At 65.5% G+C, this 450,019-nt stretch carries 426 protein-coding genes, 6 tRNA genes, 1 other RNA gene, 1 pseudogene and 1 riboswitch (1 of these 435 cut by a window edge); of the genes and pseudogenes, 222 read left to right on the top strand and 212 right to left on the bottom strand.

Going from position 1 to position 450,019, the window contains the following annotated elements; genetic code table 11:
- From MRY80_RS21425 to MRY80_RS21445, 5 genes are all read left to right on the top strand, one after another.
- On the top strand, positions 1–117 hold the 3' portion of the coding sequence (locus MRY80_RS21425) for a glucokinase (RefSeq protein WP_293293282.1). It extends 915 nt beyond the left edge of the window; only the last 117 of its 1,032 coding nucleotides appear in the window; its start codon lies beyond the left edge, outside the window; it ends in the stop codon at positions 115–117.
- 110 nt (positions 118–227) lie between these two features.
- Complete coding sequence (locus MRY80_RS21430) at positions 228–2,045, top strand: ABC transporter ATP-binding protein (protein WP_293294185.1); 1,818 nt, start codon at positions 228–230, stop codon at positions 2,043–2,045.
- 13 nt (positions 2,046–2,058) lie between these two features.
- A complete protein-coding gene (gene dapB / locus MRY80_RS21435; protein ID WP_293293283.1) occupies positions 2,059–2,874 on the top strand; it encodes a 4-hydroxy-tetrahydrodipicolinate reductase in 816 nt (271 codons plus the stop codon).
- A 30-nt stretch (positions 2,875–2,904) separates the two neighbouring features.
- The gene (locus tag MRY80_RS21440; RefSeq protein ID WP_293293284.1) at positions 2,905–3,546 is read left to right on the top strand and encodes a 2,3-bisphosphoglycerate-dependent phosphoglycerate mutase; all 642 of its coding nucleotides are present in this window, start codon (positions 2,905–2,907) and stop codon (positions 3,544–3,546) included.
- A 14-nt stretch (positions 3,547–3,560) separates the two neighbouring features.
- On the top strand, positions 3,561–4,205 hold the full coding sequence (locus MRY80_RS21445; protein WP_293293285.1) for a LysE family transporter: 645 nt from the start codon (positions 3,561–3,563) through the stop codon (positions 4,203–4,205).
- Here the strand turns inward: MRY80_RS21445 and MRY80_RS21450 are convergent.
- A complete protein-coding gene (locus MRY80_RS21450; RefSeq protein ID WP_293293286.1) occupies positions 4,175–4,384 on the bottom strand; it encodes a hypothetical protein in 210 nt (69 codons plus the stop codon). The two genes, MRY80_RS21445 and MRY80_RS21450, sit on opposite strands and share 31 nt — an antisense overlap.
- 145 nt (positions 4,385–4,529) lie before the next feature.
- Between MRY80_RS21450 and MRY80_RS21455 the strand changes: the two genes are divergently transcribed.
- Complete coding sequence (locus MRY80_RS21455; protein WP_293293287.1) at positions 4,530–5,738, top strand: alpha/beta fold hydrolase; 1,209 nt, start codon at positions 4,530–4,532, stop codon at positions 5,736–5,738.
- A gap of 201 nt (positions 5,739–5,939) precedes the next feature.
- Here MRY80_RS21455 and MRY80_RS21460 read toward each other — a convergent pair whose 3' ends face one another.
- Positions 5,940–6,656, bottom strand: coding sequence for a hypothetical protein (locus tag MRY80_RS21460; RefSeq protein WP_293293288.1), 717 nt, complete (start codon positions 6,654–6,656; stop codon positions 5,940–5,942).
- Between the two features lie 151 nt (positions 6,657–6,807).
- Positions 6,808–7,695: a bifunctional helix-turn-helix domain-containing protein/methylated-DNA--[protein]-cysteine S-methyltransferase gene (locus MRY80_RS21465; RefSeq protein WP_293293289.1), complete on the bottom strand. Its 888-nt coding sequence runs from the start codon at positions 7,693–7,695 to the stop codon at positions 6,808–6,810.
- A 167-nt stretch (positions 7,696–7,862) separates the two neighbouring features.
- On the opposite strand from MRY80_RS21465, the gene MRY80_RS21470 reads away from it, so the two are divergent.
- Positions 7,863–8,102 carry a type II toxin-antitoxin system ParD family antitoxin gene (locus MRY80_RS21470; protein ID WP_293293290.1) on the top strand — a complete coding sequence of 80 codons (240 nt, stop codon included), beginning with the start codon at positions 7,863–7,865 and terminating at the stop codon, positions 8,100–8,102.
- The gene (locus tag MRY80_RS21475; RefSeq protein ID WP_293293291.1) at positions 8,099–8,434 is read left to right on the top strand and encodes a type II toxin-antitoxin system RelE/ParE family toxin; all 336 of its coding nucleotides are present in this window, start codon (positions 8,099–8,101) and stop codon (positions 8,432–8,434) included. The genes MRY80_RS21470 and MRY80_RS21475 overlap by 4 nt, the downstream gene beginning before the upstream one ends.
- Before the next feature lie 12 nt (positions 8,435–8,446).
- Here the strand turns inward: MRY80_RS21475 and MRY80_RS21480 are convergent, their stop codons facing one another.
- A complete protein-coding gene (locus MRY80_RS21480) occupies positions 8,447–8,953 on the bottom strand; it encodes a DUF2244 domain-containing protein (protein WP_293293292.1) in 507 nt (168 codons plus the stop codon).
- Between the two features lie 22 nt (positions 8,954–8,975).
- On the opposite strand from MRY80_RS21480, the gene nth reads away from it, so the two are divergent.
- The gene (nth, locus tag MRY80_RS21485; RefSeq protein ID WP_293293293.1) at positions 8,976–9,734 is read left to right on the top strand and encodes an endonuclease III; all 759 of its coding nucleotides are present in this window, start codon (positions 8,976–8,978) and stop codon (positions 9,732–9,734) included.
- Here the strand turns inward: nth and MRY80_RS21490 are convergent.
- Positions 9,731–10,459, bottom strand: a complete 729-nt coding sequence (locus MRY80_RS21490; RefSeq protein ID WP_293293294.1) for a sulfate transporter family protein — start codon at positions 10,457–10,459, stop codon at positions 9,731–9,733. The two genes, nth and MRY80_RS21490, sit on opposite strands and share 4 nt — an antisense overlap.
- Positions 10,460–10,573: 114 nt before the next feature.
- Here MRY80_RS21490 and MRY80_RS21495 point away from each other — a divergent pair, with 114 nt between their 5' ends.
- Entirely contained in the window at positions 10,574–11,572 is a 999-nt protein-coding gene (locus MRY80_RS21495) for an adenosine kinase (protein WP_293293295.1), read from the top strand.
- 52 nt (positions 11,573–11,624) lie between these two features.
- Here the strand turns inward: MRY80_RS21495 and MRY80_RS21500 are convergent, their stop codons facing one another.
- From MRY80_RS21500 to MRY80_RS21525, 6 genes are all read right to left on the bottom strand, one after another.
- Entirely contained in the window at positions 11,625–12,203 is a 579-nt protein-coding gene (locus MRY80_RS21500; RefSeq protein WP_293293296.1) for a porin family protein, read from the bottom strand.
- 100 nt (positions 12,204–12,303) lie between these two features.
- Positions 12,304–12,867: an outer membrane beta-barrel protein gene (locus MRY80_RS21505; protein ID WP_293293297.1), complete on the bottom strand. Its 564-nt coding sequence runs from the start codon at positions 12,865–12,867 to the stop codon at positions 12,304–12,306.
- A 101-nt stretch (positions 12,868–12,968) separates the two neighbouring features.
- Positions 12,969–13,694, bottom strand: a complete 726-nt coding sequence (gene grpE, locus MRY80_RS21510) for a nucleotide exchange factor GrpE (protein ID WP_293293298.1) — start codon at positions 13,692–13,694, stop codon at positions 12,969–12,971.
- Between the two features lie 84 nt (positions 13,695–13,778).
- Entirely contained in the window at positions 13,779–14,849 is a 1,071-nt protein-coding gene (gene hrcA / locus MRY80_RS21515) for a heat-inducible transcriptional repressor HrcA (RefSeq protein ID WP_293293299.1), read from the bottom strand.
- Positions 14,850–14,962: 113 nt separating this feature from the next.
- Positions 14,963–15,448 (bottom strand): SRPBCC domain-containing protein, encoded by a 486-nt coding sequence (locus MRY80_RS21520; protein ID WP_293293300.1) that lies wholly within the window; start codon positions 15,446–15,448, stop codon positions 14,963–14,965.
- Positions 15,441–15,779 carry a metalloregulator ArsR/SmtB family transcription factor gene (locus tag MRY80_RS21525; RefSeq protein ID WP_293293301.1) on the bottom strand — a complete coding sequence of 113 codons (339 nt, stop codon included), beginning with the start codon at positions 15,777–15,779 and terminating at the stop codon, positions 15,441–15,443. The genes MRY80_RS21520 and MRY80_RS21525 overlap by 8 nt, the downstream gene beginning before the upstream one ends.
- A gap of 145 nt (positions 15,780–15,924) precedes the next feature.
- Between MRY80_RS21525 and rph the strand changes: the two genes are divergently transcribed.
- The 9 genes from rph to MRY80_RS21570 all read left to right on the top strand — a co-directional run bounded on the left by rph (position 15,925) and on the right by MRY80_RS21570 (position 24,617).
- On the top strand, positions 15,925–16,647 hold the full coding sequence (gene rph / locus MRY80_RS21530) for a ribonuclease PH (protein ID WP_293293302.1): 723 nt from the start codon (positions 15,925–15,927) through the stop codon (positions 16,645–16,647).
- 7 nt (positions 16,648–16,654) lie between these two features.
- Positions 16,655–17,068 carry a VOC family protein gene (locus MRY80_RS21535; RefSeq protein ID WP_293294187.1) on the top strand — a complete coding sequence of 138 codons (414 nt, stop codon included), beginning with the start codon at positions 16,655–16,657 and terminating at the stop codon, positions 17,066–17,068.
- Positions 17,065–17,715 carry an RdgB/HAM1 family non-canonical purine NTP pyrophosphatase gene (gene rdgB, locus MRY80_RS21540; protein WP_293293303.1) on the top strand — a complete coding sequence of 217 codons (651 nt, stop codon included), beginning with the start codon at positions 17,065–17,067 and terminating at the stop codon, positions 17,713–17,715. The genes MRY80_RS21535 and rdgB overlap by 4 nt, the downstream gene beginning before the upstream one ends.
- Positions 17,693–18,892 carry a radical SAM family heme chaperone HemW gene (gene hemW, locus MRY80_RS21545; protein ID WP_293293304.1) on the top strand — a complete coding sequence of 400 codons (1,200 nt, stop codon included), beginning with the start codon at positions 17,693–17,695 and terminating at the stop codon, positions 18,890–18,892. Before rdgB ends, hemW begins: the two co-directional genes overlap by 23 nt.
- Positions 18,889–19,782, top strand: coding sequence for a 16S rRNA (cytidine(1402)-2'-O)-methyltransferase (gene rsmI / locus MRY80_RS21550; RefSeq protein WP_293293305.1), 894 nt, complete (start codon positions 18,889–18,891; stop codon positions 19,780–19,782). The genes hemW and rsmI overlap by 4 nt, the downstream gene beginning before the upstream one ends.
- On the top strand, positions 19,772–20,143 hold the full coding sequence (locus MRY80_RS21555) for a YraN family protein (protein ID WP_293293306.1): 372 nt from the start codon (positions 19,772–19,774) through the stop codon (positions 20,141–20,143). The genes rsmI and MRY80_RS21555 overlap by 11 nt, the downstream gene beginning before the upstream one ends.
- A gap of 68 nt (positions 20,144–20,211) precedes the next feature.
- Entirely contained in the window at positions 20,212–21,150 is a 939-nt protein-coding gene (gshB, locus tag MRY80_RS21560) for a glutathione synthase (protein WP_293293307.1), read from the top strand.
- 789 nt (positions 21,151–21,939) lie between these two features.
- Complete coding sequence (locus MRY80_RS21565; RefSeq protein ID WP_293293308.1) at positions 21,940–23,472, top strand: YifB family Mg chelatase-like AAA ATPase; 1,533 nt, start codon at positions 21,940–21,942, stop codon at positions 23,470–23,472.
- Between the two features lie 800 nt (positions 23,473–24,272).
- Positions 24,273–24,617: a carboxymuconolactone decarboxylase family protein gene (locus tag MRY80_RS21570; RefSeq protein ID WP_293293309.1), complete on the top strand. Its 345-nt coding sequence runs from the start codon at positions 24,273–24,275 to the stop codon at positions 24,615–24,617.
- Positions 24,618–24,665: 48 nt separating this feature from the next.
- Here the strand turns inward: MRY80_RS21570 and MRY80_RS21575 are convergent, their stop codons facing one another.
- Positions 24,666–25,091 (bottom strand): OsmC family protein, encoded by a 426-nt coding sequence (locus MRY80_RS21575; RefSeq protein WP_293293310.1) that lies wholly within the window; start codon positions 25,089–25,091, stop codon positions 24,666–24,668.
- A 170-nt stretch (positions 25,092–25,261) separates the two neighbouring features.
- Between MRY80_RS21575 and msrA (MRY80_RS21580) the strand changes: the two genes are divergently transcribed.
- From msrA (MRY80_RS21580) to MRY80_RS21590, 3 genes are all read left to right on the top strand, one after another.
- Positions 25,262–25,909 (top strand): peptide-methionine (S)-S-oxide reductase MsrA, encoded by a 648-nt coding sequence (gene msrA, locus MRY80_RS21580; protein ID WP_293293311.1) that lies wholly within the window; start codon positions 25,262–25,264, stop codon positions 25,907–25,909.
- Between the two features lie 210 nt (positions 25,910–26,119).
- Positions 26,120–27,019 (top strand): 1-acyl-sn-glycerol-3-phosphate acyltransferase, encoded by a 900-nt coding sequence (locus MRY80_RS21585; RefSeq protein ID WP_293293312.1) that lies wholly within the window; start codon positions 26,120–26,122, stop codon positions 27,017–27,019.
- Positions 27,020–27,129: 110 nt separating this feature from the next.
- Positions 27,130–27,663: a hypothetical protein gene (locus tag MRY80_RS21590; protein ID WP_293293313.1), complete on the top strand. Its 534-nt coding sequence runs from the start codon at positions 27,130–27,132 to the stop codon at positions 27,661–27,663.
- A 64-nt stretch (positions 27,664–27,727) separates the two neighbouring features.
- On the opposite strand, the gene fsa is transcribed toward MRY80_RS21590, so the two are convergent.
- The gene (gene fsa / locus MRY80_RS21595) at positions 27,728–28,381 is read right to left on the bottom strand and encodes a fructose-6-phosphate aldolase (RefSeq protein ID WP_293293314.1); all 654 of its coding nucleotides are present in this window, start codon (positions 28,379–28,381) and stop codon (positions 27,728–27,730) included.
- An 84-nt stretch (positions 28,382–28,465) separates the two neighbouring features.
- On the opposite strand from fsa, the gene MRY80_RS21600 reads away from it, so the two are divergent.
- Positions 28,466–30,652 (top strand): primosomal protein N', encoded by a 2,187-nt coding sequence (locus tag MRY80_RS21600; RefSeq protein ID WP_293293315.1) that lies wholly within the window; start codon positions 28,466–28,468, stop codon positions 30,650–30,652.
- On the opposite strand, the gene MRY80_RS21605 is transcribed toward MRY80_RS21600, so the two are convergent.
- The 4 genes from MRY80_RS21605 to MRY80_RS21620 all read right to left on the bottom strand — a co-directional run bounded on the left by MRY80_RS21605 (position 30,641) and on the right by MRY80_RS21620 (position 32,624).
- Positions 30,641–31,522, bottom strand: a complete 882-nt coding sequence (locus MRY80_RS21605; protein ID WP_293293316.1) for an SRPBCC family protein — start codon at positions 31,520–31,522, stop codon at positions 30,641–30,643. The genes MRY80_RS21600 and MRY80_RS21605 overlap by 12 nt on opposite strands.
- Complete coding sequence (locus MRY80_RS21610; RefSeq protein WP_293293317.1) at positions 31,522–31,995, bottom strand: SRPBCC family protein; 474 nt, start codon at positions 31,993–31,995, stop codon at positions 31,522–31,524. The genes MRY80_RS21605 and MRY80_RS21610 overlap by 1 nt, the downstream gene beginning before the upstream one ends.
- Positions 31,992–32,333, bottom strand: a complete 342-nt coding sequence (locus tag MRY80_RS21615) for a metalloregulator ArsR/SmtB family transcription factor (protein ID WP_293293318.1) — start codon at positions 32,331–32,333, stop codon at positions 31,992–31,994. Before MRY80_RS21615 ends, MRY80_RS21610 begins: the two co-directional genes overlap by 4 nt.
- An 81-nt stretch (positions 32,334–32,414) precedes the next feature.
- The gene (locus MRY80_RS21620) at positions 32,415–32,624 is read right to left on the bottom strand and encodes a DUF2061 domain-containing protein (protein ID WP_293293319.1); all 210 of its coding nucleotides are present in this window, start codon (positions 32,622–32,624) and stop codon (positions 32,415–32,417) included.
- A 127-nt stretch (positions 32,625–32,751) separates the two neighbouring features.
- On the opposite strand from MRY80_RS21620, the gene MRY80_RS21625 reads away from it, so the two are divergent.
- The 9 genes from MRY80_RS21625 (at position 32,752) to MRY80_RS21665 (ending at position 40,355) form a co-directional block, all read left to right on the top strand.
- Positions 32,752–33,591, top strand: coding sequence for a helix-turn-helix transcriptional regulator (locus MRY80_RS21625; protein WP_293293320.1), 840 nt, complete (start codon positions 32,752–32,754; stop codon positions 33,589–33,591).
- 113 nt (positions 33,592–33,704) lie between these two features.
- Positions 33,705–34,589, top strand: coding sequence for a DMT family transporter (locus tag MRY80_RS21630; RefSeq protein WP_293293321.1), 885 nt, complete (start codon positions 33,705–33,707; stop codon positions 34,587–34,589).
- Between the two features lie 26 nt (positions 34,590–34,615).
- Positions 34,616–35,008, top strand: a complete 393-nt coding sequence (locus MRY80_RS21635) for a DUF4345 family protein (RefSeq protein ID WP_293293322.1) — start codon at positions 34,616–34,618, stop codon at positions 35,006–35,008.
- 236 nt (positions 35,009–35,244) lie between these two features.
- Positions 35,245–35,808, top strand: a complete 564-nt coding sequence (locus MRY80_RS21640; protein WP_293293323.1) for a F0F1 ATP synthase subunit delta — start codon at positions 35,245–35,247, stop codon at positions 35,806–35,808.
- Positions 35,808–37,337, top strand: a complete 1,530-nt coding sequence (atpA, locus tag MRY80_RS21645) for a F0F1 ATP synthase subunit alpha (RefSeq protein WP_293293324.1) — start codon at positions 35,808–35,810, stop codon at positions 37,335–37,337. Before MRY80_RS21640 ends, atpA begins: the two co-directional genes overlap by 1 nt.
- Before the next feature lie 36 nt (positions 37,338–37,373).
- Positions 37,374–38,249, top strand: coding sequence for a F0F1 ATP synthase subunit gamma (locus tag MRY80_RS21650; protein ID WP_293293325.1), 876 nt, complete (start codon positions 37,374–37,376; stop codon positions 38,247–38,249).
- A gap of 14 nt (positions 38,250–38,263) precedes the next feature.
- Entirely contained in the window at positions 38,264–39,709 is a 1,446-nt protein-coding gene (gene atpD / locus MRY80_RS21655; RefSeq protein WP_293293326.1) for a F0F1 ATP synthase subunit beta, read from the top strand.
- A 32-nt stretch (positions 39,710–39,741) separates the two neighbouring features.
- On the top strand, positions 39,742–39,939 hold the full coding sequence (locus MRY80_RS21660; RefSeq protein WP_293293327.1) for a hypothetical protein: 198 nt from the start codon (positions 39,742–39,744) through the stop codon (positions 39,937–39,939).
- Positions 39,940–39,947: 8 nt separating this feature from the next.
- Entirely contained in the window at positions 39,948–40,355 is a 408-nt protein-coding gene (locus tag MRY80_RS21665; RefSeq protein WP_293293328.1) for a F0F1 ATP synthase subunit epsilon, read from the top strand.
- Between the two features lie 58 nt (positions 40,356–40,413).
- Here the strand turns inward: MRY80_RS21665 and MRY80_RS21670 are convergent, their stop codons facing one another.
- From MRY80_RS21670 to obgE, 12 genes are all read right to left on the bottom strand, one after another.
- The gene (locus tag MRY80_RS21670) at positions 40,414–40,908 is read right to left on the bottom strand and encodes an N-acetyltransferase (protein WP_293293329.1); all 495 of its coding nucleotides are present in this window, start codon (positions 40,906–40,908) and stop codon (positions 40,414–40,416) included.
- Positions 40,909–40,957: 49 nt separating this feature from the next.
- A complete protein-coding gene (locus tag MRY80_RS21675) occupies positions 40,958–41,674 on the bottom strand; it encodes an aspartate/glutamate racemase family protein (RefSeq protein WP_293293330.1) in 717 nt (238 codons plus the stop codon).
- Positions 41,671–42,201 carry an RNA pyrophosphohydrolase gene (locus MRY80_RS21680; RefSeq protein WP_293293331.1) on the bottom strand — a complete coding sequence of 177 codons (531 nt, stop codon included), beginning with the start codon at positions 42,199–42,201 and terminating at the stop codon, positions 41,671–41,673. The genes MRY80_RS21675 and MRY80_RS21680 overlap by 4 nt, the downstream gene beginning before the upstream one ends.
- A gap of 8 nt (positions 42,202–42,209) precedes the next feature.
- The gene (locus MRY80_RS21685) at positions 42,210–43,436 is read right to left on the bottom strand and encodes a divergent polysaccharide deacetylase family protein (RefSeq protein ID WP_293293332.1); all 1,227 of its coding nucleotides are present in this window, start codon (positions 43,434–43,436) and stop codon (positions 42,210–42,212) included.
- Between the two features lie 100 nt (positions 43,437–43,536).
- On the bottom strand, positions 43,537–44,859 hold the full coding sequence (locus MRY80_RS21690) for a S41 family peptidase (RefSeq protein WP_293293333.1): 1,323 nt from the start codon (positions 44,857–44,859) through the stop codon (positions 43,537–43,539).
- 4 nt (positions 44,860–44,863) lie between these two features.
- On the bottom strand, positions 44,864–46,174 hold the full coding sequence (locus MRY80_RS21695) for a peptidoglycan DD-metalloendopeptidase family protein (protein WP_293293334.1): 1,311 nt from the start codon (positions 46,172–46,174) through the stop codon (positions 44,864–44,866).
- 100 nt (positions 46,175–46,274) lie between these two features.
- Positions 46,275–46,760 carry a 23S rRNA (pseudouridine(1915)-N(3))-methyltransferase RlmH gene (gene rlmH, locus MRY80_RS21700; RefSeq protein ID WP_293293335.1) on the bottom strand — a complete coding sequence of 162 codons (486 nt, stop codon included), beginning with the start codon at positions 46,758–46,760 and terminating at the stop codon, positions 46,275–46,277.
- Positions 46,761–46,794: 34 nt separating this feature from the next.
- The gene (gene rsfS / locus MRY80_RS21705; RefSeq protein ID WP_293294189.1) at positions 46,795–47,112 is read right to left on the bottom strand and encodes a ribosome silencing factor; all 318 of its coding nucleotides are present in this window, start codon (positions 47,110–47,112) and stop codon (positions 46,795–46,797) included.
- Positions 47,113–47,304: 192 nt separating this feature from the next.
- Positions 47,305–47,958, bottom strand: a complete 654-nt coding sequence (locus MRY80_RS21710; protein ID WP_293293336.1) for a nicotinate-nucleotide adenylyltransferase — start codon at positions 47,956–47,958, stop codon at positions 47,305–47,307.
- Positions 47,959–47,965: 7 nt separating this feature from the next.
- Positions 47,966–49,252, bottom strand: coding sequence for a glutamate-5-semialdehyde dehydrogenase (locus tag MRY80_RS21715; protein WP_293293337.1), 1,287 nt, complete (start codon positions 49,250–49,252; stop codon positions 47,966–47,968).
- A gap of 80 nt (positions 49,253–49,332) precedes the next feature.
- Positions 49,333–50,451 (bottom strand): glutamate 5-kinase, encoded by a 1,119-nt coding sequence (proB, locus tag MRY80_RS21720; RefSeq protein WP_293293338.1) that lies wholly within the window; start codon positions 50,449–50,451, stop codon positions 49,333–49,335.
- A 4-nt stretch (positions 50,452–50,455) separates the two neighbouring features.
- Positions 50,456–51,490, bottom strand: coding sequence for a GTPase ObgE (obgE, locus tag MRY80_RS21725; RefSeq protein WP_293293339.1), 1,035 nt, complete (start codon positions 51,488–51,490; stop codon positions 50,456–50,458).
- An 82-nt stretch (positions 51,491–51,572) separates the two neighbouring features.
- On the opposite strand from obgE, the gene MRY80_RS21730 reads away from it, so the two are divergent.
- The gene (locus MRY80_RS21730) at positions 51,573–52,397 is read left to right on the top strand and encodes an endonuclease/exonuclease/phosphatase family protein (protein ID WP_293293340.1); all 825 of its coding nucleotides are present in this window, start codon (positions 51,573–51,575) and stop codon (positions 52,395–52,397) included.
- A gap of 21 nt (positions 52,398–52,418) precedes the next feature.
- Here the strand turns inward: MRY80_RS21730 and MRY80_RS21735 are convergent, their stop codons facing one another.
- The 3 genes from MRY80_RS21735 to MRY80_RS21745 form a co-directional block, all read right to left on the bottom strand.
- Complete coding sequence (locus tag MRY80_RS21735) at positions 52,419–53,015, bottom strand: GNAT family N-acetyltransferase (RefSeq protein WP_293293341.1); 597 nt, start codon at positions 53,013–53,015, stop codon at positions 52,419–52,421.
- A gap of 110 nt (positions 53,016–53,125) precedes the next feature.
- Positions 53,126–53,395: a 50S ribosomal protein L27 gene (rpmA, locus tag MRY80_RS21740; RefSeq protein ID WP_293293342.1), complete on the bottom strand. Its 270-nt coding sequence runs from the start codon at positions 53,393–53,395 to the stop codon at positions 53,126–53,128.
- A gap of 97 nt (positions 53,396–53,492) precedes the next feature.
- Positions 53,493–54,149, bottom strand: a complete 657-nt coding sequence (locus tag MRY80_RS21745; RefSeq protein ID WP_293293343.1) for a 50S ribosomal protein L21 — start codon at positions 54,147–54,149, stop codon at positions 53,493–53,495.
- A 263-nt stretch (positions 54,150–54,412) separates the two neighbouring features.
- Here MRY80_RS21745 and MRY80_RS21750 point away from each other — a divergent pair.
- The 8 genes from MRY80_RS21750 to MRY80_RS21785 all read left to right on the top strand — a co-directional run bounded on the left by MRY80_RS21750 (position 54,413) and on the right by MRY80_RS21785 (position 62,756).
- A tRNA-Ser gene (locus MRY80_RS21750) sits at positions 54,413–54,502 on the top strand.
- A 523-nt stretch (positions 54,503–55,025) separates the two neighbouring features.
- The gene (locus tag MRY80_RS21755) at positions 55,026–55,742 is read left to right on the top strand and encodes a CerR family C-terminal domain-containing protein (protein ID WP_293293344.1); all 717 of its coding nucleotides are present in this window, start codon (positions 55,026–55,028) and stop codon (positions 55,740–55,742) included.
- Positions 55,739–56,737 carry an HlyD family efflux transporter periplasmic adaptor subunit gene (locus MRY80_RS21760; RefSeq protein WP_293293345.1) on the top strand — a complete coding sequence of 333 codons (999 nt, stop codon included), beginning with the start codon at positions 55,739–55,741 and terminating at the stop codon, positions 56,735–56,737. Before MRY80_RS21755 ends, MRY80_RS21760 begins: the two co-directional genes overlap by 4 nt.
- On the top strand, positions 56,737–58,494 hold the full coding sequence (locus MRY80_RS21765) for an ATP-binding cassette domain-containing protein (RefSeq protein ID WP_293293346.1): 1,758 nt from the start codon (positions 56,737–56,739) through the stop codon (positions 58,492–58,494). Before MRY80_RS21760 ends, MRY80_RS21765 begins: the two co-directional genes overlap by 1 nt.
- A complete protein-coding gene (locus MRY80_RS21770) occupies positions 58,491–59,660 on the top strand; it encodes an ABC transporter permease (RefSeq protein ID WP_293293347.1) in 1,170 nt (389 codons plus the stop codon). Before MRY80_RS21765 ends, MRY80_RS21770 begins: the two co-directional genes overlap by 4 nt.
- A 9-nt stretch (positions 59,661–59,669) precedes the next feature.
- On the top strand, positions 59,670–60,788 hold the full coding sequence (locus tag MRY80_RS21775; RefSeq protein ID WP_293293348.1) for an ABC transporter permease: 1,119 nt from the start codon (positions 59,670–59,672) through the stop codon (positions 60,786–60,788).
- Positions 60,789–60,933: 145 nt separating this feature from the next.
- Positions 60,934–61,905, top strand: a complete 972-nt coding sequence (locus MRY80_RS21780) for a 2-oxoglutarate and iron-dependent oxygenase domain-containing protein (protein ID WP_293293349.1) — start codon at positions 60,934–60,936, stop codon at positions 61,903–61,905.
- Between the two features lie 275 nt (positions 61,906–62,180).
- Entirely contained in the window at positions 62,181–62,756 is a 576-nt protein-coding gene (locus MRY80_RS21785) for a thioredoxin family protein (RefSeq protein ID WP_293293350.1), read from the top strand.
- Between the two features lie 9 nt (positions 62,757–62,765).
- Here the strand turns inward: MRY80_RS21785 and MRY80_RS21790 are convergent, their stop codons facing one another.
- From MRY80_RS21790 to MRY80_RS21805, 4 genes are all read right to left on the bottom strand, one after another.
- Complete coding sequence (locus MRY80_RS21790; RefSeq protein ID WP_293293351.1) at positions 62,766–63,509, bottom strand: helix-turn-helix transcriptional regulator; 744 nt, start codon at positions 63,507–63,509, stop codon at positions 62,766–62,768.
- Positions 63,510–63,703: 194 nt separating this feature from the next.
- A complete protein-coding gene (locus MRY80_RS21795; protein WP_293293352.1) occupies positions 63,704–65,494 on the bottom strand; it encodes an SLC13 family permease in 1,791 nt (596 codons plus the stop codon).
- 18 nt (positions 65,495–65,512) lie between these two features.
- Positions 65,513–65,725 (bottom strand): SlyX family protein, encoded by a 213-nt coding sequence (locus tag MRY80_RS21800; RefSeq protein WP_293293353.1) that lies wholly within the window; start codon positions 65,723–65,725, stop codon positions 65,513–65,515.
- A gap of 79 nt (positions 65,726–65,804) precedes the next feature.
- Positions 65,805–66,614: a glycosyltransferase family 2 protein gene (locus MRY80_RS21805; protein ID WP_293293354.1), complete on the bottom strand. Its 810-nt coding sequence runs from the start codon at positions 66,612–66,614 to the stop codon at positions 65,805–65,807.
- 295 nt (positions 66,615–66,909) lie between these two features.
- Here MRY80_RS21805 and cdd point away from each other — a divergent pair, with 295 nt between their 5' ends.
- Genes cdd through deoA form a run of 4 tightly spaced genes read left to right on the top strand, consistent with a single transcriptional unit; the run spans position 66,910 to position 70,192 of the window.
- Complete coding sequence (cdd, locus tag MRY80_RS21810; RefSeq protein ID WP_293293355.1) at positions 66,910–67,308, top strand: cytidine deaminase; 399 nt, start codon at positions 66,910–66,912, stop codon at positions 67,306–67,308.
- Entirely contained in the window at positions 67,305–68,102 is a 798-nt protein-coding gene (locus tag MRY80_RS21815; RefSeq protein ID WP_293293356.1) for a purine-nucleoside phosphorylase, read from the top strand. Before cdd ends, MRY80_RS21815 begins: the two co-directional genes overlap by 4 nt.
- Before the next feature lie 3 nt (positions 68,103–68,105).
- On the top strand, positions 68,106–68,876 hold the full coding sequence (gene deoC / locus MRY80_RS21820) for a deoxyribose-phosphate aldolase (RefSeq protein WP_293293357.1): 771 nt from the start codon (positions 68,106–68,108) through the stop codon (positions 68,874–68,876).
- Positions 68,877–68,878: 2 nt separating this feature from the next.
- Positions 68,879–70,192: a thymidine phosphorylase gene (gene deoA, locus MRY80_RS21825; RefSeq protein ID WP_293293358.1), complete on the top strand. Its 1,314-nt coding sequence runs from the start codon at positions 68,879–68,881 to the stop codon at positions 70,190–70,192.
- Between the two features lie 9 nt (positions 70,193–70,201).
- Here deoA and MRY80_RS21830 read toward each other — a convergent pair whose 3' ends face one another.
- From MRY80_RS21830 to MRY80_RS21845, 4 genes are all read right to left on the bottom strand, one after another.
- Positions 70,202–70,750, bottom strand: coding sequence for a TIGR02281 family clan AA aspartic protease (locus tag MRY80_RS21830; protein ID WP_293293359.1), 549 nt, complete (start codon positions 70,748–70,750; stop codon positions 70,202–70,204).
- A gap of 91 nt (positions 70,751–70,841) precedes the next feature.
- Positions 70,842–71,768, bottom strand: a complete 927-nt coding sequence (locus tag MRY80_RS21835; protein WP_293293360.1) for an aminoglycoside phosphotransferase family protein — start codon at positions 71,766–71,768, stop codon at positions 70,842–70,844.
- Positions 71,755–72,384 carry a uracil phosphoribosyltransferase gene (upp, locus tag MRY80_RS21840; RefSeq protein WP_293293361.1) on the bottom strand — a complete coding sequence of 210 codons (630 nt, stop codon included), beginning with the start codon at positions 72,382–72,384 and terminating at the stop codon, positions 71,755–71,757. The genes MRY80_RS21835 and upp overlap by 14 nt, the downstream gene beginning before the upstream one ends.
- Before the next feature lie 101 nt (positions 72,385–72,485).
- A complete protein-coding gene (locus MRY80_RS21845) occupies positions 72,486–73,448 on the bottom strand; it encodes an adenosine deaminase (protein ID WP_293293362.1) in 963 nt (320 codons plus the stop codon).
- A 133-nt stretch (positions 73,449–73,581) separates the two neighbouring features.
- Between MRY80_RS21845 and ubiE the strand changes: the two genes are divergently transcribed.
- The 7 genes from ubiE to MRY80_RS21880 all read left to right on the top strand — a co-directional run bounded on the left by ubiE (position 73,582) and on the right by MRY80_RS21880 (position 79,628).
- Positions 73,582–74,358: a bifunctional demethylmenaquinone methyltransferase/2-methoxy-6-polyprenyl-1,4-benzoquinol methylase UbiE gene (ubiE, locus tag MRY80_RS21850; RefSeq protein ID WP_293293363.1), complete on the top strand. Its 777-nt coding sequence runs from the start codon at positions 73,582–73,584 to the stop codon at positions 74,356–74,358.
- Positions 74,359–74,362: 4 nt separating this feature from the next.
- A complete protein-coding gene (ubiB, locus tag MRY80_RS21855) occupies positions 74,363–75,940 on the top strand; it encodes a 2-polyprenylphenol 6-hydroxylase (RefSeq protein WP_293293364.1) in 1,578 nt (525 codons plus the stop codon).
- Positions 75,941–75,998: 58 nt separating this feature from the next.
- The gene (locus MRY80_RS21860) at positions 75,999–76,241 is read left to right on the top strand and encodes a hypothetical protein (RefSeq protein ID WP_293293365.1); all 243 of its coding nucleotides are present in this window, start codon (positions 75,999–76,001) and stop codon (positions 76,239–76,241) included.
- Entirely contained in the window at positions 76,234–76,647 is a 414-nt protein-coding gene (locus tag MRY80_RS21865; RefSeq protein WP_293293366.1) for a type II toxin-antitoxin system VapC family toxin, read from the top strand. Before MRY80_RS21860 ends, MRY80_RS21865 begins: the two co-directional genes overlap by 8 nt.
- Complete coding sequence (gene coaBC, locus MRY80_RS21870; RefSeq protein ID WP_293293367.1) at positions 76,644–77,891, top strand: bifunctional phosphopantothenoylcysteine decarboxylase/phosphopantothenate--cysteine ligase CoaBC; 1,248 nt, start codon at positions 76,644–76,646, stop codon at positions 77,889–77,891. The genes MRY80_RS21865 and coaBC overlap by 4 nt, the downstream gene beginning before the upstream one ends.
- Before the next feature lie 106 nt (positions 77,892–77,997).
- A complete protein-coding gene (locus tag MRY80_RS21875) occupies positions 77,998–78,915 on the top strand; it encodes a pirin family protein (protein ID WP_293293368.1) in 918 nt (305 codons plus the stop codon).
- 116 nt (positions 78,916–79,031) lie between these two features.
- A complete protein-coding gene (locus MRY80_RS21880) occupies positions 79,032–79,628 on the top strand; it encodes a hypothetical protein (RefSeq protein ID WP_293293369.1) in 597 nt (198 codons plus the stop codon).
- 24 nt (positions 79,629–79,652) lie between these two features.
- On the opposite strand, the gene MRY80_RS21885 is transcribed toward MRY80_RS21880, so the two are convergent.
- The 8 genes from MRY80_RS21885 to MRY80_RS21920 form a co-directional block, all read right to left on the bottom strand.
- Positions 79,653–80,417, bottom strand: a complete 765-nt coding sequence (locus tag MRY80_RS21885; protein ID WP_293293370.1) for a 3-oxoacyl-ACP reductase — start codon at positions 80,415–80,417, stop codon at positions 79,653–79,655.
- A complete protein-coding gene (gene thiD / locus MRY80_RS21890) occupies positions 80,414–81,232 on the bottom strand; it encodes a bifunctional hydroxymethylpyrimidine kinase/phosphomethylpyrimidine kinase (protein WP_293293371.1) in 819 nt (272 codons plus the stop codon). The genes MRY80_RS21885 and thiD overlap by 4 nt, the downstream gene beginning before the upstream one ends.
- A complete protein-coding gene (gene thiE / locus MRY80_RS21895) occupies positions 81,229–81,864 on the bottom strand; it encodes a thiamine phosphate synthase (protein WP_293293372.1) in 636 nt (211 codons plus the stop codon). Before thiE ends, thiD begins: the two co-directional genes overlap by 4 nt.
- Positions 81,861–82,661, bottom strand: a complete 801-nt coding sequence (gene thiM / locus MRY80_RS21900) for a hydroxyethylthiazole kinase (protein WP_293293373.1) — start codon at positions 82,659–82,661, stop codon at positions 81,861–81,863. The genes thiE and thiM overlap by 4 nt, the downstream gene beginning before the upstream one ends.
- A gap of 51 nt (positions 82,662–82,712) precedes the next feature.
- A riboswitch (TPP riboswitch) is annotated at positions 82,713–82,809 on the bottom strand.
- A 132-nt stretch (positions 82,810–82,941) separates the two neighbouring features.
- On the bottom strand, positions 82,942–84,126 hold the full coding sequence (locus MRY80_RS21905) for an NAD(P)/FAD-dependent oxidoreductase (RefSeq protein ID WP_293293374.1): 1,185 nt from the start codon (positions 84,124–84,126) through the stop codon (positions 82,942–82,944).
- A 98-nt stretch (positions 84,127–84,224) separates the two neighbouring features.
- Entirely contained in the window at positions 84,225–84,878 is a 654-nt protein-coding gene (locus tag MRY80_RS21910; protein WP_293293375.1) for a peroxiredoxin, read from the bottom strand.
- Between the two features lie 140 nt (positions 84,879–85,018).
- Positions 85,019–85,987 carry an HEXXH motif-containing putative peptide modification protein gene (locus MRY80_RS21915; protein WP_293293376.1) on the bottom strand — a complete coding sequence of 323 codons (969 nt, stop codon included), beginning with the start codon at positions 85,985–85,987 and terminating at the stop codon, positions 85,019–85,021.
- Positions 85,988–86,071: 84 nt separating this feature from the next.
- A complete protein-coding gene (locus MRY80_RS21920) occupies positions 86,072–86,197 on the bottom strand; it encodes a hypothetical protein (protein WP_293293377.1) in 126 nt (41 codons plus the stop codon).
- Positions 86,198–86,385: 188 nt separating this feature from the next.
- Between MRY80_RS21920 and MRY80_RS21925 the strand changes: the two genes are divergently transcribed.
- The gene (locus tag MRY80_RS21925; RefSeq protein ID WP_293293378.1) at positions 86,386–87,342 is read left to right on the top strand and encodes a hypothetical protein; all 957 of its coding nucleotides are present in this window, start codon (positions 86,386–86,388) and stop codon (positions 87,340–87,342) included.
- A 4-nt stretch (positions 87,343–87,346) separates the two neighbouring features.
- On the opposite strand, the gene MRY80_RS21930 is transcribed toward MRY80_RS21925, so the two are convergent.
- Complete coding sequence (locus MRY80_RS21930; RefSeq protein WP_293293379.1) at positions 87,347–88,933, bottom strand: peptide chain release factor 3; 1,587 nt, start codon at positions 88,931–88,933, stop codon at positions 87,347–87,349.
- 157 nt (positions 88,934–89,090) lie between these two features.
- On the opposite strand from MRY80_RS21930, the gene MRY80_RS21935 reads away from it, so the two are divergent.
- The 9 genes from MRY80_RS21935 to MRY80_RS21975 all read left to right on the top strand — a co-directional run bounded on the left by MRY80_RS21935 (position 89,091) and on the right by MRY80_RS21975 (position 94,353).
- On the top strand, positions 89,091–89,513 hold the full coding sequence (locus MRY80_RS21935; protein ID WP_293293380.1) for a VOC family protein: 423 nt from the start codon (positions 89,091–89,093) through the stop codon (positions 89,511–89,513).
- A gap of 21 nt (positions 89,514–89,534) precedes the next feature.
- Positions 89,535–89,765: a DUF4287 domain-containing protein gene (locus MRY80_RS21940; protein WP_293293381.1), complete on the top strand. Its 231-nt coding sequence runs from the start codon at positions 89,535–89,537 to the stop codon at positions 89,763–89,765.
- A 30-nt stretch (positions 89,766–89,795) separates the two neighbouring features.
- Positions 89,796–90,149, top strand: a complete 354-nt coding sequence (locus MRY80_RS21945) for a DUF1428 domain-containing protein (protein ID WP_293293382.1) — start codon at positions 89,796–89,798, stop codon at positions 90,147–90,149.
- Positions 90,146–90,616, top strand: a complete 471-nt coding sequence (locus tag MRY80_RS21950; RefSeq protein WP_293293383.1) for a VOC family protein — start codon at positions 90,146–90,148, stop codon at positions 90,614–90,616. Before MRY80_RS21945 ends, MRY80_RS21950 begins: the two co-directional genes overlap by 4 nt.
- A 4-nt stretch (positions 90,617–90,620) precedes the next feature.
- A complete protein-coding gene (locus tag MRY80_RS21955) occupies positions 90,621–91,151 on the top strand; it encodes a GyrI-like domain-containing protein (RefSeq protein ID WP_293293384.1) in 531 nt (176 codons plus the stop codon).
- Positions 91,152–91,220: 69 nt separating this feature from the next.
- Positions 91,221–91,679 carry a dUTP diphosphatase gene (dut, locus tag MRY80_RS21960; protein ID WP_293293385.1) on the top strand — a complete coding sequence of 153 codons (459 nt, stop codon included), beginning with the start codon at positions 91,221–91,223 and terminating at the stop codon, positions 91,677–91,679.
- 1 nt (position 91,680) lies between these two features.
- The gene (locus MRY80_RS21965; protein WP_293293386.1) at positions 91,681–92,340 is read left to right on the top strand and encodes an HAD family hydrolase; all 660 of its coding nucleotides are present in this window, start codon (positions 91,681–91,683) and stop codon (positions 92,338–92,340) included.
- Between the two features lies 1 nt (position 92,341).
- Entirely contained in the window at positions 92,342–92,959 is a 618-nt protein-coding gene (locus tag MRY80_RS21970; protein ID WP_293293387.1) for a LysE family translocator, read from the top strand.
- A 173-nt stretch (positions 92,960–93,132) separates the two neighbouring features.
- The gene (locus tag MRY80_RS21975; RefSeq protein WP_293293388.1) at positions 93,133–94,353 is read left to right on the top strand and encodes a lytic murein transglycosylase; all 1,221 of its coding nucleotides are present in this window, start codon (positions 93,133–93,135) and stop codon (positions 94,351–94,353) included.
- Here MRY80_RS21975 and MRY80_RS21980 read toward each other — a convergent pair.
- Positions 94,350–95,201, bottom strand: a complete 852-nt coding sequence (locus tag MRY80_RS21980; protein WP_293293389.1) for a helix-turn-helix transcriptional regulator — start codon at positions 95,199–95,201, stop codon at positions 94,350–94,352. The genes MRY80_RS21975 and MRY80_RS21980 overlap by 4 nt on opposite strands.
- 134 nt (positions 95,202–95,335) lie before the next feature.
- On the opposite strand from MRY80_RS21980, the gene MRY80_RS21985 reads away from it, so the two are divergent.
- From MRY80_RS21985 to MRY80_RS21995, 3 genes are all read left to right on the top strand, one after another.
- Positions 95,336–96,337 (top strand): fatty acid desaturase, encoded by a 1,002-nt coding sequence (locus tag MRY80_RS21985; RefSeq protein WP_293293390.1) that lies wholly within the window; start codon positions 95,336–95,338, stop codon positions 96,335–96,337.
- 146 nt (positions 96,338–96,483) lie between these two features.
- The gene (locus tag MRY80_RS21990; protein WP_293293391.1) at positions 96,484–98,802 is read left to right on the top strand and encodes an EAL domain-containing protein; all 2,319 of its coding nucleotides are present in this window, start codon (positions 96,484–96,486) and stop codon (positions 98,800–98,802) included.
- 52 nt (positions 98,803–98,854) lie between these two features.
- The gene (locus MRY80_RS21995) at positions 98,855–99,604 is read left to right on the top strand and encodes a PhnD/SsuA/transferrin family substrate-binding protein (protein ID WP_293293392.1); all 750 of its coding nucleotides are present in this window, start codon (positions 98,855–98,857) and stop codon (positions 99,602–99,604) included.
- Here the strand turns inward: MRY80_RS21995 and rmuC are convergent.
- Positions 99,567–100,826 carry a DNA recombination protein RmuC gene (rmuC, locus tag MRY80_RS22000; protein WP_293293393.1) on the bottom strand — a complete coding sequence of 420 codons (1,260 nt, stop codon included), beginning with the start codon at positions 100,824–100,826 and terminating at the stop codon, positions 99,567–99,569. The genes MRY80_RS21995 and rmuC overlap by 38 nt on opposite strands.
- Positions 100,827–100,921: 95 nt before the next feature.
- On the opposite strand from rmuC, the gene def reads away from it, so the two are divergent.
- The 3 genes from def (at position 100,922) to truA (ending at position 103,548) form a co-directional block, all read left to right on the top strand.
- Positions 100,922–101,446, top strand: a complete 525-nt coding sequence (def, locus tag MRY80_RS22005; RefSeq protein ID WP_293293394.1) for a peptide deformylase — start codon at positions 100,922–100,924, stop codon at positions 101,444–101,446.
- A 296-nt stretch (positions 101,447–101,742) separates the two neighbouring features.
- On the top strand, positions 101,743–102,672 hold the full coding sequence (gene fmt / locus MRY80_RS22010) for a methionyl-tRNA formyltransferase (RefSeq protein ID WP_293293395.1): 930 nt from the start codon (positions 101,743–101,745) through the stop codon (positions 102,670–102,672).
- Positions 102,673–102,738: 66 nt separating this feature from the next.
- Complete coding sequence (gene truA / locus MRY80_RS22015) at positions 102,739–103,548, top strand: tRNA pseudouridine(38-40) synthase TruA (RefSeq protein ID WP_293293396.1); 810 nt, start codon at positions 102,739–102,741, stop codon at positions 103,546–103,548.
- Here the strand turns inward: truA and MRY80_RS22020 are convergent.
- Genes MRY80_RS22020 through dapD form a run of 5 tightly spaced genes read right to left on the bottom strand, consistent with a single transcriptional unit; the run spans position 103,490 to position 107,326 of the window.
- Positions 103,490–104,086, bottom strand: a complete 597-nt coding sequence (locus tag MRY80_RS22020; protein WP_293293397.1) for a hypothetical protein — start codon at positions 104,084–104,086, stop codon at positions 103,490–103,492. The two genes, truA and MRY80_RS22020, sit on opposite strands and share 59 nt — an antisense overlap.
- Positions 104,083–105,282, bottom strand: a complete 1,200-nt coding sequence (dapE, locus tag MRY80_RS22025) for a succinyl-diaminopimelate desuccinylase (protein ID WP_293293398.1) — start codon at positions 105,280–105,282, stop codon at positions 104,083–104,085. The genes MRY80_RS22020 and dapE overlap by 4 nt, the downstream gene beginning before the upstream one ends.
- Before the next feature lie 49 nt (positions 105,283–105,331).
- On the bottom strand, positions 105,332–106,042 hold the full coding sequence (locus tag MRY80_RS22030) for a hypothetical protein (RefSeq protein WP_293293399.1): 711 nt from the start codon (positions 106,040–106,042) through the stop codon (positions 105,332–105,334).
- A 37-nt stretch (positions 106,043–106,079) separates the two neighbouring features.
- Positions 106,080–106,463 carry a DUF805 domain-containing protein gene (locus MRY80_RS22035; protein WP_293293400.1) on the bottom strand — a complete coding sequence of 128 codons (384 nt, stop codon included), beginning with the start codon at positions 106,461–106,463 and terminating at the stop codon, positions 106,080–106,082.
- 5 nt (positions 106,464–106,468) lie between these two features.
- Complete coding sequence (gene dapD, locus MRY80_RS22040) at positions 106,469–107,326, bottom strand: 2,3,4,5-tetrahydropyridine-2,6-dicarboxylate N-succinyltransferase (protein WP_293293401.1); 858 nt, start codon at positions 107,324–107,326, stop codon at positions 106,469–106,471.
- Positions 107,327–107,479: 153 nt separating this feature from the next.
- On the opposite strand from dapD, the gene MRY80_RS22045 reads away from it, so the two are divergent.
- Positions 107,480–108,322 carry an LOG family protein gene (locus tag MRY80_RS22045; protein ID WP_293293402.1) on the top strand — a complete coding sequence of 281 codons (843 nt, stop codon included), beginning with the start codon at positions 107,480–107,482 and terminating at the stop codon, positions 108,320–108,322.
- A 63-nt stretch (positions 108,323–108,385) separates the two neighbouring features.
- The gene (locus MRY80_RS22050; RefSeq protein ID WP_293293403.1) at positions 108,386–108,598 is read left to right on the top strand and encodes a hypothetical protein; all 213 of its coding nucleotides are present in this window, start codon (positions 108,386–108,388) and stop codon (positions 108,596–108,598) included.
- 26 nt (positions 108,599–108,624) lie between these two features.
- Here the strand turns inward: MRY80_RS22050 and MRY80_RS22055 are convergent, their stop codons facing one another.
- The 3 genes from MRY80_RS22055 to MRY80_RS22065 form a co-directional block, all read right to left on the bottom strand.
- Positions 108,625–109,221: a hypothetical protein gene (locus MRY80_RS22055; protein ID WP_293293404.1), complete on the bottom strand. Its 597-nt coding sequence runs from the start codon at positions 109,219–109,221 to the stop codon at positions 108,625–108,627.
- Between the two features lie 123 nt (positions 109,222–109,344).
- The gene (locus MRY80_RS22060; protein WP_293293405.1) at positions 109,345–110,196 is read right to left on the bottom strand and encodes a DUF817 domain-containing protein; all 852 of its coding nucleotides are present in this window, start codon (positions 110,194–110,196) and stop codon (positions 109,345–109,347) included.
- An 8-nt stretch (positions 110,197–110,204) separates the two neighbouring features.
- Positions 110,205–110,900, bottom strand: coding sequence for a pyrimidine 5'-nucleotidase (locus MRY80_RS22065; protein WP_293293406.1), 696 nt, complete (start codon positions 110,898–110,900; stop codon positions 110,205–110,207).
- A gap of 144 nt (positions 110,901–111,044) precedes the next feature.
- Between MRY80_RS22065 and MRY80_RS22070 the strand changes: the two genes are divergently transcribed.
- Both MRY80_RS22070 and MRY80_RS22075 read left to right on the top strand, forming a co-directional pair.
- The gene (locus MRY80_RS22070; protein ID WP_293293407.1) at positions 111,045–111,167 is read left to right on the top strand and encodes a hypothetical protein; all 123 of its coding nucleotides are present in this window, start codon (positions 111,045–111,047) and stop codon (positions 111,165–111,167) included.
- Positions 111,168–111,304: 137 nt separating this feature from the next.
- On the top strand, positions 111,305–112,210 hold the full coding sequence (locus MRY80_RS22075; protein WP_293293408.1) for a DMT family transporter: 906 nt from the start codon (positions 111,305–111,307) through the stop codon (positions 112,208–112,210).
- Positions 112,211–112,255: 45 nt separating this feature from the next.
- Here MRY80_RS22075 and argB read toward each other — a convergent pair whose 3' ends face one another.
- Positions 112,256–113,164 carry an acetylglutamate kinase gene (gene argB / locus MRY80_RS22080; RefSeq protein WP_293293409.1) on the bottom strand — a complete coding sequence of 303 codons (909 nt, stop codon included), beginning with the start codon at positions 113,162–113,164 and terminating at the stop codon, positions 112,256–112,258.
- A gap of 51 nt (positions 113,165–113,215) precedes the next feature.
- On the opposite strand from argB, the gene MRY80_RS22085 reads away from it, so the two are divergent.
- From MRY80_RS22085 to msrB, 4 genes are all read left to right on the top strand, one after another.
- Positions 113,216–113,800: a sigma-70 family RNA polymerase sigma factor gene (locus tag MRY80_RS22085; RefSeq protein ID WP_293294191.1), complete on the top strand. Its 585-nt coding sequence runs from the start codon at positions 113,216–113,218 to the stop codon at positions 113,798–113,800.
- A complete protein-coding gene (locus MRY80_RS22090) occupies positions 113,797–114,513 on the top strand; it encodes an anti-sigma factor (RefSeq protein WP_293293410.1) in 717 nt (238 codons plus the stop codon). The genes MRY80_RS22085 and MRY80_RS22090 overlap by 4 nt, the downstream gene beginning before the upstream one ends.
- A 108-nt stretch (positions 114,514–114,621) precedes the next feature.
- A complete protein-coding gene (locus MRY80_RS22095) occupies positions 114,622–115,179 on the top strand; it encodes a fasciclin domain-containing protein (RefSeq protein WP_293293411.1) in 558 nt (185 codons plus the stop codon).
- Between the two features lie 132 nt (positions 115,180–115,311).
- Entirely contained in the window at positions 115,312–115,806 is a 495-nt protein-coding gene (msrB, locus tag MRY80_RS22100; RefSeq protein ID WP_293293412.1) for a peptide-methionine (R)-S-oxide reductase MsrB, read from the top strand.
- Between the two features lie 6 nt (positions 115,807–115,812).
- Here the strand turns inward: msrB and yihA are convergent, their stop codons facing one another.
- From yihA to rpmH, 4 genes are read right to left on the bottom strand one after another with little or no spacing between them, the layout of a single operon-like run.
- Complete coding sequence (gene yihA, locus MRY80_RS22105; protein ID WP_293293413.1) at positions 115,813–116,478, bottom strand: ribosome biogenesis GTP-binding protein YihA/YsxC; 666 nt, start codon at positions 116,476–116,478, stop codon at positions 115,813–115,815.
- Positions 116,479–116,488: 10 nt separating this feature from the next.
- Positions 116,489–118,300 carry a membrane protein insertase YidC gene (yidC, locus tag MRY80_RS22110; RefSeq protein ID WP_293293414.1) on the bottom strand — a complete coding sequence of 604 codons (1,812 nt, stop codon included), beginning with the start codon at positions 118,298–118,300 and terminating at the stop codon, positions 116,489–116,491.
- A gap of 19 nt (positions 118,301–118,319) precedes the next feature.
- Positions 118,320–118,724 (bottom strand): ribonuclease P protein component, encoded by a 405-nt coding sequence (rnpA, locus tag MRY80_RS22115; protein WP_293293415.1) that lies wholly within the window; start codon positions 118,722–118,724, stop codon positions 118,320–118,322.
- Positions 118,725–118,747: 23 nt separating this feature from the next.
- Positions 118,748–118,882, bottom strand: coding sequence for a 50S ribosomal protein L34 (gene rpmH, locus MRY80_RS22120; RefSeq protein ID WP_293293416.1), 135 nt, complete (start codon positions 118,880–118,882; stop codon positions 118,748–118,750).
- Between the two features lie 349 nt (positions 118,883–119,231).
- On the opposite strand from rpmH, the gene MRY80_RS22125 reads away from it, so the two are divergent.
- From MRY80_RS22125 to MRY80_RS22140, 4 genes are all read left to right on the top strand, one after another.
- Entirely contained in the window at positions 119,232–119,969 is a 738-nt protein-coding gene (locus tag MRY80_RS22125; protein WP_293293417.1) for a TVP38/TMEM64 family protein, read from the top strand.
- A 37-nt stretch (positions 119,970–120,006) separates the two neighbouring features.
- Complete coding sequence (locus tag MRY80_RS22130) at positions 120,007–121,434, top strand: FAD-dependent oxidoreductase (protein WP_293293418.1); 1,428 nt, start codon at positions 120,007–120,009, stop codon at positions 121,432–121,434.
- 27 nt (positions 121,435–121,461) lie between these two features.
- Positions 121,462–122,952 carry a HAMP domain-containing sensor histidine kinase gene (locus MRY80_RS22135; protein ID WP_293293419.1) on the top strand — a complete coding sequence of 497 codons (1,491 nt, stop codon included), beginning with the start codon at positions 121,462–121,464 and terminating at the stop codon, positions 122,950–122,952.
- Positions 122,953–123,081: 129 nt separating this feature from the next.
- Positions 123,082–123,158, top strand: a tRNA-Arg gene (locus MRY80_RS22140).
- A gap of 75 nt (positions 123,159–123,233) precedes the next feature.
- On the opposite strand, the gene MRY80_RS22145 is transcribed toward MRY80_RS22140, so the two are convergent.
- Both MRY80_RS22145 and MRY80_RS22150 read right to left on the bottom strand, forming a co-directional pair.
- Positions 123,234–123,614 carry a DUF3307 domain-containing protein gene (locus MRY80_RS22145; protein ID WP_293293420.1) on the bottom strand — a complete coding sequence of 127 codons (381 nt, stop codon included), beginning with the start codon at positions 123,612–123,614 and terminating at the stop codon, positions 123,234–123,236.
- 117 nt (positions 123,615–123,731) lie between these two features.
- Positions 123,732–124,754, bottom strand: a complete 1,023-nt coding sequence (locus MRY80_RS22150; protein ID WP_293293421.1) for a substrate-binding domain-containing protein — start codon at positions 124,752–124,754, stop codon at positions 123,732–123,734.
- A 307-nt stretch (positions 124,755–125,061) separates the two neighbouring features.
- Here MRY80_RS22150 and MRY80_RS22155 point away from each other — a divergent pair, with 307 nt between their 5' ends.
- The 5 genes from MRY80_RS22155 to ugpC all read left to right on the top strand — a co-directional run bounded on the left by MRY80_RS22155 (position 125,062) and on the right by ugpC (position 131,655).
- Complete coding sequence (locus MRY80_RS22155) at positions 125,062–126,336, top strand: ABC transporter substrate-binding protein (protein WP_293293422.1); 1,275 nt, start codon at positions 125,062–125,064, stop codon at positions 126,334–126,336.
- A 92-nt stretch (positions 126,337–126,428) separates the two neighbouring features.
- Positions 126,429–127,670 (top strand): sugar ABC transporter permease, encoded by a 1,242-nt coding sequence (locus tag MRY80_RS22160; protein WP_293293423.1) that lies wholly within the window; start codon positions 126,429–126,431, stop codon positions 127,668–127,670.
- Positions 127,671–127,683: 13 nt separating this feature from the next.
- Positions 127,684–128,841 (top strand): carbohydrate ABC transporter permease, encoded by a 1,158-nt coding sequence (locus MRY80_RS22165; RefSeq protein WP_293293424.1) that lies wholly within the window; start codon positions 127,684–127,686, stop codon positions 128,839–128,841.
- A gap of 18 nt (positions 128,842–128,859) precedes the next feature.
- The gene (locus tag MRY80_RS22170; RefSeq protein WP_293293425.1) at positions 128,860–130,527 is read left to right on the top strand and encodes an alpha-glucosidase; all 1,668 of its coding nucleotides are present in this window, start codon (positions 128,860–128,862) and stop codon (positions 130,525–130,527) included.
- Positions 130,528–130,539: 12 nt separating this feature from the next.
- The gene (gene ugpC / locus MRY80_RS22175; protein WP_293293426.1) at positions 130,540–131,655 is read left to right on the top strand and encodes a sn-glycerol-3-phosphate ABC transporter ATP-binding protein UgpC; all 1,116 of its coding nucleotides are present in this window, start codon (positions 130,540–130,542) and stop codon (positions 131,653–131,655) included.
- A gap of 66 nt (positions 131,656–131,721) precedes the next feature.
- Here the strand turns inward: ugpC and MRY80_RS22180 are convergent, their stop codons facing one another.
- From MRY80_RS22180 to MRY80_RS22195, 4 genes are all read right to left on the bottom strand, one after another.
- Entirely contained in the window at positions 131,722–133,521 is a 1,800-nt protein-coding gene (locus tag MRY80_RS22180; RefSeq protein WP_293293427.1) for an IlvD/Edd family dehydratase, read from the bottom strand.
- A gap of 89 nt (positions 133,522–133,610) precedes the next feature.
- On the bottom strand, positions 133,611–133,814 hold the full coding sequence (locus tag MRY80_RS22185) for a hypothetical protein (RefSeq protein ID WP_293293428.1): 204 nt from the start codon (positions 133,812–133,814) through the stop codon (positions 133,611–133,613).
- A gap of 98 nt (positions 133,815–133,912) precedes the next feature.
- Positions 133,913–135,550 (bottom strand): glucose-6-phosphate isomerase, encoded by a 1,638-nt coding sequence (pgi, locus tag MRY80_RS22190; protein ID WP_293293429.1) that lies wholly within the window; start codon positions 135,548–135,550, stop codon positions 133,913–133,915.
- A gap of 110 nt (positions 135,551–135,660) precedes the next feature.
- Positions 135,661–136,800, bottom strand: coding sequence for an acyltransferase (locus MRY80_RS22195; protein ID WP_293293430.1), 1,140 nt, complete (start codon positions 136,798–136,800; stop codon positions 135,661–135,663).
- A gap of 581 nt (positions 136,801–137,381) precedes the next feature.
- Here MRY80_RS22195 and MRY80_RS22200 point away from each other — a divergent pair.
- The gene (locus MRY80_RS22200; protein WP_293293431.1) at positions 137,382–140,768 is read left to right on the top strand and encodes a calcium-binding protein; all 3,387 of its coding nucleotides are present in this window, start codon (positions 137,382–137,384) and stop codon (positions 140,766–140,768) included.
- Positions 140,769–140,838: 70 nt separating this feature from the next.
- Here MRY80_RS22200 and MRY80_RS22205 read toward each other — a convergent pair whose 3' ends face one another.
- From MRY80_RS22205 to nudC, 4 genes are all read right to left on the bottom strand, one after another.
- A complete protein-coding gene (locus MRY80_RS22205; protein ID WP_293293432.1) occupies positions 140,839–142,533 on the bottom strand; it encodes a long-chain-fatty-acid--CoA ligase in 1,695 nt (564 codons plus the stop codon).
- Positions 142,534–142,667: 134 nt separating this feature from the next.
- Positions 142,668–144,110 (bottom strand): hypothetical protein, encoded by a 1,443-nt coding sequence (locus tag MRY80_RS22210; RefSeq protein ID WP_293293433.1) that lies wholly within the window; start codon positions 144,108–144,110, stop codon positions 142,668–142,670.
- 15 nt (positions 144,111–144,125) lie between these two features.
- Positions 144,126–144,674, bottom strand: a complete 549-nt coding sequence (locus MRY80_RS22215; RefSeq protein ID WP_293293434.1) for a DUF924 family protein — start codon at positions 144,672–144,674, stop codon at positions 144,126–144,128.
- Positions 144,675–144,678: 4 nt separating this feature from the next.
- On the bottom strand, positions 144,679–145,647 hold the full coding sequence (gene nudC / locus MRY80_RS22220) for an NAD(+) diphosphatase (RefSeq protein ID WP_293293435.1): 969 nt from the start codon (positions 145,645–145,647) through the stop codon (positions 144,679–144,681).
- A gap of 200 nt (positions 145,648–145,847) precedes the next feature.
- Here nudC and MRY80_RS22225 point away from each other — a divergent pair, with 200 nt between their 5' ends.
- Positions 145,848–146,501, top strand: a complete 654-nt coding sequence (locus tag MRY80_RS22225) for a pyridoxamine 5'-phosphate oxidase family protein (protein ID WP_293293436.1) — start codon at positions 145,848–145,850, stop codon at positions 146,499–146,501.
- 63 nt (positions 146,502–146,564) lie between these two features.
- Here the strand turns inward: MRY80_RS22225 and MRY80_RS22230 are convergent, their stop codons facing one another.
- Positions 146,565–147,677, bottom strand: coding sequence for an outer membrane beta-barrel protein (locus tag MRY80_RS22230; RefSeq protein WP_293293437.1), 1,113 nt, complete (start codon positions 147,675–147,677; stop codon positions 146,565–146,567).
- A 110-nt stretch (positions 147,678–147,787) separates the two neighbouring features.
- Positions 147,788–148,204 carry an HIT family protein gene (locus tag MRY80_RS22235; RefSeq protein WP_293293438.1) on the bottom strand — a complete coding sequence of 139 codons (417 nt, stop codon included), beginning with the start codon at positions 148,202–148,204 and terminating at the stop codon, positions 147,788–147,790.
- A gap of 70 nt (positions 148,205–148,274) precedes the next feature.
- On the opposite strand from MRY80_RS22235, the gene ffs reads away from it, so the two are divergent.
- Positions 148,275–148,372: signal recognition particle sRNA small type (gene ffs / locus MRY80_RS22240), an RNA gene on the top strand.
- A 25-nt stretch (positions 148,373–148,397) separates the two neighbouring features.
- Here the strand turns inward: ffs and MRY80_RS22245 are convergent.
- Positions 148,398–149,117: a glyoxalase superfamily protein gene (locus MRY80_RS22245; RefSeq protein ID WP_293293439.1), complete on the bottom strand. Its 720-nt coding sequence runs from the start codon at positions 149,115–149,117 to the stop codon at positions 148,398–148,400.
- Between the two features lie 242 nt (positions 149,118–149,359).
- Between MRY80_RS22245 and MRY80_RS22250 the strand changes: the two genes are divergently transcribed.
- The 3 genes from MRY80_RS22250 to MRY80_RS22260 all read left to right on the top strand — a co-directional run bounded on the left by MRY80_RS22250 (position 149,360) and on the right by MRY80_RS22260 (position 152,473).
- A complete protein-coding gene (locus MRY80_RS22250; protein WP_293293440.1) occupies positions 149,360–151,201 on the top strand; it encodes a DNA polymerase III subunit gamma/tau in 1,842 nt (613 codons plus the stop codon).
- Positions 151,202–151,278: 77 nt separating this feature from the next.
- Positions 151,279–151,602 carry a YbaB/EbfC family nucleoid-associated protein gene (locus MRY80_RS22255; protein ID WP_293293441.1) on the top strand — a complete coding sequence of 108 codons (324 nt, stop codon included), beginning with the start codon at positions 151,279–151,281 and terminating at the stop codon, positions 151,600–151,602.
- A gap of 214 nt (positions 151,603–151,816) precedes the next feature.
- A complete protein-coding gene (locus MRY80_RS22260; protein ID WP_293293442.1) occupies positions 151,817–152,473 on the top strand; it encodes a hypothetical protein in 657 nt (218 codons plus the stop codon).
- Between the two features lie 62 nt (positions 152,474–152,535).
- Here the strand turns inward: MRY80_RS22260 and MRY80_RS22265 are convergent, their stop codons facing one another.
- A complete protein-coding gene (locus tag MRY80_RS22265; protein ID WP_293293443.1) occupies positions 152,536–153,453 on the bottom strand; it encodes a DMT family transporter in 918 nt (305 codons plus the stop codon).
- A gap of 118 nt (positions 153,454–153,571) precedes the next feature.
- Between MRY80_RS22265 and recR the strand changes: the two genes are divergently transcribed.
- Positions 153,572–154,180 carry a recombination mediator RecR gene (gene recR / locus MRY80_RS22270; protein WP_293293444.1) on the top strand — a complete coding sequence of 203 codons (609 nt, stop codon included), beginning with the start codon at positions 153,572–153,574 and terminating at the stop codon, positions 154,178–154,180.
- A 66-nt stretch (positions 154,181–154,246) separates the two neighbouring features.
- On the opposite strand, the gene MRY80_RS22275 is transcribed toward recR, so the two are convergent.
- Positions 154,247–155,968 carry a phospholipid carrier-dependent glycosyltransferase gene (locus MRY80_RS22275; RefSeq protein ID WP_293293445.1) on the bottom strand — a complete coding sequence of 574 codons (1,722 nt, stop codon included), beginning with the start codon at positions 155,966–155,968 and terminating at the stop codon, positions 154,247–154,249.
- 141 nt (positions 155,969–156,109) lie between these two features.
- Positions 156,110–156,733, bottom strand: coding sequence for a hypothetical protein (locus MRY80_RS22280; protein ID WP_293293446.1), 624 nt, complete (start codon positions 156,731–156,733; stop codon positions 156,110–156,112).
- Positions 156,734–156,970: 237 nt separating this feature from the next.
- Here MRY80_RS22280 and MRY80_RS22285 point away from each other — a divergent pair, with 237 nt between their 5' ends.
- The 6 genes from MRY80_RS22285 (at position 156,971) to MRY80_RS22310 (ending at position 165,729) form a co-directional block, all read left to right on the top strand.
- The gene (locus MRY80_RS22285) at positions 156,971–157,711 is read left to right on the top strand and encodes an SH3 domain-containing protein (protein ID WP_293293447.1); all 741 of its coding nucleotides are present in this window, start codon (positions 156,971–156,973) and stop codon (positions 157,709–157,711) included.
- 205 nt (positions 157,712–157,916) lie between these two features.
- The gene (locus MRY80_RS22290; RefSeq protein ID WP_293293448.1) at positions 157,917–160,802 is read left to right on the top strand and encodes an EAL domain-containing protein; all 2,886 of its coding nucleotides are present in this window, start codon (positions 157,917–157,919) and stop codon (positions 160,800–160,802) included.
- 172 nt (positions 160,803–160,974) lie between these two features.
- On the top strand, positions 160,975–161,139 hold the full coding sequence (locus tag MRY80_RS22295) for a Flp family type IVb pilin (protein ID WP_223476710.1): 165 nt from the start codon (positions 160,975–160,977) through the stop codon (positions 161,137–161,139).
- A gap of 130 nt (positions 161,140–161,269) precedes the next feature.
- The gene (locus tag MRY80_RS22300) at positions 161,270–163,513 is read left to right on the top strand and encodes an AGE family epimerase/isomerase (RefSeq protein WP_293293449.1); all 2,244 of its coding nucleotides are present in this window, start codon (positions 161,270–161,272) and stop codon (positions 163,511–163,513) included.
- A gap of 340 nt (positions 163,514–163,853) precedes the next feature.
- Positions 163,854–164,225: a hypothetical protein gene (locus MRY80_RS22305; RefSeq protein ID WP_293293450.1), complete on the top strand. Its 372-nt coding sequence runs from the start codon at positions 163,854–163,856 to the stop codon at positions 164,223–164,225.
- A 118-nt stretch (positions 164,226–164,343) separates the two neighbouring features.
- Positions 164,344–165,729 carry a hypothetical protein gene (locus MRY80_RS22310; RefSeq protein WP_293293451.1) on the top strand — a complete coding sequence of 462 codons (1,386 nt, stop codon included), beginning with the start codon at positions 164,344–164,346 and terminating at the stop codon, positions 165,727–165,729.
- 51 nt (positions 165,730–165,780) lie between these two features.
- Here the strand turns inward: MRY80_RS22310 and MRY80_RS22315 are convergent, their stop codons facing one another.
- Positions 165,781–169,164, bottom strand: coding sequence for an SIS domain-containing protein (locus MRY80_RS22315; protein ID WP_293293452.1), 3,384 nt, complete (start codon positions 169,162–169,164; stop codon positions 165,781–165,783).
- A 514-nt stretch (positions 169,165–169,678) separates the two neighbouring features.
- Between MRY80_RS22315 and MRY80_RS22320 the strand changes: the two genes are divergently transcribed.
- The gene (locus MRY80_RS22320) at positions 169,679–171,088 is read left to right on the top strand and encodes a M20/M25/M40 family metallo-hydrolase (protein WP_293293453.1); all 1,410 of its coding nucleotides are present in this window, start codon (positions 169,679–169,681) and stop codon (positions 171,086–171,088) included.
- 7 nt (positions 171,089–171,095) lie between these two features.
- On the opposite strand, the gene MRY80_RS22325 is transcribed toward MRY80_RS22320, so the two are convergent.
- Positions 171,096–171,941, bottom strand: a complete 846-nt coding sequence (locus MRY80_RS22325; RefSeq protein WP_293293454.1) for a TIGR02452 family protein — start codon at positions 171,939–171,941, stop codon at positions 171,096–171,098.
- A 21-nt stretch (positions 171,942–171,962) separates the two neighbouring features.
- Entirely contained in the window at positions 171,963–172,481 is a 519-nt protein-coding gene (locus MRY80_RS22330; protein WP_293293455.1) for a MarR family transcriptional regulator, read from the bottom strand.
- Positions 172,482–172,638: 157 nt separating this feature from the next.
- Between MRY80_RS22330 and MRY80_RS22335 the strand changes: the two genes are divergently transcribed.
- The 3 genes from MRY80_RS22335 to dnaK all read left to right on the top strand — a co-directional run bounded on the left by MRY80_RS22335 (position 172,639) and on the right by dnaK (position 179,211).
- Positions 172,639–174,600, top strand: coding sequence for an FAD-binding monooxygenase (locus MRY80_RS22335; RefSeq protein WP_293293456.1), 1,962 nt, complete (start codon positions 172,639–172,641; stop codon positions 174,598–174,600).
- A 203-nt stretch (positions 174,601–174,803) separates the two neighbouring features.
- Positions 174,804–177,017: a transglycosylase domain-containing protein gene (locus MRY80_RS22340; RefSeq protein ID WP_293293457.1), complete on the top strand. Its 2,214-nt coding sequence runs from the start codon at positions 174,804–174,806 to the stop codon at positions 177,015–177,017.
- Positions 177,018–177,279: 262 nt separating this feature from the next.
- Entirely contained in the window at positions 177,280–179,211 is a 1,932-nt protein-coding gene (gene dnaK, locus MRY80_RS22345) for a molecular chaperone DnaK (protein WP_293293458.1), read from the top strand.
- A 63-nt stretch (positions 179,212–179,274) separates the two neighbouring features.
- Here the strand turns inward: dnaK and MRY80_RS22350 are convergent, their stop codons facing one another.
- The gene (locus tag MRY80_RS22350; RefSeq protein WP_293293459.1) at positions 179,275–180,939 is read right to left on the bottom strand and encodes a hypothetical protein; all 1,665 of its coding nucleotides are present in this window, start codon (positions 180,937–180,939) and stop codon (positions 179,275–179,277) included.
- 140 nt (positions 180,940–181,079) lie between these two features.
- Here MRY80_RS22350 and dnaJ point away from each other — a divergent pair, with 140 nt between their 5' ends.
- The 9 genes from dnaJ to MRY80_RS22395 all read left to right on the top strand — a co-directional run bounded on the left by dnaJ (position 181,080) and on the right by MRY80_RS22395 (position 187,798).
- Positions 181,080–182,210: a molecular chaperone DnaJ gene (gene dnaJ, locus MRY80_RS22355; RefSeq protein WP_293293460.1), complete on the top strand. Its 1,131-nt coding sequence runs from the start codon at positions 181,080–181,082 to the stop codon at positions 182,208–182,210.
- Between the two features lie 37 nt (positions 182,211–182,247).
- Positions 182,248–182,850 carry a methyltransferase domain-containing protein gene (locus MRY80_RS22360; protein ID WP_293294193.1) on the top strand — a complete coding sequence of 201 codons (603 nt, stop codon included), beginning with the start codon at positions 182,248–182,250 and terminating at the stop codon, positions 182,848–182,850.
- A gap of 37 nt (positions 182,851–182,887) precedes the next feature.
- Entirely contained in the window at positions 182,888–183,472 is a 585-nt protein-coding gene (locus MRY80_RS22365) for an NAD(P)H-dependent oxidoreductase (RefSeq protein ID WP_293293461.1), read from the top strand.
- Between the two features lie 4 nt (positions 183,473–183,476).
- A complete protein-coding gene (locus tag MRY80_RS22370) occupies positions 183,477–184,094 on the top strand; it encodes a histidine phosphatase family protein (RefSeq protein WP_293293462.1) in 618 nt (205 codons plus the stop codon).
- Positions 184,064–184,765 (top strand): orotidine-5'-phosphate decarboxylase, encoded by a 702-nt coding sequence (gene pyrF, locus MRY80_RS22375; protein ID WP_293293463.1) that lies wholly within the window; start codon positions 184,064–184,066, stop codon positions 184,763–184,765. The genes MRY80_RS22370 and pyrF overlap by 31 nt, the downstream gene beginning before the upstream one ends.
- 22 nt (positions 184,766–184,787) lie before the next feature.
- Complete coding sequence (locus tag MRY80_RS22380) at positions 184,788–185,081, top strand: DUF1330 domain-containing protein (RefSeq protein WP_293293464.1); 294 nt, start codon at positions 184,788–184,790, stop codon at positions 185,079–185,081.
- 11 nt (positions 185,082–185,092) lie between these two features.
- Complete coding sequence (locus MRY80_RS22385) at positions 185,093–185,611, top strand: GNAT family N-acetyltransferase (protein ID WP_293293465.1); 519 nt, start codon at positions 185,093–185,095, stop codon at positions 185,609–185,611.
- A 140-nt stretch (positions 185,612–185,751) separates the two neighbouring features.
- Positions 185,752–187,026: a polyhydroxyalkanoate depolymerase gene (phaZ, locus tag MRY80_RS22390; protein WP_293293466.1), complete on the top strand. Its 1,275-nt coding sequence runs from the start codon at positions 185,752–185,754 to the stop codon at positions 187,024–187,026.
- A 202-nt stretch (positions 187,027–187,228) separates the two neighbouring features.
- Complete coding sequence (locus MRY80_RS22395) at positions 187,229–187,798, top strand: transglutaminase-like cysteine peptidase (RefSeq protein WP_293293467.1); 570 nt, start codon at positions 187,229–187,231, stop codon at positions 187,796–187,798.
- Positions 187,799–187,802: 4 nt separating this feature from the next.
- On the opposite strand, the gene MRY80_RS22400 is transcribed toward MRY80_RS22395, so the two are convergent.
- Positions 187,803–188,489 (bottom strand): winged helix-turn-helix domain-containing protein, encoded by a 687-nt coding sequence (locus MRY80_RS22400; protein ID WP_293293468.1) that lies wholly within the window; start codon positions 188,487–188,489, stop codon positions 187,803–187,805.
- A gap of 108 nt (positions 188,490–188,597) precedes the next feature.
- Between MRY80_RS22400 and MRY80_RS22405 the strand changes: the two genes are divergently transcribed.
- Positions 188,598–188,852 carry a DUF1127 domain-containing protein gene (locus MRY80_RS22405; RefSeq protein WP_293293469.1) on the top strand — a complete coding sequence of 85 codons (255 nt, stop codon included), beginning with the start codon at positions 188,598–188,600 and terminating at the stop codon, positions 188,850–188,852.
- A gap of 11 nt (positions 188,853–188,863) precedes the next feature.
- Here MRY80_RS22405 and MRY80_RS22410 read toward each other — a convergent pair whose 3' ends face one another.
- Together MRY80_RS22410 and mbfA are read right to left on the bottom strand one after the other, a co-directional pair.
- A complete protein-coding gene (locus MRY80_RS22410) occupies positions 188,864–188,995 on the bottom strand; it encodes a hypothetical protein (RefSeq protein WP_293293470.1) in 132 nt (43 codons plus the stop codon).
- Positions 188,996–189,180: 185 nt separating this feature from the next.
- Positions 189,181–190,164, bottom strand: coding sequence for an iron exporter MbfA (gene mbfA, locus MRY80_RS22415; RefSeq protein ID WP_293293471.1), 984 nt, complete (start codon positions 190,162–190,164; stop codon positions 189,181–189,183).
- A 121-nt stretch (positions 190,165–190,285) separates the two neighbouring features.
- Here mbfA and MRY80_RS22420 point away from each other — a divergent pair, with 121 nt between their 5' ends.
- The 3 genes from MRY80_RS22420 (at position 190,286) to MRY80_RS22430 (ending at position 192,073) form a co-directional block, all read left to right on the top strand.
- Entirely contained in the window at positions 190,286–190,762 is a 477-nt protein-coding gene (locus MRY80_RS22420) for a CYTH domain-containing protein (RefSeq protein WP_293294195.1), read from the top strand.
- Between the two features lie 10 nt (positions 190,763–190,772).
- Positions 190,773–191,687 (top strand): CHAD domain-containing protein, encoded by a 915-nt coding sequence (locus MRY80_RS22425; RefSeq protein ID WP_293293472.1) that lies wholly within the window; start codon positions 190,773–190,775, stop codon positions 191,685–191,687.
- 122 nt (positions 191,688–191,809) lie between these two features.
- Positions 191,810–192,073 (top strand): Flp family type IVb pilin, encoded by a 264-nt coding sequence (locus tag MRY80_RS22430; protein WP_346433416.1) that lies wholly within the window; start codon positions 191,810–191,812, stop codon positions 192,071–192,073.
- Between the two features lie 39 nt (positions 192,074–192,112).
- On the opposite strand, the gene MRY80_RS22435 is transcribed toward MRY80_RS22430, so the two are convergent.
- Complete coding sequence (locus tag MRY80_RS22435; RefSeq protein ID WP_293293473.1) at positions 192,113–195,139, bottom strand: glycoside hydrolase family 38 C-terminal domain-containing protein; 3,027 nt, start codon at positions 195,137–195,139, stop codon at positions 192,113–192,115.
- A gap of 193 nt (positions 195,140–195,332) precedes the next feature.
- Here MRY80_RS22435 and MRY80_RS22440 point away from each other — a divergent pair, with 193 nt between their 5' ends.
- The 4 genes from MRY80_RS22440 to MRY80_RS22455 all read left to right on the top strand — a co-directional run bounded on the left by MRY80_RS22440 (position 195,333) and on the right by MRY80_RS22455 (position 199,163).
- Positions 195,333–196,643 (top strand): SulP family inorganic anion transporter, encoded by a 1,311-nt coding sequence (locus MRY80_RS22440; RefSeq protein WP_293293474.1) that lies wholly within the window; start codon positions 195,333–195,335, stop codon positions 196,641–196,643.
- 83 nt (positions 196,644–196,726) lie between these two features.
- On the top strand, positions 196,727–197,854 hold the full coding sequence (queG, locus tag MRY80_RS22445; RefSeq protein WP_293293475.1) for a tRNA epoxyqueuosine(34) reductase QueG: 1,128 nt from the start codon (positions 196,727–196,729) through the stop codon (positions 197,852–197,854).
- Positions 197,851–198,714, top strand: coding sequence for an SDR family oxidoreductase (locus MRY80_RS22450; RefSeq protein WP_293293476.1), 864 nt, complete (start codon positions 197,851–197,853; stop codon positions 198,712–198,714). Before queG ends, MRY80_RS22450 begins: the two co-directional genes overlap by 4 nt.
- A gap of 110 nt (positions 198,715–198,824) precedes the next feature.
- Positions 198,825–199,163 carry a septal ring lytic transglycosylase RlpA family protein gene (locus tag MRY80_RS22455; protein ID WP_293294198.1) on the top strand — a complete coding sequence of 113 codons (339 nt, stop codon included), beginning with the start codon at positions 198,825–198,827 and terminating at the stop codon, positions 199,161–199,163.
- Positions 199,164–199,234: 71 nt separating this feature from the next.
- Here the strand turns inward: MRY80_RS22455 and MRY80_RS22460 are convergent, their stop codons facing one another.
- Positions 199,235–201,073 (bottom strand): L,D-transpeptidase family protein, encoded by a 1,839-nt coding sequence (locus tag MRY80_RS22460; protein WP_293293477.1) that lies wholly within the window; start codon positions 201,071–201,073, stop codon positions 199,235–199,237.
- A gap of 206 nt (positions 201,074–201,279) precedes the next feature.
- Between MRY80_RS22460 and polA the strand changes: the two genes are divergently transcribed.
- From polA to MRY80_RS22475, 3 genes are all read left to right on the top strand, one after another.
- Positions 201,280–204,201 carry a DNA polymerase I gene (polA, locus tag MRY80_RS22465; RefSeq protein ID WP_293293478.1) on the top strand — a complete coding sequence of 974 codons (2,922 nt, stop codon included), beginning with the start codon at positions 201,280–201,282 and terminating at the stop codon, positions 204,199–204,201.
- Between the two features lies 1 nt (position 204,202).
- The gene (locus tag MRY80_RS22470; protein ID WP_293293479.1) at positions 204,203–204,877 is read left to right on the top strand and encodes a hypothetical protein; all 675 of its coding nucleotides are present in this window, start codon (positions 204,203–204,205) and stop codon (positions 204,875–204,877) included.
- 131 nt (positions 204,878–205,008) lie between these two features.
- Positions 205,009–205,728 carry a DUF3307 domain-containing protein gene (locus MRY80_RS22475; protein ID WP_293293480.1) on the top strand — a complete coding sequence of 240 codons (720 nt, stop codon included), beginning with the start codon at positions 205,009–205,011 and terminating at the stop codon, positions 205,726–205,728.
- Between the two features lie 4 nt (positions 205,729–205,732).
- On the opposite strand, the gene MRY80_RS22480 is transcribed toward MRY80_RS22475, so the two are convergent.
- Positions 205,733–206,629 carry a LysR family transcriptional regulator gene (locus MRY80_RS22480; RefSeq protein WP_293293481.1) on the bottom strand — a complete coding sequence of 299 codons (897 nt, stop codon included), beginning with the start codon at positions 206,627–206,629 and terminating at the stop codon, positions 205,733–205,735.
- Positions 206,630–206,767: 138 nt separating this feature from the next.
- Between MRY80_RS22480 and MRY80_RS22485 the strand changes: the two genes are divergently transcribed.
- Complete coding sequence (locus MRY80_RS22485; RefSeq protein ID WP_293293482.1) at positions 206,768–207,067, top strand: hypothetical protein; 300 nt, start codon at positions 206,768–206,770, stop codon at positions 207,065–207,067.
- 30 nt (positions 207,068–207,097) lie between these two features.
- Here MRY80_RS22485 and MRY80_RS22490 read toward each other — a convergent pair whose 3' ends face one another.
- Genes MRY80_RS22490 through MRY80_RS22500 form a run of 3 tightly spaced genes read right to left on the bottom strand, consistent with a single transcriptional unit; the run spans position 207,098 to position 208,992 of the window.
- Positions 207,098–207,991 carry a carbon-nitrogen hydrolase family protein gene (locus MRY80_RS22490; protein WP_293293483.1) on the bottom strand — a complete coding sequence of 298 codons (894 nt, stop codon included), beginning with the start codon at positions 207,989–207,991 and terminating at the stop codon, positions 207,098–207,100.
- Positions 207,988–208,644, bottom strand: a complete 657-nt coding sequence (gene msrA, locus MRY80_RS22495) for a peptide-methionine (S)-S-oxide reductase MsrA (protein WP_293293484.1) — start codon at positions 208,642–208,644, stop codon at positions 207,988–207,990. The genes MRY80_RS22490 and msrA (MRY80_RS22495) overlap by 4 nt, the downstream gene beginning before the upstream one ends.
- A gap of 24 nt (positions 208,645–208,668) precedes the next feature.
- A complete protein-coding gene (locus tag MRY80_RS22500) occupies positions 208,669–208,992 on the bottom strand; it encodes a hypothetical protein (protein ID WP_293293485.1) in 324 nt (107 codons plus the stop codon).
- A 258-nt stretch (positions 208,993–209,250) separates the two neighbouring features.
- Between MRY80_RS22500 and MRY80_RS22505 the strand changes: the two genes are divergently transcribed.
- Positions 209,251–209,340, top strand: a tRNA-Ser gene (locus MRY80_RS22505).
- Positions 209,341–209,556: 216 nt separating this feature from the next.
- Here MRY80_RS22505 and MRY80_RS22510 read toward each other — a convergent pair.
- Complete coding sequence (locus MRY80_RS22510; RefSeq protein ID WP_293293486.1) at positions 209,557–210,603, bottom strand: class I SAM-dependent methyltransferase; 1,047 nt, start codon at positions 210,601–210,603, stop codon at positions 209,557–209,559.
- Between the two features lie 455 nt (positions 210,604–211,058).
- Between MRY80_RS22510 and MRY80_RS22515 the strand changes: the two genes are divergently transcribed.
- Complete coding sequence (locus MRY80_RS22515; protein ID WP_293293487.1) at positions 211,059–213,119, top strand: GGDEF and EAL domain-containing protein; 2,061 nt, start codon at positions 211,059–211,061, stop codon at positions 213,117–213,119.
- 32 nt (positions 213,120–213,151) lie between these two features.
- Here the strand turns inward: MRY80_RS22515 and MRY80_RS22520 are convergent, their stop codons facing one another.
- The 4 genes from MRY80_RS22520 to MRY80_RS22535 all read right to left on the bottom strand — a co-directional run bounded on the left by MRY80_RS22520 (position 213,152) and on the right by MRY80_RS22535 (position 216,691).
- A complete protein-coding gene (locus MRY80_RS22520; protein ID WP_293293488.1) occupies positions 213,152–213,841 on the bottom strand; it encodes a glutathione S-transferase family protein in 690 nt (229 codons plus the stop codon).
- Positions 213,842–213,908: 67 nt separating this feature from the next.
- Positions 213,909–214,841 (bottom strand): carbohydrate kinase, encoded by a 933-nt coding sequence (locus MRY80_RS22525; protein ID WP_293293489.1) that lies wholly within the window; start codon positions 214,839–214,841, stop codon positions 213,909–213,911.
- Positions 214,842–214,876: 35 nt separating this feature from the next.
- Entirely contained in the window at positions 214,877–215,971 is a 1,095-nt protein-coding gene (locus MRY80_RS22530) for a Gfo/Idh/MocA family oxidoreductase (RefSeq protein WP_293293490.1), read from the bottom strand.
- A gap of 111 nt (positions 215,972–216,082) precedes the next feature.
- A complete protein-coding gene (locus MRY80_RS22535) occupies positions 216,083–216,691 on the bottom strand; it encodes a TetR/AcrR family transcriptional regulator (protein ID WP_293293491.1) in 609 nt (202 codons plus the stop codon).
- Between the two features lie 98 nt (positions 216,692–216,789).
- Between MRY80_RS22535 and MRY80_RS22540 the strand changes: the two genes are divergently transcribed.
- The 4 genes from MRY80_RS22540 to MRY80_RS22555 all read left to right on the top strand — a co-directional run bounded on the left by MRY80_RS22540 (position 216,790) and on the right by MRY80_RS22555 (position 220,145).
- Positions 216,790–217,641 carry a DUF6544 family protein gene (locus MRY80_RS22540; RefSeq protein ID WP_293293492.1) on the top strand — a complete coding sequence of 284 codons (852 nt, stop codon included), beginning with the start codon at positions 216,790–216,792 and terminating at the stop codon, positions 217,639–217,641.
- A 97-nt stretch (positions 217,642–217,738) separates the two neighbouring features.
- Entirely contained in the window at positions 217,739–218,116 is a 378-nt protein-coding gene (locus MRY80_RS22545) for a VOC family protein (protein ID WP_293293493.1), read from the top strand.
- Positions 218,117–218,521: 405 nt separating this feature from the next.
- Positions 218,522–218,596 (top strand) — tRNA-Ala (locus MRY80_RS22550).
- A gap of 400 nt (positions 218,597–218,996) precedes the next feature.
- Positions 218,997–220,145 (top strand): slipin family protein, encoded by a 1,149-nt coding sequence (locus MRY80_RS22555; RefSeq protein ID WP_293293494.1) that lies wholly within the window; start codon positions 218,997–218,999, stop codon positions 220,143–220,145.
- A 49-nt stretch (positions 220,146–220,194) separates the two neighbouring features.
- On the opposite strand, the gene MRY80_RS22560 is transcribed toward MRY80_RS22555, so the two are convergent.
- From MRY80_RS22560 to MRY80_RS22585, 6 genes are all read right to left on the bottom strand, one after another.
- On the bottom strand, positions 220,195–222,357 hold the full coding sequence (locus MRY80_RS22560; RefSeq protein WP_293293495.1) for a malate synthase G: 2,163 nt from the start codon (positions 222,355–222,357) through the stop codon (positions 220,195–220,197).
- 114 nt (positions 222,358–222,471) lie between these two features.
- Positions 222,472–224,475: a hydantoinase/oxoprolinase family protein gene (locus MRY80_RS22565; RefSeq protein WP_293293496.1), complete on the bottom strand. Its 2,004-nt coding sequence runs from the start codon at positions 224,473–224,475 to the stop codon at positions 222,472–222,474.
- Positions 224,476–224,522: 47 nt separating this feature from the next.
- A complete protein-coding gene (locus tag MRY80_RS22570) occupies positions 224,523–225,923 on the bottom strand; it encodes a cytochrome P450 (protein ID WP_293293497.1) in 1,401 nt (466 codons plus the stop codon).
- 108 nt (positions 225,924–226,031) lie between these two features.
- Complete coding sequence (locus tag MRY80_RS22575; RefSeq protein WP_293293498.1) at positions 226,032–227,555, bottom strand: tripartite tricarboxylate transporter permease; 1,524 nt, start codon at positions 227,553–227,555, stop codon at positions 226,032–226,034.
- A gap of 3 nt (positions 227,556–227,558) precedes the next feature.
- Positions 227,559–227,990 (bottom strand): tripartite tricarboxylate transporter TctB family protein, encoded by a 432-nt coding sequence (locus MRY80_RS22580; RefSeq protein ID WP_293293499.1) that lies wholly within the window; start codon positions 227,988–227,990, stop codon positions 227,559–227,561.
- A gap of 78 nt (positions 227,991–228,068) precedes the next feature.
- On the bottom strand, positions 228,069–229,043 hold the full coding sequence (locus tag MRY80_RS22585) for a tripartite tricarboxylate transporter substrate-binding protein (protein WP_293293500.1): 975 nt from the start codon (positions 229,041–229,043) through the stop codon (positions 228,069–228,071).
- Between the two features lie 98 nt (positions 229,044–229,141).
- Between MRY80_RS22585 and MRY80_RS22590 the strand changes: the two genes are divergently transcribed.
- The 4 genes from MRY80_RS22590 to MRY80_RS22605 all read left to right on the top strand — a co-directional run bounded on the left by MRY80_RS22590 (position 229,142) and on the right by MRY80_RS22605 (position 233,427).
- Positions 229,142–229,825 carry a response regulator transcription factor gene (locus tag MRY80_RS22590; protein WP_293293501.1) on the top strand — a complete coding sequence of 228 codons (684 nt, stop codon included), beginning with the start codon at positions 229,142–229,144 and terminating at the stop codon, positions 229,823–229,825.
- Positions 229,818–231,236 carry a sensor histidine kinase gene (locus MRY80_RS22595; RefSeq protein WP_293293502.1) on the top strand — a complete coding sequence of 473 codons (1,419 nt, stop codon included), beginning with the start codon at positions 229,818–229,820 and terminating at the stop codon, positions 231,234–231,236. The genes MRY80_RS22590 and MRY80_RS22595 overlap by 8 nt, the downstream gene beginning before the upstream one ends.
- Positions 231,233–232,300, top strand: a complete 1,068-nt coding sequence (locus MRY80_RS22600; RefSeq protein ID WP_293293503.1) for an ABC transporter substrate-binding protein — start codon at positions 231,233–231,235, stop codon at positions 232,298–232,300. The genes MRY80_RS22595 and MRY80_RS22600 overlap by 4 nt, the downstream gene beginning before the upstream one ends.
- Positions 232,301–232,383: 83 nt before the next feature.
- Complete coding sequence (locus tag MRY80_RS22605) at positions 232,384–233,427, top strand: aldo/keto reductase (protein WP_293293504.1); 1,044 nt, start codon at positions 232,384–232,386, stop codon at positions 233,425–233,427.
- A gap of 30 nt (positions 233,428–233,457) precedes the next feature.
- Here the strand turns inward: MRY80_RS22605 and MRY80_RS22610 are convergent, their stop codons facing one another.
- The 7 genes from MRY80_RS22610 to MRY80_RS22640 all read right to left on the bottom strand — a co-directional run bounded on the left by MRY80_RS22610 (position 233,458) and on the right by MRY80_RS22640 (position 240,266).
- On the bottom strand, positions 233,458–235,305 hold the full coding sequence (locus MRY80_RS22610; RefSeq protein ID WP_293293505.1) for an EAL domain-containing protein: 1,848 nt from the start codon (positions 235,303–235,305) through the stop codon (positions 233,458–233,460).
- A 117-nt stretch (positions 235,306–235,422) separates the two neighbouring features.
- A complete protein-coding gene (locus MRY80_RS22615; protein ID WP_293293506.1) occupies positions 235,423–235,920 on the bottom strand; it encodes a thioesterase family protein in 498 nt (165 codons plus the stop codon).
- A 98-nt stretch (positions 235,921–236,018) separates the two neighbouring features.
- Positions 236,019–237,329 carry a nicotinate phosphoribosyltransferase gene (gene pncB, locus MRY80_RS22620; protein WP_293293507.1) on the bottom strand — a complete coding sequence of 437 codons (1,311 nt, stop codon included), beginning with the start codon at positions 237,327–237,329 and terminating at the stop codon, positions 236,019–236,021.
- A gap of 24 nt (positions 237,330–237,353) precedes the next feature.
- A complete protein-coding gene (gene pncA / locus MRY80_RS22625; protein WP_293293508.1) occupies positions 237,354–237,953 on the bottom strand; it encodes a bifunctional nicotinamidase/pyrazinamidase in 600 nt (199 codons plus the stop codon).
- Positions 237,954–238,022: 69 nt separating this feature from the next.
- Positions 238,023–238,994 carry a glycerophosphodiester phosphodiesterase family protein gene (locus MRY80_RS22630; RefSeq protein WP_293293509.1) on the bottom strand — a complete coding sequence of 324 codons (972 nt, stop codon included), beginning with the start codon at positions 238,992–238,994 and terminating at the stop codon, positions 238,023–238,025.
- A gap of 66 nt (positions 238,995–239,060) precedes the next feature.
- Positions 239,061–239,519 carry a DUF2267 domain-containing protein gene (locus MRY80_RS22635; protein WP_293293510.1) on the bottom strand — a complete coding sequence of 153 codons (459 nt, stop codon included), beginning with the start codon at positions 239,517–239,519 and terminating at the stop codon, positions 239,061–239,063.
- Between the two features lie 6 nt (positions 239,520–239,525).
- Complete coding sequence (locus tag MRY80_RS22640; RefSeq protein WP_293293511.1) at positions 239,526–240,266, bottom strand: PEBP family protein; 741 nt, start codon at positions 240,264–240,266, stop codon at positions 239,526–239,528.
- Between the two features lie 243 nt (positions 240,267–240,509).
- On the opposite strand from MRY80_RS22640, the gene MRY80_RS22645 reads away from it, so the two are divergent.
- Entirely contained in the window at positions 240,510–241,031 is a 522-nt protein-coding gene (locus MRY80_RS22645) for a thermonuclease family protein (RefSeq protein ID WP_293293512.1), read from the top strand.
- Positions 241,032–241,036: 5 nt separating this feature from the next.
- Here MRY80_RS22645 and MRY80_RS22650 read toward each other — a convergent pair whose 3' ends face one another.
- Positions 241,037–241,309 carry an usg protein gene (locus MRY80_RS22650; protein WP_293293513.1) on the bottom strand — a complete coding sequence of 91 codons (273 nt, stop codon included), beginning with the start codon at positions 241,307–241,309 and terminating at the stop codon, positions 241,037–241,039.
- A gap of 228 nt (positions 241,310–241,537) precedes the next feature.
- Between MRY80_RS22650 and MRY80_RS22655 the strand changes: the two genes are divergently transcribed.
- The 3 genes from MRY80_RS22655 (at position 241,538) to MRY80_RS22665 (ending at position 243,365) form a co-directional block, all read left to right on the top strand.
- Complete coding sequence (locus tag MRY80_RS22655; RefSeq protein ID WP_293293514.1) at positions 241,538–242,650, top strand: mechanosensitive ion channel domain-containing protein; 1,113 nt, start codon at positions 241,538–241,540, stop codon at positions 242,648–242,650.
- A 98-nt stretch (positions 242,651–242,748) separates the two neighbouring features.
- On the top strand, positions 242,749–242,985 hold the full coding sequence (locus tag MRY80_RS22660) for a type II toxin-antitoxin system Phd/YefM family antitoxin (protein WP_293293515.1): 237 nt from the start codon (positions 242,749–242,751) through the stop codon (positions 242,983–242,985).
- A 5-nt stretch (positions 242,986–242,990) separates the two neighbouring features.
- The gene (locus MRY80_RS22665; protein ID WP_293293516.1) at positions 242,991–243,365 is read left to right on the top strand and encodes a type II toxin-antitoxin system death-on-curing family toxin; all 375 of its coding nucleotides are present in this window, start codon (positions 242,991–242,993) and stop codon (positions 243,363–243,365) included.
- A gap of 6 nt (positions 243,366–243,371) precedes the next feature.
- Here MRY80_RS22665 and MRY80_RS22670 read toward each other — a convergent pair whose 3' ends face one another.
- A complete protein-coding gene (locus MRY80_RS22670) occupies positions 243,372–244,283 on the bottom strand; it encodes a ChaN family lipoprotein (protein ID WP_293293517.1) in 912 nt (303 codons plus the stop codon).
- Between the two features lie 56 nt (positions 244,284–244,339).
- Positions 244,340–245,230, bottom strand: coding sequence for a LysR family transcriptional regulator (locus MRY80_RS22675; RefSeq protein ID WP_293293518.1), 891 nt, complete (start codon positions 245,228–245,230; stop codon positions 244,340–244,342).
- A 99-nt stretch (positions 245,231–245,329) separates the two neighbouring features.
- Between MRY80_RS22675 and MRY80_RS22680 the strand changes: the two genes are divergently transcribed.
- Positions 245,330–246,301, top strand: coding sequence for an NAD(P)-dependent alcohol dehydrogenase (locus MRY80_RS22680; protein WP_293293519.1), 972 nt, complete (start codon positions 245,330–245,332; stop codon positions 246,299–246,301).
- 92 nt (positions 246,302–246,393) lie between these two features.
- On the opposite strand, the gene MRY80_RS22685 is transcribed toward MRY80_RS22680, so the two are convergent.
- Positions 246,394–247,845 (bottom strand): acetamidase/formamidase family protein, encoded by a 1,452-nt coding sequence (locus tag MRY80_RS22685; RefSeq protein ID WP_293293520.1) that lies wholly within the window; start codon positions 247,843–247,845, stop codon positions 246,394–246,396.
- Positions 247,846–248,198: 353 nt separating this feature from the next.
- Between MRY80_RS22685 and MRY80_RS22690 the strand changes: the two genes are divergently transcribed.
- The gene (locus MRY80_RS22690) at positions 248,199–250,523 is read left to right on the top strand and encodes an acetamidase/formamidase family protein (RefSeq protein ID WP_293293521.1); all 2,325 of its coding nucleotides are present in this window, start codon (positions 248,199–248,201) and stop codon (positions 250,521–250,523) included.
- 12 nt (positions 250,524–250,535) lie between these two features.
- Here MRY80_RS22690 and MRY80_RS22695 read toward each other — a convergent pair whose 3' ends face one another.
- A complete protein-coding gene (locus MRY80_RS22695; protein WP_293293522.1) occupies positions 250,536–250,871 on the bottom strand; it encodes a cupin domain-containing protein in 336 nt (111 codons plus the stop codon).
- Between the two features lie 151 nt (positions 250,872–251,022).
- Here MRY80_RS22695 and MRY80_RS22700 point away from each other — a divergent pair, with 151 nt between their 5' ends.
- Positions 251,023–252,648 (top strand): long-chain-fatty-acid--CoA ligase, encoded by a 1,626-nt coding sequence (locus tag MRY80_RS22700; protein ID WP_293293523.1) that lies wholly within the window; start codon positions 251,023–251,025, stop codon positions 252,646–252,648.
- A gap of 20 nt (positions 252,649–252,668) precedes the next feature.
- Here the strand turns inward: MRY80_RS22700 and MRY80_RS22705 are convergent, their stop codons facing one another.
- Together MRY80_RS22705 and MRY80_RS22710 are read right to left on the bottom strand one after the other, a co-directional pair.
- The gene (locus tag MRY80_RS22705; protein WP_293293524.1) at positions 252,669–253,457 is read right to left on the bottom strand and encodes a methyltransferase domain-containing protein; all 789 of its coding nucleotides are present in this window, start codon (positions 253,455–253,457) and stop codon (positions 252,669–252,671) included.
- Entirely contained in the window at positions 253,454–253,639 is a 186-nt protein-coding gene (locus MRY80_RS22710) for a hypothetical protein (RefSeq protein WP_293293525.1), read from the bottom strand. The genes MRY80_RS22705 and MRY80_RS22710 overlap by 4 nt, the downstream gene beginning before the upstream one ends.
- A gap of 111 nt (positions 253,640–253,750) precedes the next feature.
- Here MRY80_RS22710 and MRY80_RS22715 point away from each other — a divergent pair, with 111 nt between their 5' ends.
- On the top strand, positions 253,751–254,680 hold the full coding sequence (locus tag MRY80_RS22715; RefSeq protein WP_293293526.1) for a LysR substrate-binding domain-containing protein: 930 nt from the start codon (positions 253,751–253,753) through the stop codon (positions 254,678–254,680).
- An 18-nt stretch (positions 254,681–254,698) separates the two neighbouring features.
- On the opposite strand, the gene MRY80_RS22720 is transcribed toward MRY80_RS22715, so the two are convergent.
- Positions 254,699–257,809: an efflux RND transporter permease subunit gene (locus tag MRY80_RS22720; RefSeq protein ID WP_293293527.1), complete on the bottom strand. Its 3,111-nt coding sequence runs from the start codon at positions 257,807–257,809 to the stop codon at positions 254,699–254,701.
- 40 nt (positions 257,810–257,849) lie between these two features.
- Positions 257,850–258,974, bottom strand: coding sequence for an efflux RND transporter periplasmic adaptor subunit (locus MRY80_RS22725; protein WP_293293528.1), 1,125 nt, complete (start codon positions 258,972–258,974; stop codon positions 257,850–257,852).
- A gap of 138 nt (positions 258,975–259,112) precedes the next feature.
- Here MRY80_RS22725 and MRY80_RS22730 point away from each other — a divergent pair, with 138 nt between their 5' ends.
- A complete protein-coding gene (locus MRY80_RS22730; protein ID WP_293293529.1) occupies positions 259,113–259,766 on the top strand; it encodes a TetR/AcrR family transcriptional regulator in 654 nt (217 codons plus the stop codon).
- Positions 259,767–259,777: 11 nt separating this feature from the next.
- Here the strand turns inward: MRY80_RS22730 and MRY80_RS22735 are convergent, their stop codons facing one another.
- A complete protein-coding gene (locus tag MRY80_RS22735) occupies positions 259,778–260,812 on the bottom strand; it encodes an ATP-grasp fold amidoligase family protein (RefSeq protein WP_293293530.1) in 1,035 nt (344 codons plus the stop codon).
- Between the two features lie 177 nt (positions 260,813–260,989).
- Here MRY80_RS22735 and gyrB point away from each other — a divergent pair, with 177 nt between their 5' ends.
- A complete protein-coding gene (gene gyrB, locus MRY80_RS22740) occupies positions 260,990–263,449 on the top strand; it encodes a DNA topoisomerase (ATP-hydrolyzing) subunit B (protein ID WP_293293531.1) in 2,460 nt (819 codons plus the stop codon).
- Between the two features lie 103 nt (positions 263,450–263,552).
- Here gyrB and MRY80_RS22745 read toward each other — a convergent pair whose 3' ends face one another.
- From MRY80_RS22745 to MRY80_RS22760, 4 genes are all read right to left on the bottom strand, one after another.
- The gene (locus MRY80_RS22745; RefSeq protein WP_293293532.1) at positions 263,553–264,437 is read right to left on the bottom strand and encodes a DUF4375 domain-containing protein; all 885 of its coding nucleotides are present in this window, start codon (positions 264,435–264,437) and stop codon (positions 263,553–263,555) included.
- 205 nt (positions 264,438–264,642) lie between these two features.
- Positions 264,643–265,527: an alpha/beta hydrolase gene (locus tag MRY80_RS22750; protein WP_293293533.1), complete on the bottom strand. Its 885-nt coding sequence runs from the start codon at positions 265,525–265,527 to the stop codon at positions 264,643–264,645.
- Positions 265,528–265,549: 22 nt separating this feature from the next.
- Positions 265,550–267,358 carry a translation elongation factor 4 gene (lepA, locus tag MRY80_RS22755; RefSeq protein ID WP_293293534.1) on the bottom strand — a complete coding sequence of 603 codons (1,809 nt, stop codon included), beginning with the start codon at positions 267,356–267,358 and terminating at the stop codon, positions 265,550–265,552.
- 47 nt (positions 267,359–267,405) lie between these two features.
- A complete protein-coding gene (locus MRY80_RS22760; protein ID WP_293293535.1) occupies positions 267,406–268,320 on the bottom strand; it encodes an aminotransferase class IV in 915 nt (304 codons plus the stop codon).
- A gap of 89 nt (positions 268,321–268,409) precedes the next feature.
- On the opposite strand from MRY80_RS22760, the gene MRY80_RS22765 reads away from it, so the two are divergent.
- The 11 genes from MRY80_RS22765 to MRY80_RS22815 all read left to right on the top strand — a co-directional run bounded on the left by MRY80_RS22765 (position 268,410) and on the right by MRY80_RS22815 (position 280,248).
- Entirely contained in the window at positions 268,410–268,739 is a 330-nt protein-coding gene (locus MRY80_RS22765) for a YnfA family protein (RefSeq protein WP_293293536.1), read from the top strand.
- A gap of 30 nt (positions 268,740–268,769) precedes the next feature.
- Complete coding sequence (locus tag MRY80_RS22770) at positions 268,770–269,507, top strand: hypothetical protein (RefSeq protein WP_293293537.1); 738 nt, start codon at positions 268,770–268,772, stop codon at positions 269,505–269,507.
- A 99-nt stretch (positions 269,508–269,606) separates the two neighbouring features.
- Positions 269,607–270,092, top strand: a complete 486-nt coding sequence (locus MRY80_RS22775; protein WP_293293538.1) for a MarR family transcriptional regulator — start codon at positions 269,607–269,609, stop codon at positions 270,090–270,092.
- Positions 270,089–271,225, top strand: coding sequence for an HlyD family secretion protein (locus MRY80_RS22780; protein ID WP_293293539.1), 1,137 nt, complete (start codon positions 270,089–270,091; stop codon positions 271,223–271,225). The genes MRY80_RS22775 and MRY80_RS22780 overlap by 4 nt, the downstream gene beginning before the upstream one ends.
- A 96-nt stretch (positions 271,226–271,321) precedes the next feature.
- Positions 271,322–272,860, top strand: coding sequence for a DHA2 family efflux MFS transporter permease subunit (locus MRY80_RS22785; protein ID WP_293293540.1), 1,539 nt, complete (start codon positions 271,322–271,324; stop codon positions 272,858–272,860).
- Between the two features lie 169 nt (positions 272,861–273,029).
- Positions 273,030–274,298 (top strand): efflux RND transporter periplasmic adaptor subunit, encoded by a 1,269-nt coding sequence (locus MRY80_RS22790; RefSeq protein ID WP_293293541.1) that lies wholly within the window; start codon positions 273,030–273,032, stop codon positions 274,296–274,298.
- Complete coding sequence (locus tag MRY80_RS22795) at positions 274,295–275,038, top strand: ABC transporter ATP-binding protein (protein ID WP_293293542.1); 744 nt, start codon at positions 274,295–274,297, stop codon at positions 275,036–275,038. Before MRY80_RS22790 ends, MRY80_RS22795 begins: the two co-directional genes overlap by 4 nt.
- A complete protein-coding gene (locus tag MRY80_RS22800; RefSeq protein ID WP_293293543.1) occupies positions 275,028–276,236 on the top strand; it encodes an ABC transporter permease in 1,209 nt (402 codons plus the stop codon). The genes MRY80_RS22795 and MRY80_RS22800 overlap by 11 nt, the downstream gene beginning before the upstream one ends.
- Positions 276,237–276,391: 155 nt before the next feature.
- Positions 276,392–276,553, top strand: coding sequence for a hypothetical protein (locus MRY80_RS22805; RefSeq protein ID WP_293293544.1), 162 nt, complete (start codon positions 276,392–276,394; stop codon positions 276,551–276,553).
- Positions 276,544–277,410, top strand: a complete 867-nt coding sequence (locus tag MRY80_RS22810) for a FecR family protein (RefSeq protein WP_293293545.1) — start codon at positions 276,544–276,546, stop codon at positions 277,408–277,410. Before MRY80_RS22805 ends, MRY80_RS22810 begins: the two co-directional genes overlap by 10 nt.
- A gap of 48 nt (positions 277,411–277,458) precedes the next feature.
- Positions 277,459–280,248 carry an EAL domain-containing protein gene (locus tag MRY80_RS22815; RefSeq protein WP_293293546.1) on the top strand — a complete coding sequence of 930 codons (2,790 nt, stop codon included), beginning with the start codon at positions 277,459–277,461 and terminating at the stop codon, positions 280,246–280,248.
- A 30-nt stretch (positions 280,249–280,278) separates the two neighbouring features.
- Here the strand turns inward: MRY80_RS22815 and MRY80_RS22820 are convergent, their stop codons facing one another.
- The gene (locus MRY80_RS22820; protein ID WP_293293547.1) at positions 280,279–281,574 is read right to left on the bottom strand and encodes an SUMF1/EgtB/PvdO family nonheme iron enzyme; all 1,296 of its coding nucleotides are present in this window, start codon (positions 281,572–281,574) and stop codon (positions 280,279–280,281) included.
- A gap of 253 nt (positions 281,575–281,827) precedes the next feature.
- On the opposite strand from MRY80_RS22820, the gene MRY80_RS22825 reads away from it, so the two are divergent.
- The 6 genes from MRY80_RS22825 to MRY80_RS22850 all read left to right on the top strand — a co-directional run bounded on the left by MRY80_RS22825 (position 281,828) and on the right by MRY80_RS22850 (position 286,523).
- A complete protein-coding gene (locus tag MRY80_RS22825) occupies positions 281,828–282,571 on the top strand; it encodes an SDR family NAD(P)-dependent oxidoreductase (protein WP_293293548.1) in 744 nt (247 codons plus the stop codon).
- Positions 282,568–283,521 carry an AraC family transcriptional regulator gene (locus tag MRY80_RS22830; RefSeq protein WP_293293549.1) on the top strand — a complete coding sequence of 318 codons (954 nt, stop codon included), beginning with the start codon at positions 282,568–282,570 and terminating at the stop codon, positions 283,519–283,521. The genes MRY80_RS22825 and MRY80_RS22830 overlap by 4 nt, the downstream gene beginning before the upstream one ends.
- A gap of 106 nt (positions 283,522–283,627) precedes the next feature.
- Entirely contained in the window at positions 283,628–284,173 is a 546-nt protein-coding gene (locus tag MRY80_RS22835; RefSeq protein ID WP_293293550.1) for an SRPBCC domain-containing protein, read from the top strand.
- Positions 284,174–284,297: 124 nt separating this feature from the next.
- Positions 284,298–284,786: an Rrf2 family transcriptional regulator gene (locus MRY80_RS22840; RefSeq protein WP_293293551.1), complete on the top strand. Its 489-nt coding sequence runs from the start codon at positions 284,298–284,300 to the stop codon at positions 284,784–284,786.
- A gap of 301 nt (positions 284,787–285,087) precedes the next feature.
- The gene (locus MRY80_RS22845; protein WP_293293552.1) at positions 285,088–285,537 is read left to right on the top strand and encodes a hypothetical protein; all 450 of its coding nucleotides are present in this window, start codon (positions 285,088–285,090) and stop codon (positions 285,535–285,537) included.
- A 212-nt stretch (positions 285,538–285,749) separates the two neighbouring features.
- Positions 285,750–286,523 carry an IclR family transcriptional regulator gene (locus tag MRY80_RS22850; RefSeq protein ID WP_293293553.1) on the top strand — a complete coding sequence of 258 codons (774 nt, stop codon included), beginning with the start codon at positions 285,750–285,752 and terminating at the stop codon, positions 286,521–286,523.
- A gap of 6 nt (positions 286,524–286,529) precedes the next feature.
- On the opposite strand, the gene MRY80_RS22855 is transcribed toward MRY80_RS22850, so the two are convergent.
- Positions 286,530–287,204 carry a TetR/AcrR family transcriptional regulator gene (locus MRY80_RS22855; protein ID WP_293293554.1) on the bottom strand — a complete coding sequence of 225 codons (675 nt, stop codon included), beginning with the start codon at positions 287,202–287,204 and terminating at the stop codon, positions 286,530–286,532.
- A gap of 77 nt (positions 287,205–287,281) precedes the next feature.
- Between MRY80_RS22855 and MRY80_RS22860 the strand changes: the two genes are divergently transcribed.
- The 5 genes from MRY80_RS22860 (at position 287,282) to MRY80_RS22880 (ending at position 292,772) form a co-directional block, all read left to right on the top strand.
- Positions 287,282–288,631: an NAD(P)-binding domain-containing protein gene (locus MRY80_RS22860; RefSeq protein WP_293293555.1), complete on the top strand. Its 1,350-nt coding sequence runs from the start codon at positions 287,282–287,284 to the stop codon at positions 288,629–288,631.
- On the top strand, positions 288,631–289,536 hold the full coding sequence (locus MRY80_RS22865; RefSeq protein ID WP_293293556.1) for a bile acid:sodium symporter family protein: 906 nt from the start codon (positions 288,631–288,633) through the stop codon (positions 289,534–289,536). Before MRY80_RS22860 ends, MRY80_RS22865 begins: the two co-directional genes overlap by 1 nt.
- Complete coding sequence (locus MRY80_RS22870) at positions 289,533–290,468, top strand: SDR family oxidoreductase (RefSeq protein WP_293293557.1); 936 nt, start codon at positions 289,533–289,535, stop codon at positions 290,466–290,468. The genes MRY80_RS22865 and MRY80_RS22870 overlap by 4 nt, the downstream gene beginning before the upstream one ends.
- Positions 290,465–291,241 (top strand): SDR family NAD(P)-dependent oxidoreductase, encoded by a 777-nt coding sequence (locus MRY80_RS22875; protein ID WP_293293558.1) that lies wholly within the window; start codon positions 290,465–290,467, stop codon positions 291,239–291,241. Before MRY80_RS22870 ends, MRY80_RS22875 begins: the two co-directional genes overlap by 4 nt.
- 82 nt (positions 291,242–291,323) lie before the next feature.
- A complete protein-coding gene (locus MRY80_RS22880; RefSeq protein WP_293293559.1) occupies positions 291,324–292,772 on the top strand; it encodes a ferredoxin reductase family protein in 1,449 nt (482 codons plus the stop codon).
- A gap of 32 nt (positions 292,773–292,804) precedes the next feature.
- Here MRY80_RS22880 and MRY80_RS22885 read toward each other — a convergent pair whose 3' ends face one another.
- From MRY80_RS22885 to MRY80_RS22895, 3 genes are all read right to left on the bottom strand, one after another.
- A complete protein-coding gene (locus MRY80_RS22885; protein ID WP_293293560.1) occupies positions 292,805–293,068 on the bottom strand; it encodes a hypothetical protein in 264 nt (87 codons plus the stop codon).
- An 81-nt stretch (positions 293,069–293,149) separates the two neighbouring features.
- Positions 293,150–294,655, bottom strand: a complete 1,506-nt coding sequence (gene glpD / locus MRY80_RS22890) for a glycerol-3-phosphate dehydrogenase (RefSeq protein WP_293293561.1) — start codon at positions 294,653–294,655, stop codon at positions 293,150–293,152.
- Positions 294,648–295,430 carry a DeoR/GlpR family DNA-binding transcription regulator gene (locus MRY80_RS22895; protein ID WP_293293562.1) on the bottom strand — a complete coding sequence of 261 codons (783 nt, stop codon included), beginning with the start codon at positions 295,428–295,430 and terminating at the stop codon, positions 294,648–294,650. The genes glpD and MRY80_RS22895 overlap by 8 nt, the downstream gene beginning before the upstream one ends.
- 261 nt (positions 295,431–295,691) lie before the next feature.
- On the opposite strand from MRY80_RS22895, the gene MRY80_RS22900 reads away from it, so the two are divergent.
- Positions 295,692–296,000 (top strand): hypothetical protein, encoded by a 309-nt coding sequence (locus tag MRY80_RS22900; protein ID WP_293293563.1) that lies wholly within the window; start codon positions 295,692–295,694, stop codon positions 295,998–296,000.
- A gap of 12 nt (positions 296,001–296,012) precedes the next feature.
- Here MRY80_RS22900 and lnt read toward each other — a convergent pair whose 3' ends face one another.
- The 17 genes from lnt to lptC all read right to left on the bottom strand — a co-directional run bounded on the left by lnt (position 296,013) and on the right by lptC (position 311,042).
- On the bottom strand, positions 296,013–297,620 hold the full coding sequence (gene lnt / locus MRY80_RS22905) for an apolipoprotein N-acyltransferase (protein WP_293293564.1): 1,608 nt from the start codon (positions 297,618–297,620) through the stop codon (positions 296,013–296,015).
- A 64-nt stretch (positions 297,621–297,684) separates the two neighbouring features.
- Complete coding sequence (locus MRY80_RS22910) at positions 297,685–298,836, bottom strand: hemolysin family protein (protein ID WP_293293565.1); 1,152 nt, start codon at positions 298,834–298,836, stop codon at positions 297,685–297,687.
- 8 nt (positions 298,837–298,844) lie between these two features.
- Positions 298,845–299,333: an rRNA maturation RNase YbeY gene (ybeY, locus tag MRY80_RS22915; protein ID WP_293294200.1), complete on the bottom strand. Its 489-nt coding sequence runs from the start codon at positions 299,331–299,333 to the stop codon at positions 298,845–298,847.
- The gene (locus MRY80_RS22920; RefSeq protein ID WP_293293566.1) at positions 299,330–300,295 is read right to left on the bottom strand and encodes a PhoH family protein; all 966 of its coding nucleotides are present in this window, start codon (positions 300,293–300,295) and stop codon (positions 299,330–299,332) included. The genes ybeY and MRY80_RS22920 overlap by 4 nt, the downstream gene beginning before the upstream one ends.
- A 47-nt stretch (positions 300,296–300,342) precedes the next feature.
- A complete protein-coding gene (gene miaB, locus MRY80_RS22925; RefSeq protein ID WP_293293567.1) occupies positions 300,343–301,746 on the bottom strand; it encodes a tRNA (N6-isopentenyl adenosine(37)-C2)-methylthiotransferase MiaB in 1,404 nt (467 codons plus the stop codon).
- Positions 301,747–301,755: 9 nt separating this feature from the next.
- The gene (locus MRY80_RS22930; protein ID WP_293293568.1) at positions 301,756–302,607 is read right to left on the bottom strand and encodes a lysophospholipid acyltransferase family protein; all 852 of its coding nucleotides are present in this window, start codon (positions 302,605–302,607) and stop codon (positions 301,756–301,758) included.
- Between the two features lie 6 nt (positions 302,608–302,613).
- Entirely contained in the window at positions 302,614–303,003 is a 390-nt protein-coding gene (locus tag MRY80_RS22935; protein ID WP_293294202.1) for a Fur family transcriptional regulator, read from the bottom strand.
- Positions 303,004–303,085: 82 nt separating this feature from the next.
- Positions 303,086–303,583, bottom strand: a complete 498-nt coding sequence (gene rimI / locus MRY80_RS22940; RefSeq protein ID WP_293293569.1) for a ribosomal protein S18-alanine N-acetyltransferase — start codon at positions 303,581–303,583, stop codon at positions 303,086–303,088.
- The gene (tsaB, locus tag MRY80_RS22945; RefSeq protein WP_293293570.1) at positions 303,580–304,260 is read right to left on the bottom strand and encodes a tRNA (adenosine(37)-N6)-threonylcarbamoyltransferase complex dimerization subunit type 1 TsaB; all 681 of its coding nucleotides are present in this window, start codon (positions 304,258–304,260) and stop codon (positions 303,580–303,582) included. Before tsaB ends, rimI begins: the two co-directional genes overlap by 4 nt.
- A 40-nt stretch (positions 304,261–304,300) precedes the next feature.
- The gene (locus tag MRY80_RS22950) at positions 304,301–305,188 is read right to left on the bottom strand and encodes an SMP-30/gluconolactonase/LRE family protein (protein ID WP_293294204.1); all 888 of its coding nucleotides are present in this window, start codon (positions 305,186–305,188) and stop codon (positions 304,301–304,303) included.
- 2 nt (positions 305,189–305,190) lie between these two features.
- On the bottom strand, positions 305,191–305,949 hold the full coding sequence (locus tag MRY80_RS22955) for an SDR family oxidoreductase (protein WP_293293571.1): 759 nt from the start codon (positions 305,947–305,949) through the stop codon (positions 305,191–305,193).
- Positions 305,950–306,075: 126 nt separating this feature from the next.
- Positions 306,076–306,540 carry a PTS IIA-like nitrogen regulatory protein PtsN gene (ptsN, locus tag MRY80_RS22960; protein ID WP_293293572.1) on the bottom strand — a complete coding sequence of 155 codons (465 nt, stop codon included), beginning with the start codon at positions 306,538–306,540 and terminating at the stop codon, positions 306,076–306,078.
- A 67-nt stretch (positions 306,541–306,607) separates the two neighbouring features.
- The gene (raiA, locus tag MRY80_RS22965; protein ID WP_293293573.1) at positions 306,608–307,189 is read right to left on the bottom strand and encodes a ribosome-associated translation inhibitor RaiA; all 582 of its coding nucleotides are present in this window, start codon (positions 307,187–307,189) and stop codon (positions 306,608–306,610) included.
- Positions 307,190–307,325: 136 nt separating this feature from the next.
- Positions 307,326–308,858 carry an RNA polymerase factor sigma-54 gene (gene rpoN, locus MRY80_RS22970; protein WP_293294206.1) on the bottom strand — a complete coding sequence of 511 codons (1,533 nt, stop codon included), beginning with the start codon at positions 308,856–308,858 and terminating at the stop codon, positions 307,326–307,328.
- Positions 308,859–308,949: 91 nt separating this feature from the next.
- The gene (lptB, locus tag MRY80_RS22975) at positions 308,950–309,723 is read right to left on the bottom strand and encodes an LPS export ABC transporter ATP-binding protein (protein ID WP_293294208.1); all 774 of its coding nucleotides are present in this window, start codon (positions 309,721–309,723) and stop codon (positions 308,950–308,952) included.
- Positions 309,724–309,771: 48 nt separating this feature from the next.
- Complete coding sequence (locus tag MRY80_RS22980; RefSeq protein ID WP_293293574.1) at positions 309,772–310,323, bottom strand: LptA/OstA family protein; 552 nt, start codon at positions 310,321–310,323, stop codon at positions 309,772–309,774.
- Between the two features lie 2 nt (positions 310,324–310,325).
- On the bottom strand, positions 310,326–311,042 hold the full coding sequence (lptC, locus tag MRY80_RS22985; RefSeq protein WP_293293575.1) for an LPS export ABC transporter periplasmic protein LptC: 717 nt from the start codon (positions 311,040–311,042) through the stop codon (positions 310,326–310,328).
- Positions 311,043–311,170: 128 nt separating this feature from the next.
- Here lptC and sppA point away from each other — a divergent pair, with 128 nt between their 5' ends.
- The 10 genes from sppA (at position 311,171) to MRY80_RS23035 (ending at position 320,040) form a co-directional block, all read left to right on the top strand.
- Complete coding sequence (sppA, locus tag MRY80_RS22990; RefSeq protein WP_293293576.1) at positions 311,171–312,124, top strand: signal peptide peptidase SppA; 954 nt, start codon at positions 311,171–311,173, stop codon at positions 312,122–312,124.
- A gap of 35 nt (positions 312,125–312,159) precedes the next feature.
- A complete protein-coding gene (locus tag MRY80_RS22995; RefSeq protein ID WP_293293577.1) occupies positions 312,160–312,438 on the top strand; it encodes an integration host factor subunit beta in 279 nt (92 codons plus the stop codon).
- 53 nt (positions 312,439–312,491) lie between these two features.
- A complete protein-coding gene (locus tag MRY80_RS23000; RefSeq protein ID WP_293293578.1) occupies positions 312,492–312,836 on the top strand; it encodes a lipopolysaccharide assembly protein LapA domain-containing protein in 345 nt (114 codons plus the stop codon).
- Between the two features lie 12 nt (positions 312,837–312,848).
- Positions 312,849–313,796 (top strand): ornithine cyclodeaminase family protein, encoded by a 948-nt coding sequence (locus MRY80_RS23005; RefSeq protein WP_293293579.1) that lies wholly within the window; start codon positions 312,849–312,851, stop codon positions 313,794–313,796.
- 137 nt (positions 313,797–313,933) lie between these two features.
- Positions 313,934–314,953: a class I SAM-dependent methyltransferase gene (locus tag MRY80_RS23010; protein ID WP_293294210.1), complete on the top strand. Its 1,020-nt coding sequence runs from the start codon at positions 313,934–313,936 to the stop codon at positions 314,951–314,953.
- Positions 314,950–315,798 carry an RNA methyltransferase gene (locus tag MRY80_RS23015; protein ID WP_293293580.1) on the top strand — a complete coding sequence of 283 codons (849 nt, stop codon included), beginning with the start codon at positions 314,950–314,952 and terminating at the stop codon, positions 315,796–315,798. The genes MRY80_RS23010 and MRY80_RS23015 overlap by 4 nt, the downstream gene beginning before the upstream one ends.
- Positions 315,795–316,280: a signal peptidase II gene (gene lspA, locus MRY80_RS23020; RefSeq protein WP_293293581.1), complete on the top strand. Its 486-nt coding sequence runs from the start codon at positions 315,795–315,797 to the stop codon at positions 316,278–316,280. The genes MRY80_RS23015 and lspA overlap by 4 nt, the downstream gene beginning before the upstream one ends.
- A gap of 36 nt (positions 316,281–316,316) precedes the next feature.
- The gene (locus tag MRY80_RS23025; protein WP_293293582.1) at positions 316,317–317,312 is read left to right on the top strand and encodes an MDR family oxidoreductase; all 996 of its coding nucleotides are present in this window, start codon (positions 316,317–316,319) and stop codon (positions 317,310–317,312) included.
- A gap of 86 nt (positions 317,313–317,398) precedes the next feature.
- Positions 317,399–319,039: an ATP-binding protein gene (locus tag MRY80_RS23030; protein ID WP_293293583.1), complete on the top strand. Its 1,641-nt coding sequence runs from the start codon at positions 317,399–317,401 to the stop codon at positions 319,037–319,039.
- 158 nt (positions 319,040–319,197) lie between these two features.
- Positions 319,198–320,040, top strand: a complete 843-nt coding sequence (locus MRY80_RS23035; protein ID WP_293294212.1) for a GNAT family N-acetyltransferase — start codon at positions 319,198–319,200, stop codon at positions 320,038–320,040.
- A 51-nt stretch (positions 320,041–320,091) separates the two neighbouring features.
- Here MRY80_RS23035 and MRY80_RS23040 read toward each other — a convergent pair whose 3' ends face one another.
- The gene (locus tag MRY80_RS23040; RefSeq protein ID WP_293293584.1) at positions 320,092–322,392 is read right to left on the bottom strand and encodes an NADP-dependent malic enzyme; all 2,301 of its coding nucleotides are present in this window, start codon (positions 322,390–322,392) and stop codon (positions 320,092–320,094) included.
- Positions 322,393–322,488: 96 nt separating this feature from the next.
- Between MRY80_RS23040 and mutS the strand changes: the two genes are divergently transcribed.
- From mutS to MRY80_RS23070, 6 genes are all read left to right on the top strand, one after another.
- Complete coding sequence (gene mutS / locus MRY80_RS23045; protein ID WP_293293585.1) at positions 322,489–325,188, top strand: DNA mismatch repair protein MutS; 2,700 nt, start codon at positions 322,489–322,491, stop codon at positions 325,186–325,188.
- A gap of 62 nt (positions 325,189–325,250) precedes the next feature.
- On the top strand, positions 325,251–328,082 hold the full coding sequence (locus tag MRY80_RS23050; protein WP_293293586.1) for a [protein-PII] uridylyltransferase: 2,832 nt from the start codon (positions 325,251–325,253) through the stop codon (positions 328,080–328,082).
- 40 nt (positions 328,083–328,122) lie between these two features.
- Entirely contained in the window at positions 328,123–329,700 is a 1,578-nt protein-coding gene (murJ, locus tag MRY80_RS23055; protein WP_293293587.1) for a murein biosynthesis integral membrane protein MurJ, read from the top strand.
- Positions 329,701–329,807: 107 nt separating this feature from the next.
- Entirely contained in the window at positions 329,808–330,872 is a 1,065-nt protein-coding gene (gene trpS, locus MRY80_RS23060) for a tryptophan--tRNA ligase (RefSeq protein WP_293293588.1), read from the top strand.
- Positions 330,873–330,964: 92 nt separating this feature from the next.
- A complete protein-coding gene (locus tag MRY80_RS23065) occupies positions 330,965–331,456 on the top strand; it encodes a universal stress protein (protein ID WP_293293589.1) in 492 nt (163 codons plus the stop codon).
- Positions 331,457–331,548: 92 nt separating this feature from the next.
- On the top strand, positions 331,549–332,118 hold the full coding sequence (locus MRY80_RS23070; protein WP_293293590.1) for a NifU family protein: 570 nt from the start codon (positions 331,549–331,551) through the stop codon (positions 332,116–332,118).
- Between the two features lie 86 nt (positions 332,119–332,204).
- On the opposite strand, the gene MRY80_RS23075 is transcribed toward MRY80_RS23070, so the two are convergent.
- Complete coding sequence (locus MRY80_RS23075) at positions 332,205–332,828, bottom strand: L,D-transpeptidase (protein WP_293293591.1); 624 nt, start codon at positions 332,826–332,828, stop codon at positions 332,205–332,207.
- A 197-nt stretch (positions 332,829–333,025) separates the two neighbouring features.
- On the opposite strand from MRY80_RS23075, the gene MRY80_RS23080 reads away from it, so the two are divergent.
- Positions 333,026–333,508, top strand: a complete 483-nt coding sequence (locus tag MRY80_RS23080) for an MmcB family DNA repair protein (protein ID WP_293293592.1) — start codon at positions 333,026–333,028, stop codon at positions 333,506–333,508.
- A gap of 12 nt (positions 333,509–333,520) precedes the next feature.
- Here MRY80_RS23080 and MRY80_RS23085 read toward each other — a convergent pair whose 3' ends face one another.
- The 7 genes from MRY80_RS23085 to MRY80_RS23115 form a co-directional block, all read right to left on the bottom strand.
- The gene (locus tag MRY80_RS23085; RefSeq protein ID WP_293293593.1) at positions 333,521–334,072 is read right to left on the bottom strand and encodes an ActR/PrrA/RegA family redox response regulator transcription factor; all 552 of its coding nucleotides are present in this window, start codon (positions 334,070–334,072) and stop codon (positions 333,521–333,523) included.
- Between the two features lie 43 nt (positions 334,073–334,115).
- Positions 334,116–335,423 carry an ActS/PrrB/RegB family redox-sensitive histidine kinase gene (locus MRY80_RS23090; protein WP_293293594.1) on the bottom strand — a complete coding sequence of 436 codons (1,308 nt, stop codon included), beginning with the start codon at positions 335,421–335,423 and terminating at the stop codon, positions 334,116–334,118.
- Positions 335,424–335,478: 55 nt separating this feature from the next.
- Positions 335,479–337,944: an ATP-dependent helicase HrpB gene (gene hrpB / locus MRY80_RS23095; RefSeq protein ID WP_293294213.1), complete on the bottom strand. Its 2,466-nt coding sequence runs from the start codon at positions 337,942–337,944 to the stop codon at positions 335,479–335,481.
- Between the two features lie 2 nt (positions 337,945–337,946).
- Positions 337,947–338,606, bottom strand: a complete 660-nt coding sequence (locus MRY80_RS23100; RefSeq protein WP_293293595.1) for an ATP-binding cassette domain-containing protein — start codon at positions 338,604–338,606, stop codon at positions 337,947–337,949.
- A gap of 18 nt (positions 338,607–338,624) precedes the next feature.
- Positions 338,625–340,304: an ABC transporter permease gene (locus MRY80_RS23105; RefSeq protein ID WP_293293596.1), complete on the bottom strand. Its 1,680-nt coding sequence runs from the start codon at positions 340,302–340,304 to the stop codon at positions 338,625–338,627.
- A gap of 15 nt (positions 340,305–340,319) precedes the next feature.
- A complete protein-coding gene (locus MRY80_RS23110) occupies positions 340,320–341,540 on the bottom strand; it encodes an ABC transporter substrate-binding protein (RefSeq protein ID WP_293293597.1) in 1,221 nt (406 codons plus the stop codon).
- Between the two features lie 143 nt (positions 341,541–341,683).
- Positions 341,684–342,106 (bottom strand): Hsp20 family protein, encoded by a 423-nt coding sequence (locus tag MRY80_RS23115; protein WP_293293598.1) that lies wholly within the window; start codon positions 342,104–342,106, stop codon positions 341,684–341,686.
- Between the two features lie 113 nt (positions 342,107–342,219).
- On the opposite strand from MRY80_RS23115, the gene MRY80_RS23120 reads away from it, so the two are divergent.
- The 4 genes from MRY80_RS23120 to MRY80_RS23135 all read left to right on the top strand — a co-directional run bounded on the left by MRY80_RS23120 (position 342,220) and on the right by MRY80_RS23135 (position 344,532).
- The gene (locus MRY80_RS23120) at positions 342,220–343,161 is read left to right on the top strand and encodes a nucleoside hydrolase (protein ID WP_293293599.1); all 942 of its coding nucleotides are present in this window, start codon (positions 342,220–342,222) and stop codon (positions 343,159–343,161) included.
- Positions 343,162–343,284: 123 nt separating this feature from the next.
- A tRNA-Leu gene (locus tag MRY80_RS23125) sits at positions 343,285–343,369 on the top strand.
- Between the two features lie 88 nt (positions 343,370–343,457).
- Positions 343,458–343,859 carry a DUF6538 domain-containing protein gene (locus MRY80_RS23130; RefSeq protein WP_293293600.1) on the top strand — a complete coding sequence of 134 codons (402 nt, stop codon included), beginning with the start codon at positions 343,458–343,460 and terminating at the stop codon, positions 343,857–343,859.
- A 10-nt stretch (positions 343,860–343,869) separates the two neighbouring features.
- A complete protein-coding gene (locus MRY80_RS23135) occupies positions 343,870–344,532 on the top strand; it encodes a tyrosine-type recombinase/integrase (RefSeq protein ID WP_293293602.1) in 663 nt (220 codons plus the stop codon).
- Between the two features lie 3 nt (positions 344,533–344,535).
- Here the strand turns inward: MRY80_RS23135 and MRY80_RS23140 are convergent, their stop codons facing one another.
- Together MRY80_RS23140 and MRY80_RS23145 are read right to left on the bottom strand one after the other, a co-directional pair.
- Positions 344,536–344,904, bottom strand: coding sequence for a hypothetical protein (locus tag MRY80_RS23140; RefSeq protein ID WP_293293604.1), 369 nt, complete (start codon positions 344,902–344,904; stop codon positions 344,536–344,538).
- A complete protein-coding gene (locus MRY80_RS23145) occupies positions 344,894–345,397 on the bottom strand; it encodes an ImmA/IrrE family metallo-endopeptidase (RefSeq protein ID WP_293293606.1) in 504 nt (167 codons plus the stop codon). Before MRY80_RS23145 ends, MRY80_RS23140 begins: the two co-directional genes overlap by 11 nt.
- A 414-nt stretch (positions 345,398–345,811) precedes the next feature.
- On the opposite strand from MRY80_RS23145, the gene MRY80_RS23150 reads away from it, so the two are divergent.
- Both MRY80_RS23150 and MRY80_RS23155 read left to right on the top strand, forming a co-directional pair.
- The gene (locus tag MRY80_RS23150; RefSeq protein WP_293293608.1) at positions 345,812–346,360 is read left to right on the top strand and encodes a recombinase family protein; all 549 of its coding nucleotides are present in this window, start codon (positions 345,812–345,814) and stop codon (positions 346,358–346,360) included.
- A gap of 259 nt (positions 346,361–346,619) precedes the next feature.
- The gene (locus MRY80_RS23155) at positions 346,620–346,985 is read left to right on the top strand and encodes a hypothetical protein (protein ID WP_293293610.1); all 366 of its coding nucleotides are present in this window, start codon (positions 346,620–346,622) and stop codon (positions 346,983–346,985) included.
- Positions 346,986–347,396: 411 nt separating this feature from the next.
- Here MRY80_RS23155 and MRY80_RS23160 read toward each other — a convergent pair whose 3' ends face one another.
- A complete protein-coding gene (locus tag MRY80_RS23160; protein ID WP_293293612.1) occupies positions 347,397–348,572 on the bottom strand; it encodes an ROK family transcriptional regulator in 1,176 nt (391 codons plus the stop codon).
- 147 nt (positions 348,573–348,719) lie between these two features.
- Here MRY80_RS23160 and MRY80_RS23165 point away from each other — a divergent pair, with 147 nt between their 5' ends.
- The 6 genes and pseudogenes from MRY80_RS23165 to MRY80_RS23190 form a co-directional block, all read left to right on the top strand.
- A complete protein-coding gene (locus MRY80_RS23165; protein WP_293293613.1) occupies positions 348,720–349,730 on the top strand; it encodes an extracellular solute-binding protein in 1,011 nt (336 codons plus the stop codon).
- A gap of 57 nt (positions 349,731–349,787) precedes the next feature.
- Positions 349,788–350,786, top strand: coding sequence for an ABC transporter ATP-binding protein (locus MRY80_RS23170; protein WP_293293614.1), 999 nt, complete (start codon positions 349,788–349,790; stop codon positions 350,784–350,786).
- Positions 350,783–352,525: an iron ABC transporter permease gene (locus MRY80_RS23175; protein WP_293293615.1), complete on the top strand. Its 1,743-nt coding sequence runs from the start codon at positions 350,783–350,785 to the stop codon at positions 352,523–352,525. Before MRY80_RS23170 ends, MRY80_RS23175 begins: the two co-directional genes overlap by 4 nt.
- Positions 352,526–352,545: 20 nt before the next feature.
- Positions 352,546–353,466, top strand: coding sequence for a sugar phosphate isomerase/epimerase family protein (locus MRY80_RS23180; RefSeq protein ID WP_293293616.1), 921 nt, complete (start codon positions 352,546–352,548; stop codon positions 353,464–353,466).
- Positions 353,463–354,218 carry an inositol monophosphatase family protein gene (locus MRY80_RS23185; RefSeq protein WP_293293617.1) on the top strand — a complete coding sequence of 252 codons (756 nt, stop codon included), beginning with the start codon at positions 353,463–353,465 and terminating at the stop codon, positions 354,216–354,218. Before MRY80_RS23180 ends, MRY80_RS23185 begins: the two co-directional genes overlap by 4 nt.
- Before the next feature lie 469 nt (positions 354,219–354,687).
- Positions 354,688–354,990, top strand: a pseudogene (locus tag MRY80_RS23190) (integrase); the annotation flags it as partial.
- Between the two features lie 35 nt (positions 354,991–355,025).
- On the opposite strand, the gene MRY80_RS23195 reads toward MRY80_RS23190, so the two are convergent.
- From MRY80_RS23195 to MRY80_RS23240, 10 genes are all read right to left on the bottom strand, one after another.
- Positions 355,026–358,940, bottom strand: a complete 3,915-nt coding sequence (locus tag MRY80_RS23195) for an autotransporter domain-containing protein (protein ID WP_293293619.1) — start codon at positions 358,938–358,940, stop codon at positions 355,026–355,028.
- Positions 358,941–359,121: 181 nt separating this feature from the next.
- The gene (locus MRY80_RS23200) at positions 359,122–360,669 is read right to left on the bottom strand and encodes a winged helix-turn-helix transcriptional regulator (RefSeq protein WP_293293620.1); all 1,548 of its coding nucleotides are present in this window, start codon (positions 360,667–360,669) and stop codon (positions 359,122–359,124) included.
- 542 nt (positions 360,670–361,211) lie between these two features.
- On the bottom strand, positions 361,212–363,026 hold the full coding sequence (locus MRY80_RS23205) for a thiamine pyrophosphate-binding protein (RefSeq protein ID WP_293293621.1): 1,815 nt from the start codon (positions 363,024–363,026) through the stop codon (positions 361,212–361,214).
- Positions 363,027–363,133: 107 nt separating this feature from the next.
- On the bottom strand, positions 363,134–364,090 hold the full coding sequence (locus MRY80_RS23210) for an ABC transporter substrate-binding protein (protein WP_293293622.1): 957 nt from the start codon (positions 364,088–364,090) through the stop codon (positions 363,134–363,136).
- Between the two features lie 55 nt (positions 364,091–364,145).
- Positions 364,146–364,931: an ABC transporter permease gene (locus tag MRY80_RS23215; RefSeq protein WP_293293624.1), complete on the bottom strand. Its 786-nt coding sequence runs from the start codon at positions 364,929–364,931 to the stop codon at positions 364,146–364,148.
- Entirely contained in the window at positions 364,928–365,680 is a 753-nt protein-coding gene (locus MRY80_RS23220; RefSeq protein WP_293293626.1) for an ABC transporter permease subunit, read from the bottom strand. The genes MRY80_RS23215 and MRY80_RS23220 overlap by 4 nt, the downstream gene beginning before the upstream one ends.
- A complete protein-coding gene (locus MRY80_RS23225; RefSeq protein WP_293293627.1) occupies positions 365,677–366,501 on the bottom strand; it encodes an ABC transporter ATP-binding protein in 825 nt (274 codons plus the stop codon). Before MRY80_RS23225 ends, MRY80_RS23220 begins: the two co-directional genes overlap by 4 nt.
- 106 nt (positions 366,502–366,607) lie before the next feature.
- Positions 366,608–368,098 carry an aldehyde dehydrogenase family protein gene (locus MRY80_RS23230; protein WP_293293628.1) on the bottom strand — a complete coding sequence of 497 codons (1,491 nt, stop codon included), beginning with the start codon at positions 368,096–368,098 and terminating at the stop codon, positions 366,608–366,610.
- Between the two features lie 83 nt (positions 368,099–368,181).
- Positions 368,182–368,865, bottom strand: a complete 684-nt coding sequence (locus MRY80_RS23235) for a GntR family transcriptional regulator (protein ID WP_293293630.1) — start codon at positions 368,863–368,865, stop codon at positions 368,182–368,184.
- A gap of 101 nt (positions 368,866–368,966) precedes the next feature.
- Entirely contained in the window at positions 368,967–370,382 is a 1,416-nt protein-coding gene (locus tag MRY80_RS23240) for an aminomethyl transferase family protein (protein WP_293293632.1), read from the bottom strand.
- 264 nt (positions 370,383–370,646) lie between these two features.
- Here MRY80_RS23240 and MRY80_RS23245 point away from each other — a divergent pair, with 264 nt between their 5' ends.
- The gene (locus tag MRY80_RS23245; RefSeq protein ID WP_293293633.1) at positions 370,647–371,378 is read left to right on the top strand and encodes a class II aldolase/adducin family protein; all 732 of its coding nucleotides are present in this window, start codon (positions 370,647–370,649) and stop codon (positions 371,376–371,378) included.
- Between the two features lie 529 nt (positions 371,379–371,907).
- Here the strand turns inward: MRY80_RS23245 and MRY80_RS23250 are convergent.
- From MRY80_RS23250 to MRY80_RS23275, 6 genes are all read right to left on the bottom strand, one after another.
- A complete protein-coding gene (locus tag MRY80_RS23250) occupies positions 371,908–372,768 on the bottom strand; it encodes a GNAT family N-acetyltransferase (protein ID WP_293293635.1) in 861 nt (286 codons plus the stop codon).
- Positions 372,765–373,466: an aspartate/glutamate racemase family protein gene (locus MRY80_RS23255; protein ID WP_293293637.1), complete on the bottom strand. Its 702-nt coding sequence runs from the start codon at positions 373,464–373,466 to the stop codon at positions 372,765–372,767. The genes MRY80_RS23250 and MRY80_RS23255 overlap by 4 nt, the downstream gene beginning before the upstream one ends.
- Before the next feature lie 3 nt (positions 373,467–373,469).
- Positions 373,470–374,309: an ABC transporter permease gene (locus MRY80_RS23260; RefSeq protein WP_293293639.1), complete on the bottom strand. Its 840-nt coding sequence runs from the start codon at positions 374,307–374,309 to the stop codon at positions 373,470–373,472.
- A 3-nt stretch (positions 374,310–374,312) separates the two neighbouring features.
- Positions 374,313–375,170, bottom strand: coding sequence for an ABC transporter permease (locus tag MRY80_RS23265; RefSeq protein WP_293294215.1), 858 nt, complete (start codon positions 375,168–375,170; stop codon positions 374,313–374,315).
- Between the two features lie 137 nt (positions 375,171–375,307).
- Positions 375,308–376,600: an extracellular solute-binding protein gene (locus MRY80_RS23270; protein WP_293293641.1), complete on the bottom strand. Its 1,293-nt coding sequence runs from the start codon at positions 376,598–376,600 to the stop codon at positions 375,308–375,310.
- 64 nt (positions 376,601–376,664) lie between these two features.
- Complete coding sequence (locus tag MRY80_RS23275) at positions 376,665–377,654, bottom strand: ABC transporter ATP-binding protein (RefSeq protein WP_293293643.1); 990 nt, start codon at positions 377,652–377,654, stop codon at positions 376,665–376,667.
- 254 nt (positions 377,655–377,908) lie between these two features.
- On the opposite strand from MRY80_RS23275, the gene MRY80_RS23280 reads away from it, so the two are divergent.
- The gene (locus MRY80_RS23280) at positions 377,909–378,622 is read left to right on the top strand and encodes a GntR family transcriptional regulator (protein ID WP_293293645.1); all 714 of its coding nucleotides are present in this window, start codon (positions 377,909–377,911) and stop codon (positions 378,620–378,622) included.
- A gap of 6 nt (positions 378,623–378,628) precedes the next feature.
- Here MRY80_RS23280 and MRY80_RS23285 read toward each other — a convergent pair whose 3' ends face one another.
- The 5 genes from MRY80_RS23285 to MRY80_RS23305 form a co-directional block, all read right to left on the bottom strand.
- Positions 378,629–380,071 carry a mannitol dehydrogenase family protein gene (locus MRY80_RS23285; protein WP_293293647.1) on the bottom strand — a complete coding sequence of 481 codons (1,443 nt, stop codon included), beginning with the start codon at positions 380,069–380,071 and terminating at the stop codon, positions 378,629–378,631.
- An 8-nt stretch (positions 380,072–380,079) separates the two neighbouring features.
- Positions 380,080–381,486, bottom strand: a complete 1,407-nt coding sequence (gene uxaC / locus MRY80_RS23290; RefSeq protein WP_293293648.1) for a glucuronate isomerase — start codon at positions 381,484–381,486, stop codon at positions 380,080–380,082.
- 22 nt (positions 381,487–381,508) lie between these two features.
- Positions 381,509–382,789 (bottom strand): TRAP transporter large permease, encoded by a 1,281-nt coding sequence (locus tag MRY80_RS23295; RefSeq protein WP_293293649.1) that lies wholly within the window; start codon positions 382,787–382,789, stop codon positions 381,509–381,511.
- A 1-nt stretch (position 382,790) separates the two neighbouring features.
- A complete protein-coding gene (locus MRY80_RS23300) occupies positions 382,791–383,306 on the bottom strand; it encodes a TRAP transporter small permease (protein WP_293293650.1) in 516 nt (171 codons plus the stop codon).
- 71 nt (positions 383,307–383,377) lie between these two features.
- On the bottom strand, positions 383,378–384,355 hold the full coding sequence (locus tag MRY80_RS23305) for a C4-dicarboxylate TRAP transporter substrate-binding protein (RefSeq protein ID WP_293293652.1): 978 nt from the start codon (positions 384,353–384,355) through the stop codon (positions 383,378–383,380).
- An 84-nt stretch (positions 384,356–384,439) separates the two neighbouring features.
- On the opposite strand from MRY80_RS23305, the gene MRY80_RS23310 reads away from it, so the two are divergent.
- Positions 384,440–385,150 carry a GntR family transcriptional regulator gene (locus MRY80_RS23310; RefSeq protein WP_293293654.1) on the top strand — a complete coding sequence of 237 codons (711 nt, stop codon included), beginning with the start codon at positions 384,440–384,442 and terminating at the stop codon, positions 385,148–385,150.
- A gap of 75 nt (positions 385,151–385,225) precedes the next feature.
- Positions 385,226–386,470, top strand: coding sequence for a mannonate dehydratase (gene uxuA / locus MRY80_RS23315; protein WP_293293656.1), 1,245 nt, complete (start codon positions 385,226–385,228; stop codon positions 386,468–386,470).
- On the opposite strand, the gene gghA is transcribed toward uxuA, so the two are convergent.
- The 8 genes from gghA to MRY80_RS23355 are packed head-to-tail and all read right to left on the bottom strand — an operon-like array spanning position 386,452 to position 401,848.
- Positions 386,452–388,821, bottom strand: coding sequence for a glucosylglycerol hydrolase (gghA, locus tag MRY80_RS23320; protein WP_293293658.1), 2,370 nt, complete (start codon positions 388,819–388,821; stop codon positions 386,452–386,454). The genes uxuA and gghA overlap by 19 nt on opposite strands.
- A gap of 40 nt (positions 388,822–388,861) precedes the next feature.
- Positions 388,862–390,493 carry an alpha-D-glucose phosphate-specific phosphoglucomutase gene (locus MRY80_RS23325; protein WP_293293660.1) on the bottom strand — a complete coding sequence of 544 codons (1,632 nt, stop codon included), beginning with the start codon at positions 390,491–390,493 and terminating at the stop codon, positions 388,862–388,864.
- A 9-nt stretch (positions 390,494–390,502) separates the two neighbouring features.
- The gene (gene malQ / locus MRY80_RS23330) at positions 390,503–392,416 is read right to left on the bottom strand and encodes a 4-alpha-glucanotransferase (RefSeq protein WP_293293661.1); all 1,914 of its coding nucleotides are present in this window, start codon (positions 392,414–392,416) and stop codon (positions 390,503–390,505) included.
- Positions 392,413–394,503, bottom strand: coding sequence for a glycogen debranching protein GlgX (gene glgX, locus MRY80_RS23335; protein ID WP_293293662.1), 2,091 nt, complete (start codon positions 394,501–394,503; stop codon positions 392,413–392,415). Before glgX ends, malQ begins: the two co-directional genes overlap by 4 nt.
- Positions 394,500–395,933 carry a glycogen synthase GlgA gene (gene glgA, locus MRY80_RS23340; RefSeq protein WP_293293663.1) on the bottom strand — a complete coding sequence of 478 codons (1,434 nt, stop codon included), beginning with the start codon at positions 395,931–395,933 and terminating at the stop codon, positions 394,500–394,502. The genes glgX and glgA overlap by 4 nt, the downstream gene beginning before the upstream one ends.
- Complete coding sequence (glgC, locus tag MRY80_RS23345) at positions 395,930–397,186, bottom strand: glucose-1-phosphate adenylyltransferase (protein ID WP_293293664.1); 1,257 nt, start codon at positions 397,184–397,186, stop codon at positions 395,930–395,932. Before glgC ends, glgA begins: the two co-directional genes overlap by 4 nt.
- Before the next feature lie 21 nt (positions 397,187–397,207).
- Positions 397,208–399,412, bottom strand: coding sequence for a 1,4-alpha-glucan branching protein GlgB (glgB, locus tag MRY80_RS23350; RefSeq protein WP_293293665.1), 2,205 nt, complete (start codon positions 399,410–399,412; stop codon positions 397,208–397,210).
- A 57-nt stretch (positions 399,413–399,469) separates the two neighbouring features.
- On the bottom strand, positions 399,470–401,848 hold the full coding sequence (locus MRY80_RS23355; RefSeq protein WP_293293666.1) for a glycogen/starch/alpha-glucan phosphorylase: 2,379 nt from the start codon (positions 401,846–401,848) through the stop codon (positions 399,470–399,472).
- Between the two features lie 262 nt (positions 401,849–402,110).
- Here MRY80_RS23355 and MRY80_RS23360 point away from each other — a divergent pair, with 262 nt between their 5' ends.
- Together MRY80_RS23360 and MRY80_RS23365 are read left to right on the top strand one after the other, a co-directional pair.
- Positions 402,111–402,740 carry a ribonuclease D gene (locus tag MRY80_RS23360; protein WP_293293667.1) on the top strand — a complete coding sequence of 210 codons (630 nt, stop codon included), beginning with the start codon at positions 402,111–402,113 and terminating at the stop codon, positions 402,738–402,740.
- 8 nt (positions 402,741–402,748) lie between these two features.
- Positions 402,749–403,435 carry an HAD-IA family hydrolase gene (locus MRY80_RS23365; protein ID WP_293293668.1) on the top strand — a complete coding sequence of 229 codons (687 nt, stop codon included), beginning with the start codon at positions 402,749–402,751 and terminating at the stop codon, positions 403,433–403,435.
- A 10-nt stretch (positions 403,436–403,445) separates the two neighbouring features.
- Here the strand turns inward: MRY80_RS23365 and MRY80_RS23370 are convergent, their stop codons facing one another.
- From MRY80_RS23370 to aroA, 5 genes are all read right to left on the bottom strand, one after another.
- Positions 403,446–404,414 (bottom strand): 2-dehydropantoate 2-reductase N-terminal domain-containing protein, encoded by a 969-nt coding sequence (locus MRY80_RS23370; RefSeq protein ID WP_293293669.1) that lies wholly within the window; start codon positions 404,412–404,414, stop codon positions 403,446–403,448.
- Between the two features lie 26 nt (positions 404,415–404,440).
- Positions 404,441–404,782: a DUF6665 family protein gene (locus MRY80_RS23375; RefSeq protein WP_293293670.1), complete on the bottom strand. Its 342-nt coding sequence runs from the start codon at positions 404,780–404,782 to the stop codon at positions 404,441–404,443.
- 129 nt (positions 404,783–404,911) lie between these two features.
- Positions 404,912–406,612 carry a 30S ribosomal protein S1 gene (gene rpsA / locus MRY80_RS23380; RefSeq protein ID WP_293293671.1) on the bottom strand — a complete coding sequence of 567 codons (1,701 nt, stop codon included), beginning with the start codon at positions 406,610–406,612 and terminating at the stop codon, positions 404,912–404,914.
- A gap of 139 nt (positions 406,613–406,751) precedes the next feature.
- Positions 406,752–407,390, bottom strand: a complete 639-nt coding sequence (cmk, locus tag MRY80_RS23385) for a (d)CMP kinase (RefSeq protein WP_293293672.1) — start codon at positions 407,388–407,390, stop codon at positions 406,752–406,754.
- The gene (gene aroA / locus MRY80_RS23390; protein WP_293293674.1) at positions 407,387–408,745 is read right to left on the bottom strand and encodes a 3-phosphoshikimate 1-carboxyvinyltransferase; all 1,359 of its coding nucleotides are present in this window, start codon (positions 408,743–408,745) and stop codon (positions 407,387–407,389) included. The genes cmk and aroA overlap by 4 nt, the downstream gene beginning before the upstream one ends.
- 225 nt (positions 408,746–408,970) lie before the next feature.
- On the opposite strand from aroA, the gene MRY80_RS23395 reads away from it, so the two are divergent.
- The gene (locus MRY80_RS23395) at positions 408,971–409,390 is read left to right on the top strand and encodes a TIGR02300 family protein (protein WP_293293676.1); all 420 of its coding nucleotides are present in this window, start codon (positions 408,971–408,973) and stop codon (positions 409,388–409,390) included.
- Positions 409,391–409,480: 90 nt separating this feature from the next.
- Positions 409,481–409,556: transfer RNA gene (locus tag MRY80_RS23400), tRNA-Ala, on the top strand.
- A gap of 131 nt (positions 409,557–409,687) precedes the next feature.
- Here the strand turns inward: MRY80_RS23400 and MRY80_RS23405 are convergent.
- The 7 genes from MRY80_RS23405 to MRY80_RS23435 all read right to left on the bottom strand — a co-directional run bounded on the left by MRY80_RS23405 (position 409,688) and on the right by MRY80_RS23435 (position 417,706).
- Positions 409,688–410,986, bottom strand: coding sequence for a TRAP transporter large permease (locus MRY80_RS23405; protein WP_293293678.1), 1,299 nt, complete (start codon positions 410,984–410,986; stop codon positions 409,688–409,690).
- Positions 410,983–411,471, bottom strand: a complete 489-nt coding sequence (locus MRY80_RS23410) for a TRAP transporter small permease subunit (protein WP_293293680.1) — start codon at positions 411,469–411,471, stop codon at positions 410,983–410,985. Before MRY80_RS23410 ends, MRY80_RS23405 begins: the two co-directional genes overlap by 4 nt.
- A gap of 47 nt (positions 411,472–411,518) precedes the next feature.
- Positions 411,519–412,544: a TRAP transporter substrate-binding protein DctP gene (gene dctP, locus MRY80_RS23415; RefSeq protein WP_293293682.1), complete on the bottom strand. Its 1,026-nt coding sequence runs from the start codon at positions 412,542–412,544 to the stop codon at positions 411,519–411,521.
- Between the two features lie 38 nt (positions 412,545–412,582).
- Positions 412,583–414,061, bottom strand: coding sequence for a class I adenylate-forming enzyme family protein (locus MRY80_RS23420; RefSeq protein ID WP_293293684.1), 1,479 nt, complete (start codon positions 414,059–414,061; stop codon positions 412,583–412,585).
- A complete protein-coding gene (locus MRY80_RS23425) occupies positions 414,058–415,362 on the bottom strand; it encodes a phosphopantetheine-binding protein (RefSeq protein ID WP_293293686.1) in 1,305 nt (434 codons plus the stop codon). Before MRY80_RS23425 ends, MRY80_RS23420 begins: the two co-directional genes overlap by 4 nt.
- Before the next feature lie 231 nt (positions 415,363–415,593).
- A complete protein-coding gene (locus MRY80_RS23430) occupies positions 415,594–417,189 on the bottom strand; it encodes a caspase family protein (protein ID WP_293293688.1) in 1,596 nt (531 codons plus the stop codon).
- Positions 417,190–417,331: 142 nt separating this feature from the next.
- Complete coding sequence (locus tag MRY80_RS23435; protein ID WP_293293689.1) at positions 417,332–417,706, bottom strand: hypothetical protein; 375 nt, start codon at positions 417,704–417,706, stop codon at positions 417,332–417,334.
- Positions 417,707–418,016: 310 nt separating this feature from the next.
- On the opposite strand from MRY80_RS23435, the gene MRY80_RS23440 reads away from it, so the two are divergent.
- From MRY80_RS23440 to MRY80_RS23495, 12 genes are all read left to right on the top strand, one after another.
- Entirely contained in the window at positions 418,017–418,544 is a 528-nt protein-coding gene (locus MRY80_RS23440; RefSeq protein ID WP_293293690.1) for a hypothetical protein, read from the top strand.
- Positions 418,545–418,869: 325 nt separating this feature from the next.
- Positions 418,870–419,295, top strand: a complete 426-nt coding sequence (locus tag MRY80_RS23445) for a helix-turn-helix domain-containing protein (protein ID WP_293293691.1) — start codon at positions 418,870–418,872, stop codon at positions 419,293–419,295.
- A gap of 141 nt (positions 419,296–419,436) precedes the next feature.
- Entirely contained in the window at positions 419,437–420,708 is a 1,272-nt protein-coding gene (gene metK, locus MRY80_RS23450) for a methionine adenosyltransferase (RefSeq protein ID WP_293293692.1), read from the top strand.
- Positions 420,705–421,403, top strand: coding sequence for a tRNA (guanine(46)-N(7))-methyltransferase TrmB (locus MRY80_RS23455; RefSeq protein ID WP_293293694.1), 699 nt, complete (start codon positions 420,705–420,707; stop codon positions 421,401–421,403). Before metK ends, MRY80_RS23455 begins: the two co-directional genes overlap by 4 nt.
- Positions 421,404–421,664: 261 nt before the next feature.
- Positions 421,665–422,294 (top strand): ribosome maturation factor RimP, encoded by a 630-nt coding sequence (rimP, locus tag MRY80_RS23460; RefSeq protein ID WP_293293696.1) that lies wholly within the window; start codon positions 421,665–421,667, stop codon positions 422,292–422,294.
- A gap of 19 nt (positions 422,295–422,313) precedes the next feature.
- Positions 422,314–423,945 (top strand): transcription termination factor NusA, encoded by a 1,632-nt coding sequence (nusA, locus tag MRY80_RS23465; RefSeq protein ID WP_293293698.1) that lies wholly within the window; start codon positions 422,314–422,316, stop codon positions 423,943–423,945.
- A gap of 65 nt (positions 423,946–424,010) precedes the next feature.
- Entirely contained in the window at positions 424,011–424,658 is a 648-nt protein-coding gene (locus tag MRY80_RS23470) for an RNA-binding protein (RefSeq protein ID WP_293293700.1), read from the top strand.
- Positions 424,655–427,276 (top strand): translation initiation factor IF-2, encoded by a 2,622-nt coding sequence (infB, locus tag MRY80_RS23475; protein WP_293293702.1) that lies wholly within the window; start codon positions 424,655–424,657, stop codon positions 427,274–427,276. The genes MRY80_RS23470 and infB overlap by 4 nt, the downstream gene beginning before the upstream one ends.
- Positions 427,277–427,423: 147 nt before the next feature.
- Complete coding sequence (gene rbfA / locus MRY80_RS23480; RefSeq protein ID WP_293293703.1) at positions 427,424–427,831, top strand: 30S ribosome-binding factor RbfA; 408 nt, start codon at positions 427,424–427,426, stop codon at positions 427,829–427,831.
- A 9-nt stretch (positions 427,832–427,840) separates the two neighbouring features.
- On the top strand, positions 427,841–428,134 hold the full coding sequence (locus MRY80_RS23485) for an HNH endonuclease (RefSeq protein WP_293293705.1): 294 nt from the start codon (positions 427,841–427,843) through the stop codon (positions 428,132–428,134).
- 53 nt (positions 428,135–428,187) lie between these two features.
- Positions 428,188–429,168, top strand: coding sequence for a tRNA pseudouridine(55) synthase TruB (gene truB, locus MRY80_RS23490; RefSeq protein WP_293293707.1), 981 nt, complete (start codon positions 428,188–428,190; stop codon positions 429,166–429,168).
- Positions 429,169–429,244: 76 nt separating this feature from the next.
- Positions 429,245–430,669, top strand: coding sequence for an aldehyde dehydrogenase family protein (locus MRY80_RS23495; protein WP_293293709.1), 1,425 nt, complete (start codon positions 429,245–429,247; stop codon positions 430,667–430,669).
- Between the two features lie 24 nt (positions 430,670–430,693).
- On the opposite strand, the gene MRY80_RS23500 is transcribed toward MRY80_RS23495, so the two are convergent.
- Positions 430,694–431,269, bottom strand: a complete 576-nt coding sequence (locus MRY80_RS23500; RefSeq protein WP_293293710.1) for an NAD(P)H-dependent oxidoreductase — start codon at positions 431,267–431,269, stop codon at positions 430,694–430,696.
- Positions 431,270–431,406: 137 nt separating this feature from the next.
- Here MRY80_RS23500 and rpsO point away from each other — a divergent pair, with 137 nt between their 5' ends.
- The 4 genes from rpsO (at position 431,407) to MRY80_RS23520 (ending at position 435,658) form a co-directional block, all read left to right on the top strand.
- The gene (rpsO, locus tag MRY80_RS23505) at positions 431,407–431,790 is read left to right on the top strand and encodes a 30S ribosomal protein S15 (RefSeq protein WP_293293712.1); all 384 of its coding nucleotides are present in this window, start codon (positions 431,407–431,409) and stop codon (positions 431,788–431,790) included.
- Between the two features lie 238 nt (positions 431,791–432,028).
- Entirely contained in the window at positions 432,029–434,158 is a 2,130-nt protein-coding gene (gene pnp, locus MRY80_RS23510) for a polyribonucleotide nucleotidyltransferase (RefSeq protein ID WP_293293714.1), read from the top strand.
- 67 nt (positions 434,159–434,225) lie between these two features.
- The gene (locus MRY80_RS23515) at positions 434,226–434,654 is read left to right on the top strand and encodes a VOC family protein (RefSeq protein ID WP_293293716.1); all 429 of its coding nucleotides are present in this window, start codon (positions 434,226–434,228) and stop codon (positions 434,652–434,654) included.
- Positions 434,651–435,658: a class I SAM-dependent methyltransferase gene (locus MRY80_RS23520; RefSeq protein ID WP_293293718.1), complete on the top strand. Its 1,008-nt coding sequence runs from the start codon at positions 434,651–434,653 to the stop codon at positions 435,656–435,658. Before MRY80_RS23515 ends, MRY80_RS23520 begins: the two co-directional genes overlap by 4 nt.
- Before the next feature lie 61 nt (positions 435,659–435,719).
- Here MRY80_RS23520 and MRY80_RS23525 read toward each other — a convergent pair whose 3' ends face one another.
- Entirely contained in the window at positions 435,720–436,349 is a 630-nt protein-coding gene (locus tag MRY80_RS23525) for a TetR/AcrR family transcriptional regulator (protein WP_293293720.1), read from the bottom strand.
- A gap of 65 nt (positions 436,350–436,414) precedes the next feature.
- Between MRY80_RS23525 and MRY80_RS23530 the strand changes: the two genes are divergently transcribed.
- Entirely contained in the window at positions 436,415–437,134 is a 720-nt protein-coding gene (locus MRY80_RS23530) for an SDR family NAD(P)-dependent oxidoreductase (RefSeq protein WP_293293722.1), read from the top strand.
- Between the two features lie 96 nt (positions 437,135–437,230).
- Here the strand turns inward: MRY80_RS23530 and MRY80_RS23535 are convergent, their stop codons facing one another.
- The 4 genes from MRY80_RS23535 to fabA form a co-directional block, all read right to left on the bottom strand.
- Positions 437,231–438,778, bottom strand: coding sequence for a bifunctional diguanylate cyclase/phosphodiesterase (locus MRY80_RS23535; RefSeq protein ID WP_293293724.1), 1,548 nt, complete (start codon positions 438,776–438,778; stop codon positions 437,231–437,233).
- A gap of 144 nt (positions 438,779–438,922) precedes the next feature.
- On the bottom strand, positions 438,923–439,732 hold the full coding sequence (fabI, locus tag MRY80_RS23540; RefSeq protein ID WP_293293726.1) for an enoyl-ACP reductase FabI: 810 nt from the start codon (positions 439,730–439,732) through the stop codon (positions 438,923–438,925).
- 17 nt (positions 439,733–439,749) lie between these two features.
- Entirely contained in the window at positions 439,750–440,970 is a 1,221-nt protein-coding gene (fabB, locus tag MRY80_RS23545) for a beta-ketoacyl-ACP synthase I (protein WP_293293727.1), read from the bottom strand.
- Between the two features lie 54 nt (positions 440,971–441,024).
- Complete coding sequence (gene fabA, locus MRY80_RS23550) at positions 441,025–441,540, bottom strand: 3-hydroxyacyl-[acyl-carrier-protein] dehydratase FabA (RefSeq protein WP_293293728.1); 516 nt, start codon at positions 441,538–441,540, stop codon at positions 441,025–441,027.
- 173 nt (positions 441,541–441,713) lie between these two features.
- On the opposite strand from fabA, the gene irrA reads away from it, so the two are divergent.
- On the top strand, positions 441,714–442,127 hold the full coding sequence (irrA, locus tag MRY80_RS23555) for an iron response transcriptional regulator IrrA (RefSeq protein ID WP_346433417.1): 414 nt from the start codon (positions 441,714–441,716) through the stop codon (positions 442,125–442,127).
- Positions 442,128–442,136: 9 nt separating this feature from the next.
- On the opposite strand, the gene MRY80_RS23560 is transcribed toward irrA, so the two are convergent.
- Positions 442,137–442,784, bottom strand: a complete 648-nt coding sequence (locus tag MRY80_RS23560; protein ID WP_346433418.1) for an SH3 domain-containing protein — start codon at positions 442,782–442,784, stop codon at positions 442,137–442,139.
- Positions 442,785–442,906: 122 nt separating this feature from the next.
- On the opposite strand from MRY80_RS23560, the gene MRY80_RS23565 reads away from it, so the two are divergent.
- Positions 442,907–443,908: a D-glycerate dehydrogenase gene (locus tag MRY80_RS23565; RefSeq protein ID WP_293293732.1), complete on the top strand. Its 1,002-nt coding sequence runs from the start codon at positions 442,907–442,909 to the stop codon at positions 443,906–443,908.
- Positions 443,909–443,989: 81 nt separating this feature from the next.
- On the opposite strand, the gene MRY80_RS23570 is transcribed toward MRY80_RS23565, so the two are convergent.
- From MRY80_RS23570 to dnaA, 5 genes are all read right to left on the bottom strand, one after another.
- On the bottom strand, positions 443,990–444,784 hold the full coding sequence (locus tag MRY80_RS23570; protein WP_293293733.1) for a glutathione S-transferase family protein: 795 nt from the start codon (positions 444,782–444,784) through the stop codon (positions 443,990–443,992).
- Between the two features lie 53 nt (positions 444,785–444,837).
- Complete coding sequence (gene moeB, locus MRY80_RS23575) at positions 444,838–445,608, bottom strand: molybdopterin-synthase adenylyltransferase MoeB (protein ID WP_293293735.1); 771 nt, start codon at positions 445,606–445,608, stop codon at positions 444,838–444,840.
- Positions 445,605–446,756, bottom strand: a complete 1,152-nt coding sequence (recF, locus tag MRY80_RS23580; RefSeq protein WP_293293737.1) for a DNA replication/repair protein RecF — start codon at positions 446,754–446,756, stop codon at positions 445,605–445,607. The genes moeB and recF overlap by 4 nt, the downstream gene beginning before the upstream one ends.
- Positions 446,757–446,781: 25 nt before the next feature.
- Positions 446,782–447,900: a DNA polymerase III subunit beta gene (gene dnaN, locus MRY80_RS23585; RefSeq protein ID WP_293293739.1), complete on the bottom strand. Its 1,119-nt coding sequence runs from the start codon at positions 447,898–447,900 to the stop codon at positions 446,782–446,784.
- A 232-nt stretch (positions 447,901–448,132) separates the two neighbouring features.
- Entirely contained in the window at positions 448,133–449,578 is a 1,446-nt protein-coding gene (dnaA, locus tag MRY80_RS23590) for a chromosomal replication initiator protein DnaA (protein ID WP_293293741.1), read from the bottom strand.
- Positions 449,579–450,019: the final 441 nt, after the last annotated feature.

The following is a 450,019-nucleotide window of genomic DNA, read 5'->3' on the forward strand; positions in this document are numbered from 1 at the left end:
ACGGCGGTCTTCGTGATCACCCACGACCAGGCGCCGCTGGAGGGCCTGTCGGCCTTCGCCCGCATGCCGGCGCGCTTCGGCGTCGACACCACCGGGCGCTGGTGGCGCAAGGACTGAGGCGGCGGCGCATTTGCCGGCGCCGCCGTGGTACCATTTCGCTTTGGCGTCATGTATAGCTGCCGCGATTTCGAACCCAGCAGGCGGACCGACCCTTGAATACCGAACGCATGGCCGCGCCTGAACAGACGCCGGGCGCCTATGCCCTGATCCGGCGCATCGTCTCCGAGAATGCCCGACGCTATGTGCGCGCCTATGCGGTCGCCATCGTCTGCCTCGTTCTCGTGGCGCTGACCACGGCCTTCTCGGCCTGGATCCTGCGCGACGTCGTCAACGAGATCTTCTATCACCGCCGCAGCGACCTGATCCCCGTGATCAGCCTCAGCGTCCTGGCCGCCTTCGTCATTCGCGGGATCGCCAGCTACACCCAGTCGGTGCTGCTCGCCCGGATCGGCAACGACATCGTCGCGCGGTACCAGAAGCGCATCTTCGAAAAGCTGATGGGCCTCGGCGTCAGCTTCTTCACCGCCTCGCGGTCCGGCGAACTGGCCGCGCGCATCAACGAGAACATCGCCGCCATCCGCGACGTCCTCAACCTGACGGTCACGTCGCTCGCCCGCGACTTCCTCTCGCTGATCGGCCTGATCGGCGTGATGGTCATCCAGGACTGGTTCCTGTCGCTGATGTCGCTCCTGATCGCGCCGCCGCTGATCCTGTCGGTCGTCTACATCTCGCGGCGCATCCGCAGCGTCGTGCGCGACACGGTGCTGCTCAACGCCCGCGTCATCGGCACCATGCAGGAGGTCGCCCAGGGCATCACGGTGGTCAAGGCCTTCACCATGGAGGACCAGCTGTCGCGGCGGATCTCCGGCGTGATCGAGGAGGCCTTCGAACGCTCCAACAAGCTTGCGCGCATCTCGCAGCGCATGACGCCCCTGACCGAGGCGCTGGCCGGGATGGCGATTGCCGGCGTCGTCGCCTATGGCGGCTATCGCGCGGTCGCGTTCGACGAGCCGCCGGGCAGCGTCATGGCCTTCATCGCCGCGCTGCTGCTGGCCTATGACCCGGCCCGCCGGCTGGCGCGGCTGCAGGTCAATCTGGAGCGCGCCATGGTCAATGCGCGCATGATCTACGAACTGCTCGACATGGAAGTGCAGCAGGACGACGCGCCCGGCGCCGGGCCGCTGGCCGTCACGCAGGGCCGCATCGTCTTCGATCGCGTCGATTTCGCCTATCAGGAAGGCGTACCGGTGCTGCGCGAACTCTCCTTTTCCGCCGAGGCGGGCCGCACCACGGCGATCGTCGGCGCGTCGGGGGCGGGCAAGTCCACCGTCATCGCGCTTCTGCAGCGCTTCTACGACCCGGTCGGCGGGGCGGTGCTGATCGACGACCAGGACATTCGCGGCGTCGCCAAGGCGTCGCTGCGCGCCAACATCGCCTATGTCTCGCAGCAGCCCTACCTGTTCGAGGGCACGATCCGCGACAACATCCGCTACGGCCGCGCCGACGCGACCGACGCCGAGATCGAGGAGGCGGCGCGCCTCGCCAATGCCGAATCCTTCATCCTCGAACAGCCCGGCGGCTACGACACGCCGGTCGGCGAGAACGGCGTCACCCTGTCGGGCGGCCAGCGCCAGCGCCTGTCGATCGCCCGCGCCATCGTCCGCAACGCGCCGATCCTTCTGCTCGACGAGGCGACCTCGGCGCTGGACAACGATTCCGAAAAGCTCGTCCAGGACGCGCTGGAAAAGGTGATGCAGGGGCGGACCACCATCGTCATCGCCCACCGCCTCTCCACCGTGGTCGACGCCGACAAGATCATCGTCATGGAAGCCGGCCGGGTCGTGGAGGAAGGCAATCACGCGTCATTGATCGCGCGCCCCGACGGGGTCTATGCACGGTTCTACGCCCTGCAGGGCGACCGCGCGCCGGACCTGCTGTCGAGCCAGAACCGCGGCCGCGCCGCCGAGACGCCGGCACAAGAGTGAGAGAGAGGACATCATGTCTACGATGCGCATAGCCGTCATCGGCGCCGGGGGCCGCATGGGCCGCAACCTCATCCGGGCGATCGACGAGAGCGAGAACGCGGTGCTCTCCGGCGCGCTGGAACGCGCCGGCTCGCCGCAGATCGGCGCCGATTGCGGCGTGCTCGCCGGGCTGGAACCCAATGGCGTCACCGTGGCGGCGACGATGGAGGAGGCCTTTGCCGGCGCCGACGCCGTCCTCGATTTCACCGCGCCGGCCGCCACGCGCGCCGTCGCCGAATTCGCCGCCGCCAACGGCATCGCCCATGTCATCGGCACGACCGGCATGTCGGCGGACGACGACGCCGTCGTCGCGGAGGCGGCGAACAGGACAGCCGTCGTCAAGTCGGGCAACATGAGCATGGGCGTCATCCTGCTCTCGGTGCTGGTCGAACAGGCCGCCCGCGCGCTGGAGGCGGCCGACTGGGACCTCGAAGTCCTCGAAATGCACCATCGCCACAAGGTCGACGCGCCGTCCGGCACCGCGCTTCTGCTCGGCAAGGCGGCCGCCAAGGGCCGCGGCATCGATCTCGCCGGGAATTCCGTGCGCGTGCGCGACGGGCACACCGGCCCGCGCGAGGCCGGGTCGATCGGCTTTGCGACCTTGCGCGGCGGCTCCGTGGTGGGCGACCACTCCGTCATCCTGGCCGGGCCAGGCGAGCGGGTGACGATTTCCCACCATGCCGAGGACCGCATGATCTTCGCGCGCGGCGCGGTCAAGGCGGCGCTGTGGGCGAAGGACCGTGCGCCCGGCCTCTATTCCATGCATGATGTGCTGGGGCTCACCAGCTAACACCAACCGATCCGACCGAGGGAGTATTCGATGTCCGGCACCATGGTTCTCGTCCGTCACGGCCAAAGCGAGTGGAACAAGCTCAATCTCTTCACGGGATGGCGCGATCCCGACCTGACCGAATTGGGCGTGCAGGAGGCCGAGCAGGGCGCGCAGGCGATCAAGGATTACGGCATCACCTTCGACATCGCCTTCACCTCGGTCCTGACGCGCGCCGAACGCACCTGCCAGATCATCCTCGACGGCATCGGCCAGTCCGATCTGGAGACGATTCACGACCAGGCGCTCAACGAGCGCAATTACGGCGATCTTGCCGGCCTCAACAAGGACGACGCCCGCGCCAAGTGGGGCGAGGAGCAGGTGCATGTCTGGCGCCGCTCCTACGACGTGCCGCCGCCCGGCGACGACGGCGAGAGCCTGAAGGACACCGGCGCGCGCGTCTGGCCCTATTACATGACCGAGATCCTGCCGCGGGTGCTGCGCGGCGAGAAGGTGCTGATCGCCGCCCACGGCAATTCGCTGCGCGCCATGGTCAAGATCCTCGACCGGCTGTCAAACGATGAGATCACCAAGCTGAACCTCGCGACCGGGGTGCCGATGGTCTACAAGCTCAACGCCGATTCCACCGTCGCCTCCAAGGAGATCCTGGGCGACATGTCCGGCGCGCACTGAGCGCGCCGACGGGCATGGACGGCCTCTTCGCCCTCCTGCAGCAGCACTGGCCGCACATGGCGCTGGTCTTTGCCGCCTTCGTCATGGCGGCCGCGAGCCCCGGGCCGGCGGTGCTCGGGATCATGGCGACGTCGATGGCGGCCGGGCGCAAGGCGGGCATGGCGTTCGCCGCCGGCGTGCTGACCGGCTCGATGACCTGGGCCTTCCTCGCCGCGGTCGGCCTGAGCGCCTGGCTGCAGGCCTTCGCCTTCGGCCTCGTCGTCCTGAAGCTGGCCGGCGGTCTCTATCTGCTGTGGCTCGCATGGAAATCGCTGCGCTCGATGCTGGCCGCAGACGCGAAAACCCTGCCCGCCGCGATGACGTCCGCGCCGCTGTGGCTGCAATATCGCCGGGGCGCGCTCCTGCATCTGACCAATCCGAAGGCGGTTCTCTCCTGGATCGCGATCGTCAGCGTCACGCAGGCCGACGGCGGCAACGGCGCCGTGCTGGCCGCGACCGTGGCGGGATGCTTCCTGCTCGGCATCGTCATCTTCCAGGGCTACGCGCTGATCTTCGCCAGCCGGATCATGATGCGGCAATATCTGAAGCTGCGCCGCGCCATTGAGGGCGTTCTGGCCGCCGTCTTCGGCTATGCCGGCCTGCGCCTGATCGCCAGCTGATCCGAATGCGCCGGGACCGCCGTCGGCGCGCCCGTTCGACCGCGAAACCATGCGGCAAGCCGGGCCACCGCGACGGCGAAGCTGTCGCTATGCAGCCGGCTGGCCCTCCCGGCGTAGAACTGCGTGTCGATCGAACCGTCGGTTCGCCGGCGAATGGGAAAGTCGGTCGCGTCTTCCATGACGGGTCTCCTGCGTGTCTATTGACGCCAGCATGTCGACGCGCGCTTCCCGGCGCTTGACCGGCGCCTTGCCCTTTCCTTGTCTTTTGCTTGTTTTTCCCGCGCCGGATGGCGGCCGCATGGGGGCGAATGATATAGGCAGGTCATGCGCTATCGGTTTGGCCGCTTCAAACTGGTCGAGGAAACGCGTGAGTTGCACGCGGACGGCGAGCCGTGCGCGATCGAACCGCAGGTCTTCGACCTGATCGCCTGTCTCGTGCGGGAACGGGACCGCGTCGTCTCGCTGGACGATCTTATCGCCGCGGTCTGGAATGGACGGATCGTCTCCAATTCGGCGGTCAGCGCCCGCATCAGCGCGGCGCGATCGGCGCTCGGCGACGACGGCACGCGCCAGGAATGGATCCGCACGGTCCCGCGCCGCGGCTTTCGCTTCGTCGGCGCGGTCGAGACCGACGGCACCCCGGCGCCCTCACCGGCAGCGCAGCCCCCGACCGACGAGGCCCGGCGACAGCGTGTCGCCTTCTGCAGGTCCGCCGACGGCACGCAGATCGCCTTTGCGACCAGCGGTGAGGGCTATCCCCTCGTCAAGGCGGGCCACTGGCTCACCCACCTGGAGCATGACTGGCACAGCCCGATCTGGCGGCCGCTCCTCGACAGGCTGAACGCCCGCTACCGGGTCGTGCGCTACGACCAGCGCGGCAACGGCCTGTCGGACTGGGCGGTGTCCGATTTCTCCATCGATCGCTTCGTCGAGGACCTGGAGGCGGTGGTCGAGGCCGCCGGCGTCGACCGCTTCGCGCTCTACGCCTCGTCGCAAGGCGTGCCGGTCGCCATCGCCTATGCCCACCGCCATCCGGGCAGGCTGAGCCACCTGGTGCTGCAGGGCGGCTTCGAGCAGGGCCGCCTGGTGCGCGGATCGCAAAGCGAGCGCGACCAGGCCGAGGCGATCCTCACGCTCATCCGCCATGGCTGGGGCAAGCGCGGCAGTCCCTTCATCGACGCCTTTGCGACGATGTTCGTTCCGGACGGCACGCAGGAGCAGATCCTGTCGCTCGTCGACCTGCAGCGTCAGACGACGTCGCCGGAAAACGCCGCCGCGCTGCGCGCCGCCATCGACGGTTTCGACGTCTCCGGCCTCGTCGGCGACATCGCGGTGCCGACGCTGGTCGTCCACGCCCGCGACGACGGCGTTCAGCCCTTCGAGCAGGGCCGGATGCTGGCGCCGCACATTCCGGGCGCGGAATTCCTGATGTTGGAAAGCCGCAACCACGTCATCCTGCCGCAGGAAAAGGCCTTTCCGGTGGTGTTCGACGAGATCGACCGGTTTGTCGGGGGCGGAAGAGTCGGGGCATAGGCCCCTACGGCATTAACTTGTCTTTCCGCGCATTTACCAACACGCTGAAACTAGCGGGCCAAAAATGGATAGAGCGACCTGAATGCTACGATGCGTGTTCCACCGGACCGAAACATGTAATAGATTCTATTGCCTCGCAGCGAGCTTTTACTCAGCGGTATCCCAAACGTCAGTGCAGAAAGTTGCGTGAATTGGCATCGATCATGTTGATCGGCAGCCGCCGACTATAGTTTCGAGATACTCGGCCGCGGTGCGGGTCTGATCGCCGTTCGATTTCTGTTCATTGGTCGCAGCACAAATTTCTGCTTTGTTCGGGATCAAGACATCGTGTGGAAATCGTCCCAGAACATTAAAGATGTTCAGGACTCCGGTTTCGAATAGCCATTCGTTCCTATCGCCGTTCAAAATCGGCCATAAATTCGATCCGTCGTAGCGGCCGATCGTCTGCAACATAACTCTGACAATCTGAGTGTCTTGGGTCCATCCTTCCGAAATGGAAAAAAATGCGTTCTCCCGGTTCGCCTTTTGCTGATCGAACAAGCCATTCGCTAGGCGCTGCCTTTGCTCGGAAAGTGCATTATCGGCCTGTTGTACCTCGATTCCACTGCCGTCCTCAGCGATGAGAGGTAACAGTTTGCCGCCCAGTGTTGGCACTGCAATTTTGATTGTCTCGATAGCAATTTGCTTTCTCTGTCGGTCGTCTCCGATGAGATCAGTCGTCAGTTTTACTGAGATCTCCGCTTCTCGGAGCATTCTATTTGCATGATAAATATTTTGGTCATGTGAAAACCGCTCAAAGTCCTGCTTGATTCCTAGGAAATCGACCACAGTACCTGATAAAAAGCCGATTGCACCAAATACAATTCCGAACAAGACATCTGTAGCTTTTATTCGAAGTTCGCTACCAAAGCCAAACATCGCAAGTTTCCATCCTGCCTGTGCAGTCTCGAGTTTGAAGCCTACAATACGGAAATATTCAAAAAAATATAGTAATTTTTGGGCACTCTGATAACGCGTTTGTTTGAGAATAGTGTATCGAGAATTGCATTAGAATTGTAACGCTAACGATTTAGCTTGGATGAAGCTGCCCCGCTTCCCAGCCAAGAATGGCCTTCTTGCGCGTCAGGCCCCAGTGATAGCCGGTCAGCGCGCCGGTCTTGCCGACCGCGCGATGGCACGGCACGACGAAGGAGATCGGGTTCGCGCCGACCGCCGCGCCCACCGCGCGCGGCGCGTCCGGGCGGCCGATCTCGCGGGCGAGGTCGGAATAGGCGAGCGCCTTGCCCATCGGGATCTTCAGGAGCGCGTTCCACACCGAGACCTGGAAATCCGTGCCGATCAGCACGACCTTCAGCGGCCGGTCGGCGCGCCAGTTGGCCGGGTCGAAGACGCGGGCCGCATAGGGCGCGGTCGCGGCGAGATCCTCCAGATAGGTGGCCCTCGGCCAGCGGCCCTGCATGTCGGCCAGCGCGTCCCGCTCGCCGCCGGGGTCGCAGAAGGCGAGGCCCGCGAGGCCGCGATCGGTCACCATCACCAGCGCCAGCCCGAACGGGCAGACATGGAAGCCGTAGCGCAGAGTCAGCCCCTCGCCCTTCGCCTTGAACTCGCCCGGCGAAAGCGCCTCATGCGTCACGAACAGATCGTGCAGACGCCCCGGCCCGGACAACCCCAGCTCATAGGCCGTGTCGAGCAGCGGCAGGTCGCTGGCCAGGAGCCGGCGCGCATGGTCCAGCGTCACGGCCTGCAGAAACCCCTTGGGCGACAGGCCGGCCCAGCGCGTGAACAGCTTCTGCAACGCCGTCGGCGTCATGCCGACGGAGGCGGCGAGCGCCTCCAGAGAGGGCTGGTCGCGATAGTTTTCGGAAATCGTCTCGATCACCCGGCGCACGATCTCGTAATCGGCCCCGGTTGTGATCTCGTCGGTCAGCACGGTCTGCGGTTGTGCGGCAAGGGTCATGGCGTGTTCCTTTTGCCGGAATTCACCACGACAAGGACGCGCCCGCCACCCGATTCTTGCCCGAGGATCACAGGCCGTCAGCGCCCATCAGTGGGAAAAATAGCATCCAATGCTATTTGTTGTTATCATTGGTCGAACTGTGATGACCGCGAGGCCGTGAAATGAATGTGTCACTCGGCAAGGCGTGGGAGCGCTACGTCGCCGAACAGGTTGAATCCGGCCTGTTCAACAATGCAAGCGAGGTTGTCCGCGACGCCTTGCGCCGGCAGCAGGAGCACCTGATCAAGCTGGAAGCGCTGCAGGCGGATCTTCGCCGCGGCCGCGAGTCCGTTGAAGCGGGGCGGGTCAGCCGGGCGGGACCAGAGGATATCATCGAGAAAGCGAAGAGCCGGAAGCCGGCCGCGTGAGCGGTTACGTCCTCTCGCTGGATGCGGAGGAGGATCTCCAGGACATCTACCTCTATTCCGAGGAAACATGGGGGCCGGAGCAGGCGGCACGCTATCTCCAGGAACTGTTCGAGACCTTCGGGCACATCGGCCGCAACCCGCACATGGGACGGTCGCGCCCCGAACTGGGAAGCGATCTGCGCAGCCTCCCCCATGTTGCGCATGTGATCTTCTACATGGAGTGGCGAGGCGAGGTCGCCATCCTGCGCGTTCTGCACGGATCGCGCGACACGGGCGGCCTGTTCGCCGACCACGATCCTCGCGCCGGCCTGAACGACGACGGCACGTCCTGAACCTGGCGCGGCCTACCGCTTCGCGGTCGCCAGCGCGTGGCCGAACGCGTCGGCGAAGCTCTCGCGGTCGTCGGGATTGAGGAAGGCACCGACCGGGGTCGTTCGGCCTTCGCCGGACACCCGCATGGCGGTGATGCCGATTTCCTCGTGCCGGTCGACCTGGAAGCGCGCCCAGAACGGATTGTAGCGATGATCGGTCGCCTGTCCGCGCGGATTGACCTTGCGGATCAGCAGTTCCCGGCGCGAGACGCGCACCTCTTCGCGCGCCCGCGCGGCACGATAGTTGAACCAGAAGGCGAGATAGAGCGCCGCCATGTCGAGGCCGAGAAAGGTGGCGATCGGCCAGGCGCCGGTGACCAGGAAGAAGAAGCCCTGCACGAACAGGACGCCGCCGCTCAGGATCATCAGGATCGTGAAGCCGTTGCGCGACAGCGAGCGATGCGGGGTCAGGAGCGCGTTGAACAGCGGCTGTTCCGCGTGGTCTTCCGGCGCGCCATGTTCATGCGTTGTCTCGGTCATGAGGGGTGATTATAGGGGACGGATGCAAAAGCCAAAGTCCAAAAATGCCGCAGCTCCGGCGGTCAGGCCGAAGCCGCGCAAGCGCCGGGCCTCGCCCACCCGCTATTCGAAGGACGAGCTGCGCGAGATCTTCCGGCGGTTCTCGATCCAGCGGCCGGAGCCGAAGGGCGAACTGGCCCATGTGAACCCCTACACGCTGGTCGTCGCCGTGGCGCTGTCGGCGCAGGCCACCGACGCCGGCGTCAACCGCGCGACGAAGGACCTGTTCGCGATCGCCGACACGCCGGAAAAGATGCTGGCGCTGGGCGAGGAGAAGGTCGGCGAGCACATCCGCACCATCGGCCTGTGGCGCAACAAGGCGAAGAACGTGATCGCGCTGTCGCAAAAGCTGGTCGACGAGTTCGGCGGCGAGGTGCCGAAGACGCGCGAGGAACTGGTGACCCTGCCGGGCGTCGGCCGCAAGACCGCAAACGTCGTCATGTCGATGGCCTTCGGCATTCCGACCATGGCGGTCGACACCCATATCTTCCGCATCGCCAACCGCATCGGCCTTGCCCCGGGCAAGACGCCGGACGAGGTGGAGGCGGGGCTGATGCGCGTGATCCCCGAGGACTATCTCTTCCACGCCCACCACTGGCTGATCCTGCACGGGCGCTATTGCTGCAAGGCGCGCAAGCCCGATTGCGAGGCCTGCGTCATCGCCGACATCTGCAAGTCGAAGGAGAAGACCTGCGACGTGCCCGCCCCGCTGGTCGAGCTGCCGGCGCAGGTGATCGGCTAGACCCTGCGGGCGCGGCTCGCCTCGCGCGCGGCGATCGACTTGTGCAGGTGCACCATCAGCGCCGCGCCGAACAGGGGCGTCAGGATGTTGACGATCGGGATCGCCAGGAAGGCCGCGATCACCAGCCCCGCGCCGAAGATCGTCATGCCGTAGCGCGCGCGCAGCATGCGGGCATAGTCCTCCGGGCCGAAGCGCCGCGCGGCGAACTGGAAGAATTCCCGGCCGAGCAGGTAGCCGTTGACGACGAAGAAGGCGACGAGGTTGACGCCCGGCACCAGGAGCAGGATCAGCGCCACGATGTTGCCGAGGATGACGATGCCGGCGAATTTCACCGACAGGACGATGCTCTCGCCGATGCGCATCGCCGTGCCGGGCGGATCGTCGGGATAGTCGCTGCGCTCCAGGCTTTCGGCCGCATCGTCGAGGAACAGGCCGGCGATCAGCGCCGAGACGGGGCCGAGCAGGAAGGCGAGCCCGACGGCCAGCCCCAGACCGGCCGTCACCAGCGCGAAGAAGGAAAGCCAGCCGGTCCATTTCGGCAGTTCGTAGTCGAGCTGGAAGAAATCGGAGACCCAGGGCAGGGCCAGTTCGGTGAAGCCGGACGAGATGGCGAACCAGGCGGCGACGAGCGCCAGGATGGTCAGGCCGAGCGTTTTCCAGAACACGCCGCGCATCGCCGGGTCGGGCATGGAGCGCAGCGCTTTGAGGGTGGCGTCGAAGATCATGGGGGTGAGATGGCGACGGTTTCGCCGCGGCGCAAGGTGCGGCTTTTCGTTTCGCGCCCTTCTCAAGCGCACCGGCAGCCGCTAAACGCCGGGGAGCCAGTAACCGGGGAAGACATGTCCGAATTCGACGTCCTTTGCATCGGCAACGCCATTGTCGATATCATCGCCCGTGCCGAAGACGATTTTCTGCATGAAAACAACATCATCAAGGGGGCCATGAACCTCATCGACGCCGACCGCGCCGAACTGCTCTACGATCGCATGGGGCCGGCGGTGGAGACGTCGGGCGGCTCGGCCGGCAACACCGCGGCCGGTCTCGCCAGTTTCGGCGGCACCGCGGCCTTCTTCGGCAAGGTCTGCGACGACCATCTCGGCGGCATCTATCGCCACGACATCCGCGCCCAGGGCGTCGCCTTCGACACCCGTCCGCTGACGGACACGCCGCCGACGGCGCGCTCGATGATCTTCGTCACGCCGGACGGCGAGCGGTCGATGAACACCTATCTCGGCGCCTGCGTGGAGCTGGGGCCGGAAGACATCGAGGAAGACAAGGTCGCCGCCTCCAAGGTGACCTTCTTCGAGGGTTATCTGTGGGATCCGCCGCGCGCCAAGGAAGCCATCCGCAAGGCGGCCGAGATCGCCCATGCGAACGGCCGCCAGATGTCGATGACGCTGTCCGATCCGTTCTGCGTCGATCGCTACCGCGACGAGTTCCTGGAGCTGATGCGGTCGGGCACGGTCGACATCGTCTTCGCCAACGAGGACGAGGCGAAATCGCTCTACCAGACGGCGGATTTCGAGACCGCGCTGACCGCGATGCGCACCGACTGCAAGCTGGCCATCGTGACACGGTCGGAAAAGGGGTCGGTCGCCATGGACGCCAGCCAGACCGCCAGCGTCTCCGCCCACGCGATCGACACGCTGGTCGACACCACCGGCGCGGGCGACCTCTACGCCGCCGGCTTCCTCTACGGCTACACCAACGGCTTCGCGCTTGAGGAATGCGCCCGCCTCGGCTCGCTCGCAGCCGCGGTCATCATCCAGCAGATCGGCCCGCGCCCGCAGGTCTCGCTGCGCCAGGCCGGCATCGATGCGGGCCTGATCCGGGGCTGAAACGAAAAAGGGCCGCTTGCGCGGCCCCTTCCCGGAGGTTCTGCTCTGCGGGTCAGTTGAACTTGTAGCCGAGCCGCGTGCGGATGGTGTGGGACGTGACGTCCGGACCGGAGGTCTCGATATCCGTGTAGAGATAGTCGGCGCCGCCCGTCACATGGTCGGTGATCGCGTAATCGACGCCGGCGCCGGCCGTCAGGCCGCCGTCGCTCTCGCCGTCGGCCCACATGTGGCCGTAGCCGACGGAACCGGTGACAAGCAGTCGGTCGGCGGCGACGCCGGCCCGCAGCTTGGCATGGGCGACCGCGTCGACGTCGGTGCCGCCGACGTCCCAGCCGGTCATGTCGATGTCGACTTCGGGACCCACCACGAAGGAACCGCGCTGGAAGAGGTAGCCGGCATGCACGCCGCCGACGATCGCCGTGTCGTCGCCGACGCCGTCGACGTCGACTGTGCCGCCGCCGAGCTGCGCGCCGGCATAGAGCCCGCTCCAGTCGGTCGTGGCCGACATCTGCGGCTGCGGCGTGTAGGCCGGCTGCGGGGCCGGATCGTAATAGGTGGTGTCGGCGGCATTGGCTGCGCCGCTCAGCATGGCGGTTGCGAGTGTGGCCGCCAGAAGCAGGGTCGTTTTCATCGGTAGCTCCATGGCTATGGTTAAGCGATGGATACAGATTTAGTTAAATTTTATTCCCGAACCGTGAAGCAACGTGGTTAACGCCGCGGCTTTTTTCCGATCAGTCGAACCTGAAGCTCAGCCGGGCCCGCACCGAGTGCGAGTTGGTGTCCGAAAAGCCGAAATCGTCGATGTCCGTATAGGTGTAGTCGGCGCCGACGATCACGCGGTCGGTCGCGGCGAAATCGATGCCCGCGCCGAGCGCCAGGCCGCCCGCGTCGAACGAGAGCGGGCCGGCCGACGCCCATTTGTGGGCATAGCCGACCGAGCCGGTCACCAGGGTGCGGTCGAAGGCCACGCCGGCCCGCAGCTTCGCGCTCGCCGTCGCGTCCATATGCGTGCCGCCGATCGCCCAGCCGCTGGCGTTCACGTCGAATTCCGGCCCGAAGACGAAACGGCCGGTCTGCCACAGATAGCCCGCATGCGCGCCGCCCAGCGCCGCCGTGTCGCTGCTGCCGCCGGAGGTCTCGAAGGTCCCGCCGCCGAGCTGGACGCCGGCATAGAAGCCCTCCCAGTCCTGCGTCATCGCGACCGGGGCGAAGAGGTTGGAGGCCTCGTCGGCCCGCGCGACACCGCCAAGGGCGGCGAGCGTGGCGACGGTGGCGATGAGTTTGGTGGCGAACATGGTGCGGTCTCCGCTGCGTGTCGTTGGGGTCGCGCCAACAAAAAAGGGCGCCTCTCGGGCGCCCTTCTGGCAGACGGCGATTTCCGCCGATGTGTGTTTCGTCACGCGTCCTTTTCGGATTCCGGATTGGGCGCGCCCGGCTCCGGCTCGGCGGTCTGTTTCGGTCCGCCCTTGGCGACGCCGACCATGGCCGGCCGCAGCACGCGGTCGCCGATCCGGTACCCGGCCTGCACCACCTGCACGACCGTGTTGTTCGGCACCTCCGGGTTGGGGACCTCGAACATCGCCTGGTGGAAATTCGGGTCGAATTTCTGGTTCTCCGGCTCCAGCCTGGTCACGCCATGGCGCTCCATGGTGGAGTGCATGGACTTCTCGGTGAGTTCGACGCCTTCCAGCAGGGTCTTCAGCGTGTCGTCGCCGGCCTCGCGCTGTTCTTCGGTCACATGCTCGAGCGCGCGGCGCAGATTGTCGGCCACGCCGAGCATGTCGCGCGCGAAGGAGGAAATCGCGAAGGCGCGGGCGTCCTTGACCTCGCGCTCGGTGCGCCGGCGCAGGTTTTCCATGTCGGCGGCCAGGCGCAGCAGCCGGTCCTTCATGTCGGCGTTCTCGGACTGGATCGCGGCGATCTCGTCCTCGATGCCTTGCGCGTCCGTGTCGGCGCTCGTCTCCTCGGCGTCGCCGGTCGCCCATGCGGACGCTTCGGCCTCGGCGGACGCCTTGCCGCCCTTCTTGAGGATTTCGTCGGCGGCGCGCTTCAGCGCCTCTCGGTCATTCGGGTTGAACTGGGTGCGTGCTTCGTCCGCAGCCGTCTTGCTCTCGTCAGCCATTGGTCGTCTTCCGTCGTGATCGGGAAAGTTTGACGGCGATATCGAGGTTCGCTTGCCAAAAATCAAGGGCTGGCGCGAAATCCGTCAGGTCCGTTCCAGAAGTCTGCCGATCAGTTGCGCCGTGTAATCGACCACCGGCACGATGCGCGCATAGTTGAGCCGCGTCGGACCGATGATGCCGAGCGCGCCGATGACGTGCCGGTTCGAGTCGCGATAGGGCGCGACCACCAGCGACGATCCCGACAGCGAGAACAGCCGGTTTTCCGAACCGATGAAGATCTTCACGCCCGAGCCGGATTCGGTGAGATCGAGCATGCGCACGATCTCGTCCTTGCGCTCCAACTCGTCGAACAGCAGCTTCAACCGCTCGATCTGCTCCTTGTCCTGGACGTCCTCGATCAGGTTGGAGCGGCCGCGCACGATCAACTGGGCCGGCTGTCCCTGGCCGGAACCCGACCAGACGGCCAGTCCGCGCGCGATCAGGTCGGCGCTGACGGCATCGACCTCCGTGCGCAGCGCCTCCTGGCGTTCCTCGATGACGCGGCGCGCGTCGGCGAGGCTGCGGTCGCGGCCGTGATGGTTGAGATAGTTGGCCGCCTGCGAGAGCTGCGAAGCGGTGGTGCCGGCCGGCAGTTCGACGACGCGGTTCTCCACCTCGCCGGATTCCCAGACGAGCACGGCCAGCGCCTTCTTGTCCTCCAGCCGGATGAACTCGATATGCTTGAGAATGCCCTCGCGCTTGCCCGCCAGCACGAGGCCGGCGCCGCGCGACAGGCCGGACAGCATCTGGCTGGCGTCGGTGAGCAACTGCTCCATCGATTGCGGCCGGCCGTCGCTCTTGATCTGCGATTCAATCAGCGAGCGTTCCGCCGGGCTCACCTCGCCGGTGTCCATGAAGGCGTCGACGAAGAAGCGCAGCCCCTGCTCGGTCGGCAGGCGGCCGGCCGAGACATGCGGCGAAAAGATCAGGCCGAGCGCTTCCAGATCGCTCATCACGTTGCGCACCGAGGCCGGCGACAGCGACATCGGCAGCCGCTTCGACAGGGTGCGCGATCCCAGCGGCTCGCCGTCCTGCATGTAGGTCTCGACGATCAGCCGGAAGATTTCGCGTGAGCGTTCGTCCAGTTCGGTGTGGATTTCGGCGTTGGACAGCATGGTCGGGGTCGTCTTGGGTCTCCGTCGTCAGACCCTACTCATATAGTGGCCGCGGACGGAAACGAAAATATGGTGCGCGATCCCCCGCGCGCCGCCCGTCAGGCATGAAACCCTCAGGCCGCCTCTTCGAGCAGGCCGGCGAGCTTGTCGAAGGCCTGCATCCAGCCACCCTGTCCGGCCGAGCCCTCGGGCACGCCGACATGGTGCATCGTCATCACGGTCTTGCCGTCGGTTTCGCGCAGTTCGACCACGACCTCCGTTACGTCGGGCGTTCCTTCCGGCATGCCCATGCTTTGCGGCGTGATCAGCGTGCCGTCGGCGTCGCACATGCTCTCGGTGTAGACGAGGCGGCTCGGGGCCTTGATCTCCTTGTAGACGCCGATGAACCACATCGACATCGTGCGGTCGGGCGAGGTCATCTCCATGCAGACCTTGCGCGTTCCGCCGACCACGAGGTCCATCTCGGCGACCGGAACGGTCATGCCGTTCGGCCCGTACCATTGCCGGAACAGCGCGGGATCCGTCCACATGCGCCACACGGCGTCGATGGATGCGTCGAATTCGCGGGTGATCGTCACCCAGGCCTGGTCGTCAGTCATTGTCGTCCCCCTTCATTCGGTTCAGTGCGTCCTGCATGGCGTCGAACCGCGCGTCCCAGATGGGCCGGTAGCGTTCGGTCCACCGCGCGATCTCCTCCAGCGGCTGCGGATTGAGCGTGCAGGGCCGGAACTGCGCGTTCCTCTGCCGCTCGACGAGCCCGGCCTGCTCCAGCACGCGAATGTGCCGGGAGATCGCCGGCAGGCTCATCGCGAACGGCTCGGCCAGCTCGTTCACGGTCGCCTGCCCGTCCGCGAGCCTCGCCAGAATGGCGCGGCGCGTCGGGTTGGCGAGGGCGAAGAAGGCGGCGTCGAGGCGGTCGGAATCCTGCATGCGGTGATATTAAACAGAAATGTTAATTAAGCAATTGGTAAAATACACAGAGATCACTTGCCGCCGAAACGGTCCCGCCTCCCCTAGGCACGCCCCCGCCATTCCTCTAGAACCCCCCGCACATTCGATTCCGAGAGGTTCATCCATGACCAGACCGTCCGGGCGCATGCCCGACCAGATGCGCGCCGTGTCCTTCGAGCGCGGCGTCTCCAAACATGCCGAGGGCTCCTGCCTGGTGAAATTCGGCGACACGCATGTGCTGTGCACGGCGAGCCTGGAGGAGCGCGTGCCGCCATGGATGCGCAATTCCGGCCGCGGCTGGGTCACCGCCGAATACGGCATGCTGCCGCGCTCCACCGGCGACCGCATGCGGCGCGAGGCCTCGTCCGGCAAGCAGGGCGGCCGCACGCTGGAGATCCAGCGCCTGATCGGCCGCTCGATGCGCGCCGCCGTCGATCTCGTCGCGCTGGGCGAACGCCAGATCACCATCGACTGCGACGTCATCCAGGCCGATGGCGGCACCCGCACCGCCTCCATCACCGGCGGCTGGATCGCGCTGCATGACTGCCTCGACTGGATGCACAAGCGCCAGATGGCGTCCAAGACCCGCGTGCTGACCGATCACGTCGCCGCCGTCTCCTGCGGCATCTACAAGGGCGTGCCGGTCACCGATCTCGACTATGCCGAGGATTCCGAGGCCGAAACCGACGCCAATTTCGTCATGACCGGCTCCGCCGGCATCGTCGAAATCCAGGGCACGGGCGAGGGCGCCCCCTTCAGCCGCGCCGAGTTCGACACGCTGTTCGCCCATGCCGAGACGGCGATCGCCCAGCTGGTCGAGCTGCAAAAACAGGCCGTCGGGGCCTGACGTGACCATGTTGCGCCCGGACGGCATATTGGAGACGGCGCTCTATGTCGCCGATCTCGACGCCGCCGAGCGCTTCTATGGCGAGGTGATCGGGCTGGAGCGGATTGCCCGGGTCGAGGGGCGGCACGTGTTCTTCGCCTGCGGCAAGGGCGTGCTGCTCCTTTTCAATCCGGAGCGGACGGCCGAACCGCCCTCCAACCCGGCCATGCCGGTGCCGACGCATGGCGTGACGGGGCCGGGCCATGCCTGCTTCAAGGCCGCGCCGGAGGCGATGGACGCCTGGCGCGGTCATCTGGAAACGGCGGGCGTGGCGATCGAGGCCGATTTCCGCTGGCCCAACGGCGCCCGCTCCATTTACTTCCGGGATCCAGACGGCAACAGCCTCGAGATCGCCGAACCGAAACTGTGGGGATTGGAATGACGCGCAAACTTGAACCGGGAAAGCTCGTCCTCGCCACGCACAATGCCGGCAAGCTCACCGAGATGCGCGACCTCATCGGCCCCTTCGGCTTCGAGGTCACCTCGGCGGGCGAACTGGGCCTTGCCGAGCCGCCGGAGCACGGCACCACCTTCGAGGAAAACGCGAAGACCAAGGCCGTGGCCGCCATGCAGGCGACCGGCCTGCCGGCGCTCTCCGACGACAGCGGCATCTGCGTCGACGCGCTGGACGGCCAGCCCGGCGTCTACACCGCCGACTGGGCGGAGCTGCCCGACGGCACCCGCGATTTCGCCATGGCGATGCGCAATGTGGAGGAGAAGCTCGCCGAGAAGCGTGCCTCCGATCCGAAGGACCGCACCGCGCGATTCGTCTCCGTCCTGTGCCTCGCCTTTCCCGACGGCCATGTGGAATATTTCCGCGGCGAGGTGGAAGGCACTCTGGTCTGGCCGCCGCGCGGCACGCTCGGCTTCGGCTACGACCCGGTCTTCAAACCCGAGGGCTTCGACATCACATTCGGCGAGATGACCGCCGAACAGAAACATGGCTGGAAGCCCGGAGACGCGACCGCCCTGTCGCACCGCGCCCGCGCCTTCAAGAGGTTCGCCCATGAATGCCTCGGCGTCGCCTGATCCCGCCCGGCCGGTGAATGGCGACGACGGGGCCCCCGGCTTCGGCGTCTACATCCACTGGCCCTTCTGCGCGGCCAAGTGCCCCTATTGCGATTTCAACTCGCATGTCCGCCACGGCGGCGTCGACGAGCAGCGCTTCGTCGAGGCGTTCCGCCGCGAGATGGAGACCATGCGCGACTGGACCGGTCCGCGCACCGTCACCTCGGTCTTCATCGGCGGCGGCACGCCCTCGCTGATGCAGCCGGGCACGGTCGGCGCGCTGCTGGAGGCGGCCGACCGGCAATGGGGCCTGCCGCCGGACATCGAGATCACGCTGGAGGCCAATCCGACCTCGGCCGACGCCGGGCGCTTTGCCGGCTACCGAATGGCGGGCGTCAATCGCCTGTCGCTCGGCGTGCAGGCGCTCAACGACGCCGATCTGAAGTTCCTCGGCCGCCTGCACAGCGTCGACGAGGCGCTGCAGGCGATCGCCATGGCCCGCGCCACCTTCCCGCGCCTCTCCTTCGATCTCATCTATGCCCGCCCCGGCCAGACGCCGGAGGCCTGGGAGGCCGAACTGCGCCAGGCGGTCGGCCACGCCGCCGATCACCTGTCGCTCTACCAGCTCACCATCGAGGAGGGCACGCCCTTCAAGGCGCTGTTCGACGCGGGCAGGATTCCCATGCCCGACCCCGATCGCGCGGCCGACCTGTTCGATCTGACGAGCGCGGTGACCGCCGATCTTGGTTTGCCGGCTTATGAAATCTCCAATCATGCCGTTCCCGGCGCGGAATCGCGCCACAACCTGACCTATTGGCGCTATGGCGACTATGTCGGCCTCGGCGCCGGCGCCCATGGGCGTTTCTCGCTCGACGGCGGCCGCAAGCGCGTCACCATTGCCGAGCGCATGCCCGAGACCTGGGCGTCGCGCGTCGAAGCCGCCGGCCATGGCGTGGTCGAGGAAGAATGGCTGGATGCCGAGGCCCAGGGCGACGAAATGCTGCTGATGGGCCTGCGCCTTGCCGAGGGCATCGACGTCGCCCGCTACGAGATGTTGTCCGGCCGCGCCTTCGATCCCGCCCGCCTCGCCATGCTGCAGGCCGAAAAGCTGGTCGAACACGTCGCCAACAGCCGCCTGCGCGCAACGCCGGCCGGCCGGCTGGTGCTCAACGCCCTGGTCGCGGAACTGGCGGCATGAGCGGCGACGACCGCAGTTTCCTGATTGCGGGCCACAAGATCGCCGCGCCGCCGCTCGAACCCGGCCTCTACATCGTCGCCACGCCGATCGGCAATCTGGGCGACATCTCCGTCCGCGCGCTGGAGACGCTGGCCGCCTGCGACGTGCTCGCCTGCGAGGACACGCGCGTCACCCGGCGCTTGCTCGACCGCTACGGCATCCGCGCCCATCCTGTCGCCTATCACGAGCACAATGCCGAGACCGCCGGCCCGAAGCTGATCGCCGCGCTGAAAGAGGGCAGGGCCGTCGCGCTGGTGTCGGACGCCGGAACGCCGCTCGTCTCCGACCCCGGTTTCCGCCTCGTGCAGTCGGCGCGCGACGAAGGCCTCCGCGTCATCCCGATCCCCGGCGCGTCGGCGACGCTTGCGGCGCTTGCCGCCTCCGGCCTGCCGAGCGACGATTTCCGCTTCATCGGGTTCCTGCCGGTCAAGGACGGCGCGCGCCGCGCCCGGCTGGCGGATCTGGCCCATGCGCCGTCGACCCTCATCGCCTTCGAATCGCCCAACCGCCTGGTCGCGACGCTGATGGCGATCGCCGACACGCTGGGGCCCGACCGCATGGTCACCGTCGCCCGCGAACTGACCAAGCGCTTCGAGACGATCCGCACCGGCGCTGCCTCGCAAATCGCAGATCAATTCGCCACCGAAACGATCAAGGGCGAAATCGTGATCCTGATCGCGCCGGCGCCTGCCGGCGAGACGGAATGGACGCCGGACACGGTCGATGCGCTGCTGCGCGACCTGCTCGCCTCCATGCCGGTATCCCGTGCCGCCCGCGAGGCGGCGGCGGCCACGGGCCTGTCGAAATCCGATCTCTACGCCCGCCTCCTGGACTTGAAGGGTGACAGCTGATCCGGCGACCCGCAAGCGCCGCGCCGCCCATGGCCGAGGCCATCGCGGCGAGCGTTTCGCCGCCTTCGCGCTGCGGCTGAAGGGCTTTCGCATCCTGGCGCGGCGCTATCGCACGAAGGCCGGCGAGATCGACCTCATCGCCCGGCGCGGCGATCTCGTCGCCATCGTCGAGGTCAAGGCCCGCCCGACGCTTGCCGAGGCGATGGACGCCGTCACGCCCCATGCGCTGCGCCGCATCGAATCGGCCGCCGATCTGTGGCTCGCCCGCCAGCCCGACCGCGCCCGCCTGTCGCTGCGTTTCGACCTCGTCGCGATCCTGCCGCGTCGCTGGCCGGTTCACGTGCCTGCGATTTATCCCTGATTGATTTTCACCGCCGAACGCGCCACCTAACGAACGCATTCAACGCGAACACGCCCGGGAAGAAGCACATGTCTCTCAAGGTCGCGGTCCAGATGGACCATATCTCCACCGTGCAGATCGCCGGCGACACCACATTCGCGCTGTGCCTTGAGGCGCAGGCGCGCGGGCACGAGCTGTTCCACTACACGCCCGACCGGCTGACGCTGCACGGCAACACCGTCACGGCACGCGTCGAGCCGCTCTCCGTGCGCGACGTGAAGGGCGATCATTTCACGCTCGGCGAGGCCGTGCGCACGGATCTCGCGGAGATGGACGTCGTCCTGCTGCGCCAGGACCCGCCCTTCGACATGAATTACATCACCACGACGCATCTGCTGGAGCGCATTCACCCGCAGACGCTGGTCGTCAACGACCCGGCCTGGGTGCGCAATTCTCCCGAGAAGATCTTCGTGATGGATTTCGCCGATCTGATGCCGGAGACGCTGATCACCAAGGACATCGCCGAGATCCGCGAGTTCCGCCGCCAGTACGGCGACATCATCCTCAAGCCGCTCTACGGCAATGGTGGCGCCGGTGTCTTCCACCTGCGCGACGGCGACCGCAACCTGACCTCGCTTCTGGAGATGTTCGCCCAGCTCGGCCCCGAGCCGATCATCGCCCAGCGCTATCTCGACGACGTGCGCGCCGGCGACAAGCGCATCATCCTGATCGAGGGCGAACCGGTCGGCGCCATCAACCGCGTGCCGGACGAGGGCGACGCCCGCTCCAACATGCATGTCGGCGGCAGGGCGGTCGAAACCATGATGACCGAGCGCGAAAAGGAAATCTGCGACCGCATCGGCCCGTCGCTCCGCGAACGCGGCTTCACCCTTGTCGGCATCGACGTGATTGGCGGCCTGATGACCGAGATCAACGTGACCTCGCCGACGGGCGTGCGCGAAGTCAAGAAATTCGGCGGCGCCGACATCGCCGCGCTGTTCTGGGACGCCGTGGAGGCGAAGCGGTAGGTCTCGCCAGGGCGGGAACCGCCTATGACCCGAGCCTAGCGGTCCCTGTACAGACAGACATTGACATAGCTGTCCCATCGCGTGGTCTGCGTTCGCCAGAGGTCCTCCTGCGCGAGCGCCAACCTGTGAAGCGGGATGATCGGCCAGAAGAGCTGAAGGCCCAGACCGTCGAACAATACCCGGTATTCGCGGGCTATAGACCGAACTATACCGATCGGGCGTCCGTTCCTGTCGACGATTCTGACTCCGAACAGTAACTTGCCAAGTGTGAAACCGTTTGTTCCGCAGACCAACCCGTTTGCGACGGGCATGACGATCCACACGGCCGCGAAGAAAGTGGCCAGGATGAAGACACCGACGCGTTCTTCCACTGAGAGGCCCGCTGGGAGCAGTGTTTGAAGGGGCGACGCGAAAATCGCGGTCGCTCCCCAGAAAATGGCGGTGTCGAATGTGCGGGACCAGAAGCGGCGCCACGGCCTCACCGGTAGCGTGCTCCAGCCGACAAGCTCGGTCTGATCGAGTATCTCTGCGCGTCCGTCTGCTCCGAACCAAAACCGGGCCCTGCCGTACTCTTCTTTCAGCTGAAATACCGCCCGTGCTGCGATGTATACTGCTTCAATAGGGCTCCTTTTGCGGGGAGTGCAACAATATCTCCCTGTTGGACGTTTGTTCCGCCGCCACAACCCGTTGCAACCTGTCTTCAAGCGTCACGTGCAAAGGTTGCAATTTTGTTCTTGCTTCGTTCGTATCAATGTGGCTTGATGGTCCTGTCCAGCGGGGGTGTGGCCGATGGTTTCGCGCATTTCGACAGTATCGTTTCAGGGCATCGAGGCCGTGCCGGTCGATGTCCAGGTCATGGTCGCGCCCGGCAAGATGGGCATTCACATCGTCGGCCTGCCCGACAAGGCGGTGGCCGAGAGCCGCGAGCGGGTGCAGTCGGCGCTGCATGCCTCCGGCCTGTCGATGCCGCCCAAGAAGGTCACGGTCAATCTCGCGCCAGCCGACCTGCCGAAGGAGGGGTCGCATTTCGACCTGCCGATCGCGCTTGGGCTGATGGCCGCGCTCGGTGCCGTGCCGGCGGACGCGCTGACCGGCTATGTCGTGCTCGGCGAATTGTCGCTCGACGGGACGATCGCCCCCGTCGCCGGCGTCCTGCCGGCCGCGATCGCCGCCAACGGGCGGGGCAAGGGGTTGATCTGCCCGCGTGAATGCGGCCCTGAGGCCGCGTGGGCGGGCGAGGGTGTCGATATCGTCGCCCCGGCGAGCCTCATCTCGCTCGCCAATCACTTCCGCGGCACGCAGGCCCTGTCCCGCCCGCAGCCGGCGCGGCGCGAATTGCCGTCCAACCTGCCCGATCTCGCCGACATCAAGGGCCAGGAAACCGCCAAGCGCGCGCTGGAAGTCGCCGCAGCCGGCGGCCACAATCTGTTGATGGTCGGTCCGCCCGGTTCGGGCAAGTCGATGCTGGCGCAGCGCCTGCCCTCGATCCTGCCGCCGCTGTCGGCGGCCGAACTGCTCGACGTGTCGATGGTCGCCTCCATCGCCGGCGAACTGGCCGGCGGCAAATTGTCGGACCGCCGCCCCTTCCGCGCCCCGCATCATTCCGCCTCCATGGCGGCCATGGTCGGCGGCGGCTTGCGCGTGCGTCCCGGCGAGGTCTCGCTTGCCCATAACGGGGTGCTGTTTCTCGACGAATTTCCCGAATTCACGCCGCAGGTGCTCGATTCGCTGCGCCAGCCGCTCGAAACCGCCGAATGCGTCATCGCGCGGGCCAATCACCGCGTCTCCTATCCGGCACGCATCCAGCTTGTCGCCGCGATGAATCCCTGTCGCTGTGGCATGGCGGGCGAGCCGGGCCATGTCTGCGCGCGTGGTCCCCGCTGCCGGGCCGATTACCAGGCCCGCATTTCCGGCCCGCTGATGGATCGCATCGACCTGCGCGTCGAGGTCCCGGCCGTGATGCCGGGCGACCTGATCCGCTCGCGTCCGGGCGAACCGAGCGCGTCGGTCGCCGAGCGCGTGGCGTCCGCGCGGACGATCCAGACCGAGCGCTACGCGGCCCTTGGCGTCACCGGCGTTTCGACCAACGCCCATTGCCCGACGGCGCTGGTCGAAGAGGTCGCGGATGTCGATGCGGGCGGGCTGCAACTGCTCAGCGACGCCGCCGACCAGATGAAATTCTCCGCCCGCGCCTATCACCGCATCATGAAGGTCGCCCGCACGCTGGCCGATCTCGACGCCACGCCCCAGACCGGCCGCATCCATGTCGCCGAGGCCATCTCGTACCGCATCGCCGGCGAACGCCTCGCCTCCGCGGCCTGATTCATGCGCCGGACTTCGTTCGTCCGGCCCCTCATCGGCCGTCGCCGAGACGAGTGCGGGTCACTCGGGCACCGGTGTCTCGCGCTGCTGTTGTCGCCGTGCTCGCCACAGGGCCTGTTCTTGCGATAACGGCGTGCCGCTCGATGCGAACTTGCGCCGTCATCCTGAGCATTGAACTCGGGTTTCATTCCGTGAGGCGCGCACAAGCGGCGGTTTAGGCCGCATCGCGGCAGGTGGAATGGCGGCACCGTATCGTGCTGCTTCGTCCGTGATGGATCGGTCGGCGTGCTCACGGATTGGATCCTCGGTTCAAGGCCGAGGATGACGGCCTGCATTTGCCGCTGCGGGCAGCCGCCGAAGGCGCGCCTCGAAAGAATGCTTGCCGAATCTGATCCAACGCGGGATCGACCCCTGCAATCCTCGAAGTCTTCACATCGCGGCTTTGGCGCATACGGGCTCACGGGGAGTACGGCGTTGCCTGGATGAATGACGGGTGCGCGGCCGTTGACGACACAGGAGGCGTCACGTCGTGATGAGCCTCCAAGCCACGGCGGTACCTGGCCGTGACGCGACATTCCGGCGGAGGAACAGGGGTGCGCGAAAGCGCCGAGCGCGCGGATGAACGCCCAACAGGGCGAACAGCAGTCCGCCCTCTGGCCGAAGCCAGTCCTACCGCCAGCCGCTGAGCCTTCGTACGCGGTTCCGCAAACCCGCCCCGCCGATTGACCCGCATCAAGCCGCACAGGGCGGTTCGGCGCTAGGGAAACGGTGGAGAGAGACGAAACCGAGAGGGACGGGCGATGGCCGAGACAGACTGGACTGCATTCACCGATCAGACCAACAGGCGCATGGCCGAGTTGCGCAAGGCGATGCCCGAGCCGGCCAAGGGCTTCGGCGCGTTGGCCCAGGCGGCGATCGCGCCGGGCGTGCTGGATTCCAAGACCAAGGAACTGATCGCGCTTGCCATCGGCATCACGGCGCGCTGCGACGGATGTCTCGCCTTCCATGCCAAGGCCGCCAGGAAGCATGGCGCGACGCGCGAGGAAGTGGTCGAGACGATCGGCGTCGCGCTCTATATGGGCGGCGGCCCCTCGATGATCTACGGCGCCGAGGCGCTGTCCTGCTTCGACGCCTTGGATGAATAGGGCCGTCCCGGCTTCGAAACGAGCCGGGACAATGCCCGGATCGGTCGCCTAGACCAGCTGCGCGTCGAGCGTGATGGTGATCGCCGACAGCGCGCCGGAGACCGGGCATCCGGCCTTCGCCTTTTCCGCCAGTTCCTGGAACGTGTCCGGATCGATGCCGCGCACGTCCGCCTTCAGCACGAGCGCCGAGCCCTTGATGCCCTCGCCGGGCTTCACCTCGACGGTGGCGGTCGCTTCCAGCTTTTCAGCCGGGGTGCCGTTCTCGGCGAGGAAATGCGAAAGCTGCATGGCGAAGCAGCCGGCATGGGCCGCGGCGATCAGCTCTTCCGGGTTGGTGCCGGCCGTGCCGTCTTCGTCCTCGAAGCGGCCGCGGAAATCGTAGCGTTTCTCGTTGAGCGCCCCGCTCTGCGTCGTCAATGCGCCGCGCCCGTCCTGAAGAGCGCCCTGCCAGACTGCCGTTGCGTGCCGTTTCATGTCGTTTCCCCCTTTGTGATGGATCGAGAATTTCCAGCCCTTACCTGCGTTCCGCGCGGCCGGTTTCAAGGGGGTGCGCGAAACACCGCTCACGCATCCGTGTTCAAATCTGATTGGGCGCGCGCCCGGTCACGTGGTTTGAGGGATGTCAAAGCAACGGAGGATCCGTCATGACCCGTCTGAAATCTGCCGTCGCCGCGCTCTCTTTCGCTGCGACCGCCCTCGCCACCCTGCCGGCAAACGCCGAAATCCGCTCGCTCGTCGTCGCCGGCGGCTGCTTCTGGTGCGTGGAAAGCGACTTCGACCACATGCAGGGCGTCGTCGCCACGACGTCGGGCTATGCCGGTGGCGAGAAGGAGAACCCGACCTATCGCAGCCACGGCAGCCATCGCGAGGTGGTCAAGGTCGATTATGACGACACCAAGACCGATTATCGCACGCTGGTGACCCAGTTCCTGCGCACCATCGACGTCACCGACGCGGGCGGCCAGTTCTGCGACCGCGGCCACTCCTACACGACCGCGGTCCACGCGGCGACCGACGAGGAGGCGGCCGTCGCGCGCGCGGCGATCGCCGAGGCGGCTGAGACGCTCGGCCGCACGGTCGTCACCCCGGTCGAGGGTCCGGCCACCTTCTGGGAGGCCGAGGACTATCACCAGGGCTACTACGCAAGCCAGGAAAAGGTGCTCACCCGCTTCGGTCTCGTCACCCGCGCCCGCGCCTACAAGGGCTATCGCAAGGGGTGCGGCCGCGACGCGCGGGTCAACGAGCTGTGGGGCGCGCAGGCCTATCGCGGCGTCGATCACGCCGGCAGCTGATCACCCAGACCGACGCCGCCCGCGCCGGCTCGTTCCGGCGGGCGGCGCGGGCCCGCATGCATTTCGCTTGCGAACCTCGACGATTCCATGAAAAATCCCGCTTCGGCGTCATATGTCACAGTGGGAAGATTCGTTGTTGTCGGCTATGTGTCATACTATCGATACACAAATCGGTAAGAGGAGGCGGCGACGCCCACCGGACCTATGGCCATGGAATTCCAGACAGCATCGTCGACTTTTTCCGACATCGTGACCGGACGAAGCAACGCGAGCACGCGCAAGAACCTGCACATCGTCGATCAGCTGATCGAGGAACGTGGGCAGACCCTGGTGCGCCATCCGCTCTGGCCGATCATCCGGCCGGCGCTCTACAAGGTCTTGTATTACCGGCAAGCCGTGCGCATGGCCGACGAGGTCTCCGAGCTCAGCGGCATCGACTGTTTCGAATATGTCAGCCGGCTGCTCGATCTCGACATCGCCGTCGAGGGCAAGGAGAACCTGCCGGCCGATGGCGGCTTCATCCTGGTGTCGAACCACCCGACCGGCATCGCCGACGGCATCGCGGTCTACGACATGATCAAGGACGTCCGCCCGGACCTGGTGTTCTTCGCCAACCGTGACGCGATCCGCGTCAATCAGCGGCTTTCCGAAATCATCATCCCGGTGGAATGGCGCACGACGGAAAAGTCGCACGCCAAGAGCCGCGAGACGCTGGTGCGCACCAGCCGCGCCTTCTCCGACGGCCGGGCCATCATCCTGTTCCCGTCGGGCCGCATCGCCTACTGGGCCAAGGGCAAGCTCAACGAGCGTCCGTGGCAGGCCACCGGCGTGCAGATGGCGCGCCGCTACAATGTGCCGGTGATCCCGATGCACACGAGCGCGCGCAACTCACGCCTGTTCTATCTCCTGTCGCACCGCACGCCGGAACTGCGCGACATGACGGTCTTCCACGAACTGCTCAACAAGAAGGGCCAGGCCTTCAAGATGACGATCGGCAAGCCGATCGATCCGGCCAGCCTGGAAGGTGATGTGCAAGACATCACAGTGCGCATGCAGGATCATTGCGAATATGTGCTGCGCGACGATCCGAAGGCCGAATTCGACAAGTAACGCGTTTCCGGCAGACGGTTCTCGCAAGTCTCTCGACAATTGACTCGGGCAGCCGCCCGTGTTTGATAAGTCGAGGGCTTTGTCGATGCTTTTCTACGCTGGAGCACCTCTTGCATATACTTGTCTTGATATTGGGCGCTGTCGCTGCCGCCGGCTTCTGGTGGTATCGCATTCGCGCAGCCGGCCAGGTCGCCGGCGAAGTGGTCGACGCGGCCCAGAGGGCGCGCGGCGCAATCACCCGCAAGCGGTTTCGCGACAAGGCGAACAAGAGCCCCTACACCGCCATCGACGATCCGGTGGTCGCGGCCGCCACGCTCATCATCGCGATGGCCGAGGATCAGGGCCGGTTCGACGATCGTGCGGAAGCCTCTCTTCGCGAGGCGCTGGGTCCCGTTTCACGCGATGCGGAACTGGTCGAAGAGGCGATCGTCTACGGAAAATGGGCGGCGGCGCAGAGCGTCGACGCGTCGACGCCGATGCGGCTGATTTCGCCCTATCTGGTCGAGACGCTGTCGGTCGAAGAGCGTGAACAGCTGATGGCGATCGCCGAACATGTCATGGCCGCGAGCGGCGGCGACCGGGGCGCGCAGGAGCGGCTCATCGACCGCCTGAGAAACCGGCTCGGCTTCGCCTCCACTCGCTGAGCGCGATGCTGAAACGAAAAAGCCCGCCGGACCGGCGGGCTTCATGCGTTTGTGGGAACCGTGGTCAGAGGATCTTCTGGCCGGTCTTCGCCCAATCGGCGAGGAAGGCCTCGAGGCCCTTGTCGGTCAGTGGGTGCTTGACCAGCGCCTTGAGCACGGAGGGCGGCACGGTCGCGACGTCGGAACCGATCAGGGCGGCTTCCTTGACGTGGTTGACGGTGCGGATCGAGGCCGCGAGGATTTCCGTCTGGAAGCCGTAATTGTCGTAGATCGTGCGGATCTCGCCGATCAGCTCCATGCCGTTGATGCCGATGTCGTCGAGCCGGCCGAGGAAGGGCGAGATGTAGGTCGCGCCGGCCTTGGCGGCGAGCAGCGCCTGGTTGGCCGAGAAGCACAGCGTCACATTGGTCTTGAAGCCTTCAGAGGTCAGCGCCTTGCAGGCCTTCAGGCCCTCGAAGGTGAGCGGAAGCTTGATGCAGATGTTGTCGGCGATCTTCGCCAGCACCTTGCCCTCGGCCATCATGCCGTCGAAGTCGGTCGCGGTGACTTCCGCCGAAACCGGACCGTCGATCATGTCGCAGATCTCCTTGGTCACCTCGGTGATGTCACGCCCGGACTTCATGATCAGCGACGGATTGGTGGTCACGCCGTCCACGAGGCCGATCTCGTTGAGTTCGCGGATTTCGTTGGTGTCCGCAGTGTCGACAAAAAACTTCATGGCTGGATCCCTGTGTTCTGTGCCTAGCCGGTCAATTCAATCGGGCTTCCGTTTAGACCAAAGAGGCGGCAAGGTCACGGGGTAATGCCGTCAGATTCGCCCCATCCCTCCCGCGTCGTTCCGGTGCTCGTTCCAACGCCCTCGGAACGGCCCTACAGCTATGTCGTGCCGGACGGCATGGCGGTCGTGCCGGGTTCGATCGTCGCGATCCCGCTCGGCCCGCGCCTCGTCGCGGGCGTGGTGTGGGACGGGGTCACGGCCGACACCGTCGATCCGGTGAAGCTGCGCGCCATCGAACATCTGTATGAATGTCCGCCGCTCACCCGCGAGATGCGCCGCTTCATCGACTGGGTCGCGCGCTACACCTTGACGGCGCCGGGCATGGTGGCGCGCATGGTTCTGCGCGTGCCCGCGGCCTTCGATCCGGAACCGCCCATGCCAGGGCTGCGGCGCACGACTGCGGAGCCGGAACGCATGACGGCGGCGCGTGGCCGCGTGCTGGAATTGGCCCGCGACGGCTTCGGCTGGACCCGTTCCGGGCTCGCCCATGCCGCTGGGGTGTCGGTCTCGGTCGTCGATGGTCTCGCCAAGGCGGGGTGTTTCGACGAGATCGCGCTGCCGCCGCCGCCGGTCGCCGCGGCGCCGGATCCGGAATTCTCGGCCGCGACGCTGTCGGACGACCAGACGCATGCGGCCGAGGCGCTCTGCGCGCCGGTGGAGGCGGGAGGCTACGCGGCGACGCTTCTCGAGGGCGTGACAGGCTCCGGCAAGACCGAAGTCTATTTCGAGGCCGTCGCGGCCGCATTGAAACAGGGCCGGCAGGTGCTGGTCATGCTGCCGGAAATCGCGCTGACCCAGAGCGTGCTAGAGCGCTTTCACGACCGCTTCGGCGCGCCGCCGGCGGAGTGGCATTCCGACCTGTCGCCGAAGATGCGCGAGCGCGTCTGGCGGCAGGTGGCCGACGGGCGCGTGCGCGTCGTCGCCGGCGCGCGGTCGGCGCTGTTCCTGCCGTTTCGCGAACTCGGTCTGATCGTGGTCGATGAGGAACACGATCCCGCCTACAAGCAGGAGGACCGCGTTTTCTACCATGCCCGCGACATGGCGGTGGTGCGCGCCCATATCGGCGGCTGTTCGGTGATCCTGTCGAGCGCGACGCCGTCGGTGGAGACGCGCTACAACGCCGAGGCGGGCCGCTACGGGCATGTGCGGATGGAGCGGCGCTACGCCGAGGCGGCCTTGCCCGACCTGAAGGCCGTCGACATGCGGCGCACGCCGCCGGCGCGCGGCGGCTTCCTGTCCCCGCCGCTTCTCAAGGCGGTCGAGCAGACGCTGGAGCGCGGCGAGCAGTCGCTGCTGTTTCTCAATCGACGGGGCTACGCGCCTTTGACGCTGTGCCGTGTGTGCGGGCACCGGTTCCAGTGCCCGGATTGTTCGGCCTGGCTGGTCGAGCACCGGTTCCGCGGCCAGCTCATGTGCCACCATTGCGGCCACCACGAGCCGGTGCCGCAGGCCTGCCCCGAATGCGGCACGCTCGACCACCTGGTCGCCTGCGGACCGGGCATCGAGCGCATCGCGGAAGAGGTCGTGCAGCGCTTCCCCGACGCCCGCGCGCTCGTCCTGTCGTCGGACATGCTGGGCGGGGTGAAGCGCCTGCGGCTGGAACTGGAGGCGGTGGAGAAGGGCGACGTCGATATCGTCATCGGCACGCAGCTTGTCGCCAAGGGGCACAACTTTCCGAACATGACGCTGGTCGGCGTGGTGGATGCCGATCTCGGCCTTGCCAATGGCGATCCGCGCGCCGCCGAACGCACGTTCCAGCTCCTCAGCCAGGTCACGGGCCGGGCCGGGCGAACCGGCAAGAAGAGCCAAGGCCTGATCCAGACCTTCCAGCCGGAGCATCCGGCGATGCGCGCCATCGTCTCGGGCGACGCGCAGGCCTTCTATGAAAACCAGATCGCCGAGCGCGAGCGCGGCCACCTGCCGCCCTTCGGCCGGCTCGCCGCGATCATCGTCTCGGCGGCGAGCCGGGCGGAGGCGGAAATGCACGGCCGGGCGCTGCGTGCCGCCGCGCCGGCCGGCGACATCATGGTGCTCGGGCCGGCCGAAGCGCCGCTGGCGCTGATTCGCGGACGGCATCGCTTTCGCCTGCTCGTCCACGGCCCGCAGCGTGCCGACATGCAGGCCTTCCTGCGCCGGATGATCACCGACGCGCCGCGCCCGCGCGGATCGGTACGGGTCAGCGTCGATATCGACCCGCAATCATTCCTGTGAGGATGCGACGAAGCTGTCGAGCTTGCCGAGGGTCTGGTATCCCAGTTCCACCGCGCCGAAGCCTTTGGCCTCTTGGAACTCGGCCGCCGTCGAGAAGACCATGCCGAGCGTGACCTTAGTCGCCCCGTCCTCGTCCTCGAACGAGGCCCAGGCGTCGGCGTGTTTCGGCCCGTTTTCGCCCCACAGCAGGGCGTAGCCGAAGCGTTCCTCGGGCTGCACGTCGTGATAGAGATGGTGGTTGGGGAAGACGGTGCCGTCGGGGGCGATCATGTCGAACACCCATTCGCCGCCGGAGCGCAGGTCGATCCGCTGCGTGCGGCAGGAAAACCCGTCCGGGCCCCACCATTGCGGCAGCGTCTCCGGGTTCATCCACGCGCCCCAGACGACGGATCGCGGCGCCCGGATGACGCGCTGCAAGATCATGGTGCGCTCGGCCACGCCGGCGAGATTGTCCATGCCGGCGCCGAAGCCCGCGCGATAGCCGGCCTCCATGTCCGCCGCCAGCGAGGAGAGCTGGACCGTCACGACCAGCCGGCTGCGTTCGCCGTCGCCGGTGAAATCCGCCGTCACCAGGGCGGCCGATTGGGTCGTGCCCTGCGACGAGACCACCTCGTAATTCACGCTGCGAACCTCCGGCTCCATGGCGAGCCAGCCGATGTCGCAGCGCATGTCCGGCTCGCCCTCGACCTTGCAGATGGAGACCTCCCGGCCGCCGACGCGCGCATCGGCCTCCAGGAATTCCACGGTCACCGACGGCGAGGGAGGCGACCAGACGGCGCGGGCGGCAGGAGCCGTCCAGGCCGCCCACGACACGGAAAGCGGTGCGGCCATCTCCCGTTCGAACGTTAGCGTCGCGAAGCCCGGGCGCATCACATCAACCCCTTCGCATAGGCTTCCAGCTGCGTCGCCACCGTGCCCCAGCCGTCATAGAAGCCCATGTCCTCATGCGTCTTGCGGGTGTCGGGCGTGCGATGGCGGGCGATCGCGTTGTAGGTCGTCTGGCCCCCCGGAGCATCCCCGAGGAGAAGGATCGCGGTCATGAACGGGTCGGGCGCAGGCTTCCAGCCTTCCGAATAGGCGTCCGTGAAGACGAGCTTCTCGCCGTCGACAACGTCCAGATAGACGCCGTTGTTCTCCATCGTCTGGCCTTCGACCTCGAAGGTCGTGTTGAACCGTCCGCCGACCCGAAGGTCGATGTCCACCGCGGTCACCTTGTGGGGGGCGGGAACGAAGAAATGCGGAATGTGCTCCGGCTTCGTCCAGCATTCCCAAATAAGACGCCGTGGCGCGGCCAGCGTGCGGGTGAAGCTCAGGTCGGTCTGTGGGTCGAGATCCGGTATCATGAATGGCGTTCCTTCATCAGTTTCATCACGTAGTCGTCGAGGCGGTCGAGACGCGCCTCCCAGATGGCCCGCTGTTCGTCGAGCCATGTCCGCGCCGGTTCGAGCGCTTCGGGAACGATGGCGCAGGTTCGCACCCGTCCCTCCTTGGACGTGGTGATCAATCCGGCCTCCTCCAGCACCGAGAGGTGACGCATCACCGTCGGCAGGCGCAGCCCCGTCGGCTCGGCCAGATCCGTCACCCGTGCGGGCGAATCGCCGAGCTGCGACAGGATCGACCGGCGCGTCGGATCGGCGAGGGCGTGGAAGATCAGCGAGAGTTCGGTATCATGCTTAGCCATGTTGCTAAGTATCAATCCGCGACGGTCCGCGCAAGGAAAACTTCGCAATCTGGCTAAGTTTTTGACGGACGGGGTTTGCGCTTACGCCCGCGCCTTGCGTCCCCAGCGGATGCGGCCCCAGGCGCGTTCGTGCAGGACGTAGAATCCGATGCTGGTCAGGCTGGCCGAGAGGGCGAGCGAGACGGCGCTGCCGATCGAGCCTGTCTGCCAGAATGCGAGCGTGCTCATCGTGACGAGGCCGAGGATCTGCCAGGTGACCGCCTTGGCGACGGTTCGGATTTTCGTGTCCATTTGCTGTTGCTTTCGGTTCGGGTTGCAGCCCTCGCCTAGGCTTCCCGCGATTTGACGGCAATTTGTAATTCTCGAAACTTTTTTCCGAAATGTTGAGAAAAATCACCAATCTGTGTAGATACTGCGCATGCGCAAGGAAGATCGGGCGGATCTGTTTCGAAGACGCGTCAGCGAACGCATGGCCGCGACCGGCATCTCGCGCAGCGGGCTGGCGCGCAGCTGCCATGTCGACCGCTCGACCGTCGCGCAGATCCTCAATGGCGACGATCCGCGCCTTCCCAATGCGCATCTGGCGGCGGAATTCGCGACCGCGCTCGGCGTCAGCGCCGACTGGCTGCTCGGCCTGACCGAGCGCAGCGAGACGGCGGCCGATCTCCTGTCGACCAGCTTCCGCATCGCCGATGCCCATCGCGCCCCGGCCGACGACCAGATCATCGCCTGGCACCGCGAGGCCGCCGGCCACAAGATCAGGCATGTTTCCGCGACCCTGCCGGACATCCTCAAGACCGAGGAGGTGCTGGGCTGGGAATATGCCGCCTTCCTTTCGAAGACGCCGGAACAGGCGATGCAGTCCTTGCGCGACACGGTCGAGTGGCTGCGCGCGCCCGGCAGCGACTACGAGATCTGCGTTTCGCGCGACATGGTGGAATCGCTGGCGCGCGGTGAGGGCTACTGGAAGGGCCTGCCGCGGGACGTGGCGCGCCGGCAGATCGAGGGAATGGCGGAGAGCTGCGCTCGGCTCTATCCGTCACTCAGGGTCTATCTCTACGACAGCAAGCGCGTCTTTTCCGCGCCGATCACGGTGTTCGGGCCGCTGCTCGCGGTCGTCTATGTCGGACAGTTCTACATGGTGTTTCGGGAGAACCGGCAGGTGCGCGCGCTGACCCAGCATTTCGACCAGCTGGTGCGCGAATCCGATATCGATGCGCGCTCCGTGCCCGACGAGATCCTCTCCTATCTCGGATAGGACCGCCGCGCTTTTTCTTTGACTTCGCCCCCGCCCGGGCGCATGCACGCAAGGACACCGAAAGCCCCGACTTGTCTCCCAACACCGTCCGCAGAGATATCGACACAGAAGCGATGCCGCCTGTCGCGCTCACGCTGGCGCTCGGCATGTTCTTCCTGTTCGCGCTCCTCGACACGTCGGGTAAATATCTGATCGCGTCCGGATTGACGGCGACCTTCGTCGTCTGGTGCCGCTTCCTGTCGCAGGCGCTCGTCCAGTTCGTGCTGTCCCGGGCATGGTCGAACCCGGACGTCTGGCGGATGAACAACATCGCGCTGCAATTGCTGCGCGGCATCGCCCTGCCGTCGACGACGCTTCTGAACTTCAAGGCGCTAGAAACGCTGCAGCTCGCCCAGACCGTGTCGGTCTTCCTGTCCGCGCCGATGGTGATCACGGCGCTCGCCGGTCCGATGCTCGGCGAATGGGCTGGCATGCGCCGCTGGGCGGCCATCATCACCGGCTTTGTCGGCGTTCTGGTCGTCGTGCGCCCCGGCACGGGCATGTTCGATCCGGCGATCCTCTATTCCGTCGCCGCGACCCTGGTCTACGCGATCTACGGCATCCTGACCCGCAAGCTCGCCGGCAGCGAGACCGAGGCCAGCCTCGTCTTTTATCCGTCCCTTGTCGGCATCCTTCTCCTCGGGCCGGTCGCCGTCATGCAGGCGCAGGTGCCGGCGACGCTGTTCGATTCGGGCCTGCTGCTTGTCTTCGGCGTGTTCGGCCTGATCGGGCACACCATGTTCATCAAGGCCAGCCGCATCGCCTCGGCGGCCAAGCTGGCGCCCTTCGTCTACAGCCAGCTCTTGTGGATGACCCTGCTGGGCTTCATTGTGTTCGGCGATCTGCCGGATGGCTGGACAGTGCTTGGCGCGGCGATCATCTGCGCCAGCGGCCTCTATCTGATGTATCGCGAGCGCCGGCTGCGGCTGGCGCGGGTCTCGGCGCCGGTGGAGCGCTGACGCCGCAAACGGGAGGAGCCGTCGCCATGTTTTCCATCATTCCCCCGCAATCGCCCGGTGAATGGCTGGCCTGGGCGTCCGCTCTCGTCACGCTCGGCTTCGGCCTGATCTGCCTTTTGACGCCCGGTCTCGCCTTTCGCATCATGCGGCTTCGCACCGCGGAAGGCATTCCGCAGGCGGTGTCGGAAAGCAGGGCGACGATGGCCGGCTTCTATTTGGGGGTGTCGATCTTCGCGATCCTGGTCAACCAGCCCTTTGTCTGGATGACGCTCGGCGCGGGATGGGCGTTCACCGCCTTCGGCCGGCTGGTGTCGATCCTGGTCGATCGCGGCAACACGTCGTTCAACTGGATCTCGATCGTGATCGAGGCGGCGCTGGCGGCCGCGCCCCTGCTCTTCGCATTGGGCGTCGTGGCCTGAGCCGTTCAGGCGGCTCAAACCGTTCCATGTGACGCCTGAATCAGGCCTTTCTGCGACAAAAGGCGAGTGGCGTCGTGTTGCACGCGCGAAAAGCATGTGCTAGACGGCTCGCAATTCGCAGGCGGGGTGCGATTGCCGTGCCATGTTGCGATTCAGAAATATCAACAAGATCAATGCGTTGCGCATGGCCCTTCGGCTTCATTCAGTGCGCGCATTGAGGCTAGACAGAGAAGCGATTGCCTGTGGCTACCTCATCTCTCACTTCCGGTGTAGCTTCCCGATACGCTCAGTCCCTTTTTGACATCGCGCTCGAGTCCGGCGTCCTCGCCACTGTCGAGGATCAGCTCGGTGCGTTCGAGGCGCTGCTCGGCGAAAGCGAAGACCTGCGGCGTCTGATCGCCAGCCCGGTTTTCTCGACCGACGAGCAGGTCAAGGCGATCGGGACGATCATCGAGCGGGCGGGTCTTCAGGGCGTGTTCGGCAACTTCCTCAAGGTCGTTGCTTCCAACCGCCGTTTGTTCGCCCTGCCCGGCATGATCGAGGCGTTCCGGGTGATCGCGGCCGAGCACAAGGGCATTGTCTCGGCTCAGGTGGCCAGCGCGTTCGCGCTGACCGCCGAACAGGAACAGGATTTGAAGGCGGCGTTGAAGGACGTCGCCGGCAAGGATGTGGAGATCGCCGTGACCGTCGATCCGTCGCTTCTTGGCGGACTGATCGTCAAGATGGGCTCGCGTCAGATCGACACATCGCTTCGCACCAAATTGTCATCAATGAAGCTCGCGCTGAAAGAGGTCGGCTGATGGATATTCGCGCCGCGGAAATTTCCGCAATCCTTAAAGACCAAATCAAGAATTTCGGACAGGAAGCGGAAGTCTCCGAAGTCGGTTCCGTTCTGTCGGTGGGTGACGGTATCGCCCGCGTCTACGGTCTGGACAACGTCCAGGCCGGTGAGATGGTCGAATTCCCCGGCGGCATTCGCGGCATGGCCCTGAACCTCGAAACCGACAATGTCGGCGTCGTGATCTTCGGTGCCGACCGTGACATCAAGGAAGGCGACACCGTCAAGCGGACCGGCGCCATCGTGGACGTGCCGGTTGGCAAGGGCCTGCTCGGCCGCGTCGTCGACGCTCTCGGCAACCCGATCGACGGCAAGGGCCCGATCTATTACGAAAGCCGTTCGCGCGTCGACGTGAAGGCTCCCGGCATCATCCCCCGCAAGTCGGTGCATGAGCCGATGTCGACCGGCCTGAAGGCCATCGACGCCCTGATCCCGGTCGGCCGCGGCCAGCGCGAGCTGGTCATCGGCGACCGCCAGACCGGCAAGACCGCGATCATTCTCGACACCTTCCTGAACCAGAAGCCGATCCACGAGAACGGCCCTGAGAAGGACAAGCTCTACTGCGTCTACGTCGCCATCGGCCAGAAGCGTTCGACCGTCGCCCAGTTCGTGAAGGTGCTCGAAGAGCGCGGCGCGCTGGAATATTCGGTCGTCATCGCCGCGACCGCGTCCGACCCGGCTCCGATGCAGTATCTCGCACCGTTCGCCGGCTGCGCGATCGGCGAGTATTTCCGCGACAACGGCATGCATGCCTTGATCGGCTACGACGATCTGTCCAAGCAGGCCGTCGCCTACCGCCAGATGTCCCTGCTGCTGCGCCGCCCGCCGGGCCGCGAAGCCTATCCGGGCGACGTCTTCTACCTTCACTCGCGCCTGCTTGAGCGCGCCGCGAAGCTGAACGACGACCACGGCGCCGGTTCGCTGACCGCTCTGCCGGTCATCGAAACCCAAGGCAACGACGTCTCGGCCTTCATTCCGACCAACGTGATCTCGATCACCGACGGCCAGATCTTCCTCGAGACCGACCTGTTCTTCCAGGGCATCCGTCCGGCCGTGAACGTCGGCCTGTCGGTGTCGCGCGTCGGCTCCTCGGCCCAGATCAAGGCGATGAAGCAGGTTGCAGGCTCGATCAAGGGCGAGCTGGCGCAGTACCGCGAGATGGCGGCCTTCGCGCAGTTCGGCTCCGACCTCGACGCCGCGACGCAGCGCCTCCTCAACCGTGGCGCGCGCCTGACCGAACTCCTGAAGCAGCCGCAGTTCTCGCCGCTGAAGACGGAAGAGCAGGTCTCCGTGATCTACGCCGGCGTGAAGGGCTATCTCGACAAGCTGGCCGTCTCCGACGTCGGCAAGTTCGAACAGGGCCTGCTTGCCTATCTCCGCAGCGAAGGCAAGGACGTGCTGGAAGCGATCCGCACCGAGCAGAAGCTGTCCGACGAGATCGAAGCCAAGCTGAAGGCGCAGATCGACGCATTCGCGAAGACCTTCGCGTAAGGCACGGGCCGAAACTCAAACACGGAACGATCGGGCATGCCTTCACTCAAGGACCTTCGAAACCGTATCTCTTCGGTCAAGGCGACGCAGAAGATCACCAAGGCCATGCAGATGGTCGCGGCCGCGAAACTGCGCCGCGCCCAGGAAGCGGCCGAGGCCGCACGGCCGTATTCGCAGCGCATGGGTGCGGTTCTCGCCAATATCGCCCAGACGCTCGGCGACGGTGACGATGCGCCGAAGCTGATGGTCGGCACCGGCAAGGACGACGTGCATCTGCTCGTCGTCTGCACCGCCGAACGCGGCCTTTGCGGCGGCTTCAACTCGTCGATCGCGCGCCTGGCGCGTGATCACGCCCGCAAGCTCCTGGCTTCGGGCAAGACGGTGAAGATCCTGACCGTCGGCAAGAAGGGCTTTGACGTCCTGCGCCGCGATCTCGGCAGCCACGTGATCGACCGTGTCGACCTGCGCGACGTCAAGAAGCTCGGCTTCAACAACGCCGACGACATCGGCAAGAAGATCATCGACCTGTTCGAGGCCGGCGAATTCGACGTCTGCACGCTGTTCTATTCGGAATTCCGGTCGGTGATCGCCCAGGTCCCGACGGCGCAACGGCTCATTCCGGCATCCGCCGGCGTCGAAGCCGAAAGCGCCGGATCGGCGGTCTATGACTACGAACCGGATGCGATCTCGATTCTCGACGACCTGATCCCGCGCAACATCTCGGTGCAGGTCTTCCGTGCCCTGCTCGAAAACGCGGCGTCCGAACAGGGCGCCCGGATGAGCGCGATGGACAATGCGACGCGCAACGCCGGCGAGATGATCGACAAGTTGACGATCACCTACAACCGCCAGCGTCAGGCGCAGATCACCAAGGAACTGATTGAAATCATTTCTGGCGCGGAAGCGCTGTAAGGAAGGGTAACACGATGACGGCACAAGCAGAAACTTCGGGAAAGATTTCCCAGGTCATCGGCGCAGTTGTGGACGTTCAGTTCACCGATCACCTGCCGGCGATCCTGAACGCGCTCGAATCTGACAACAACGGCCAGCGCCTCGTTCTCGAGGTCGCGCAGCACCTCGGCGAAAACACCGTGCGCTGCATCGCGATGGACTCCACCGAGGGTCTCGTGCGCGGCCAGCCGGTGACCGACACCGGATCCCCGATCATGGTGCCGGTGGGCGACGAAACGCTCGGCCGCATCATGAACGTGATCGGCGAGCCGGTCGACGAAGTCGGCCCGATCACCACCGAGACCACCCGCGCCATCCACCAGGAAGCGCCGGAATATGTGGAGCAGTCCACGGAAGCCGAGATTCTCGTCACCGGCATCAAGGTCGTCGACCTGCTCGCGCCTTACGCGAAGGGCGGCAAGATCGGCCTGTTCGGCGGCGCCGGCGTCGGCAAGACGGTTCTGATCATGGAACTGATCAACAACGTCGCGAAGGCGCATGGCGGTTACTCGGTCTTCGCCGGTGTCGGCGAGCGTACGCGTGAAGGCAACGACCTTTACTGGGAAATGATCGAATCCAAGGTGAACATGGATCCGTCCGAACACAACGGTTCGACCACGGGTTCCAAGGCCGCGCTTGTCTACGGCCAGATGAACGAGCCGCCCGGCGCCCGCGCCCGCGTCGCTCTGACCGGCCTGACGGTCGCCGAGCATTTCCGTGACCAGGGCCAGGACGTGCTGTTCTTCGTGGACAACATCTTCCGCTTCACCCAGGCGGGTTCGGAAGTGTCGGCGCTTCTCGGCCGTATTCCTTCGGCCGTGGGTTATCAGCCGACGCTGGCCACCGACATGGGCCAGATGCAGGAACGCATCACCACGACCACCAAGGGCTCGATCACCTCGGTGCAGGCCATCTATGTGCCGGCCGACGACTTGACCGACCCGGCGCCGGCAACCTCGTTCGCGCACCTTGACGCGACGACGGTGTTGAACCGCGCGATCTCGGAAAAGGGCATCTACCCGGCCGTGGACCCGCTCGACTCCACCTCGCGCATGCTCGACCCGCAGGTCGTCGGCGAAGAGCACTACAAGGTCGCCCGTGACGTGCAGCAGACGCTGCAGCGCTACAAGGCCCTTCAGGACATCATCGCCATCCTCGGCATGGACGAGCTGTCGGAAGAGGACAAGCTGACCGTGGCACGCGCCCGCAAGATCGAGCGCTTCCTGTCGCAGCCCTTCTTCGTCGCCGAAGTCTTCACCGGCTCGCCGGGCAAGCTCGTCGACCTCGCCGACACGATCAAGGGCTTCAAGGGCCTGGTCGAAGGCGAATACGATCACCTCCCCGAAGCCGCCTTCTACATGGTCGGCACCATCGAGGAAGCGATCGAGAAGGCACAGAAACTGGCCGCTGAAGCGGCCTGATCGACGCGGGGGACGGGAACGCCGGAACGATCATGAACAACCGACTGGTCACCATCGCCGAAATTGCCTTGGCCGGTGCCTTTGTCGGGTTCCTGATCGGACCGGACTCCCTGGATCAGTTCTTCGGCTGGACCTACTCCAACAGCGTCGCGTTCAACGTGGCCGCAGGAACCGCGATCGGCGTGGTTCTGGGGCTCGTCGCGGCGGTTATGCAACCACAGTCTGAGTGAGCGGACCCATGGCTGACGCATTCAAATTCGAACTGGTTTCTCCGGAACGTCTTCTGGTTTCCGAGGACGTTCTCGAGGTCGTCGTGCCGGGGCAGGAAGGCTATTTCACGGTCCTCGCCCAGCATGCGCCGGTGATGGCGACACTTCAGCCGGGCGTGGTCGAGGTGAAGAATGCCAGCGGACAGGCCGAGCGCTATTGCGTGTTCGGCGGCTTCATCGACATCATGCCGGATTCCTGCACCCTGCTCGCCGAATCGGCGGTCAATGTGAAGGATATCGACCGGGCCGAGATCGAGCAGCGCATCTCCGACGCGCGTGAAGACGTCTCCGACGCCAGGGACGACGAGGGCCGCGCCAAGGCGCAGATGTATCTCGACCAGCTGACCACGCTGCAGGGTGCAATCCTTCCGGCCTGAGGCCCGCAGCGCAAAGCAAATGACGACGGCTCGCGGTGACGCGGGCCGTTTTGCGTTTTCAGACGCCTTCGAACGCCTCGGCGTAGCGCACGTCGCCGCGATAGTCGGCAACGGCACCCGGCACCAGTTCCAGCGCCATGAAATGCGGCCCGGGATAGGGCGTTCCCACATGCTCCGCCAGGTCCGCCTTGAAGCCGAAACGGCCGTAATAGACCGGATCGCCGACCACGAAGATCGCATGCCAGTCTTCGTCACGCGCCTTGGCGATGGCGCGGTTGGTGAGTTCCGTGCCGATGAGGAAATCGCGCCACTCCGGATCGACGCCGAGCGGGGCGAGCGCCAGCGCCCGTTCAGGGCCAACGAGCCGGCTCAGCAGGACATGGCCGACGATCATGCCGTCGAGTTCCGCCACCATGGAGATGCACTCGAGCGGCCCGTCAAGCAACGCGTCGACCAGTTGGGCCTCTCCTTCGCCGCCGAATGCGCGGCGCTGAAGCGCAAGGATCGCGTAGCGGTCTTCCGGCTCGCATGGTCGAAACTTCGTCTTCTGCAAGATCACGGCTTATCCGCTCCTTCGGTTTCGCGCCGCCCGCTCGAGGGCGTCAGTCCTTCAACCCGATCAGTTCGCCCTGCAGCGCCAGCCCGACCGCAGCCTGCGCATGCAAAGCGGTCGTGTCGAACACGGGCAGGGGAGACGAATCGGCCGACACCAGCATGCCGATTTCCGTGCACCCGAGTATGACGGCCTCGCACCCAGACCACTTCAGGTGATCGATGATTTGCCGAAAACGGGCCGCGGACGTGTCGATCACGGTGCCGTGACACAGCTCATCGTAGATGATGCCGTGGATGTCGGCGCGTTCCTCCTCGTCGGGCACGACGACGTCGAAGTGATAGCGGCTTTCGAGGCGGTGACGGTAGAACCGCTCCTCCATGGTGAAGCGGGTGGCCAGAAGGCCGATCCTGGTGTGTCCGGCCCGCTGCAGCGCGTCGCCCGTCGGGTCGGCGATATGCAGCATCGGCAGGCCGGACCCTTCCTCGATCTCGTCGGCGAGCTTGTGCATGGTGTTGGTGGCGAGCACGAGGAACGACGCGCCGCCGGCCTTCAGCGAGCGTCCGGCCTCAACGAGGATCCGGGCGCATTCGCCCCATTTGCCGTCATGCTGGCACCGCTGGATGTGTTCGAAATCGACGGAGTGCATCAGGATCCGGGCGGAATGCAGGCCGCCGAGACTGCGGTTCGCCGCGCGGTTCATCTCGCGATAGTAGATCGCGGTCGATTCCCAGCTCATTCCGCCGAGCAGGCCGATCAGCATCATGACGCCTCCGGCCCGGCAAGATGGCTGAATACGCGCACGACCTCTTCATAGACGCCACGTTTGAAGGGAACGATCAACTCGGGCAGATCCGCCATCGGCAGCCAGGCCCACTCCTCGAATTCGCGCTCATGGCCGTCCGGCGGCGGGTCGATCTGGACCTCGCTCTCCAGGCCGGTGAAGCGAAAGGCGAACCATTTCTGGGTCTGGCCGCGATACTTCCCCTTCAGCCCGATGCCGATCATGTCTTCGGGCAGGTCGTAATTGATCCAGTCCGGCGCCTCGGCGATCAACTCGACCGACGCGATGCCGGTCTCCTCGTAGAGTTCCCGATACGCCGCCGGCAAGGGATCCTCGCCCTTGTCGATGCCGCCCTGGGGCATCTGCCAGAGCTTGGGATGGCCCGAATATTCGGTGTTGCCGTCCTTCGCCCGTTTGCCCGCCCAGACGAGGCCCCGATCGTTCAGCACCATGATGCCGACACAGGGCCGGTAGGGCAGGTCTTGCGCTTTGATCTTCTCTTTCCCCATGCTTCCCTCTATCGCGCCAGCGCCGAGATGCCGACGATCTCGAAGCCGCGTTTCTTGGCGCCGTTCGCCCAATCGGCGACGGCATCCACGGTCACTTCCAGCGCCGAACCGGTGCCGACGGCAAAGCCGTTCACCGCGGCGCGCTTTTCGAGCTCCTTCAGCCGATCGGTGATCGCGGCCGGATCGCGTGTCTCGTCCAACGTGACGTCTCCGGAGACATAAGGCACGTCGAGCGCGCTGGCGAGCGCCCCGAGTTTCTCGCCGCCGGCGGTTCCGTCGTTGAAATAGAGGAGGCCCCGCGCGCCGATCTCGCGCAGCACCGGCGCGATCGCGGCGTCGGCATTGCCGAACCGGCCGCCGAGATAATTCACGACACCGGTGTAGTTGGTGATCTGGGCGAGCGCCCAGCGCAGATTGTCCAGATTGGCCTCGGTGTCTGCCCCGACCGTCAGCGTGTGCGGACCCGGGTCGTTCGCCGGATAGCCGAAGGGTTCCATCGGCACCTGCAGGAGAAGTTCGTGGCCCTGCTTGCGTGCCTGCCGCATCCACCGCGTCAGGCTGTTGCCCTCGGGCGAGAATGCGAGCGTCACTTCCGGCGGCAATGCCTCCAGGGCGTGCAAGGTGCCCGACTGCGACAGGCCGAGCCCGCCGATCACGATGGCGATGCGCTTGCCGCCGGCCTCCGACCAGGGGCGGGCATAGATGTCCATCGGCCGCCGACCCTCGTCGGTGCGAACCGGCAAGGGCCCCCAGGCGCTGTCCTCGATCGCCCCGTCATCCGGCAGATGCGCGATCTGGGCCGGCTGCCCGACCGATGCGGCGGCGGGATCGCGGATCACGATCACCTTGGGCCCGCCTTCGGAGACGCGGCCCTCCGGCATTGTCGGATCGGGTTCTGCGCGCACCGTCTCGGTCTCCGGCTGCGCGGCGTCCCGGCGTGGCTCGGCATAGATCACCTCCACACCGGTGTCGTTGGCACGCTTCGGCGCGGACGCGGCCTCCGCGACGGCCGTTTGCGCGTTTGTCTCGGCGAGGCTGATTGACGCCGCGCGCGGCAGGGGAGCGCGCTCGAGAAAGGCGTAGGCGTTGAGCGTTGCGACGGTGGCGAAGATGGCGATGGCGGCGAAGGGAGCGCCGAAGGAGGGCTCTTTCCGGGGAGGGCGCGGGGATGACGAGCCCTTGCCGCCGGCAGGCTTCCTGCCGGTCTGTCCAAGGGGGGCGTTCAGGTCGGTCATCGTCGGGGTCCGCCGCGAATCAAAAAGGCCACCGGAAACGGTGGCCTTTGTAGCATGTGTCCTCGGCCCTTTGGCAACGCTGGCCGGATGCGGGTCCGGCTCAGTTCGGCAGCGCCGTGGCCGGGTCCGGCGGGAAGGCCGGGTCGGTCTTCTCGCCGCGGATCAGCGCGAGCGCGAAGGCGAGCTGATCGTCTTCCTCGGGATCCTTCGGCACATAGGCGATCGAGCCGGAGCCCTCTTCGTCTTCCTCGGCGCCGGTGATGTGGCCGCGCAAATCCGATTCGCCGCGCGACAGGTCACGGCCGAGCAGTTCCTCCGGAATGGTCTGGTTGACCTTGATGTCCGGCGTGATGCCCTTGCCCTGGATCGAGATGCCGGCCGGCGTGTAGTAGAGCGCCGTCGTCAGGCGCAGCGCGCCATTGTCGCCGAGCGGGATGATCGTCTGCACGGACCCCTTGCCGAAGGACTGGGTGCCGACCACGGTGGCGCGGCGGTGGTCCTGCAGGGCGCCGGCGACGATTTCCGATGCGCTCGCCGAGCCGCCATTGATCAGGACGATGACGGGCTTGCCGTTCGTCAGATCACCGGGACGGGCGGAATAGCGCCGCGTGTCGCGATCGTCGCGGCCGCGCGTGGAGACGACCAGACCCTTGTCCAGGAACGCGTCGGACACGTTGATCGCCTGGTCGAGCAGGCCGCCCGGATTGAGGCGCAGATCCAGCACGAAGCCCTTGAGCTTGTCCTCGCCGATTTCCTCGGTGAGCTTTTCGATGCCTTCCTGCAGGTTGTCGTAGGTCTGTTCGGTGAACGAGGTGACACGCAGGTAACCGACATCGCCCTCGGAGCGGAAGCGCACCGCCTGCATCTTGATGATGTCGCGGACGATCGTGATCGTCAGCGGCTTGTCGGCGCCCTCGCGCAGGATGGTCAGTTCGATCGGCGTGTTGACCGCGCCGCGCATGCGGTCGACGGCTTCTTCCAGCGACAGGCCGCGAACTTCCTCGCCGTCGATCTCGGCGATCAGGTCACCGGCGAGGACCCCGGCTTTTTCGGCCGGCGTGCCGTACATCGGCGTGATCACCTTGACGAGTTCGTCTTCCATGGTGACCTCGATGCCGAGCCCGCCGAACTCGCCCCGGGTCTGGGTGCGCATGTCGGCCGCGTCGTCGGCGTTGAGGAAGGACGAATGCGGATCAAGCGCGGTGAGCATGCCGTTGATGGCGCTCTCGATCAGCTCCTTGTCGCTCGGCTCTTCGACGTAATTGGCGCGAACCCGCTCGAAGATGTCGCCAAAGATCGAAAGCTGCTTGTAGGTGTCGCTTCCGGCGGCATTCGCCGGACCCACGCCATTGCCGGAGAATGCCAGCACTGAGGCGGCACCCATCAGGGCTCCCGCAAACAGCAACGATAATTTGCGCATCATGATCTCACGTCCTTCCGGATCCGGCATCTTCCCACCACGGGGCTGGGTCGACCGGCTCTTTGTTTCGCCTGAATTCTATATAGAGCGTCGGGTTCTCGTTTGCAGCAGCCGCAGCCGACACACTGGCCAAGTGAACCCTTCCCATCGTACCTATCGGCTCTCCGGCCAAAACGAACTGACCCTGCCCGACATCGATACGCTCCATTCCGGCGAGCACCACATGATAGTCGTCTCCGACATTCAGGATCAAGAGTTGTCCGTAGGACCGGAACGGTCCGGCATAGAGAACCCATCCGTCAGCCGGGGCGGTGACATAGGCGCCCGGCTCGGCATCGATCGTCTCTCCCTGCGCCCGGCTCCCGAGACCGTCATCATCGCCAAATGCGGTGATTGTACGGCCAATGACCGGTTTGGCGAGCTTGTTGCGCAATTCGGAGAACGCGAAGGCCGGGGTGATTCGCGCGGTGGAAAGGTCCTGGTTTTCAGCGCGTTCGCGTCCTTCTTCCGCCCGGCGCTCCGCATCCAGCCGCGCGGCTTCAGCGGCCTGGCGCGCGGACTGGATCTCCTTTTCGATCGAGGCGATCAGGTCCTGGAGCGTCGCCGCCTGGTTGGCGAGTTCGGCCGCGCGCTTCTGTTCGGTGGCGAGATCCTCGGCCCGGCGGCTTTCCAGCGCCTTCTTCTGATCAAGCAAAAGTGACAGCCGGGTCTGTTCTTCCTTCTGCTCTGTCATCGTCTGGCGCAATTCCTCGCGCTCGGCCCGGAAGGTTTCCGTGAGCCGGTTGAGTTCCCTCAGATCCGCGATCAGCACCAGCGTTTCCTCGCGCATGTCGGGCACGACGGCACTCAACAGGATGGAACTGCGAACCGAAGACAGCGCGTCCTCCGGTCGCACCAGGATGGCCGGCGGCGGATTGAGCCCCATGCGCTGCAGCGCCGCCAGCACCTCGGCCAGAAGCGCGCGGCGCTCGTGCAGGCTGATGCGCACCGCGTCCGCCCTACGCCCCGTGGAGACGAGCCGTTCCTCGAGATCGCGCACGTCGCCCGCGAGTTTCTTCTCCGTCTTGGCGGCCTGGATGACGGCGGTGTTCAGCGAGGCGCGATCCTTGCGGATGCGGGCGACCTCCTCTTCCAGCTCCCGGCTGCGCTGTTCGGAGATGGCGTGTTCGCGCAGGATTTCGGCGAGATCGCCGGCATTCTGTTCGAGGCTCACGGCCAGCGCGTCGGGATCCGTCAGGCCGCCGCTCTCCTGCGCACCCGCCGGCACCACGGCAAGGCCGGCGATCAGCATCAGGGCAAGACGGGAACGAAGGCGCATCGGGCGTCGGTTCGACGAATCGTTGGAAATCGGACGGCAACTCTAGCGGAGCGTGCCGGCAATGAAACCGGCAAAACCGGCCAGAACATGGCCTGGAGGCTCAATCGCGATGATAGGGATGGCCGGCAAGGATGGTGACGGCGCGGTAGAGCTGTTCGGCCAGCATGATGCGGGCAAGCTGATGCGGCCAGGTCAGTTCGCCGAAGGACAGCACGAGATCGGCGCGCTTGCGCAAATCCGGGTCGTGCCCGTCCGGTCCGCCGATGGCGAAGATCGCGCGGCTGGTTCCGCCGTCGCGCCAGCCGGCGATGCGGTCTGAGAAATCTCGCGACGAGAGCGATTTGCCGCGTTCGTCGAGCAGGACCAGCACGGTGGACGGTTCCTGCGCGAGGGCTGCGCAACGGGCGCTTTCCTCGGCCTTGCGTTGCGCTGCGGTCTGCGCGCGGCTCTCGGTGATTTCCGTCAGGCCGTCATAATCCAGGCCGAGCGCCCTGCCGGCCTTGGCCAGTCGGTCCGCATAACGCGACACAAGCTCAGCGTCAGGGCCGGATTTCATGCGGCCCACCGCAAATATGGTCAATCGCATCGCGCTTCAGAAGCGGGAGGGAGTACCCTTGACCCTAGTGAAGGGTGCCGGGGGCGTCCTCGGGCTCCTGCCAGATTTTCTCGAGCGCGTAGAAGTCGCGGACTTCCGGACGGAAGACATGCACGATCACGTCGCCGGCGTCGATCAGAACCCAGTCCGCAGCGGACAGGCCCTCGACCTTCGCGGTTCCCAGACCGGCTTCCTTCAACGCCCGCAGCAAATGATCCGCCACCGCGCCCACATGACGATGGGAACGGCCCGACGCGATCACCATGTAATCGGCCATCGCGGATTTGCCCTGGATGTTGATGGAGACGATGTCTTCGGCCTTGGAGTCGTCCAGACTTTCCATGACCAGTTCAAGTGCCCGGTCCGCGGCGTCTGTTTCGCCGATATCGGGCGTCGAAGGCGTGAGTTCGGCCTTCTTCAGAGTCGTTGTTCTCAAAGGTTTCCTTTCAGTTCGGAACAAACGAGGGGAAGTGATTCGACCTTCCCACACCACAAAGATAGTCACGCTGCCTTGACACTTTCAAGACAGGCCCGATCAACCTTTCTTAACGCCACGCCTGTCGCCGTTTCGGATCGCCGTCGAAGAGACCGGCGAACGGGGGCCGTGAAGGAAGGTCCAGGCCGGCGCGGACATCGAGGGCAGCAGCGCGGCGTCGCTCTCGTCGACGCGGGCATAGTCGAACGTCTTTGCCATCTTCGAGGAGAGATAGGAGAGCGTGGCACCCGGCCGGTCCACCACCGCGATGGGGAATGTGAGCGCGATGTCGCGCCAGCTCTGCCAGCGGTGGAAGCTCGCCAGATTGTCGGCGCCCATGATCCAGACGAAGCGCACCGCGGGATTGTAGCGGCGTATGACGGCGAGCGTGTCGGCGGTGAAGCGCACGTCGTGGCTCGCCTCGAAGGCGGTGACCTTGACGTGCGGATCGTGGTTGATCGCTTCCGACCACGCGATCCGGTCGGCCAGCGGCGGCAGGTCGGTGGTGTCCTTCAGCGGATTGCCGGGGGTGACCATCCACCAGAGCTGGTCGAGCTTCAGCCGGCGGATCGCCGTTTCCGTCACCAGCACATGGCCGTCATGCGGCGGGTTGAACGACCCGCCGAACAGGCCGACCGTCATGCCCGGCTCGACATGCGGCATACGCAGATATGTGCGGGCGACGCCCGGAAAGAGATCCGCGGTGTCGCTCATGATCTCCTCAGGGGCGCGTCTGGCCGTCGCCGCGCACGCGATACTTGAACGAGGTCAGCTGCTCCACGCCGACGGGACCGCGCGCATGCATCTTGCCGGTGGCGATGCCGATCTCCGCGCCCATGCCGAATTCGCCGCCGTCTGCGAACTGCGTCGAGGCGTTGTGCAGCAGGATGGCGCTGTCGATTTCCTCGAAGAAACGGGCGACGACGATCGGATCCTCGGCGATGACCGCCTCGGTGTGGTTCGACGAATAATGCCCGATATGGGCGATGGCGCCGTCGATCCCGTCCACCAGCGCGACCGAGATGATCGGCGCCAGATATTCCGTGCTCCAATCGGCCTCCACCGCCGGCGTCGCCTTCGGCCACATGCGGCAGACGTCGCCGTCGCCGCGGATCTCGCAGCCGGCCGCATCCAGCGCGTCGAGAACCGGCGCGAGGAGCGTGTCGGCGGCGGCGCGATCGACCAGCAGGGTCTCCGCGGACCCGCAGATGCCGGTGCGCCGCATCTTGGAATTGACCGTCACCGTCACCGCCATGTCGAGATCGGCGGACTTGTCGAGATAGACGTGCACCAGGCCTTCCAGATGCGCGAAGACCGGCACGCGCGCGTCCCTCTGCACGCGCTCGACGAGGCTGCGGCCGCCGCGCGGCACGATCACGTCGATGGTGCCGTCGAGACCCGCCAGCATCTCGCCGACGGCGGCGCGATCCGTCACCGGCACGAGCTGAATGGCGTCCTCCGGCAGCCCGGCCTTGCGCAGGCCTTCCTGCAGGCAGGCATGGATGGCGCCGGACGAATGGATGGAATCCGATCCGCCGCGCAGGATCACGGCATTGCCGGCCTTCAGGCAGAGCGCGCCGGCATCCGCAGTCACATTGGGCCGGCTTTCGTAGATCACGCCGATCACGCCGAGCGGCGTGCGCACGCGCTCGATGCGGAGCCCGTTCGGACGGTCCCAGGAGGCGATCACGCTGCCGACCGGATCTGCCAGATCGGCGATCGCGCGGATTCCGTCGGCCATGCCCTGAATGCGCTCCGCGGTCAGCTTCAGCCGGTCCTTGAAGGAATCGGTCAGGCCGCTTTCCTCGGCATTTTCCATGTCGATGGCATTGGCGGCGAGAATGTCGTCGCGGCCGGCCTCTATGGCCGCGGCCATCGCGATCAGGGAGGTGTGCTTGCGCTCGGCCGAGGCGATCGACAATGGGCCGCTGGCGGCTTTCGCGCGCGTTCCCATGTCCGCCATCAGGGCGGCGATGTCGTCACTCGTGATTTCAGCCTTGGTCAGCATTGGCTCAAGTCCTTTCCGCAAGGCGTTTCTTTACCCGCGCGCGCTGCGAAGGGCAATCCGGCGGCGGTCTGCGGCGCCGGTCAGGTTTTCACCACCATGTCGTCGCGATGGATCATGGCCGCGCGGGGCTCGTGGCCGAGAATGACCTCGATTTCCGACGTCCGGCGTCCGGTGATGCGGACCGCCTCGTCGGAATCGTAACCGGCCAGGCCGCGGGCGATTTCCGTGTCGGTTCCGTCCAGCACGACCGCCAGCGTGTCGCCGCGCTGGAACGCGCCCTCGACGCGCCGCACACCGGCGGGCAACAGGCTCTTGCCGGATTGCAGCGCGCGGGCCGCGCCTGCGTCCACGACGAGCCGGCCCTGCGGCTCCAGCTGGCCGGCGATCCAGCTCTTCCAGGCGGAGACCGGCGCCTTGGCGGCGTGAAAGAGAGAGCACGTCGCGCCGTCGTCGAGCGCGCCGAGCGGATGCTCGATCGTGCCCTTGGTGATGATCATCGCCGTGCCGGCCTGGGTCGCGATCTTGGCGGCCTCGACCTTGGTGCGCATGCCGCCGCGCGACAGTTCCGACGCCGCTTCGCCCGCCATCGCCTCGATCGCCGGCGTGATCGCCTCGATCTCCGGCAGGTGCCGGGCCTCCGGATCGACGGCCGGCGAGGCGGTATAGAGCCCGTCGACGTCCGACAGGATGATCAGGAGATCGGCATTCATCATCGTCGCCACGCGCGCGGCAAGCCGGTCATTGTCGCCGTAGCGGATTTCCGACGTGGCCACGGTGTCGTTTTCGTTGATCACTGGGACCGCGCCCATGCGCAACAATGCCCCGATCGTCGCGCGGGCATTGAGGTAGCGGCGGCGCGATTCCGTGTCGTCGATCGTCACCAGAACCTGGCCCGTCGTGATGGTTTCGGCGTCCAGCGCTTCCGACCAGGCCCGCGCCAGCGCGATCTGGCCGACGGCGGCGGCGGCCTGGCTTTCCTCAAGCCGCAACGAGCCGGAGCGCATGTCGAGTACGGTGCGACCCATCGCGACGGCGCCCGACGAGACCACAAGCACTTCATGCCCGCGGCCGCGCAACCCGGCGATGTCGCGCGCCAGGCTCGTCAGCCAGGCCCGCTTCAGGCCCGATGCGCGATCGACCAGCAGCGCGGAACCGATCTTGACGACGATGCGCTTGTAGGCGGAGAGGCGACCGGTCATCGCGTCAGCCCTGCCAGCGCGGATCGATCTCGTCCGGCGTGGCGGCGAGCCGCGCGTCCTCGATCCGCGACATCAGGGCGCGCAGCACCTCGTCGAGCCCGTCGCGGCTGACCGACGAAAACGGCAGGGCCTGCTGCCCCGATGCCGCTTCCAGTTCGGATGCCTTTTCGGCCAGCGTCTTGGCGTCGACCGCGTCGATCTGCGACAGGGCGACGATTTCCGGCTTCTCGGCCAGGCCGTGCCCATAGGCTTCCAGCTCGCCGCGGACCGTGCGGTAGGCCTTGCCGACATCGTCCTCCAGCACGGAGACCAGATGCAGCATCACATTGGTGCGTTCGACATGGCCCAGGAACCGGTCGCCGATGCCGACGCCCTGATGCGCGCCTTCGATCAGGCCCGGAATGTCGGCCAGCACGAATTCGCGCGCGTCGATGCGCACGACGCCGAGATTGGGGTGCAAAGTCGTGAACGGATAGTCCGCGATCTTCGGCTTCGCCGCGGTGACGCTCGCCAGCAGCGTCGACTTTCCGGCATTGGGCAGGCCGACCAGACCGGCGTCGGCGATCAGCTTCAACCGCAGGAAGATCGTGCGCTCCCGGCCTTCCAGCCCGGGATTGGCGCGGCGCGGCGCCTGGTTGGTCGAAGACTTGAAATGAGCGTTGCCGAACCCGCCATTGCCGCCCTTGGCGAGCAGGAAGCGCTGCCCTTCCTCGGTCAGGTCGCAGATCAACGTCTCGTTGTCTTCCTCGTAGATCTGCGTGCCGACCGGCACTTTCAGCGTCACGTCGGGGCCCTTGGCGCCGGTCCGGTTCTTGCCCATGCCGTGCATGCCGGTCTTGGCCTTGAAATGCTGCTGGTAGCGGTAGTCGATCAGCGTGTTCAGACCTTCCACCGCCTCGGCCCACACATCGCCGCCGCGACCGCCGTCGCCGCCGTCGGGGCCGCCGAATTCGATATATTTTTCGCGGCGGAACGAGACGGCGCCGCCGCCGCCGTCGCCGGATCGGATATAGACCTTCGCCTGATCGAGGAATTTCATGGTTCTGTTATCTGCCTGGTCCAAGTTCGCGTTGCTCTATCGCAAAGAGGCGATGAGCGCGAGGTAGAATTCGGGGAATGACATGGCCTTCACGGTTGTCACATACAATATTCAATACGGCATCGGGCTGGACGGGGCCTATGATCTTCAACGCATCGTCGATGCGGTGAAGGAGGCCGACATCATCGCCCTGCAGGAAGTCACGCGCGGCTTCATGCGCAATGACGGCCGCGACATGGTCGCCGAAATCGAAGCCCTGCTGCCGGACCGCTTCGCCGTCCACCACATGCCCGCCGATGTCGATTTCGGCAGCGCGGTGATTGACGGCAAGGCGATGCAGAACCGCTTCCAGTTCGGCAACATGATCCTGTCGCGCTGGCCGATCCTGTCGGCACGCGGCCATCTCCTGCCGCGTTTCCTGCGCAATTCGTCGCTCAACCTGCAGCGCGGCGCGCTCGAGGCCCTGATCGTCACGCCGTCCGGCCCGCTGCGTTTCTACTCCGTCCATCTCGATCACATCGATCCGCAGGAACGGCTCGAGCAGATCGCGGCGCTCAAGGAGATCGCCTTCGCCGCGCCGCATAGCGGCCTCGCCGTCACCGGGCTGGCCGAATACGGGTTCCCCGAACTTCCGCAAGCGGAGGATTTCGTCCTGCTCGGCGACTTCAACCTGGAGCCCGATCTCGACGAATATCGCGACATGCTCGTCGAAAACGGCCACCTCGTCGACGTTTCCGCCACCGACACCGGCTGGAGCTGGACCGACCCGAGCAACCGCGACCTGGTCAAGCGCCTCGATTACGGCTTCGCGACACAGGGCTTTGCGGATCGTGTCAGCGACGCGCGGGTGGACCGTGAAGCCGAAGGCTCCGACCACATGCCCGTCTGGCTTCACCTCGGCGATTAGGCGGCGTGCCGCTCCAGGTCGTCAGCGTTCCTTGCGGGCGAACCAGCTTGCGCGGTTGAGCGTGTAGCGCTCGACCGGCACGCGGCCGGCGCTGACCGTGTCGATCTCGTCCAGCCCGATGAAGGTGAAGCCGCATTTGACGAGCACGTTGCGCGACGCCGGATTGACCGTGCGGCAGACCGCATGAACCACCTCGGCGCCGGTCGACCGGAACGCCTGGTCGATCACGGCATTCGCCGCCTCCGTGGCGTAGCCGAGGCCCCAATAGGCCTCGCCGAGCCAGAAGCCGATCTCGAACCCGCCGCTGCGCTGGCGCAGTTCCAGGCCGGTGAAGCCGATCAGGTGGCCGGTATCGGCAAGGGTGACCGCGTAGATGTAGCCGTCATGCTCGCCGTCGACGCAGCGCGCGAGGAACTCCTGCGCGTCGCTCATCCGGTAGGGAAACGGCATGCGCGACGTCATCTCGGTGATCTGGCGGTTGTTGGCGATTGCCGCCAATTCGTCGGCGTCGTCGCTATGCGGCGGACGCAGGACGAGCCGCTCGGTCACGAGGACGGGCGTGTCGTAGGTCAGATCCGGCAATTCGGATTCGTGGAATCGCGGGGCTGTCTGGATCATCGGGTCCCTGCCTTGAATCGAAAAGGGAGATGGTGGCGTCCCATCTCCCTCTTGTCTTTCGGCCTTGCCGGTTCCGGGGTCTGAGACGCCGGACTATGGAGTTATCCGGCTTATTCCGCTGCTTCCTGAAGAGGCGTGACGGACACGTAGGTTCGGCCATTGGCCTTGGCTCGGAATTCCACCGCACCTTCGACCTTGGCGAAGATCGTGTGGTCCTTGCCGATGCCGACATTGACGCCCGGATGCCATTTGGTGCCGCGCTGGCGCACGATGATGTTGCCCGGAACGACGCGCTCGCCGCCGAACTTCTTCACGCCAAGACGTTTGGATTCCGATTCGCGACCGTTACGCGAAGAACCACCGGCTTTCTTGTGTGCCATTTTCTGTCTCCTGCCGCGCGTCCCCGCGCGTTTCCTTCCTTATGGTAACAAGGCCGGGGAATTACAACCCCTGCAACCTTGCCCCCGGGTTCCTGTCTCAGCCGGCGATGAGCGCCTTGGCCTGTTCCTGCCAGTCGCGGATCTGGTCGGCGCTGAACGGCATGTACTCGTCGACCTTGGCGATCTCGTCCTCGGTCAGAGCGGCGATCTGGGCGTAGGTGGTGATGCCCTGCTCGTTGAGCTGGCGCTCGGCGACCGGGCCGATGCCCTTGATCTTGGTCAGCTTGTCGGCGTCGCCTTCCGGAGCGGTGAACAGCGGAGCTGCGGCGGCCGGTGCGGCTGCCTCTTCCTTCTTGGCGGCCTTCGGGGCTTCGGCCTTGGGGGCCTCTTCCTTCGCCGGGGCCGGCTTCTTGGCTGCGGCCTTCTTCGACGGCTTGGCGCCACCGGTCAGGATCTCGGAGATCCGCACGGTGGTCAGGTGCTGGCGGTGGCCGCGGGTGCGCTTGGAGTTCTGGCGGCGGCGCTTCTTGAAGGCGATGACCTTGCGCGCACGGCCCTGCTCGACGACCTCGGCGGTCACCAGGGCGCCATCGACGAGCGGCGCGCCCACGGTTGCGTCGGCGCCTTCGCCGACCATCAGCACTTCGCTGAACTCGATGATGTCGCCGGTCTCGCCGTCGATCTTCTCGATTTTCAGAATGTCCTCGGCGGCGACGCGATACTGCTTGCCACCGGTCTTGATGACTGCGAACATCGTTTTTCCTTTCGTGTTCGGTCCGGCTCTCGCCATTCGCCGATCGTGCCGGCGGGGCAGGCCGTCTTTTTGGTCAGTCGTGACGGTTTCGGTTCGATGCTGCGTCCAACATTGGCTGGACGCAAAAGAAAGCGGCGCGGAATTTCCGCGCCAGCGGGCCTCCTATGCTGTGGAGCGCGCGAAAAGTCAAGCAATTCGATAGCACAAGGCTTGTTTTCGCCGCCATTGGGGGCTATGGAGCGGCCCGCTTGACCAAGCGCCGCGGAGAGGTGGCAGAGAGGTCGAATGCACCGCACTCGAAATGCGGCATACGGGCAACCGTATCGGGGGTTCGAATCCCCCTCTCTCCGCCATTATTTGTTCACGCCTTGCCGCCGGCCAACCCAAGGCGCATGGCTCCGGGTTCGGACTTCGTCCTCTCTCCTCCGCCATCTTCTGACCTCGCGCTGTCGCCCCTCGGGCTTCGCTCCGGTCGGGGCCTCGCAAAGGCTGGGGCGGCCGTTGGCCTTGCGAACACTGCGTGTTCGAACGTTGTCCTTCGACTCTCCACGATCCTCCGGCCTTGCTTCATAGAGCGAAACTCCCATTCGCATGGCCTTTTGGCGTGTTGGGCAGGTCGGGGCAATCAGAGCCCAATCCGCCTACTGAACCAGTCTGACGCTCCGCCCTGCGCGCCAAGCGCGGTGCTCGGCGCTGCGACCGGGCATCGTTCGCCCGCATTTCATTTGAGCCATCCAGTCCTGCCGGCGTGCGGCGAGGACGCGCGTCTTTGTGTCCGTCTCCAAACTTTGCTCTTGAATTCAGTCAATCGTTTGATTTAATAGACTGCGCAGACACAGCGCCACGACACCGCGGCGTGGCGCATGAGAGCCGGGAATGAAACGCACAGAGCCCCCAAAACCGGAGACGACGAAGGACGGCGACACGTCGCGCAAGGGCGCGTCTCGCAAGCGCAGCGATCGCGGCGCCGAAACCCGCGCGCAGCTGATCGAGGCGGCGCTCGATATCTTCGGGCGGCTTGGCTACGAGGGTGCCACCACCCGCCAGATCGCCAAGGCGGCGAACGCCAATCTGGCGGCGATCGTCTATCATTTCGGCAGCAAGGAAGCGCTGCATCTCGCGGTCGCCGAACACGTCGTCAAGAGCATTCTCGCCCGGATCGGACCGACGCTGGCGGTTGTCGCCACGCCGGAGGCCGCCGCGACGCCGCAATCGGCGCGCGATGCCCTGCACAGGCTGATCGGCACCGTGGCCGATGTGCTGCTCGGCTCGGCGGAGGCGGAGCGCTGGGCGCGGTTCATCGTGCGCGAGCAGCTCCAGCCGACGGCCGCCTTCGACGTGATCTACGGCTACATGGACCATGCCATATCGACCGCCCTGCGGCTGGTCTCGGTCGTTCTGGACGTTCCCGAGGACGACGATTTGCGCCTGCGCGCGATCACGGTGCTCGGCCAGGTTCTCGTTTTCCGCGTCGCCCAGACGCTGGTGCTGAGGCGCATGAACTGGACAGTCATCGGCGAGCCCGAACGCAAAGCGATAAAAAAGGTCATCCTCCAGAACCTGGATGCCATTCTCGAAGGGACCAAGTCATGAGGCGGATCGTCATCCTCCTGATCCTCGTCGTCGCGGCGGGCAGTGCCTCCGCCTGGTGGTGGCAGAACCATGACGGCAATGGCGACGGTCCGCTGGTGCTCTACGGCAATGTCGACCTGCGCCAGATCGACCTCGCCTTCATCGGCAGCGGCCGGATCGCCGAGGTGCTCGTCGACGAGGGCGCCGCCGTGGAGAAGGGCGATATTGTCGCCCGTCTCGACACCAGCCTCATCGAACCGCAGGTGGCCCAGGCCGAGGCCGGCGTGGCGGCCCAGGCGGCAACGGTAGAAAAGCTGCAGAACGGCTCGCGACCGGAGGAGATCGCCCAGGCCGAAGCCAATGTCGATGCGGCCAGGGCGAATGCCCGCAATGCCAGCCTGAGCTACGATCGAGCGATCCAGCTCCAGAAGAACGGCAGCCCGTCCGTGACACAGAGCCAGATCGACTCCGCCAAGGCCGCGGAGGATGCCGCTACGGCCCAGCTCAAGGTCGCCGAGCAGGCGCTGATCCTGGCCCAGGCCGGACCGCGCGCGGAAGACATTGCCGCGGCGCAGGCCCAGCTCAAGGCGAGCGAGGCGGCGCTGGACCTGCTGCGCCGGCAACTGGACGATGCAGAGCTCGTCGCGCCGGCCGGTGGCGTCATCCGTTCCCGCCTGCTGGAACCGGGCGAGATGGCCTCGGCCGCAAAGCCGGTCGTCTCCATCGCGATCGTCGATCCGAAATGGGTGCGCGCCTACATCTCCGAGCCGGACCTGCCGAAGGTCGCGCCGGGCGCCGAGGCGAGCGTCACCGTCGACGGCCATGACGAAGCCTTTGCCGGAAGCGTCGGCTTCATCTCGTCGGTCGCCGAGTTCACCCCGCATGCCATCCAGACGGAGGAACTGCGCACCAGCCTTGTCTACGAGGTGCGGATCCTGGTCGAGGACAAGGACGACATCCTGCGGCTCGGCATGCCGGCGACCGTGACCCTCACATCCGACGAGACGGCGCAGTAATGGATGTCGCGCGTCCGGCCATCGAAGGCAGCGACATCGTCAAGCGCTTCAACCGGGCCGGCGGCGAATTGGTGACCGCGCTGGACGGGGTGTCGCTGACCGTCAACCATGGCGGCCTCGCCGCGCTCGTCGGCCCGGACGGCGCCGGCAAGACGACGCTGATCCGGCTGATGGCGGGATTGTTGACGCCCGACGAGGGCAGCCTCTCCGTGCTCGGTATCGACATCGCCCGCGACCCGCAGGCGGTGCAGGACCGGATCGGCTACATGCCGCAGAAATTCGGCCTCTACGAGGATCTCAGCGTTCAGGAAAACCTCGATCTCTACGCCGATCTGCACGGCGTGACGGCCGAAGAGCGCCGCAAGGTCTATCCGCAGCTCATGGACATGACCGCGCTCGGGCCTTTCGCCAAACGCCTGGCCGGCCGTCTGTCGGGCGGCATGAAGCAGAAGCTCGGTCTCGCCTGCACGCTGGTGCGCGCGCCCGACCTTTTGCTGCTCGACGAACCGACGGTCGGCGTCGATCCGCTGTCGCGGCGCGAATTGTGGGAGATCATCCTGCATCTGGTGCGCGAGCAGGGCCTGACGGTTCTGGTCAGCACCTCCTATCTCGACGAGGCGGAGCGCTGCGAACGTGCGATCGTGATGCATGACGGGACGGTTCTCGCCAAAGGGCCGCCACGCTCGATCACCGAGATCGCTGCCGGGCGCGCCTTTCTGGCGACCCCGCCGGAGGGCCAGCCGGCACGGCTGCTGCAGGCCCGCCTGCTCAACGACCCCGGCGTGACCGACGCCGTGCCGCAGGGCGGCCGCGTGCGCCTCGTCAAGGCGAGCGCCGACGGTGACGGACCCGACGGCGTCGATGTCACGGCGGTCGAGCCGCGCTTCGAGGACGGTTTCATGGCGCTGCTGCACGAGGCCGCCGATCCGGGCCAGACGGCGTCCCTGTCGCTTGGCCGCAAGGAGCGCCGTCGCGACGGCGAAACCGTCGTCGAGGTCAGCGACCTGGTCCGCCAGTTCGGCCCCTTCACCGCTGTCGATCATGTCAGCTTCGCGGTGAAGACCGGCGAGATCTTCGGCCTGCTCGGACCGAACGGAGCCGGCAAGACGACGACGTTCCGCATGTTGTGCGGGTTGCTGCCGGCCAGCGGCGGCACGTTGCGCGTCGCCGGCGTCGATTTGCGCAAGGCGCGGGCGTCGGCACGCCAGCGCGTTGGCTATGTGGCGCAGAAATTCTCTCTCTACGGCCAGCTTTCGGTCACCCAGAACCTCGAATTCTTCGCCGGCGCCTACGGACTGTCCGGCCGCCGCCGCAAGGAGCGCATCGCCTGGGCGATGGAGCAGTTCGAACTCGCGCCGCTTGCGAAACTGCCGAGCGGCCAGTTGCCCGGCGGCTACAAACAGCGCCTGGCCATGGCGGCCGCACTCCTGCACGAGCCGGAGATCCTGTTTCTCGACGAGCCGACCAGCGGCGCCGACCCGCTCGCCCGCCGCGAGTTCTGGCAGCGCATCACGGCGCTGGCCGAGGAAGGCGTCACGATCATCGTGACCACCCATTTCATGGAGGAAGCCGAATATTGCGACCGCGTCATCATTCTCGATGCCGGTCAGGTGCTCGCGCGCGGCACGCCCGCCGAGATCCGAGGCCATGCGCCCGACAATGAAGAGCGCGAGCCGACGATGGAGGACGCCTTCATAGCGATCGTCGAGGAGGCGCGGCGCGAACACGGCCGCCCGGGCGAACGGAGCGCGGCATGAGCGAGCCGGCCGATACCGCACCCGTCGATGCCGCGCCCGACCGCGTTGCGGGGCGCATGCGGCGCGTGCGGGCGCTGATCGTCAAGGAAAGCCGCCAGATCATGCGCGATCCGAGCTCGATCGCGCTCGGCATCGTCATGCCGGTGATCCTCATCCTGCTCTTCGGTTACGCTCTGTCGCTCGATGTCCGCAACGCGCCGATCGCGCTGGTGATCGAGCAGCCCTCGGCCATGGCGACCGAGATCGCCACCGGCTTCCGCCTGTCGCCCTATTTCGAGGCGCGCACCGTCACCTCCATGGCAGAGGCCGAAACGCTGATGCGCGCCCACGAGATCGACGGCATCGTGCATGTGCGCAGCGATTTCGCCCGCAACGTGGCCTCGGGCGACGCCAGCGTCCAGGTTCTGCTGCACGGCACCGACGCCAACACCGCGCGCATCATCGAGAACTACGCGCTCGGCACGATCGGACTGGCCGCGCAGCGCCTTTCCGACGAGGGAAACCCCGTCGCCGGCAACGGCCCGGTGAAGATCAGGAGCCGCATCTGGTACAATGAAAGCGGCAACAGCCAGTATTTCCTCGTGCCCGGCCTGATCGTGCTGATCATGACGCTGACCGGCGCCTTCCTGACGGCGCTGGTGATGGCGCGCGAATGGGAGCGCGGAACGCTGGAGGCGATCTTCGTGACGCCCGTCAGGGCAAACGAGATCCTGCTCGGCAAGATCGTTCCCTATTTCGGCCTGGGCATGATCGGCTTCGCGCTGTGCGTCTTCGCCGCCGAGGTCCTGTTCCGCGTGCCGCTTCGCGGTTCGTTTGCCGTGCTGACCGGCGTGTCGATGCTCTACATGCTGGTTTCGGTCGGCTTCGGGCTGTTCATCTCGTCGGTCGCCAAGAGCCAGTTCGTCGCCTCGCAGATCGCGCTGATCGCCTCCTTCCTGCCGGCCATGCTCCTGTCCGGCTTCCTGTTCGACATCCGCTCCATGCCGGTCGCCCTGCAGATCTTCACCCAGATCCTGCCGGCGCGCTATTTCGTGACGCTCCTGCAGACGATCTTCCTGGCGGGCGACATCTGGAGCGTGATCCTGCCCAACACGGCGGTGCTCGCGCTGATGGCGTTCGTCCTGTTCGCCGCCACGCTGCGCGCCACCCGCAAGAAGCTCGCCTGAGGTGCCCCGATGAGAGACAGCCTGCTGCGCATCGTCAGCCTCGTCCGCAAGGAGGTCCTCGCCCTGGTGCGCGATCCTCGCAGCCGGGTCATCCTCTTCGTGCCGCCGCTGCTGCAATCCATGTTGTTCGGCTACGCCGCCACCTTCGACCTCAACCACGCCCCCTATGCGATCTACGACGAGGACCGCAGCGCCGCCTCGGGCGATCTCGTGGCGCGGCTGGAGGGTTCGGGCGTGTTCGAGCGTGTCGCCACGATCCAGCGATCCTCCGACATCGCCCGCCTGATTGACGACCGCGACGCCTTGCTGGTCGTCCATATCGGCCCGGACTTCGCGCGCAAGCTCTCCGCCGGCCAGAAGACGGACATCCAGGTGATCGCCGACGGCCGCAATTCCAACACCGCCGGCACGGCCGTCGCCTATGTCAGCGCCATCGTCGACGGTTTCAACGCGGACTGGCGGGCGGCCCACGGCATGGTCGATCCGCCGGTCACGGCCAATGTGCGCGCCTGGTACAACGGCAATCTGGAAACGAGCTGGAACATGATCCCGGGCCTGATCGGCACGATCACCATGCTGCAGGTCTTGATGCTGACGGCGCTGTCGGTGGCGCGAGAGCGCGAGGACGGCACCTTCGACCAGTTGCTGGTGACCCCCATCCGCCCGGCCGAGATCATGCTCGGCAAGGCCCTGCCTTCGACGGCGATCGGCCTCATTCAGGCGACGATCATCCTGCTGGTCGCGCAACTCTGGTTCCGCATCCCGTTCGCGGGCTCGCTGCTCACCCTTTACGGCGGGCTCATTCCCTTCGTGATCGCCAATGTCGGCATCGGCCTGTTCATCTCCTCGCTGGTGGCGAACATGCAGCAGGCGATGCTGTTTTCCTTCGTCATCCTGATGCCCTTCATCCTGCTCTCGGGCCTGGCGACGCCGGTCGCCAACATGCCGGACGTGTTCCAGTGGCTGACCCTGATCGATCCCCTGCGCTACGCCCTCGACATCACCCGGCGGGTCTATCTGGAGGGCGCTACGCTCGGCCAGCTCGTCGGCGATCTCTGGCCGATGATCCTGATCAGCGCGGTGACCCTGCCGATCGCCGCCTGGATGTTCCGCAACCGGCTTTCATAGGCCAGCGGCACCTTTCGCCCTCCGTCCTGCGTCGGTTTCCACACATGCGTGCAATCTTGCCGCACCCGGATTGCGGCATCGCGCGGGTGGGCATAGTCTCGCCATTCGTGCCGGGAGGGGAAAATTGCTCAACAAGGACATTGCAATGACCGACACGATACCAGTCATCGATCTCAAGCCGCTGCTGGAAGGCGGCGCGGAGGGGCGCGAAGCCGTAGCGAAACAGATCGGCGAGGCGTGCCGCGGGATCGGCTTCTTCTACCTGTCCGGCCACGGCGTGCCGGCCGAACTGCGCGAGGCGGTCTTCGACCGGTCGAACGCGTTCTTCGAAACCGGCGAGGACGAGAAGCGCCGCTCGCTCTTCTCCGCGGCCACGGGCAATCGCGGCTTCATCCCGATGAAAGGTGAATCGCTCGACCCCACCAAGGCGCCGGATCTGAAGGAAGCGTTCAACATCGGTCTCGATCTCGCGCCCGACGATCCGGAGATCCTGGCCGGCGCCCGCTTCCGCGCGCTGAACCTGTGGCCCGAAACGCCCGGCTTCAAGAAGACCATGCTCGACTATTTCGACGCGGTCTGCTCGCTGGGTCGCGTGCTTCACGAAGCCTTCGCCACCGAACTCGGCCTGCCGATCGACTTCTTCGCCGACAAGCTGGACAAGCCGCTGGCGACGTTGCGCCTGCTGCACTATCCGGAAAGCCCGGCACAGCTGGAAGACGGCCAGTACGGCGCCGGCGAGCATACCGATTACGGCTGCGTCACGCTTCTGGCGACCGACGATGCCGGCGGGCTGGAAGTGCGCACGCGAGACGGCCAGTGGCTGCCCGCGCCCTACATCCCCGACACCTTCGTCTGCAACATCGGCGACTGCCTGATGCGCTGGACCAACGACATCTATGTCTCGACACCGCATCGCGTGGTCAATCCGTCGGGGCGCGAGCGCTATTCTGTCGCCTTCTTCCTCGACCCCAACCCGGATGCCATCGTCGAATGCCTGCCGGGCTGCGCGACCGAGGACAATCCGGCCAAGTATCCGCCAATTCGCGGCGACGACTATCTCCTGAGCAAGCTCAATCCAACCTACGAGAAAGCCGGGCTGATGGCCGAAGCGTCCTGATCCGGGACAGCAACATGGCGCGTTTTACGAGGGATTAACCCAACTGAGCGACGATTGACCTGTCATCGAAGAAGGTAGGTCACGATGATCTGGTTGGTTGCGTTCGCGTTGAGTGCGTTTGTTTCGGGATGTGCGGTGTCGGCGTTTCTGCTGCAGCGCAGGCCTTATTGACGGCCGGTTCCCGCATCTCTGCCCTTGGCGCGCCCGCGCTAACGGCATTTTGATTTGGGCGTCTTCGCGCCTCGTGCCTAGACTTGGCGCGGGAGGATTGCGCCATGATCGATCGCAGGCGTTTCACATTGGCAATGGGCGCGTGCGCGGCTGTTGCGGCAATGCCCGTCCATGCCGCCGAGGTCGGCGAAGACGGTCTGCATGTCCAGCCATGGTTCATGCAGACATTTCTCGACCTTTCCGAGGACAAGGCGGAGGCCGAAGCCGAGGGCAGGCATTTCGCCGTCCTGTTCGAGCAGCGCGGCTGCCCATATTGCCGCGAGATGCACCAGGTGAATTTCGCCCGGTCCGAGATCGCCGATTTCGTCTCGGCCAATTTCAGTGTGCTGCAGTTGAACATGTGGGGGTCGCGCGCGGTCACGGATTTCGACGGCGAGGAAATGGAAGAAAAGAACCTCGCGCGCAAATGGGGGGTGAACTTCACTCCCACGATCGTGTTCTTCGGTCCGGACGGCACGGAGGAAGTTATCCGCATGCCCGGCTATTTCAAGCCGTTCCACTTCCTCTCGATGTTCGAATACGTGGCCGGCGATCACTATGCCGACGAGGGCTTCCAGCGCTTCCTGCAAGCCCGCTTCGACCGGCTGGAGGAAGAGGGCAAGAAGCCGGACCTCTGGTAGGGCTGGTGTTCAGAACCGCCCGAGCCACCCGCGCTGGATCGCCAGGGCCACCGACTGCACCTTGTTTCGCGCGTCCAGCTTCTTCTGCGCATTGGCGAGGTGATAATTGACCGTGTGGGTCGTGATCGCGATCAGCTTGCTCGTTTCCTGAACGCTCAAGCCGCGCGCGGCCGCCTTGAGGCACTCGATCTCCCGGTCGCTCAGCGGATTTTCCCGCGCTCCGTCATTGCCGAGGATGCTCACCAGCCGCTCGAAGGCGTGTTCGGCGACGAAATTGAGGTTCATCGTCTCGCCGATCGTCACCATCTCGCGCTTGCCGCTGAACGACACCACGCCGGTCTGGTCGCCCATGCCCCGCGTGGGCAGGTGCACGAACGCGTCATGCCCCCTCTCGAGCATGAACTGCGCGAGCTCGCCATTGTTGGTCCCGCCATCCGCCACCTCGCTCAGCGCGGCGCAGCGCGGCAGCACGGACGCCCGAAGTTCGCTGACGAACGACCAGTGGTAGTAGTCGGCTTCCATGCAGCGATGGATGACCTCGCTGTCCCAATTGGTCAGGACCACCCGGTCGTCCAGCGCCGTCGCGCCGTCCTTGTTGGACAGGAATATGATGAAAAAATCGAGCCGGAAGGACGGAATGTATTCCTTTAGTATTTTAAATATGTCGTAACTGGTCTGCGCGTCTTCCAGTCGTTGCAAGACCTCGCTCGTCTCCAGTGTGATGTCGGTATGCTGGCTAACGGATGGATTCATCGCCATGGGCTTTCGCTGACGCCTCTATTGCACGCATCGATTGAACTCCTCCGTTCCGTAGCACAAAATACTAGCATGAATATTGAGCGAGCGCATTGCATAATTATTTCTTGCAATACTATAGACGCATGACTTGACGCTTGGTCATTTCTAAGCGCTTTGGATGCGGAACGGCGGCGCGGTCGCGGCCGCGATCAGAAGGGCCAGACCCGGGGGATGACGACCATGGCGACGGCAAAGGCGGTCAGGTCCATCAGGAAGCCCAGCCGCAGGAAATCGGCGAAACGGTAGCCGCCGGCATTGTAGACCAGCGTGTTCGTCTGATAGCCGATCGGCGTCATGAAGCTTGCCGACGCCGCGATCATGACCGCGATCACGAAGGGCCGCGCGTCGAGGCCGAGCGTCGTGGCGAGGCTGACGGCCACTGGCGTGACGATTACCGCGACCGCATTGTTCGTGACGATCTCGGTGAGCACGGTCGCCAGCAGGTAGACCGCCGCGAGCGCCGCGAGCGGCGGCAGGCCGGTCAGCCACGGCGCGACCGCATCGACCAGGATCGTGACGAGATCGGTCTTCTCCATCGCCACGCCGACCGACAGCATCGCGAAGATCAGCCCGAGAATGCGCCAGTCCACCGACTGTACCGCCTCGTCGATCTCGACGCATCGCAGCGCCAGCGCCAGGACGGCGGCGATGAGCGCCAGCGCGGCGATCGGCATCACGCCCAGCGCGGCGCCGATGACGACGCCCGCCGTGATCGCGACCGCATAGGGCGCCTTGGCGCGCCGGAATCCGCGCGCGTTCGGCTGCGCGACATTGACGAGATTGTTGTCCTCGGCAAAGCGCGCGAGATCGTCCGGCGCGCCTTCGACCAGCAGCGTGTCGCCCACGGAAAGCGGCGTCGTCTCGAAGCGGTCGGCCATGTTCATCCCGCCGCGATGCAGCGCCATCGGATAGACGCCATAGCGCCGCCACAGGCGCAGGTGCCGAAGGGTGCGGCCGAGCATGCGCGTGTCGGGACCGATCAGGATCTCCACGATTTCCGACGAGCGCGCGGCCGTCTGGTGCATGCGGCTGGAGGCGCCCAGCGTCACGCCGCCTTCCTCCTTCATCGACAGGATCTCCGCGATCGGCGTGCGCAGCACGACGATGTCGCCGGGTTCCAGCATCGTCTCGTCCAGTTCGCGGCGCAGCGAAACGTTGGCACGGATGACGTCGACGAGCCGGCGGTCAGACCGGTTGAAGGCGGCGATGGTGCGCACCAGCGCGCCGACATGCGGCGAATCCTCGTCGATGACGGCCTGGACGATGAATTTCCGTCCGGACGCCGCCGTGGAGACGCTGGAGACGGTCTGGCGATCGGGAAGCACCTTTCGTCCGACCAGCATGACCATGATGCCGAGCGCCGTGACGACGATGCCGACGGGCGCGATCTCGAAGATGCCGAAGGGTTCAAGGCCGAGATCGCGCGCCACGCCGTCGACCAGCAGGTTGGTCGAGGTGCCGATCAGCGTGCACGCCCCGCCGAGGATCGCCGCGTAGGACAGCGGAATGAGGACGCGAGACGGCGTCTCGCCCATCTCGCGGGCCATGGAGGTGGCAACCGGGATCATCAGCATGACCAGCGGCGTGTTGTTCATGAAGGCGGAGGCGGCGGCCACGGCGACGAGGAAGGACGCGTAGGTCACGAGCGGCGAGGTGCGCGCCCGGGTCGTGACGACGCGCGCGAACGCCTCCACCGCGCCGGTGCGCACCAGCGCCGCCGAAAGCACGAACATCGCCGCGATCGTCGCCGGCGCGCTGGAGGAGAGAACGCCAAGCACGTCGGCGATGTCGAGAATGCCGGTCACCAGCAGCGCCGAAACGGCGAGCCCGGCAATGATCTCCGGCGTACGCCATTCGGCGATGAAGCCGGCCAGCATCGCGACGATGACGAGCCCGACGAATGCGGGCGCCAGGAAGCCGTAATCCATGAGCGTCAGCACGATCGCCTGACCCTCGTCCTACCAGTGCGGCGGCTTGGTGGCGGCGATTTCCGGCTGTACATGGTCCTCGACCGCCTTGAACCGCTTGACCAGCGCCTCGACCAGCCGTTCCAGGCGGTCGATGTCCTTGCCCTGGCGAATGATCGTTTCGTTCAGATCCTCGATGGTGCGCGCCTGATGGGCGGCGAGAATTTCCAACTCGTCCAGACGATCTGTATCGTTCTGCGCCATGTGCGCCTCCTTGCGGTGGGAAGAGAGCTTAGCGCCCTTGCTGCGATGCGAAAAGATGCAGCCATTGACCCCCGTCGCGTCAGCCTGCCTCGAGCAGCGCCCTGAGCCGGGCCTTCGCGCCGACCTTTCTCTCGCGGGGGCCAGGAAGGACATGGGCACGCAGATATTCCCCGACTGTGCGCATCGTGCGGGACCGGCGAAGGCCGTATTTCTCCCAAAGATACAGCTTGGACTTCATCGCCGAATATTCCTTCAGGTCGGTCAGCGCGTCGCTTGGTGGCGACGACTGTCCCTCCAGATGGTGCACCACGGCGTCGTGCACGTAATATAGCTTGTGCCCGGCGCGCAGGATGCGCGCGCTGATGTCGTCATCTTCGTAATAGAGGAATATATTTTCATCGAACCCGCCCAGTTCGCCGAAGATATTGCGCCGGATCGCAAGCGCCCCGCCGCAGAGGAATGCCATTTCCTCATCGGCCTGCGGCAGCCCGGCCTGAAACAGCCGGCGGCGCGGCAGCACCTTGTTCCTGCGCTGCAGGGATTGACGCCCGTCGCCGTCGAGCATCCTGGGATTGGCAGCGCCCGCCCGCGGGTGCCGGTCGAAGGCCGCCGCGAGACGGTCGAGCGTGGACGGCTCCAGCCTGGCGTCCGGATTGAGGAAGAAGAGGATGTCACCGGTCGCGATCTCCGCGCCCCGGTTGCACGCCGTCCCGAAGCCGGCATTGGCGGACAACGCCATCACGCGCGCGCCGAAATCGCTTGCGACATCGGCGCTCCCGTCCGCGCTGGCATTGTCGACGACGATCACCTCGTGCCCGGCCGGAATGGAGGCCAGCGCCTGCGGCAGCACCGCCGCGCTTTCATAGGTCACGATCACGACCGAGAACATTCACCGGTCCCCGTTGCCGTCGGCGGCCGGCGCCGCGCGGGCGACGATCGGTCGGGCGTGATCCGGGTCGAGCTTCGATTTTGGCATGGAATGCGACCGTCCCGTTTGCGTCCGGAGGATTGACCCCGGCCAACAAGCCTTGTGCTCGGCTAGGCTCGGACGTGTCAATGGACCGGCGCGGCAGGCGGCCGACAGGCGCCGGGTTCATTTCCGGCTGGAATCGGTCACAAGCCATGCTACGGTCGCGTCCAAAACGACCGGACCTTTGGCGACCGGTCCATCGGGACATGACGGGATGACACTCGACGAACTCTTTGACGCCGCGCGCGGCGCGATGGCGAAATCGCATTCGCCCTATTCGAAATTCCCCGTCGGGGCGGCGATCCTCACGGAAGACGGGTCCGTCTTTGCGGGCGCGAACATGGAAGTGATCTCCTTTCCCGAAGGCTGGTGCGCCGAGACCAGCGCGCTCGCCCATTACGTCATGGCCGGCGGCGGACGGATCACCGACATCTGCGTCACCGCGTCGAGGATGGACGAATGCACGCCGTGCGGCGGTTGCCGCCAGCGGCTGGCCGAATTCGCGCCGCCGGACGCCCGCATTCACCTGACCGACCAGGCCGGCATCACGAAGACGATCACCATGGCCGAGCTCCTGCCGCTCGGTTTCGAGACGGAGGTGCTTTCGTCATGACGACGCCGAGCGACATCATCATCGAGGCGCTGAACGGGCTGGTGCCCCGCGTCGCGCTGGTCCTGGGGTCGGGCCTTGGCGGGCTGGTCGCCGCCGTCGACGATGCCGTCCACGTGCCATATGCCCGGCTCGAGGGCTTCCCGAAGAGCGGCGTCAGCGGCCATGCCGGCGAGGTCGTCGCCGGCACGATCGGCGGCACGCCGGTGCTGCTCCTGTCGGGGCGGGTGCATTATTACGAGAAGGGTGACGCGGCCGCGATGCGGCCGGTGCTGGAGGTCCTGCAGGGGCTTGGCATCGAGAAGCTGATCCTGACCAACGCCGCCGGTTCGCTGCGCGAGGACCTGCCACCCGGCTCGGTGATGCTGATCGAGGACCACATCAACTTCTCCGGCACCAATCCGCTGATCGGCGAGGAAACAGACGCCCGGTTCGTCGGCCTGACATCGGCCTACGATGCGGGCCTGCGCGCGGCCATCGAAAAGGCCGCCGACGAGGAAGGGATCGCGATCGGACACGGCGTCTATATGTGGTTCTCCGGACCGTCCTTCGAAACGCCGGCCGAAATCCGCATGGCCCGCGTGATGGGCGCCGACGCCGTCGGCATGTCGACGGTGCCGGAAGTCATCCTCGGCCGCTTCCTCGGCCTCGACTGCGCCGCCTGCTCGGTGATCACCAACTACGCCGCCGGCATGACGGGCGGCGAACTGTCTCATACGGAAACCAAGGACATGGCGCCCATCGGCGGAAGCAAGCTGCAGGCGATCCTGACACGCGCCATCGCGGAAATGGAGTAGAGTTTGCCTTCACGCAAGGAAATCGCCGGGCGCGCGCTCGGCCTGATCGACCTGACCAATCTGAACGAGGATTGCACCGAAGACGCCATCGACGCGCTGTGCGACCAGGCGGCGACGCCGTTCGGTCCGGTGGCGGCGATCTGCATCTGGCCGCGTTTCGTGGCGCAGGCACGCGCCAGGCTCGGCGTCGGCAACGCGATCCGCATCGCGACGGTGGTCAATTTTCCCTCCGGCGACGCCGCCGTGGAGTCCGTGCTGGAGGAAACGCGCGGCGCCATCGCGGACGGAGCGGACGAGATTGATTTGGTCATCCCCTACAAGGCCCTTGCGGCGGGCGACGAGGCCGCTTTGCGCGCGATGGTCGCGGCAATCCGCGCCGAGACCGAGGGCAAGGCGCTCCTGAAGGTGATCGTCGAATCGGGAGAACTGAAGGACCCGGCGCTCATCAGCACGGCCTCGACCGTCGCCCTGGAAGAGGGCACGGATTTCATCAAGACCTCCACCGGCAAGGTCGCGGTCAACGCGACACCGGAAACCGCCGAGATCATGCTGACGGCGCTCAAGGCGTTCGGCGACGAAAAGCGCGGCTTCAAGCCGGCCGGCGGCATTCGCACGGTTGCCGAGGCCGGCGATTATCTCGCGATCGCCGACCGGATCATGGGCGAAGGCTGGGCCACGGCGAAAACCTTTCGCTTTGGCGCGTCGAGCCTCCTGAAGGACGTGCTCGCCGCCCTTCAGGGCGACGGGGCCGTCGCCCCGGGCGCGGATTACTGACGATGCTGGCTCAGGAATTCATCCGGCTCAAGCGCGACGGCAAGCCGCTGACCGAGGAGATGATCGCCGAATTCGTCCGGGGCATCACCGACGACACCGTCACCGACGCGCAGATCTCCGCCTTTGCCATGGCGGTGTTCTTCAACGGTCTCTCCGCCGACGAGACGGTGGCGCTGACGCTGGCGATGCGCGATTCCGGCGACGTGATCGACTGGTCGGACATCGACCGGCCGGTCTGCGACAAGCACTCCACCGGCGGGGTCGGCGACAACGTCTCGCTGATGCTTGCGCCGATCGCCACGGCCTGCGGCCTTGCCGTGCCGATGATCTCCGGACGCGGCCTCGGTCACACCGGAGGCACGCTCGACAAGATGGATTCCATCCCCGGCTACGCCACCCAGCCGGACACGGCCCTGTTTCGGCGCACGGTCGAGACGGTGGGCTGCGCGATCATCGGTCAGACCGCCAATCTCGCTCCGGCCGACAAGCGCTTTTACGGCGTGCGCGACGTGACCGCGACCGTGGAAAGCCTTGAGCTCATCACGGCCTCGATCCTGTCGAAGAAACTCGCCGCCGGGCTGCCCTCGCTGGTGGTGGACGTCAAGTTCGGCAACGGCGCCTTCATGGCCGATTTCGACAAGGCCCGCGATCTCGCCAAGACCCTGGTGCGCGTCGCCAACGGCGCCGGCACGAGGACCACGGCGCTGATGACCGGCATGAACCAGCCGCTGGCCTCTGCGGCCGGCAATGCGGTCGAGGTGACGAACGCGGTCGAGTTCCTGACGGGCGCGCATCGCGATCCCCGCCTCGAGGCGGTGACGCTGGCGCTTGCCGCCGAAATGCTCGTGGTGGCGCAGGTGGACGATTCGCCGGCGACAGCGCTGGAGCGCTCGCGCGAGGCGCTGGTCAGCGGCAAGGCGGCCGAGGTTTTCGGCCGCATGGTGCAGGCGCTTGGCGGGCCGGCGGATTTCGTCGAACGGCACGACGCCTATCTGGCCGAGGCGCCGCTCAGCGTGCCCGTGGTTGCGCCACGCGCCGGCCATGTCGGCGCGATCGGAACCCGCGACATTGGCGTCGCCGTCGTTGAACTCGGCGGCGGGCGGCGTCGCCGCGAGGACGACATTGACCACGCCGTTGGGATCACCCGCCTGCTCGATATCGGGACTCGTGTGGAGGAAGGCGATCCGATCGCGATCGTGCATGCCCGCACCGAGTCCGCCGCCGAGGCGGCAAGGGCGCGCGTGCTGGCGGCCTACGACATCGTCGATGAGAAGCCGGATGTTGCCGAGCCGATCGCGGAACGGATCGCCGGCTGACGCTCCCGTCTACAGCGTCATTTCCAGCGTGCCGTTGGTGACGCGGAAGTCGCGCAGGCGCTTGAGGAAACTCATGCCGATCAGCACGGTGTCGAGCGCTTCGTCTTCCAGGATGATCGCTTCGACGTCGCGCACCCGGATCGTGCCGATCCGCACCTCGCGAATGATCGCGCGCGCGGCCTTCACGGTGCCGTTCGCGGTGTTGACCCCGTAAACGAACTCGCTCGGCCTGACGCTGATGCCGATGCTGCGGGCTTGCGACCGGTTCATGGCGATCAGCGTCGCGCCCGTATCCACCACGCCGGTGACCCGGCGCGAATTCAGGCTGAACTCAGCGACATAGTGACCGCGCGAATCGGCGCGCAGCCTCTCCGTGCCCGAGTAGCTTTGCGACGTCCTCTTTTGCGATGTGGTGTTGCGATGCGCGGATTGCTGCTCGGCGCGGTCCTTCAACACCGTGGCGGCCGTGTCCACGACCTGCGGATTGCCGTCGAGAAACGACGCCATGGACAGCGCCGAGAGCGAAATCGCCACCACCAGGAAAATGTAACGCTGCATCGCGCGGCCTCCTGGCACGCATATGCCGGCAAACGCGTGATCAGCCGATTAAGCCAGCAGCCCTAACGGTCGCCTTGGTTATCGATCCCTTTCACGAATTGCCAAAATGCGAGGCAATCACCGTGTCGAGCACGGAACGCGCCTCGGCGGCGGCCGGGGACTGCCGGTCCGCGGCTCCCGCGATCGTGATCAGCGCCTTCCACAGCGCCCATCCGCGGCCGCGTGCCCAGGTCGCCTCGTCGAGCGGCAGGGCGGCGCGAAATGTTGCGCGGCTGCGGCCGTCGAGAAACGCCCAGCAGATCGCCAGGTCGCAAGCCGGATCGCCGACGCCGAGCGATCCGAAATCGATGACGGCGCGAAGCAGGCCGTCGCGGACAAGCAGGTTGCCGGCGGCAACGTCGCCATGCACCCAGACCGGCGTCTGCGTCCATGTCGAGGCAAGGGCCGCCTCCCAGACGGCAAGAGCGGCCTCAGCGTCGATCTCGCCGTGCAGGGCCGCGACGGCATCGCGGGTCTGGGCGTCATAGACGGCAAGCGACCCGCCACGGAAGAAATTGTGCACGCCGGCCGGCGGCCCGTCCGTCGCGTCGATTGCCTGCAGCGCATAGAGGAAACCAGCGAGATCCTCGGCGAAGCGGTTCTTGTCGTCCACCTTGGCGATCAGAGCGCTCTCACCGTCCAGCCAGCCATAGACGGACCAGGGCCAGGGATAGTCGCCGGCGGGCTTCCCTATCGCCAGCGGCGCGGGAACGGGCAGAGGCAGTTTTGGCGCGAGCGCCGGCAGGAAACGGTGTTCCTTTTCGACCTGCCGGACATAGCGATGCGCGCTCGGCAGGCGGACGGACATCGTCTCCCCGAGCCGGAAGGTGCGGTTGCACCATCCCTGCGGCTCCACCGGAACGACCGGCAGGTCGGCCCATTGCGGGAATTGCCCGGCGATCAACGTCCGGACGAGTGAAGCACCGAATTCCATGCGCGGTGTTTCGTCGAACACCGCCGCGAGGTCATTTGGTGCCATACATCCGGTCGCCGGCATCGCCGAGGCCCGGCACGATGTAGCCGTGTTCGTTCAGCCGCTCGTCGATCGAGGCGGTGACGACCGGAACGTCGGGATGCGACGAGGTGAATTTCTCGATGCCCTCCGGCGCCGCCAGCAGGCAGACGAAGCGCAGGTCTTTCGCGCCACGCTCCTTCAGCTTGGTCACGGCGGCGATGGCCGAATTGGCGGTCGCCAGCATCGGATCGACGACGATGGTCAGCCGGTCGGAGAGGTCCTCCGGCGCCTTGAAATAGTATTCCACCGGTTCCAGCGTCTCGTGGTCCCGGTAAAGGCCGATATGGGCGACGCGCGCCGAGGGCACGAGGTCGAGCATGCCTTCAAGCAGGCCGTTGCCGGCGCGCAGCACCGACGCGAAGACGAGCTTCTTGCCCTCGAGAACGGGCGATTGCATTTCGGCGAGCGGCGTGTCGATGGTCTCCATCGTCATCGGCATCTCGCGCGTCACCTCGTAGCAGAGGAGCAGCGAAATCTCGCGCAGAAGCCGGCGAAACCCGGCTGTCGACGTCTCCTTCTTGCGCATGAAGGTGAGCTTGTGCTGGACGAGCGGGTGATCGACGACGGTTACGGTTTTCATGGGATGCCTCGCAGAAATGTGCCGCGCCCACCCTAGCCGCCGCAACCCGGCGGGAAAAGCCATTGCGCGCCATCCGGCCGCGCAATCCAAAGGCGGATCGCTCAGCCGAGCCGGGCAAGCAGCGTGTCGCGGGTTTCCTCGTCGACGAAGGCGGCCTCGATAGACGTGCGGGTCATGTCCAGGAGCGCTGCGTCGTCCATGCCGAAATGCCTGCGCGCCGTCTCGTATTCCTGCGCCAGCGAGGTGTGGAAGAAGGGCGGATCGTCGGAAGACAGCGTGACCCGGACGCCCGCGTCGCGCAGGCGCGGCAGGGGATGGGCGTCATAGGAGGCGAAGACCCCGAGCGCGATGTTGGAGCCGGGGCAGACCTCCAGCACGATCTCGTCGCGGGCGAGCCGTTCCACCAGCGCCGGATCCTCGATGGCCCGCACGCCATGGCCGATGCGGGACGGCCTCAAATGGTCAAGTGCGCCGCGCACGCTGTCCGCGCCGCACAATTCGCCGGCATGGACGGTGATCGCCAGGCCCGCATCGCGGGCAATGTCGAAGGCGCGGGCGAAATCCTTCGGTTCGTGCATCCGTTCGTCGCCTGCCATACCGAAACCGGTGACCAGCGGATGCGGATGATCCGCGATCCAGCGCGCCGCGCGCTCCACCCCTTGCGGACCTTCGTGGCGCAATCCGGTGGCGATCATACGCGCTTCGATGCCGGTTGCCGCCCGGGCGCGCAGCATGCCCTCGGCAAGGCCGTCGACATAGGCTTCGGGCGTCAGGCCGGCACTGATCGCATGGTCGGTGGAAATGAAGAACTCAGAATAGATCGCACCCTGCGCGGCAAGATCGCGCAGATAGGTCTCCGCCAGAAGCGCGTAGTCCTCCTGCGAGCGGAACAGCCGTGAGGCGATGTCGTAGCACTGCAGGAACGTGGTGAAATCCGACCAGACATAGGCGTCGTCGCGGATGATCACGGAAATGTCGGCCCCGTATTTCTCCGCCTGCGTCCGCACCAGCGCGGGGCCGGCCGCGCCCTCGATATGGCAGTGGATTTCGGCTTTTGCGACCATGGATTGACCTTTGCACCTCGGGGGACCATTTCCGTGACACGATGGCGCGGCTTGCGCAATGGCCCCGTTTGCCTGCATAGGCTAGCCTGCGCTTTCGTGGCGAAACAAACGCAAACCGAGACGGATCGATCCCATGTCGCAATCGAGAACCACCGCTGGCGGGGCGATGAAGACGTCATTCGGATTCGCCCAGGTCGGCGAAGGCGAGAAGCAGACGCGCGTCAATGACGTGTTCCACTCCGTCGCCCGGCGCTACGACGTCATGAACGACCTGATGTCGGGCGGCATGCATCGTGTCTGGAAGGACGCGATGGTCACCGCGCTCAACCCGCCGCGCAAGCATCACTGGCGCACGCTCGACGTTGCCGGCGGCACCGGCGACATCGCGTTCCGCATCGTCGACGCCGCGCGCGGCAACGCCCATGTCACCGTGCTCGACATCAACGGCTCGATGCTGGAGGTCGGAAGCGAACGGGCGGAAAAACGCGGCATCGCCGACAATCTCGCCTTCGTGGAAGCCAATGCGGAGGACCTGCCCTTCGAGGACGGAAGCTTCGACGCCTACACGATCGCGTTCGGCATCCGAAACGTCCCGGATATCGGCAAGGCGCTCCGCGAGGCCTATCGCGTGCTGAAGCGCGGCGGCCGCTTCCTGTGCCTGGAGTTCTCCGAGGTCGATACGCCGCTGCTCGAGACGATCTATGAAAAGTGGTCGTTCAACGCCATTCCGCAGATCGGCCGCGCCGTGACCGGCGACGGCGAGCCCTATCGCTATCTGGTCGAATCGATTGCCAAGTTCCCCAATCAGGAGAATTTCGCCGCGATGATCCGCCAGGCGGGCTTCGGCCGCGTGACCTACACGAATTACACGGGCGGGATCGCCGCGCTGCATTCCGCCTGGAAGCTCTAGCTTCATGAACCAGGTGATGGCGACATTGCGGCTGATGCGGGCCGGCTGGGTGCTGGTTCGCGAAGGCGTCATCGCCGGCCTTCCGGCGCAGGGGCTGACCGGTCCGGCCGCAACCGGCCACCGTCTCGCCACCGCGCTGGCGCGCAAGCGCTCGAAATCACTCGACAATGCCGAGCGCATGTCGAAGGCGATCGCCCGGCTTGGCCCGTCCTATGCCAAGCTCGGCCAGTTTCTGGCCACGCGACCCGACGTGATCGGCCTCGACCTCGCGCTTGATCTCGCCCATCTGCAGGACCGGATGGACAGTTTCCCGATGGCCCAGTCGATGGCCCGCATCGAGGATTCGCTGGGCCGCCCGGTCGATGAACTGTTCGAGGAGATCGGCGAGCCGGTGGCCGCCGCCTCGATCGCTCAAGTGCATCCGGCGACCATCCGCGACGAGGACGGCACGCTGCGCAAGGTCGCCGTGAAAGTGATCCGGCCGGGCGTCCGCCGCCGCTTCGCCGCCGATCTCGACGCCTTCTTCCTGTTCGCCCAGCTGCAGGAAAAGCACATTCCCTCCTCGCGCCGGCTGCGGCCGGTGGCCATCGCCGAAACGCTGGCGCAGTCGACCAAGATCGAGATGGATCTGCGGCTTGAGGCCGCCGCGCTCGCCGAGATGCACGAAAACACGGTCGACGATCCCGGTTTCAGGGTGCCGAAGGTGGACTGGCTGCGCACCGGCCGCGACGTGCTGACGCTCGAATGGGTCGACGGCATCAAGATGTCGGAGGTCGATCAACTGCGCGCCGCCGGGCACGATCTCGACGCGCTCGCCGACGCGCTGGTGCAGAATTTCCTGCGCCAGGCCATGCGCGACGGCTTCTTCCACGCCGACATGCATCCCGGCAATCTCTTCGTCGACCCGAAGGGCGACATCGTCGCCGTCGATCTGGGCATTGCCGGCCGCATCGGGCTGAAGGAACGTCGCTTCCTCGCAGAAATCCTGTTCGGTTTCATCCGCCGCGACTTCCAGCGCGTCGCCCGGGTGCATTTCGAAGCCGGTTATGTGCCGCCGCATCACGATGTCGAGGCTTTCGCCCAGGCCATCCGCGCCATCGGCGAGCCGATCCACGGCCAGCCGGCCGAGACCATCTCGATGGCCAACCTGCTGACGCTCCTCTTCGAGGTCACCGACATCTTCGACATGCAGACCCGGCCCGAGCTTCTCCTGCTTCAAAAGACCATGGTCGTGGTGGAGGGCAACGCGCGCACGCTCAATCCGCGCTTCAACATGTGGAAGGCGTCGGAACCGGTGGTGGGCGACTGGATCGCGCGCAATCTCGGACCCGCGGCGATCCTGACGGACGCACGCGGCGGCCTGGAATCGCTCGGCCGCCTGGCCCGTGCCCTGCCGGAATTGGCCGACCGCACCGAACGCCTGTCGCACGAGGTCGGCGATATGGCGGAAAACGGCATGAAGCTCGATCCGGAAACCGTCACCGCCATCGGCAAGGCGGAAGCGCGCCAGTCGCGCTCGGGCCGCGTCGCGCTCTGGGTCATCGCGCTCGCCATGCTCTGGATCGCCTGGCAGGTGAGCTGAGCAAATTTGACTGCATTGCAGTCAATGCCTACATTGAATGCAATCAATGGAGGCGATCATGGCGACGCTGACGATCCGCAATCTCGACGATCAGGTCAAACAGGCTCTCCGCGAGCAGGCCGCCCGTCACGGCGTGTCGATGGAGGAGGAAGTCCGCACGTTGCTGACGAAGGCCGTTTCGAGTGGCGGACGGCGCAGGCTGACCGCAGAGGAAATCGTCGCCAAACATGCGCGGTCGCCGGACAAGCCGGTCGATCAGAAGGCATTGTCCGACGCGATGTGGGAGGAGTCCTTTGACTAGTTTGGTCGTCGATACATCGGCTCTCATCGCGATCCTAGCGAACGAAGAGGAAGCCCTGTCCTTCAGCCGGGCGATCGTTTCCGCGCATTCTGCCATGGTGAGCAGTGCAACCGTTCACGAAGCCAATTGCGTGGTGGCGCGCGGGAGTTTCGGCCGAAGCGCCACGGACGTGGCTGACCTGATCTCCGATCTCGACATCCGCCAGATCAGCTTCGCGCGGGAGCAGGTCGATGCGGCCAGAGACGCCTATGTTGCGTTCGGCCGCGGCTCCGGCCATCCGGCGCGGCTGAACATGGGCGACTGCTTTTCCTACGCGCTGGCGAGAACGCGCGACCTGCCGCTGCTTTTCAAGGGCGACGATTTCATCCATACCGACATCCGCCCGGCACTGGCGGTGGACCCATGACGATCACGCAGACCCTCTCCGGAAAACGCATCCTGCTGATCATCGGCGGCGGGATCGCGGCCTATAAATGCCTCGACCTGATCCGTCGGCTGCGCGAGCGCGGCGCGACCGTGCGCCCGGTGATGACGCGCGCCGCCGCCGAATTCGTGACCCCGCTGTCGGTCGGCGCGCTCGCCGCGACGAAGGTGTTCACCGAGTTGTTCGACCGCGATGACGAGCAGGATGTCGGTCACATCCGCCTGGCGCGCGAGACCGATCTGATCGTGGTCGCCCCGGCGACCGCCGACCTCATGGCGAAAATGGCGACGGGCCTTGCCAACGATCTCGCCTCCACCATCCTGCTCGCCGCCGGATCGCCCGTGCTGGTCGCGCCGGCGATGAACCCGCATATGTGGAGGCACCCGGCGACGCGTCGCAACCGCGAGGCGCTTGCCCGCGACGGCATTCGCTTCGTCGGGCCCAATGCCGGTGAAATGGCCGAATCGGGCGAGGCGGGCGAGGGCCGCATGGCCGAACCGTTGGAAATTGTCGCCGCGATCGAACAGGTCTGCGCGGCCGCGCCGAAACCCCTGTCCGGCAAGCGGATCGTCATCACCTCCGGACCGACGCATGAGCCGATCGATCCGGTGCGCTACATCGCCAACCGTTCCTCCGGCAAGCAGGGCCACGCGATTGCCGCCGCCTTGGCCCGGCTCGGCGCCGACGTGCAGTTGGTCTCCGGCCCGGTCTCCATCGCCGATCCCGACGGCGTGACAGTCACCCGAGTGGAGACGGCGCGGCAGATGCAAGCCTCCGTGGAACGCCTGTTGCCTGCCGACGCGGCGATCTTCGCCGCCGCGGTCGCGGACTGGCGTGCCGCGACCGAAGCCGCCGACAAGATGAAGAAGGACGGCGGCAAGGGGCCGGAATCGCTGCCGTTGACGGAAAATCCCGACATCCTCGCAGGCATCGGAACGCACGGGTCGCTGCGCCCCGGCTTGGTCATCGGTTTTGCCGCCGAGACGGAAAAGCTGATCGAACACGCCACCGCCAAGCTCAAACGCAAGGGTGCGGATCTTATCGTCGCCAATGACGTGTCGCCGGATTCAGGCATCGGCGGTTCGGGCGTGATGGGCGGAGACCGCAACCGCATCACGCTCCTGTCGCAAGATGGCGCCGAGGCATGGCCGGAAATGGGCAAGGACGAGGTCGCCGAACGCCTGGCCGCACTGGTGGCGGAACGGCTGTCCGGCAGCGAGCGCTGAACAATCCGCAGGCCCGTCTTCACCGGGTGAACAATCCGTCTCACAACCGCGAAATTGTGAACACGGCGCCTGTCGCCCTATCTGTTGGCCAGAAAGGAGACATTCCATGTCCATTCGACCCGTGAAACAGATTTCCGGCACGCAGCCGACGCTGGAAGGCGCCGGGGTGAAGCTGCACCGCGTCTTCGGCTTCGGCGATCCGTCGATGACCGACCCGTTCCTGATGATGGACGATTTCCGCAACGATCGTCCGGAGGACTACAAGGCCGGGTTCCCCTGGCACCCGCATCGCGGCATCGAGACGATCACCTATGTGCTGGAAGGCACGGTGGATCATGCCGACAGCCTCGGCAATGCCGGTTCGCTCGGGCCGGGCAGCGTCCAGTGGATGACGGCCGGCTCCGGCATCATGCACCAGGAAATGCCGAAGGGCGATGCCAAGGGACGCATGCACGGCTTCCAGCTATGGGCCAACCTGCCCTCCAGCCTGAAGATGACGACACCGCGCTATCAGGACATTTCCGGCGGCGACATTCCCGAGATCATAGACGATGACGGCACGCGGGTGCGCGTGGTGATCGGCGAGTTCTGGGGCAAGCGCGGACCTGTCGACGGGATCGCGGCCGACCCGCAATATCTCGACATCTACGTGCCGCCGGGCAAGCGCAAGGTGCTGCCGGTCGATACCTATCGTCAGGCCTTTGCCTACATCTTCCAGGGCTCGGCCTCTTTCCGCGACGCGTCGAACCCCTTCGGCGTCCTGGTGGAAAAGGAGGTCGCCGGCGAGGAAGTCCACATTCGCGACATGAGCGGCAACCGCACGCTCGTCGTGTTCGACACCGGTGACGAGATCGTCGTCCAGGCCGGCGACGAGGGCGTGCGCTTCCTGCTGGTCTCGGGCGCGCCGATCCGCGAACCGGTCGCCTGGCACGGTCCGATCGTGATGAACACGCGCGAGGAGCTGATGCAGGCCTTCACCGAGCTGCGAAACGGCAACTTCATCCGCGAAAGCGCCCGCATGTGATCGCAGGCGCAGGGTCTCCCCGCGCCTCCCTACCTGATCGACAATCCGCTTGCCGGTGATAGTCTCTCGCCGAAACCGCGCCGCATATCGGCGGCGCGGACCGGTGAGGACAGATCATGACGCATTCCGTTCTGGAAGACCTGCAGGCGCGGCTCGCCGCCACCCGGCGCGACATCGAGACCGAGATGGAAACGCAGCTCGCCCAGCAGCGCGAGCGGTTTCGCTACTCCCTGCATCGCGGCAAGGTGCGGTTCGAGAACGACGTGCGCGAATTGCAGCGCCGCTATCGTGTCGGTCTCCTGAAATACATCATCGGCGCGCGCCTCGGCTACGTGTTGTCGGCGCCGGTGATCTACAGCCTGATCGTGCCGCTGGTCCTGCTCGACGTGATGGTGACGATCTACCAGCACATCTGCTTCCGCATCTACCAGATCCCGCTGGTGCGTCGCAGCGACCACATCGTCGTCGACCGCCACCACCTCGCCTATCTGAACGGGCTCGAGAAGCTGAACTGCATCTATTGCGGTTATGCCAACGGCCTGATCGCCTATGTGCGCGAGATCGCCGGCCGCACCGAGCGGTTCTGGTGCCCGATCAAGCACGCCCGCCGCGCCGCCGACCCGCATGACCATGTCGAGGCTTTCGTCGATTACGGCGACGCCGAGGCCTATCGCGGCAATCTCCAGACCATCAGAGACGCCTGGAAGGATTGACGCGGCCGCGCGCCGCCGCACTCGTCAGCCGAACACCAGGCCGCCGTCGACGATCAGGTTCTGGCCGGTCACCGCCCGCGCCCAGGGGCTGGCGAAGAAGACCACCGCGTCGGCGGCCTCGGCCGGCGTCGTCACGCGCCTCAACGGGGTGTTCTGCGCGATCAGGTCGAACACGGCTTCCGGCGTCGCGCTGCTCGCATCCGTGGTCCGCAACAAACCGCCGGAGACCATGTTGACGGTGATGCCGTCCGGGCCGAGCTCGGCGGCGGCGGTGCGGGTCAGCGACAGAAGCGATGCCTTGGCCGCGGTGTAGTCGTGATAGGGCACCACGGGGTTCTGGAAGAGATTGGTGCCGATCGAAACGATCCGGCCGAAGCCCGCCTCGGCCATGCTGGGCCGAACCGCCTGGATCAGATTGAGAAGACCCTTGAGGCCGGTTTCCAGATGCGCCGACATTTCCGGCCATTGCATCGTCGCAAGCGACGACCTTGCATCGCCGTTGAAGGAGAAATCGGCCAGCGCGTTGTGGACAGCGGTGGTCGGCGCGCCGAGCGTGTCGGTCACCTCGCCGACAAGGCGCTTCACGGCGTCCGGATCCCTGACGTCGGCGTGGAAGGCGCGGGCCTTGTCGCCCAGCCTGTCCGCCAGCGCCTCGGCCTCGTCGCGGCTGTTGCGGTAGTTGATCGCCACCGATGCGCCTTCACGCGCAAAGGCCTCGGCGATCGCCGCCCCCAGCCCGCGGCCCGCGCCGGTGACGAGGACGACCTGTTGATCGATCGGACAACTCATTTGGCATTCCCTTCTTCTGTCCAGAGTGTGTGGAAGTGATGGACGGGCCCGTGGCCCGAGCCGACATCGAGCCGGTCGGCCGAAGCGATCGCCCCGGCGAGCCAGCTCTTGGCGGTGGAGGCGGCCTGTTCGAACGAACGGCCCTTGGCGAGCCCGGCGGCAAGCGCGCTCGACAGGGTGCAGCCTGTGCCATGCGTGTTGGCGCCCGGCAGGCGGTCTCCGTCGAGCCAGACGGCGTGGTCGGCCATCGCCAGGATGTCCGGGCTTTCGCTGCCCCCGAGATGTCCGCCCTTCACGAGAACGGCGCGCGGACCGAGCCCGAGCAGAGACTCGGCCTGGGCCTGCATGGCGCCGCGGTCCGTGGCCGGATCGACGCCCAGAAGCGCGGCGGCTTCCGGCAGGTTGGGCGTCAGCACGGTGGCCAGCGGCAGGAGGCGTTCGACGAGCGCCGCAACCGCCGCGGGGTCGAGCAGTGCCGCTCCGCCCTTGGCGATCATCACCGGGTCGAGAACGATCATGCAGTCGCGATACGCGGCCAGGACGTCGGCGACGGCCTCGGCGATTCGCGCATTGGCGATCATGCCGATCTTGACCGCGTCGACGCGGATGTCGGCGAAGACCATGCGGATCTGCTCGACGACGAAGTCCGGCGGCAGCGGGTGCACGGCGGACACGCCCTGCGTGTTCTGGGCCGTCAGCGCGGTCAGCGCCGCCATGCCGTAGACGCCATGCGCCGAGAAGGTCTTTAGGTCGGCCTGAATGCCGGCGCCGCCCGACGGGTCGGACCCGGCGATGGAAAGAACGTTCCTGATCATGACTGTGCGCTCCTCATCGAGCGGCTGAGTTGCCGGGCGGCGGCCTGCGGGTCCGCGCTGGCGCAGATCGCCGACACGACGGCCATGCCGGCGGCGCCGGCCTTTCGCACCGATGCGGCGTGTTCGGCCTTCAGGCCGCCAATGGCGACGGCCGGCAGGGGGCTTGCCGCGACCAGCCGGGCGAGACCTGCAAACCCGATGGGCGGCTTGTGTCCGGGCTTGGTCGGCGTGGCGAAGACCGGCCCGAGGCCGAGATAGTCGACGATGGCGGGGTCGGCCGCCGCGGCCAGCGCCTCGGTCTCCGCCGTCAGGCCGAGGATGCGGCTCGCGCCGATTCGCCCCCGAGCCTCCTGCGGCGTCATGTCGGATTGGCCGATATGCAGCCCCTCGGCGTCGATCGCGATCGCGGCCCCGCAATCGTCATTGACAATCAGCGGCACGCCGGTGCCGGCAAGCACGGTCTTCAGCGCGCGGCCGGTCTCGACCAGGGTCGCGGTGCCGGCGTGTTTCTCGCGCAGCTGCACCATCGTCGCGCCGCCGGCGACGGCCGCGCGGGTCGTTTCCAGCATGCCGCGCGCGCCGCACAGATCGGCATCGAGCACGAGGTAGACGGAGAGGTCGAAGTGCGTCATGAGCGCTTGATCCGCACGGCTTCGAGGCCGCTGGAATCCAGCGCCGCCAACGCGTCCAGGAACCGCCAGGCGAAGCTGCCCGGCCCGTTTGCCTGCTGTGCCGCTGCGCTTCCTGCAGCCGCGAACATCGCGAGCGCGGCGAGCGTCGCCTCGAAACGGTCCTCCCTGCAGGCCGCAAGCGTCGCGCCGGTGAGGCAGGTCAGCGAACAGCCGAGCGCGGTGACCTGCGGCATCAAGGGCGAGCCGCCGTGGATTGTCGCCTGGCGGACGCCGTCGGTGACGAAATCGGTTTCGCCGGTGACCGCGACGACCGCCTTCGCCGTCTGCGCCAGCGCGACGGCCCGCTCGCGGGCCGCGATGACCGTGTCGCCCGCATCGACGCCCTTTCCGGCGCTGTCCCCGCCGGCGAGCGCGATGATTTCCGACGCGTTGCCGCGGATGACGGCCGGTTGCATCGCCAACAGCTCGGCCATGGCGTCGCGACGGAACTGCGTGGCAAAATGGGCGACCGGATCGAGCACCCAAGGCGTTCCGGCGGCCTGCGCGGCCGTGACGGCCGCCTTCATGCCGGCGAGCCAGGGCGCCGAAAGCGTGCCGATATTGACCGTCAGGGCGCCGGCGATCCCGGCAAATTCGCCGGCCTCTTCTGGCGCATGAACCATGGCGGGCGAAGCCCCGGCAGCCAGCACGACATTGGCGGCGACGTTCATCGCCACATAATTGGTGATGCAATGGACGAGCGGCGGCGCGGCGTGCATCGCGGTCAGGATGGAAGCGGGTGTGGGATGGTCTGCCATGTGCCCCTTTCGGGCGGGGCAGGGCCGGGACCACGGAAAAGCGGAGTCGCCCTCGCAGTCCGAGCGACTCCCTCCGCCAGCATTATCTGGTTCAGGTTCTAAGGGTACTTCTCAGCCCGCCTTCCGGCGAACGCCCCCGTCTCTCAATCCCCGCCTTCTGGCAGATGCAGGCGGGTTTGTCACGGCCGTTGTGCGGCATGTTTCGAACGAGGCACTGGCAGAGCCTGCGTCCGGACCAGGGAAGCTTTTGATTTCGTGGAGAAATATTCAGTTGAGAAATTTACGCCGCCTGACCGGCGGCCCAGCCGGACGACCAGGCCCACTGGAAATTGTAGCCGCCGAGCCAGCCGGTGACGTCGATGGCCTCGCCGATGAAATAGAGGCCGGGGACGATTTTCGCCGCCATGGTCTTCTGGTCGATGCCGGCGGTGTCGATCCCGCCCAGCGTGACTTCGGCGGTTCGGTAGCCCTCGGAGCCGGACGGCTTGATCCGCCAGCCATGCATCGCATCTGAAAGGCGTCTCAGCGCCGCGTCGTTGATCTCCGCCAGCGGCCCGGACACGGCGGCCTCGGCGGTCAGGAATTGCGCCAGCGCCTTGGGCAGGACACGGGCCAGAACGGTCTGCGCTTCCTGCCGGCCAGCCGACTGGCGCGCCTCGCGCAGTTCGTCAAACTGGTCGCGGCCGGGCGCAAGGTCGATCTCGATCGCCTCGCCCTCGCGCCAGTAGCTGGAAACCTGCAGGATCGCCGGGCCCGACAGGCCGCGATGGGTGAACAGAAGCGCCTCGTCGAAGGCGGCCTTGCCGCAGGTGACGCGCGCGGACGTGGAGACACCGGCCAGCGGCCGGATCCGCTCCAGCAGGTTCGGCTCGAAGGTCAGCGGCACGAGGCCCGGCCGCGTTTCGGTGACACCGAGCCCGAACTGCTCGGCGACACGGTAGGCAAAGCCGGTGGCGCCCATTTTCGGGATCGACTTGCCGCCGGTGGCCACCACCAGCGAGGAGCAGGCGACCGTCCCGGTCGAAAGGCGCAATTCGAACCCCGCGTTCGTCCGCGCGATGTCCTCGACAATGGTGGAGAGTTCCAGCGTGCCGCCGGCGTCCGCGAGGTCGTCGGTCAGCATCGAGACGATCTGCGTCGCCGACCCGTCGCAGAACAATTGCCCGAGCGTCTTCTCGTGCCAGGCGATGCCGCGCGCGTCGACCCGGGCAATGAAATCGGCGGCGGTGAAGCGCTTCAGCGCCGAGATGCAGAAATGCGGGTTCGCCGACAGGTAGTTGGCCGGCGCGGCGTCGATGTTGGTGAAATTGCAGCGGCCGCCGCCCGAAATCCGGATCTTCTCGCCCGGCGCCCTTGCATGGTCAACGACGAGGACCGACCGGCCGCGCCGGCCAGCTTCTATTGCGCAGAAAAGGCCCGCGGCGCCGGCGCCCAGAACGATGACATCGAAGCGACGGTGGTTCATGCCGGTTGTTTAGCGGGAAACGGCCGCGCTGCCAGCATCCAAAACGAAAAAACCGGCGGGCAATGCCGCCGGTTCCGGTTTCGATTGTTGGGCCTGTATCAGGCCGGCTGCTTGGTCTTGCGCAGATAGGGCAGGATCGAGTCGATTTCGCCGAACTTCTCCTTGGCCTGCTCGTCATTGAGCGACAGCGCGACGATGACGTCTTCGCCCGGCTTCCAGTCGGCCGGCGTCGCGATCGGCTGGCCGTCGGTGGCGCGCAGGGCATCGAGCGCGCGGATCACTTCGGCGAAGTTGCGGCCGACCGACATCGGGTAGGTCATGGACAGGCGCAGCTTCTTGTCCGGGCCGATGATGAAGACCGAGCGCACGGCAGCGGTGTCGGCGGCGGTGCGGCCGTCCGGCAGATAGGCTTCGGCCGGCAGCATGTCGTAGAGCTTGGCGACCGTCAGGCTGGTGTCGTCGATGATCGGGAAATTTGCCGGCAGGCCGGCATAGGATTCGATGTCGCTCTTCCACTTCACGTGGTCGGCGACGTTGTCGACCGAAATGCCGATCACCTTGGTGTTGCGCTTCGTCCACTCGTCATCGAGGCGGGCCACGGCGCCGAACTCGGTGGTGCAGACCGGGGTGAAATCCTTCGGATGGGAGAACAGGATGGCGTAGGAGTCGCCGATCCACTCGTGAAAGCTGATGGTTCCCTCGGTGGTCTCGGCGGTGAAGTCCGGGACGATGTCATTGATACGGAGGCTCATTTCATTCTCCTGCTGGTGGACTGGGACGCGTGATAGCGTGAAAGGCGGGTACAATCGTGAGATAGTGTTCCAAACCCCCGGAACAAATGAGTAATTTCGCACTGTCACGCGGCAGATTGGCGCACAGGACCTAGGGGTAATCAGGATTCAGGCAGGGCGGACGCCTCCAGGCTCGCCATGTAGTGATGCGCGGCCGCCATGATCGCGCGCCCTTCATCGGTGTAGTCGGCGTGTTCGTCGAGAACGGCGTAACCCTGCATGAACAGATCCCGGCACTCCCGGGCCCTGTCGCGGGCGTCGCATCTCATCTCCGGATCGAGCCTCTGTGACTTCGCGAATTCATTCATCGAGAAACAGGTGCGGGCGAGCACGAACGTCGCGTGATAAATCCCGTCCATCGGACGCGGATCTGCGCGCAAGGGCGATTTGTAGAGCTCATCGATCGGGTTGCGGACATGGAACTCGACCGGCGAGGCGCCGTAGAGATAGCTGTGCGCTGCTTCGTGCATCAACGCCTCGCACAGCCCGAGCGATGACGCGAAGGCGTCGGGATTGATCAGCATCGAGCCCCAGCGCTCGAGACTGCTGCATGCGCCGAGCTCCGCATCGCCTTCTCCGACGAGATCGCGGACCGGCACGATCTCGGCGATCACGTGGTCCATCTCCGCACGCGTCAGCGGCGCGTGTTCGACGACCAGTCGCAGCGCATCTTCTATACGCGCGACGTCGCGAGCGGCCGTCGCCTCCTCCAGCCTGCCGATCTGTTCCGGCAGAAGGGATTCCGACACGAACTGGCTGCGCAGCCTGTCTTCCTCGGACCGGGTGAAATGTGTGCGAAGGAGCGGCCGGACGCTGCATCCATCGCCCGCCTCGAAGGGCCCGGCCAGCAAGCAGTCAAGCGCGTCTTGCGCCGCGTCCTGATCTTCCTGCTGCGTGCCGATGGCGCCGACAAGAGCGAAATAGTCGCCGAAAACCGATGGCCTGACGCGTCTTGTCGAGTTCAGCAGATCGACCAGCTCATGACCGGCCTGTGAGTCATAGGGTCTGACTCCGCGGCATCGGTCAAGAATGTGCGCGACACTGACCGCCAGACGCTTCTGGATGCGCATCCGCGATGCGCGCCCGTTCTCGCTGCCGGGAAGAAACGGATTGTCCAAATCGTACGATGCCGGAAGCGGGGCGAGAGCGCCTGGTCAGCTCTTCCGGGTCGATGGCGTCGTCAGTTTGACCAGCTTCGGTTTCCCTGTGCCCGTCATCCGGTCGCCCTTGCTGTTGTTGCCAAGCAGTTTGGAAGCGTCGAGAACAATTTTTTCGGCCATTGAGCTAACCTCGTTCGCCGTCTGCCGCGGAACCCCATGTCACCGCGGCGCAGCGGTTGATTTCCCCCGGCAGCCTAACATAATGCGGTCGCATCGCAAGCTTGAGCAGGTGTCGCGCAGGTCGTCGAAAGGCCAGAGACGCACGCTCTCAGCGCCGCGGAAAGCGGGCAGGAAAGGCCGAAACGGACATGATCCTGTTCGTGACCACCGCGTTTCATCGATACACGCTGTCGAGAACCGCGCGGCAGACGATCGGCCGCGGCGTGCTGCAGGTCGTCTCCTATGACTGGCTCTTTCGGCAGCCGGCCATCCGGGCCTCCTGCGTCATCTTCACCGATTTCGACCGGCTCAGGCATTTCGAACTGGCGGAAGCGGGGCGCTGCTATCGGCAATTGCGCGAGGGCGGCATCCGTGTCCTCAACGACCCGGCAAGGGCACGCCAGCGCCACGACTTGCTGCACACCCTGCATGCGGCGGGCGTCAACCGGTTCCGGGCCTGGCAAGCGGCTCTGCGGCCGAAGCCCGATCGCTTTCCGGTCTTCGTCAAATGCGAGACGGATCACAGGCAGGCCTTCGACGAACTGATCGCCGACCAGCCGGCGCTCGACCGCAAGCTCGATGAGATCGAGGCGGACGGCATGTCGTTGCGCGATCTGCTCGTGATCGAGTTCGCCAACGAACCGATCCGCGACAATGTCTTCCATCGCAAGACGGTCTACCGGGTCGGCGACCGGATCATACCGGGCGTCCCGGTGGTGGAGGACAAGCCGTTCGTCAAATACGGACGGATCGAAGTGGCGCGCGAGGAGGATTTCGTGACCTTCGCCGAGTGGATGCGCAGCAATCCGGAACGTGAACAATTGCGCCGGGTCTTCGACATCGCGCGGATCGACTACGGCCGGGCCGACTATGTTTCCGGTCCGGACGGGCTGGCGATCTTCGAGATCAACACAAACCCGACCGTACGCGCCCGGTTTCCCGAGCAGAATGCCGCATTTCTGAACGTCGCCTGGGATCGCTTCGACGAGCTGACGGAGGCGATCCGCTCGCTCGATGGCGAAGACCGCACTGTTTCTCTCGATCGCGGCAAGGCCCGGTCGTCGCGCCTTCGTCTCGTGGCGGGGTTCTTTCTCAAGATGCCCTGAGGCGTCAGGCCGCCTTGGCGCGGATCTGGTAGTCCTTGATCTCCTTGAACACCATGCCCGGCGCCCGCTCGGCCTCGTAATTGAGCGAGAAACCGTTTTCGGCCAGGAACACGGGATCGCCGTCCAGATCGCGGGCGATGCCGGCGCGGTGCTTGTTCATGAAGGCTTCCAGCTGCGTGCGATCCTCATGGGAGATCCAGCGGCAGATGTTGAAGCGGGCCGCCTCGAAATCGACCGGCAGGCCGTATTCCTGCTTCAGCCGCTCCTTCAAGACGTCGAGCTGCAGCGCGCCGACCACGCCGACGATCGCCGGCGAGCCGTCCTCCGGAACGAAGAGCTGGACGACGCCCTCCTCGGCCATCTGTTGCAGCGCCTCCTTCAGCTTCTTGGCCTTCATCGCGTCGCCGAGCCGCACGCGGCGCAGTATTTCCGGCGCGAAATTCGGCACGCCGTGGAAGACCAGGGGCTCACCCTCGGTCAGCGTGTCGCCGATGCGCAGCGTGCCGTGGTTGGGAATGCCGACGACGTCGCCGGCGAACGCTGTGTCGGCGATCTGGCGCTGCGAGGCGAAGAAGAACTGCGGCGCGGTCAGGCCCAGCTGCTTGCCGGTGCGCGACAGGCGCGCCTTCATGCCACGCTGCAGCATGCCCGAGCAGATTCGCGCGAAGGCGATGCGGTCGCGGTGGTTGGGGTCCATGTTCGCCTGGATCTTGAAGACGAAGGCCGTCATCTTGTCCTCGGCGGCGTGGACGATGCGCGAATCCGCCTCCTGGTCGCGCGGGGGCGGCGCGAAGGCGCCGAGCGCGTTGATCAGGTCGCGCACGCCGAAATTGCGCAGCGCAGAGCCGAAGAACACCGGCGTCAGGTGGCCTTCCAGGAAAGACTGCCGGTCGAACGGGCGACAGGCCTCGCGGGCCAGTTCCAGTTCCTCGATGAAGGTCTCGCGCTCGTTCTCCGGCAGGTGGTCGGCCACGCTTTGCGGGCCGTTGACCGGCGTCGCCTCGACCTGCGAGTCGCTGCCGCGAAACGTGTTGGCGGCCAGATTGTAGGCGCCGCAGAACGTCTTCGACCGGCCGACGGGCCAGGTGACGGGAGCGGTGTCGAGCGCCAGCTTTTCCTCGACCTCGTCGAGGATCTCGAACGCGTCGCGGCTTTCGCGGTCCATCTTGTTGATGAAGGTGATGATCGGAATGTCGCGCATGCGGCAGACCTCGAACAGCTTCAGCGTCCGCGGCTCGATGCCCTTCGCGGCGTCGATCACCATGACGGCGGCGTCGACGGCGGTTAGCGTGCGGTAGGTGTCGTCGGCGAAGTCCTCGTGACCCGGCGTGTCGAGGATGTTGAAGACGTTGCCGTCATATTCGAAGGTCATCACCGAGGTGACGACCGAGATGCCGCGTTCGCGCTCGATCTTCATCCAGTCGGAGCGCGTCTGGATGCGGTCCTTCTTCGCCTTGACCTCGCCGGCAAGCTGGATCGCGCCGCCGAACAGCAGCAGCTTTTCGGTGAGCGTCGTCTTGCCCGCATCCGGGTGGGCGATGATCGCGAATGTGCGCCGTCGCGCGACGGCGTCCTTCAGACTTTCAGCCATAATCGTGTCCAAGAGAAAGGTGCAGGGCTTCTGGCAGGCGCGGCCCCGGCTGTCAAACGTCAAGCAGGAGCGCGCTGTTGCAACGAGATCGCGCATTTACGTTGATATCAATATTTCTTTCGCCTATGGTCCAGGCCACAACCGAGAGGACACGTCCATGGAACCGACCATCTATCTCTATTTCAACGGTGACTGCTTCGAGGCGATGAGCTTCTACGCCGAGACATTGGGCGGCGAGATCACCGGCGTCTATCGCAATGGCGACGCGCCCGATCCGGAGAGCCGCATGCCCGGCGGGGACGAGCTGGTGATGAACATGAACATGCGGCTCGGATCCGCCAACATCATGGCGTCGGATGCGCCGGGCGAATGGTACAACAAGCCGCAGGGCTTCTCGATTTCCATCGCGCCGGAGAGCGTCGAGGCGTTCGACACCATCTTCGACACGCTGTCGAAAGACGCCCAGTCAGTGTCGATGCAGCCGACCGAGACGTTCTGGGCGGAACGCTTCGCGATGTTCACCGACCAATATGGAACGCCGTGGATGCTCAATTTCACCGGCTCCAAGGCGATGGGCTGAGGCAGGGGAGACGCAAGCACGATGTCATTCCAGGCTTATCTCGACAACATCCAGGCCAAGACCGGCAAGTCGCCCGCCGACTTCAGGGCGATGGCCGCGGAAAAGGGGTTCGCCGACGCCTCCGGGCTCGCCCCCGGCGTGAAGGCGACACAGATCACCGACTGGCTGAAACAGGATTTCGGCCTCGGCCATGGCCACGCCATGGCGATCGTGGCGCTCCTAAAGGGCGCCAAGAAGGAAGGTAACCGGTAGCGGCGCTGCCGCGTCAGATGGGAGACAAGCATGACCTACGTGGACGGAATGGTCGCGGCTGTGCCGGCTGACGGCAAGGACGCCTATGTCGAATACTCGAAGCGCGCGGGCGCGGTCTTCAAGAGCCTGGGAGCAACGGCGGTCGTCGATTGCTGGGGCGAGACGGTGCCCGACGGGGAACTGACATCCTTTCCCCTTGCGGTGAAGAAGGAGGAGCACGAAGTGGTCGTCTTCTCATGGGTCGAGTGGCCCTCGAAGGAGGCCCGCGACGCGGGCTGGAAGGCTTTCGAGGACGATCCGTCCGTGTTCGAGCGTCTGGGCGAGATGCCCTTCGACGGCCGCCGAATGATCTATGGCGGTTTCGAAAGGATCGTCGGCCCATGACGAAGAAGGTCAAGACATGCCTCTGGTTCGATGACGGGGCGCTGCCGGCAGCGGAATTCTATTGCTCGCTCATCCCGGGTTCGCGCATCGACCATGTGAGCCGCCATGTCGAGAACGCCACCCATGGCGAACCGGGAGCGGTGCTGGCCGTGGAGTTCACGCTGGCCGGCGTGCCCTACCAGGCGCTCAATGGCGGACCGCATTTCAAGCTGTCGGAGGCGGTGTCGATCTCGGTCGCAACCGAGGACCAGGCCGAGACCGACCGGCTGTGGGCCGCGCTGACCGCCGACGGCGGATCGGAAAGCCAGTGCGGCTGGTGCAAGGACCGGTACGGGCTGTCCTGGCAGATCGTGCCGAAACGCGCGGTCGAATTGTTCAGCGGCCCGCAGGCGTCGAAGGTCTGGCCGGTGCTGATGACCATGCACAAGATCGACATCGCGACGCTGGAAAAGGTGGCCGAGGGGTAAGTCCATGCTTTCCGTCGAGAACACGGCCCGAGAAGGCGTGGTGCTCTCCATCCCGAGCGTCGTCACGCGTCAGGCCGAACCCTACCTCGCGATCCGGGCGGCCGGGCCGATGGCGAAGTTGCCGGACTTCGCACCGCCGCTGTTTCCGCGCCTCCACCAGTGGATGGCCGACAACGCGATCGCGTCGGGCATGTCCGGTTTCTTTCGCTATCGCCGTTTTTTTGGCGCCGACGTGGAACTGGAGGTCGGAACGACGACGCTTCAGCCGGCCACGGGCGGCGGCGAGGTGATCGCCGGCGAACTGCCGGCCGGCCGCTACGCCCATGCCGTGCATACCGGACCCTATGACCGCCTCTATGACGCGTTCCTGATGATGGAGGGCTGGATGGGTGGACGCGGACTGACGCCGGCGGGGCGTTTCGGCCCGGACGGCGCCCGACCCGACTGCCAGATCGAGATCTACCGCGTCACGCCGATGCATGAGACCGATCCGGCTCTGTGGAAGACCGAAATCCTTGTCAAACTGGTCGACTGAGCGGATTTCCGCACAGATTTGCCCCCGCCGTCGCTTGCAGATGACGCGAGGGCGCGGCAGATAGCCGCAATGACCAGACCGACCCTCACCCTCGTCCGCCTGCCCCACGGCGCCGACATTCCCCTGCCGGATTATGAGACGGCCGCCGCCGCCGGCATGGACCTGCGTGCAGCCGTTCCGGCCGATGCGCCGATGACGCTGCCGCCCGGCGCGCGCGCGCTGGTGCCGACCGGCTTCGTATTCGAAATCCCGGCCGGTCACGAAGGTCAGGTTCGGCCGCGTTCCGGCCTTGCCTTTAAGCACGGCGTCACCTGCCTCAACACGCCGGGGACGATCGATGCGGATTATCGCGGCGAGGTGCAGGTGCTTTTGATCAATCACGGAACGGAGCCGTTCGAGATCACGCGAAACATGCGCGTCGCGCAGATGGTGATCGCCCCGGTGACACGCGTCGCGGTCGCGGAGGGCGAACTCGCCTCCGAGACAACGCGCGGAGCGGGCGGCTTCGGCTCGACAGGGACACACTGACATGACCCCACCCCAACTTGTCATCTTCGATTGCGACGGCGTGCTCGTCGACACCGAATCCGTCGCCAATCAGCGGCTGAGCGAGATCCTTGCGGAAAACGGACTGGAGATGTCCATGCCCGCCTGCCGAAAGCGCTTCATGGGCCGTACGATGAAGAGCGTGCGCGACATCGTGCTGGCCGAGGACGGCATCGATCTCGGCGAGGATTTCCCGGATCGCTGGCTCGCAGAACTGCCGGCTTTGTTCTCCGGCGGTGTGGAGACCATCCCGAATGTGCGCGAGGCGATCCTCTATTTGCAGGCGATCGACACGCCCTATTGCGTCGCTTCGTCGGCCAAGGTGGAGAAGATGCACCTGACGCTCGGAGTCTCCGGGCTGCTTCCGCTCCTCGAAGACGTTCTGTTCTCCGCCTGGATGGTGGAGAAGGGCAAGCCGGCGCCGGATCTTTTCCTCCACGCGGCCAAGACGCTCGGTTTCGAGCCGGAGCGCTGCGCGGTCATCGAGGACAGCGTCACCGGCGTGATGGCCGGCAAGGCGGCGGGCATGCGGGTCTACGGCTATGCGGCAGATCCTCTCACCGACGCGAAAGGCCTTGCCGAGGCAGGGGCCGTGCTGTTCGATGACATGCGCACGCTTCCGGCGCTGCTTGGATTGCAATGACATGACGTTCACCGGTTTCCTCACCTATGCGCTTGCGCTGGGCATCGCCGCGGCGATCCCCGGCCCCGGTGTGATCGCGCTGGTGGCGCGCGCGCTCGGTTCGGGCTTCCGGCCCACATTGCCGATGCTGTTCGGACTGGCGCTGGGTGACGTCGTCTATCTGGCCGCCGCGGTTCTCGGCCTCGCCTATATCGCGTCCACCTTCGGCGCCGTGTTCATGGTGATCAAATATCTCGGCGCGGCCTATCTGATCTGGATGGCGATCTCGTTCTGGCGCGCCGGCGTGAGCACGGAAAAGGTGGCCGCGCGCGCCGCCGGCGACGCCGTGTCGAGCTTCGTCGCTGGCTTCATGGTGACCATGGGCAACCCGAAGGTGATCGTGTTCTACCTGGCGCTGCTGCCGACCTTCGTCGACCTGTCCACCGTCACGCCGGTCGATTTCGTGATCCTGATCGTGCTCACCTTCGCCATCCTGGTCGCGGTGCTGCTGCCCTATATCGGGCTGGCCGGCCGCGCCCGCCACATGCTGCAGTCGCCGCGTGCGCTGAAGGTGCTGAACCGGGTCGCCGCAAGCTTCCTCGCCGGCGCCGCTGCGGTGATCGCCACGCGCGCGAACTAGGCCGTCTCCAGTCCCGGGGGAACGAAGCCCGGGGGGCTGTCGCGACCCCAACCTCTATTTTCAAGGTCTCAGACACTCCCGTCTCGAAACCACTCGCGGTGGCGAGGGCGCATGCCTGCCCTTTTCATTCCACGCTTGCCTGCTAACGTCGCAGGCGAATCGCGAGGCTTCCCATGATCCGTGCCGTTGCCATCCTCATTCTGGCCCTTGCCGCGTGGCCTGCCGCCGCGCAGTCCCTTCAGGCGCAATATGCGGCCTTTCTGGAAAACAGCATCTGGCCGGATGCGGAGCTCGCCGGCGTTTCGCGCGCCACCTTCGACAAGGCGATGGGGTCGAAGCGGCTCAACACCGACATTCCGGGGCTGGTGACGCCCGGCTCCACCGAGCCGCCGCGCCAGATGCTGCAGGCGGAGTTCTCCGAGCCGGCGAAATATTTCAACGAGCGCAATCTGGGCTATGTCACGTCGACCGGCCGGTCGCTTGCCGGGCAGCATGCCCGCACGCTCGCGGCCATAGAGAAGAAATATGGCGTGCCGGGGCGCATCATCATCGCGATCTGGGGGCGCGAATCCGGGTTTGGCCGCGTGAAGATTCCGCACGACGCGTTCCAGGTGCTTGGCACCAAGGCCTTCATGTCGACGCGGCCCGACCTCTTCCGCCGCGAACTGATCAACGCGCTGGTGATTGTGCAGACAGGTCGCGCAAAGCCGCAGGAGATGCGCTCGTCCTGGGCGGGCGCGCTTGGCCAGCCGCAGTTCATGCCGTCCTCCTATCTGCAATATGCCGTCGATTTCGACGGCAACGGCCATGCCGACATCTGGTCGTCGACCGCCGACACGCTGGCCTCCATCGCGGCCTATCTGAAGACCTTCGGCTGGCAGGACGGCCGCGACTGGGGTTTCGAGGTCACGGTGCCTGCCAGCGTCTCCTGCGCGCTTGAGGGCCCCGACCGCGGCAAGCCGATCGCGGAATGGGAAAAGCTCGGTGTCAAACGCGTCTCCGGCCGCCCGTTCCCGGCCGCCGAGGCGGGCCGTGAGGGCTTTCTGCTGATGCCGGCCGGGCGCTCCGGCCCCGCCTTCATCGTCACGCCGAATTTCTACGTGCTGAAGGAATACAACGAGAGCGATCTCTACGCGCTCTTCGTCGGCCATGCGGGCGACCGCATCCAGTGGGGCGACAAGACCTTCCAGGCGGGCTGGGGCAAGACCGATTCCATGCTGCGCTCCGACATCGCCGCGATGCAGCGCGCCATGGAGAAGATGGGCTACGACGTCGGCGGCGCCGACGGGCTGCCCGGTTTCCGGACGCGCCGTTCCATCGGCGACTGGCAACAGAAGAACGGCCGGCAGCCGACCTGTTTTCCGTCCAACGCGCTGATCCGCGCGATCCGCTAACCGTTCGCGCGCAAGCGGCGGATCCATGCCGCCGTCTCATGCGCTTGCACGGTCGCCGCGCGGATTAGGGTGTCGAAATGACGGGTCATCGACGCGACCGCGTCCTTGGCGTTCAGCACCAGATACATGTCGCCGACATAGACCGAGACGCGATACGGCCCGAAGACGGTGTAGGGCGCTGAGAAATTGGTCTGCGCGTCGAAGAGGTAGATCCGCAGGCTCGGATAAAGTTCGTCGAGCAGCGTCGCCATGTGGTCGAGCTGGGCGAGCCGCGCCGGTTCGGCGAGATCGCTCCAAATGCCCGAGCCGTCTCGAAGGTCACGCAGCCGCTGTTGCGGCATGCAGATCTCCATGTCCGTCTCCGGGCGGCGGGTATAGGCGATGCGCTCCTGCGCCTCATCGATGCGCGAGGTCAGCGTCCGCTTGTTCTCGCGGCTTTCATAGGAAATCACCGCGTCGGTGCGCAGCAGGTCCGGCACGGTGGTCGGCACGTAGCGGATCTTGGTGCCCACGGCCTCCGCGTGCCAGCTCTCCAGCAGCGTCTCGTCGCGATCGTCGGGGGCTTCTTCCAATTCCAGCGCCGGCTTGATCGCCGCCGTCACGTCTTCCGCCTGGCTGAGACCCAGAAGCCAGTCGAGGCTGACCCCGTGCACGGCGGCGATGCGCATCAGCGTCTCGGCGCGCGGCAGACGCGTCACGTCACCCGCCAGCAACTGCGTCAGCGCCGACCGGTCGACGTTGACGCCGGCCGCGAAGGCTGACCGGTTCTGCCCGGACCGGGCAAGCAATGTCCGCAGCCGGTCGCGGAACAGCCGCGAGACATCCCGCTTGTCGATTGAGCCCGGCATTGAGCGCAACGTCCCTGTTTGTTGATTTCAGTAAACAAATGAAGGAATTGCGGCGCATACGCAATGGAAATTCACCATTCCCGCGTTTCGCGCCGGTTTGTCAGGAGGCATGTTCTCGCCTGAAGGGGTGAAAGATGAGAGTTTTGAAACAGTTGGAATGGCCGACCATGGCCATGCTTGGGGCCTGCTATGGCCTGTGGTTTGTCAGTGGCCTCGTCGTCTATCCTGCGTTTCCCATTATCGGCCTCGTCGCCATGGCCGTCGCGACGGCCTTGCATTCCTCGCTGCAGCACGAAGCGTTGCACGGCCATCCGAGCCGCAGCGCTGCATTCAACGAGCTTTTGGTCGCCCTGCCGCTCGGTGTGTTCTACCCCTATCGCCGGTTCAGGCAGACCCATCTTGCTCACCACAATGACGAGCGCCTGACCGATCCGTATGACGACCCGGAAAGCTGGTATCGTTCAGCGGTAAGTTGGCAGGGTTTCGCCGCGCCGGTGAAACTTCTGCTTCGGCTGAACAACACCCTCGCCGGCCGTCTGATCCTCGGGCCGGGCCTGATGATCGCGGCCTTCTTCTCAACTGAGCTTGGCCGGGCCTGGCGCAACGAGCGCGACGTCCGCCGCGCCTGGCTCCACCAACTCGCGGGCCTTATCGTGCTTGCAAGCCTAGTCGTCGGCGTGATGGACATCGCTCCGCTGCACTATCTCGCCGCCGCCTATGGCGCGATGTCGATCGTCGCCATTCGGACCTATTGTGAGCATCAGTGGGCGGGCGATCCGGATGGCCGCACGGTCATCATCGAGAATGGCGGCGTCTTCGGCCTGCTGTTCCTGAACAACAACCTGCATCTCGTCCATCACAACCGCCCCCGTGCGCCCTGGTACCGCCTGCCGGCGCTCTACCGGGCAGACCGCGCCGAGTGGCGCCGGCGCAACGGCGGCTACGTGTTCTCGGACTATTGGGCGATCTTCCGCGCCTTCGCCTTCCGCGCCAAGGAGCCGGTCGTGCATCCGGCGTGGCGCACCGGCGCGCGAGCTGTACCCGTCCAGGGCGGCAGCTTCCATCCAGTCGGCGTCGTAACCGGTCCGCAGATCGGTTGCAATGCGGCTGTTCCGGCCAAAGCGGACCGCGACTGACGAAGTGGATCGTAATGCTTGCGACACAGGCCCACGGCGCCACGTCAGCGCGCGGCCCGAACACAACTTTCTGCAGGTTAGAGATGTATCAACAAGTTTCGGCTAGCAATATCTTGGAGAAAAACTTGCAGTAACAAAGGCGTGGCATGTTCCCCGGTCCGGTTCTGAATCGAATAGCGCACTCTTTCGCCCTGCCCACCGACAATCCCGACCTCCTGAAGGCCCAGTGCAAGTCTCTCTCCCGCTTCATTCCGCTGATGTATTTGGCCCTTGTGGTCAATGGCTGGGTCCTCGCCGTCGATTTCCACGGGCAGGCACCCGATTGGCTGACGGTCGTCGTCTCGCTTTTGCTCACCGCCGCCTTTGTGGGGCGTCTCGTGGTCTGGTGGAGGATGCGCAATGTCGAGTTGACGACCGAACGGGCGATCCGCGAACTCAGGCGCGTGAACCGCTTCGCCATCGCTCTCGCTCTCACCGCTCTCGGCTGGGCGCTTGCGCTTTATCCCCATGGCGATGAGGCCGCACGGGTCCATGTTCTCCTGTTCGTCACCATTTCGATGACCAGCAGCATGCTGTGCCTGACCTATCTGCACTCGGCGGCGGTCATCGTCGCCCTGGTCCCGGCGGTGCCGATCATCGCCTTCTTCTCGGTGCATGGCGCCCCGTTGCATCAGATGCTCGCGGTCAACATCATCTTCGTCTCGGTCGTCGCGCTTGTGGTCATCCGGACGCAAGGCAAGGATTTCGACCGTCTCGTGGTTGCCCAGTCGGACGCCCTGCGCCGCGAGCGCGAGCAGAGCCGCCTTCTGCACATGATCGACGACATGCCTGTCGCCGTGATGACGGTCGATCCTGAGACTCTGCGGATCAACTATCTGAACGAGACCTCCAGAAGCCTGATCCGCCGCATCGAGCATTTGCTGCCGATTACCGCGGACGAGATCCTGGGCGCGTCGATCGACGTGTTCCACAAGCATCCCGAACACCAGCGGGCGCTGCTGTCCGATCCTGCCAGGCTGCCGCACAATGCCCGCATCAAGCTCGGGCCGGAGGTGCTCGATTTGCAGATATCGGCCGTCCACGACGACGACGGCGCCTATCTGGGCCCGATGCTGTCTTGGGCGATCGTCACCAAGGAGGTCGAAACCGAGACCGAGATCTCCCGGCTCGCCCACAGCGACACGCTCACCTGCCTGCCGAACCGCTACACCTTTCACCGGCATTTCGAGGCCGTCCTGGCTCCGTCGGATGCCCGGGTGGCGCTGCTGCTCATCGATCTCGACGGCTTCAAATACGTCAATGACACGCAGGGCCACGGCGTCGGAGACGCGCTGCTCCGGCAGGTCGCAGATCGCCTGCGCGAAAAATGCGAGGTCGCCGACGCGTTCATATGCCGTCTGGGCGGCGACGAATTTGCTGTCCTGCTCTCGGACGCGGATGCAAGGCGGGCGGCGGACTTCGCACAGCGCCTCGTCGACGCGCTTGGCGCGCCCTACAGCCTCCAGGACGACCGGCATGTGCAGATCGGCGCCTCCGTCGGTATCGCGTTGGCGCCGGAGCACGGACAGGACACCGAAACGCTGCTGTCGCGGGGCGACATCGCTCTATATGCGGCGAAGGCCATGTCCAAGGAGGCCGTGCGGATTTTCCTTCCCGAGATGGAGGTCCGCGTCCACGAGCGCGTGCAGCTCGAAACGAAACTGCGTGCGGCGTTGCGCAGGCGCGACGAATTGTTCGTTTTCTACCAACCGATCGTCGACATCCGCACCGGCAAGATCACCGCCCGCGAAGCGCTGATCCGCTGGCACCAGCCCGAGCATGGCTGGATTTCGCCGGCCGAGTTCATTCCTGTCGCCGAACAATGCGGCCTCATCGACCAACTCGGCTGGTTCGTGCTCAACCGCGCCTGCCACGACGCGGCCGGCTGGGATGACGACGCACGGGTTGCGGTCAACATTTCCGCCGGCCAGTTCGGCAGGGGCGCCTTGCCCTCCGAAGTGCTCGCAGCTCTAGTCGATTCCGGACTGTCTCCCGAACGTCTCGAAATCGAGATCACCGAGACCGCGCTGATCGGCGAGGAAGTGGACGCGATCGGCGAATTGCGGCGCATGCGCGACCTCGGCGTCCGCGTGGCGCTTGACGATTTCGGAACCGGCTATTCCTCGCTGGCTCATCTGCGCGCCTTTCCCTTCGACAAGATCAAGATCGACGGATCCTTCGTCCAGGACGCGATTGAACGGCCCGACTGCGCGGCGATCGTCAGGACGGTCGCCGATCTCGGACGGCGCCTCGGCGCGACGACGGTGGCCGAAGGTGTCGAGAGCCAGGCGCAATTCGACTGCGCCCTCGCCGAGGGATGCGACGAGGTGCAGGGCTACATGTTCGGCATCCCGGCTCCGAGCGACCGCGATCTGGCGGTCGTGGAGGAGCTCAAGGCCGAAGCCGCGAGCGCTTCGGCGGCCTGATGATCCTGCGTGCCCTCCATGCCGTTCGTCGCCTGGCGCCCGTTATGCGCCCATGATCGCGATGCTTCCCATGTATGACTGGCCGGAACGGCGCACGGACACAGACGCCCGATGGGCGCCGCTGTGTGCAGCATTGCGCGCGGAGGGCTTCGACGCCCCCAACCATCTTGCGCGTGACGAGAACCTGGCCGGTATGTGGCTGTCGCCCGACCTGCTGATCGGCGAGACTTGCAGCCAGCCGCTGGCAACTCTCCTCGCGGGCAGGGTGCGCTATGTCGCGACCCCCGTGCATGACGCGCCGGGATGCGGGCAGGGCACCTATCGAAGCGTGATCGTGCGTCGCCGACCGGGTGCCGATCTGCCGCCGCCGGAAAGCCCCGCTGCGTCGATCCCCGCTTCGGCCGTCACCGGCCGCATGGCCGCCAACGAGGCCGGCTCGATGTCCGGATTTGTCGCGCCCGCGCGCGACATGAATGCTCTCGGGTTGGCATTTCTCGATGAAGGCGACATCGTCTTCACGGGCTCGCATCGAGGCTCGATCCAGGCCGTCAAGGCCGGTGAGGCGGATTTCGCGGCGATCGACTGCGTCACATGGCAAATCGCCCTGGCGCACGAGCCGGCCGCGCGTGAGTTGCACATTGCAGGCTGGACGGCGTCGCGGCCCGGTCTGCCGCTGATCACGTCACTGCGTTACGATGACGCGGCATGGGAGCGGATCCGGCGCGCGGTGCTGGCGTCGATGCCGGCCGTCGTGCTCGATCCGCCTATCGACCCTGCTCGTCTTCCTGATCCACGACCCTGAGCCGCAATTGACCGGTCCGGCTGTCCGCGGCCTTGCCCTCGACACCCTTGTCGGCGTCCGCCTTGGCCGCGGCTGCGCGCTCGGTGTCGAAATCCATCGCCTCGATCTTCTGGCCGCGGCGGGTGACCTTGCCGGAGGAGACAAGGATGTCGTCGATGTCCTTCTGTGCCTGACCGAAATGGGTCTGAAGCTTGCGCACGCGGTCGTCGAGCCGCGTCACGTCTTCCATCAGCCGCAGCACTTCGGCCTGGATCAGATGCGCTTGCTCACGCATGCGCGCATCCTTCAGAAGCGCCTGCACGACCTGGATCGACAGCATCAGAAGAGAAGGAGACACGATGACGACGCGCGCCCGATGCGCCCGCTGGATGATCGCCTCGTGATGCTCGTGAATGTCGGCGAAGATCGATTCCGAAGGCACGAAGAGAAAGGCCGTGTCCTGCGTCTCGCCGGCAATCAGGTACTTCTCCGAGATCGCCTTGATATGCACGTCCATGTCGCGCCTGAAGCGCTTCGCCGCCTCGTTCAGTTGCGCGTCGTCCGCCGCTTCGCGAATGGCGTTCCATGCCTCCAGCGGGAACTTGGCGTCGATGACGAGGCCCGGCGCGTCATTGGGCATGTGGATGACGCAATCCGGTCGGTTGCCGTTCGACAGCGTCGCCTGGAAGGAATAGGCGTCCATCGGCAGCCCGTCCGCGATGATCGCCTCCATGCGCCCCTGGCCGAAGGCGCCGCGTGTCTGCTTGTTGGACAGGATCGACTGCAACTGCACCACGTCGCCGGCAAGCTGCTGGATGTTCGTCTGTGCCTTGTCGATCACCGCGAGCCGCTCCTGCAGGCGCGCGAGGTGCTCATGCGTGGATTTCTGCTGTTCCGTCATCGACTGGCCGATCCGGCTCGACATGGAATCGAAGCGCTGGTTGATCGCCTGGTTCAGTTCCGATTGCCGCGAGCCGAAGATCTCCGCCATCGACGCCATGCGGCCATGCATCTCCGACTGGGCCTTGAGGATTTCCGACATCCGGGCATCCGCCTCGGCGGCGCGGCGGCGGCTTTCTTCCGCTTCCGTGGCGCGGCGCCCGGCATTGCGCCAGGCGAGGACAAGGCCGAGCAATGCCAGCGTGGCGACGATCAGGGCAGCCAGCATCAGCATCTCGCCCAGGGTGAAGACGCGGCCAGCCAGCGTCATGAAAGGATGCGACATGTCGAGGGGAGTGTTCATGCGATGTTCTTACGCGATTCGCCGGCCCTTGTCAGACCGCGCCGCGCCGCGCGGAGATTGACGGGGCCACTCCCATTGCTTACGTGAGCGCCACGATGACCATCAAACCGCTCGTTCTTCTTCCCGATCCCATCCTGCGCCAGCCCTCCAAGACGGTGGAGCGTGTCGATGACGATCTGCGCCGTTTCGCCGACGACATGCTGGAGACCATGTATGACGCTCCCGGCATCGGTCTCGCCGCCATTCAGGTCGGCGAACCGATCCGCATGCTGGTCATGGACGTCTCGAAGGAAGAAGACGAGAAGAACCCCTTCGTCCTCATCAATCCGGAGATCGTGTCGTCCGGCGACGACGTCTCGACCTATGAAGAGGGCTGCCTGTCGATCCCGGATTACTATGCGGAGGTCGAGCGGCCTGCGACGGTGACGGTGAACTATCTCGACCGGGACGGCAACAAGGCCTCACTGACCGCCGACGGCCTGTTCGCCACCTGCGTCCAGCACGAAATCGACCATCTGAACGGCGTCTTGTTCATCGACCATATTTCCAAGCTCAAGCGGGACATGGTCGTCAAGAAATTCACCAAGCTGGCAAAACAGCGTGGCGGCACGCGGCTCTAGTCCTGCGGCACGGATCGCTTCTGCCGGCAAGGCAGGATCCAACACAGCAGCGGCCTGCTTCGCGCCGCCCGGCCTCGATGGCTGCGGCTGTATGTTTCGTGGTCTTTGAGGGAGCGTTGCGGATCGAGTTCGAGTTGCTTCGCTTCGCGGTGACCGAAAGCGCGCCGGTTCATGGCGACGTCCTTCACATGTGAATGAAATTGGTAAACCGGATATTGACGCCGGCGCTTAAGAATTCGTTAAGAAAATCGACGGCTTTTTAGCCATCCTCCGGAATTCTGACAGGGAGCGGACACATGCGGCTGATCTTCATGGGAACGCCGGACTTCTCGGTGCCCACGCTCACCGCTCTGGCGGCGCAGGGGCGTGACATCGTCGCCTGCTATTCGCAGCCTCCGCGCCCGGCCGGCAGGCGCGGGCTGGAGCTGACGAAATCGCCCGTCCACCTTCAGGCCGAAGCGCTCGGAATTCCCGTGCGAACGCCGAAGAGCCTGAAGGGCGCCGAGGAGCAGGAAGCCTTTCGCGCGCTCGAAGCCGACGCGGCGATCGTCGTTGCCTACGGGCTCCTGCTGCCCGAAGCCGTGCTGAATGCGCCGCGGCTCGGCTGCTTCAACGGCCACGCTTCGCTTCTTCCGCGCTGGCGCGGCGCGGCGCCGATCCAGCGGGCGATCATGGCGGGCGATGCGGAAACCGGCATGATGGTCATGAAGATGGATGTTGGCCTCGATACCGGCGACATCGCGCTGGAGGACCGCCTGCCGATCGGTGCGGACATGACCGCCGGCGAATTGCACGACCAGCTTTCGCAGCTTTGCGCCGACCTGATGGTGCGTGCCATGGCCGCTCTCGAGCGTGACAGCCTGACGTTGACGCCGCAGCCCGAAGACGGCGTCGTCTATGCATCCAAGATCGACAAGGCCGAGGCGCGCATCGACTGGGCGCGCCCGGCCGCCGAGGTTCACAACCACATCCGTGGTCTCGCGCCGTTTCCCGGCGCGTGGTGCGAGATGGAGATCGGCGGCAAGTGGGAACGGGTGAAACTCCTGCGCAGCCATCTGCCCGATGCGACGCCGGCGACGCCTGGCGTGCTCAAGGTCGAGGGTGGGCGGCTGCTCGCCGGCTGCACGGATGGCGCGGTCGAACTGGTGACCCTGCAAAAGGCTGGCGGCAAGGCGTTGAACGCGTCGGACTTCCTGCGCGGCGCCGCCCCGACCGCGATCCGCTAGCGTCGAACTTTACGCGATGCCGACCGGGCTTTAAGAGCCGGGGCTTGTTCAGGATCGAGTCACCTCATGCCCCGTTACCGCCTGACCGTCGAATATGACGGCACTCCCTATGTCGGATTCCAGCGCCAGTCGAACGGCTACGCGGTGCAGGAGGCGATCGAGAGGGCGGTGAAGAAGTTCTCAGGCGAGGACGTCACCGTCCATGTCGCCGGCCGCACCGACACCGGCGTGCATGCGCTCGGCCAAGTCTGCCATATCGACATGTCGCGCGAATGGGAGCCCTTTCGCGTTATGGAGGCCATCAACGCGCATCTGGTGATGGCCGACGAATGCGTGGCAATTCTGGATGTCGAGAAGATGAACGAGGAGTTCCATGCCCGTTTCTCGGCGACCACGCGGCATTATCTCTACCGCATCCTCAACCGGCACGCGCCGATCCCGCTGGAGCGGCAGCGCGCATGGTGGGTCAAGCGCCCGCTCGACATCGACGCAATGCACGAGGCCGCGGCGACGCTGCTCGGCACCCATGACTTCACTACCTTCCGTGCCGCCCAGTGTCAGTCCCGCTCGCCCGTCAAGACGCTCGACGAGATCCGCTTCACGCGCACCGGCGAACTGGTCGAAGCGCATGTGTCGGCGCGCAGTTTCCTGCACAACCAGGTCCGCTCCATCGTCGGCACGCTGAAGCTCGTCGGCGAAGGGCGCTGGACGGCGGCGGATGTGGAGGAGGCGCGCGACGCGCGCGATCACCAGCGTTGCGGCGCGCTCGCGCCACCGTACGGCCTTTATCTGGCCAAGGTGGATTACGACGTCGTATTCACGCCACTGGATACAACCCCGCCGCCGCATAGGCGTAGACGGCGAGGGGGTAGGTGACCGCGGCCTCGACGCCGACAAAGGCGATGGCGGTCGTCAGTGGCGCGTCGAGCGCCTGCCGCGTGACACGGGTCGAAAACCACAGCATGAGCATGATCGCGAACAGCGTCATCCACACCCAGAACTCGCCCGGACCACTGCCCGTGGTGAGTTCGCCCAGCGGAATGACGACGAACAGATAGCTGCCGAAGGCGGCGAGCCAGTTGCGGGCGACGATCAGATGCGTGAAGCGACGACCGAGCCCCAGCATGTTCAGGACAAACGCCAGCACGATCACCGGCGCGATCCAGAACACCAGTTCCAGCAGCGCCATCCGACCGAGGATCGAGCCGAGCGGAACGGTCAGCCCCTCCGCCTGCAATTGGCGCGCTTCGACCACCCAGGAAAAGATCAGCGCCGGCAGAGCGGCGGGCAGCGCCTCGAAGGATCGCCAGAACCCGTCGACGGTGATGTCCATGTCGTCGAGCGCCGCCGCGTCGCCGCGCACCAGCCGGACGGTGCAGGCGATATGATGCAGGGCGTAATCGAGAAAGTTCATGCGCGGGCCGCGAACCAGTCGGCGATGATGCGTTCGTAGATTTCCGTCAACACCTCAAGGTCATCGACCGCGACGCGCTCGTCGACCATGTGCATCGTCTGCCCGACGAGGCCGAACTCCACGACGGGGCAGTAATCCTTGATGAAGCGCGCGTCCGACGTGCCGCCGGAGGTGGAGATGACCGGAGACCGGCCTGTGACTGCCTCGATGGAGCCGGTCACGGCCTGGATCAGCGTCTCGTCGCGGGTCAGAAACACGGGGCTTGGCGGCGACTTCCAGTCCAGTTCGAAGCGCACCGGCGTATCCTTGCCCGGTCGCAGCGCATGATCGGCGGCGGCGCGCGCAAGACGCGCCTCGATTTCCGCCTTCAGGCTGTCGGCCGTCCAGCAGTCGTTGAAACGGATGTTGAAGCCGGCAGTCGCCCGCGCGGCGATCACATTGGTCGCCGTATTGCCGGTGTCGATCGTGGTGATCTCCAGATTGGAAGGCTGGAAATGCTCGGTCCCGTCGTCGAGCGGCGGGTCGAACAGGGCAGCCGCCATCTGCGTCATCGCGCGCAGCGGATTGTCGGCGAGATGCGGATAAGCCACGTGGCCCTGGGTGCCGATCACCGTGACCTGCCCGGACAGCGAGCCGCGCCGTCCGATCTTGACCATGTCGCCGAGCGTTTCGGGATTGGTCGGTTCGCCGAGAATGCAGGCGTCCCACTGTTCGCCCTCGCCGTCCGCCCATTCCAGGAGCTTGGTGGTGCCATTGATGGCGGGGCCTTCCTCGTCACCCGTGATCAGGAAGGAAATAGAGCCGGCCGGTGCGCCGTGTTTCTCGATGTGGCGCGCGACCGCGGCGACGAAACAGGCGATGCCGCCCTTCATGTCGACAGCGCCGCGACCGTAGAGCATCCCGTCGCTCACCGTCGCCGCGAAGGGTGGATGCGCCCAGTCGGCTTCGTCGCCGACGGGCACGACGTCCGTGTGACCGGCGAACATCAGGTGCGGACCTTGCGTGCCGAGACGGGCATAGAGGTTGTCCACGTCCGGCGTGCCGTGCTCGGCGAAGGTCAGCCGTTCGACGGCGAAGCCGAGCGGCGTCAGCATGGCCTCCAGCGCATCGAGCGCGCCGCCCTCCTCGGGAGTTACCGAGGGGCAGCGAATGAGCGTTTGCAGGTTGGAGAGGGGGTTGCCGGCGTTCTGCGTCATGGCTGTTGCTCTATCGGCGCCCGCAGGCAGCGTCAATGAGAGCGACCTGTCAGGCCGCCCCGCGCGGCCGGTCCTCGTCGATCAGCATGATCTTCTGCCAGATCTTGCGCGACAGGTTGGTGCCGAGCGTCTCGATGTCGTTGACCGCGTTGACGATGACGTCGTCATTCAGCGCCTGGGCGTAGAGGGCCGCAAGCTTGCCGGTGATCGAAAGGAGTTCGGAGCAGTAGTCGAGATAGCGCACGAGTTCCGGCGCGGTCAGGGTGCGGGCCGGAGAACTGAGCGTCGGCATGAAGCCGCGATGCAGGACGGCGGGGTCCTTGGTGAGCTGGTGCATGTCGATGATGTGGATCACCGAGCGCAGCTCGTGCAGGCCGCGGAGCGCGCTGCGGCGCTTGAAGCGCTCTTCCAGCGTCACCAGCGTGTAGAAACCCGCGCCGGCGAAGACCGCCGTGTTGAGGAAGGATTCGAGCCCCTGCACGAAGTCGAAGGCGCCCGTCGAGATGCGCTCGAAGGACAGGAACGTGCCGACCAGCGTGAAGATCGATGCGGCGGCGATGATGGCGGCCAGAATGACGGCGCGCAGCCACAGGACGGGCCTTTGCAGCTTCTCGGTCCGGTCGCCGATATCGCCGGCAAGCCCGACGACCTCCTGCGCCACCTTGCGCAAGCCGGCCTCCGGAAAACGCTCGCCGATCCGCTTCTCGAGCCGGGCGGCGGTGGTTGTGATCCGGTCCTTGTCAAGCGTGCGGTAAGGCATGCCGTCACGGTACACGCGACGGTTTAACGCATCGTGATCAGCGGCGCGAAAAGGGTGCGGGGCCGTGTTCGTTGGTTTCCGGCCGGCCCGGCATCACGGCGAGAATCAAAAAGGCGATCAGCGAGACCGCCGGGATCAGCAGCGCTACCGCAAGGATCCCCGGCAGGCCCAGATCGTGCAGCCGCTTGACCGCAAGCGCGACGCCGGCCCAGGCGGATGCCACCCATGCGACCAGCATGATCATGCCCCACAGCGCCAGCGACGGGCTGTCCTCGGGGATCGACGCGATCCGCGCGATGATGGCGCCCTGGATGAAGAGCATCAGAAGCGCCGCCAGCCAGAAGCTCTTGCGTCCGATCCGGCCCTTGAAGCCGAACAGGACCCATTTCACCGTCAGCGGATGATCGGGCCCGTCCGCCATCGCCGTCAGTCCCGCAGCAACTCGTTGATGCCGGTCTTGGAGCGCGTCTTCTCATCGACGGTCTTGACGATGACCGCACAATAGAGGCTCGGCCCGGGCCGGCCGTTCGGCATCGGCTTTTCGGCGGGCAGCGTGCCGGCGACGACGACCGAATAGGGCGGCACTTCGCCGAAGGTGATCTCGCCGGTCGCGCGGTTCACGATCTTGGTCGACTGGCCGATGAAGACGCCCATGCCGAGGACCGAGCCCTCGCGCACGATGCAGCCTTCGACGACTTCGGAGCGCGCGCCGATGAAGCAATTGTCTTCGATAATCGTCGGTCCGGCCTGCATCGGCTCAAGTACGCCGCCGATTCCGACGCCGCCCGACAGGTGCACATTCTTGCCGATCTGCGCACAGGAGCCGACCGTCGCCCAGGTGTCGACCATTGTGCCCTCGTCGACATAGGCGCCGAGATTGACGAAGGACGGCATCAGGACCACGCCCTTGCCGATATGAGCCGAGCGGCGAACGATGCAGTTGGGAACGGCGCGGAAACCAGCCGCCTCGAAATGCTGGCCGCTCCAGCCGTCGAACTTGGAGGGAACCTTGTCCCACCAGCCGGAATCGCCCGGTCCGCCGGAGATGACCTCCATCGGATTGAGACGGAAGGACAGGAGCACCGCCTTCTTCAGCCACTGATTGACCGTCCAGTTGCCGTCCGCCTGCCGCTCGGCCACGCGCGCCTTGCCGCCGTCGAGCAGGTTGAGCGCTTCGTTCACGGCCTCGCGGGTCTCGCCGCGCGTGCTGGCCGAGATGCTCTCCCGGTCTTCGAAGGCGGCTTCGATGATGCTTTCCAGCGTCGCGACATCATGGGCGGTCATGAATTGTTTCCTTGTCGGCGGGTAGTGTGTCGCCGGGACGTCCGGCACTGTCGCCGGTTCCTACGCGAATGCGGCCGGGATGGTCAATGCGGTCGCTGTGTGACGAGCGTGCCTGCCAGGGGCACGGAAAATTCGAAGAGCCGGGGAAGAATGATGAACGCCAAGCGAGGCAACGATGTCTGGGATCCGCTGATCCCGTCGCGCCAGGACAAGAGCCGGGCGCGCGCCGTTCCCAACACGCCGCAGACGCGCGCGGAAAGCTACCGGCTCGCCTTCGACGACACCGACTTCCTGTGCCGCGAGGAACTGCGCCCCGTCCGCCTTCAACTCGAGCTTCTGAAGCCGGAACTCCTGCTCCAGGAGGAAGGGATCAAGTCGACCGCCGTCCTCTTCGGCGGCGCGCGCATCCCCGAGCCGGGCGGCATCGCCTGGGCGGCCAAGAACGAGACGCAGCGGCGCAACCTGGAGGCCAATGCGCGATATTACGAACAGGCGCGCGCCTTCGCGCGGCGCTGCTCGGAGCATTCGATGGCGACCGGCGGCGAGGAGTTCGTGGTTACCACCGGCGGCGGGCCGGGCGTCATGGAGGCGGGCAATCGCGGCGCCGTCGATGTCGGCGCCCGGTCGATCGGGCTCAACATCGTGCTGCCGCACGAACAGGCTCCGAACGAGTATGTCACGCCCGGCCTGTGCTTCAATTTCCACTATTTCGCGATCCGTAAGATGCATTTCCTGATGCGTGCCCGCGTGATCGCGCTCTTCCCAGGCGGCTTCGGCACGATGGACGAGCTGTTCGAATCCCTGACGCTGATCCAGACCGGCCGGATGGAGCGCGTGCCGCTTCTCCTCTTCGGCCGCGAGTTCTGGTCGCGGGCGATCGATCTCGATTTCCTGGCCGAACAGGGCACTATCTCGCCCGGCGACGCCGATCTGATCGACCACGTCGATAGCGGCGACGAGGCCTGGGAAGTTGTGAAGAATTTCTACGGCATATGACGTACGGAACCTTTCGTCACATTCGCGCATTATGCATCCAGGCGAATCGCATGGAGAGCGCGCATGGGCAGTTCCGCAAGTCAGATGCCCCGCAATGACGGGATGCTTGTTGATCTGGACGACGAGCGACACCTCGCCGGTCCCCAGCCGCGAAGCTTCGAGGAGTATCTCACGGCATCGGGCTATTCTGCCCGCTCCATGACGACAAACGCGCCGGTTCATGGAAACCTGGCGCGTCTCGTCAAGAAGGCGAAAAGGACGCCGCGCATCGGCTGATGCGCGACGCCTGAATTCGAGGCTGATCAGAAATCGGCCGACGAGATCTGGCCGTCGCCATTGACGTCGAGCCGGGCCATCCAGCTTTCGGACATGCCGACGAATTCGTCGCGGCTGAACTTGCCGTCGCCATCGGCGTCGATCATGCGGCCCTCATGCATGCCGGCTTCCGCATTCATCCGGAAATTGCCACCCATGCCATTGCCGCCCATGCCTTGACCGTGAGCCATCCCCTGACCCATGCCGCGTCCCTTGCCGGGACCCATGCCCTGTCCGCCATGCCCGCGGCCCTGACCCATTCCCTGGCCGTGACCCTGGCCCATCTGACCCTGGCCCATGCCCTTCGGGCGCTCGATGCCCTGTTCGGCCATGCTGGCGTGCTCGCTGTCGCGCATTTCGTCCATGGCCTTGCGCTCTTCGGCGTCGATGTAACCGTCTTCGTTGGTGTCGAAGGCGGCGAACACGCTCTCGCGGCGTTCGACGACTTCCGCAAGCGTCACCGCACCGTCGGAATTGGCATCCCAATTCGTCATGAAATGCTCCTGGAACGTCTCGGCGGAAACGGTGGTTGCGATCAGGGTGGCGGAGAGTGCGGCCATCAGGCCCATGCGAGTGAAAGACATCTGTATTCCCCTTCGTTGAGTGATGTCCTTTGATGCATTCCGAAAAAGGAATATGTTAGTTAAATCTCTGTAATATCATTACGTCTCTGTAAGGTTTCCGCAGCGGGAGCCTCCTCGCGGCGCCTAGCGGTCCAGATCCTTCGGCCGGTTCACAAGGGTGACCAGAACGAAGGAGACGATCATCAGCAGATACCACGCCCCGAGCTTCGACCATGAAACGGGCGTCCAGCCGCCCTGCTGGGAGGGGTAGAGCCACGCATGCGACCAGGTCGCGATGTTCTCGGCAAACCAGATGAACACCGCCACCAGGAACCAGCCGAGCAGCAGCGGCATGCGATGGCGGAAGCGGAAGACGCGGTAGTGAACCCATGTACGCGCAAACAGGATCGCGGTCACGGCGAGGATTACGTAGCGCATGTCCACGACGAAATGGTGCGAGAAGAAATTGACGTAGATTGCGATGGCGATGACCAGTGGCGTCCAGAACGGCGGATAGGCCGTGAAGCGGAAATCGAAGATGCGGGCGACGCGGGCCAGATACGAGCCGACGGAGGCGTACATGAAACCCGAGAAAAGCGGCACGGCGCCGATGCGGAAGAAGGCGTCCTCCGGATAGGCCCAGGATCCCGCGGCGGTCTTGAACAGTTCCATGCCGGTTCCGACGAGGTGGAACAGGAAGATCGCCTTCGCCTCCTCCAGCGTTTCGAGCTTGAAGATCAGCATTGCCGCCTGAACGGCCAGTGCGCACAGGAAAACGAAATCGTATCGGGCGAGCCACGCATCGTCCGGCCAGGTCATGCGCGTCGACAGGATCAGGAACAGCATGATGCCGCCGAACAGGCAGGCCCAGGCCTGCTTCAGGCCGAACACCACGAATTCGACGAACGCCCCGGACAGTCCCGAGGCCGGCATGCGGTCGAGCACCCGGTGGGCGGCGTGATCGATCCGCTCTTCCAGCGAGGTAAAGCGCTTCACGGGATCGGCTATCCGATGATCGACGTCAGGAACTGCGCCAGATCGTCCGTCACATAGTCCACCTGGTCGTGATCGACGTCCTGTTCCCAGATTTCCGAGAAGGTCGGTTCGAAATTCCGGGGGACGACCAGCACCGTACGCATGCCATAGGCCTTCGGGGTCACCAGGTTGCGCGCCAGGTCCTCGAACATCGCCGCCCGCTCGCAATCGACGCGGTGCAATGCGCGGAACTTGTCATAGGTCTCGGCGGCTGGTTTCGGTGTGAGGCCGGCGGCGACGACGTCGAATATGTCGTCGAAGTGATCGAGGATGCCGAGCTGGCGTGCGGCGCGTTCCGCGTGGCCGCGATCGCCGTTGGTGAAGATGAACTTGCGCCCCGGCAGCGACCGGATCGCCTCGCCGAGCGCCGGATCGGGCGCGATCCAGGAATAGTCGATGTCGTGGACCTTCTCCAGGAAGTCGTCGGGATCGACATTGTGGTTCTCGATCAGCCCTTTGAGCGTCGTTCCATAGCGCTGGTAGAAATCCTTCTGCACCATGCGCGCCTCTTCGCGCGGCAATTGCAGGAGCTCGGCCACATAGCCCGTCATCTTCACGTCGATCTGGGAAAACAGGTTCGAGTGATGCGGGTAGAGCGTGTTGTCGAGGTCGAACACCCATTCGCGCACATGCGCGAAGGCGGCGGGAGAGGGTTTTTCGGTCATGGCCCAGCCTTAATCACGATTTGGGGGCGAAGTCATCGCACTTGTCGCCGCTGCGCCGACAATGCGCCTTTTCGGCGACCGTCCGCGCCGTCGGCCTCAACCGACAATGGTGGTTCGGCCAAAACGGTGCTAGAGATCGGGGCCATGACGCATTTCACCCTTGAGCGCCGGGCGCTGGCCGCCGCCTTTATCTTGCAGGACCGCAAGCGCCTGCCGGTGCGGTTCTTCGGCGCCTTCTGCGGGGCCATGCTCAGCCGGCGGGGCTGACGCTTCATCGGCCACGGTTGCGTGGCCCCCACCCGGCCCCGCGCCCCGCCATCTTCGTTGTCGATGCGACCGCAATGCCGGCCGCCGGGCTTTCCCGCCGAGGCAACCGCCCCAAGGGCATTCCAAAGAGACATCCCATGGAACTCTGGATACCGATCACCATCACCGCGGCATTCCTGCAGAACATCCGCTCCTCTCTGCAAAAGCACCTGAAGGGCCGGATGGGCACCACCGGCGCCACCTTCGTGCGCTTCGGCTTCGGCCTGCCCTTCGCCGTGCTCTACCTTTTCCTGCTCACCCACTGGTCGGGCGAGCCGGTTCCCGCCGCGTCGCCTGCCTTCCTGGGCTGGACGGCGCTGGGCGCGAGCACGCAGATCGCAGCGACCTTCATGCTGATCCACCTGTTCTCGTTTCGCAATTTCACGGTCGGCACGGCCTATTCGCGCACCGAGCCGGCGCAGGCGGCGCTGTTCGGCCTCGTCTTCCTGAGCGAGACGGTCGGACCGTTGACGCTCCTGGCGATCGCGATCTCGGTTCTGGGCGTGATGCTGATTTCGGTCGCGCGCAGCGCCTTCAGCCCGGCTGCGCTGGTCACGTCGGTATTTTCCAGGACGGCCGGCATCGGCATCGCCTCCGGCACCCTGTTCGGGATCGCGGCCGTCTCCTACCGCGCCGCCTCGCTGACGCTCGGCTACCCGAACTTCGCCATCCAGGCGGCGACCACGCTTCTGTGGGCGATCGCGCTGCAGACCGCCGTGATGTTCGGCTGGATGCTCTGGCGGGACCGGGCGGGCATCGTCCAGATCGGCGCGGCGTGGAAACCCTCGGCACTGGTGGGCTTCGTCGGCGCGACCGCGTCCTTCGGCTGGTTCGCCGCCATGACCCTGCAGCAGGCGGCGATCGTCAAGGCGCTGGCCCAGATCGAGATGCTGTTCGCCTTCGGAACGACCGTGTTCGTCTTCCGCGAACACATCAACAAGCTGGAGATCGCCGGCTGCGTCCTGATCACGGCCGGCATTCTGGTGCTTGTGCTCGGCGGCTGAAGCGCCGCCGGATCAAGGCTCACATTTCGGGGACAATGCGCGTCGTCACGCCTTGTCGTGCACGATCAGCGTGCCGGCGCCGTGCTCAGTGAACAGTTCCAGAAGCACGGCGTGAGCCACCTTGCCGTTGACGATCACGACGCCCTTGACGCCGCGGCGTAGCGCCTCGATGCAGGTCTCGACCTTCGGGATCATGCCGCCCGAGATGGTGCCGTCCTTGATCAGGTCGCGGGCCTGCGAGATCGTCAGCTCCTTGATCAGCTCGCCATTGCGGTCGAGGACGCCCGGGACGTCGGTCAGGAACAGGAGGCGCGAAGCCTGAAGCGAGCCGGCGATTGCGCCGGCGAAAGTGTCGGCGTTGATGTTGTAGGTGTGCCCGTCGCGGCCGGGCGCCACCGGGGCGATCACCGGGATCATCTCCGACTTGGCCAGGAGGTCGAGCAGGGTGCGGTCGACTTCCACCGGCTCCCCGACATATCCGAGGTCGAGGATGCGCTCGATGTTGCTGTCGGGGTCGGTCACCGTCTTGCGGGCCTTTTCGGCGAACACCATGTTGCCGTCTTTGCCGCAGAGGCCGATCGCCCATTCGCCCGCCGCGTTGATCATCGCGACGATTTCCTTGTTGATCGAGCCGGCGAGCACCATCTCGACGATCTCGACCGTGGCGCGGTCGGTGACCCTGAGGCCGCCTTCGAATTTCGACTCGATGCCCATCTTGGTCAGCATGGCGCCGATCTGCGGTCCGCCGCCATGGATCACCACCGGGTTGACGCCGGATTGCTTGAGCAGCGCGATGTCCTGCGCGAAGGCCTGGCCGAGCGAGGCGTCGCCCATGGCGTTGCCGCCATATTTGACCACCACCGTCTTGTCCTCGTAGCGTTGCATATAGGGCAGCGCACGGGCCAGGATGTGCGCTTCGGTCGCCGGCGTCGAAAGGGAGGTTGTGTCGTCCATGAAAAGGCTTGTCCGCTATACCTTTATTTTTGCATTTCCCGGTCTATCTCTTTGCGGTTAGGAGGGCAATCACGCCGACGACGGGAGGGGAAATCGGATCCCAGCGCCGACATTGCCGAACTGATTGCGAGGACGGCACTGCGCGACCGCACCGCCTTCGCACGTCTTTATGACGCCACTTCATCGAAACTTTTTGCCGTCGCGCTTCGTATCCTGAAAGACAGGCCCGAAGCCGAGGACGCCTTGCAGGAGATCTTCGTCAAGATCTGGCATCGCGCCGACCGCTTCGCCGGCGGCGGATCGAGCCCGCTTGCGTGGCTCGTCGCGATTGCGCGCAACCATGCGATCGATATCCTGCGCAGGCGTCGCGGCGGCCACGAGGACATCGCCGAGCACGGCGGGCTGGCAGATGGCGGCCCGTCGCCGGAGGCGAGTACGGTTGCGGCGTCCGAACGCGCGCAGCTGGACGCCTGTATCGACCGTCTGGACGCGCCCAAGGCGAATGCCGTGCGCGCGGCCTATCTGGAAGGCTATTCCTACCAGGAACTGGCCGACCGGCATACGGTTCCGCTCAACACCATGCGCACATGGTTGCGGCGGAGCCTGATGAAACTGAAAGAGTGTCTGGAAGAATGACGGACCCGAGAGAACATGAGGATGGCGAACGCGGCGACGATGTCGTCGCGGCCGAATATGTTCTGGGCGTGCTCTCGGCCACGGAGCGCGCGGACGTCGCGCGTCGCATCGATTCGGATCGCGGTTTCGCCATGCAGGTCTCCGACTGGGAGGAACGGCTGTCCGGCATGAACCGCGCCTACGGTGAGGAACAGCCGCCGGCACGCGTCTGGGACGCGCTGGAAGACCGGCTCTTCGCCGTTGCCGACGAGGCGCCGGACCTTCGCACCGGCCTCTGGCACAGCCTCGCCTTCTGGCGCAGCGTGTCGCTGTCGGCGGTCGCGGCCGTCGCGGTCCTGGCGATCATCCTTCTCAACGGCCTGGCGACGCCGGTACCCGGACCGCAGCAGATCGCCGCGCTCGCGGCGGTGGAATCCGAGGCGTCCTTCGTGGCGTTGCGCGACACGGACGGCGCGATCCGGCTGACCCGAACCGGCACCACCGCGCCGATAGACCACGTGTATGAATTGTGGGCGATCGCCGGCGGCGAGGTGCCGATCTCGCTTGGTCTGCTGGAAGACGGCGAGGTGACGCTGACGGCGCTGCCCGGCGAACTCGCGGCCATGCCGGACGGCGCGATCACGCTTGCCGTGACCGTCGAACCGCCCGGTGGCGCGCCCAGCGGAACGGATCACGGCCCGGTCGTCGCGATCGGCCCCTTGATGAAGATCTGACGGGACCGGCCCGGAAAAAAGATTCCGGCCGGCTGAAACTATTCGCAAGTCCGCCCCGTCTCCTTGAATGTCCGCCACAGCAGCGGACAGAAAAACAAGGAGAAAACGATGAAGACCCTCATTCGCACTTTCGCCGTTTCGACTGCCCTTTCCTTCGCCGCGGCGGCGCCGGCCCTGGCCGACAATCCGATGGTCGGCGGCGCGCCGATGTACGAGACCAAGAACATCGTCGAGAACGCCGTGAACTCGGCCGACCACGAAACCCTCGTCGCCGCCGTCAAGGCCGCCGGTCTCGTGGAGACGTTGCAGGGCGAGGGCCCGTTCACCGTCTTCGCGCCGACCGACGACGCTTTCGCTAAACTGCCTGCGGGCACCGTCGAGACGCTGCTGAAGCCTGAGAACAAGGACCAGCTCACCAAGGTTTTGACCTGTCACGTGGTTTCGGCCAACGCGCTGTCCGACGCCATCGGCCAGATGATCAGCGACGATGGCGGCATGCACCCGGTCAAGACCGTCGGCGGCTGCACCTTCACCGCCAAGATGGACGGCGACAACATCGTGATCGTCGACGAGCAAGGCAACGAAGCCACCGTCACCATCGCCGACGTGAAGCAGTCCAACGGTGTGATCCACGTCATCGACACGGTTCTGCTGCCGGCAGCCTGATCGCACCCATGACAAGTGACGCCGGGCGCGCGCAGCGCCCGGCCAGTCTCCCTCACGAAATCGTTCACAAGCGTGAAGTGCGGCCTTGCCCTGGTCCGCTTATATCCGGGACAAACCACGGAGGACTACGCTATGAAGAGACGCAGTTTTCTGGCGCTCGGCGCCACGGCGGCCCTGACGGGCGGCGTCGCGGTCCGTGCCCTTGCAGCAGGTTCTGAGGAAGAGTTCGAAATCATGAAGACCGAAGAAGAATGGCGCAATCTGCTGACCGAAGAGCAATTCGCGGTCATGCGCAAGGAGGCGACGGAGCGCGCCTTCACCAGCCCGCTGAACGAGGAGAAGCGCAAGGGCGTGTTCCATTGCGCGGCCTGCGATCTGGCGCTGTTTTCCTCGGAAGCGAAATTCGACAGCGGCACGGGCTGGCCGAGCTTCTTCGACACGCTGCCCGACGCGGTCGGCTACAAGCGGGATTTCAAGCTGATCCTGCCGCGCACCGAAGAGCATTGCCGCCGCTGCGGCGGCCATCTCGGCCATGTCTTCAATGACGGTCCGAAGCCGACCGGCAAGCGCCATTGCATCAACGGCGTGGCGCTGGCGTTCAAGCCGGCGGAAGACCAGCCGGCCTGACCGGAGTTACGATTGCGCGGCGGCGAGCATCGCCGCGCGCAATTCCTCCACACCGACATTCTTTTCAGACGACGTCGCCAGCACGTCCGGATAGGCCGCCGGCCGCTTGCGGACGCGCTCTGCGGTATCGGCCAGCACGCGCGGCACGCCGGCTTCCTTGATCTTGTCGATCTTGGTGAGCACGACCTGGTAGGACACGGCCGCCTTGTCGAGCAGGTCCATGACCTCCTCGTCGTTCTTCTTCACGCCGTGGCGCGCGTCGATCAGCAGATAGACCCGCTTCAGCGTCACGCGGCCCCGCAGATACGAGAAGATCAGCTTCGTCCAGTTGTCGACTGTGGATTTCGGGGCCTTGGCGAAACCGTAGCCCGGCATGTCGACTATGGCGAGCGGCGGCAGGTCGTCGACCGAACCGGCATAGCCGCTCGGCACGAAGAAGTTCAGTTCCTGCGTGCGGCCCGGCGTGTTGGACGTGCGTGCCAGCCCCTTCTTGGCGACGACGGCGTTGATCAGCGAGGACTTGCCGACATTCGACCGGCCGGCGAACGCCACCTCGGGCGGTCCTTCCGGCGGCAGGAATTTCATCGAGGGCACGCCCCGGATGAAATCCCATTGCAGCGGGAAGTCCTGCAGGGGCGCCTCCGGTGCGCCGTCTTGGATGTCGTCGCTCATGGCCGGCCCGCTACTTCGTCGCGCCGGCCTTTTTCTTCGCGCCGCCGAACAGGCCACGCAAATTGTCCCACAACTCGATCTTGGCGCCGTTGCGCTTCATGATGACGCCCTGCTGGATGATCGACAGCGTGTTGTTCCACGCCCAGTAGATCACCAGCCCGGCCGGGAAGCTCGCCAGCATGAACATGAAGATCAGCGGCATCCAGTTGAAGATCATCGCCTGGGTCGGATCGGGCGGCGTGGGGTTCATGCGCATCTGCAGGAACATCGTCAGGCCCATGATCAGCGGCCACACGCCGATGGCGATGAAGGTGCCGATGACCGGAACCGAAGCCGGGTCGTAGGGCAGCAGCCCGAACAGGTTGAAGACATGCGAGGGATCGGGCGCCGACAGGTCCTGGATCCAGCCGAAGAACGGCGCGTGACGCATCTCGATCGTGACGTAGAGCACCTTGTAGAGCGCGAAGAAGACCGGGATCTGGATCAGCATCGGCCAGCAGCCGGCGACCGGATTGATCTTCTCCTCGCGATAGAGCTCCATCATCGCTTTCTGCATCTTCTCGCGGTCGTCGCCGAACTTCTCCTTCAGCTCCTGCATCTTCGGCTGCACGACCTTCATGCGGGCCATCGAGGCGTAGGACATGTTGGCGAGCGGGAAGAACACCGCCTTGACGATCACGGTGGTGATCAGGATGGCGACGCCGAAATTGCCGAACAGGTGGAACAGGAAGTCGAGCAGCTTGAACATCGGCTGGGTGATGAACCAGAACCATCCCCAGTCGATCATCTTCTCGAAGAGGCGGATGTTGTATTTTTCCTTGTAGGCGTCGAGCTGGCTCGACACCTTGGCGCCGGCGAAGAACAGGTTGTCGAACTGGATCGTCGCGCCCGGTTCGACCGTCGTGGATTCCGTCAGGAAGTCCGACTGGTAGCGCGCGCGGCCGTCGGAGAAATAGGAATAGCGCGGCTGGAAGCTCTCGCCGCCGACCGGAATGAGCGCGGTCGCCCAGTATTTGTCGGTGATGCCGAGCCAGCCGTCGGTGGACGTGCCGGGCACGAGCTGGCCTTCTTCCTCGATCTTGTTGAACTTGCGCTCGGTCAGCCCCTCGGTGCCGGTCACGCCGATCATGCCTTCGTGCAGCACGTAGATCGGCCGTTTCTCGGGCTTGGAATAGCGCGTGATGCGGCCGTATTCCTGCACGGCGACCGCGCCTTCGGACGTGTTCTCGATGCTGTCCTTGATCTCGAACATGTAGTGGTCGTCGATCGAGATCGTGCGGGTGAAGACAAGCCCGTTCGGCGCCTCGTAGGTGAGTTCCACCGGCGATGACGGCGACAGCGTCGCGTCGCCGGACGCCTGCCAGACCGTGTCGGACTGCGGCGCGCCGTCGAATCCGACATAGCCGAACTCGCCGATATAGCCGTCCGGCTGCGTCGACGGTTCGAGCAGCGTGACGATGTCAGAATCCTTCTCGATCGTCTCGCGATATTCCTTCAGCTTCAGGTCGTCGAACCGCGCGCCGCGCAGGTTGATCGAACCGGACAGCGTCGGCGTGTCGATGGTGATGCGGCCGGCTTCCTCGGCGGCTTCGGCCACGGTGGCCGGCGCGGCGGCTTCACCGCCGATCGTCGATTGCGGAATGGAGCCGTCGGCGGATGCGGCCGGCGTCTGGGCGGCGGTCTCGGCCGGCTGCTGCGCCTGCTGCTCGAGTTGCGCCTGTTTCTCGGCCTCCAGCTTCGGCCCCATGTAGAAGATTTGCCAGGTTGCCAGGATCGCGACCGAGAGAATGATCGTGATGAACAGGTTGCGGTTGTTTTCCATCGTGGGGTGTCCGGTCCTCTCAGGCGCCTTCCCGGTGGCGCTGCAATTTCCTGTTGGCCTGCGCGAATGCGGATGAGACATCGGCGCATAGGGCATCGAACGGCGCGCGCAGCGCCTTCGGCGTCGAAACGATCACATAGTCATTTCCGATCGCCATGTCACCCGCGCCACAAAGGCGAACTGCTTCGCGCAGCCGCCTCTTGATGCGGTTGCGCTTGACGGCATTGCCATTCTTCTTGGAGACGGTCAGGCCGAGACGCGGCATATCGTCGTCGCGGCGGTGCTGTGCTTCCACAAGCACAAAAGCGCCGCGAACTTTCGTTCCGCGGCGCACGGCCAGAAATTCGGAGCGTTTGCGCAAAACGCCATACGGTCCGGCGACAGGCTGATCGGTTCGTCCGGCGTGTGTTGCCGGTCCGTTCATCGTTCAGCGTCGCGGAAAACCGATCAGGCCGACAGGCGCTTGCGGCCGCGCGCACGGCGGGCGGCGAGCACTTTGCGGCCGCCGGTGGTTGCCATGCGGGAACGGAAACCATGACGGCGCTTGCGGACCAGTTTGGACGGCTGGTAGGTGCGTTTCATTGTCTTCTCCGCCGATGAAGGCGGCCCTTGTCTTCGTGCTATTCGGTTGGGAGCCGGGTCTCCTGGCGAGGCGCAACACAAATACGCCGCCGGAGACGCGCCCGAGCGTTGCGCGCTTATGGTTCAAAGCACGCGTCGAGTCAATGCCCGCATTCGCCCGCTTTCGCGCGTCGGTGGTGGTCGCTCACGCGCCCGTGAGCCAGGCGTCAGAGGCGATCACGCTTCCTCGCATCAATGGTTTGTGAATTGTTCTTGATCGGCCGGACCGCCAAATGCGAGCCAACAGCGGTGCATGAAACCGCAAAACCGTTCTAAGAAGGATCATGCCGTGACAGACGAGGCGATGGATATGGCGGAACCGCGAACGCCGGCAAGGCGCGCCGGCGCCTGGAAACGTTACGCCCCCCTGGCGGTGATCGCCCTGGGGCTGGCCTTCGCCTATGCGATGGGCTGGCAGCGCTATCTGTCGCTCGACTTCCTGGCGGAAAGCCGCGAAAGCCTGCTCGGTTTCGTCGATGCCAATTACGCGCTCGCCCTCGCCGGCTTCACCGCGATCTATGCGCTCGCCGTCGCCTTCTCCTTCCCGGCGGCCTCCGTCCTCACCGTCTTTTCGGGCTTCCTCTTCGGCTGGTTCGTCGGCGGCGTGCTGGTCGCCTTTGCGGCGACGACGGGTGCGACGGCCTTGTTCCTCGCTGCGCGCAGCGCCTTTGGCGACTTCCTGCGCGATCGCGTCGGCGGACGGGTGAAGCGGCTTGCAGACGGCTTCGAGAAGGACGCCTTCTCCTACCTTCTCGTCTTGCGCCTCGCGCCGATCTTCCCCTTCTTCGTGATCAACATCGCGCCGGCCTTCTTCAACGTGTCGCTGCGCGCCTATGTCGCTGCCACCTTTCTCGGAATCATGCCCGGCACCTTCGCCTACACCTATCTAGGCCAGGGCCTGGACAGCGTGCTCGTCTCGGCGCGCGAGGCCGGCACGCAGGTCGCGCTCTCCGACCTGGTGACGCCGCAGATCACCATCGCCTTCCTGGCGCTCGCCGTCATCGCGGCGGTCCCGACGGTGATCCGGCGCCTGCGCGCCGGTCGCTGAGAACCACATCAGCAGACAAGGACAAGGAAACGCTGCCATGCCGGAACTGCTCACACCCGACATCTGCGTGATCGGCGGCGGCTCGGGCGGCCTGACGGTCGCCGCGGCCGCGGCCGCCTTCGGCGTGCCGGTCGTGCTCGTCGAGGGCGGCAAGATGGGCGGCGACTGCCTCAACTATGGCTGCGTCCCCTCCAAGGCCATGATCGCCGCCGGCAAGGCGGCCGAGACCATGCGCCAGGCCGGCAAGTTCGGTATCGCGCCGGTCGAGCCGCAGGTCGATTTCGCCGGCGTGCAAGACCATGTCCGCGACGTGATCGCCTCGATCGCGCCGCACGACTCCGTCGAGCGGTTCACCGGGCTCGGCGTGCGCGTCATCGAGGACTACGGCCGCTTCACCGATGGCGAAACGTTCCTCGCCGGCGATTTCGAGATCCGGCCGCGCCGTTTCGTCATCGCGACGGGCTCTTCGCCCTTCGTCCCGCCTATCCCGGGCCTCGACACGGTGCCCTTTCTCACCAACGAGACGATCTTCGACAACACGACGGCACCGGACCACCTGATCATCATCGGCGGCGGTCCGATCGGCATGGAACTGGCGCAGGCGCATCGCCGCCTCGGCGCGCAGGTCACCGTCATCGAGGGGCTGAAGGCGCTCGGCAAGGACGACCCGGAACTGACGGCGATCGTCTTGGAGCGGTTGCGTGGCGAGGGGATCGTCATCCATGAGGGTGCCAAGGTCACCAGCGTCGCGCCGGACGGCGAGAGCGGCATCGTTGTGCGCTACGAGACCGGGGCGGGTGCCGAAGAGGTGTCCGGCTCGCATCTGCTGGTCGCGACCGGTCGCGCGCCCAACGTGGAACGGCTCGATCTCGACAAGGCGGGCGTGAAACTGGAGCGCCGCGCTGTCGCGGTCGACGCTGCCCTGCGCACCTCCAACCGCCGCATCTACGCGATCGGCGACGTTACCGGCGGGCTGCAATTCACCCATGTGGCCGGCTATCACGCCGCGCTGGTCGTGCAGTCGATCCTGTTTCGCGTTCCCGGCAAGGAGAACCGCGACATCATTCCCTGGGCGACCTACACCGATCCCGAACTGGCCCAGGTCGGCCTGAGCGAAGAGGCCGCGCGCGAGCGCCATGGCGACGTCAAGGTGTTCCGCTGGCCCTATGCCGACAATGACCGCGCCCGCGCCGAGCGCAAGACCGACGGCCTGGTCAAGCTCGTCACCGACAGGAAGGGCCGCGTTCTCGGAGCGGGCATCGCGGGCGCCGGCGCCGGCGAGATGATCAACCTCTTCGCGCTCGCCGTGGCCCGGAAGATGAAGGCCTCCGACATTCGAAGCTACATCCCGCCCTATCCGACCATGGCGGAGATGGCCAAGCGTGCGGCGACCGCCTATTCCGCGCCGGCAACGCAAAATCCGTGGGTGCGCCGCCTTGTCGTCTTTTTGCGCGCCTTCGGATAGGATGCGAAACGCAAGGAGGTGCGGAACATGACGCAGACCGACAAGCCGGTTCCGCGCAAGGCGGCAGGCCTCAATGCCGGCCGCCGCCTGTCGACGAAGATCCTGCTCCTGACGATCCTCTTCGTGATGATCGCGGAAGTGCTGATCTTCGTGCCGTCGGTCGCCAATTTCCGTATGACGTGGCTCGCCGGCAAGGTGAACACCGCATCCGCCGCTGCCGTGCTCGTCGCCTCCGACGCCGAGCTGGAATTGCCGCTCAAGGCGCAGGACGACGTGCTGATGGCCACCGGCGCCATGGCGATCGCGCTGCGGCTCGGCGAGCGCTCCCGCTTCATCCGCCTGAGCGAGGAGGTGCCGCCGATCCACGACCAGGTCAACGTCGCCGAATTCAGCCCCATTTCGGCGATCCGCGACGCCTTCGACACGATGCTGTTCGGCGGCGACCGCTATCTCCGCGTCTACGGGCCGATCGGCGACAGCGACAATTCCATTGAACTGGTCCTGCCGGACGCGCCGCTGCGCGCCGCCATGCTGATCTATGCGCGCAATGTCGCGATCCTGTCTCTGATCATCTCTTTGATCACGGCGACCCTCGTCTTCATGGCGATCAACCGCATCGCGATCCGCCCGATCCGCCGGATGACGCGCTCCATGCTCACCTTCTCCATGGCGCCGGAAAGCCCCGACGCGATCATCGCGCCTTCCGCGCGCAACGACGAACTCGGCATTGCAGAGCGCGAGCTCGCCGCCATGCAGGGGCAGTTGCAGGAGACGCTGAAGAGCCAGAAGCGGCTTGCCGATCTCGGCCTGGCCGTCTCGAAGATCAACCACGACATGCGCAACATCCTTGCATCCGCGCAGTTGATGTCCGACCGCTTGTCGGCGGTCAGCGACCCGGCCGTGCAGCGCTTCGCGCCGAAACTCGTGCGCACGCTCGACCGGGCTGTCTCCTATTCCGAGAACGTGCTGTCTTACGGGCGCGCGGGCGAGGCGGCGCCGACGCGGCGGCGCGTCAAGCTTGCGCCGATCGTCGCCGACGTGGAGGAACTGCTTGGCATCGACCCTGCCTCCGGCATCGAGTTCTCAGCCGCCATTCCCGACGATTTCGAGCTCGACGCCGATAGCGAGCAACTGTTTCGCGTGATGATGAACCTGTGCCGCAACGCGGTCGAGGCGATGCGCGCCGACAAGGACCCGGCCACGGTCAAGCGCCTGTCGGTCTCAGCGGCGCGCATGGGAACGACGGTGCTAATCGGCATCGAGGACACCGGCCCCGGCCTGCCCGCCAAGGCCCGCGAAAACCTGTTCTCCGCGTTCAAGGGCTCGGCGCGCGCTGGCGGCACCGGGCTGGGGCTTGCCATTGCGCATGAGCTGGTGCGCGCCCATGGCGGCACGCTGGAACTGCGCGACGACCGGGCCGTCGGCGCACATTTCGAAATCAGGCTTCCCGACGCCCCGGTTTCGCTCGAACACGAACGCCGCCGCCGCACACGCGACGCCTCCGGCGCATCGGCCTAGAACCGGCGATGCGGCCGCTGCGCGCCTATCTTCATTTTTCCGGTGAAAACGGCTTGAATTCCGCATCGCAACGGACTAGGAAGCCGCTTCGACGCATCGGACGGCACCTGTCCCGTCCCCGTCACCTGCGCGCCCGTAGCTCAGCTGGATAGAGCACCAGACTACGAATCTGGGGGTCAGAGGTTCGAATCCTTTCGGGCGCGCCATTCTTTCAAACGACATGACTGATCGACCGGACGCAGGCTTTGCCAGCGCATTCACGTCATGAATTGGGCTGCGGCTCAGGCCGGCAGGTGGGCGAAGGCGATCCAGGCGATGGCCACATAGGTCATCTGGTGGGCGAACTGGTCGAGGCCGTGCAGCAGCCAGTAGCGCTTCGGATTGTGCTTGGTGTCGGTGCGCAGCGTGATCCGGTCCTTGGCGTAGTCGATGGCGTAGTGGACGACGGCCTCGCCGACCATGATCGCGGCGACGGTCGCCGCGCCGATGCCGCATGCGATCAGCACAATGCCGCTGCCGAGCGCATGCAGCCCCGCATGGGCGTATCCGCCGGGCGCGTCCAGGCGGCCCTTGGCGCTCAGCATCCATTTCGGCTGAAAGACGTAGTCCGCCAGGAAGTGCTTCAAAAGCAAGCCTGCGAACATCGCGAAAACGAGCGGCATGCGGATCCTGTGACCCCCCGTGAGCGGCTGCGCCGCGTTATCCCCGAAAACCAGTTCCATTCATAAGGGCAAGACTCGTCTGTGCGCAATCGCACAGACTGCGCGGAACGTCGCGTGTCAGCCGCCGGGCGCCGGGCCGGTCGAGGCGCCGAGGAGGAGCCGGGTGTCGAGGCGCAGGCTCTGCGGGCCGGTGTTGCGCTCGATCTGGTCGATCAGCATGGTCGCGCATGCCTTCCCCGCCAGCCGGATGCTCGACTGCACCACGCTCACCGCGGGGTTCTCGCGCATCGCGGGCAGGAAGGAGAGGCAGTCGTCGAAGCCGATGACGGAAATGTCCCGCCCGGGCTTCAGATCGTGTTCGCGCACCGCCCTCAGCGCGCCGAGCGACGTCAGCATGCTGGAGCACAGCACCGCCGTCGGCGGATTGTCCTGCTCCAGGAAACGCGTCATCGCCGCGTGGCCGTTCGGCTCGATCATGTCGGCGGCCGTCATGATGGCCGGATCGGGCTCCAGGCCGCGCTCGCGCAGGGCGTTCTCAAAACCCTCGCGGCGCCAGATCGCAAATGTCATGAATTCGGGACCGTTGATCAGGCCGATGCGACGGTGCCCTGCGTCGAGCAGCCAGGTGGCGGCCTCGTGGAAGGTGCGCCGGTTGTCGACGTCGACCCACGAGTAGCTGTCCTCGGGCGCGTTGGTGCGGCCATGGACGACGAAGGGCACCTTGAGGCGAGTGAGGAGGGCGATCCGCTCGTCGTCGAACCGCGGTCCGTGCACGATCATCCCGTCGATGCGCCTGTTGCGGTACAATGTCTCGTAGGTCGACTGCTCGGCGTCCATGCTGACCACCGAGATCAGCATGTCGTATCCGTGGCGGTTGTAGATCTCGCCGGCCCCGGCGATGAAGTCGGAGAAATGCGGATTGATCATGTCGTGCGACGACAGTGGCACGACATGGCCGATCGTGCTCGACTTGCCGGTCGCCAGCCGCCGGGCGTTGGAATTGGGCTGGTAGTTCATCTGGCGCGCGAAGTCCTGCACGCGCCGCCGCGTGGTCTCGCTCACCTCCGGATAGCCGTTCAGGGCACGGCTCACCGTGGTTTGCGAAAGGCCGAGTTTTTCCGACAATTCCTTGAGATTCACGCGATGCCCCTCCTCCAAAAGGCATTCAAAGGGCTTTGGATAGTGCACAAAAACGCAGCCATTGGCCAGTTTTTTGATTCTGTGCCACACTTCACTAGGTCACTGCGAAAAGCTGCAATGACTTGGCGTCATTGATGAACGACAAGGCGCCGGGACAAATATTTCGCTTGACTTCAAAAGGCACTACGCCAAGTCTGTGGGCAGCCAAAGCGCTTTGACTGGCTTTGCGCATCGTGCATGCATGCAAGTGTGAATGTACCTTGAGCCGGATGGCTCGTTTGGAAAATCGATCCTGGGAGGATTTTCGATGAAGAAGACAATCATGGCGGGCTTCGCCGCCGCCTTGTTGACTGGCGCCGCCGGCTCGGCCGGCGCTGAACAGCTGACGGTTTTCGGCCCGTGGCTCGGGCCGGACCAGGAAAACGTCGAGGCCGTGCTGAAGGTGTTCGCCGACAAGTCCGGTCATGACGTGCGCTACGTCGGTTCCGACAGCTTCGAGCAGCAGATCGTCGTCGATCTGGAAGCCGGCTCGGCGCCGAATGTCGCAGCCTTCCCGCAGCCGGGCCTCGCCTCCGACATGGCGTCGCGCGGCTTCCTTGCGCCGCTTGGCGACGACGTGGCCGACTGGCTGCGCGAGAACTACGCCGCCGGCGATTCCTGGGTCGATCTGGGCACCTATACCGGCCAGGACGGCGAAGACCACTTCTACGGCTTCCCCTACAAGAACGACGTGAAGTCGCTCGTGTGGTACATCCCGGAGAACTTCGAGGACGCGGGCTATGACATCCCGACGACCATGGAAGAGCTCAAGGCGCTGACCCAGCAGATCGTCGACGACGGCGGCACGCCGTGGTGCATCGGCCTCGGCTCCGGCGCCGCGACCGGCTGGCCGGCCACCGACTGGGTGGAAGACCTGATGCTGCGCACCACCTCGCCGGAAAACTACGACAAGTGGGTCTCCAACGAGATGAAGTTCAACGATCCGGTGGTCGTCGCCGCGATCGAGGAGTTCGGCTGGTTCGCGCGCAACGACGCCTATGTGGCGGGTGGCGCCGGCGCTGTCGCCTCCACCGACTTCCGTGACTCGCCGAAGGGCCTCTTCTCGTCGCCGCCACAGTGCTACATGCACCGCCAGGCGTCGTTCATCCCGGCGTTCTTCCCGGAAGGCACCGCGGTGGGCGAGGACGTCGACTTCTTCTACTTCCCGGCCTATGCCGACAAGGATCTCGGCACGCCGGTCCTCGGCGCGGGGACGACCTGGGTCATCACCAACGAGAACCAGGCCGCCCACGACCTGATCGCCTTCCTGCAGACGCCGGAAGCGCATGAGACCTGGATGGCGCGCAAGGGCTTCCTGACCCCGTTCAAGGGCGTCAACCCGGATGCCTTCGGCGATCCGACCCTGAAGAAGATGAACGAGATCCTGCTCAACGCCACCACCTTCCGGTTTGATGGTTCCGACCTGATGCCGGGCGGCGTCGGCGCGGGTTCGTTCTGGACCGGCATGGTCGATTACACGGGTGGCAAATCCGCAGAGGACGTCGCCAACGCAATCCAGGATTCCTGGGATGCGCTGAAGTAAGTGGCGCATCGCGCTATTGCTGAATCTCGTCGTCCGGGGCACATTCGTCCCGGACGGCACGTCTGGGGCGACACGGTTTTTGGGAGGAAGCCATGCATCCTGCTCTGCTGGGACTGATCACGATCATCGCCGGCGTCGGCGGTTGTCTGGGCTATTTCTTCCTGTCCAACCTCGTCCTCGACAAGGTCCTGTTTCCCGCGTCCGGGCCCAATGCCGGACGCAACATCAACCGCGCCAACCTGGTGCGGCCCTGGCTCTTCCTGTTTCCCGCGATCTTCGCGCTCGGCCTCTATCTCGCCTATCCCGTCTTCGAGACGCTGCGCCTGTCGCTGACCGATCGTGACGCCGGCGGCGCCTTTGTGGGGCTCGATCATTATCGCCAGATGGCGGCCGAACCGAAATTCTGGGAAGCGATGCGCAACAACATGATGTGGCTCATCGTGGTGCCGGCCGCGTCGACCGCTTTCGGTCTGATGGCGGCGCAGCTTACCGACCGCATCAAATGGGGCAACATCGCCAAGTCGCTGATCTTCATGCCGATGGCGATCTCCTTTGTCGGCGCCTCGGTCATCTTCAAACTCGTTTATGACGCGCGCCCCGCCGGTCAGGAGCAGATCGGCGTGCTCAACGCGGTCTGGCTCACCTTCGACGGCGGTCTCTGGTCCGTGCTCGCGCTGCGCGTCGTGCCGGCGATCGTCCTCCTGGCCTTCGCCGCGCTGATGCTCTACGCGCTCTATGCCTTCCTGACGCCCGTGTTCAGGCCGCAGGCCTCCCATTCCGGCAGCAACTGGCTGGCGACGCTTGGCCGCATCGTCGGCTCGGTCGGCGTCGCCTGGCTCGCCTTCCTGTCCGCGCGCTCGCTGATCTCGCTCTTCACGATGAGCTTTCCCTACGGCGAGCCCCAGACCTGGCTGACGGTGCCCTTCTGGAACAATTTCTTCCTGATGGCCGTCCTGGTCTGGATCCAGACGGGTTTTGCCATGGTCATCCTGTCGGCGGCGCTGCGCGGCATCCCCGAGGAGACCATCGAGGCCGCCGTCATCGACGGCGCCGGGCCGTTCGACATCTTCTTCAAGATCAAGGTGCCGCAGATCATGGGCACGATCGTCGTCGTGTGGACGACGATCACCCTGGTCGTGCTCAAGGTCTTCGACATCGTCTACGCCATGACCAACGGCCAGTGGGAGACCCAGGTTCTCGCCAATTACATGTTCGACAAGCTGTTCCGTGCCAATGACTGGGGGGTCGGTTCGGCCAGCGCGATCGTCATCATGCTGCTGGTGTCGCCGATCCTGGTCTGGAACGTCTACAACGCCCGCAAGGAAATGCGCTGAGGAGGCCGGAACCATGTCATCGATCGCTGGCAGCAAATCCGGCCTGACCTGGGCCGTTCACCTCTCCGTCATCGGCCTCGTCCTGCTGTGGCTGTTCCCGACGGTGGGCCTGCTCATCTCGTCCTTCCGCACCGCCGACCAGATCTATTCCAGCGGCTGGTGGAAGGCCGCCTTCACCCAGCAGCAGAACCTCGTCCTGCGCACCAAGGCGCCGTCGGAGCAGGGCCAGGAGGGAGACCTGTTCGTCATCTCGGGCAACATCTTCGCCGACAACGAGGCCAATTCCGACGCGACGATCGTCGCCTGGGGCACGTCGTCGCGCGCAATCGACGATTACGTGCCCGGCGACACCGCCGACATGGGCGAGGACGGAAAGCTGACCGTTCAGGCCAATGGCGACTACCGACTTGAAAACGGCACCGAGTTCTCGGGCAGCCGCGGCGAACGCGTCTTCGTGACCGCCAACACGCCGCCCGACTTCACGCTCGCCAACTACGAACGTGTGCTGTTTTCCGGCTCCGGCACGGACTCCATGGCCAAGGCGTTCTTCAACACGCTGACAGTGACCATCCCGGCAACCGTCATCCCGATCGTGATTGCCGCCTTCGCCGCCTATGCGCTCGCCTGGATGCGCTTTCCCGGCCGCGCGCTGCTGATCGCGGCTGTCGTCGCGCTCCTCGTCGTGCCGCTGCAACTGGCGCTGATCCCGCTTCTGCGGCTGCATCTGGAGATCGGCATCGGCAAGGGCTATCTCGGCGTCTGGCTCGCCCATACCGGCTTCGGCCTGCCGCTCGCGGTCTACCTCTTGCGCAACTACATGGTCGGCCTGCCGCGCGACATCATCGAATGCGCCAAGGTCGACGGCGCCACCGACTTCCAGATCTTCACCCGCATCGTGCTGCCGCTGTCCTTCCCGGCGCTGGCTTCCTTCGCCATCTTCCAGTTCCTGTGGACCTGGAACGACCTGCTCGTCGCCAAGGTGTTCCTCATCGACGCGACCGGCGAAACGACGGTGATGACCAACCAGATCGTGGAACTCCTCGGCACGCGCGGCGGCAACTGGGAAATCCTGGCGACGGCGGCCTTCGTGTCGATCGCCGTGCCGCTGATCGTGTTCTTCGCCATGCAACGCTACCTCGTGCGCGGCCTCCTGGCCGGCTCGGTCAAGTAAACAGGGACTATTCACTTCATGAGCGTGTTCGCATCCGCCGCACAGAGAACCGAGGACCAGTCGACGCCCGATCCGGACTGGTGGCGCGGCGCGGTGATCTACCAGATCTATCCGCGCTCCTTCCAGGATTCCAACGGCGACGGCATCGGCGATCTCGCCGGCATCCGCCAGCGCCTGCCCTATGTCGCCGCTCTCGGGGTCGACGCGATCTGGATCTGCCCGTTCTTCCCGTCGCCGATGAAGGATTTCGGATACGACGTCTCGGACTATCGCGGCGTCGATCCGATGTTCGGCAGTCTGGAGGACATTCGCATCCTGGTGGAGGACGCCCATCATCTGGGCCTGAAGGTGATGATCGACCTCGTCATGTCGCACACCTCCGACCAGCATCCCTGGTTCGTGGAAAGCCGCTCCAACCGCGACAACCACAAGGCGGACTGGTACGTGTGGACCGATCCGCTGCCGGACGGCTCGCCGCCCAACAACTGGCTGTCGATCTTCGGCGGCTCGGCCTGGGAATGGGACGCGACCCGGCTGCAATATTACATGCACAACTTCCTGACGAGCCAGCCGGACCTGAACTTCCACAATCCGGACGTCCAGAACGAGTTGCTCGACATGGTGCGCTTCTGGCTGGAACTCGGCGTCGACGGTTTCCGCCTCGACACGATCAATTTCTACTTCCATTCGCGGACGCTGCAGAGCAATCCGGCGCTACCGCCGGAGGAGCGCAACGCCAAGACGGCGCCAGAGGTCAATCCCTACAACTACCAGGACCACCTCTACGACAAGAGCCAGCCCGAGAACATCGCCTTCCTGAAGCGCTTCCGCGCCGTGCTCGACGAGTTCCCGGCCGCGGCCGCGGTCGGCGAGGTCGGGGACAGCCAGCGCGATATGGAAATCCTGGCCGACTACACGCGCGGCAACGACCGCATCCACATGTGCTACGCCTTCGACTTCCTGGCGCCCGACCCCATCACCGCGCCGAAGGTGCGCGAAGTCATCGAGCGTTTCGAGAACGAAGCGCCCGACGGCTGGTCCTGCTGGGCCTTCTCCAACCACGACGTCGTGCGCCACGCGACGCGCTGGGGCGCGTTCGAGCGCGATCCGGTGCGCTATCTGAAGCTGGTCGCCGGCCTGATCTTCTCGCTGCGCGGCTCCGTCAGCATCTATCAGGGCGAGGAGCTGGGCCTGCCGGAAGCCGATCTGAACTACGAGGATCTGCAGGATCCCTACGGCATCCGCTTCTGGCCGAAATTCAAGGGACGCGACGGCTGTCGCACGCCGATGGTCTGGTCGTCGAACCTCCCCAATGGCGGCTTCACCACCGGCAAGCCCTGGCTGCCCGTGCCCGACATCCATCGCGCCATGGCCGTGGACACCCAGCAGGGCCACGACAGCAGCGTCTACGAGTTTTACCGCGATTTCCTGGCGTTCAGGCGCCAGCAGCGCGCGCTGACCAAGGGCGGCGTCACTTTCGTGGACGCGCCGGACGACGTCGTCGCCTTCATCCGCGACGACGGGGAGGCGAGGCTGTTTTGCGCCTTCAATCTCGGACACGGCCCCGCCGAGTTCGAACCGGGCCTGGAATTGACGAAACTCGCCGAAGCGCCGCTCGACGGAACGGTCGAGAACGGCGTGGTGAAACTGGACGCGCTCGGCGGATTCATCGGACGCGTCGGTTAGGGAGGAGAGATCATGGCGGAATTGAAACTGACCGACCTGGACAAGGCCTATGGCCAGGTAAAGGTTCTGCACGGCATCAACCTTCACATCAGGAAGGGTGAGTTCATCGTCTTCGTCGGTCCGTCCGGCTGCGGAAAGTCGACGCTTCTGCGCTGCATCGCCGGGCTGGAGCAGATCACCGGCGGCACGCTGGAGATCGACGGCATGGTCGTCAATGACGTGCCGCCGTCGCAGCGCGGCATCGCCATGGTCTTCCAGACCTACGCGCTCTATCCGCACATGACCGTCTACGACAACATGGCCTTCGGCCTGCGTCTGGCGAAGTTCCCGCGCGAGGAGATCGAGCGGCGCGTCAAGAACGCGGCCGAAATCCTGCAGCTCACGCCCTATCTCGACCGCCTGCCGAAGGCGCTCTCCGGCGGCCAGCGCCAGCGCGTGGCCATCGGCCGGTCCATCTGCCGCGATCCCAAGGTCTTCCTCTTCGACGAACCGCTGTCCAACCTCGATGCCGCGCTGCGCGTGGCGACCCGTATCGAGATCGCCAAGCTCAACGAATCCATGCCCGACACCACCATGATCTACGTCACCCACGACCAGGTCGAGGCGATGACGCTGGCCGACCGGATCGTCGTGCTGCGGGCCGGCTATATCGAGCAGGTCGGCTCGCCGATGGAGCTCTACCATCGGCCGGCCAATCTCTTCGTCGCCCAGTTCATCGGCTCGCCGGCCATGAACATCATCCCGGCCACCGTCTCTTCGGTTTCCGACGCCGCAGTCGGCGTGGAGATCGACCACACCGGCGCGACCTCGGTTCCCTTCGGCGGCGATGCCGGCCTGAAGGGCCAGAAGGTCAGCCTCGGCGTGCGCCCGGAGGATCTGCGCCTGGTCGAAAACGGCCAGACTGCGCTTGTCCAGGGCGAGATCGACATCGTCGAGGCGCTCGGCGAGGTCACGCTGCTCTATGTCCGCGTGGCCGGACGCGATGATCCTTTCATCGCCAAGCTTCCGGGCCACGTGACGCTGGAACGCGGCGCGACCGTCTCGCTCTACGCCGAACCGAAATCCCTGCACCTCTTCGACAAGGACGGCCAGACGCTCGCCCCGAGGACCGAGGTGCTGGCCGCCTGAGGATGGTTGGATCAGTCGAACGTCGAGCCTGCTCCGCCGAAGGCGGGCAGATCGAACTCGCCGCGGTCAGTGATTGTCGCGCGGAACGCCCTTGGTCTGCGCGACCCGCTGGTACTTGACCGCCGGCTTCAGCACCATGCCCTCCGACAGCTGGTCGACCATCGAGCGCTGGATTTCCTGCCATGGCGTCTGGTGCGCCGGATAGGCGTAGCCGCCCGCCGCCTCCAGCGCGCTGCGCCGCGCCGCCAGCTCCTCGTCGGGCAGCAGGATGTCGGCCTCGCCCTTCTTCAGGTCGATGCGGATGCGGTCGCCGTTGCGCAGCAGCGCCAGTCCGCCCATCGCGGCGGCCTCCGGTGAGGCGTTCAGGATCGAGGGTGAGCCGGACGTACCCGACTGCCGACCGTCGCCGAGGCAGGGCAGCGACTTGACGCCCTTTCGGATCAGGTAGTTCGGCGGCTGCATGTTCACGACTTCGGCCGCGCCCGGATAGCCGATCGGCCCGGCGCCGCGCATGATCAGGATCGTGTGCTCGTCGATGCCTTCGGCCGGATCGTCGATGCGCGTGTGATAGTCCTCCGGCCCGTCAAAGACGGCGACCTTGCCCTCGAAGGCGTCGGGATCGTCCGGATCAGAAAGGTATCGCTTACGGAATTCCTCGGAGATCACGCTCGTCTTCATGATCGCGGAATCAAACAGCGTGCCTTTCAGGTTGAGGAAGCCCGCATGTTCCACCATCGGCGCGGCGACTGTGCGGATGACGTCGGTGTTCAAATTCTCGACGGCTTCGCAATTTTCGCCGATCGTCCGACCATTGGCGGTGACCGCGCCCGGATGCGGCAGCAGCCCTGCCTTCATCAGCTCCATCACCACCGCCGGAACGCCGCCGGCGCGGCAATAGTCCTCGCCGAGAAATTCCCCCGCCGGCTGCAGGTTGACGAGCAGCGGGATCGCATGGCCGACCGCCTGCCAATCGTCATTGTCGAGCGCGACGCCCAGATGCCGGGCCACCGCGTTCAGGTGGATCGGCGCGTTGGTCGAGCCGCCGATCGCCGAATTGACGACGATGGCATTTTCGAACGCCTCGCGCGTCATGATGTCCGAGGGCTTCAGGTCCTCATGCACCATCTCCACGATGCGTCTGCCCGTGTCATAGGAAATCTGCCCGCGCTCGCGGTAGGGCGCGGGGATCGCGGCCGAGCCGGGGAGTTGCATGCCCAGCGCCTCGGCCAGCGAGTTCATCGTCGAGGCCGTGCCCATCGTGTTGCAATAGCCGACGGAGGGCGCCGAAGACGCGACGATGTCCATGAATTCCTCATAGTCGATCTCGCCGGCCGACAGGCGCTCGCGCGACTTCCACACGACCGTGCCGGAGCCGGTGCGTTCTCCGCGATGCCATCCGTTCAGCATCGGGCCGACCGAGAGCGCGATGGCTGGAATGTTGACGGTCGCCGCCGCCATCAAGAGAGCCGGCGTGGTCTTGTCGCAGCCGATCGTCAGCACCACCCCGTCCAGCGGGTAGCCGTAGAGCACCTCGACCAGCGACAGATAGGCGAGGTTGCGGTCGAGCGACGCCGTCGGCCGCTTGCCGGTTTCCTGGATCGGGTGGCAGGGAAATTCGAAGGGAATGCCGCCGGCCGCCTCGATGCCCGCGCGCACGCGCTTGGCCAGTTCGATATGGTGGCGGTTGCAGGGCGAGAGGTCCGAGCCGGTCTGGGCAATGCCGATGATCGGCTTGCCGGACTGCAGCTCGTCACGCGTCAGGCCGAAATTGAGATAGCGCTCCAGATAGAGCGCGGTCATGCCGGGATCGTCCGGATTGTCGAACCATTGCTGGCTGCGCAGCCTGGTCTTGCTTTCTCCGCTCATCATGCCCTCCGGTCACCACGTCAATTGGATGCCAGAAGCGTTATGCGAAGGCGGGCGAGGTCACAAGCAAAAGACGATTGGGCGAAGTGTCAGGGCAACAGCGGCGAGGCGATCGCAGCCTCCACCATGCTGGCGGTTCCAAGCGCGATGGCAAAGAGCAGCGCGACGGCGATGACGCCCGTTTCGGAGACGGCGCGCCGCCTTGCTTCCCGGATCGCGCGGGGCCGAAGCCGAGGCGCGTCCATGCGGTGGTCCATCCCGTCGAGGGTGTCGCGAGAAGCGCTGATCGGCATGGCAAGGGTTCCTTTCCAGACGGTGCTTGAAAGGGAAACGCACGCAGACCGCATTGGGTTCCGTAGCGTCCGTCGCGCCGCGACGGACCCAGCGGCAATTACGAGGCCGCCAGCCCGCGCAGATGCGCCACAAGGGCGGCCGTGGAGCCGTCGCGCGCCTCCGCGCCCTCGCCGGTTTCGACCACCGGCAGCAGCGCTGTTGCGAGCTCCTTGCCGAGCTCGACGCCCCACTGGTCGAAGGCGTTGATGCCGAAGAGCTGCGCCTCGACAAACACCCGGTGTTCGTAGAGCGCGATGATGCGCCCCAGCGTGTAGGGATCCAGCCGCTCATAGGCGATGGTGATCGAGGGCCGGTTGCCGGAAAAGACGCGATGCGGGGCAAGCGCGGCCGCTTCGGCCTCGTCCATTCCCTTGGCGAGAAGTTGCGCCTTGGCTTCCTCCAGCGTGCGGCCCTTCATCAGCGCTTCGGATTGTGCCAGGCAGTTGGCCAGCAACAGCTCGTGGTGGTGGCGCAGGTCGGGCTCGTGCCCGTTCGCCGCGACGAGGAACTCCACCGGCACCACATCCGTGCCCTGGTGCAGAAGCTGGAAGAAGGCGTGCTGGCCGTTTGTGCCCGGCTCGCCCCAGACGATCGGTCCGGAAACGCCGTCCACCGGCTCGCCGGAAACCGTCACGCCCTTGCCGTTCGATTCCATGTCCAGCTGCTGCAGATAGGCCGGCAGCCGCGCGAGCCGCTGGTCGTAGGGAATGACGGCGCGCGACGGATAATCGCAGATCGCCCGGTGCCAGTAGCCGATCAGGCCGAGCATCATCGGCAGGTTCTCGAGCGTCGGCGCGGATCGGAAATGCGTGTCGATCGCGTGGGCGCCGTCGAGCAGGCGGCCGAAATTTTCCGGCCCGATCGCCATCATGATCGGCAGTCCGATGGCGCTCCACAGCGAATAGCGTCCGCCCACCCAGTCCCAGAAGCCGAAGGTGCGGTCCTCGCCGATGCCGAAGGCGGCGACCTTGGGAAGCGCCGTCGAGACCGCGCAGAAATGCGCGCCGACAGCGTCTTCGCCCAGCGCGTTGACGAGCCAGCTCCGCGCGGTCGCGGCATTGGTCATGGTCTCGATGGTGGTGAAGGTCTTCGACGCGATGATGAACAGCGTGCGGGCCGGATCGAGGCCGGCCAGCGTGTCGGCGATATGCGCCCCGTCGATATTGGAGACGAAATGGCTGCGCGGCCCGTCATGGAAGGGCGACAGCGCCAGAACGGCCATGGCCGGCCCGAGATCCGAGCCGCCGATGCCGATATTGACGACGTCTGTGATCGTCTCGCCGGTCGCCCCCTTGATCGTGCCGGCGCGCACACCGTGGCAGAAATCGGCCATCGCGGCGAGCACCGCGTTGACGTCGCCCATCACATCCTCGCCATCCACCATGACCGGCGTGTTGGCTCGGTTGCGCAGCGCCGTGTGCAGCACCGCGCGGTCTTCCGTCGTGTTGATCTTCTCACCGGCAAACATCGCGTCGCGGCGGCCGGCCACGTTGCAGGCCCGCGCCAACTCGTCCAACAGCGCCAGCGTCGTCTCGGTCACCCGGCATTTCGACCAGTCGAGCAGCATGTCATCCAGCCGGGTGCTTTGCCGCGAGAATCGGGCGGGATCGGCAGCGAAAGCGGCGCGCATGTCCTGCGGCGCTTCGGTCTCGGCATGGCGTTTCAGCGCGGCGATGGCGTCGGTCTTCGTCGGCATGGCGGTGTCTCCGGATCGGACCACGGTGTGGCGAATGTCGGCTCGGGCGATCAGTCAGGACTTTAAAGAACCTGTGCGTCGCGAATGCAAGATGCGGCGGTCATTGCCGCTCATCCGGCATAGGTTTCGCCTGGCTCTGTCGCCGGCGCTTCGCGTCGTGCGGTCAGCCAGGCGCGGATCGCCCGGTCCGCCGGTCGTTCGAAACGGCGATGGCAGACGATGCCCGCTCCGAACACCGCCGCCAGATAGAAGGTGAGCCACAACGGGCTCGACAGGAAGCCGCGATCGGCCACGCCTGTCAGGTCGACGACGAGCAGTGCCGCCACGATCATCGGCAGATGCAACAGGTAGACGCTGTAGGTGAAATCGCCGAGATGGCCAGCGGCCCGGCCGCCCGGCAGGCCGATGATGTCCAGCCAGGCGCAGGAGAGCACGACCAGCGCGAAGGCTGGAACCAGCAGTGTCTGCCGCTCGCCGAACAGCGTCAGCGCATTGGGAAAGGCAAGCGCCGCCCCTGCCAGCACCGCGGCGATCACGAAATCCGCAGGCCTGCGGTCGCGCACGAGGAGATAGGCCAGCGAGCCGGCGAAGAAGAATGCCGCGCAGGCCAAAATCACGCCGGACCCGATCCATTGCGACGCCGCGATCGCCGTCAGCAGCGCGAGCGCCTGTCCGGCGACGGTCTGGAACAGTCTGTGGCGATGCATCAGGTAGAAGACGAGATAGACGCCGACCTCCGCGGAGACCGACCAGATTGGCGCATTGAAGCTCTCGCCCGCCTGAAGCCCCCAGGCCGAGACGAGGAAGAGCTGCAGCACGAAATGACGCGCGTCATTGTTGCCGACCACCTGCGCCGAGCCCGTCAGCTGCGTGCTCGCCACCTGCAAGACGAGCATCGCGATCAACGTCGCGAAATGCAGCGGGTAGAGCCGGGCGAAGCGCGCGATCGCAAAGGACGGTCCGTCGGCGGGGCGCTGGAAATAGGTGTGTGCGAAGACGAAGCCCGACAGCACCCAGAAGAACAGCACCGCGTCCTTGCCGTGATGAAAGAAGAAGCCGAGCAGCGGCGACGGAAAGCGCGCCACCATCTCCTCCTTGCTCATCGGAATGGCGAGGCCGTCGAAATAGAAGAAATAATAGTGGTGCAGCACCACGCTCACCGCCGCCATGAAGCGCAGGAAATCGAGCCAGTGGAAACGCCGCGGCAGTCCGTTCGGCCCGGCCGTGCCGTCCCGCGCGATCGCAGCCATCCGTGTTTGATCCACCGTCTTGCCCATTGCGTCCTTCGACCCTGGGCTCCAGTCTCGCATCGCGCGCTGCCCCTGCGGTTAACCCAAGGGAAAACCTTGGCCGGGTGGTTAAGATTGTCCCAAGCCGGTCCCGCTCTGGTTCAGGCGGTGAGAGCTGCGTTCGGATGTCCGCGACCGGCATTGAGCCGGCAAATGGGGCCGCCGCGCGCTCATGGTTAACAATGTCGGAACGGCCCGCTGCTCGTGACGGTAAACGCAACATGAAGAGCATGCGAAAACTTTGGGCTCGGTGGAATAAATCATCCGATTTCGGCGCCTGATCTCTGTAACATTTCGTGATCAGGGTCTCCAAAATCTTGGAAACAGTCCAGATTTCCGTTTCTATTTCAATACCTTGATGTTCATGCCTCGGCCGCAAGAAAAGCCGGTCCGACAATTGAATAAATTTGTCGGCGATCGCTTACCATTTGCGCAAACATTGCCTCTCAATCGTTAACGCGCGAGCCGATCGGGCGTTCGAACGGGGTGTTTGGAGGGCCATTGCGGGGTTGCCGGTTCGCTTGATCAGAGGAGACTGGGACATGGCGGACAGCACCATCACGCAGGTTGGCGACACCGATCTCGGAGCAAAGCAGGCACAGAGCCTCGACGCGGGAACCGGCGGGCAGGGGCCGCAGGACATCGAGGGTTCACGCTACGGCGACACGGCCTATCTGGGCAGTGGCCAGCAGGTCTTCGACGGCGGCGCCGGCAATGACCGCATCATCTCCTATGGCGACGGCGGAGAGCCCGATCCGGCGCAGACGGATGGCGCGGAAGGCCGTGTCACCGCGGCGGTCGCCGACGGCGCCGCAGATGATGTGCTGACCGGGGGCACGGGCGGCGACACCTTCGAGTTCCGCGCCCTGCTCAACGCCAAGGAAAGCACGATCGCCGAACACACCAACGCCGATGGCAGCGTCAATTGGCGCGCCGTGGCTGGCGAGAACGACAATGTCCACGACCATTGGGTCGAGGGCTTCGGCAACGACGTCATCACCGACTATTCCAAGGCGGAAGGCGACAAGATCGTCATCCGTGGCCACACGGTCGAGGTCGCCGAGATCACCTACGGGTCCGACGACGGCGGCAGCTATTCGCTGATCCGCGTCATCAGCCAGCAGGGCAATGGCGGGGCCGGCGGGGCCAATACGGAGACCGGCGCCCATGACGAGGACGCGCTCGGCACGATCAAGGTCTATGGCGACACGGTCACCGTCAACGACATCACCGTCCAGGCCGCCGGCGTCTTCGACGGCATCGACCAGCTGGAAACCGTGGACGAGATTTACGGCGACGCCGATGCCGGCGTGAAGCAGGAAGTCTACAGCAACACGGACGGCACCTCCTACACCGGCATCCTCGGCGACCAGACCGACATCGTCCGCGTCGGCGAGGGCGCGCAGGAGGTCGATGCGGGCGGCGGCCGCGACTATCTCTACAGCTTCTCCGACGGCGGCGAGCCGGATCCCGCCCAGACCGACGGTGCGGAAGGCCGGGTCAACGCGGCGGTCGCCGACGGCGCAGCCGATGACGTCTTCACCGGCGGCCAGGGCGCCGACACCTTTTCCTTCAACCTGCTCCTCAACGCGAAACAGGAGATCCTGGCAGAGCACACCCGCTGGAACGGCACCATCAACTGGCGCGGTGTCGCCGGCGAGAACGACAATGTCCACGATCACTGGGTCGAGGGCATCGGCAATGACGTCATTACCGACTATTCGAAGCAGGACGGCGACAAGATCGTCATCCGCGGCCACACGGTCGAAATCGCCGAGATCACCTATGGCGAGGACGATGGCGGCGACTACTCGCTGATCCAGCTGCGCTCCCAGCAGGGCGACAATGGCGGCGCCCATGACGAGGACCTCCTCGGCACGATCAAGGTCTATGGCGACACCGTCACCGTCGACGACGTCACGGTCCAGGCCGCCGGCGTGTTCGACGGCGTCGACCAGCTCGACGCGATCGCCGCGGCGGCGCAGGAAGCGCTCGCCGACAACGAGGCGCCCGAGGTCACCCAGCCGCAATGGGGCGCCGACAATCCGCAGGACATCGAGCAGACCTTCACCGGCACGGACCGCTGGGACACGATCGTCGCCGGCAGCGGCAGCCAGGAGGTCGATGGTGGCAGCGGCGGCGACCGGATCATCTCCTATGCCGATGCGGGCGAATCCGACCCCGCCCAGACCGATGGCGCCGAGGGCCGTGTCACCGAGGCCATTCCCGAAGGCGTGGCCAATGACGTGCTGACCGGTGGCGACGGACGCGATATCTTCGAATTCCGCGCCCTTCTCAACGCGAAGGCGGAGGTGCTGGCCGCCCATACCAACTCAAACGGCTCGATCAACTGGCGCGGCGTCGCGGGCGAGAACGACAATGTCCACGACCATTGGGTTGAGGGTTTCGGCAACGACGTCATCACCGACTATTCCAAGGCGGAAGGCGACAAGATCGTCATCCGCGGCCACACCGTCGAGGTCGCCGAGATCACCTACGGGTCCGACGACGGCGGCAGCTATTCGCTGATCCGCGTCATCAGCCAGCAAGGCAATGGTGGGGCCGGCGGGGCGAACACCGCGACCGGCGCCCATGACGAGGACGCGCTCGGCACGATCAAGGTCTATGGCGACACGGTCACCATCAACGACATCACCGTCCAGGCGGCCGGCGTCTTCGATGGCGTCGATCAACTCGGCCAGGTCGATGCGCTCGGCGACTACAATGGCGGCGTCCAGTCCTTCTTCTCCGACACCGACGGTGAGGAGATCGTGACCGCCCCGGACAGTGTCGAGACCACCGACTATGTCGTCGCCACCACGGGCGCGCAGGTCATCTCCACCGGCGCCGGTCGCGACGAGATCCGCCTCACCTCCGACGGCGGCGAGCCCGATCCGGCGCAGGAGCCGGGCGCGGACGGCCGCATCACGCCCGCCGTCGATCCGGCGACGGCCAATGACGTCGTCTCGGGCGGCCAGGGCAAGGACACCTTCGTCTTCAACCTGCAACTCAACGCCACCGCGGCCGTGATCGCGCGCTACACCCGTGAGGACGGCAGCGTGGACTGGCGGCGCGTCGCGGGCGAAAACGGGGCGCTCCACGATCACTGGGTCGAGGGCATCGGCAACGACGTCATCACCGACTATTCCAACCAGGACGGAGACAAGATCGTCGTCCGCGGCCACACGGTCGAGATCGCCAGCATCACCTATGGCGAGGACGATGACGGCGACTATTCGCTGATCCAGCTGCGCTCCCAGCAAGGCGACAATGGCGGCGCCCATGACGAGGATCTCGTCGGCACGATCAAGGTCTATGGCGACCTGGTCACCGCCGACGACATCACCGTGCAGGCCGCCGGCGTGTTCGACGGCATCGACGCCTATGCCGATGCCCCCGCCAGCGCCGCAGTCGGCAATCTGGTCTATGGCGACGGCGACGCCAATTCCCTGACCGGCACCGCCGCCGCCGACATCGTTCACGGCCAGAACGGCGCCGACGTGATCAATGGCGGGGCCGACAACGACTTCCTCTTCGGCGACGGACATAACGACGTCATTTTCGGCGGCGCGGGCGACGACTGGGTCGAGGGCGGCTGGGGCAGCGACATGCTGTTCGGCAATGAGGGCAACGACACGCTCGTCGCCGACAGTGGCACCGACCAGATGTTCGGCGGCACCGGCGAGGACCTCTTTGTCTTCGAAAACGGCGCACGAGGCGGCTCGATCCTCGACTTCGAGGACGGATCCGACCTGATCGACTTTTCGCGCATCGACGCGGTCGCCGGCTTGGACGACCTGTCGATCAACGCGATCGGCGGCAATTACTACGAGGTGTCCTACACCAATGATGACGGTCGGCTGGTCGAAGTCTCCGTCATCGGCCAGTCCGATTTCGGCCTAGACCAGAGCGACTTCGTCTTCGCCTGACCGGTGCGGCCGAGGCCGCGCGGACAATCACGATCCCGGCCGGAGACGGCCGGGATTTCTTAATTGGCGATCAGCGCAATTCGCGCCGCAGGATCTTGCCGACATTGGTCTTCGGCAGGTCCTCGCGGAATTCCACGACCTTGGGCCGCTTGTAATTGGTCAGATGCGCCGCACAGTGGTCCTTGACGACCTGTTCGGTGACGCTTTCGTCCCGGCGCACGACGAAGAGCTTGACGATCTCGCCGGAATGGTCGTCCGGCACCCCGATCGCCGCCGCCTCGACGATGCCCGGATGCGACGCGGCGACTTCCTCAACCTCGTTGGGATAGACGTTGAAGCCGGAGACGAGGATCATGTCCTTCTTGCGATCGACGATCTTGGTGTAGCCGCGCTGGTCCATGAAACCCATGTCCCCGGAGCGGAAATACCCGTCGGCGGTCATCACCTTTTCCGTCTCGTCCGGCCGGTTCCAGTAGCCGGCCATCACCTGCGGACCGCGAATGCAAATCTCGCCGACCTCGCTCAGCGGAACGTCGTTGCCGTCCTCGTCGCGGATGGCGATGTCGGTCGAGGGCAGCGGAATACCGATCGTGCCCGAGAACTCCGCCGCGTCGAAACGGTTGGCGGTGGCGACCGGCGACGTCTCCGACAGGCCGTAGCCCTCGTAGATCAGCGTGCCGGTTACCTCCTTCCAGCGGTCGGCGACGGGCTTCTGCACGGCCATGCCGCCGCCCATCACCAGCTTCACATGGCTGAAGTCGAGCTTGCGGAAGTCCTCGTTGTTCAAAAGTGCGTTGAACAGCGTGTTGAGCCCGGCGAAGAAGTTCCACTCGTATTTCGCCATTTCCTTGACGAAGGCCGGAATGTCGCGCGGATTGGGGATCAGCACGTTGTGCCCGCCCTGGTCCAGCCCGACGATCGCGTTCACCGTCAGCGCGAAGATGTGGTAGAGCGGCAGCGCGCACATGAAGGTGATCTGGTCCGGCCGGCCGCGCGCCGAAAACGCCACGCCCACCCAGTGCCCGTTCTGCTGCACATTGGCCAGGATGTTGCCATGCGTCAGCGTCGCCCCTTTGGAAACGCCGGTCGTGCCGCCCGTATATTGCAGGAAGGCGACATCGTCCCGCGTCAGCTGCTGGGGACGCAACGACCGGCCCTTGCCCGCCGACAGCGCCTTCTTGAACGGCGTGTGGCCCGGCAGGGACCAGGCCGGGACCATCTTCTTGACCTTGCGCACGACGAGATTGACGAGGTGGCCCTTCAGCCCCATCAGGTCGCCCATGGCGGTGACGACCATATGCTTCACGTTCGTCTTGGAGGCGACCTGCTGCAGCGTATGGGCGAAGTTCTCCAGGATCACGATCGCTTCCGCGCCGGAATCCTTCAACTGGTGCTCCAGCTCGCGCGGCGTGTAGAGCGGGTTGACGTTGACCACCGTGTAGCCCGCCCGCAACACGCCGTAGAGCGCCACCGGATATTGCAGGATGTTCGGCATCATCAGCGCCACGCGGGCGCCCTTGGCGAGGCCCAGCCCCTGCAGATAGGCGCCGAAAGCCTTCGAGGCCGCGTCGAGTTCGCCGAAACTCATCGAGGCGTCCATGCAGGTGAAGGCCGGACGGTCGGCATATTTCACGCAGCACGTGTCAATCATGTCGGCAAGCGAGGCGTAGGCGATCTCAGCCATCTCCGCGGGCACGCCCTCGGGATAGGAGCTCAGCCAGGGCTTGGCTGCATAGGGCGAATCCGCCCGGGTCGCGTTTTCCATGTCGTTCCTCCCGGACGGCTTGGTGGGACCGCCTCTTGTCGCGAAACGAGCGCGAACCCGCGCTTCGTCGCCGCATCAAGCTGACATATTTCGCTGTTGTTCACGATTCAAGACTTTTTACGTAAACGTAAACGTCATTTCGGCCGCTCTGCGCCGCCATTCGGCGACCGGGCGTCCCACAAAAGGTCCGAAAGAGCGGCATGCAGGTCGCCGCGAGCGAACGGCCGCCGGTCTCGCGTCTCGTGGCCCGCCTGCCAAAGCCGGTTCTTCCACGCCGGGTCGTCGCCGTGGCGCAGATAGGCCGCCGCCGCGCGGGCCGCATTGACCAAGGTGGGGTCGTCCTCCCCGGCCAATCCGTGCAGGATCACCATGCCGACCGGGCCCGGCTCTTTCACGCGGCCTTCGGACAGGGCGCGCGCGATCGCGGTGAGCACCGCCCCGCGAAACGACCAGTCCCTCCACCACGCGGATGCCTCGGCGGCGATCGCCGGCCGTTTCGCACCCGACATTAGTGCCGCGAGAACGGCATCGGTCTCCGCGCGCGTCGCCTTCGGCGGTCTGGCTCTTGCGGCGTCGGCCGCATGGCCGAACACGGCTGTTCCACGCAAATCCTGAGGAACGTCCAGCCGCTCGTCACGCGGTTTGGCGTAATGGTCGGCGCGCCGAACCAGGCGGCGCAACATCGACCAGTAGGTTGGCGCGTCGGCCGGCACGCCTGCGCGTGCGAAATCGACGCCGAGCCGGTCTCCGGCCGCACGCGCCGCATCGCCGAACCGGTCGTTCATCCCCGGCGCGAAGCGGGAAGCGAGGACGGCGAGCGCGGCGCGGGCGGCGTCGCCGAGCGGGCGTTCGTCGTTCTGACCGAGCGCATCGGTGATCCATTCGCCCACGGTCTCGTCGGGCATGGTGTCGAAGCAGCGCACATGGCTCGCCATGGCCCGCATCAGGACGGCGCACCAGAACGCGCCCGCCCGCCTCGGTTCGAGTTCGGCGAGGCATTCGGGCAGCAGATCCCACCACGCACTGCACTCGGCGAGCGCCTTCATCGCCGCATCGAGGTCGCTCCAGTTCCAGTCGCCCGCCGCGATCGGGTCGAAACGCCGGAAGACGGCATGCATCGCGTGCCGGTCCTCGTCTTCGAGAATGCGCTCCACCGCGTCGTCGATCGGCGCGATGCGGGCGGCGAGATCGTCCCGGCCGGCCGCCGTCATGCGTTCCTGCAAGGTGGCGGTCAAGTCCCACCAGCAGTCGGGCGCGCGAGCCGGCGCTTCGGCGATCAGCCACTCCATCCGGTCGAGATAGGCGTCCACCATGAAAACCGGCGCGTGGTAGAAGAGCTGGTCGAGCGTCTCGCCCACGGCATGCGGATGCAGCTCGATCTCCGGGTGAAACAGTATTTCCAGCATCGCCTGCAGGGCCGGCGGCCAGGGCGTCGACGTGCCCCAGTCGCAGATGGCCCAGAACAGCTCCGGATCGCGATTGCCGTCGATCAGCCGCGCGATCTCGCCCGGATCGCCGCCTTGTGCCGGCATCGCCCGGATCAGCCCTGCGATCGGTGCGTATCTGTCGTCACCCATCGCCGCGCCCGCCGCTCAGAAGCCGCCATGCTCCTCGATCCAGGCCGCTTCGGCCGGCGAGGTCGGCCGCCCGAGAACGGCATTTCGGTGCGGAAACTGGCCGAAGGCGGCGATCGGATCGCGATGAAGATGGGCGAATTTCAGGCTGTTCTCGTTGCCGAGCTTTTCGAACAGGGCCACGGCACGGTCCTGGTCGGCCAGCGTTTCGGAATGCATGAACGGCATGTAGAGGAACTGCTTTTCCTGGTTGCTCATCGGCTCGTCGAAACCGGACGACAGCGCCGCATTGGCGAGTGCGCGTGCCTTGGCGTCGCCGGAAAAGCTCTTCGGCGAGCCGCGGAACATGTTGCGTGCGAACTGGTCGAGCACGATGATGGCGGCGAGCGCCGTCTCGCGCGTGGCGCTCAACACCGCATTGTCGGTCGCCGCCACATCGTGATGCAGCGCGCCGAAGCGCTCGACGATCGTGCGGTCGACCGCATCGTCCTTCTTGTACCACTGTTCCGGCGTCAGCTCCGAAAACCAGAAGTCCAGAACCTCCGTCTGCCAGCCGTCCTTCAGCATGGTCTCACTCCTTGTCCTCGACCCGGTTTTCCTCGACCCAAGCCTGGATCAGATGCGCCGCGATGGCGCCCATGGGCGGGGTGCGCAGCCCCTGCGGATGCGTGTTGTCGAGCATCTGACGCACCTCGGCGCGGGCAAACCAGCGGCAATCCTCCAGTTCGTCGTCGTCGATCCTGATCTCGGTCGTCTCGGCCTCGGCGTGGCAGCCGATCATCAGCGTGTGCGGAAACGGCCAGGGCTGGCTGGCGTGATAGGCGACCTTGCCGATGCGGATGCCCGCTTCCTCCTCGGTCTCGCGCCGCACGGCGTTCTCGATCGTCTCGCCCGGCTCCACGAAACCGGCAAGGCAGGAATACATGCCCTCGTTGAAATGCGGCCCGCGCCCCAGGAGGCACATGTCGGCGTCGGTGCGCAGCGCCAGCATGATCACGACCGGATCGGTGCGTGGAAAATGCAGCGCCTCGCAATTGGGGCAGGCGCGCTTGTAGCCGCCGTCGGTGATCTCGCTTTGATGGCCGCAGCGCGAACAGAAGCGATGCGTCCGGTTCCAGGAGACGAGGGATGAGGCTTGCGCGATGGCGCCGAGCCGGTCCGCCGAGACCAGCCCCTGCGTGTAGACCGAGCGCAGGTCAATCGCCTTGATGAAATGCGGCAGGTGTTCCCTGTCGATGCCGCTGTCGGCGGCCAGCACCGGCGTCTCGTCGATGTCGAAGCCGAGCAGGACGGCCTCCTCCAGGTCGACGTCCAGATCGACGATCTCGCCCGGCGCGAAGAGCGGGTCGAACACTTCCTCGTCGTGTTTCAGCAGAACCCTGCCCTCGGCGAACAGATAGAGATGCGCGCGATCGTCCTTCAGCGCCTCGCGGGCGCTGTCGGCGTTGCGCTTCTCGGATCGCCGCTCCAGCCGGTTGCCCGCAAAGCCGGTTTCGCTCGACGGTTCGGGATGCGGCGCGTCGGCAAGGCGCATGATCATGGACGCTCCTCGTGGCAGGTTCCGTTCTGGCCGGTCTGGTCCCGACCGCACCGTTTCTGCCAGATGGGAGCGCGCGCGGCTAGTCTCGGCGTCGCAGCGACCGTCCAACCTGGTATCGAGAGCGGCAATGTCTCTGCTATGGTCCGGCCTCGCCGCGACAGTCCGGCGGAAGAGGCTTTCAGATGGGGAAGGAGCGTCGCATGGAGAACGGGACAGCATTGAGGACGGAATATCTGGTCCGGGACGAAGAGGAGTTGCGGACGCTGTTCCCGCCGACCCGCCTCATCGCCGTGGCCAAGTGCCGGGACCGTCTCGACAAGCACGCCCGGGAGTTTCTCGCCCGCTCGCCGTTCCTGTGCATTGGAACCCAGTCGCCCGACGGCGGCGCCGATGTCAGCCCGCGCGGCGATCCGCGCGGTTTCGTGAAGGTCCTCGACGACCGCACGCTGCTGATACCCGACCGGCCAGGCAACAACCGCCTCGACACGCAGACCAACATTCTCGCCAACCCGGCGGTCGGGCTCCTGTTCATCATCCCCGGCTTCGACGACACGATGCGCGTCAACGGCAAGGCGAGCATCACCCGCGATCCGGAGTTGCTCGCGATGCTGACGGTCAAGGACCGGACGCCGACGATCGCCATAGTCGTCGCGGTGGAGGAAGTGTTCGTCCACTGCGCCAAGGCGTTCCGGCGCTCCAGGCTCTGGGATCCGGACGAACGGCAGGATCGCTCGGAAATGGCGTCCCTGTCCAGGATCGTCCTCGACCAGACCTCCGGCGCCCCCGACGATCCCGAGGTCATGAAACAGATCGATGACGACCTGGAGGTCGAATACCAGAAGACGATGTACTGACACAAACCGCGGAGAGACCGGCAGCCCCGGCCTTTCCGCGTCTCGGCGAAGGGCGGAAGCCGTTTACCGGAACCGGAAGCTGATCTTGGCGCTGACCGTCAGGACATCCTCGATGCCGATCGTTTCGCCCGTGCCGAACGTGACCGCATCGTCGAAATGGTAGTAGAGCACCTCGCCGCTGAGCGCCGCATTCTCGCCGAGCCACATCGACACGCCGCCGCCGACAACCGCGCCGATCGCCGTCCTGCTGTCCGTCTCGTGGCTTTCGAAGTCGTGCGCTTCGGACGTCTCCAGTGTCTTGTCCAACGTCGCCGTGTAGCGGCCGAAGCCGACGCCGCCGGTCGCGTAGGTGAGAAACCGTCCGCTGGCGACACCCATCCGGCCGCGCAGGCTCGCAAGCGCATCGACGGAGGCGGAAGCCTCCTGGCGAACCGCCACGTCGCCGAGAAGGCCAACGCTCGCCGCGTCCTGACCGATCAGCCGCGACGCGTCGGCGCCGAGCACGGTCAGATCCGCTTCTGCGCCGACGAGGATGTTGTTGGCGAATTGATGATTGTAGCCGATGTGACCGCCGATCGCAGGGCCGGTCTCGTCCGCCAGCCCGGACGAACCGAAATCGAACAACCCGACGAACGCCGCCGCCTGCGCGGCACCGGCGCCGTCGGTGTTCTCCACGTCGGAATAGGCATAGGCGGCATAGATGCCGTTAGAAGCGTCGGCATGGGAAACGGAGAGGCCTCCGACCCGCTGGTCGGGAACCGAGCTGACAGAGGCGCCGGCTCGGGCCTGTTGGATGCTGGTGACGCTCCATGCGAAGGCATGCGTGTCGGATGTTGCCGGGTCGCCGTAATTCGCGTCGTAGTCCTGATCGATCCCGTCTTGCGACGGATCCTGCCGTCCTTCGGCATCGGCAGTCGCGAAGTTCACGCCGACCTCCGCTTCCGACTGCGCTCGGGCGGAACCGGCGTCGGTCGCGCAACTGGCCGAAGACCAGCCCGTTGCGTTGACGATGCAGAATTGCCCGCCGTCGGACAGCGTTGCGGCGTGACGGCCGTTCGCATATCCCGCGCCGAACCCGACCCATACGCCCGACCAGTCCCGGGTCGCGTCGTTGGCCCGCGCGCTCGAAGCGCTCGCCGCCGCGAGAACCGCGGCCGTCAAGATGATGCGTTTCATGAGACGCCCCTTTTTTGAAAGTGGGGCGAGCATAGCGGCGGATTACCGCGGCAGGGTTGTATTTCTGCTACACAAGCGATTGAATTTGTTGGGAAAATTCTTCCCCAACGTCAGCTTCCGTCCTGGAACCCCGCCTTGAAGTCTGCGATGAACTGCTCGGCGGCGCCCGTCTCGTAGGGCACGGCAGTGCCGGATCCCCAGACCGGGTTCGGCCATGTGACGTCGCCGGTGAAGCGGGCGATCACATGCATGTGCAACTGCGCCACCTGGTTGCCGAGCGCGGCAACGTTGATCTTGTGGCAGCCGGTCAGGCGCTTCAGGTTGTCGGAGACGGTGACGGTCTCGAAGGTCAGCATCGTCTGGTCGAGCGGCGACAGGTCGTGCAGTTCGGTCACCCCGACGCGCTGCGGCACGAGGATCAACCAGGGGAACCGGCTGTCATTCATCAGCAACAGCCGGCACAGGCCGATTTCCGCCACGGGAATCGTGTCTTTCTCAAGGGTCGGGTCGATCGCAAACGGTCTCATGACGCTACGATAGCAGAATTTTCTTACCGATGACTTGCTTTTGTGAACGCAAGATACGATATCGCCCGTGGGAGGTTGGTGGTGGACGAGCCACTCGCCAACCGGGTCAGGTCCGGAAGGAAGCAGCCCTAACGAGCCACGGCACGGGTCACCGTGCCAGCCTCCCGCCTTTCCTTTTTAATTGTTCCGCGCCTTATGCCGAGAAGTCCAGATTGGACGGCCCCGCGAGGCCGCGTCCGGAATCGTCGGTCGTCGCGACCTCCAAGCCCACCGGACGCAGGTCGAAATCGCGCGCCCAGACGCGGCCATGGCCGTTCAGCATGAAGCCGAAATGCACCGTCGCTGCCTCTTCTGGCACGTCCAGCACGATGGCGCGCGCCGACCAGGGCTGCGTGCCCGTCAGAATGCCGTTGCTGCGCCGCTGCAACATGTTGTCGAAGCGCAGCGCCTGGCCGGGCGCCCGGTCGATGCGCATCCACAGCGCGCCTGAATCCGCGTCCTGCGTGCGCAACTGCGCCGAAAGCCGCAACCGCTGGCCCCTCAGATCGTCCGCGAGCACGCTTTGCATGAGCGAGCAGAAGCTGTCGTCCGGCAACGGCGTGGCGCTGTCGCGCGTCACGAGACAGCGGATCACGCCGGTGCCCGCTTCGTCCGGATCGAGGCCATATTCGTAATAGTCCCTGTCGATCCGGCCCGTCGGATACCAATCGCGCGGCAGTTTCAGCGGCTGCGCTTCGGGGCTGTCCTTCAGCCGTGCGGCCAGGACGTTCCAGTCGTTCAGGCCGTGCTGCTGGGCGACGAGGTCGAGGCAATCGCTGTGGCTGAGCGTCACGCCGCGCGCGGCAAGCGCCTGCCTGAGGGCCTTCGCCATGGTCTTCGGATCGGGTTGGCCGGAATTGGATTTGGTCGGCATGGGTTCGGTTCTCCGTCGAGGGACGAACTCGCTGTCGAGTGCCAGTGCTCGCATTGCCGGCGGATCGTCCCTTGCGGTGAACGTCAAACCGAGAAAAACCGTGCATTCACCACACCCGAAGGGGCGCGAGCGGCAGGCTGCACGAGCCTTCCCGTTACCTAGCAAAGGTTGCAGGCCGGTCCAAGCGCTTTTGCAACGCCCCGGCGCTTTCGCTTCACGCTGAATCGCACTAGACAGGTCCTATGAGCGACGCCCCCGCACAACAGGCCCCGTATCGCGTTCTGGCGCGCAAATACCGCCCGCGCGATTTCTCCGACCTGATCGGCCAGGAGCCGATGGTGCGCACGCTGAAGAACGCCTTTTCCGCCGGCCGCATCGCCCAGGCCTGGATGCTGACGGGCGTGCGCGGGGTCGGCAAGACGACCACGGCGCGCATTCTGGCCCGTGCCCTCAATTACAAGACCGACAGCGCCGACCGGCCACAGATCGAGCTTTCCGAACTTGGCGAGCATTGCGAAGCGATCATGGAAGGCCGCCATGTCGACGTGATCGAGATGGACGCTGCCTCCCATACCGGCATCGACGACATTCGCGAGATCATCGAGCAGGTGCGCTACCGCCCGGTCTCCGCGCGCTACAAAGTCTACATCATCGACGAAGTGCACATGCTCTCGACGCAGGCTTTCAACGGCCTGCTGAAGACGCTTGAGGAGCCGCCGGAGCATGTGAAATTCATCTTCGCGACGACCGAGATCCGCAAGGTGCCGATCACTGTCCTGTCGCGCTGTCAGCGCTTCGACCTGCGCCGCATCGACACCGCCGAACTGGCGGGCCATCTGCGCAAGATCGCCAATCTGGAGACGGTGGAGGCCGACGAGCAGGCGCTGGCCATGATCGCGCGCGCAGCGGAAGGCTCGGTGCGCGATTCGCTGTCGATCCTCGACCAGGCGATCGCACATGGCTCCGGCACGGTCACGGCCGAGCATGTGCGCGCCATGCTGGGCCTCGCCGACCGCGCTCGGGTGATCGACCTGTTCGAGCACCTGATGGCCGGCCGCATCGCCGAGGCGCTGGACGAGTTCCGCGCGCAATATGACGTCGGCGCCGATCCCGCGGTGGTTCTGACCGATCTCGCCGATTTCACCCATCTGGTCACCCGCCTGCGCTTCGTGCCGGAAGCAGCCGAGAACGACCCGTCGCTGACGCCCGACGAAAAGGAGCGCGGCCTCGCCTATTCCAGGCGTTTGCCCGTGAAGGTCCTGTCGCGCGCCTGGCAAATGCTGCTGAAAGGCATTCCGGAGGCCGAATTGTCGTCGCGCCCCGTCGCGGCCGCCGAGATGGTGCTGATCCGGCTCGCCCATGCCGCCACGCTGCCGACGCTCGACGAAGCCCTGAAGGCGCTGGACCAGGCGCCGCCCGACGATCAGCCGTCGCGGCCCGCGCTCACATCCGGCGGCGGTGCGTCGCCCTCCGGCAACGGCGCGCAGGCCGTCGCCCGTTCCGTCGCCGCCGATCCCTCGCCTGCGTCCGCGCCGACCGCGAGCGCACGCCAGGCCGTGCGCCTCGTCGCCTCGTCGGAACCGCAGCCGGCGAGCGCCGAGACCCGGCCGCAGGCCGAGCCCGAACCGGCGCAGCCCTTCGTGCCGATCTATTCCATGCAGGACCTCGCCGATCTCGCCGACCGGCAGCGCGACCCGCTGATGAAGGTCAACATCCGCAAATGCATGCGGCCGGTGACCATCGAGCCGGGCAAGCTCGTCGTCAGCCTCACCGATGACGCGCCGCGCACGCTTCTGGGCGACCTGTCGCGGCGGATGCTGGACTGGACGGGTGCGCGCTGGATGGTCACGCTGTCGCGCGAGCCGGGCGGCCCGACGCTGGACGAAATCGAGACCGAACGTCGCGAATCCGCCGTCGCCGACGCCAGCCGCGATCCGGAGGTCGCCGCCATCCTCGCCGCCTTCCCGGGCGCGAAAGTCATCGACGTGCGCCTTGCCGAGACGGCGGACGACGCCGATATACTCGAACAGGCGCCCGACGATCAGGATATCCCGCTGGATCCCGACGAGGCCGACGACCTTTAGGAACGGCGCGCGTTTGAGCCGAAACCGGTTCTCCGCGCCGAACGCCACGACCACGAAGAGACAAATGGAGTGACGCCATGCGCGACATCATGGGCCTGATGAGCAAGGCCAAGGAAATGCAGGAAAAGATGCAGGCCATGCAGGCCGAGATGGAGACGATGACGGCCGACGGCACCGCCGGCGGTGGCATGGTCACCGTCACGCTGACCGGCAAGGGCGTCATGCAGGGCGTCAAGATCGACCCGTCGATGTTCAAGGAGGACGACGTCGAGATCCTCGAAGACCTCATCCTCGCCGCCCACAACGACGCCAAGGCCAAGATCGAGGCGATCGTCGCCGAAAAGACCAAGGAAATGACCGCCGGCCTGCCCATCCCGCCGGGCATGAAGCTGCCGTTCTAGCTAGCGGCGCACGCGCCAGGCGCCTCCCGCGCAGCCCTGTCCGCCTGTCGTTCATGCCATCGTTCTCGTGACTGCGCGGGAACCGAATCGCAGGTTCCCGCGTTGCTTTGCCGTAACGGAACGGGAGACCTGTCATGAACGCCATCATCTATCTCGTCGGCCTTGTCGTCGTCGTCATGTTCATTCTGTCGCTGCTCGGTCTTCGGTGATCGGCATGGAATCGACCCCCGAAAACCAGGCGCCCTCCGCCGCTGACGTGCCGGCGGGCGTCGTCACCTCGCCGCCCGTCGCTCCGGCGGCCGGCTCCTATCTCGAATGGGGCCCGGTCTTCGGCGGCGCCGTCGTCGCGCTGGGCATTTCCATGTTGCTGACGCAGTTCGGCGCCGGCGTGGGCCTGTCGGCCGCCGCCGACGCGACGCTCGACGGTGGCGGCGTGTCCTGGAACGTGCTGATCGCCGGCCTTTGGGTCATCCTCGTCGCTCTGGCAAGCGCGTCCGCCGGCGGCTACATCGCCGGCCGCATGCGCACCCGCGCCTATGACGCGGACGCGAACGAAGTCGAGTTTCGCGACGGCGTGCAGGGTCTCGTCGTCTGGGGCATCTCCGGCGTCTTCGCCATGATGGCCGTCTCGGTCATGACCGCTCTGGCCGGACTGGGCGCCGCTCTCGACGCTGAGAACGCGTCTGCCGAAATGCTGGCCAATGCCGCGAGCGCCGGTATCGTCTTTAATTTCGCCTCTGCGGCCGGATCGGCCCTTGCCGCCGCCGGCGCATGGTTCGCCGCCACCACCGGCGGCTCGCACCGCGACGAGGCGATCGCGATCCACGGCGTCGTGCCCGCCTATCTTCGGCCCTATCTCAAGCGCGTCTGACCGCATCGCAGAGATGATCTTGAAAGGGCCCCGGTCATGCCAGCCGGGGCCCTCTTCGCATCTCAGACGGGCCGCGCCCGCCGCTTCATGAGCCGCCCGTCGACGAGTGCCAGCCCCAGCCCGATCAGCGCCAGGCCGGCGATGTGACGCGGCAGCAGGACCTCGCCCAGAAAGGCGATGCCGAGCAGGATCGCGCTCGGCGGGATCAGGAAGGTGACGAGCGAGATCGCCGTCGCGCCAGCGCCCGACAGGATGCGGAAGAACAAGAGATAGGCGAACGCGGTCGAGACGGTCGCAAGCCCGACCAGCGCGGCCAGCGTGTCGGCGCCGGGCAGCGGCAGCGTCCAGGGCCGGTCGGCGATCAGCATCATCGGCGCCAGGATCAGGGTCGACACCGTCAATTGCCCGGTCGCAACGCTCATCGGCTGGATGCCGAGCACCCGGAACCTTCGCCCGAACACGCTCGAAAGCGCATAGGAAAAGGCCGCGCCGAGGCAGGCCGCATAGGCCGCCACCGGCGCGTCCGCACCCGCCTGGCCCGCGCCGAGCATCACCGCCACTCCGGCGAACCCGGCCGCCACGCCCGCGACCCGCATCGGCGTCAGCTTTTCGTCGGCGGTGAAGCCATGCGCCACCAGCACGGTGAACAGCGGCGTGGTCGCGTTGATGATCGAGGCGACACCCGAGGCGATCTGCCCTTGTCCCCAGACGATCAGCGTGAAGGGGATGACATTGTTGAGAACGCCCATGCCGGCGAAGGCGAGCCAGGCCGCCCGCCCTCCGGGCAGCCGTCGGCCCGACACCGCCATCAACAGATGCAGAGTGGCCGCCGCCAGGCCTACCCGCGCGAAGACGATGGTCAGCGGCGGCAATTCCCTGACCGCCACGCCGTTGAAGAAGAACGATCCGCCCCACAGAAGCGACAGCGCAAACAGCATTGCCCATTCGGTCGGCGTCATGGATGTACGTTGCGGGGGCATCGAAAGCTCCTGTTGAGGTTGTCGCAAGATGCCGCCACCGGCGCCCACGCGCCACCCGATTCGTGTCACTCTCACGTTCCCCCTTTTCCGCCGCTCCCGAAACCCATACATCTCCCCCATGTCGACCAAGCGAATCGCCGGCCCGGAAATCGAGCGACTGATCCAGCTTCTGGCCAAGGTGCCCGGGCTCGGGCCGCGGTCGGCGCGCCGTGCCGCCTTGCACATGATCAAGAAGAAGGAGCAGCTGATGGGGCCGCTCGCCGTGGCGCTTGCCGAGGCCGTGGACAAGGTCCGTGTCTGCTCGGTCTGCGGCAATGTCGATACGGTCGATCCCTGCTCAATCTGCTCCGATCCGCGCCGCGACGGTGCCATCCTGATCGTGGTCGAGGACGTCTCCGACCTCTGGGCGCTGGAACGCGCCGGCGCCATGAACGCGAAATACCACGTCCTCGGCGGCACGCTGTCGCCGCTCGACGGCGTCGGCCCGGACGATCTCAACATCCGCTCGCTGGTCGACCGCGTCGCCGCCGGCGGCGTGAGCGAGCTGATCCTGGCCGTCAACGCCACGGTCGAGGGCCAGACCACGGCCCATTACATCACCGACCAGCTGGCCGACCTCGACGTCAAGGTCACCCGGCTGGCCCACGGCGTGCCGGTCGGCGGCGAACTCGACTACCTCGACGAAGGCACCCTGTCGGCGGCGCTGCGCTCCCGCACCAGCTTCTGAAGATTGTTTCGCGCCAGGTTCGGTCTTCCAGTCCGACCGGGTGCTGGCGGACGCCTGCTGCGCAGCTTAGTTTTCTGAGGGACGCGTCAGGAAATAGACCCGCTCGGCATGTGCCTCGCGCGCCTGCGGCAGCGTGCCTGTGCGAAGCGCCTCGATCAGCACATCGGTGTCGATGTCGCGCCAACCGCCCTTCAGTTCGGCGTTGTCATAGCCGAGGCTCGTCAGCCGGTCGGCCAGCGCCTTGTCGCGTGTGACGATCACCGGCGGCCGCTCTGCGTCGAGCGCGGCGAGGGTCTGTTCGTCTGCCGCCACGAGCTGGTAGGGCGCGGTGCGCTTTTCATAGACCTGCGCCTTGGCGGCCTCGCGCGGCGCGTCGAGGAAGACGATGCCGGCGTCGGACAGGTCGCGCGCCTGCAACTCGTCTGAAATGACGCGCGCCATGTCGGGCATGGCGAGCACCGTGATGCTGGGCGAGACGAACAGCAGCGCGCCGACCGGCAGCAGCGCATTGGCAAGCACCGGAAAGACGAGCGATTTCGACCGCGCGGCCAGCCACAGCACGACGATCGCGACGGCGAGCGCCGCAGCGAGCGCCGCGACCGTGAACGGATCCATCAGTGGCGCCGTGATCGCCAGAGCCGCCGCCAAGAGCGGTCCCGCCAGAACGATGCCGAGGATGAGCAGCCGCTGCAGGTGACGCCGCACGACGTCCCTGTCGAGCGAGGTGAGCGCCGCCGCGAGCAGCACCGCGAAGGCCGGCAGGGCGGGCAGGATGTAGCGCACATAGATCGGCTGGGCCGGCACGAAGACCAGCAGGTTGACGACGATCCACCCAGCCAGCAGCGCCGCCGCGGGACCGTGCGCCGTCAGCTTCGGCCGTCGGCCCGACGCCCACGACGCGGTCGCCAGAACGAGCAGCCATGCGGCCAGCGGCAGCACAAGGCTGGCACCGCTCACGGCCAGCGAGTTGAGCATCGAGCCGGCGCTGACGCCGACCTTCTCGGACACCTGGTCGCCGACGAATTGCTGGTAGAACGCCTCAGGCCTGCTGAGGATCTGGTAGACGAACCAGCTCGCCGCGACGGCGAGCGAGACGACGATCGCAGGTGGCGCGACCAACCGGCGCGCCTTGGCGCGCACGAACGGAAACAGCAGCGCTGCGGCGGCGAAATAGACCGCCATGACCAGCGGCAGGAGCCCCTTGGTCAGGATCGCGAGCGCGGTTCCGCCATAGGCCATCCAGGCGTCCGACCTGCGCGGTTCGGGCGCGGAGAGCAGCCCGACGAAGCCGTTCATGGCGAGGAGCATGAAGAAGATCAGCGGCGCGTCGGGAATGACGGTCAGCGTCAGGCGGATGAAGAGCAGGTTCGGCGCCAGCATCGCCGCCGCCAGAAGCGCGACGTCGCCGTTCGCCGTCAGGAGTCGGGCGAGCCTTGCCGTCAGGAGAAGGATGCCGGCGGCCATGACCAGCCAGAAGACCCGGATGCCGAGGACGGAGATGCCGAAGACCTCCATGCCGGCAACGTTCAGCCAGTAGGCGAGCGGCGGCTTGAGCAGGCGCAGGCTGTTGTCGCCGGTCCTCGGCGTCAGATAGTCGCCCGTATCCATCATGATCAGCGCGCCCTGGACGTAATGGTCCTCGTCGGGCTGGAAGATGATGAAGTCGCTGGCATAGGGCAGCAGGCAAATGACGAAGGCCGCGACCATCGCAAGGACGGCCCACCGGTTCGACGCGCCGCCGCCTCCGGCCGGGCCGTTTCGGCGATCCGTGGTGATGGCATCCGGCATGGAAGGGTCCCGCAACTGTCTCTCAAATCCCGGAGCGCAGTCCCGGCAGCCCTGCAAAGCCTCCGTCCCCGTCCGATCGGCGCGGACCTTAGTCGGCCACCCCGGCGAAAGGAAGGGGCGGCGGCCGGGATGGGGCGAGGATCAGGATGTCTTGCGGAATTCCTCGGGATGCTCGGCAACCCAGTCGATCATCCGTCTCTTCAACTGCCTGGACCATTGCTCGTCGTCCCAGACGGTTGTTCCGCTGCCTTCGTCCCACCGCATCGTGTAATTTCTGTCGATCAGCCCATCGTCAGTGTGCTCGCGCAGTTGCTCTTCCAACCGGTTGGTGTCGCGCAGGATCGACAAGAGCGACCCGCCTCCCGAAGGCCTGAAACCATCCACCGCGGCTTCCAGTCGATTGACGGTTTCGACATAGGCGTCGCGAAATGCCCCCAGTCCCAGCGCCTCCAGCGCCATCGGGATTTCACCGACCCAATCCGGCTTGTTGACGATGAACTGGGCCAGCCCGCCGTTTTCCATTTCGAAGTCGAACCCTTCCGCGAGAAGCAGCAACCACTGCCCGCGCGTGATCAGGTTCTTGCGAAGCAGCGTTTGCGGGGAGGCATCGCGCCGATTTTCGAATGCCATCTCCGTTCGTTCCTGCACCGGCGGCGCGAAGCACGCCTCCACCATGTCCGCGAAGGAGTTGTCGAGGTCGTCGGTCACGACCGCGCAGAGATCGCTTCCGGCAGGAAGGAGGACGGGCTTCTTTCGAAAAAGCATGAATGCATCTAGGCGCAGAAGATCGTCGACTGCAACCTGAAATTGCAGTGATCGCGGCGCCATGCAGCCGGACGATTCCGGGGCTGCCACCCGACCTCACCCTGCCTTTCGCGGAGTCACCGAATATGACCGGCCGTGCCGGATTCTCGTCAGGCTGTTGCGGTCTTGTCTCGGTCAGCACGGCCGGCCCTCCGCCCGCCGGAGCGCAATCAGAAAAAACGGGGTGTGAAGATGACGATGCCATGGGATGAACCGCCGCCCGAGACCATCTGGAAGAAGGCGAGCACGCAGATAGCGACACTGGCGCTTCTGGCGGTGATCGGCGGCGCGGGCGGGGCCGCGCTCGCGGCCTGGGCGTTGCATGAGCCTGCCGCGCCACCGGTCGTCTCGGACGTGGCGCAAACGGCTGAACCCGCGCCGGAGGACGTCCCGGCAGAAACCGCCAGCGCGGACGCGCCGCGCGTGATCGCGCCGCTGCCCGCCGCCGAGACCGAGCGCTTCGACGGTGGGCCGGTCGCGAATGACGCCAGCGAAGAGCAGGACGCCGTTCTCATGGCGGATGCGGGTGGCGACTCCCTGCCGGAGACGGCGCAGATCGGTCTCGATGCGGCGTCGACGGCGGCCATACCGGTCGCGGTCGCCGAGACGGAGGCGGAAGTCGCCGCGCTGGAGGAAGCGATGGCGGCCGAGGGCGCTCAGGGCTTCGCACTGCCCGGCGAGACGGCCGAACCGGCCGCGGCCGCCGCATCGATGGACGAGCCGGCGGCAACCGTCGCTGTGCTCCCCGACGCCCCCCAGAGCCCCGCCTGGACCAGCGAGCATGTCAACCTGCGGGCGACCCCGGACAATGAGGGTGAGATCGTCGCCGTCATTCCGGCCGATTCGGAGATCCTCGCGCAGGAAGACTGCACCCACTGGTGCGCGGTCACGCATGAGGGCCGCAGCGGCTTCGTCTACAAGAGTTTCATCCGCCGCTAGACGAGCCCGGTCGGACATGGGAGGCGAACCGGCCATACGCACAGGTATTTCCTGGGGTTTGTCTTCAGTTCGCCTTAACCGGGGTGCACTATACTTTCCGCTTCGGGGCGGTGCGTGGGGCTGGTCGTGAAGACGTCCGTCCGCGAACCGCCATGCGCATCGCGCCGGCTTCCGGGCCGGTGCTTCGGGGAGAAGACCAACGCACGTGCCCAGATCCAGCAAAAGATCCGACGCCGAACTGGCCTTGCTGGAAAAACTCGGCTCCGTCGCCGAGCACACGACGAACTACGTCTCGATTACCGACGCGGACAGGCGCATCGAATGGGTCAACGCCGCCTTTCGCAAGCGCACCGGCTACACGCTGGACGAGGTGCGCGGCAAGACGCCGGCCGAATTCATGCGCGCCGACGGCAACGAACCGGAGCTCCTGGCCAGGATCGACGCCGCCAACCGGGTCGGCGAAGGCTTCAAGGGCGAATTGCGCATCCGCACCAAGGCCGGCGAACCCTATTGGGTCGAACTCGACATCCGCCCTGTGCATGACGCGTCCGGAACGCTGACCGGCTTCATCACCATTTCCACCGAGATCACCGACCGCAAGGCCACCGAGCAGCGATTGCTCGAAGCGAGCATGTTCGGCGCGATGATCGAGGAATCGCTCAACGAGATCATCGTTCTCGACGCCGAGACACTGCGCTTCCTCGACGCCAATCGCGGCGCGCGCGACAATCTCGGCTACTCGATCGACGAACTGCGCCAGATGACGGTCTTCGACATCTTCCCCGGCATCGACGATCCGGTCCTGCTCGAGCGCAGGCGTGAATTCGTGCGCGGCGAGCGCAAGATGCTGCAGCTGGAGGGCCGTCACCGTCGCAAGGACGGCACGTTCTACGATGTCGAGGTGCACATTCAGCGCGTCGCGGACGATCCCTCCAAGATCGTCTCCTTCGTGCTCGACGTCAGCGCGCGCAAGCGCGCCGAGGCCGAGGCCAAGGCCGCCGAACAGCGCCTGTCCGTGGCGATCGAGACGCTGCCCGACGGCTTCGTCCTGTTCGACGCCGACGAACGGCTGGTCTTGTGCAACGAGCGCTATCGCGAGCTCTATTCGGCCAGCGCCCCGGTCCTCGTCGAGGGCGCGCGGTTCGAGGACATCCTGCGCTACGGCCTGGAACGCGGACAATATGCAGAGGCCGTCGGTCGCGAGGAGGCCTGGCTGGCCGAGCGCTTGGCGTCGCACAAGGCCCCGAGTTCGGCGATCGTCCAGCAACTGGATGACGGCCGCTGGGTGCGGATCGTCGAGCGACGCACGCCGGATGGCGGGCGTGTCGGCCTGCGCATCGACATCACCGAGCAGTTGGAGAGCCGCGAGCGCGCCGAACGGGCCGAACAGCGCCTGATCGACGCCATCGAGGCGCTTCCGGCCGCGTTCTGGCTCTACGACGCCGACGACCGCCTCGTGATGTACAATGACCGCTATCGCGATTTCTTCCCGCGCGACTCGTCCTTCCTCGGGCCGGGCCTCGCCTACGAGGATGTCATCCGCAACGCCGTCCGCCAGGGTCGCGAGGAATTGACCGCCGAGGAGCAGGACCTGAGGGTCGCCGCGGTCATGAAAGACAGCCACACCGCCAGTTACGAGCGCGAGTACCAGCTCGGCGACGGCCGCTGGGTCCGGTCCTTCAACAGCCGCATCAGCGACGGCGGCCGCGTCGGTTTCGGTATCGACATCACCGAGGCGCGGGTGCGCCAGGAAAAGCTGCAGCATGCCGCCGCGACCGATCCGCTCACCGGACTGGCCAACCGGCGCGGCCTTGCCGACCGTCTCGCCGAGATCGCCGCGAACGCGCGTGAGGACGAGCGGATCGCCTTCATGCATATCGACCTCGACAAGTTCAAGACGGTCAACGACGCGGTCGGCCACGACGCCGGCGACCATGTCCTGCAGCATTGCGCCCAGGTCTTGCGCAAGGCGACGCGCGGTGAGGATCTCGTCGCACGTGTCGGCGGCGACGAATTCGTGGTGGTCTGTTCGCGCGCCGAGGACGAGGCCGACGTGGCCGGCATGGCCGAACGGCTGGTCAGCCGCCTGTCGGCACCCGTTCCCTATGGCGACAAGCTTTGCCACATCGGCGCCAGCATCGGCGTCGCGTTCTGGACCCCGGCATGCGAGCCCGACGTGCAAAAGCGGCTCACCGACGCCGACATCGCCCTGCAGCGCTCCAAGGAGGAGGGCCGCGGCCGCTTCCGCATCTTCCAGGACGACATGCGCAATCGCGCGCTGATGAGCGCCAAGCTCGCCCAGGAGATCTTCGAGGGCCTGCGCCGCGACGAGTTCGAACCGTATCTGCAGGCGCAATTCGACATCGCGTCGGGCCTGATCGTCGGCTTCGAGTCGCTGATCCGCTGGAACCATCCGAAGCGCGGCCTGCTGACGCCCGGCGAGTTCCTGTTCGCCGCCGAGGAAGCCAATCTGATGGATGCGCTGGATCAGCGCATGCTGGAACGCAGTTGCGCCCTCGTGCCGGAATTGCGGGCGGCGGGCTTCACCGATCCCAAGATCAGCATCAACATGTCCGGCCTGCGGCTCGGCGACGCGCGCATCGTCGAGAGGATCATGGCGACGACCCGGTCCTTCGGCGTGGAGCCGGAACAGCTGGTGCTCGAAATCCTCGAATCCACGCTGCTCGACGACCGGGCGGCCAATGTCGACGACAACATCCGCCGGCTGGTGGCGTCGGGTTTCTCGCTGGAGCTCGACGATTTCGGCACCGGCCACGCCGCCATCGCCAATCTGCGCAAATACCCGCTCGGACGCATCAAGATCGACCGCAGCCTCGTCAACGGAATCGACACCGATTTCGAACTGATGATGATCACCGGGGCGATCGCCAATCTGGCGCGCAGCCTCGGTCTGAAAGTGCTGGCCGAAGGCGTCGAGACGGATGCCGAACTCGGTGTCCTGCGCCAGATCGGCTGCACCTGCGTCCAGGGCTACCTGTTCTCCCGTCCGATGTCGCCGGCCGACCTCTTCGCGTGGATCGGCGATCGCGGCCGCCGCGCCGGCGCGCGCATGTTCGCCGCCAATTCCTGACGGCCGCGCGGGTCACTCTTCCTTCACCATGATCGGGCTTTGCAGCCCTTAAAGCTTTGGCAACCCTGTTCCTTAAGCGGGTCGCAACGGCAGGCGTGTAGTTTTGCGCTTACCGATCGATGCCGCAGAGCATGGACGGGTGCTGTGAAAAACGAGTTGAAGGAGCTCAACGATGTTCGCACGTTTCATGAAAGACGAGTCCGGTGCAACCGCCATCGAATACGGCCTGATCGCTGCTCTGATCGCCGTCGCCATCATCACTGGCGCAACCACGCTCGGTTCGAACCTGAACGCCAAGTTCAACGCCATCGGCACCAAGGTCGGTTCGACCGCCTAAGGGCCGCGCCACAAAGAGTGGCACTTGACAAATTTCGCGGCCTGCCTCCTAACCGGGGCGGGCCGTTTTCTTTTGATCGCCATGCGCGGCGGGATGGGAACGGATCGTGACTTTTTATCCTGGTCTATCGATGAAACAGGAAACAGGCAGCAGCGGACTGGAAGCAGGAACGACTGCCGATGCGGTGACGGTCACGCCCGTCATCCTGTGCGGCGGCGCCGGCTCGCGCCTTTGGCCGATGTCGCGCGAGGACAAGCCGAAACAGTTCCACGCCCTCGTCAACGACCGCAGCCTGCTCGTCAACACCATCGAGCGCATGGTGCCGTCGGTGCCCGACATTGCCTTTCGCCCGGTCCATGTGATCGGTTCCGCGGCACTTGGCGCGGCGCTTGAAAAGGAAGTGGCGCGTGCGCCGGTCCTGCCCGAGGTACTGGTGCTGGAGCCCTGCATCCGCGACACCGCCGCTGCCATCGCCGCTGCCATCGCGCCGATCGCCGCGACCGACCCCGACGAACTGGTGATCGTCCTGCCGTCGGACGCGCGTATCGACGATGTCGCCGGCTTCCAGAAGACCGTCGCGGCCGCGGCGCGCCTGGCGCGCGAGACCGACGCCATCATGACCATCGGCATCGCGCCCACCCGCGCCGAAACGCAATACGGCTATATCGAGAAGGGCGAACCGATGGGCGACGGCCATCGCGTTCTCCGGTTCCGCGAGAAGCCGGACCACGCCACAGCCGAGCGCTATCTGGACAGCGGGAATTTCCTCTGGAATGCTGGCATCTTCGTCTTCAGGGCCGGGCGCCTTGCCGACGATTACCGCCGCATGCAGCCCGAGATCTGGCAATGCGCGCTCGACGCGGTCGGCAAGGCCCGGCGCGAGGGCGCGGGCCTCTATCTCGACAACGACGCCTTTTCGGCCTCGCCGAAACTGTCGATCGACTATGCGATCATCGAGAAGGCGGGCAATATCGGCGTCGTGCCGGCGCTGTTCGACTGGGACGATCTCGGCTCCTGGGCGCAGCTTTATGAAGGCGCGGCGAAGGACGACCGCGCCAACGCGGTCTCCGGCGACGTGATCCCGATCGAGGCGTCGGGCAATCTGGTGCGCGCGCGCGGGGCCACCGTCGCGATCGCCGGCGTCGACAATCTCGTCGTCGTCGCCGAGGACAACAAGGTGCTGGTCACGCGCCGCGACCGGACCCACCTCGTCAAGAACGTCACGCAGACCTTCAAGGCGCGCGGCGACGACACGCATCCCTCGACCGTCAAGTCGTGGCTGTTCGAGACGGCGCTGCCGTTCTGGGCCGAGAACGGGATCGACCGGGTTCACGGCGGCGTCCACGAGGCCCTGAATTACGACGGCACGCCGGCGCTGCTCCCGACCAAGCGGCTGCGCGTCCTGGCCCGCCAGATCTATTGCTTCTCGCATGCCAAGCTGATGGGCTGGCAGGGCGACGCCGACGACATTCTCGACCATTGTTTCGAGACGCTGACGACCACCGGCTGGCACGCCGACGGCGGCTGGATCCACCTGTTCAACGCGGATGGCAGCGTCTGCGACGAGACCCGCGACACCTACGACCACTGCTTCGTGCTGTTCGGCCTCGCCTGGCTCTACCGGGCGACCGGGCGGGGCGACGCCCGCGACTGGGCCGACCGGACGATCGATTACATGGATCGCCATCTCGCCGACCATGCCCATGGCGGCTATTACGAGACCGCCGACCGCACGCTGCCGCGTCGCGCCAATCCGCACATGCATTTCCTGGAGGCGATGCTCGCCTGGTACGAGGCGACCGGCGAGGAGATCTTCCTCGACCGCGCGCAGGCCATGGTCATGCTCTTCGACCGCCACTTCTTCGACGCCGCCACCGGCACCTTGTCGGAGTTTTTCGACGCCGACTGGAGCCGTCTCCAGTCAACCGCGGAGGAGCGCCGCATCGAACCCGGGCACCATTACGAGTGGGCCTGGCTCCTGACGCGCTATCTCGACTATCGCCAGACACCGCCGGTCGGCGCCAAGGCGCGGCAGCTGTTCGCCACCGCCGCGACGTTCGGCCATCACCCGGCAACGGGCGCGGCCGCCGACGGAATGCAGCCGGACGGCTCGAATGTCGAGCCGAATGCGCGTCTCTGGCCGCAGACCGAAGCCCTGAAAGTGTCGCTGGCGCTGGAGAAACACGGCATCGCCTCGGCCGCCGCCCTGCGCCGGCGCATGTTCGACGTCCTCTTCGCCCACTACCTCAACGGCCCCGTCCCCGGCGGCTGGTTCGACGCCATCGACGACGACGGCCACGTCAATTCCCCGAACATCCCGTCGTCGAGTTTCTACCACGTCTTTTGCGCGCTGGCCGAATATGCCGGCCGCTAAGGTGTCGTCAGCCTGAGCTTCTGAATTGATGACGGATTGCTTGGTCGGAATGATCGGGCGACCAGCCTGACCCTCCTCGGCTGCAGCATGTCGGCTTGACCTGCGGAACCGCCTGACGGGGCCGGACGAACGGCGCGTCCTACAGCGTGGTGCTGGCGGATGCCGCCTTACAGCGATCGTCCGTCGGCAAAATTCAAATTCATCATCTCTGATTTCGCCAATAGGCGACCGCTCGATTTCCATCTTAAAGTCGAAATCGCATTCCGCTAGGTCAGGCAAGGCCTTGCAATCGAACCAATCGTCCCGCCGGACAATTCGTCTTCATCGAAAGGCTCTTCACATGCCAGCCATCTCCAAGCTCTTCTTCAAGACGGCCATCCTCTTTCTCATTGCCGGTATCGGGATCGGCCTGCACATGTCGATTTCGGGCGTTCACAATGTGACCGGCGCGCATGCGCATGCGAATCTGCTGGGCTGGGTCACCATGGCGATCATGGGCACTTACTACGCCCTCGTCCCGGCAAAGGCCGGCGGGCGCCTGCCGATGATCCAATATGGCGTCTACCTGCTCGGCCTGCTGATCATGCTTCCGTCGCTCTACATGCTGCTGCTCGGCAATCCGCAAGTCGAGCCGCTCGTCGCTGCAGGCTCCCTGATCACCTTCGCCGGCGTCTTCCTTTTCGCCTTCGTCATCTTCAAGAGCGAGTCCTGAACAGGGAAGGCCGCGACGGGCTTCAGAGCCCGGGCAATCGGCCCTCCGGTGAACTTCGACCCCCTCGGTCCCTGGCCGAGGCTTCCTGAACCGGGCTGGGGCCGACGGAGCATTCCCTATGCGTGAAGACATGGCGCCCCCGTTCGCTGGAGACGCCAATCCGGCTGCGGACCGCGATGCACCGCCGGCCGGATGGCTGACGCGTTTTCAGCACGGTTTCGAACGCGTCGACAGGCGGTGGCGGCAACAGGTTGAGACGTCACCGGGCAAAGCGGCGGCATGGGTGTTCGTCATCGCCTATGCGATTTTCGTGGCGCGCCGGCCGGACATTCTCTTCGATGCGAAACTATGGGGTGAAGACGGGGCGCTCTGGTTCTCCCAAGCCTACAACGACGGTGTGCTGACCGCGCTTGTCCGGCCGCAGAACGGCTATCTGCAGACGTTTTCGCGGCTTGTGTTTTCGGCTTTGGTCCCGGTGCCGCTGGACTACGTGCCCGCAATCGCCAATGCCATCGGCCTAGCGGTGCGCGCCTGGTGCGTCGCCTTCCTGTTCACGGGCCGTCTGGACTCGCTCGGGTCTCGCGCCAGGCTGCTCATCGCCGCATTCATGGTGTTCCAGCCGGGCCTGCAGGAGGTCCACGCCAACATCACCAACACCCATTGGTATCTCCTATTCCTCGCCCTCGTCGTGGTGGTGGCCAATCGGCCGGCCAGCCGCGCGTGGACGCTCCATGATATCGTGATTCTGGTTCTCGCAGGGCTGAGCGGGCCGTTCTGCATCCTGCTCCTGCCGGCGCTTGCCGTTCAGTGGATCGGCCCATCCATCCGGGCGACCGTCGCCAGAGGATGGGCGTGGCTCTTCGACCCGCGTTCGATCACGCTGAGCGTCACGGCATTCATCCAGTTCTTGATCATGGTGAGCGAAGGGACGAGCACGCGGTCCACAGCGCCCTTGGGCGCAAGTTTCGAGCTGTTGGGCCAGGCGCTCGCGACCCGTGTCTTCGCGGGCTTCGTGACGTCAGGCAATTTCAAGACATTCCTCTGGAACCAGCCGGCGCTCTGCGCCGCGATCACCGTCATCGGGTTCGTTGTCTTGGCCTACGCGTTGTTACGCGGTCCGGGCCGGCTGAAGACCGTGATCGTCTTCTCGACATTGATGATGGTTCCGATCTTCCTGTCCCCGCAGATCGTCCTGCAGGGGGAGCAATGGCCGAAATTCGCCATTCCTGGGGCCGGTCAGCGCTATTTCGTGATCGCGCCGATTGCCTGTCTCGCGGTGCTCATCTGGCTTGCGTCGGTGCATGCGCGGCGTCATGTGGTGGCGCTTGCCACGCTGGGTATGGTGATGATCATCGCGTTCGGCATCGACAGGTTCCGCCTGTCGCCATTGCCGGACACCGGGTATCGGGAGGCGATCGCGCGGATCGACTACGAGACCGCCGAGACCGTCAGGATCCCGACAAACCCACCGGGCTGGATGATGGAACTCCATATTCGCCCGTGATGATCGGCCGAAACGCGCCGCCCGACGGCGGCGCACACGGAGAGGCCGCGGTCAGGCGCTTTGACGTTCGTCCTGGCTGAGCGCCGGATCGAGCGATTTCGGCCGAAAAACGATGTTTTCCGGTTTCTCGCGGGCGATTTGGCGGGCGAGGGCCGTTGCGGCGTCCTCGCCGAAGGACTGCTCCCATTCGCGCAATGCCGGCTGGTAGGTGCCGAGAGCGACCATCGCCGCGGTCTTCTGTTCGCGCGATGCATGCGCCTGCAGCTTCACGGCGAAACAGACCACCGCCTCGACCTCCGAATAGGCCGCATTGTTGACCGGGACGGCGATGATCGCCGCCTCGCCGAGATGGCCGGCGTGCAGGCCATGATCGTCCAGGGTGGACCCGAACACGCCGAGCGGTCGCGCCGGTCTCGCATAGGCGTCGAGCGCCGGCGACGGCGCGGGTCCGGCCAGTTGCAGGCGCGGACCGTCGCGCTCCTGCGTCACTTCCAGCAGCGCCGCCCATTCGATGGAATCGATCAGGCGCGACACGCTCGCCAGCACCTTGCGGTTGTCGAAGGTCAGGCGCGAATCGGCAATGGCAAGCGTGGCGAGCGCTTGGCGGATCGCCGGCGACAACGCGTCCTCCGGGCGGCTGGTGCCGACGGTAACGGTCTTGGCCTGATGGCGGATGGTGTCGATCGGCCGCGAGGTTTCCTCGAAAGTGTGGCGCACCGGGCCGAGTGCGGCTTCCGCGACCGCTCGCGCTTCCGTTTCGTCTGCGGCGCGGCCGAGATTGCGACCGAGCTTCGCCAGCATGGCGAGATCGCTCGCGCCCAGGCCTGAATTGAACGCGCCGGCCGCGCCTTCGTCGATGAAGGCGTCGAGCTTCTCGAGCAGCGCAGCCATGTCGGCCTGCGGATCGCCCATGGCGACATGGCCGAGATCGGCCAGAACGGGCTTCAGGAGTTGCGCGGCGCGGTCGATCGCGCGCGCGGCGTGGAAGCCGAACATGTGGCCGGCGACCGTCGCCAGCACGAAGGCGAGGTCGCCGCCGATCTTCGGCAGCGCGATCACCCGCTCGGCATAGTCGCCGAAGGCGTCGGCGTCGGCCCCTTCCGTCGCGAACACGATCGGCCGGCCATTATGCGCCTTGAAGATCGCCACTTCCTTGACCACGTCGCCGACGAGATCGCCCGGCAGGTCGTTGGCGATCACCAGCGTCAGCGGCTCGGTCGACAGATCGATATGCTTCTTGTCTTCCGTGTAATCGACGGGAATGGACTTGTAGCAGAGTTCCGACAATTTGATGCGGATCTCCAGCGCGGCGGTGTGGTTGACGCCGGATCCGGTGACCGCCCAGTAGCGCGCCTGCGGGGCGAAGGACCGGGCGCATTCGGCGATGTGGTCTTCCTTGGTCAAGACGTCGGCGATCAGGCCCGGCAGCCGCTCCAACTCGCCCATCTCGTAGGCGATCTCCACATCGGTCATCGTGTTGAGAGCGTCGGCCAGGAACAGGGCCGTCAGCTTGCCGGCGGTCAATTGCGAATAGAAGGCCTTGGTGGAGGCGACCGACATTTCCACGTCGCGCCCGTCCGAGGTGAACAACACCGAATCGGCCTTGCGCACTAGGTCGGAGTTGCGGCGGTTCACGATGGCGTGGATCGTCGCGCCGCGTTCGCGCGCCAGGTCGACGGCGCGGTTCGTGTCGGTCGTCGTGCCCGATTGCGACACGGCGATGACCAGCGCGCTGCGGAATTCGTATGTGTCGATCTCTGCCGACATTTCGGATGAGCGCAACGCGATGACGGGAATGTCGAGCTTGGCGTCGTGGCCCAGCGCGCGTTCGATCAGATGCGCGATGCCGACGGCGGCGACACCCGCCGTGCCCTGCCCGATCACATAGACCCGCGACACGCCGCGCGAGACCGCCTTGCGCATCGCCGCCCAGATGTCGGTCGGCAGCCGGTCGAAGGCGATCAGGCCGCCATCGCGGCGATAGCGCCCGCGCAGCGTCTTGGCGACGCTTTGCGGCCCGTCATGGATTTCCTTCTCCAGATAGAAGTCGAAATCGCCGCGATAGATGTCGCGTGCGAAGATCTGGATCGGCTCCGGCTTGATCGTTTCGGGCGTGCCGTCGGAGACGCCGCGCATCTCCGGCGCGTCGCGGTCGCCGGCCAGAAGGATCACCGAACCGCCGGCCACGGACCGGGCGAGATTGTAGGACCGGCGCGCGACATTGCAGAGGCCGTAGACCTCGGAGGCGAACATCCAGCCATCGGCGAGCCGGGCGGCGTGCAGGCCCTGGCCGGACCCTTTCTGCGCCAGGAAGGCTTCGCCCGGACGGCACGGATCGATACAGCCGACGGCGATCGAGCCGTCGAGGCGCCGGATCGCGTTGCGGAACCGGTCGAGCAAGTCGCCTGCTTCCGCGCCGGCGGTGCGGTGCGCGATCGGAATGATCTTCGCGTCCGTGGTGATCGACGGGTCGATCGTCGTCTGGCGGTTGGTGACCAGTTCCGAGATTAATTCGACATGATTGTCGACATCGCCATTCAGCGCATACATCGCCCCAAGCGATACGCCTGACATGCCGGTCTCGTCCTGCACGAGGGACGGGTTGTGCGGGTGGCAGTTGGCGACGGAAATGACGCCATGCGAGGCCCAGCGCGTATGCGACAATATACTCGCCCGGGTCGCGTCGGCGGCGAGCGTCCACAAGAGCCGGTCGGCCCGGATTGCCGCGCGCAGCGTCGCGCCATTGTCGCCCAGCCGGCCGACGAGGTTGGCGGTCTTGAAGACAAAGGTCAGCGCCTGTGCGCCTCCGCCATTCTGATGGGCGTAGATCGACAAGTGGCCTGCATGCAGCGCCGCGCGGCGCCCGGCCATCACATCCGCCAGATCCTCAGGCAGCGCCTCCACGGCGGCGTCCGGCACCTGGATCTGAACGGCGATACCGGCCGAATCGCGCCCGCGAACCTCAAGCCGGTCGATCGCGCGCAGCACATGCTCGACGGCCAGCGCGACCTTCGCGACATGGCCTTCGGGCGACATCAGGTCGGCCGGCACGAGCGCCACGGCCTCGCCGATCTGGGCGACCAACTCCTCGCGCAACTGCCATCCGTAGTCCCGCAAGCTCTCGATCAGCGGATCGAGATCGGTGCGGCCGGTCTTCGAGAGATCGGTCAGTGCCGAGGCCTGCAGATCCAGCGTGGTGGCGAAGGCGAACATTCGGTCGCGGAAGGGCGCGTCGAAGGCGATGACCTCGGCGGTGGCGAAGCTCATCAGGTCGGCGAACCGGTCCTGCAACGTGCGGATCGCGCGCTGAAGCGTGTCGACGGCGTCGAGGCCGACCGGCGCGGCGATCACCTCGTCGGCGAGCGCTTCCAGCCACTGCGCCCCGGCCGCCTCGTCGCTGAAGCTGCCCGTTACGAATCCCGCAATGCCGCACATGTCCGTGTCCCCGATTCGTCAGGAAATGGCGGTTGCACCGCCGCAAAACCCAATGGTTCTTGAAACGCCGGCCAAGCCGATTCCTCAAGCAAAAACCCGGCCGGCATGCTCACTTGTTCTTGCATGATGTAATGCCGCCAGCGCAATCCCACCGCCATTTCATACCGCAAAAGGGTTGCAGAAGCGGAAATTATTCCGCTGGCGGTTAATGCGTGCGGGCCCTTCAACTGCAATTTCTTGCGGTCCCAACTGCCGTTTTTGTGCCACACTCATATGGAAAGTTTTGTTCATCGGCACATTTCGTCGATGTCCGGCTAAGGCCCGTCCCCCGCCGATCCGGACAGTGGCAGCCTCATCCCCCTCTCCGGGCTGCCACCTTTGTTTCTTTTCGCGCGCCGCCGTGTGTGACCTCCACACGGCGGCGTACGTTTTTTCGACGACCCGCGCAGCGTTTCCCTTTACATCGCAGCACCCTGCGCGCAGGAATCGCGGCCGAATCCCGATGGAGGCTAACATGCACAGCGCACACGCGGTCCGCGATCTCGACCCCGTTCTTCGACGTATCGACGAAAACCTCGCCGACAGCCTGATGCGGGTGTTCGAACTGGTGCGCATTCCGTCGATCTCCACCGATCCGGCCTATGCCGGCTCCTGCCGCAAGGCCGCCGACTGGCTTTCGGCGGAACTGACGGAACTCGGCTTCGACGCCTCGGTCCGCGACACGCCCGGCCATCCCATGGTCGTCGCCCATCACGACGGCGCGACGCCGGACGCGCCTCATGTGCTGTTTTACGGTCATTACGACGTCCAGCCGGTCGATCCGCTGGACCTGTGGGACAACGACCCGTTCCAGCCTGCCGTGCGCGATGCGCCGAACGGCGCGAAGATCATCACAGGCCGCGGCACCGCCGACGACAAGGGCCAGTTGATGACCTTCGTCGAGGCCTGCCGCGCCTACAAGGAAATCCACGGCTCGCTGCCCTGCCGGGTGACCATCCTGTTCGAGGGCGAGGAGGAATCCGGCTCCGCATCGCTGAAACCCTTTCTGGAGGCGCATGCCCAGGAACTGAAGGCGGACTATGCGCTGGTCTGCGACACGTCCATGTGGGACGCCGAGACACCGGCGATTTCCACCGGCCTGCGCGGCCTAGTCGGCGAGGAGATCACCGTCCAGGCGGCCGACCGGGACCTGCATTCGGGTTATTTCGGCGGCGCGGCGGCCAATCCGATCCACATCCTGTCGCAGGTCCTGGCCGATCTGCACGACGAAACCGGCGCGGTGACGATCCCGCATTTCTATGATGGCGTCGATGAAACGCCACAGGATGTCCTCGCTCAATGGGAGAGCCTCGGCCAGACGGCTGACGAATTCCTTGGCGAGGTCGGCCTGAAACTCCCCTCCGGCGAAAAGGGACGCTCGATACTCGAACTGACCTGGGCGCGACCGACGGCCGAGGTCAACGGCATCATCGGCGGCTACACGGGCGAGGGTTTCAAGACGGTCATTCCCGCCAAGGCCTCGGCGAAAGTCTCCTTCCGCCTCGTCGGCAAGCAGGATCCGGAGGCGATCCGTGCCCATTTCCGCGATTTCGTCCGCGCGCGCATCCCGGCGGATTGTTCCGTGTCGTTTCACGAGCATGGCGGCTCGCCGGGCATCCAGCTGCCCTATGATTCGCCGGTTCTGCAGAAGGCCAAGCAGGCCCTGTCGGACGAGTGGCCGAACCCGGCTGTGATGATCGGCATGGGCGGATCGATCCCCGTCGTCGGCGATTTCCAGGCGCTGCTCGGCATGGAATCCGTGCTTGTCGGCTTCGGCCTGTCCGACGACCGCATCCATTCGCCGAACGAGAAATATGCGCTCAAGAGTTTCCACAAGGGACAGCGCTCCTGGGCGCGCATCCTGCACGCCCTGGCGGAGCGCTGAAGTCCGGTCAGGTCAACGCCTTCCGGAAGGCAAGCAGTGTTGCGTCGTCGCTCGCTGACGCAGGGACGGCGAAGTGGATCCGGTCAAAGAGGCTTCGGCAATCCCTGTCGATCAGCATCGTCGCGAAAGCGCGTGCCACTTGCTCGGCAGACTGGCCGAACACGCCGGTGCCCCAGGCGCCCAGTATCAGGTTGCTTTCGCCTTTCTCGGCGGCCAAGTGCAGCACGTTTCCGACATAGCCGGTCATGATGCCGGCAATGTCCTTCGGCGAGATCGTGCGCCTGAGGCTGTCGTTTTGCGTGATCGCCGACTGGTTCACGGCGACTCCGGTGATCACGGACGCAGCGATCGGCGCCTCGAGCAGGTTGCCGTAGGCGTCTCGGAAAAAAGGCACGTTCCCGCAGTGGACGAGGTTGCCCGTGCCGACGGGTCTGGCGGGGTATTCGCGCGCGTAGAAATCGGGAACCGAGCGGAGGCATTCAGCAAGCGCGCTGGACCGCGCCAGGCTTTCTTCCTGGGCGTCGCTCCCTCGCTGATAACCGCCGCCCGGATTGCGCGGTGAGGCAAAATTCAGCAGACACCATGTGCCGTCATGCGGGAGGCCTGCCAGCCGCAAGAGGGCCGCGACAGTCGTTTCATTGTCCACGCTGATCGTGCCGGACCGGTCGCCGTCGGTGGTGGCGTTCGCCGGCTTCTCGACCGGAGCGTCGTGGACGGCGGTGCTGCGGATGGCATCTTGAATGCTCTCGCCGAGATCGACGAACACCCCGCTGCGCGGATCGACATATCCGCCAATCTCGACGATCCTGTCGGTCTCCGTGGCCAACTGCGCGAGCTGGTCTCTCTTTCCCACGACAACGATCTCCGTTTCGGCTCAGGGACAAGTCTTTACCCGCGAGCCAGCCATATTTCGACCGTCGGTGCGACCTTCGTCCGCTTCGGTGCGCATGGGCGCACGGCTGAGATCGTTGACGGCCGTGACGGCCTTGAGCAGCAGCCGCATGAGTTCTTCCGATTCGTTGGCATCAAGGCCGCGCAGCATGATGTCCTGCGCCGCGTCCACGGCAGGCCGGATCTGCGCCAGCGCCGCTTGGCCGTCTTCGGTCAGGTGCAATTCGCGGGCGCGGCGGTCGCGTCGGCTCGGCTGGCGGACCAGGAGAGCCTTCTGCGCCAGCCGGTCGACAACGCCGGTGATGGTCGCCCGGTCATGGGCGATCAAGCCGGCAAGGGTCGCCTGGTCGATGCCGGGATTGGCCCGGATTGCCTCGAGAGCCGCATATTGGACGGGGGTGACGTCGGATCCGGCCTTCGCGACCTCGGCATGGAAGATCGCCACGGCGATCTGTTGGAACCGGCGCGCCAGGTGGCCCGGCATCTCGTTGTTGCTTCGCACGACCTCTCCCTCGATGCGGCTGCTAATTGACAAGTATACATATCATTAGTATGCTGAGCAAATTCAATCGACGCCGGATCGAGTCCGGCGGCAATGCGACACGCGCAGGCCCGGAGCGTCTCCCGGCGCTGCGGACAGCAAGCGGAGGAAAGACGCCATGCAGTTCCATCTCAACGGATTCACGGTCGGTGACCCGGAGATCGCGCCGGAGACTGAAGACAAGTCGATGCTCGCCAGCACCGACACGTTGCCCGAAGAGGTGGATGTCCTCATCGCCGGCTGCGGCCCGGCCGGGCTGGCACTTGCCGCGCAATTGTCGAAATTCCCCGAGATCAAGACCCGCATCGTCGAACAGAAGCCGGCTGCTCTCACCCACGGCCAGGCGGACGGCATCGCCTGCCGGACCATGGAAATGTTCAACGCCTTCGGTTTCGCGGGCAAGATCGCCAAGGAAGCCTGCTGGATTTCCGAGGTCACCTTCTGGACCCCGGACAGCGCCGATCCCTCGACCATCAAGCGCAGTGACCGCGTCCAGGACGTCGAGGACGACCTTTCGGAATTTCCCCATGTGGTGCTGAACCAGGCGCGCGTGCATGACGCCTGGCTTGAGGTCATGGCCAACTCGCCGAACCGGCTTGTGCCGAACTATTCACGCCGCCTGGCGGACGTCAAAGTCGATACCGGGCCTTCGGCCGGCGACCATCCGGTCACGGTGACCGTCGAGCGCATCGACGACGAGCACAAGGGCCAGATCGAGACCGTGAAGGCCAAATATGTCGTCGGCTGCGACGGTGCCCGCTCGGCGGTCCGCGCCGCCATGGGCCGCACGCTCGAAGGTGACGCGGCACACCAAGCCTGGGGCGTGATGGACATTCTGGCGTCCACCGACTTTCCGGACGTGCGGATGAAATCCGTCATCCAGTCGGCCGACGAGGGCACCATCCTCCTCATCCCGCGCGAGGGCGGCCACCTCTTCCGCGTCTATGTTGAACTCGACAAGCTGGCCGCAGACGAGCGCGTCGCCTCCAAGAACATAACGGTCGATTACCTGATCAACGCTTCCAATCGCATCCTCAGCCCCTACAGCTTCGACGTCAAAGAGGTCGCGTGGTGGTCGGTCTACGAGATCGGGCACCGGATCACCGACAAGTTCGACGACGTGCCCGAGGCCGAGATGGACAGCCGTCTGCCGCATGTGTTCATCGCCGGCGACGCCTGCCACACCCACAGCCCGAAGATGGGCCAGGGCATGAATGTCTCCATGCAGGACGCGTTCAATCTCGGCTGGAAACTGGCTTACGTGCTGCAGGGCAAGAGCGGGCCGGAGCTGCTGCACAGCTATTCCGCCGAACGCAAGGCGATCGCCCAGGACCTGATCGATTTCGACAGCCGATGGGCGCGGATGCTGAGCGCGCCGCGTAAGTCGGCGGACAACCCCGACGGTGTCGAGGCGGCCGATATCAGCAAGCATTTCGTGCAGCTCGGCCGCTACACGGCCGGCGTCGCGACCGTCTACCAGCCCTCGGTCCTGACCGGCAATTCCGATCACCAGACACTGGCGCAAGGCCTTCGGATCGGGTCGCGCTTCCACTCCGCCCCGGTCATCCGGCTCGGCGACGCCAAGCCCGTGCAACTCGCCCACGCGGTGGAGGCCGACGGGCGTTGGCGCATCTTCGCCTTCTCCGGCGCTGAAGATCCGGCCGCCGAAACCTCCGGCATCCGGGCGTTGTGCGATTTCCTCAGCCGTTCGCCGGATTCGCCGGTTCTGAAATACACGCCCGCAGACGCCGACCTTGATGCCGTCATCGACGTCCGCGCCGTGTTCCAGCAGAACTTCCGTGACGTCGAACTCGGCGAGATGCCGTCTCTCCTCCTGCCGAAGAAGGGCCGCTACGGCCTGACGGACTACGAGAAGATGTTCTGCGCCGACACGAAGAGCGGTGACGACGTCTACGACATGCGCGGCATCGACCGGGCCAAGGGCTGCATCGTCATCGTGCGCCCCGACCAGTATATCGCCCATGTCCTGCCGCTCGACGCGCATATGGAACTTGCCGCGTTTTTCGACGGGTTCCTGCTGCCGGCAGCCGGCGAGGCGGAGCAACGCCTCGCCGTGTGAAGGCAGGTCCCGCTGGGTCTTTCCTCCTGAAGACGTCAGGACCGTTCGCCATTGGCGAGCGGTCCTTTTCGTTCGTTGCGAGCGCACGTTCGGGTTCGGACAATTCGACCGGTTCCATTCACCATCCCTTAACGCCGCCTTAAATCGCCGCATTTAAGGTCCAGTTGCCGCCTTCACCCGCGTAACGGATCGACAAACTGCCCATGGCCAGCCGCAAGAAACCGAAAAAGCGCGTCGAGCCGCGTGTCGACAATGGCGCGCCGCGGAAGAAGCAGGCCGCACTTTCCGTCACGGACGAGGATCGCGCGGCACCGCCGCGCAAGAAGGCCTCGACGGCGAAACGCAAGAGCTCCGGCGCGCGCAAGCCGAAGAAGAAGACCGCCCGTTCGCGGCGCTCGCGGTTCGGCCTCACCGGTCTCATCGGCGGCCTGATCTACTGGACCTTCATTCTCGGCATTTGGGGCGGCGTGGCCGCCGCCGGCGTCGTCGCTTGGTATGGTGCGCAGATGCCCTCGGCGACCAGCTGGGAGATTCCCGACCGGCCACCCAACGTGAAGATCGTGGCCGTCGACGGATCGCTGATCGCCAATCGCGGCGCGACCGGCGGCGAGGCGCTCGGCATCCACGAAATGTCGCCCTACATTCCGCAGGCCGTCATCGCTATCGAGGACAAACGCTACTATTCGCATTTCGGTGTCGACCCGGTCGGCCTTGCCCGCGCCTTCGTCACCAACCTCACGTCCGGCCGGCTGGTCCAGGGCGGCTCCACGCTCACCCAGCAGCTCGCCAAGAACCTGTTCCTGTCACCCGACCGAACCGTCGGCCGCAAGGTGCAGGAGGTGCTGCTGTCGTTCTGGCTGGAGCATGAATATTCCAAGGACCAGATCCTGGAGATGTATCTGAACCGGATGTATTTCGGCTCCGGCTCCTATGGGGTGGAGGCAGCCTCCAGGCGCTATTTCAACAAGAGCGCGCGCGACGTGACGCTGCCCGAAGCGGCCCTGTTGGCCGGCTTGTTGAAGGCGCCGTCGCGGCTGTCGCCGGCGCGCAATCCGCATCTCGCCGAGGAGCGCGCCCAGATCGTTCTTGCGGCGATGCGCGACCAGGGCATGGTCACCGACAGCGAGATGACGGCCGCCATGACGCGGCCCGCCACCCGCGCCGCCGCCTACTGGACAGGCTCGCAGCATTACGTCGCCGACGCCGTGATGGAACAATTGCCGGAAGTCGTCGGCGAGGTCCGTCGCGACGTCATTGTCGACACGACCATCGACCTCGTCCTGCAGAAATTCGCCGAGAACGCCATTCGCACCATGATCGCCGAGGAAGGCGAGGAGCGGAAGGTGAGCCAGGGCGCGCTCGTCTCCATCGACAACACCGGCGCGGTGCGCGCCATGGTCGGCGGCTACGACTACGCCAACTCGCAGTTCGACCGCTCGACGGAAGCCAAGCGCCAGCCCGGATCGGCCTTCAAGCCCTTCGTCTATGTCGCCGCGCTGGAGCGCGGAATGACGCCGGATTCGGTACGCAACGACGCGCCGGTGAAGATCGGCAAATGGACGCCGGAAAACTATGGTGGCAAATATTACGGCCCGGTGACGCTGGAAACGGCTCTCGCCAAGTCGCTCAATTCGGTCGCCGCTCAGCTGATCATGGAGGTCGGCGCGGGCAACGTCGTCAAGACGGCCCAGCGCATGGGCATCACCTCCAAGCTTGAAGCCAACGCCTCGCTGGCGCTCGGCACGTCCGAGGTCACGCCGATGGAGCTGACCGCCGCCTATGTCCCCTTCGCTAATGGCGGCTATCGGGCCACGCCCTACATCATCCGCCGCGTCACGACGCTCGACGGCGACGTGCTCTACGAACAGACGGCCGACAACATGGAACGCGCCATCGCGCCGGGCGTGGCCGGCATGATGAACGCGATGATGTCGAAGACGCTGACCGAGGGCACCGCGCGCGCCGCGCATTTTGATCATCCGGCGGCCGGCAAGACCGGCACCAGCCAGAATTCCCGCGACGCCTGGTTCGTCGGCTACACCGCCAATCTGACGACCGGCGTTTGGTTCGGCAATGACGACGGCTCGCCGACCAACAAGGTCACCGGCGGTTCGCTGCCCGCGCGCGCCTGGAAGGCGTTCATGGTCGAGGCCCATCGCGGCGTGCCGTCTGCGCCTCTGCCGGGCACCACCGGCCGCATCGTGACGCCGGTCGCGCGCCCGGCCGACGCGCCGCGCCCGCCCGCGACGATGGGCTCCGGCGGCGACGCGGTGGCGCGAGACGCCTATCCGGCGGCGCCCGACAGCACGACCACCGCATCGACCGGCAATGGCGTTCCGCGCCCGCGCGTCGGGGTGGGCGAACAGGGCAGCGACGCAGGCGGACGCACGGTTCTGGACATCCTGCTCGGGCGCTGAGCCGGACACGTTCTCAACCGCGAACATGCGTCACTCTTGGGGTGTTCGTTCGAAAACCCGGGAATGACGGGGCCGCCCGGGCGTTCCCGCGACGCGCATGGCATTTCAGGCAAGACGCAGGCTTGCAGCCGGAAATGCTGGTTCTTATATACGCCGCAACGCCGCCGCAGAGCGTGTGGCTGCAATCGACAATCCCAAAACAGGGGCCGCCGCAAGGAATGCCGGAATGGGTCCGGGCGGTCTGCTTAGGAGAGGTTATAAAATGGCAAAAGTAATCGGTATCGACCTCGGAACGACCAACTCCTGCGTCGCCGTCATGGACGGCAAGGACGCCAAGGTCATCGAGAACTCCGAGGGCGCGCGCACGACGCCGTCGATGGTGGCTTTTTCCGATGATGGCGAACGTCTCGTCGGCCAGCCGGCCAAGCGCCAGGCGGTCACCAACCCCGAGAACACGCTGTTCGCGATCAAGCGCCTGATCGGCCGCCGCTATGACGACCCGGTCACCGCCAAGGACAAGAAGCTCGTCCCCTACAAGATCGTGAAGGGCGACAATGGCGACGCATGGGTCGAGGCCGGCGGGAAGAACCAGTCTCCGAGCCAGATTTCGGCGATGATCCTTCAGAAGATGAAGGAAACCGCGGAAGCCTATCTCGGCGAGACGGTCGAGCAGGCCGTCATCACGGTCCCCGCCTACTTCAACGACGCCCAGCGTCAGGCGACCAAGGACGCCGGCAGGATCGCCGGCCTGGAAGTCCTCCGCATCATCAACGAGCCGACCGCGGCCGCGCTCGCCTACGGTCTGGACAAGAATGACGGCAAGACCATCGCCGTCTACGACCTTGGCGGCGGCACGTTCGACGTCTCCGTCCTGGAAATCGGCGACGGCGTCTTCGAGGTGAAGTCCACCAACGGCGACACCTTCCTCGGCGGTGAAGACTTCGACATGCGTCTGGTCGAGTACCTCGCCAACGAGTTCAAGAAGGATCAGGGCATCGACCTGAAGAACGACAAGCTCGCCCTGCAGCGCCTCAAGGAAGCTGCCGAGAAGGCGAAGATCGAACTGTCCTCTTCCGCTCAGACCGAAATCAACCTGCCCTTCATCACCGCCGACGCCTCCGGTCCGAAGCACCTGACGCTGAAGCTGACGCGTGCCAAGTTCGAGAGCCTTGTCGAGGATCTCGTCAACCGCACGATCGAACCGATGAAGGCGGCGCTGAAGGATGCCGGCCTCAAGGCAGGCGAAATCGACGAGGTCGTTCTCGTCGGCGGCATGACCCGCATGCCGAAGGTCCAGGAAGTCGTGAAGCAGTTCTTCGGCAAGGACCCGCACAAGGGCGTCAACCCGGATGAGGTCGTCGCGCTCGGTGCGGCCATTCAGGCCGGCGTTCTGCAGGGCGACGTCAAGGACGTGCTGCTGCTCGACGTGACCCCGCTGTCGCTCGGCATCGAGACGCTCGGCGGCGTGTTCACCCGCCTGATCGACCGCAACACGACGATCCCGACCAAGAAGGGCCAGACCTTCTCGACGGCCGAGGACAATCAGAACGCCGTGACGATCCGCGTCTTCCAGGGCGAGCGCGAGATGGCTGCCGACAACAAGCTGCTCGGCCAGTTCGATCTCGTCGGCATTCCGCCGGCACCGCGCGGCGTGCCGCAGATCGAGGTCACCTTCGACATCGACGCCAACGGCATCGTCAACGTGTCGGCCAAGGACAAGGGCACCGGCAAGGAGCACCAGATCCGCATCCAGGCTTCTGGCGGCCTCTCCGACGAGGAAGTCGAGAAGATGGTCAAGGACGCCGAGGCCCATGCCGAGGAAGACAAGAAGCGTCGCGAAAGCGTCGAGGCCAGGAACCAGGCCGAAAGCCTGATCGACTCCACCGAGAAGTCGCTGAAGGACTACGGCGACAAGGTCTCCGAGGAAGACAAGAAGGCCATCGAGGACGCGCTGACCGACCTGAAGGAAGCCGTCGCCGCCGAAACGCCGGACGGCGAGGCGATCAAGGCCAAGTCGCAGACGCTCGCCGAAGCCTCCATGAAGCTCGGCCAGGCCATGTATGAGGCCCAGCAGGCCGAAGAGTCCGCCGCGGCTGAGGCGGATGCGGCTCGGGACGCGGCTGGCGACGATGATGTTGTCGATGCTGACTTCGAGGAAATCGACGAGGACGACGATCAGAAGAAATCGGCCTGATCGGCTCTCTGAAATCCAACGCGAAAGGGCGGTCCTTCGGGCCGCCCTTTTTCGTTGACCGGTCTATCGCAGCGGTTCGATGCGCCGGATCAGCTGGTGGTCGCGGTCGCCCGGCACGTCGTCGAGGATCAGCAGGCTGCCGTCCGGCTCGGTCTGCACCAGCACGATGCCGTTGATTTCGCCGGTCGCCTGGTCGCCGTCGCGATCGCCCTTCAGCGCCGCGCCGAAGACGCGCGTGAGCACCGGCTCCTCCTCGCCACGTACGAGCATCCCGCTGCTGGCGAAAAAGAGGCGGCCGTCGGCGTCGATACCGAGCGGATGGCGCGATTCGATCGGAACCTCGGTGTTCTCCAGCTTGCTGCCCGTTTCCAGGTCGGTTTCCAGCACCTGCCAGGTGCCGTCGCGGTTCTCCGAATCCGTGAACTCCACCTCCGAATATCCGATCAACAGGCGGTCGTCGCCGAGCCGGTACGCCCGGCTCGTGCCGGCGATGGTCTCGTCCGCGAGGAATTTCACGGCCCATTCGCCGCCCTCGCGGCGGAACCGCACCGCGCTGGTGCGATTTTCGCGTTCCTCGAAGGTGGCGACGAACTGGTCGGGGCCGAAGACGGCGATCGAGCGGAGCTGGATGCGCGGCGATTGGCGCGGCCACGCCATCGAGGTGACGACGGGGTTCAGTTCACCTGGCACCGGCCCGAAGATCACCGTCATCGTGCCGGTCTCGGGGTCATAGGCGGCCTCCGCCACATGCACCGTGCCGTCCGGCGCAAACCCGGCGGCCCGTTTCGCGTTGGAGCCGGTCAGAATGTTCGCGCTGTTCAGGACCTCGTCGGCGGCCTTCGGGATCCGGGCGACCGTGGTGACGCGGCTTTTCGCCCATTCGGGCGCGATCTCGTAGAGCGACAAGCGCTTCTGCGCCCAGGCCTTCAGATGGGTGTCGAAGACGTCGTTGAGCGGCGGCAGTTCAGCCGAGAGAAGGGCCGTGTGGCGCGTGAAGAAGGCCGACGCGTAGGCCTGCATCTTGTCGGGCGTCGGCTGCCTGACGTCGATGACTCGGCAATCGGCCTCGAGCGCGGGATAATCGGCCTGTGTGACGGTGTATTCCTCCGGGATCGAGGCGCCCATCTCCTTCACCAGATCGAGATAGCGGGCCCGCCAGCGCGCCATGTCGGGATCCTGCGCCGCCTCGTCCTGCAGGATCGCCGCCGTCAGCCGGTCGGCGTGATACTCGCGGCAATTGACGTCGTAGTCGTAGCGGGCCGTGTGGTCGAAGTCGTAGCGATAGGTGATCGCGTGGGCGCTCTCATGCGTCGCGAGAAGCCACTGGTTGAAGCGCGCCAGTTCCAGCGCCTCGGTCGGCGAGGTGAAGAAGCCGTCCGGATCCCAGTTGCCGTCGGTCAGCACCGTGCTCCACGTGCTCCAATATTCGCCGACCTCCTCCGGTTCAGGCATGTCGCCGACGATGATCTCGTCTTCGAAGGGCGCGTAATACCAGTAGGTTGTGGTGTGGGAGCCGATCTTCCATGCGTTCCAATGCGCCCAGGAAAGGCCGTGCTCGCCATAGAGGTCGATGATCTCGCCGATCACGGCGTTCATGTCGCCGGCGGCGATCGCGTCGCGCGGCCCGGCATCGGCCCCGGAGGCGAGGGTAGCCGCCAGAACGGACGCCGAAAACGCCGCACCCAAGAATTTCTGCGTCGAATTCGGGCTGAAACGGGCTTCGACCATGAGTTCAGGACCTTTTCCTGAGCGATCGCGGCATTTGCCTATGGCAATGACGCGCCGCATTTCCTATGTGACCGCCATACACGTCCGGGGAAGTGGGGCCCGGGACAGCACAGAACTATCCTACGATCAAAGCGGCGGGAATGTCGAAACAGGATTTTTACGATACACTTGGCGTCGACCGAGGGGCCGATGAAAAGGCGCTGAAAAGCGCCTATCGGAAACTGGCGATGAAGTATCACCCGGACCGCAACCCGGGCGACAACGACGCCGAGGCGCGCTTCAAGGAAGTCAACGAGGCCTACGAGACGCTGAAGGACCCGCAGAAACGCGCGGCCTATGATCGTTTCGGCCATGCGGCGTTCGAGAATGGCGGCATGGGCGGTGGCGGCGCCGGTTTCGGCGCGGCCGGCTTCTCCGACATTTTCGAGGACATTTTCGGCGAGATGATGGGCGGCGGACGATCCCGCCGCGGCGCCGGCGGCCGCGAGCGCGGCGCCGACCTGCGCTACAACATGGAGATCACGCTCGAAGAGGCCTATGCGGGCAAGACCGCGCAGATCCGCGTGCCGTCTTCCATGACCTGCGAGGTCTGCCACGGATCCGGCGCCAAGCCCGGTTCCGAACCGGTCACCTGTTCGACCTGCGGCGGCGCCGGCCGCGTGCGCGCCGCCTCCGGCTTCTTCTCCATCGAACGCACCTGTCCGGCCTGCAACGGCCGCGGCCAGACGATCGAGGATCCCTGCACCAACTGTCACGGCGAAGGCCGGGTCACGCAGGAGCGCTCGCTGTCGGTCAACATTCCCGCAGGCATCGAGGACGGCACACGCATTCGCCTTGCCGGCGAGGGCGAGGCCGGGTTCCGCAGCGGACCTGCTGGCGACCTCTACATCTTCGTCTCCGTGAAGCCGCACGAATTCTTCCAGCGCGACGGCTCCGACCTCTATTGCAAGGTGCCGATCTCGATGGTCCAGGCCGCGCTCGGCGGCCATTTCGAGGTCGCGACGATGGACGGCGCCTATACGCGGGTGAAGGTGCCGGAAGGCACCCAGTCCGGCCGCCAGTTCCGCCTCAAGGGCAAGGGCATGCCGGTGCTGCGCCAGCCGCAGATGGGCGACCTCTACATCCAGATCGCCGTCGAGACGCCGCAGAACCTGTCCAAGCGCCAACGCGAGTTGCTGCAGGAGTTCGAGGACATCTCCGCCCATGAGAACAGCCCGCAATCGACCGGCTTCTTCTCGCGCATGAAGGAATTTTTCGGCGGTGGCGACTGACGGCCCGCCCACGACCTTGCGGTCCGCTGCGGCGAAAGTGTCCCGCAAGGCCGTGATCAAGGCGCGCTTCGCCGATCAGGTCCGCTTTTTCGGCTCTCTCCTGCGCGCCCCCCGCGCCGTCGGCGCGATCGCGCCGACCTCCTCGGAGACGGCGCAGCTGATGGCCTCCCACATCACCACGGCGTCCGACCTGCCGGTCCTCGAACTCGGTCCGGGAACCGGGGCCATCACCGCGGCCATCCTCGCCACCGGCATTGCGCCCGGCCGGCTCTTCGCCGTCGAATACTCCGCCGCCTTCTGCCGCCTCCTGAACGAGAAATTCGCCGGCGCGCAGTTCCTGCAGGGCGATGCCTTCGACCTCGACGCGACGCTGCGCGCCCATCTCGGCGACGCCGCGCCCGAGCGCTTCGATTGCGTGATCTCCGGCCTGCCGCTCTTGAATTTCCCCAAGGAGAAACGCGTCCAGCTGCTGCACGCCGCGCTTTCGGTGCTGGAACCCGGCCGGCCCTTCGTCCAGTTCTCCTACGGCCTCATCCCGCCCATCGACATCGCTGAACCCGGCATCGCGGTCACCCGCTCGCGCTGGATCGTGCGCAACGTGCCGCCGGCGCGGGTATGGGTCTATCGCCGCAGGGCCTGACCGTCCGACCAGAACCGTCCGCCTTCCAGGAGCAGCAATGGCCTTCCCGAAAATCCTCGTCTTCGCCGGATCCGTGCGGTCCGGCTCGTTCAACCGGCAACTGGCCGCCGCCGCCGTCAAGACACTGGCGCTGAGCCAGGCCGAGGTGACGCACATATCGCTTGCCGACTATCCGCTGCCGCTGGTCGACGAGGATCTGAAGAACGAAAAGGGCCCGCCGGAAAACGCGGTCAAGCTGGCCCGTCTCTTCGCGGCCCATGACGGGCTGTTCCTGGCCTCGCCGGAATACAACGCCTCCATTCCGCCGCTGGTGAAGAATACGATCGACTGGATCAGCCTCGTCAAGGCGGATGGCGACACGCCGATCAAGCCTTTCGCCGGGCTGACCGTGGCGCTCGGCGCGGCCTCCAACGGCCGGCTCGGCGGTATTCGCGGCCTGTACCACCTGCGCGCCGTGATGATGAATGTCGGCACGCAGGTCGTCTCCGAACAGGTCTCCATCCATGCTGCGGCCAAGGCCTTCGGCGAGGACGGCATGCCGACCGACGAACGCCAGGTTGCCCTCCTCAACAAGACCTGCCGCGCCCTTCTCGACCATTGCACGCCGGGCCGCGGTCGCTGAGGCGGTGTACGCCCTCTATCTGACCCACCCTCAGGTCGAGATCGATCCCGCCAGGCCCGTTCCCGAATGGAGCCTGAGCGCCGAGGGCAGGCGGCGTGCCGGGATCGTTCGCGCCGCGTCGTGGGTCGGCGAGATCGGGCGCATCGTCTCGAGCACGGAGCGCAAGGCGCTTGAAACGGCCGGCGTGATCGCCGAATGCGCGGGCCTGCCGGTCGAAGCCGAAGAGCGCATGGGCGAGAACGACCGCAGCGCCACCGGCTTCCTGCCGCCGTCGGAATTCGAGGCCGCCGCCGACCGTTTCTTCGCTCATCCGCATCTCAGCTTCCGCGGCTGGGAGACCGCAGCCGACGCACAGGCGCGCATCGTCGCCGCCGTCGATGACGCTCTGGCCGCGCACGATCCGTCGGTTCCGGTGCTGTTCGTCGGCCATGGCGGCGTCGGGACGCTGTTGAAATGCGCCATTGCGCGCCGGCCGATCGATCGGCGCGAGGATCAGGGTCCGGGCGGGGGCGGCATGCTCTTCGGCTTCGACCTTGTGAAGCGCCGGTTGCTGTGCGATTGGACGCCCATCGAATCGTTCAAGGACCTGCCATGGATAGAGCCGCCGCCAGGGACCGCCTGATCGTCGGGCTGGACCTTCCGACCGTGAACGAAGCCGAGGCGATGGTCGCTGCGCTCGGCGACACTGTTTCCTTCTACAAGATCGGCTATCAGCTCGTCTTCGCGGGCGGGCTGGAATTCGCCCGCGATCTCGCCGCCTCCGGCAAGCGCGTCTTCCTCGACATGAAGCTCCTGGACATCGACAACACCGTGGCCAAGGGCGTCGAGAACATCGCCAGGATGGGCATGACGATGCTGACCGTTCACGCCTATCCCAAGGCGATGGCGGCTGCCGTGCAGGCCGCCAGTGGGTCGGGTCTCTGCCTTCTGGGCGTGACCGTGCTCACCTCGATGGACGACGCCGATCTGCGCGACGCCGGCTACCAAGACAAGGCGGCGGATCTCGTGGCCAAGCGCGTCGCCCAGGCCCGTGCATGCGGCATGGGCGGTATCGTCTGCTCGGCCGCCGAATCTGCGCAGGTTCGCTCGATCGTCGGCCCGGACATGGCCGTGGTCACGCCTGGAATTCGGCCCGCGGGCGCCGCGGCCGGCGATCAGAAGCGTGTCGTCACGCCGGCGGACGCGATCGCCGCCGGATCGAGCCACCTCGTCGTCGCGCGTCCCATTGTCGCGGCACCCGATCCCGGGGCGGCGGCGGAAGCGATCCTCACCGAAATGCAATCGGCGCGCTGAAGCGCCGGCCAGGGAGCAGAACATGGCAAAAGGATACTGGGTTGGCCGGATCACCGTGCACGATCCCGAGCGCTACAAGGACTATGTCGCCACCGCGACGCCGGCCTATCAGGAATATGGCGCGAAATTCCTCGTGCGCGGCGGTCAGATCTCGGCCGTCGAGGGAGAGGCCCGTCCGCGCAACGTGGTGATCGAGTTCGAGAGCTACGAGAAGGCGCTGGCCTGCTACAATTCCCCGGCCTACACCGCCGCCCGCAAGATCCGGCAGGAAATCGCCGATGGCGAACTGATCGTGGTGGAAGGCACCGAAGGCTGAGCGCTTCGTCTTTGCCGCCGGACGTCGTCATCCGGGCGGCAGGCGCGATCGACGTGCCGGCGCTGCACGCCGTGGAGGCGCGGGCGTCTCGGCTCTTTGCCGATCACGGCTTCCCGCTGGTCGGCGCGGCGCCCTGGCCGATCGACGATTTCGCCGGTTTCTTGCGCGACAACGCCACGCTCGTCGCAACGGATGTCGAAAGGCCGGTCGGCTTCGCGGTCTCCGGGCCCGTCGACGACCTCTGGTGGCTGAAGGAACTCTCCGTCGATCCCGATTTCATGGGCCGCGGCTTCGGCACCGCGCTGATCGAGGCCGTGTGCGCCGAGGCGCGTGGCGCGCAGGTGCGGCGCCTCGGCCTGTCGACATTCCGCGACGTGCCGTTCAACGCGCCCTTCTACGCCCGGCGCGGGTTTCGCGTCATGAACCCGGATACCGCACCCGAGGCATGGCGGAACCGCTTCGAATCGGAGGTTCCGGACGGCGCCAGCCGCGCCGATCGCGTGCTCATGATCCGCGAATTGTACACATGACCGGCGATTTTCCTGCGACTTACGTCGGATGTGACCCCGCAGGATGTTGCAATGCAGCGTCCGAATGTTAACTTTCCTTGCGGTGGAGGGTCACGCCTCGCGCCCGCTATCCGGCCGCGACAGGAAAGGCAGACTGATCGATGTTCTACCACCTCTATGAAGCAAACCACGCGCTGATGCAGCCCTGGCGGGCCGCCGTGGATGCGACCCGGCTGTTTTTCCGCAATCCCCTGAACCCGATCTCGATGACGCGGGCCGGACGCACGGCGGCGGCGTGGTGCGAAGTGTTCGAACGCGCGACGCGGCGCTACGGCAAGCCGGCTTTCGACCTGCCGCAGACCGAGATCGACGGCCAGACCGTGGATGTGCACGAGAAGGTGATCTGGTCGAAGCCCTTCTGCAACCTGATCCATTTCCGGCGTGAACTGGCCCGGCCGCGCCCGGCCGATCCGAAGGTTCTCCTGATCGCGCCGATGTCGGGGCACTACGCCACGCTGCTGCGCGGCACGGTGGAGCGGTTCCTGCCGGAAGCCGATGTCTACATCACCGACTGGGTGGACGCGCGCTGCGTGCCGCTTTCCGAAGGCCGTTTCGATCTCGACGACTATATCGACTACGTCATCGAGATGCTGCATCTGCTGGGCCCCGAGACGCATATCGTCGGCGTCTGCCAGCCTTCCGTGCCGGTGCTTGCCGCCGTGGCGCTGATGGAAAGCCGCAACGATCCCAACGTGCCGCTGTCGATGACGTTGATGGGCGGCCCGATCGACACGCGCTGCAATCCGACGGCGGTCAACGACCTCGCCGAGAAGAAGGACATCGACTGGTTCGAGCGCAATGCCGTCATGCAGGTGCCGCTCCCCAATCCGGGTTTCATGCGCAAGGTCTATCCGGGCTTCCTGCAGCTGACCGGCTTCATGACGATGAATCTCGATCGTCACCTGATCGCCCAGAAGGACTTCTTCATGCATCTGGTGCGCGACGACGGCGATTCGGCGGAGAAGCACCGCGACTTCTATGACGAGTATCTCGCCGTCATGGACCTCACGGCGGAGTTCTACCTTCAGACCGTCGAAACCGTCTTCATCGACCATGCGCTGCCGAAGGGCGTGATGACCCATCGCGGCGAACCGGTCGATCCCAAGGCGATCCAGCGTGTCGCGCTTCTGACCGTCGAGGGAGAGAACGACGACATCACCGGCCGCGGCCAGACGAAGGCCGCCCACGACCTGTGTTCATCGATCCCCGACGCGATGAAGATGCATTACGAACAGCCGCGTGTCGGCCATTACGGCGTCTTCAACGGGTCACGGTTCCGCAAGGAGATCGCGCCGCGCATGCTCGATTTCATGCGCGCGCGCTCGCGATTCGCCGGCGAAAGCGGCAAGCGTGCCGCCGCGACGACCGCCGCCTGACCGGCAGTCTAGGCAGTCAAAACTCTCCCGAAAGGGGCCGCTTGCGGCCCCTTTTTTGTGCCTGGTGCCGCGCGGTAACCATATTGGCAGCTATTGCGACCTTGCCCGTTGTGCAATTCGGCCGGTGCGTTTAACGTTTTGTTAACCTTGCTGGTCGGGTCCAGGGGAGCATCGGGTAGTGAAAATTTTCGGGACTATTGCCTTGGCGTCGGCCGTCGCCGCCGTCATGTCCGGGGCATCCCTGGCGGCCGGGTCGATGAAGACCGGCGGTCTGACATCCCAGCCGATCGGCCACTATGATTTCTGCCGCATCTATCGCGAGGAATGCGAGCGCCAGCCCCGCGCCGTTCGTCCGCTGCATCTCGACAGCGGTTCCTGGAACGCGATCCTCAACATCAACGCCACGGTCAACATGGTGATCGAGCCGAAGAGCGATTTCGACATCTACGGCAAGGAAGAGGTCTGGACCTATCCGGAGAGCGCCGGCGACTGCGAGGACTACGTTCTTCTGAAGCGCCAGCTCCTCGTCAACGAGGGCATTCCCTCCGCCAACCTGCTGATCACCGTGGTGCGCAAGCCGGACGGCGAGGGCCATGCGGTCCTGACCGTGCGCACCGACCGCGGCGATTACGTCCTCGACAACCTGACCACCAAGGTCATGCTGTGGAAGGACACGCCTTACACCTATCTGAAGCGCCAGTCGGCCCAGCATGCGGGCCATTGGGTGTCGATCGAGATGCCGGACCAGACCGTCGTCGGTTCGGTGAAGTAGTCGGTCACGCGCGCAGAAGCGTTTCGAAACGGCGCAGCCCCTCCGAGGAAAACAACAGCGTCCGCGACCCGTCGCGGCGGTGGATCCAGCCCTTCTCGAGGAAGTGCGTCAGCACCGCCGCCCCGAGGCCGCCGGCCAGATGCGGGCGGCGTTCCGACCAGTCGAGACAGGCACGGCAAAGCGGACGCCTCGCCCGTTTCAGCGGGCCCGGGTCGATGCCGAAGCGCGCGATCACCTCTTCGCCCCTCGGCGTCAGCCCGACATTGGCGTCGTCTCCTGCCAGCACGCCGGATTGGCGCAGGCCGCCGAACAGGCGCACGCCCATCGCCCCGGCAAGGTGATCGTAGCAGATCCGTGCCTCGCGCAGGTGCGGGTCCCGCGGGCCGGTGCTGATCGCGGCGCCTTCGGGGCTTGCTGCCAGCACGCTCAGCGTCTCGACCAGATGCGCCGCTTCCGCGCTGGCGATGCGGTAGTAGCGATGACGCCCCTCGCTCGCGACGGCGAGCAGCTTTCCGTCGATCAGCTTGGCGAGGTGCGAACTTGCGGTCTGGGCGCTGACGCCACCCGCCCGCGCCAGCTCGCCCGCCGTCAGCGCGCGGCCGTCCATCAGCGACAGCATCATCTGCGCGCGGGCCGGGTCGGCCAGCAGTGCCGCCAGTCGGGTGATGTTGGGGCCTGTCGTATCGGTCATGCGCAGACGGTATCCTGATAGTCTCGCCAACGCTTCGATCGGCGTCGAAACATCGAGTGCACCCTGCGGCTAGCCTGAACAGGCCAGAGCCGAAAGGGAAGCACGAACATGACCGATCTTGCCGACGATTTCCGATCCGTCCGCCGCGATGTTGTCGCTCGCAGCGTCCGGGCCTTCCGGCATCTCCTGGCGGCTGTGCGCAGGGCGGCAGCGAGGCGCCGCACGCGCAGGCAATTGGCCGCGCTCGAGGAATTCAGGCTGGATGATGTCGGGCTCAGCGCCGCCGATGCTTCAAGGGAGATCGGCAAGTCGTTTCCCGGCCGTGCGCAGGCCGGCCGGCCGCCGATCGAAACCTGGCGGTGAGGCCGCCGGCGTTAGCCGCGCATCTGCCGCTTGGCGCAGGCCGGCCCCGGTCCGCGCATGTAATGGCGCTCCGGATGATACTGTCGCCAGACGAGGCCGCGCATCGTGGCCAGCACGTGTCCGAATGACCGGATCAAGATCATGTCCGTATTCCCGCAATGAGGCGATTCGCCTTCAGTCCCTACCGGCACAACCCTATGCCGCAGACAGTGAACCTCCTGTGAATATCCGCCGGAGACAGTATTCCAGCCGACATTTTATCGCATTGCAGCATTACTTTTTTTGGTGCGGCAGGAAATTCCGCCCGGGCCACCGGGCCACCGGGGCGTCAGGCGTTTCCGATCGCCATGCCGGCCGCGAACACCAGCGCGCCGCCCAGCACCACCTGGAAGATCGCCCGGCTCCAGGGCGTCTCCATCCAGCGTTTCTGGATCCAGGCGATCGCCCACAATTCGATGACGACGACGATCATGGCGATCACCGTCGCGGTCCAGAAATGCGGGATCAGATAGGGCAGGGCGTGGCCGAGGCCGCCGACCGCCGTCATGATGCCGGTGGCAAGCCCCCGCTTGATCGGCGAACCGCGCCCGGAGATGACGCCGTCGTCGGAGGCGACCTCGGTGAAGCCCATCGAGATGCCTGCACCGACGGAGGCGGCCAGGCCGACCAGGAAGGTGGTCCAGGGATCCTGCGTCGCGAAGGCCGTAGCGAAGATCGGCGCCAGCGTGGAGACCGATCCGTCCATCAGGCCGGCCAGCCCCGGCTGGACATAGGTCAGGATGAATTGCCGCCGCTCGACCTGGTCCTCGGCCTCGCGCACCTCTTCCGGCAGATGCTTGGCTTCCAGCTCTTCGGCGGTCGTCTGGTGGCCCGCTTCCGCCAGCGCCAGCTCGCCGAGCAACTTGCGGGTGTCGGCGTCCTCGCATTGCTGGGCGGCGCGCAGATAGAAGCGATGCGCCTGCGCTTCCATGATCGCGGCCTGCGCGCGCACCTTCTCGATGCCGAGCGGCCGCACCAGCCAGTCCGGCTTCCTCTCGTAGTAGCCGCGCACATGCTCGCGCCTGATCAGCGGAATGTGGTCGCCGAAACGCTTCTTGTGCAGGTCGATCAGCCGGGCGCGGTGCGTCGTCTCCTCCTCGGCCATTTCCTCGAAGATCTTCGCGGAGTTCGGATAATCCTCGGCGAGCCCGTCGGCATAGGCGAGATAGATGCGTGCGTCGTCCTCCTCCGAGGAAATGGCGAGCGCGAGAATCTCCTGTTCGCTCAAGGACTTGAAGTCGCGGCGCGCGGAGGGGAACAGACGTTGCAGCATGGGAGGCGAATTCCAATTTAGAATGGTTCTAAATTATGGAGAGTTTGCCCTTTGTCAAGAAACAGAACGCCGCACCGGCTATTGTTGCGCCAATGTCATATTTGGGGGACGAATGGCTGCGATGGCCCTGGAGATCGAACGCAAATTCCTCGTCGAGAACGGCGACTGGCGTGAGGCGACGGAAACGTCGCGCCGGATTGTCCAGGCCTATCTGGCGCTGGACGGCGACGTCTCCGTGCGCATCCGCATTTCCGACGACCGCGCCGCGCGTATCGCCGTCAAGATCGGCCAGTCGGGCCTCAATCGCGAGGAGTTCGAATATCCCGTCCCGCTCGAAGACGCCCGCCGAATGATCGCCGCCAATGCCCGGCGCCTGATCGAGAAGACCCGCTACACCGTCACCTTCGAGGGGTTCCTGTGGGAGGTCGACGCCTATGAGGGCGCGCTGTCGGGCCTTGTGATCGCCGAGGTGGAGCTGGAGAGCGAAGACGACGATCCCCGCCTGCCCGCCTGGGTCGGCCGGGAAGTCACCGGCGACAATGACTGGTCGAATGCGCGGCTCGCCATTGCGGGCCTGCCGGAAGAGACGCGAGTGTGACCGTCCACCGATGAGCGACCGTATTCGGCCCGGAGAACCGCTGACCGACGAGGTCGTCCGCATTGCCGGCAAGCAGTACGGCAAGGCGATCAGGATCCTGCGTGACGAGCCGAAGGGACGTTACGAGGCGATTCACGACGCGCGCAAGCGTTTCAAGCGCCTCAGGGGCCTCTACCGGCTTGTGCGCGAGGCGGCGCCCGAATTCTGCGCCCGGGAGAACGCGCGCCTGCGCGACACGGCCCGCACCCTGTCGGCCGTGCGCGACGCGACGGCGCTGGTGGAGGCGCTCGACCGGTTGCTCGGCGATTGCGAGACTGACGAATGCCGTCAGGCGCTCACCTCGGTTCGCGACCGCCTCGCGGGCCGCCGCGATGCGATCGCCGCTAGCCAGACGGATCTCGACGCGCGGATGGTGGCGGCGATCGAGGCCTGCGAAGCGGGCCTTGCCTCTCTCTGCGACCTGAAATTGCCCGGCGGCGGCAAGACCGCCGTCGACGTCCTGGCGCGCGGGACCTCGAAGACCTACGGTCGCGCCGTCAAGGCGCTGGCCTGCGCCCGCGAGACCGACGCTCCCGCCGACTGGCACGAGCTGCGCAAGCACGTCAAATACCACTGGACGCACCTGCAATTGCTGCGGCCGGCCTGGCCGGGCGCGATGGACGCCCGCGCCGGTGTGGCAGATCAGGTCGCCGAAGCGCTTGGTGACGACCATGATCTGGCCGCCCTGTCGGCACTGATCGCTGCCGAACCGGACTTGGCGGGCGACGCCGGCGAGATCGACATCCTGCGCGGTATGATGGCGGCGCGGTCCGAACGGCTGCATGCACAGGCGCGCGCGATGCTCACGCACCTCCTGCAGGACGATCCCGCTATTATTCGCAGCCGTGTCGCGGCACTCCTGCGCGCCGCCGCCGCCGCCGACTGACCGGCGCGCCGGAAGCGCCCTTCACACCATTCAAATGCAACGTTTTTTCTTCGGCTTCCGGCAACCCTCCCGCTTAAGCAAGGAACAACGCTTGATGACTATCCTGCGACAGGTTGGCACAGTTGCGTGTCGACGAAGCGCTGCGGACAAGATGGGGGCGCAGTATGTTTGTGCGTTTTTTACATGATAAGACCGGCGCGACCGCTGTCGAATACGGCGTGATCGCGGGCATAATTTCTGTTGCACTTGTAACCGGCGCGACCGCGATCGGTTCGACACTCAATGCGAAGTTCAACCTGGTTGGCACCACGATCGGTCCCGGCCTGGATTCCAATTCCACGGGCGGTGCCGGCGGCGGCGGGGGTAGCAACTCTTCGTCCTTCTGATCCGGCTCGCATAACCGTTCGCCATTCGGCGGCGCGGATTTACCGCCGCGTCAGCCGCCAGCTTCGCAATTCGAAGGGCATCAAGGCATGCGGGCGCTCGCGTGGCATCCGCTCCTCCAGAATGTTGATTGCGCGCCCGCCCGTCCATCCGTCGGGCAGGGTGAAATCGAATGCGCCGCGCCGTCCGGCCGGTTCATAGACGCGCAGCACCAGGCCGTCGCCATTCTCCGCCGGCTTCAGCGCCGACAGCGCGGCCGGTATGCCCTTGAAGGAGACGAGCGACGCGCTGAAGGGCGCCAGCCCGCTGGCGAAGACCGCGACCGGCGGCTGGTTGAGCCACTCGGCCTGTTCGCGCACGCCGCCTTCGTGCCAGTCGCCCGGATGCGGGTAGAGCGAATAGGTGAAGGTCTGCGTTCCCTCGTCGGCCTGCGGGTCCGGCCAGACGGGGCCGCGCACCAGGCTCAGCCCGAGAACGTTCTTCTTGGCGCTGTGGCCGTATTTCGCGTCATTGAGCAAGGCGACGCCGAAGCCCGGCTCCGACAGGTCGCAGAAGCGGTGCCCGGGCACTTCGAACTGCGCCGCGTCCCAGCTCGTATTCACATGCGTCGGCCGTTTGACCACGCCGAGCGCGCATTCGAACGTCGCCTCGCGCGCCGAAACGGCAATCGGATTGACCGTGCGCACCAGGGCGCGCCGGTCGTGCCAGTCGATCTCGGTCTCGATGTCGAGGCGGCGGCCGTTGGCGCTCAGCGCATAGGTCTGCGTGATGGTCGAATTGCGCCAGGCCTTCACCACCCGGATCGCCCCGCGCTGCGCACTCGCCTCCGAGATGCCCATGCCGCGAATGTCGGTGATCTCCGCCCCGCGCAGCGCGTAGTCGTCCTCGATGTCCCAGGCGTCCCAGTAGCGCGGCTTGTCGGCGGGATAGACCCACAGCTGGTTACCGCGCCCGTCCAGCGCCTCGCGGCCGGTTTCCTTGTGGATCAGGCTGCTGATCGTGCCGTCCGCGCCGAACACGACCTTCAGATGGGCGTTCTCCAGCCGGTTCGCGGTCACGACCAGGCCGGGCGTCGGCGTCAACCTGTCGAAATCGAGAACCTTCACGCCCAGCGCGGGCACGGTCTCGTCGGCCGCCACGCGCTGGCCGTCGGGCAGGGCGAAGCTCAGGGGGCGATCTGTCGCCGAAGGGTTGGCGACGATCAGCGCGTTCTCGATGCCGCCCTTCGGCAGGTGCTGCTCGATCACCGCCATCGCCGCGCGATGCGCCGCCCGGGCGAGCTTCTGCACGTTGCCGAGTTCGCGTTCCGCGTCGCGCGCGGTCTCGGCGATGCCCGAGCCCGGCAGAATGTCGTGAAACTCGTTCTTGAGGACGAGCCGCCAGGCCGGCTCCAGGTTCACGGGCTGCGGGCCGCCGAGCAGCATGGCCATCGACGCGAGCGTTTCCGCCGTGATCAGGGCGCGTTCGGCGTGGCGGTGCAGCTTCTTCACGGCACTTTGCGTCGTCAGCGTCGCGCGATGCAGTTCCAGGTAGATCTCGCCCGACCAGACCGGGTAGCCGCGATCCGGTTCGCCGGCGCGGGCGCGGTCGAAGAAGCGTCCGACGCGGCCCCATTGGGCCTGCGGCAGGGCGGGAAACTGGCGCAGCTGCGTTTCGCGCTCCACCATTTCCGGCGTCACGCCGCCCCCGCCGTCGCCATAGCCGACCGCCAGAAGCGTCTCGTCATGCTGGGTCTTGCCGCGGAAATTTTTCCAGGTCGGCAACAGGCAGTCCGGGCGCACGAAACCGTTGTAGCCGGCCATCGGATTGTCGAATGTGTGCGTCAGCACCCGCGAGCCGTCGAGGCCCTCCCACCAGAACAGGTCGTGGGGAAAGGCGTTCGTCTCCGACCAGTTGACCTTGATGGTGAAGAAATGTTCCAGCCCGCCCTGGCGAAGGATCTGCGGCAGCGCGCCGGAAAAGCCGAAACAGTCCGGCAGCCAGCAAACCTTGTGGCGCACGCCGAACTGCTTTTCGAAATAGCGTTGCCCGTAGAGCACCTGGCGCACAAGGCTCTCGCCGGTCGGCATGTTGGTGTCGGGCTCCACCCACATGCCGCCGATCGTTTCCCACCGGCCTGCCGCCGCCTTCTTGCGGATCATTTCCAGAAGCGCGGGATCGTCCTCTTCGAGCTGCGCGTAATAGGCCGCGGTCGACTGGTTGAAGACGAAATCCGGGGAGGCGTCGATCAGCGACAGAGCGGTGCGGAAGGTGCGCTGGATCTTGCGGCGCGTCTCTTCCCATGGCCACAGCCAGGCGAGATCGATATGCGCATGGCCGGTCAGCACCACCTGGCCCTGCGGCGGGAAGCGCTGCTTGAGAAGCGCCAGCGCCGAGACCAGGCTGTCATAAGCCGCGACCACGCCGCGCCGCTCGTCCTCGTTCAACCCGTCCGGATCGGACTTCAGCTCCGGCAATTGCCAGATCGTCTGTTGCTGCTCGGAGCGCGAGACGCGGGCGATGTAATTGGCCGTATCCGACGGCCAGTCGAGATTGCGCAACGCCGTTTCGGCCGCGTTGAGCATGTGCGGCACGACCTCGTGGTCGCCCAGCGCGCTCACCGCTTCGCCGATCTGGGTCAGCAGCAGGTGCAGGCGGTGCACCGGCAGGTCGATCCAGGCCAGCCGCGCGGCGATCAGGCGTGGCTCGCGCACCGGCTGGCCGAAGGGCTTGCGCGCGACGCTCTCGGCGCGAATGTCGAGCGAGCGCCCGCGCAACGAATACTCGCGGTGATTGGGGTCATGGCCGAAGGAGACCGCATCAAGGCCGGGCTGCGACAACGTCACGAGGCTCTCGCCGCCGAGGTCGAGGATCAGCCGCGTCGCGTCGAGCGGCCAGTGGGTGGGAACGCTCGCATGCGCCGCGAATTCCAGCACGCCTTGCGCCGTCGGCCAGGCCCCGCCCAGTTCGATCGGCGCGCCGTCTACGGTCCATCCGTCCACGGTCAGGCTTTCGCGCTCGCGCCACCAGACGAGTTCCGACGTCCGCTCCTGCAGGCGGTCCAGGCGTTGAGAGATGGTGAGCGGCATGGCCGGTGTTCCGGTTCCTCTTCGAATCGCGCCGATCATGCGGCGACGGGCCCCGTCTTGCAAAGCCGAAAACGCCGCGCGCGACCGATCGGTCCCTCCCGCGCGCAATCTGCCGCAGCGTCATCGGTCGGGCGCGCTTGACGCCGACCGGTGCGCGGGCGCATGACAAGGCATCCAGACCAGACATCCCGCCATGCAACAGCACCTCTCGTCCCAGCCGGCGCGCGCGCCGCTCTTTCAGCCGAAGATCCTGACCACGCTCAGGAGCTATGATCGCGAGACATTCGTCGCCGACATCCTCGCCGGGCTGACCGTCGCGCTGGTCGCCCTGCCGCTCTCGATCGCCATCGCCATCGCCTCGGGCGCCGAACCGGGCGTCGGCCTGGTGACCGCCGTCATCGGCGGCTTCTTCATTTCGGCCTTCGGCGGCAGCCGCGTGCAGATCGGCGGGCCGACAGGCGCGTTCATCGTCGTCGTCTACGGCGTCATCGCCGCCCACGGCTATGAGGGCCTCGTCACCGCCACCTTCATGGCCGGGCTGATCCTCATCGTGTCCGGCTGGCTGCGCATCGGCAATCTCATCCGCCACGTGCCCGAACCGGTGATCAACGGCTTCACCGTCGGGATCGCCGTCATCATCGGCGCCAGCCAGCTGCGCGACGCGCTCGGACTGCAGGCCGCGAACCTGCCGGCCGAATTCATCGCCAAGATGGAAGGCATGTGGGCGGTGCGCGACAGTTTCAACCTGACCGCGCTGGCCGTCACCGCCGGCACCGGTGTCCTGATCGTCGTGTTTCGCCGCGCCGCGCCGCGCTTGCCCGGGATCATCTTCGCCATCATCATCGCCTCGCTCGTGGTCTGGGCGCTGAACTTGCCCGTCGAGACGATCGGCTCTCGCTATGGCGGCATCCAGTCGGCACTGCCGATGCCGGGACTGCCGGATCTCTCGCCGGAGAAACTGGCCGAACTCTTCCCCTCGGCGCTGATCATCGCCTTTCTCGCGGGCATTGAATCGCTCCTGTCGGCGATCGTTGCCGACCGCATGGTCTCCGGCAGGCATCGGCCGAACGCGGAAGTCGTGGCCCAGGGGATCGCTAACACGGCCTCGGCTCTGTTTGCCGGCCTGCCGGCCACCGGCGCCATTGCCCGCACCGCGACCAATGTGCGCGCCGGCGGCCGCACGCCCGTCGCCGGTATCGCGCATGCGCTGTTCATCCTCGCCTTCATGCTGGTCGCAGCGCCTCTGGCCAACTACCTGCCGATGCCGGCGCTTGCCGCGATCCTGCTGCTCACGGCCTGGAACATGGCCGAAGTGGACGAACTCAAGCACCGGCTCTCACCCTCCGTGCGCCTGTCGGATCGGGGGCTTTTGGTGGTCACGATGCTTCTGACGGTGATCGTCGATCTCACGGTTGCCATCGGCGTCGGCGTCGCCATCGGGCTGGCGCTTCGCATCCGCCGCCGTGACATCGACCCCCCGGAGTGGAACGCGCCGAAGCATTAGGCGCTGCGCTCAATCGCTTCCCCGCCCATTCCAGCCACACAGGCACATTGCCGTCGAGACCCCATCGCGGGCATGATTGCGCCATGACGAACCCGGACAAGGCCAAGGCGGCGCTGATCGCCGACCTGATCGCGGAAGGCTTCGACGAAGCGCGCGTGACGCGGGCCGACGCCATCCCGCAGGCGCCGGACCGCTTGCGCGCCTTTCTGGATGCCGGCCACCACGGCACCATGGACTGGATGGCCGAGACCGAGGAGCGGCGTGGCGATCCGACAACGCTCTGGCCGCAGGCGCGCTCGGTCGTGCTCGCGGCGATGAATTACGGGCCGGACGACGGCGACGATCCGCTCGATGCGCTTGACCGGCGCGACCGGGCGACGATCTCCGTCTATGCGCGCCACCGCGACTATCACGATGTCATCAAGGGAAAGCTGAAGCAGGCCGCCGGGCGTTTCGCGGCGAAGACGGGCGCGCAGGTGAAGGTCTTCATCGACACGGCACCGGTGATGGAAAAGCCGCTTGGTGCCGCGGCCGGGCTCGGCTGGCAGGGCAAGCACACCAATCTCGTCAGCCGCAGGCTCGGGTCGTGGTTTTTCATCGGCTCGATCTTCACCGACATGGAGCTTCCGCCGGACGAGCCGGAGATCGACCATTGCGGCTCCTGTCGCGCCTGCCTCGACATCTGCCCGACGGACGCTTTTCCCGCGCCCTACCGGCTCGACGCGCGGCGCTGCATCTCCTATCTCACCATCGAGCATGCGGGGCCGATTCCGGTCGCGTACCGCAGGCCGATGGGAAATCGCATCTACGGGTGCGACGACTGCCTCGCGGTCTGCCCGTGGAACAAGTTCGCCAGCGCGGCCTCCGAGGCCAAGTTGAAGGCGCGCGACGACCTCAAGGGCCCGGCGCTTGACGACCTGCTGACGCTGGACGACGCGGGCTTTCGCGCCCTGTTCTCCGGCTCGCCGATCAAGCGGATCGGCCGCGACCGTTTCCTGCGAAACGTGCTGATCGCGGCGGGCAACAGCGGCACGGCGGCATTGTCGGAACGGATCGAACCGCTGCTCGGCGATCCGGACCCGGTGGTGCGCGGCGCGGCGGTCTGGGCCTTGCGGGAGGTCGGGGATGCCGGCCGCTTCACGGCGCTGCGTGATGCGCGGCTGGCGGAAGAAGACGACGAAACAGTGCAAGAGGAATGGACACGGCCATGAAGGTCTTCATTTTCGGCGCGGGCTTTTCCGGCCGCGCTTTCGGACGGTTGCTGGCCGAGAACGGCGTGACGGTCACGGGAACGACCCGCTCGCCCGAAAAGGCCGCGGCGTTGCGAGACGAGGGCATCGAACCGTGCCTGTTCGACGGCACGGCGACGCCGCAACTGATCGCGGCGCTGCAGGGAACGACGCATCTCGTCATCTCCATCGCGCCCGACGAAGACGGCGATCCCGTGCTCGGCATGTTGCGCAACGCCATCGCCGCGCTGCCGGACCTGCAATGGATCGGCTATCTGTCCACCGTCGGCGTCTACGGCAATCATGACGGCGCGTGGGTGTCCGAGGAGACGGAATGCCGGCCGGTGTCCCGGCGCTCCGTCCAGCGGCTCGCGGCCGAAACAGCGTGGATCAAATTCGCTGCCGAGATCCGCAAGCCGCTATCGATCCTGCGGCTTTCGGGCATTTACGGACCGGGGCGCAACGCCTTCGTGAACCTCGAACGGGGCACGGCGAAACGGCTGATCAAGCCCGGCCAGGTCTTCAACCGCATCCATGTGGACGACATCGCGGGGGCGCTCGATTTTCTTGCCCGGGGACAAGCAGACGGCATCTACAACGTCACCGATGACGAGCCCGCGCCGCCGCAGGATGTTGTCGAATATGCATGTTCTTTAATGAAAGTTGATTTGCCGCCGGCGCTTGACTTCGCGACTGCCACACTTTCGCCCATGGCGCGCTCCTTTTACGGCGAGAACAAGCGCGTCTCGAACGCGAAGCTCAAACAGGCCGGGTACGCTTTCGTCCACAGCGACTACAAGACGGCTCTGACAACCATGTGGACCGAAGGAAATTGGCACTGAGAGCGGGGAACGCCCGGTCGGAACCATAACGCGCCAGAACGGCCCCGGTTCCATCCCGACGTCCCCTTGCCAAGCAACGGGGTACTGAATTGAAAACGAGACTTCTTGGCGTGGCCATCGCGGCCGCGACGACTGCCGGCTGTGTGCTTACCGCAACCACACCGGCCTCCGCGCAATGCGGAAGCGCGTCCTGGTACGCGCTTCATTCGCGCACCGCTTCGGGCGAGATGATGAACCCGGCGCAGCTGACCGCGGCGCACAAGACGCTGCCGTTCGGCACCAAGGTCAAGGTCGTCAACAAGTCGACCGGCAAATCGGTGGTGGTGCGCATCAACGACCGCGGCCCCTTCATCAAGGGCCGGATCATCGACCTGTCCAAGGCCGCCGCAAGCCAGATCGGCATGATCCGCTCCGGCCACGCGCCGGTCTGCATCGCGACCATCAGCTGACGAAAAAGCCCGCTCACCGGTCGGCAATGCCGGTGAGCGGGCTCAAAGCCTGGCGTCAGCGATGACGCGTATCAGGAATCCGCGCTGCCGCGCGCCTGGTGGACCGCCTTCAGCGCCCGGTCCAGATAGATGTCGCGATCATAGATGTCGGAGAAATACTCCACCTTGCCTTCGGCCGTCGGCCAGGCGGTGTAGTAGGAAATGAAGACCGGCACCTTCTTGGCGACCTTCTCCGCCTTCTCGCCGCCGCCGGCGGCGATCATCGAGCGCACATAATCCTCGCTCTTGCCGAGCACCGCGGCGGCCATGGCCTGCGGCTGCTGCAGGCGCACGCAACCGTGGCTGAACGCCCGAACGTCGCGGTCGAACAGGTGCCGCGACGGCGTGTCGTGCATGTAGATCGAGTGCTTGTTGGGGAAGAGGATCTTCACCTCGCCCAGCGCGTTGCTCGGGCCGGGCTTCTGGCGCACGTCATAGGGCACCTTGCCGGAATAGTTCCACCACTGCACGCTGGCCGAGGAGACACGGCGGCCCGACGCGTTGGTGACCTCGTAACCCGCGCGATCGAGATAGCTCGGGTCGCGATAGAGCTTCGGCAGCATCTCGTTGACGATGATCGACTGCGGCACGCCCCAATAGGGGTTGTAGACCACGGTCTCGACCTCGTCGAAGAAGAAGCTCGTCTGGTTGGACTTCTTGCCGATCACCGCCCGCGTGGACAGCTTGTCGACGCCGTTTTCCGTGTAGGTCGCGCGGAAGGCCGGCTGGTTGATCACCACGTGGCGCATGCCGAACTCTTCGGGATGCCAGCGCAGCCGCTCCATCGCCAGTTCGACGCGTTCGACCTTCGAGGCGTGACCGACGTCGCTCAGATGCGAGATGGTGTTCCGGCCGACGATGCCGTCCGGCACGAGGCCGTTCTCGCGCTGGAAATCCCTCACCAGTTCGGCGATCGCATGGGTATATTCCTCGCCGCCGAGATATTCGGCGAAGGTCGCGGCATGCTTGACGCGCGTTTCCTCGCTGACGCGCTTCCTGAGCGCCTTGACGATCAGCGGCAGCGCCGGCTCGGTCTGGCCGACCTTGACGAAGGTGCCGGAGGGGATGACGATCTCGTCCACATCCTCGGCCCGCAATGAGGCGAGCTCGCGCTTCAGCGCGGCATATTCTTCCTGGCGCGGCTCGAGCGTCTTCAGCCAGAAGCCGGGATTCTTCGTCTTCGACAGAATGCCGATCGTCTGTTCGGCGCCGAGGCGCGGCAGCGGGAAATCGTGATAGCCCGACAGCTTGTCCGGAATGACCGCGCCGTCCTTGACGTCCTGCGCGTAGCGGATCGCGCGCGCCGACAGGGTCATCTCGAAGGCGAGCAGGTCGGCGGTGCGGCCGGCCGGATTGTCCATCGACCAGCCGTCACGCGGCACGGCGACGGCGTAATCGGCGGCTTCCAGCCCCTGGTCGGCGGCCTTTTCAAGCATGGCGGCGACGGCCTTCGCCTCGTCGGTGACACTGTTGCCGCGCGACCAGATGAACTTCGGATTGGCCGCGTAATGCGCCTTCAGCGCGGCGGCGATGTCCTTTTCCATCGTCAGGCTGGTGTCCGGCGCGAGCGCGGTCGCTTCGGCGAACCGCCGGCTCTCGAAATCGAGGCTCGGCTCGAGCCCGCCCGCCTGCTCGGCTTCGGGCATCAGCGACGCGATCGAAACGGTGGTCATCGCTTCGGGCTTGTAGGTGTAGTAGCGAGGGCTGGAGACCGTGACGATCTTGGCCGGCGCCGCGCGGCGGACTTCCTCCTGCCGGCGCTCCTCGCGCTTCTTGCGTCCCCCGCCGAACAGCAATTCGTGCAACTGCACCTGCGCCTGCGACGGCACGGAGAAAACAGGGACCGCAGGAATCGCGATCGCTGCCGTCAACATCAAATTCAAAATACGTTTGGAAATCACGGCAAACTCCGCTTCGTTCGCTTTCCTGCCCCGACGGCACGGACAATACCCAACCGATCGTGGTTTATAAAGAGTGAGCCGCGCGACAATCGCGATCACGTTTTCGACAACAACCCGTCACGCCGGCGCGTCGATTGGCATGGACGCGCCATGCGGTGCACGCTATGGCTTGGCCCATGAACAAAGACGATCACGTGTTCCTTGTCGATGGGTCAGCCTATATTTTTCGGGCTTTTCACGCGCTTCCGCCGCTGACCCGCAAATCCGACGGCCTTCCGGTCGGCGCCGTCGCCGGCTTCTGCAACATGCTCTGGAAACTGCTGCAGGACGCGCGCGACACCGAAGTCGGCGTCACGCCGACGCATTTCGCGGTGATCTTCGACTATTCCTCCAAGACGTTCCGCAAGGAGCTCTACCCCGAATACAAGGCGAATCGCTCCGAGCCGCCGGAGGATCTGATCCCGCAATTCGGCCTGATTCGCGAGGCGACGCGCGCCTTCAACCTGCCGTGCATCGAGGTCGAGGGCTTCGAGGCCGACGACATCATCGCGACCTATGCCCGCCAGGCCGAGGCCGTCGGCGCGCATACGACGATCATCTCGTCGGACAAGGACCTGATGCAGCTCGTCTCCGACCATGTGTCGATGTACGATTCGATGAAGGACAAGCAGATCGGCATCGCCGAAGTGATCGAGAAATTCGGCGTCGGGCCGGAAAAGATGATCGACCTGCAGGCGCTGAACGGGGATTCCACCGACAACGTGCCGGGCGTGCCGGGCATCGGCCCGAAGACCGCGGCACAGCTGCTGGAGGAATATGGCGACCTCGACACGCTCCTGGAGCGCGCGTCGGAGATCAAGCAGAACAAGCGGCGCGAGAACCTGATCGAATTCGCCGACCAGGCGCGGCTGTCGCGCGAACTCGTCACCCTGCGCACCGACACGCCGCTCGACATCGATCTCGACGGGCTGAAGCTGGAGCCGCAGGACGGGCCGAAGCTGATCGCCTTCCTCAAGGCGATGGAATTCAACACGCTGACGCGCCGGGTGGCCGAAGCGGTCGGCGCCGATGCGAGCGAAGTGGAGGCGGCCGAAGTCGCGGTCGAGGCCGGCGCGAAGGCCCATGGTCCCGATCTGGACGAGGGCTCGGCACCGGAGCCTGACGCCGGCGGCGCGGACGAGACCGGCGATGACGCGCTGACGCCTGCCGCCTTTGCCGCCGCGCGCGCGAAAGCCGCGGCCACCGCGAAATTCGACACCGACGCTTATGTCTGCATCCGCGATGTCGAGACGCTCGACGCGTGGGTCGCGCGGGCGCGCGAAGCCGGCGTCGTCGCTTTCGACACCGAGACGAACTCGCTCGACGCGATGCAGGCCGAGCTGGCCGGCTTCTCGCTGTGTTCCACGCCGGGAGAAGCGGCCTATGTGCCGCTCAACCACAAATCCGGAAATGGCGACCTTCTGGGCGGCGGCCTGGTGGAAGACCAGATCCCGATCGACGATGCTTTGAGTCGGCTAAAGGAATTGCTGGAAGACCCCGCCATCCTCGTCGTCGGCCAGAACATCAAGTATGACTGGCTGGTGATGAGCCGCTACGGCATCGAGATCGCTTCGCTCGACGACACGATGCTGCTCTCCTATGTCGTTGACGCCGGCACGGGCACGCACGGCATGGATTCGCTGGCGGAGCGCTGGCTCGGCCACACGCCGATCGCCTACAAGGACATCGCGGGAACCGGCAAGAAGGCCCTGACCTTCGACATGATCGAGCTGGCGACCGCGACGCGCTACGCCGCCGAGGACGCCGACATCACGCTGCGGCTCTGGCAGGCGCTGAAGCCGCAAGTGCTCGCCAAGGGCCTGACGACCATCCACGAGCGGCTGGAGCGGCCGCTGGTCTCGGTGCTGGCCCGGATGGAGGCACGCGGAATCTCCGTGGACCGGCAAATCCTTAGCCGGCTATCGGGCGAGTTCGCGCAGAAGGCTGCAGCCATCGAGGACGAGATCTACGAGCTCGCCGGCGAGAAGTTCAATGTCGGTTCGCCCAAGCAGCTCGGCGAAATCCTGTTCGGCAAGATGGGCCTGCCCGGCGGCACCAAGACGAAGTCGGGACAATGGGCCACCGGGGCGCAGCTTCTCGAGGATCTGGCCGCCGAAGGGCACGAATTGCCGCGCCGCATCGTCGATTGGCGGCAGCTCACCAAGCTGAAATCCACCTATACGGACGCGCTGCCGGGCTACATCCGTCCCGAGACGAAGCGGGTGCACACGTCCTATTCGCTTGCCGCGACCACCACGGGCCGGCTCTCCTCGTCGGAACCGAACCTGCAGAACATCCCGGTTCGCACGGCGGAAGGCCGGCGCATCCGCACCGCCTTCGTTGCCGAAAAGGGCAACAAGCTCATTTCGGCCGACTACAGCCAGATCGAGCTGCGCGTGCTTGCCCATGTCGCCGACATCGCGCAGCTGAAACAGGCCTTCGCCGACGGCGTCGACATCCATGCGCTGACCGCCTCTGAAATGTTCGGCGTGCCGGTGGAAGGCATGCCGTCCGAGGTGCGGCGGCGTGCCAAGGCGATCAATTTCGGCATCATCTACGGCATCTCCGCCTTCGGCCTGGCCAATCAGCTCGGCATCCCGCGATCGGAAGCCGGCGACTACATCAAGACCTATTTCGAGCGCTTCCCCGGCATCAAGGACTACATGGACGCGACCAAGGCGTTCGCGCGCGAGAACGGCTATGTCGAGACCATCTTCGGCCGCCGGGCGCATTACCCGGAGATCAAGTCCTCCAATCCGCAGGTGCGGGCCTTCAACGAGCGCGCGGCGATCAACGCGCCGATCCAGGGATCGGCCGCCGACATCATCCGCCGTGCCATGATTCGCATGGAAGAGGCGCTCGGCGGTGCGAAGCTGTCGGCGCGGATGCTCCTGCAGGTGCATGACGAACTGATCTTCGAGGCGCCCGAGGGTGAAGTCGACGACACGATCGCGGTCGTGCGCAAGGTCATGGAAAACGCCGCGCTGCCGGCGATCCAGATGGCGGTGCCGCTGCATGTCGACGCGTCGGCGGCGGACAATTGGGACGAGGCGCATTAGCGTGTCCGGGCCGAACCCGCAGGACGATCTGCTTGCGGTTCTGACCGGCGATATCGTGCGCTCGTCCGCCCTGACCGCGGATGAGCTGGGCGCCGTCATGACGACGGTCAGGACCGGCACCGAGACCTTTGGGGCGCTCTATCCGGGCAGCGTCATCGGCGAGGCCGACATCTTTCGCGGCGATTCCTGGCAGGTCGCGATGGCCCGTCCGGGCCTGTCCCTGCGCCTGGCGGTCTATCTGCGTGCCGGCGTCGTCGCCGGCGGTCTGACCGACACGCGCGTCTCGATCGGGATCGGGTCTGAGAACGCGGTGTCCGCGGACCGGATCTCGCAATCAACCGGCAAGGCTTTCCTCTCCTCCGGCCGTGGGCTGGACGATATCGGTGGCCGCCAGATGGCCCTCGCGATGCCCGACGCGCAGTCCGATACGCAGGCGCTGGCGGCGGGCCTCGTCCTGCTCATTGACCACCTTGTGACGTCCTGGACCGTCAAGCAGGCCGGCGCGGTGCGCGACATGCTCGAGAACCCCGGCAAGCCGGATGCGGACATCGTCAATGCCCGCCTGTCGGACAGCGACCGGCGCAACTTCGCCAAGTTGCGGAACCGCGCGCATGCGTCGCTGCTTCTCGACGTGCTCGACGCTTTCGAAGGCCTGACCTGCTGGAGCGACTCGTGAGGCCTTGCGTCTCGGGCGTCTGGCGGAAAGGCGGTCCAACATCATTTTGGAACCGAAAGCGGTTCCTATCTAAAAAAGGAACCGAAATCGGTTCCAGATGCCAGCAGGTTAGCGCATAAGGGGCGCATCGGATGATCGAGACCTTCACGATACTGCTTCTGGCGCATCTGCTGGCCGATTTCGTGTTCCAGCCGGAACGCTTCGCCAAGCGCAAGGGGGAGGTCGGCGTCCTGACGGTGCACATCGCCATCGTCACCGTGACCGCGTTTCTTGCGCTCGGCTATTTCGCACCGATGATCCTGGTTCCGATCGCTGTCACGCACTTCGTCATCGACCTGACCAAGTCCCGTCTCGGAACCTTCAATCTGAGATGGTTCCTGGGAGATCAGGGCGCCCATATCGCGGTGGTCGCCGCCGTGTCGATCCTGGCGCCGGCCGACCTGTCGAAATCGTTGATCTACGTGCATCTGAACGCGGCCGAGCTAGCGTCGACATTGTCGGCGATGATGCTCGGCTCGGGCTTCATCCTCGCCGTGCTGGCGGGAACCTACGGGGTGGAGCTCTTCGTGAAGCCCCATGCCGACACGCTTGGAGACGCCCTGAACGGGCTGCCCAAGGGCGGTCGCGTCATCGGGCAACTGGAGCGCTTTCTCGTCTTCATATTCTCCGTCACGCACAACCCGGCGGGGATCGGCTTCCTGATCGCCGCCAAGTCGATCCTGCGCTTCGGCGACATTTCCAATCACAGCCAGCGCAAGGTCGCCGAATACGTCATCATCGGAACGCTGTGCAGCTTCTCCTGGGCCATCGGCTTCAGCCAGCTCGCCATGTGGGCTGCCGGGCTGTTCTAGGGTCTCAGGCGCACATCTCGTCGAAACAGGCTGTAACGTGATCGGCGACCGCGCTTGAGCAGCAGCCGGCGTTTTCCTTCACCCGCATGCGGATCTGGTAGGTGCCGAGCGGCGGCAGCCCCTGTTTCTCGCCGAGCGCGATCAGCGGCTCCGCGATGAAGCTCTTCGGGAAGGGCGCGATCGCGAGGTCGGACACGATCGCCGCGAACTGGGCCTGCGTGTGCGGGGTCATGTAGGCGGTGCGGTAGCTGCGCCCGATTTCGCTGAGCGCGCGCACCGCGTCGGCGCGCCACGGGCAGCTTTCCGACCACATGGACAGGGGCAGCGGCTCGCGCTCCCAGGCGCAGCCGCCCTTGACGCCGGCCCAGACGAGATCCTCCTCCAGCAGCACCTGCGCGCCGTCCTCCAGCCCGTCGGAGTGGGCGGTATAGACCATGACGTCGAGTTGCCCGTTCTCGAACCGCTTCGTCAGCAATTCGCTGGTCTCGATGATGACGTTGACCTGGACATTCGGATGGGTCTCGGCGAAGCGCTTGAGCACCTGCGGCATGATGCGCTCGCCATAGTCGTCCGGCGCGCCGAGGCAGACCGTGCCTTCCATCTCCGGCATCACGAAGCGCGCCATCATCTCGTTCGACAGCGCCAGGATGCGTCGCGCATAACCGACCAGCATCTCGCCGCCGGCCGTCAGCTTCACGGACCGCGAGTCGCGCGCGAAGACCGAGGTGCCCAGGGCCTCCTCCAACTTCTTCACCTGCATCGACACCGCCGACGGAGTCCGAAACACACGCTCCGCCGCCTTGGAGAAGCTGCCTGTGTCCGCGATAGCGAGAAAGGTGCGCAGCAGATCAATGTCGACCGGCGTCTGGACGAGGGCCGGCTTCGCGTTCGGAGCATTCATGCATTCGCCTCACTTCAAGAAAACTGAATGAACATATCAAATCTATTCGTTTGATTGAAGCAAACTTCGTGGCCATTGTCCAGTCCATGGCGGAACACATGACGAAACGCCGCCGCAACACAGGAAAGGAATTGGACAATGACCACGATCGAATCATTCCATGGGCACGATGACGCCCGCTCGGGGCGCGCCGTCGCTGGGCGTATCATGGGAGTTCTCGCACAGGCCGCGCTTGTCATCCCGCGGGCGCTCGTCCGCTGGCAGCGCCAGCGCCGCGACAGGGCCGCCTTCATGACGCTGCTCGGCAAGGATGAGTGGGTCTATCGCGATCTCGGCATCAGCCGCGGCGACGTGGAATGGGCGGCCCGCCTGCCGATGCACCAGAACGCTGCCCGCGAAGTCGACAAGATCCGCGCCCAGCGTCGGCAGAGCTGGTAATGCGGACGGCTGAAAGGCGAGCGGCCGGGGCTATCCGTCGCGCGGCGTCCACGCCACGCGATAGAGTTCCGGTCGCCGATCATGCAGATTGCGCACCGACCCTCTCTCTCGCGCTGAGTCTAGGGGCGCCATGTCGATGTCGGCGATGATCATCGTCTCGGCGTTCTCTGTCGCTTCCGCCGCGATTCCGTCGCGGGCGAAGGCGTGGTCGGATGGCGTCAGCACCGCCGACTGTGCGAAATTGATGTCCATGTTGGCGACATTCGGCACAGTGCCGACAAGGCCCGACGTCACCACGTAGCACTGATTCTCCACCGTGCGGGCATGGCAGCAATAGCGCACCCGCAAATGGCCGTGACGCGTGTCGGTGCAATAGGGCACGAAGAAGAGCTTCGCCCCGGCGTCGGTCAGATGCCGCCCCATCTCCGGAAATTCGCTATCATAGCAGATCATAACGCCGATCGGCCCGCGATCGGTCTCGACCGGCTCCGCCGAACCGCCGCCCGAAATGGCCCAGACGGATTTCTCGTCCGGCGTCGGGTGCAGCTTGTCGCGCGCATGCAGTGTGCCGTCCCGCAGGGCGACGTAGGTGACGTTACGCGCCTTGCCGTCATCGCCGATCGTCGCATGCGAACCGCCGATGATATTGATGTCATGCGCGCGCGCCAGCGCGACCAGCCGCTCCTTCAGCGCGTCCGTATGGCCCGTGAGCCGGTGGATCGCTTCGGACGCCGGCACCATCGTTGCTTCTCCGGAAAGGAGCTGCAGCGTGAAATGCTCCGGAAAACAGACGAAATCGGCGCCGTAATCGCCGGCCGACCGCACATAGGTCGCGACGCGGTCGAAGAACACGTCCGCCGACGGTGTGAACTGCGCGGCGAACTGGACGCTAGCGACGCGAACAGTGCCGGGCGTGGCGCTCATTCCGCAGCGCCGGGACAGGCGACGCCGGTGCCTCTCAGGCCGCAATAGCCGCCGGGGTTCTTCGCCAGATATTGCTGGTGATAGTCCTCGGCATAATAGAAGACGGGCGCCGGCCGGATCTCGGTCGTGATCGTCGCGCCCATGCCTCCCGCCTTCAACGCCGCCTGATAGGCGTCGCGGCTGGCCTCGGCGGCGGCGAGCTGCGCGTCGCTGGTCGTGTAGATCGCCGAGCGATAGGTGGTTCCGATGTCGTTGCCCTGGCGCATGCCCTGGGTCGGATCGTGTTCCTCCCAGAACGTCTTCAGCAGCGCGTCGAGGCTCACCTTGTCCGGATCGAAGACGACCAGCACCATCTCGGCATGGCCGGTCATGCCTGTGGTCGTTTCCTGATAGGTGGGGTTGGGCGTGTGTCCGCCGGCATAGCCGACCGCGGTCACATAAACGCCGTCCATTTTCCAGAAAAGCCGTTCGGCCCCCCAGAAACAGCCCATGCCGAGATAGATCACCTGCATGCCGTCGGGCCAGGGTCCCTTCAACGGCTTGCCGTTGACGAAATGGTTTGCAGGGCTCGGCAAGGGCTCCGACCGGCCGGGCAGTGCCTGGGCGGGGTCGGGCATCTTTGTCTTTCTGTCGAACATGCTGGCGAGGAACATCGCGGCACTCCCGTTTTGGCGAGCCTAGCGCGGCAGGCGCTTGAGACCCTTCTCCGCCGGCTTGTGGCCCAGCGCATAGAGAAGCACGGCCAGTACGGCGAACACGACAAATGTGGGCAGGGCGAGGATTGTTGCAAGCACGGTGTCGCTCACAAAAGCGGGAGCGCTTGCCGCAAGCCAGGCACGCAGGGACTCGAGCGCCTCCGGCATGGCGAGTTCCATCGTCTCGACAAACGGCGTGAAGATCATCGTCGACACGCCGATGGAGCGGGTGGCGTCGATGATGACGAACATGACGGCAATCGCGAAGGCGAGGAAAGCCAAGGCTCTGAAGATAAAACGAATCATGGCGAGACCGGACCGGAAGGCAAAACGGGGCGAGCCGGTCGATCCATACGAGACGCGTCGGCGCCTTGCAATGCGTCTTGCGGCCGTGCCGGCGAAAGCGTCGTGATGACCGGTGCAAAAAAGAGCGAAAATGGGAGTTGAACCGCATGGCGTTCTGACTATATTGCCGCCACCGTGGCGGGCTTGGCCGGCTGCGGGCGGGTGGGTTTGACCTTCCGCGCGACGCCCGGCTTCAACCGACCGGGCGACGACTGGTAAGGTGAGGTGGCCGAGTGGTTGAAGGCGCACGCCTGGAACGCGTGTAGGCGGGAAACCGTCTCCAGGGTTCGAATCCCTGTCTCACCGCCATTTTTCTGACTTCACGCTGTCGCCCTTCGGGCTTCGCTCCAGTCGGGCCTCGCAAAGGCTCGGACGGCCGTTTGCCTTGCGAACCCCTTGGGTTCGAATGTTCTCCTCGCCTTTCCGCCTTCGACGATGCGCACTCGGCCTCAAAAACGCATTCGCCGCCCGGGTGGGCGGCGAACAAGGGCGCGTCTTCGTCGAAGCGGCGGAGGCGAGGGGGTCTTACTCGGCCAGTTTCTTGACCTTGCCGTAGACCACGTTGCGATTGGCGCCGTAGAAGACGTCGATCTCGACCTTGTTGCGGTCGACCGACGAATTGATGATGTCGAGCATGTCGTCATCCGACCGCAGGATGAGCGGCCAGTCCATGAAGGTCTCCATGTAGCCGTCGGTCGTGATCTCGTCGCTGAAATTGGCGAAGAGGAACTCGCCGCCCGGCCGCACGAACTCAAGCGCGCGCTGCAGCAGGCGCACGCCGACATTCTTCGGCAGGTAGTCGAAAAGGCCAGACGCGTAGACCAGGTCGAACGTGCCCAGGTCGTAGGACCGGCGCAGGATGCCGCGCACCGAGCCCTCGATGGCGGTCACGGCCGTGCCGACATGGCCGGCATTGACGATCGCGACGCTCATCGGATCCTGGTCGAGACCGATCCAGCGCTTGATCGTGCCGTCCTTCACCGCCTTGGAGATCTCGGCCTCGCGCAGATGGCCGCAGGCGATTGCCAGGACTTCAGCGTCGCTGCCGACACGCTCGGCGGTTCCGTCGACGAGCTTCGCCAGGAGTTCCTTGCGCTCGCGGCCGGCCTTGGAGCTCTCTGCGTCGCTCGTATAGGCGTAGATCTCGCGACCGAGCTCGGTCGAGGAGTTGATCACGTAATCGGCGGCCGGGTGCTTGTAATAGATGTCCAGCAGGCCGGCGTCGCCGGAATAGCCGCGCGGCTTGTTGAACGACCAGGACGTGAACGGGTCCTGCATCAGATATTCGGAAACCGGATGTTGCTGGGCGATCGGAATGAGTTCGCGCCAGACCGCGGGCGCCGCCTGGTGGCGCAACAAGTGCAGTTGGCCGGCAAGCTGGTGAACCACGTCGGCAGCCGGCTCCTTCTTCGCGAAGGCCTGGCGCGCGGTTTCCAGGATCAATGTCAGCTGCGCCGTCCTTGCCGTCAGTTCGGCCGCCTCGAAAGGCGCAGTTTCGCCAAGTGAATGGCCCTTGATCTCTTCGGGAGTGATCAGGCTGTGTGCGTCGGACTTGAACCCAATAGTCGCCATGGGACACCTTGCTTGATTTGAGGGTGCCCCGAACCGCGATCGACCGAGAGATCGGCCGGCCTCGTCGTTCCTGTCCCTGTGAGCGCACGCCGGCCCATGATCCGGCCGCGCCACACCCGCGAAGACCCGACGAGAACGGATCATCTCTGTGCCAATCCCCATCCCCGGGGCGTCTTTTCAAATCCTAGATGAGGATCATGCCCGGGAAAAGACAATGGTTAATTCTTGGTTAACACGATTTCGCAAATGCGATCCGTCTGCCCGATTTGACCGCTTTTGGAACAGGTTTTGGCACGATTCGCGACAGCCGAAACGCCGCTGTGAACCCATCTCGCCCGCGTTTACTTTGGATTAGCCCGGATGTGCCAAGTTCAGGATAGACGTTCGAGACCCCCGTTTTTCGGAAGGTTCGGGCGCCATCGGGGCTTGCTGACAAAGTGGTTGTCGGGGACTGTGTGACGAAACTGGACGAAGATACCGCCGGGCGGGTAAGGGCTGCGATCACGCGCGCCTGGTGGCGGCCCCAGGATCCCGTGCTGCTCGCCATGCTTCACGAGAAGGAGGCGTCGGGTAACCGTCGCGTCATTCGCTGGGGCATGTGGGCGGCGGTCCTGTCCTACATCGCCTACGGCTTCCTCGATTATTTTCTTCTGCCTGACACGGCCATGTCGTCGATCCTGACGCGGACGCTTGTCGGCGTGTCGTTCCTGACGATGATCGAGATCTGCATTCGCACCGGGGCGAGCCAGCAATTGCTGCATCTCGTTTCCGCGACGGCGATCGTCACCGGCGGCGTTGCCTGGCTGCTGGTCGCGGTTCACAGCGTGCACCAGGTTGCGCTGTCCTATTTCATGGTCTTCGGGATCACCTTCATCCTCGGGTCCAACCTGTTCTTCAATTTCCGGTTCCTGCTGTCCTTCATCGCGTCGGCGACGATCACGGTGACGTTCTGCGTGGCGATCATGCAGTATCTGCAGATCGGCCTGCCCGGCCGCATCGCCCTGACCGTGTTCTTCGTCAACTCGCTCGTCCTGTCGCTCTACCTGTCCTGGCGGCTCGGGCTGGAGCGCTATCACACCTTCGTCCATTCGCTTCAGGCGAAGATCCAGGAGAAGGTAGCGATCGAGAACGGGCAGAAACTGCACGAGATCGCCAACACCGATCCGCTGACCGGCCTGCGCAACCGCCGCGCCATCGCGCGCGAATTCATGGAGATGCGCAAGAGTTGGGCGTCGGGCGAGCAGCAGATCGGCGTCATCCTCGCCGATGTGGACTATTTCAAGCGCTTCAACGACCGGCTCGGACACCAGGCCGGGGACGATTGCCTGGTGCAGCTCGCCGAAGCGTTTTCCAAGACGGCCGACAGGTTCGGCGCGCTCGCCGGGCGTCATGGCGGCGAGGAGTTCATCTTCCTGTGCAAGGTGCGCGACGAGGAGCACCTCGCGGAAATCTCCGAAGAGCTTTGCGACGTCGTCAAGCGGCTTGGGATCGAGCATCCGGATCGCGGTGACGGGCTTCACGTCATCACCATCTCCGTTGGTGCCTCGATCAGCCGCGCCGAGACCAGCCTGGAGCTGAGCGCGCTGCTGCAGGAGGCCGACCGCGCGCTCTACTCCTCAAAGTTCATCGGCCGTGCGACCTTCACGATCTTCGATCCGGACAACAACGACAGCGACTTCTCGACCCAGAACCTCTCGGTTCTGTTGAAGGAAGCCCAGGCACGCGATCTCGTCTCCACCGTGTACCAGCCGATCAAGGACATGGAGACCGGCGAGATCACCGGCTTCGAGACGCTGATGCGCCTGTGCGATTTCGATGGCAGCGTCATCAGTCCGAACGTCTTCATCCCCGAGGCCGAACGCACCGGCGCAATCGTCGAACTCGGCTACTGGGTGATCGAGCGTGCCGTCCGTGACATCAGTGCGCTGAAGAGTGACGGCGTGATTTCCGTCAACGTCTCCGGCATCCAGCTGAAGGCGCCGGGTTTCCCGCTGCGCGTGGCCGAGATCATCGCGCGGGAAGGCCTGCCGGCGCGTCGTCTGGCGCTGGAGATCACCGAGGGGATCGACATCTTCCTGGAATCCCAGGCGCTGAAAAGCGTGGAGGAACTGCGCAGCTTCGGCGTGCAGATCTGGCTGGACGATTTCGGCACCGGCTTTGCCGGCTTGGCCTGGCTGCGCGAGATCGAATTCGACCTGGTCAAGATCGACAAGGGCTTCCTGCAGGACTGCCAATCCGAAAACGGCGTCCTGATGCTGCAGGACATGGTGAAGCTCCTACACAATCGCGGCGTCCACGTGCTCGTCGAGGGTGTCGAATCCGAGGAACAGCTGCAGCTGCTGGAGCGCCTGGAAGTCAACCTGGCCCAGGGCTTCTGGATTGGTCGGCCATCACCGCTCGAGAGCTACGAAAAAGCTGCCGCGGCCGAACCCGCAACGAAAAAGCCCGTCCAGGCCCGGGCGAAAAGCAAGGCCAGGGCCGCCGCGCAGCGCCGGGCGGCCGCCAAGGTCGGCTGAGCGGGCCGTTCGTCAGGCGAGGTCGTAGCCCTCTAGAAATCAAGATCGGAATAATGCGACGGGGGCGGCACGCGCCGCACCCTGTCCTCCAAGAGCGGCCGGAAGGACGGGCGAGACTTGAGGCGCTGATACCAGTCGCGGGCCGCCGGCTCGCTCCCCCAGTCGATTTCGCCCAGATAGTCGAGCACGCTGACCATCGCGCCGGCGGCGAGGTCAGCCAGCGTCAGCCGGTCGCCGGCGAGCAAGTTGCGGCTGTGCGCGAGCCAGCCGAGATAGCGCATGTGCTGGCGCACATTGCCGCGCGCGGCGCGCAACACGGCCGAATCCGGCGCCCCTCCGCCTTCGGCGGCCGTCATCTGCAGCTTGAAGACCCGTTCGCGCGCGATCGGCCGCGTGGCGTCGCTCTCCGCCTTCGACAGGAACCAGTCGACCAGCCGGCGCACCTCGGCGCGCTCCAGCGGCGAACCGGGCATCAGCCGGCGCTCGCGCATGATCGGCCCGCGCGTCTCGTCGAGATACTCGGAGATCGCATAGGCGCCGACAATGCCGGTTTCCGCCTCGCTCATCAGCACCGGCACGGAGCCCGCCGGGTTGATCTGCATGAATTCGGGGCGGCGTGCCCAGGGCATCTCCTCGACCAGTTGGGGCGTCTCGCCATATTCGGCGAGCAGCAGGCGAACGAAACGGGAGGGGGCGGAAACGGTGTGGTGATAGAGCAGCATGGGAGATCGCGTTAGGCGGAGAATTTGGTCTCTATGGGGCGGAGACGGTCAGCGCAATCGCCCAGATTCAAGGGGCGAACGCCGCGATGTCGGCAAGGGTCGGCAGATCGGCGCCGCGCCGCGAACAGGTGACCGCCGCCGCCTTGACCGCGAAGCCGGCCATGGCGCCGATATCGGCATCGCGCGCCTTGCCCTTGGCCGTCAGGCCCTCGGCACCCAGCCAGTGCAGGCAGGCGGCCTGGAACGTGTCGCCCGCCCCCACGGTGTCGGCGACCGAAACGGTCACGCCGGGTACCGCGATTTCGCGCCCGTCCGCCGAAAAGGCCAAGGCCCCGTTCATGCCGAGCGTCACGCAGACGAGATCGGCCCCGGAGGCGATCATGTCGGCGGCGAACTTTTCCGGCGTCGCCGAGAGGTGCTCGACGTCCTCGTCGCTCGCCTTGACGAACGCAGCCGCCCGACCCATCGCGTCGGCCCTTTCCCGCCAGATGGCGATGTCCGGTTCGACCATCAGGCGCAAATTGGGATCATAGGACACGAAGCGGTTCTCCGCCTCGCGCGCGGCAAGCGCCGAAAGTGCCGTCGCCGTGGGTTCCATCACGGTGGAATAGGAGCCGAAATGGATGACCCGAACGGCGGGATCGAGTGTCGCGGGCAGGTCCTCCACCGTCACGGAGCAGTCCGCCGTGCCGTCGGTGTAGAACACGTAGTCTGCGCTGTTGTCTTCCTTCAGCCCGATCATGGCCAGCGTGGTGTTCTGGCGCGTCTCGACGCACGGGCTGGAATCGATGTCGTTGGCGGCCATGAAGCCGGCGATGCGGCGCCCGAACATGTCGGTGGAGATGCGCGTGAAGAAGCGGGCGTGGTTGCCCATGCGCGCCAGCCCCAGCGCCACGTTGAGCGGCGAGCCGCCTACATGCCCGTCGATTGCGATCCCGTGCGGGTCGTCGGAGGGGCCGGTGAACATGTCGAAAAGGCTATCGCCGCAGCACAGATACATGTCGCATCTTTCGGTTCGGCCGCGGCCGACCGCGGTCACAGGGAAACGATGACGCCGTCGCGAATGGAGCGTTCGGCGGCAGCGCCCATTTCTACCGCCCTTGCGCCGTCATGCAAGGTCACCTCCGGCGTGCCGCCCTCGCGCACCAGCCGCAGGAACCGCTCGTGCTGGTAGAACGTGCCGCCATGGTGGTCGCCCGCGCGCAGCACCCGCTCGTCCACATGGATCGCCTCGCGCCTCGGCGCCTTATCGGCGCGCGGCGAGACGATGATCTCGGAAACGCGCTCCGCACCGCCCGGCCAGAACCGCGCCGGCCCGGGCACGACCGCTTCCACCTTGCCGGCGTCGCCGGTCACCGAAACCTGTTCCTGGAAATAGGCGCCTTCCGCGAACATGCAGAGATCCAGGGCGGCGCGCATGCCGTTGGCGAAGTCGATGATCACGAAGGCGTTGTCGAGGATGTCCGGTCGCTGGCCGCCGTGATCCTCGTCGAGATGATTCACGTCCTGCGCGCCGGAGGCATAGAGGCGCACGGGTTCGCTCTGGGCGATCAGCCGCATCAGGTCGAAGAAATGGCAGCATTTCTCCACCATCGTGCCGCCCGAGCGTGCGGAGAAACGGTTCCAGTGGCCGACCTTGGTCAGGAAGGGAAAGCGGTGTTCGACGATGGAGATCATCTTCGGCCGGCCCGTAGCGCCGGCGCGGACCTCTTCCACCAGCCGCGCCACTGGCGGCATGTAGCGATATTCCATCGCCACCCAGACCGGCGCGTCGCGGCTTTCCGCCCTCAATGCGAGCGTAGTGGCGCCGCTGGCGTCGGTTGCCGAAGGCTTTTCCAGCAGCACCGGCAGCCGCGTCGCCATCAGCGCGTCCATCACGGCGAAATGGGTGTCGTTGGGGCTCGCGACGACGATCGCGTCGGCCAGTCCCGCCGACAGAAGTTCGCGAAAATCGGAGAAGGCACGCAGATCGGCAAAGCCGTGCTGGCCGGCGACCGTCGTACCGGCAGCACGCATCCCCTCGTCGGGATCGGCGATCGCCGTGATCGCGACATCGGGCAGGAGCGCGATGTTGCGGATGTGCTCCTGGCCCATCATTCCGGTCCCGATGATCGCGTAGCGCGTCGGCATGATATCTCTCCAGGGCCGAATTCCGAGGCCCGGCCTTTGCCCTTATCGCGACGCGCCAAGGACGGCAAGAGAATCTATATCAATCATGAATGAATTTGCACGCGTGCCTGCTTAGCCGGGCGCATGGATGCGCAGCAGATGCGCGACTGCACGCTGTGTCCGAGCCTCGGCCTGCGCACGCGTCGGCGGTTCCATGGCCCCGATCGCGCGGCGGATCTGCCAGTCGCCGATCAGAAGGTTGATGAAGGTTTCCGCCGCCTCCTTCGGGTCGGCGATCGTCATGCGCCCGTCGCGGCCGGCGCTTTCCAGCACGTCGGCGAGGAGCGGCAGGACGGTCTCGCGGCCATGCTTTGCGATGGTGCGGCCGAGCGTTGCCGTTTCGAACACGTCGCCCGCCGCCGCCCGGTTGAGCGCCACGGCCTTTTCGCCCGTGACGATCTCGAGGAGAACCGGCCCAAGTCGGGCGAGGGTGTCGAGCGGATCGTCAGCCGCCTTTTGCGCCGATTGGAGCAAGTCACGCGCTTCGCGGGCGTTGTCCTCGACCAGGCTGGCAAACAGCGCCTGCTTGTTGCCGAACCATTTGTAGAGCGTCTCGTTGGACGCCTTCGCCCGCCGTGCGATCTCCAGCATGGAGGCGGCCTTGTAGCCCTTCTCGGCGAGCACTTCGAATGCTGCCTGCTTGATCGCCGCGCGCCGCCGCGCCGCATAGTCACCGCTCATGACCGGTCTCCTGTCGCCTTGACAAATCCGTAAACAAATATACGTATCTGTCAAATCGTACAAAAGATTACGATTACTCTCGAGATTGGAGATTCGACATGTCCTTCCGCAAGACCCTCCTGATCGCCCTTGGCCTGACCGTCGCCGTGCCGGCCGGTTGGATCGCCTGGTCGTCCTATTCATTGCGTGCAGAGATCGACGCGCACGAAGACGGCGTGATCGCTGACGCGGTGCGGCGCGAACCGGCCTATGACGCGGATGCCATGGCAGCGTTGCCCGCGCCGGTGCAGCGCTATTTCGATTTTGTGTTCCCCGACGGCCCGCCCCTCGACATCGCCTATGTCGAGGTGGAAATGCGCGGGAGCTTCCGACGCCCGCTGATGGAGAATTTCGAGCCGACCACGGCGCATCAGGTCGCCTCGGTGCGCAAGCCCGACCTTGTCTTTTCCGCTGACACGCCGATCTTCGGCCCGGTCTGGGCGATCGCCTATGACGTCTTTGTCGATGGCGAGATGGAGATGGGCGCAAAGCTGCTCTCGACCCTTCGCGTCGTCGACGAGACAGGCACGCCGGAACTCAACCGGATTTCGCTGCGCCGATGGCTGTTGGAAAGCCCAGCCTATCCGATGGCCCTGCTGCCGGGCGGGCCGGTCACCTGGGAGCCGATCGACGACAGCCATGCCCGCGCCGTCGTGCGCGCCTACGGGCTCGAAGCCTCGATGATCGCGCGTTTTCGTGATGATGGCAGCCTTGCCGCCCTGGACGCGGAGGAGGACGGCGACCTGACGACGCCTTATCACGGCTCCGGAGAACACACCGCGCGCTCCGAATACCGCCTCGTCGACGGCGTGCGTGTGCCGATGCGCTTCGAGATCGCGCGCGCCGCCGGCGGCGAGACCTATCCCTTCTGGACCGGCGACATCGTCTCCATCCGCTTCGGCAAGCGGTAACCGCGCACTTAACCGTGTCGCGCTGGAAATCGGTCGTCGCTTGCGCAATAATCCCGCCGTTCTCCCGGGAGGGTTTCAGGAGGGTCTGTTGCCTCGCATGACGCGAATCACACCCTTTGTGCTGACGGCCGATCTTGAGCGGTCGTTGCGCTTCTTTCAGGGTGTTCTGGGGTTCGAAACGGGTTTTCGCGCCGAGAACTACGCCTTCATCCGTCGCGACGACGTGGCTGTGCGGGTGATCGAGGTTGGTCCCGAGATCGACCTCGGCGATGAGCGCCGCCAGAATTCCTGTTACATCGACGTGGAGGGCATCGATGCGCTCTATGCCGAATTGAAGTCCGGGCTCGACACCTTGCCGCCGGGCCGCGTCCGCCCGCCATTCGACCAGGACTACGGCCAGCGCGAGTTTCATGTCATCGATGAGGATGCTCTGCTGATCTTCTTCGGCGAACCGATCAGCTTGCCGCGCGGCTGAGGCGGCGGGCGGTCTCGCCCGTCCCGTCCGTTTGACTGCTCAGGCGAAAGCCAGTGTCCGGTTCTGCGCCTTGCAGCGGGACGCGCCATGCAGCATGTGCGCGGCCCACATAAGCAACGCCTTGTGTAACGTGCGATCGTGGTAGGAAAAGGTGGCTTTGCGCGCCTCTCATTTTCGCCTTGTTTTCGTACCGGCTTCGCCGCGAAGGCGTGACTTATTTATCACTGTGATCGTTGAGTGAAAACTCAAGATGATTTCGCGCTTGCCTCTGCGATAAGCGTCGCATATCCGAGCGCTCCCGGTCGAATTACTGTGGCTGACGTCAACGGTTGAAGCTTTCGTCTTCACCCGCATGGGCTTGCTTTGCTCGCACCATGTACGGATGCGGTCGCGGTGGTCGGTATTGCGCATGTAGCTCAGGGGAAGAGCGCCGGACTAGCCGTCCGGGCGTCGCGGGTTCGATTCCTGCCATGTGCTCCAACTGGATAGCTCAGGCGGATAGAGCGTCAGACTGCAAATCTGATTGTCCCGGGTTCGAATCCCGGTCCAGCTCGCAAGAGCAGCACCCTCCATACGGTGTTTCAGTAACTGGCGGTCCGGGGATTGGTATGCGGAAGGGCGGAGCTCCGTCGGCCTGCGGGTCGTGCGTGGCGATGTCCCGATGCCTTGGCCTGGTGCCGGCTGACGGTGACGGTCGGGTTGCGCTTGCGCCGCAACGCCTGCGTTTTCGAACGCGGCGGAGCCGCGCCTGCGCCGTCCGACCCGCTCCCGAAGGCCCGCGGCGCGTCATGCCCGGTCTCCGGATTGTCGTCCGGGAAAATGAAGGAAACGAAGAAGGAAAGGACTGTCGCGTGACATAGCACGACGAAAGGAGTTTGAGATGAAGAGCCTGATAGACATTATACTTGGTCGCAGGCGCGTCCTCGTCACCGAGACGGAGCGCGTGCTGTATTTTCGAAAAGGCGAGGTCCGGGACATCTTGGGCCCGGGCGAGCACGTCATCGCGGATGACGGAAAGCGATCCGAGATCGTGCCCTACAGCGTGACCCAGCCGGATTTCACGTCGATCTATGCCAAGGCTCTTCTCGACAAGCTGCCAGACGTCGCGGCCCGTCACCTGACGGTCTACGTCACCGGCAAGTCGGAAGTCGCCGTGGTCGAGCGCGACGGACGGATCCACGCCGTCATGATGCCGGATCAGCAGCTCGTTCTGTGGACGGATGCCGGTCCGTGGTCGGCGCGCATGGTGGACGTGTCAGAGGAACTCGCCGTCGACACCGGACTGCGGCAGCGGCTGGCCCGCTCCGCGGCTGCCGGAAAGGCGATCACCCTCCACGCGGTGGGTGAGGGCCAGGCCGGCCTGCTCTACGTCGATGGCGAGCTCGCCACGACGCTGAAGCCGGGCGTGCACGGCTACTGGAACATCGGACGGGCTGTCCAGGTGAAGATCGTCGATCTGCGTCGCCAGTCGCTCGACATCACCGGGCAGGAGCTCCTGACCAAGGATCGCGTGACGATCCGCGTCAACATCGCGGCTGAATACCGGGTCGTCGATCCGGTGAAGGCCGCGACCGAGGTCAAGGACTATGCCGACGCCCTGTATCGCGCTCTGCAATACGCCGTGCGGCGGACGCTGGGCGCGATGACGCTCGACCGGATCCTTGCCGACAAGGCGTCCGTCGATGACGATGCCGCCGAAAGGGTCCGCACCGAGATGGCCGGAATCGGGATCGAGGTCTACGACATCACCCTGAAGGACGTGATCCTGCCGGGTGAGATGCGTGAGATCCTCAACATGGTCGTGGTCGCCGAGAAGGAGGCCGAGGCCAACGTGATCCGTCGCCGCGAAGAGACGAACGCCACGCGTTCGCTGCTCAACACGGCGAAGGTCATGGCCGAAAACCCGGTCATGCTGCGCCTGAAGGAGCTCGAGGCCCTGGAGGCCATCGCCGGCAAGGTGGAGCGCCTGACGGTCCACAACGGTACGGCGGGTCTCATGAACGACCTCGTCGATCTGCGGCGCGAGTGAAGCAAAAAATGAAGGCCGCCCTCCGGGGCGGCCTTCGCATGTCTGGCGGTCAGCCTCGGCTGGCCTTCAGTTCCAGCCGGCGCTTGTGCAGGATCGGCTCGGTGTAGCCCGACGGTTGTTCGCGGCCCTTCAGCACCAGGTCGAGCGCAGCCTGGAAGGCGATGGAGCGGTCGAAATGCGGCGCCATCGGGAAATAATGCGGATCGCCCGCATTCTGCCGGTCGACGACTTCGGCCATCTTCTTCATCGTGTCGACGATCTGGTGTTCCAAGACGACGCCGTGGTCCAGCCAGTTGGCCATGTGCTGCGAGGAGATGCGCAGCGTGGCTCGGTCCTCCATCAGGCCGACATCGTTGATGTCCGGCACCTTGGAGCAGCCGACGCCCTGATCGACCCAGCGCACCACGTAACCCAGAATGCCCTGCGCGTTGTTGTCGAGTTCACGCTGGATGTCTTCGTCCGTCCAGTTCGGCCGCCGCGCCACCGGCACGGACAGGATGTCGTCGAGTTTCGCCCGGCCGCGCGATTTCAGTTCGTCCTGCACCGCGGCGACATCGACCTTGTGATAATGCGTCGCGTGCAGCGTCGCGGCCGTCGGCGAGGGCACCCAGGCGGTGTTGGCGCCGGCCTTGGGGTGGCCGATCTTCTGTTCCAGCATGGCCTGCATCAGGTCGGGCATGGCCCACATGCCCTTGCCAATCTGCGCATGGCCGGACAGGCCGCATTCCAACCCGATATCGACATTCCAGTTCTCGTAGGCCTGGATCCAGGCGGCCGCCTTCATGTCGCCCTTGCGGATCATCGGGCCGAGTTCCATCGAGGTGTGGATCTCGTCGCCGGTGCGGTCGAGGAAGCCCGTATTGATGAAGACGACGCGATCCTTGGCCGCGCGGATGCATTCCTTGAGGTTCACCGTGGTGCGGCGTTCCTCGTCCATAATGCCCATCTTGATCGTGTTGCGCGCCATGCCGAGCGCGTCCTCGACGCGGGAGAACAGCTCCACCGCGAAGGCAACTTCCTCCGGCCCGTGCATCTTCGGCTTGACGACATACATCGAGCCCTCGGTGGAATTGGCCCTGCGGCCCTCCGGCCCGATGTCGTGCAGCGCGATGAGGCCGGTCATCATGGCGTCCATGATGCCTTCCGGCACCTCGTTGCCGTCGCGGTCATGGGCGGCCGGATTGGTCATCAGGTGGCCGACATTGCGCACCAGCATCAGCGAGCGGCCCTTCAGCGAGAAGGCCGTGCCGTCCGGCGCGACATAGTCGCGATCTGGATTCATCTTGCGGGTAATCGTGCGGTCGCCCTTCTGGAAGGTCTCCTTCAGGTCGCCCTTCATCAGGCCGAGCCAGTTGCGATAGACCAGCGTCTTGTCTTCCGCATCGACGGCGGCAACGGAATCCTCGCAATCCATGATCGTCGTCAGCGCCGATTCCAGCACCAGGTCGGCGACATTCGCGGGGTCGGTCTTGCCGATCGGGTGATGCGCGTTGATCACGATCTCGACATGCATGCCGTTCTTGGCCAGCAGGATTGCCTCGGGTGAGGCCGCGCTGCCGCGATAGCCGGCGAATTGCGCCGGGTCCTTCAGGCCGACCTTGGTGCTGTCGTCGGTCTGGACCTTGAGTTCGCCGCCCTCGACGGAAAAGCCGCGCGCGTCGTTCCAGTCGGTGACAAGCGGCGCGCTGTCGTTCAGGAAGCTGCGCGCCCAGGCGATGACGCGTGCGCCGCGTTCGGGATCGTAACCGCCGCCCTGCGGCAGGTCGCCCAGCGCGTCGGTGCCGTACAGCGCGTCGTAAAGCGAGCCCCAGCGGGCGTTGGCGGCGTTCAGCGCGAAGCGGGCATTCATGATCGGCACGACCAGCTGCGGTCCGGCGACCGCGGCGATCTCCGGATCGACATTCTCGGTCGTCACCGAAAAGGCCGCGCCTTCCGGCACCAGATAGCCGATCTCTTCGAGGAAGGCCTTGTACTCCGGCATCTCGTAGCCGGCCTCGCGGTGGTCGCGATACCAGGCGTCGAGCTTGGCCTGGAGTTCGTCGCGCTTGGCGAGGAGATCGCGGTTCTTCGGCGCGAGATCATGCACGATCGCCGCGAAGGCCGGCCAGAAAGCCTCCGGCTTCACGCCGGTGCCGGGCATCGCCTCGCTGGTGATGAAGTCATGAAGGCCCTTGTCGATCGTCAGACCGTCAATCCTAACCGTCTCGGCCATGGTTTTCTCCGCTTTGTCCGTATGCGATCGGCAAAGCATGCGGGCCGTTTCCCTGTCAACTTGGCTGTAATGACTAGCTTTGTTTCCAGAATGGAAAAAATGGCCCGTATCGGGTTACGCAGCGGCCGTTGCGGGTCGCCCGCTGGCGATCGCCGTCACCGTCGCCGAGACGAATTGCGCGCGATCCTCGATCGTCGCTGTTCTTACGTCGCGGGTGACGCTCGCCGTCACTGCCCCCGCGCCGGCTTCATGCGCCTGGCGTTCGGCGGCACCGCGGCAGAGCGCCTCGGCGGCCGTAAGCGCCGCCTCGGCATCGGTGAAAACCGTGCCTGCGTTGTCCGCCAGACCCGTGATCTCGAACCGGCCTTCAGTAGGTTGCACGATCTCGGCCGATACGCTGACGCGCACCTGTCCGACCACCGCGCCGACGGCATTGGCGACGTCGGCATGGTCCGGAATGAGGGTTTCGGTGGCGAGCAATGCGCCCGCTTCAGGGTAGCAGGCGGCCGCGCCGGCACCGAGACCGACAAGCGGCCGGTCGAGCGTCAACGACAAGCGCGCGATCCCGCCTTGCGCATCCATCGCGCGGCGAGCGAGTGGCGACGTGGCAAGCACAGCCCCGTCGAGGCCGTCCTCGCACAGCGCCGTCTCCAGCACGCGCTCCGCGGACAGGCGGACGAGCCGATCGATGACGCGGCGGCTGATCGTCTCGGCGTCGGACGAAAGCGGGTTTCCTGCGCCGTCCTTGCGGCGCGCGAACAGCGCCGCTCCGAGCTCGGCGGCCCGGCGGTCCCAATGGGAAAATCGGCCCAAGACATGCTGCGCGTCGGAGGGAGTGAAGCCCGAGATCAGCACCAGCCCGCGCGCGGCCAGACGGTCGAGCGTCGCCACTAGCGCGGTTGCGGTGAGCAACCGGTCGAGCGGCTGCGGTTTGTCAGTCAGGCGACTGAACAAGTCGCCCTCCATTCGAGAGAGACCGGCCGCGAGCGCGTCCGGCACGCCCGCCCGCAAGGCGAAGCGGCCTTCGTTGCGCGCCGGTGGGTTCGACCGCATTTGCCGTTCCAGCGTGTCCGTCACGGCTGGCCCGTACAGGTGCGATACAAGCGACAGCGGCACGAGGCGCCGAGGTCCAAGCGCCAGTTCGGGCGTCAGAGCAGATGCGCCGAGCTTCACCTCGCTGTCGCCGCCGAGCCCGAAGGTGCGCATCGCCACGGCATCAACCATGGTGCGGTGGCCGCCAACGGTTGCTCCCTGCGGGTCGATGCGCGGCCGCCCCCGGTCGAGGATCGCGATGTCGGTGGTGGTGCCGCCGATGTCGGCGATGATGGCGTTGTCGATCCCGGCCAGGTGTCGCGCGCCGACAAGGCTTGCCGCCGGGCCGGAGAGAATGGTCTCGATCGGCCGGGCGCGCGCGAAATCGGCCGAAACGAGCGACCCGTCGCCGCGCACCACCATCAGCGGCGCTCTCACCCCGGCCTTTTCCATGCGGCCCGCGGCGGCGGTGATCAGCCGGTCGATCAGCGCGATCAGCCGCGCGTTCAAAACCGTCGTCAGCGCGCGGCGCGGCCCGTCGAGTTTGGCCGACAATTCATGGCTGGCGGTCACGGGCAGGCCGGTACGGGCGCGGATCAGGTCGCGAACGGTGATCTCGTGTTCGGGATTGCGCACCGCGAAATAGCCGGCCACGGCGGCGGCTGAAACACGGTCGGCGAGCGTCGGCATGGTCGCTTCGAGGGCGGTCAGGTCGAGTGGCCTCGCCCGGCCATGCGCGTCATGTCCGCCGGGCAGGACGATGACCGGATCGTCTCCGAGCGCCTGCTTCAGCCCCGCGCGGTCGAGATCGCTTTCCGCGAAGCCGATCATCACCAGCGCGATCCGGCCGCCCTGGCCCTCGACCAGCGCATTGGTGGCCAATGTCGTCGAAATCGAGACGAGACCGATCCCGGCAGGCGCGACCCTGCTCGTCTCCAACACCTTGGCCATGGCTTCGCCGAGCCCGATCGCAAGGTCATGCCGCGTCGTCAGCGCCTTTGCCTTGGCGATCACGCCGCGCCGTTCGTCATGGATGACCGCGTCGGTATAGGTGCCGCCGGTGTCGATGCCGAGGGAAAGAGACATGGGGGAGATGCCTTTTGCGAATGCGCCGGCTTACGCGCGTCCTCGCGTTAGGGCAAGGCCTGGCGCCGCGCCACCCGCATCGGCAGGCCGTTCTGTGCCTGCACGGTCAGCTTCTGCACCGGCCACGGGTTCAGTTCCGGCGTCGGCTCGAAGCGGAATTCCTTGAGGATCAGCGCCAGCGCGATCACGGCTTCCTGCAGCGCGAAGGTCGCGCCGATGCAGATGCGCGGGCCGGCCCCGAAGGGCAGGTATTGGAAGCGGTCGATCCGATCGCGGTTTTCCGGCCAGAAGCGCGACGGCATGAAGGCGTTCGGATTGTCCCAATAGAGCCGGTGGCGGTGCAGCACCCATGGCATGACCAGCGTGGTCGCGCCCTTCGGGATGTCGATGCGCGTGCCGTCCTTGAGCGTCACGGTGTCGTCTTCGACCGGTTCGCGGTTGATGGAAGGGGCCGGCGGATAGAGCCGCATCGCCTCCTCGAAGGCCGCGCGCGTCTTAGGCATGCGGTCCAGCCATTCAACCGGCGGCGGGTTGTCGGCCAGCACCGCGTCGATCTCGTCCTCCACCAGGGCGCGTTCCTGCGGCGCGTTGGCGAGCAGGTAGAGCGTCCAGCCGAGCGCGCGCGCCGTCGTTTCGTGGCCGGCACCGATGAAGGTGATGAGATTGTCCTCGATCTCGGCGGCCGACAGCCCGTCCGGCCCTTCTGCCTCAAGCAGCAGCGTGACGAAATCTTGCGGTGCGCCGGCCGGGTCTTCGCGCATCCGATCGCGGCGCGCGCTGATCGTGTCGCGCACGATGCCGCGGAACTTCTCCAGGACATGCCGGCCGCGCAGGCGCTGGATGCGGGGCAGCCATTCCGGTGCCTTCAACAGGTCGAGCGGATCGACCCGGCCCATGGTCGACAGAAGCCGCTCGACGTCCTCCGCGAAATCGGCGTCGTCGGCGGCGATGTCTCCGGAAAACAGCGTGTAGGCCAGCACTTCGTAGGTGAGCTCGGTCATGTCGATGCCGATGTCGCGCACAGTGCCCTCGCTGGCGCGAAACCGCTCCAGGAAGATCTCGACGCGGTCCCTCATCATCTCGGCGAAGCCGTGGATGTGGCGCGGCGTGAAGACCGGGGCCATCGCCTTGCGCGAGCGCTTCCACACCTCGCCTTCCGCCGTCAGCAGCCCGTCACGCAGGATCGGCCGCAGGATAAGCTGGCGCACCCGCGCCATGCGGTAGTTCTTCGCATTCTCGACGAGGATGTGGCGGATCAGTTCGGGGTGGTTGGCGATGACCACGTGATCGGCGAGGAACTTCACCGAAATGAAGGGCTGGGCGTAGGACGGCTCGCCCCAGATCTCGAGCGGGTTGCGCATCGAGGTGCGGATCAGCTCCAGCCGTGTCGGCGGCCGGTTGCGCGGCGTGGGATGCGGCGGAACGAAAGGTCGGGGCTGTGTGTCCATGATCGTCATCCTGCGGTTCTGCAACCTGGGGCGGAAGCGCCAAGCGCCACGCCTGACACCAATATAGGCGCCAGGCGTGGCGGTTTCACGGATGACACGCAGGCGACGTCAGTCTCCTACGTCTTCCTCGCGCTTTTTCATGCGGAACAGCCGGCCGAACAGGAGCGGCGCGACGAAGCCGAGGAGCGCGAAGGCCCACAGTCCCATGGCCAGGGGCGAGGCGACCAGCGCGGTCCAGTCGCCGTCGGAGATGGTCATCGCCCGGCGCAGGTTCTTTTCCATCTGGTCGCCGAGCATCACGCCGAGGATCACCGGCACCAGCGGCACGTCGAGCTTGCGCAGGAACCAGCCGATGACACCGAAGCCGATCATCACCAGGAGGTCGAAGCTCGAACCGGAAATGCCGTAGATGCCGACGAACGAGATCATCGCCACGGCGGGCATCAGGTATTTCGGCGGGATCAGCAGCACCCGCACGAAGATCGACACCATCGGGATGTTCATCAGAAGCAGCATCACGTTGCCGATGAACAGCGCCGCGATCAGGCCCCAGACGACGTCCGGGTTCTGCTGGAAGAGAAGCGGTCCTGGCGTGATGTTGAGCGCCAGAAGCATGGCGAGCAGCACGGCCGTCGTGCCGGAGCCGGGAACGCCGAGCGCCAGCATGGGCACGAGCGCGCCGCCGGCTGCCGCGTTGTTGCCGGCTTCGGGCGCTGCGACGCCGCGCGGATCGCCGGTGCCGAAGGTGCGGTCTCGGTCGGAGATCTTCTTTTCCAGCGAATAGGACAGGAAGGAGCCGAGCGAGGCGCCCGCGCCGGGCAGGACGCCGGCAACGAAGCCGATGATCGTGGAGCGCCCCATGGCGCCGGCCGTCTTCTTCAGCATGGATATGGGCGGGGTGACGCGCCCGATCTTCATCTTGGAGGAATCGGCGTCGGCGGCGCCGTGATGATGCTCCAGGAAGACGAAGACTTCCGACAGCGCGAACAGGCCGACGATGGCGACGAGGAAGTCGATGCCGTCATAGAGATGCACCTCGCCGAAGGAGAAGCGCGGCACGCCGGTCTGGCCGTCGACGCCGATGGTGGAGATGCCGAGGCCGAGGGCGGCGGCGAAGGCCGCCTTGGCCTGGTTGCGGCTGGCGATGCCGCCGAGCGTGGCGAAGGCCAGCGTGAACAGCGCGAAATATTCCGCCGGGCCGAACAGCAGCGCGACCTTGACGAGCTGCGGGGCGAGGAAGACCAGGCCCCAGGTAGCGAAGAAGGCGCCGACGAAGGAGGCGATGCCGGAGAGCGCCAGCGCTTCGCCGGCCTGGCCCTTCTTGGCCATCGGGTAGCCGTCCAACGTCGTCATCAGCGCCGGTTCGTCACCCGGGATGTTTAGCAGGATCGACGAAATGCGCCCGCCATACATGGCGCCGTAATAGACGCTCGTCAGCAGGATCAGCGCCGGCGTCGCGGGCAGGCCCAGCGTGAAGGCGAGCGGAATCAGGATGGCGACGCCGTTGGACGGCCCAAGGCCCGGCAGGGCGCCGATCACGGTGCCGAGGAAGCAGCCGAGCAGGGCGAGCAGCAGGTTCTGCAGGGTAATGGCGACGGAGAAGCCGTCAGCGAGTGAAGAAAGCACGTCCATCGATCAGAACCCCCATGGCCCCTCGGCCAGCGACAGGCCGAGCACGAGATGGAAAATGGTGTAGATGCCGACGGAGATCGCGGCGCCGGCGCCCGCGGCGGCCAGCACGTGCGCGCCCAGCCGCCAGGACAGGAATGCCGCGGCCACTGCGGTGGAGGCGACGAAGCCGGCTTCCGGCAGCGCCAGCGCGTAGGCGACCATCACGGCGACGGACACGCCGATTTCGAAGAAGCGACCGAAGACCGGCCATTGAGGCGCGGGATCGGGTTTGACGATGAAGACGAGGCTCGAAATCCCCAGCACCGTCGCGATGATGTAGGGAAAGGCCTTCGGCCCGACCGGATCCTGGATGAAGCTTTCCTGGATCAGGGTTCCCTGCCAGGCATAGAAGACAGCGAGCAGCAGGCCGATGAGCCCGAAAATGCGATCGCTCATGATCACTCCTCCCCTCGTGATCGCGCGGAACACCCGGCGGCGAGCCGCCGGGTGACGATAGTCAGCCGAGGAACCGGCTTACTTCAGCAGGCCGATCTGCTTGGACAGGTCGGTGATGCTGTCGATCGAGCCCTTGACGAAGGCCTGGAACTCGTCGCCGGTCATGTTCAGCGGCGCGAGGCCGTTCTGGGCCATGACCTGCTTCCACTCGTCGGAAGCGTAGGTCTTGGCGACCGCCTCGGTCCAGAACGCATAGGCGTCGTCCGACATGCCGCCCGGCGCGTAGAACCCACGCCAGTTGGCGCCGATCACGTCGATGCCCTGCTCCTTGGCCGTCGGGAAGTCGGCGAAATCGCCTTCGAGGCGCTCCGGCGAAAGCACGGCGATCACCTTGATGTCACCGGAATCGACGAAGCCCTTGGCTTCCGAAGCGTCGCCCGTGAAGGCCTGCACGGAACCGGCGAGAAGCTGCGTGACCGCCTCGCCGCCGCCGTCGAAGGCGACGTACTTGACCTGGCGCACGTCATCGATGCCCGCTTTCTGGGCGGCGATCAGCACCTTGAGATGGTCCCAGCCGCCGACAGCCGAGCCGCCGGCCACCGACACGGAGGTCGGGTCGGCCTTGATCATGTCCATCAGTTCGGGAAGCGTGCTGATGTCGGAATCCGCCGCCACGGCGATGATGCCGTAATCGGCGCCGACAGCGCCGACCCAGCGCATCTGGTCCATCGTGTTGCCGGGATAGGCGCCCTGCGCGAGGCGGGTTGCAGTCGCCGAGGAGGCCGCCACGATCAGGTTGTTGTCGTCGCTGCGCTTGTTGGCGACCTCGGCATAGGCCACGCCGCCGCCGCCGCCGGCGAGATTGGCGACCTGCATCGTGCCCGGCACGAGGCCCAGGTCCTGCATGGTCTTGCCGACCTGACGGCAGGTGAAGTCCCAACCGCCGCCGGGGCCGGCCGGCGCGATGCATTCGGTGTTGTTCGGTTCGAAAGCGAAAGCCGCGATCGAGGACGCGACAGTGAACGCGGCCGCAAGGCCGAGCAGTTTCTTCATGGATTTTCCTCCTCATGTGCCAACGGCGTTGCGCGCCGTTGCTGTCGGACCTAATAGTGCATGAAGCTGTCACTGAGCTGTCACGGCGGGAGGAGCATGTGCGGCTGCTGATCGTCGAGGACGCGGAAGACGTCTGCGATGCCATTGTCGAAAGCCTGACGCGGATCGGTCACGTCTGCGACAAGGCGCGCACGCTCGGCGACGCGCGTCAGCTTCTCGCCGTCCAGCCTTTCGACCTCGTCGTGCTCGACATCAACCTGCCCGACGGCTTCGGCCATGACCTGTTGAAGGAAATCCGCGCCCGCGGCGACGCGCTTGCCGTCATCATGCTGACCGCGCGGCTGGGCGTCGACGACCGTGTCGACGCGCTCGACGCCGGCGCCGACGATTATCTGGTCAAGCCATTCGACATCCGGGAACTGGAGGCCCGCGTCCGCGCGGTCGCCCGCCGCCGCCACGGCGAAACCGACGCCGTGCTCGAGGCCGGCGACATCAGTTTCAACACCGCCACCCGGCAGGTCACCGTCGCCGGCGAACCCTGCGAACTGACGCGGCGCGAGCAGTCGCTCCTGGAGATATTGCTGTCGTCGCGCGGCCGCGTCATCGCCAAGGAGGAACTGCATTCACGCCTCTTCGGCCTGCAGGAGGAGGCCGGGTTGAACGCGGTCGAACTCTATGTCGCCCGGCTGCGCAAGAAGCTGCCTTCCACACGGCTTGAGATCCGCACCCTGCGCGGCCTCGGCTACCAGGCCTTCGTCTCCGGGGTCGCGCCGCGTGCTTGATCCGGGCAATGCGCGCGCGCTGGCGCGTGCCTCGCGCCGCCGTCCGTCGATCGCGCTTCGCCTCACGCTTGCGGTCGCCTTCATCCTGGCGCTTGCGGCCTCCGCCGCGCTGTGGTCCGCCTGGCGCTACGGCATCCAGGCGGCCAACGAGGCGTATGATCGGCTGTTGACCGGCGCGTCGCTGCAGATCGCGGAACGCATCAGCGTGGCCGATGGCGAGGTGCTGGTGGACTTGCCGTCCTCGGCCTTCGAACTCCTGTCGCTCGCCCGCAACGACCGCGTCTTCTATCGCGTCCTCGGCATGGCGGGCGAAACGTTGACCGGCTATCCCGACCTGCCGCTTCCCGACACGGATGGGTCCGGCGCCGCGCCGGTGGTCTACGACGCCGTCTATTCCGGCGAAACCGTGCGCGCGGTGATGGCCACCCGGCCGATCGCAGAACGCGGCATGAACGGCAATGTCCGCGTTGTCGTCGCCCACACCGTGCAGGAGCGCATCGGGCTGGCCCGCGACATCGCCACCCGCGCCGCGATCCTCGTCGGCGCCGCGGGGCTCGCCATCGTGCTGATCGCCTGGTTCGCCGTGCGCCATGCGCTGGCGCCGCTACGCCGCGTCGAGCGGGCGCTGCTCTCGCGCGACCCCAACGATCTCTCGCCCTTCGAGATCGAGACGCCGCGCGAACTGGAGGCTGTCGTCGACGCCATCAACCGCTTCACCCGCCGCCTCGACCGGCGCGTCACGGCGGTCCAGTCCTTCGTCGCCGATGCCGCCCACCAGTTGCGCACGCCGATCACCGCCATTCGCGCCCAGGCGCAGATCGCCGCCAGCGAGGAATCGCCCGATCGCCTGAGACGCATCTCGCGGCGCATCCTGGACCGCTCGGTCGCGGTCAGCCGGCTGGCCGACCAGTTGCTCAGCCATGCGCTGGTCACGCACCGCACCGATTCCGAACCGCACGCCCTGGTCGATCTGCGCCGCATCGCCATGGAGGCCGAGGAGGAAACCCGCCGGTTCGCCGACACCGCTGCCGAATTGCCGCTTCTCGACCTGCCCGAGGAACCGGTCACGGTCGCCGGCGACCGCTTTTCGTTGCGCGAGGCCGTGAAGAACCTCGCCAACAATGCGATGGAACACGGCCGCCCGCCGGTCGCCATCCGCGTCTCCACCGAGGGCGCTCTCGCCCGCATCGCGGTCGTCGATCACGGCAAGGGCATTGCCAAGGAGGAGCGCGCGTCGGCCGGAACGCGCTTCCGGCGCAACCGCGCGGCGTCGTCCAGGGGCGCCAGTCTCGGCCTCGCCATCGCCCATGAGGTCGCCATTTCCCATGGCGGCGAATTGCAGCTGCGCGATCTCGATGCGGGCGGCTTCGAGGTAGCCCTGTCGCTGCCGCTTTCGGAGGACCGGACGTGATCGCGCGCCTTGTCTCGTTCCTCGTCGCCGTCCTCGTGGTCGCGCCGGCATGCGCCGCCGATTTCGATTTCCCGGCGTCGGCGACGCCTGCGCGTACGCTCGTCATCGGCTCGACCACCGATATCGGCATCATCCGCCCCGTCATCGTGGCATGGCAGAAGGCCAATCCGTCCGTCGCCATCCGCTATCGCGAATTGACCACCAACGCGCTTTTCGGCGAGGCGAAGGCTGCCTGCGAAGGCGACGCGCCGGCCGACGACGTCGTGCTCTCCTCGGCAATGGACCTGCAGGCCAAGCTCGTCAATGACGGCTGCGCCGTGACCGTCGACCGGCCGGGCCTCAACGCCCTGCCGGACTTCGCCCGCTGGCGCTCGCAGCTCTTCGGCCTGACCTACGAACCAGCCGTGATCGTCTACAACCGCCGCGCCGTCGCCGCGCACGAGGCGCCGACCGACCATTTCGCCTTGCTCGACCTCCTGCGCCAACCCGGGCGTTTCGAGGGCCGCATCGGCACCTACGACATCGAGGCCTCCGGCCTCGGCTACCTCTTCGCCACGCTCGACGATCAACGCTCCTCGACATGGGGCCGCCTGATAGAGGCGATGGGTCGCAACCATGTACGGCTCTATTGCTGCACCCAGGACATCCTCGACCGTGTCGCCGACGGCCGCCTGACGCTCGGCTACAACGTGCTCGGATCCTACGCGCTCGCCGAAGCGCGGCGGAAGCCGGATCTCGCCGTTGCGGTGCCGTCCGACTACACGCTCGTTCTCACCCGGGCCGCCTTCGTGCCCCGCCAGGCCGCCAACCGTGCCGACGCCGAAGCCTTCCTCGAATTCACGCAGGGGCCGGAGGGCCGCCGTATTCTCAACGAGGAGGCGCTGTTGTTTTCGCCAATCGACGGTGAAGACCAGCTCTTCAAGGCGCTCGACGCGAGACAGCAGGAGAAACGCGCGATCCGCCCGATCGGCCTCGGCCCGGCGCTGATCGTCGGCCTCGACCAGATGAAGCGCCGGCTGTTTCTCAAGCAATGGCGCGACTCGCTCGGCATCGGCGAGGATTGACCGGCGCAAACTTGCGCCGCCGCGCCTGGCCCTATAGTGGTCACGAGACCCTTCCTTTCCATAATCCAATCCGGACCGAAAAGATGAAATACCGCAAACTCGGCCGCACCGGCCTGGAGGTGAGCGCGATTTGCCTCGGCACCATGACCTGGGGCTCGCAGAACACGGAAGCCGAAGCCCACGAGCAGATGGACTACGCCGTCGGCCAGGGCGTCAATTTCTTCGATACGGCCGAACTCTATCCGACGACCCCGCAGGGCCCCGAAACCTACGGCCGCACGGAAGAGATCGTCGGCAGCTGGTTCGCGAAGCGCGGCAAGCGCGACGACATCGTGCTGGCCACCAAGATCGTCGGCGCGGGCCGTCCGCATATCGACGACGGTGCGCCGGTTTCGGCGGCGAAGGTCCGGCTGGCCTGCGAACGTTCGCTGAAGCGCCTGCAGACGGACTATATCGACCTCTACCAGGTCCACTGGCCCAATCGCGGCTCCTACCACTTCCGGCAGAACTGGACTTGGGACCCGCAGGCCCATGACGGCGAAAAGGCGAAGGCCGATTTCCTGGAGACGCTCGAAGAGATCGGCGCGCTCGTCAAGGAAGGCAAGGTGCGCCATTTCGGCCTGTCGAACGAGAGCGTCTGGGGCACCATGCAGCATCTGCGCATCGCCGAGGAGCACGGGCTGCCGCGCGTCCAGTCGATCCAGAACGAATATTCGCTGCTGCACCGCATCTTCGACCTCGATTTCGCGGAAGTTGCCGCCCATGAGGATGTCGGCCTGCTCGCCTACACGCCGCTCGCTTCAGGCCAGCTTTCGGGCAAGTACCGCACCGGAGAGATCCCGTCCGGTTCGCGCCTGAGCATCCAGAAGGATCTGCTCGGCCGCCGCCACGAACGCTCGGCGCCGGCGCTCGAAGCCTATCTGCAGATCGCCGACAAGCACGGTCTCGACCCGGCGCAAATGGCGTTGGCCTTCGTCCTGTCGCGGCCCTTCACCACGGCGGTGATCATCGGGGCGACGCAGATGGAGCAGTTGAAGACGGATATCGCGGCGATCGGGATTGACCTGTCGGACGAGGTGTTCGCCGACATCGAGGACACCTTCAAGCACTATCCGCTTCCGCTCTAGGGGGCGTCGCCCGACGGCGGGCGGAAAGGTCTAGGCCCGCCGCTTGCCGACGTGGGCCCTGGCCGAGGCGCCGTCATTGACGAGCGGCAGCGTGGCGCGCAGGAGCTGCGCGGTCGTGTCGGCGTCCACCGGGCGCGAGAACAGGTAGCCCTGGCCAAATGGGCACCCCAGTTCGCAAAGCCGTTCGACCTGCGCGAAGGTTTCCACCCCTTCCGCGACGATGTCGACCCTGAGCTTGCGGGCGATGTCGATCAGCGCCTCGACGACTGCCGCGCTCGGCGGATCGGTCAGCAGTTTCTCGATGAACGACCTGTCGATCTTGATGATGTCGAAGGGCGTGTTGAGCAGGTGGGTCAGCGACGCGAAGCCGGTGCCGAAATCATCGAGCGCGATGCGCACGCCGCGTGCGCGCAGCCGGTTGAGCGGATCGACGACGCGTCCGTCCATCATCACCGTCTCCGTCACTTCCACCTGGAGATAGTGGAGCGGCAGGCCGACGCGGTCGAAGGCCTCCGACACGCGGGCCTCCAGGTTGCCGGTGCGGAAATCCGCCAGTGACAGGTTCAGAGCCAGATGCTCGATGCGCAGGCCCTGGTCGAGCCAGCCACGCAGTTCGCGCACGGCGATGTCGAGCATCCGCGTGGTCAGGCGCGCCGCGTTGCGCACGTCGGCGAAGGCCAACTGGAAATCCTGCGCACTAAAGATCCGCCCGTCGGTGGCGCGAATGCGCGCCAGCGCTTCCACGCCGGTGATCCGTCCCGTTTCCAGGCTCACGACCGGCTGGAAATGGGCGGTCAGCCGGTCCTCGTCGAGTGCCTGCAGCAACTGGTGAGATTCCTCGATCCGCCGCATGATCGAGGTCTTGTGACCGGGATCGAAGCGCTGGTAGCCGCCCGGATTGGTCTCCTTGCCGTGATAGAGCGCGACATCGGCGTGCTGACGTAACTGCTCGGGCGCGGCGCCGTCGCAGCCGCTGAGCACCCCGCCGATCGTCACGCTCGGCGTGATGGTGCTGCCCAATGCGGTGATTGGCTGGCTGACGCCGTCGATGAGCTTGAGGGCTGCCTTGCGCAATCCCTCGTCGTCGTGGCACGCGCGGCAAAGCACCGCGAATTCGTCGCCGCCGAGCCGGAACACCCGGTCGGGCGCGGACAACTCGTCGATGCGTGAGGCGACGACGGAGATCAGCGTGTCGCCCGCCCAGTGGCCGAGGCTGTCATTGACGATCTTCAGATTGTCGATGTCGACCAGCAGCAGGCCGAACGGCCGTTTCGAGAATTCGGGATCGTGGAACACGGTGTCGAACGAGCGGCGGTTGCCGAGGCCGGTCAACTGGTCGCGAAAGGCGAGGAACTCGTTGCGGCTATTGATCTGGATGTGTTCGAGCGCGATCGCGCAGAGATGCACGGATCGCTTCACCAGTTCGCGCTCGATCTCGGTCGCGTCGCGCTTCTTGCGGAAATAGAAGGCGAAGGTCGCAATCGTTCGGCCGTCGCGCGCCTTGATTGGGCTCGACCAGCAGGCCTTGAGGCCGTAGGGCTGCGCCAGGCCGAGATAGGGCTGCCATTTGGGATCGTTGTCGATGTCGGCCGACAGCACCGGCTCGCCCAGATAGGCGGCCGTGCCGCAGGATCCGGCTTCCGGTCCGATCGCCGCGCCGTCGAGGGCTTCGGCATAGGCGGCGGGCAGGCTCGGTGCCGACACCGGCCGGATCAGCCCGTTCTCGATGCGCACGATCGTGCAGATCGCGCCGTCTGACAGCGCCTCGGCCTTCCGGCACAAGAGGTCGGCGATCGCGGCGAAGTCATTGCCGGTGGCAAGTGCTTCCAGAATCTGGCTTTGAAAGGCGGAAAGTTCGAGTTGGTCGGCCAGTTCCATGAGTTTCGTCCGTTTTGGCAGCCGTATTGGCATCACACGGACATTACGATTCCCTTTAGGAAGGGGTAGGAATTTCCAAAAAACGACTGGATTGCGGGCGATTCCGGTGAGTCGTGACTACGCCAGCGCGGAAATTACTTCCGATGCCAGCTCTGGCGATGCGTCGTGATATCCCACCGCCGCGACGAGTTGATCCATCGGCACCTTGCCGTCGGGACCGAGAAAGAGGCCCTTGATCAGCCCATGCGCCATCAGCTTGCCGTCGCGCTCCATGCGGTGCTCCATGTAAAGCCATTTCTCGTCCCAGCCGAGAATCCGCGTCGTCAGGTCGAAACGGTCGAAGGCGTTGAGCGAGCGGCGGAAGGTGATCTTCGCCGATCCCACCACCGGATACCACTTGCGCTCGCGCATGATCGGCCAAAGCCCGGTGCGCATGATCAGGTCGAACCGGCCGAGATCCATGACGGTCAGGTAGCGGCCATTGTTCATGTGCAAATTGGTGTCGAGGTCGTTCGGCCAGCAGCGCAGCGTCAGCCGGCTTTCGTCGAGCGCGCTCATCGGCCCGCGCCGTTTAAGCGTCAGGAGCACCTGGATCAGGCGGAACAGGAGGTTCATGGGGCAGCCCTGGGTTGAGGTGCCCCTGTCTAACGTTTACGTAAAAGGAAGTCCAGCGCGAGACCGGCGGAACGCAGTGAAGCGCCGGCCGCCGACGCTCACACGTAGACCGGCTTATCCACCCGTTCGTCCGATCCGAAGATCTTCAGGTAACGCTCGATCTCCGACGGATCGCCGGTCGCCTTTCCGGGGTTGTCCGACAGCTTGACCGCCGGCCTGCCATTGGCGTCGGTCACCTTGCAGACAAGCGAAATGGCGCGAAGCTGCTCGTTCTTCCGCGGCGCGCAATCGACGAAGTCGTTGGTCAGGTTGGTGCCCCAGCCGAAGGCCATCCGGACACGGCCCTTGAAATGTTCGTGGGTGCTTACGATCGTATCGACGTCGAGCCCGTCGGAGAAGATAAGGATCTTCTTCGTCGGGTCTTCGCCCTTCTCCTTCCACCAGGCAATGATCCGCTCCCCGCCCTCGATCGGCGGCGCGGAATCCGGGCGGAAGCCGGTCCAGTCGGCGACCCAGTCAGGCGCGGTGCGCAGGAAGGCGGCCGTGCCGAACGTATCCGGCAGGACGATGCGCAGATTGCCGCCGTAAAGCGCGTTCCAGTCCTCCAGCACGGTCAGATTGGCCTTGGCGATGCCGGCGTCGGTCTCGGCCAGCGCGGCATAGACCATCGGCAGTTCATGGGCGTTGGTGCCGACGGCTTCCAGGTCGTTGTCCATGGCCAAGAGCACGTTGGACGTGCCGGTAAACGCGTCGGGGATGCCTTCGGCCAGCGCCTGCACGCACCAGCGCTGCCACAGGAAGGAATGTCGCCGCCGCGTGCCGAAATCGGAAATCGACAGGCCCGGCAATTGCTTCAGCCGTTCCACCTTTTCCCACATCTTCGCTTTCGCCCGCGCATAGAGCACGTCGAGCTCGAACGGGCCCATGCCGCGCATCGCGGCCCGGCTGCGCAGCTCGTTGATGATGGCGAGCGCCGGGATCTCCCACATGGTCGTGTCGGTCCAGCGGCCGTGGAAATCGAGCTGGAACTGCCCGTCCCTCTGCGAAAGCTCGTAGTCCGGGAGGCGGAAATCGGCGAGCCAGGCGAGGAATTCCGGCTCGAAGATCTGCTTTCGACCGTAGAAGCTGTTGCCGGCAAGCCAGATCATTTCCTTCTTGGTCAGTTGCACGGTGCGGGCGAAATCGAGCTGGTCGCGCAATTCGCCGATGTCGATCTCGTCGGCGAGCCGGATCGAGGTGGTGCGGTTGATCAGGGAAAAGGTCGCATCGACGTCCGGATGAAGCTTCCAGATCATCTGCAGCATCATCAGCTTGTAGAAATCCGTGTCGAGCAGTGACCGGACGATCGGATCGAGCTTCCAGGTGTGGTCGTGGACCCGCCTTGCGATGTCGAGAACGCGAAAGACCATGCGCCGTTCCTGCCTGAACCGTTGCTAGAGGAGATGCACACCCGCGTCGCGCATCCTGTCCGTCATCGCCGCCAGCGATCCGTCAAGGTCGATCGCCCGGCAGGCCTGCAGAACCACCGCGGTCTTGAAACCGCATTTGACCGCGTCGAGCGCCGAAAAGCCGACGCAGAAATCCGTCGCCAGGCCGCACAGCACGACTTCGGCGATGCCGCGCTCCTTCAGGTAGCCGGCAAGGCCGGTCGGCGTGCGATGATCGTTTTCGAAGAAGGCCGAATAGCTGTCGATCTCGGGCCGGAAGCCCTTGCGGATCACCAGTTCCGCTTTGGTCCAGTCGAGATCGGCGTGAAATTCGGCGCCCGGCGTGCCCTGAACGCAATGATCGGGCCACAGCGTCTGCGGGCCATACGCGACCTCGACTGTCTCGAAGGGGCCCTTGCCCGGATGCTGCGAGGCGAAGGACGAATGGCCGGCCGGGTGCCAGTCCTGCGTCAGCACCACATGGTCGTGGCTGGCGATCATGTGGTTGACCAGCGGCAGGATGTCGTCGCCATTCTCCACGGCGAGCGCGCCGCCGGGGCAGAAGTCGTTTTGCACGTCGATGACGATCAGCGCCTTGTCCGCCATGCCGCCCTCCCGTTTCCGGACCAGTTGCGTTTCGAGGCTTAGGGCAAGATGGCGGCGATGGGAAGGGCGTCAGCGGCCGGCCAGTGCGGGGCCGATCACCTCGATGCGGTTGGTCCAGACATATCCGTCGAAGCCGGCGGGGATCAGCTTCAGTTCCTCGAGACTGTCGATGCCCCGCGTGCCGGGGTCGCCCTTCGAATAGGGGCCGAACAGGATGATGTCGCTACCCGCCGCCTCCATCCGCGCGCGGAAGCGGTGCGGCCAGCCCCAGGCGAGCCAGGCGAGATTGCCCGGCACCATCACGTGGGTGTTGCGACAGGTCTCGGGCACATAGCCGCTCCAGCCGAGTTTCAGATAGTCCATCAGGCAGCCCTTCATTTGCCGGACGCCATAGCCGTTCAGGCCCTCGATCTGTTCGTTCGCCCTCTCTGTCGGCGCGTCGCCGCCATAGGCGGACCACACCCGGTCGCGCCATTCGGGATGTTCGGTCAGAACGGCGGCCAGCATGTCGCCTTCGCGCGCCTCGCGGCTCTTGAAGTTGACGAGGAACCGGCCGTCGGGAAAGGCCTCCAGCACCTCCTTGAGTTCCGGCATCTGGCCGACGCCCGTCCCGCGCAGTGGGAACGTCTTGCCGCCATCCGCGGTGTAGCCGTAGCCGACATCGAGCCTTTTCAGGGTGGCCATGTCGTGTTCGCGGGTCACGCCTTCGCCGTCGGTGCGGCAATCGACCGTCCAGTCGTGGATGACCGCGAACTGGCCGTCGGTGGTCGCATGCACGTCGAGCTCGACGACGTCGGCCCCGGCCTCGAAGGCGGCGCGCATCGAAGGGATCGTGTTCTCGATGAATGCGTGCTCCGGCGGGAGGATGCGCTCCGCCGTGCAGGTGTCGCTGGTCAATCCCTCGCGGCTGAAGGCCTGGTGCACGCCGCGATGCGCGATGGTCCGGATCTGCGGATCGCCCGGTTCTCCGGCGATCCATGAGGCATTCCAGAGATAGAGCGCGCCGACGATGACGGCGACGACGACCAGAACCTTGCGCATGCATTCCCTCCGTTCAGCGGGCGGGAAACTCGGTCGTGTTCATGTTGGAAATGAGGCCGCTTTTCGTCATTCTGCCCATGCCTTAGGGGCATTTTGGAGGGTGTCGTCGATCGCCCAGAAGGCCCGCGCGGGCTCGGGCAGGGATGCCAGCATACGCGCGAAGCGATCCGCATCCACATGCCGGCGGAGCACCTGCGCCACGGTCAGGATCGCCCCGTCGGGCGCGAAATTGTGGTGCTGGCGAATGGTCTTCGCTTCGGCGTCCATCTCGGCGCGTGACGTGAAGGGTCGCAGCGGGGCGTGCGGATCCCAGCCGGCGACGAAGATCGCGCGCAGCACCGGCGGCAGGGCGTCCGCGAAGCGCAACCCGTCGGCGACGCTCACGCGCCGCCGGAACACCGTCAGCACGGCCTCCACCGTCGTGTAGGTCTGGTGATGCGACTGATGGCCGAGCGCCTGCTTGGCGTCTTCCATGAAGGCGTCGAAATCCCGCGAGGCGGCGAAATATTCCTGCGGCATCGGCATGGCGGCTCACTCTCCCGTCGATACCGTTAGTCGGCAAAGGATGACGTTGTCGCGCTCCAGATCCTTGCCCCAGATGAGTTTGGCTGACGGGTTCCAAGCGATCGCGTCGTAGCCGTCCTTCGGGCCGACCGCGCGTTGCGAATGCACCGTGGCGGACGCCCATGCGTTGTCGTCGAAATCGGGCGCCGTCCAGCCGTCGGATATGGCGGTCGTGCGGGCGGCGCAGTCGCCTTCGCCAACCGTCGGATTGCGCGCCCTTTCGCAGGCCTGCCCGCCGACCGGCGCATGCTGCACGACGAGGCATCGCCAGTTCTCGTCGGTCACCGCGACGATGTGGCCGTCGGCGTCGCTGAATTGCGCGATCGCGCCGCCGTCGCCCATCTGTTGACGCCGTGTGCCGATATATTCGAGCCCCGTCTCGTTCTCCATGAAGTCGCGGAACTCGAAGGCGAAGGTGTAGGGCGGATCGGCGCGGAACGTGAAGCGCTCGGCGTTGAAGGAGCGTTCCGTCGTGATCGGCACACTGTCCTCGATAAGTTTTTCGCCGTTCAGCCAGAGCGCGAACCAGTTGTCGACCCAGACCTCGCCGGTCAGCGACTGCGACCCGTTGGTTTGAAGCGCGGTCTCGTTCAGCGCCGCGCCGCCGCCTGGCGGAGGTGGAGGAGGCGGCGCTTGAGACAAGGCGTCTGCGGTGCCGGCGAACAGGACGGCTGCGATTGTGAGCGACGAAAGCATGCGGGTGATCATGTCGGCTCTCCTTGCGCCGGCGCGGCCGGCGGTTCGTCTTTCATAGCACCGAGATGGCGTGCGCGCACGGAGGCACATGCGCGCGCTGGCTCTGCGATCTGAACGAAAACGCAAGGTTTCACCCTCAATCTGCGCAGCGGTCCAATGACGGAGAAGACGGCGATGGCCGGTGCGCGAGTCAAACCGCGACGCAAGCCGCAACGCGTGGTTCCCATGAGCAGGCCTCGCAAGAGGGGTGGCGTCATGCGGACCGCGATGGCGCTTGTCGCTTTCTTCGCGATCGGCGCCGGTGCGGCGCTTGTCCTGCGCCCGTCAAGCGGAGCCGGTTTGACGCGCCTGACGGGGCTGGTCGATCGCATGACGACAAGCGCCTATGCGCCGCGTGCCGGGACCGATTACCCGGGCGGCGTCGCGCCGCGCGCCATGCCGGTCTGCGGGTTCGGTCCGCGTTTCAATTGCATCGTCGATGGCGACACGCTCTGGCTGGACGGTGAAAAGATCCGCATCGTCAACATCGACGCGCCCGAGGTGAAGGCCCGCTGCCCCGCTGAGAAACAGCGCGCGAGCGCCGCCACACGCGAACTCGCCCGCCTGGTGCACGGACAGCCCATCCGCCTGCGTCGCAGCGGGGAGGACCGCTACGGCCGCACGCTCGCAGCCGTCTCGACGCCCGAGGGCGACGTCGGCGCAGCCCTGGTCGCGAAGCACCTCGCGGTGCGCTGGCGTGGCCGCCGCGAGCCGCCCTCGACATGGTGCGGTGCCTGAGGCGCCTAGTGCAGCACGATTTCGCCGTCCACGCGGCGGAATTCGCCCGGCTTGATCAGCTTCTGGTGGCTGTAGCGCACCGAATGCAGCGGCCCGTCGAGGTTCTCCTCCCAGAAATCGAGGAACCCGAACATCTGCGGGAAGTCCGGCGCGAGATCGTAGTCCTGCCAGATATAGGTCTGCAAAATCTCCTGATGGTCGGGCATGCGGTAGAGGATATGGGCGGTCGTCAGTCCGTAACCCCGGAGTTGCAGTTCGAATGCGCTGGTGCCTTGCATCGGTGCTCCTTTCCAAGTATCGCACTGCACAACGCTACGCAGAAATCAATTTCTGTCAATAAATTCAATTTATTAGCAGCAATTCTGCCCGAGTGCTGATTGCCGGCCGCCCGACGCGAATGCGCCGGACGGGAACCCTCGCCGTGATTTTTTGTTGCAATGCAGTATGCTCGTCCTAGCTCCGAAAGAGCTGCCACGCGCTTTTGCTGACCGCCCTGCAAGGATTCCATGCCCGAGGAAATCGTCGAGACCGCCGGAGAAGCCATCACCGAAACCGTCACACTGGCGTCGCTCTGGGCCTGGCCGTTGGGCCTTGTCGGGCTTGCGATCTTTCTCGGCTATGTCGCCCATGCCGCGGCATGGCGGGTGCTTGGCAGGATGCTGAAGGGCAGTTCCTGGTGGCGCCAGGCGCTGGCCCGCTCGAGTTCGCCGGTGCGCCTCGCAATCATCCTCCTGTCCATGTCGCTGGCGATCTCGTCCTCCAACCTGCCGGCGGAATTCCAGGACGCGGTCGCCCACATCATCTCGGTTCTGCTGATCGGGCTGATCGGCTGGACGGCGATCCTTCTGACCAATCTGTTCACCGACAGGATGACCCGTCGTCACCGGCTCGACATGGAAGACAATCTGCGGGCGCGCAAATTCGTCACCCAGGTGCGCGTGCTGCGCCGGACCGCCAACATCCTGATCTTCATCGTGGCCACGGCTTTCGTTCTGCTGACTTTCGACAGTGTGCGCAAATATGGCGTGAGCCTGTTCGCCTCGGCCGGCGTCGCCGGTCTCGCGGTCGGGTTCGCGGCGCGGCCGGTGCTCGCGAACCTCATCGCCGGCATCCAGATCGCGCTCACCCAGCCGATCCGGCTGGAAGACGTTGTCATCGTCGAGGGCGAGTGGGGTTGGATCGAGGAAATCGGCGCGACCTATGTCGTCGTGCGTGTCTGGGACTGGCGCCGCATGGTGGTGCCACTGTCCTATTTCATCGAAAAGCCGTTCCAGAACTGGACGCGTGACGGCGCCTCGATCATCGGCGCGGTGACTTGGCATGTCGACTATTCGGTCCCGGTGGAGAAACTGCGCGCCAAGCTGATCGAGCTGGTCCAGGCCTCGCAACGGTGGGACGGCCAGGTCGTCAACATGCAGATGCTCGACGCCAACGACAAGACGATCGTGGTGCGGGGCCTGATGAGCGCCCGGAATTCGATGATCGCCTGGGAACTGCGCTGCGAGATTCGCGAAAAGCTGATCGTCTGGCTGCAGAAGGAATATCCAGAAGCACTGCCGCGCTTCCGCGGCGAACTGACTCGCATAGACGGCCAGCCGGAGACCTTCCCGGCGGTTTGAGCCTCGGACGCGCTCGAGCGGCTGTCTGCGAGGCAGGGTTCCGCGACAGTATTGTACGAATTAGCCAAAATGGCTAAATAGCGATCAAGGAGAGCATCATGAACATCTGGAACGCCTCAGACGCCAAGAACCGTTTCGGCCAGCTTCTTGATGTGGCCCGCAGCGAGCCCGTTCGTATCCAAAAGAACGGTCGCGACGTTGCTGTCGTCCTCTCGCCGGAGGAATTTCAGCGCTTGACCGAGATGGCGCGCAGCGAGCCGAGCCCGGCAGTCAAGGCGCTGCACGAAAGAAGCGTCAAGCGCTGGGCCAAAGTCTATGAAGCGCTCGCGAAATAGGGCTCGTGCACTACCTCACGCTGCAGGACGCGCTCTATATCCATCGTGAGCAGTTACGGCTGTTCGGCGGCGCTTCGGGCATTCGGGATGCCGGCCTCATCGAAGCGGCCCTCTTGCGACCTCAGACAGGCTACTATTCGGGTGTGATCGAGGAGGCCGCCGCGTTGTGGGAAAGCCTGGCCATGAATCACGGCTTCATCGATGGAAACAAGCGCGTGGCCTTCGCTTGCGTCGACATCTTCCTCGAACTCAACGGTCACCAGCTGCAGGCCGAGCAGGATGCGGTCATCAACTTCATTTACGGTCACCTGCAGGCAGGAACTTTCCGGAAGGATGCAGTGCAGCAGTGGCTAATGGAGAACACGGTTCCGCATCGCTGAGCCGGCTCACTTCCCCATCTGTTCACGCAGCTTCGCGCAATCGTCGGTGTCGTCGCTGCGCGTGGTGAAGATCACGAAGTCGTAGGGCAGGCTTGCTTCGCCCTCGTCGATATAGTCGGCGAAGGCGGTGCCTTCTTCCGTCACCTCGAATTGCCCGATGGAGAGTACACTCCTGTCAGGGGCCTTCGCGTGCAGCACGAAGGGCACGCCCCAATCCGTGCGGGTGTGGCCCCCACCGGCGATCAGGACGGCGCCGTCTTCATCCGATGCCAGCATCGCGTCGGCCATCGACAGGTCGCGCGCCTGCTGGACCGTGACCATCGGCGGAATTGCCTCGGCGGGCATCAGGTCGCAATGCGCGGTCATGATCTCCGCGCCGATGCGATCGCCCAGTGCTTCCGGATAGGCGACAGGATCGCCCGGCATGTCCGCACCGCGCGCGATGGCGCGGATGGTGTCCCGGTCGAGATCGCCGGAGCGCATCGGCAGGCCGGCATCGAGCGCCGCCTCGGCAATGGGCTGGTAGATCGCCCAGTCCGGCCAGCCGCGCGTCTCCCATTGCAGCGCCTCGCCGAGCGCATTTGCATCCGGCGCGTCTTGCGCGAGAAAAGCATCAAGCGCGCCCTGCAGGCCGCGCGGTACCATCTCGAAGACAATCGTCGGCGCTCGGCCTGCCTCCGCCATCGCCCGCACCAGCTTCGCCTGGGTCGCGTGATGTTCGGCGTTGCTGTGGATCTCGCCGATCAGCACGAAATCCGATTGAACGGCCGCGTGTTCGATATCGGCGAACGAGGCGGGATCGCCTCTCCCCGTCCAGACCGTTCCGACGAGCGGATGGTCTGCGGCACTTGCGGAGGAGAGCGGGAGCATCACGAGCAAGGCGATAGCGGTGTGGCGAAGATGGTTGAGTCGAGTCATGGCCGGCAACCTATGCAAAACGGGCTGCCCTTCAAGGACGCGAGTGGCCGCGTGGATCACTTTCGTCCCAGTTCCTCCGCCAGGATGTCGAACACTACACGCACGCGCCGACTGGTGTTCAATTCCCGATGCGTCGTCAGCCAGATCGGGAAGGTCATCGGCTGCATGTCCGGCAGCACGCGCCGCACGCGCGGCTCCGCGTCACCGACCGATTCGGGTACGATGCCAATGCCCACCCCCGCCTTGGCCAGCTCCCAATGGACGAGATGATTGGCCGTCAGGACGGGGAAGTTCTTGCGGGTCAGCGACAGCCCCAGCCGGTTCAGGCCGTCCAGCATCGCGCCGGTCGTGTCGAAGCCGATGAAATCTGCCTGGCTCAGCGCGTCCGCGGTCTTCGGGTCGCCGAGCCCAGCCAGATACTCGACGGATGCGTAGAGCCGGGCGACGTCTTCGCCGATCTTTCGCGCGATGAGGTCCGGCTGGGTTGGCCGGAACGAGCGAATGGCGATGTCGGCCTCGCGGCGTTTCAGGTCGATCGTCGCATTGGACGCGACGATCTCGACCTCGATGCCCGGTTGCTCGCGGCGCAGCCGCGCGACGATCGGCGGCAACAGGAAGGCCGAGTAGATCTCGCTGGCGGTGATCGTGATCGACCCCTCGATCGACTGCGCCTGGCCGGAGGCCGAAAGCGACACGCGGCCGGCCGCGTCGCCCATGGCGCGGACATGGTCCAGCAGTTCCAGTCCGGACGGCGTCAGCGTCAGGCCGCGGCCGCCACGCTCGAACAGCACGACACCGAGTTCGGTCTCCAGCGCATCGACCTGCCGGCCGAGCGTCGGCTGCGCCATGCCGAGCGCGCGTGCGGCCGCCGACAGCGAGCCTTCCTCGGCCGTGACCAGAAAGGCCCGCGCCCGGTTCCAGTCGAATTTCACGGAACGCCAATCCATGCGAAAACGCATATCAGATCAAGATAACTGGTCAATTCACGCTGCGATTATGTATGGGTAGAGATGCGGCAACACTTCGATCCCGAAAGGAACCGCACCATGAAAGCCGCAGTTTACGACCGCTACGGACCGGCCGACGTCCTCACCATCCGTGACATCGCCCGTCCCGAACCCGCCGCCGACGAAATCCTCGTCCAGGTCTTCGCCGCCGCCGTCACCACCGCCGACTGGCGTCTGCGCGCATCGGCCTTCCCGGGTGTCATGTGGCTTCCGGGCCGCCTGATGCTCGGCCTGCGCGCGCCGCGCAACAAGGTGCTGGGCGTCGCATTCGCAGGCCGCGTCATCGCACGCGGTGACAATGTCACCCGCTACGCGCTGGGCGACGCCGTGTTCGGCTTCTCCGGAGCCGGCGCGCATGCGCAATATCTGACGGTCAAGGCCGACGGCCCCGTTGCGCTCAAGCCGAAATCAATCACTTACGAAGAGGCGGCGGCAGTGCCGTTCGGCGGTGCGTCGGCGCTGGTGTTCCTGCGCGATTTCGCCGAGGTGAAACCCGGCGAGGCCGTGCTCGTCAACGGCGCGTCGGGCGGCGTCGGCGCCTATTCGGTGCAGCTCGCGCGCCATCTCGGCGCAAATGTGACCGGCGTCGCCGGCGCGGACAATCTCGATCTCGTTCGCTCGCTCGGCGCTGACGATGTCGTCGATTACAGTAAGCAAACAATTACTGAATTGCATTCCCGTTTCGACGTGGTGCTCGATACGGTCGGCAAGCTCACCTATGCCACCGCTAAGCGCGTCCTGAAGCCTGGCGGACGTTATGTGCCGCTGGAATTCTCCGGTCGCGAGATGATCGAGGCGCTTCTCGCCAAGCTCACCGGCGGTCCGAAGATGATCCTGAATGTCTCGGGCGATTCGCGCGAAGACATGCAGTGTCTGGCGGACCTGATGGAAAAGGGCGAATTGCGCGCGGTCGTCGACAGTCAGTATCCGCTGGAACAGATCGCCGAGGCTCACCGGCGTGTCGAAACCCGCCACGCGAGAGGTGCGGTGGTCGTGACGATGGGCGACTGAGGCGGCAGAGCGTACTAAGTAAATATGTAAGCATATTCTAACATTGATGCGAGCGGCCTCCGAGGGTTTCCCCGGAGGCGGCCAGGCCGCGATCAGGCGCGGCCGGCGAAGATGTCCTTCCTGATGATGGCGTGCACGCCCCAGTTGCCGTCGACGACCTGGGTGATGCCGAAATCAACCCCGACCGACATCAGCGAATGCGCCTCGTCCTCGGTCAGGCCCTTCGTGGTCATCAGGAACTTGCGCATCTTGCGGAAGGCGTCGCGCATCGCCGCGTCGATGGAGGACTTCGAGTAGATGTCGCTCTGCGCCGTCGCGCCCAGTTCCTTCAGGTAGTTCGGAACCGAGAAGCCGTGCACCAGCCATTCGCTCTGGGTCTCGAGCATCGGGTATTTCAGCTCTTCCAGCGGCGTGCCGGCAAGATCGGCCTTCTTGTGCAGGATGAGTTGGAACGTGCCGGTGAGCGAGCACTCGATCGCCGTGCCGCACAATTCGCTGTCGCCCTGGCTGGCATGCGGATCGCCGACCGATAGGAGCGCGCCCTCCACCGAGACCGGGTAATACATCGTCGCGCCCTTGCCGATGCGCCAGTTGTCGACATTGCCGCCGGTGTAGCTCGGCGGAACCGAATCGACGAAATCCGCCTCGGCGGGGGCGACGCCCAGCGTGCCGAAATGCGGCCGGATCGGGATCCGGATGCCCTTCAGCACGTCGTAATTGCGCGTGGTCAGGGAATGATCCACGGGCACACCGGGATAGTCGATCGTCGTGTGGGTCACGCCAAAGGGGTCGGTCTGCGGCACCCATTTGAAGTTGTAGACCGCCTCGGCCCAGCTCTTGGAGCCGGAAGCATCGACTTCGTAGATGGTGATGACCTCGCGCTTGGCGTCGTTCAGCATGTCGTTGTAGTGGAAGCCCCACCACGCTGCGGCGTTCGAGCCGAAGCTCTTGCCCGCATATTTCGGGTTGCCGCTCTCGCGCGGCACGCAGTCGAGAATGCGCACTTCCAGGACGTCGCCCGGTTCGGCGCCGCGCACATGGACCGGACCCGTCATGATGTGCACGCCCTGGCCGTCACCTGAGCCGATCTTGTAGACATTGGGGTCGGTCGAGCCGGCGCCGCGCCGGTCGACGCCCTTCTTGTCCTTGGTCCACAGATAGACGCTCTCGGCGCCCTCGTCGCCCTCCACCATGCGCTCCGTGTCGTCGCCGGCATGGTGGGTCAGCGTCTCGATGGTCACGATGTCTCCGCTGTCGCACTCGACCTGCGGCTTCAGCGTCTTGGAGAAATAGCCCCAATGAACGGTGTCCGAATTGGCGGGCAGATAATGGAAAGCGCGCTTTTCGGGCTGCCGCGCCTCCGAGGCCTGCGCCAGCGTCGGCGTCACCAGCGACAGCCCGCCCGCCGCGCCGATCGCGCTCAAGCCGCCGGCCGCGAAAAGGCCGCTGCGCAGGAAGCTGCGCCGCTCGGCGTTCATGTCTTCCTTGAACGTCGCATAGTGTTCCTCGAAATGCGGACAGTGGACGTCATCGCCTTTGCACATCGTCATTTTCCCTTGTGTTTTGGAAGGATCAACGGCGTCAATTATTCGGGCGGGATCGACTGCTGGCAATCGGTCCGCAAAGGCGCATTGCGGCCCCAGAAGCTCTTGCGCGGGTGCGGCGGCGTGCGGATTTATCGTTCGTTTTCAATTCATTGAGCAGAGGGCTGCCGCTGCGGACGAGGCTGCATGGGACGGCTTCCTGTGGGGCAATAGTCAAGAGATTGTTCGTCTGCGTGCAAAACATTCGCAGTGTTTGTCGCTAATATGATCGGGCCCGACTAGGATCGATGCGCAAGGTGTTCGCGCCTGCCCGCCGATTGCGGAATTGGCCGGGCGACAGCAGGGTACGTGCCATGATCGACAACCCGCTCGCCATCGAAAACCTGCCCCTGGTCAAGCGCGAGGACGCCTGGCGGGCGCAGCTTGCCCGCTTCGGTCTTGAAGCCCGCATCCATGACGACCAGGCGCCGGACGGGCGCATCACATGCCGCGAATCCTCCTCGGGCGCGCGGCTGGCGCGCATCTCCGGCATCGCCCAGTCGATCATGCCTGCCCCGTCGCAGGCCAAGGACGCACCGGTGCTGCTGATGCTCGTCCTTAAGGGGCGGGGCACCTTGCGCGCCGACGAACGCGCCACCGAACTGGCCGACGATACGCTGGCCGTTCTGGGCATGGACATGAACTGGCGTGTCGGCTTCCACGGCGACTTCGACGCGGTCCTGCTGCAGCTTCCGCGCGCGCCGCTCGCCAGCCGTCTCGGCCGCGTCGCCGTCGGCCCGCCGGTCGTGCTGGGCCACACCTTCGCGGCACTCGCCGCGCGGCCCGTCATGCGCATGCTGGCGAGTTCGCTGGACATTCTCGAACAGGCCGATCTGAGCACCGGAGAACTGACGGTGACCGAGTTCGTCGCCAGCGCCCTGCTGGTCGAATCGCGCGCGCCCAACACCGGCATGACCGAGGTGCAGGCGCTGCATTTCCGCCGTGTCGCCGCCGCCATCGACCGCAACCTGTCCGATCCCGATCTGACGCCCGCCGACATCGCCCGCCAGGAGGGCATGTCGGTGCGTTACCTGCAGCGCCTGTTCCAGTTGCGCGACGACAATTTCTCCGCCTATCTGCGCGCCCAGCGGCTGGAGCGGTGCCGCGCCGATCTTGTCGATCCCAACCACGCCCAGGAGAGCATCGCCGCCATCGGCATGCGATGGGGATTTCGCGACCAGGCCTATTTCAGCCGCGCCTTTTCCGCCGCCTACGGCATCAGCCCTAGCGAACTGCGCCGCTCCGCCATCGAGCCCTCGGAAGGCTACGGTCTGCGCGGCCGGCCGGCCGGGCGCGGCTTTGCGCGCGACGGCGCCCGCTCGGTTGCTCCAGCCGCGCTGCAGGCCCCCAGGCCGGATGACACGCCCCAGGCCAGCGACGCTCCGTCAGACAATCATTACCACCTGCCCGCCAGCGCCCATACGGTGCATTGGGGCTTTCTCAGCCGCGCTCTGCCGCCGGCCCTGCGCGTTGCGCCGGGCGCGACCGTCACCATCGAGACGCTGACGCAACATGCCGGCGACGACTGGGAGCGCATGGTCGCTGGCGATCCGGGCGCCGAGAGCGTCTTTGCCTGGACGCCGGAGGGCAAGGGCGTCGACCGGCGCGGCGCCGGGCCGATGAACGCGTCGGTTTTCGGCCGCGGTGCGGGCGAGGGGTTCGGCGTGCATATCTGCACCGGCCCGATCCATGTGCGCGGCGCGGAACCGGGCGACATTCTCGAGGTCGAGTTCCTCGACATCCGTCCCCGCCCGTCGGCCAACCCCGCCTTCGCCGGCAAGGCCTTCGCCTCCAACGCCTCGGCCTGGTGGGGCTACCAGTACAACGACCTGCTGGACCATCCCGAGCGGCGCGAGACGATCACCATCTTCGAGATCGACCTCGACAGGCCGGATGTCGCCCGCCCGCTCTACAACTACCGCTGGACGCCGCAGACTGATCCCTTCGGCGTCGTCCACCGGACGATGGATTATCCCGGCGTTCCCGTGGATCACGCGACGATCGACAGGCAGCGCGACGCGCTGCGCGGCATCGAGATCCCGGAACGCATGCATTTCGGCTTCATCGGCGTGGCGCCGCGCGAGGCCGATGTGGTCGATTCCATTCCGCCCGGCTATTTCGGCGGCAATATCGACAATTGGCGCATCGCCAAGGGCGCGCGCATCTATCTGCCGGTCGCGGTCGAAGGCGCTCTCCTGTCCATCGGCGACGGGCATTTCGCGCAGGGCGACGGCGAGATCAACGGCACCGGGCTGGAGTGCTCGCTCACCGCCGACATCCGCATCCGCCTGCACAAGGCCGACGGCGAGACGCCGGCCTTTCTCGACGGTCTCAGCACCCCGCTGATCGAAACGCCGGACGCCTGGGTGATCCAGAGCTTTTCGTTTCCGAACTATCTGCGCGACCTCGGCAAGAACGCCCAGTCGGAAGTCTATCAGCGCTCGACCGTCGATCTGGCGCTGCGCAGTGCCTTCCGGCTGACCCGCCGTTTCCTGATGGACGCTTACGGTTTGACCGAGGACGAGGCGCTGGCGCTGATGTCGCTGGCGGTCGATTTCGGCATCACCCAGGTCGCCGACGGCAATTTCGGCGTCCATGCGACGATTCGAAAATCGGTCTTCAACGGCGGTCCGCGGTGAGGCCGTTACGTGTCAGGATCTGAGCGCGTAGCGGTCCGGTTCCTCAAAAATATCGATCACCTTTGAGCCGGCGGACAGCCGTGCGCTGTGCTCGACGCCGGAGGGGATGTCATAGCTCTCGCCGGGCTTGTAGACCCGCGTCTGCCCGCCAATCGTGAGTTCGAGCTCGCCCTCCAGCACGGTGCCCCACTGTCCCTTGTGCGAATGCGGCGGCACCGCAATGTCCTTGTGGGCGGAAAAGATCACCATCAGGCCCTGTTCCGAGCGAATGGCATGGGTCGACACGGCGTCTTGCGGCATCGGCAGATCGATGCCGTGAAAGGCGCGAATGAATTCTGGCAGTTGCATCGGTGCTCTCCTCCCGTCGATGGGATCGAACACTATCAAGGAAGCTTACGTTACGACAGTTTTTGATCGCGCCACGTCGGATCCGAAGTCTCTGGACATTTCCCCCGTCTCTCGACCACACTCGCTTCGAAGCATCTTTGGGAGGAGACGCATGCTTGGACTGATGCAGGAGTGGCCGCTCGTCTGCCACAAGATCATCGATTTCGCGGCGAGGCAGCATCCGCATCGCGAGGTCGTCTCGCGCTCGATCGAGGGGCCGATCACCCGCACCACCTATGCCGGCATTCACGCCAATTCGAAGAAGATCGCGCAGCTTCTGACGCGCGAGGGTTACAAGCCGGGCGACCGCATCGCCACGCTTGCGTGGAACACAGGCCGCCATCTGGAGGCCTGGTTCGGCATCATGGGCATGGGCGGCGTCTACCATACGCTCAATCCGCGCCTGTTTCCCGAGCAGATCGCCTGGATCATGAACCACGCGACCGATCGCGCCATTTTCACCGACCTGACATTCATGCCGCTCGTCGAAAAGCTAGCGCCGGCGGTGGAATCGCTGCGCAAGGTCATCGTCATGACCGATGCCGCCCACATGCCCGAGACGGCGCTGACAAATGTCGTCGCGTATGAGGAGTGGCTGAAGGAGGCCGACGGCGATTTCGAGTGGGCCGATGTCGGCGAGGACGCGGCCTGTGGTATGTGCTACACCTCCGGCACGACGGGCGACCCGAAGGGCGTGCTCTATTCGCACCGCTCCAACGTGCTGCACGCGATGATGGCCTGCATGCCCGACGCCATGGGCATCGGCGCGAAAGACGTCATCCTGCCGGTCGTTCCCATGTTCCACGCCAATGCCTGGGGCCTCGGCCAGTCCAGCCCGATGATCGGCGCCAAGATGGTGATGCCGGGCGGCAAGATGGACGGCCAATCCATCTATGAACTGCTCGATACCGAGAAGGTCACCTTCACCGCCGCCGTTCCGACCGTCTGGCTCATGCTGCTGCAATATCTCGAGCTGACCGGCAACAAGCTGCCCTATCTCAACAAGGTCGTCATCGGCGGTGCGGCGTGCCCGCGCGCGATCACCGAGAAATTCGAGAAGGATTACGGCGTCGAGGTGATTCACGCCTGGGGCATGACCGAGATGAGCCCGCTCGGCAGCCTGTGCACGATGAAGCCGGAATATGCCGACCGCACCGGCGACGCGCTGCTCGACATCAAGCAGAAGCAGGGCCCGGCGCCCTTCGGCGTCGAGATGAAGATCACCGACGATGACGACAACGAACTCCCCTGGGACGGCAAGACCTTCGGCAGGCTGAAGGTGCGCGGCCCGGCAGTCGCCTCGTCCTACTACGGCGGCGACGGCGCCGATCATTTCGACAGCCATGGCTGGTTCGACACGGGCGACGTCGCCCATATCGACGAATTCGGCTACATGCAGATCACCGACCGTTCCAAGGACGTCATCAAGTCGGGCGGTGAGTGGATCTCCTCGATCGACCTGGAAAACCTGGCCGTCGGCCATCCCGATGTCGCCGAGGCCGCTGTCATCGGCCTGCCGCACGACAAATGGGGCGAGCGCCCGCTCCTGGTTATCGTCGCCAAGGAGGGCTGTTCGCCCTCGCGTGACGGCGTTCTGGGGTTCATGGACGGCAAGGTCGCGAAATGGTGGATGCCGGACGACGTCGCCTTCGTCGATGAAATTCCCCACACGGCGACCGGCAAGATCAAGAAGACGGCGCTGCGCGAGCAATTCGCCCACTACCGGTTCCCCGGCTAGGGCGGTATGACCGCTCGGGCCTACGGTTTGCGTCCCCGCACATGGCCGGGGCGCAACTGGCCCTGATCGGCAAGCAGCGACCGGATGCGGGCGTTCTCCACCGAGGAGCGCGCCTGGTCGGGGCCGAACTTCTCGACATAGGTCTCGAAAAGCGGCCCCTTCAGCCGCTCGTATTCGTCGCGCGCCAAGTCCCGGAACCAGTCGTTGCGGTCGTCCATGCGGATGTCCTCGAAACCCGCCTCGGCCAGATAGGCCGCTGCGTTTTCGATCGTGTCCATCTCGTAGGTCTCGTCGCCGGTCGTCGCCCAGGCGCGCATTTCGTCGGTGTAAGGCGCCGTGCTGCGGAACCAGTCGCTGATGACGACCTGCCCGCCGGGCCTGATCACCCGGTGCATCTCGCTCAGCACAGCCGACTTGTCCGGGATGTCGACGATGGAATCCTTGCTGTAGGCGATGTCGAAGGCCCCGTCCGCAAAGGGCAGAGGCCCGGGCGCAACGACCCGGAAATCCAGCCGCGTCGAAAGCCCGCAAGCGCGAGCCATCGCATGCGCGGCCGCCACCGACGCCGCATCGATGTCGATGCCGGTGACCCGGTCCGCACCGAGTGTCTCGACCAGCACCCGGTCGTATCCGCCGATCCCGCAACCGAGATCGAGGACAGATGCGCCGGAAAGATCGACGCCTTCGAACATACGGGCCAGTTCCGCTGCGCCGCCGGGCGACATGAACCCTTCGCCCCAGCGAAGCTGCAGGTTCTCGATCAGGCTGTCTGAGTAATAGAGGGCATGCTCGGCAGCACCCGCGCTCATGACCGGCCCCTTCCGTGCGTCGGATAACTGGAAGCCGCCCGCACCGGCTGTTCGCCGCGCGCCTCGGGTTCCGGGTGCTTGCGCGCCGGCGCCGGCCGAATGCGGTCGAGCGAAGCGATGGTGAAGCCCGCCCGGTAGAAGGCGAGGTCGATGGTTACACCTTGGGTGGATGTGTGCCGCATTGCCGTGTTCCTTTCGCTCAATCTGCCCTGACGGAAAGCGTAGCGGTCCACCGGCCTTGACAACAAACGATGTTAATTTCGAAGATGGATTAGAAAAACTAATGTGTCGCCATGCCGAACCGGATGCCCTCGTTCAAGCAGCTGCGCGCCCTTGAGGCGGCGGTGCGGCATCGCAGCTTCAAGCGTGCGGCAAGCGAACTCTTCGTCACGCAGGCGGCGATCAGCCACCAGATCAAGGCGCTGGAAGACACGCTCGGTCTTGCCTTGTTCGTGCGCGGCACCCGCGAGGTGCGCCCGACCGGAGAGGCTGAGTCCTATGCCGAACGGCTGGGAGAGGCCTTCGCGCTGATCGCGGCCGCGACGGCGGAGATCGACCGCAAGCGCATGACGGGCCGGCTTCGCCTGTCGGTCGCGCCGTTTTACGGCAATCGCTGGCTGCTGCCGCGATTGGAGCGTTTCCGCGCGCTCTATCCCGAGCTCGAGATCGAGGCGGCGCTCTCCTTCGATCTCGTGGATTTCGCGGCCTCGTCCGTCGATGCGGCCGTTCGCTTCGGCGCTGGTGACTGGCCGGGCCTGCGCTGCATTCCGATCCATGGCGATTGTGTCGGTCCGGTCTGCGCGCCGAAACTTCTCGCCGGCCGAGCGCCTGACCTCGATCCGGCCGAGATCGCTGCGATGCCGCTCGTCACCGCGACCCAGTGGCATGAGGACTGGCCGACTTGGTTCGAGGCGGTCGGCTTCGCGCCGCCGGCGGACCTGAAGATCACCTCCTACGACAATCGCGCCTTCGCTTTCGATGCGGCGTTGTCGGGCAACGGTGTCTTTCTGGGCGATATCCGCATGACCGCGTCCGACGAGGAGGCGGGGCATCTCGTGCGGCTCCACCCTCTGATGATCGAGCGGCCGCAGGGCATCCATCTCGTCTATCCGGAGACCCGGATACGAGATCCCCGCATTGAGGCGCTGGGCGAATGGATGAAGGCCGAGGCCGCCGCGCTTGCGGTCAGGCCCCGGCCAATCGAAGACAACGCGCCGGAGTGAGGGTCACGGCGCCGCGTGTCAGGCTTTCGTCTCAGTGGCGCCCTGCTTCCTGCGTCGCGTCACCAGAACGAAGAACATCGGCACGAACAGAATGCCGAGGACGGTGGCCGCGATGGTGCCGCCGAGGACGCTGGAGCCGATCGCCGTGCGGCCGCCGGAACCCGCGCCGGACGACAAGACCAGGGGCAACACGCCCAGCGAGAACGCCATCGAGGTCATGATGATCGGGCGGAAGCGCTGGCGCGCGGCCTCGCGCACCGCGTCGAGCAGCGGTTCGCCCGCTTCGAAACGGTCGCGCGCGAACTCGACGATCAGGATCGCGTTCTTGCCGGTCAGGCCGATCACGGTGAGGAGGCCGACCTGGAAGAACACGCCGTTCTGGAAGCCGCCGAGCCATGTCCAGGTCAGCGCGCCGAGAATGCCGATCGGCATCGCCAGCATCACCGCGAAGGGGATGGACCAGCTTTCGTAGAGCGCGGCGAGGCAGAGGAAGACGACGGCGAGCGACAGCGCGTAGAGCAGCGGCGCCTGGTTGCCCGATTCGCGTTCTTCCAGCGACAGGCCCGTCCACGAGACGGCGTAGCCGGGCAACTGGGCGGCGAGCCGCTCGATCTCGGCCATCGCCTCGCCCGTGGTCACGCCGGGCGCCGGGCTGCCTTGAATCTGCATCGCCGCGACACCGTTGTAGCGGTTCAGGCCCTGCGGCCCGAAGGTCCAGCTGCCCTCGGCGAAGTTGGAGAACGGCACGAGGCCGCCGCTGGCGTTGCGCACCCGCCACCGCGTGATGTCAGACGGCGTCGCGCGAGCATCCGGCTCGCCTTGCACGTAGACGCGCTTGATGCGGTCATTGTCCACATAGTCGTTGACGTAGGAGCCGGCCCAGGCGACCGACAGAAGCTGGGCGACGTCGGTGGCCGAGAGCCCCATCGCGCCGGCGGCCCGCCAGTCGATGTCGAGGTGGTACTGCGCTGCGTCCTCCAGGCCGGAAGGCCGCGCCGACGCGATCAGCGGGCTCTGCGCGGCCATGCCGAGCATCTGGTTGCGCGCGGCGAGCAGGTCCTCGTGGCTCTGGCCGTTGCGTGCCTGCAGGTAGAAGTCGAAGCCAGAGACGATGCCGAGTTCGGGCACCGACGGCGGCACGATCGGGAACACCATGGCGTCCTGGATCGCCAGCAGCCGGCCGAAGCCGCGCCCGGCGACGGCCTGCACGCTTTGCGCCGGCGAGGGGCGTTCCTCCCAGTCCTTCATGCGGATGAAGGCGAGGCCCATGTTCTGGCCCTGGCCGGCAAAGGAGAAGCCGACCACCCCGAAGACGGAATCCACGTTCTCGGCTTCGGTCTCCAGGAAGTGGTTCTCGACCTGCTTGACCACCTCCAGCGTGCGTTCGGCGGTTGCGCCGGTCGGGCCCTGCACGAGGGCGAGCAGGATGCCCTGGTCCTCGTCCGGCAGGAAGCCCGTCGGGGTCTGGGTGAAGATCCACGCCATGCCGCCGACCATGGCGAGATAGATGACGCCGACCCGAAAGGGCCGCTTGATGATGCCGCCGACCGTGCCGACATAGCCGCGGCTGATCGCGTCGAAGAAGCGGTTGAACCAGCCGAAAGGGCCGCGCTTGACGTGATGGGCGTCCTTCTTGCGCAGGAGCGTGGCGCAGAGCGCCGGCGTCAGCGTCAGCGCGACGACCACCGACAGCGCCATGGCCGAGACGATGGTGATGGAGAATTGCTGGTAGATGACGCCCGTCGAGCCGCCGAAGAAGGCCATCGGCACGAACACCGCAGACAGCACCAGCGCGATGCCGATCAGCGCGCCCGTGATCTGGCCCATCGACTTGCGGGTCGCCTCCATCGGGCCGAGATCTTCTTCCTCCATGATGCGCTCGACATTCTCGACGACGACGATGGCGTCGTCGACGAGAAGGCCGATCGCCAGCACCATGGCAAGCATCGTCAGCGTGTTGATGGAGAAGCCCGCCAGCGCGAGGATGCCGAAGGTGCCAAGCAGCACGACCGGAACGGCCAGCGTCGGGATCAGCGTCGCGCGGATGTTCTGCAGGAACAGGAGCATGACGAGGAAGACGAGCACGATCGCCTCGATCAGCGTCTTGATGACCTCCTCGATGGAGATCTTCACGAAGGGCGTCGTGTCATAGGGGATGACGTAGGAGACGCCTTCCGGGAAGAAGGCTGAATATTCCTCGATCTTGTCGCGAACGAGTTCCGAGGTTTCCAGCGCGTTGGCCCCGGCGGCCAGGCGGATCGCCATGCCGGAGGAGGGCTTGCCGTTGTAACGGGCGATCGTGGAATAGTCCTGCGCGCCGACCTCGACACGGGCCACGTCCTTGAGCAGCACCAGGCCGCCGTCGGTTTCCGCACGCAGCACGATCTGCTCGAAATCCTCCGGCGTCGACAGAAGCGACTGCGCGGTGATGGTGGCGTTGAGCTGCTGTCCGGCGACGGCCGGCAGCGTGCCGAAGGCGCCGGCCGAAATCTGCGCGTTCTCGGAGGCGACCGCGCCGACGACGTCAGACGGCGTCAGCTCGAAGGCGGCCAGCTTCGACGGGTCGAGCCAGATCCGCATGGCGTATTTGGAGCCGAAGACCTGCACCTCGCCGACGCCTTCAAGCCGGCTGAACTCGTCGACCAGCGTGGTGTTGAGATAGTCCGACAGGTCCACCTGGCTCAGCGCGCCGTCGTCGGAGATCAGGCCGATCACCATCAGGAAGCTGGCGGAGGATTTCTGCACGGTGACGCCCTGCCGCTGCACGATCTCCGGCAGTTGCGGGGTGGCCTGGGCCAGCTTGTTCTGCACCTGCACCTGGGCGATGTCGGGATCGGTCCCGGTCTCGAAGGTCAGCGTGATGGAGGCGGTGCCCGACGAGGTCGAACTGGATGAGAAATAGCGCAATCCGTCGAGGCCGGTCAGCCGCTGCTCGATGATCTGGGTCACCGTGTTGGCGACCGTCTCGGCCGAGGCGCCGGGATAGGCGGCGCGCACGCTGATCGTCGGCGGCGCGATCTCGGGATATTGCGAGACCGGCAGGGTCAGGATCGACAGGACGCCGGCCCCCATGATGATGATCGAGATCACCCAGGCGAAGATCGGCCGGTCGATGAAGAAGCGTGCCATTGCGGCCTCCGCTGAAAGGAAATCGGTTCTGGCTGGCGGACTACTGGCGTTCCTGCGGGGCCACCTTCGCGCCGGGCGCGATCTTCTGGAAGCCGGCGACAATCATGCGGTCGCCGTCCTGCAGGCCCTGCGAGACGATCCAGTAGGCGTCGCGGTCGCCGATGACGGTCAGCGGGCGCACTTCGACCACGCCTTCCGCATTCACGACCATGGCGGTCGCGCCGCCATTGCGGTCACGCGTGACGCCTTCCTGCGGCGCCAGCACCGCGCCAGCCACGACGGCCTGCGGCACTTCCACCTGCACATACATGCCGGGCAGCAGCAACTCGTCCGGGTTGGGGAACTGCATGCGCACCGTCACCACGCCGGTCTGTTCGTCCACGTTCGGCTCCGTCGCCGTGAACTGGCCCAGATGCTCGTATCGGGTCCGGTCAGCCAGGGTCAGCGCGACGTCGCTCTGCGACGCCCGGCCGGCATCCGCGCCGCCCTCGCGGCGCCAGGCGATGATCTCGGCGGCCGACTGCATCACGTCCACATAAACCGGATCGAGCTTGCGGATCACGGCAAGCGCGCTCGCCTGTCCGGCGGTCACGAGTGCGCCCTGCGTCGTCAGCGTGCGGCCGATCGTGCCGGAAAGCTGGGCGCGGATCGTGGTGCGCTCCAGGTCGATTCCGGCGGCCAGTTCCTGCGCCTTGGCCACCTGCAATGCCGCTGCCGCGGCGTCGCGGGCGGTCAGCGCGTTGTCGACCGTCTGCTCGCTGGCGACGCTCTTGGCCTGCAGGGCCTGCAGTCGCTTCAGTTCGCGCTCGCCGGAATCGAGGTTCACCTGCGCCTGCGCGACGGCGGCGCGGGCGGCTGCAACCTGCGCCTCGTAGGTCGCGGGGTCGATGCGGTAGAGAACGTCGCCCTCCTCGACGCGCGAGCCTTCCTGGAACAGGCGCTCGACGATGATGCCGTTGACCTGCGGCCGCACCTCGGCCACGCCCGACGCGACGATGCGGCCCGGCAGCTTGGAGGTGATGGTGACGTCTTCCTGCTTGACCGTCACGACGGTCACGGGCGTCGGCGGGCGCTCGCCTTGCGGCGGCATCTGCGCGAGGGCCGACGTCACGGGCGACGCGGCTGCCAAAAGGCAGGCGAAGAGTGCGGTGCGCACGGGCTTCATGCGGAGCTCCTGGAAATTGGATGTGCGAGGGGCAGGAACACGCCCTTCGGCTAATTTGAAAACCGGTTGGTTTTATAATATCTGTTTCGCACTGCGTGCAAGTGTTTTGCTGCAGATGCGAAGGGAGGTGGCTTTGCCATGGGTTTCAAAGGGTGCAGCACCGTCGCGCGCGGCCCGGGCCGGCCGCCGCTGCTCGATGCAGAGGCGCGCGAGACGCGCATACTCGACGCGGCGCAGCAAGTCATTCTGAGGCGCGGCCTCGCGGGCGCGTCCATGTCCGCGATCGCACGCGAGGCCGGCATGTCGAAACGTACGCTTTACGACGTGTTCGACAATCGCGCCGCCCTGTTCTCGGCCATCATCCAGCGCATCCGCAACGCCGTCACGCGTCCGCTGACCGAGGAAGAGACGGCGTTGCCGCTGGCAGATCGCCTGCGTCTTCTGCTGTCGCCGAGTTGCGACGAACTTCCGGGCCACATTCCGACCGCCATATTGCGCGCCGTCGTCGCCGAAGCCGAGCGCCAGCCGGATCTGGCGCGCGAATTCCTGCAGGAAGGCCCGCACGCGGTGCGTGCCCTGATCCGCGCCGAGCTTGACCGGTCCGTCGCGCGCGGCGAGCTGATGATCGACGACACGGCGGCGGCGGCCAGCCTGCTCGCCGACATGGCCCATGAAAACGTCATCGGCCACCTCGTCCAGCCGCGACACGGCGACACCGTGGAGGCGGCCTTCCACCGCCGGCTCGATCTCGCCATCCGCGTCTTCGAACGCGGCATTGCCGGCCAGGTGTGAGCGGGTTTGACTCAAACGCCGTCCGCAAGTTCGAGCGGCAGATCCACCGGCGGCAATTCGTTCTCGAAACGCGCCTCGCACCAGGCGACCAGTCGCTGGCGATAATTTTCGCGCCAACCCATTTGAGGCGTGGAGCAGAACCAGCTTCGGCGCAGGTCCCAGCGGCGGCTCATGTCGGCGATCACATCCGGATGCGAATTCGTCATCAGGCCGGCGGTCGGATAGACGGTGATTTCGCCGCCATGCAGCCGGCCGTCGATGACGAAGAAATCGACGCGCACATAGTCGCGGCCCCGCGCGAGCGTCCGCGCCGCGGCCAGCGCCTGCGGATAGCAGTCCGGCAGCCGGTAGTCGGGCGGCAGCCTGCGCTCGGGCCTAATCCGCGCCATAGAATTGCGCACGGCGAGCCGGCGCCCGTCTGCATCGAACAGCGCCGACTTGCTCGTCGGCGTGTTCTCCTCGCGATAGACGACCGTGAAATAGACCTCGCCGCCGATCATGTGGATCTTGAGTTCGTCCAGCGCCCTCCGGTCGGGCGCAAGCATCCGCTCGGCATAGATCCGCCGGTCGACAGAGCGATAGGCCCATTCGCTGTTCTTCGTGCCGAAGGGCTTGGCCATCCATCGCCGCGCCTCGGCCTCGAAGGCAGCGCGGTCGGGCGCCTCGCCGGCGAACCAGTTGCGCCGACTGCCGGCGTTGCATTTCACCACGATGCCGGGGCCGAACAGGTCGTCGGGCAGGTCGCGCGGATCCGTCCCCGTCCACAGCGTCGGCGCGGTCGCGATCGGCGGGTCGAGCGCGGCGAAGATCGATTTGGTCTCCAGCTTGTCGCAGAACCGCGCGAAAGCCGGGTCGTGGTCGAACACCCGCCGCCAGAGCATCTTCTCGTGATACGTGGTCGGAAACGCGATGTTCGGCAGGTAGCGCAGATGCTTGCGGAACGTGCGCACGGCGCGCGCATGCGCAACGTGGCCCCACAGATTGATCCAGCGCGACTGCGCGTCGAAAGGTGGCCGCCTGTCGGGCGGAAAGATAGGCGGTGGCATCGTGTCCCCCAAACGGATGCGCGGCGGACCATAGTCACGGCGGCCGCGATGTCCATGCCGGCCGCCGCGCGATTTGGCATTTCCCCCTGAAAATCCTATATATTTCAGACATTCCCAGCGCTTGATTCGGACGGCCGCCGCCGTCTGCGCCACGCGCCCTGCAGTGAACGGACTCTTATGAGCGAAACGCCTGAAATCCCTGAAGAAATTCCCGCCGGCAGTGCCGAGTACGGCGCCGGTTCGATCAAGGTCCTGAAGGGGCTCGACGCGGTGCGCAAGCGTCCGGGCATGTATATCGGCGACACCGATGACGGCTCCGGCCTGCATCACATGGTCTACGAGGTTGTGGACAACGCCATCGATGAGGCGCTCGCCGGCCATGCGGACCTGGTGACGGTGAAGCTCAATGCCGACGGTTCGGTGACGGTGACCGACAACGGTCGCGGCATTCCGGTCGACCTGCATCCGGAAGAAGGCGTGTCGGCCGCCGAGGTCATCATGACCCAGCTTCATGCGGGCGGAAAGTTCGACCAGAACTCCTACAAGGTCTCCGGCGGCCTGCACGGCGTCGGCGTCTCGGTGGTCAACGCGCTGTCGGTTTCGCTCAAGCTGAAGATCGGCCGCAAGGGCAAGTTCCACGAGATGAGCTTCACCCACGGCGTCGCCGACGCGCCGCTCGCCGTCACGGGTGACGCGGGTGATTACACCGGAACGGAGGTCACCTTCCTGCCGTCGTCGGAAACCTTCACCATGACGGAGTTCAGCTTCGACACGCTGGAGCACCGGCTGCGCGAACTGGCCTTCCTCAATTCCGGCGTCCACATCAAGCTGACCGACGAGCGCCACGCGGACCGGCGCGAGACCGAGATGGTCTATGAGGGCGGGCTGATCGAATTCGTGCGCTATCTCGACCGCGCCAAGAAGCCGCTGATCGACATGCCGGTCTACATCACCGGCGAGAAGGACGGCATCACGGTGGAAGTGGCGCTGTGGTGGAACGACTCGTACCACGAGAACGTGCTCTGCTTCACCAACAACATCCCGCAGCGCGACGGCGGCACCCACATGGCCGGTTTCCGCGGCGCGCTGACCCGCCAGGTCACCGGCTATGCCGAGCGCTCCGGCCTGACCAAGAAGGAAAAGGTCTCGCTGACCGGCGACGATTGCCGCGAGGGGTTGACCTGCGTGCTTTCCGTCAAGGTGCCCGACCCGAAATTCTCCTCCCAGACCAAGGACAAGCTGGTCTCGTCGGAAGTCCGTCCAGTGGTCGAGAGCCTCGTCAACGAGCATCTGGCCGAATGGCTGGAAGAGCATCCGGGCGAAGCCAAGACCCTGGTCGGCAAGGTCGTCGAGGCCGCCGCTGCGCGCGAGGCGGCCCGCAAGGCCCGCGAACTGACACGCCGCAAGGGCGTGCTCGACATCACCTCGCTGCCCGGCAAGCTCGCCGACTGCCAGGAAAAGGACCCGGCCAAATCCGAGATCTTCATCGTCGAGGGTGATTCCGCCGGCGGCTCCGCCAAGGGCGGCCGCAGCCGAAAGAACCAGGCGATCCTGCCGCTGCGCGGCAAGATCCTCAATGTCGAGCGCGCCCGCTTCGACCGCATGCTCTCGTCCGACCAAGTCGGCACGCTGATCACCGCGCTCGGCACCGGCATCGGCAAGGACGAGTTCGACGCCGACAAGGCGCGCTACCACAAGATCATCATCATGACGGACGCCGACGTCGACGGCGCCCACATCCGCACCCTGCTTCTGACCTTCTTCTTCAGGCAGATGCCGGAACTGATCGAGCGCGGTTACCTCTACATCGCCCAGCCGCCGCTCTACAAAGTGACACGCGGCAAGCAGAGCCAGTATCTCAAGGACGAGAAGGCGATGGAGGATTACCTCATCGACTTGTCGCTGGACGACACGGCGCTGGAGCTGACATCCGGTGAAGTGCGCGCCCGCCAGGACCTGCGCACCGTCATCGAGACCGCGCTCTACATGCGCTCCATCCTCAATGGGCTGCACACGCGCTACGACCGCTCCGTGGTCGAGCAGGCGACGATCGCCGGCGCGATGGATGTCGCCGTGCTGGCCGATCCCGGCCGGGCCGATCCGATGGCGCAGCGCGTCGCCGAGCGGCTCGACATGATCGCCGAGGAGACCGAGCGCGGATGGACCGGCCGGGTTAACCCGTCCAACGAGCCGGGTGCCGGCGGCTACATCTTCGAGCGCACGGTGCGCGGTGTGAAGGAAGCGGTGATCCTCGACGCGGCGCTGATCGGCTCGGCCGACGCCCGCGCCCTGCACGCGCTGACGGGCCGCATGGCCGAGGTCTATGGCGAACCGCCGGTTCTGCGCCGCAAGGAAGTGGGCGACCGCGTCTCCGGCCCGATGCAGCTCATCGACCTCGTCTTCGCCTTCGGCCGCAAGGGGCTCACCGTCCAGCGCTACAAGGGTCTGGGCGAGATGGACGCCGAGCAGCTGTGGGAAACGACGCTCGACCCGGAGGCCCGCTCGCTGCTGCAGGTCAAGGTCCACGACGCAACCGACGCGGACTCGCTCTTCTCGCAGCTCATGGGCGACGAGGTGGAGCCCCGCAAGAACTTCATCCAGGACAACGCCCTCAACGTGGCCAACCTGGACTTCTAGGGGCGAGGCCACTCGCCCCTTTCCTCGCTCTCGCGACTGCAGCGGGTCGGCCGTGACCTGTCATGCGCCACCCGCCAGTCCGGCGGGTGACAGATCTAGCGGCTTAACCGGCCTGGCCTTCGAGAAGGCGCCGGTGCGCCTCGATTTCCTCATGAGTGGCCCGTGCCGCAGGCGTGTCCGCGCCGACGGCGACGAGCACGGCGACTTCGCCGACGATGGCGAAATGGGGCGCGAGATCGCAGAAGACCATCCACCTCGAAGGCCCTTCGGGCGCGTCCGCTTGCCCCGCGTCAGGCCGCAGATCGACCATGGCGTTTTGGAACCCGGCGATCCTTAAGAGAAGATCGAGCGCGACAGCGGTGCGAACGACCATGTCCGCGTCCGCGATCCCGCCCTTCTCGACCGCGCGGGCGATCTGCTCCGCCTTGGCGGTGGCGAAGCGGTTGCCCTTGTCCGTGACGGTTCCCAAGAGCTGTCGGATTGCAGCGTCATAGTCGGCGTCCTCGACCACGCGCAGGTTCGGCCATGCAGCGATCCACGCCGCCAATGTCGCGTCGAGCGGACCGGCTTTCCAGAGCGCCCGGAACCGGTCATCCAGCGCATCAAGCGCTGCGGCGCGGCCGCCCGCAAAACCGGTCTGGCGGGCGGCTTCATCGGGGTTTCCGGCAAGCCATGCGCGCAGATCCTCGATGATGGCCAGATTGCCGTCCGCACCGACCGCGCGCAGGCCCGCGGCGACATTCGACAGGCATTCGCTCAACTCGCCGCGACGGTTGGCGACGAACTGGCTGTGTCCGCCATTTTCCACTTGGCCGACATAGTCGAACACGCAATTGACCTGCAGGGCCTCAGGCGGGATGGCGTCCCAGCCGCGTCCGGCTCGTTCGGCCGCGTGTTCGGCGAAACGGGCGACCGCCTCGACCAGATAGTATTCGCCATATGCATTCGGAACCGGCGCGGCGTCCGAACGGCGCACGATGACCGGCATCGACGAACCCCGCGGCGGCTCCTCACCCCTACCGGGCGGCGCGCTGCCGCCGGAATTCGATCTGCGTCCGAATGATGGAGGCATGCTGGCCACTCCGGGTTCTCGAGTGCCGGCAGTGTGAAGCGATCAGGCTACGATTGGGTAAAGGGCGCAGGGGCTCGGGCCGGCGATACAGTGCGCACGCGCAGCCCGTCCTGGCCGAAACCTAAAGCGCCGCCACGAAGCGCTCGATCATCGGGCCGACCGTGTCGATCGGCGAGCCGATCAGCGGGGCGGGCGAGATGTGGTTGTGTCCGGGCAAATAGTGCAGGGCGGGCCAATGGCCCTTCGCCTCCATCCACGCCTCCACGATGAACGCTGCCTGGCGGTGGAAGCGCGGCGAATCCAGTTCAGACAACGTGAACATGATCGGCAAGTCGAGCCGGGCGAGCGCGAACAGCGCGCTGTGGTCTGCGAAGCGGGCCGGGTCGGTGCCGAAATAGGCGTCCTCGAAGGGGCCGTGCTCGTGCCGGACGAAATCATGGATGCCCGACATCAGCACCGCTCCGGCGACCGCCGGATCGACCGGGCCGACCTGTCCGGCGAGATACTGCCCCACGGCGACCGCGCCCGCCGACTGGCCGATCAGCACGATGCGCGGCTTGGCGCCGAACAGCTCGGCCGTATTGCCGGAGAGGTGCCGGACAGCGTCGCGAATGTCCTCGCTCACTGCGGGCCATTGCGCCTCCGGCGCGAGCCGGTAGTTCATCGCCACGGCGGCGAAGCCGCATCGCGCCGCCCAGGCGCCGACATTGCCGAAGAAGGTCTGGCCCTCGCCGCCCTTGTCGCCGCTCGAAAAGCCGCCGCCATGCACATAGACGACCACCGTTTCGACCGCCGCCCCGGCCGGTCGGTAGACGTCGAGCCGGTGGCGCGGATGCACTCCATAGGCGATGTCGTAGCGCGCTTCGGTCGTGTCGGTATCGAGCCGGACGGCGAGCGGCGTGACGAACGCATAGGTGCCGCGCACGAGGTCCGGCGTCAACTCGGTCCCGAGCGGGCGCAGCGGGGCGAGAGGGTCGCCAATCGGATCGGCGGGCGATGTCGGCATCGGCTTCGCTTCCGGGGTTGGCCTAGCTCTCGACCTTCAGGACCTGGATGAAGGCCTCCTGCGGGATCTCCACCTTGCCGAACTGGCGCATGCGCTTCTTGCCTTCCTTCTGCTTTTCCAGAAGTTTGCGCTTGCGGGTCACGTCGCCGCCATAGCACTTCGCGGTCACGTCCTTGCGCATGGCGGAGATCGTCTCGCGCGCGATCACCTTGCCGCCGATGGCCGCCTGGATCGGGATCTTGAACATGTGGCGCGGGATCAGGTCTTTCAGCTTCTCGCACATCACGCGGCCGCGTTTTTCCGCCGCGGTGCGGTGCACGAGCATCGACAAGGCGTCCACCGGCTCCTCGTTGACCAGGATCGACATGCGCACCAGGTCGCCCTCGCGATAGCCTTCCAGCGTGTAGTCGAAGGAGGCGTAGCCCTTGGAGATGGATTTCAGTCGGTCGTAGAAATCGAACACCACCTCGTTCAGTGGCAACTCGTAAGTCACCATGGCACGGGAGCCGACATAGGAGAGGTCGGTCTGGATGCCGCGCCGCTCCTGGCACAATTTCAGGATCGCGCCGAGATAGTCGTCCGGCGTCAGGATCGTCGCCTTGATCCACGGTTCCTCGATGGAGGCGATCTTCACCACGTCCGGCATGTCCGCCGGATTGTGCAGTTCGGTCGTCGTGCCGTCGGTCATGTTCATGCGATAGACGACCGAAGGCGCGGTGGCGATCAGGTCCAGGTCGAATTCGCGGCTCAGGCGCTCCTGGATGATCTCCAGGTGAAGCAGGCCGAGAAAGCCGCAGCGGAAGCCGAAGCCGAGCGCCGCGCTGGTCTCCATTTCATAGGAGAAGGAGGCGTCGTTGAGGCGCAGCTTGCCGATGGCCGAGCGCAGATCCTCGAAATCGGCGGCGTCCACCGGGAAAAGGCCGCAGAACACCACCGGCTGCGCCGGCTTGAAGCCCGGCAGGGCCTGCTCGCAGGGGCGCTTGTCCTCGGTGATCGTGTCGCCGACGCGGGTGTCGGCCACTTCCTTGATCGAGGCGGTGATGACGCCGATCTCGCCCGGGCCGAGTTCCGGCACCACGACGAGCTTCGGCGTCAGCACGCCGACGCGGTCGACCGGATATTTCGCGCCGGTGCCCATCATGCGGATGGACTGGCCCTTTCTCAGCGTCCCGTCGATCACGCGCACCAGCACGATCACGCCGAGATAGGCGTCGTACCAGGAATCGACGAGCATCGCCTTCAGGGGCGCGGTCTCGTCGCCCTGCTTGGGCGCCGGCAGCTTGTTGACGATCGCTTCCAGCACGGCGTCCACGCCGAGGCCCGTCTTGGCCGAGATCAGAAGCGCGTCGGAGGCGTCGAGACCGATCACCTCCTCGATCTGCTCCTTCACGCGTTCCGGCTCGGCGGCCGGCAGGTCGGCCTTGTTGAGAACGGTGACGAGCTCGTGGTCGGCGTCGATCGCCTGGTAGACATTCGCCAGCGTCTGCGCCTCGACGCCTTGCGAGGCGTCGACGACCAGCAGCGAGCCCTCGCAGGCGCGCAGGGACCGCGAGACCTCGTAGGCGAAGTCGACATGGCCGGGCGTGTCGATCAGGTTCAGCACGTAATGCTGGCCGTCCTTGGCGTCATACTCGAGCCGGACCGTGTTGGCCTTGATGGTGATGCCGCGCTCGCGCTCGATGTCCATGGAATCGAGCACCTGCTCCTTCATCTCGCGCTCTTCCAGCGATCCGGTCATCTGGATCAGCCGGTCGGCGAGCGTCGACTTGCCGTGGTCGATATGCGCGACGATGGAGAAATTGCGGATGTTTGAGAGGGGTGTATCGGTCATTGCGCCCATATAGGCGCAAAGCGGCACGGCGGAAAGCGCGATTTTGGTCAGGCGCAGTCGCGGTCGACCAGCTCGTCGTAGAGTGCACGCAGCCTTTTCGTCATCGGGCCGTCGGTCTCAGGGAACGGCTTGCCGTCGAGCGACGCAACCGGCGTCAGCCCGCCGAACGTGCCCGTGAGGAAGGCTTCCTGCGCGGCATGGACATCGACCAGCGAAAAATTACGCTCGAAGACCGGGATATCGTTGGCGCGGCAGGCGTCGGCGACCTTCTGCCGGGTGATGCCGTTCATGCAGTAGTCGCCGGTCGAGGTCCACACCTCGCCCTTGCGGACCATGAAGAAATTGCAGGCGTTAGTGGTGTTCACGAAGCCATGCGGGTCGAGCATCAGCCCTTCATCGGCGCCGGCCTCTTCCGCCTGCAGGCAGGCGATAACGCAGTTGAGCTTGGAGTGGGAGTTGTATTTGGGGTCCTGGCTCATCGGCAGGCCGCGCACCTGCGGCACTGTGGCGAGCGTCACGCCCCTTCGCACCGCCGGGGCGGGGGCGGAATGTTCCATGATGATGACCACGGTCGGTCCGGAGCGCGACAGCGAAGGATGCTGGAAGGGCCGGATCTTCGGCCCGCGCGTCACCATCAGCCGGGCGTGGACACGGTCCGTCATCGCGTTTGCTTCTGCGGTCGCATTCAGCGCGGCCAGCAATCCGGCGCGGTCCATGCCGATATCGAGCGACACCGCCTTGCAGGCGGAAAGCAGACGGTCCATGTGGTCGTCGAAGAAGACCCACCGGCCCTTGTGCAGGCGCAAGCCCTCCCACATGCCGTCGCCGAGCAGGAAGCCGGAATCATAGACCGACACGGTCGCCTCCGCGCGCGGCTTCAACTCGCCATTGACCCAGATCAGGATGGCGTCGTTGCGCGCATCGTGCTCGGCGTCATGTGTGGTCGTGCGGTCCTTGTGCATCGCGGGCTCCCATGCATGCTGGCGCAATAGCAACGCACGCGCCGCAAAGGTCAACCGGAACCGGCCGCGCCTTCGCCCAAAGAGGGACCATGCCCACTGTCGCCGCCTATCTCGGGGCCGCCCTGGCCGAAATCGCCGGATGCTACGCCGTCTGGGCCGTCGTCCGGCTCGACCGGTCCGCATGGTGGCTGCTGCCGGCGCTTGCCTCGCTGGCGCTCTTTGCCTGGCTGCTCACGCAGGTCGGGAGCCCGGCCGCCGGCCGCGCCTTCGCGGCCTATGGCGGGGTCTACATCGCCGCGTCGATCGGCTGGCTCTGGTTTGTCGAAGGTGCGCGGCCGGACCGCTGGGACGTCATAGGCGCTGCCATCTGCATTCTCGGGGCGGTCGTCATCCTCGCCGGCCCGCGGTCCGCCGCCTGAAGCCCATACTGACACCGGGAGATGACAACGATGCCGGACACGAAAATCATCGCCATGTGGTCGGGGCCGCGCAATCTGTCGACGGCAATGATGCGCGCCTTCGGCAATCGGGCCGACTGTATCGCCATGGACGAGCCTTTCTACGGCGCCTATCTCGCCGCTTCGGGCGCCGACCATCCGATGCGCGACGAGGTGATGGCGTCGATGCAGTGCGATCCTCAGAACGTGGCGACACAGTGCCGCGGGCCCTTCGCCACGCCGCTTTGCTACCAGAAGCACATGCCCCACCACATGCTAGAGGGCTTTCCGCTCGACTGGGCCGCCAGCGCGACGAATGTGTTTCTCATCCGCCATCCGCGCCGCGTCCTCGCAAGCTACGCGAAGAAGAAGGAGAGCGTGTCGGAAGCCGATATCGGCTACCGCCGCATGCTGGAGATCGACCGGCATGTCAGCGAACTGACCGGCAGGCCGCCGGTGGTCGTCGCGTCGGAGGACATCCTCGTCGACCCCGAAGGCGTGCTGACAGCGCTGTGTGCGGCGATCGGCATTCCCTTCGATCCGGCGATGCTCGCCTGGGATAAGGGGCCGCGCCCGGAGGACGGCGTCTGGGGCCGGCACTGGTACGACGCGATCTGGCAATCGACGGGCTTTTCGAAACCCGCGAGCATGGAGTTGCCGCCCGAGCTTCCCGAGCATCTCGCACGCGTCGAGGCGCAGGCGCTGCCCGCCTGGGAGGCCATGGCGGCGCGGTCGGTTTCACCCGCCTGAACACCCCCGAGGCACTGTCCTGGCCACCTCTAGAACCTGAGCCGGCCGTGGCCGCGTGCGATGAAGATTCGGCTTGAAACATGAGCATGCTTATAATATATGAGGCTCATGACCTCCGATCCACGAACCAGTCTCGGCTTCATGCTGCACGATGCGACGCGCCTGCTGCGCAAGCATTTCGAGGCGCGCGGCTCCGAATACGGGCTCTCCTCGGCGCAGTGGCGCATGCTCGTTCTGCTGGTCAAGGAAGAGGGTGCCGCTCAGGCGCGGCTGGCCGAACTGCTCGAGATCGAGCCGATCAGCGTCTCGCGGCTTCTCGACCGGATGGAAGAGGGCGGTTGGGTGGAGCGCCGGCCCGACGCCAACGACCGCCGGGTGCGCATGGCGTTTCCAACCGACAAGGCGCGGGTGGTGTTCGGCAAGGTCAAGGAGATGGCCGCGGAAGTCTACGAGACGGCTCTGGCCGGCCTCTCGGACGAGGAGCGGTTGGTCCTGATGAAGGGATTGAAGACGATTTGCGACAACCTGTCCGACGGTGAATGCACCGTCGGCGGCGCCGCGACGAAGATGGGAACTGCCAAATGAACGCGATGACGAAAACGGAAGAAAAATCCGCTGAACCGACGGGCGACGTCTGGGAACGCCAGGAAGCCGAGACGAAGAGCAAGCGCAAGCCGCTGCGCACGATCCTGATGCTGGCCCTGCCCGCGGCGCTGCTGGCTGGCGGCAGCTATGTCTGGGTGACCGGCGGCCGCTATCAGGAAACTGAGAACGCCTATCTGCAGCAGGCCAAGATGTCGATCGCGGCGCAGGCCTCCGGCCGCGTCATCGAGAGCCATGTCGTGGACAATGCCGCGGTTGCGGCGGGCGACGTGCTGTTCGTGATCGACCCTGAACCCTATCGCATCGCGCTGGACCAGGCCGAGGCCGCTTTGGCGGCCGCGCGGCTTAATGTCGGCCAGTTGCGCGCCGCCTACAGCCAGGCGGTCGCCGGCAAGCGCGCGGCCGAAAACGACGTCGCCTACTACCAGGGCGAGCTCGACCGCCAGAACACGCTCACCGGCAAGGGCATCGCGACGCGCGCTGCCCTCGACGAGACCAAGCGCAATCTCACCCAGGCCCGCGACACGCTCGCTTCCGCCAACGAGGCGGTGACCGGTGCTCTGGCCGCGTTGGGTGGAGATCCCGAGATCGAGACCGACCGCCATCCCTCCGTGCTGGCGGCCATCGCGACGCGTGACCAGGCGGCCTATTCGTTGAGCCGCACGACCGTGACGGCCCCTGCCGACGGCGTGATCTCGCAGGCGTCGTCCTTCCAGGTCGGCCAGTTGATCTCCTCCGGCACGGCGCTGTTCTCGCTGGTCGAAAACGGCGAGAGCTGGGTGGAGGCGAATTTCAAGGAAACGCAGATCACCCACATGAAGCCCGGCCAGGAAGCCGAGATCCGCTTCGACACCTTCCCCGGCCATTCGGTCCAGGCGCGTATCGAAAGCATCGGCGCCGGCACGGGGTCGGAATTCACGCTGATCCCGGCGCAGAACGCGACCGGCAACTGGGTCAAGGTCTCGCAGCGCATCCCCGTGCGCTTCAAGGTCGAAGGCGTCGATCCGCAGATGGCGCTGCGCACCGGCATGAGCGCGACTGTCGAGGTCGACACCGGCGTCTCGCGCGGCCTTCCTTCCATGTTCGGCACGACGGCGGCAAGAGCCGCCGAGTAAGCGCCGCGCCAGTCAGGCCCGTCCACGTACTGACCTCCTCCGCAACCCAAACCACGGAGTCGTGGGCGGGCCTAACCCCGTTTGGACGAATGAAAAATGAGCCAGGCATCCGAAGCCACGCATGAAAACGTCGCGCATCGCGGCCTGATCACCGTCTCGATCATGCTGGCGACGATCATGCAGGTGCTCGACACCACCATCGCCAACGTCGCCCTGCCGTCAATGACCGGCGACCTTGGCGCCTCCCAGGACACCATCACCTGGGTCCTGACCTCCTATATCGTCGCCGCCGCCATCGCGACGCCGGTGACCGGCTGGCTGTCGGACCGGTTCGGCCGGCGCGAACTGTTTCTCGCCACGATCACAGGCTTCACGGTGACGTCGATGCTCTGCGGCCTGTCCTGGAGCCTGGAGAGCATGGTGCTCTTCCGTCTCCTGCAGGGCTTGTTCGGCGCCGCGATCGTGCCGCTCTCCCAGACCTTCCTGCTCGACATCAACCCGCGCGAGCGCCACGGCCAGGCGATGGCGATGTGGGGCGCCGGCATCATGGTCGGGCCGATCATCGGGCCGACGCTGGGCGGCTGGCTGACCGAGGCCATGAACTGGCGCTGGGTGTTCTTCATCAACCTGCCGGTCGGCATCGTCGCCTTTCTCGGCTGCGCCGCCTACCTGCCGAAGGTCGCGGTGCGGCTGCGCGGCTTCGACTTCTTCGGCTTCGCCATGCTGTCGCTCGGCGTCGGCGCCCTGCAATTGATGCTGGATCGCGGCGCCGAGGTCGACTGGTTCTCCGCCGCCGAGATCTGGATCGAGCTGGGCCTGTGCGTGACCGGTTTCTGGGTCTTCACGATCCATCTGGCCACCGCGCGCGACCCCTTCATCGACCCGACGATCTTCCGGGACCGCAACTTCGTCACCGGGCTGATCTTCATCTTCGTCGTCGGCATCGTGCTGCTCGCCTCCATGGCGCTTCTGCCGCCGATGCTCTCGACCCTGTTCGGCCATTCCACGGTGCTCACCGGGCTGGTGATGGCCCCGCGCGGCGCGGGGACGATGATCTCGATGATCCTCGTCGGGCGGCTGGTTCGCATGGTCGACGCCCGTGTCCTCGTCGTCTCCGGCCTGCTGATCACCGCCTGGTCGCTGCACATGATGACCGGCTTCACGCCGCAGATGGACGACAGCATCATCATCGTCTCCGGCATCATCCAGGGGCTGGGCCTCGGCCTCGTCTTCGTGCCGCTCTCGACGGTGGCCTTCGCGACGCTCGCCCCGCAATACCGCACGGATGCGGCAAGCCTGTTCTCGCTGGTCCGCAACATCGGCTCGTCGATCGGCATCTCCATCGTCACGGTGATGCTGACCCGCAACATGCAGATCAACCACGCCGAACTGTCGACCGCGATCTCGCCCTTCAACCCGGCCCTTGGCGCGGTCTTGCCGGGCGCGCAGGCCGGCGACCCGCTCTCACTGTCGATCATGGAGAGGCTGGTCTCCGCCCAGGCGCTGATGATCGCCTATGTGGACGATTTCAAGCTGATGATGATGATCACGCTCGCCGCCGTTCCGCTGGCCCTGTTCCTGCGCAAGCCGAAGGCCGCACCCCCCGGCGCAGCCGCGATGGCGCACGCCGAATAGGGGCCTCCCCGTCCGGGCCGGCATGCCGGTCCGGATACATTTCATTACAATTCGACCGCTTGCGCCGCGCCGCGACATCGCCCAGCTAAGGCTTGACGTGGATTAAGGCGACGGCCGTCCGCGCGTGAGAGGCTGTCTTCGGCCAACCAACGACAGGGGCGCGAAAAGCATGGCGGACAAGGCGGATATCGAGGCGATCGCGAAGAAGAAGTCGCGAGGGTCGTCATGGCGCTGGATCGTGGTCCTGGCCGTGATCGCCGTCGGCGGCGTCGCCGCCTGGTCCTGGTTGGGCCAGTCCGAGGAGGCGCGCGTCGTCCGCTACGACACCTCGCCGGCCACCAGGGCCGACATCGTCGTGACGGTCACCGCCACCGGCACGGTGGAGCCGATCAACACGGTGGAAATCTCCAGCGAACTGTCGGGCACGGTGCGCTCCGTCAACGCCGACTACAATGACGAGGTCAAGGTCGGCGACGTGCTCGCGTCCCTGGACACCGACAAGCTGGAAGCCAATGTCGAGCAGGCGACGGCGAGCCTGACGGCGGCGAAGGCCAATCTCGTCGAGGCCGAGGTCACGCTGGAGGAACAGAAGGACGCCTATGACCGGGCGGTGCGGCTTTCCGACCAGGGCATCTCCTCGCAGGAAACGCTGCTCACCTCCAAGGCCGCCTGGCAGCGCGCGACGGCAGCGCTCGACACCGCCCGGGCGAACGTCAAGGTCGCGGAAGCCAATCTCAAGCTCGCCGAGACGGATCTCGACAAGGCCTGCATCTGCTCGCCGATCGACGGCATCGTGCTCGATCGCGAGGTCGAGGTCGGCCAGATCGTCGCCTCGTCCTATTCCGCGCCGACGCTGTTCGAGCTCGCGGAAGACCTGCGCAGCATGAACCTGACCGTCGACATCGACGAGGCCGACATCGGCCAGGTGGCTGTCGGTAACAAGGCGAGCTTCACCGTCGAGGCCTATCAGAACCTGGAATTCGACGCCGAAATCACCCAGCTGCGCTTCGCGCCCGAAACGGTCGACGGGGTGGTCACCTACAAGGGCATTCTCGACGTCTCCAACGAGAAACTGCTGCTCCGGCCCGGCATGACGGCGACGGCGGAAATCACGGTCGCCGAACTCATCGACGTGTTGACCGTTCCGAATGCCGCGCTGCGGTTCGCCCCGCCGACTGCCACGCAGGACGATTCCGCCGGCGGGTCGGGCCTGCTCGGCATGCTGATGCCGAGGCCACCGAGCTTCGGCCAGAGCGGGCCGGCCATCGGTGGTGCCGACGCGGAAGGCATGCGTTCCATCTGGGTCCTGCGCGACGGCTTGCCCGCCGAAGTCAAGGTGCGCACCGGCTCCAGCGACGGCTCGCGCACCGAGATCGTCGAAGGCGCGCTCGGCGAAGGAGACGCGGTCATCACCGACACGGTGGATGGCGGCCGATGAGCGAAGGCGACGCCACGCCGGTCATCTCGCTGCGTTCGGTCACGCGCGTCTATGGCGAGGGTGAGGCAGCGGTGCGCGCGCTGCGCGGCATCGACCTCGACATCCGCGCCGGCGAATTCGTCGCCATCATGGGGCCGAGCGGCTCCGGCAAGTCCACCGCCATGAACATCATCGGCTCGCTCGACACGCCGAGCGAGGGAAGTTACCGCTTCCTCGGCGCCGATGTCGGCGACTTCGACCGCCTGCAGCGCGCCCTTCTGCGCCGCGAATATCTCGGCTTCGTCTTTCAGGGCTTCAACCTGCTGGCGCGCACCTCCGCGGTCGACAATGTCGAACTGCCGCTGATCTACAAGGGGATCGGCCGCGCCGAGCGCCGGGAAAAGGCCATCCGCACGCTCCAGCGCGTCGGCCTCGGTCACCGGCTGGACAAGGATCCCTCCCAGCTGTCCGGCGGTGAGCAGCAGCGCGTCGCGATCGCCCGCGCCATCGCGTCCGAACCCGCCGTGCTTCTCGCCGACGAGCCGACCGGCAATCTCGACACCGCCCGATCGATCGAGATCATGGAGCTCATCTCGCAGCTCAATGACGAGGAAGGGCTGACCGTCATCATGGTCACCCACGAGCCGGACATGGCCGAATACGCCAAGCGCATCGTCCACTTCAAGGACGGGCTGATCGAGGTGGACGGGCTGAACGGAACACCCCGCAAGCCTGCTTTGGAGCACGCCGATGTTCGCTGAAACAGTGCGCCAGGCCATGCAGGCGATCGCCCGCAACGCGATGCGCTCCTTCCTGACCATCCTCGGCGTGATCATCGGCGTCGCCGCGGTGATCACGATGGTGACGATCGGCAACGGCTCGTCCCAGCAGATCGAGGCCGACGTGTCGAAACTCGGCACCAACCTGTTGATCATCCGCAGGGGCGCGGGCATGGGGCCGCCCTCCGCCGGCCGTTCGGCGCCCAGCTTCACGATCAAGGACGTCGAGGCGATCAAGGAGCAGATCGGCGGCGTGCTGGCCGTCGCGCCTGCCAACACCTCGTCCGTCACCATGATCTTCGGCAACGAGAACCACGAGACGTCGATCACCGGCACCGACAATGAGTTCCTCGTGGCCCGCGACTGGAACATCGCGCTTGGCCGCGAATTCTTCGACAACGAGGTCAGCGGCGGCAAGACGGTGTGCATTCTCGGCGCCACCGTGCGCGAGGAACTGTTCGGAGCCGGCGACCCCGTCGACGAGACGCTGCGCTCCGAGAAGTTCTCCTGCCGGGTGGTCGGCGTCCTGGAAGCGAAGGGCGCCTCCAGCTTCGGCCAGGACCAGGACGACACGGTGCTGATGCCCATCAAAGCCTTCATGCGGCGCATCGCCGGCGATCAGGACGTCGCCTCCATCTATGTCGCCGTCCAGCCGGGATTTTCGACCGACAAGGCGAAGTCCGACATCGAGGCGCTGCTGCGTGAGCGGCGACGCGTCGATCCGGGCGAGGAAGACAATTTCTCCGTCATGGACACCAAGGAGATTTCCTCCATGCTGACCAGTGTGACGGGCGTGATGACGGGCCTGCTGTCTGCGGTCGCCGGCGTCAGCCTGCTGGTCGGCGGCATCGGCATCATGAACATCATGCTCGTCTCGGTCACCGAGCGAACCCGCGAGATCGGCATCCGGCTCGCCATCGGCGCGACCGAGGGCCAGGTGCTGATGCAGTTCCTGGTCGAGGCGATCGTCCTCTCGCTGTTCGGCGGCCTGATCGGCATCGCGCTGGGCCTGGCGCTCGGTTACGTCGGATCGAACTTCATGAAGGTTCCCTTCGTCCCGGACTGGACGATCACCTTCATCGCCTTCGTCTTCTCCGCATTCATCGGCATCGTCTTCGGCTATTTTCCCGCGCGGCGCGCGGCGCGTCTCGATCCGATCGAAGCGCTCCGGCATGAATGACAGGATTTTATAGGTTAGTTTTAACCTTTGTTTAGTGCCCCCGGGTAATGTCCGTCGTCCGGCGACCTCAGGGAACGTCAATCCGAAGTCATGTTTCCGCGCGGCTGCGCTCATTACGGGCGACGACGCGCGGCCATCGCCGTCTTGTGGCGCGGATGATCGACCTGCTGGCGCGGGCGCACGGCACGGTGCCGCAAGGTAACCGAACCTTCACCAAGAAACCATCCGACGCGCCACGCGGTCGCGATCTTCAGATTTTCTTCGGCGCGGGTTCGTATTTGAAAGACGGACGAGGCGGGATGTCACCATGGGCGTGATCAGGTTTTTTGCAGCGACGCTTGTGTTGGCGCTGTTTTGCGCCGTAGCGCCGGCGACTGCCGGGCAGTGGACGGTGAAGCGGGTGTCGGCGCCGGCGGTCTACACCGTCGACGGCAAGACATGGAACAAGGTCGTGAGAGGCATGGAAATGCCGAAAGTGGCCTGGATCAACACCGGCGGTGGCGGGCGCGTGCTGCTGCTGCGTGACAAGGACACCATGCTGGTCAACAGCCGCTCGCTTGTTGCCGTGATCGAAAAGGGCAGCAACCGCCGCCCGGTCACCGATCTGCGTCAGCGGTCCGGCTCGGTCACCGTCGATGTCACGCCGCGAAATTACGACCAGATGACGGTGTCGACGCCCTACATGGCCGCCGTCGTCAAGGGCACGAAGTTCACGGTTTCCTCCGCGCGCGGCAAGAGCGCACTGCAGGTCCAGCGCGGCCTCGTCGAGGTGCGCAACCTGAAGAGCGGCGCGCGTGCGCGTGTCGGCGCCGGCGGCAAGGCCGAGATCACCGCGGCGGCCAGCGCCTCGATCAGCCTCACCGGGACCAACACCACGGCCCTGACGGCGGCGACGGCCAACGGCAACGCCTACGGATTGACCAAGGAAAAGACCAACAATGCCGGCGGGAACGGCAACGGCAACGGGAATGGCAATGCCGGAGGAAACGGCAACGGCAATGCCGGTGGCAACGGGAATGGCAATGCCGGAGGAAACGGCAACGGCAACGCCGGTGGCAACGGCAACGGCAACTCGGGCGGAAACGGCAACAGCAATGCCGGCGGCAACGGCAATGGCAACTCGGGTGGCAACGGCAACGGCAACTCCGGTGGCAATGGCAACGGCAACAACTAGGCCCCGTTCCTGCCGGCGCATCCGGCGGCGGGGCCCGCAAGGGCGCGCATGAAGAGGCGGGCGCAACGATCTAAAATCCTTGTCGGCGCGACGCTGCTTCTGCTGGTCTTCATTGCACAGAGCCTTTCGTGGCTCGCGCCGCTCGACCGCTTTCTCGCCGACAAGCGGTTTTCCTTCCAGAACCGGCCGGTCTCGGGCGAGCTCGTCCTTGTCGCCATCGACAAGAAGAGCATCGACGCCGTCGGCGTCTGGCCCTGGCCGCGCCAGGTTCACGCCGACATAACCGACCGTCTCCGCGATGCGGGGGCGGCCGAAATCGTCTTCGACATCGACTTCTCCACCCCGTCCGATCCGGCTGGTGACGCCGCCTTCGCCGCCGCGCTGGAGCGTGCGGGCGGCGTGGTGATCCTGCCCGTCTTTCAGCAGCATTCCGATGCGGGCTCGCCAACGACGGACGTCGAGGTTACGGCACCGATCGACATCTTCGCCTCGAATGCCTGGTTGGGGTCTGTCACCGTCTACCCCGACGAAGACGGCCAGGTCCGGGTCTTTCCGGCCGGATTGCTTTACGACGACGCCTACATCGCTTCCATTCCGGGCACGCTGGCCGGCGAAGAGGGGCGTGACGTCGGCATCGATTTCGGCATCGACGCGGGCGCGATCGAGACGATCAGCGCCGCCGACATCCTCGACGGCAGTTTCGATCCTGCAGAGATCGCCGGCAAGATGGTGCTGGTGGGCGCCTTTGCAACCGAATTGCGCGATGTCTTCGCGGTGCCGAAACTGGACCAGATCGCGGGCGTGACCCTGCAGGCGCTGGCGACCGAAACCTTGCTGGCCGGCCGAAACCTCGTGCGCATCGATCCGATGACGGTCGCCGTGCCCGCCTTCATCGCCCTTCTGATCCTGCTCGTCGCCCTCCGGCGCCAGACGCCGCTGCAAACCGTCGCGACCTTCGCGACCATCCCCGTCATTGCCGAGGTGGCGGCGATCGTCATTTACCTGCATCTCGGCGTCATGGTGCCGACAGCCTTCGTCCTCGTGGCGGCGTTGACCGCGCTCGGCGCGCATTCCCTGGCGATGACGGAACTGTTCCGCACCATCTCGCGCGAGGCGCAGGACGATGCCCACAGCCTGCGCCAGGTGTTGCAGCAGGTCGTGCACGACAATTTCGACGCCATCGTCGTGACGGACGAATCCGGCCAGGCGCTGCAGGTCAGCGAGGCGGTGCGCGACGTCTTCGACCTGGGTGGCGCGCTTCCGCGCACCGGCACGGCTGCGGCGGCCTTCCTGCCCGAGCGCATCGCCGCCGACCTCGCAGCGGCGATCGCGGCCGCGCGCACCGGCCATGTCGACGTCCCCCGCACCAGCACGGCCTACATCCTCGCGCGCGACGGATCGCGCCGCGCGGTCGAATACACCATCGGCATTTCGAAGGTGACGCATGCCGATCCCTCGACCGGCCCGATCGTCGCCTGCCTCACGGCGCGCGACGTCACCGACCGGCTCTCCTACGAGGCGAAACTGCGCCGGATGTCGGATTATGACGACATGACCGGCACGCAGCGCCGCCACGCCTTCATCGACACCGTCGCCGCCGTCATGTCAGGGGAGGAGGCCTGCGGACATGCGATCGTCGCCTTCAACCTGCACCGTTTCAAGACGGTCAACATCGCGCTCGGCCGCGACACCGGGAACATGGTGCTTTCGGCGGTCGCCGACAGGCTGCGCGGCACGGACGGGCACATTCGCGCCGTCGCGCGGCTCGGCGGCGACACCTTCGCCGTGCTGCTGGCCGACATCGCCGACGAAACCGCCGCACTGGCTGCAGCCGACGACATCGTCCACCGGATCAGCGCGCCCTATCCGGTGGCGCATGGCAGCGCCAAGGTCGGGGTTCAGGCCGGCGTGACGCTGTCGCAGCGCATCGCCGGCGAGGCCGTCGATGCGGAGGCCATGCTCGATCGCGCCGAGATGGCGCTCGACGAGGCCCGCCTCTCCAGCGGGTCCAAGGTCGTGTTCTTCGACAGCAACCTCGCCGCCCAGCGCACCCGCAGCCGCGTCATCGAGCGCGATCTCTGGCAGGCGCTGGATCGCGGCGAGATCCATCTCGCCTATCAGCTCCAGGTCTCCCTGTCCGACCATGCGCCGCGCGGCGCCGAAGCGCTCCTGCGCTGGACCCATCCCGAACTGGGCATCGTCGCCCCGGACGAGTTCATCGGCATCGCCGAGGCCAACGGCTTCATCGGCGCGCTCGGCCGCTTCGTCTTGTTCACCGCCTGCCGCGAAGCCGCCGCCTGGCCCCTGCCGATCTCCGTCGCCGTCAACTTCGCCCCCCAGCAATTCGCCAACAACGACATCGTCGACCAGGTCCGCCAAGCCCTCTCCGAAACCGGGCTCGACCCTGCACGGCTGACGATCGAACTCGTGGAAAGCGAGTTTCTGGAAACAGAATCCACGGTGCTTGAGCACATCATGACGCTGCGCGCGCTCGGGGTGTCGATCGCGCTCGACGATTTCGGGACCGGCTACTCAAGCCTCGGCTACCTGTCGAATCTGCGCTTCGACAAAATCAAGATCGACAAGCAGTTCACCCGCGATCTCGCGACGAATGTGGAAACCCAAGGCATCATCCGCTCGGTCGCGGTGCTGGGCGAGGCATTTGACATGACCATCGTGTGCGAAGGCGTGGAAACGCGCGAACAGGAGGCGCTTTTGCGCCTGATAGGCTGCGACGAGGGCCAGGGCTATCTGTACGCCCGGCCGCTCGATTCCATGGCGTTTCGCGTACTCATCGAGGAGTGGGCCGGGTTCCCCGGGCAGCGTGCACTCGCGTGACCGGGGGCATCTGACCGCGCCGGCGATTTCCTATCGGTCCCAGGCCTCTGCGCCCAGCGACAAGGCGACGCGAAAGCCGACGACGTTGCTGCGAATGTCGAGCGCTTCCGTCGGTCCCTGGACCATCTCCATCTGTGGATCGTAGCCGAATGTCATGCGTGCCGAGGACCGCATCGCGACATAGAGCGAGACGTAGTCGCCGCTTCGAGCGGCGAACAATTGGCATGTGAGGCTGCGCACCGGCGATCCGTCGGTGGGGGCGGTCGCGTAGTCGGGGAGCCAGCAATCCTGCAGCATCTCCTGGACATTTCCAGCCATGTCATAAAGCCCCCACGGATTGGGGCGATAGCTGCCCACTTCGGCGGTCCAGTCGGCGCGGACTGCTTCGGCGCAAGGCGCCGCCTCGCCGGCCTGGTAACCTGACGCCTTGTCGGCGAAATTGGCGTAGCCGCATGCATGCGAGAGATCGTTACCCCAGAACGCAACGGAGGAGGTGCCGGCACGTGCGGCATATTCCCATTCGGCCTCTGTCGGCAAACGGTAGGCGTGACCGGTCTTGCCGCGCAGCCATTTCAGGTAACCGAGAACCTCGTTGCGCGAAACGCAGACGGCCGGCTGGCGCGGTTGCACCGGCATGCCCGGTTGGGCATAGGAACCGTCGGTGATGTAAACGAAATAGGGGCCGTAGATGTCCTTGCTGGACTCCGGATGGCGCGTCCCTGAAAACTTCTCGGCAAGCGGGCCAGCCTCCGCCAGACGCACGCCACATATCCCGGCGGTGGGGGCGTTGGTTGCTTGTATGTAGGCGTCGAACTCGGCGACTGTGACCTCGAACTTGCCGAGCGCGAAGGGGTAGCGGATCGTGACCTGGTGGCGGGGTTGTTCCTGCGGGACGAAGCCGATGAAGGCGTTGTCCTGCTCGGTTTCCGTGGCGCCCATCTCGAAGCTGCCGGGCGCGATCATGACCATTTCCGGACAGTCCTCGCAGCCGCGGAACGTCTGTCCCGCGACGACGTCGAGGGTGTCTTCCGGCGCGACCAGCGGCGCGGCGCGGCCGAGGAGGATGTCGATCTGCGCCTCGGTCAGCGCGCCGGTCTGCGGCTGGCCGATGGAGCCCTGGAAGTCGCGGATCGCCGCCTCGGTCTTCGGCCCGAAGATCCCGTCCGGCGTGCCGACGGGAAAGCCCTTGTCGTTGAGGCCCTGCTGGATCTCGCGGCGTTCGTCGCGCGTCTCCTGCGCATGGACGGTCGAGAGCAGCGCGATCTGGGCGACAAGTCCGACGACCACCGAGACGATGAGCATGTAGGCGAAGCGGCTCGAACGCATGAAACTATCCCGTGACTGACAAAACGAAACTCTCCGCGGCAATGCCGGTCGCCCGGCCTCGCCGCCGAACGCGGGTTGCGGGCGCTCGGGAGTTCCTCTGGGACGAATGTCGGCCCCAACTTCTTGCCCGTCAAGCCGTGAAGAACTTTCCACAGGTGGCGCGTTTTGGCGTGATTGTTCAATATCGGCGATGGCGGATCGCATTACACCTGCTGTCGACCACAAGACGATCGCAACCCGGAAAGGACGCGACATGCCGGAATTCAAGGGAAAGACAGTCCTCGTCACGGGCGCCAGCCGGGGCATCGGCAAAGCGCTGGTCGACGCCTTCGCGGGCCGCGGCGCCCATGTGATCGCGGCCGCGCGCACCGTGACCGAAGACGGCGCGACGCCGCACAACAGCCCGCAGGTGACCTGGATCGCCTGCGACGTGGCCCGCGCGGAGGATCGCCGCCAACTGATTGATTCGGTTCGAAAGACCGGCCGCCCCCTCGACATCCTGATCAACAATGCCGGAATTCAGCAGGCGCTCGACCTGACGGGCGGCGACCCGGACCAGGCGCTTTGCGGCGCGATCGAAACCGAGCTCGCCGTCAATCTCACCGCGCCTGCCTGCCTCGCCACGGCCTGCGTGCCGCTGATGGCCCGGCCGGGCGGGACGATCGTCAACGTGACCTCGCTCGTCGCCATCCAGGCGAAGGCCTCGGCGCCCGCCTATTCGGCGTCCAAGGCCGGATTGCAGCGTTTCACCGAAGCGCTGCGCCAGCAATTGGAGCCGCTGGGTATCCATGTCCTGGAGGCCGTGCCGCCGCTCGTCGACACGGCGATGACGGCGGGGCGCGGCAAGGGAAAACTGTCGCCCGAAGAGATGGCTGCCGCGATCATACGGGGGCTGGAGACGGGCGCCGGCCGTGTCGCGCCGGGCATCGGCCGGGTGGTGATCGCCCTGAAGAGCCTGTCTCCGGCGCTTCTGACCCGGCTCATGGGCACGAGATGACGGGACCTGCGCGCGGCGAGGCCGCGGCCTTTTCCAGCGCCGGCCTCGTCGCGCTGGTCATCGCCTCGCTCAGGCGGGAAGACCCGCGGCTCCTGCCCGCCGACCTGCGCGACGTCGATCCGATGCGCGGCGCGATGTTCGATCCGTCGGCGAAGCGGGCGATCCTCGATCACGCCTACCGGCGCGGCGGGGCGGCGCCGCTGCTTCGGGTCGGACGCATCCTTCCGGAAGTCGCGCACAGCCCGACGATTGCCGTTCTGGCAGCGTCACGCCACCCGGCGGTGCTCGCGGAAAAATGGATGCGCTTCGAACGCTATCACCACTCCGACAACCGCACCGCGATCGCAGTCGAATTGGACAGCTACGCCTGCACGCGCGCGAGCAAGATGCCCGGCGCGACGCCCGCGCCTTGCGAAAACGTGCTGATCTGCGGCGTGCTCGCGGGCCTTGTCGCATTGGCCGGCGGTGTCGATGTTGGCGTCGAAATTGGCGGTCGACAGGCGGGTGCGGACGGCGATTTCGAGATCGCGGCGCTCGACGATGCAGCGACCGGGCAATTCACGATCGCGTGGCGGGACTTCGCACCGCGCTGCCCGGAACCGCGCGAAGGATCTCATGAGCCGCGCGGCGGCGCATCGGCGACAGGTCGCCTCGCGGCGCTGCTGAAGGCCGATCCGGGCCGCAACTGGCGGCTGGACGAGGCGTCCGGCGCGCTCGGCCTGTCCACGCGCACGCTGCAGCGCGCCCTGACCGACGAGGGCCGCAGTTTTTCGACCGTCATGCGCGGCGCCCGTTTCGACGAGGCCGGGCGCATGCTGATCGAGACCGACAGTCCTCTGGCCGAGATCGGCTATTGCTGCGGCTATGCCGACCAGGCGCATTTCCAGCGCGACTTCCAGCGTGCCGCGAACATGACGCCGGCCCGCTTTCGCCAGACGGCGCGGCTCTGATCCCGCCCTTTGGCGTGATTCTTCAATACGGCCGGATCGACGGTCCCTAGACCGGACGCACGCTGCGGCAGGTGCCGCATCGCCGATTGAAGGAAAGGAAACCGCCATGAAAACCATCGCAATCGCCGTCGTCGCCACGGGCCTCGTCGGCACGCTCACCGCCTTCGGGCTTCCGAAACAGGCTTCCGCCATGGACATCCACACCGACATCCTGATCCACGCCGCGCCCGACGAGGTCTGGTCGGTGCTGGCGGACAATCGCCGCTATGGCGAATGGAACCCGTACCACGTCGAGGTCGAAGGCACGCTGGCCGAGGGCGAGACGCTGGACCTGAAGATCGACAAGCCCGATGGCACCCAGGTCGCCATCCGGCCGCATGTGATGCGGGTCGTCGAGAACCGCGAACTGGTCTGGGGCGGCGGCATTCGCGGCCTCTTCCGCGGCGTGCATGTCTTCGAACTGCAGTCGGTCGGCCCGCGATGCACGCGGCTGATCCAGCGCGAGAGCTTCGACGGGATCTTCGTCCGTTTCGCCAGCCTCGGAGGCATCGAAGACGGCTACAACCGGATGAACCAGGCGCTCAAGCGACGTGTCGAGGGCGGCAATGCCGCGTTGCAATCCGGCTGTCCGGCCGTGGAAACCGGCGCCTGAGCGGGCAAGACCGTGCATTTGCATAGAATTGAAACCGTATGATCTTGATCAAACTTTGCCGTCGCGCCGGCGTGTATGCTAGTTGGATGCCAAGAGGAGAAACAATGCGGGGCGCGTCGGCATCATGCGGCTGACAATTCGGACAAACCTGGCGATGCGGGTGTTGATGACGTGTGCCGTCAATCCGGGGCACAGCATCACCAAGGCCGAGATCGCGGAGAAGTGCAACGCCTCGAAGAATCACCTCGGCCAGGTGATCCGCCAATTGGCGCATCTGGGCTATATTCGCGCCCTGCGCGGGCGCAATGGCGGCATGTATCTGGCCAGCCCCGCCGAGGAGATCCGGGTCGGCGCGGTGTTCCGGCTGTTCGAGGCGGACCTGCCCTTCGCCGAATGTTTCGACGCCAAGGACAACAACTGCCCGCTGATCCACAGCTGCTGGCTGCGTCCCGCGCTCAAGCGGGCGGTGGAGGCGTTCTACACGTCGCTCGACGACATCAGCCTGGCCGATCTCGTCGACGGCAACACCGATCTGGAGAGCATCCTCAACCTGCCGGCCAACAAGATCACCCCGGTCATGTGCGACGGCCATGGCGGACTGGCCGCATCCTAGAGCCACTCATGGTTCGATGACCATGACCGGCTCCAGCCGGCGGGTGCCCGCATCGCGCGCAATTTGATAAAATTTTTCTGAAGAAAAGCGGCGCTGGCCAGCAACGGCAGCCATTTGCATATTGCGATTTTAAGTCAAATGCCCGTTATTGAGGTTAACAAAGCTTTAAGATTGCCGTAACGGCGGTTTTCCTGAATCTATACATGCACAGCGAATGACGCTTTTGCGCGCCCGGTTTTGAGAACTGGGCCGGTCAAACAGACCGACGGGCAGCGCCGGGGCGATGATGCAGGATCACATGATGACACATACGTTCTTTGGCGGAGCGACGATCCCTTTGGGGACCGATTTCGACGATGCCGGCGACATCAACAAGGACCAGCCGCAACTCACGCGGCATGCGCTGGTCGACCACCTCGAAATCGACCTCGACAGCGCGATGGTGCGTCTCGGCCCGGTGGCGCGCAAGTTTCACGGTATCGTCGCCACGGACGAGCGCATCGGTCTGCGCCGTTTCGTGGAGAGCTACGCGCCGTCCTGCCGTGGCGACCTCTTGTCGATGATCGAGAAGCTGGCCGGCACGCAGCGGCCGTTTCACTTCATCGCCTCCATGGCCGCGCCCGCCGGCGCCTTCGTCCACGGCTTCATCTCGCCCGGCGACGCGACGCCCGCGGCCGGCACGTGGACCGGCCTCCTGGTGATGGCGCGACAGGATGCGCGCGAGCCGGCGATCCTCGGCAAGGCAAGCTGAGGCCGCCTCCGGGCGCGCCCCGTTCGCAGAGCCCTTTCCTCCGCGGAGTTTCTTGGCTAGAGACATGCACCGTTTCAGGAGAACGGCGAAATCGCCCAACTCCTTGTTTTGACGCGTGCCCGCAGCCGGTTTCGGCTCTGCGCGGCTGAGGGGGACGGATCTTCGGCGACAAGCAGTGTCGCTTCCGCAGGTCACGCCAGGGAGCTCGAGACGTGAACGCAAGAAACAGCCTGGAGCGCATCCTTGCCCTTCTCGATGTCTTCACCGAACATCGCCTCGAATGGACGCCCGACGAATTGATGGAGGCCCTCGGCTACAGCCGGCCGACCCTCTACCGCTATCTGAAGATCCTGAAGGAGGCCGGCTTCGTCACCTCCATGCCGTCCGGCGGTTTCGCGCTGGGACCGCGCGTCGTCGAACTCGACTATCTGATGCGCAAGTCCGACACGCTGACGCAATATGCCCGGCCGCAGATGGAGGCGTTCGCGGCGGCCTATCCCTGCGCCGCGATGCTGGTGCGCTGGTACGGCAACAAGCTGCTGGTCGTCGCCTCCGAGACGACGACGCCGGAGCTGGAGAATGATTATCCGCGCGGCCGGCCGCTGCCGCTGGCGCGCGGCGCGATCTCGCGGGCCATCATGTCGGCGCTCAACCGGCGCAAGCTGGTGCCGATCATCGAGGCGAACCTGACCGAACTGTCGGCGACGGGGCTGGGCGACACGATCGACGAGATCGTCTCAGAACTGCGCCGCATCCGGCGACGCGGCTATGCGGTCGCCGTCGGCGAATTGACGCCCGGCGTCACCGGTATCGCCGCGCCGATCTTCGACGGCGGCGCGACGCCGATCGGCACGTTCTGCGTGACGATCGCCGACACGGCGGCGACGCCTGAACTGGTGGAGCGCATCGGCGGGCATGTGCGCGAGGTCTGTTCCGAGATCAGCGCGCGGCTGGGCGCCGACCGACGCGCCTCCGAGGCCGGCTGACCGGCGTCAGGCGCCAAGCGCGGAGCGGAACCCGCCCTCGCAGAACCCGATCAGGAAGTCGGCCCAGGCGTCGGCCTCAGCCGGCTGACCGGACGCGCCGGCCATGGCCTCGATGCGCCAGCGCGAGGTCGCCAGCGACAGCATCGCCGAGATCGAGAAGACGAAGGCGGCGGCAAGCCGTTGCGTGTCCTGTCCCGGAAACAGTCCGGAAAGCTCCTCCACGAACACCGCCGCGGTCGGGTCGAAACAGCGTTCGCTGATCGGCCGCCAGCGCTCGTCGGCCGACACATGCGCGATCAGCCGCGCATAGGCCGTCCATTGCGGTTCGCCGCTGGCGGCAAGCGCGAGATAGGGCCGGATGAAACAGCCGAGCAGGACGGCCAGGTCGAGCGGCGCGCCCGATGCCCGCGCCGCGTCGAGCGCCTGCAGCCGGTGTTGCGCCAGAACGTCGGCGCGGCGGGCGACGACGGTCGCGAACAGCGCCTCCTTCGCCCCGCCATGGAAATTCACCAGCGCCACCGGCACGCCGGCCTCGGCTGCGATGTCGCGCATCGAGGCGCCTTCGAAGCCGTTTTGGGCGAACAGCCGCTCCGCCGCGTCGAGGATGCGCGCGCGCGTTTCCAGCGAGCGTTTGGAGGGCGCGCGTTTGCGCTTGCGGGGCGGGGCGTCGACGGCGGTCATGAATTCCAGCTTGCATTATTTTTAACGATCGTTCAATTGTAGCGGCGAGGAACGGGCGCATTGCCTGGGGAGGAGACATGACGCCGAACACTGTTCGGGCGCCGCAGGCCGGTGCCGGAAATCGCGACGCGTTCGCCCTGATCGGCGCCGGGCCGATGGGGCTCGCCATGGCCAAGACGCTTCAGGAGCAGGGGGTCGCCTTCCAGGGCTTCGAACTGCACGGCGACGTCGGCGGGCTCTGGGACATCGACGCGCCGCGCTCGACCATGTACGAGACCGCGCATCTGATCTCGTCGAAGACCATGACGGAATTTGCCGATTTTCCGATGGACGACGCGGTTGCCGAATATCCGTCGCATCGCGAACTGAAGCGCTATTTCCGCCGTTTTGCCGACCGCTTCGACCTGCGCCGGCACTTCCGGTTCAACTGCGAGGTGCTGCGCGCCGAACCCCTCGGTTCGGACGGCGACGGCTGGCGCGTCACCTGGCGCGACGGCGACGGCCAGATCCGCGACGACGTCTTCGCCGGCGTGCTGATCGCCAACGGCACGCTGTCGGAGCCGAACATGCCGGAATTCGCCGGCACGTTCTCGGGCGACCTGATCCATTCCAGCCAGTACCGGTCGCCGCAGCAATTCGCCGGCAAGCGGGTGCTGGTGATCGGCGCGGGCAATTCGGGCTGCGACATCGCGGTCGACGCCATCCATCACGGCGTCTCCTGCGACCTGTCCATGCGGCGCGGCTATTATTTCGTGCCGAAATACGTGTTCGGCAAACCCGCCGACACGATGGGCGGCGCGATCCGGCTGCCGATGTGGCTGAAGCGCCGCGTCGACGGCATGATCCTGAAATGGTTCGTCGGCGACCCGCAGAAATACGGCTTTCCGAAGCCGGATTACCGGCTCTACGAATCCCATCCCGTCGTCAATTCGCTGATCCTGTTCCACGCCGGCCACGGCGACATCCGCATCCGCGCCGATGTCGAACGTTTCGACGGCCACACCGTGCATTTCCGCGACGGGACGAGCGGCGACTACGACATGGTGCTCGCCGCGACAGGCTACCGGCTGCACTATCCGTTCATCGACGCGGAACTGTTGAACTGGAAGGGCGCCGCGCCGCATCTCTTCCTGAACTGCATGCATCCAGGCCGCGACGACCTGTTCCTGATGGGCATGGTCGAGGCGTCGGGCCTCGGCTGGCAGGGGCGGCACGAACAGGCCGAAATGGTCGCGCGCTACATTCGCGGCCTGCGCGGCGGGTCGCCGGCGGCGAAGGCCCTGCAGGTCGAAAAGGCGGCGGGCTTCACCCGCGCCACGGGCGGCATGCGCTATGTCGACCTGCCGCGCATGGCCTATTACGTGGACAAGGCGACCTTCCGCGATGCCGTGACGAGCCGCATCGCCAGACTGAAGGCGGCGGCGTGATGCAGGGCGACATCGACGGCGTTCTGCTCAATTTCAGCCCGGCCTCGCTGACCCTCCTGAACGGCATCCTGGCCATCGTGATGTTCGCTATCGCGCTCGACCTCAGGCCGGCCGATTTCCACGCGCTCGCCCGCGCGCCGAGATCGCTCGTCACAGGCCTCGTCTCGCAATTCGTGGTGCTGCCGGTCCTCACCTTCCTGTTCATCCTCGCGGTGCAGCCGCGACCGTCGATCGCGCTCGGCCTGATCCTCGTCGCGGCCTGTCCGGGCGGCAACATCTCCAATTTCATCACCCATCGCGCCGGCGGCAACACGGCGCTGTCGGTTTCGATGACCGCCGTCGCCACGGTGGCCGCCATCGTCATGACGCCCTTCAACATCGGGCTGTGGGGCAGCCTCTATGCGCCCACGCGGCAGATCCTGCGCGAGACGGCGATCGATCCGGTGATGGTGGCCGTCACCGTCTTCGCCATGCTGGTGCTGCCGCTCTGCCTCGGCATCGCGCTCAACGTGACGAGACCGGCGGTCGCGGCGCGCATCCGCCGGCCGATGCAGATGCTCTCCATGGCGATCTTCATCGGCTTCATCGCCCTGGCGCTCGCCGCCAACTGGGGATTTTTCCTCGCCTATATCGGCGCGGTCGCGGCGCTGGTGATCGCGCACAACACGCTGGCGCTCGGCGGCGGGTTCCTGACCGCGACGCTCGCCCGCGTGTCGCCCTATGATCGCCGTGCCATCACCATCGAGACGGGCATCCAGAATTCGGGCCTCGGGCTGATCCTCATCTTCGCCTTCTTCCACGGGCTCGGCGGCATGGCGGTCGTCGCGGCCCTTTGGGGCGTCTGGCACGCGATTTCCGGGCTCGGCCTCGCCTGGCTGATGGCGCGCAGCGAGGCGGCGCGATGACCCGCATCCTGATCACCGGCGCGGCCGGCGGCATCGGTCAGGCCCTGCTGCGAGAGATGCCAGGCGGCCACGAGGTGCTGGCGACCGACATCCGACGCCCGGCGCTGCTGCCCGACGGCGCCGGGTTCGAGACGCTCGATGTGCGCGGCGATGACGTCGAGCGCGTCATCGGCGACTGGAACCCGGAGGTCGTCGTTCACCTCGCCTCCATCGTGACGCCGCCGAAGGGCTCGGCGCGCGCCTTCGAACATGCCGTCGATGTCGAGGGCAGCCGCAAGGTGATCGACGCCTGCGTCGCCCACGGCGTCCGCCGCATCGTGGTCACATCGTCAGGGGCTGCTTACGGATATCACGCCGACAATCCCGTGCCACTGCGCGAAACGGACGCGCTGCGCGGCAACGAGGAATTCGCCTACGCGTTCCACAAGCGCCTGGTCGAGGAGATGCTGGCCGAAGCCCGTCGGGACCATCCGGCGCTGGAGCAGGTCGTGCTACGCGTCGGCACGGTGCTGGGCAAGGGGATCGAGAACCAGATCACGGCGCTGTTCCGCCGCGATCCGCTGCTCGGCATCATCGGGTCCGACAGCCCCTTCGTCTTCATCTGGACGCGGGACCTCGCCCGTATCCTGCTGCGCGCCGCGACCGACGGCCCGCCCGGCATCTACAATGTCGCGGGTGACGGCGCGCTCGGCACCCGCGATCTCGCCGCCGCGCTCGACCGCAAGGTGCGCTGGCTCTCGCCGTCGTTCCTGAAGCTTGCGCTGGGCGTCGCGCACCCGCTCGGCCTGTCGCGCTACGGTCCGGAACAGGTCCGCTTCCTGCAGTACCGGCCGGTGCTCGACAACACGAAGCTGAAGGCGCAGTTCGGCTACGTGCCGGACAAGACCAGCGCCGAGGTCTTCGCTCTCTGGCGCGAGGGCGCGGGGCTGTGAAGACGGCCGTCATCACCGGCGGCGCCGGTGGGCTCGGCCGGGCGCTGGCAAGGGCATTGCTGGCCGAGGGCTGGCATGTCGCGATCCTCGACCTTCCGGGCGACGAACTGGAGGCCGTGCGCGATCTCGGGGCGGAGGCCAGCGCCTGGCCGTGCGACCTGACGGACGAGAACGCGGTGCGGGCGGCCTGCGCCGGCATCGTCGCGTCGCGGCCGAGCGTGGATCTCGTGATCTACAATGCCGGCATCACCCAGATCGGCATCTTTGCCGAGATGGAGATGTCCGCCCATCGCACCGTCTTCGCGGTCAACTATTTCGGCGCGGTGCATGTCGCGGCCGAATTGCTGCAGGCGGTCCGGCAAAGCCGAGGGACGCATCTCGCGATCTCTTCGGTCGCGGGCTTCGCGCCGCTGCATAGCCGTTCCGCCTATTCGGCGTCCAAACATGCGCTGGAAGGTTTCTTTCGCACCCTCGCCAGCGAGGAGAGGCCCTTCGGCGTGTCGGTTCACATCGCGGCCCCGTCCTTCGTCGCCACCAATCCCGGCAATGCGCAGGAGCGCAAGGGCGGCATCGCCCGGCCCGGCTCGGCCAGCGACGGCATCGACTACATGGAGCCGGACGCTGCGGCCCGGATCATCCTTGACGGCGTTCGGCGTGGCCGCGCCATGATCCCGGTCGGCCGTGTCGCGCGGCTTGCCTGGTGGATCAACCGCTTCGCGCCGGCGCTCTATGTCCGTCTGATGGAGCGCAATATCGCCGACACGCCGCGCTGATTTGCGACAATTTAGGCAATGTCCTTGCGAAGCGATCACGATCATATGCTGATTGCCGCTAGGGAATTTGACGGATCGGCCGATGACGACGACACACATTTCGCGGCGACGAGCCGGTCTTTCGCCCCTGTTTCTGGCCGGTGGTTATGTCGCGCTGGCGATTGCCCCGCTCCTTCTGGCGGTCTTCGCCGAGACGCCGGTCGATCCATGGACGGAAGCGGCGTCGGCGCTCGGCATGGTGGCGGCCGTCATGCTGTTGCTGCAGCTTGTCTCGAGCGGCCGGTTCGAATTCCTGTCCGGGCGCGTCGGCATCGACATCACCATGGCGTTCCACAAATGGATGGCCCGGCTGCTGGTGGTCCTCGTCGTCGCCCACCCGCTCTTCTTCGTCCTGCCGATCGATCTTTCCCGTCCCTATTCGACCTGGAACCATGTCGTCGCGCTGCTCACGGCGCCGGCCAACGCCGCGGGCCTCGTCACGCTTGTGCTTGTGCTCTTGATGGTGCCGCTCGGCATGCTGCGCGACAGACTGCCCGTCACGCACGAGTTCTGGCGCGCGACCCATGGCGTGATGGCCATCGTTGCCGCCGTCGCCGTGCTCCTGCATCTCCTGCATGTGGGCATCTATGCCGAGAGCCTGGCCTTGCGCGTCTACTGGATCGGTCTCGCCCTTGGCGCGCTCGCGCTGGCGATCGGCGTCTACACCGTCCGGTTGCGCCAGATGCAGCGGCAGGACTGGGCGGTCGTCGCGCGCCGCAAGCGCGCCGATCGGCTGTGGGAGATCAGCTTGAAGAGCGCGTCCGGGCGGACACTCGACCATCAAGCCGGGCAGTTCGCATGGATCGCCTTCGCGCCGCGCCGCTTCCCGCTGTTCGACCATCCCTTCTCCATCGCCTCGCCGCCGAACGCAGAGGGGGAGGTGCGGTTTCTGATCCAGGAAGCGGGCGACTTCACCCGGGGGCTCGGCGGCCTGGAGATCGGCACGCCTGCCGCGCTCGACGGCCCGCATGGAAGCTTCACGCTGGAGGACCGGCAATGCGGGGCGATCGTGCTGATTGCCGGCGGCGTCGGGCTGGCGCCGATCCTGTCGATGCTCGCCGATCTCGCCCGGCGCGGTGAGACGCGCCCGGTGCGCTTCGTCTATGCGGCGCGGGACGCGGCGGCCCTGGCCGATCCCGCGCTCTTTGTCCCCCATCTGGAGGCGCTTGGCGCGCGGTCGACGATCCTGCTCGATCGCGGGCCGCTCGGTCCGAACCAGCGCCAGGGGCCGATCACGCGCGAGCATCTGGCCGAGGCGCTGGAGGGTCTCGATCCGAGGGATACGGCCGTGATGATCTGCGGGCCGGGCGGAATGATGAGCGCGGTCTGCCAGGGCGTCACCGGCCTCGGCGTGCCGCCCGCCCATATCCGCTACGAGCGCTTCGACTACCGGCAGGGACCGTCGACGGCGAAGGACCGGCAGGTCATCCGCAACTTCCGGCTTCTCGCGATGGTCATCGGCCTCGCCGTGCTGGGCTTTGCCTTCCGCTAGACCCGTACGCCGTCCGGAACCGCGACAAGGCCCTAGATCGCGAGAAGATAGGCCATCAGGTCGGCCTTGGCGTCCATGTCGGTCAAATGGTGGTCGGAGAGAAAATCGTCCAGCCAGTCGGCCCTGTCTTCGGGCGTGCCGCCACCGATCTTGCGCACGATCCGCGCCGCCGACGCGTGGCAGCCCACGCATTCGGCGATGTAGGTGTCCTTGCCCTTCGCCGCTTCACCGGATTGCGCCGATGCGCCGGCGGTTCCCGCAAGAAGCAGGAGAACTGCAAGTCCCGTTTTCGTCACCGGCGTCGTTCCTTTCGTTGGCGTGGCCGCTGGAGGCATCAAGCCCATGATTCCGGCAATATCCGGGCGGCCCTGACGCGTCTATGCGGCCGCCTTCATCCATGCGTCGAGCGCGGCCTGCTGCTCATCGCTCATGCGGATGCCGAGCCGGGTGCGGCGGAACAGCACGTCCTCGGCGGAGGCTGCCCATTCCTGCGCCATCAGCCAGCGGACCTCGGCTTCCGTGAGGCCGTGGCCGAAATCGATACCGAGATCGCCCGGGCGGGACGCATCGCCGAGAATCGTGGCCGCATCGGTGCCGTAGAACCGGGCCAGCCGGCGCAGCAAGGCCGGGTCGATGCCGGTATGGCGTTGCTTCAGCGTTTCGACCAGCGTCTCGAAGCCGGTGACGGCGAAGTCGCCGCCGGGCAGCGTCGCGCCCCTGGTCCAGGCCGGCTTGCGCTTGCCGAGCGTCGCCTCGATCTCGCCGAGCATCGATTCGGCGAGCCTGCGATAGGTCGTGATCTTGCCGCCGAAGACGTTGATCAGCGTGCCGTCGCCGAGTTCGGTGTCGCGGCGGATGACATAGTCGCGCGTCGCTTCCTGCGCCTTGGAGGCACCGTCGTCATAGAGCGGCCGCACGCCGGAATAGGTCCAGACGATGTCCTCCGGCTCCACGGGCTCGGCGAAATACTCGCTCGCCATGCGGCGCAGATAGTCCTTTTCCTCCGCGCTGATGCGCGGCGGTCCGTCCAGCGTTTCCTGCTCGGCGTCGGTGGTGCCGATCAGCGTGAAGTCGCCCTCGTAGGGAATGGCGAAGATGATGCGGCCGTCGGCGTTCTGGAAGATGTAGGCGCGGTCATGCGCGAATTTCCTGCGCACGACGATGTGGCTGCCGCGCACGAGACGCACATTGCGCGCGTCATTGCGTCCGAACACCGAGTTCAGCACCGCGTCCACCGCCGGGCCGGCGGCGTTCACGACGATGGAGGCGGTGACCGTGCGGGCCGTGTCGGTCGTCCGGTCGCGGAGGGTGACGTGCCAGCGGCCGTCGGCGAAACGGGCGCTTTCGGCGGCGCAGCGGGGCAGGACGGTCGCGCCCCGCGCCGCGGCGTCGCGCAGATTGAGGATCACGAGCCGCGAATCCTCCACCCAGCAATCGGAATATTCGAACGCCTTGCCGTAGCCGGGCTTCAGCGGCTTGCCCGCTTCGTCGCGGGTCAGGTCCAGCGTGCGCGTGCCGGGCAGCAATTTGCGCCCGCCCAGATTGTCGTAGAGGAACAGGCCCAGCCGCAGCAGCCAGGCCGGGCGCAGGCCCGAGTGATAGGGCAGGATGAAGCGCAGCGGCCGGATGATGTGCGGCGCCATGCCCCACAGCACCTCGCGCTCCATCAGCGCCTCGCGCACCAGCCGGAACTCGTAATGCTCCAGATAGCGCAACCCGCCATGGATCAGCTTGGTGGAGGCCGACGACGTGCCGCCGCCGAAGTCGCCCGGGTCGCACAGGCAGACCGAAAAGCCGCGCCCGGCCGCGTCGCGCGCCACGCCCGCTCCGTTGATGCCGCCGCCGATGACCAGGATGTCGTAATGCGGCGTCGCGTTATCCAATGTCGTTCTCCGTGTCCGTGACGATCAGGTCGACGCCGGCCCGCGCACAGATCTCGGCGATCTCGTCGGGCGGGGCTGCGTCGGTGATGAAGGTGTCGATGTCGCCGAGATGGCCGATCTGCACCGGCGCGCGGCGCTCGAACTTGGTCGTGTCGGCGACCAGCATCTTGACGCGCGCCTGTTCCAGGATCGCCCGGGCGACGCGCACTTCGCGATAGTCGAAATCCAGAAGCGCCCCGTCGGCATCGATCGCCGAAGCGCCGATCACGGCGCAATCCACCTTGAACTGCCGGATCAGGTCGATCGCCGCCTCGCCGACAATGCCGCCATCGGCCTTGCGCACCATGCCGCCGGAGATGACGAGCTCCACGCCCGGCGCGTCGGACAGGATCGTGGCGACGTTCAGATTGTTGGTGATGACCATCAGGTCGTGATGCCGGCGCAGCCCATGCGCCACCTGTTCGACGGTGGTGCCGATGTTCAGGATCACCGACGAGCCGTCCGGGATGAGCGAGGCCGCCCTGTCGGCGATGCGCTGCTTGGCGCCCGAGGCGATGTCGCGGCGCTCCTGCCAGGCGAGATTGACGGTGCTCGAGGGAAACACCGCGCCGCCATGCACGCGATGCAGCCGCTCCATGTCGCAAAGGTCGTTGAGGTCCTTGCGGATCGTCTGCGGCGTCACCGAGAAATGCGCGGCAAGCGTCTCCACATCGACCCGGCCCTTGCGGCGGGCGAGGTCGAGGATGTCCATCTGTCGCGGCGGCAGGGCAAGCATGATCGGGTCCGTTCGGGCGGTTGCGCGATTATCTTCGATAATTATCGTTTCATCTTCATTTGCATTCGCAAACTTTCATTTCAAGGGGAATCGCTGGCAAATCGGACTGCGACAATGGCGACGGGGAAGGCAACATCTTGCCGTAACGGTTATGCGAAACCGGCTGCGGCTTTACCCTCTATCCAAATCTTGAGAGCATCCCCCGGCCAGATTCGGCATCGCCGGACGCTGGCATTCAACCTGGGGAGGCGGACGGACCGCATGACGATTTCACCGCCGAAACAGGTGGCGCCCTATCGGGGCCGCGACCGCGATTGCGAGGCGGCGATCATGCCCGCCTTCGACGACGTGATCGAGGGGCTCCTGCGCTTCGGCCTGGAACCAGCGGAGATCGCGGCGATGCTCGGTGAGGCCTTCGAAACCGGGCAGGTCGACAATGCCCTGTCGGAAGACATGGGCACGGTGCGCGAATGGGCGATGCATGCGGGGTGGGAACCGGGCGAGATCGAACGGGCGTTCCGTACGCTCTCGGAAGTCGTGCGCGCCAGGCTCGCCGCCGGGGACACGTGATCCGGGCAGGCTTCAGAGGCCGCCGACCCGCCGCCGCTCGATGAGGCGCCCGAGCGCTGCCGCCAGCGCCAGAACGGCAAGGATCGCCCAGAACGTCCGCCGGCCTTCGAGGCGATACCAGGTGTCGTCGAGCCGTGCCGGCATGCGAGCCTCGATGGCGCCGCTGACGCCGTAGCCAAGCGCGGCGCTCTGGCGGCCATGCGCGTCATAGATCGCCGACACGCCGTTGTTGGCGGCCCGGATCACGGGCAGGCCGTTCTCGACGGCCCGGATGCGGGCCTGGTGGGCGTGCTGATAGGGGCCCGGCACGTCGCCATACCAGGCGTCGTTGGTGACGTTCACCAGCACCGTGGCCGGCTCGCCTTCCGCTTCGACCTCGTAGGGGAAGATCGCCTCGTAGCAGATCGAGGGCAGTACGACCGTGCCGCCGGGCAGGGCCATGGTGCGGCGGCGGTCGGCCGGCGAATAGCCGCGATCGGCCGCCGCGATCGCCTTCATGCCGATCCGCTCCAGCAGCGCCTTGAAGGGCAGATATTCGCCGAACGGCACAAGGTGCTTCTTGTCGGCGGCGTCGAAGATCACGCCGTCGCCGTTCAGCGCCAGGATCGAGTTGTAATAGGTGTATTCGCCATTCGAACCGGAGGTCTCGCCGATCCGCACCGCGCCGGCCAGCAGGATCTGGTCCGGGCCGAAGGCCTCGGCGATGGCGGCGACGGCCGACGGCGTTTCGGTCAGGAGGTAGGGCACCGACGTTTCCGGCCAGACCACGATGTCCGGCGCGGCGCCGTTCGGCCCGGCTTCCAGCGACAGCGCGATCAGTCCGTCGAAGATCGCGTTTCGCCGCGCGGCGTCCCATTTCTCCGACTGGTCGACGGCGGGCTGGACGATGCGCACCAGCGGGGCGGCCGGGTCGGCGTCGGTCGCGTCGGTCGCGTCGGCAAGACGCCAGAAGCCGAAGCCGGCATGTGCTGCGATGAGCAGCATCGCGACGAGCGCTGCCGGCACGGCGCGGCGACGGTCCTGCGCCAGGGCGGCGGGCAGGGAAAAGACCAGCACGGCGAGCGCGTTCATGCCGATCACGCCGACGATCGCCGCCGATTGCATCAGCACCGGCACCGGCATCGCCGCATAGCCGACGGCGTTCCACGGAAACCCGGTCAGGACGAAGCCGCGCAGCCATTCCGCAAGCCCGAAGCCGAGCGCAAGCGCCGCGATGCGGCCGAGCCCGTCGGACCAAACCATGCGCGCGATCACGGCGGCAACGCCGGCAAAGACCGCCAGCAGCGCCGGAATGGCAAGGACGGCGAAGGGCCACAGCCACAGGAACTCGCGTGCCTCGACGAACAGCGCGTTGCCGATCCACCAGAGGCCGGCGACGTGGTAGCCGAAGCCGAACCACCAGCCGGTGGCAAACGCCGGCCATGCGGTCGCGGTCCAGGAGCGCGACGGCCGCGCGATCGCGCCGTCCAGCAGCCAGACCAGCACGGGAAAGCCGACGAAACAGAAGATGAAGGCGTGAAACGGCGCCTGGCCGAGCACGGTCACCGCGCCGGCTGCCATGGCCAGCGCCGCGCGCCTCCAGCCGGTCGTCAGCAATATGCGGTTGGCCAGGCGCTTCATTGGCGGGTCCGAAGGCGAATCATCCTTCAGCGAGACTTATCAGCCAAGGCTGGCCGACGCGATGTTACTTGGTCTCTTCCGGCGCTTTTTCGGGCATGTCGACGGCCACGGGCTCCGCTTCGGCGGTGCTTTCGGGCGCGGTGGCGTGCGTCTCGGCGCCATGGGCGTCGCGGCGCGGCAACCGGCGCTTGGCGCGCACGATGCGCACCCGCTTGATGCGCCGGGGATCGGCCTCGAGCACCTCGAATTCATAGCCCGCGAAGGAGGCGATCACCTCGCCGCGCACCGGCACCCGGCCGAGCAGGGAGAAGATCAGCCCACCGACGGTGTCGACGTCGTCGTCCTCGCTGCGCGCGGCCTCCAGGAAGTCCGGGCCGAGCGCGTTGGCGAGTTCTTCCAGATAGACGCGCGCATCGGCGACGATGATGCCGTCTCCCGCCTCGGTGAACAGCACTTCCTCGTCGTCATGCTCGTCCTCGATGTCGCCGACGACCATCTCGACGATGTCTTCCAGCGAGACCAGCCCGTCGGTGCCGCCATATTCGTCGATCACCAGCGCCATCTGGATGCGCTGCGTCTGCATGCGCGCCATCAGGTCGGCGGCCAGCATGGAGGGCGGCACGAACAGCACTTCGCGCGCCAGCTTCAGTTCCTCGATGGTCCGGTCGAGCTGCACCCGCGACAGGTCGAAGCCCGCGGTGCTGTTGTGGCCGACGGTCGGGGTTTCCGTGTTGCGGCGCGTGCGTTTCTTTTCCGCCGCGAGCTTGGTGATCGCGGCGACCACGTCGCGGATGTGGACCATGCCGCGCGGATCGTCGAGCGTCTCGTCATAGACCGGCATGCGGCTGTGGCCGGACTGCTCGAACAGCTTGAGCAATTCGCCAAGCGTCGTCTTCTGGTCGACCGATTCGATCTCGGCGCGCGGGATCATCACGTCCTCGACGCGCACTTCGCGCAATCTCAGGATGTTGTTGAGCATCGCCCGTTCGCCGGGCGTGATGGTCTGGTCCCATTCGCCCTGTCCGGCGAGCGCGTCCTGCAGGTTTTCACGGATGGTCGCGGCCGATTGCGGGCGAAACAGGAAGATCAGCCGTTGCAGGAAGCCCGGCTGGCCGCGAGTCTTGCCGGCTTCCGCGCCGGGACTTCGCGGATCGGTCTCGTCTTCGCGAGGCGCCTCTGGCCTCGAGGCTTCACTGTCGGGACTGGTCATAAGCATCGAAACGGTCAATCGGTCTCAGAATAAGGGTCGGGAACGCCCATGTCAGCAAGAATCGCGCGTTCCGCGGTTTCCATCTGCTCAGCGTCTGTGTTCGTTTCGTGATCGTAACCCAAAACATGCAGAAAACCGTGAACGATCAGATGACTGAGATGGTCATCGAAGGGTTTGCCTTCAAGCGCCGCCTCGCGGCCCACGGTTTCGAACGCGATGACGATGTCGCCGAGCATCGGGCCCGGCGCGTCGCCCGGCGAAAGCGCGAAGGCGGGAAAGGACAGGACATTGGTCGGCTTGTCCTTGTCGCGCCACTGCGCGTTGAGCTTGCGCATCGCCGCGTCGTCGGTGAACAGGACGGAGAGTTCGCTCTCCGCGTCCTCCAGTCCGAGACGGGCAAGGGAGGCCGCGACGGCGCGCTCGGCAAGCGCGTGCAACGCTTCCTCGCCGGCCCAGTCGCCGGCCTCGACCGCAACATCGATCTCGATGGTCAAGCCTGTCAGCCCTGCCGCTCGTAGGCCGCGACGATCTTGGCGACCAGCGGATGGCGCACCACGTCCTTTTCGCCGAAGCGCACGGTGACGATGCCGGCGACGCCGTCCAGCACCTGCATCGCCTCGACCAGCCCGGATTTCGCGCCGAGCGGAAGATCGACCTGCGACGGATCGCCGGTGACCATCATGCGCGAGTTCTCGCCCAGACGGGTGAGGAACATCTTCATCTGCATGGAAGTCGTGTTCTGCGCCTCGTCGAGGATGACGGCGGCGTTGGTCAGCGTGCGGCCGCGCATGAAGGCGAGCGGCGCGATCTCGATCACGCCGGCGGCGAGCGCCCGTTCCACCTTGTCGGCGGGGATCATGTCATAGAGCGCGTCATAGAGCGGCCGCAGATAGGGATCGACCTTCTCCTTCATGTCGCCGGGCAGGAAGCCGAGCCGTTCGCCCGCCTCCACGGCCGGACGCGACAGGATGATCTTTTCCACGGCGCCGCGCTCCAGCAGCATCGCCGCATGGGCGACGGCCAGGAAGGTCTTGCCGGTGCCGGCCGGGCCGATGCCGAAGACGAGCTCTGAGCGGTCGAGCGCGCGGATATAGGCGTCCTGGTTGGGCGTGCGCGCGAAGACGGTCTTCTTGCGCGTCGCGATCTGCGCGGCGGCGAGCTTGGCGGGCGCGGCGATGGTCGGCAGCGAAAGCTGGTCGTCGGCGGCAACCGCCATGCGCAACGCTCCGTCGACGTCGTTCGTGTCCGGTTCCTCGCCGCCGGCGGCCAGCCGGTCGTAGAGATAGTCGAGCGCGCGGCGCGCCTGCTCGGTGGCGGTCGCCTCGCCGCGAATGCTCACCTGGTTTCCCTTCGAGCGGACATCGACGCCGAGGCGCTGCTCGATCAGCGCCAGGTTCTGGTCGAACTGCCCGTAAAGCGCACGGGCGTGATCGTTGTTGTCGAAGCTCAAGACGATATGCGCCATATCGGAGGCGCCGGATGCACGGTTCGCGCTGGCTTCTGCTGTCAAGCCTACGGTTCCACTTCCCTGTTATCCGCGATCAGGCTGTTCGCGGAGACTCGCGTGATTCGCACGGTAACAATGTCACCGATTTTTCCGACATTTTCATCACAAACCACAGGCTGCAACCACGGAGACCGGCCGACAAGCTGTCCGGGCTCGCGACCGGGTTTTTCCAGAAGCACCTGCATGGTCTGGCCGATGAGGCCGCGCATGAAGGCGGATTGCTGCTCTTCCAGGAGCGCCTGCAACGCCTGCAGCCGTTCCGACTTGACCGGTTCGGGCACCTGCGCGCCCATGTCGGCGCCCGGCGTGCCGGGGCGGGGCGAATATTTGAACGAAAAGGCCTGCGCATAGCCGACATCGCGGATCAGGCGCATCGTGTCCTCGAAATCCTCATCCGTCTCGCCGGGGAAGCCGACGATGAAATCGCCCGACAGGGCGATGTCCGGGCGCGCCGCGCGGATGCGATCGACGAGCCGGCGGTATTCGTCGCCGGTGTGCTTGCGGTTCATGGCCTTGAGGATGCGGTCGGACCCGGCCTGAACGGGCAGATGCAGATAGGGCATCAGGCTGTCGAGATCGCGATGCGCCTCGATCAGCGCGTCGTCCATGTCGCGCGGATGGCTGGTCGTGTAGCGCAGCCGGTCGAGCCCTTCGATCGTCGCGAGTTCGCGCAGCAGCGCGCCGAGGCCCCATTCGCGCCCGTTCGGACCCTCGCCGTGCCAGGCGTTGACGTTCTGGCCGAGCAGGGTGACCTCGCGCACGCCCGAGGCGGCGAGCTTCCGCGCCTCGGCGACGATCTGCGACACGGGCCGCGAAACCTCCGCCCCGCGCGTATAGGGCACCACGCAGAAGGTGCAGAACTTGTCGCAGCCTTCCTGCACCGTCAGAAAGGCGGTGACGCCGCGGGCGCGCACCTGCTTCTCGTCGCGGGCCGGCAGTTTCTCGAACTTGTCCTCGATGGCGTATTCGGTCTCGACCACCTTGTCGCCGGACCGGGCCTTCGAGACCACCTGCGGCAGGCGGTGATAGGTCTGCGGCCCGATCACGAAATCGACCACCGGCGCGCGGCGGATGATCTCCTCGCCCTCTGCCTGGGCGACGCAACCGGCGACGCCGATCAGCATCTCCGAACCGGAGGCGCGGCGCTGGTCGCGCAGCTTGCGCAGGCGCCCGAGTTCCGAATAGACCTTCTCGGCCGCCTTTTCGCGGATGTGGCAGGTGTTGAGCAGGATCATGTCGGCGTCGTCCGGCGTCGCCGTCTCGACATAGCCGTCCGCCCCCAGCGCATCGGCCATGCGCTGGCTGTCATAGACGTTCATCTGGCAGCCATAGGTCTTGACGAAAACCTTGCGCGTGTTCGACGAGGCCGGGGCGGCCTCGCGATCCAGAAGTTCTGCGATATCGTTCATGCCCGGTCCTTAGCGGTTTTTTGCGCCGCTTGGAAGCTGCGCGCGTCCGCGCAGCGCCTCGGACGCCATGGCGCGCACGGCCTCCTCGCAGGCCGCGGCGAGCGCCTTGCGGTCGGGCATCTGCGTGGCGACGATCGGCTCGCCGAAGATGATGGAGACGTCCAGCGCGCCGGCGGCCAGCACGCCCAGCACATGCGGGCCCAGTTCGACGTCGCCCGGCCAGGCCGCGACCGGCCGGTCGTAGCGCCCCATCGGCACGCCGTGCACGCGTGTGTAGACGATGGCGACCGGCTGGACATGGATCGGCCCGTCGCCGCCCGGCTTGTCCTTCGAGGCGTCCGCCCGTCTGCCGGCCTCCACGCCGACCGCGCCGAACAGCGCGGATTTGAACGGCAGGATGAAATTGCCGTCCGAGGTCGTGCCTTCGGGAAACAGGACGATCGTGTCGCCGCGTGCCAGCCTTTCGCGGATGCGCGCGGCCTGTTCGCCCGCCGTGCCGCGGCGCGCGCGTTCGATGAAGATCGTTTCCTGCAGTTTCGCCAGGGTCGAGACCCCCGACCAGCCGGCGATTTCGTGCTTGGCGACGAACGAGACCGGCGTGGCCGCGCCGAGCGCGACGATGTCGAGCCAGGAGGCGTGATTGGCGGCGATCAGCACGCCGATCCCGTCATGGCGCGCCGGCCGGCCATGCACGGTGACGCGCAGGCCGAGCAGGCGCGAGGCGATGCGGTGCCACCCATGCGGCAGGCGTCGCCGCAGTGGCCGGCCGCGCCGGATGGCAAGGATCTGGACGGGCGCCATGAGCGCCGTCATCGCGACCAGCGTGGTGAGGATGAACGTCAGACGGATGCGCCGATACACCGCCTGTCAGTCTCCGTCCTCGGCCTTTTCGTCGAGGGGCACGGCATAGAGTTCCAGCCGGTGATCGACGATGCGGTAGCCGAGTTCGCGGGCGATTTCCTCCTGCAGCGCCTCGATGCGCGCATTGCGGAATTCGATGACCTCTCCGGACTTCACGTCGATCAGGTGATCGTGGTGCTCGTCGGGGATCGGCTCGTAGCGGGCGCGGCCGTCGCGGAATTCGTGCTTCTCGATGATGCCGAGATCCTCGAACAGCTTGACGGTGCGATAGACGGTCGAAATCGAGATGTTGGGATCGGCGCTCGAGGCGCGGCGATACAGTTCCTCGACGTCGGGGTGGTCGAGCGCGTCCTGCAGCACGCCGGCGATGACGCGGCGCTGGCCGGTCATGCGCATGCCCCGCTCGACGCAGAGTTCTTCCAGCGTTTTCGCCTTGTCCTCGGTCACGCCACCCGTCCGTTTCGAAGTAGCGCGGTTGCTAGCGAAGATCGCGGCGCATGACAAGCGCGGCGGTCTTGCGACCCGAGGGATCGCGGTAATAGTCGGGACGGCCGCCGACCTGGAAGAAGCCGAGCCGGCGATAGAGCGCCAGCGCCGGCCGGTTGGTCTCGTCGACCTCCAGGAACACCGATTCGATGCGGTCGCGATGCGCCTTCGACAGGACGGCGTCCATCAGCTTGCGGCCGAGGCCGTGGCCCTGCCAGTCGGGCGCGACCGTGATGGTCAGGATCTCCGCTTCGCCGGCGACGCCGCGCGCCAGCACGAAGCCGAGGATGCGCGCCTTGCCCCAGGTCAGTTCGCGCACCACGAAGCCGAAGGTCGTCGGTTGCGTCAGCATGTCGTGGAACTCGCCATCCGTCCACGGCCGCACGAAGCTGTGGGCGTGGAGATCGGCCATCGACCGCGCATGCGCGTCCTCCAGCGGATCGACCACGACGTCGAGCGGCCAGAGCCAGCCGAACAGCGTCCATTTCATCGCGCGCTCCCGTCCGAGGTGCCGGTGCGGGCGACGGCGAAACCCTGCTGCGGCTTGGCGTCGGCGCCGCGCAGATAGAGCGGTTTCGGGTCCTGCGGCGCGGTGACGGAGAGGCGCGCCACGGTGGCGATCGAGCCGGTCGCCCGGTCCTGGACCGCCGCGATGCCGCGCGCGCCCGCGAGATCCGCCGCCGCGTTGCCGGCAAGAAGCGCCGTGTCGGCCGGAATCGCCCCGGCGGCCGCCTCTTCCTCGACGGCCGCGGGATCGCTCGTCGGCCGGTTGTCGGCGTCGAAACTCTGCATGAAGACCTGGCCCCGCCCGCCGCTGACCGCGACCGTGACGGGACCGGGGGCCTCGCTCAGCGCGTCGGCGGCCAGTGCGGCCAGCGTGGTCACGCCGATGACGGGGACGCCGAGCGCCAGGCCGAACCCGCGTGCCGCCGCGACGCCGACGCGGATGCCGGTGAACGAACCCGGGCCGACGGCGATCGCGATCCGTCCGAGATCGGCATATTCGGCGCCGGCGTGGCGCATGACGGCTTCGACGGTCTCGATCAGCTGCTCGGCATGGCCGCGCCCGATGTCGCGTTCCTCCGAAGCCAGCACGCGATCCGTCGCGTCGTCCCAGAGGCAGGCGGAACAGAAATTGGCGGCGGTGTCGATGGCGAGCGTGAGCATCGAGATTGGTTAGTCGAGGCTCAACGCCTCCGCAAGCCGCTCACGCCCCGCCGAACGCGACGGGCGGATCGTAATTCGGCCTCACCGGCGTCTCGACAAGGAAGGTCTGGCCGGCCAGCGGGTCCGCCGCGCGTGCCGCCGCGTCCAGATCCTGGAACGCGGTGGTGACGGCGATCCGTCCGTCGCCGGCGAAGGCCGGGCAGGTGGTCTGCGCCGCCGGAATGTCGATCGATTGCAGCGGATTGCCCTGCGGCGAAAATTGATTCAGCCGGCCGATGCCGTAGCGGGCGAGCCACAGATTGCCGTCGGCGTCGCAGATCGCGCCGTCGGGCGCGCCTTTCTGCGCGCCGAAATCGTGGAAGAGGGCGGGTTCGCCGATCGGCGCGCCGTTGGCGGGGTCGACGGCGACCGTCATCCACTGGCGCTTGCGCGAATCGACATACCAGGCCCGCGTCCCGTCGGGCGAAAAGCAGGTGGCGTTCGGAATGCTGATCCGGTCGAACAGCACTTCGACCGTGCCGCGGAAATAGCGGTAGATCGCGCCCGCGCCGTCTTCCGCCTGCTTGCCCATCGTGCCGAGCCAGAAGGCGCCGGACGGGTGCACCCGCGCGTCGTTGCAGCGCGTGGCGGGGGTGTCGGCCTCGATCGGGCGGTGGAACACCGTCTTGCCCGTGGCGGTGTGCAGGATGTGCAGGCCGGTTTCCGTGAAGATCAGGTCGCGTTCGGCGTCGATCACCGCCATGGCGCTCGCCATCTCCGGCAGGTCCAGAACCGTTTGCGTGCCGCTCGGCAGATGCAGCGCGTAACGCTTCGCTTCCAGGATGTCGAACCAGAACAGGGTTTGGCGGGCGGGGTCGAAGGTCGGCCCTTCGCCAAGCCGGCAGGGCGTTTCGGACAGGACCGTCACGCCTGATTGCGTCGCCTCCATCGTCACATCATGCCTCCGTCGGCGATCAGGACCTGCGCGGTCACCATGCGGGCGGCCGACGAGGCGAGGAAAAGGCATGGTCCGACCATGTCCTCCGGCTGGATCGGCTCCTTGAGGCATTGCCGGCCGATCATCTCGGCGAGGCCCTCCTCGGTGACCCAGAGTTCCTTCTGGCGATCCGTCATCACCCAGCCGGGCGCGATCGCGTTGACACGGATGTTGTCCGGTCCGAGCTTGCCGGCCATGCCCTTGGTCAGGCCGACAATGCCGGCCTTGGCCGACGTGTAGGCGGGCATGTCGCCGATATTCAGCATGAAGGCGGTGGAGGTGAAGTTGACGATCGCGCCGCCGCCGGCCGTCTTCATGCCGTCGGCGACGGCCTGGATGGTGAAGAAATGCGGGCGCAGATTGATCGCCAGATTGTTCTCCCAATAGTCCTCGTCGACCGCGTCCATCTCGTGACGGTCATCGCGCGCGGCGTTGTTGATCAGGATCGTGACCGGCCCATGCGCCGCGGCCGCCTGTTCGACTGCGGCCCGCAAAGCGGCGATGTCGCGCAGATCGGCGTTGAGGAAGAGCGGCGCGTGGCGCGCACCGGGCGTCAGCCGGTCGACCAGCGCCCGGCTGGGCGCCTCGGCATTGTCGATGAAGGCGACCTTCGCGCCCTGCGCGACGAACGCCTCGCTCAGCGCCGCGCCAATTCCCGACCCGCCGCCCGTGACCAGCACGGAGGCGTCCCTCAAATCCTCGTAGATCGCCATGAATTGTCCTCCCTCGGCCTTCCCCCGTCGCGCATGCTATCGCCGCAGCGGGAAAGGTGCAAAGCCGATCGAGGGGTGGGCAAGGTTCGCGCCTGCGGCAACGGGGCCGATGCCGGCCGGGCGGCCTCAGGCGGCGTTGGACGTCGCTTCGCGCGTCAGGAAGGAATAGAGCGCTTCCGGGTCGGCCGTGGCGCGCAGATTGGCGATGCGCACCGGGTCGCGCAGCACGCGGGCGATGCGCGACAGGGCCTTCAGATGGTCGGCGCCGGCGCTTTCCGGCGCCAGCAGCAGGAACACGATATCCACAGGCTGGTCGTCCAGCGCTTCGAATTCGATCGGCGTGTGCAGCCGCGCGAAGACGCCGACGATCCGCTCCACTTCCGCGAACTTGCCGTGGGGAATGGCGATGCCTTTCCCCACGCCGGTCGAGCCGAGACGCTCGCGTTGGAGGATCGTGTCGAAGATTGCGCGGGCCGAGAGGCCGGTTTGTTCGGACGCTTTTTCCGCGATCGATTGAAGGAGCTGTTTCTTGGAGCTTACCCGCAAATCCGGGATGATCGCTTCCTGTGTGACAAACTCACCGAGATCCATCTGCCTATCCTTGCGGACAATCCGAGCACCAGCGCGCGCGAGGGCGGCGCGTTTCAACACATCCGAATTAAGACTGCTTGATTGAGCCCGGGTCTATCCAGCCAATGTTTCCGTCGGCACGGCGGTAGACGAGATTGACGTCGCCGCTGCCTGCATTGCGGAACACATATACCGGGTTATCCTGCAGGTCCAGTTGCAATACGGCCGTCGAAACCGGCAGGGTCGCCAGCTTCATCGAGGTTTCGGCGACCACGACCGGCGCGAAATCTTCGGGAAGCTCCTCCTCCTCGGTCTCCGGCACAGCCTCCAAAACGCGGTATGCATATTCCTCGGTGCGGCTCGCGGCCTCTTCGCTGTGATGCGATTTGAGGCGGCGCTTGTAGCGGCGCAGGCGCTTCTCGATGCGCTCGGCGGCGGCGTCGAAGCTGGCCTGCGGCTCCTGCGCCTCGCCCGTCGCCTGCAGCACGACGCCCGAATCCAGGTGCAGCATGCAGTCCGTCGTGAACCGGTTGCCGGCCTTTTCCACAGTCACGTGACCATTGGCGCCCCGGTCGAAATATTTGGACAGGGCCTCCTCGATGCGGTCCTCGATGCGGAGGCGGAATGCGTCGCCGACATCCATGTGCTTCCCAGAAACGCGCAAACCCATGTGTCACTCCTTCTTGCTTCTTCGTTGGGGCGGAAGGGCCGCCCAAACCACAGATTGGGCGAAAGATGCAAGACTGTGAAGAGACGCTGACAGAAAAATGACGCCGGTGCGACACTTGCGCCGCCCGGCCCGCATGTCAGCCGGCGGCCAGCGCCAGCGCCCTTTTTTCGCGCCGCCGCTGCACCGACGAGGCGATGTTCATGCCCTCGCGGTACTTGGCGACGGTCCGCCGCGCGATGTCGACCCCTTCGGTCTTCAGCATCGAGACGAGCGCGTCGTCGGACAGCACCGCCTCCGGCGTCTCCGCGTCGATCAGCGCACGGATGCGCTGGCGTACGGCTTCCGAGGAATGCCCGTCCTCGCCGGCGCCGCTGGCGGGAATGGACACGGTGAAGAAATAGCGGAATTCCAGCATGCCGCGCGGTGTCAGCATGTATTTGTTGGCGCTGACGCGGCTGACCGTCGATTCATGCATGCCGATCGCGTCGGCGACCATCTTCATGGTCATCGGCTTCAACGCGCTGACGCCGCGCATGAAGAATCCGTCCTGCTGGCGCACGATCTCGGTGGCGACCTTGAGGATCGTCGTCGCCCGCTGGTCGAGGCTGCGCTCCAGCCACGTGGCGTTTTGCAGGCATTCGCTCATGAACGCCTTTTCATCGGTGGACAAACCGGCGCGTGAAACCTCGGCATAGTAGTCGCGATCCACAAGCACGCGGGGCAGGGCGTCGGAATTCAGTTCGATGCGCCAGCTCTTGTCGGCCGATTCGCGCACCTCGACGTCATAGACGATCGCCTGGGCGCCCGACGTTTCGAAAGCGAGGCCGGGCCGCGGGTCGAGCGTGCGGATTTCGGCCAGCATGTCCACGAGATCGCCCTCGTCGACCCCGCACAGGCGCGACAGCGCCTTGAAGTCGCGCCGTGCCAGGAGCGGCAGATTGGCCACCAGCGTCGCCATGGCCGGGTCGAACCGGTCCTTGCGGCGCAATTGCAGGGCGAGGCATTCGGCGAGATCGCGGGCGAAGACGCCGGCCGGGTCCATGGTCTGGAGTTCGCCCAGAACGGCCTCGACGTCTTCCAGTTCGCAGCCGAGCCGGTCGGCCACGATGTCGAGTTCGGCGTCGAGATAGCCGTTGGCGTCGAGCGCATCGACGAGATCGAAGGCGATGGCGCGGTCCGCGACCGTGCGCAGCGTCAGGCTGATCTGCTCGGCCAGGTGATCGCGCAATGTCAGGCTGTCGGCAACGACCGCCTCGAGGTCGAAGTCTCCGTCCGGGCGGCCGATCACGTCGGAGCCGGTGCGGCTGGCGGACGGGCCCTGCGCGGATGCGGCGTTGTCGAAACGGCCGGGATCGTCGGGAAAGACGTTGTCGAGCGAGGAGTCGAGCTTGTCGGCGATCGCCTCCGCGCTGACTTCCAATTCGTCCATCGACCAGTCAGAGTTCGAGCCGGCGTCCTCAGCGGGGCCGGCCTCCGCCGGGCCGTCGGCCCGCGCGTCCTGGTCGTCTGAGGCGCCGCGTTCCAGAAGCGGATTGGACTCGATCTGCTCCTGGACGAAGCGGTCGAGTTCCAGTTGCGTGAATTGCAGCAGCCTGATTGATTGCAGCAGCTGCGGCGTCATCACCATCGACTGGCTCTGCCGCAGATTGAGTTTGGCCGAAAGCGCCATACCCAAGATCTTACCCCCTACGCGAACGCAAACTGGCCCGAAAATTGCTTATCGCGGCGGCGCTGTCAAATCGTATTGTGCGAATGGGTCGTCACATTGAGAAGCTTTCGCCGAGATAGAAGCGGCGAACGTCCGGATGCGCGATGATTTCCTCGGGCTTGCCCTGGGTCAGGACCTTGCCGGCATGGATGATGTAGGCGCGGTCGATCAGCCCGAGCGTCTCGCGGACATTGTGGTCGGTGATCAGGACGCCGATGCCGCGCTGGGTCAGGTGGCGGACAAGCTCCTGGATGTCGGAGACCGCGATCGGATCGACGCCGGCGAACGGTTCGTCGAGCAGCATGAAGGTCGGATCGGAGGCCAGCGCGCGGGCGATCTCGCAGCGTCGGCGCTCGCCGCCCGACAGCGCGATGGACGGCGCCTTGCGCAGATGCGCGATGGAGAACTCGTCGAGCAGCGCGTCGAGCTTGCGGCGGCGCTCGGCGGCGCTCTTCTCGACGACTTCCAGGGCGGCGAGGATGTTCTTTTCCACCGTCAGGCCGCGAAAGATCGAGGCTTCCTGCGGCAGGTAGCCGATGCCGAGGCGGGCACGCTGATACATCGGCATGCGCGTGACGTCGTTGCCGTCGATCAGGATCTGGCCGGAATCGACCGGCACCAGCCCGGTGACCATGTAGAAGCAGGTGGTCTTGCCCGCGCCGTTCGGGCCGAGCAGCCCGACGGCCTCGCCGGAGCGCACGCCCATCGACGCGCCGTCGACGACCTTGCGGCCGCGATAGCTCTTGCTCAGGCCGCGTGCGACCAGCGTTCCCTGCCACTTGTTCGCGCCTTGCGAACCGGCCTGCGCCCTTTGCGCGGATGTCACCCCGCCGTCGCCCTCATGCGGCGCGTCATCGACCGACACCGTGAGGTCCTAATTGCCGGACGACTGCGGCTGCAGCAGGATGGTCGGGCGCGAGCCGGAATCGCCGCAGCCCTGCAGCTTGGCGCGGCCGTCCTTCATCGAGACGGTCAGCTTGCAGCCCGTCGCCACGTTGCCGCCTTCCGACAGGGTGACGCGCTTGCCCGACAGCACCAGCACTTCCGTGCGCATGTCGAAGACGCCGGTGTCGCCGGTCGCGACCTGCGTGCCGTTCTGAATGTTGACGCCGCCGGTGGCTTCCAGCTTCTCGATCTTGGAGGCGCTGGAGGTGATCGAGCCGCCCGATCCGCCGCTGGCGTAATGGATCACGAGCCGTCCGGTGCGCAGCACCGTCTTGTCCTGGGCGACGCGGACATTGCCGTTGAACACGGCCTTGCCCTGATCCTCCAGCACTTCGAGCTGGTCGCCCTCGATCTGCACGGGGCGGTTGCTGTCCAGCCGCAGGCCGGTGGTGCGGTTCTGGGCGAGCGCGGGGCCGCCGACGACCAGGAGTGCCATGAGGGCGGCATAGGCCGCCTGGCGCGAAAAGGAGGTCATGCGCATGTTCAATTCCCTGTCTTGAGGCGGACGTCGTCGGGCAATTCCGGCAACGCATCGGGCTTGAATAGGGCCGGCTCTACCACAAGTTTGACGCGGCTTTCAAAGAGCAAACGACGACCGTTGTTGGAGACTTCGAGCCGGTCGGCCTCGATCGTGGCCCCCGGCATGGAAATGCGGACCGGATCCTCGGTCGTCAGACTGCCGGCGGCGAGGTCGAGATCGGCCGATTTGAACGACGCGCTCATGCCGTTGGTGCTCTCCACCTCGATCGATTCGCGCAGCGTCAGCGTGTTCGCCTCGGAATTGTAGCGGCCGGCAAGCGCCGTCACAGTGGCGCGGTCGCCCTCGCCGAACGGCACGGCGGCGAGGATCTCCTCCAGATCGACCGCGCCTTCGCCGGTCAGTTCCTGGATGGCGCGGGCGGCCTGCAGCGAATAGGGCAGGTCGCCGGAGGTGTAGCCGTCGAGTTTCGGATTGGCCATCACCAGCTTGCCGTCGCGGATGGAACTCGCCGAGACGTCGACATTGATGTCGGGAACGATGCGCGACAGCCACATCCAGCCGACCATGAAGAGAAGCGCCAGGACGCCGATGACCGGCAGGGCGAACTTGGCGAAGCGTACCCGTCCGGAATGCGACCGCGCGCTGCGATAGGCGCGCTGGCGCGCCGCCTCGCGCGGCGTCTGGCCGTCCGGAACCCCGGTTTTTGCATGGTATTGCATGGATCGATCTCGCCAATTCGCAACTGCGGACATATGTTGATTCCCGGATCAGGCCAAGTGGTGGCGATCCGATGGCAGAAATCAGGCCCGGCAAACGGCCCTGACGACGCGGATCTTGCGGGAGCATCATGACCGATCATTTCGCCGATGACATCATCGACCGGCGGCGTTTGCGCCGAAAACTGACCTTCTGGCGCAGCGTGGCGCTGATCGTGGCGCTCGCCTGTCTCGTTTCGATCGTTTTCGCCATGCAGCCGGAAGAGGGTTTCGGCGCCAAGTCGCGGCCGCATGTCGCCAAGCTGCGCGTCGAGGGAACCATCGTCGAAAACGAGGACCTGGTCGCGCTGATCGACGAGGTCGGCGAGACCGACGCCGTCAAGGGCGTGATCCTCGCCATCGATTCGCCCGGCGGCACCACGGCCGGCGGCGAGGCGATCTACGAGGCCGTGCGACGGCTGGCCGCAGACAAGCCGGTGGTGGCGCAGATCGGCACGCTCGGCGCGTCGGCCGCCTACATGATCGCGTCGGGCACGGACCATATCGTCGCACGCCAGAGTTCGATCGTCGGCTCGATCGGCGTCATCCTGCAGACGCCCAACGTTTCGGGCCTTCTTGAGACGCTCGGTGTCGAGGTGAAGTCCATCAAGTCGACCGCGCTGAAGGGCGAGCCGTCGATGACGGGCAAGCCCGTGCCGGGGGCCGAAGAGATGATGCGGGCCATGGTGCTCGACAGCTTCGACTGGTTCAAGGGCATCGTCGAGGAACGGCGCGGCCTGTCGTCCGCCGAGATCACCGAATTGGCCGACGGGTCCGTCTTCACCGGGCGCCAGGCGCTCGACCGCAAGTTGATCGACGCGCTCGGCGGCGAGGAGGTCGCGCGCGACTGGCTTTCGTCCGAAGGGGTCTCCGACGACCTGAAGGTCATCGAATGGGACGCCGGCGAGGCGACCTCGGGCGAATTGTGGTCGCAGGCGATGGCCCGGATCATGGGCTTCGGCCCGTCCGCATCCGCGTCCGTCGACGCGATCAGGCAGCGTCTCCTTCTTGACGGTCTGATCTCCGTTTGGCACGTTGGCCACTAGCCTGTCGGCATTCCATCGAAACGGGGGGGAACGCCGTGATCAAATCCGAACTTGTCCAGATCATCGCCAACCGGAACCCGCATCTGTTCCAGCGCGATGTGGAAAACATAGTCAACGCGGTGTTCGACGAGATCACCGACAGCCTCGCGCAGGGCAATCGCGTGGAACTGCGCGGATTTGGCGCATTCTCCGTGAAGAACCGTCCGGCCCGCGAGGGCAGGAACCCGAGAACCGGCGACAAGGTCGCCGTTGCGGAGAAATGGGTGCCGTTCTTCAAGACCGGCAAGGAACTGCGCGAGCGGCTCAACAAGTGATCCGGGCGGCGACGGGCTTGACAGTCCGGCGCGCCTGCGGGAGTTGAACGATCATGGTTCGGCGACTGATTTCCATCTTCATCACCATTCCGCTGGCGATCGTGCTGATCGCGCTGGCAGTGTCCAATCGTGGTTCGGTGCCCCTGCATTTCGACGTGTTCAATCCGCAGAACCCGCTTCTGACGGTCAACGCGCCGATGTTCATCTGGCTCTTGGCGGCGCTCGCCGTCGGCGTCGTCGCGGGCGGCGTTGGCGCGTGGTTCGCCCAGGGCAAGCACCGCAAGATGGAGCGGCGCTACAAGAAGGAAGCCGACAGCCTTCGTTTCGAGGTCGAGGACAGCAAGCGCAAGACCGGTGGCGAAGCGCCGTCCGGCCGCTCGCTCGCCCTGTCGCGCTGACGCGGGGGCCGCATGAATTTCATTTCCGCCGAGGATCTCGACCGCCTGTTCACATTCGAAGGCGTGACGGATGCGTTGCGCGACGCCTTCGCCGAAGGCGTCCAGGCGCCGTTGCGCCATCATCACACGATCGCGCGGCCTAGCGGCGCGGACCAGACGCTTCTGTTGATGCCGGCTTGGAGCAACGAGGTCGTCAGCGGCCATATTGGCGTCAAGATCGCGACGGTGACGCCGGACAACGGCGCCGAGGGCCTTCCCGCCGTGATGGCCTCCTACATCCTGATGGACGGCGCGACGGGCGCGCCGCGGGCCCTGATCGACGGCACGCGGCTGACCTTGTGGCGCACGTCCTGCGCCTCGGCGCTTGCCGCGCGCTATCTCGCCCCGCGCGAACCGGACACGCTGCTGGTGGTCGGCGCCGGCGAGTTGGCGCCCTTCCTCGCGCGCGCCCATGCCGCCGCACGCCCCTATCGCCGCATCCGGATCTGGAACCGCTCGATCGGCAAGGCCGAAGCGCTCGCCAACGCGCTGTGGCGCGACGGGTTCGACGCGAGCGCGGCCAGCGATCTCGACGAGGCGGTCGAGGAGGCCGACACGATCAGCGCGGCGACCCTGTCGTCCGTGCCGCTGATCAAGGGGGCGCTGCTGACACCCGGAACGCATGTCGACCTGGTCGGCGCCTTCACGCCGCAGATGCGCGAGAGCGACGACGACTGCGTGCGCCGCGCCACGGTCTTCGTCGACACCTTTGAGGGTGCGACGAAGGAAGGCGGCGACATCGTGCAGCCGCTGAACGACGGCGTGATCGCGCGCGCCGACATTCGCGCCGACTTGGCGGCGCTGACCACCGGCGCGCATGCCGGCCGGTCGTCCGACGACGAAATCACGCTGTTCAAATCGACCGGCGCGGCGCTCGAGGATCTCGCCGCCGCCATCCTTGCGGCGAAGCTCGCCGGCTAGGCGCCCGCTTGGATTTCACGGCCGATTGCGCCATAGACGGCCGAAACACTTCGAAAGCCCGATCATTGGCCCAGACGGATCCGCGCAAGAAGACCCAGAAAAAGAGCCGGACCGGCAGCCCGTCCGGCGGAAAACCCGTGGACGGCCGCGCGAAGGCGTTCCGGCCGCGGCCGAAACACGCCCAGCCGACGGAAAAGGCGGCCAAGCCGGAACAGCGCGCGCCGCGGGCGCCGCGCAGCGGCGCCGTGCCCGCGGGCGAAGCGCCGGTGATCCTGGAGACCGCCGCCGACGGCGACTATGCGCTGCTCGATTGCGGCGACGGCGAGAAGCTGGAGCGCTACGGCCCCTACCGCATCATCCGCCCCGAGGCGCAGGCGATCTGGGCGAAGAAACTGCCGGCCGCCGAATGGGCCAAGGCCGATGCCGTCTTCACCGGCGACACGGACGAGGAGGGGCTCGGCCGCTGGCGGTTCCCGGGCAAGCAGCTCGGCGAAACCTGGCGCATGGCCTTTGACGGCACCGCCTATTTCGGCCGCTTCACCTCGTTTCGCCATATCGGCGTCTTCCCGGAACAGGCGGTCCACTGGCGCGACATGGCCGCGCGGATCGAAAACGCGGACCGTCAGCTCAAGGTTCTCAACCTGTTCGGCTACACCGGCGTTGCCTCGCTCGTCGCGGCGAAGGCCGGCGCGCATGTGACGCATGTCGACGCGTCGAAAAAGGCGATCACCTGGGCGCGTGAGAACCAGGACCTTGCAGGGCTTGCCGATCGGCCGATCCGCTGGATCTGCGAGGACGCCCTGAAATTCGTGCAGCGCGAGGCCCGGCGCGGCAATGCCTACGACATCATCCTGCTCGACCCGCCCGCCTATGGGCGCGGTCCGGCCGGCGAGGTCTGGCAATTGTTCGAGAACTTGCCGGAAATGCTCGACGCCTGCCGCGACATCCTGTCGGAGGACCCGGTCATGATGACGCTGACGGCCTACGCCATTCGCGCCTCCTTCTTCGCCATGCACGAGATGATGCGCGACGTCTTCACCGGCTACGGCAAGGCGGGGCTGATCCAGTCCGGCGAACTGATCATCCGCGAGGAAGCGGGCGACCGGGCGCTGTCGACCTCGCTCTACAGCCGCTGGATCGCCGGGGGCGCGCAATGAGCGAGGCGCGGCGCGGACCGGGCCGGGTCAAGGAAGTCACCAGCCTCACCAATCCGATCATCAAGGACATCCGCCTTCTCGAAAAGAAGCGGCATCGCGACGAGACGGGCCTGTTCCTCGCCGAAGGCATGAAGCTGGTCATCGACGCGATCGAGAACGGCTGGACGCTGCGCACGCTGATCTACGCCAAGGCCGGCCGGGGGCAGGACCATGTCGAGGCGCTCGCCGCGCGCTCGATCGCCCAGGGCGCCGACGTGCTGATCGTGTCGGAAAAGGTGCTCGGCGCGATCGCGCGGCGCGACAATCCGCAAATGGTCATGGGCGTGTTCGAGCAGCGCTGGCTGTCGCCGTCGGGCATCCGTCCGTCCGGCAACGAGGTCTGGGTGGCGCTCGACCGGGTGCGCGATCCCGGCAATCTCGGCACCATCATCCGCACCGCCGACGCCGTCGGCGCCAAGGGCGTCATCCTGGTCGGGCAGACGACCGACCCCTTCGCGACGGAGACCGTGCGCGCGACCATGGGCTCGATCTTCGCGATGCCGCTCGCCCGACTGAGCGAGGCCGATTTCATCGCCTTTGCCGGCAAATGGCCGGGCATCACGGTCGGCACGCATCTCAAGGGCGCGGTCGATTACCGCAAGCCCGACTACACGAAAACGCCGGTGCTGCTTCTCATGGGCAACGAGCAGGCGGGGCTGACCGACGCGTTGGCCGATGCCTGTTCGACGCTCATCAAGATCCCGCAGGCGGGCCGCGCCGATTCGCTCAACCTGGCCATCGCCACGGGCGTCTGCCTGTTCGAGATCCGCCGCCACGCATTGACCTTCGACGGAGAGACGTCATGAAACGGCTGCTTCCGGCCGCAACGACGATCGGCCTGATCGTCGCCGCCGACCGCGTCTCCAAGCTCCTCGTCGAGCGGTTCATGGACTATCAGGAGACGATCGATCTTCTGCCTTTCTTCGCGCTCTACCGGACCCACAATCAGGGCATCGCCTTTTCCATGCTCTGGGGCCTCGGCGCATTGCCGCTGATCGCGATCAGCCTGGCGGTGATCGCTTTCGTCCTGTGGCTGTGGCGGTCGAGCCCGGCCGAGCGCGTCGTGTCGCATGTCGGCTTCGCGCTGGTCATCGGCGGGGCGATCGGCAATCTGATCGACCGCGCGATGTTCGGCTACGTGATCGACTATTTCCTGTTCCACACCTCGGCCTGGTCGTTCGCGGTCTTCAATCTCGCGGATTCGGCGATCACCGTCGGCGCGGGCCTGATCATACTCGACGAAGTGCTGACATGGCGGCGCGAACGGGCGATTGAAAACGCCGACTGAGCGGGTTTTTCTACGACAGCCAAAAGGGAGGGCGAGATGTCGGACACATTCAAGGCGATCCTGGTTTCCCGCGACGAGGACAAGAAGCAATCCGTCGCCGTGGAAACGCTTTCCGTCGACGACCTGATGGAAGGCGACGTCGTCGTCAATGTCGAGGCGACGACCGTCAACTACAAGGACGGCCTGGCGATCACCGGCCGGTCTCCGGTGGTGCGGCGCTGGCCGATGATCCCCGGCATCGATTTCGCCGGAACGGTGGAAAGCTCCGAGCATCCAGACTGGAAGCCGGGCGACAAGGTGATCCTGAACGGCTGGGGAACCGGCGAGACCCATTACGGCGCCTATGCCGGCAAGTCGCGCGTCAATGGCGACTGGCTGATCGCCCGGCCCGAAAGCGTCTCCGCCCATGACGCCATGGCGGTCGGCACGGCCGGCTACACGGCGATGCTGTCGGTGCTGGCGCTGGAGCGCCACGGCATCACGCCCGAGCGCGGACCGGTGGCGGTCACCGGGGCCAATGGCGGCGTCGGCTCGGTCGCGATCTCCATTCTGGCCAAGCTCGGCCACCACGTCATCGCCTCGACCGGCCGCATGAGCGAGGAGCCCTTTCTGCGCGATCTCGGCGCTTCCGAGGTGATCGACCGCGCCGAACTGTCCGAACCGGGCCGTCCGCTCGGCAAGGAGCGCTGGGCGGGCGCGGTGGATTCCGTCGGCTCGCACACGCTCGCCAATCTGCTGGCGCAGACGACATATGGCGGCGCGGTCGCTGCCTGCGGCCTGGCGCAGGGTTTCGACCTGCCGGCGACCGTGATGCCCTTCATCCTGCGCGGCGTCTCGTTGCTCGGCATCGATTCCGTCATGGCGCCGAAGGCGCTCCGCGAGGAGGCCTGGGCCCGCATCGCCACCGACCTCGACGCCGCCAAGCTGGCGCGCCTCTCCACCACGATCGGGTTCGACGACATCATCGACACCGCCCACGCCATCCTCGACGGCAAGGTGCGAGGCCGCGTCGTGATCGACATGGCGAAATAGCCGGCAAGGCCAAAACGGGACGGTTGGCGACAATCTTAACGGTTGCCGCAAGCCGGCGCTAACCGCGCGTGGTGTAGACCGCGCGCATGACACGCGTCTCGCCCAAGCTGCCGCCCTGGAAGCGCCTGCTGCGTCAGCTCGGCGCCGGGCGCGCGCGCGATGTCGATGGGCTTCGGCGCGCCCGCGCGGAGGCCGAGCGCGCGAACCGCGCCAAGTCGCGTTTCCTGGCCATGACCAGCCACGAGATCCGCACCCCGCTCAACGGCATCGTCGGCATGGGCAAGCTCCTGGCCGACACCGAACTGACGCCGGAACAGCAGAATTACGTCGATGCGATCACGGTCTCCAGCGAGGCGTTGCTGACGCTCGTCAACGACCTGATGGATTTCGCCCGCTTCGAGGCCGGCGACATGGAGCTTCACCCGCAGCGCAGTGCGATTGCGCCGCTGGTCGGCGGTGTCGTCGAGATGCTGTGCGAACGCGCCTACGCGAAGGGCATCGATCTCGGCTACGGCCTTGCCGCCGACCTGCCGGCAAGCGCGGTCTTCGATCCGGGACGGCTGCGGCAGGTGCTGACCAACATCATCGGCAATGCCGTGAAATTCACCGACAAGGGCGGCGTCGCGGTCACGGTCGGATACGCCGACAATGCGCTTGTCATCCGCGTGCGGGACACGGGGCCGGGCATCGCCGCCGCCGACCAGGAGCGGATCTTCGGCGAGTTCGAACAGGCCGCGAACGGCATCGACCGATCGCATGAGGGGATCGGGCTTGGCCTCGCCATCGCCCGGGGCATCGTGATTGCGGCCGGCGGCACGATCGATCTGGAAAGCGAGGTCGGAGCCGGCACCAGCTTCACGATCCGCTTCCCGGTCGAGGGCGCGCAGGCGGCGCGGGCGTCACACGGTGCACTGACGGCCGAACGCTTCGTGATCCTCAGCCCGAACGGCGTCGAAGCAGAACTCCTGCGCAGCGCGCTGGCGGAAGCGGGCACAGCGGTTGCCGTCCATGCCGACAAGGCCGAGGCGATCGCGGCCTGCCGCGACGCCACGGGCGAGGCGACGCTGATGATCGACAACCGCATCGCCGATGGCGCCGGCACATTTCTCCACGACGCCGAACGGCCGGCCCGGATGATCGCATTGATCGAGGCCCGAGACAGGGGCTCGGTCGGCGCCGCCTTCAAGGATGCGGGCCATGCCTTCCTGACGCGCCCGATCCGCCCGGCAACGCTGATGCGCATCGTCGCCGGCGACGATGAGGCAAGGGCCGCATCCCCGGCGGCCGGCGCGGTGGCGCGGGAGGCCGTGGCCGGGCTCAAGGTGCTGGTCGCCGAGGACAATCCCGTCAACGCGCTTCTTGCGGTGCGCATGCTCGAAAAGCTGGGACATCGGGTGACCCATGTGGAAACCGGCGCGGCGGCGGTCGACGCCGTGCGCGACAGCCGCGCCGTCGCGCCGTTCGACATCGTCCTGATGGACCTGCACATGCCGGTGATGGACGGCGTGGAGGCGATCTCGGCGGTGCGCCGTCACGAGGACGAGGCGGGCCTCGATCCGGTGCCGATCCTGGCCCTGACGGCAGACGTCTTGCCGGAGACCCGTCTCGCCGTCGTCAATGCGGGCGCCGACGGGGTCTTGACAAAGCCGCTGTCGCCGGAAGAATTCAATGCACGGATCGCCAGGCTGAACGGAAAGACCTCGGAAGGTTGCTCTTCCGTCATCTGATTGTCGCAAAGAGTAGATAGCCAATGCCGAATTCGCCGGCGCCTCCGAATCGGGCGCGACGGCGCGGTTTCAACCCTTCGCAAGATAAAGGGTTCGGGGTGAACATCGCCAGTCAGACCGTTCTTGGGGGCGGACAGTCACAGACTGCGCCTTCTTCGCTGGTGGACACGCTTCCGTCAGACGATGGTGCCTTGCTCGGCCAGATCGGGCCGCTTCAGACACGCCTTGTCCGCGAGCCGGCCGAGCTGGAGGCTGCGCAGCGCCTGCGCTTCCGCGTGTTCGGCGAGGAGATGGGCGCCACCTTTTCCCAGGACGCGCCGGTCGCCGATCGCGACGAAGACCGCTTCGACGCGGTGTGCGACCATCTGATCGTCCTCGACACCACCCTTCCCGGCGAGGCGCCGGACCAGATCGTCGGCACCTACCGGCTGCTGCGCGACGAGGTCGCCACCCGCACGGGCGGTTTCTATTCGGCCAGCGAATACGCCGTCGACACGCTCGTCGCGCGCCACGAGGACAAGCGCTTCCTCGAACTGGGCCGCTCCTGCGTCATGCCCGACTACCGCTCCAAGCGGACGATCGAACTCCTGTGGCAGGGCATCTGGGCCTATTGCCTGCGCCACGAGATCGACGTGATGACCGGCTGCGCCTCCTTTGCGGGCGCCCAGGCCGAACAGCACGCGCTGCCGCTGTCCTTCCTCTACCACCATGCCCGCGCCACCGGCGAATGGGCTGTCGAGGCGGCGACCGGCGATGCGGTCTGCATGGACATGATGCCGGTCGAGGCGGTCGACATGAAGGCGGCGCTCTCCGCGCTGCCGCCGCTGATCAAGGGCTATCTCCGCCTCGGTGCGAAATTTTCCGGCACGGCGGTGCTCGACCGCGCCTTCTGCACCACCGACGTGCTGGTGATCCTGCCGGTCGCGACGATCAGCGAGCGCTATGTGCGCTATTACGGCGCCGACGCCAGCCGCTTCGCTGCGGACGCCAAGACCGCTTAGAGCGGGTCCGCGTCAAACGGCCGAACCGTCGCCGGTCCGGCCGCCACGTTCTCACGAATTCGCGTTATACGCGGCGATCGCCGCCATGTTGACGATGTCCGCGTCCTTGGCGGTCATCGGCACGATCTGCACTGGCTTGTTGAGCCCGACCAGCAGCGGGCCGATCACCGTCGAGCCGCCCAGCTCCTGCAGCATCTTGGTGGCGATCGAGGCCGAGTGGAAGGCCGGCATGATCAGCACGTTGGCCGGTCCCGACAGGCGGCAGAACGGATATTGCGCCATCAGTTCCGCATTCAGCGCGACGTCGGCGGCCATCTCGCCGTCATACTCGAAATCGACGCGGCGCTTGTCGAGGATGCGCACGGCGTCGCGCACCTCGTTGGAGCGCTCGCCCGGTGGGTGGCCGAAGGTGGAATAGGCGAGCATCGCGACGCGCGGCTCGTAACCCATGCGCCGGGCCATGCCGGCCGCCTCCTCGGCGATGTCGGCCAGTTCCGCCGCGCTCGGCATGTCGTGCACGGCCGTGTCGGCGACGAGCACGGTGCGGCCGCGGCAGAGCGCCAGCGACATGCCGATGACCCGGTGGCCGGGGCGTGCGTCGATGACGCGGCGCACATCGGCAAGCGCCGTCGAATAGTTGCGCGTCACGCCGGTGACCATGCCGTCCGCGTCGCCGAGCGCGACCATGGTCGCGGCGAAATGGTTGCGGTCGTTGTTGATCATGCGCTGGCAGTCGCGGAACAGGTATCCGTCGCGCTGCAGCCGCTCGTAGAGATGGTCGATATAGGCGCGGTTGCGATGCGACAGGCGGGCGTTGATGAGTTCGATGCCCGGCCGGTTGATGTCGGCGCCGGCCTCGCGCGCCGTCTCGCGGATCTGGTCCTCGCGGCCGAGCAGGATCGCGGTGCCGAGCTGCTGGTTCACGAAGGACACGGCGGCGCGGATCATCTGCTCTTCCTCGCCTTCCGCGAAGACGATGCGCTTGGGCAGACGGCGCACGCGCTCGTAGATGCGCTGCAGCGTCGATGCGATCGGATCGCGGCGCGCGGAAAGCTGGCGCGCATAGGCGTCGAAATCGGTGATCTCGCGCCGTGCGACGCCCGTCTCCATCGCCGCGCGAGCCACCGCGACCGGGATGGCGGAGATCAGGCGGGGATCGAACGGCACGGGGATGATGTAGCCCGGACCGAATTTCGGCCGGTTGCCGGCATAGGCGGCGGCCACGTCGTCGGGCACATCCTCGCGGGCAAGCGCGGCGAGCGCCTGGGCGGCGGCGGCCTTCATCGCCTCGTTGATCTCGGTCGCGCGCACGTCGAGCGCGCCGCGGAAGATGTAGGGGAAGCCGAGGACGTTGTTGACCTGGTTGGGATAGTCCGACCGTCCGGTCGCCATGATCGCGTCGGAGCGGATCGCGGACACTTCCTCCGGCGTGATCTCCGGATCCGGGTTGGCCATGGCGAAGATGATCGGGTTTTCGGCCATGGAGCGCACCATGTCCTCGGTCAGCGCTCCCTTCACCGACAGGCCGAGGAAGACGTCGGCGCCGTCGAGCGCTTCGGCCAGCGTGCGCCGGTCGGTCTTCACGGCATGCGCCGATTTCCACTGGTTGAGCCCGGTGGCGCGACCCTGGAAGATGACGCCCTTGGTGTCGCACAGGATGACGTTCTCGTGGCGAACGCCCATCGACTTGATCAGTTCGATGCAGGCGATCGCCGCCGCGCCGGCGCCGTTGCAGACGATCTTCGACGTCTTCAGGTCGCGTCCGGTCAGATGCAGCGCGTTGATGAGGCCCGCAGCCGCGATGATCGCGGTGCCGTGCTGGTCGTCATGGAAGACGGGAATGTCCATCGCCTCGCGGAGCCGCTGCTCGATGATGAAGCAGTCCGGCGCCTTGATGTCCTCCAGATTGATGCCGCCGAAGGACGGGCCCAGCAGGCGCACGCAGTTGACGAATTCGTCGATGTCCCTGGTGTCGACCTCGAGGTCGATGGAATCGACGTCGGCGAAGCGCTTGAACAGCACCGCCTTGCCTTCCATCACCGGCTTCGACGCCAATGCGCCGAGATCGCCGAGACCGAGGATCGCGGTGCCGTTGGAAATGACGGCGACCATGTTGCCGCGTGCGGTGTAGTCGAAGGCGCTCGCCGGGTCCTCGGCGATCGCCTTGACCGGCACGGCCACGCCCGGCGAATAGGCGAGCGACAGGTCGCGCTGGGTCGCCATCGGCTTGGTGGGGTTGATCTCCAGCTTGCCCGGACGTCCGCGCGAGTGGAAATCGAGCGCCTCCTGCTCGATGACCCGTGGCTGCGCCGAACCGGACGCGCCGGCGCTCGTTCGCGGCGATTTCGCCATCCGCGTTCTCCTCCCAGAATGTCGTTGCCCAAACAAGGTTGGGGAGCTTGTGGTAAGGGCATTTGCCCGGTCTGTAAACGAGACTATGACGAGGAAATGCAGCCCTCCGCTCAAGCCAGACCCGCAGAAGCGACGCCGATGATGGCGCAATATCTGGAGATCAAGGCGGCGAACCCCGGTTCGCTCCTGTTCTACCGGATGGGCGATTTCTACGAGCTGTTCTTCGAGGATGCCGAGGTCGCCTCGCGCGCGCTCGGCATCACGCTGACCAAGCGCGGCAAGCATCAGGACGCCGACATTCCGATGTGCGGCGTGCCTGTCCATGCCGCCGACGACTATCTGCAGAAGCTGATCGGCCAGGGCCACCGCGTCGCGGTCTGCGAACAGCTGGAGGATCCGGCGGAAGCCAAGAAGCGCGGCTCCAAATCGGTGGTCAAGCGCGACGTCACCCGGCTGGTGACGCCCGGCACGATCACCGAGGAAAAACTGCTCGAACCGGGCGAGGCGAGCGCCTTCATGGCGGTCGGGCGCACGAAATCGGGCGCCGGCTCGAACCTCGCGCTCGCCTGGGTCGACATCTCCACCGGCCAGTTCAGGATCGCGGCCACCGCGCCGGAACGGCTCCTGTCCGACGTCCTGCGGGTCGGCCCGCGCGAGATCACCGTCTCCGAAACCGTCTTCGATGATGCGGAGCTGCGCCCGGTCTTCGACCTGCTCGGCCTTGCTGTCACGCCGTTGCCGCCGGCCTTCTTCGACAGTGCGACGGCGGAGGAGCGGCTGGCGCGTTTCTACGGCGTCGGCACGCTCGACGGCTTCGGCAGTTTCAGCCGCGCAGAGCTGGCCGCCGCCGCCGGCGCGATCGCCTATGTCGAGCGCACCCAGATTTCCGAGCGCCCGGCGCTGCAGCGCCCCGAGCGCGAGGACGCCGGCGCGACCCTGTTCATCGATCCGGCGACGCGGGCGAGTCTTGAGATAGAGCGCACCCAGTCGGGGTCGCGGCGCGGCAGCCTCCTGAAGGCGATCGACCGCACGGTGACGGGCGGCGGCGCCCGACTGCTGGGCGAGCGGCTGCGTTCGCCGCTGACCGATTGCAACGCGATCAACGACCGGCTGGATTCGGTGAGCTTCTTCCTCGGCGCCGATCGGCTCGGCGAGGATCTCCGCGCGGTGCTGAAGACGACCCCCGACATGCCGCGGGCCCTGTCGCGCCTGTCGCTGAACCGGGGCGGCCCGCGCGATCTCGCCGCCATCGCCACTGGGCTGGAGGCGGCGGCGCAGGCGCATCGTCTGCTGGAAGCAGCGGAGCTGCCGACCGAACTCAGTCATGCAACTGACTCGCTTGCCGGAGCGCCGCGGGACCTGTCGGATCATCTCGCCCGGGCACTCGATGACGAGGTTCCGCTGCTCAAGCGCGACGGCGGCTTCACGCGCCCCAGCTATCACGGCGAACTCGACGAGATGCGGGCGCTGCGCGACGAATCGCGCAAGATCATCGCCGGCCTGCAGGCGAGCTACATCGAGGAGACCGGGGTCAAGTCGCTGAAGATCAAGTACAACAACGTGCTTGGCTATTTCATCGAGGTCACCCAGCTGAACGCCGAGGCGCTGACCGGCACGGACGAGGCCAAGGGCCGCTTCATCCACCGCCAGACGCTCGCTAGCGCCATGCGCTTCACCACGACGGAACTGGCCGACCTCGAAAGCCGCATCGCAAATGCCGCCGAGCGCGCCCTGTCGATCGAACTGGCGGTTTTCGAGCGCCTGCAGGGCGAGGTCATCGCCGCAGCCGACGCGATCCGCGCCGCAGCCGACGCGCTCGCCGTCCTCGACGTATCGATCGGTCTCGCGCGCCTGGCGGAGACGGAAGGCTATTGCCGCCCGCGCGTGGACGACAGCCGCATCTTCGCCGTCGTCGCCGGCCGGCATCCGGTGGTCGAGCAGGCGCTCCGCGCGCAGGCGGCCCATCCGTTCGTCGCCAATGACTGCGACCTGTCGCCGACGGACAATGGCGAGCAGGGCGCGATCTGGCTTCTGACCGGCCCGAACATGGGCGGCAAGTCCACCTTCCTGCGCCAGAACGCGCTGATTGCGATCCTCGCGCAGACCGGCGCGTTCGTGCCGGCGGGCAGCGCCCATGTCGGCGTCGTCGACCGCCTGTTCAGCCGCGTCGGCGCTTCCGACGATCTGGCGCGCGGGCGCTCGACCTTCATGGTCGAGATGGTCGAGACGGCGGCGATCCTCAACCAGGCCGGCGACCGGTCGCTGGTGATCCTGGACGAGATCGGCCGCGGCACCTCCACCTTCGACGGGCTCTCGATCGCCTGGGCGACGGTCGAGCACATGCATGCGAAGAACCGCTGCCGCACGCTGTTTGCGACCCATTTCCACGAATTGACGGCGCTCGCCGAAACCCTGCCCAACCTGCACAACGTGACGATGCGGGTGAAGGAGTGGGAGGGCGACGTCGTGTTTCTGCACGAGGTGGCGCGCGGGGCGGTCGATCGCTCCTATGGCGTGCAGGTCGCCAAGTTGGCCGGCCTGCCGGAAAGCGTGGTCGCGCGCGCCCGCGACGTGCTCGACCAGCTGGAGGCGCAGGGCCGCGACACCAAGGCGACCAAGCTCGTGGACGACCTGCCGCTGTTTTCGGCCGAGGTTCGCCGCGAGGCGCCGCCGGCCGCGGCAAGATCGAGCGCCGTCGAGGACGAACTCGCCGCGCTGGTGCCCGACGAGATGACGCCACGCGAGGCGCTGGAAGCGCTCTATCGGCTGAAGGGCCTGACCACGAAGTCCGGATGAACCCATGTGACATTGCCGTCAGGCTTCTGTATGACGCGATAGGAACATAACCGGACCGGACCATGCAGAAAACCGTTGCGCAGCAACGCCCGAACGCGGATCTCGACGCCCTGCGCGCCGAACTGATCGCCATCGCCGACCGCCACGGCGGCGAAAGCTCCGACCACAAGGTGCGCGCCGAGGTGCTGGCCCACCTCAAGACCGTGCTGGCCGCCGACCGCGAGGCGGCGGAAAAGCAGCTTTTCGAGGATGGCGGCGGCATCGCCTGCGCTCAGCGCCTCTCCGAGGCGATGGACCGGCTGATCCGCGCCGTCTACGACTTCGCGCTTGAACGGGTCTTCAAGGTCAACAACCTGTCGCGCGGCGAGCGGCTGGCGCTCGTCGCCGTCGGCGGATACGGGCGCGCCACGCTGGCGCCGGGCTCCGACATCGACCTCCTCTTCGTGCTCCCCTACAAGCAGACGCCGCTCGGCGAGCAACTGGCCGAATACATTCTCTACATGCTGTGGGATCTGGGCCTGACCGTCGGTCACGCCACCCGCTCGATCGACGAATGCGTGCGCCTGTCGCGCTCCGACACGACGATCTGCACCGCGATCCTCGACATGCGCTATCTCTACGGCGAACAGGCCCTGTTCGACGAATTGCACAAGCGCTTCGCCGACGAGGTCGTGCGCAACACCGCCTCGGCCTTCGTCCAGGCCAAGCTCGCCGAACGCGACTCGCGCCACAAGCGCATGGGCGAGACGCGCTATCTGGTCGAGCCGAACATCAAGGACGGCAAGGGCGGCCTGCGCGACCTGCAGACGCTGTTCTGGATCGCGAAATATTCCTACCAGCTCTCGGACCGGTCCGACCTCGTCCGCAAGGGCGTTTTGAGCCGGCAGGAATACAACCTCTTCGTCAAATGCGAGGATTTCCTCTGGGCGGTGCGCTGCCACCTGCATTTCCTGACCGGAAAGGCGGAGGAACGGCTCGGTTTCGAGGTGCAGCGCGGTCTCGCCGACCGGCTCGGCTACAAGAGCCATCCGGGCCTGAAGGATGTCGAGCGCTTCATGAAGCACTACTTCCTGATCGCAAAGGACGTCGGTGACCTGACCCGCATCATTTGCGCGGCGCTGGAAGAGGAGCGGCTGAAACAGGCGCCGGCCTTCAACCGTTTCCTGCAGACGTTGCCCTTCACGCGCCGGACCGCCAAGATCCGCGGCACCAGCGATTTCATCGCCGAGAACAAGCGCATCAATGTCAGCGGCGAGGACGTCTTCGAGAAGGCCCCGGTCAACATCATCCGCATGTTCTGGTTCGCGGACCGCGACGGGCTGGACTACCACCCGGACGCGCTGCAACTGACGCGGCGCTCGCTGAAGCTCATCGGCAAGGCACTGCGCAGCGACCCGGAAGCCAACCGGCTGTTCATGGACATCCTGACGTCGCGCCGCGACCCGGCGCTCAATCTCAGGCGCATGAACGAGGCCGGCGTGCTGGGCCGCTTCATCCCCGATTTCGGCAAGGTCGTGGCGATGATGCAGTTCAACATGTATCACCACTTCACCGTGGACGAGCATCTGATCCGGTCCGTCGATGTCCTGTCGAAGATCGAACGCGGCCTCCTGGAGGAGGACCACCCGCTGGCCTCCTCGATCCTGCCCGATCTGGGCGAGGAGCAGCGCCGCGTCCTCTATGCGGCGCTCTTCCTGCACGACATCGCCAAGGGCCGCCCGAAGGACCATTCCGTCGCCGGCGCCGAGGTGGCGGAGAAGCTCTGTCCGCGGCTCGGTTTCTCCGACGCCGAAACCGAGATGGTCGCCTGGCTCATTCGCGACCATCTGACGATGAGCACGGTTGCGCAGTCGCGCGACCTGTCGGACCGAAAGACGATCGAGGACTTCGTGGCCGTCGTCCAGACCGTCCACCGGCTGAAACTCCTCGTCGTGCTGACCGTCTGCGACATCCGCGCTGTCGGGCCGGGCGTCTGGAACGGCTGGAAGGGCCAGCTCCTGCGCACGCTCTATTCGGAGACCGAGCTGGCGCTGACCGGCGGCGTCTCGGAGATCAACCGCAAGCAGCGTGTCGCCATGGTGCGCGGACTGCTGCTGGAGCGGCTGTCGGAATGGCCGGAAGCCGAGCGCAAGGCCTATGTCGACCAGCATTACGACAACTACCTGCTGACGGTGGATCTGGAGGATCAGGTCCGCCACGCGGATTTCATCCGCCAGGCGCATGCCGAGGACCGCAAGCTCGCCACGACCGTCAAGACCAATCAGTTCCAGGCGATCACCGAGATCACCGTGCTGGCGCCGGACCATCCGCGCCTCCTGTCGATCATCGCGGCCGCCTGCTCCAGCACCGGCGCGAAGATCGACGGCGCCCATGTCTTCACCACGCGCGACGGCTGGGCGCTCGACACCATCCTGGTGAACCGCGAATTCGGCGACGACGGCGACGAGTTCCGCCGCGCCAGCCGCATCGGCAAGGTGATCGAGGACGTGCTGTCGGGGCGCGAATACGTGCCGGAAATGCTGGCCCACAAGATGAAGCCGCGCCGCAGCCTCAAGGCCTTCTCGATCCAGCCGGCAGCGGCGATCAAGAACACGCTGTCGCACCGGTTCTCTGTGATCGAGGTGGAAGGCCTCGACCGGCCGGGCATCCTGTCGGAAATCACCAGCGCGCTGTCCGATCTCAGGCTCGACATCGGCTCCGCCCACATCACCACCTTCGGCGAGAAGGTGGTCGACACCTTCTACGTGACCGACCTGACCGGCCACAAGATCACCGACGCGGCGCGTCAGAAACGCATCACCAAGGTGCTGACGGACGTGCTGATGGGCCGGGGCGACGAAAATCCGGTGGTTCAGGTGTCGGCCGGCCTCGCCAAGTCGAAAAAGGCGGGATAGAGCGTTCGGCGTTTTCTCGGGCCATGAAGGGGTCTGACCCATGAGCCTTTTCGGCAAGTTCCTCGGTGTCGGCGGCGCGACTTCGGCCAGCCGGGTGCTCGGTTTCGTGCGTGAGGCGCTGATCGCCGCCGCGCTCGGGGCAGGGCCGGTGGCCGACGCCTTCTACGCCGCCCTGCGGTTTCCCAACCTGTTTCGCCGGCTCTTCGCCGAAGGGGCGTTCAACTCCGCCTTCGTGCCGATCTTCGCCAAGGAGGTGGAGACGAACGGCAAGGAGAGCGCGTCGCGCTTCGCCGGCGAGGTGTTCTCGGTCCTGACGCTGGTGCTGGTGGCGCTGTCGGCGCTGGCGCTGGTCTTCATGCCGATCCTGGCCGCGACAGTCATCGCGCCTGCCTTCCGCGACACGCCCGACAAGTTCGACCTGACTGTGCTGCTGACGCGGATCATGTTCCCCTATCTGGGGGCGATGTCGCTCGTGGCGATGCTCTCGGGCGTACTCAACTCGTTTCGCAAATATTTCCTCGCCGCGCTGGCGCCGGTGCTGCTCAACGTCGTGCTGATCGGCGTCCTTCTGTTCGCCTTGCGCACGGACTGGCCGGACCGGACGATCGGCGTGGCGCTGGCCGTCGGCGTGCTCGTGGCGGGCTTTCTGCAACTGGGCCTGCTCGTCTACGGCCTGATGCGGCTCGATTTCGGCTTCGTGCCGCAGCGGCCGCGACTGACGCCGCAGATCCGGCGGCTCTTGGCGCTGGCCGCGCCGGCCGCGCTGACCGGCGGCATCGTCCAGGTCAATCTCGTCATCGGCCAGATCATCGCCTCGCGTCAGGACGGCGCGATCGCGCTGCTCAACTATGCCGACCGGCTCTACCAGCTCCCGCTCGGCGTCATCGGCATCGCCATCGGCGTTGTCCTTCTGCCCGAATTGTCGCGCGCGCTCGGCGCCAGGGAGAACCAGACGGCGCTCACCCTGCAGAACCGTTCGCTCGAATTCGGCCTGGGCCTCACCGTTCCCGCCGCCGTCGCGCTGGCGCTGACGCCCGCTCCGTTCATTGCCGTGATCTATGAACGCGGCGCGTTTACCGCCGAGACGACCGAGGCGGCGGCCGCCGCGCTCGCCGCCTTCGCCGTCGGCCTGCCCTCCTTCGTGCTGATCAAGGTGCTGCAGCCGGCCTATTTCGCGCGCGAGGACATGAAGACCCCGATGTGGTTCTCGCTCGTCTCGCTGGTCGTCAATGCCGGCGGCAGCCTCCTGATGTTCCCGTGGCTCGGCCATGTCGGCATCGCCGCGGCGACCAGCCTTGCCGGCTGGGTCAACGCCGCCCTTCTGGGCTGGACGTTGTGGCGGCGCGACCATTTCCGCCCCTCCGCGGCGACGCTTCGGCGCATCGGGCTGGTGTTCGTCTCGGCTGCGGTCATGGGCGCGGTCCTGTTTGCGGCCTGGTCCTACATGCAGGCGACGTTCCTCGCTTCCGGCATTCTCATCCGCGCCGGCATCGCCGCTTTGCTCATCGCCGTGTCGATGGCGGTCTATTTCGGACTGGCTATCTCGACCGGCGGGATCGACCGGTCGATGCTGGCGCGCAGCGTCAGGAAGCGGCGCGGCGGCAATGCCGGCGCCTGACGGCTCTTGAAGCTTTGCCTCTCGCCTGCCATAAGCGCGCCGCAACCGACCCATGCAGATCGACCTGCTCTGCAACGGGGCCCTCCACCAGCTTCGGGTAAAACGACATGAGCAGTTTCGAACCCCTCGTCTTTTCGGGCGTGCAGCCGACCGGCAATCTCACGCTTGGCAACTATCTTGGCGCGATCCGCAAATTCGTCGCCCTGCAGGACACCCATGACTGCATCTATTGCGTCGTCGACCTGCACGCGCTGACCGTCAATCCGTCGCCGAAGGAACTGACCGACGGCACCCGCTCCATCGCCGCCGCCTTCCTCGCGTCCGGCATCGACCCGGTCAAGCACATCGTCTTCAACCAGAGCCGCGTCCACCAGCACGCCGAACTGGCCTGGATCTTCAACTGCGTCGCGCGCATGGGCTGGCTGAACCGGATGACCCAGTTCAAGGAGAAGGCCGGCAAGGACCGCGAGAACGCGTCCGTCGGCCTGTTCGCCTATCCGGCGCTGATGGCGGCCGACATCCTGGCCTATCGCGCGACCCACGTTCCGGTCGGCGACGACCAGAAGCAGCATCTCGAACTGACCCGCGACATCGCCCAGAAGTTCAACAACGACTACTCCTCGGACATCGCCGGGCTGGGCCTGGGCGTGCCGATGCAGGTGGGCGACGAGACGGTGCAGGGCTTCTTCCCGCTCACCGAGCCGCTGATCGAGGGGCCGGCGACGCGCATCATGAGCCTGCGTGACGGGACCAAGAAGATGTCGAAGTCGGATCCGTCCGACCTGTCGCGCATCAACCTGACCGACACGGCCGACGACATCGCCAAGAAGATCCGCAAGGCCAAGACGGACCCCGAGCCGCTTCCGGGCGGCACGGACGGTTTCGAGGGGCGCCCGGAGGCGGAAAACCTCGTCAACATCTACGCCGCGCTGGCGGAAACGACGAAGGACGCCGTGCTCGGCGATTTCGGCGGCCAGCCCTTCTCCGTCTTCAAGCCGGCCCTGGCCGAGCTTGCCGTGGAAAAGCTGAGCCCGATCGCCGACGAGATGCGTCGCCTGATGGCCGATCCGGGCCATATCGACAGCGTGCTGGCGTCTGGCGCCGAGCGCGCTTCGGTGCGCGCGGAAAAGACCATGGTCGACGTGAAGCGCATTGTGGGCCTGTCCGCCTGACGGTCCTTTGAGCAGGCATCGGCGGCGCGGCCCGAGCGGCCGCGTCGCATCTGCCGCTTGAAGCACCCGGCGCGGCGTGCCATTTATCGGCCATGGTAACCAGACGACTGATCCACGAGGCGGGCCACCGCCGCAAGTTCCTTGCGGTCATCGACGACACGCCGGAATGCGAGCGGGCCGTGCTCTACGCCGCGCGCCGCGCCGCCAAGACGAATGGCGGGCTGACGCTGCTTTTCGTCATCGAGCCGGGCGATTTCCAGCATTGGCTGGGCGTCGAGCAGGTCATGCGCGCCGAGGCCATGGAAACCGCCGAGACGACGCTGGCCAAGCATGCCGCCTATGCGCGCGAGAAGGTCGGCATCGAGGCCGAGATCGTGATTCGCGAGGGCATCCCCGTGGAGCAGATCCACGCCCTGATCGAGGAAGACCAGGACATCGCCATCCTCGTGCTCGCGGCCGGCGCTGCCAAGGAAGGCCCCGGGCCGCTGGTGTCCTCGATCGCCGGGCGCAACGCCGCCTTCCCGATCCCGGTGACGGTCGTGCCGTACAACCTCACCGACGAGGATATCGAAAGCCTGTCTTGAGCGCTTTCGTTAAAAGGCGCATTCTGCTTGCTTGATATCGTGGCGTGGCCGGCCTATTTTAGAACCATTCAAAATTGATCGCCGGAGCGCGCATGTTCATCCAGACCGAAACGACGCCGAACCCCGCCACGCTGAAATTCCTGCCGGGCAAGGTCGTGCTCGACCAGGGTACGGCTGATTTTCGCGACGCCGATGAGGCTGCGGCGCAGTCGCCGCTCGCCGGTCTGCTGTTCGACATCGACGGCGTGACCGGGGTCTTCTTCGGCTACGACTTCATCACGGTCACCAAGACCGACGACACGGAATGGCATCACCTGAAGCCGGCGATCCTTGCCGGAATCATGGAGCATTTCATGTCGGACGCGCCGGTCATGGTGACGGCCGGCGGCGGGCAGGAGGAACTGTCCGGCGAGGAATTCTACGACGCCGACGACGAATCGATCGTCGCCACGATCAAGGAACTGCTCGACACCCGCGTGCGCCCGGCCGTGGCACAGGACGGCGGCGACATCACCTTCAAGGGATACAAGAAGGGCACCGTGTTCCTGCACATGAAGGGCGCCTGTGCCGGCTGCCCGTCCTCGACGGCGACGCTGAAGCACGGCATTCAGAACCTGCTGCGCCACTTCATCCCGGAAGTGCAGGGCGTCGAAGCGGTCTGACCGCGGTCCATCTGGACACACAACCAGACAAACAAAAAAGCCGGGCGAAAACCCGGCTTTTTGCGTTGAAGCTGTAAGGCGTCGGCTTAGCTGACGATCACCTTGGCGCCGACCTTGACGCGGCTGTACAGGTCGATGACGTCCTGGTTCATCAGGCGGATGCAGCCAGAGGACATCGCCTTGCCGATCGACCACCATTCCGGAGAGCCGTGCAGGCGGTAGCCGGTGTCGCCGCTGCCATTGTGCAGATACATGGCACGGGCGCCGAGCGGGTTGTTCAGGCCAGGCTGCATGCCGGTGCGGTACTTGGCGAGTTCCGGCTGACGCTTGATCATTGCCGGGGGCGGCGTCCAGACAGGCCATTCGCGCTTGGCGGCGATGCGGGCCGTGCCGGACCATTCGAAGCCCTCGCGACCGACGCCGATGCCGTAACGCACGGCCTTGCCGTCTTCGAGGACGAGATAGAGGAACTTGTTCGACGTATCGACGACGACCGTGCCCGGCTTCTCGTTCGTCTGATAGCTGACGATCTGGCGACGATACTTGCGCGAGACCTTGCTGACCGGAACGGCGGGCAGCTTGTAGGCGCCGTCCACCTTCGACGTGTAGGCATTGATCATCAGTGACGACCCGCCATCGACCGAGCTACAGCCCGCGAGCGCGGCGCTGACCACTAGCGCCATGGCGATGAAAATGCGTGACCCCCGCATGAATATCTCCTGTTTTGAATCGTCCGCGACGCTCAACTTCCGCCCCGGAATGTACCTAGTACAGAGTCGCGAGCCTGTCACCCGCGACTCTTTAATTGATTAACCGAGACCATTAATATGTGACATGGATCACACACCGAACACCCCTTTTTACGCGGACAGGCCAGAAAAAGGCGAATCATGGCAATCTGGATAGCATGCCCCTGATCGACCTGCATGCAAGGAATCCGCTCGAAGACGGCCGCCAATCGGCCCGCGCGCTGCGAATCAGGCGCGGCGTTCAGGCCCTCTTGAGCGAATTGGGCGCCTCTCATCTGCCCGAACTGACGCTGGCCAGCGGCCGGCGCGCGGACATTATCGCCCTCAACAGGGACGGATCGATCTGGATCGTTGAGATCAAGTCCTCGATCGAGGACATGAGGGCCGACGGCAAATGGCCGGATTACCGCGAGTATTGCGACCGGCTCTTCTTCGCCACGCTTGAAGACGTGCCGGCTGAAATCTTTCCCGCCGATTGCGGCTTCATCCGCGCCGACGCCCACGGCGCGGCGCTGCTGCGCGAGGCGCCGGAGCACCGCCTGGCGCCGGCGCGCCGAAAGGCGGTGACGCTTCGCATCGCCCAGTCGGCGGCGCACCGGCTCTATGCGGCCGAACTGGCAGGCGTCGACCTGCCGGAGTGATCGGTCGGCAGGTCAGCGCGGGGCGCGCTTGGCGAGGATGCGCTGCAGGGTGCGGCGGTGCATGTTGAGGCGGCGCGCCGTTTCCGACACGTTGCGGTCGCACATCTCGAAGACGCGCTGGATATGCTCCCACCGCACGCGGTCGGCCGACATCGGGTTTTCCGGCGGAGCGACCTTCTCGCCCGGCTGGGCGGTCAGCGCCGCGAAGATCTCGTCGGCGTCGGCCGGCTTGGCGAGATAATCGACCGCGCCGAGCTTCACCGCATGCACGGCGGTGGCGATGTTGCCGTAGCCGGTCAGCACGATGGCGCGCGAATCGTCGGGCCGCCTGGCCCTGATCGCCTCGATCACGTCCAGGCCGTTGCCGTCGCCGAGGCGCATGTCCACCACCGCGTATGCGGGCGCGGCCTTGCGCACTTCGGCGAGACCGTCGGCGACGGTCTCCGAGGCGACGACTTCGAATCCGCGGCTTTCCATGGCGCGGGCAAGCCTTTGCAGGAACGCCTTGTCGTCGTCGACGATCAGCAGGCTCCTGTCGGGTCCGATTTCACTGTCTTCTTCCATGCGATTCACCCGTCTTTTCTCGAATTCACTTGTACTTAGCGTATCATGCAGCCGCTTGCATTGACGAACGTGGCCACTCGACAACGACATCCGCGCCTTTTCCTGCCGAGAACGCGTTGGAGAAGCGGACGCTCGCGCCCGACCGTTCCAGAAGCGTCTTGGCGATGAAGATGCCGAGCCCCAGCCCACCGCCGCCGTTTCGCGGCCGGTTGGCGGCGCGCGACAGCTTCAGGTCCGGCTCGCCGAGATGCTCCAGCACCTCCGGCGGGAAACCCGGCCCGTCGTCGATGATGCGCACCCTGACCGTGTCGGCGTCCCAGGCAAGCCGGATCTCGACGCGCTCGCGCGCGAAATCGACGGCGTTCTCGACGAGGTTGCCGAGACCGTAGAGGATGCCCGGATTGCGCTGGCAGACGGGCTCCGTGCCGGCATTGCGCTCCACCGTCGGCGCGATAGTGATGCCGAATTCGCGATGCGGCGCGATCACCTCCTCGAGCATCGTGCGCAGCGCCAGCCGCGTCATGTGGTTTTCCTCGCCCGCGCCGAGCGTGCTCAGCCGCCTCAGGATCTCGCGGCAGCGGTCGGCCTGCGTGCGCAGGAGCGCGATGTCGTCGCGCAGGTTGTCCGGGTCCAGCGGTTCGCGCGCCATCTCCTTGGCGACCAGCGAGATGGTGGCAAGCGGCGTGCCGAGCTCGTGGGCGGCGGCCGCCGCCATCCCGTCCAGCGCCGAGATGTGCTGCTCGCGCTGCAGCACCAGTTCGGTGGCCGCCAGTGCGTCCGACAGTCGCCGGGCCTCTTCCGCCACGCGGTAGGCGTAGAGCGCGGTGAACACCATCATCGAGACGACCGCCACCCACATGCCGGCGACGAAGATCAGCGGAATGTCGATCAGGCGGTGCGGATACCACGGCAGCGGCAGGTGCACGAAGGCGAGCGCGCTGGCGAAGGCCGCCGTGATCAGGGCGAGGATCACGGTGAAGCGCGGCGGCAGCGTCGTCGCCGAGATGATCACGGGCACCACCAGCAGGATGCAGAAGGGATTGGTCAGCCCGCCGGTGAGCGCCAGCAGCCCGGCCAGTTGCGCGACGTCGAAGATCAGCACGGCGAACACGCCGACCGGGCGCAGGCGCTTGTTGGCGGGAAACAGCTTCGACAGCGCCATGTTGAGGATCGCGGCGAGGGCGATCAGGAACAGGCAGGCGACGATCGGCAGTTCGAACCGCAGCACGAGCGCGACGAATGTCACCGCCGCGAGCTGCCCCGTGATGGCGAGCCAGCGCGTGTTCGTGATTGTCGAGAGGCGCAGACGGCGATTGCCGAACCCCGTCCCGGTGCCGAGATCATATTCCATATTGCGTATATACGATGCGCATTTGGGTTTTTAAACGCGTTACGGACACGCTTGCTCAGGACCTCGGCTTGGCGCGGGTCGTGGGGTCCGTGTTGGCCGGATCCTCGGGCCAGACATGTTTCGGATAGCGCCCGCGCAGATCGGCGCGAACCGCCGCCCAGGATCCCGCCCAGAAGCCTGGCAGGTCCTGCGTGCGCTGGATCGGCCGATGCGCCGGAGACAGCAATTCGAAGGTCAGCGGCACCGAGCCGCCGGCGATCGAAGGGTGAACCTTCAGGCCGAACAGTTCCTGCACGCGGATCGAGACGACCGGCGCCGCGCCGTCGGCCGGATAGTCGAGCAGGATGCGGCTGCCGGTCGGCGCGGTGAAGCGCGACGGGGCGAGGTCGTCGATGCGACGCTGCTCGCCCGGCGGCACCAGCAGCATCAGCGCGTCGCGCAGGGCCGCCGAATCGAGCCCCGAAAGGGTCACGGCACCCTGCAGGAAGGGCGCGATCCAGTCCTCCAGCCGCTCCAGCAGCGCGGTGTCGTCCATGGCCGGCCACGGCGCGCCGAGCCTGGCATGCAGCCATGCGAGACGGGCGCGCAGCTGCGCGACCTCCTTCGACCATGGCAGAAGCCCCAGCCCATGGGTGCGGATGCCGGCGAGGAGCGCCGCGGTCGCCGCTTCGCCCGGCTCCACCCGTGCGGGCGCGCGCGACAGGATCACCGCGCCGAGCCGTTCGACCCGCCGGGCGGTCAGGGCGCCTTTCTCCTTGTCGAAATCCACCTGTTCGCCGCGTTCGATGCGGTCCGCCAGCCGGTCGCGCACCTCGTCTTCCGCCACGGCGGTTGCGGCGGTCACCCGGCCCTCGCGGGTGGCGCCGGTGACGTCGGCGACGACGACGAAGTCCGCGCCGGCCAGCGCCTCGGTCTCCTCCATGAAGACGCCGCGGCCATTGGCCATGACGAAGGTGCCGTGCCGCGCGCCGCCGCGGGCCTTGGCCACCCGGTCCGGATAGGCGTCGAGCAGCATCGCGCCGGCGCCCGACAGGGCGTCGCCTTTCGGCAGTCGCAGGCCGGAGACGCTGCGCTTCGCCAAGTCGCGCAGCCGCGCAAGCTGCCCGCCCTTGCCGCGCAGCGCCGCATCCAGGCGGTGGCCGATGTCGATCCCGGGTCCGCCCGCGCCCCGCTCGGTGACGAGCAGCGCCAGCAGCATGCGCCGAAACGCGTCCTCGCGCCCTTGCGCCGACACCACCATGGCGGCCAGCCGCGCCGGCAGGGCCAGGTCGCGCATCGCCTCGCCCTTGGCGGTCAGGGCGCCCTTCGCGTCCAGCGCGCCCAGCATGGTCAAAAGCGCGCGCGCCTCGTTGAGCGCCGGCTTGGGCGGCGGGTCGAGGAAGCGGAGCTGCGCGGGATCCGCGACGCCCCAGGCGAGGCAGTCCAGCGTCAGCGAGGTCAGGTCGGCATTGAGGATCTCGGGCGGATCGAAGGCGGCGAGCGCGCGCGTCTGTTCCTCGCGCCACAGCCGGATCGCGATGCCGGGTTCCGTGCGACCCGCGCGTCCGGCCCGCTGCGTCGCCGCGGCCTGGCTGACGCGCCCGGTCTCCAGCCGCGTGAGGCCCGAGCCGGGGTCGAAGACGGGTCGTCGCGCGAGGCCGGAATCGATCACGACGCGCACTCCGTCGATGGTGATCGAGGTCTCGGCGATCGCCGTCGCCAGCACGATCTTGCGGGTGCCGGGCTCGGGCGGCCGGATGGCGCGGTCCTGCTCGGCAATGTCCATCATGCCGTAGAGCGGCGCGGCAAAGGCGCCTGCGGGCAGGCGCCCCTTCAGCGTCTCGGCCACCCGGCGGATCTCGCCCTGGCCCGGCAGGAAGACGAGCAGGCTGCCGGTCTCCTCCGCCAGCGTCTTGCGGATGACACGGGCGACCGCCTGTTCGACGCGCTCGGTGCCCGGCCGGTCCTCGTGGCGGATGTCGACGGGAAAGGCGCGGCCCGCGCTTTCGATGACGGGCGCGTCGCCGAGCAGCGCGGCCACGCGGGCCCCGTCCAGCGTCGCCGACATGACGAGGATGCGCAGATCCTCGCGCAGCCCCTCCTGCACGTCGAGCGCGAGCGCCAGGCCGAAATCGGCGTCGAGGCTGCGCTCGTGATATTCGTCGAACAGGATCGCGCCGATGCCTGAAAGCTCCGGGTCGCCGGTGATCATCCGCTGGAACACGCCCTCGGTCACCACCTCGATGCGCGTCTTCGGCCCGACCCGGGTGTCGAGGCGCATGCGGTAGCCGACCGTTTCGCCGACCTTCTCGCCGAGCAGTTCGGCCATGCGCCGCGCCGCGGCCCGGGCGGCGAGCCGGCGGGGCTCCAGGAGGATGATCTTCGCGCCGTCCAGCCAGTCCGCGTCGAGCAGCGCCAGCGGCACGAGCGTGGTCTTGCCTGCGCCGGGCGGCGCGACGAGCACCGCGGCCGGGCCGGCGGAGAGCGCGCCCGCCAGATCGCCGAGGATCTCGGTGACCGGCAGGCCGGGCAGGGGCTTCACGCTCATGGCGCCCCGGTTCCGATCTCGATCACCGTTCCGCCGGCCGCCTTCGCGTCCGCCTCGTCATGGGTGACGAGGATCACCGGCAGGCGCGAGCGTAGCGCGCGCTCGAAGACGAGATCGCGAATCTGGTCGCGCAGCCGCATGTCGAGCTTGGAGAAGGGTTCGTCCAAGAGCAGGAAATTGGGTTCGGCGAGCAGCACCCGGGCAAGCGCCACCCGCGCCTTCTGCCCGCCCGACAGCGTGTCGGGGTCGCGGTCGAAGAAATCCTCCAGCCCGACATCGGCGAGCGCCGCCTCGGCGCGGGCGCGCCGTGCCGCCTTGCCCTTCACGCTGTCGGGCAGCGCGAAGACCAGATTGCCGCCGACCGACATGTGCGGAAACAGGAGCGCGTCCTGGAACAGGATGCCGGCATGGCGCTCCTGCGCCGGCAGCGCGATGATGTCGCGTCCGCCGCAGAGCACCCGTCCCGACGATTGGAAGACCGGATCGAGAAACCCGCCGATATAGGCGAGCAGCGTCGATTTGCCAGAGCCGGACGGCCCCATCACCGTCAGCGTCTCGCCAGGCCGCACATGGCTGTCGACGGCCAGCAATTCGCGTCCGTCAAGCAGGATGCGCACAGCATCGAGGCGAAGGCCGGCATGGGTCTCGTCAGGCAAGCTTGGCTCCGGGTCGGGTCAGGCGACTTTCATGGCGCGGCGGTTGCGGAAAAGCAACGCCGGCACGATTGCGGCAAGGGCGAAGCCGAGAAACGGCAACAGCATCTGCAGGAAGGCGTAGATGCCGATCACGCGGCGGTTGCCGCCCGCGCCCAGCGCGACGGCCTCGGTCGTGATCGTCACCAGGCGCCCCGCGCCGATGAGCAGCGTCGGCAGATACTGGCCCACGGAGACGGCGAAGCCGACGGCCATGGCGGTGAGCACGGCACGCGCCAGTATCGGCAGGCGGATAGCCAGGAAGGTCGTGCGCCTGCCCTTGCCGAGGCCGGCCGCGATCGCCTCGAAGCGCCGGTCGAAGGCGCGCCAGGGCGCCGACAGCGACAGGAAGACATAGGGCAGCACGAAGACCATGTGGACGAGGACCAGCGCCGTCCATGTCGCACCGACGCCGCCATGGGTGAGGAACAGCTTCAGGCCGAAGACGAAGCCGGCCTGCGGGACGAGCAACGGCAGATAGAGGAAGAACAGCGCCCGGTTGCCGCCGCTGCGGCCGGTCTCGCGCTCGCGCTCCAGGCTGGCGATGACGATCGCAGCGGAGAGGAGCGTGGCCGCCAGCCCCACCGTGATCGTCGTGACCAGCGGATCGCCGATCCGCGGCAGCGTCTGCGACCAGCCGCGCAGCGACAGCGAGGCCGGCAGGACATTGGGAAACTGCCAGAGACCCGAGATCGACCAGAGCGCCAGCACGGCAAGGCCGCCGAACACGATCAGCGTCGTCAGCCCCATCGCCACGATCGCGACAAGGCGCGGCGCCATGTCGGCCTTGTAGCGCCGTCCGCGGCCGGCGAGCCGCCGCATCGCCATGCCGCAGAGCTTCTCCAGTCCCAGCCAGATGACGAGCGCGGCCAGCGTGACGCCGAGCTGCAGCACGGCGCCTGACGAGGCCATGAAGCGCGAGGAGAGATCGGGGTCGTTCATCCATTCCACCAGCCGCACCGGCAGGGCGGCCGGCGTGGTCGGACCGAGAATGACGGCCACATCGACGGCCGACGACGCGAAGGCGATCACGGCGAAGACGGCAAGCCGGATCTGCCGATAGATCGCCGGCCATGTCGTGAACAGGAAGCCGGCGACGCGCCCGTAGCCGAGCGAGGCGGAAAGCCGCGAAGCGGAGGCGAGCGGCACCTGCGGCAGGGCGGCCAGCGCGATCAGCAGCAGGAACGGCACTTCCTTCACGATCAGCCCCGCCATCAGCGACAGGCCGAGCGAATCATGCACGATCAGCCAGTCGGGCGGCCGCGTCCAGCCGGTCGCCCAGGGCGAGAACAGCCGCGCCAGGAAGCCGGACGGCGCGATCATGAAGGCGAGGCCGAAGGCAGCGGCGGCGTGCGGCACGGCAAGCAAGGGCGAGACCAGGGACTGGATGACGCGGAACGGCCGCGTCTGCGACCAGCCGCCGATGAAGAGGGCGACCAGCCCGACCGAGACCGCGGCCGTCACCACCCCGGCGGCCAGCGCGATGGCGCAGGATCGCGCCAGCCCCGGCTGGGCCAGCACCTCGCCGAACGGTTCCAGCGACAGGCTGTCGCCGCCCAGAGCCGGCAGATAGCCGAAGGCCGGCAGCACCGTGCCCGCCAGCCCGCCGATCACCGGCAGGGCCAGTATGGCGATGGCGAGCGCGGGCGCGAAGCGCAGCACGGGGGCGTCTGAAGGTCAGTTGGCGACGCCGTAGCGGCGCGCCCATTCCTCCTCGATCATCGCCATCCAGGACGGGTGCGGTTCCGGCAGGGCGGGGCCGAGTTCCTCGGGCTTGAGCGTGGCGACGCCGAGGTCGAGCGCCTCGAAGCGGGCGCGGTCCTGGTCGTCGAGCTTGCCGATCGCGAGAACCGTCGGATCGCCCCAGACGGTCGGATCCTGCTTGCGCGCCTGGGCTTCCGGGGACAGCAGGAAATTGGCCGTCACCAGCGCGCCGGCCTTGGCCGCGGCATTGTAGGGGATGGCGACGAAATGCGTGTTCGCCAGCGTGCCGCCGGAGAAGGTGAAGGAGCGCACGGTGTCGGGCAGCAGGTCGTTGGCGATCGCCGAAGAGGCCTCGGCAGGGTTGAAGGCGAAAGTGATGTCGAGTTCGCCGTCGGCGAGAAGCTGGCTCATCGACGGGTAGTCCTTCGGAAAGGCGCGTGCCGACCGCCAGAGATGGGGATGCAGCGCATCGAGATAGGCAAAGAGCGGCGCGGTCAGGTCGGCGAACTCGTCGGCCTTCACCGGTTCCAGCAGCTTCGCCGGATCCTCGATCTTCTCCGACAGGATCTGCTTGAGGAAGGACGAGCCGATGAAGTCCGGCGGCTGCGGATAGGAGAAGCGGCCGGGGTTTTCCGTCGCCCATTCCAGCAGCGCGTCGGCGGAATCCGGCAGGTCGGAGGCATCCGTGCGCGCGCTGTCGTGGAAGAACACCAGCTTGGCCATGCCCCAGGGCGATTCCATGCCGTCCGTCGGGATCGTGAAATCCGTCGTGATGGTCGGCTTGGTCTCGACGTCGACATAGCTCCAGTTGGGCAGTTGCTGCGCCCAGCCGGGACCGTAGAGCAGGCCCTGCCGCTTCATCGAGGCGAAGTTCTCGCCATTGATCCAGATGAGGTCGATCGTGCCGTCCTCGTCCTTGCCGGCCGCCTTCTCCGTCACCACGGTGGCGACCGCGTTGGCGGTGTCGTCGAGCTTCACATGCACCAGCTTGACGCCGAAGCGGTCGGCCAGGACGTCGCCGACCCAGTCGACATAGGCGTTGATGTTTTCCGAGCCGCCCCAGGCGTTCCAGTAGACAGTCTGCCCCTTCGCGTCGGCGAGAACGGCGTCCCAGTTTGCGGCGTTCGGCTCGGCGGCCGTCGCGAGCGACGTGGACAGGAACAATGCGGCGAGCGCGGCGGAAACGAATCGCATCGGGAAACCCCTTCGGACAGGCGGACAATCGTGAGGGCGAACCATAGATGGGGCCGCGCCGAGGTCAATCGGCGGCCCGCTACACGGTTTCTCACATTCCGGTGAGAGGGGCGTGTCACCGCGCCCGCTCGAGAGGAGGGAACTCAGTCGCGCTGGGCGATCTCGATCCTGCGGACGAGCTTTTCGGGCTGCGGCCGGTCGAGGTCGATGGCGAGCAGGCCGTTCTTCAGTTCCGCGCCGAGCACGCGCATGCCGTCGGCGAGCACGAAGGCTTTCTGGAACTGCCGCGCCGCGATGCCGCGGTGCAGGAACTCGCGCTGCGTCTCGTCCTCGGCCTGCCGGCCGCGGATGACGAGTTGCGAATCCTCGGTGGCGATTTCCAGGTCGTCGATGGAGAAGCCGGCGACGGCCAGCGTGATGCGCAGCACGTCGGCGCCGTCGCAAACGACGCGCTCGATATTGTAGGGGGGATAGCCGTCGGAGCTCTTGGCGATGCGCTCGAGCGACTTTTCGATCGTTTCGAAGCCGACGAGCAGCGGGCTCGAAAAGGGCGGTACGCGCGCCATGCCATGTCCTTTCAAGCGAAGCGACATTTTCTGGCGAACCCGACGATGGCATTCGCCCCTCCGACTGATATGGTTTGGCCCTTACGCGATTGCAAGCATCTGACAGGGGCAACATGACCGAGCGCCGCGCCATCATCATCGACACCGATCCGGGCCAGGACGACGCGTTGGCGATCCTGCTGGCGCTGGCCAGCCCGGAATTCGACGTCCTCGGGATCACCGCCGTCGCCGGCAACGTCCCGCTGCCGCTGACCCAGACCAACGTCCGCAAGGTCTGCGAACTGGCCGGCCGGACCGACGTCAGGGTCTTCGCCGGCGCGTCGCGGCCGCTCGTGCGCGATCTCGTCACGGCCGAATACGTTCACGGCAAGACCGGCCTCGACGGCCCGGAACTGTCTGAACCCGTTATGGAATTGCAGGCCCAGCACGGCGTCGACTTCATCGTCGAAACGGTGCGCGAACGCGCTTCCGGCGAGGTGACGCTGTGCACGCTCGGCCCGCTGACCAACATCGCGCTGGCGCTCAACCGCGCACCCGACATCGCGCCGAAGATCCGCGAGATCGTCATGATGGGCGGCGGCTTCTTCGAAGGCGGCAACACCACCCCGGCCGCCGAGTTCAACATCTACGTCGACCCACACGCCGCCGCCGCCCTCTTCCACTCCGGGGTGCCGATCGTGATGATCCCGCTCGACTGCACACACAAGGCGCTGACGACGCGCGCCCGCATCGACGCGATGCGGGCGAAAGGCACCAAGGTGACGGATGCCGCCGCCGCGCTGATCGATTTCTTCGAGCGTTTCGACGAGGACAAATACGGCACCGACGGCGGCCCGCTGCACGATCCCTGCGTCATCGCCTGGCTGCTGCGGCCCGATCTGTTTTCAGGCCGCGACTGCAATGTCGAGATCGAGATCGGCTCGGAATTGACCATGGGCATGACGGTGGTCGACTGGTGGGGCGTGACCGACCGCCCGAAGAACGCCCACGTCATTCGCGACATCGATTCGGATGGGTTCTTCGCCCTCCTGACCGACCGCATCGCCCGGCTGTGAGCCGATCCAGGCGCCCACGGGCGGGGTCGGAAAAAATACGTCGAAAAATACCATTTCGGGCCCCGCAACGCCGTTGACTTGGCGCCCGCCGCACCTTAAACGGTGCGGCCTAGCCAAACCCGTGCCCAGATGGCGGAATTGGTAGACGCGCACGGTTCAGGTCCGTGTGCCGCAAGGCGTGGAGGTTCGAGTCCTCTTCTGGGCACCACTAGGCTTCTTGAAAGCCCTTTTTCTTCAATGATATCATAGACCTGAAGGTCCGAGCGGTACACATCGCGGTACACGAGGACTACACAATGGGTCTTGTCTTGAAGCACGTTGTCCAGACAAAGAGCGGGGCATATCACTACCGGCGAAGGGTGCCGAAGCACCTGAAAGAGATCGTCGGGAAGACGGAACTGAAGCGGTTCCTAGGGAAAACCCAGACAGAAGCACTGGCCGCATACCCTCAGGTTCACACTGAGTTTGAGCGGGAATTGCGACAGGCGGAGCGGAAAGCCAAGGGGCAGCCAGCATTGCCTGAAGCGCCTCTTAGCGATCTGGACCGGTACTATCATCTCATCAAGCGGCTACAGGAATTCGGCGTTGATCCTTTCGAGGTCGAATATGATGAGAATGGTTTGCCTGCCGATGAAGCCTACAGAGGCGCGGTCGCGGATTCGATCATAGACAGCTACGGGAAGACGCTACCTGAATGACCTCAAGGCGATGATCAATCATGCGATCATGGAGGAAGAGCTAAGCATCTCCAGTCCCTTCAAAGGTCTGACTATTAAGGTCGAAGGCTCAGGGAAGGAAGAGCGGACATCGTTCACACAGGCCGAACTGAAAGCTATCCGGGGCCAACTGGAACGGCACGGCAATTCAGAACTGCGGATGATATGGGCGCTCTTGGAGTATTCCGGGTGCCGCCTGTCGGAAGTCTCCAAACTGATGAAATCGGACCTGTTCATCGAAGGGGAGGACATCCCCTACATCCGCATACAGGCGAATGACCGGCGGGGCATAAAGACAGCGTCATCGATACGGGAAATCCCGCTTATGGGCGAGGCGCTGGAGACGACGAAGGAAGCTGTTGCGTTGTCAGGGGACAGTCCATTCCTGTTTCCCCACTACGGCTCGAAGGTGAATGATGAAGCGGCTTCTCAGGCGCTCATGAAGCACGTCAGGACGGTTACAAGCGATCCGAAGAAGGTAGTGCATTCCCTTCGCCATACGCTGTCTGATCGGCTGAGAGTGGCCGGCGTGGCAGAGGAAGTGATTTCAGTGGTGCTTGGACATAAAGGCCACGGGATGACCAGCCGGTATGGCGGCAGAGAAGCGCGATTGAAGCTTGCGGCTGAAGCCCTCAAACAAGTTCAGCAGGACTAATCGCTACTTACCGCCCTTACCGAACACATAAGCCAACGCTGCTAAAGCCACAGACAGTGATCGTTCTGCATTTGTGAACCACATGTCCCCATTTACAGGCTGGTTGTAGGCCGCAATATAGAGGCCGATCGCCACTCCGAACGCTAAGAGAACCGTAACCAGAGCGGCAGTGGTCGGAATGCTTTTTCCGTCACCAAAAAGGTTGCCGACAAACCCTAAATTCTGGGCATTCATGGCTTCCCGGTGACGATTGTCTTCCCGCTTTAGATCAAGCTGAAGCTTTGCCGCATTCTCTAATGCGTTTTCAAGTTCAGGGTCGTTGTCGTCAGATTGAACGACTGCGCCTTTTGCAGTCTCTCTGTCAGACGCCATACTCGAAGGAAAGTCGATTCTTGATCATAGGAACGGATACCGCAAAAAGGCGCGACAGTGATTCGACAGAATTGCTCTGCCAATACTGGTCTAGCAGGAAGCGTGGCACAAGCAAATGCGCGGCAAACGCGTTCGCTTCCTTTTCATACGGATCATTCCCGCCGTATTCAGAATCCCTGAGAAGGATGCGGTACTGATCGGAAGAGGCCCATTCCACATGCAGTAGCGCATGACCGAGTTCATGAGCTACCGTGAACGTCTGACGCAACGGGTATTCATCGCGATTGACGTAGATGGTCTGCTCATCGAAATCATAGAAGCCTGAGATGTTATTTGCTTCGCCCGAAAACTCGACAAACAACACCTTAAAGCCCTTGGAACGAGCGATCTCGACTGGATTCACAGGGGGCGCGGTTACATCGAATTCGGAATGCAGTCCGCGCACAACGCGCTGGACTCGCGCGTAGTCCGGCTTTTTCACCACATCCAACATCTGAACTGACCTCCAGTTAACACTGAATATAAGGGATAAATCGAAATTTGTCAATAGATTCAAACTGTTACACTATCTCAAGCAATTACAATGTGTTAAGTGCTGGACAATTGTGGAAAACGCCCTGAAGTCGAATCAGTTCCCCACTGTCGATTTCACCGAAAAATCTGAAATGGGAATGTGAGGGTGGGCGGTGGCGTCTTCCCCCCATAGGGGTTCCGTCCGGCCTGAAAATCGAAGGCATGCCCGGTAGGCCGTGAAGACCGCTTAATACAGATGGTGGTGGTAAGGCCTGAGCGTTCCCGGCTGACAGTAACTACGCCTCACAACGTATACTTTTTGAGAGAGGCTCTTGACGCGTCTCTTTTCATGTCTCAAATATGCATTCTCTAAACCTCTAAGGAGATATGAGACATGGCAACAGTCGGATATGCGAGGGTGTCGTCACTCGGTCAATCTCTGGAAGTCCAGAAGGAGAAGCTGACAGCCTTCGGAGTAGACAAGCTCTTCGAAGAGAAGAGATCGGGAATGGACAGCGCAAGGCCTGCCCTCAAGCAGTGCCTAGAGTACCTCAGAGAGGGGGACACGCTGGCCATCTCGCGAATAGATCGATTGGCAAGGAGCGCCGAAGACCTGCTCAGGATCGTTCGGGAACTGGAAGCCAAGGGCGTGACGCTCAAGGTGCTAGATCAATCAATCGATACGCGGGATGCAGCCGGTAAAGCCTTCCTTGGAATGCTGGCAGTGTTTGCCGAGTTTGAGAACAGCATTCGCAAAGAGAGGCAGATGGACGGGATCGCCAAGGCGAAGGCGAAAGGCGTTCAGTTTGGCCGGAAGAGCCTTCTGACAGATGAGGCGGTTGAAGAGATCAAGTCCCTGAGAGAGGACGGAAAGACCGTCCCTGAGATCATCAAGGCAACAGGTCTTTCCAAGGCCTCTGTCTATCGCGCGCTAGGCAGGTAGCTCTATTCGACTCACAGAAGGCTCAGGAGAGGCGTCTGGTTGAACGTAGAGGAAGACGCTGGCGAAGGCCGGAACGCGAATCCTGAGTCAACTGTGAGCGAAACTGAGGGGATGCAGACAGGGAAGGCGTAGGTTTTGGCCTTCTGTGTCTCTTTGTCCCTGCATCAACTGAATTGCGGCTACGCCTTGCGGGATGGGCTTAAGCAGCGCCCATCTTCCGGCGGACATGCCATCACACTCGTGAGTCGGATGCCATCATATGCGACTCATGGCAATCGACATACTGCGCGAACAGCAGTCGCATACCGGCAATCTGCGTCTCGTGTTTCCGTCGAGTGCATCACTCGAACGGCCGATCAGTGAAAACACGATCAACCAGGCCTTGCGACGGATGGGCTTTGAAAAACACAAAGCGACCTCACACGGATTTCGCGCGACCGTGCCCACGCTTTCGAACGAAACTGGGCTATGGAACGCCGATGCAATCGAAGCCGAGCTTGCCCATGTCCGCGGCAATGCGGTCCGGCGCGCTTGCCACCGCGCCTCCTACTGGGAGGAAAGTGTCAGAATGGCCGAGTGGTGGGCTGAGAAAATTGGGGAGGTTTTGGGCGAAGAAGACCTTTAGATACATCATCTGTCGGTGAGAGCGCGCTGGACGAACGGCAAGTGATGTTCCCCTTTGCTTCCGATGCAAAGCTGCCCGCTCAGCGTTCTGTTGACAAACAACCGCTCTGCGCCTGCATGTCGGACATACATCTGTACTGAAGTCCGCCTCGAAAGCCGCCGTTCGCTGTGAGCGGATTGTTCGTCCTTTAACGCCGGGGAACAGGCTTTCGCGAAGCGCGTCCAAACTCAAAATCGGGCGAGCAATTGCAGCTCACTGCTCTCTGAGCGCGAGATACGTGGATGTGTTGGTGGAGTTTGAGCGTCTGCAAATTGAGTGATTTTTGGAACTGTCGTTCTGGTTGCGCCGAGTCCATATGCAGAGATCTGTTCCGCGCCGAGTCTGTCTTGGTGCCCATGAGTGCGGCGCAGGTCAGCTCGTTTGATGTTCGGATCGACGGCGACCGTCGACATAGGCGTTGCCGGATGTTTGTCTCGAACCCGGGAAGAAAAATGAAAAGACCGGCAGACTGGCTGCCCCAAGAACGCCGGAATCTGGTCCGAGGCGCGAAGCGGCGAATGGCGCGTTCGTCAAGCCGCGCGACGGGCCTGGCAATGATTTGCCCGACAAGGTGTCGACCAGGCGCTGGTTCATTCGGTGCGGGAGGCGCCCGCCGATGATGATGATTTCCGGATCGAGGAAGGCGGTGATCACACGGCCAAGCGTCGCCAGTTGCTCCGATGCACGGTCGATCCAGGCTTCGACAGCTTCGCCCGCCCGCGCCACGACCTCTGGGATTTCCGCAATATCCTCAATTTCAATGCCGGCCTTCACCAGCGTTTCGACCAAGTCTTGTCCCGAGGGGCGGGGCGTACCGTAGGGAAAGAGGACGCCTGGCTTGGAAGCATTGCCATGTGCCCCGCGAAAGAGCTTGCCCTGGATGATGGCGCCCCCGCCCACCCCGTGGCCTATATGAACCAGGAAGAACGTATCGTAACCGGCGCCATGGCCATATAGGTATTCTCCGAGCGCGGCGCAGGCGCCGTCCGTGTCGACACTGCAGCGCAAGTCAAGCGCATCCGCGAAAAGAGGGGCGAGCTTCTGTTCATGGAAGTCGGGAAAGTGACTGTGGGCCAAAAGGGTTTCGCCGTCCTGCGAGAATCCGCCCGGTAGGGAAAAGCCCGCGCCGACTATTCTCCCCCGATCGATCCCGGACATTTCCACTCCAGCGTCCAGCCGGTCAGCGGCAAGGTGGGCGATACCCTCGGGCGTGACATCGTCGATATCGACCTGATCGGTGAAAACGATGTTGCCGGCGATGTCGACGATCGCCAGATCGAAACGCCCGCGCATGAAGTTGACGCCGACGGAAAAGGCTTGCCCCGCCCTGACGGCGAGGTTCTTGCGCGGCTGCCCCAATTGTCCCGCGCGATCCGCCTTCTCACTCAGAAGGCCGATTTCGACGAGGCCTGAAACGAGCCGGGAAACCGTCGTCGGCGTCAGGCCTGTAATCTCTGAGATCTCGGAGCGGGAGATGTTTGCGCGCCTGTGCACCAGTTCGAACAATTGGCGTTCGTTGAAGGTGAGTGGGGCGACGCGGTTCGACATGCGCCGATAATGACGATTCGCAATCCGGTCGGCTAGATCGTCAAGCCAAGATAATTAATTTGCGCAATGTTATTTAAGTGACACATAGGTGGCGTAGCGTTGGAGGCGCCGGCAAGGCCGGCCCATTCCAACCGAGAGGACACAGCCATGACCATCTCCCGCAATCTTCGCGTCGCAGGTCTTGCGGCCTTTTCCCTTTCCTCGTCCGTCGCCTTTGCCGGCGACCTGACGATCTACACACCGCAATCGGCCGACCGTACCGCCGTGATCGAGGAACTGGCGGAAGCGAAGCTCGGCTTCGACATCGATTTCGTGAACATGGGCGGCGGCGAGGTCTATGACCGCGTGCTCGCCGAACGCAACAATCCGCAGGCCGACGTCATCTTCGGCCTGATCGACTTCCTGACCGCGGGCCTGAAGCAGGAAGGCCTGCTGGAAAAATACACACTCGACGCGCTGGACGGCCTGCCGGACATCTACAAGGATCCCGACGGCTATTTTTACGGCTACCGTCAGACGCCGATCACCCTGTCATACAACACCGATATCCTGTCTGGGGAAGAGGCGCCTCAGACCTGGGAAGAGCTCTCCGATCCGAAATGGGAAGGCAAGTTCATGATCGGCGCGCTGACCTGGCAGACGACGCGCGCGATCCTCGCCGGCCTGTTCACGCGCCAGATCGACGAAACCGGAGAAATGACGGAGGAAGGCTGGGACTGGTTCGCCAAGTTCTACGCGAACGCCGTTGTCTTCGAGGAGGGCATGAACCGCCCCGAAATGATCGCGAACGGCGAAACGCCGCTGTCGCTGAACCATTTCCTGGGCGTTCAGCGCGATGCCGAGACGGGCGGCTACAACTACGCCTATATCGACACGGAAGGCGGCACGCCGATCGTCGTGGAGCGCAATGCGATCCTGAAAGGCACGGACAATATGGAGCAGGCGCTCGCCTTCCTCGAATATGTCCAGTCGGTGGAGTTTCAGGTCGAGAACGCCGAACGGTTCGGCGTCATCCCGGTTCATCCGGACGCCATCGCGCAATCGCCGGAAGACGTGCGCAAGAGCGCCACGCTTCTCACCCCGCAGCCTATCGACTGGGACCTCATGGCCCGCAATCTCGACGGCTGGCTGGAGCGCATCCAGCTCGATCTTCTCTGAGGAAACCGCTTCACCCGGGGGAGCGCGCGGCGCTCCCCTCACTGTGCGAGACAAGCGATGATCACGCTCGAAAACATCGACATTGCCTATGGTTCGACCCCGGTTCTGTCGGATCTTAGCCTGCATGTCCCCGAAGGCGAGTTCTTTACGCTTCTGGGGCCGTCCGGCTGCGGCAAGAGCACGCTTTTGCGCGCGATTTCCGGTTTCGTGCGTCCCTCGCGCGGCCGGGTCATCATCGACGGCCGAGACATGACCGCATTGGCGCCGGAGGATCGCGGCATCGGTGTCGTCTTTCAGAATTATGCGCTGTTTCCCCATCTGAGCGTCTACGACAATGTTGCGTTCGGGCTGCGCGTGGCGCGGACCCGGAAGAAAGAGATCGAAGAGCGCGTGTCGGAGGCGCTCGAGCGGATCGGCGTCGCCGACCATGCGCGCAAGAAGCCCGCCGAACTCTCGGGCGGCCAGCAGCAGCGCGTGGCGATCGCCCGGGCGCTCATACTCGGTGCGAAGATCCTGCTTCTCGATGAACCGCTCTCCAATCTGGACGCCAAACTGCGCGAGGCGATGCGCGACGAGATCCGCGACATCCAGCAACGCCTGCGGCTGACCACCGTCTACGTGACCCACGACCAGGCCGAGGCGCTGGCGCTGTCCGACCGTGTCGCCGTGATGGAGGCGGGGCATCTGTGCCAGGTCGGCCCGCCACGCGCGCTTTACACGCAGCCCGCCACACCCTTCGTGTGCGCGTTTGTCGGCGAATCGAGCCGCCTGGCCGACACCGACGGCATCGCGCCCGCGAGCTTTCAGGGCGTGGCCTTCGTGCGGCCCGAGGATGTGCATCTGGGCGAAAAGCCGGGAGAGGGCTGGGTGACATTCGACGCCGTGCTGGACCGCGCGGTCTTTCAGGGCGCACGGGTTCGGCTCTTGCTGAGGCGCGGCGACAGCCTCCTGCTGGCCGACGCGCCCGGCTATTTTGACGATCGCGCGCCCGGCGAGACGGTGACGGTCTCCATCCATGCCGACAAGGTTCACCGTTACCCGGGAGACCCGGCATGACCGATGCTGTCCTTGCGGTCGGTCGCGTGGGTTCGATTCGGGGCACGCGGATGATCCGCACCACTTTGTTCTGGGCCGCTGTTCTGGTTCTCGCCTGGGCGATTGTCGCCTTCCTCTACGCGCCGCTCGCCTCGGTGCTGGGCAAGGCCTTCCTGGCCGAGGGGCGGGTAACGACGGAAACGATCGCCCGCCTCGCCGACTCTCGCAATGTGCGCCAAGCCCTGTGGAACACGGTGTGGATGACGGCGGCGACGTTGATCACGGTCAATCTTGTCGGCCTGTTCCAGGTGGTCGTTCTGGAATTCGTCAATGTGCGCGGGTCGGGATTTCTGAAGATCGCCTTTGCGACTCCGCTCGTGTTCAGCTCGGTCACGGCGATCACCGGCTACAACTTCGTCTATGGCGATCACGGAGCGGTCACGGAGCTTCTGACCTGGATCTTTCCAGAGATGGAGCGGCGTTGGTTCCGTGGCTGGCCTGCGGTTCTGATCGCCCACAGCTTCCTGATGACACACTATCATTTCCTGTTCCTGCGCGCGGCGGTCAGGCGGGTCGACTATTCCACCGTGGAGGCCGCGCGCAGCCTGGGGGCGAGCCCGTTCACCGCGCTCGTGCGCGTCGTCTTCCCCGTCGTTCTTCCAACGGTCTTCGCCATCTCGCTCCTCGTCCTGCTTTCGGCGCTCACGTCCTTCGCCGCGCCGGCGATTGTCGGCGGGCGCGAATTCAGAATGCTCAACCAAATGATCCTCGGCCTCAACAGTATCCGCCGTGCGGACATGGCCGCGATGCTGGCGCTGATGCTGGGCGCAGTGTCGCTGATCGTCTTCCTGGCACTGCGCTGGATCGAAAGCCGCGGGCGCTACACCGGCGGCGTGAAAACGCCTGTTCCCATGCAACGTCTCGACATCCGCAACCGCTTCGCCAACACGGCCGTGCACGCTGTGGCCTGGGCGTTGTTCGTGATCTACGCGACGCCGGTCGTGCTGACGATCCTGTTCTCCTTCGCGCCGTCGGCGTCGATCGCCATGGACGTACTGCCGTCGAGACTGACGCTGTCGAACTATGTGACCGTGCTCACCGAAAGCCAGACGGTCGAACCACTGATCAATTCCGCAGTCATGTCGCTGCTCGCTGTCGGTGTTGTCCTGGCGCTCAGCCTGTTCGCCAGCCACCTGATCGCACGCTACCGGCATGTTTCGCTCGCGGTGCTGGAGTTCTCGCTGTTCATTCCATGGGTTCTGCCGTCGTCGCTCGTGGCGATCGGGCTGATTATCGCCTATGACGCGTCCGCCCCGATCCTCTTCGGCAACGTGTTGCTCGGCTCCTACGCCATCCTGCCGATCGCCTATGGCATCCTGATCGTGCCGATGATGGTGCGTCTGATAGGCGCGTCGATGACGGGGCTCGATCCGACGCTTGACGAGGCCGCGCGGGCTCTGGGCGCGGGGCCGCTGGAGCGGTTTGTGAGGGTCACTCTGCCATTGCTCGCGCCCGTACTGATCCTGGTTTCGGCGCTCGCGTTCAACGACCTGATCAACGAGTACACTGTCTCGGCTTTTCTCTACAATCCGAACAACCGGCCGCTCGGCGTCGCCATCGCCAGCATGGCGGCGAGCAGCAATCCCGAACAACTCGCCCAGGGACTGGTCTACGCCACGCTCGTGATGGGCTTCTCCTTCATCATCATCCTCGTCGCCGACCGGCTTGGTCTCGGCCGCGCGCCACTTTCCGCTGTCTGATTCATCCTCAGGAGACACTTATGGACACTTGCATCACCGTCTGGCACCTGCCGAACCACGAACGCTGGTTCGACGAAGGCATCCGCCACTCCCTGCGCGGTATTCGCGAAGCGGGCTTCACCCATGTGAACTGGAACCCGGATGCCGGCTATTCCTACGTCTACGCGTCGTCGGAAATGGACCACATCGCGGCCATGCTGGACGAGGCGGGGCTCAAAGCCTGGTCGATCCACGGTTCGCACGGAAAGAACAAGGTGAGCGAAGTGGGTGCGCCTTTCGTCGAGACGCGCAAGGATTTCCTGTCGCCGGTCGAATGGCAGCGCCTTGCCGGTCTTGACCTCATCCGCAATCGGCTGGAGCTGGCGCAGCGGATCGGTTCGCCCAATGTCGTCATGCATGTCGATCTTGACGAAGCGGCGCTGCGCGATCCGGAAGAGAATGCGGCCTTCTATGCGCTTCTGCACCGGTCCTTTGACGAAATCGCGGACGACTGCGGGCGGTCCGGCGTGCGTATCGCGGTGGAAAACCTCAATGCCGCCCCAATGGAACGCACTTTGGAAATGTACGAGCGCCTGTTCGAGCGCCACCCGGCGGAAGTCGTCGGCCTATGCTACGATTGCGGCCATGCTGAACTCTCCGAGCCCGGCGGCTTTCGCATTCTGGAGCAATTCGGCGAACGCCTCATCTCGACCCATCTGCATGACAACCGCTCGGTGCGTGACGATCATCTTTTGCCTGGCGACGGCAATATTGACTGGGATCGGCTGATCGACCTGATCGCCGCAACGCCCTACGAAACACCGCTTAACTTCGAGACGCCGTATCGCACCTATGGCATGGGTTATTCCTTGGGCGACATGTCTTTCTACGGGCGAGCTTACCGGGTCATTTCGAACATCGAGAAGCGCCTCGCCGAAAGACGCTCGGGCGGCGCGCGGTGAGCGACACGTATCTTGCGGAAGCGGCTTGCGCAATCGCGACGGATGTCGGTGCGTGGTGCCTGGAGCGCTTCCTCGACGCGGATGCGGGACTGGTGGAAATGAAAGGGCCGGCGGATTTCGTTTCGTCGATCGACCGCGGCGCGGAGGATCTGGCGCGCCAGAGGCTCGTCACGCTGACACCAGGCATTTCGATTGTCGGCGAAGAGAACGGCGGCGAGCCGGCTGACGAGTTCTGGGTTCTCGATCCACTCGACGGAACCACGAACTTCCTGAGCGGCCTGCCGATATGGGGCGTGTCGATCGCGCTGATGCGCAACGGGCGGCCGGTCCTGGGTGCTGTCGCCGCACCGGCGCTGGGCTTTGCGATTTGCGGCGGTGAGGACGCGCCCATCGCCATTCGGGGCCAGCTTGGGCGCATGTCGGCGGGGTTCGGCGGACTGGTGGCCGTCGGCCGAAATCCGCAATGGCCAGCTGCCGAGCGGGCGGAACTCGAACGGCAATTGGAGGCAGACGGGCTCACGATCGTCAGCCTGGGCAGTTGCGCCGTGTCGCTCGCTCTGGTCGCGCTCGGACGGCTGCGCGGCTATGTCGAGGCGCATTCGCGCTTGTGGGACTGTGCGGCCGGAACCGCCCTCTGTCGCGCGGCCGGATTACCGGCGAGACTGGAGATGCTGGAGGGAGATTTTGCCGTTTCGATCGATGCAGGAGTATCGCGAGACAATCCTGTCTCCCGACCGAGGTTTGAATTCTGATAGCGAATTTGAAGCGGCGGCTGGGGGGATAAATCCAGACCTTCATCTTTGGAACCTGAATTGAAGAAAGCAATTCACTGATCTTTGGCGCGAATCAAAACGCGTAACCTGGCTCTCAAACAACAAAAGAATGCGATGCCTTTTCCTTCTGTCGAGAAAGCCCCTTGCTTCGTCGAGCTGCATGCCGATCTCAGAAACTTGCGGAAGTGGCAAACCTCGCTCCGCCGGGATCTGGAATGCGACGGATAACCGAATCGCAGCTATACGATGAGAGTTTCCCGACGGCAGACAGGCTGCTCCCGGCCCGGTTGATTCGCCACGCTCGTCTATTCTTCCGACGGGCAATAGTGGCCGAAGGAGTAGGGATATGGGTATGGCACGGTGCAATCCTGCCGCACACGGCAGACCTGCATGGAACGCCGGACGAATGGTCGGCGTCAAGAAGCCCTTGAAGCAGCGCCAGATCTGAGTGATCCGCGTCTTTCTCGATCGCGAGGGGCGAATGCGTGATCGCGCTGTGTTTGATCTCGGCATCGACAGCAAGCTCCGGGGTTGCGACCTCGTCAAAATCAAGATCGGCACGCTGGTTTCAGGGCAGTCGATCCGGACTCGCACCATGGTTGTCCAGCGGAAAACCGGTCGCGCGGTTCAGTTCGAGATCACAGCGGACGTGCGAGCGAGTTTGCTCGCCTTGCTTGAGCGAAGGGGTGGAACGATAGACGACTACGCTTTCCCAAGTCGCGTTGATCGCGCCGGACACCTGAGCACCCGGCACTCCGGCCGACACATGCGATCCAACGCTGCCGATCAGAACCGCGCAGTGAGTTTCGCCTTGGCCGAATGATCCTGACCGCTCGAACCGAATTGGCCGCTATAGGTGAGGCCTAGCGAGGCACCCTCGGTGAGGTTCACATCAAATCCCGCACCGAGGACCAGGCTATCGCGCTCAAGCGGCACCCCGGCGATGCCAAAGTCGCTCCCGCCGGCGGCAAAGCTCTGCGTGGCGGTTGGCGTGTTACCAAAAGTGTGCCGCCAGCCAATCTCTCCCGAGAGCGTGCCGTGCACAGCACCAAGATCGACTTGCTTGTCACCGCGGAACCCAAGGGTTGTGAAAGTGGCGCTTGTGCTTTGGCCACTTGCCGTCAGTGCCGCGGCATCGCCGCTCTCGGTGAATCCGTCGGTGGACAGGTTTGCAAAAGCCAGGTTGGCAAAGGGCTCGAAGCGGGCTGTACTCACCTCGATGCTGTAGGCCGCCTCGCCCCAGACCTGCAGCGTCCCGGCACTGTAAGATGCCGTGAGACTGTCGGAGAAGCCGGTGAATCCCACCAGGCGGGACGTATCGAGGCTGTGCCAGCTGTAGGCCACTCCGCCCTCGAGCGAGAAAGCGCCCCCCGTACGACCCGCATAAGCGCCGAGCGAGTAAGTGTCGGCCGTGCCGGAGGACGCACGGCTATCGACGTGGAAGTTCGAGCGAGAATAGCCGCCAAGCACGCCGAAGTGCAGATCGTCCAGGACCAGCGTGTCGGCGCCCAGAATGAAGCCGCCGATCGAACGGTCGATGGCGGCGACGTTTCCGTTGCCGTGCTGCTGGCTCCAGGCCCCGAAGCCCTGCGCCCAGAAACCGCCGCCGCCATAGCCGAATGCCTGCCCACGGTTGTCGGCTCCCACACCACCGAGTGCGAAGCGCAGACGATCCTGCGCTGCCTCGCGCGGGAAGCGGCTGTCTTCGAGCAGCGCCGTCTTTGCCGAGGCGTAGATCTCGCCGGAGAGTTGGTCCAGGGCGCCGGGCGCCTCGTCATTGGCGAGCGTCAGCAGGGCGTTGAACGTCGCATCGCCGAAGCCAAGCGAATAGGCGCCTTCGCCGGTCGCGCATTGGTTCGCGGTCATGCCGGCCTGGCAGAAGCTGCTGACCGCCAGGGATGAATTCAGAATGACGCTGTTGGCGCCGCTGTAATCCAGCGCGAAGTCAAGGAAGGCATAATCGTCGGTCAATGCGTCGAACGTTCCGACCACGCCGCCCGCCGCGGTCAGGATCGTGTAGCTGCCAAGCGTGTAGCTAATACCTGAATCGCTGCCATTGACCGGCGTGACATTCACCGTCCCGCCATTGATCGTCACCGTGCCGGAAGCGTTCAGAAGATCGTTGTTGATGCCGGCAACAAAGCCGCCATCGTTGAGTTCGACCTCATAAACCGATCCGGCATTGAAGGTCGTATCGCCGACATTCAGCGTGCCGATGGAATTGCCCGGCGCGACCGCTGCACCGGCGTCCGCCGTCAGGGCACCCAGTGTGCCCGAACCGCCGAGCACGCCGCCAGAGACGTCAATCGTGCCGCCAAGCAACCCATTGACATGCAGCGTGCCGCCGGAAACGCTGGTCGATCCGGAAAAGCCGGAAGAATCGCCGCTCAGAATGGTATCGCCTGCTTCCTGCAAGATCTGGCCGTCACCGCTCAAATTCGCACCAAACTTATGACCGCTCGCGGTGTGGTTGAAAACCAGCGTACCATCGCCATCGCCGAACAACACGATCGGGCTATTGAGTGTCCCTGCCGCAACAGCAGCCTCCCCCGAGGCGGCGCCAATGTTGATTGTGCCGGTGGAGCCAGCATTGCGGGCAACGGTGACGAGATTGGTATTCACCGCGCCGCTACCGGAAATATTGAGCGTCCCGGTGCCAGCATTGCCGACAAAGAGATTGACCGAATTCGTCCAGCTCGAATCCGGCCCCTCAACCGTCACCGTACCGTTCGAACCGGAAGTGGTGCCGATGCCACCAACGGAGTTGCTTACTGTGCCGCCATCGGAAATATCGAGCGTTCCGGTGCCCTCATTGCCAACAAAAAGATCGCCCGAATTCGTCCAGCTCGACGCCGAACCCTCCACCGTCACCGTGCCGTTCGAACCGGGATGGGTACCGATGACCCCGGTCGAGCCGCCAAGCGAACCCCTGACATGAAGCGTGCCGCCGTAAACGCGGGTTTCGCCCAAGAAACCGGTAGAATCGCCACTCAGGTTGGTATCGCCCGCCTTGTGAAAGATCGTGCCGTCGCCGCTGATATCGGTGCCAAAATCATAGCCGGTATCGGTGTGGTTGAAGACCAGCGTGCCGTCGCCATCGCCGAACACCATGGTCTGACTACTGAGCGTCCCTGCCGCAGCAGCAGGCCCCCCTGAAGCGGCGCCAATGTTGATCGTGCCGGTGGAGCCAGCTCCGACAGCGACGGAAACGCCATTGGCATTTACTGTGCCGCCAGAGGAAATATCCAGCGACCCCGTGCCGCCATCGCCGACATGAAGCCTGTCCGAAGTCGTCCAGCTCGACCCTGCGCCATCCACCGTCACCGTGCCGTGCGAACCGGTACTGTAGCCGATATAGGCACTGGCGTTGCTGACCGCGCCGCCTGCGGCAATCTCCAGCGCCCCGCGACCCTTCTCGCCGACATAAAGACTGTCCGAGTTCGTCCAGCTCGATTCCGAACCCTCCACCGTCACAGTGCCGTTCGAACCGGAATTGATGCCGATGGTTCCAATCGAACCGCCAAGTGCGCCGCGGACATTAAGCGTGCCACCAGAAACGTGGGTTTCGCCCAAGAAACCGGAAGAATCGCCGGTTAGGTTGGTTTCGCCCGCTTCGTGCAAGATCGTGCCGTTGCCGCTGATATCGCTGCCGAAATCATAGCCGGTATCAGTATGGTTGAAGACCAGCGTGCCGGTGCCGTCGCCGAATGCCAAGGTGGGACTGTCGAGAGTGCCTGCCGCGACAGCCGCCTCCCCGGAGGCGGCGCCAATGTTGATTGTGCTGATGGAGCCAGGATAGGCGGCGACGGAAACGCCATTGGCACTCACTGCGCCGCTATCGGAAATATCCAGCGTCCCGGAGCCGAAACGGCCGACAACAAGACTGCCCGAATTCGTCCAGCTCGACCCTGCGCCATCCACTGTCACCGTGCCAAGCGAATTAAAAGAGTAGCCTATGGTAGCAATGGTACCGCTCACTGTGCCGCCAGCGGAAATATCCAGATACGCCCTGCCGAAATCGCCGACACGAAGCGCGTCCGAAATCGTCCAGCTTGACCCTGCGCCATCCACAGTCACTCTGCCTATCGAACTGCCGAACTCGCCGATGACAGCCACCAGATCATTGGTGACTGCGCCGCCAGCGGAAATGTGGAGCCTTCCAGTGCCGCCATAACCGACAAAAAGCTTGCCCCGATTCGTCCAGACCGAATCCGGTCCATCCACGGTCACCGTGCCATCCGAACCGCCTTCGTCGGCGATGATCCCATAGTCGTTGTAGACTTCACCGCCATCGGAAATATTGAGCGTGCCGGTGCCGGAATTGCCGACACGGAGATCAAGTGCACTCGTCCATTTCGACCCCGCGCCATCCACCGTCACCGTGCCTTCCGAACCGGAATTGTCACCGATCGTGGCCGCGACATCGACGACTACGCCGCCGGCGGAAATAGCGAGCGTGCCGGTGCCGGTGGAGCCGATCGTCAAATCCGTCGGGTTTTCCAGCCCGCCAACATACCACGGGCTTGCCTGCGTGCCGCCACCGGTGCCGACCACGGTTTCTGACGTGCCGTCAATAATCTCTTGCGCCACCGCGGCAACGGGCAAGACAACGGTCAACGCACTGGTGGCGAGAAGCAGATGCAGGCGTCTTCTCACACTGACGGATTGCCAGCCTGTTACCGAATTGCCTGATGTCCCCATGAAACGTCCCCCAATCCCTCGACTTGAAGAAGCTGGATGTTTTGGGGAGAGACATCGGCAACAATTGTTGCACAATTATTTGCAGCGTTGTTTTTTCAACGGGTTGGCGCGTTCTTGCTGCAACCAGGCATGGGCGATCAGAGCGGTCATCGGGTCGCCAAATCATGCGTGGCGGATGGCTCTAGCCGAGCAACGAGGGGACCGATACCGCCACTTCCTCAGGCACAACCGAACGGCCGAACCGGCGCACACACAGGTTGACCGGGGCACGCATGCTGTTGGCGCGGTGCTCGGCCTGCTCGAACAGGCCACCCGAGATACGGTGCCCGTAGCTCAAGGTTGCACTGGCACGCGCTTTCGACATCGACAATATGGCGGCCCGAGCGCGCAATGAGGGCCGGTCCGGATCGGTCATGAAGGGCTCGTAAAACAATCGCGCCAGAGGATGGAAGGCGTAGAGTTCGGCGCGCACGGGCTCCAGTTCAGCGCGCCGCCCGCCGGCAATCAGCGCTTGGCACAGGAAGAAATGCACATAGTGGCGAAACCGCGATTTCGGCGCGGCGAGTGTTTCCGCCTGACGCAACAGGTCGACCGCAGCATCGATATCGCCCGTGAAGGCAAGCAATTGGCCAAGGATCGCCATTGACGTTGCGACAGCGGTGCCGCTGCCATTCGCCTTGTGCGCGAGTTCGAGCGCCAGCGTCTTGTAGCGCCTGTCGACGTAGTACAAAAGTTTTGCCGCGATGATCGCGAGGTCCGGATTGTCTTGGCAAGTGATCAGGGCTGACTGCACCAGCCGCTCTATTTCATCGTCGATCTCGAGGCTTTCCTCCAGTCCCGAGCGGAAAGTCTTATGTCCCGAGATAACGATTTTGGTGTGCAGATGATGGGCATACATGAGTGCCAGGGCAGGGTCGTCGGGACGGTCTGCGCGCAATCTGGCGAGTTGCACATCATTTTCCTGCCATGACACAGGTGCGTCCGAGTTGTTGAAGGTCGCATTCTGCATCGCCACCGGAAGCGGCTCGCTTGATGCCATGTGATCCACGTCGACGCGCCAACGCGCGGCGAGGATTTCGGGAACAAGCTGTTCGGCCGTTCGCTTGATCGACGGAAAGGGAGCGCTTTCGCGCATCAGTGACAGCCGGTGCAGGAAAAATACCTGCCCCGACAGGCTCGACCGGCAGGTCATCACGCATCCGGGGGCCTCGCCATCACGGAAGAAGGCCAGCTCGACCGTGAACAGCGCCGGCTCCACTCTCGCGCTAGACGCCAGGTTCATATCGGCTTCGACCGTGGCCGTTCCGCCGCCATCCGCTCCCAGCGCCTCGGCAAGGTACTGCGCGAATGCCAGACCCGCTGTCTTTTGCGATCCCAGGAGATCGAGACCGCGAAGCGGCCCAACCATGATATCCGCTGCGGCCGCCTGCACAGCGGATGGCGCGGGTGCGGCCGGGCCAAGCCAGACATAGCCGCCGCCATAACGGGTTCCGATAAAACGTGGATTGCGGGCGTCGTCGCCGAGCTTCCGTCTGACGCGGTTGATGAGGAAATCGATGCTCCGGTCAGTCTTCCCCGAACCATCGTCCGAGATGGCATCGATGATCTGGCTGCGGGTCAGAGTCCGGCCGGCATTGCGCGACAAGACTTCGAGCAGTCGAGATTCAGCCACGGAAAAATAGACTGTATCATCGCCAAGTTTTGCACTTGTGAAATCGGTCCAGAACACCCCGCGGCCCGCCCCCTAACCAGATACTCCAACCGCGACACAGCCTGTTCAGAAGCGGCTCTCTCGGACAACGTACCGGTCAAAACTAACGATCCCGATCCGTAATTCAATGAGAATAACAGAAGGCCCAGATATATTATTTGTCCTGTCCCGCTCCGATAGGCCGCGCATCGTCGGCAGTTCGCGTCGCCCTGCCATCAGGAGCAGTATCAAGCAATCCGATGTCCTTTTCGGCACATGCTGTCACCGGTCACATCTATGCGAAGGGCTTGGTGGACAAGCCGATCGGGAAAGGCAACGGCACAGACCGCATATTGATGACGCCATGCCCCGGCCGGAACGGGCAGCCGGCTGGCGATGACGGCGGCGTGCCAACCCAGGCGATCCTCCCGGATTTCGCGGAGGACATGTCGGGGCGATCGTCGAGGCTGATCGACCGCCGCAGATACCTGAATAAGTCGGCTCCGCGTTCAGAAATGAAAGCCCGGGTCAAATGGGCGTTGTTCAAGACCGCCGCGTCATCGACCGCGACGATCGAAGGATCAGTTCTTTGCGTAGGTTGCCTCGACGTGGCAGTCGATCAGCACGCGGCCTCCCGCCTTCACGACCGCGGCGGCCCTTTCCAGCGCCGCCTGCAGGTCCGCGCGCGCCCTCACCGGACCTTCGGTCTGGAAGCCCTGCGCTTCGGCCATCATGCAGATATTGGCTTCCGGGTTATCGATTCGCTGCCCGATCCAGCGGTTTTCAGCAGGGCGGCCGCGAGCATTTGCCACGCGCTCCTGATGCAATTCATCATTGAAATACGACTTGTTGTTCGCAACCACGATCAACATCGGCAAATCCAGATGGCTCGCGGTCCAAAGCGCGTTGACCCCCATCAGCGTGTCGCCGTCGCCGAGCACGGCCGTCACCAGCCGGCTGCTGTCGCGCAGCGCCAAGGCCGCGCCCACCGCCTGTCCGGGCCCGATGCCAATGGAGGCTCCGCCGTCGGTGCCCAGATAAGACAGCGGATGGTCGAACCGGCATGCGGTGGCCGGCCAGCCGATCGGAAAGCGCACGAATGTCGCATCGTTGTCGATCCCGTACTGGCGCACAGCCATGGAGAAATCCAGCAAGGCAACTGCGCCCTGCTTGTCGCCCACAGGCTCCTGCCGCAAACGCGCGCTCCAGTGCGTACCGGAAAAGTCCCGGTCGCTCGAGAACCGGACATCCGCTCGGTCGATCTCCTCAAGCAACGCGTCGACCAGGATGTCGGGGTGAACGGCCAGATGGATGTCGGCTGCCGGCAATGCCTGGTGGTCCATCGACCAGCCATTGGCAGTCACTGCGTCCGGAGAACAATGGACGAGCGTCGTCGCGACCGGCTCCTGCGACTGCGCCTGCCCGGAAAGCGTGCGCAGGAAGCCGGCAAAGTCCATCCAGTCGAAATTGACGATGAGGTCACTGTCGGCAACGAGTTCGCGTTCCGCATCGCTACGAGCGTCACCGCAGACCGGAAGAACGTGTTGCGGATGGTCGCTCGGAAAACAGGAAGGATTATGGATGCTGGTCATCACCGCAGCGCCGACGATTTCCGCCAGCCTGACCCTGGCATCCCATGCTTCCTGCGAACGGCCGTTGCGGCCGAACAGGAACAGCGGTTTGCGGGCCTTGCTCAGCTCCAGGAGGAGGTCGTCCATCCCGCGCTTTGTTACTCCGGTGGGCGCAGGCGGCGCGAAACGGGCGATGTCCGGCACCTTCACACTGTCGGCCAGCGGCTCCTCCTGCCATGAAACATCCATGCAGACATAGGTTGGCCCGCAAGGCGCGGTCGTCGCGATCTGGCGGGCGCGCAGCACCGCCTCGATCGCCGCTTCGGGTGACGCAGGTTGGTCGTCCCACTTGACGTAGTTCCGGATCAGCGCTCCCTGGTCTTTCGCAGTGTGCACCCAATCGATCCATGGGCGCCTCTTGTGCGCATCGACCGGACCGGTCGCGCCGAAGATGAGCATGGGAAGGCGGTCGCACCACGTGCTGTAGACAGTCATCACCGCGTGCATCAGCCCGACATTGGCATGCAGGCCCACTGCCATCGGCTTGTCGGTCACCCGCGCATAGCCATTGGCGATCGCAACGGCATGTTCCTCGTGCAGACAGACGACCATCTGCGGATCGCGGTTGCCCAGATAGTTGACCAGCGAGTCTTGCAGACCGCGAAAGCTTGAACCGGGCACCAGAGCGAAATAGGGAATCTCGAATTCGCGCAGGAGGCTTGCGACCACGTCGCTGCCATATTGCGGCGTATTGGCCAGGCTTCCCACGGGTTTTTCGAGGTCCCTCGGATTGCTGTCTGTCGCGTGATCGGTGGTTTCGTGCATCGGCTGGGTCTCCTTGCCGGACCATGGCAGTCCGACAGCATCGCGAACGCGCCTGGCCGATTACCGGAACCGGCCAGGCGCTGGGGTTTCGACGGTTTGCCCGCCTCTTACTTCTGGATCCGCTCGGGATACTGGAAGAGTTTCGCCTGATCCTCCGCAGACAGCGGCCCTTCGAGCACGCCCTGGGCGATGGCGTCTTCGGTGATGATGTCGAGACCCGACACCTTGTCGACCGTCAGGATTTCAGGCGACCAGAAGTCGTCGCGCAGGGTCTTGGCACGGTCGAGGTCGACGTCGATCTCTTTGGCGTAGATCTCAAGCGCTTCGTCGCTGCCGCTGAAGATCCAGTCGATCGTGTCCTGGTAGGCGCTCATGTAGCGCTGCACGAGGTCGTCGCTGGCCTCGGAATTGGCGATGATCCAACGCAAGCTCTGGTTCTTGATCCGGTCGATCTCGTTGTCGCGGAAGACGACGCGGATTTCGCCGCGGTCGATGGCGTCGGTTCCGAACTCCGGATAAGAGAAGCCGACATCGACCTGACCGCTCATCACCTGCGTGAACGTGGCCGGCGTTCCGCCGGTGGCGACATGCTCGAATGTCAGGCCATTCTGCTCCATCAGCATCTTGCCGATATTGTAAGTGCCCGAACCCGTGGTCGAGTAGGCGACGCTGTGGCCCTCGAAATCCTCGATTTTCTGGATCTCGGAATCCTGGCGCACATACCAGTAGTTGGCCGAGCCTGTGGTCGAGGCACCGACGACCTTGATCGGGGCGCCCTGCGTGAAGGCGCTGATCACACCGACACCGCCCGGCGCAACGCCGAATTGCACGCCGCCGGAAACGACCGCCTGGATCGTCTCACCGCCGCCGCGGGTGTAGCGGATATCCGGATCGAGGCCGTATTCCTCGAAGATGCCGCCCTGCTTTCCGATCTCGGTGATGAGGGCTTCGAGATTGCCGCCGGAACCGATGGCGACCTGAACGGTCTCCAGATCCTGAGCAAGTGCGCCGTTCGCGGCCAGCGCGAGTACCGCCGCGGCCATGGCTGTTGTCAGCTTTTTCATGTTCTTCTCCTCCTAGTTTGTTCGCCCGCCGCCATCGGCAAGGCGTTGCTTTCTTTTAGAAACTGCTTCCGGACTCCCTCTCCCCTGCCATTCTGATCATTGCGGTGTTGATCGCGACGGAAACGATGAAGATGAAGAAGATCAGGGCGTACATCGTCGGCATGTCGTATTTGTTGAAAGCCTGCGTCACGAGGTAACCGAGACCGTTCTTGGCGAGCTTGGTCTCCGCCAGAAGGACGCTGATGATGGCGACCGCCAGACCCAACCGCGCGGCGTTTATGGCGGCGCCTCTGATCGCCGGAAGGTAGATCTTCGTGATCACCTGGCTCCGCGTCGCCTTGAAGGCGGCGCCGACCCGCAGGAATACAGGGTTCACCGAGCGGACGCCCGACGCGATGTTCAGGCAGACTGGAAAGAACGCCGCGACCGCGCCAAGGCCGATCTTGGAGCCACTGTCGACGCCGAACCAGATGATGACGATGGGCAGAAAGATGATCTTAGGCGTGGCGGAGACGTAATAGACATACTTCTCCAAGGCCCGTGACAGGTAGTTCGAGACCCCGAGCACATAGCCCGCCACCGCCCCGACCGTACCGCCGAAAAAAATAGCGAGCACCAGTTCTCCTGCTGTCACCGACAGGTGCCAGTAGAAATCCGGCGACGTGAGCAACTCCCACAGGGCCGCGACGATCTTCAAGACGCTTGGGAAGACCCCTTGGTAGAAGAGGCCGGACCGGGCGGCGACTTCCCAAACGGCAATGGCCGCCAGGATGATGAGGACGCGGATCGCCACCGGCGAAAGCGCGAGCGCCGCCGAACGCGGTGCGGCGTTGCTGGTCATCGTATCCACCTCTCGAGCCTTTCCGTTACGAAGATGACGAGCGCACAGAGCATCATCACGAACAGGATCGCGGCGAAGGTCGCGGGCGGGTTGTAAAGCTCGGAAAACTCGGCGACCAGACCGCCGAGACCGCCGTAGTTCAGCAGAAACTCGAAGGCGATAAGGTGGATCAGGCCGAACACGAAGCCGAGTCGGATACCGGTCACGATGGTCGGCAGCGCGGCCGGCAGTTCGATCTTGAAGAAGGCCTGGCGGGGCGTCAGCTTCAGCGTTTGCCCGACCTTGCGAAACACCGGTCGGACAGTCTTCAGACCCTCCGTGGTCTTGAGCACCACGGGCGCCAACCCGCCGACGGTGGCAAATGCGATCAGCGCCGAGGGATTGCGGCCGAAAAAGACGAGGAAGATCGGATAGGCGAGGATGAGCGGAGCGGCCGCGAAACCCGCGACCAGTGGTTCCGCTGCCGCGCCCAGTCGCGGCAGCCGGTAGAGCAGCACGCCGATCAGGACGCCGAGAACGCAAATGAGAACGCCGGATACGACTGCCAGCGACGCCGTCGACAGGAAGCGTCCAGCAAGGTCGTTGCGCGTGGCGAGCTGCGGGATTGCAGCTAGGATCGAGGACGGAAGCGGAATCGCGAATTTCGAGATGAGTCCGGCCCGGACCGCGCCTTCGAGCACGAGACCGAGGGCGAACGGAAACAGGACCGCCGCCAGGGTCGGAGAGGCAAGGATCCGAAGCGCCCTCATGCGCCCTGCGCCTCCAGCCCACGGCTCGCTTCCACGCGCAGGTCGTCCCATATCGCGGCGACGTACTGGCCGAATTTCTCACTGCCAAGGATTTCGGACGTCCGCGGCCAGGGCAGGTCTATTTCGACCACCTTTTTGATGCGCCCCGGGCGGTAGGTCATCACCAGCACGCGGTCCGACAACTGCACCGCCTCGGTGATGTTGTGGGTGATGAGCATCGTGGTCTGCTTCATCTCGTTGTGGATCGTCGTGATCTTGTCGCCGATCAGCAGGCGGGTTTGCTCGTCGAGCGCCGCGAAGGGCTCGTCCATGAGCAGGACCTTGGGCTGCGTCACCAGCGTCCTCGCCAGCGAAACGCGCTGACGCATCCCGCCTGAGAGTTCGGCTGGATACTTGTCCTCGAAACCGGAAAGTCCGACCATCTGCAGGAACTCGCGCGCCCTTGCGTGACGCTCTTCCTTGCCGACGCCCTTCAATTCGAGCGGAAACGCCACATTGTCGAGTGCGGACCGCCAGGGAAAAGCAGCGTCTTCCTGGAACACCAGTCCGACATCGGTGGCGGATTGCTGGAGCGGCTTGCCTTCCAGGCGAATCTCGCCTGAATTGCCCTGCAGGAAGCCGCCCAGGATGTTGAAGATGGTCGTCTTGCCGCATCCCGACGGGCCGATGACCGAGGCGAATTCGCCCTCGGGGATCGAGAAGGACACATCGTCGAGCGCCACGACCTGCCCCTTCGGCGTGTCGAAAACGACGCTGACGCCGTCAAAGCCGATCATCTCCGAAGCCGGCCGCGCGGCGGAAGGCGAAACGGGGGCAGCCATGGTCATGATGCTCCCGCCAGGCGACGGCTTCGTTCGTGCCGGTGAGTGGTCGCGTGAAGATGCAAGTTTCTTTCCTCCCCGTGGAACACGGTCCCGCCGTCTCGCGTCAGGCGATCATTTCCTCGTCGAATTCGATGTGAACGTTCTTTTCGCGGGTGAAGCTCAGCAGTTCCTGCAGGCAGTTTTCCTTGCCGATGCCGGACTGCTTGTAGCCGCCGAACGGTGCGCCCAGGAAATGCGTCCCGACCCTGTTCACCCAGACATATCCCGCCTCCACGCTGCTCGCGGCGCGGTGGGCGCGGTGCAGATCGTTGGTCCAGATCGAGCAGGTGAGACCGTAATCGACGGCATTGACGTTGCGGTACATCTCGGCCTCGTCGCGCCAGCGCAGCACCGACAGAACCGGACCGAAGATCTCCTCCGATGCGATCGCCATATCCTGCGTGACGCCGGTAAAGACCGCCGGGTAGACGAAAAATCCGTTTTCGAGGGCCGGGTCCTCCGGCTTCACGCCGCCATAGGCGAGCGTCGCCCCCTGCGCCTTGCCCTTCTCGATGTAGCCGAGCACGCGCTCATACTGGCGGGCATTGATGATCGACCCCATCGTGGTCGAGAACTCGGTCGGAATGCCGGGTTCGAAGCGGGCGATTCTGTCCAGAATCTCCGCCATCACAGCATCGTGGATGTCGTCATGCAGGAACAGCCGGCTCGTCGAACCGCAGGATTGGCCGCACCATCCGAAGTTCATGCCGGCGATCGCCGCTTCCGCGACCTTTGCGGGAGAGGCGTCCGGAAACGCGACGAGCGCATTCTTGCCGCCCAGTTCGAGGATGATCGGCTTCAGCGTGGACGATGCGGACTGCATGATGGCCTTGCCGGTCGGTACGCTGCCGACGAGCGTCACCATGGCGATATCGGGGTGTTCCGACAGCGTTTGGCCAACATCTCGGCCACCGTTGAGTATGTTCATCGCCCCGGCCGGCAGCAGGTGACCGACCAGTTCAGCCATGCGCAGGCTCGACAACGGCGCCTGCTCGGGCGGCTTGACGATGACCGAATTGCCGGCGGCCAGCGGCGCCGCCATCTTTCCGGCGCTGAACATGAAGGGGTGGTTGAAGGCGACGATGCGGGCCACGATGCCACGCGGCTCGCGCATGGAATAGGTGACGGAGCCCGGCCCGAACGGGATCGAATGGCCCTTCATCTCGGTCACCAGCCCGGCGTAGAAGTCGAACCAGGACGCCGCCATGTGCACGTCGTTGACCATGTCGCGGGCCGGATTGCCGCTGTTGGCGGAATCGAGGTAGGCAAGCTCCGGCGCATTGGCGCGGAAGATCGTCGCCATCTCGCGCATGATATCGGCGCGCTCGGCGGGCTTTGTCCGCGACCATTCGCGAAAGCCATCGCCCGCTTCGGCGATGCATTCATCGACGTCTTCGGGGGAGGCTACCGCGACCTCGGCGAGCGGTTTGCCGGTCGCGGGATTGAAGGTCGGCGCTGAGCCGGTGGAAGCCGACTTCCGCCACCTTCCGCCGTAAAAGAGACCGTCATGGCCGGGCAGCACCTCGCCAAGGGTCAATTCGCGGACTTGATCCATCCCTTCCTCCCAATTCTTGCGCAGTTCGGCACGTCCGGTGCGGGCTCCCCCTTGCCCCTCCAGTCCGCCCGATCAGCAGCGCGTCACTTGAAATAATGGTCCGGCGCCTCGAGAATCTCTCGGCAGGACGCCTCGACATGCCGGGTCATCCGGCGTTGCGCCTCTTCCGCGTCGCGCTTCAGAATCGCGTTGAGAATTCCGGTATGCTCCTCGTACGAGCGCTTGGTCGCCTCCCGGCGCGACAGCAGCTTGTCGAACTGCACGCGGAAGCTCTCCAGCAGCGTCGCTGCGATGACGGGCGGCAGGCTCTTGTTCCCGCTCAGTTCGATGATCGTGTTGTGGAAGCTTTCGTTGTAGGACGAGTAATCGTCGCTCGCCGGATCGAATTCGTCATGGAGCGCGATCAGCCGCTGGCGCCCTTCCTCTTCCAGCCTCTCAGCGACCAGACCGGCTGCCAGCCCTTCGACCACGCCGCGAATCTGGTTCAGCTCGACCACCTTCTGGCGCGACAGGATGCGAATGCGCGCCCCGCGGTAACGCTCGAACTCCACCAGCCCTTCGGCGCGCAGATGGACCAGCGCCTCGCGCACCGTGCCGCGGCTGACGGAGAGGCTTTGCATCAAGTCGGGTTCGACGAGGCGCTGGCCGGGGACAAACCGCCCCTGGCGCATGCCTTCGCGAATGTGATCGAGAACATCCTGAAGCGTGGAGCCGCCCTTGCGCGCATCCTGATTCTGGGTCTCGGCAACCAAGGCGTCGTCGGTCATTGGCATCTCCTGGAGTGCAAACATGGGGACCAGATTACCTCGATTATAGTTAGACGATATCGTCAAACGATTCAACACGGTTCCAGCGCGGCGGCGGGGTGCTATGCCGCCGCCACCCTCTGGGTCTTTCTGTCGCGGACGACCTGCGCATAGGGCGCAGGCGCCACGGTAACGCGCACGTCGGTCTGGCGATGACGCTCCACATGGGGCTTGCGCGATCCGCCATCGGGTTCGCCCCATGTGAGCATCAGTTCGGTTCCGGTTTCCGCGAATTTGCGGTCGATCATGACGAGCGAGAGCACCTTCGCCTCATTGGCGCTGTATCCGACAAAGGTGGAGTGGCCGGCGATCTCGCCGTCCGGCGTACGCACCGTGTCATATTGCTGATAGGCATAGGAGGCGTATGGCAGCCTCAGCATCTTGAAAGCCGGCCCCGGCTCCAGGATCGAGGAGAAGATGCGCGACACGTCCTCGTCGTTCCAGACCAGCGTTCGCCGCGCCCGGGTCGGGTTCCGGGCCTGCTCCTCGAGCGCCGCACGGCCGATGAAGTCGTGGTCGAACTTGATCCGGCCGTCGACGCCGAGGTCCCAGGGCGTGACGTAGTAGTCCTCCAGCCTGTCCGAAACGAAGCTGCCGCCGAGCTGCGCTCCGGACTCCCAGCAATCCGCAGGCAACCACTGGCGGTAGTCGCGCAGCTTGTCGCTGGTGAAGATCGCCGGGAAAGGCGACGCCATCCAGCCGCTCTCGGTCACGGCGCTGAAATACGTCACCGTGCCGCCCTGCTGCAGGCCGTATTTCCCGCCGACCTCGAGCAGCGCCGCGCGCACCTTCTCACCGTCTTCGAAACGGCCGGAGAGCTCGACACCCTGGTGGCCCGCCATGCCGTGGCGCAGCGCCGTCACATCGCAGCCGGCGATACGGACGGTCGCGGCCCAGAAGAACTTGATGTCCGGCATGTCGCCTTCGATGACTTCGGAGAAGATCTTGCCGGCGTTCGGGCCGTCCATCCCGAAGCGAAACTTCAGGCGTGTCCCCTTCGGATTTCGCGCCGTGTTGTTGTCGCGCTCCAGCGTCACGTCATAGCCGCCCGTGATCGCGTTGTACTCGACCCAGTTGAGGAGCGGCATGCCGCTGACGAGTTCGAATTCCTGCTCGCCGTGGCAGTACATCAGCGTCTCGCCGATCACCTGCCCCTCGTGGTTGCAGGCGATGAACTGCTTGGCCCGGTTGGGTACGAAATTGGTGAAGCTGTTGACGCCGACATCGCTCAACAGCCGCATCGCGTCCGGGCCGCGCACGAACAGCTCCGGCATGTGGTGCGACTGATCGAACAGGACTGCCGTGTTGCGCCAGGCACGCTGCTCGTCGACCCAGTTCGTTCGCTCGGTCGGCACCGGCGTCAGGCCCGGCGTGGCCTTCACGTGAGGAGCGCGCGTGTCGTTGTAGAAATGGTCTACGAGATCCGGAATCGGCGACAGCAGATCTTCGAGGGTTTCACTCTGATTTTGCGCGCTCATTGGCGTCCTCTCTCCCGTTGAGTCCGGCCGCTTCTTGCGATGGCCTACCTCTCCGTTAGACAAGATCGTCTGACGATTCAAGAGGTGAATTTGCATTCGTGAAACGCGCCAAGCGCCAAATTCAACGGTTCCGGGGAATTTCCCGACGAAATCAAACCCGTACGCATTCGCTTGTCAACGATATCGTTCGACGATACCAAGGCGACGCAGGAACCGACAGGCCGACCCGCCGACCGTGGGCCGGAGACGCGAGGAGGAGCGAAAATGAGCAGCGCCAGCGATATTGCCGCCACCAAGGACCTTCTGGTGAAGGCCAACCGAATTCTCGCCAATGAAGGTGTCGTCGACGATTTCGGGCATGTGAGCGCCCGCAGCCCTGAAGACCCGGGCCGCTATTTCATCTCATGCGCGATCAGCCCGGCCCGCGTTACTGCAGCGGATATCTACGAGTACGAACTCGACGGCATGCCGATCGCAGACCTCGAAGGACGCCGCAGCTATTCCGAACGCGCCATTCACGGCGCGATCTACGAGGCGCGGCCCGACGTCATGGCCGTCTGTCACCACCATTCCGGCGCCATGGTCGCCTTCGCCTCGTCGACGGTTCCATTGCGCCCCGTCTTCCATCTCGGCGCAGTGCTCGGCCACGAGGTGCCGGTCTGGGACTCGCATACGGAATTCGGCGACACGTCGCTGCTCGTCGACGACATGGACAAGGCCCGCTCGCTCGCCAGGGCGCTCGGCCCCCATTCGGTCGCGCTACTGCGTCGCCATGGCGCGGTGGTCGCCGGGGCAAGCGTCAAGCAGGTCGTCTTCTCGGCGATCTACAGTGCAGACAACGCAACCGCGCAGGCAAGGATGATCGCGATGGGCGGCGATATCTCCTATCTGACCACCGGCGAAATAGATCAGGCTGCAGCCTTGAACCTGTCACCGGCCGGCATCGACCGCAGTTGGCCGAACCGCTGCGCGCGCGCTGGCCTGAAGGCCGATTAAGCGATGGCGTGCCGGCCCCTCCCGGCTGAACCCTGGGTTGCGGCGTGAGAAGGTAGTCCGCTCCATGGACCTTTCCGCCAATCTGTGCCGGTTGTTCTCGCCTGACGACCGGACCGCAGGCCAGGGCGCCGCATCTAAACCCAGAGAATGGCCAGTGGAACACCCCGAAACTCAGGACCACCCTGTAGAAGGTGCTGCCGCGGGATCGGCGATCTCGTTCGGGTGCCGCGACGATGTCCGCAATCAACAGCTTGGTTCCCAAAGCGGCCAGTCCGCTTGCGGCCCCATTTCGGTCGTTCGATGAAATCCGTTGTTAGGGAGGTTCCGTTGTTATCTGGTTGGAATTCCAGCGCACATCAGCCCACCGAATACCAGTCATAGATAAACTTTGCCCGCGTGTAGCCGGGAAGATCGGGATCCATCCCAATGCCCGGCCGGCGCTGCAGCCATCCGAAGAGCGCGCCGCAGCGATCCTGAGTGCGCAAAACCGTCACGTCGCAGTACAGCGCGCCTTTCGCCCCGCCGGGCGTCAGCCCAGTTCGAACGTCGTAACGCCGAAGATCCGGCTGATCGGCAGCCCGGGATTGTCGCCGCGATACATTCGGGCGGTTTCGAAGACCGGGTCGAGGCTGGCCTTCTTGGCGATCTCCACGGCTGCGGTGTTGTCTTCGGGTGTGTCGAGCGAGACTTCCGCGTCATCCGGCACCGATCCGGTCAGTGCCACAAACAGCGCTTCGGCGAACATCGGCTCGTCGGCGAAGAGCGGGCCGATCTTGTATCCGCTCCGGCAGGCCCGGATGGTGCCGTATCCGGTGATGGCGCCGTTGCGGGTGGCGACGAGGCTGTTGCGTCGCGTGCCGGTAGGCGGCTGTGTCCAGTTGGCGACGAAATCGCTGCGGTCAGCCGCGAAATGCGCGCGGTCGTAGCGTGCGATCGCGTCCCGGTCGGCGGGCGTGACGGCGCGGATGTCGCAACCGGTCTCCGGCGCCGGCAGACGCGCCGGCACGCCGGTGTGGCGTATGTTGCGCCCGGCCAGGGCGAAGCCGCTTCTGCGATAGTTGTCCTGTTGCGCCACGACGCCGTCGAGGCCGATCGTGCGGCCCTCCAGGTGCCGCATGCCGGCGTTCCAGGTGGAAATGCCCGTGCCCGTTCCGCGGTGTTCAGGGCGGACGATGTAGAACCCGAGGAAGCCGAAGCCGTCGCCGTAGCGCACGACCGAGATCGACGAGACCGGCTCGTCGCCGAGGAAGCCCATCAGGAAACCGTCAGGATCCGCTGCGTGAAACGCGGCGAGGTCGTCGAGGCCGGGGTTCCAGCCTTCGCTGGCGGCCCATTCGACGGCGATCGAGAACTCTTGCGCGCTGGCCGGCCGGATGATCGGCACCGTCATGCGATGCGGGCTCCGCCGGCGGTGCCGGTCCATCGGTCGGCATTGGCCGCCCGCAGCGCCTCGGCGAGCGCGACCGCCGTCGCCACCCCGTCGATGACGGGCAGTCGGAACCGGTCGGAAAGTGTCAGCGCGAGGTCGGCCATGCCCGCGCATCCAAGCACGATCGCATCCGGTTTGTCATCGGCGATCGACGTGGCGATTTCCGCCGCGATCGTGTCGCAGGATCCGTCCTTGTCGGTTTCCAGGGCCAGCACGGGCACTTCGGAGGCACGCACCTTGCGGCAGCGTTTGGCGAAACCGTATGCTGCGAGATTGGCCTCGATCACGGGCACGGACACGCCGAGCGTGGTGACGACCGAGAACCATTCTCCGACCAGCGTCGCCGCATGGAAGGCCGCTTCGCCGATGCCGATCACCGGGATCGGCGAGCGTCGCTTCAGCGTCATCAGCCCGGTGTCGTCGAAACAGGCGATGATGCAGGCGTCATAGCCGCCCTTGTCGATCACCTCGGCGTCGAACAGCCGGAACAGGCCGGGCAGGGCCGCGGCGCCGTCTTCCGGCCCCTGGATCGCGGGGGGCGTGTCCGTCGGGTTGACGGCGGTGATCCTCGTGTCCACCCGGGCGGCAGCCCGCGCCGCCGCCTCGATCGACCGGGTCATGGCCGCGGTCGAGTTCGGATTGATGAGGAGGATGTGCATGGCTCACACCATGCCCTTGCCCGCGTCGGATCCCAGACGCGCCCGGCGCTTGTTGACGATGAGCACCGTCACGAGAAAGACCGCGATGATGACGAAGGAGAAGGCCGTGGTCAGCGTGCCAAGCGCGAAGATGACCGGCGTCGTGACGTTGGTGGTCATGCCGTAGATCTCCAGCGGCAGCGTGTTGTAGCTGCCGGCCGTCAGAAGCGTGCGCGCGAACTCGTCATAGGACAGCGTGAAGCCGAACAGCGCCACGCCGATCAGCATCGGCGCGATGATCGGCAGCACGACGTTCCACACGGTCTGCCACGCTGAGGCCCCCTGGTCGCGCGCCGCCTCCTCGTAGGATTTGTCGAAGCGGTTGAACACCGCGAACATGATCAGGAGACCGAAGGGCAGGGTCCATGTCAGCTGCGAACCGTAGCCCGAGGTCGACCAGTGCACGTTCAGGCCCGATTGCGAGAAGATCAGCCCGACGCCGAGCGAGACCAGGATCGACGGGATCACAAGCGAGGTGATGATCAGGTAGAAGACGAGGCCGGAACCCGGAAACCGCTTGCGGAAGGCGAGCCCGCCCATCACCGAGACCACGACGGTGGTGACCATCACCATCAGGCCGAGCACGAGCGACCGCGCGAAGCTGCCCCAGATGTCTCCGACCGCCTGTTCCTGGAACAGGTCGCGGAACCAGTGCAGCGAGACGCCGCGCATCGGGAAGGTGAGGCCGCCTTGCGGACCCTGGAAGGACAGGATCGCGATCGTCACCGTCGGCCCGTAGAGGAAGACGAGGAACAGGGCGAAGACGGCGGCCAGGACGTAAAAGGAGCGGGGACGCTTTTCCATGCTTCAGAGCTCCTTCCTGATGTCGACGAAGCGCAGCAGGATCGCGATCACGATCAGCACCGTGATCAGCAGGATCACCGCGGTCGCGGCGGCGGAGGGATATTGCAGCAGCGCGATGTCGTTGGAGATCAGCCGCCCGACATTGGCCTTCTGGCTGCCGGACATGAACCGCACCGTGATGAAATCGCCCATCACGAGCGTGACGACGAAGATCGAGCCGATCATCATGCCGGGCTTGGCCAGCGGAACGATCACGTTGGTCAGCGTCTGGAAGCCGGTCGCGCCATTGTCATAGGCGGCCTCGATCAGCGATTTGTCGATGCGCATCATGGTGTTGAAGATCGGCACGACCATGAACAGCGTGTAGAGATGCACGAAGGCGAGGATCACCGAGAAGTCGGAGAACAAAAGCCACTCCAGCGGTTCGTCGATGACGCCCCACGAGATCAGCGTGGAATTGGCCAGCCCGTTGCGCCCGAGAAACGGGATCCACGAGATCATGCGGATGATGTTGGAGGTCCAGAACGGGATCGTGCACAGCAGGAACAGCACGATCTGCCACGTCAGCGAGCGGATGTGGAAGGCCAGGAAATAGGCGATGGTGAAGCCGAGCACGAGGGTGATCGCCCAGGTGATGACGGCGTATTTGATCGTGTTCAGGAACACGGAATAGGTGACGGGCGAGGTCAGCAGGAATTCGTAGTTGTCGAACTGGAAGGCCGGATAGATCGAGAACTCGGTGGCGCCCCAGAAACTGACGATCACGATCATCACGATCGGCAGCACGAGGAAGAACAGCAGCACGAGCGACAAGGGCAGCGACAGGAGCCAGCCGCTCACCGCGTCCGGGAGGCCCTGCATGGTCCGGCGCTGAAGGGGCGCGCTGGTCGTCTTTGCGGCAGTGGTCTGGCTGTGGTCCGACATGGTCTATCCGTTGGAAAGCTGGTGACGGTGTCCCGGCCCATAGGGGAAGGCCGGGACACCGCGATCTCATCGCGTCAAGCCGCGATGAACTCGTTCCATTTGCGCACCATGTACTGGTTCTCGTCCATGACGGCGTTCCAGCAGGCGACGGCGCCCATGCGGTCGTAGAAAGAGCCGCCGTCGCGGGTGTCGCCGGCCGTCGCCAGCTTGTCGCCGGTCGGGCTGGTGATGTCGTCGGTGGCTTCCTTGCCCTCGAACCAGTAGCCCCACTCGTTTTCCGACATGAACTCCTTGGAGGTCTCCGGAACGGCGGAGTAGTAGCCCTGGCGCATCAGGTAGCCGCCGACCCAGCCGGACAGGTACCAGTTGATGTATTCGTAGGCCGCTTCAAGTTCGAGGCCGGACAGGTTGCTCGAAAGGCCGATGCCGCCGCCCCAGGAGCGGTAGCCTTCCTTCAGCGGCTGGTAGACGCAGGGGATGCCGCGCGACTTGACCGCCGTGATCGCCGGCGACCACATCGACTGGATGACGACTTCGCCCGACGCCATCAGGTTGACCGACTCGTCGAAGGTCTTCCAGAAAGCGCGGAACTGGCCGGACTTCTTGGCCTCGGTGAAGATCGCCATGGTCTTGTCGATCTCTTCGCGGGTCATGTTGCCCTTGTCGCCATACTGGATCTCTCCCATGGCTTCGCAGACCATCGCCGCATCCATGATGCCGATCGACGAGATGTCGAGGATCGAGGCCTTGCCCTTGAACTCGGGGTTCAGGAGTTCGGTCCAGCTTTCGATCGGACGGCCGATGAGGTCGGGGCGGATGCCCAGCGTGTCGGCGTTATAGATGGTCGGGATCAGCGTCATCCAGCCGGTTTCCTCCGAGGCGAAGGAGGTGCCGCCCGGGCCGTCGACGAAGCCGACCGTGTGCGGCGCCGTGCCCTGGGCGATCTCGCTTTCGGGCGTCAGCTTGCCGCTTTTGAAGATGCCGACGATCTTGTCGTAGTTCTTGATCTTCGACGTATCCATCGCCTGCAGGTTGCCGGTCGGCCAGACCTTCTTGCAGATCCAGTATTCGATGTCGGCGATGTCGAAGCTGCCGGGCTGGGTCGCCGCGCGCTGGGTGACGGCGTCGGAATCGAGCGCGGTCATTTCCAGCGTGAAGCCGAGGTCTTCCTTCACCTTCTGAGCGACGTCGTTGAGGTTCGAGACGCCGGTGCCGAACTGGCGGAGCGTCACGTCCTTGATGTTCTGGGCCCAGATCGTCGGAAAGCCGGTGATCGCGCCGGATCCGATCGCAGCGCCGGCCGTGGCCGCGGCGCCCTTGAGAACCGAACGCCGGCTGACGCCCTTCTTGTCCTGTTTCGTGGTCATGGTAGGTGCTCCTATTGCCTCCGGTGGGTGGCCGGCGGCGGCATGCCGCAAGCCGGTTTGCGGCTCACGCCGCAAGCGCGTGGGCGTGCTCAGGCTTCCAGGTGAGGAAGACGGACTGCCCGATTTCGACGGGGTTGGCGAAATAGACGGTGTCGCCAAGCGAGACGTTGAGTTCGCCGGCCTCCACGGTGTCGACCGCGACGGTGACCGTGGTGCCCAGATATTCGATGGCCTTGACGGTCGCGGGCATCGCGGTCGGGTCGGCCTGGCCGGCGGTAAGCGCGATGCGGTCGGCCCTGACGGCGAGCTTGGCCTCGTCGCGCCCGACGATGTTGTGGCCGCCGATGAAGCGGGCGACGAATTCCGTGCGGGGCGCGTCGAAGACGTCCTGCGGCGGGCCGTCCTGCTCGATGCGCCCGCCGTTCATGACGATGATGTGGTCGGCCAGCGCCAGCGCCTCGTCCTGGCTGTGCGTCACGTGGATGAACGAGATGCCGAGTTCGCGCTGCAGGCGCTTCAATTCGGTGCGCATGCGAATGCGCAGGAAGGGATCGAGCGCCGACAGCGGCTCGTCGAGCAGCAGGATCGACGGTTCGGTGATCAGCGCGCGGGCGAGCGCGACGCGCTGCTGCTGGCCGCCCGAAAGCTGCGCCGGCAGGCGCTCGCCATAGGGCGCCATGTCGACCAGCTCCAGCAGTTCCCGCGCATTCTTGCGGCGCGCCTGCTTGTCGACGCCCTTCATCTTCAGGCTGAAGGCGACGTTGTCGACCACGCTGAGATGCGGAAACAGCGCGTAGTTCTGGAACATCATCGCCGTGCCGCGCCGCGCCGGCGGTAGGTTGGTGATGTTGTTGCCGGCGTGGATGATGTCCCCGGACGAGGCGGTCTCGTGACCCGCGAGCATGCGCAGCGTCGACGACTTCCCGCATCCGGACGGCCCGAGCAGGCACGTATAGGTGCCGTCGGGTATCCTCTGGTCGATCGCGTCCACGGCGATCGTGTCGCCGTAACGTTTGGTCAGGTTGACGAGTTCAAGTGCCGACTTTTGCGACATGGGCAAGCTCCCTGCGGACCTGCGACATATCGTGCAAACGGCGTGCCAGACTGAGCGAGCCTGTAAGTCGTTGAAATTGAATGATGTATGAGGTGGCGCGATTCCGCGCATCTCAATATGTGCTCAATAATTAGTCATGTCGGATACATTGTAAGCAGATTTTGTATACGATTTTGCCGTTGATTGAACGCGCTGCGAGGCGTATCTCAAAGGGAGCGGCCGGCAGTTGCCCGGCCGTGATTTCGGGGATGTCGATGCAGATCAATCCGGGCGCGACCAGCGCGACCTACTCCTTGCCGCCGGGGCGCGCACTCGACATCTGCCATCAAATCGAGAGCGCGATCCTCGGCCATCGCATCAGTCCCGGCATGAAGCTGGCCGAGGACGAGGTCGGCGAGACCTTCGGCGTCAGCCGCACCGTGGCGCGCACCGCGCTCCAGGCGCTCGCCCATGGCGGGCTGGTGACGATCGAGCGCAACCGCGGCGCCTTCGTGTCGCGGCCGACGATCCGCGAGGCGCACGAAGTTTTCGAGGCCCGCGCCCTGATCGAGCCGCGCATCGCCCGCATGGCCGCGCAGGCGATGACCGACGAGGCGGTGGAACGCCTTCAGCGCCATGTCGAGGCCGAACACGAGGCGAAGAAGCGCGGCGAGATGGGCGTTTCCCTGTCGCTGTCGGGCACGTTCCACACCGCCATCGCCGAGATCGCCGACCAGCGGGTGCTGACCCAGATCCTGCATTCGCTCGTGTCGCGCTCGTCGCTGATCATCGCGCTTTACTGGAAGCGTCCGGACACGACCTGCGAGAGCCATTCCCACCACGCCCTTCTCGACGCCTTCGCTCGCCATGACGGGTCCGCCGCCGAGGAGATCATGAAGAGCCACATCATCGACCTGCATTCCGGGCTCGACCTTAGGGAGAGGGAGGAGAAGGCCTCCTCGCTCGCCGACGTCTTCACGGCCGGCTGAACGCGCTCAGGCGTATTGCGCAGCGGCGACCTCCGCCCCGTCACGCAGAAGATCCGCCAGAGCCTCGGTAAGACCTGCGCTGAACGCCGGGTCGGCCGCGAGCGCGCCGGGGAAGATTTCGTCGAAGGCCAGATAGCCGGACACGATCGCGGCCGGTTCCGCGCCGTCTTGCCAGACCGCGCGCAGGCGGTCGGCCATCGGGTCGCGCACGTCGATCGGCTGCCCGTCCTCGCCGACGCCCGACGTGTAGCGCATCCAGGCCGCGATCACGAGGAACAGGCCCCTTGGCGTGCGCCCGGCGGCGAGGTTTTCGGACACCGAGCCCAGAATGCGCTGCGGCAGCTTCAGCGAACCGTCCATGGCGATCTGCCAGGTCCGGTGGCGAATGCCGGGATTGGCGTAGCGCTCCGTCAGGGCATGCGTGTAGGCGGCAAGATCGACGCCGGGCGGCGGCGTCAGAACCGGCAGGATCTCGTCGTCCCACAGGCGGCGGATGAAGCCGGCCAGCGCCGGCCTCGCCACGGCGTCCGACACGGTCTCGGCCCCGGCCAGATAGCCCAGATAGGCGAGCGCGGAATGGGTCCCGTTCAGGCAACGCAGCTTCATGTGCTCGAAGGGGCGCACATCCTCGACCAGTTCGACGCCGACGGCCTCCAGCGCCGGCCGTCGACCGTCGACGAAGCGATCCTCGATCACCCATTGGCGAAACGGCTCGTGCATCACCGGTGCGGCGTCGTGGATGCCGGTGCGCCGCGCCAGCCGTTCGATGTCCGCATCGGTTGTGGCCGGCGCGATCCGGTCGACCATCGTGCAGGGGAAGACGCATTCCGCCTCGATCCAGCGCGCCAGTTCGGCGTCCATGCGGGCGGCGAGATCGAGAACCACGCCTTGCAGGAGCGCTCCGTTTTCCGGCAGATTGTCGCAGCTCATCACCGTGAAGGGGCGAAGGCCGGCCTTGCGCCGCCGGTCGAGCGCGCGACACAGGAAGCCTGGCGCGGAAACGGGCCGCGCTGCATCGGCGAGATCGCGGACGATGTCGGGATGGGCGAAATCGAGCCGGCCCGTCGCCGGCGCGTGGCAATAGCCCTTTTCGGTGACGGTCAGCGAAACGATCGTCACGCCCGGATCGGCCATCGCCGCCAGCACGGCATCGGGGTCTTCCGGCGCGACCAGCATCGAGCGCACGGCGGTGCCGATGCGCAGGCTCTCGCCCTCGGGCCCGAGTTCGCATGCCGTGTAGGCGTAGTCCTGCGGTTCCAGCCGGTCGCGCAGGTCGGCGTGGCGCAGGCTGACGCCGAGGATGCCCCAGTCGCCGCCCGACCGGGCCATCGCCTCCTCGATATAGAGCGCCCCATGCGCCCGAAAGAACGCGCCGAGGCCGAGATGCACGATGCCGATGCCGGGCGCCGGCGCGTCGGCCGGCCGGGCAAGCCGCGGCAGGTCGGTCACATCTCCGGTCAAAGCCGATAGGCCTTTCTGGCGAGGCCGTGCGTCAGGTCGTGCGCCATCTCCTCGGCCTCCTCCATGTCGAGCCGCCCGTCGCCGACCAGTTCGGCGAGCCAGGCGCAATCGACGCGCCGGGCGACGTCATGGCGCGCCGGGATCGAGCAGAAGGCGCGCGTGTCGTCATTGAAGCCGACGGTGTTGTAGATGCCGGCCGTCTCGGTGACGATGCGCCGGAAGCGCATCATGCCCTCGGCGCTGTCGAAGAACCACCAGGGCGGTCCCAGCCGCAGCGCCGGATAGACGCCGGCGAGCGGCGCCAGCTCGCGCGAATAGACGGTCTCGTCCAGCGTGAACAGGATGATCGTCAAGTCCGGGCGCATCCCGACGGCGTCGAGCAGCGGCTTGAGCGCCCGCACGAATTCCGTGCGCACCGGAATGTCGAAACCCTTGTCGCGTCCGAACCTCGCAAGCGTGGCCGGCGAGTGATTGCGGTACGAACCGGCATGGATCTGCATGACGAGACCGTCATCCAGGCTCATCCGGGCCATCTCGGTCAGCATGTGGCCGCGAAACGCGTCGGCGTCCTCCGCCGACAGATCGCCCTTGAGGGCGCGGGCGAACAGCGCCGCGGCCTCGGCCTGCGGCAGGTCCTCCGTGCGGGCGGTGGGATGGCCGTGGTCGCTCGCCGTCGCGCCGTGCTCCTTGAAGAAGGCGCGGCGCACCCGATGCGCCTCCAGATAGCCGTCCCAGGAGGTCGTGTCGCATCCCGTCAGTTCGCCGAAGCGGGCGATGTTGTCGGCGAAGCCGTCCGCCTCCGGGTCGATGACCGTGTCCGGCCGATAGGTGGTGATCACCCGCCCGGACCAACCGGATTCGGCGATCTGCCGATGCCATTTCAGATCGTCGAGCGCGCCTTCCGTGGTCGACAGCGCCTCCAGGCCGAACCGCTCGAACAGCGCCCGCGGCCGGTATTCGTCGGAGGCGAGCCGCTCGGCGATGCGGTCGTAATAGAAATCGGCGGTCGCGGTCGAAAGCCGGCTGTCGAGGTCGAACAGCGTCTCGAAGGCGTGGTCCAGCCACATCCGCGTCGGCGTGCCGCGAAACAGGTGATAGTGGCTCGCGAAAAGCCGCCAGATCGTCCGGCCGTCGGTTTCGACCGGGCCGCCGTCGGCACGCGGCACGCCCAGCGCGGCGAGATCGACGCCCTGCGAGCACAGCATGCGGAAGACATAGTGATCCGGCGTCACGAACAGGCGCGCGGGATCGGGAAACGGCTCGTTTTCGGCGAACCAGCGCGGATCGGTGTGCCCGTGCGGGCTGATGATCGGCAGGTCTGCGACGCCCTCATAGAGCCTGCGCGCGATCCGGCGCGTCGCCGGGTTGTTCGGAAGCAGCCTGTCTGGGTCAAGCATGGCCATGTGTTCTCCTCCGATTCAACGCTTAGCCGAAAGCGAGGTTGGGAAGCCAGAGGACAATGCCGGGAAAGAAAAGCAGCGCGGCGATCAGGCACAGGATCGCGAGGAGGAAGGGAACGGACTCGCGCACGTAATCCTCGATGCGGCAATCGAGCAGGCTGCAGACCGTGTACATGGCGACGCCCACCGGCGGCGTCATCGAGCCGAGCGTCACGATGGTCATCATCAGGATGCCGAAATGCACCGGATCGACCCCGACCTTCTGGACGATCGGCACGAAGATCGGCGTCAGCAGCAGGACAAGGATCGTGCTTTCCACGAAGAGGCCGGCGACGAACAGGCTGGCGAGGATCACGGCGACGATGGCGACGGGATCGCTCATCCCGTCGAGCAGGGTCTTGGCGATCTCCTGCGGCACCTGCAGGAAGATGATGGCGAAGCCGATCATGCCGGACATCAGGATGATCAGCATGATCAGGCCGATGTCGGAAATCGCGTGCCCGAAGGCGCGCGTGATCTTTTCGAGCGTCAGTTCGCGATGCGCCAGCACGCCGACCAGGATGGCGTAGACGACCGCGAACGCCCCGACCTCGGACGGCGTGAACAATCCGCCGCGGATCGACACCACCAGCAGCACCGGAAAGAGCAGCGCCCATTTCGCCTGCCAGGTGGCGGTGAGCAGTTCGCTGGCGGTCGGTTTGCGCGAATCGGTGACGACATAGTTGCGCCTGCGCGCGATCAGCCATGCCGCGACCATCAGGAACAGCATCATCAGCACGCCCGGCACGATGCCCGCCAGGAACAGCCGGCCGATGGAGACCTGGCCGACATAGCCGTAGAGGATCAGGCCGATGGAGGGTGGGATGGTCGAGGTGATCAGCGACGACAGCGCGATGACGGCGGCGGAGTAGCCCTTCGAATAGCCCTGGCCGATCATTTGCGGCCCCAGCACGCGGGCCTCCATCGCGGCGTCGGCGACCGCCGAGCCCGAGACCCCGCCCATCAGGGTCGACAGGATGATCGACACCTGCGCCAGTCCGCCGGCCATCCAGGCGACGCTGACGCGGGAGAAGCGGAACAGCCGGTCGGTGATGCCGCTCTCGTTCATCAGGTGGCCGGCCAGCACGAAGAAGGGCACGGCGAGCAGCGGGAAGCTCTGCGACACGGTCGCGATTTTTTGTACGCCGATGGACATCGGCATGATGTCGGAGGTGGCGAAGAACGCGAAGCCGGACAGGCCGATCGCATAGGCGACAGGCGCGCCGACGGCCAGAAACACGAGGAAGACGAAACCGATCAGCGCCATGTCACAGTTCCTCGCGGGCTTCGTCGGGCGCGCTCAGCCGGGTGAAGACCAGCTTTTCGCCGCCGGCGCGGTTCTTCCAGGCGTCACGCAGATTGGTCAGGATGGCGAGGCTCAGCAGGATGCAGCCGACCGGAACCGCGATGGTGACATAGGCGTAGGACAGGCCGCTGTCGCCGAACAGGCGCTCGCGGTTGAGCATTGTCAGCTTGTATCCCTCAAAGGCGAGCACGGCCATGAAGGCGATGAAGATCGCGGCGAGAGCGGTCTCGACGATCAGGCGATTGCGGTGGCCCGCCCGGCGGATGAGGATGTCGACGCCGAGATGGGCGCGTTCGCGCATCGCGCGGGTGGCGCCGAGGAAGCACAGCCAGATGAAGAGGAGCTGGGCGAGGTCGACCGACCAGATCAGCGGATGGCCGAAAAAGCGCATCACCGAGGCGACGAAGACCAGCACAACGATCACCGCCAGCAATCCGACGCCGGCCGCGAATTCAATCCGCGCCAAGATACGCCCCATGGTCACCCTCCCGAAAAAAGACAGGGACGGCATGCCGCCCCTGTCCGGTCACTGCACAGGTTCTTGCGATGTCACTCGGCCGCCATGGCGCGCAGCGTATCACGCAAATCGCCATAGCCCAGCATGTCGTAGACGCCGGCCGTGGCTTCGCGATAGGGCGTGACGTCCGGCTCGGAAATCGTGATGCCCTTGGCGGTCAGGTCGGCCTCGATCTGGGCGAGCGAATCACGCGTGCCGTAGGAGGCGATGTCGCCGGCCTTCAGCGCTTCGTCGCGCAGCAGGGTCTGCAGGTCGTCAGGCAGGCTGTCGAACCACGCGGCGCTGGTCACCAGCCCGGTGATCAGGTTGATGTGGCCGGTCTTGGTGATGTGGGTGATCACCTCGTCGAGCTTGGCGCCGGTGATGGCCGGGAACTGCGCCTCGGCGGCGTCGATGACGTTCTGCTGCAGGGCCGAATAGACCTCGCCCCAGGGCATCGGCGTCGGCGTGGCGCCCATCGCCTTGATCGTCTCGACCCAGACCGGAGCGCCCGGCGTGCGCATGCGGACACCGGCGAGATCGTCCGGCCCGTTGATTTCCTTCTTGGTCAGCAGGTGACGTTCGCCCTGCCACCAGTTGAAGCTCAGCACCTGGTGCCCGGAGGCGTCGTGCAGCTTGCCGACCCAGTCCTCGAACATGTCGGAGGTGACGACCTTGCGAATCCCGTCATAGCCCGAAGCCAGGAACGGAGCGCCGAGCACGCCGAATTCCTTCTGGAACACGGCAAGACGACCACCATCGACGACGACAGCCACAGGAGCCCCAGCCCGCGCCTGCTCGAGAACGTCCTCGTCCGGCCCGAGCTGGGAGTTGGGGAAGAGCTTGACTTCGAGCCGGCCCCCGGAGGCCTCGGCCACATTGGCCTGGAACGCCTCGAGCCCCTTGTAGAGCGGATCGGACGTTGCCAGCGCCGTGTTGACGCTGAGCGTGTAGTCGGCAGCGAGAGCGCCACCGGCGGACAAAAGCATTGCCGTAGCGGCAATCGCGGACTTGATCTTGAAGTGTTTCATGAGCTTTCTCCTCCCTGACAACGTCGGACACGGCGTGTCCTCCAATTGACTGGAGACTAGTATGGTAGTATATGACGAGTCAAGATGACGCTTAATCAGGAACTCGAAACAGGTCTGGATCTCGGTGTTCCGCCGCGCCAGTCGACCATGGGAAGCCACGTTTTCGACGTGCTTCGCCAGGCCATCATCCAGCTCAAGCTGAAACCCGGCAATGCGCTTTCGGAAACCGAGATCGCCAAGCAGCTCGGCGTTTCGCGCCAGCCGGTGCGCGAGGCGATCATCAAGCTCGCCGATGCGGGCCTGGTTGAGGTGCGGCCGCAACGCGGCACCTATGTGCTGCTGATCTCCAAGCGCGAAGTGGAAACGGCGCGTTTCCTGCGCGAGGCGATCGAGGTGGCGATCGCGCGCAAGGCGGCTGAAACGGTGAACGAGCAGGCGGCGTCGGATCTGCGCGCCTGCATCGCCCGCCAGAAGGTCGCCGGCGACAGCGGCGTCTACACCGAGTTCCTGCGTCTCGACGAGCAGTTCCACCAGACGATCGCCCGGATTGCCGATTGTGAGAGCGCCTGGAAGGTGCTTGAAGGGCTGAAGGCGCAGATGGATCGGGTGCGGTTTCTGTCGATACCCATGGCGACGCCGGTGCCGACGCTGATCGCGCAGCACGACGCCATCGCGGAGGCGATCATCGCCGGCGATCCGGACAGGGCCGAGGAGGCGGTGCGCGTGCATCTGCGCGAAATCCTGAAGTCGCTGCCGAAATTGTCGGCGGAGCATCCGGATCTGTTCGTGGCATAACCGACTGCGATTCGCCGGCCGCAAAGCCGGCCAACAACGAGGCGGCGGACAAGCCGCGAGAGGGAGAGAGACGCAATGCGACGCACGTGGCGCTGGTTCGGGCCGCAGGACAGGGTCTCGGTGGACGACATGCTGCAGGCGGGCGTGGAGGGCGTGGTTTCGGCGCTGCATCACGTGCCGACCGGCGCCGTCTGGACACCGGAGGAGATCGCCAGGCGCCAGGCTGAAATCGCGCGCCGGCCCGACGGAAGCCCGTCAGGTCTGACCTGGGAGGTCGTCGAAAGCCTGCCCGTCTCCGAGGCGATCAAGAAACACAGCGGCGACTGGCGCGCGCACATCGACGCCTATCGCCAGAGCCTTTCCAATCTGGCCGGCGCCGGTATCGAGGTGATCTGCTACAATTTCATGCCCGTGCTCGACTGGACGCGCACCGACCTCGCCTGGCGGCTGCCGACCGGCGGCACCTGCATGCGCTTCGACCTGATCGACTTTGCCGCATTCGACATCCACATCCTCGAGCGCTCGGGTGCCCGCGAGGATTTCCCTGCCGAGATCGCCGAGCAGGCCGACGAACGGTTCGCCGCCATGGCCGAGGAGCGGCGCCGGCAACTGGCGACGAATGTCGTCTTCGGCCTGCCGGGCGCAGCCGAACACATGACGCTCGAGCAGGTTCGCGAACACCTGGCCCAATATGACCGGATTTCGCCGGAACAGCTTCGGCAGCACCTGATCGACTTCCTGTCCGAGGTGGTGCCGACGGCCGAACGCCTCGGTCTACGCATGTGCTGCCATCCCGACGATCCGCCCTTCGCCCTGCTCGGCCTGCCGCGCGTCATGTCGACGGAGGCCGATTATCGCACCGTCCTCGATGCCGTGCCGAGCGTCGCCAGCGGGGTGACGCTGTGTTCCGGGTCGCTCGGCGCGCGGCCGGACAACGACCTGCCGGGAATGATGGAGCGGCTCGGCGACCGTGTGCATTTCCTGCACCTGCGCAATGTCAAGCGCGAGGGAGACGCCATGCGCGGCTCGTTCCACGAGGCCGAGCATCTGGGCGGTGATACCGACATGGTCGCGCTCATCGCCGCCGCGTTGGCCGAGGAGGCGAAACGCCGCGCGGCCGGCCGGGCCGATCATTCGATTCCGTTTCGCCCCGACCATGGTCAGGACATCATGGACGATCTCGGCCGCAAGGCGCAGCCCGGCTATCCGGCGATCGGCCGTATGAAGGGCTTGGCGGAATTGCGCGGCATCGTCACCGCACTGTCCCATGAGCGTTTCGGCTCCCGGGGACCGGGTGACCCTCAGGCGGCGCGTTTGTAGACCAGCCCCGCGCTGTCATGCAGCACGATCGGCCCGCCGACATAGTCGTCGCCGATCGACGGGGTTTTCAGCGCCAACCGCCAGCCGAGGCCCTGTATGCCCGGAACCGGCAACGTAAGCGGGTCGAATTCGGAAGTCTCGCCGCCCTCCATATGCGTCACGGTGAAAACCTGCCCGCCGTCCGGAGCATGGCGCAGGCAGACGAAAACGGTGCGGCCGTCGACTGGGCGGAGGTAGTCGAAGGTGTCGTTGGTGTCGAGATTGCCGCGCAGCCAGCGATTGTCCCGCCGGAAACTGCGCAGCGCGAGCATGAAGCCGGTCTGGCGGGGGTCGAGCAGCGGCAATGAGTGGACGACGTTGCAGTATTCGTGCATGTCGTCCATCCATGCCCGCGCGATCACCTTCAGCGCCCGCGGGGTGAAATGCTCCGGTCCGGAGAGTTTCGGCTCCACCGCGTTCAGCAGGTCGGCGATCTTGTCGAGGTCGTATTCGGTGACTTCCACCAGCGCGGGCAGGACCTCGAAGAAGCGGACGAGCTCCTCGCGGGTTTCAAATCCGATCTCCTTCAGCCGTCGGAACGACGACGGGATCGAATAGGAATATTCGTCGACCTGCCATTTCAGCGAGATCGCCTCTTCCGCGACCACCTTCACGCCGTACCGGTCGTCCTGGTTGCGGATGAAGCCCCAGCTCGCCCGCGCCGCCGCGTTGAGGAAATCCATCGGCACGCCGGGCAGCGCGGCATAGGTCAGCATCGAGACGGCCGGATTGTCATAGGCCGTGTCGAGGATCTCCATGCGCGTCTTGCCGAGCCGGGTGTTGATGTTGAGCTTCGGATTGACCTGGGTGCCGCGGCGAAGCGTGTCATGGTTGGCGGTGCCGGAGATCCAGTTCGCGCCATGTGTCGCCATCTCGCGGATGCGCCAGTATTTCGACAGCCAGAAGCCGTAGATGAAGGGCGTGTTGTGCGCGAACGTCAGCGGCCCCCACTGGAAGATGTCCTCGTCGCCCAGCAGCTCGATCACCGCCCGGTAGGAGGACGACAGTTCCCAGTCTTCCTGCGGCCATGGACGGCCGTCCTCGAAGATGAACCAGGGACGGAACGGGACGCCGGCGATCTGCTGGTCCACCTGCGTCATCTGGCGCAGATAGTCGTCGTCATGGCGCAGCGCCTGTCCGTGCGTGTCCCACCACTTGAAGTCCTGCGCCCCGTCGACCCGCACCCCGTCGGCGCCGAAATTCACCTTGCGGCGCTGCATCTCCAGAAGGATCGCCCTGACGGCCGGGTTCTTGTATTCGAGGTTCTGGCCATACATGTTCGGGCCGGCGAAGAAATGCGCGTTGAGCGCGTCGAGGCCCTGATTGTCGGAGTGGCCGAAGACGACGTCGAAGATCAGCATCTTCGGCTTGCCGGGGAAATTGTGCAGCGTCGCCGCCAGATCGACCAATTCGTCCGGGCGGCCCGTCTCGAGAAGCACCGGATTGACCGCCCCCATCCCGGAGATGACGACGTCATAGCCCCAGTTCGTCGTGTCGGGCCGTGTCAGTTCCACGGAAACACCGGTGTCGCCGGATTCGCTCTCGCGCCAGAAATCGGGGCCTTTCTCGTAGACCGTGGTCGGTTCGACTGGCAGCAATTGCACCGCGTCGTAGCCCAGATAGAGCGCGTCGCCGTCTTCCGGCGGCAGGTCCGCGCGAAGGCGTTCCGACAGGCGCTCGAAATGGCGGGCGAGGCTCGCCAGCGTGCCGCCGGCCGTCGCGGTCGGAACATGGATCTGCAGGATGTTGGCGGGCGGCCGGAAGCTGTGCGGCGCGTCGCCGGAAAGCCCGGAATAATAGGCCAGGTCGGCGCGTGCGGCCTGCATCGCGTCCAGGTCGTAGATTTCGGCCGGCGCCATGACGCCGAAGGGCAGCGACGCGGCCAGCGGATCGAGAATGCGATGCCAGTCGCCGGCGGCGTCCCGCCAGGCGAGCGCGTAGAAATCGCCGATCGTCTCGCGCGTCCCCGCCTTCAGCCCGGCGACGCTGGCGAATGTATGCGCCTCGTAGCGCATTGCCGGCACATAGGTGCGCTCGAACGTCACCGTCTGGTGCGCCCGGGTGAGGTCGATGTCCTCCGACGGCGCCAGGATCTCCAGGAAGATGTCGCCGTCCGGTACGCGGTGGTCGAGCAGTTCCGGCGTCCAGAAACCGAATTCGACGCGGTCTCCCACCTTCTGCGCGCCAAGCCTGCGGGCGATTGCCTGTTCGGCGTCGAAGGCGGTCGGCTGGGCGGTCAGTTGCGTCTGGCACCACGCGACGAGGGCTTCGGTCGCCTCGGTGTCAAGGCGAACGCGGTCTTCAAGTGTCACGATGTGTCTCCCGTGCTTTTCGGGCCGTGGAGACCCTTCCTCAGGTTTTGACGTCGGGCTCGGTCCGCCCGGTGTGTCGGGTGATGCCGGCGATTTCGTCGGCTGCGGCGATGACATTGGCAAGCGCCGACTGGGCGTCGCGATGCATGTTCATCGGATCGGTCTCGACATCTTCCAGATAGACACGCAACGTCGCTCCGACCGTGCCGGTTCCCGACAGGCGGAACACGGCGCGCGCGCCGCCTTCGAAGCCGATCCGGATGCCCTGCTGGCCGGTATGCGATCCGTCGATCGGATCGTCATAGGCGAATTCGTCGGCCGTTTCGACCGTCAGGCCGGAGACGCTTGTGCCGGGAAGGGTGTCGAGCTTGCCGCGCAATTCGTCGATCAGCGCATTGGCCTTGTCCGTCTCCACCGCCTCGTAGTCGTGGCGCGAATAATAGTTGCGGCCGAACTCCGACCAGTGGCCCATCATGATTTCGGCGACCGACTGCTGCTTGATCGCCAGGATGTTCAGCCAGAGAAGCACCGCCCACAGCCCGTCCTTCTCGCGCACGTGATCGGAGCCGGTTCCGGCGCTTTCCTCGCCGCACAGCGACACGCGGCCGGCATCGAGCAGATTGCCGAAGAATTTCCAGCCCGTCGGCGTCTCGTAACAGTCCAGTCCCTTGGCCGCGGCGACCCGGTCGAGTGCGCGGCTGGTCGGCATCGACCGCGCGACGCCCTTCAGCCCGTCCTCGTAGCCGGGCGCGAAATGCGCGTTGGCGGCCAGCACGGCGAGGCTGTCAGACGGCGTGACATAGACATTGCGGCCGAGGATCATGTTGCGGTCGCCGTCGCCGTCGGAGGCCGCACCGAAGTCGGGCCCCTCGCTGCTGAACATCGCGGTCATCAGTTCCTTGGCCCAGATCGGGTTCGGATCGGGATGGCCGCCGCCGAAATCGGGCGAGGGCACCGCGTTGACGACGCTGCCCGCCGGTGCGCCGAGTGTCTGCTCCAGGATCGCCTTGGCATAGGGGCCGGTGACCGCATGCATGGCGTCGAAGCGGATGCGGAAACCCGAGCCGAGCAGCAGGCGGATCGCGTCGAAATCGAACAGCTTCTCCATCAGGGCGGCATAGTCGGCGACGGGGTCGACGACCTGGATCTCCATGCCGGCGAGCTCGGTCTCGCCGATCTCAGACAGGTCGACGTCCTGCGTCTCCATGATGTCGTAGGACGTCACCTTTTGCGAGGCTTCGAAGATCTTGTTGGTCACCTCTTCGGGTGCCGGCCCGCCATTCGGCATGTTGAACTTCACGCCGAAATCCTCGTCGGGCCCGCCGGGATTGTGGCTGGCCGACATGATGATGCCGCCGTCGGTTCCGTTGATCCGGATCAGGTTGGAGGCGGCCGGCGTCGACAGGATGGCGTTCTGCCCGACGATGACCTTCTTTGCCCCGGACGCCGCCGCCATGCGCAGGATCACCTGCGCGGCGCGGTCGTTGAAGTAGCGGCCGTCGCCGCCCAGCACCAGCGTCTTGCCTTCGACGCCGCCAATGCCGATCCAGATCGACTGGATGAAATTCTCCAGATAATGCGGCCCCATGAAGACGTGGGTCTTCTTGCGCAGGCCCGACGTGCCGGGTTTCTGGCCTTCGATCGGTGTCGTCTGGACGGTGATGCGCTGCATGACTTCCTCCTATCGCCCCGATTGTCGCATGATTTCGGCGGTTCGCGCAAAGCGGTCGTCGGTCGCGAATTCCGATGCCTTGACCGGCAGGCGCCGCCGCCAGTTGGGGTGTTCGAACACGGTACCCGGCAGGTTGGCCTGCTCCTCCAGCCCGAGGATGTCCTCGGCCTGCAGCGCGACGAGCCGCGAGGCCGAACCGGCCAGGAAGTCGTGCATGGCGTCCACCGATCCGTCGTGATTGCCGATCGTGCGATCGAAGGCGGCGACATCGTCGCTGCGCCCGTGCCGCGCGGCGTCCGCCTCGCCATTGGTTTGGCCGAGCCGGTCGCGCCAGTCGATGTCGAGCCCCTTGCGCCATCCGCGCCAGGTCGGCAGGTCGTGCGACGCGAAGGCCGCGAGCGTTTGCGGATCATAGGTCGAGGAGTGCAGGAAGCCCCGGTCGCCATGCCAGTCGCGTTCGAAGACGGCGACGCGGCAGCCGAGAATGCCCGAGGCGTCCAGGTCCCGGCGTAGGCCCTCCGGGATATTGCCGAGATCCTCGCCGACGATCGAAGCGCCCGCGACGGTTGCCTCGATACGTGCGACCGCGAGCATCGCGGCCTTCGGCATCATCACATAGACGCCGGGCAGGCCCTCCGGACACCAGAAGGCGCGGTCGAACCCGAGAATGTGATCGATGCGCAGGAGCCCGGAAAAGCGGAACTGTTCGCGTAGCGTTTCGGCCAGCACCGCAAAGCCGTTTTGCTGCAGTGCCAGTGGCGAGAGCGGGGCGACGCCCCAGACCTGGCCGTCGGCCGAAAAGGCGTCCGGCGGCGCGCCGAGCGACACGCCGCGGGCGAATTGCGCCGGATCGGCCCAGGTCTCAGCGCCGGCCGGATGTGTGCCGACGGCGAGATCGAGATAGAGCCCGTAACGCATGCCGGCGTCCTTCGCGGCCTTTTGCGCCGAGGAAAGCTGGCTTTCGGCGCGCCATTGCAGCCAGGCGTGATACCGGACCCGATCCGCCTCTTTCGCGGCGAAGTCGAGCACCGCCTGCGCGCGCGGGTCGCGATAGGGCTCGGGCCAGTCGGTCCAGTAGGCACCGTGAACCTCGGACAGCGCCTGGTGGATCGCGAAGCGCTGCAATTCTTCGCCACGCGCCGCGCGCCAATCGTCGAACGCCGGGCCACCAGCCCCTTCCGTGAACTGCCGGTAGGCATCGGCCAGCGCCTTCTTGCGCAGGGCGAACGCCTCCGGATACTCAATCAGCTCGGTCTCGTCGGCAGCGCCTTCGGTGCCGGTCTCGATATGGATCGCGTTGAGGTGCCGCCGGCTGGACGGCGCGTAGGGGCTGTAGTTCAGCGGGTCTTCCGGAAAGCCCGCGTGAACCGGATTGATGCCGAGGAAGCCGGCGCCGAAACGGCCGATCGCCGTGGCCGCGCAGGCGAGGTCGCGATAGGTGCCAAGGCCGCCGCCGGCTTCCGGCGGCAGGCCGTAGAGCGGCAGGGTCACGCCCCAGGCGCGCGGCGCTTCGGGCAGCCGGTCCGGCGCGGCGAGCACGGTGGTCGTCATGCCGTCTATCACCAGCCGGTGACGCCCGACGGCAAGTCGCCCGGCTTCGATCTCGCCCTCCGCTCGTCCTTCACGCACCGCGCCATCGGCGCTCTCCAGACGCCATTCGGTCGCGCCGTCGCCCTGAAGCGGCAGACGCGTTGGCTCGTCGGGGCGGACGATCGTCCACGGGTCGAGCCGTCGCCGCGCGCGCAGTTCGGTCAGGCGATGCAGGGTCTCGGCGGCGACGTCATCGGTCGCGGCCTCCAGCCCGAGCGCCGCGAGCACGGCGCGCAGGCTTTCGTCCGGCGCCTCACGCCACTGTCCGGCGCCGTCGTGATAGCGCCAGACCAGCCCGGCTGCGTTTGCCAGCGCCTCCAGCGCTTCGTTCATCCCGCTTTCTCCAGGATCATGACCACGACGGACTGTTCGGCGATCGCCAGCGTCTTGGAACGGATCTGTCTCGGTTTGGCGTCGGGGCGGTCGGTATCGACATGCAGCCGCCAGCGATGCTTGGCCGGCGCCTCGGGAAGCACGATCTCGACGGCCGGTCCGGCGTTGAAGACGGCGAAGATGGCGTAGTCGCGCACCGCATAGGCGGGGGCGTCGGAGGCCGTGCGCAGTTCGGCACAGACGAGCCGCAATTCAGGGTTTTCCCAGTCGCCGCTCGTCATCGCGGTGCCGTCGGCGCGCCACCAGAACAGGTCCTCCTTGCCGTCGATGGCGCGTTCGCGCGCATGCAGGAAGAGTTTCTGGCGCAACACCGAACGCGCCTTGCGAAACGCGATCATCCGGCTGGTGAAGGCGAGCATCTTGTCGTCGCCATTCGCCCAGTCGATCCAGGTGAGTTCGTTGTCCTGGCAATAGGCGTTGTTGTTGCCCTTCTGGCTATGTCCGATCTCGTCGCCGGCAAGGATCATCGGCGTGCCCTGGGCCAGCAGCAGCGTCGCCATCATGTTGCGTCGGCGACGCGCCCGCGCCGACAGGATGCCCGCGTCGTCGGTGTCGCCCTCGGCGCCCATATTGAAGGAGTAGTTCTCCGAATGCCCGTCGCGATTGTCCTCGCCATTGGCCTCGTTGTGCTTGGAATTGTAGGCGACCACGTCGGCCAGCGTGAAGCCGTCATGGGCGGAGACGAAATTGACGGAGGACGTCGCCGGACGGCCGGAATGGTCGAATTGCAGCGCCGAGCCCGTCAGCCGGTCGGCAAGGTCCGGCGCCCGACCCGGGTCGCCCCGCCAGAACTGCCGCACGCCGTCGCGGAACCGGTCGTTCCATTCGGCGAAGGGCGGCGGGAACGCGCCGAGCTGGTAGCCGCCGGGACCGATGTCCCAGGGTTCGGCGATCAGCTTCACCTGCGTCAGAACCGGGTCCTGGCGCACCGCGTCGAAGAAAGACGCGCCGCGGTCGAAACCCGCATCCGTGCGCCCGAGCGTGGAACACAGGTCGAAGCGGAAGCCGTCGACATGCATCACCTCGACCCAGTAGCGCAGCGAATCCATCACCATGCGCAGCACCATCGGATGGTCGAGATTGAGCGTGTTGCCGGTGCCGGTGTCGTTGATGTAGTGGCGCGGATTGGCGGCGAGCCGGTAGTAGGAGCGGTTGTCGAGGCCGCGGAAACACAGCGTCGGCCCGAGTTCGTTGCCCTCGCCGGTATGGTTGTAGACCACGTCCATCAGCACCTCGATGCCGGCGGCGTGGAACCGTGCGACCATCGTCTGGAACTCGGCGATCTGGCCCTCATGCAGGTAGCGCGGTTCGGGCGCGAAGAAGCCGATCGACTGGTATCCCCAGTAATTCGTCAACTCGCGCTCGACCAGGAACTGGTCGTCGAGGAAGGCCTGCGCGGGCAGCAATTCGATGGCGGTGATGCCGAGTTTCGTCAGATAGTCGAGCATCGGCTCGGAGGCGAGGCCGAGAAAGGTGCCGCGCGGGGTCGCCGTCGGATGCAACTGCGTCATGCCCTTCACATGCGCCTCGTAGATGATCGTCTCGGCCATCGGCGTCGCGGGGGGCATGTCCTCGCCCCATGAGAACGCCGGATCGGTGACGATGCATTTCGGCATGAAGGGCGCGCTGTCGCGCGAATCGAAGCTCAGATCGTCGCGATTGCGTCCGATCTCGTAGCCCATCAGCTCCTCCGACCACACCGGGTGGCCGGTCAGGCGTTTGGCGTAGGGATCGATCAGGAGCTTGTTGGGGTTGAAGCGGTGGCCCTGGTCCGGGCGATAGGGCCCGTTGGCGCGATAGCCGTAGAGCTGGCCGGGCCTGAGGCCGGGCACATATCCGAACCAGACGTCGCCGTCGCGTTCCGGCAGGTCGATGCGCGCCGTCTCCGTCTTGCCGTCGGGCGAGAACAGGCACAGCGTCATCCGGCTCGCATGCTCCGAGAAGATCGCGAAATTGACCCCGTCGCCGTCGAAGGTCGCGCCTATGGGCGCCGGACGGCCGGCGCGGATCGACAAATCCCGTGTCATGGTTGCGAAGTGAGACTTTCGTAAAGCGCCGCGTAGTGTGCCGCCGATGTCGACCAGCCGACGGGATGCGCCATGGCGCGGCGCTGCATGCGCTCCCACCCGGGCCTGTCCTCATAGGCGTCGCAGAGCCGCATCATCGCGCCGATCAGCTCGTCGGCGGTGATCGGGAAGAACTGGAAGCCGGTCGCCACGTCCGCCAGCAGGGCGGCCTCGTTGGCGCGGATCACCGTGTCGGCCAACCCGCCGGTCATGGCGACGACCGGAATGGTGCCGTAGCGCAGGCCGTAGAGCTGCGTCAGGCCGCAGGGTTCGAAGCGCGACGGCACGATGACCGCGTCGCCGCCGGCCATCATGCGGTGCGACAGCGCCTCGTTGTAGCCGATCCGCACCGCGACCTGTGGCATTGCCTCGGCGGCGGCGCGCCAGGCCGCCTCTAGCTCCGGCTCGCCCGAGCCGAGCAGCGCAAGCTGGCCGCCGCGCTCGATGAACGCCGGCAGCGCTTCCAGAAGCAGGTCGAGGCCTTTCTGTTCGGTCAGGCGCGACACGACGATGGCCAGCGGCCCGTCCGACGGCGTCAGGCCGAATTCCTCGATCAGGTGAGCCCGGTTCTTCGCCTTCTTGTCCGGCGTGGTGAAGGCGACGATCTGCGGATCGGCGGCCGGGTTCCAGATCGTCTCGTCAATGCCGTTCAGGATGCCGACGAGGTCGGCTCGCCGGTTGCGCAGCACGCCGTCGAGCCCCATGCCGAATTCCGGGCGCAGCAATTCGCGCGCATAGGTCGGGCTGACCGTCGACAGCTTGTCGGCGAACACCAGTCCCGCCTTCAGCGCGTTGATCTGGCCGTAATATTCGAAGGCGTCGGGGTGAAAGCCCCATTGCGGCAGCCGCAGGTCCTTCAGCTTGGTCACCGAGGCCATGCCGTGAAACGCGATGTTGTGGACGGTCAGAAGGCTCGGAACCCGTTTGCCGTCGCTCATCTCGCGCTGGTAGAGCGGCGCCAGCGCCGCCTGCCAGTCATGCAGGTGCAAGAGATCCGGCTGCCAGCCCTCGACGCCGTCGACGGCGATCGCCGCGGCCATCCAGCTGAGCGCCGCATAGCGTTCCGGATTGTCGGGCCAATCCTTGCCGTCGGCGCCCAGATAAAGTGCGCCGCGCCGCTCGAAGAGATGGGGCGCGTCGAGAACGAGAAGATCGAGGCCCGAGGCCTTCGCGGCCAGAAGCCGGGCGGGGCCGCCCATCAGGTCGTCCTCGGTGCGGACCTCCTTGGCTTTCTTCAGGGCCGACATCACCGTCGGATAGCCGGGCAGGAGCGTGCGCAAATGCCACCCCTGTTCCTCCATCGCCCCGGGGAGGGCGCCCGCCACGTCGGCCAATCCGCCGGTTTTCACCAATGGCGCGCATTCCGACGCGACCGACAAGGCTTGCTTCATCCAGCGGCTCTCCTGTCCAGCATGTCCTGCGTGATGAGCGTGATGCCGGTATCGGTCACGCGGAACCACTTGGCGTCTTCTTCCGGGTCCTCGCCCACCACGAGGCCGCGCGGAATGACCACGCCGCGGTCGATGACGACATTGCGCAGCCGCGCCGAGCGTTCGATCGTGGCGAAGGGCAGCACGACGGCATGGTCGAGCACCGAATAGGAATTGGAGTGCACGCCGGTGAACAGAAGCGAGTTGCGCACCTCGGTGCCCGAGATGATGCAGCCGCCGGACACGAGGCTCGACACCGCGGTGCCGCGTCTCGTTTCCTCGTCATGCACGAACTTCGCCGGCGGCATGATTTCCGAATAGGTCCAGATCGGCCAGTCCGTGTCCCAGAGGTCGAGATCGGGGGAGAAGTCGGTCAGGTCGATATTGGCCTTCCAGAACGCGTCGACCGTCCCGACGTCGCGCCAATAGGCAGGCGCGTCGGGCGAGACGCGCACGCAGCTCTTGGAGAAGCGGTGGGCCACCGCCTTGCCGTTCTTGACGATCTGCGGGATCAGGTCGCCGCCGAAATCGTGCCGCGAATTGGGGTCGGCGGCGTCGGCGCGCAGCAATTCGCGCAGGAACGGCCAGGAAAACACGTAGATGCCCATCGAGGCGAGCGCGACGTCGGGATCCTCCGGCGTTCCGGGCGGATCGGCCGGCTTTTCCAGGAAGTCCGTGATGCGGTCGGTCTCGTCGATGGCCATGACGCCGAAGGCGGTCGCCTCCTCGCGCGGCACCGTCAGGCAGCCGACCGTGACGTCGGCGCCGGTCTCCACATGCTGGCGCAGCATGATCTCGTAGTCCATCTTGTAGACGTGGTCGCCGGCCAGGATCAGCACGTAATCGACGTCGTAGCTGTCGACGATGTCGATGTTCTGGGTCACGGCGTCGGCCGTGCCGAGATACCACATGTTTTCGTCGACGCGCTGCGAAGCCGGCAGGATGTCCAGATATTCGTTGCGCTCCGGCCGGAAGAAGTTCCAGCCCCGCTGGCAATGCCTGATCAGCGAATGCGCCTTGTACTGCGTGGCGATCGCCATCTTGCGGATGCCGGAGTTGAGCGCGTTCGACAGGGCGAAATCGATGATGCGGGTCTTGCCGCCGAAATAGACGGCCGGCTTGGCCCGCCTGTCGGTGAGCTCTTTAAGCCGGCTTCCTCTGCCGCCGGCAAGCACGAACGCCATGCTCCTGTTGGTCAGCCTCGACATTGCCATGGTGCCGTCTCCTCCCTGTGGTCAGGCCCCGAAGGCCAGAATGATGGTCGAAAGCGGCGGCAGTGTAACGCGCGCCGACGCCGGCTGTCCGTGCGACCCGGTGCCGCCCGCCGTCACGCCGCCGAGATTGCCCCGGTCGCGGCCGCCATAGATGCTTGCATCGGTGTTCAGGACTTCGCGCCACTTGCCCGCTTGAGGCAAGCCGCAGGTCCAGTCCCGGCGCTCCACCGGCGTGAAATTGCAGATCACGACCACTGGCGGATCCTCCGGACCGCCGCGCCTGATCCAGGCGTAGATCGAATCGTCGGCCGCATTGGCCTCGATCCATTCGAACCCGTCGGCCTCGCAATCCTTGTAATGCAGCGCCGGCGTCGCCCGGTAGAGCGTGTTCAGGTCCCGGACCAGGCGCTGTATCCCGCGATGGTTCGGATATTGCGTCATCGACCAGTCGACTTCACCTGCCTGCCGCCATTCCGAAGGCTGCGCGATCTCGCAGCCCATGAACAGAAGCTTCTTGCCGGGATGGCCCCACATGAAGCCGTAATAGGCGCGCAGATTGGCGAAGCGTTCCCATTCGTCGCCCGGCATGCGCGCCAGCATCGAGCCTTTGCCGTGCACGACCTCGTCATGGCTGATCGGCAGGATGAAGTTCTCCGAAAACGCGTAGTGCAGACCGAAGGTCATCTGGTGGTGATGGTGCTTGCGATGGATCGGCTCGTGCCCGATGTAGTCGAGCGTGTCGTTCATCCAGCCCATGTTCCACTTGTAGCCGAAGCCGAGCCCGCCCGTGTCGACTGGCCGGGAGACGCCCGGGAAGCTGGTGCTCTCCTCCGCCACAGTCATGATGTCGCCGACCTCGCCATAGACCGTCGTGTTCATGCGCTGCAGCATGGCGATCGCTTCCAGGTTCTCGCGTCCGCCATGGACGTTGGGAACCCATTCGCCCTCCGACCGCGAATAGTCGCGATAGAGCATCGAGGCCACGGCATCCACGCGCAGCCCGTCGACATGGTATTCCTCCAGCCAGTAGAGCGCGTTGGCGATCAGGAAATTGGCGACTTCCACGCGACCGTAATTGTAGATCAGCGTGTTCCAGTCCTTGTGGAAGCCCTCGCGCGGATCGGCGTGCTCATAGAGCGCGGTGCCGTCGAAATGGGCGAGACCATGCGCGTCGGTCGGGAAATGGCCGGGCACCCAGTCCAGGATGACGCCGATGCCCTTGTCATGCGCCGCCTCGACGAGATCGCGGAATTCATGCGGTGGCCCGTGCCGGATTGTCGGCGCGAAGAGCCCGACCGGCTGATAGCCCCAGCTGCCGTCGAACGGATGTTCGGAAATCGGCAGGAACTCGATATGGGTGAAGCCCATCTCGTGGACGTAATCCACCAGTTCGACCGCCGCTTCCTTGTAGGACAGCATCCGGCCGTCTTCGTCGTGGCGGCGCTTCCACGAGCCGAGATGCACCTCGTAGATCGAAATCGGCGCGGTGCGGGCGTTGCGCCCGTCGCGCTCGGTCATCCAGCGGTTGTCGCTCCAGCCATAGCCCGCGATGTCGCGCACGATGGAGGCGGTCTCCGGCGGATGCTCCGCTCCGAAGCCGACCGGATCGGCCTTCAGCGGCTGCACCGCGCCATCCGCTCCGACGATGCGATATTTGTAATGCGCGCCTTCGCCGATTTCCGGGATGAAGATTTCCCACACGCCGGTGGAACCGCGCCGCCGCATCACGTGACGACGCCCGTCCCACCAGTTGAAATCGCCGACGACAGAGACATGCCGCGCATTCGGCGCCCAGACCGCGAAATGCACGCCCGGCGTGCCTTCGTGCGTCATCACATGGGCGCCCAGCACGGTCCAAAGGCGCCGATGCGTGCCTTCGCTGAGAAGGTATTCGTCCATCTCGCCGATCACCGGACCGAACCGGTAGGGGTCGTCATAGTCCCAGCTCTTTCCGTCGGCCTTGCCCTGCAGGCGATAGGCTTCGTCGCTGGGGATTTCTCCGTAGAAGACTGACGGGGCTTCTGGAATGGGCGTTAGAGTGACTGTCTTCGACCGCGTCACCGCGCTGAGGCTCGTCGCTCCCGGATCATGGGCGACAAGCCAAGTCTTGCCGTCGGATCGGTGCGGGCCGAGCACGGAAAACGGATCGTCATGGGTGCCGTCGGCGATGCGTCGCGCCGCCGCGGCTGAGATCAGGGCACTGATCGGTTCCGTTCCGGACTTCATTCCATCAGGCTATTCGTCTGACGCCGAATGGCAAGGGTCAAAAGCCGGGAAAGGCGATCAATCTGTCGCGACGGACTGCGCTGACCAGATATCGTTCATGTAGCCGCGAATCGTCCGGTCGGAGGAGAACCACCCGGTGCGCGCCGTGTTGAGCGCAGCCATGTGCATCCAGGCGTCCTCGTCCTTGAATGCCGTGTCGACTTCGCGCTGCTTGTCGTAATAGGCGGCGAAATCGGAGCAGACGAGGAAATAGTCGGACCAGCGCAGGTTCTCCACGATGTCGCCGTAGCGGCCCGGCTCGCCCGCCGAGAACACGCCCTTTTCGATGTCCGCGATGGCGCCGGCCAGTTCCGGGCTCGCCTCGATCGCCTTGCGTGCGTGCTCGGCGACCGCGCGCCGCGCCACCACTTCCGGGGCGGTCATGCCGAACAGGAAGAAATTGTCCGGCCCGACATGTTCGCGGATTTCCACATTGGCGCCGTCGAGGGTGCCGATGGTCAGCGCGCCGTTCAGCGCGAACTTCATGTTGCCGGTGCCCGACGCTTCCTTGCCGGCCGTCGAGATCTGTTCCGACAGGTCGGCGGCGGGGATCAGCTTCTCGGCCAGCGAGACGTTGTAGTTCGGCAGATAGGCGACCTTCAGGAATTTCGAGGTCACCGGATCGGCGTTGACGACACGTGCCACGTCGTTGATCAGGTGGATGATCTTCTTGGCGAACACATAGCCCGGCGCGGCCTTGCCCGCGAAGATCTTCACCCGCGGGGTCCAGTCGGCATTGGGGTTGTCGCGCATCGCCCGCCACAGCGCGATCGTCTCCAGAATGTTGAGATGCTGGCGCTTGTATTCGTGAATGCGCTTGATCTGGATGTCGAACATCGCATCCGGATCGATCATGATGCCTTCGCTCTCGCGCACGAAATGCGCAAGCGCCGTCTTGTTCGTCTTCTTGGCGGCGGCGAATTCGTGGCGGAAGCCGGCGTCCTCGATATGCGGCTCCAGCTCGGTCAGCCGGTCGAGATGGCCGACCCAGTCATTGCCGATCGTCTTGTCGATCAGGCCGCTCAGCGCGGGATTGCACGACAGCAGCCAGCGCCGCGGCGTGACGCCGTTGGTCTCGTTGACGATGCGTTCGGGGTGCAGCCGGTTCAGTTCGGCGAAGACCGTTTCCTTCATCAGCTCCGTGTGCAGCTCCGACACGCCGTTCACGTTGTGCGCCATGATGAAGGACAATTCGCCCATCTTGACGTGGTCGTGCTCGATGATCGACAGCTTGCGGCTCGGATTGCGCCGCGCATGCAGGTCGTCGATGCGCTCGATCAGCTGCAGGTGGCGCGGGAGCAGCGACCCCATCAGCCCTTCCGACCAGCGCTCCAGCGCCTCCGGCAGAAGCGTGTGGTTGGTGTAGGACAGGCAGGCCCGCGCGATGTCGACGGCTTCCTCGAATTCCAGGCCCTTCTCGTCATGCAGCAGGCGCACCAGTTCCGGTCCGGCGATCGACGGATGGGTGTCGTTCAACTGGATGGCGACCTTGCTCGGCAATCTGCGCAGGTCGTCATATTCGGTGAGGAACCGGCGCAGGACGTCGCGCAGCGATGCCGCGGTGAAGAAGAATTCCTGCTTCAGCCGCAGGGTCTTGCCCTGGTCGGTCGTGTCGTCGGGATAGAGCACGCGCGAGATCGTCCGCGCCAGCGCTTCCGGTTCGGCGGCAGCGGCATATTCGCCGCGATTGAAGCGTTCGAGATCGAAGATCCGGGTCGGTTTGGCGTTCCAGAGGCGCAGCGTGTTGGCCCACTTGCCGCGCCAGCCGATGATCGGAGTGTCGTGCGCCGAGGCGATCACGCGTTCGGCGGGCTGCCACACGGCGCGATCGCCGGCTTCCACAACCGAGCCGCCATAGCCGATCTCGAAAGCGGCTTCCGGGCGTTCGAATTCCCAGGCATGGGTACCGGAAAGCCAGGTCTCCGGTTCCTCGATCTGCCGGCCGTCGACGAAGCGCTGGCGGAACAGGCCGTGTTCGTAGCGGATGCCGTAGCCATGTGCCGGGCAGGCGAGCGTTGAGAGCGAATCCAGGAAACACGCGGCCAGGCGGCCGAGGCCGCCATTGCCGAGCGCGGCGTCCGGTTCGTTTTCGACCACCGCCTGCAGCGGGATGCCGAGATCCTCGAAGATCGACTGCGCCCGCTCCAGAAGCCCGAGATTGACGATCGCGTCCTCCAGCAGGCGGCCGATCAGGAACTCCATCGACAGGTAATAGACGCGCTTGTGCTGGCCGGCATAGGTCGCGCGGGTCGCGTTGAACCACGGATCGACGATGCGGTCACGCACGGCCAGCGACAGCGCCATGCGCCAGTCGTAGATCTTGGCGTGTTTCGGGTCCTTGCCGAGCGAATATTTCAGGTGGTGCAACAGGCTTTCGCGCAAATCGGCGTCTGTCATGGTCTGTTCCCTGCCGGTGGCGGCAATGATCTCGTGAGTTCGGGTGCAGGCGCCGCCGAGGCCTCGGCGGTTCGACGGGATATGTTGGCCATTGCCGTGCGCATCGCAACCCGAATGGTCGCCCCGTGCCGCATCGCACAAAAAATCGGTTCGACCAAACGGAATGTGTTGCACGCACGCCACTATTTGTCAGCAACATTGCTTCCCCTTCGTGCCGAACCGCTCTAGAAGGCGGCAGACCTTTTGACTGCAGGGGCGCCGCATGGCCGACACCACCATCCGTTTGCACCAGGGCGATCTGACCGACGAGGCGTTTGCCCGTTACGGTGACGCGATCGCCATCGACACCGAGACGCTCGGGCTCAACCCGCATCGCGACCGGCTCTGTGTCGTGCAGCTGTCGCCGGGCGACGGCACGGCGGACGTCGTGCAGATCGCCAAGGGACAGAAGAAGGCGCCGAACCTCGTCAGGCTGCTGCGGGATTCGAAGAAGACCAAGATCTTCCATTTCGGCCGCTTCGACATCGCCATGCTGAAACAGGCCTTCGGCGTCACCACCTCGCCTGTCTTCTGCACCAAGATCGCCTCGCGCCTGACCCGCACCTACACGGATCGTCACGGGCTGAAGGACATCTGCCGCGAACTGCTCGGCGTCGATCTCTCCAAGCAGCAGCAATCCTCCGACTGGGCGGCCGCGAAACTGAGCGACGCGCAGCTCGAATATGCCGCCTCCGACGTCCTGCACCTGCACGCGCTCAAGGCGGTGCTGGAGGAGCGGCTGCAGCGCGAGGACCGCGTCAGGCAGGCCGAGGCCTGCTTCCGCTTCCTGCCGGTGCGCGCCGACCTCGACCTGATGGGCTGGGCCGACGAAGACATCTTCGCGCACAGTTGAGCAGCGCCATGGCTTCGCCGCTCCTGATTTTCGACTTCGACGGCGTTCTGGTCGACAGCGAGGTGATCTATCTCGACGTCGAAATGGCGTTCCTGCGCGAACTCGGCATCACCGTCGACTGGGCCAGCTATGTGCGCGAGTTCATGGCGCTCGGACCGGCGCAGTGGCGGGCGAAATATGCCGGCCTGATCCTGCGTGAAACGGGCGAGCCGCTGCTCGACGCGGGCTTCGAGAAGCTCAAGTCGGAATCGCGCCGCCGCGTGTCGGAGGAAATGAAGCCCGTCGAAGGCGCCGAAGCGATGCTGGAACGGCTGACGCTGGACCGCTGCGTCGCCTCTTCCACACAGCTCGGTTTCCTGCATCGCAAGCTCGACCTGATCGACTTCTCGCGCTTCTTCGGCGACGGCGTCTATTCCGGCGACATGGTCGAGCACGGCAAGCCCGCGCCGGACCTCTTCCTGCATGCCGCGCACTGCATGGGCCGGGTGCCGGGCGACGACATCGTCGTCATCGAGGACAGCGTCAACGGCGTGCGCGGCGGCAAGGCGGCCGGCCATTTCGTCATCGGGTTCACCGGAGGCTCGCATTGCCGCAAGGGCCACGGAGACATGCTGGAAGAGGCCGGCGCTGATCTGGTAGTCGACAGCCACGAGGCGCTGTCGGACTGGATTTCCGAGGAACTGCGCGCGGCCTGAACCGCACGCGTCAGGCGCCGGTGAAGCGCTCGAAATCCTTCTGCAACTCCTCCATGGAGAGGCTGCCCGGTTCGATACCTTCGGCGACGAGCCGGCGGCCGAGGTCGCACAAGTAACTGTTGACCGGCACGTTCACGAGGTTCAGCCGGCCGAGCAGCACGATTTCTCCGTTCAGATAGTTGGTCTCGATCGAGCCCGCCTTGCGGACAAGGCTCTGGGCGGAGGAGGAACCGGTGCGGCGCGTGCCGGGAACCTCCTTGATCCGCATCAGGTCGTCATGGCGGAATTCGGAGGTGACGCCGATCTTGGCCGTCGCGAGCATGGCTTCGGCCTCGGCGCGCGCAGCCTTCGCGAGTTCGGATTTGCGCGCTTCCTGCCCGGCCGCGGCGTCGAGCACGTTGCTGAGATTCATCAGGAGCTTGCCGTATTTGCCGGGCATGACGTCGGCTTCCGGAAACACCGCGAAGCCCGCCTCGTCCAGCGCCCGGCCGATCTCGCCCGCCAGCGCGTCGACGCCTTTTGGATAGCGGCCGATATTGAAGACGCCCCGGCTCGGCCCGCAATTGATCACCACTTCGCCGGGCTTGACGAAGTCGGCCGGCATCATCACCACGGCGGCATAGACGTTGTCGAAATGGCGAAGCGCCATGCGCTCGTTTTCGATGCCGTTTTGCAGGCAGACGATGGCCTGACGCCGCACGCCTGCGCGCTCAAGGCTTTCGAGCGCAGCCTTGGTGTCCTGCGTCTTCATCGTCAGGAAGATCACGTCGTCCGGCCGGAAATCGATCTCGCCTGGATCGGTCACGCAGGGAAATGTCGCGACGGCGTCATGCGTCGGCGTGCGCACCCGCAGGCCGCCGGCCCGGATCGCGTCGAGCTGCGCGCCGCGCGCGATCCCGACGACATCCTTGCCGGCGAGCGCCATGCTTCCGGCCACGCCGCCGCCGATGGCGCCGACCCCGTAGATGATGAAACGCATATATTCCCCCGATTGATCGGCGCCGCTCAGGACGCCTTTTTCTTGAACACGCCGACCCGCCTCATCACCTCGCCCGGGATGTCGTAGGCCTCGCGCAGATGGTGGTCCGTCTTCAGACCCAGATAGTCGCGCTGGATGAACAGGACCCAGGCCCTGTCGGCCGCCTCCTGCACCAGTTCGTCGCGGTCCCGGTTGGAGCCGGGCGTGGCGTCGTGACGGCGCAGCGCCGACAGCGCTTCTTCCAGATCACGCCCGATCCGCCCCAGCGCGGAGGCGGTCTCCGCCATGATCTCGTAGCCGAACGCGTCGAACCCCTTGCCGGAAGGGGCGTTGACGTTTCGGCGGGCGAGGGGAGGGTCGGCAGGCATGTTCGTTCCGGACGGACTGACACGTCTAAGATCGGGCCGCGGCCGCCCGGGGTCAAGCGCGCGGCCAAGAAAAAACCCGCCGGACGTTGCCGTCCGGCGGGTTTCGCTTCGTCGGTGCGAACGCGAGGCTTAGTTGCCGTCGCGGTTCTTCAGGGCCGCGCCGAGGATGTCGCCGAGCGATGCGCCGGCATCGGTCGAGCCGAACTGCGCCACGGCTTCCTTTTCTTCCGCGATTTCCAGCGCCTTGATGGAAATCTGGATGCGGCGGGTCTTCTTGTCGAACTGCGTGACGCGGGCGTCGACCTTCTGGCCGACGGCGAAACGCTCCGGACGCTGCTCGTCGCGGTCGCGCGACAGGTCGGAACGACGGATGAAGGTGTCGATGTCGTGGTCGACGAGACGAACCTCCAGGCCGCCATCGGTCACCGCGGTGACTTCGGCGGTCACGACCGCGTTCTTGCGCAGGTCGCCTGACGCAGCGGCTTCGCCGATCTTGTCGCGGCCAAGCTGCTTGATGCCGAGCGAGATGCGCTCCTTGTCCACGTCCACGTCAAGCACGACGGCCTGAACCATGTCGCCCTTGTTGTAGTTCTCGATGGCCTGTTCGCCAGGCATGTTCCAGTCGAGATCGGAGAGGTGCACCATGCCGTCGACGTCGCCGTCTAGGCCGATGAACAGGCCGAATTCGGTCTTGTTCTTGACTTCGCCCTCGACGACCGCGCCGGTCGGATGGGTGTGCGCGAAGGCTTCCCACGGATTTTCCAGCGTCTGCTTGAGGCCAAGCGAGATGCGGCGCTTCTGCGGGTCGACCTCGAGCACCACCACTTCCACTTCCTGCGAGGTGGAGAGGATCTTGCCCGGATGGACGTTCTTCTTCGTCCACGACATTTCGGAGACGTGGATGAGGCCTTCGATGCCCGGCTCGATCTCCACGAACGCACCGTAATCGGTGATGTTGGTGACCGTGCCCTTGATCTTCTTGCCGACCGGATAGTTGGCGCCGATGCCGTCCCACGGATCGGCCTGAAGCTGCTTCATGCCGAGCGAGATACGGTGGGTTTCCTGGTTGATGCGGATGATCTGGACCTTGACGGTCTGGCCGATCGACAGGATTTCCGACGGATGGTTGACGCGGCGCCAGGCCATGTCGGTGACGTGCAGCAGGCCGTCGATGCCACCCAGATCCACGAACGCGCCGTAGTCGGTGATGTTCTTGACGACGCCTTCGACCGTCTGGCCCTCTTCGAGGTTCTGGACGATTTCCGAACGCTGCTCGGCGCGGCTCTCTTCGAGAACGGTGCGGCGCGAGACGACGATGTTGCCGCGGCGCTTGTCCATCTTGAGGATTTCGAAGGGCTGCGGGTTGTGCATCAGCGGGGTGACGTCGCGAACCGGACGGATGTCGACCTGGCTGCGCGGCAGGAAGGCCACGGCGCCGTCGAGATCGACGGTGAAGCCGCCCTTGACCTGGTTGAAGATGACGCCTTCGACGCGCTCGCCGGCCTCGAACTTGGCTTCGAGCTTGACCCAGCTTTCCTCGCGGCGCGCTTTCTCGCGCGACAGGACCGCTTCACCCAGCGCGTTCTCGACGCGCTCGACGTAAACTTCGACGGTGTCGCCGACATTGAGCGAGCCGTCCTTGGCTTTCGCTCCGAACTCCTTCAGCGCGATGCGGCCTTCAACCTTCAGGCCGACATCGACAATCGCCATGTCTTTTTCGATTGCCGTGATGGTTCCCTTGACGACGGAGCCTTCTGCGGTGTCGCGCTCTTCAAAGGATTGTTCGAGGAGGGCGGCGAAGTCCTCCATGCTGGGATTCATATCTGACATTGATACTCCTGGAGAGGCCCGGAATGATACATCGGGCACAGGCGCCGGCGGTTGGTGTTGCACTGTTCCAAATGGCGATCCGGCCCTCGTATCGTGTCTCGGGCCAAAATCCGGCGCGGTGACCGCTGTTCGGAATTTGTTAGCTGCTTTCGTTCAGACGCGCGTCAATGATCGTTCGAGCGGCCTGGAACGCGGCTTCTATAGTCATTTCCGACGTATCAAGCAAGTGCGCATCCTCCGCGGGTTTCAAAGGCGAATCGGCGCGGTTCATGTCGCGTTCGTCGCGCTTCTCGATGTCGGCGAGAATGACGGCCTCTTCCGCCTCGCCGCCATTGCCGAGGATTTCGTGGAAGCGCCGACGCGCCCGCACCTGCGCGGAAGCCGTGACATAGAGTTTCACCGGCGCGTCCGGGCAGACCACCGTGCCGATGTCGCGACCGTCGAGCACCGCGCCCGGCGGGCGGGCCGCGAAGACACGCTGTCGCTGGACCAGGACGCGGCGGACGGCGGTCATGACCGCGACCTTCGACGCCGCCTCGCCGATCGTGTGGTCGGCGAGTACGTCGCGGCGCATGTCGGCGATATCGAAACGCTGCGCCGCCTCGATCGCGGCGGCTTCGTCATCGAGGGGCTGGCCGGCATCCATCAGCGCCTTGGCGACGGCGCGGTAGGTCAGTCCGGTGTCCAGGTGGCGGAACCCGTAATGGGCGGCGATGCGCCGCGCCAGCGTTCCCTTCCCGGATGCCGCCGGCCCGTCGATGGCGATGGTGAAGCTCATGGATCGACCTGCATTGCGGCTCCGAGCCCCGCCATCAGGTCCAGGAAACCCGGGAAGCTCGTCGCGATCATCGCACAATCGTCGATCCGCGCGCCATGTTCGGCGGCGAGGCCGAAGACGAGGAAGCTCATCGCAATGCGATGGTCGAGATGCGTCTCCACGACGGCATCGGCCGTCATCGCGCCCAGCCCCTTGCCGCCGGGATGCCCGGTCACCTTCAGCCAGTCGCGCCCCGCCGAACAGGTGACGCCGTTGACCTCCAGCGCATTCGCCACCGCCGCCAGGCGGTCGCTTTCCTTGACCCGCAATTCCTCGATGCCCGCCATCAGCGTCTCGCCTTCGGCAAAACTCGCCGCCACGGCGAGGATCGGATACTCGTCGATCATCGAGGGAGCGCGCTCGGCCGGCACCTCGATCCCCTTGAGGTCGGAGGCGCGCACCCGCAGGTCGGCGACGTCCTCGCCGCCGGTCTGGCGTTCGTTCGTCACCTCGATCACGGCGCCCATCTCCAGAAGCGTCGTGATCAGCCCGGTGCGGGTCGGGTTCATCATCACGTTCTCGATCGTGACGTCCGAACCATGCGTGACCAGCGCTGCGACGATCAGGAAGGCGGCGGAAGACGGGTCGCCCGGCACGGTCACGCGCTGTCCGGCAAGCGTGCCCTGGCCTTCGACGGCGATGTGCCGCGCGCCGTTGGCGTCGCCGTGGATCTCGATCCCGGCACCGAAGGCCTTCAGCATGTTTTCGGTGTGATCGCGCGTCATCACCGGCTCGATCACGGTGGTGATGCCGGGCGCGTTGAGGCCGGCGAGCAAGACGGCGGACTTCACCTGCGCGGACGCCACCGGCACGCGATAGGTGATCGGATTGGCCGTGCGCGGCCCGTGCAGCGTCAGCGGCAGGCGGTCGCCCGCGCTCGCCTCCACCTGGACGCCCATCTGGCGCAGCGGATCGAGCACGCGGCCCATCGGCCGACGCGACAGCGATGCGTCGCCGACGAAGCGCGTTTCCATGTCGTAGGTGCCGACGAGGCCCATGGTCAGGCGCGAGCCGGTGCCGGCATTGCCGAAATCGAGCGCGGCCTCCGGCTCCAGCAGGCAGCCATTGCCGACGCCGTGGACGACCCATTCGGCGCCGTCCTGGTGGATCTGCGCGCCCATCGCGCGCATCGCCGCGGCGGTCGCCAGCACGTCGTCGCCCTCCAGGAGGCCGCTGATCCGCGTTTCGCCGGCCGCGAGACCGCCCAGCATCAAGGCCCGATGCGAGACCGATTTGTCGCCCGGCACGCGCACGGTTCCCGACAGGGACGAGGACGGCCGCGACAGGGCAGGCGTTGGCTGAAGCGATGTCGACACGGATGCAGTCCCGGCGGTTGATTGAAGGGCCGGGCGCGGCCTAACACAGGATCGCGACGAAATCACCTCGCCGCCCGTGTGGAAAAACGCAACGGTGCGAAGCGATTTCGCCTTTGACAGGAATTTTCTTTGTCGCTATGGACCGACGATATTTTTCAGGACAAGAGAACCATCGTTCCACTTCCGAATTTCGGGGGAACGCAGGAATGCATCAAGGACGCGACCGTGGCTAAACCGGAACTTGGAACCAAGCGCATCTGCCCCGAGACGGGCCGCAAATTCTACGATCTCAACAAGGATCCGATCATCTCTCCCTATACGGGCAAGAGTTATCCGCTCTCCTTCTTCGACGACACCAAGTCCGAAGTGATCGAGGAAAAGGCCGAAGAAACCGCGGAAGCGTCGGCGGAAGCGGAAGACGAGGACGATTCCACGGACGCCGATGTCGTGTCTTTGGAGGATGCGGAAGAGGATGATTCCGGCAAGGACGACAACCTTCCGGATCTCGGCGACAACACCGACGACGAAATCGACATCGACGACGACGACGACGACGACACCTTCCTCGCCGACGACGAAGACGAAGACGAGGACGATGTCAGCGGCATCATCGACGTCGGCGGCGGCGACGACGACGAAAGCTGAGAAAAGCGCGTCGCGGGGACTTGATCTTGTCGCGGCGCGAATGTATCTGACCGCGGTCCGCAGGCGTCCCAAGCCTGCCGCGAAACGGACGGGGCCATAGCTCAGTTGGGAGAGCGCTACAATGGCATTGTAGAGGTCAGGGGTTCGACTCCCCTTGGCTCCACCAAATCTCCGGGAAATCACTGATTTCCCAAATTCCTCACAAGACGTCTTCCCTTGCTCGTTCCGATTGGCGCGCGTCATGCGACGCGGGTCGGTCCATCGAGCGGAACGAATCGCAGGGTTTCGGTCTCGCCGCTAATAGAGAACCGAAGGCAGCCAGAGCGCGATTGCGGGGAACTGAAGCAGCAGTGCGATCAGCACGAGATGCGCGGCCAGGAATGGCACGATGCCCGCGAATATCTTCGCCAGTGGTACGTCGGGCAACTGGCCCTTGATGATGAAGGCGTTCAGCCCGACGGGCGGGGTGATCAGCCCCATCTCCACGACGATGACCATGATGACGCCGTACCAGACCGGATCGTAGCCCAGGGCTGTGACCACCGGCAGGAAGACGGGGATCGTCACGAGGATGATCGAGATGGAATCGAGGAAGCAACCGAGGACGACGTAAAAGGCCAGGATGCAGATGATCACGAGTTGCGGCGAGGGATCTGCCTGCGTGATCGCATCGACAAGCGCGTGGGGAATGCGCGTCAGCGCCATGAAATAGGAAAAGAACCAGGCACCGACCAGCGCGAACATCAGCATTGACGTGGTGGTCAGCGTCTCCACGAGGCTGTTGACGAAATCGCGCCATGTGAGGTTGCCGGTCAGGCGCGCAATGACGACGGCGGCAAACGCCGCGACGCCCGCCGCCTCGGTCGGGCTGAACCACCCGGAATAGATGCCGCCGACCGCGATCGTGAACAGGAAGAGCATCTTCCAGGTCGGCAGGAGGGGCCGCATTCGCTCGCGAATCGGCATCGGCTCGCTGGCGGGCATCCAGGCCGGGCGGATCCGGGTGATGATGAAGATGACGGCGACGAAGAGCGCGGTGAGCAACACGCCGGGAAGCATGCCGGCGGCGAACAGCGCCGGCACCGATTCCTGGGCTGCGAGCGCATAGATCACCATGACGCCGGATGGCGGGATCAGGATGCCGAGTGTCCCGCCCGCCGCCACAGAGCCGGCGGCGATGCGGATATCGTATCCGTATCTGCGCATTTCGGGCACGCAGATCGGCGCGAAGGTTCCGGCCGTCGCGATGGAAGAGCCGCAGATCGACGAAAAGCCGGCGCAGCCGCCGACGGTGGCGATCGCCAGGCCGCCGCGCCGGCCGGCCGTCAGCGCGTTGGCGGCCGCATATATCTCCTTGGACATTCCGCTCGCGGTCGCAATCGATCCGACCAGGATGAAGAGCGGCAGGACGGCGAAGCCATGGCTGGCAAGGGTTTCCGGCGTGACGCCGATCAGATAGACGGTCCGATCCCATCCGGCGATCGCCATGTAGCCGCCGAACCCCACCAGCCCCATCGCCGCGCCCAGCGGAAACCGGAGCAGGATAAGGACCGTCAGGACCACGATGCCGGCGATGCCGACCTCGAGTGGCGTCATGCCCGCTCCCCTTTCCACCGCAACAGTTTCAGGGTCTCGCGCACCAGCAGGAAGGCAGCGCAAAGGGCCGCGACACACAGGGCGATGAAGATCGGGCCCAGCTTCACGATCATCGGGATTTCGCGGTCAGGCGTGAATTCGCCATAGCGCACCGTGTCCATCATCGGCGTGTACATGAAGATCGCGAGCATGGCGGCGAAGACGAGCATCCCGGCAAGCCCGAACACCCGCAAGAGCTGGATTGCCCGGCCCGGCAGCAGGGCATCGACGATCTCCACCGTGATTTGACCGTCCTTGAGCAGGGTCCGGGCGATCGGCAGGAATGCGACCGGCGCCATCAGAAGCGCGACGATCTCGTAGGCACCGAAAATGCGCGCGCCGAGAAGGTTGCCGAGTGTCACGTCGGCGACGATGAGCCCGACCATCGCGACGAGGCAGATCGCCGCGATGAGAACGAGCGCACCCGCCAGGCGTTCGAGAAGCAAGTTCACGACCGGTCAGAAACCTCGATCAAGTGCGCGACGCCCGGCCTTCAGTTCCGCGCCTGGTCCAGCGCGCGGATGCGGTCATAGAGGGCGCGCAAGTCGGGATGTTCGGCTTCGAGCTCGGAAAGCAATTCGTCATTATAGGCTTCAGACGCCTTTGCGACGGCCTCGACCAGCGCGGCATCCGGCTCGACGGCTTCAAGGTCGATCGTCTCGACATACTCGTTGACCATCGGGTTTTCCTCGTCATACGCCTTGACGAAATCCGTCGCGCTTTCCGGGCCGCCAAGGTCGTCGATGAGCGGTTTCAGGTCGTCTGGAAGATTGTCATAGGTCGTCGGGTTGATCGCCAGGCCGACCAGGAGATGGATCTTGAGCAGCGGGGTCTGGTAGTCGACCAGGTCTCCGACCTTCAGGGCCCAGACCGTCCCGCGCGAGGCGTGCAGACCGTCGAGCGAATTCTTCTGCAGCCCCTCGGCGACTTCGCCGGCCGGAATGCTGATCGGGTCGGCGCCGACCGCGCGCAGCACCGCCTGGCCCGACTTGCTGGTCACCCGTATCCGCTTGCCCTTGATGTCCTCCAACGTGCGCACCGGTGCGTTGGTCGTGAACAGCCGGTCCTGCGAAAGGGCGGCGAGCCACAACATGCGGACACCCTCATATTCCGGATAGAGCGCCTCTTCCGCAACCTCCTGCACCGTGCTCGTCGAATCCGCATCGGTCCTGGCGTTGGCGAGTATGTTCGGAAGGGCGAACAGGTCGGTCTTCGTGAAACGGCCCGGCGTATAGGAGGTCACGAACATCGCGATGTCGGCGACGCCGGTCCGGACCAGGTCGTAATGTTTCGGGGCCGGCCCCATGGACGATCCGTGGAAGACCTCGGCCTTGATCCTGCCGCCCGAACGCTCTTCCAGTTGCTTGGCGTAGGTGTCGAGCGCCCGGCCCATGCCGCCGGAAGCGGAGGCGAAATTGGCCAGGCGCAAGGTGATGGTGTCCTGTGCCTGCGCGGCGGCGCCAACAAGGGAGATCGCCGCGGCGAACGCTAACGTCACGAGACGGGGAAGGTTTTTCATCGCTTGTGAGACTCCAGTTCGAAGGGTGGATTGCGTGGTCAGGATTCGACCGGTGACAGCGTTTCGACGAGAACGCGCTTCAGTACCTTTCCCGCATCGTTTCTCGGCAGGCTTGCGACGATGTGGATGACGTCGGGGCGCTTGTCCGCGACCAGGCTGGCATGGACCTGGCCGCTCAGCGTCTCCAGCGTCACGCCGGGCTTGACCGTGACGAACAAGGCCAGACGCTCGGCCTGCTCCTCGTCGCGGAAGCCCACCGCGGCGGCCTCCATGATCGCGTCCAGGCGCTCCAGCGTGCTCTCGATTTCGCGCGGGAAGATGTTCACGCCCTTCCGAACGATCATGTCTGACGCGCGCCCCGTCAGGGTGAGGAAACCCTCTTCGTCGAGAACGCCCAGATCTCCGGGGATCGCCCAGCCGTCGATCAAGCGGTCGGACAGTTCGCGACGCTCTCCGATGATGCCGTCGGCGATCGTGGGGTTGCGCACGCCGATCAGGCCGGGTTCGCCGCGCGGCAGTTCGTTGCCCTCCATGTCGGTGATCCTGACGAGCCCGTGCCTGTTCGGCCGACCTACCGATTCCGGCTTCTGGAGGATGTCCTCTCCGTAGAGCGACGAAACGATGCCGCAGTAGCTCGACCCGTAGGAAATGCGCACCTCACGGGAAAGCTCCCTGTAGGCCCGGACGATGGTCTCGGCGGGGAACGTGCCGCCGGCGCCTCCGAGAGCCGTGAGATTTGGAAACATCGGCTCGGTGCGGCCGCTCGACAGTTCCAGTAGGCCGAAGAGTTGCGGAGGGACGACAAATGTCTGCCGGGCTTTGCGGGAGAGGAACTCGTCGGCAATCTCTTCTGCAGAGGAAATCGGCGGCATGATGTAGGTCGGGCTGCCGTCGAGAATCTGCGAGATGTTCCTCATGATCCCGCCCGCGTAGAACAGCGGCACCGCGTGAACCATCAGCCCGCGGCCGGAGCCGAGATAGTACTGCGAATAGGTCCAGTGCAGGCGCATCGCCGTCTCGTGATTGAACACCACGCCGACGGGCGTCCCGGTCGTGCCGGACGAGCGAATGATGAAGGCGGGATGCGCCTCGGCGGGCCGAAAGAGGATGTCGTCGCTTTCCGCCATCACCGTATCGAGGAGGCTGTCGCCGGTAGCGACCGACAGATATTCGCCGTCCCTGGCGGACGCGCGCGGCTCCACGATCGCGCGGACGTTGAAGGACTGCGCCAGGGCCGCCTTCTCCTGCCGCCTTGCCCGGAAGTCGACCATCATGCCGGTCGCGCCGACCAGCCATGTTGCCAGGAGGACGATCAGGGCCTGGTCCGGCTTCGGCAGCGCAATCGCGACGCGATCGCCCGGCACGACGCCGTGCCTGCCGAGATGCCGTGCGGTCCTGTTCGCGCTTCTTACGAGTTCGGCATAGGTGAAGCTGGAGCTTGGGGTTGCGATCGCTTCGCGGTCAGGTGCCGACGCGGCGATTCCCATGATGCTGTCGATCAGGTTGAAATTGCTCATGTCGCGTATTGCCGTTCTTCATCGGCTGCCGGGGCGAGATCGACGCGCAATTGATCCACCTGACGCGCGAGGACGTCCGGGTCCTCCCCGTCGATCAGTCTCTGCAGGATGCGCGCCGTGACCGGAGATCTCACCGCCTGCGCGTGGTTTTCGCCGGAGACGATGATCTTCCTGTTGGGCAGCGTCCGGTTGATCGGGAAATCCGGGTCCGTCATGGCCCGGTTCAGCTTCTCGTTGCCGATGATGATCACGGGATGATCGGACGGTTTGACGACGTGGGCACGGAATGCGTGTTTGAGCATCACCCGCGTCAAGGCCCCGTGTTCGCTGCGGGACTGCTCGACCAGCTTTGGATCGACATCTGTCCTGTCGCGCCTGACGGGCGCGCGGCCGAGCAGGCGCTTGACGAAGCGCTTGGCGCTGGGGCGCTGGTTGGCGGCATCGAGATATCTGCGAACGATGAAATCCCGGACCCGCTCGTTTCTGATCGCTTCCGGACTTCTTTCCTCGATGAAGACGCCGGTATTCGCGAAGACATAGAGCTTGCTCACCAGGCTGATGGTCTCGTCGGCAATCCGGTTCAAGACGCCGGAAGGAACCGGGAGCGTCAAGCGCGAAAGCTGGACCGTCCGATACGCGTCCTTCTGCGTCTTCTGGATCACCGGATCGATCAGGATCACCTTGTCGGGCTTGATACCCTCGGCCTCCATCAGCCGGACCATTTCAACAGCGATCCACCCCCCGGCGCACAGGGCTCCCAGGATCCAAGGTCCGTTCGGCCGGACATCCAGCATCATCCGCAGATAGGCCTCTGCGATATCCTCGACCCGGCCAAGCGGCTCGGCGGCGCCGTCGAAGCCGACGGCGTGAAAGATGTAGATCGGCTGCTGCGGGTCGATCGCCGCGCGGAATTCGGGCCGCAGGAACGCCATGCCGGCATTTCCGTGGACGAGGAAGATCGGCGTCTTGTTTCCCTCGGCGTTGATGCTGGTCAGATTGCCGGGGAGTTCCGACGGGGCCTTGCCCTGAAGTCCGGCAACCAGCACGGCCAACTTGCGCGGCGTGTTGATGTCCAGCAACTGGCTCTGCTTGAACGCGATGTTGAAGGTCGAACCCAGTGCGATCGCAAGGCCCTCCGCGACCAGCGAGTCTCCGCCGAGTTCAAAAAAATCGTCTTCGACGCCAACGCGGTCGAGCTCGAAGATGTCCGCCCAGATCTCCGTCAGTTTCTGTTCAAGAGTGCTGGACGGAGGGACGTATTCATCGAGATCAAGGAAATCCCTAGGCTTGCGCTGACCCAATTGCCAATCCCCGAATCTCACCTCGAACTTTGCGTCAGGAAAGGCATACAATGCGAAGCGCTTCGTGCCAAGAAAAGTCCTTTTGACCGCAAGGGGAGCAAGTCGCGTCAGCACATCTTTGGTTCAACCGTGTGCCCCAGACGCAATATCACCGCTGTATGCGGCGCGCGGGCTCTCCTTTGGGGCAATGCGAGAACTTCGACGGAAACTTGGCGATCTCGACCGGAAAGTTCAGTCGATCAGGAGATATCTGAACCAGAGAGGGCCGGAAGGGTAGGACAGCGTCACCGGTATGGACGAGCGTCCGTAGCTTTTCGCCGACTCGATTGCCTTGAAGATATCGTCGGCAGAGGCGACGGTCTTTTCGTTGACCTGGAACATCTCCACGCCAGACCGAATGCCGGCGTTTGCGGCTGCGCTGCCTGATGCGACCGCGGTGACGAGAACGCCGCGGCCATCTCCAAACGGCAGCACCGTCAAGCCATACCCGGCGAGCGCGATCTCGGGCGGTGTGGACTCGGTGTCTTCGCCGTCTTCAGTTTTCAGGACGGCGTAGCTGTAGCGATCATGATGCTCGACCAGAAGCGCCACGGCCCTTCTGCCTGAAGCCGCGACAGCGCCCAAGCTCTCTTCGATGTCGGCAGCCGAAGCCACGTCCTCGCGATCGACGCTGACAATCCGCGATCCGGCGGTGATTTCGGCATCGTCTGCGGCGCTGCCAGGCTGCACGCCGATGACGCGAACGCCGTAGCCTTTCTCGTCCGGCGTGACCATCAGGCCGTATTCGGCAAGCGTCGTCCTGCGCTTCCTTTCGGGTTCTGTCGGCTCGGGTTCCGGCTTTGCCATCGCTTCTTCGCTCTTGGAGAGCGATTCGATCCGTCGCCTCGCCAGCGCGTCGTAGAAGGCGTTCTTCTCGCCGAATTGTTCGCGAAACGCTTCGAGCAGGCTGATGTCGTCCGTCTGTTCCACGATGGCCCATGCCGCGACGACCGTGTCGGCGGACACGCTCTCCTCCGGCGTCTCGTCGACGGCGGCAGGCACGCCGGGCTCCGGCTCGATCAGGAATATCGGCCGGCCCGGCAGCGAACTGTATTCCGCGGGTTTCTGGGTGCCCGTGCTCTGCAAGACGTCCTCGCGCACCTTGCCGAACATGAACCGGATATCGAGGCCCGGTTCCCCGATATGCTTCAGGAGGGCCCGGGCGTAGGGGCTGTTTCGCCCGGAGCCGTCGTCCGCCGTCGTGCCGGCCGCCGCCGAATAGGCGATCAGCATGTTGCCGGAGGCCGGCTCGACGCGGGAAAACCCCCTGCCGACCGAACGCTTCTGCGAGGTCATTTCCATGGTCTGCGCAAACGGGTTGTCGCGGCAGGCGTCGAGGATGAGAAGCTTGAGCCCCTCGACATCCGCGATGGCCTGGGTGAGCTGCGCGATCTCGAAGGCCTCGTAGGGCAGGTCGCGATCCGTCGCCAGTTCCGCGTCGGTCGGGATCAGGTAGTTGCGCCCGCCTACCTCCATGCCGTGCCCGGCGAAATAGATGACGGCGATGTCCGCGCCCGCGGCCTTGCGACTGAACTCCCGCAACGCCCGGCGCATGCCGGCAAAGGTCAGGTCATGGTGCAGATCGACGTCGAAGTTCAGCCCCTCGAAGGCCGTCGCCAGATCGTCGGCGTCGTTGACGGGGTTGTTGAGCCGGATCTCGTTGCTGTAGGCGGCGTTGCCGATGATCAGCGCGACGCGGCCTTTCGCCAGGCCGGGGGAGGCCACCAGCAAGCAGACCGCGAGGGCGGCGAAAAGAACCAGGATCTGCGGTCTTGCGCGTGTCGGCATCGAGCACTCCCCAACCCTTGCGGACGGCCCGCGATCTGAAGCCGAACCGATGGACCGGACCCAACCCTAGCGTGCGCTCCCGGCTTCAACAAGCGGCCGGGTCGGTCGGGCATCTCCGGCTGCGGTCGGGGAGGCGCGGGACTCAGCCGTCCTTGGCGGGCGTGAAGCCGACGCCCTGGGCGCGCACGCCGCCGGCGCAGGTGTCCGCGATGGATCCGTCCAGCGGACCGACGCTCACGCTGTGCAGGAACAGGAAGCCATTGGCGAAGGCGCGCATCTTGAGCAGCAGAAGCGCGTTGTCGCGGCTCGGCGGCCCCTCGAAGGAATCGCCCCGGCACAATGTCGCCGACAGGTTGGAGAACCGCCCGACTTTCTCGGGCACCGAATCGACGACCTGCACCCGCGCCGCCTGCTGCCGGGTCGGCATCGATTGGCTGTCCTCCAGCACCGAGGAGGTGCTGCAGCCGGCGAGCAGGACGAGGAAGATCGGGAGGAGGATCGGCAGGGATGTCTTCATTGCGGGTCCCGTTCTGGCATGTCGCTCGGTCGCGGTCTTAGTGACGCCGCGTGGCGGCAGCGAATCGACCGCGTTGTTGGCGCCGCGCCGAGGCCTTGACGCCGTCACGCGCTGCCGGTCGGCCATCTACAGGCATCCATCGCCGCGGGCAAGCCGGCGTGAAATTGCAGTGTTCCGGCATGCGGTCATAAGGCGGTGATCTTATCCATGTGAGCGACAATCTCGCGGACTATCGACAAACCGTTTGCTTTTTGTAACATTTCACCGGTAAGAGTCTGTTAAGAGATGGCTGCGTTGGGGGGGCAAACCGATGCAAGACGACGTTCGTATTCATCTTCATCCGGTCCGCGCCGAGCAATTGATCATGCTGGCGGAGAAGTGGCGGTGCAACTCGAACGAAGCGGTCGAGAGGCTGATCAGGGAGCGGATCGCCGCCGGGGAGTTGCCCGACAGCACGCCCGGGCTCGAAGTCGCCGCTTTCGGCAATGTTGTCGCCTTCAAGATCGATTTCGACAGAACCCCGCCCATGTCCTGGCAGCAGGCGATGAAGATCAGCCAGGCGCTCGGTCGTCTGGCCGAGGGCAAGATGCAGGGTTTCCGCTGCGCCTATAGCGAGGACACGATCCTTGTCTTCGCCCGCAAGGGTGACCTGCACACGATCAGCTTCACCTCGCCCGAGCACAAGAAAGCGGTGTCGGTGACGCCGTCCATTCTCGAAGACCTGTCACGCCAGTTCCGCACGGCGGCGATGGGGGCGAAGGCCAACAAGACCGGTCAGGCCAACGGCGCCCAGCGGGCGCTGCCGCAGCCTGAACAGGCGGCTGTGGCACACGCCTGAGGCGCCGTATCGGGTTCGCCACGCGATCGTCCGTGGCGGCGGGTTGAGCATGCAGAGCGAGGAGCACCGCTGCTCGCGTTGAAAATCTTGATGCGACTTCGCCGCTCAGCCCAGGGTTGAGGGCCATTATTGGCCTGTCAGCAGGCTTTGCACGATGCATTCGCACGTTTTCACCCTGAATCGTCGGCTTTTCGCCGCTACGGTCTTTGATTCGCGGAAATTCCCCTATTATATGTCTTACGTGGCGTCGGTTCCCGTAACCGTCGGCGCCCCTGGTCCTTGGAAAGAACAACGATAAACAGCTGCCAGGCGGCAAGGACAATTGATGACGGCCAATAATAAGAAACAACCCAATCCCATCGACATTCACGTGGGAAGCCGCATACGGCTGCGCCGAACGATGCTCGGCATGAGCCAGGAGAAGCTGGGCGAGGCGCTCGGCATCACCTTCCAGCAAGTTCAGAAATACGAGAAGGGCACCAATCGCGTGGGGGCGAGCCGGTTGCAGAACATCGCGGCAATCCTCGGTGTGCCGGTGGCGTTCTTCTTCGAGGACGCGCCGGGCGATACCGGTGAAAACTCGGCCGAAGGCATGAGCGAATCCTCCTCGACCTATGTGGTGAATTTCCTTTCGAGCGCCGAAGGCCTTCAGCTCAACCGGGCGTTCGTCAAGATTTCCGACGCCCGGGTGCGTCGCCGCATCATCGACCTGGTGCGCGCGCTTGCGGCGGATTCGGAGGAGAGTTCCTGACGCGTCAGGATATGCACTTATCCTTATGTCTTTAAGCGCCGGCCGGTTTTTCCTTGACCGGAGCAGGCCTCTTGCCTAACGAGGGCGGACTTCATGCCGCCGGCTCGGCGGTGCTGTATTGCGACGATCGGGGACAGCTTCATGGCGCGCCAAGACTATCTTTTCACCTCGGAATCGGTTTCCGAAGGGCATCCGGACAAGGTTTGCGACCGGATTTCCGACGAGATCGTCGATTTGATCTATCGCGAGGCGCGCAAGCACGGCGAGGATGAGAAGTGGCGCGTCCGCGTCGCCTGCGAGACGCTCGCCACGACCAACCGCGTCGTGATCGCGGGAGAGGTGCGCGTGCCCGAGAGCATGCTGAAGAAGGACAAGGCGGGCAATCCCGTCACCGACGCGACCGGTCACCCGATGGTCAATCCGTCGAAGTTCCGTTCGGCTGCGCGCCGCGCCATCCGGGCCATCGGCTACGAGCAGGACGGCTTCCACTGGAAGACCTGCCGCATCGACGTTCTCCTGCACGGCCAGTCGGCCGATATCGCCCAGGGCGTCGACAACGCCGCGGACAAGCAGGGCGAGGAAGGTGCCGGCGACCAGGGCATCATGTTCGGCTACGCCTGCAACGAGACGCCCGAACTGATGCCGGCGCCGATCTACTACGCACACAAGATCCTCGAATTGCTCGCCGCCGCCCGCCACGCCGGCGAAGGCGAGGCTGCCAAGCTCGGCCCGGACGCCAAGTCGCAAGTCACAGTGCGCTACAAGGACGGCGTGCCCGCAGAGGTGACGCAGATCGTCCTGTCGACGCAGCACATGGACGGAAGCTGGGACAGCAAGAAGGTCCGTTCCGTCGTCGAGCCCTATATCCGCGAAGCGCTGGGCGACCTGCCGATCGCGGCGGACTGCAACTGGTACATCAACCCGACCGGAAAATTCGTGATCGGCGGACCGGACGGCGACGCCGGACTGACCGGCCGCAAGATCATCGTCGACACCTATGGCGGTGCGGCCCCGCATGGCGGCGGCGCGTTTTCCGGCAAGGACACGACCAAGGTGGACCGCTCGGCAGCCTATGCCGCGCGCTATCTTGCCAAGAACGTGGTCGCGGCCAAGATCGCCGACCGCTGCAACATCCAGCTCTCCTACGCCATCGGCGTCGCCCAGCCGCTGTCGATCTATGTCGACACCTACGGCACCGGCAAGGTCGACGACGCGGCCATCGAGAACGCGCTGCGCGAGGTCATGGACCTGTCGCCGACCGGCATCCGCAAGCATCTCGACTTGAACAAGCCCATCTACGCCAAGACTTCGGCCTATGGCCATTTCGGACGCAAGCCGGGCCGCGACGGCTCGTTTGCCTGGGAGCGGACCAACCTGGTCAAGCCGCTGAAGGAAGCTCTCGGCGTGAAATGACCGGCGAACGCCGCACCCGTTCCACCGAGGCCTTCTTCGGCCGCCGGCGCGGCAAGACGCTGCGCCCGCGTCAGGCCGAACAACTCGAACGCCTCCTGCCGCAATGGCGCATAGACCTCGCCGCCGCACCGCCGGCGGCGTTGGCGAGCCTGTTTGCCCATGCGCCGAATAGGATCATCCTCGAAATCGGCTTCGGCGGCGGGGAACACCTGCTGCATCGCGCGCTGGAAAGCCCCGAGACCGGCTTCATCGGCGTCGAGCCCTTCGTCAATTCCATGGCGAAATTCGTCTCTGCCGCAGAAGACGCGGGCGTCACCAATGTCCGCCTCCACGACGATGACGCGACCCAGTTGCTCGACTGGCTGCCGCCGGCCTGCCTCGACGGGATCGACCTGCTCTATCCGGACCCCTGGCCGAAGATGCGCCACTGGAAACGGCGTTTCGTCAATCGGGGCAATCTCGATCGCTTCGCGCGGGTATTGAAGCCCGGCGGCCGCTTCCGCTTCGCCTCCGACATCGACACCTATGTCAACTGGACGCTGCACCACATCCATGCGCATCCGGACTTCGACTGGCCCGCGCGCAACGCCGGCGATTGGCGCGAGCCCTATCCGGGCTGGCCGGGAACCCGCTACGAGGCCAAGGCCCTGCGCGAAGGTCGCACGCCCGCCTATCTGACGTTTCGGCGAACGTAGTCGGGCGACCTGGGCAGGCCCGGTCTGCGCGCCCGTGTCGCGACCCAAGGCGCGCGTATCGGCAAGATGATCCTGGCCGACTTCGCGCATCGGAGCGCGCCGATCGCCGCCCGGGCGATGCGCCTTCATGGCCTGTGAGTGGTCTGCCCTTGCGCCACGGGGCCTATGGGCGTATATGAGTCCCAAATTCTTGGTCTGATTGAACAAGGGTGGGCCCGCAAGGACCCGCTCTTTTTCTTTGGCGGTAAGGAAGAGCAGCAATTGGCCGACGCATATCTGGCGCCGATCGAAAATGACGAGCCGCGCATCGTGCGCGAGACCGGCGTTGACGCACGCGTCGCGGCGATCATCGAGCCCGTGCTGAACAGCGCCGGCTACAAGCTCGTGCGGGTGCGCCTGTCGGGCATGAACGGACTGACGCTGCAGATCATGGCCGAACGCGCCGACGGCACGATGACGGTGGAGGACTGCGAGGAAGTCTCGCGCATGCTGTCGCCGCTGCTCGACGTGGAAGACCCGATCGATCGGGCCTACCATCTGGAAGTGTCGTCGCCGGGCATCGACCGGCCGCTGATGCGGCTGTCCGACTTCGCCAAGTGGCGCGGCCACGTCGCCAAGATCGAGACCTCGGTGATGGTCGAGGGGCGCAAGCGCTTCCGCGGCACCATCATCGACCTGACGCAGGACGCGGTGACGCTGGAGGCCGACAAGGCGAGCTTTGGCGAGGCGATGGTCTCGCACATCCCGCTCGACGCGATCGCCGATGCGCGGCTGATCCTGACCGACGATCTGATCCGCGCCGCGCTCAAGGCCGACAAGGCGGCCCGCCAGGCGCGCGGACTGGAGATCGAGGACGAAGATTCCGCATCCGACGGCGATGCGGACAATTGAGAGCTTAACGGAGACGACAATGGCAGTCAGTGCAAACAGGCTGGAGCTTCTGCAGATCGCCGACGCGGTTGCCCGCGAGAAGCTGATCGACAAGGACATCGTCATCGGCGCGATGGCCGACGCGATCCAGAAGGCCGCGAAATCGCGCTACGGTCAGGAAACCGACATCCGCGCCGACATCAACACCAAGACCGGCGAGATCAAGCTGCAGCGGCTGCTCGAGGTCTCCGAGGTGGTCGAGGATCCGGCGACGCAGATCTCCATCGAGCAGGCTCGCGACCGCAACCCCGACGCTCAGCCGGGCGACTTCATCGCCGAACAGCTTCCGCCGCTCGATTTCGGCCGCATCGCCGCGCAGTCGGCCAAGCAGGTCATCGTGCAGAAGGTGCGCGAGGCCGAGCGCGACAACCAGTATGACGAGTTCAAGGACCGCGTCGGCGAGATCGTCAACGGCACCGTCAAGCGCGTCGAATACGGCAATGTCATCGTCGATCTCGGTCGCGCCGAAGCGATCATCCGCCGTGACGAGCTGATCCCGCGCGAAACCTATCGCTATGGCGACCGCGTGCGCGCCTATGTCTACGACGTGCGCCGCGAGCAGCGCGGCCCGCAGATCTTCCTGTCGCGCACCCATCCGCAGTTCATGGCGAAACTGTTCCAGATGGAAGTGCCGGAAATCTATGACGGCATCATCGAGATCAAGTCGGTCGCCCGCGACCCGGGTTCCCGCGCCAAGATCGCCGTCGTCAGCCGCGATTCCGCCATCGACCCGGTCGGCGCCTGCGTCGGCATGCGTGGCAGTCGCGTCCAGGCGGTTGTCGGCGAATTGCAGGGCGAGAAGATCGACATCATTCCTTGGCAGCCCGACGCTGCCTCCTTCATCGTCAACGCACTGCAGCCGGCCGAAGTGGCCAAGGTCGTGCTCGACGAGGAAGCCGAGCGCATCGAAGTGGTCGTGCCGGACGAGCAGCTGTCGCTCGCGATCGGCCGCCGCGGCCAGAACGTGCGCCTCGCCTCGCAGCTCACCGGCTGGGACATCGACATCCTGACCGAGGAAGAGGAATCGGCGCGTCGTCAGAAGGAGTTCATCGAGCGCTCCAACCTGTTCATGGACGCCCTCGACGTCGACGAGATGGTCGGCCAGGTCCTCGCCTCGGAAGGCTTCACCTCCATCGAGGAAGTCGCCTATGTCGATCCGGAGGAGGTTTCCTCCATCGAGGGCTTCGACGAGGAGACGGCCGCCGAGATCCAGACGCGCGCCCAGGAATATCTCGACCGCATCGAGGCCGAAAACGACGAGAAGCGCAAGGCGCTCGGCGTGGCCGACGAACTGCGCGAGATCCCCGGCGTCACCACCGCGATGATGGTCGCGCTGGGCGGCGAGGACGTGAAGTCGATGGAAGACTTCGCCGGCTGCGCGTCGGACGATCTGGTCGGCTGGCGGGAGCGCAAGGACGGCGAGACCGTCATCCATGACGGCATCCTGACGCCCTTCGGCCTGTCGCGCGCCGAAGCCGAGGAAATGATCGTGGCCGCACGCCTCGCCGTCGGCTGGATCACGGAAGAGGATCTGCGCGGCGACGAGGAAGCCGAGCTCGAAGGTGAGGAAGTCGAGGGCGAGGAAGCGGTCGAACCCGCTCCCGAAGCCTGAGCCTTCGATGATGGTCGCGCGGACGGAAACGGCATTTGGGCATGGTTGCAGTCAGGCAGGACGACATGAACGACCGCACCTGCATCGTGACCGGCCGGGCCGGCTCCGCGGAGGACATGATCCGCTTCGTGGCGGGACCCGACGGCAACGTCGTCCCTGACCTGAAGCGGGCCCTGCCGGGGCGGGGCTGCTGGGTCACGGCGCACCGCGATCTGGTCGACAAGGCGGTAAAGAAGAAGCTTTTCCGCCGCGGCCTGAAACAGGATGTCGTCGCCGACCTTGAACTCGGCGCCCTCGTCGATCATCTGATAGCAAGGCGCGCGCTCGGCCAGCTTGGCCTGGCCCGCAAGGCCGGCGCCGCGGTAACCGGCGCCACCCAGGTCGACAAGGTGGTGCGCTCAGGCACCGCGATTGCCGTCCTGCACGATCCGGGCGCCGCTCCGGACGGCGTGCGCAAGATCGATCAGGCCCGCACATTCGTCGTTCGAATGGATGGGCCGGATATTCCCGCATTCAAATCGTTCGCTCCGGGCGAATTGGATTTGGCATTGGGTGTGGGAAATGTGATACATGCTGCCATACTTGACGGACAGCCGGGACGTGCTGCGCTGCGGCACCTTGTATTTCTCGACCGTTTCCGGCATTCCAGCGCAGAAAATGACAGGCCGGGCGGCGCCAGTGAGAAGACCGCGAAGGATAAGATTACGGAATGAATGATACGACAGACGACAAGAAGACCGATGCGGACGGCAAGCGCACGCTTACGCTGAAACGCTCCGGCGGTGACAAGGGCACCGTGCGGCAGAACTTCAGCCATGGCCGCTCTAAGTCGGTGGTCGTCGAAACGCGCAAGCGGAAATTCACCCGCCCGGATGAAAAGCCGGCGGGCGGCGCTTCGCTCGCCGCCGGCGTGAAGCCGCGCGGCGCATCCTCCGCATCCGCACCGACGACACCCGAAGCGCCGAAATCGCCGCCGCCCGCGGCTGCAAGGCCCGCGGCGCCGAAGCGGCCGCGCAGCGGCGTTGTCCTGAACCAGCTCTCGGCCAACGAGATCGAGGCGCGCCGCCGCGCGCTCGAAGGCGCGAAGGCGCGCGAGGTCGAGGATCGCAAGCGCGCGGCCGAGGAAGCCAAGCGCATGGCCGAGGAGGACGAGCGTCGCGCCAAGGAGCGCGCCGAGTCCGAACGTCGCCAGCGTGAAGAAGAAGAACGTCTTGCCGCCGAGAAGGCCGCGCGCGAGCGCGCCGAGGCCGAGGCCGCCAAGCGCGCGCCCGCCGAGGAAGAGGCCAAGCCCGCCGCCGCGGCCGCGCCGCAGGCGGCCCGTCCGGCCGCCAAGCGCGGCGGTGACGAGGATGAAGAGCGCGGCAGCGGCAGTCCGCGGCGTTCCGGCCCGAGCCGGGCCGACACCCCGCCGCGTCCGTCGCCGCGTCGCGACGACGAGCGCCGCCGTGGCAAGCTGACCCTGTCCAGCGTCGGCGCCGACGGCGAAGGCCGCTCGCGCTCGCTTTCCGCGATGCGCCGCCGCCAGGAGAAGTTCAAGCGCTCCATGGCCGGCAACGAGCCGCGCGAGAAGATCTCGCGCGAGGTCCAGCTTCCGGAGACCATCACCATCCAGGAACTCGCCCAGCGCATGGCCGAACGTGCCGTCGACGTGGTCAAGTACCTGATGAAGGAAGGCCAGATGATGAAGCCGGGCGATCTGATCGACGCCGACATGGCTGAACTCATCGCCCAGGAATTCGGCCACACCGTCAAGCGCGTCACCGAGGCGGATGTCGAGGAAGGCATCTTCGACGTCGAGGACAATCCCGAGGACATGCAGCCGCGTCCGCCGGTGGTCACCATCATGGGCCACGTCGACCACGGCAAGACCTCGCTGCTCGACGCGATCCGCGAAGCCAATGTCGTCAAGGGCGAGGCCGGTGGCATCACCCAGCACATCGGCGCCTATCAGGTCGAGAAGGACGGTCAGAAGATCACCTTCCTCGACACGCCGGGCCACGCCGCCTTCACCGCGATGCGCGCCCGCGGCGCGCAGGCGACCGACATCGCCATCCTGGTGGTGGCCGCCGACGACAGCGTGATGCCGCAGACGATCGAATCGATCAACCACATCAAGGCGGCCGGCGTGCCGCTCATCGTGGCGATCAACAAGATCGACAAGCCGGACGCGGACCCGCAGAAGGTCCGCACCGAATTGCTGCAGCACGAGGTCTTCGTCGAATCCATGGGCGGCGACGTTCAGGAAGTCGAGGTCTCCGCGCTCAAGCACACCAATCTCGACGGCCTTCTGGAAGCGATCCTGCTTCAGTCCGAGGTTCTCGAACTGAAGGCCAATCCGGACCGCACCGCCGAGGGCGTCGTCATCGAGGCCAAGCTCGACAAGGGCCGCGGTTCGGTTGCGACCGTTCTGGTGCAGGCCGGCACGCTGAAGACCGGCGACATCGTCGTCGCCGGCGACGAATGGGGCCGGGTGCGCGCGATCATCAACGATCGCGGCGATCAGCTCAAGGAAGCCGAGCCGTCCCTTCCGGTCGAGATCCTCGGCCTCAACGGCACGCCGCAGGCCGGCGACAAGGTCGCCGTGGTGGAATCGGAGGCGCGTGCGCGCGAAATCTCCGAATACCGCCAGCGCGTCGCCCGCGAGAAGGCGGTTGCACGCCAGGCCGGTTCGCGCGGTTCGCTCGAACAGATGATGGCGCAGGCCGCCAATCAGGACCTCGCCGAGTTCCCGCTGGTCATCAAGGCCGACGTGCAGGGCTCCGTCGAGGCGATCCTCGGCGCGCTTGAAAAGCTCGGCACCGACGAGGTGCAGGCCCGCATCGTCCATTCGGGCGCCGGCGGCATCACCGAGACCGACGTGACGCTCGCCGAATCCACCGGGTCGGCGATCATGGCCTTCAACGTCCGCGCCAACAAGCAGGCGCGCGATCTGGCCGAGCAGTCCGGCGTGGAAATCCGCTACTACAACATCATCTACAACCTGCTGGATGACGTGAAGGCGGCCATGTCCGGCCTGTTGTCGCCGGAACGCCGCGAGACCTTCCTCGGCAATGCCGAGATCCTCGAAGTCTTCAACATCACCAAGGTCGGCAAGGTTGCCGGTTGTAAGGTCACCGAGGGCAAGGTGGAACGTGGTGCCGGCGTGCGCCTGGTGCGCGACAACGTCGTCATCCACGAGGGCAAGCTCAAGACGCTCAAGCGCTTCAAGGACGAAGTCGGCGAAGTGCCGGTCGGCCAGGAATGCGGCATGGCCTTCGAGAACTACGACGACATCCGTGCCGGCGACGTGATCGAGTGCTTCCGCGTCGAGGAGATCGCGCGGACGCTCTAGGCGCTGCGCATCGGTTGAGACATGCGAGGGGCCGGCATTCTTGCCGGCCCTGCGCTATTCTAGCATCATGCATGCGCAGCGCGCCCTCGTCGCGCGCGGATGCCCCTCCGGTTCGATCCCGCGAGGCGAAGAGAACAGAGTTGAACCATGTCACGTTTTGAACAGTCGAAAGGCCCGTCCCAGCGCCAGCTGCGCGTTGGCGAGCAGGTCCGTCATGCCCTGACCGAGATCATCCAGCGCGGCGAATTGCGCGATCCCGTGCTCGAAAGCGTCGTGCTTTCGGTCAACGAGGTGCGCATGTCGCCGGACCTGAAGATCGCTACCGTCTTCGTGACCGCGCTCGGCCGCGAGGACATGGATCCGGTGATCAAGGCGCTGGCGCGCGAAGCCAAGTTCATCCGCGGTCGTGCGTCCCACGCCTTGAGCCAGATGAAATACATGCCGCAATTCCGCTTCCGCGCGGATACGAGCTTCGACAATTTCTCGAAGATCGACGAATTGCTGCGTTCGCCGGAGGTCGCGCGCGACCTCGCACACGACGACGAGGAGGAATGAGCGCACGCGATGGCAGGCGCGCGGGCTGACGACACGGGCGAATGCTGGCTGTGCGGCAGGCAACTCGGGCCGCGTGTCGAATGGCACCATCCGGTGCCGAAGAGCCGGGGCGGTCGCGACACGGTGCCGGTTCACCCCATCTGCCACGCCGCCATGCACCGGCATTTCACCAATGCCGAGCTCGCCGTCTTCGGCGACGATGCCGCCGCGCTTCGCCGTCAGGAGGCCATGGCCGCCTTCCTGCGCTGGATCGCAGGCAAACCACCGGGATTTCACGCGCCGACGCGCAAGCGCCGCACGTGATTTCGTGTCAATGAACCGGCCGCATCGGATGCGGCGGACCGAAAGTGAAGAAGATGAGCCGTCAGAGAAAGAAGAAGGGCAGGCCGGTATCAGGCTGGCTGGTGCTGGACAAGCCGCTGGGCATGGGCTCCACCGATGCGGTGTCCAAGATCAAGTGGCTGTTCAAGGCGGAGAAGGCCGGCCATGCCGGCACGCTCGATCCGCTCGCCTCCGGCATCCTGCCGATCGCGCTTGGCGAGGCCACGAAGACGGTGCCCTATGTGATGGACGGCGCCAAGGTCTATCGCTTCACGGTCCAGTGGGGCGCGGAGACGGCGACCGACGACGCCGAGGGCGAGGTGCTGAACACCTCCGACACCCGGCCCGCCCGCGAAGCCGTCGAAGCGCTGTTGCCGGCCTATACCGGCACGATCCAGCAGAAGCCGCCGGCCTATTCGGCGATCAAGATCGCCGGCGAGCGCGCCTATGACTTGGCGCGCGGCGGCGAGGCCGTGGATATTCCCGCCCGCGAGGTGGAGATCGAAAGCCTGAAGATCGTCAGCCACACCGACGACCGCACGGCCTTCGAGGTCGATTGCGGCAAGGGCACCTATGTGCGTTCGCTCGCCCGCGACATGGGGCGCGACCTCGGCTGCTACGGCCATGTGGTCGAATTGCGCAGGACCGTGGTCGATCCCTTCGACGAGGAGGATGCGGTGGCGCTGGAAGATCTGGAGAAGGCCGCCGACGCAGCCGCGCCGGCCAAGGTCGAAGGCGAGGAAGACCCGGCGGCGTCGGCCGCCCGCATGGCGGCGCGCTTCGCCGTGCTCGATGCCCTGCTGCTCGACACGGGCGAGGCCATGGACGGCTATCCGCAGATCGTGGTGGCGGGCGACCAGGCCAACCGCATCCGGCTCGGCAACCCTGCCATCCTGCGCGGCCGCGACGCGCCGCTGCCGGCCGAGGACGCCTGCGCGTTCGAACATGGCAAGCTGCTCGCGATCGGCGAGATCACGCAGGGCGAGTTCCGGCCGCGCCGCGTTTTCAAGACCTGACGCAAAGGTGTTTTTTCGCCAGTTTTCCTGCCCTGCGAAGCGGTGTAACGATGCGGAAAAACGAAAAGGAATGACCATGATCGAGAAACGGGATTTCTACATCGACGGCGCCTGGGTTGCGCCTGAAGCGCCGCATGATTGCGAGGTCGTCGATCCGGCCACCGAGGAGGCCTGCGCGGTCATCTCGCTCGGCGCCGAGGCCGACGTCGACAAGGCCGTCGCCGCCGCGCGCCGCGCCTTTCCGGCCTGGGCCGCGACCCCGCTGGAGACACGCATCGCCTTGCTCGAAAAGCTCGATGCGATCATGCAGTGCCGCATCGGCGAGCTCGGCGAGGCGATCTCGCTGGAAATGGGCGCGCCGATCGATTTCGCCACCGGCGACCAGGCGGGCTGCGGTCCGTGGCACATGTCGGGCTTCCTGGAAGGCGCCAAGCACATCGCCTGGGAAGAGCCCTTCGCGGACGGCCAGGTCATCGTGCGTGAGCCGATCGGCGTCTGCGGCCTCATCACGCCGTGGAACTGGCCGATCAACCAGATCGCGCTGAAGGTCTATCCCGCGCTTCTGACCGGCTGCACCTGCGTGCTGAAGCCGTCCGAGATCGCGCCGCTGTCGGCGCTTCTGTTTGCCGAATTCGTCGATGAGGCCGGCTTCCCGAAGGGCGTCTTCAACCTCGTCAATGGCGACGGTCCGACCGTCGGCGAGGCGATGTCGCATCATCCGGACATCGACATGATGTCGTTCACCGGCTCGACGCGGGCCGGCGCGCTCGTCACCAAGGGCGCGGCCGACACGGTCAAGCGTGTCACGCTGGAACTTGGCGGCAAGTCGCCCAACATCATCTTTGCCGATGCCGACCTGCCCAAGATGGTGCGCCGTGGCGTCAACCACTGCATGGAAAACACCGGTCAGTCCTGCAACGCGCCGACGCGCATGCTGGTCGAGCGCCTGGTCTATGAAGAGGTCGTCGGCCTTGCAAAGGACGCAGCCGAGGCGGTGAAGGTCGGCAATCCGCGCGAGCATGGCGACCATATCGGTCCGCTGGTCTCCCAGGCGCAGTTCGACAAGGTGCAGGGCCTGATCGAGACCGGCATCGCCGAGGGCGCCCGCCTCGTCACCGGCGGCATCGGCCGTCCGGACGGCATGAACCGCGGCTATTACGCCCGCCCGACCGTCTTCGCCGACGTCGACAACCAGATGACCATCGCCCGCGAGGAGGTCTTCGGACCGGTGCTGGTGATGATCCCCTTCGAGGGTGAGGAAGAGGCGGTCGAGATCGCCAACGACACGCCCTACGGCCTTGCCGCCTATCTGTCGACCGGCGACGCCGAGAAGGGGCAGCGCGTCGCGCGTCAGCTGCGCGCCGGCATGGTCCGCGTCAACGGCGCCGGCTTTGCCGCCGGCCATCCCTTCGGCGGCTACAAGCAGTCCGGCAACGGCCGCGAGGGCGGTCGGTGGGGCATCGAGGACTTCCTCGAGGTCAAGATCGTCAGCGCCCGCTGAGTCAAGGCGCCCGGCGGGAGGGGATCATCGCCCCTTCCGGCCGAGCGCGCGCATCTCCTTCAGCCGCGCCGTCAGCTCCGCCGGGCTGGCGGCCTCCGTCCCGCCGATGATCGTCGTGCGCACCGGCCGCATGCCGGAAAAGCCGAGGATGTTCTGCCTGAGCGCGTGCAGCGAATGGGCGTGGAAATAGAGCCGGTAGAACAGCGACGGCATCCCCATTGTCACGACGATGCGCGCCGACCGGCCTGTCAGCTTCGCCGTCCAGCCGCTCCGGTCCACCTCCATCGCGAAGTCGCGCCGGAACACCTGCTCCAGGAACGCCTTTAGATAGGCCGGCAGCATACCGTGCCACAGCGGGTAGACGAGGAAGACGTGATCGGCCCAGCGGATGGTGTTCTGCGCCTCGCGGATCACCGGCGGAACATAGTCGGCCATGAAATCCTCGCGCGTGCGCACGATCGGGAAGTCCAGCATGCCGACGGTGATCGTGCGGACCTCGTGGCCGCCCTCGCGTGCGCCGTCGCCATAGGCCGTCGCCAGCGCATGGGCGTAGCGCTGCGGCGAGGGGTCTGGATGTCCGTTGATGATGCAAATCCGCACTGCTGTCGCCCTTCTGCCTGCGCCTCCCGTCCGGCAGGGTAGGCGAAGGGCCCCGGCGCGCGCATTGACGTCGCTCAGTTGCGCCGTAATCGCCCCCTTTCCGGCAGGCCCTCGACATTTCCCCTTTCATCGCCTATATGCGCGCCAGCATTTTCGAAGATGCGAACAAAGGCCCGTGCTGGACGACATCCCGGCACAGGGCGTCTCACCTCAACAACATGGGGCTTGCCCCGCCAAAGAAAGGACACACGATGTCGATTACGCCTGAGCGCAAGGCTGAACTCATCCAGAAATACGCGACCAAGGCCGGCGACACCGGTTCGCCGGAAGTCCAGGTGGCGATCCTCACCGAACGGATCACCAACCTGACCGAGCATTTCAAGGGCCACAAGAAGGACAACCATTCCCGCCGCGGCCTCCTGAAGATGGTCTCGCAGCGCCGCAGCCTTCTGGATTACGTGAAGCGCAAGGACGAAGCCCGTTACAAGACGCTGATCTCCGAACTCGGCATTCGTCGCTGATACGAGGCGGACCGGCCTGGCCGGTCCGCCTTCGCCTTTCCGGATGGCGTGAAACCGGAACCACCGGCCGGCGGCCGACGTGCCGCCGCCAGACCCGAGGGAGCTTCGGGGCAGGATTGCCGGCTGCTTGAGCGTGAACCAAGCATCCTGTCGTCTTGCCCGTGGCTCGTTCAAAACGAAGTCGGGATCCGTCCGCCGCCGATCGGCTGCGCGGAGGGTTCCACAACAAGGACAAGACATGTTCAACAACCACAAAGTCGAAATCGAATGGGGCGGCCGTCCGCTCATTCTTGAAACCGGCAAGATCGCCCGTCAGGCCGACGGCGCCGTCATGGCCACCTATGGCGAGAGCGTCGTGCTCGCGACCGTCGTCTCCGCCAAGGAGCCGAAGCCGGGCCAGGACTTCTTCCCGCTGACCGTGAACTACCAGGAAAAGGCGTTCGCCGCCGGCAAGATCCCGGGCGGCTACTTCAAGCGCGAGGGCCGTCCGTCCGAAAACGAGACCCTCGTTTCGCGCCTGATCGACCGTCCGATCCGCCCGCTCTTCCCCGATGGCTACAAATGCGACACGCAGGTCATCATCACCGTTCTCCAGCATGACCTGGAAAACAATCCGGACGTGCTGGCCATGGTCGCCGCCTCCGCCGCCCTGACGCTGTCGGGCGTTCCCTTCATGGGCCCGATCGGCGGCGCCCGCGTCGGCTACATCAACGGCGAATACGTGCTGAACCCGCATGTCGACGAGATGGAAGAGAGCATTCTCGACCTCGTCGTCGCCGGCACCACCGACGCCGTCCTGATGGTCGAATCGGAAGCCAAGGAACTGGACGAGGAAACCATGCTCGGCGCCGTCATGTTCGGCCATCGCGGTTTCCAGCCGGTCATCAACGCGATCATCAAGCTGGCCGAGGTTGCCGCCAAGGACCCGCGCGACTTCTCGCCGGAAGACCTTTCCGCGCTGGAAGGCGAGATGGAAAGCCTCGTCTCCGACGAACTGGCCCAGGCCTACACCATCACCGACAAGCAGGCCCGCTACGGCGCCGTCGACGCCGCCAAGGCGAAGGTGAAGGCGCATTTCGCTCCGGCCGAGGGCGAAGATGCCAAGTGGACCGGCGAACAGGTCGGCTCCGTCTTCAAGTCGCTGCAGGCCAAGGTCGTGCGCGGCAACATCCTGAAGACCAAGACCCGCATCGACGGCCGCGACCTGCAGACGGTCCGCCCGATCGTCTCCGAGGTCGGCGTCCTGCCGCGCACCCACGGTTCGGCCGTGTTCACCCGCGGCGAGACCCAGGCCGTCGTCGTGGCGACGCTGGGCACCGGCGAGGACGAGCAGTTCGTCGATTCGCTGATGGGGACCTACAAGGAAACCTTCATGCTGCACTACAACTTCCCGCCCTATTCGGTCGGTGAGACGGGCCGCATGGGTTCTCCGGGTCGCCGCGAGATCGGCCACGGCAAGCTGGCATGGCGCGCCATCCACCCGATGCTGCCGGGTTCCGACGAGTTCCCCTACACGCTGCGCGTCGTCTCCGAGATCACCGAATCCAACGGTTCGTCCTCGATGGCCACCGTCTGCGGCACCTCGCTGTCGCTGATGGATGCCGGCGTGCCGCTGAAAGCGCCGGTCGCGGGCATCGCCATGGGCCTGATCAAGGAAGGCGAAGACTTCGCCGTCCTCTCCGACATTCTCGGTGACGAGGATCATCTCGGCGACATGGACTTCAAGGTGGCGGGCACGTCCAACGGCGTCACCTCGCTGCAGATGGACATCAAGATCCAGGGCATCACCGAGGAGATCATGCAGGTCGCTCTCGGCCAGGCCAAGGACGGCCGCCTGCACATTCTCGGCGAAATGGCCAAGGCCCTGTCGGAAAGCCGCGCCGAACTCGGAGAGTTCGCCCCGCGCATCGAGCAGATGCAGATCCCGGTCGACAAGATCCGCGACGTCATCGGTTCCGGCGGAAAGGTGATCCGCGAGATCGTCGAGCAGACGGGCGCCAAGATCAACATCGAGGACGACGGCACGGTCAAGATCGCATCGGCCTCCGGCAAGGAGATCGAGGCGGCCAAGAAGTGGATCCACTCCATCGTCGCGGAACCGGAAGTCGGCGAGATCTACGAGGGCACGGTCGTCAAGACCGCCGATTTCGGCGCCTTCGTCAATTTCTTCGGCCCGCGCGACGGCCTGGTCCACATCTCCCAGCTCGCGCAGGAACGCGTCGGCAAGACCACCGACGTCGTCAAGGAAGGCGACAAGGTCTTCGTCAAGCTGATGGGCTTCGACGAGCGCGGCAAGGTCCGCCTGTCCATGAAGGTCGTCGACCAGGACACCGGCAAGGAAATCCCGCGGGAAGAAAAGGCCGGCTGATCGGCCGAGCTTTGACGGTTCAGGGCGCGGGGCAAATTGTCCCGCGCTTTTTCTTTGCGGAGACGACATGGAGTTCAACGCGCTCATTCCCGAATTTGCGGTCGCCGACATTGCGGCGAGCCTCGACTTCTATGTCGGGCTGCTGAACTTCAAGGTGGAGTACGACCGCCCGGAAGAGGGGTTTGCGTTTCTCTCGTTTGGGCGCGCGCAGTTGATGCTGGATCAGATCGGCGTCGGTCGAACTTACGAAACCGCGTTGCTGGAGCGGCCGCTCGGACGCGGCTGCAACCTTCAGATCGAGGTGGGGTGCTTGCAATTGGATACGATGCTGAACGCGCGCGCTTCTGTCGAGACGCCGCTGTTTCTTCCGCCGGAGGAAAAATGGTACATGGTCGGCGATGTCGAGTGCGGCCAGCGGCAATTCGCCGTCATGGACCCTGACGGTTATCTGCTCCGATTCATGTGCGATCTCGGCAGCCGCGGGGCAGCAGCATGAGCGGCGCCGTCGAAACCCTGTTCCTGCCCCTTGCCTCCGGCGATATCGACTTGCCCGGCGAGGGCGTGCGTCTGGCCTTCCTGAACGCCGCCGCGCCGCAAACGCCGCCGGTTGACGCGCTCAAGGCGGCGCTCGCTTGCGAGCAGGGCTTTCGGCCGCAATTCCTCGCGCTCGAACGGGCAGGCTATGCCGTCGCGCCGGACCTGGAAGGCGATGGCTTTGCCGGCTGTCTCGTGCTGGTCGGCAAGCACAAGGGCGAGAACCGCACCATGATTGCGCGCGCCTGCGGCCTCGTTAAACCGGGCGGCGTCATCGCCGTTGCCGGCGACAAGACGCTCGGCATCCAGCCCTTGCGCAAATGGGCGGGCGACCGCGTCGCCATCGATGGATCGTTGGCCAAGCATCACGCCACGGTTTTCTGGTTTGCGTCGCCCGGCAGCGATGCCTTCGCCGACGCCGTCGAAACGCCGGCCCTTGTCGAAGGCCGTTTCGAAACCGCGCCCGGCATGTTTTCGGCGGGCAAGGTCGATCCCGGATCGGCCTTGCTGGCTCGCCATATCGGCGAGCGCGTCACTGGAGCCGTCGCCGATTTCGGCTCCGGCTGGGGCTATCTGTCGGCCTGTGTGCTCGAGAAGGGCCGGCCGCAGAGCCTTGCCCTGTTCGAGGCGCATCACCCGTCGCTGGAGGCCGCTGAGCGCAATCTGGCGCCGCTGGCGGGTGACATCCCGCTGGAGGCGCGGTGGATCGACCTCTCCTGCGAGCCCGTCGAACGCCGTTTCGACTGGATCGTGATGAACCCGCCCTTTCATGCCGGCCGCGCCAGCGAACCGGACATCGGCAAGGCCTTCATCGCCGCCGCATCCAAGGCGCTGAAGCCCGGCGGCCGCCTGCTGATGGTCGCCAACCGCAAGCTGCCCTACGAACAGGCGCTCGCCCAGGGCTTCCGGCGCGTCGAGGAAAAGCAGGTCGATGCCGGGTTCAAAGTGATCGAGGCGATGCGCTGAGACGATCGGACGTCGCGCCCGGCGTGTCCACGCTGGCGGGAAGCCCTGAGCGGAGCCACCTTCATCGTCCAACACTTGCCAGATGGGCCCGGCACATGGCCTTGAGGTCGGACTTCAGGCCCGAGATCTCTTCCGGATCGAGCCCGCGCTCAAAGGCATTGCGGACAGCACCGTAGATCACGGTCGTCAACAAGAGGTTCAGCCGGCTGGCGTCGTGCGCGGGCAGGTCTGCCGCCTCCCGGAACATTGCCGTGGTCGCCCTGTCCACGCGTGCCGCAAAGGCATGCATGAGCGCGTCATTGTCCAGTTCCGCCACCGACCGGTAGAGCGCTTGCGTCAGTTCGACACGCTCGGTCTTCACCGCCCAGTAGGTATCGATCAGCGCTTCGGCGGCCTCTGCGAGAGGCTGCGCGCGCATCCGGGCGCAGGTGCCCTCCACCCGCTCCGCCAGCGCCGTCAGGAAGCGGTCGTTCAGCGCATGGACGAGCGACTGCTTGTTGGGAAAATACTGATACATCGTGCCGACCGAGACACCCGCGCGTTCGGCCACGCTGGTGGTCGTCAGTCCGGCCATGCCGCGCGACAGCAAAACCTGAATCGTCGCCTCGAAGATCGCGTCCACGGTGACCCGGGATCGCGATTGAGCCGGCGTTTTCCGGGGCTTCAGGGCCTTCGGCGGTTGCGGTGCCATATGCGAATCCCAAATGTGAATGATCCTTCATATAATCGGGCGAAATCCGAAGGAAGGAAAGATCTGTGAGACATTCGCGTGTCGCGCTCGTGACGGGCGCCAACAAGGGTATCGGGCTCGAGATCGCCCGCAAGCTGGCGGGCGCCGGGGTCCATGTCCTGCTCGGCAGCCGCGACAAGGCGCGCGGTGACGCTGCCGCGGCCGGGCTGGCCGAGGCCGGGTTTTCCGTCGAGAGCCTGCATCTCGATCTGGATGCCGCCGAAACCATCGCCGCCGCCGCGTCCGCGATCGAAGCGCGGTTCGGTCGCCTGGACATCCTCGTCAACAATGCAGGCATTTTCGATTTCGCCGACGCGGCGCCCGGCAGCGCCTCGGTCGAGGCGGTTCGCCGGGTCATGGAGGTCAACTTCATCGGGGCGCTGGCCGTCACGCAGGCCATGCTTCCGCTGCTGCGTTCCGCGCCGGGGGCGCGCATCGTCAACCTGTCGAGCTCCATGGGCTCGTTGACCGAGAATGCCGACCCCGAGGCCCCCTACTACGCGCAGCGCTTCATCGGCTACAACGCCTCCAAGGCGGCCCTGAACATGCTGACGATCCAGTTGCATGAGGAGTTGAAGGGCGAAGGCATCCAGGTGAATTCGGTCAGCCCCGGCTTCGTCAAGACCGATCTGACCGGCTACGGGGAGATGACGCCGGAAGAGGGTGCCCGGCTGCCCGCCGAATATGCCCTGAACGCCGCGGTCGGCGGTCGCTTTGTGGAGCCGGACGGCACGACGCCCTGGTAGATGTCATACGCGGGGGGATGCTGCCGTTGAGGTTTCGACCGGTCGTCGCTCTGGGCGCGTCTCGCCGCGCGACGAAGAGCGAAAAGGACGCCGGGATCAGGCGGCCACTTCCTCGCGCTCTTCGGCCATGCTGGCCACATGCTCCTCCGGCCGCACCGGCTTGCCGAAATAGTAGCCCTGCATCAGCGTGCAGCCGGCCGCGTCCAGAAGGGCGACCTGTTCCTTCGTCTCCACGCCTTCGGCCAGCACCTCGGCGCCCAGCGCATGCGCCATGTTGACGATGGTCGTCACCAGCGTGGCGCCGTTTTCGCGCTCGCCGAGCCGGGTGATCAGCGAACGGTCGAGCTTCAGCTTTCCAAACGGCAACTCGGCCAGGTAGCCGAGGTTCGAATAGCCGGTGCCGAAATCGTCGATCGAGATGGAACAGCCCAGATCGGTGATCCGGTCGAATTTCTTGCGCACCTTCACATGGTCGAGGATCAGGATGTTCTCCGTGATCTCCAGCTCCAACCGCTCGGGCAGCATGTTGTGCTTGCGCATGATGGTGGCGAGCTTGCGCACGAAACCCGGCGCGTCCAGCTGTTTCGGCGAGACGTTGACGGCGATCTTCGTTCCCGGCGGCAGGTGGCGGGCGTCCGCGCAGGCCCTGTCCAGGGTCCACAGGCCAAGCTGGTTGATCAGCCCGCAATTCTCCGCGACCGGAATGAACTCGGTCGGCGGAATGTTGCCCTTTTCCGGGTGGTTCCAGCGCAGAAGCGCCTCGTAGCCGACCGTCATGCCGCTGCGATTGTCGACCTGCGGCTGGTAGACCAGTTCGAAATCGTCGGTTCCGATGGAGGTGGAGAGCTCCCCCTCGATCCACTTGCGATAGGTGTCCGTCTGGGTCATCTCCGGGTGGTAGATCGCCCAGTTGCCGAGGCCGCTGGCCCGCGCGGTCGTCCGCGCCAGGTTGGTGCGGCGAAGCACGGTGGAGATCGAGCGCCCGTTGTGTCCGAGTTCGGCGAGCCCCGCCGTGCAGAACACCGGGATGACGGTGTTGTCGATCTTGATCGGCCGGGCCATGTCTTCCAGCACCGCCGACATGATGGCGTGCAGTTCGTGGTCGTCATGTCCGGCTTCGAAGGCGAAGGCGAACTCGCTGCCGGCGATGCGGGCCGCCGGGCCGAGGTCGCCGACGAGGCGGCGGATGCGGCCGCCGACAAGATGCAGCACCAGGTCGCCGGTTTCGGCGCCGTGACGGTCGTTGATTTCGCGAAACGCGTCGATCTCGATGGAGACGAGCATCCAGCGCGACAGTTTCCTGTTCTTGCCCGTCGGTGCGTGATCGACCAGCGATCCGATCTGCTTTTCGAGGCCGAGCCGCGACAGGAGCCCGGTCGTCGGATCGGTGGCGATCGCCGCCTCATAGACCTTGCTGGCTTCGTCGGTGCCGGCGAAATAGGCGTGGGCGCATCCCGCGCCGGCGAGCGCCGCCAGCGCCGCGACGACGGCCGTCAGCGTGCCGGTCTCGGGCGAAGAGATGTCGCCCAGCCGGCTCATCATCGCCGCCCACAGCGCGAGCGAAGCCGCTCCGAATCCGCTGGTCACGATCGTGATCAGCCGAAACAGCCAGGAACGCGATACAACGGAACGACGACGCGTCATGAAACCCCCGCACTCACGCAGAGATCGCACGGCAATCCCTAAGAAGCGGTTGCGTTGCGGGAGAATATTCCCTAGCGGCACGGACTCTGTCGCCGGGCGGGCGGTGTTTGCGCCGCCCGGGACACGCGTCGGTCGTGGCGGGTCCTATTTCGGGTCGAGCTTGCGCAGTTCGTCCATCGAGGGCATCGACATGATGTTGTAGCCGGAATCCACGTAGTGGATCTCGCCGGTCACGCCGCTCGACATCTCGGAGAGAAGGTAGAGCGCCGACTGGCCGACCTGGTCGATGACGATCGGGCGGCCCAGCGGCGACACCCGTTGCTGATAGGAGAAGATCTGGCGCGCGTCGCCGATGCCGGCGCCCGCGAGCGTGCGCACCGGTCCGGCCGAGATCGCGTTGACGCGCACATTGCTGCGGCCGAAATCGGCGGCCAGGTAGCGCACCATCGCTTCCAGCGCCGCCTTGGCGATGCCCATCACGTTGTAGTTCGGCATCACCCGCATCGAGCCGCCATAGGTCAGCGTCAGGAGCGACGCGCCGTCATTGAGCAGCGGCGCGGCCAACTGGGCGACCTCGGTGAAGGAATAGGCCGAGATGACCATGGTGCGCGAGAAGTTCTCGCGCGTCGTCACGTCGAGATAGCGGCCCTTGAGCTGCGTGCGGTCGGAAAAGCCGATGGCGTGGACGAGGAAGTCGAGGCCGCCCCATTCGCTCTTCAGCGTGTCGAACACGGCCGCCGTGCTCTCGGTGTCTTCCACGTCGCAGGGGATCAGGAGCTTCGAGCCGATCTCGTCGGCCAGCGGCTTGACGCGCCGCCCGAACGCCTCGCCCTGGTAGGTGAGCGCGATTTCCGCACCCTGGTCGGCCAGCGCCTTGGCGATGCCCCAGGCGATGGAGTGGTCGTTGGCCACTCCCATGATCAAGCCGCGTTTTCCCGCCATCAGCCCGTTCATAGTGTCGTCCTTTCAGGTCAGCCGTTGTACCGCTGGAAGACCAGCGTCGCATTCGTGCCGCCGAAGCCGAAGGAGTTCGACAGGACGGTGTTGACCTCGGCGTTGTCGATGCGCTCGCGCAGGATCGGCATGCCTTCGAATTCTGGGTCGAGCGTCTCGATATGCGCGCTCTCGCCGAGGAAGTTGTTCTGCATCATCAGGATCGAGTAGATCGATTCCTGCGCGCCGGCCGCGCCGAGCGAGTGGCCGGTCAGCGATTTCGTCGACGAGATATACGGCATGTCGTCGCCGAACACCTCGCGGATCGCCCCCATCTCCCGGCTGTCGCCCACCGGCGTCGAGGTGCCGTGCGTGTTGATGTAATCTACGCCACCATCGACAGTCGCCAACGCCTGCCGCATGCACCGCACCGCCCCTTCTCCGGAGGGGGCGACCATGTCGTAGCCGTCGGAGGTGGCGCCGTAGCCGACGATTTCGGCGAGGATCTTCGCGCCGCGCGCCTTGGCGTGCTCCAGCTCTTCCAGAACGAGCACACCGGCGCCGCCGGCGATCACGAAGCCGTCGCGGTTCGCGTCGTAGGCGCGTGATGCGCGCGGAGCGTTGTCGTTGAACTTGGAGGACATGGCGCCCATGGCGTCGAACAGGTTGGACATCGTCCAATCGAGATCCTCGTGCCCGCCGGCAAAGACCATGTCCTGCTTGCCCCACTGTATGAGCTCATAGGCATTGCCGATGCAATGCGCCGAGGTCGAGCAGGCCGACGAGATCGAATAGTTGACGCCGTGGATCTTGAACCAGGTGGCGAGCGTCGCCGAGGCGGTCGAAGACATCGCCTTCGGCACGGCGAACGGTCCGATGCGCTTCGGCGAACCCTTCTCTCGCGTCGTGTCCGCGGCCTCCACGATGGTGCGCGTGGAGGGGCCGCCGGAGCCCATGATGATGCCGATCCGTTCATCGGTGATCGTGTCGGCGGAAAGCCCGGCATCGGCGATCGCCTGTTCCATGGCGACATGGTTCCACGCGCCGCCCTTCGACAGGAACCGCATCGCGCGGCGATCGACGAGTTCGCTCGGATCGAGCGTCGGCGCGCCCCAGACCTGGCAACGGAACCCGTGCTCGGCGAAATCCGGCGATTGGCTGATGCCCGATTTCGCATCGCGCAACGAAGCGGTGACTTCCTCGGCATTGTTGCCGATGGACGATACGATACCAAGCCCTGTAACGACGACGCGTCTCATGAGAGGCTCCCTGGCGTTTGCTGCGGAACGGCATCCGTCCCGCTGTTTGATGTGTCAGGCGGTTTTTTCTTGGAAAAGGCCCACGCGCAAGTCTTTTGCGTGGAAAACCGTCTCGCCATCGGCCTTGACGAGGCCATCGGCGATGCCGAGCACCAGGCGTCCGCGCATCACGCGCTTGAAGTCGATCTCGTACTGAACGAGCTTGGTCTCGGGCGTCACCATCCCGGTGAACTTCACTTCGCCGGTCGAGATCGCGCGGCCCTTGCCCGGCTCGCCAAGCCAGCCGAGATAGAAGCCGGTCAGCTGCCACAGCGCGTCAAGGCCGAGGCACCCCGGCATCACCGGATCGCCGATGAAATGGCACGGGAAGAACCACAGGTTCGGATTGATGTCGAACTCGGCGCGGATGAACCCCTTTTCATGCGCGCCGCCGCTTTCGCTGATCTCGGCGATCCGGTCGACCATGAGCATCGGCGGTGCCGGAAGCTGCGCGTTGCCCGGTCCGAACATTTCGCCGCGTGCGCATGTCAGCAGGTCTTCTTTGGTGTAGCTTGATTTTTGCTCGGCCATTGGCTGACAGAGTCCTTCTTCTTGTCGTGTCGGTCCGTCGGCGCTCTCATGCCATGCGTGCGGACCTATTGATCGTGTCTGCCATAGCGAATATATGAGGAAAGTTGCAAGGGACAGACATTTGCGTCTTTTTGCACCGGGATGAAGTTCGAATTCGGATACGGCGAGCGGAATTGAGTCAGCCAGGGGCGGATATCAAGCGGAGACTGCAGGATGCGGGCTTGCGCCCGACGCGTCAGCGCGTCGCTTTGGCGGAGCTTCTGTTCGCCAAGGGAGACCGCCATCTGCCCGCCGAGGAGCTGCATGGCGAGGCACTCGCGTCCGGCGTGAGCGTATCGCTTGCGACCGTGTACAACACGCTCCATCAGTTCACCGAAGCGGGAATGCTGCGCATCCTGTCGGTTGAAGGCTCGCGCACCTATTTCGACACCAACACCTCCGATCACCACCACTTCTATGTCGAAGATGAGGGCGAGGTCTTGGACGTTCCGGTCTCGGACCTCACGGTAAAGAACCTGCCCGAGCCGCCCGAGGGCATGGAGATCGCCAATATCGACGTCGTGATCCGGCTGCGCCGCAAGCGCTGAGCAGGCGCTCTACTTGATCACCTCGTCTGGATAGGCACCCCAGAGTTCGGCCTGATTGACGTAGCCGCGCAGCGTACGCTCCTTGTGTTTCACTTCAAGCTCGCACCACGCGCCATCGCATGAATCGATCTTTCCGACCACGCCAGGCTCCAGATAGGCAACGACGCCGGCAAGCGCTGCAGGGGTGTCGTAGAGTGTGACGGTTTCTTCTGGCGCGGATGTCTGGCGCCATGGCGATGCGATGGCGGTGCGTTCGCCCGAGAGAAGCGATCCGTGAATCCAGCCGGTCGTGCCGTCCGCATCGCGCACACGGCGCCAGTTGTCGTATTCCTGGATGATCTCCATCGGAATGCCGCTCTTCAGGTAGCGATAGGCGACCTTGTAGTCCGATCCGGGACCGATCCGCATGTTCACCTTCGTTGCCTTGAGGCTAACGAATCGGGGCAGGGGCAGGCCGCTCGCGCCCCGATTGATGGCGCCGGTTTGCTGGGCCGCCGCCGGCGGGGCGCCGGCAAGAAGCGAAAGCATGACGGCGGTGAAAACGAACGGACCGGTACGACGCGGGAACATTGTGTATCTGGACCTCTTGCGCATTCGGCGCGGCGGCGGGACATCGGGCGGGGCGAGTCGGCGGCCGCGCGCAAAACTCTTTGTCATGGCCCGGTCGCCTTGCTAGACAACGGCAACGGACCGAACCTGCATTCTGGTCCATCTTGGTTAACGAGCGCTCAACGCCGCATGGCGGCACATAACAACCGGGCGCGTTTCTGGGAGTGGGAATGCCGCTGAGCAGAAAACCGCTGGTCGTCATCACCCGCAAACTGCCCGATGCGGTGGAGAGCCGCATGGGTGAACTCTTCGATGTCAGGTTGAATGCGACGGACCGCGCGATGTCGCGTGAGGAACTGGTCGATGCGATGGGCATGGCCGAGGTTCTGGTGCCGACCGTGACCGACCGCATCGACGCCGAACTCATCAGCAAGGCTGGTCCGCAATTGAGGCTGATTGCCAATTTCGGCAACGGCGTCGATAACATCGACGTCAAGGAGGCGCATGCCCACGGCATCACGGTGACCAACACGCCGAACGTGCTGAACGAGGACACCGCCGACATGACGATGGCGCTGATCCTCGCTGTCCCGCGCCGCCTCACCGAAGGGGCCGCGGTGCTGACCTCCGAGAAGGACTGGCAGGGCTGGTCGCCGACCTGGATGCTCGGAAGGCGCATATCCGGCAAGAAGCTCGGAATCATCGGCCTGGGCCGCATCGGCATGGCGGTGGCGCGGCGTGCCCGCGCATTCGGCCTGTCGATCAACTACCACAACCGGCATCGCGCGTCCGCCGCGATCGAGGAGGATCTCGGCGCGACATGGTGGGAAAGCCTCGACCAGATGCTGGCTCACATGGACATCGTCTCGGTCAACTGCCCGTCGACGCCGGCAACGTTCCATCTCCTGTCGGCGCGCCGGCTCGAGTTGCTGCGGCCCTCCGCCTATATCGTCAACACGTCGCGCGGCGATGTGATCGACGAGGAAATGCTGATCCGGCTGATCGAAGAGGACCGCATCGCCGGCGCCGGTCTCGACGTTTTCGAAAACGAGCCGGACGTCGATCCGCGCCTGCGCGACCTTGCCCGGAAGGGCAAGGTAGTCCTGTCGCCGCATATGAGTTCGGCGACGCTGGAAGGCCGCATCGAGATGGGCGAGAAGGTGATCATCAATATCCGCATGATGGCCGATGGCGATCGCCCGCCGGACCGCGTCCTGCCGTCAATGGTCTGATCCGGGTACTGCCGTGATGAGTGCTGTCTCACGCGGGAGATGAAGGGCGGGCGGGCTCGCAAGCCAGCCACCTTTTTCGCTTCAGACCAGCCCGAGTTCAGCGTCCGAGGCGTGTGTCTCGTACTTGTCGCGGGGCGGCCAGGGCCGGTTGCGCCAGTCTGGCTCGAAGTTGAAGCTTGAGACAGACCTGCCCTCGGCCAGAGCTCCGTTACCGGATCCGAGCGCGTAATCGTAGTAGTTCTTGACGATCTCCTCGAAGGAAACCTGTTGGGCTGCCTCGTGTTCCAGGCAGGCTGCCTTCCACTCGCGCACCCGGTCATAGTCCTCGCCTGCCGGCAAGTCGAATTCCTCGTAATAGTCGAGAAACCAGAACCGCATGAACATCGGCGTGAAGACGGCTTCGGCGACCCCGAACCGATCGAACAGATACGTGCCGTCGGGATTGTGTTCCACGAGGAAGCCGTTGATGTCGCGATAGAGCGCCAGCAGCCGCTCGTTGAACTCGTCGCGCCGTTGGCGGTCCTGGTTCATGACGAACAGGTAGCCTGCCGCGGTGAACGGTCCTTCCTTGGCGATCAGCATGTTTTCGATCGCGTGTTCGAACGGGTCTGCGCGCCTCACCGGATCGCCGAATACCTCGTCGAAAAAGCGCAGGATGACCAGGCTTTCCTTCAGAATGCGGCCATCCGGCAGTTCCAGAACGGGCAGGGCGGTCGTGCCGCGCGTCTTGGCGAGCAGCGCCGGGTCGCGCGGTTTGGTAATATCGACGACGCTGAAATCGACAGCGCCGGATTGTCCCTTCAGCGCGAGGAGTATTTCCAGCCGCTGCGAGAAGGGGCAAACCGGAATGTGGTGAATGGTGGGACGTTGAGACATGATATCTCCTTCATACCAGGTGAGTGCGGACAACACCGCGGGCCGTTCGGGCGTCAGGGGTTCGATTGACGCCGACGGTATGTCATTGTCTGGAACCGCACCGAAAGCGCATCGTAGAGCAGGATCTTTCCGACCAGCGGTTCGCCCGTTCCCGTGATCAGTTTCAACACTTCCACCGCCTGCAGCGTTCCGATCACCCCGGCCACGGCGCCGAGAATGCCGGCTTCCGCGCATGTCGGCACCGTGCCCTCCGGCGGGACTTCGGGAAACAAGTCGCGATAGCGCGGGCAGGGCTTGCCGTTCGTGCCGGTGGCAAACGGCGTCAGCACGGTGAGGCTGCCGTCGAAGCGGCCGAGCGCGCCGGCGACCAGCGGGATCTCGAGCGCCTCGGCCGTGTCGGCGACCAGATATCGGGTTTCGAAATTGTCGGTTCCATCGACGATCACGTCATGGCCTGAAAGAATGCTGGCAGCGTTCTCGGCCGTCAGGCGCTGGCGATACTCGATCACCTCGACCATCGGATTGACGCCGGCAAGCCTATGCGCCGCGCTCTCGGTCTTCGGTCGGCCGATATCCTCGGTCGCATGCAGGATTTGGCGCTGCAGGTTGGACAGGCTGACCGCGTCGTCATCGACCACGCCCAGCGTGCCGACACCAGCCGCGGCGAGATAGAGAAGGACCGGACTGCCGAGCCCGCCCGCCCCGACGACCAGCACCTTGGCTGCCTTCAACGCCTGTTGGCCCGCCCCGCCGATTTCCGCCAGGATGATGTGTCGCGCATAGCGCTCGATCTCGTCCGTATTCAAGGTCTTGTCCTGGCTCATGCTCGTCCCGCCTCGATGGAAAGGGCGCCGTTCTCGACCCGAAAATGCTGGGCGCGTGCGCCGAGCGCATCGAAGAGTGCGCGGTCGGTACCGGTCATGAAGGCCTGGCCGCCGACAGCGTCGATCCGGTCGAACAGGGCGGCGCGGCGGGCCGGGTCGAGATGCGCCGCGATCTCATCGAGTAGCATGATCGGAGCGATACCGGAAACGGTGCGCGTGAGCGCGGCATGCGCCAGGACGAGGCCGACCAGCAGCGCCTTTTGTTCGCCGGTCGAACACCTTGCGGCGTCCATGTCCTTTTCGCGGTGGCGGATCGCGAACTCGGCGCGATGCGGTCCGGTGAGTGTCCGTCCGGCGGCGCGGTCGCGATATCGTCCGTCGCGATGCGCGGCGATCAACTGCTCCTCGATCGCGCCAGCCGCAACGCCCTCACGCGCCGCGGCCTCCATTTCGCCCTCGACGGAGAGCATGGCGGTGGGAAAGGGATTGTCGTCACTTCTGCGTTCTTCGATGATCCCGGCGAGCAATCCGGCGAGTTCCTGCCGCGCGGCGATGATTGCCGAGCCGAGTCCGGCGAGTTGCGCTTCGGTGGCGGAAAGCCAGGCGTCTGTCTGGCCGCCGGGGTGCTCCTCGAGCAGTCGGTTGCGCTGGCGCATCGCCTTCTCGTAGTCGGCTGCCCTGCGGCCATGCGCCGGATCGATCGCCAGCACCATCCGGTCGAGAAACCGCCGCCGGTCGGCGGCCGGCCCGGTGAAGAGCCCGTCCATCGACGGTGTTAGCCAGATGATGCGGCAAAGGTCGAGGAGTTCGTCGGCGCTCTTCGCATTAGTGCCGTTGATGCGCAGGCGACGCTGGCCGGGATCGCCGAGCGCGGTCCCGGTGCCGATGGCGAACTCCTCGTCGTCGCGATGCAGCGTCGCATGCACGGCGAAGCCTCCATTCGAGCCTTCTTTCGCCACGTCGGCCAGTTGTGCCCGGCGCAGGCCGCGGCCGGGCGACAGAAAGGAGACGGCTTCCATGAGATTGGTCTTGCCGGCGCCGTTCGGGCCGGTCAGCACGACATGACGCGGATCGAATTCCGCCGAAAGATGCGCGTAATTGCGGAACGCCGTCAGCTTGAGCTGCGAGATGTAGCTTTCCGCCGTCATGGAGTTCCGGTCAAGGCGACGTCGCCTAGACGCGCATCGGCATCAGCACGTAGAGCGACTTGTCGTCGGTTGTGTCGATGATCAGCGTCGGCGATCCGGCGTCGGCCAGCGTGAACTTCACGTCGGAGCCGGCGATCTGGTTCGTGATGTCGAGAAGGTAGCGGGCATTAAACCCGATCTCCATCGGATCGGACCCGTAATCGACCGCCAGTTCCTCGGATGCGGAGCCTGAATCGGGGTTGTTGACGGTCAGCGTCATCTGCCCGTCGGTCAACGCGATCTTGACCGCGCGGCCGCGTTCGCTGGACACGGTCGAGACACGATCGACCGCGGCGGCGAAGCTCTGCCGATCGACGAGCATGTCTTTGTCGTTGCCGGTCGGGATAACCCGCTGATAGTCGGGGAATGTGCCGTCGATCAGCTTGGAGGTCAGCACGATGCCGCCGATGGTGAAGCGGATCTTCGAATCCGACAATTCCACCGTCACCGCGACGTCCGGATCATCGACGAGCTTTTGCAGTTCGCCGACGGTCTTGCGCGGGATGATGATGCCCGGCATCTGCTCGGCGCCGTTCGGCGCAGGCGTCTCGCATCGCGCCAGCCGATGCCCGTCGGTCGCCACCGCCCGCAGGACGATGTCGTTGTCGGCCTCGGCGGTGTGCATGTAGATGCCGTTGAGATAGTAGCGGGTCTCCTCCGTGGAGATCGCGAATTGCGTGCGGTCGATCAGTTCCTTCAGCACGCCCGAGTCGAGCCGGAAGGTGTGCGTGAATTCGCCGGCCGTCAGTTCCGGGAAGTCCGATTGCGGCAGGCATTGCAGCTTGAAGTTCGAGCGCCCCGCGATGACCGTCATCGAATTGCCTTCGCCGTCGGTGGCGAGCATCACTTCCGTGCCGTCCGGCAACTTGCGCACGATGTCGTAGAGAAGGTGGGCCGCGACGGTCGTCGCGCCAGCCTGTTCGACGACCGCCGGCGCGGCCTCGGTGATTTCGAGATCGAGGTCGGTCGCCTTCATTTCCAGCGCCGCGCCCTCAGCCTTCAACAGCACGTTGGACAGGATCGGGATCGTATTGCGGCGCTCCACCACCCGGTGAACGTGGTTGAGGGATTTCAGCAGGTTGGATCGCTCGATTGTGACACGCATGACTTGCAGTCCGCTTGGATACGTCTTGGACGGACCGGCCGGGAGACGGGCGGCGCGCCTGGAACTCGGGCGAATTCCCCTGGCGCCGGATCCCCGCCGGATCGGACCGCGAATGTGGCGGGTTGCGGCCTGAAAAGCAAGCGTTCAGGGCCGTTTACGTCGGTCAAAGGCGGGGAAAAGAAAAAGCCCCGGTTTCGAAAACCGGGGCTTGCAAGTTTCACGCCGCCAAGGCCTACTCTTCGATCAGGCGCTTGAGCAATTCGAGCTCTTTGGCAAGCTTCGTGTCGTCGGCGATCATCGCTTCGACCTTGCGCACGGCGTGCAGCACGGTGGTGTGATCACGTCCTCCGAAGCGACGGCCGATCTCGGGCAGCGAGCGCGGGGTCATCATCTTCGCAAGATACATCGCTATCTGCCGGGGCTTGACGATCTGGCGTGTGCGCCGGTTCGACAGCATGTCCGTGCGAGACACGTTGTAGTGGCGCGACACGGCTCGCTGGATGTCCTCGATGCGGATCTTGCGGTGGTCCTCGACGCGAACCAGATGGCCCAGAATGTCATCGACACGGTCGATCGACAGGTCCGGCTCGAAGGAGTGCCGGAAGACGAGCTGGTTGAACGCGCCTTCCAGTTCGCGGAAGCTGGACGTCACGCTCTTGGCGACATGGTCCAGCACCTCGTCGCCGATCTCCAGCGTCAGGTCGTCCTTCTTGGCGTTTTCGAGGCGCTGCTTGAGCATCGACAGGCGCATCTCGTAGTCCGGTGCGCCGATCTCCAGCGCGACTCCGCCCTGCAGCCGCGAGCGCACCCGCGCGTCGAGGGATTCCAGTTCGTGCGGCGGCCGGTCGGCGGCCACCACGACCTGCCGCGCGCTGTCGAGCAGCGTGTTGATCAGGTGACAGAACTCGGACTGGATCTTCTTGCCCTGCAGGAACTGCATGTCATCGATGATGAGAAGGTCGATGTCGTGCAGCGTTTCCTTCAGGAGCAGGGCGCTGTTGTCGCGAATGGCGCTGGCGAAGCGCCACATGAAGTATTCGGCGGTCAGATAGACGACGCGCTTCTTCGGTTCGGCGGCAAGAACGGCGTTGGCGATCGCCTGAAGAAGGTGTGTCTTGCCGAGACCGACGGAGGCATAGATGAACAGCGGATTGAACCGCGCCGAATTGGCGCCCTGATCGGCTGCGGCGCGCGCCGCAGCGAGGCTGACACGGTTCGATTTGCCGTCGATGAAGTTGTCGAAGGTGTAGTGGGAGTCGATCGGCGAACCGATCAGCTTGCCGCTCGCATTCTGCTCGGCGAACCCGCTCGACCGGGCCGGCTTGGCACGATCCTGCGCGTAGGCAGCCCGGGCGACGGACTGGACGGCAGATTTCTTGGCGGCGAGCGGTGCGTTGCTCTTGGCGGTTTCGGCGCGAAGCTGCGGCGCCTTCGTGGCGCTGCGAACGACGATCTCCACCTGCAGGATCTCGGGAATCTCCTCGGTCCACAAGGCCAGCAGGTCGTCGAGATAATGGCCGTTGATCCACGAGCGCAGGAATGCGGTCGGCACGGACATCCGCGCAACGCTGCGGCTCACGCTCTCCAGTTTGAGGCGGCCGAACCAGCTGTTGTAGACGTCGTTTCCGATTTTGGTGCGCAGCCGCTGTTTGACGCGTTCGAAAGCAGCGGCGCGCATGGCTGCATCATTATCGCTATTTTCAGGATGTGATTCCGGCACGCCGTTGCTACCGTCGTTCAAATTGTCCCCCTTGACAGCGCCCCGGGCTGAAAATTCCTTCTTGTGTCCCGCCATAAAAGCGGGAATTGCCGCCTCTCTGCCGACTTGGCCGTCCAAGCCCTCGCTATCGTATCTCATCGACTCGCTCTCTGTCGCCTTCTTCATCGAGATAATTCGTCAGGTCGTGGCTGATTTCGCGTGCCCGTCACGAATCCGCCACGTGTCAATTCTTGCTGTCTGCGTGCCGTCCCCCTTTCGGCAAAGACCATCCGATCACCGGTCGCGAAACCGGCGTTCCCCGAGGTCTTTTTCCTCTGTTTGAAATGGCAGGCGAACCGCCTGCCTTGAGACAAAACCCTCCTGTCAACGCGCCCCGATTTTCGAAAAAGAAACCCGGTT

It is taken from the genome of Oricola sp. (genome assembly GCF_022763245.1).
Lineage (GTDB): Bacteria > Pseudomonadota > Alphaproteobacteria > Rhizobiales > Rhizobiaceae > Oricola.

Excerpts from the sequence above, each read along its gene's own strand:
- MRY80_RS21430 (WP_293294185.1), top strand. The coding sequence starts at position 228 with ATGGCCGCGCCTGAACAGACGCCGGGCGCCTATGCCCTGATCCGGCGC.
- dapB (WP_293293283.1), top strand. The coding sequence starts at position 2,059 with ATGTCTACGATGCGCATAGCCGTCATCGGCGCCGGGGGCCGCATGGGC.
- MRY80_RS21440 (WP_293293284.1), top strand. The coding sequence starts at position 2,905 with ATGTCCGGCACCATGGTTCTCGTCCGTCACGGCCAAAGCGAGTGGAAC.
- MRY80_RS21445 (WP_293293285.1), top strand. The coding sequence starts at position 3,561 with ATGGACGGCCTCTTCGCCCTCCTGCAGCAGCACTGGCCGCACATGGCG.
- MRY80_RS21450 (WP_293293286.1), bottom strand. The coding sequence starts at position 4,384 with ATGGAAGACGCGACCGACTTTCCCATTCGCCGGCGAACCGACGGTTCG.
- MRY80_RS21455 (WP_293293287.1), top strand. The coding sequence starts at position 4,530 with ATGCGCTATCGGTTTGGCCGCTTCAAACTGGTCGAGGAAACGCGTGAG.
- MRY80_RS21460 (WP_293293288.1), bottom strand. The coding sequence starts at position 6,656 with ATGTTTGGCTTTGGTAGCGAACTTCGAATAAAAGCTACAGATGTCTTG.
- MRY80_RS21465 (WP_293293289.1), bottom strand. The coding sequence starts at position 7,695 with ATGACCCTTGCCGCACAACCGCAGACCGTGCTGACCGACGAGATCACA.
- MRY80_RS21480 (WP_293293292.1), bottom strand. The coding sequence starts at position 8,953 with ATGACCGAGACAACGCATGAACATGGCGCGCCGGAAGACCACGCGGAA.
- nth (WP_293293293.1), top strand. The coding sequence starts at position 8,976 with ATGCAAAAGCCAAAGTCCAAAAATGCCGCAGCTCCGGCGGTCAGGCCG.
- MRY80_RS21490 (WP_293293294.1), bottom strand. The coding sequence starts at position 10,459 with ATGATCTTCGACGCCACCCTCAAAGCGCTGCGCTCCATGCCCGACCCG.
- MRY80_RS21495 (WP_293293295.1), top strand. The coding sequence starts at position 10,574 with ATGTCCGAATTCGACGTCCTTTGCATCGGCAACGCCATTGTCGATATC.
- MRY80_RS21500 (WP_293293296.1), bottom strand. The coding sequence starts at position 12,203 with ATGAAAACGACCCTGCTTCTGGCGGCCACACTCGCAACCGCCATGCTG.
- MRY80_RS21505 (WP_293293297.1), bottom strand. The coding sequence starts at position 12,867 with ATGTTCGCCACCAAACTCATCGCCACCGTCGCCACGCTCGCCGCCCTT.
- grpE (WP_293293298.1), bottom strand. The coding sequence starts at position 13,694 with ATGGCTGACGAGAGCAAGACGGCTGCGGACGAAGCACGCACCCAGTTC.
- hrcA (WP_293293299.1), bottom strand. The coding sequence starts at position 14,849 with ATGCTGTCCAACGCCGAAATCCACACCGAACTGGACGAACGCTCACGC.
- MRY80_RS21520 (WP_293293300.1), bottom strand. The coding sequence starts at position 15,448 with ATGACTGACGACCAGGCCTGGGTGACGATCACCCGCGAATTCGACGCA.
- MRY80_RS21525 (WP_293293301.1), bottom strand. The coding sequence starts at position 15,779 with ATGCAGGATTCCGACCGCCTCGACGCCGCCTTCTTCGCCCTCGCCAAC.
- rph (WP_293293302.1), top strand. The coding sequence starts at position 15,925 with ATGACCAGACCGTCCGGGCGCATGCCCGACCAGATGCGCGCCGTGTCC.
- MRY80_RS21535 (WP_293294187.1), top strand. The coding sequence starts at position 16,655 with ATGTTGCGCCCGGACGGCATATTGGAGACGGCGCTCTATGTCGCCGAT.
- rdgB (WP_293293303.1), top strand. The coding sequence starts at position 17,065 with ATGACGCGCAAACTTGAACCGGGAAAGCTCGTCCTCGCCACGCACAAT.
- hemW (WP_293293304.1), top strand. The coding sequence starts at position 17,693 with ATGAATGCCTCGGCGTCGCCTGATCCCGCCCGGCCGGTGAATGGCGAC.
- rsmI (WP_293293305.1), top strand. The coding sequence starts at position 18,889 with ATGAGCGGCGACGACCGCAGTTTCCTGATTGCGGGCCACAAGATCGCC.
- gshB (WP_293293307.1), top strand. The coding sequence starts at position 20,212 with ATGTCTCTCAAGGTCGCGGTCCAGATGGACCATATCTCCACCGTGCAG.
- MRY80_RS21565 (WP_293293308.1), top strand. The coding sequence starts at position 21,940 with ATGGTTTCGCGCATTTCGACAGTATCGTTTCAGGGCATCGAGGCCGTG.
- MRY80_RS21570 (WP_293293309.1), top strand. The coding sequence starts at position 24,273 with ATGGCCGAGACAGACTGGACTGCATTCACCGATCAGACCAACAGGCGC.
- MRY80_RS21575 (WP_293293310.1), bottom strand. The coding sequence starts at position 25,091 with ATGAAACGGCACGCAACGGCAGTCTGGCAGGGCGCTCTTCAGGACGGG.
- msrA (WP_293293311.1), top strand. The coding sequence starts at position 25,262 with ATGACCCGTCTGAAATCTGCCGTCGCCGCGCTCTCTTTCGCTGCGACC.
- MRY80_RS21585 (WP_293293312.1), top strand. The coding sequence starts at position 26,120 with ATGGAATTCCAGACAGCATCGTCGACTTTTTCCGACATCGTGACCGGA.
- fsa (WP_293293314.1), bottom strand. The coding sequence starts at position 28,381 with ATGAAGTTTTTTGTCGACACTGCGGACACCAACGAAATCCGCGAACTC.
- MRY80_RS21600 (WP_293293315.1), top strand. The coding sequence starts at position 28,466 with ATGCCGTCAGATTCGCCCCATCCCTCCCGCGTCGTTCCGGTGCTCGTT.
- MRY80_RS21605 (WP_293293316.1), bottom strand. The coding sequence starts at position 31,522 with ATGCGCCCGGGCTTCGCGACGCTAACGTTCGAACGGGAGATGGCCGCA.
- MRY80_RS21610 (WP_293293317.1), bottom strand. The coding sequence starts at position 31,995 with ATGATACCGGATCTCGACCCACAGACCGACCTGAGCTTCACCCGCACG.
- MRY80_RS21615 (WP_293293318.1), bottom strand. The coding sequence starts at position 32,333 with ATGGCTAAGCATGATACCGAACTCTCGCTGATCTTCCACGCCCTCGCC.
- MRY80_RS21620 (WP_293293319.1), bottom strand. The coding sequence starts at position 32,624 with ATGGACACGAAAATCCGAACCGTCGCCAAGGCGGTCACCTGGCAGATC.
- MRY80_RS21625 (WP_293293320.1), top strand. The coding sequence starts at position 32,752 with ATGCGCAAGGAAGATCGGGCGGATCTGTTTCGAAGACGCGTCAGCGAA.
- MRY80_RS21630 (WP_293293321.1), top strand. The coding sequence starts at position 33,705 with ATGCCGCCTGTCGCGCTCACGCTGGCGCTCGGCATGTTCTTCCTGTTC.
- MRY80_RS21635 (WP_293293322.1), top strand. The coding sequence starts at position 34,616 with ATGTTTTCCATCATTCCCCCGCAATCGCCCGGTGAATGGCTGGCCTGG.
- atpA (WP_293293324.1), top strand. The coding sequence starts at position 35,808 with ATGGATATTCGCGCCGCGGAAATTTCCGCAATCCTTAAAGACCAAATC.
- MRY80_RS21650 (WP_293293325.1), top strand. The coding sequence starts at position 37,374 with ATGCCTTCACTCAAGGACCTTCGAAACCGTATCTCTTCGGTCAAGGCG.
- atpD (WP_293293326.1), top strand. The coding sequence starts at position 38,264 with ATGACGGCACAAGCAGAAACTTCGGGAAAGATTTCCCAGGTCATCGGC.
- MRY80_RS21660 (WP_293293327.1), top strand. The coding sequence starts at position 39,742 with ATGAACAACCGACTGGTCACCATCGCCGAAATTGCCTTGGCCGGTGCC.
- MRY80_RS21665 (WP_293293328.1), top strand. The coding sequence starts at position 39,948 with ATGGCTGACGCATTCAAATTCGAACTGGTTTCTCCGGAACGTCTTCTG.
- MRY80_RS21675 (WP_293293330.1), bottom strand. The coding sequence starts at position 41,674 with ATGATGCTGATCGGCCTGCTCGGCGGAATGAGCTGGGAATCGACCGCG.
- MRY80_RS21680 (WP_293293331.1), bottom strand. The coding sequence starts at position 42,201 with ATGGGGAAAGAGAAGATCAAAGCGCAAGACCTGCCCTACCGGCCCTGT.
- MRY80_RS21685 (WP_293293332.1), bottom strand. The coding sequence starts at position 43,436 with ATGACCGACCTGAACGCCCCCCTTGGACAGACCGGCAGGAAGCCTGCC.
- MRY80_RS21690 (WP_293293333.1), bottom strand. The coding sequence starts at position 44,859 with ATGATGCGCAAATTATCGTTGCTGTTTGCGGGAGCCCTGATGGGTGCC.
- MRY80_RS21695 (WP_293293334.1), bottom strand. The coding sequence starts at position 46,174 with ATGCGCCTTCGTTCCCGTCTTGCCCTGATGCTGATCGCCGGCCTTGCC.
- rlmH (WP_293293335.1), bottom strand. The coding sequence starts at position 46,760 with ATGCGATTGACCATATTTGCGGTGGGCCGCATGAAATCCGGCCCTGAC.
- rsfS (WP_293294189.1), bottom strand. The coding sequence starts at position 47,112 with ATGGAAAGTCTGGACGACTCCAAGGCCGAAGACATCGTCTCCATCAAC.
- MRY80_RS21710 (WP_293293336.1), bottom strand. The coding sequence starts at position 47,958 with ATGAGCGACACCGCGGATCTCTTTCCGGGCGTCGCCCGCACATATCTG.
- MRY80_RS21715 (WP_293293337.1), bottom strand. The coding sequence starts at position 49,252 with ATGCTGACCAAGGCTGAAATCACGAGTGACGACATCGCCGCCCTGATG.
- proB (WP_293293338.1), bottom strand. The coding sequence starts at position 50,451 with ATGACCGGTCGCCTCTCCGCCTACAAGCGCATCGTCGTCAAGATCGGT.
- obgE (WP_293293339.1), bottom strand. The coding sequence starts at position 51,490 with ATGAAATTCCTCGATCAGGCGAAGGTCTATATCCGATCCGGCGACGGC.
- MRY80_RS21730 (WP_293293340.1), top strand. The coding sequence starts at position 51,573 with ATGGCCTTCACGGTTGTCACATACAATATTCAATACGGCATCGGGCTG.
- MRY80_RS21735 (WP_293293341.1), bottom strand. The coding sequence starts at position 53,015 with ATGATCCAGACAGCCCCGCGATTCCACGAATCCGAATTGCCGGATCTG.
- rpmA (WP_293293342.1), bottom strand. The coding sequence starts at position 53,395 with ATGGCACACAAGAAAGCCGGTGGTTCTTCGCGTAACGGTCGCGAATCG.
- MRY80_RS21745 (WP_293293343.1), bottom strand. The coding sequence starts at position 54,149 with ATGTTCGCAGTCATCAAGACCGGTGGCAAGCAGTATCGCGTCGCCGCC.
- MRY80_RS21755 (WP_293293344.1), top strand. The coding sequence starts at position 55,026 with ATGAAACGCACAGAGCCCCCAAAACCGGAGACGACGAAGGACGGCGAC.
- MRY80_RS21760 (WP_293293345.1), top strand. The coding sequence starts at position 55,739 with ATGAGGCGGATCGTCATCCTCCTGATCCTCGTCGTCGCGGCGGGCAGT.
- MRY80_RS21765 (WP_293293346.1), top strand. The coding sequence starts at position 56,737 with ATGGATGTCGCGCGTCCGGCCATCGAAGGCAGCGACATCGTCAAGCGC.
- MRY80_RS21770 (WP_293293347.1), top strand. The coding sequence starts at position 58,491 with ATGAGCGAGCCGGCCGATACCGCACCCGTCGATGCCGCGCCCGACCGC.
- MRY80_RS21775 (WP_293293348.1), top strand. The coding sequence starts at position 59,670 with ATGAGAGACAGCCTGCTGCGCATCGTCAGCCTCGTCCGCAAGGAGGTC.
- MRY80_RS21780 (WP_293293349.1), top strand. The coding sequence starts at position 60,934 with ATGACCGACACGATACCAGTCATCGATCTCAAGCCGCTGCTGGAAGGC.
- MRY80_RS21785 (WP_293293350.1), top strand. The coding sequence starts at position 62,181 with ATGATCGATCGCAGGCGTTTCACATTGGCAATGGGCGCGTGCGCGGCT.
- MRY80_RS21790 (WP_293293351.1), bottom strand. The coding sequence starts at position 63,509 with ATGAATCCATCCGTTAGCCAGCATACCGACATCACACTGGAGACGAGC.
- MRY80_RS21800 (WP_293293353.1), bottom strand. The coding sequence starts at position 65,725 with ATGGCGCAGAACGATACAGATCGTCTGGACGAGTTGGAAATTCTCGCC.
- MRY80_RS21805 (WP_293293354.1), bottom strand. The coding sequence starts at position 66,614 with ATGTTCTCGGTCGTGATCGTGACCTATGAAAGCGCGGCGGTGCTGCCG.
- cdd (WP_293293355.1), top strand. The coding sequence starts at position 66,910 with ATGACACTCGACGAACTCTTTGACGCCGCGCGCGGCGCGATGGCGAAA.
- MRY80_RS21815 (WP_293293356.1), top strand. The coding sequence starts at position 67,305 with ATGACGACGCCGAGCGACATCATCATCGAGGCGCTGAACGGGCTGGTG.
- deoA (WP_293293358.1), top strand. The coding sequence starts at position 68,879 with ATGCTGGCTCAGGAATTCATCCGGCTCAAGCGCGACGGCAAGCCGCTG.
- MRY80_RS21830 (WP_293293359.1), bottom strand. The coding sequence starts at position 70,750 with ATGCAGCGTTACATTTTCCTGGTGGTGGCGATTTCGCTCTCGGCGCTG.
- MRY80_RS21835 (WP_293293360.1), bottom strand. The coding sequence starts at position 71,768 with ATGGCACCAAATGACCTCGCGGCGGTGTTCGACGAAACACCGCGCATG.
- upp (WP_293293361.1), bottom strand. The coding sequence starts at position 72,384 with ATGAAAACCGTAACCGTCGTCGATCACCCGCTCGTCCAGCACAAGCTC.
- MRY80_RS21845 (WP_293293362.1), bottom strand. The coding sequence starts at position 73,448 with ATGGTCGCAAAAGCCGAAATCCACTGCCATATCGAGGGCGCGGCCGGC.
- ubiE (WP_293293363.1), top strand. The coding sequence starts at position 73,582 with ATGTCGCAATCGAGAACCACCGCTGGCGGGGCGATGAAGACGTCATTC.
- ubiB (WP_293293364.1), top strand. The coding sequence starts at position 74,363 with ATGAACCAGGTGATGGCGACATTGCGGCTGATGCGGGCCGGCTGGGTG.
- MRY80_RS21860 (WP_293293365.1), top strand. The coding sequence starts at position 75,999 with ATGGCGACGCTGACGATCCGCAATCTCGACGATCAGGTCAAACAGGCT.
- coaBC (WP_293293367.1), top strand. The coding sequence starts at position 76,644 with ATGACGATCACGCAGACCCTCTCCGGAAAACGCATCCTGCTGATCATC.
- MRY80_RS21875 (WP_293293368.1), top strand. The coding sequence starts at position 77,998 with ATGTCCATTCGACCCGTGAAACAGATTTCCGGCACGCAGCCGACGCTG.
- MRY80_RS21880 (WP_293293369.1), top strand. The coding sequence starts at position 79,032 with ATGACGCATTCCGTTCTGGAAGACCTGCAGGCGCGGCTCGCCGCCACC.
- MRY80_RS21885 (WP_293293370.1), bottom strand. The coding sequence starts at position 80,417 with ATGAGTTGTCCGATCGATCAACAGGTCGTCCTCGTCACCGGCGCGGGC.
- thiD (WP_293293371.1), bottom strand. The coding sequence starts at position 81,232 with ATGATCAGGAACGTTCTTTCCATCGCCGGGTCCGACCCGTCGGGCGGC.
- thiE (WP_293293372.1), bottom strand. The coding sequence starts at position 81,864 with ATGACGCACTTCGACCTCTCCGTCTACCTCGTGCTCGATGCCGATCTG.
- thiM (WP_293293373.1), bottom strand. The coding sequence starts at position 82,661 with ATGGCAGACCATCCCACACCCGCTTCCATCCTGACCGCGATGCACGCC.
- MRY80_RS21905 (WP_293293374.1), bottom strand. The coding sequence starts at position 84,126 with ATGAACCACCGTCGCTTCGATGTCATCGTTCTGGGCGCCGGCGCCGCG.
- MRY80_RS21910 (WP_293293375.1), bottom strand. The coding sequence starts at position 84,878 with ATGAGCCTCCGTATCAATGACATCGTCCCGGACTTCACCGCCGAGACC.
- MRY80_RS21915 (WP_293293376.1), bottom strand. The coding sequence starts at position 85,987 with ATGCGCATCCAGAAGCGTCTGGCGGTCAGTGTCGCGCACATTCTTGAC.
- MRY80_RS21920 (WP_293293377.1), bottom strand. The coding sequence starts at position 86,197 with ATGGCCGAAAAAATTGTTCTCGACGCTTCCAAACTGCTTGGCAACAAC.
- MRY80_RS21925 (WP_293293378.1), top strand. The coding sequence starts at position 86,386 with ATGATCCTGTTCGTGACCACCGCGTTTCATCGATACACGCTGTCGAGA.
- MRY80_RS21930 (WP_293293379.1), bottom strand. The coding sequence starts at position 88,933 with ATGGCTGAAAGTCTGAAGGACGCCGTCGCGCGACGGCGCACATTCGCG.
- MRY80_RS21935 (WP_293293380.1), top strand. The coding sequence starts at position 89,091 with ATGGAACCGACCATCTATCTCTATTTCAACGGTGACTGCTTCGAGGCG.
- MRY80_RS21940 (WP_293293381.1), top strand. The coding sequence starts at position 89,535 with ATGTCATTCCAGGCTTATCTCGACAACATCCAGGCCAAGACCGGCAAG.
- MRY80_RS21945 (WP_293293382.1), top strand. The coding sequence starts at position 89,796 with ATGACCTACGTGGACGGAATGGTCGCGGCTGTGCCGGCTGACGGCAAG.
- MRY80_RS21950 (WP_293293383.1), top strand. The coding sequence starts at position 90,146 with ATGACGAAGAAGGTCAAGACATGCCTCTGGTTCGATGACGGGGCGCTG.
- MRY80_RS21955 (WP_293293384.1), top strand. The coding sequence starts at position 90,621 with ATGCTTTCCGTCGAGAACACGGCCCGAGAAGGCGTGGTGCTCTCCATC.
- dut (WP_293293385.1), top strand. The coding sequence starts at position 91,221 with ATGACCAGACCGACCCTCACCCTCGTCCGCCTGCCCCACGGCGCCGAC.
- MRY80_RS21965 (WP_293293386.1), top strand. The coding sequence starts at position 91,681 with ATGACCCCACCCCAACTTGTCATCTTCGATTGCGACGGCGTGCTCGTC.
- MRY80_RS21970 (WP_293293387.1), top strand. The coding sequence starts at position 92,342 with ATGACGTTCACCGGTTTCCTCACCTATGCGCTTGCGCTGGGCATCGCC.
- MRY80_RS21975 (WP_293293388.1), top strand. The coding sequence starts at position 93,133 with ATGATCCGTGCCGTTGCCATCCTCATTCTGGCCCTTGCCGCGTGGCCT.
- MRY80_RS21980 (WP_293293389.1), bottom strand. The coding sequence starts at position 95,201 with ATGCCGGGCTCAATCGACAAGCGGGATGTCTCGCGGCTGTTCCGCGAC.
- MRY80_RS21985 (WP_293293390.1), top strand. The coding sequence starts at position 95,336 with ATGAGAGTTTTGAAACAGTTGGAATGGCCGACCATGGCCATGCTTGGG.
- MRY80_RS21990 (WP_293293391.1), top strand. The coding sequence starts at position 96,484 with ATGTTCCCCGGTCCGGTTCTGAATCGAATAGCGCACTCTTTCGCCCTG.
- MRY80_RS21995 (WP_293293392.1), top strand. The coding sequence starts at position 98,855 with ATGATCGCGATGCTTCCCATGTATGACTGGCCGGAACGGCGCACGGAC.
- rmuC (WP_293293393.1), bottom strand. The coding sequence starts at position 100,826 with ATGAACACTCCCCTCGACATGTCGCATCCTTTCATGACGCTGGCTGGC.
- def (WP_293293394.1), top strand. The coding sequence starts at position 100,922 with ATGACCATCAAACCGCTCGTTCTTCTTCCCGATCCCATCCTGCGCCAG.
- fmt (WP_293293395.1), top strand. The coding sequence starts at position 101,743 with ATGCGGCTGATCTTCATGGGAACGCCGGACTTCTCGGTGCCCACGCTC.
- truA (WP_293293396.1), top strand. The coding sequence starts at position 102,739 with ATGCCCCGTTACCGCCTGACCGTCGAATATGACGGCACTCCCTATGTC.
- MRY80_RS22020 (WP_293293397.1), bottom strand. The coding sequence starts at position 104,086 with ATGAACTTTCTCGATTACGCCCTGCATCATATCGCCTGCACCGTCCGG.
- dapE (WP_293293398.1), bottom strand. The coding sequence starts at position 105,282 with ATGACGCAGAACGCCGGCAACCCCCTCTCCAACCTGCAAACGCTCATT.
- MRY80_RS22030 (WP_293293399.1), bottom strand. The coding sequence starts at position 106,042 with ATGCCTTACCGCACGCTTGACAAGGACCGGATCACAACCACCGCCGCC.
- MRY80_RS22035 (WP_293293400.1), bottom strand. The coding sequence starts at position 106,463 with ATGGCGGACGGGCCCGATCATCCGCTGACGGTGAAATGGGTCCTGTTC.
- dapD (WP_293293401.1), bottom strand. The coding sequence starts at position 107,326 with ATGACCGCCCATGATGTCGCGACGCTGGAAAGCATCATCGAAGCCGCC.
- MRY80_RS22045 (WP_293293402.1), top strand. The coding sequence starts at position 107,480 with ATGAACGCCAAGCGAGGCAACGATGTCTGGGATCCGCTGATCCCGTCG.
- MRY80_RS22050 (WP_293293403.1), top strand. The coding sequence starts at position 108,386 with ATGGGCAGTTCCGCAAGTCAGATGCCCCGCAATGACGGGATGCTTGTT.
- MRY80_RS22055 (WP_293293404.1), bottom strand. The coding sequence starts at position 109,221 with ATGTCTTTCACTCGCATGGGCCTGATGGCCGCACTCTCCGCCACCCTG.
- MRY80_RS22065 (WP_293293406.1), bottom strand. The coding sequence starts at position 110,900 with ATGACCGAAAAACCCTCTCCCGCCGCCTTCGCGCATGTGCGCGAATGG.
- MRY80_RS22070 (WP_293293407.1), top strand. The coding sequence starts at position 111,045 with ATGACGCATTTCACCCTTGAGCGCCGGGCGCTGGCCGCCGCCTTTATC.
- MRY80_RS22075 (WP_293293408.1), top strand. The coding sequence starts at position 111,305 with ATGGAACTCTGGATACCGATCACCATCACCGCGGCATTCCTGCAGAAC.
- argB (WP_293293409.1), bottom strand. The coding sequence starts at position 113,164 with ATGGACGACACAACCTCCCTTTCGACGCCGGCGACCGAAGCGCACATC.
- MRY80_RS22090 (WP_293293410.1), top strand. The coding sequence starts at position 113,797 with ATGACGGACCCGAGAGAACATGAGGATGGCGAACGCGGCGACGATGTC.
- MRY80_RS22095 (WP_293293411.1), top strand. The coding sequence starts at position 114,622 with ATGAAGACCCTCATTCGCACTTTCGCCGTTTCGACTGCCCTTTCCTTC.
- msrB (WP_293293412.1), top strand. The coding sequence starts at position 115,312 with ATGAAGAGACGCAGTTTTCTGGCGCTCGGCGCCACGGCGGCCCTGACG.
- yihA (WP_293293413.1), bottom strand. The coding sequence starts at position 116,478 with ATGAGCGACGACATCCAAGACGGCGCACCGGAGGCGCCCCTGCAGGAC.
- yidC (WP_293293414.1), bottom strand. The coding sequence starts at position 118,300 with ATGGAAAACAACCGCAACCTGTTCATCACGATCATTCTCTCGGTCGCG.
- rnpA (WP_293293415.1), bottom strand. The coding sequence starts at position 118,724 with ATGAACGGACCGGCAACACACGCCGGACGAACCGATCAGCCTGTCGCC.
- rpmH (WP_293293416.1), bottom strand. The coding sequence starts at position 118,882 with ATGAAACGCACCTACCAGCCGTCCAAACTGGTCCGCAAGCGCCGTCAT.
- MRY80_RS22125 (WP_293293417.1), top strand. The coding sequence starts at position 119,232 with ATGGCGGAACCGCGAACGCCGGCAAGGCGCGCCGGCGCCTGGAAACGT.
- MRY80_RS22130 (WP_293293418.1), top strand. The coding sequence starts at position 120,007 with ATGCCGGAACTGCTCACACCCGACATCTGCGTGATCGGCGGCGGCTCG.
- MRY80_RS22135 (WP_293293419.1), top strand. The coding sequence starts at position 121,462 with ATGACGCAGACCGACAAGCCGGTTCCGCGCAAGGCGGCAGGCCTCAAT.
- MRY80_RS22145 (WP_293293420.1), bottom strand. The coding sequence starts at position 123,614 with ATGCCGCTCGTTTTCGCGATGTTCGCAGGCTTGCTTTTGAAGCACTTC.
- MRY80_RS22155 (WP_293293422.1), top strand. The coding sequence starts at position 125,062 with ATGAAGAAGACAATCATGGCGGGCTTCGCCGCCGCCTTGTTGACTGGC.
- MRY80_RS22160 (WP_293293423.1), top strand. The coding sequence starts at position 126,429 with ATGCATCCTGCTCTGCTGGGACTGATCACGATCATCGCCGGCGTCGGC.
- MRY80_RS22165 (WP_293293424.1), top strand. The coding sequence starts at position 127,684 with ATGTCATCGATCGCTGGCAGCAAATCCGGCCTGACCTGGGCCGTTCAC.
- MRY80_RS22170 (WP_293293425.1), top strand. The coding sequence starts at position 128,860 with ATGAGCGTGTTCGCATCCGCCGCACAGAGAACCGAGGACCAGTCGACG.
- ugpC (WP_293293426.1), top strand. The coding sequence starts at position 130,540 with ATGGCGGAATTGAAACTGACCGACCTGGACAAGGCCTATGGCCAGGTA.
- MRY80_RS22180 (WP_293293427.1), bottom strand. The coding sequence starts at position 133,521 with ATGAGCGGAGAAAGCAAGACCAGGCTGCGCAGCCAGCAATGGTTCGAC.
- MRY80_RS22185 (WP_293293428.1), bottom strand. The coding sequence starts at position 133,814 with ATGCCGATCAGCGCTTCTCGCGACACCCTCGACGGGATGGACCACCGC.
- pgi (WP_293293429.1), bottom strand. The coding sequence starts at position 135,550 with ATGCCGACGAAGACCGACGCCATCGCCGCGCTGAAACGCCATGCCGAG.
- MRY80_RS22195 (WP_293293430.1), bottom strand. The coding sequence starts at position 136,800 with ATGGCTGCGATCGCGCGGGACGGCACGGCCGGGCCGAACGGACTGCCG.
- MRY80_RS22200 (WP_293293431.1), top strand. The coding sequence starts at position 137,382 with ATGGCGGACAGCACCATCACGCAGGTTGGCGACACCGATCTCGGAGCA.
- MRY80_RS22205 (WP_293293432.1), bottom strand. The coding sequence starts at position 142,533 with ATGGAAAACGCGACCCGGGCGGATTCGCCCTATGCAGCCAAGCCCTGG.
- MRY80_RS22210 (WP_293293433.1), bottom strand. The coding sequence starts at position 144,110 with ATGGGTGACGACAGATACGCACCGATCGCAGGGCTGATCCGGGCGATG.
- MRY80_RS22215 (WP_293293434.1), bottom strand. The coding sequence starts at position 144,674 with ATGCTGAAGGACGGCTGGCAGACGGAGGTTCTGGACTTCTGGTTTTCG.
- nudC (WP_293293435.1), bottom strand. The coding sequence starts at position 145,647 with ATGATCATGCGCCTTGCCGACGCGCCGCATCCCGAACCGTCGAGCGAA.
- MRY80_RS22225 (WP_293293436.1), top strand. The coding sequence starts at position 145,848 with ATGGAGAACGGGACAGCATTGAGGACGGAATATCTGGTCCGGGACGAA.
- MRY80_RS22230 (WP_293293437.1), bottom strand. The coding sequence starts at position 147,677 with ATGAAACGCATCATCTTGACGGCCGCGGTTCTCGCGGCGGCGAGCGCT.
- MRY80_RS22235 (WP_293293438.1), bottom strand. The coding sequence starts at position 148,204 with ATGAGACCGTTTGCGATCGACCCGACCCTTGAGAAAGACACGATTCCC.
- MRY80_RS22245 (WP_293293439.1), bottom strand. The coding sequence starts at position 149,117 with ATGCCGACCAAATCCAATTCCGGCCAACCCGATCCGAAGACCATGGCG.
- MRY80_RS22250 (WP_293293440.1), top strand. The coding sequence starts at position 149,360 with ATGAGCGACGCCCCCGCACAACAGGCCCCGTATCGCGTTCTGGCGCGC.
- MRY80_RS22255 (WP_293293441.1), top strand. The coding sequence starts at position 151,279 with ATGCGCGACATCATGGGCCTGATGAGCAAGGCCAAGGAAATGCAGGAA.
- MRY80_RS22260 (WP_293293442.1), top strand. The coding sequence starts at position 151,817 with ATGGAATCGACCCCCGAAAACCAGGCGCCCTCCGCCGCTGACGTGCCG.
- MRY80_RS22265 (WP_293293443.1), bottom strand. The coding sequence starts at position 153,453 with ATGCCCCCGCAACGTACATCCATGACGCCGACCGAATGGGCAATGCTG.
- recR (WP_293293444.1), top strand. The coding sequence starts at position 153,572 with ATGTCGACCAAGCGAATCGCCGGCCCGGAAATCGAGCGACTGATCCAG.
- MRY80_RS22275 (WP_293293445.1), bottom strand. The coding sequence starts at position 155,968 with ATGCCGGATGCCATCACCACGGATCGCCGAAACGGCCCGGCCGGAGGC.
- MRY80_RS22280 (WP_293293446.1), bottom strand. The coding sequence starts at position 156,733 with ATGCTTTTTCGAAAGAAGCCCGTCCTCCTTCCTGCCGGAAGCGATCTC.
- MRY80_RS22285 (WP_293293447.1), top strand. The coding sequence starts at position 156,971 with ATGCCATGGGATGAACCGCCGCCCGAGACCATCTGGAAGAAGGCGAGC.
- MRY80_RS22295 (WP_223476710.1), top strand. The coding sequence starts at position 160,975 with ATGTTCGCACGTTTCATGAAAGACGAGTCCGGTGCAACCGCCATCGAA.
- MRY80_RS22300 (WP_293293449.1), top strand. The coding sequence starts at position 161,270 with ATGAAACAGGAAACAGGCAGCAGCGGACTGGAAGCAGGAACGACTGCC.
- MRY80_RS22305 (WP_293293450.1), top strand. The coding sequence starts at position 163,854 with ATGCCAGCCATCTCCAAGCTCTTCTTCAAGACGGCCATCCTCTTTCTC.
- MRY80_RS22310 (WP_293293451.1), top strand. The coding sequence starts at position 164,344 with ATGCGTGAAGACATGGCGCCCCCGTTCGCTGGAGACGCCAATCCGGCT.
- MRY80_RS22315 (WP_293293452.1), bottom strand. The coding sequence starts at position 169,164 with ATGTGCGGCATTGCGGGATTCGTAACGGGCAGCTTCAGCGACGAGGCG.
- MRY80_RS22320 (WP_293293453.1), top strand. The coding sequence starts at position 169,679 with ATGCACAGCGCACACGCGGTCCGCGATCTCGACCCCGTTCTTCGACGT.
- MRY80_RS22335 (WP_293293456.1), top strand. The coding sequence starts at position 172,639 with ATGCAGTTCCATCTCAACGGATTCACGGTCGGTGACCCGGAGATCGCG.
- MRY80_RS22340 (WP_293293457.1), top strand. The coding sequence starts at position 174,804 with ATGGCCAGCCGCAAGAAACCGAAAAAGCGCGTCGAGCCGCGTGTCGAC.
- dnaK (WP_293293458.1), top strand. The coding sequence starts at position 177,280 with ATGGCAAAAGTAATCGGTATCGACCTCGGAACGACCAACTCCTGCGTC.
- MRY80_RS22350 (WP_293293459.1), bottom strand. The coding sequence starts at position 180,939 with ATGGTCGAAGCCCGTTTCAGCCCGAATTCGACGCAGAAATTCTTGGGT.
- dnaJ (WP_293293460.1), top strand. The coding sequence starts at position 181,080 with ATGTCGAAACAGGATTTTTACGATACACTTGGCGTCGACCGAGGGGCC.
- MRY80_RS22365 (WP_293293461.1), top strand. The coding sequence starts at position 182,888 with ATGGCCTTCCCGAAAATCCTCGTCTTCGCCGGATCCGTGCGGTCCGGC.
- pyrF (WP_293293463.1), top strand. The coding sequence starts at position 184,064 with ATGGATAGAGCCGCCGCCAGGGACCGCCTGATCGTCGGGCTGGACCTT.
- MRY80_RS22380 (WP_293293464.1), top strand. The coding sequence starts at position 184,788 with ATGGCAAAAGGATACTGGGTTGGCCGGATCACCGTGCACGATCCCGAG.
- phaZ (WP_293293466.1), top strand. The coding sequence starts at position 185,752 with ATGTTCTACCACCTCTATGAAGCAAACCACGCGCTGATGCAGCCCTGG.
- MRY80_RS22400 (WP_293293468.1), bottom strand. The coding sequence starts at position 188,489 with ATGACCGATACGACAGGCCCCAACATCACCCGACTGGCGGCACTGCTG.
- MRY80_RS22405 (WP_293293469.1), top strand. The coding sequence starts at position 188,598 with ATGACCGATCTTGCCGACGATTTCCGATCCGTCCGCCGCGATGTTGTC.
- MRY80_RS22410 (WP_293293470.1), bottom strand. The coding sequence starts at position 188,995 with ATGATCTTGATCCGGTCATTCGGACACGTGCTGGCCACGATGCGCGGC.
- mbfA (WP_293293471.1), bottom strand. The coding sequence starts at position 190,164 with ATGCTGCAACGTCTGTTCCCCTCCGCGCGCCGCGACTTCAAGTCCTTG.
- MRY80_RS22420 (WP_293294195.1), top strand. The coding sequence starts at position 190,286 with ATGGCCCTGGAGATCGAACGCAAATTCCTCGTCGAGAACGGCGACTGG.
- MRY80_RS22425 (WP_293293472.1), top strand. The coding sequence starts at position 190,773 with ATGAGCGACCGTATTCGGCCCGGAGAACCGCTGACCGACGAGGTCGTC.
- MRY80_RS22435 (WP_293293473.1), bottom strand. The coding sequence starts at position 195,139 with ATGCCGCTCACCATCTCTCAACGCCTGGACCGCCTGCAGGAGCGGACG.
- MRY80_RS22440 (WP_293293474.1), top strand. The coding sequence starts at position 195,333 with ATGCAACAGCACCTCTCGTCCCAGCCGGCGCGCGCGCCGCTCTTTCAG.
- queG (WP_293293475.1), top strand. The coding sequence starts at position 196,727 with ATGACGAACCCGGACAAGGCCAAGGCGGCGCTGATCGCCGACCTGATC.
- MRY80_RS22450 (WP_293293476.1), top strand. The coding sequence starts at position 197,851 with ATGAAGGTCTTCATTTTCGGCGCGGGCTTTTCCGGCCGCGCTTTCGGA.
- polA (WP_293293478.1), top strand. The coding sequence starts at position 201,280 with ATGAACAAAGACGATCACGTGTTCCTTGTCGATGGGTCAGCCTATATT.
- MRY80_RS22475 (WP_293293480.1), top strand. The coding sequence starts at position 205,009 with ATGATCGAGACCTTCACGATACTGCTTCTGGCGCATCTGCTGGCCGAT.
- MRY80_RS22480 (WP_293293481.1), bottom strand. The coding sequence starts at position 206,629 with ATGAATGCTCCGAACGCGAAGCCGGCCCTCGTCCAGACGCCGGTCGAC.
- MRY80_RS22485 (WP_293293482.1), top strand. The coding sequence starts at position 206,768 with ATGACCACGATCGAATCATTCCATGGGCACGATGACGCCCGCTCGGGG.
- MRY80_RS22490 (WP_293293483.1), bottom strand. The coding sequence starts at position 207,991 with ATGAGCGCCACGCCCGGCACTGTTCGCGTCGCTAGCGTCCAGTTCGCC.
- msrA (WP_293293484.1), bottom strand. The coding sequence starts at position 208,644 with ATGTTCCTCGCCAGCATGTTCGACAGAAAGACAAAGATGCCCGACCCC.
- MRY80_RS22500 (WP_293293485.1), bottom strand. The coding sequence starts at position 208,992 with ATGATTCGTTTTATCTTCAGAGCCTTGGCTTTCCTCGCCTTCGCGATT.
- MRY80_RS22510 (WP_293293486.1), bottom strand. The coding sequence starts at position 210,603 with ATGGCGACTATTGGGTTCAAGTCCGACGCACACAGCCTGATCACTCCC.
- MRY80_RS22520 (WP_293293488.1), bottom strand. The coding sequence starts at position 213,841 with ATGCTGCTCTATCACCACACCGTTTCCGCCCCCTCCCGTTTCGTTCGC.
- MRY80_RS22525 (WP_293293489.1), bottom strand. The coding sequence starts at position 214,841 with ATGTATCTGTGCTGCGGCGATAGCCTTTTCGACATGTTCACCGGCCCC.
- MRY80_RS22530 (WP_293293490.1), bottom strand. The coding sequence starts at position 215,971 with ATGCCGACGCGCTACGCGATCATCGGGACCGGAATGATGGGCCAGGAG.
- MRY80_RS22535 (WP_293293491.1), bottom strand. The coding sequence starts at position 216,691 with ATGAGCGGTGACTATGCGGCGCGGCGGCGCGCGGCGATCAAGCAGGCA.
- MRY80_RS22540 (WP_293293492.1), top strand. The coding sequence starts at position 216,790 with ATGTCCTTCCGCAAGACCCTCCTGATCGCCCTTGGCCTGACCGTCGCC.
- MRY80_RS22545 (WP_293293493.1), top strand. The coding sequence starts at position 217,739 with ATGACGCGAATCACACCCTTTGTGCTGACGGCCGATCTTGAGCGGTCG.
- MRY80_RS22555 (WP_293293494.1), top strand. The coding sequence starts at position 218,997 with ATGAAGAGCCTGATAGACATTATACTTGGTCGCAGGCGCGTCCTCGTC.
- MRY80_RS22560 (WP_293293495.1), bottom strand. The coding sequence starts at position 222,357 with ATGGCCGAGACGGTTAGGATTGACGGTCTGACGATCGACAAGGGCCTT.
- MRY80_RS22565 (WP_293293496.1), bottom strand. The coding sequence starts at position 224,475 with ATGTCTCTTTCCCTCGGCATCGACACCGGCGGCACCTATACCGACGCG.
- MRY80_RS22570 (WP_293293497.1), bottom strand. The coding sequence starts at position 225,923 with ATGGACACACAGCCCCGACCTTTCGTTCCGCCGCATCCCACGCCGCGC.
- MRY80_RS22575 (WP_293293498.1), bottom strand. The coding sequence starts at position 227,555 with ATGGACGTGCTTTCTTCACTCGCTGACGGCTTCTCCGTCGCCATTACC.
- MRY80_RS22580 (WP_293293499.1), bottom strand. The coding sequence starts at position 227,990 with ATGAGCGATCGCATTTTCGGGCTCATCGGCCTGCTGCTCGCTGTCTTC.
- MRY80_RS22585 (WP_293293500.1), bottom strand. The coding sequence starts at position 229,043 with ATGAAGAAACTGCTCGGCCTTGCGGCCGCGTTCACTGTCGCGTCCTCG.
- MRY80_RS22605 (WP_293293504.1), top strand. The coding sequence starts at position 232,384 with ATGAAATACCGCAAACTCGGCCGCACCGGCCTGGAGGTGAGCGCGATT.
- MRY80_RS22610 (WP_293293505.1), bottom strand. The coding sequence starts at position 235,305 with ATGGAACTGGCCGACCAACTCGAACTTTCCGCCTTTCAAAGCCAGATT.
- MRY80_RS22615 (WP_293293506.1), bottom strand. The coding sequence starts at position 235,920 with ATGAACCTCCTGTTCCGCCTGATCCAGGTGCTCCTGACGCTTAAACGG.
- pncB (WP_293293507.1), bottom strand. The coding sequence starts at position 237,329 with ATGGTCTTTCGCGTTCTCGACATCGCAAGGCGGGTCCACGACCACACC.
- pncA (WP_293293508.1), bottom strand. The coding sequence starts at position 237,953 with ATGGCGGACAAGGCGCTGATCGTCATCGACGTGCAAAACGACTTCTGC.
- MRY80_RS22630 (WP_293293509.1), bottom strand. The coding sequence starts at position 238,994 with ATGCGCAAGGTTCTGGTCGTCGTCGCCGTCATCGTCGGCGCGCTCTAT.
- MRY80_RS22635 (WP_293293510.1), bottom strand. The coding sequence starts at position 239,519 with ATGCCGATGCCGCAGGAATATTTCGCCGCCTCGCGGGATTTCGACGCC.
- MRY80_RS22640 (WP_293293511.1), bottom strand. The coding sequence starts at position 240,266 with ATGATCACCCGCATGCTTTCGTCGCTCACAATCGCAGCCGTCCTGTTC.
- MRY80_RS22645 (WP_293293512.1), top strand. The coding sequence starts at position 240,510 with ATGCGGACCGCGATGGCGCTTGTCGCTTTCTTCGCGATCGGCGCCGGT.
- MRY80_RS22650 (WP_293293513.1), bottom strand. The coding sequence starts at position 241,309 with ATGCAAGGCACCAGCGCATTCGAACTGCAACTCCGGGGTTACGGACTG.
- MRY80_RS22655 (WP_293293514.1), top strand. The coding sequence starts at position 241,538 with ATGCCCGAGGAAATCGTCGAGACCGCCGGAGAAGCCATCACCGAAACC.
- MRY80_RS22660 (WP_293293515.1), top strand. The coding sequence starts at position 242,749 with ATGAACATCTGGAACGCCTCAGACGCCAAGAACCGTTTCGGCCAGCTT.
- MRY80_RS22670 (WP_293293517.1), bottom strand. The coding sequence starts at position 244,283 with ATGACTCGACTCAACCATCTTCGCCACACCGCTATCGCCTTGCTCGTG.
- MRY80_RS22675 (WP_293293518.1), bottom strand. The coding sequence starts at position 245,230 with ATGGATTGGCGTTCCGTGAAATTCGACTGGAACCGGGCGCGGGCCTTT.
- MRY80_RS22680 (WP_293293519.1), top strand. The coding sequence starts at position 245,330 with ATGAAAGCCGCAGTTTACGACCGCTACGGACCGGCCGACGTCCTCACC.
- MRY80_RS22685 (WP_293293520.1), bottom strand. The coding sequence starts at position 247,845 with ATGTGCAAAGGCGATGACGTCCACTGTCCGCATTTCGAGGAACACTAT.
- MRY80_RS22690 (WP_293293521.1), top strand. The coding sequence starts at position 248,199 with ATGATCGACAACCCGCTCGCCATCGAAAACCTGCCCCTGGTCAAGCGC.
- MRY80_RS22695 (WP_293293522.1), bottom strand. The coding sequence starts at position 250,871 with ATGCAACTGCCAGAATTCATTCGCGCCTTTCACGGCATCGATCTGCCG.
- MRY80_RS22700 (WP_293293523.1), top strand. The coding sequence starts at position 251,023 with ATGCTTGGACTGATGCAGGAGTGGCCGCTCGTCTGCCACAAGATCATC.
- MRY80_RS22705 (WP_293293524.1), bottom strand. The coding sequence starts at position 253,457 with ATGAGCGCGGGTGCTGCCGAGCATGCCCTCTATTACTCAGACAGCCTG.
- MRY80_RS22710 (WP_293293525.1), bottom strand. The coding sequence starts at position 253,639 with ATGCGGCACACATCCACCCAAGGTGTAACCATCGACCTCGCCTTCTAC.
- MRY80_RS22715 (WP_293293526.1), top strand. The coding sequence starts at position 253,751 with ATGCCGAACCGGATGCCCTCGTTCAAGCAGCTGCGCGCCCTTGAGGCG.
- MRY80_RS22720 (WP_293293527.1), bottom strand. The coding sequence starts at position 257,809 with ATGGCACGCTTCTTCATCGACCGGCCGATCTTCGCCTGGGTGATCTCG.
- MRY80_RS22725 (WP_293293528.1), bottom strand. The coding sequence starts at position 258,974 with ATGAAGCCCGTGCGCACCGCACTCTTCGCCTGCCTTTTGGCAGCCGCG.
- MRY80_RS22730 (WP_293293529.1), top strand. The coding sequence starts at position 259,113 with ATGGGTTTCAAAGGGTGCAGCACCGTCGCGCGCGGCCCGGGCCGGCCG.
- MRY80_RS22735 (WP_293293530.1), bottom strand. The coding sequence starts at position 260,812 with ATGCCACCGCCTATCTTTCCGCCCGACAGGCGGCCACCTTTCGACGCG.
- gyrB (WP_293293531.1), top strand. The coding sequence starts at position 260,990 with ATGAGCGAAACGCCTGAAATCCCTGAAGAAATTCCCGCCGGCAGTGCC.
- MRY80_RS22745 (WP_293293532.1), bottom strand. The coding sequence starts at position 264,437 with ATGCCGGTCATCGTGCGCCGTTCGGACGCCGCGCCGGTTCCGAATGCA.
- MRY80_RS22750 (WP_293293533.1), bottom strand. The coding sequence starts at position 265,527 with ATGCCGACATCGCCCGCCGATCCGATTGGCGACCCTCTCGCCCCGCTG.
- lepA (WP_293293534.1), bottom strand. The coding sequence starts at position 267,358 with ATGACCGATACACCCCTCTCAAACATCCGCAATTTCTCCATCGTCGCG.
- MRY80_RS22760 (WP_293293535.1), bottom strand. The coding sequence starts at position 268,320 with ATGCACAAGGACCGCACGACCACACATGACGCCGAGCACGATGCGCGC.
- MRY80_RS22765 (WP_293293536.1), top strand. The coding sequence starts at position 268,410 with ATGCCCACTGTCGCCGCCTATCTCGGGGCCGCCCTGGCCGAAATCGCC.
- MRY80_RS22770 (WP_293293537.1), top strand. The coding sequence starts at position 268,770 with ATGCCGGACACGAAAATCATCGCCATGTGGTCGGGGCCGCGCAATCTG.
- MRY80_RS22775 (WP_293293538.1), top strand. The coding sequence starts at position 269,607 with ATGAGGCTCATGACCTCCGATCCACGAACCAGTCTCGGCTTCATGCTG.
- MRY80_RS22780 (WP_293293539.1), top strand. The coding sequence starts at position 270,089 with ATGAACGCGATGACGAAAACGGAAGAAAAATCCGCTGAACCGACGGGC.
- MRY80_RS22785 (WP_293293540.1), top strand. The coding sequence starts at position 271,322 with ATGAGCCAGGCATCCGAAGCCACGCATGAAAACGTCGCGCATCGCGGC.
- MRY80_RS22790 (WP_293293541.1), top strand. The coding sequence starts at position 273,030 with ATGGCGGACAAGGCGGATATCGAGGCGATCGCGAAGAAGAAGTCGCGA.
- MRY80_RS22795 (WP_293293542.1), top strand. The coding sequence starts at position 274,295 with ATGAGCGAAGGCGACGCCACGCCGGTCATCTCGCTGCGTTCGGTCACG.
- MRY80_RS22800 (WP_293293543.1), top strand. The coding sequence starts at position 275,028 with ATGTTCGCTGAAACAGTGCGCCAGGCCATGCAGGCGATCGCCCGCAAC.
- MRY80_RS22805 (WP_293293544.1), top strand. The coding sequence starts at position 276,392 with ATGATCGACCTGCTGGCGCGGGCGCACGGCACGGTGCCGCAAGGTAAC.
- MRY80_RS22810 (WP_293293545.1), top strand. The coding sequence starts at position 276,544 with ATGGGCGTGATCAGGTTTTTTGCAGCGACGCTTGTGTTGGCGCTGTTT.
- MRY80_RS22815 (WP_293293546.1), top strand. The coding sequence starts at position 277,459 with ATGAAGAGGCGGGCGCAACGATCTAAAATCCTTGTCGGCGCGACGCTG.
- MRY80_RS22820 (WP_293293547.1), bottom strand. The coding sequence starts at position 281,574 with ATGCGTTCGAGCCGCTTCGCCTACATGCTCATCGTCTCGGTGGTCGTC.
- MRY80_RS22825 (WP_293293548.1), top strand. The coding sequence starts at position 281,828 with ATGCCGGAATTCAAGGGAAAGACAGTCCTCGTCACGGGCGCCAGCCGG.
- MRY80_RS22830 (WP_293293549.1), top strand. The coding sequence starts at position 282,568 with ATGACGGGACCTGCGCGCGGCGAGGCCGCGGCCTTTTCCAGCGCCGGC.
- MRY80_RS22835 (WP_293293550.1), top strand. The coding sequence starts at position 283,628 with ATGAAAACCATCGCAATCGCCGTCGTCGCCACGGGCCTCGTCGGCACG.
- MRY80_RS22840 (WP_293293551.1), top strand. The coding sequence starts at position 284,298 with ATGCGGCTGACAATTCGGACAAACCTGGCGATGCGGGTGTTGATGACG.
- MRY80_RS22845 (WP_293293552.1), top strand. The coding sequence starts at position 285,088 with ATGACACATACGTTCTTTGGCGGAGCGACGATCCCTTTGGGGACCGAT.
- MRY80_RS22855 (WP_293293554.1), bottom strand. The coding sequence starts at position 287,204 with ATGACCGCCGTCGACGCCCCGCCCCGCAAGCGCAAACGCGCGCCCTCC.
- MRY80_RS22860 (WP_293293555.1), top strand. The coding sequence starts at position 287,282 with ATGACGCCGAACACTGTTCGGGCGCCGCAGGCCGGTGCCGGAAATCGC.
- MRY80_RS22865 (WP_293293556.1), top strand. The coding sequence starts at position 288,631 with ATGCAGGGCGACATCGACGGCGTTCTGCTCAATTTCAGCCCGGCCTCG.
- MRY80_RS22870 (WP_293293557.1), top strand. The coding sequence starts at position 289,533 with ATGACCCGCATCCTGATCACCGGCGCGGCCGGCGGCATCGGTCAGGCC.
- MRY80_RS22880 (WP_293293559.1), top strand. The coding sequence starts at position 291,324 with ATGACGACGACACACATTTCGCGGCGACGAGCCGGTCTTTCGCCCCTG.
- MRY80_RS22895 (WP_293293562.1), bottom strand. The coding sequence starts at position 295,430 with ATGCTTGCCCTGCCGCCGCGACAGATGGACATCCTCGACCTCGCCCGC.
- MRY80_RS22900 (WP_293293563.1), top strand. The coding sequence starts at position 295,692 with ATGACGATTTCACCGCCGAAACAGGTGGCGCCCTATCGGGGCCGCGAC.
- lnt (WP_293293564.1), bottom strand. The coding sequence starts at position 297,620 with ATGAAGCGCCTGGCCAACCGCATATTGCTGACGACCGGCTGGAGGCGC.
- MRY80_RS22910 (WP_293293565.1), bottom strand. The coding sequence starts at position 298,836 with ATGCTTATGACCAGTCCCGACAGTGAAGCCTCGAGGCCAGAGGCGCCT.
- MRY80_RS22920 (WP_293293566.1), bottom strand. The coding sequence starts at position 300,295 with ATGGCGCATATCGTCTTGAGCTTCGACAACAACGATCACGCCCGTGCG.
- miaB (WP_293293567.1), bottom strand. The coding sequence starts at position 301,746 with ATGAACGATATCGCAGAACTTCTGGATCGCGAGGCCGCCCCGGCCTCG.
- MRY80_RS22935 (WP_293294202.1), bottom strand. The coding sequence starts at position 303,003 with ATGCGCATGACCGGCCAGCGCCGCGTCATCGCCGGCGTGCTGCAGGAC.
- rimI (WP_293293569.1), bottom strand. The coding sequence starts at position 303,583 with ATGAAATGGACGCTGTTCGGCTGGCTCTGGCCGCTCGACGTCGTGGTC.
- tsaB (WP_293293570.1), bottom strand. The coding sequence starts at position 304,260 with ATGCTCACGCTCGCCATCGACACCGCCGCCAATTTCTGTTCCGCCTGC.
- MRY80_RS22950 (WP_293294204.1), bottom strand. The coding sequence starts at position 305,188 with ATGGAGGCGACGCAATCAGGCGTGACGGTCCTGTCCGAAACGCCCTGC.
- MRY80_RS22955 (WP_293293571.1), bottom strand. The coding sequence starts at position 305,949 with ATGGCGATCTACGAGGATTTGAGGGACGCCTCCGTGCTGGTCACGGGC.
- ptsN (WP_293293572.1), bottom strand. The coding sequence starts at position 306,540 with ATGGATCTCGGTGAGTTTGTCACACAGGAAGCGATCATCCCGGATTTG.
- raiA (WP_293293573.1), bottom strand. The coding sequence starts at position 307,189 with ATGGGTTTGCGCGTTTCTGGGAAGCACATGGATGTCGGCGACGCATTC.
- rpoN (WP_293294206.1), bottom strand. The coding sequence starts at position 308,858 with ATGGCGCTTTCGGCCAAACTCAATCTGCGGCAGAGCCAGTCGATGGTG.
- MRY80_RS22980 (WP_293293574.1), bottom strand. The coding sequence starts at position 310,323 with ATGCGCATGACCTCCTTTTCGCGCCAGGCGGCCTATGCCGCCCTCATG.
- lptC (WP_293293575.1), bottom strand. The coding sequence starts at position 311,042 with ATGCAATACCATGCAAAAACCGGGGTTCCGGACGGCCAGACGCCGCGC.
- sppA (WP_293293576.1), top strand. The coding sequence starts at position 311,171 with ATGACCGATCATTTCGCCGATGACATCATCGACCGGCGGCGTTTGCGC.
- MRY80_RS23000 (WP_293293578.1), top strand. The coding sequence starts at position 312,492 with ATGGTTCGGCGACTGATTTCCATCTTCATCACCATTCCGCTGGCGATC.
- MRY80_RS23005 (WP_293293579.1), top strand. The coding sequence starts at position 312,849 with ATGAATTTCATTTCCGCCGAGGATCTCGACCGCCTGTTCACATTCGAA.
- MRY80_RS23015 (WP_293293580.1), top strand. The coding sequence starts at position 314,950 with ATGAGCGAGGCGCGGCGCGGACCGGGCCGGGTCAAGGAAGTCACCAGC.
- lspA (WP_293293581.1), top strand. The coding sequence starts at position 315,795 with ATGAAACGGCTGCTTCCGGCCGCAACGACGATCGGCCTGATCGTCGCC.
- MRY80_RS23025 (WP_293293582.1), top strand. The coding sequence starts at position 316,317 with ATGTCGGACACATTCAAGGCGATCCTGGTTTCCCGCGACGAGGACAAG.
- MRY80_RS23030 (WP_293293583.1), top strand. The coding sequence starts at position 317,399 with ATGACACGCGTCTCGCCCAAGCTGCCGCCCTGGAAGCGCCTGCTGCGT.
- MRY80_RS23040 (WP_293293584.1), bottom strand. The coding sequence starts at position 322,392 with ATGGCGAAATCGCCGCGAACGAGCGCCGGCGCGTCCGGTTCGGCGCAG.
- mutS (WP_293293585.1), top strand. The coding sequence starts at position 322,489 with ATGCAGCCCTCCGCTCAAGCCAGACCCGCAGAAGCGACGCCGATGATG.
- MRY80_RS23050 (WP_293293586.1), top strand. The coding sequence starts at position 325,251 with ATGCAGAAAACCGTTGCGCAGCAACGCCCGAACGCGGATCTCGACGCC.
- murJ (WP_293293587.1), top strand. The coding sequence starts at position 328,123 with ATGAGCCTTTTCGGCAAGTTCCTCGGTGTCGGCGGCGCGACTTCGGCC.
- trpS (WP_293293588.1), top strand. The coding sequence starts at position 329,808 with ATGAGCAGTTTCGAACCCCTCGTCTTTTCGGGCGTGCAGCCGACCGGC.
- MRY80_RS23065 (WP_293293589.1), top strand. The coding sequence starts at position 330,965 with ATGGTAACCAGACGACTGATCCACGAGGCGGGCCACCGCCGCAAGTTC.
- MRY80_RS23070 (WP_293293590.1), top strand. The coding sequence starts at position 331,549 with ATGTTCATCCAGACCGAAACGACGCCGAACCCCGCCACGCTGAAATTC.
- MRY80_RS23075 (WP_293293591.1), bottom strand. The coding sequence starts at position 332,828 with ATGCGGGGGTCACGCATTTTCATCGCCATGGCGCTAGTGGTCAGCGCC.
- MRY80_RS23080 (WP_293293592.1), top strand. The coding sequence starts at position 333,026 with ATGCCCCTGATCGACCTGCATGCAAGGAATCCGCTCGAAGACGGCCGC.
- MRY80_RS23085 (WP_293293593.1), bottom strand. The coding sequence starts at position 334,072 with ATGGAAGAAGACAGTGAAATCGGACCCGACAGGAGCCTGCTGATCGTC.
- MRY80_RS23090 (WP_293293594.1), bottom strand. The coding sequence starts at position 335,423 with ATGGAATATGATCTCGGCACCGGGACGGGGTTCGGCAATCGCCGTCTG.
- MRY80_RS23110 (WP_293293597.1), bottom strand. The coding sequence starts at position 341,540 with ATGCGATTCGTTTCCGCCGCGCTCGCCGCATTGTTCCTGTCCACGTCG.
- MRY80_RS23115 (WP_293293598.1), bottom strand. The coding sequence starts at position 342,106 with ATGGCGCGCGTACCGCCCTTTTCGAGCCCGCTGCTCGTCGGCTTCGAA.
- MRY80_RS23120 (WP_293293599.1), top strand. The coding sequence starts at position 342,220 with ATGACCGAGCGCCGCGCCATCATCATCGACACCGATCCGGGCCAGGAC.
- MRY80_RS23130 (WP_293293600.1), top strand. The coding sequence starts at position 343,458 with ATGGGTCTTGTCTTGAAGCACGTTGTCCAGACAAAGAGCGGGGCATAT.
- MRY80_RS23135 (WP_293293602.1), top strand. The coding sequence starts at position 343,870 with ATGATCAATCATGCGATCATGGAGGAAGAGCTAAGCATCTCCAGTCCC.
- MRY80_RS23140 (WP_293293604.1), bottom strand. The coding sequence starts at position 344,904 with ATGGCGTCTGACAGAGAGACTGCAAAAGGCGCAGTCGTTCAATCTGAC.
- MRY80_RS23145 (WP_293293606.1), bottom strand. The coding sequence starts at position 345,397 with ATGTTGGATGTGGTGAAAAAGCCGGACTACGCGCGAGTCCAGCGCGTT.
- MRY80_RS23150 (WP_293293608.1), top strand. The coding sequence starts at position 345,812 with ATGGCAACAGTCGGATATGCGAGGGTGTCGTCACTCGGTCAATCTCTG.
- MRY80_RS23155 (WP_293293610.1), top strand. The coding sequence starts at position 346,620 with ATGCGACTCATGGCAATCGACATACTGCGCGAACAGCAGTCGCATACC.
- MRY80_RS23160 (WP_293293612.1), bottom strand. The coding sequence starts at position 348,572 with ATGTCGAACCGCGTCGCCCCACTCACCTTCAACGAACGCCAATTGTTC.
- MRY80_RS23165 (WP_293293613.1), top strand. The coding sequence starts at position 348,720 with ATGACCATCTCCCGCAATCTTCGCGTCGCAGGTCTTGCGGCCTTTTCC.
- MRY80_RS23170 (WP_293293614.1), top strand. The coding sequence starts at position 349,788 with ATGATCACGCTCGAAAACATCGACATTGCCTATGGTTCGACCCCGGTT.
- MRY80_RS23175 (WP_293293615.1), top strand. The coding sequence starts at position 350,783 with ATGACCGATGCTGTCCTTGCGGTCGGTCGCGTGGGTTCGATTCGGGGC.
- MRY80_RS23180 (WP_293293616.1), top strand. The coding sequence starts at position 352,546 with ATGGACACTTGCATCACCGTCTGGCACCTGCCGAACCACGAACGCTGG.
- MRY80_RS23195 (WP_293293619.1), bottom strand. The coding sequence starts at position 358,940 with ATGGGGACATCAGGCAATTCGGTAACAGGCTGGCAATCCGTCAGTGTG.
- MRY80_RS23205 (WP_293293621.1), bottom strand. The coding sequence starts at position 363,026 with ATGCACGAAACCACCGATCACGCGACAGACAGCAATCCGAGGGACCTC.
- MRY80_RS23210 (WP_293293622.1), bottom strand. The coding sequence starts at position 364,090 with ATGAAAAAGCTGACAACAGCCATGGCCGCGGCGGTACTCGCGCTGGCC.
- MRY80_RS23215 (WP_293293624.1), bottom strand. The coding sequence starts at position 364,931 with ATGACCAGCAACGCCGCACCGCGTTCGGCGGCGCTCGCGCTTTCGCCG.
- MRY80_RS23220 (WP_293293626.1), bottom strand. The coding sequence starts at position 365,680 with ATGAGGGCGCTTCGGATCCTTGCCTCTCCGACCCTGGCGGCGGTCCTG.
- MRY80_RS23225 (WP_293293627.1), bottom strand. The coding sequence starts at position 366,501 with ATGGCTGCCCCCGTTTCGCCTTCCGCCGCGCGGCCGGCTTCGGAGATG.
- MRY80_RS23230 (WP_293293628.1), bottom strand. The coding sequence starts at position 368,098 with ATGGATCAAGTCCGCGAATTGACCCTTGGCGAGGTGCTGCCCGGCCAT.
- MRY80_RS23235 (WP_293293630.1), bottom strand. The coding sequence starts at position 368,865 with ATGACCGACGACGCCTTGGTTGCCGAGACCCAGAATCAGGATGCGCGC.
- MRY80_RS23240 (WP_293293632.1), bottom strand. The coding sequence starts at position 370,382 with ATGAGCGCGCAAAATCAGAGTGAAACCCTCGAAGATCTGCTGTCGCCG.
- MRY80_RS23245 (WP_293293633.1), top strand. The coding sequence starts at position 370,647 with ATGAGCAGCGCCAGCGATATTGCCGCCACCAAGGACCTTCTGGTGAAG.
- MRY80_RS23250 (WP_293293635.1), bottom strand. The coding sequence starts at position 372,768 with ATGACGGTGCCGATCATCCGGCCGGCCAGCGCGCAAGAGTTCTCGATC.
- MRY80_RS23255 (WP_293293637.1), bottom strand. The coding sequence starts at position 373,466 with ATGCACATCCTCCTCATCAATCCGAACTCGACCGCGGCCATGACCCGG.
- MRY80_RS23260 (WP_293293639.1), bottom strand. The coding sequence starts at position 374,309 with ATGGAAAAGCGTCCCCGCTCCTTTTACGTCCTGGCCGCCGTCTTCGCC.
- MRY80_RS23265 (WP_293294215.1), bottom strand. The coding sequence starts at position 375,170 with ATGCAGGGCCTCCCGGACGCGGTGAGCGGCTGGCTCCTGTCGCTGCCC.
- MRY80_RS23270 (WP_293293641.1), bottom strand. The coding sequence starts at position 376,600 with ATGACCACGAAACAGGACAAGAAGGGCGTCAGCCGGCGTTCGGTTCTC.
- MRY80_RS23275 (WP_293293643.1), bottom strand. The coding sequence starts at position 377,654 with ATGTCGCAAAAGTCGGCACTTGAACTCGTCAACCTGACCAAACGTTAC.
- MRY80_RS23280 (WP_293293645.1), top strand. The coding sequence starts at position 377,909 with ATGCAGATCAATCCGGGCGCGACCAGCGCGACCTACTCCTTGCCGCCG.
- uxaC (WP_293293648.1), bottom strand. The coding sequence starts at position 381,486 with ATGGCCATGCTTGACCCAGACAGGCTGCTTCCGAACAACCCGGCGACG.
- MRY80_RS23295 (WP_293293649.1), bottom strand. The coding sequence starts at position 382,789 with ATGGCGCTGATCGGTTTCGTCTTCCTCGTGTTTCTGGCCGTCGGCGCG.
- MRY80_RS23300 (WP_293293650.1), bottom strand. The coding sequence starts at position 383,306 with ATGGGGCGTATCTTGGCGCGGATTGAATTCGCGGCCGGCGTCGGATTG.
- MRY80_RS23305 (WP_293293652.1), bottom strand. The coding sequence starts at position 384,355 with ATGAAACACTTCAAGATCAAGTCCGCGATTGCCGCTACGGCAATGCTT.
- MRY80_RS23310 (WP_293293654.1), top strand. The coding sequence starts at position 384,440 with ATGACGCTTAATCAGGAACTCGAAACAGGTCTGGATCTCGGTGTTCCG.
- uxuA (WP_293293656.1), top strand. The coding sequence starts at position 385,226 with ATGCGACGCACGTGGCGCTGGTTCGGGCCGCAGGACAGGGTCTCGGTG.
- MRY80_RS23325 (WP_293293660.1), bottom strand. The coding sequence starts at position 390,493 with ATGCAGCGCATCACCGTCCAGACGACACCGATCGAAGGCCAGAAACCC.
- malQ (WP_293293661.1), bottom strand. The coding sequence starts at position 392,416 with ATGAACGAAGCGCTGGAGGCGCTGGCAAACGCAGCCGGGCTGGTCTGG.
- glgX (WP_293293662.1), bottom strand. The coding sequence starts at position 394,503 with ATGACACGGGATTTGTCGATCCGCGCCGGCCGTCCGGCGCCCATAGGC.
- glgA (WP_293293663.1), bottom strand. The coding sequence starts at position 395,933 with ATGAAGCAAGCCTTGTCGGTCGCGTCGGAATGCGCGCCATTGGTGAAA.
- glgC (WP_293293664.1), bottom strand. The coding sequence starts at position 397,186 with ATGGCAATGTCGAGGCTGACCAACAGGAGCATGGCGTTCGTGCTTGCC.
- glgB (WP_293293665.1), bottom strand. The coding sequence starts at position 399,412 with ATGAAGTCCGGAACGGAACCGATCAGTGCCCTGATCTCAGCCGCGGCG.
- MRY80_RS23355 (WP_293293666.1), bottom strand. The coding sequence starts at position 401,848 with ATGACAGACGCCGATTTGCGCGAAAGCCTGTTGCACCACCTGAAATAT.
- MRY80_RS23360 (WP_293293667.1), top strand. The coding sequence starts at position 402,111 with ATGGCCGACACCACCATCCGTTTGCACCAGGGCGATCTGACCGACGAG.
- MRY80_RS23365 (WP_293293668.1), top strand. The coding sequence starts at position 402,749 with ATGGCTTCGCCGCTCCTGATTTTCGACTTCGACGGCGTTCTGGTCGAC.
- MRY80_RS23370 (WP_293293669.1), bottom strand. The coding sequence starts at position 404,414 with ATGCGTTTCATCATCTACGGGGTCGGCGCCATCGGCGGCGGCGTGGCC.
- MRY80_RS23375 (WP_293293670.1), bottom strand. The coding sequence starts at position 404,782 with ATGCCTGCCGACCCTCCCCTCGCCCGCCGAAACGTCAACGCCCCTTCC.
- rpsA (WP_293293671.1), bottom strand. The coding sequence starts at position 406,612 with ATGTCAGATATGAATCCCAGCATGGAGGACTTCGCCGCCCTCCTCGAA.
- cmk (WP_293293672.1), bottom strand. The coding sequence starts at position 407,390 with ATGAGCTTCACCATCGCCATCGACGGGCCGGCGGCATCCGGGAAGGGA.
- MRY80_RS23405 (WP_293293678.1), bottom strand. The coding sequence starts at position 410,986 with ATGACGCCACTCGAGGTCGGCATCGCCGGCATCGTGGTCCTGACGGTC.
- dctP (WP_293293682.1), bottom strand. The coding sequence starts at position 412,544 with ATGAAAAACCTTCCCCGTCTCGTGACGTTAGCGTTCGCCGCGGCGATC.
- MRY80_RS23420 (WP_293293684.1), bottom strand. The coding sequence starts at position 414,061 with ATGAGCAATTTCAACCTGATCGACAGCATCATGGGAATCGCCGCGTCG.
- MRY80_RS23430 (WP_293293688.1), bottom strand. The coding sequence starts at position 417,189 with ATGCCGACACGCGCAAGACCGCAGATCCTGGTTCTTTTCGCCGCCCTC.
- MRY80_RS23435 (WP_293293689.1), bottom strand. The coding sequence starts at position 417,706 with ATGAAGACATCCCTGCCGATCCTCCTCCCGATCTTCCTCGTCCTGCTC.
- MRY80_RS23440 (WP_293293690.1), top strand. The coding sequence starts at position 418,017 with ATGCAAGACGACGTTCGTATTCATCTTCATCCGGTCCGCGCCGAGCAA.
- MRY80_RS23445 (WP_293293691.1), top strand. The coding sequence starts at position 418,870 with ATGACGGCCAATAATAAGAAACAACCCAATCCCATCGACATTCACGTG.
- metK (WP_293293692.1), top strand. The coding sequence starts at position 419,437 with ATGGCGCGCCAAGACTATCTTTTCACCTCGGAATCGGTTTCCGAAGGG.
- MRY80_RS23455 (WP_293293694.1), top strand. The coding sequence starts at position 420,705 with ATGACCGGCGAACGCCGCACCCGTTCCACCGAGGCCTTCTTCGGCCGC.
- nusA (WP_293293698.1), top strand. The coding sequence starts at position 422,314 with ATGGCAGTCAGTGCAAACAGGCTGGAGCTTCTGCAGATCGCCGACGCG.
- MRY80_RS23470 (WP_293293700.1), top strand. The coding sequence starts at position 424,011 with ATGAACGACCGCACCTGCATCGTGACCGGCCGGGCCGGCTCCGCGGAG.
- infB (WP_293293702.1), top strand. The coding sequence starts at position 424,655 with ATGAATGATACGACAGACGACAAGAAGACCGATGCGGACGGCAAGCGC.
- rbfA (WP_293293703.1), top strand. The coding sequence starts at position 427,424 with ATGTCACGTTTTGAACAGTCGAAAGGCCCGTCCCAGCGCCAGCTGCGC.
- MRY80_RS23485 (WP_293293705.1), top strand. The coding sequence starts at position 427,841 with ATGGCAGGCGCGCGGGCTGACGACACGGGCGAATGCTGGCTGTGCGGC.
- truB (WP_293293707.1), top strand. The coding sequence starts at position 428,188 with ATGAGCCGTCAGAGAAAGAAGAAGGGCAGGCCGGTATCAGGCTGGCTG.
- MRY80_RS23495 (WP_293293709.1), top strand. The coding sequence starts at position 429,245 with ATGATCGAGAAACGGGATTTCTACATCGACGGCGCCTGGGTTGCGCCT.
- rpsO (WP_293293712.1), top strand. The coding sequence starts at position 431,407 with ATGCGCGCCAGCATTTTCGAAGATGCGAACAAAGGCCCGTGCTGGACG.
- pnp (WP_293293714.1), top strand. The coding sequence starts at position 432,029 with ATGTTCAACAACCACAAAGTCGAAATCGAATGGGGCGGCCGTCCGCTC.
- MRY80_RS23515 (WP_293293716.1), top strand. The coding sequence starts at position 434,226 with ATGGAGTTCAACGCGCTCATTCCCGAATTTGCGGTCGCCGACATTGCG.
- MRY80_RS23520 (WP_293293718.1), top strand. The coding sequence starts at position 434,651 with ATGAGCGGCGCCGTCGAAACCCTGTTCCTGCCCCTTGCCTCCGGCGAT.
- MRY80_RS23525 (WP_293293720.1), bottom strand. The coding sequence starts at position 436,349 with ATGGCACCGCAACCGCCGAAGGCCCTGAAGCCCCGGAAAACGCCGGCT.
- MRY80_RS23535 (WP_293293724.1), bottom strand. The coding sequence starts at position 438,778 with ATGACGCGTCGTCGTTCCGTTGTATCGCGTTCCTGGCTGTTTCGGCTG.
- fabI (WP_293293726.1), bottom strand. The coding sequence starts at position 439,732 with ATGAACGGGCTGATGGCGGGAAAACGCGGCTTGATCATGGGAGTGGCC.
- fabB (WP_293293727.1), bottom strand. The coding sequence starts at position 440,970 with ATGAGACGCGTCGTCGTTACAGGGCTTGGTATCGTATCGTCCATCGGC.
- fabA (WP_293293728.1), bottom strand. The coding sequence starts at position 441,540 with ATGGCCGAGCAAAAATCAAGCTACACCAAAGAAGACCTGCTGACATGC.
- MRY80_RS23560 (WP_346433418.1), bottom strand. The coding sequence starts at position 442,784 with ATGACAAAGAGTTTTGCGCGCGGCCGCCGACTCGCCCCGCCCGATGTC.
- MRY80_RS23565 (WP_293293732.1), top strand. The coding sequence starts at position 442,907 with ATGCCGCTGAGCAGAAAACCGCTGGTCGTCATCACCCGCAAACTGCCC.
- MRY80_RS23570 (WP_293293733.1), bottom strand. The coding sequence starts at position 444,784 with ATGTCTCAACGTCCCACCATTCACCACATTCCGGTTTGCCCCTTCTCG.
- moeB (WP_293293735.1), bottom strand. The coding sequence starts at position 445,608 with ATGAGCCAGGACAAGACCTTGAATACGGACGAGATCGAGCGCTATGCG.
- recF (WP_293293737.1), bottom strand. The coding sequence starts at position 446,756 with ATGACGGCGGAAAGCTACATCTCGCAGCTCAAGCTGACGGCGTTCCGC.
- dnaN (WP_293293739.1), bottom strand. The coding sequence starts at position 447,900 with ATGCGTGTCACAATCGAGCGATCCAACCTGCTGAAATCCCTCAACCAC.
- dnaA (WP_293293741.1), bottom strand. The coding sequence starts at position 449,578 with ATGCGCGCCGCTGCTTTCGAACGCGTCAAACAGCGGCTGCGCACCAAA.